Origin of the sequence: Dyella sp. 333MFSha (genome assembly GCF_900102405.1) — a bacterium.
GTDB classification, from domain to species: Bacteria; Pseudomonadota; Gammaproteobacteria; order Xanthomonadales; family Rhodanobacteraceae; genus Luteibacter; species Luteibacter mycovicinus.
Window position 1 is genome coordinate 1,154,144 of record NZ_FNBR01000001.1, and the last position, 461,373, is coordinate 1,615,516.

Below are 461,373 nucleotides of genomic sequence, written 5' to 3' on the forward strand. Positions count from 1 at the left end.
ATTACGGTCATTCATCGTCGTGACCATGAGGACGCCGTAGTCATGTCTCTCGCTGACTACAACTCGATGGCAGACACCATTCACTTGCTTAGTAACAAAGCAAACCGCGATCACCTTGCCAAATCAATCGCCCAGTTCAAGGCGGGCAGGTCGAAAAAACGAGAGCTGATTGAAGAGGATCACCAGGAGACCGCCTGATGGCGCGAAGTGTCAAGTTCACGGATGAAGCCTGGAAGGATTACCAGGACTGGGCTGAAGACAAGAAGACTCTGAAAAAGATTAATTCGCTTATCAAGGATGCGCAGAGAACGCCCAATGAAGGACTGGGTAACCCACATGAGTTGAGCGGCGACCTTGCAGGCTTCTGGTCCAGGTCAATCAACAAGAAGGATCGTCTCGTATACGCCTTCGATGACCTTTGCATCGATGTCGTCAGCTGTAAGTTCCATTACGGCGACCACTGACTCGGCGAATCAGATCGCGTCGTCCACCGGTGGCATCTCCTCGGTTCCCTTGACCGGCAAGGGCACCAGTGCCCACGGCAACATCGCCTGCGTCAGCGGACCGATGCACAGCGCGAACAGCACGGTCCCGATACCGAACAGGCCGACGCCGCCCAGCAGCAGGCCGGCGAACAGTACGGTGACCTCGAGTCCGGTACGGACCAGTCGAAGCGACAGCCCGGTCACACGATGCAGACCTGTCATCAGGCCATCGCGCGGGCCACGCCCCAGCTGGGCGCCGATGTACAACGCGGAACCCAGCCCGCACAGGAAAATTCCGCCGGTCGTGAGGGCGAAGCGCGCCCACCACGCATCGGGCGACCTGAGCAGATCCAGCGCGATGCCCGCCACCGTTCCAATCGTCACCGAATTGGCGAGCGTGCCCAGGCCAGGTATTTCGCGTAGCGGGATCCAGAACAGCAACACGACGAATGACACGCCCACGACGACCCAGCCGAAGCTCACGGGAAGATGCTGGGTAATGCCGATGTGGAGTGCATCCCACGGGGCCTGGCCGAGGTTGCCGCGAATCATCATGGCCGTCGACAGACCGTAGAGCGACAGCCCGACCATCAGCTGCACGAGGCGTCGAACGAGTTTCCCGGCGCGTAGCTGTTCCACGGGGCCTTGCTGGTTGAGCGGGGCGATGGTCTTCATATGTTCATCGTGCCCGTGATTGGCATCGCTGGAAATAGCCGCTTCCGCGCACCGGCGATGCGGCCGTCGCAGACAATGGGTTATGATCGCGACCTTGACGACCGGAGGATCGCGTGTCGCCGTTCAACTTATTCCAAAGGGTTTCGCGGGCACCGACCAACCCCCGCGCGGAGCAGGCGCCACGGGCGTTCGACGTGGCCGAGTTGTACGAGGGACCGGTGCAACTCACGACGGATGCCGCGGAGTCGGCGGTCCGCCTCGATGAAAAGCTGCGTCAGGCATATTTCTGGATCGTCAACAACGCGATCATCAGCCCGCACTACGATATCGAGTACCACGACGGCCCCTCGGCATCGTTTCCGGTGGGCGACACCCGGCGCCCCCTGGTCCTGCCATCGGCTCAGAGCTATTCGAGCTATGTACTGCTGCCGCTGCTGACGTTCGCCACTCGTCGAAAATGCCTCTTCATCGGAGGACCGGGACGCGGAAAGACCGCCAGCGCCATCCTCATGGGCGTTCTGGCGGGGTACCCGGTACGCGAGGTCCGCCGGGCCATGCAGCACGGGCATCCGCAGATGACCATCGCCGACCTGCTGGGCAATCCGCTGCCGGCCGACCTGGTTGCCGCGCAGGACATGGGCGACATCCGCATCGCATGGCGAAAGTGGCTCTCGATGCGGGTGAAGATCATCGATGAGTACAACCGCATTCCCACCCGTACCCAGAGTGCCCTGCTCACGGTCATGGGCGACAACTACGCGGAGGTGCTCAACCACGTCTACGAGTGCCCGGACTCGGCCTGGTACCTCACGGCCAATGACGATCGCGGCGGCGGTACGTATCAGGTCATCGAGGCGTTGCGCGATCGTATCGACGTGGTCGTCCAGGCACTGGCGTTCAATCCGCGCTTTCTCGACGAGATGCTCTTGCGCATCGAGGAGAACATCCACCCCGAGGAAGTGATGCCGCGCGACATCATCTTCACCGAGGCGGAAGCGGACCGCATGGTGGAAGAGATTCGCGGGATCGACGTTCCGCACGACGTGCGTCGGCGCATCGAATTCTTCTGCAGCCAGTTCGAGCTGATGGAAGGCGCGGGCGCGCAGTTCGAGTACCTGACCAAGGACACGGTTCGCCTGGCCGGCATCGACTGGGCCCAGGTGGTGGCCGCGGACAGTGGACGCGACCGGCTGAAGGATCTCGGCTGCCAGACGCTCAACGGCCTGTCCGTGCGGAACCTCATGACGATCCTGGTGTTCGCCAAGGCACTGGCCTATTTCAGGGGGCAGACGGTTGTGGCCCTGGACGACGTGCGACAGGTGCTGCCGTTCGTGCTCAACGACAAATTGCAGCCCGATCCGGATGCGCCATTCTTCGCGCTGCCCGAGAACGCGGCTTACCGGACCGACCGTGTGAGCTGGCTGCGCTGGCTGCTGGACGCCTCCAACGCCGAGTACGATCGCCTCGATCTCGATCGCAACGATCCGGTGGGGGATCTGTCCGCGGAGTTTGCCAGGGGACTCGACGGGCTGAGCGAGCGCGATACGCGCTCACGCATCGTGCGTATCGAACGGCTCGTGGAAGAGCGCGTCAAGGGGCGCAAACTCTACGGCCACCTCTATGACGACTTGTTGAAGCTGAAATACCTGCATCAGCGATACACCAATTACCTGCACTGGCAGCAGGCGCGCTGAGGTGGTCTCGGCTCTTCTGGCCAACGTGCTGGCCGCGCGCCGCCCGTTGCTCAATCAACGGGTCGCCGAGGCCCGGCACCGGACACCGGGGATGGACCTTCCGGCCTTCCGCGCGTTCGTTTCGGACACGCTCGATCCCATGTGCGTCGACCTGGGCAGCGTCGATGAGCAGGCGACGGTAGCGATCATCGAGGCTGCCTTCGGCATCGGCCTGGATCTGGTGGCACAGGGTCTGGCCGGACCCGGCGCGAGGCAGCCGTGGATCGACCGCGCCTGGCGGGACCTCGCCTTGCCGATGCGACACCTGCTGACGACGGCACCGGCGGACACACTCGGTACGGTGAGCAATGCGGTGGTGCGACTCGGCGGCGTGCCGGGTATCGACGTCGGCCGATGGATTTCGGACCTGGCCACGCTCGCGCCGCGCTGCGCGACGCTGGAGGCACTGCGCACGGTCGGTGCCCTTTGCGCCTGGCGAGCCGGCATGTCACACCTGCGGGTTGCGGCGCTGGATCAGGCCGGCCGCATCGAGCCGTCGCTCGCGGCGGCAGCCGTGGGCGCGCCCGATCAGGCCTGGACCGACCTTGAACCGCGTTTGCGCGCCGATCGATGGTGGCACCCGGAACACGGCGTGGCCTCTCAGGGACGAACGGTGGGCGGGTTTACGGGTTTTGGCGGACCGTTCGCCGAGCCGCCGGTCGCACGCGCCACCGCTGACGGCTTCGTCGTGCAAAGTGGTGAGCGCTGGTTTCTCGTGGTATGCGACGCCTTCGGTGCTGTGGTCCTTCCGGCGACCGCGGCGGAATTCACACAGGCGGACGCGAGATCCGTGACAGCGCTTCCGATCACGCCACGCGGGGTCAACGTCACGGGGCGCGACGTAGCGGTGCGGATACCTGGCGACAGCGCCTCGGCGGCGCTGGGCCGGCACAGCGCCGCCTTGTTCTCGCCGTTGACGCATTATCTCCACGTGCTGCCGGTGTCCGCGTGAGCGCACCCTTGCCGGCCGACGATCCGCTGGCCGTCTGGCGAGCGGCGTGGCCCCGGGCGCTGGCTGTCTGGAGTCGCTTCACCCGGCTGCAGGACCCACGTCTCTGTGGCACGCGGGCCGAGGCGTCGAAGGAAGGCCTGCAAGGCAGCTTCGCCATGATCCGGCTGGTCGATCAGCGCGTGGTGATCGATCTGGAAGAAGTCTCCCGGCTGAGCCTTCACGACTACGCTCTCGAAATTCTCGCCCATGAAATTGGGCACCATGTGTTGTCTCCGGCCACGGCGGCCGACCACGCGCGCCTCCTCGCCCGCATCCGGCGCGCACTGCCGACGCTCGAAGCGCAGGCGCCGATGGTGGCCAATCTCTATGCCGACCTGCTCATCAACGACCGCTTGCAGCGGCAGGAAGGGCTGCGCATGGCGGATATCTACCGACGCCTCGCGGCGAGCGACACGGGAGGAGGGCGTTCGTCCGTATGGATGCTGTACATGGGCATCTATGAACAGCTCTGGCAGCTGAGCGCGGGCTCGCTCGGCGGTCCGGTCGACGACGATGCCATGAAAGGCGACGCGTGGCTCGGCGCGCGCGTGGTACGTAACTACGCCGGTGACTGGCTCGACGGGTCCACGCGATTCGCCGCCCTGCTGCTGCCGTACCTCGTCGAATCCACGAGCGATACACGGATCGAAGCACTGATGGACACACGGCATGCCGGCCTCGGCAGCCAGCCGTCCGGCCTGGATCGCCTGGACAGCGACGAACTCGCGCCCGTCATGCATCCGGCACTGGATCCGCGCGTGACGGGAGAGGCGCCTCCGGCACTGGGGCCTCCGCACGAAGGCCAGGCCGCTACGGTGTCGACCGCGGCCGAACATGCCGGTGACGGTGCGCAAGCACGCGAGCCGTTCGAGTATGGTGAGATATTGCGTGCTGCGGGCCTCCAGCTCACCGACCACGACATCGCGGTGCGATATTACCGGGAACGTGCGTTGCCTCACCTGATCCGCTTCCCGGTGCGGCCACAGCCCGAGTCGATGGAGCCGCAGCCCGAGGGTCTCGAGCCCTGGGATCTCGGCGATCCGTTCGACACGATCGACTGGATGCAGACCGTGATGCAATCGCCCCGGGTCATCCCGGGGCTCACCACGGTGCAGCGGACCTACGGACTCGCTCCAGGACGCGAACAAGGCAGTGAGCCTGTCGACCTGGACCTGTACGTCGACAGTTCCGGTTCGATGCCCAATCCTCAGACGCATACCTCATACCTTGCGCTCGCCGGTGCCGTCATCGCGCTATCCGCGCTGCGAGCGGGGTCGCGCGTGCAGGTTACCCTGTGGAGCGGCACGCAACAGGAGATGCATACCGAGGGATTCGTCCGCTCGGAGGACGCGATCCTTCGCGTGCTCACCGGTTTTTTCGGCGGCGCCACCGCCTTTCCGATCCACCGGCTTCGTGGCACCTACGAAACGCGTACCCCACGCGATCGCGCCGTGCACATACTTCATTTGTCCGACGATGGCATCACCACGATGTTCGCCAACGACGAGCGGGGCAACAGCGGTTGGCACATCGCGGCCCACGCGCTCAGCGCGGCCCGCGCCGGCGGAACCATGGCACTGAATCTCTACAGTCCGCTACCCGACCATGTCGCCGACAAGGCCGCCACGGGCTGGACGGCCGACCTGCTGCGGGCGCGATCGGAAGGCTGGAGCATTCATGTGGTACGCGACATGGCGCAGTTGCTGACCTTCGCGCGCGACTTCAGCCAGCGCCACTACGGACGGATGGGCGCATGATGGTGCTCTGGCGGGTGACCACCCTTTGCAACCTTGCCTGCGGCTTCTGCGCCTACGACCGGCGCGTTTCCGTCCCCCGGATCCACGTCGATGCCGCCGAGGTGGAACGCCTGGCTTCGCTTCTTGGCCAGTGGGGGGCGATCAGCGGGGAGGACGTCTTGCTGAGCTGGCTCGGCGGTGAGCCATTGCTCTGGCCGGGTGTCCTGGATCTATCGCGACGCCTGCGCGAAGCACACGGTATTCGTGTGAGCGTCACCACCAACGGTACGACACTGGGGAGCAAGGGCGCTGCGCAGGCGCTGGCGGCGGCATTCGACGAAATCACCGTCAGCGTGGACGCCCTCGAGGGCGATCACGAACGCTTACGTGGATGGCCCGGCGGCTGGCTGAAGCTGGCGGACGGTATTCGCCGCTTGCGGGACGCGAGCGGCTCACCGCGGCTCCGCGCGAACGTCGTGTTGATGCGTGACAACCTGGCTTCGTTTCCGACGCTCTGTGAGCGACTGGCGGACTGGGGTATCGATGAAATCACCTTCAATCAGCTTGGCGGACGCGACCGGCCGGAGTTCTTTCCTCAGCATTCGCTCGGCGTCGACGATGTCACGACCCTGCGGCATCGGCTGCCGGAGCTGGTTCAGCGCATGAGCGAGCGTGGTGTGCGGCTGTGCGCGAGCGACGCCTACCTCGATCGCTTCGCGGCGACGGCGTCGGGGCGCGCGGTGCCGGTGACGGATTGCGAGTCACTTCGCCCCACGTTGTTCATCGACGAGCACGGCCGCATCGCTCCCTGCAGTTTCACGCTCGACACGTACGGTATTCCCACACGCGATGTGCTCACCGTGGACGACGTGAGCCACCTCCGCGCGCGCCTCGCCACGGGACGGCGGGCTCGCGCCGCCGCGGTATGCGCGGATTGCCCGTCCACCCAGGTGTTCGCCAAGTTCGGTACATGAGTATGAGCAACGGTCTCCCCCTCGAATGGCTTCTGCGGCGCCTGATCGACGTGCCCTCTGACTTTCTCGATCCGCCGCGGCGAGGCAGGGAAGGGCGCGTACATGTGGCTGCCGTCGTCAACGACATGCTGACGCGCCACGGTGAGACGACGCCACCCGCCTTGCTTGCGACCCTCTCGGGGGATCTGGTGGGGGTCAGCGCGGCGCAGCTCACGCTTTCCGCGGTACTGGCCTGGCTTCTGGCCGACGAGCGCTGGCTGGCGGCCGGCGCCGTGCCTTCTGCCATGCCGGCCCTGTTTACCGACGCCATTCCCGCGTTGGCGGCCGAGGCGGACGCGGCGCGCTACGTCTTCGAGGCCGACCGTCGCGAAGAGCTTGTGCGCACCGTATTGGCACGGCTGGCGTTGCTGCCCGAGGGCGAGACGGCCCATCAGGCGGCGGACCGGCTCGCCAGCGTCAGTGGCGTCGAACGCCGCCGCCTGCTGGAGGCAAGCCGTGCCGCCGAAGAGCGGGCACGAGCCATTCGCGAGGCACTGGCCGCGAAAGCGGCCGCTGAATCCGCGGACAAGTGGACACGCGAGTGAGTCGTGAGCCCACCGATGCGGACCGGTATCCGACGTTGTCCGACGCGGGGCGCGCCGTGCTGATGCATATGACCGAGCATCCGCATGCACCGGTGTTCCGCAACCGGAGTGGCAATCGCCTGTTGCACGAAGAAGTCGCGGGATTGCGCGACTATGAGCGCAATGAAGGTCAGGCGCCGTTCGCGTGGTCGCCGGGTGTGACGCCACCCTGGCTGGGCGCTTTCGTCGCCCACGTCCACGCCGAGGTACCGTATTACCGCAGCCGGGGCCTGCCGCCTTCGTTCGACCGCATCGCCACCGTGGACCGCGGCGATCTCGCTGCCGACGTCGCCCGTTTCGTGCCCGATTCCGTTTCGCTGGACCGACTCATCAACTTTCGAACGACCGGGACGACGGGACACCCGCTGGTCCTCCCATCGCATCCGGTGGTGGCCGGGCGCTACCTGGCCTATCACAAGCGAGCGCTGCGACGTGCGGGAATCACCCTGCGGCAAGGTCGCGGCGACGTCGGGGTGATGCTGCTCGGCATGCAACGCACGTGCTTCACCTATGTGTCCGTCACGCCGTCGATGGACGAGTCCGGGCTGGCCAAAATCAATCTTCACCCGGATGACTGGCGTGACGCGGGCGATCGTGCGCGGTACATCGACGCCATGCGGCCCGAAATCATCGCCGGCGATCCCATTTCTTTCGCCGAGCTGCTTCGACTGCCTGTGCGGCACCGGCCGACAGCGTTGCTGTCGGTCTCGATGGCCTTGTCTCCGTCGCTGGCTGCCGCACTTCAGGAGCGCTTTGCCTGCCCTGTGCTGGACATCTACTCGATGAACGAGGCCGGGCCGCTCGCGGTCTACGACGAGGCGCTTGGCGGGCATCTTCTTCTGCAGCCCGGGATGTTCGTCGAGGTCGTCGACGCGTCCGGTCGACCTGTGGCGCCCGGTGAGACCGGTGAAATCACGCTTACCGGCGGCTTCAATTTCTGCCTCCCGCTCCTGCGTTACCGCACCGGCGATCACGGCGCACTCGTGGCGAGCGACGAGGGTCCGGTGATCGCCCGGCTGCACGGACGTCAGCCCGTGCGTTACCAGACCGCCAGCGGGTCATGGGTGAACAACATCGACCTGACCCATGCGCTGCTGGCGTATCCGCTGTCGCGTTATACGGTGCATCAGTACGCCGATCGACGCGTTCTGTTGCGACTGGCACCCGGTGACATCGTGCATGCGGATGAAGCTTCCGCGAGCCTCGCCAGCGCATTGCACGGTGTCGAGGTGACGGTCGTCCCGCTCGACGGCGACGACAAAGTGCTGCAATACACCACCGATGTGCCGGAAGGACTGACGCGATGACGTTACTGGAAGGGGCGGCCAACACACTGGCTACCTTGTCGATTCTTCTTGCCGGCAGGAACAGCGTACATACGTGGTGGACCGGCATGGCGGGCTGTTCGTTGTTCGCCGTGTTGTTCTGGCAGACGAGGCTTTACGCCGACGTCCTGCTGCAGGTGTTCTTCGTCGTCGCCAGCATCGTGGGGTGGTGGCACTGGAGCCGGCGGGGTGCCGAGGGTGACGGTAACGTGCACCGGACCGGAGCGATCGCTCTGGCGTGGATGACGATTGCGGCGGCGATCGCTGCGGTGGGTTACGGCACGTTGCTGCATCGGTTCACCGACGCATACGCGCCGTTTGCCGACTCGTTCGTGCTGGCCACGTCGGTGCTCGCCCAGCTGCTGCTCATGCGCCGGCGTATCGAGACGTGGCCGGTCTGGTTGCTGGTGAATACCGTTGCCGTGCCACTTTACGCGTCACGTGGTCTGACCGTCACCGCGGTGTTGTATGCGGCGTACTGGGGCAACGCCCTGATCGCATGGCGACACTGGGTGCGTCTTTCCCGGGCGGAGGCCTCGCTCGCGTGACCCGGTATGCGCGTGGGTTGATCGTCGGCAAGTTCTGTCCGCTGCACCGCGGCCACCAGTATCTGATCGACCGGGCGCGCTCCCTGTGCGACGAACTGGTGATCCTCAGCTATACTAGGCCCGAATTTCCAGGCTGCGAGCCGGACCGACGCGAGCGCTGGCTGGGTGAGCTGTATCCGGATGTCGTGCGCTGCCTGCTGGATGACGTCCGGCTCGCGGAAGCGTGCCGCCTGCGCGGGCTGCCCATGGTCATGCTTCCGGACAACGAAGCGGCCGACGACGTGCAGCGTCGCTTCGTCGCCTGGGTACTGAGGCACCTGATGGACACCGTGGTCGATGCCGTCTTTACCAGCGAAGGATATGGCGAGGGATTCGCGGCGGTGCTTTCGGCGGAGCAGCGCGCGCATGGCGGTCCTGCCGTATCTCATGTCATGGTCGATCCGCAGCGCGTGGCTGTGCCTGTGTCCGGCACGATGATCCGCGATGATGTGCACGGGGCGCGCCACTATCTCGCTCCGGAGGTCTACAGGGACTTCGTGCGTCGTGTTGCGATTATCGGCGGCGAGTCAACCGGCAAATCGACGCTGGCGGCGGAGCTTGCGGCGGCGCTGGGGACCGTTCACGCCGCCGAGTACGGGCGCGAGTTGTGGGAAGCGAAGCAGGGCGCGCTGGTGCACGATGACATGCTGCATATCGCGCGCACCCAGGTGGCCCGTGAAGAATCACTTGCAGCGCAGGCGAACCGCTATCTGATCTGCGATACGACGCCGTTGACGACGGCGCTCTACGAGGAGGTGATGTTCGACACGGTGGCTGACGAACTCGCCGCGTTGTCACGACGCCCGTATCACCACGTTTTCCTGTGCTCGCCGGATGTGCCGTTTGTACAGGACGGGACGCGGCGCGATGAAGCGTTCCGGCAATGGCAGCACAACTGGTACGAGCGCGAGCTAAAGGCTCGCGGTGTGCCGTACCAGCTTCTGGGCGGGTCGTGGGAGGCGCGCCTGTCGATGGCGCGAGCCGTGCTCTAGCGGGTGCTGTCTGCAACCTGGTGTGCTTCGGCACCACCCACACGCATCAGCAAGGCTTCGCACGCGCCATTCATCTGCGTGACCTGCAGCTGCTTGCCCTGTTGCGTGTAACGCCGGCGCAGTGCTTCGATCGCCTCGACGGCCGAGTGATCGTCCAGATGCGCCCCTGAGCAATCCAGTTCAACGTATGCCGGATCGTTCTCCACGTCGAACATGGCCTGCAACCGCGCCGTGGCCGCAAAGTACAACGTGCCATGGAGCCGATAACGACGACCGCCGTTGGGCAGATCCTCGCGGGTCACGCTGAGACGGTCCGCGTGTTTCCAGGCGAAGGCGATCGCGGCGATGACGACGCCGCAGAGTACGGCGGTCGCGAGGTTCGCCAGCACGGTGATCACGCTCACTGCGACGATCGTCAGCGCATCGGGAAGCGGCAGCCGACGGAGCAGGGGCACGCTGCCCCACGCGAAGGTCTTCTGCGCCACCACCAGCATGACACCCAGCAGAGCGGCCAGCGGAATGCGCTCGATCAGCGGCGACAGAAACAGGACGAAGCACATCACCAGCACGCCCGCGGTGATGCCGGACAAGCGGGTGCGCCCGCCTGAGGTCAGGTTGATCATGGTCTGGCCGATCATGGCGCAGCCGCCCATGCCACCGAACAGGCCGGAGACGACGTTTGCGGCGCCGAGCGCGATGCATTCGCGATTGGGCTGGCCTTCGGTCGCCGTGATCTCATCGACCAGATTCAGCGTCAGCAGCGTCTCGAGCAGGCCGACCATGGCCATCACGAGCGCATAGGGAAAGACGATTCTGAGGGTGTCCAGCGTCAGCGGTACCTGCGGCCAGTGAAGGACAGGCAGCCCACCCTTGATGGAGGCGATGTCGCCCACGTCGCGCGTGTGCAGACCGAACACCTGCACGAGCAGGCTGACGATCACGATCGATGCCAGCGCCGAGGGCAGGACCCGCGTGAGCTTCGGCAGGACATAAACGACAAGCATGGCGACCAGCGCCAGTCCCAGCATCAGATAGAGCGCGCTGCCGCTGAGCCAGCCGCCGCCGGGCGCATGCAGGTGCTCCAGCTGCGAGCTGGCGATCACGATGGCCAGTCCGTTAACGAAGCCCAGCATGACCGGATGCGGGATCATGCGTACCAGCTTGCCCAGGCGGAGCAGGCCGAACAGAAGCTGGATCAGACCACCGAGAAGCACCGTGAGCAGGAAGTACTCGCTGCCGTGCTGAACGACGAGGGCGATGATCACGACCGCCATCGAGCCGGCCGCGCCGGAGATCATGCCGGGACGGCCACCGAAGGCCGCCGTCAGCGCCGCGATGATCGCCGCGCCGTACAGACCCATGAGGGGATTGAGGTGCGCCACCAGTGCGAAAGCCATGGCTTCGGGCACGAGCGCGAACGCGGTGGTGAGTCCGGCCAGAACGTTCTGGCGGACGGAAGGCAAAGAGCGGGTCATGCGGTTTTCCTGTGTGGCACACGCCTGAGGCGGCGCGAATCATCCCGGCCATGCCTGCGGCACGGCACATCGCTGAAGCGTGGGCGTCAGGTCAGGGTGGCGTAAGCGACACGAGGGAATACACGGCTGGCGGACTCGAAAAGACGGCTCAACCCGCGACCTTGCCATGTTGCGTCGCGTCAATCAAGGCGCGCTTCCTGCCGATACCGCGTAGTCGTGACCGGTGGCGACTACGAATGGCTGTGCTAGCTTCGTTCGGGCCGCATCAGGCGGCCCCCTCAACTTCGGAGCGTTATCATGGATAAGCGCGACCAGCCGACGCAAAACGTCAATCCCTTCGGTGTCCAGATGGATGCCCCGATGCCTGCCGGCATCACGTCTAAGAAGTGGGCACCGAAGATCGACGATGTCGGCGATATCGGCCGGATCGGCTCCACGCACAGCGGTGGCGACTGGGGCTGAGTGTCCGGGCGTTATTTCGATCCGCCGTATATCACCGAAGCCGTCTCGTCACCGAGGCGGCTTTTTTCGTGAAGGAGCTTGCCAGTGATCAAGGCTGAGATGGCGCTGGCCGACCTGTCGTTCGCCCCTGTCATGCATGAGGCACGCCTTACTCTGGGCTCGAGCTACCTCGTTCCTCATAGCCATCCCATGCTGGAGACACGCCTGGTGCGGATGCCGGGTCGATGGTTTCTGGTTGTCAGAGAGCGCATGGCCATATGCAGCGGCGACTCGGACGCCCGCGCTACCGTCGTCGACGCAAAGGATGACGCGACGTATGACGCCCTGCATCGGGACTGTCTGCTCTGGCCGCTCGACTACGTGCTGATCGAGGCGGCACAGGCGGGACACCGTCTGCGTATTCGTGCGGGCGTGCTCGGCACGGCCCCCGTGTATTGCAGGGTGACCGACGACCGTGTCAGCGTCTCGTGGGACTCGGCGGATTTCGCCCGCGGGCCCGCGGTGATCGATACGGAGGTGGCGGTTCATCAGCTGGTCCTTCGTACGACTTATGCGGCACGGCAGCTGTATACGGGCGTGGTGCTGCTGACCGAGCGCGCGTCGCTGTTTGTCGAGCCGGGCGGCGCGCGGTATCGCTATCCGGAGGCTGTCGAGGATACGGCGCCCGTCGATGACGACGGGGAGGACACGCTGCCGACATTCGCCGCCGCCCTGGAACGAGCCGTCTCGCTGCGTCCCTGGCTCGAAGGGAGCGTGTCCCTCGAGCTCAGTGGCGGAATGGACTCGGCGACGGTCGCGGCAGCACTCGCGAGCCTGCACCGGAACATCGACAGCAAGGGCATCCTGCTCGACGGCGAGGTACGTGCTCCGCAGGTAAGGCGACGCCGGCAGATCGCGGATCGCCTCGGGCTGGCCGATCACACCGTCGACATCAGCGATTATCCGCCCAGTCTCGATCTGGACACACCGCGGGAGACTTACGGCTTCTGCCGTGAGTTCTATCTGGAAGCGTGTTCGGCGCTCTGGTCCTCGGCCCGCGACAAAGGACGCCATACCCTGTTTACCGGTGTCGGCGGCGACGAGCTGTTTCCCGCCTACCTCGACGAGATCTCCGTCGAGGCGGCGAAGGGCCCCCTCTGGGGCCGCGACGCCCGCAGCTATGCGGAAGGACTGCTGACGCCGTGTGCGCAGGCGATCGCACGCAGCCGGCCGCTCTTCGACGCGCCCGCCAGTCCGGTACCCGTGACATCGCTGCTGGCGAATGCTTGCCGCTCTCCGGATCTGTTGAAGCACGGGCAGTGGCCGGTTCATCCGCTGAGCGATCCTCAGCTTGCCTATCTGTGTCACCGGCTGCCACGGAGCAGCCGCGAGGGGAGGGAAGTCATGCGGCGCTACCTCGAGAGCCGGCTGGGGGGCGATGTCTTTCCGAAGGGTTATCTCAAGGAAACCTTCGCCCATGTGTTGCCGGCCCTCGTCGCGCGGCATGCCGACCGCCTTCTTGCGCAGCTGCGGGAGTGCGCACTGGCGGACCTCGGGCTGGTCGACCGGGACGCTGTCGCGCGCCTGGTCCGGCATGTCGCTGCGACACTGTCTCACCCGGCAACGTCCGCGCTCGCCTCGTTCCTCTGGCTGGAACGATGCGCGCGGCAGGCGAGCGCTGCCGGTTTCCATAGCGGGGCGGGTCCAGGAGCCGCTACCTACGGTACATAACGGGCGGACGCGTGGCGCGATCGGATTTGTCAGTGCCCCTTGGCCTGCCTAAGCTCGGTCCATGGCTCTTCCCGACACATTCCCGGTCTCGCCGCGTGCACTTGCGGCCGCTGGCATTTCGCTCGATCGACTATGCGAGCGCGCAGGTGTCGCGCCCACGACGCACTGGGTCACGGCTGACTTCTTCAAACTCTGGGCGGCGGCCGATCGGGACATCGACGATCGCGCCGCCGGGCTGCGCTTCGGCGTCGACGGCGTCACCCGGGGTTACAGCGTGGCCGCCGTCGTGGGGCTTCATGCGCCCGACTTTCGCCGTGCGCTTTCTGCGATCGCGCGGTACAAACGCCTGACGTGCCCCGAACTCGTGGAGATCGACGTGCGGTCCGACGAGGTCGCCGTGTGCTACCGGTGGCTTCAGGCGACGGGCGAGGTGCCGCGGTTGCTGGTCGACATGACCATGGCATCGCTGCGCGAGCTGGCCCGACGCGGAACGGCGGGGCAGGTAGCGCCCATCCGACTCGAGCTGACGCGACGTCCCGCGGACCGCGAGCTCCTCCGCGCGCACTTTGGATGCGACGTCCGCTTCGGTGCGCCGTGCGACGCGATGGTGTTCCGGCGATCCGCGCTGGATGTGCCGCTCACCACAGCCAATGGCGAAGCCTTTTCTCGTCTTGTGGATGGACTCGAAAAGCAGATGGCCCAGAGGGATGACACCCCGGCTCTCGTCGGAGAGCTGCGCATTGCGATCGCTCGCCAGCTCAGTGAGGGCCGTCGCGTAAGCGTCGCCGAGATATCGCGCCGGCTCGGCCTTACCAGCCGTACGCTGCAGCGTCGACTGGCTGAGCAAGCCACCCGTTTCCAGTACGAGCTTTCCGCGGTGAGACGAACGACCGCATCGCGGCTTCTGGCCAACACCGACCTCGATGCGGTGGCGATCTCCATGCTGATCGGCTTCGCCGAACCCAATTCGTTTTCCCGCGCATTTCATGCGTGGGAAAAAACCACGCCCGCCCACTGGCGCGAGCGCTACCTCAAGGATCAATCCATGATCGACGCAGCGGTTTCTTCATGACCGGTAAACGTGTGCTCGTCACCGGTGGATCCGGTTTCATTGCCGGGCACTGCATACTCCAGCTCCTCGCCCAGGGCTACGCCGTGCGAACGACCGTGCGTTCCCTCGCGAAGGAAGCGTCAGCGCGCAAGACTCTCGAAGATGCGGTAATGATCCACGGCGAGCATCTGAGTTTCGCCGCTGCCGACCTGCTCGAAGATACCGGCTGGGCGGACGCCGTCGCCGGGATGGATTTCATCCTGCATGTGGCCTCACCCGTGATGCCGGGACACGTCGACAACGAGAACGACGTGATCGTGCCAGCGCGTGAGGGGACCTTGCGGGTGCTGCGTGCGGCACGCGATGCGGGTATTCGTCGCGTCGTGCTTACGTCGGCTTTTCATGCTGTGAGCTGGGGCCATCCTCATGAGGACCACGTGTTCACCGAAAAAGACTGGACGGTGCCAGACGGACCGGGCGTCGATGCCTACGGAAAGAGCAAAACGCTGGCGGAGCGAGCCGCCTGGGACTTCGTGTCCTCTCACGGCGGTGCGCCGGAGCTGACGACCATGCTGCCGGTCGCCGTCATGGGGCCTGTGATGGGGCGAGAAGTCACCGGTGCCAACCACGTGGTGCAACGACTGCTGACGGGGACGCTGCGGGCCTTCCCGGACCTGTACATTCCGATCGTCGATGTGCGCGACGTGGCGGCGGCGCACATCCTCGCGATGACGCATCCCGACGCCGCAGGCGAGCGCTTTCTGTTGTCGAACGGTCCGGCCATCGCGATGAAGGACATCGGGGCCATCATCAGGGCGGAACTGGGTGAGGCTGCCCGTCGTGTGCCGACTCGTTCCATGCCGAGCGTGGTCGTCCGCATCGTGGCACGCTTCCGGAAGGAGCTGCGCCCCTTCGTGCGCGATCTCGGCTACGCGAAACAGACCAGTAACGAAAAGGCGCGGCGGATGCTTGGATGGAATCCGAAGGCGCCGCGCGTGGCTATCGTGGATGCTGCCAGGAGCATGCTCAGGAGTGGCCTTTTGGGCTAGCCCCGCCGCCGCTCTCGCGAAGCGCAGAACGCGTACGATATCCAGCCCGTCGGTTTATTCTGACCGTGTGCGGCGAGCCGGATAGGCCGGCGATCCTATGCCGCAGCGCACATGGCGCCCCGTCGATTCTTGTTGCAAGATATTGCGCAACAAGGGGGATACATGGAAGCATCGCAAGGGGTGAGCGCCCACGGCAACCTGCCGTCCGGCGTGGGGATGAAGCTGGGCGCCATGGCGCTGGCTGTGGCATTGGCACTGGGGCTTTCAGCGTGCGGCGGCGGTGGGGGCGGCGGCAACGTCCGACCCACACAGCCCACGCAGCCCACGCAGCCCACGCAGCCCGTACAGCCCACGTCGCCGCCCTCGGGCGGAAGCGGCACGACGCCCTCGGGCGAAATCGACGTCGCCGCGAACGACGTCGTCGTGCGAGCTGACAACCTGACCGGGTCGACCGATCTGGTAAAAGGCGGCGCGGGCACGCTCACGCTCACCGGCACCAATAGCTACACCGGGACGACGCTCGTGCAGGCGGGCAGTCTCTATGTCGATGGCGATCAGTCGGCCGCCACGGGGGCCGCGACCGTGGCCAGCGGCGCGACGCTCGGCGGCCAGGGCATCATCGGCGGAAGCGTGACGGTTTCCGACGGCGCGACCCTGGCGCCGGGCAGCAGCGGCGCGATCGGTACGCTCACCGTCAACGGCAACCTCAGTCTGTCGTCGGGTTCCCGGCTGGACTACGGTCTGGGCGATTTTGTCGACGTCAAAGGCAACCTGACGCTGGATGGCACGCTCGGTGGAAGCCCGGCGTCCGGTTCCGCGACGGGGCCCGGCGTCTATCGACTCATGAGTTACGGCGGCAGCCTGGTGAACAACGGGCTGGACGCAGCGGCCGGCTGGCTCGTGCAGACCGGCGTGGCGCACCAGGTGAATCTGGTGAATGCCAAGGGCACGCGTCTCAGCTTCTGGGATGGCGATGCCGGCCCGGCCAGTGACAACGTGGTCAATGGCGGCAACGGCACGTGGCAAAGCGGCAACGCCGCGTCCAGAGCGAACTGGACGGACGCCAACGGCGTGACCAACACCGGGTTCGCCGATGGATCGTTCGCCGTGTTCCAGAGCACACCCGGCACGGTCACTGTCGACGCCAGCCAGGGCGACGTCAGCGTTGCCGGCATGCAGTTCGCGAGCAACGGCTATATCGTGCGGGGTGATGCGATTCATCTGACCGGTAGCGCGACCGATCCAGGGCAGTCGATCATCCGCGTGGGCGACGGCAGCACAGCTGGATCGGGCTATGCGGCAACGATCGACAGCGTTCTGACCGGAGCGTCGGGCCTGGTCAAGACGGATGCGGGCACCCTGGTGCTCAGCGGCAGCAATACCTATACAGGCGGCACGACGATCAGTGGCGGCGTGCTGCAGCTGGGCAACGGTGGCACCACCGGCAGCCTTGCGGGCGACGTGACCGACAACGCCGTGCTCGCCTTCAACCGTAGCGACACCAGCAGCTTCAACGGCATCGTCAGCGGCGCCGGCTCCCTGCGGCAGATCGGCAGCGGTACGCTCGTGCTCACTGGCAACAACACCTATACCGGTGGGACCACGGTCGACAATGGCATCCTGCAGATCGGCAACGGGGGTGCCACCGGCTGGCTGGTCGGTGACATCGTCAACAACAAGTACGTCAGGTTTAACCGAAGCGACGATGTCGTCTTCGGCGGAAACATAAGCGGTACCGGTTCGCTGTTGAAGGATGGTGCCGGCAAGTTGATCGTCACGGGTTCGATCACCGAGGACAGCGCCACCACCTCGACACGCCCGACCGTGATCACCGCCGGCACGCTGCAAATTGGCAACGGCGGAACCATCGGCTCGATCGCCGGTGACATCACGAACAACAGCGCGCTGGTCTTCGACCGCAGCGACACGGTGACCGTTGGCGGCATCGTCAGCGGCACGGGCTCACTGACCCAGGCGGGCACGGGCACCTTGATCCTGGCCAACACCGCCATCTTCAGCGATATCACCATCAGCAGAGGTACCCTGCAGATCGGTAACGGCGGCGGCAATTCATGGCGCACCGGAAGCATCGCGAACAACGGCACCCTGATATTCAACTTCGGTTACCCGAGTGGCGTCGGTGGCGGCACCGATGCGGTGATCAGTGGCAGCGGGAACCTGATCAAGCAGGGATCCGACCTGTTCGTCCTCAGCGGCGACAACACCTACACCGGCGGCACGCTGATCAGCGGCGGTACGCTGCGACTTGGTTCGGGGGGCACCACCGGGTCGGTGACCGGCGCCATCACCAACAATGGCGTCCTGGGGTTCGACCGGTCGGACAATGTGACCTTTGCCAATCAGGTCACGGGTACCGGCGCGCTGCGGAAGGACGGCTTCAACACGCTCACCCTCACCGGCGATGTGGCAAGCACGGGCGGAACGACCGTCGCGCTCGGCACGCTCCAGATCGGCAATGGTGGAACGTCGGGCACGCTGGCGGGCGATGTCTTTGTCAGCGGCACGCTGGCGTTCAACCGCAGTGACGACCAGACCTTCAGCGGGAACATCAGCGGGGATGGCCAGGTAGTGAAGCTCGGCGGTAACACTCTCACGCTCACGCGCGGCAACGCGTCCAGCGGTGGTGGCGGTCCATGGTTCGGCACCGATGTGGTCGATGGCACCCTGAGGATCGCGAGCGGAGCGGCGCTGAAGTACTCGACCACCGTGGGCGGCAACCTCGCCCATGCGGTCCTGCAAGTGGACCACGGCGCGACCATCGCGTACACGACGCTTGCCGACGGGGCCACGTTGGACAACGCCGGCCTCGTGCATACGAACGATGCGTTCACGGCGGTGGGTGGCACCCGTGCCGCCACCGTGCTCAACCACGACGGTGGCGTGATCGAGACGGTACCCCAGGTGGGTTACGTCGGTGGCGCCGTCAATCTCGGCGCGAACAGCACGTTGATCAACGCCTCGGGCGCCATCATTCGCGGAGCCATCGGTGTGGAGTCGTCGGGCGTGGTCACCAACGACGGCGGGACCATCACCGGTATGACCGATGACGGCATCAATGGCCACATGACCGCGGTCACGAATACGAATGGCGGTCAGATCACCTCGGGGAACGACTCGCGGCTGCCCACCGCTCCCATCAGCGCCGGCATATTCTCGTACGGCCACGACGCAACGATCAGCAATCTGAGCGCCAGTTCGATTCTTGGCAAGCGCGTTGGCGTCGCCCTGAACGATGGCGGCACGGTATTCAATGACGGTGGCAGCCTCATCTCGGGCAGTACCGGTGTATCCACCTACAACCAGGACCTGACGATCGCCACCGTCAACAATACGAACGGCGCCCGGATCACCGGTGCGCAGACGGGCATCAGGCTCGAGTTCGGCGGTGTCGTGAACAATGGCGCAGGCTCGACGATCGAGACGACCGCACCGACATCGGGCGATTGTTCGGGGACGCCGGCCTGTGCCATTTACGTGCCGGTCTACGGTGGCGTCGGCAACTACGGTTCCGTAGGCACACTCACCCTGTCCAATGCGGGTTTCATCCTGGGCGACGTGCAGATGGACCCGGCTCGCGTCAACGACATCACGCTGATCGCCGGCGGCTACATTCACGGCGCACTGAAGATCGGCAGCAATACGGCATCCACCCTGACGCTCGATGGCGGCGCCGGCAGCAGCCAGCTGTATTCGACAGCGGTGACAGGCGGCACGACATTTGGCGGAAGCCTGATCAAGAACGGCGCCGGTACCTGGACGCTCGATAACAATCAGTTGCAGGGCGTGACGAACACATCGATCAACGCGGGTTCGCTGCGTGCCTCGCAGGCGATCGCGGGTAACGTGACCGTCAATGCGGGAGGCACGCTCGACGGCGTTCCCGGGGTCAATGGCAACCTCATCAACGCGGGCAGGGTCGCCTTGCATGGCGGCGATACATCGGTCGGCGGCAATTTCGGCCAGGCGTCCGGCGGCAGGCTTGCCGTGAGTCTCGGCAGCAAACTCGCCGTTACCGGTTCGGCCGCGCTCGACGGTACGCTCGAGGTCACCGGTGCCGACAACGGGTATGTCAGCAATACGCACACGGATGTACTTACCGCAACGGGCGGTGTCACCGGGACGTTCGGTGCGCTGGTCAAGGATTCCGGTGTCGTCTTCACCTCCAGCACGATCAACTACGGCCCGAACAGCGTGTGGCTCGACACGACGGGCCTCAACATCACGGCCGCCATGCAGAGCAGGGGAGCGGTGCTGACCCGCGCCTCGCTGGCCAGCGCCCAGCGCGTGCAGAGCGCATTTACGCAGCTGGACACGCGCATCGCCAGTGGGACCGTCTCGGCGGTTCCCTCGAACTTCGTCGAGGCGGCAGGGCAGTTCCAGCAAGCGCCCACGGTGCAGGCGGCACAGTTCTCGCTGGAGAGTCTGTCAGGCGAGCTGCATGCGGCCAGCGCCGCCATGACGTTCGAGGCGATCGATGCGTCGGGCCGTGCCATGTCCGATCACTTCGACGACCTGCTCGACAAGAAGGCAGGTTATGGGATGTGGACGCACAACCTCAGCACCAGCGGCGACATGGGGCGGTCCGGCTTCGACGGCGTCGGGTACCAGTTGAACGGCTGGATGGTCGGTAGCGATCAGCAGATCGGAAGCTCGGGGGTCGCGGGTTTCGCGTTCGGGCAGAGCCAGGCGCGTCAACAGCTCGACCGGAGTTCCGACCGCAATCGCGGCCGGAACACCGAAGGCATGTTTTACGCAGGAACGTTCAACGGCAACTGGTACACGCAGGGGCGTATCGGGTTTGGCCACTTCCAGCAGGACGTGAATCGTCAGCTGCTGCTTGGGACGAGCGCCCAGGGCGTCGGGACACGGTACGGCGGCGATTACAACGTCGCCTACGGCGAAAGCGGTCTGAACCTGGACTGGGCGGGCACGCGGGTCTTGCCGTTCGTCAATGTCGAGTACGCGAACATCCGACGCGACGGGTTCGCGGAGCAGGGTGCCGGTGGATTCGGTCTGCAGGCGAATGCACAGACGGTGGACCGGTGGCAGGCCGGTGTCGGCTTGCGCGCCAGTCGACGCTGGGATTTTGGCGGTGGACGCTCACTGGATTTGCGGATGAGTGCGCAGTTTCAGCGGACCGTGGCGTCGCGTGGCGATGTGTTCGAGGCCAGCTTCGTGGGGCTTCAGCAGTACCAGCCACTGGTGGGGATCGGCCTGTCGCGCTACAGCGGCTTGTTCAATGTCGGCTTGAAGGCGGCGTTGTCGGAGCTTACGTCGCTGGACTTTGGCTATGATTATCAGCGAGGGCAGCGGGATCAGGCGCAGATGGTATCGGCGCGATTGATCAAGGCGTTCTGACCGCCACGCGTTGCGAAGCATACGGACCGGAAGGCGGGATCGTTCCTACAGGCGGCTCTTCACTGAACCCGCCCTTCCGGCTCCGGAACATGGAGCGTGCACAACGCCGCCATCACCAGACTGATCCCGCCGATGCCCAGTGCCCAGATCGGCTGGTTGTGAAAGCACAGCCGCAGCAACATCCCCAGGATGCTTGCCGCCAGCACCTGCGGGATCACGATAAAGAAATTGAAGATGCCCATGTACACGCCCATCTTCGCCGTCGGCAAATGGTCGGACAGCAGCGCATAAGGCAGCGACAGAATCGATGCCCATGCGAAGCCGACACCGACCATGGAAGCGAGCAGCCAGCGGGGATCGCGGATATAGAGGAATGACAGGAGTCCCGCACCGCCAAGGCACAGGTTCACCACGTGACTCATGCGGAGCCCCCACCGGCGCACCATCAGCGGGATGATGACCGCCGCAAGGGCGCCAAAGCCGTTGTAGGCGGCGAACAGAACACCCACCCAGTTCGCGCCTTCGTTGTACGCGGCCGAGCTGGTGTCGCCCGTGCCGTACATCGTCTGCGTCACTCCCGCCGTGGCGTAGATCCACATCGCGAACAGCGCGAACCACGAAAACAACTGCACACCCGCCAGCCGCCGCATGGACTCCGGCATGCCGTAGAGATCGCCGGTGATTTCGCGCAGCATGCCCCGGCTACCCGTCCGCCTGAGCCAGCTGAGCAGAAGTCCGAAGACGATCAGTCCGCCCGCAAGGAGGTAGACCTCCTTCTCCAGCGAGAAGTGCCTGATCGCAACCAGGACAACGCCACCTGACAGCAGCAAGAGCGCACCGGGTCTGCCGGCGCCCGACACGTCGACCGGCGGCCGCTCAGGCACGGCATCGGCGAACGAGCGCAGCTGCGCGGGTGAGTACTCGCGCGTGGTCAGCATCGTCCAGAGCACAGCGCCGAGCAGCACGGCGCCGCCGACGTAAAAGGCGTACTTCACCGTGTCGGGAATGCCTCCCTGCGGCGCCACGTTGGCGACGCCGAAGCGCGCGAGCACCCAGGGCAACAGCGAAGCGACCACCGCCCCCGCACCGATGAAGAAGCTCTGCATGGCGAAGCCCGCGGGACCCTGCCTCGTCGGCAGCTGGTCCCCGACCAGGGCGCGGAACGGCTCCATCGAGACGTTGATCGACGCATCCAGAATCCATAGCAGCCCGGCGGCTATCCACAAGGCCGGGGCGTTAGGCATCCAGAGGAGGCCCAGCGAAGCGAATACCGCGCCCGCCAGGAAGTATGGCCGACGCCGGCCCAGCCGGTTCCAGGTGCGATCAGAGTAGTGACCTACGATGGGTTGGACGATCAGACCCGTCAGCGGCGCGGCGATCCACAGCGCGGGGATGTCGTTGACGTCCGCGCCCAGCGTCTGGAATATCCGGCTGACATTCGCATTCTGCAATGCGAGGCCGAACTGGAGACCGAGGAAGCCGAAGCACATGTTCCAGATCTGCCAGAACGAAAGCGCGGAGCGTTTTGTCATCCGTACGTAGCCGGCACATCCGTCAGGGATATGCTCAGCGCGCACGTAGCGGGTCTGCATGGTCGTTCCGGGTCATGGGTCCCTCTCTCCAGTCACCGTTATGTCATGGACCGGGCCAGGCCGCATGTTGCGGGCGCAGCATCGCCACGGGATGTTGCGCTTGTAAACCGGAGGGATCTGACGGCATAGTCGTTGGACAGTGTGACGACAGCGGAGAATCCATGCGGGTACGCCTCGAAGATGTGGCGCGCAAAGCCGGCGTATCGCCCAAGACGGTGTCGCGTGTGCTCAACGACGAGGCCAATGTCACTGACGCCACGCGTGAGCGCGTGCGTGCGGCCATGGAGGAAATGGATTATCGCCCCCATCCGTCGGCGCGCAGTCTGGCGGGTAACCGCTCGTTCCTGGTCGCGATGCTGTACGACAACAACGACAATCCGGCATCGACGTATCTGGCCGAGATCCAGGACGGCGTGCTCGAGGCCTGCGACGCGCATCGCTACAGCATGATGGTGCGACCGCTGCGCATGCGCGACAGCGACTTCATCCGCCGCCTCGATACACTCATCTCCGACCATCACCCCGATGGCGTGGTGCTGACGCCACCCATTACCGAGTACGCGCCGCTATTGAAACGCCTGCGCGAGGCGGACGTTCCTTTTTCCGCGGTGTCGCCGGTGAAGCGAAGCAAGACCCTCGGCGTGATGATGGACGAGCAGAGCGCCGCGCGTGCGATGGTCGGGCATCTGCTGGAACTCGGGCACACGCGGATCGCCCATGTGATCGGCATCGCGAATCATGGCGCCAGTCGATGGCGCCTGGCAGGCTACCGTGAAGCCATAGCGGCAGCGGGACTACCCGAAGATCCGGCGCTGGTGGTGCAGGGTGCTTTTACCTTCGCCTCGGGCGTGGAGGCGGCGCGCCACCTGTTCTCGCTCGCCGACCGACCGACCGCGGTGTTCGCGGCCAACGACGATATGGCGACCGGTGTGATGTGGGCGGCGGGCGAGTTCGGCCTCAAGGTGCCTGACGACGTCTCGGTCTGCGGCTTCGACGATACGCCTCTGTCGCGTCAGCTGTGGCCGGCCCTTACCACCGTGCTGCAACCGAGCCGCGAGATGGGCAGGATCGCGGCCGAGCAGTTGCTGGCCGAATTGCGAGGCCGTGGTACGGGCAAGCTGGTCCAGATGCCGTTTTCCCTGCAGATCCGAGGCTCGACCGCCCTCGCTCCCTGAGCGGACCCGTGGCGCCCGCCCGCGCCGGGCCCATGCTGCATCGCAAATTGACAGCGCTGTCATTCCTGCCACGATGCGCCTCGGAAGCGTACCGCCGGTGCGCGTGGATGGAGCCTGCTTGTGCCATTGCTGCAGCCGTTGGGTCTGTTATCGCGACGCTTGCCCGTAGCGCTTTCCCTTGCCGGGGCCTTGCTGTCTGCCATTCCCGCCATGGCGGGCGACGCCGCCGCCGTCCATCCCGAACAGTGGCCGAAGGGTGCTTCGCCGCTCGCGCCCGATCCCGCGCTTGAAGCCCGCATCCGTGCGCTGCTGCGGACGATGACGGTGGAAGAAAAGGTCGGCCAGATGATCCAGGCCGACATCAAGTACGTCACGCCGGACGATGTACGCGAGTATCGACTGGGCTCGGTCCTGGCGGGCGGTAATTCCAAGCCACCGGGACAGCCGTTTCCCGTGGCCACGCAGTGGCAGGCGCTGGCCGATGCGTTCTACCGTGCGTCGATGGACACGTCGCGGGGAGGCAAGGCCATCCCGGTGCTGTTCGGCATCGACGCCGTGCACGGGCACAACAATCTCGTCGGCAGCACGCTGTTCCCGCAGAATTCCGGGCTCGGCGCCACCCGCGATCCGCAGCTGATTCACGACATCGGTGAGGTCACGGCGCAGGAGCTGCGTGCCAGCGGCATCGGCTGGACCTTCGCGCCCACACTCACCGTGCCGCAGGATGTGCGCTGGGGGCGCTCGTACGAAGGCTATTCGCAGAACCCCGAGATAGTCGCGGCATACGCCGCGGCGGTCGTTGAAGGGCTGGAAGGCAAGCCAGGTACGCCGTCATTCCTGGATGCCGGGCATGTCATCGCCACCGCCAAGCACTTCCTCGGTGACGGCGGTACGCACGATGGCAGAGATCAGGGCGACGCACGGATCAGCGAGGCGACGCTGCGTGACATCCACGGTGCCGGCTATCCGCCTGCGATCAAGGCGGGCGTTCAGGTGGTAATGGTTTCGTTCTCGAGCTGGAACGGCATCAAGATGGCCGGCAACAAGGCACTGATCACCGGTGTGCTGAAGGAGCGCATGGGCTTCGATGGGATCGTCCTCGGCGACTGGAACGCCCACGGTCAGGTACCCGGCTGCACCAACGAGGATTGCGCCGCCGCGTATAACGCCGGGCTGGATATGCTCGAGGCGCCTGACTCGTGGAAAGGTATCTATAAAAACACGCTGGCTGAGGCCAGGGCGGGCGTGATTCCGATGAGCCGCATCGACGACGCGGTGACTCGCATCCTGCGGGTGAAGATGCGCCTCGGCATGTTCGAGGCTGGGCTGCCGTCCACCAACGCGTTGGCGGCAAAGTCGGCCGAGGTGGTCGGAAGCCCGGCGCACCGCGCCGTGGCACGCCGTGCCGTGCGCGAGTCGCTGGTGTTGCTGAAGAACGATGGCGTGCTGCCCATCGACCCGCGCAAGCGGGTCCTGGTCGCTGGCGAAGGCGCCGACAACATCTCCCGGCAAAACGGTGGCTGGACACTCACCTGGCAGGGAACGGGTCTGACGAATGCCAATTTCCCGGGCGCCACATCCGTGTGGGCCGGCCTTCGCGCGCAGGTGGAAGCGGCCGGCGGCAGCGCCGAACTGTCCGTCGACGGTAACTACACGCAGAAGCCGGACGTCGCCATCGTGGTATTCGGCGAGGATCCTTACGCCGAGTTTCAGGGCGACCTGCCGAACCTCGCGTACCGTCCCGGCAACGATCGCGACCTGGATCTGCTTCGCAAACTGCGCGGACAAGGCGTGCCCGTGGTTGCCGTGTTCCTCACCGGCCGCCCGCTTTGGATGAACCGCGAAATCAATGCCGCCGACGCGTTCGTGGTCGCGTGGCTACCGGGCAGCGAAGGCGAGGGTATCGCCGATGTGCTGCTGCGTACCCGCGAAGGATCTGTCGCCCATGACTTTCACGGCAAGCTTGCCTATGCCTGGCCGCGTAACGCGCTGCAGATTCCCGGCGCGATCGCAAAGGGTGACCGTCCGCAGTTCCCTTACGGCTTCGGGCTGACGTATGCCGCTGGTGGCACGATCGGCAAGCTGCCCGAGAACCCGGGGCTGGTCCTCAGCTCGGCCCAAGCCGGCGTCTACTTCACTCGCGGCAAGCCGGCCCAGGATTTCGTGGTGCGTCTGACCGGCGCGGACGGCGCGACCTCCGATGTCAAAGCCACACCCGCCGCCACGGCGGACGGCAGCCTGCATGTCGCTGCGCTCGACTTCAAGGCACAGGAAGACGCGCGAAGCCTCAGCTGGTCCGGTAAGGATTCAGGTGACGCGAGCGTCGCTTTGGTGGCGCCGATGCCACTCGATGTGGATCGTGAAACCAATGGCGACGTGCTGCTGGTGACGATGCTCAGGATCGATGCCGTCTCAGCGGACGATACGTCGAGCGTCGCCATCGGCTGCGGAACCGGATGCGTCGGCTCGGTGCCCGTCGGGAGTCAGCTGGCCGCGCTGCCCAAGGGGGAATGGCTTCGCGTCGGCATTCCGTTGAAATGCTTCCGCGATGCCGGCGCGAACATGAGCAAGGTGGACCGTCCCTTTGAATGGTCCAGCCACAGCGCGGGGCGGATCGCTATCACCGAGGTGTCGCTGGGCACGGTAGCGGACCGTACGTTGACGTGTCCGGGTCATGGCGCCGCGCCGTGACCCTGCAAGACGTTCTTAAGTGCCTTGTCGGCTTGCTGCCACGCAGCAAGCATTCATTGCGAGAGAGTTCTACTATCTAGCAATGACAGCGCTGTCATCTTAAATGGCGGCGCGCAAGGGGAGTGGGGAAATCGTGTCATGGCCGTCGTCCGAGACGGACCACACAGATCCGAATCATCGAGGGAGAGTCAGATGAACCTGCGTCACAAGTTGATGTATGTCGCCATGTCACTCGCGTTTGCGCCGGGTACGCTGCTAGCGGCGGATCAGGACGCCACGGCACAGAACCCACCGCCCAGAAATCCCGAGGCCGCGGACAAAAAGATCCAGAACCTGGATGCCGTCTCGGTATCCGCAACCAAGCGCGATACGCCGTTGCAGAAAACGCCGGTGGCCGTGACCGCGATCGCCGTTGACACGCTCGATCGCGAGCGGGTCATGACGGTCCAGGACCTGACCAAGCTCGTGCCCGGCCTGCAAGGCACCTCGCAGGGTGACCATGGCGTCGTGACACTCACCTTGCGCGGTATTGGCAACGACAGCGCCAAGACCGAGTATGCCGACCCCGAAGTCGCCACCTTCGTCGACGGCGTATACGCGCCGCGTGCCGAAGCCGCCTCGGGCCTGCTGCTGGATATGGATGGCGTGGAAGTGCTGCGCGGTCCCCAGGGCACCCTTTGGGGTCGCAATTCCACCGCCGGTGCCATCAGCTTCCAGACGGCCAAACCGGAGATCGGTGCGGGCTTCTACGGCAATGCACAGGTGGGCGGGGGCAATTTCCACCAGTTCGGCTCGCGTGCCGCCTTCAATCTGCCGATCAGCGACACCTTCGCGATGCGTGTCGCCGTGGTGCACGAGCAGCACGACGGCTACGTCGATTATCAGAAGCCGTCGGGTCAGCTGCCAAGCGTCGCGGACCAGCAACAGGCGTATCTGGCTTCGTCCGCCTCGGGCGGCACGCTGGCCGGGTTCAAGCCGATCGATCCGGGCCAGTACGTCCAGGGCGGCGACAAGTACAACGCACAGGATCAGTCCGCGGCACGCGTCAGCGCGCTGTGGCAACCCAGCGATACGTTCAAGTGGAACCTGTCGTACGAGTACTTCGTCGACCGCGGTACCCCCAGCATGAGCCTGATGCAGACACCACGTCAGGGTCAGGACTTCTGGTCGGCGCTGATCGATACCGCACCATACCTGCATCGCACGTCCAACACGGTGCGCAGCCGCATGGACTGGAACATCAGCGACGGCATGCAGCTCAGCTACATCGCCGGCTACAACCATTACTCCGGCAAGAGCGACTTCGATCAGGACGTCGGTGTCAGCGTGCCCACCAGCTTCACCACCAACGGCGTCTACCAGGACGACCGCACCAACAGCTCGGGCTACAAGAACTGGAGTCAGGAAATCAACCTGAAGTCCACCGGTCCACAGACCGTGGACTGGATTCTCGGTGCGTACTACGGCTACGAAGACAACGACATCCGCTTCGACATCCCCATCATGAATGGCACGCGCTACGGCACGGTGAGCTGGCAGGGGTCCTTCATCCAGCCGAAGGAAACCGTGGAGTCGTATGCGCTGTTCGGTCAGGCTACCTGGCATCTCAGCGACCACTGGCGCCTCACCGGCGGCGCGCGCTGGTCACATGACGACAAGGAGAACAAGGGCGGCGTCAACTGGGGCTGGGCATACGATCCGACCGTGCCGCAGGTGCCGATCTCGCCGGACGTGTATCCGGATCCGTCGAACGGTTTCAGCGTCTCGCAGCGGAACACGGCCAAGTACAGCAAGGGCAAGCCGACGTGGCTGGTTCGCCTGGATACCGACGTGAGCGAGAACGGCCTGGCTTACGCCAGCGTGTCCACCGGCTATAAATCCGGCGGCACGCAGGACGCGGGCACGCTGTACAAACCCGAGACGCTGACCAACTACGAAGTCGGTGCCAAGTTCGTCTTCCTCGACGGCCACATGACCTGGAATTCGGCGGTCTATTACGAAGACTTCAAGAACTTCCAGCTGTCCGCGCCCATCGTCTATCCGGACGGCAACCACGGCCTGGGCTTCTCCAACGTGGGCGGCAGCACCAAGGTCATCGGCTTCGAGTCGGAGCTGGCGTACCAGCAGAAGGGCGATCGCTTCAATCTGATCTTCTCGTCCATTACCAAGAAAGAGCTCGGCAAGCTGATCTACGCCGGTTCCAACGACTATCAGGGTCTGCCGGCGTGCCCGCCCGAGTCGAACCTCGCGAACTGCGCGGACGTTACCGGTAACGATCTGCCTCACGCGCCGAAGGTGTCGCTCACCGCCATCTACGAGCACGACTTTCAGCTCGGCAATGGCGGGCGCCTCACGCCACGCCTGAGCGCGCAGTACCAGAGCGCACAGTGGTTGAGCTACTTCAACCTGGGCGCGGGCGACAAGCAAAAGGCGTATACGCGCGGCGATGTGTCCCTGCGTTACAGCGAGCCGGGTGACAAATGGTGGGTCAACGCATACGTGCAGAACGTGTCCGATGGGCGTATCAGGACCAGCGCAGGCCGCTTCACCATGGCCGACGGCTCGTTGCAGTACGTGTCGCAGTACCTCGCGCCGCGCACGTACGGCTTGCAGCTTGGCGTCTGGCTCTGACGGGCTGAAAGGCAGGGAGACAGCATGGCGCGTCTGAAGAAGGTGCTGGTCGTTGGAGGTGGCACCGCGGGTTGGCTGACCGCGTGCTACCTGGCCAGGGCGGTCAACGCGGTCGATCCGCGAAGTGTGCAGGTGCACCTCGTGGAATCGCCGGACATCGGCCTGCTCGGGGTAGGGGAGGCCACGTTCCCGTCCATACGCGGAACGCTGGCCGCCATCGGCCTCGACGAGCGACGTTTTCTGGTCGGCGCCACCGCGACGTACAAGCAAGGCATCCACTACCGGCACTGGGTACGGCCGCCGGGTGCGCCGGGTGCGGATCATTTCTTTCATCCGTTCAATGCGCCCAGTCAGCGGCCGGGCGGTCCCGAGTTGTTGCCGTACTGGCTGCTCGGCGCCGCGCCGGCGGGGATGCCGTTCGCCGATGCGGTGTCGATGCAGACCGCGCTGGTCGATCACTCGCGTGCCCCTAAGCGCGTGAAGGATGCGGACTATCAAGGGCCGATGAACCACGCCTTCCACTTCGATGCGGCGTGCTTTGCGCGGGTGCTGGCCGAGCATGGTCAGGAGACGCTTGGTGTGGTTCGGCATACGGCGACGGTGGAGCGTGCGGAGCTCGACGAGCACGGTGCCATCGCGCGCGTGGTGACGAAGGAAGAAGGCGAGCTGACCGCAGACCTGTATGTGGACTGCACCGGGCTGCGTGGGATGCTGATCGGCGGGGCGATGCAGTCGCCGTTCCGTAGTCGGGCGGATGTGTTGTTCGCGGACCGGGCGGTGGCGATGCAGGTGCCTTACGACGCGCCCGATACGCCGATTCCTTCTTACACCATCTCGACCGCCCAGGAAGCGGGGTGGATCTGGGATATCGGGTTACAGAAGCGGCGTGGCGTAGGGTATGTGTATTCCTCGCGGCATACCGATGACGAGCGAGCCGAAGCGGTCTTCCGGAAGTACCTGGGTGAAGCAGGGAAGGGCGGAAGGGCCATGCAGATCAAGTTCGAGACGGGGTATCGGCCTGAGCACTGGCGGAAGAACTGCGTCGCGGTGGGCCTGGCCGGGGGCTTCGTTGAGCCGCTGGAGTCGACCGGCATTGCGCTGATCGAGCTGGCGACGTATTTGCTCACGCATTTGTTGCCCGGCGACACCGACGACATGGAGAGCGCGGCACGGCACTACAACGAGATGATGGTGGCGCGATATGACCGGATCATCGACTTCATCAAGATGCATTACTGCCTGAGCCAGAGGCGCGACTCGGCCTTCTGGCTTGAGAATGCCGACCCTTCGAGCATCCCGCAGACGCTGCGGGAGAAGCTGGAGAAGTGGAAGACGAGGCCGCCGCATCGGCTGGATTTCGTCAGCGACCTGGAGATGTTCATGACCTCCAGCTGGCAGTACATCTTGTACGGGATGGAGTTCAGAACCGATCTGGAGCCGATGCGCAGCGCCTATCCGGATGTGGAGGTGGCGCGGCGGGAATTTGGGATGATTCAGCAGGCGGCGGTGAGGGCGCTGGATGATTTGCCGGATCATCGGGGGCTGGTCGAGCAGCTTTGCGCCGAGCACAGGCCGCGCAGCCCGGCCACACATGCCGGTCACGATGACCGCATCGCGGAGCGTAGCCGGATTTGACGAGGTCAGCGCTAAGTAAAGCGACCGGTCCCATGCCAGCGGCTCGGCGTCAATGCGGCACCAGCAGCCTGAACGCCAGGGCGATCAGGCCCACCGCCAGGACACCCCCCACGTAAAGCGCGACGAACCAGCCCGCACGCCCCAGCCACCCTTGCCTGCGCGCGCGCATCAGTGATACCCGGGGTCATCGTGGCGCACCTTGCCGCGGAAAACCCAGTACGACATGGCCGAGTAGACGATGATGATCGGCACGATGATGGCCGCGCCGACCAGCGTGAACTTCTGGCTCGAGGGGGGCGACGATGCCGCCCAGATGTCCAGCGAAGGCGGGATGATGTTCGGGAAGATGCTGATGATCAGCCCGGTGTAGCCGAGGAAGAGAATCGCCGCCGTGAGCACGAACGGTTGTCGATCACGCTTCCGCCGGATGGCGCGCTGGATGCCGAAGACGCAAGCCAGTACCAGAACCGGAACGGGCAGGAAGAAGAAGAGATCGGGCATCGCGAACCAGCGCCGGGCCACGGCATCCTGCCCGAGGACGGTCCATGCGCTTACCACGGCGATGATCGCGAGCAGGGCCCATACCAGCGGCTTCATCGCGACGTAGATGCGCCGCTGGAGGTCGCCGTCGGTCTTCATGATCAACCAGCCGCATGCGAGAGTCGCGTAAGTGACGAGCAGACCCAGCCCGGCGAGAAGTCCGAACGGTGAGAGCCAGTCGAACGGACCGCCGGCAAACTGTCGGTTCACGACGGGGATGCCCTGGAGCAGCGTCCCGAGCACGAGGCCCTGACAAAAGATCGCCGTGGCCGAGCCGAGCATGAAGGCGAGATCCCAGAGGCGTTGCGAACGTCTCGCTTTGGCGCGGATCTCGAAGGCGACGCCACGAAAAATCAGCCCGCAGACCATGCCGATGATCGGCAGGTAGGTCGCCGGTAGCAGGACGGAATAGGCGACAGGGAAGGCCGCATACAGGCTGGCACCGCCAAGGACCATCCAGGTTTCGTTGCCGTCCCATACCGGGGCGACGGTGTTCAACATCACCTGGCGGTCGTGCTCGCGATCGAAGAAGGGAAACAGCAGCCCGATGCCGAGGTCGAAGCCATCGAGCAGCACGTACAGGAAAACACCGAAGGCGATAATGGCCGCCCAGACCATCGGTAGATCGAAGGACATGGCAACCTCACTCGTCGATAGGGTCGGTCGGTCGCGAAAGTGGCCGGTGGTCGAAACGCGGCTGCCCCTTGCCGGTGTCGGAAGCATCTTCTTCCGCGGCGTCGCGTGGCAGGTCCGGACCATTGCGCATGAGCTTCAGCATGTAATAGATACCCGTGCCGAACACCGCGAAGTACACCAGGACCAGGATCATCAGTGAGGTGCCGACCTGCTGAGCGGAGATCGCCGAAACCGCGTCGCGGGTGCGCAATACGCCGTAGACGACCCAGGGCTGCCGTCCGGATTCGGTTGTGATCCACCCGGCCAGCAAGGCGATCAGCCCGGACGGCGCCATGAGCAGGACGAAGCGCTGAAACGCCCGCTGTTCGTAAAGACGTCCACCGCGGCGTAAAACGAGGCCTGCGAGCGCCATGAGCAGGAGAAGCATCCCCATGCCGACCATCACCCGGAAGGACCAGAACACGATGGTGGAGTTGGGCCGGTCCTCTTTGGGGAAGCTCTTCAGCCCCCGAATCTCACCGTCCCACGAATGAGTCAGGATCACACTGCCCAGGTGCGGGACTTTCACCGCGAAGCGCGTCTCTTCCTTGTCCATGTCGGGCCAGCCGACAAGATTCAACGACGTGCCGCCCGTCTCCGTCTCCCAGAGACCCTCGATCGCGGCGATTTTGGCGGGCTGATACTCGCGCGTGTTGATGCCGTGCGCATCGCCGACGACGATCTGGATGGGAACCACGACCAGCAGGAGCCACAATGCCATGGAGAAGGCCTTGCGGATGGCGGCATCCTTCCGTCCACGAAGCAGGTGCCAGGCCGAGCAGGCGGCGACCAGGGTAGCGGCCACGATTAATGCCGCGAGCGCCATGTGCGTCAGGCGGTAAGGGAACGACGGATTGAAAACGATCTTGAGCCAGTCGACCGGAACGATGCGGCCGTCCTGCCAGGTGTATCCCTGTGGGGTGTGCATCCAGCTGTTGGAGGCGAGGATCCAGAACGTCGATATCAACGTCCCTGTGGCCACCATCAGCGTGGCGAAGAAGTGAGCTCGTGGCCCTACCTTATGCCAGCCGAACAGCATGATCCCCAGGAACCCCGCCTCCAGGAAGAATGCGGTAAGCACCTCGTAAGTCAGCAGGGGACCCGTCACTGAGCCGGCTATGGAGGAGAACCCGGACCAGTTCGTACCGAATTCGTAACTCATCACCACGCCGGAGACGACACCCATCGCAAAGCCGACGGCGAATACTTTCGACCAGAAAAAGAACAGGTCACGGTAGACCGTATTCTTCGTCCTCAACCACAGACCTTCGAGCACCGCCAGGTAGCTGGCGAGGCCGATGCTGATGGCGGGGAAGATGATGTGGAAAGAGACGGTGAAGGCGAATTGCCATCGCGCGAGAAGGAGTGCCTGGTCGGTAGGTATCGACACGCGTCAAGCTCCAGCGAAAGATAGGGTAAGCGTATGCCTGTTTCGCGACGGCGGTATTGGTCAAAATGTCGCTGCGGTCATTAGCTGCCCGGTACTGGCTCACATCGCCAGACCGAGTCTGCGGCTCACGGCGAAGGTGGCGTAGAGCAGTCCCGCGAGCAATATCACGAAGACCCCGACGGCTAACCCCACTTTGCCGGCCACGCGTAGTACCGCACGCCGCTCGATCGGGCGGTCCTTTTTCCCTTGCTCGTAATGCCACTTGATGGCCAGGAACATGCCTGTGCCGAAAACGACGACCTTGAAGATGATAAAGGCGATAGGGACCCAATCCATGCTTTCTTCGTTCCGAGCTGTGACTTGCCACTGTCTGTCATGAGGAAATCGCCCTCAAAACGCCGATGATGCCGTCCTCCAGCGCATGCTACCTACGAACAAGCTCCATACATTCGGGACAAATTGTCTCAGCATGCCTATCATGCGGAATCAAAAGGGGGGTGCCATGAAAACCATGTCCGTTCTTTTCTGCGCCGCGAGCGCCGTGGCGATGGTCGCCGGCGTATCGGCCGAGACACCGGCGGTTCCGACCGCCAAAGCCATCGAGCGGACGCTCGACACCAGCGCAGCCGCCTGGTCGGCGGGCGATCTGAAGACCTTTATGGGGTGCTACGAGCGCTCACCGGGCACCCGCTTCGTCAGCGCGAGTGGCACTGTCGTCGGTTACGACGCGATCGAGGCCATGTACGCATCGACCTATAAGAAGCCTGGCGCCGGTCTGGGCAAGCTGAAGCTGGACGTGATCGACGTCAAGGAACTCGGGTCCCAGTATGCCTTTGCGGTCGTCCGCTACCACCTCAAGCCCGACACGGGCGCCGAGGCGTCAGGGCTCTCGACGCTGCTGATGCACAAGGTGGACGGTCGCTGGCTGATCAACAGCGACCATAGTTCCTGAGCACCCTTCACGCCACCTTACTGCGAGCATGACGGCATTGAGAGCACTGTGGTGCCTCATCATCCGGAGAAATAGTCATGTCAGAAAGTGACAAGAGCAGCAGGTCGCCCACGCCGAAAGAGTTCGATGAATCCGCGGCGGAACGTGTCGAAAAGAAGCCGAAAGAAAAAGAATCTCCTCAGCAAACGCACGACGACGAAACTCACGGCTGAGACGCGGCGGGTCGCGGCCTCTACGAGCCGTTCTTTCGCGGTTACACGCGCAATCGATGGGCGCTGGATCCATCCGGGATGTCGAGAATCCTCCCCGACCGAAGCCAGGGAGTATCCCGATAACAAACGATGCTCAGGCAATGTTGCCTTTAGCGTCCATATACGCCAGTCGTCCCAGCCGCGTTGTGAACGACCACATAGCGTCGGCCGGCGAGGGCGCCACCGAGCGCCGCAGCCATGGCACCCAGGATCAGGGCGACGGCGCTACCCAGAGCGGCTTTGGCTGCGGCCTTCGCGGCGGCATCCGCAGCTTCGCGGGCTTTCGCTTCGGCTTCCGCGGTCGCCTGCGCGATCTTGGCCCTGGTCTGCTGATACTGCGTAACCCACGCGTCGACTCGCTGCTCGGCGTCCTGCTGGCTGGCACCGGTCCGTGCCATGACCACATTCACCAGGGCCTGACGGTCGGCCTGCTGAACCGTGTCGCTTCCCGACGTAATGATGCGCTGCGCTACCGCCTGCACATCTTCCCCCGTGCCATTCTGGCTTGCGTTATTCAGCTGATTGACCGCACCCTCGGTCTGCTGTTTGACAGCGTCCGGCTGCAACGCCGGCTTGCCGGTCTGGGCCATCAGCTCCTGAGCCTGAGCCTTCAGCGAATCCATGGTGATGCCGTTGGCCGCCAGCTGTTTCTTCGCTTCGTCCGCCGCTGGACCCGCCGCTGCCGCGAGGCCGCTTCCCGCTGCCGCCGCGGTCGCACCGACCGCCGTGGCGCCGCCCTTTACGACGGATGCGAACGTCGAGGCCACCAGGTAAGCGCCGATCAGGCTGGCCAGGCCCCAGGTCACCAGCCCGTGCAGCATCGCATCCGTCCGGCCAGGCGCGGCCGCAAGATGCCCTGCCACCCAGCCGCCGGCCATGAGAGCAAGCACGCTGCTGATGCCCCACCATGCTGCCGCCCCAAGGCCATAGGCGGACGCGTCTGGCGAATCGTGATGTACCGGATCGGCAACACTAAGGCCAACGCCAGCACCGATGAGGCTCAGCACGAGCTGGATGACGACAGCGATGATGACGCCGGCGAAGATGGATCCCCAGGAAATGCGCCGGAGCAATGGAGCATAGGCATCGCTGCCTGGTGAGGAGTAACCCGATTCGGAATGAATGGTGTTCATAGAAAAGCCCTGTAGCCGCTGACCGGCAAGAAACGCCCGATGAAACCGGTACGCTCGCGCATACCGATGAAGAAGCGCGGACAGTGTCTGGTGCGACGTGATCGAAGCGTGCGTGGGGCGTGTCGTCAACTATTCCGACTGCTTCGACCTTACCGTTGCCCGGGGGCTCACCGGCTACAGGGATGTGACGTCCGGAGCGGGGGCGTCGTCAGTCCAGCGGACGTACCCAGATATTGCGGAAGCTGATCGGCTGTGAATGGTCGCCATGGGCCTGCAGCTTGATCGCCGCCGTCGTGTACGGCTTGTATTTCGGCTTGCCGATGTAGAAGGTCTCGCCAGTCAGTTCGGTGTGGTTTTGCACCAGCACGCCGTTGTGGAACAGCGTGAGGTAGGCCGGTGACTTCACCGAGCCGTCCGCGGCTAACACCGGCGCGGTCCACACGATGTCGTAGGTCTGCCAGTCGCCAGGATGGCGCGCTGCGTTGACCAACGGGGCCGCCTGCTTGTAGATGCTCGCGGCCTGTCCGTTGACATAGGTCTTGTTTTCGAACGAGTCCATGATCTGGACCTCATAACCCTCGTCGCCGGGGCCGGTGGAGGCAAGGAACACGCCGCTGTTGCCGCGGCCCTGGCCCTCGCCGGTGATGTCCTTGGGAATCTGCCATTCCAGGTGCAGCTGATAGCTGTGGAAGCGCTGCCGGGTCTGGATATTGCCCGTGGTCTTGTCGACGGTGACGATGCCGTCGTGCACCTTCCAGGCCGCCGGAGACTGGTCTTTCGATGCCTCCCAGCCACTCAGGTCGTGGCCGTCGAACAGCACGACCGCATCGGACGGCGGCGCGTTCTCCTTCGCACCTGGAGTCACCACCTTCGGTACCGGCTCCCATCGTTCCGTGGCCTTCGGATCGTCTTGTGCCAGGGCGCAGGACGAGCCCAGGCTCGCGACGGTAAAGAGGGTGAACGTGGCGGCGCCGATGCGCTTCATGGGCATTCCTCGGGAAGATGTCATACGGTGCAGATCCTGTAAGCCTCGGCGAACGAATCGAAGGGATTCGGGCGCGATGGCGAAAATTCGTGAGCGATGAATCCCTGGTAGTTCAGATCGGCGATGGCCCTGGCGACGGCGCGATAGTTGAGCTCCTGCGTGCCGTCGATATCGTGGCGGCCAGGTACACCGCCCGTATGGAAGTGACCGATCCACTGGATGTTGTCGCGGATGGTGCGAATCACGTCACCCTCCATGATCTGCATGTGGTAGATGTCGTAAAGCAGCTTCACGCTGGGCGAACCGAGGCCCTTGGTCACGGCCACGCCGAACGCGGTGCGGTCGCCCTGGTAGCCGTGATGGTCCACCTTGCTGTTCAGCAGCTCGAGGCACAGTGTGATGCCGTTTTCCGCAGCGTACGGCGCGATCTTTCCCAGTCCGGCAATGCAGTTGTCGATGGCCCGCTGGTCGTCGATACCGTCCTTGCGGTTGCCGAACATGGTGATGATGTTGGTGACGCCCGCGCGTTTGGCAAGCGGGATCGTGGTCTCGATCTCCCGGATCAGAACGGCATGGTTCGCCGGATCGTTGAAGCCCATCTCGATGAAGTTATCCCGCCTGGCGGGATAACCCATCGATACGGCCAGGCCGTGATCCGTCACCACCGACCACTCATCCGCGTAGAGCAGATCGACGCCTGCGAAGCCGAGGGCCTTCAGCCGCGTGCACAGCTCGGGAAGCGGAGCCCTGGAGGTCCAGCGGCTCAGCGATTGCCTGAGCCGGCCACGGCCGATAGCCGGGGCTCCCACCCTGGGGCCGCTTGTCGCGGCGGAGGCGAGCAGGGGCGCTGCGCCCGCCATCGCCGCGGCCGTGGCGATACGGCCCAGCGCGTTACGGCGCCCGATATCGGTGGGGTCGTCACGCATGCTCATTCGAGCCCCAGTATCTGGCGATTGAACGTACGCTCGCCACCCGACGAAGCGAAATCGTCGAAGGCGCGTTCGGTGACCTTGATGATGTGGTCGCGGATGAAGGGAGCGCCTTCCTGCGCGCCCTGTTGTGCGTCCTTGATGCAGCATTCCCACTCGAGCACCGCCCAGCCGGGGTAGTCGTATTGCGCAAGCTTGCTGAAGATCGCACCGAAATCGATCTGGCCATCGCCCAGGGAACGGAAACGTCCCGGCCGGTCGATCCAGTTCTGGTAGCCACCGTAAACGCCCGAGCGCCCGTCGGGCCGGAACTCGGCGTCCTTCACGTGGAACGCGCGGATACGCTCGTGGTAGTGGTCGATGAACCGCAGGTAGTCCATCTGCTGCAACACCATGTGGCTTGGGTCGAACAGGATGTTCGCCCGCGGATGGTGGTCCACGGCGTCGAGAAAGCGCTCGAAGGTGGCGCCGTCGTGCAGGTCTTCACCCGGGTGCAGTTCGTAACAGACATCGACGCCCGCCTCGTCGAAGGCATCCAGGATCGGCTTCCAGCGCCGGCCCAGCTCCGCGAAGGCTTCGTCGACGAGCCCGGCAGGGCGCTGGGGCCACGGATAGAACAGCTGCCAGGCCAGGGCACCGGAGAACGTGGCGTGCGCCGTGAGGCCGAGGTTCCTGCTGGCGGTTGCCGCGAGCTTGAGTTGCTGCACGGCCCATGCCTGGCGTTCCTGCGGCTTGCCACGCAGCTCCGCGGGAGCGAAGCCGTCGAACAAGCGATCGTAGGCGGGGTGCGACGCCACCAGCTGCCCTTGCAGATGAGTGGAAAGTTCCGTGACCTGAAGGCCGTGCCCGGCCAGCATCCCGATAATGTCGTCGCAGTAAGCCGTGCTAGCGGCGGCGTGCTCGAGATCGAACAGGCGTCGGTCGTTGGAAGGGATCTGCACGCCGACAAAACCAAGCGACGAGGCCCAGCGCGCGATCTCGGGCAGCGAGTTGAAGGGTGCCTCGTCCGATGCGAACTGGGCGAGGAAGATGCCGGGACCCTTGAGTGTCTTCATATCAGATCTTCAGTGAGGCTTCGACCGCCCAGGCATGTCCGTTGCCGGCCTGCGATAGCGGGATATCGGGCTGCCAGCGGGCGGGTACCGGGTCGTACTGAAGCACTTGCGTGCAACCGGGCTGGGAGAGAAAGAAGCCCAGCATGGTGAGCTTCTTGGTCATGAGCACGAAGTCGCTGGCAGGGGGCAGCTTGCCCCCCTTCGGTGCGGCGAGCGCCTCGGCGTGAAGCTTGTTTACCAGCGCTTTGCGCTGCGCGTCGCTCAGCTGGAGAAAGGGCTTGCCACCGGCCTTGTCGAAGGCGGCCGCGGCGTCGAGGTAGCGCGCTTGGTCATCTTTTGCATAGACCGCCTTGAACAGCTGGTCCATGAATAAAGGGACGCCGGCGTCGACCGCGCCCGGCGTATCGGTGCGCGGGATGATGATGTCCGACACCGCGCCAACGAGGCTGTACTGCGCCGGGTCGAAGAATTCGGGCCTGGCGGCCGGTGCTTGCGACGCGGCGTGCGCGTCGAACACCGCCAGGAGGGACGGTCCCGCGATGGCGCCGATGGCCAGCGCGGACATGCTTTTCAACCATTCGCGACGATTCATGGGCGGTCCTCAGAGATTGCCGCGCTTGAGTTCTTCCACGGCGTGGTTGGCCGCGCGTGCGGTCAGCGCCATGTAAGTGAGGGACGGGTTCTGGCAGCCGGATGAGGTCATGGCCGAGCCATCGGTCACGTAGACGTTCTTGCAGGCGTGCATCTGGTTCCATCCGTTGAGCACCGAGGTCTTCGGATCGCGGCCCATGCGTGCGGTACCCATTTCATGGATGCCGGCGCCGACGTTCGCCTTCATCGTGAAGTGGCTCACGTCGCGGTAACCCGCACCGGTGAGCATCTCCACCGCGTCGTCGATGATCGCCTTGCCCATCGCGATCTCGTTTTCCTGGTGGGCCGCGTCGAAGTTGAGGACCGGCATGCCGTACTTGTCCTTGTGGCTGCGATCCAGCGTCACGAAGTTCTTGTGCGAGGGCAGCATCTCGCCGAAGCCCATCATCGAGACGTACCACGGGCCGGGCTCCTGGGCGGCGCGCTTCAGGTCTTCACCCAGCGCGGCCTGGTCGACGAGGCGGGTCCAGTCCTGGCGGCCCGCGCCTCCCTGGAAGCCGAACCCGCGCAGGTACTTCTGCCGGTCGCTGCCGATGTTGCGATAGCGCGGGATGTAGAAGCCCGTGGGCCGGCGGCCGGCGTAGTAGCGGTCTTCATGACCCTCCACCATGGCGCGCGCACCGGTCCCGAAGAGGTGATCCATGATGTTGTGGCCGAGCTCGCCGCTGTCGTTGCCGAAGCCGTTCGGGAAGCGGGTGGAGGTGGAGTTCATCAGGATGTGTGCGGTGCCGAACGTGGAGGCGCACATGAAGATCACTTTGGCGAAGTATTCGGTCTGGTGCCCGGTGTTGGCATCGAGCACGCGCACGCCGGTGGCCTTGCCCTTGTCGTTGTCGTAGATCAGCTCGTACACGATGGCGTCGGTCACCATCGTCATGTTGCCCGTGCGCTCGGCGGAGGGCAGGGTGGACGAGTTGCTGCTGAAGTAACCGCCGAAGGGACAACCGCGCATGCACATGTTGCGGTACTGGCAGGTGCCACGCTGCGGGCTCTGGTCATGCTTGAGCGGGGCGGACAGGTTCGCGGTACGCCCGATGATCAGCTTGCGCCTGAACTTGCTGTCCAGCTTGGCCTGAAAATCCTTCTCGACGCAGTTGAGGTCCATGGGCGGCAGGTAATTGCCGTCCGGCAACTGCGCCAGATGATCGTTGTTGCCACTGACGCCGATGAAATGCTCGACGTGGTCGTACCACGGGGCGATATCGTCGTATCGGATGGGCCAGTCCACGCCCACGCCTTCCTTGCCGTTGGCCTCGAAGTCCATCGGGCTGAGACGGTAGCTCTGCCGGCCCCACATCAGCGAGCGTCCGCCGACGTGGTAGCCGCGGAACCAGTCGAACGGCTTGGTTTCTTCGTACGGGTTGTCGATGTCGTCGGCAAACCAGTGCTTGGTCGACTGGGTGATGCCGTAAAACGACGGGCGCGTGTGCTTGGGCCAGCGGGCGAGGTCCTCCTGCGTCGGCTCGTCACCGTATGGCAATTCCCACGGCGCCTTCATGGCGGTGGGGTAATCCAGGTGCTTCACCATCGGGCCGCGGTCGAGCACGAGCGTCTTCAGCCCTTTCTCGGTGAGTTCCTTCGCCGCCCAGCCACCGCTGACACCGGTGCCGACAACGATCGCGTCGTATGTGTTCTTTTCCATGCTCAAGCCTTCAGCGCAGCGGATGCAGGTAGTTGAAATCGACGCGTGCGGCGTCAAGCGAACTCATGCGGGTGTACGGGCCTTCCTGCTCGACGAAGCAGTGCTTCAGTCCGTTGGCCTCGGCCGCCGCCATGATCGGTTTGTAATCCAGCGTGCCGCGTCCAAGCTCGGCGCCCGGGTAATCACCCGCATGGCCGGGAAGGAAATCCTTGGCGTGCATCAGCGCGATGCGGCCCGGGTTGGCCTTGAAATACGCGGCCGGGTCCTTGCCACCCGCATGCGCCCAGCCACAGTCCAGCTCGAAGTGCACGAACGTGGGGTCGGTCTCCGCAAGCAGGATGTCGTAAAACGTCTTCCCGTCGCCCACGTCGGTGAACTCGGCGTGGTGGTTGTGGTACGCGTAGCGCAGGCCGGCTTCGTGGGCTTTCTTGCCCAGCGTATTCGCACGTGCGGCGATGCGCCTGGCGTCATCCAGGGTGTAGGTCGGCTCGCCCGGCTTCCCGCTTTCTTTTTGCAGGATCGACGGCAGCGAGCTGCTGACGATGTACTGCGCGCCGAGCGTATGCGCGGCCTTTATGCCCGGCTCGAAGCCGAGGCTGTCGAAGTGCAGGCTCGGACAGCCCAGACCGGCGACCTTCAACTGGTCGCGCAGGGTCTCGGCCGTGCTGGTCACGATGGCTTCGATCTCCGTATACCCGATCGCCTTGAGCGTTCTGAGCGTGCCGGCGGGATCGGCCTGATAGGCGTCGAGCACCATGTACAGCTGGATGCCGAGGCCCTTGCCCGTCGATGCGGCGGCAAGGAGTTTGTCTGGCGCAGCGAGGCCGAGGCCCAGCGCGGTGCCGAACACCGCGGAGCGCGCGAGGAATTGCCTGCGATTCATCATGTGGGACGAGTTCCGGGTGAGTGGGCGCCGACGACGCCACTGGCGATGGCCGCCTTGCGATCCTTGAACAGCAGGACGAACAGGGCGAAGACGGCGGCGGCGAAGGCGCCGGCGATGATCCAGATGCCATGCCAGTCATGGCTGCCATCGGCGCGGGTATAGGTCTGGACCACGATGCCCGAAAGCCACGAGCCCACGAACATGCCCAGGCCGTACGTGAGGAAGGTGATCAGGCCCTGTGTGGCCGCGCGCAACGCTGGCGGTGCCTCGCGGTCGATGTAGATCTGGCCGACGACGAAGAAGAAATCGAAGCAGACGCCGTGCAGGACGATGCCCAACCAGAGCATCCACATCAGCTCGCCGCTGCCGCCGAAGGCGAACATGCCGTAGCGCACCACCCAGGCGAGCATGCCGACGGCGAGCATCCACTTCACCCCGAGGCGGCGGAAGAACCAGGGGATGAGCAGCATGAAGAACAGCTCGGACATCTGCCCGCCGGTCATCTTGCCGGCGGCGTTCACCACGCCGACCTCGTTGAGGAACAGATTGGTGAAGGCGTAATAGAACTGCAGGGGGATACAGATCAGGAACGAGGCGAGGGCGAACACGAACATGGAACGCTCGCGCAGCAGGTGCAGCGATTCCAGCGGCAGGGCATGGCGCAGTTCGAAACGGGTATGGCGAGCCAGCGGCGGTGTCGGCGGGAGGGTGAAGCAGTAACCTGCCATCACCACCGAGAGGCCGGCAGCCAGGAGCAGGGGAGATGCCGTGGCTTCCACGCCCCATGCGCCGACCACCAGGCCGACCACGATCCAGCCGATACTGCCGAACACGCGAATGGCGCCGAATTCCTCCTGCGGACTCGCGATGTGGCGCATGGCCAGCGACGCCGTGAGGGCCAGCGTCGGCATGTAGCACAGGCTGTAGGCAAGCAGCGGCGCGTAGACCATCGCGAACGTCGTCTGCTGCGCGGCAACCACCAACAGGACGGCACCGAGCAGATGCAGCAGTGTCAGCACCCGCCGCGTATCGAACAGGCGATCGGCGAGCAGACCGACGAACAGCGGTGAAATGATCGCGCCGACGGCGGTGGTCCCGGCGACAGCACCGATTTCCGTGCCGGTGAAATGCAACGTCTTGCCGAGCCAGGTGCCGACGGTGACGTACCACGCACCCCAGATTCCGAACTCGAAAAGCATCATCACTCTAAGGCGCCATTTCATCCGCGTTTCCTCGTGGGTCGTGTGGGGGCGAGTGGATCTTCAACGGGCTGCCACGCGCCGCCGGCGGCATGGCTTCTGAGCATGGCGTCCACGACGAGGCTGTTGCGGTAGCCGTCGGCGAACGTCGGCAGCGCAAGGGGTTTCGCCTTGGCCGTGGCGCCGGCGCGGATCCATGCGTAGGCATCCGCGATCACATTGCGGAACGCATCCGCCCAGGCTTCGGGATGGCCCGCCGGCAAGTGGGCGTACGCACGCGCGCCGGGCTCCATCAAGGCGGGATCGCGCGTGAGCACCTGGTTGGCCTTGTCGTGATGACCCAGCCACAGTTCGTTGGGCTGTTCCTGCCGCCACGCCAGCGAGCCTTCGCGCCCGTTCACCTCGAGACGCAGATCGTTCTTGTGACCCGGCAGCACCTGGCCCACGGTGACGCAGCCGCGTGCGCCGTTATCGAAGCGCAGCAGCACACTGGCGAGGTCTTCGCTGGTGATCTTGCGTCGCTTGCCGGAGCGCGTCGCCGACCCGGAAAAGGCTTTTGCCGAAGCATCCGGCGCCTCACGTACCGGCACGACCGTGTGCAGGTCGGCCAGCACGGCGGTGATCCGCGCGCCGGTCACATGTTCGGACAGGTCGCACCAGTGCGACCCGATATCGCCCAGCGCGGAGCTGGCCCCGCCGAGCCTGGGGTCCAGCCGCCAGCTATACGCACGTTCGTCGGTGAGCCAGTCCTGCAGGTAGCACCCATGCACGAAGACAGGCTTGCCGATCGCCTTATCGGCGACCATGGCACGCGCCTGCTGCACGAGGGGATAGCCGCGATAGTTGAAGGTGACGACGTGGGCGAGGTTCGCCTCGCGCGCGGCTTCGTAAAGCTCCCGTGCCTCCTGCATGGTCGCGGCCAGTGGCTTGTCGGAAATGACGTGCTTGCCGGCGCGCAACGCCGCCAGAGAAACCTCGCGGTGCAGATGGTTCGGCGTGGTGTTGTGCACGACCTGAACGGCAGGGTCGGCAAGCAGTTCGCGGTAATCCGCATACGCCTTGCCGGCATTCAACTCACGCGCCCGTTTCGTCGTGGATTCGAGACGGGAGCCGGCAATGCCGACGATGTCGACATCTCCCAGCCGACGCACGGCGTCCAGGTGATGGGCTGCGATGAAGCCTGGGCCGACGAGCCCCATGCCGAGACTCATCGATCGGTCGTCCTGGCGCTTGTCGATAGCGACTGGCTTGCCATGTTTCCCCCGACGGTCTTATGCCGCCGAAATGTATTCGATTACATTCGATGCCACGCGGTGCGAAATAAGTGCGACCTGCATGGATTTCCCATATTCACCGCGTCGGGTGATGGCACCGCGCCCTGAACATGCCAAGATATGTATCAGACGTACGAAGCGACCTGCAACGATTTTATGTAATCCATTACATTGCGGCGCAGCATATTTTCATTGCGGCCAGCGCTTGCTGGCCAGTTCGAAAAGGCTGTGCAAAAGGATGATCAGCGCGTGAGTGCCGACGAAACAAAGCGGAAAGGGAAACGGGCCGCTCCGGACAAGGAGGCGCTCGCCGATGTTGCGCCGCGTCCTGCACGCGTGCGTACGGTGAAGGAGATCGCGGCCATCGCGGAGGTTTCCGTTGCAACTGTCTCTCGAGCGCTGCAGCGTCCCGAGTTGGTCAGCGAAGAGACGAGGCTGCGCATCCACGAGGTGGTCAGGCGGCTCGGCTATACACCGAACGCTCTTGCGCGCAATCTGCGCACGGCCCGGACACGCCTGATCATCGCGTTGCTCCCGGACATCGCCAACCCGTTCTTCTCGGAAGTGATCAGAGGTATCGAGCAGGTGGCGTACGAGAAGGGCTATTCCGTCCTCCTCGGTGAGACGCAGAGCAGCCTGGTGCGGGAACAGACGTATGCCGACATGGTCGCGGCGCGCCAGGCGGACGGCATCATCACCATGTTCCATCGCGTTCCGGCCATTCCGATGGACGGCCGTCTGCCGCTCGTCAACGCTTGCGAGTACGTCAAGGACAGCGCTATTTCCAGCGTCTATGTCGACAACGTCGGCGCGGCCGCCGCGGCCGTCGAGTACCTCGTGACACTGGGCCATCGCGATATCGCGTTCATCGCCGGCCCCGGCTCCAGCCCCATCTGCGTCGACCGCGAAGAGGGCTACCACCTCGCTCTTAAGCGGGCGAAGATCGTTGCGGATCCGGCGCTGACCGCCATCGGTGATTTCTCCATCGAAGCGGGGGAGCGCGCCGTCGAGATGTTCCTGTCGCAGGGTCGGTCCTTCAGCGCCGTGTTCTGCTCGAATGACGAAATGGCCATCGGCGCGATGCGCGCGCTGACCGCCGCAGGCCTGCGCATTCCGGAGGACGTGTCGGTCGTCGGTTTCGACGACATACGTTTCTCCCGCTACACGTCACCCCCGCTGACCACCGTGTCCCAGCCGAAGAACGCGCTGGGCCGCGAAGCCATGACCATGCTCATCGAAATCCTCAACGATCCCCAGGTGCCTCCGCGCAAGCGCGTGCTGTCAGCCGATCTGGTTGTCCGTGGCTCCACGGGTCCTCGTCGGGACCGGTAATCGTTGCACTGCAAGAGGCGATCATTCTCCATGACTGACGAACCAAAGATCGAGAAAGCGCAGCCCACCCGCACCGCCGAGACTAGCGCGGGCCATCCGGACAGCGTCAACAGTTCACGCCGCAGCTTCATCGCCGGCACGGCCATGGCGGCGACCGGGCTGCTGATCCTGCCCCGCCATGTCCTCGGCGGTCCTCGCCATACCGCACCCAGCGACCGGCTGAATATCGCCGGCATCGGCGTCGGTGGGATGGGCGCCGCCAACATGCGCGCCCTGGCCAGCGAGAACATCGTCGCCCTGTGCGACGTCGACTGGGGCTATACGGATACATCCTTCCGCAAGATGTTCGCCGGGGTTGGCGAACTCCAGGCCCGGCTTGCCAGGGCGCCGACCGCTGCCAGGCGCAAGGAACTGGAGGACCGGATCGCGCAGACGAAGCTGCTGTCCGGCAAGTTCGATTCCATCAAGCGCTACACCGATTACCGCAAGATGCTCGAGCAGCAGAAGGATATCGACGCGGTGGTCATCGCCACACCCGATCACCTGCACGCGGTGATCGCCAGCGCGGCCATGAGCCTGGGCAAACACGTCTACGTACAGAAGCCGCTCACCTGGTCCATCTTCGAAGCCCGCGAAATGGCACGCAAAGCACGGGAAAACCCGAAGATCGTCACGCAGATGGGCAACCAGGGCCATTCCACCGACGACACCCGCCTGATCCACGAATACATCGACGCCGGCGCGATCGGCGAGGTGCGCGAGGTGCACGCATGGACGAACCGGCCGCTCGGCTACTGGCCTCAGGGCGTGCCACGTCCGCGCGCCGTACCGAAGCCCGACGACGCAAGCTGGGACATGGATGCGGTGAACAGCCGCCTTGCCAATGCCATGGCCGGCAACTATCCCATGCCGAAAGGTCTGGAGTGGGACCTGTTTCTGGGCCCGGGCCCTGTCATCGAGTACCACCCGCTCTATCACCCATTCAACTGGCGCGGCTGGACGGACTGGGGCGTGGGTGCGATCGGCGACATGGGCGCGCACCTGATCGATTCGCCGTTCTGGTCGCTCGACCTCGGCTTCCCGACCTCGGTGGAAACGGTCTCGACTCCTTTCAACCACGAGTCGTACCCCACCGCGACGATGACGTACTACGACTTCCCGGCTCGCGGCGACAAGCCGCCCGTCCGGCTCACGTGGTACGACGGCGCGCTGCTGCCGCCTGGGCTCGAGGCGCTGGGGGCAGGGCAGATGCACGATGGTGGCGTGCTGTACGTGGGTGACAAGGGCAAGCTGGTGCACGAAACCTATGGCGACAACCCGCGCCTGCTACCGCACTCGCTGCAGGAGTCGGTGGGTACGCCGCCGCGGAAGTTCGCCCGCATCGAAACCTCGCACGAAATGAACTGGGTGGATGCCTGCAAGGGCAAGGGGGAGACGACGTCGCCTTTTGAATACGCCGCGCGGCTGACCGAGGTGATGTTGCTGGGCGTCGTGTCGCTGCGAGCGGGTGGGCGCATCGAATACGATGCGCAGAATATGCGGGTCACCAATATGGCGGAGGCGAATCAGTTCCTGCGGCGGGATTATCGGGCAGGGTGGTCGTTGTAACGGCGTTCGTTCTTCTGATCTGCCGGGCTGGTGATGCCAGAGCCGCAGTCCGGCATCAGTTGTCCCCCTGGGTCTGTGCGCGAGGCAATGTGACCGCACGAACAAAGGCCGCCAGATCGCGATTGAAGCGCTCGGGCTCCTCGAGGAACGGTGCGTGGCCGGATGCGGCGTAGAGCTTGCTCTGAATCCGCGGGTTGATGGCTTTCGCCCTCGCGATGCTCGGCCCCGGCATGACCAGGGCATCGTGTTCGCCATAGATCAGCAGCAGCGGGATCTTTGCCTTGCTCAGTCCTTCGGCCGCATCGACCGTCATCGATGGCACGGCCCGCTGCATCTCCCAGGAAGCGAGCGCCGCATTCGCCAACAGGCGCGAGAACGTGGTCGCGTCAGGTTCGTCATGGAAGCACAGCCTGAGGAAGGCGCGTTCCCCGTCCAGGTGGTTCTTCAGGGCGGTGGAGGTCATGTCGCGATAAACCTCCGGGTGGGCCGTGATCTGGTCGGGCTTCAACTCGATCACGCCGTCGACATAGACCGCGCCGGCGACGTCGCCATCGCCATGGGTCGCCAGATAATTCGAGATGACCGCACCGCCTAACGACCATCCCACGAGCACGGGCTTATGTGCTCCTGTCGTTTCGATGACCGCAGCCAGGTCATCGGCCCAGCGCCGTCCATCGCGGTAGGCGTCGGGATCCGTGGGCTTGCCGGACAGGCCGTGGCCGCGCAGGTCATACGTGATCAGCCGGTAATGGCGCAGGCGAGGATCCTGCAACTGCTTTTCCCAGTTGAGCCGGCTTCCGAGGAGGCCATGGATCAGGATGACCGGAGGACCGGCGGGATCGCCGGTTTCCTGCACGGCGAGGACGACGCCATCGGAGGCGGTGACGGTGTACGCCTTGTTTTCCGCATGCGCCGCCGGCGATCCCGCCAGCATCGCAAAGACGATCAGCATCGCACCGAACGCGCGATAGAACCTCGACAGACACATAAATGATGACTCCTGGGTCGGTTGGACAAGCCCAGTCTGAACCCTCACACTGATGTGACTGTCAAGCGAAAAACGGTGTCGCCTTCCATGTCTAAGCCACCGGCAGAAATGACCATCGGCGCGCTCGCGAAGGAAAGCGGTGCAAGCTTGCGATCAATCCGCCACTACGATGACAACGGGCTGCTGACCTCTGCTCGAGCGCTGAATGGCTACCGGCTGTTTTCCCGGGCTGCCGTGACGCAGGTCCGGCAAATCCAGCGCCTGATCGCCGCGGGATTCAGTCTGGCCGAGATTCGCGGATTTCCCGACTGCATGCGCATGATCGAAGGTGCCGCGGCCTGTTCGGAAACCAGTGACGTGCAACGCCGGCGGCTCGCTTCCGTTGAGCGCCAGATCGCAGAACTGGAGCGGCGACGGGCCGAACTGCGCGGGATGCTGTCCGAAGGTGTCTAGCGCGCCGGAGGCCTCACGAAGATTACCGGTCGACGCGCGTCCAGAGCCGATCGGAATTCTCGTCACGGTCCATGAAGCCGGTGACCTTACCTCCGGCATCACGTTGCAAGACCTTTCGGACGTAGAGGTTGTCCGGCTGGAACAGCACGTCGCGGGCTTCGGCCTCGAGGATCTCGGGTTGCTTGCCGGAGCGTTGCCCTGAGATTTTCAGGCCATGCCGTTCGATCCGATATGTCGCGTCGCCGTTCCCATACGTCCCGACCCATGGATCGATGTCCTGCGGGTTAAGCGCGATTGCCGGAGGATTCCGGCGTATCCGATCGGTATGCACGAGGCGCAGCCGCCATTCTCCGTCGACGCGTTGCCAGGTCTCGGTCATCAACAGATGCGATCCTTCGTCGACTGCTTGCCCGGCCTTTGTGGAACATCGTCGCGATGGAAGACCTGCACCGTATCGCCGATCTGCTGGGCTTCGTAATCCACGATGATCAGCGCCTTGTAGCCATCTTCGGCGAGCTCGCTCAGGAATTCGGCGCGACGCGAGACGTGACCCTCTTCGACGTACATGAAGTCGGACGTCGTCAACCGGCGCCATGTCTCCCGATCGCCCCGGTGGACAGCTTCGAGAAGCAGCTCGTCGTTGTGACGCAGTGTCTTGACAATCTGGGGATCCGGCGGAAGCGACTGGGCGTGAGCGGCGCTGGTGAGCGCGATGCAGAGAGCAAGGGACATCCTGGAGCCACGATTCATCGCTTTCCACACGTGATGTTGGGTCGTGGCGGAAGACTAAGTGCGGCGTGTGCCGGTGACAACGTGGAGTAGGGTCGAGCGTTGCTGACGATGAGCGACTTCGTTTTTGACCGCACTGATGAGGGACACGTCATCCATTGCCTGGCGGCGCTACCTCGCCTGCGTCAACCCCAGATAGCCGTAGACAGCGCGCGCAACGGGCAGACGCAGACACACATGAAGGACGGCCGTGAATTAGGAAAAAAAGCGCACTTTTTCCCCTAACATACGGATTTTGCTAGTAATTAAGGATTCGATCTCTCGCCGATCAGTGTGCGGGCAACACGGCACTCCCCACGCCGCGTTGCTGCCGTCTGGCCCGTTGCCACTTCACGCATCGAGATCGGCGGCAGCCTCGTCCACGGTCCCAGACGCCTGCGGCGTTAGTAACCGCCTGGCGAGATCGTGCGGCGCACTTAAGCGTTAATCACTGGGGCACTCACGGGTGGCCACTTGTCCCTTGCTTGGCTAGGCGGCAAAGGGCTTCGCTTCTCGATTCTTCGCGTAGCAGCATTTAACAGCGCTCGCACGCTTACCGGAAAACGACGGCGGTTTTCGGGAAACGTGGCGTAGTCGAAACACACCTCGAGCAGTCTATTGCAGTGACGTTCGGCGATGACCCGCCAGTGATAGTTGAGCGTCTCATCACCCCACGGATCATCCGGATGGTTCGCGTTATGAAGGATTTTTAACCGCTCGAAGTCCACAGTCCGGGTGCGTGGATCGAGTTCTCGATTTATGAAGCCGCGCAGCGTATCGCCTACGTGCTTGTGCATCGAGGTCGTAACCAAGTGTTCGCCATCGCGCAGCTCCCGATTCGCCGCTTCAACCGCGAGGGGAATATTCTTGTGACCGCCAACGAATAGCTGGTGGTACAACTCGCGCATCGACGACGCCAATGTAGTTGTGCTGACCTTGGCATTGAAACCAATGATCGACGAGAACGGAGCGAATGAGTCGATACTCCACATGTCGAGGCCTGCCAGGCCGAAGCACGACGCACCCACAACCAGCAGGCGGCATTGAGAATCGTGATTCAGGGCGCGCAAGTATGGCGCTATTTCCGACCAGGTGAGTTCTTGCTCAATTCCGCCGCGTTGGGAAAAGCAGATTCCGGCGCGATCGGCGCCGTCTTCGCGGTCTGTGAATCCATGTGCTTCAAAGTGCACGATAGGGATTTCACCGGTCGCTTTGAGGTGCGCATGCGCCTCCGTTAGTGCGGCGATAATATCGTCACGCGTCCAGCAGACACGCAGTTCGACACGTTGCCATTGCTCGATCACCTCAGCGAGTTCGGAGCCGGTGCGACGCTCGCCGTCGTTTAGAGGCAACCACTCGATCACTAAGACGTATGAAGCCGCGACTGGTGAATGTTGATGGCGCGGTGGCTTTGGGCGCTGCGCCTTCGTTCGACTTGCTTTCCCCACGGTTGAATTCCCCATCTTCCGCCAAGAATGCCGGTGTTCGTGTACGTGACCATGACCAGACACGGTCGACGCTGAGCGGATCTCGAGCTCCACTCAGCACTACCGCGTCGGGCTTACCCGTGCTTCGCCTCCATAGTGACGCTCAGCGTCGTCTGCCCGAGCTGGATAGCGAGGAAGCAGCGGATAGGAAGGGTTTTTATGGCCTTCAAAAGGCCTAGCACAGCGATCAACGAGCTCATCGAAGAGGCTCCAAAGGTCAGGCTTTTCTCGTTCCCGCGACGAGAGTTCTGAGTGGCATGCACACTGGAAGGGGAAGACTCTCCCAGCGACACCCTTTAAAACCGCACCCATGGGCAGGTAACGGTTGCTGGCAGGTTCTCGGACTTCGTGGACGGGGACGCCTTTCGGATCCGGGCCTAGCCGTCGCTTCCCGACCACTGAGGGTCAGTGCATCTGACGGGTTCGTTTCCACTTACCGCTGAGGGACAGTTCCGGATTTGCAACGGATCCCCTATTAAGTCCGACGGGCACTCGCGCCTCTTCGGACACCAACGGAACGCACGATATAGATGCATCGCGCCTTCGTCAACACAAGATGTGGGATCTAAGCATTGTTCCACATCGCTCTATCGACATTAGCCCGCATTATTGCGGGATGGGTACGGATGGGGCAACCCCAATGCAATTCAGTCACATGATGGTGTGGTCGAGGCTGCCAGATAATGCAACCCGTAGACTTACTGTCGATACCTCGCTAAAAAACAACGGGCCATCGCGGTTTCTAGCATCGCTATAAATGATAGAGCACTGCCGTGGCTGCAGGCGGGGGCTGCGCCGCGACATTAGCGGGCGCCCTTCAATGATATGCGCATGTCTCATCGGCGTCGTCCCGTCTCATTGATTCAATGGCCAGGTATAAATGATGAAGTATCTACAACTTAAAGCTCGCACCTCGGAATATGTTCGGTTCCACCGCCCCCTGCTATTGGCGGTTGGTGCCTGTACTACTGCAAAGATTATTGCGACGCGTGGTTGGCCTTTTTCATCTATGGAGGCTAGGGCGGAGTGGGGCGTCGCTGTTCTGATTCTCGCGACGTCTGTTGCCTACCTTTGGATTGCTCGATTGATTCCTCAGGCTCTGGTGATTCGTGAACACGAACTCTACGGAAGCGTACTTTTGTACGTCGCTATAGCTTTGCTGGTAATCCTTCAATGCGCGGGCTTCGGCTGGGCCGCGTATGACCTATTTAGTCCCGCCGCTGCAAATGGTGTCAGGGTCACGCGCACTGACGCCATTTACTTCTCTGCCGTGACGTTCACCACGCTCGGTTATGGCGACTTCGTTCCTAATGCGGGGGCCGGGCGCGCGCTCGCGATATTTGAAGCTATGTTGGGCACCGCTCACTCAGTCTTCTTCGTGCTCGTGTTTCTTCGAGGAGGAGCGATTTCTGAGCAAGGTCGGAGACATGGCGAATGAGCCACAGCAGCCAAACCTGCAGTCGGTCGGGTTCCTTGTCGGCTCGCAGCTAACAATTCGGGGGGCTCAAGCGGAAATCAGCGGATTTAGTTCGGTGACCTGGTGTCCAGTCGCATGACGGCGTGGCGCGCTTGCCCGATAATTGGCTTGGGCTCATTGTCGCGACGACGAAGGTGCCAACTTTTGATCGGGTCGCCGAATGAGTGGCAACTATCGGTGCGACCTGCGCGTTTGGTATCGCGATTCGGTGGCGAGGTTGCAACTAAGGATGCCGGAACGACGCAACTGACGATCGAGCGTCAATTGGACTAAGACATGAGGACTTTACGAAAACAATTCGCAAGTTGACATAATATACATTATGCGAATAACCGTAACGGTCCTGCCGTTACGAAAAAAGCCCCTCGTGTTCGCTCGTGGCTCATCTCCTGGGATGAGTTCCGCGAGCTTCGCATGACCTGTTTCCTTAGCCAGAAGCGCTGCGCTGCTTTCCTCGGCGTGCCGATGCGCACCGTCCAGAATTGGGACAACGGTCAGCGGCGTGTGCCTTGGTCGGTCGTTAGACTGCTCCGGCTGCTTCGCCTGGGCGACTTGGGTGCGCTCGAGGACGGCTGGGATGACTTCAAACTCGTTCGCGGCAAGCTCGTCACCCCGGATGGTCGTGTGTTTCAGCAGTCCGACATGCGCCACTGGTGGATAACCGTCGAACATGCCCACCTGTGCCTCAAGCGGTACGAGGACGAGGCGCGGAGTGTGGGGCGTAGACCTGCGCTGACGCTTCAACCCGAAGTCGTGGAAGCCCGTGTGCTTGTCGAAGCCCTGCCCTCGCCGGTCGAAGCCGCTGCTCAGCTGAACCAGCTTTTGGGGCTGTCTTTGCAGACCTCTGGTATTCGTGCCCTTGCCTCACCTGCCGGTGACCTCGCTCGGAAAGATAGACCGTGCAGCGCTGCGTGCCATCGACCTGACTTCAGTCGCGCCGCCTCGTGTCCACGCTCCGGCGACACCACGAGGGACAGCCGTGGCGCAACTTCTAGGCGAGCTCTGCCGGTTGCCCATCGAGATGATTGATGTTTCCAAGAACTTCGCCGAACTCGGTGCGAACTCGGCGTTGCTCAGTCAGTTTGTCGTTCGCCTGAATGCGCTTTCCCCGCCGCGAGCGGCGACCATCACCGATGTTTACCTATATCCAAGCGTTCGTTCGCTGGCGACAGCCCTGGGAAGCACGGGGCCGGCGCCGGAAGACGGGCAGCGAACGATGGAGACGAGTGCGCGCGCCGACGCGCGGCGTGTCGCCTTGTCGCGTCGCGGCGCGGGTGTGCGGTAGTCCTTGGCGGCGTCAGGCCAGGGCCGCCTCGATACACGCCATCACGTCGGCCTGAGACGAATGGATGAAAAAGTGATCGCCATGAAACCATCGCACCTCGCCCACGCGCTGTGATTCGTCGAGCCAGGGCGCGACCCGTGCGTGCGGCGTATACGGGTCACGCGTGCCCGCCAAGACGGTAATGGGCACGTCCAGTGGCGCCGGTGCCTGATAGGCATACGTGCCGCCGATACTGAAATCCGCACGCAGGATGGGAAGAAATAGCTGGAGCAACTCTCGGTTGGCGAGCACGGCTTGGGGCGTGCCGTTGAGTCGATGCAGTTCGTCGACAAGCGCGGCGTCCGAGAGCAGATGCATCGTTCCGGGTGAGCGAAGGCGCGGCGCCTCGCAACCGGACACAAAGAGACGGGCGGGCGCCCTGTCGTACACATGTATTAGCCGGCGCGTCACCTCAAAAGCCAGCAATGCCCCCATGCTGTGACCGAAGACCGCGAATGGCACGTCGTCCTCCTCAGCGATCAGCGGCGCCACCGCATCGACGACGGCATCCAGCGAGCGAAGCGGCGTTTCGCGAATCCGCGCACCGCGGCCGGGCAACTGGATGTCACACACCTCTACCTCCTCCCCGAGCGCAGCCTGCCACGGTGCATAAAAACCCGCTTGACCGCCCGAGTAAGGAAAGCAAAACAGCCTCATACTTGGTGCAATCTGGCGGCGGCGAACAAACCAGGGTGAATCGATTTCCATGTGGTGTCAGCTTCGATCGGCAGGACGATCTGACAAGATAACCGCGTGGTGCCTGCTGACACACGGTGTCCTTGATGCGATGACGAATACGCGCGGAACAGCCGTACGCTGCGTCACCGCGTGGGTGCATGTCAGCGGGCGCTCGACGCCGGACTCAGTGGCCGGATTCACGAGATTGAATGATCGGCGCGGACGTTGATGCCGCCTCGTCCTCTCGTTCGCTCGTCGTCCGAAGGGTGAACCGTGCACGCAGACGTCGATTGAGCGGGTCACCGTAGAACCGTGCTACGGCCCAGGCGAACACGGCAGAGAGGACGAAGAACAACGCAAGCATAGGTAGCTTATTCTCCGGGCTCATTTTCGCCCGCGGCACGAGGTCCCCCATGATGCCCAGCACCACGATGTGGAAGAGGTAGAGCTCGTAGCTGTGCGAGCCGAACCACGCCAGCGGACTACCAGCGCGACGTACCAAGACGCCAGCCGGCAAGCGCGACACCGCTATCAGGAAGATCGCAGCGGCGATGCCCATCAGTGTCGCACCGAACGCTTCGTTGCCAGCGATACCCTGCATATAGACCCAGCACATCGCGACGAAGGCCAGCGTAGCCAGCACACGTCTCAACGGCACTGTCCACGTCACCAGGTTTGCGGCGATAGCCGCCGCGCAACCGTAGACGAGCATGTCCACGCAGGCCAGGTTGCCACACATGAAGAACAACTCGTCGTCGCTATGCAACCACCGGTAAGCAGGGGCCACGACGATGCCGGCGATCGCCAGCAACACGATCTGCCAGCGACGACGCGCGATTACCAGGACCAGTGGATAGAGCAGGTAGAAAACCTCCTCCACTGAAAGCGACCAGTAGATGTTCATCGCATAGTTGAAATAGCCCACCGACTCCATGAGGATGTTGTGCCAGAACGTCAGCACCGATAGGTTGGCGATCACGAAGAAGCCGTTGCCGAAATCCACCTGTTTGTTCGCGTTGGCGAAGTTCGAAAGGCCGACCAGGCCGAGCACGGTGATGATCACCAGGGCCAGCACCACCGAGGGATACAGGCGGAACAGGCGCAACTTGTAGAAGTGCGTGATGTTAACCCCAGTCAGCGAGCCGTAGCGGCGCAGGATGTTCGAGGTGATCAGGAAGCCCGAGATTACGAAGAACACTGAGACGCCATAATTGCCATTGAAGAAGATGGTGCGCAGGGTCGGCACCGAGAGCCATTCTTTCAGTGGACTCGCATGCAGCCGGTACGTCAGCGAATAGTGCAGCAGCATAACCATCACGATGGACAAGCCACGAAGCATGTCGATGTGGAGGTTGCGGCCGCCGTTCCCGGTGCGTGTGGCGGAGGTGATACTTATCATGTTGCATTCCCTGTCATGGATCGTTCGGTGCAAGGCGTTCCAGGCAACTCGTCGGATAGGTGTCGTAGCACGCGGCATCCACGGCGAAGACGGCGTCGGCGGGGAGAGTACCGCAAGCCAGCGCGCGCTCGAAATCGGCCACGGCAGAACCCGTGTCACCGAGCAGGACGTTGATGTCGCCGCGCAGGCAATATGATCGCACGCGTTGCGGTCTCCTACGGCGGTCACTTCACAACGCGGGCAATGCATTTCACCGTAACGCGTGGTCTCACCATCCTGATGCCTGGCTTCACGATCCTGACGCCTGGCTTCATCACCCTGCGGCCGACTTACATCGCGGCCACGACAACCCGGCCGAGGTCGGCGAAAATCGCGCTGCGATCCGCATCCGATAACGTGCTGTCCCGCAGATACGCCGCCACGATCATGTGCCGCCCGCTCGGCGACGTCACGATACCCATGTCGTTCCATGCAGACAGATGCCCGTCGACCGTCGGTCCGGTACATGACTTGCCCGCGATGGAAAAGCCCTTCGGCAGACCCGCGCGGATCCAGCCCGGCCGGATGACCATTCCCCTTCCGAGACCTCCTGCTTCGGCGGCATGCCGGGCAGTTCCTCAATCGGCAGGGTGCGCGCGAAGATCTTCCCGCGGGGCGCGGACCGCAGAAACTCGTCGTCATCACCAACGAATTTTCTGCCTCCGACGGCGATCAGTTTCCTTACTATTTCCGCAAGTACGGTCTGAGCCGTGTGGTGGGCGAGCGAACATGGGGAGGCGTCCGGGGCATCCAGGGAAGGCTTCCACTGGTGGACGGCACAACCGTGACCGTCCCTAAGGACAGCCTGGTTGACGCCAATGCAGGCTTCGTACTGGAAAACCGCGGCGCGTCACCTGATGTCGAGGTACGCGATCGACCGCTCGGAGCCACGAGTGGCGTCGACGAACAACTGAGAGAAGCGGTGAACATGCTTATATCAGCCCGCAGCCCCGAATCGAATGCCAGGTAACAAGGTCAAAGCCCCGACGCGCAAAAAACGCGTAAATTCTTCGACGCCGAAAGATTCGGGAAAAATCCGTACGCATACACTTAGCCACTTCCTGCTGAAGTGCGGATCGATCGTGCCCGTCATCAGTGCGTCTGAAACGACAGAGGAGCACGCCTGGCATCCCCCCGTCACCCAACGGGCTTAGGTTTCCAACCGGAATATATGGACAGTTATCCCAGTCGAATGATCATCGCGATCGATGTATCGCTGATGGCCACCCACCATCCAACCCCCTGCGCGCAAGGCGTGGGCCGGATCCGCCTGGGCTGATCCCGCTCGCTCCCGGCCGCTGTCGGAGCAGAGCGATGTACAACATCAAAAATAGCGTGCCGGCCACCCTGGCCCGGCGCGGATGCCGGTGCGTGCGCGTGCCCGGTCGTGCCATGAACCACCCTGCCCTCATCGCTGCCGCTCTGGCGGCTGCGCTCCTGCTGGCCGGTTGTGACCGGGCCACACCCGATGGCGCGTCCGGCACGGCGCCGGCTTTCAGTGTCCATGGCAACCGCATTGAGGTCGACCCGCGCTCACCGCTGCGGAGCGAGCTTCGCATCGCGCCGGTCGCTGTCGACACTGCGCCCATGCATGTCACCTGGCCCGCGACGGTGGAGATCGACCCTGCCCGCTCGGTGACGGTGCTCGCACCGGGTGCCGGGCGGATCGCCCAGGTCGACGTCGTCCTGGGTGAAAAAGTACGGGAAGGACAGGTCCTGCTGACGATGACCTCCGGCGATGTCGCGCAGGCCCGGTCCGACCAGGCCCGGGCGCGCGACGCCGAAGCGCTTGCGAAGCAGGCGCTGACCCGTGCCCAGCGGGTGACTGAAGCGGGTGGCGCAGCCACGAAGGATCTCGAGGTGGCCAGGAGCGCGTATGCGCAGGCGTCGGCGGAACGTACCCGGGCGGATACTCAGGTGGCGGCGCTTACCGGTACGCCACGCACGGCGTCAAACGCGTCCGTCCTCGACATTCGTGCACCCATGGATGGCGTCGTGACATCGCTCGGTATCGCGGCGGGTTCGCGGATCAACGACACCAGCACCGTGCTGATGGCGGTCACCGACTTAGATCGGATGTGGGTCACCGCCAACGTGCCGGAGGCGGACAGCGCATCGGTGTCCGGCGGGAGTAATGCAACGCTCACTTTCACCGCACTGCCAGGCGTGACCTTGCAGGGCAAGGTCGATGTCATCGATCCGGTGCTCGACAGCACCACGCGACGCATCAAGGTCCACCTCAGGGTGGACAACGCCGCGCACCGCCTGCTGCCGAATATGTTCGGGACCGCTGCGTTCGAGGTTCCGGGCGGCCCTCGCCTCTTCGTACCGCAGACGGCTCTGGTCATGGATAACGACCGGCGCAGTGTGTTCATCGAGCGCGCGCCCTGGCAGTTTGAGCGTCGCGACATCGATACGGGACGCGACGAAGGCGCGACCGTGGAAGTCGTTCACGGCCTGCAAGCCGGCGATCGTGTCGTCGTGCGTGGCGGAGTGCTGCTGCAATGATCGCGCGCCTGATCGCCTTTTGCTTCCACCGCCGTGGCGTGGTATTCGCCGTGATGCTGCTGACCCTGGGCTACGGCTACTACGCCTCGACCCAGCTGGCCATCGAAGCCTACCCCGAGCTGAGCGACGTCACCGCCCAGGTAACTACCCAGGCCCCCGGGCTGGCCGCCGAAGAGGTGGAGCAGCAGATCACGACGCCGATCGAGCGTGCGCTCGCCGGTGTGCCCGGGCTCGCCTCGATGCGGTCGAGCAGTTCATTCGGGCTGTCCCTGATCACGATGACGTTCAGCGAGGGCAGCGAGGATTACTGGGTACGTTCACGCATCCGTGAGCAACTGGAGAACGTGACATTGCCAGCCGGCGTGTCTGCGGGACTGGATGCCGTGACCGGCCCGGCGGGCGAGATCTACCGTTACACGCTCGAATCCCCATCGAAGAACCTGATGCAGCTCTCGGAACTGCAGCGCTGGACCGTCATCCCGGCGCTGCAGAAGGTGCCCGGCGTGGCCGCCGTCAACAACTTCGGCGGCCTCACGAAGGAGTACCAGCTCACGGTCGACCCCGATGCGTTGCAGCGCTACGGCGTGGGCATGAACGATGTCATCGCCGCCATGAGCGCCAACAACGCCAACGCCGGCGGCGGCCGGATCTCGCGTGGCGAGCAGTCGTACGTCGTGCGTGGTATCGGTCTGGTCCGGACCCTGGACGCCATGGGTGCCATCGTTGTCAGTCACAGCAACGGCGTGCCCGTGATGCTGCGCGATCTTGGGCAGCTGTCCTACGGTCACCAGACACGCGAAGGCATCCTGGGCAAGGATGGCAATCCAGATGCGATAGAAGGCATCGTGGACATGCTGTTGCACGAGAACGCCTCGCGCGTGCTCCAGGGCATTCATACGACCGTCGATGAGCTGAACCGGAAGCTCGCGGCGGAGGATGTCCGTATCGTTCCCTATATCGACCGCGACGATCTCGTGCAGGCGACGGTGCACAAGGTCGAGCATACGGTCATCGAGGGTGTGGGCCTCGTCTGTCTCGTGCTGATCCTGTTTCTGGGCAGCCCACGCAGCGCGCTGATCGCCGCCGTCACGATCCCGTTTTCCCTGGTCGTGGTGTTCATCCTGATGCACCTGACCCACACGCCGGCGAATCTGTTTTCCCTGGGTGCCATCGATTTCGGCGTGATCGTCGACGGCGCGATCGTGGTGACCGAAACCATCCTGCGTCGCCGCGAGGCCGATCCGGAGGTGACGCTCACGGCCGAAACCGTGCTGGATGCGACGGGCAAGGTGGCGCGTCCGATCTTCTTTGCCACGCTCATCATCATCACGGCCTATGCGCCGCTGCTGGCGTTCGAGCATGCCGAAGGCAAGCTGTTCGCTCCCATGGCGTACACCGTGGGCTTCGCCCTGCTCGGCGCGCTGGTGACGACGCTGGTGCTCGTCCCCTCGCTTGCCTACATGGCGTTCCGCAAGCCGAGGAAAATCTTCCACAACCGACCGCTGGAACGCCTGCAGGACGCCTATGGACGTGCGCTGAAGCGTCTGATTGGCCGGCCGTCGGTGGCGGTGATCATCGTTGTGGCGGCCCTGGTCTGCGTCGTATCACTGGGCGCCAGCGTCGGCCAGGAGTTTCTGCCTGAGCTGGACGAAGGTGGTCTGTGGGTGCAGGTGCAGCTGCCCTCGGGCCTTTCCCTGGAGAAGGCCAGCAGCATGGCCAGCCAGTATCGCGACGCGGTGCGCGAGTTTCCCGAGGTGTCGTATGTGGTGACCCAGCTGGGTCGCAACGACGACGGTACGGACCCGTGGACACCCTCGCACATCGAGTCCGGTGTGGGCCTCAAACCCTATGACAGCTGGCCGCATGGCGAGACGAAGGCGCAGTTCATCACCAGGCTCAATCGCCGGCTGCAGACCATTCCCGGCATCAGCGTGGGCATCAGCCAGCCCATCATCGATGGCGAGAACGACAAGATAGGCGGTGCGCACAGCCCCCTGGTGCTGCGCATCTACGGCGACGATTTCACGGAGCTTCGCCGCATCGGCGATGCCGTGGTCGGCGTGCTGAAGGGCCTGGACGGAACGGCCGACGCCTCGGTGTTCCAGGAGCCGCCGGTGCCGCAGGTGGCGATCGAGATCGACCGCGAAGCCGCCGCGCGCTATGGCATCAACGTAAGCGACGTCGACGCGCTGATCCAGACGGCCCTGGGCGGCGCCCCCGTGTCTCAGGTGTACGTGGACGACCGGGTTTACAACATGACGGCCAAGGTCTCGCGCGACATCGCCAGCAGCCCGGACAAGCTGGGTGCCCTGACCTTGCGCAGCGCGGAGGGCGCGCAGATTCCCCTGTCCTCGGTCACGCGGATCCGGGAGCAATCCGGTGAGGCGACGGTGGCGCACGAGATGGGCGAGCGGAACCTGATCGTGCGGATCGACAACCGTGGCCGCGCGCTGTCGGATTACCTCGCCGACGCGGATCGCCAGATCGCAGCGAAGGTGACTTTCGACAAGAGCCGGTACCGACTGCAATGGGGTGGCCAGTTCGAAAATCAGCGACGCGCGCAGTCGCGGCTGGCGTTGGCGCTTGTCATGGTGCTCGCCGTGATGACGATCTTCCTCTTTTCCGAATTCGGCAGGCTGCGTCAGGCGGCGCTGGTGCTTGGCGTGGTGCCGCTCGCGGCCGTGGGTGGACTGATCGCCATCACCGTGCGCGGTGAGACACTGAACATCGCGACTGCCGTGGGCTTCATCGCGCTGTTCGGTGTGGCTGTGCAGAACGGCGTGATCATGGTCTCCAACTTCAACCGGGTACGAGAGAAAGGTGCATCCATCGAAGCCGCGGTGCTGGCGGGTGCCACGCAGCGATTCCGCCCGGTGCTGATGACCGCTACCGTAGCCACGGCAGGCATGCTCCCGGCCGCGTTGGCCACGGGAATCGGTACCGATGTTCAGCGCGGCCTGGCCACCGTCGTGGTCGGTGGTCTGGGCATTGCCACGTTGCTGACCCTTTTTGTCCTGCCTTCGCTTTACTGCCTGATCGAAGAGCGCGCGCAGCGCCGCGCCGCCCGGTCGAGGAGCATCGTATGAACCTGTGCAAAGTGCTGTTTGCGTCTCTCCTGATGGGTGGGCTTCTCGTGTCGATGGCCGGCTGTGCGGTCGGCCCCGACTTCGCGAAACCGGACCTGGCGAAGGCCTTTCCGTCGCCCACCGTCCCGGCCACGGTCTCGCCCGATGAGCGGGACCACTGGTGGTCATCGTTCGGCGCGCCAGCGATGGACGAGCGCGTGGCGCGGGCGCTGCGCGACAGCCCCGATATCCAGGCGGCGCAAGAAGCTCTGCTGGCGGCGCAGGAGACGGCGCTCGCGCAGCGGGGCGCATTCTTTCCTGCCGTCACGGCTGGCGTGAATCCCACCCGGCAGAAGACATCGGGCGCGCTGTCCAGCGTGCCCGCCGACGGGAGCTACGTGTACAGCCTGCACACAGCGCAGCTGTCGATCAGCTACTCCCCCGATCTCTTCGGCGCGAACCGGCGCGCCGTCGAATCGTTGGTCGCGCAGGCGGACGAGCAGCGCTACCAGTGGCAGGCGGCACGCCTCACCCTGATCGCCAACCTGTGCGTCGGTCTTATCGAGGAGGCCAGCCTGCAGGCGCAACTGGACGCCATCGATCAGTCGGTCAGGGTCCAGCAACAGTCCCTGGAGATCGCCCGCAAGCGCTATGCCCTGGGTGATGCGGCGCAGAGCGACGTACTGCTCCAGTCGGCGACATTGACCGCCACACAGGCCCAGCGCCCCGCGATCGAGAAACAGTGGCTGAAGCAGCGTGACCGCAACGCGGCACTGGAAGGTCGCCACACGGTCGATGCCGGGGTGCCCTCCCTCGCACTGGGCGATTTCACCTTGCCGACGGATCTGCCCACCAGCGTGCCGTCGGCATGGCTGGAGCAACGACCCGATATCCAGGCAGCCGAGGCGCAATGGCATGCGGCCTCGGCCCAGGTGGGTGTCGCGGTCGCCGCCCGCCTGCCCGCGCTGACCCTTAGCGCCAGCGGTGGCTCGTCCGCGGCGCGGTTCGGCAATCTGTTCGGGCCGGGCACGGCCTTCTGGAATCTGGCCGGCGATCTGGCGGCGCCGATCCTCGACGGTGGCACGCTCCGGCATCAGCAGCGCTCCGCCGAGGCCAACAACCGCCGGGCGGCCGCGTTGTACCGCAGCACGGCCATCAATGCTTTCGCCGACGTCGGTGACGCGCTGCATGCCGTCGAAGCGGACAGGCGCGCCTTCGATCTGGCGCAGGCGGCCAGGGAAACCGCGCTGGCCAGCTACCGCATCGCCCAGACACAGTACGCCGCCGGTGACATGAGCCTCATCGCGCTCCTTACCGCCGAACAGGCCTGGCGCGATGCGGAGCTGTCACTGATCACCGCGCGCGCGGCTCGTCTCGAGGATGCCGTCGCCCTGAAGCAGTCCATCGCCAGCGGCAGCGAAGATCCGGCCCGCACCGCAGGCAAGGAGCAACCACATACCTGAGGCAAACTCGTGCTGACGGTCAGCGACGCGACCGCACTCTGAAGAAGACGTCACTTCCCGCCGTTGATACTCAACGCCACCGCTTCCGCCACGCGGATCCCGTCGACCGCTGCGGAGAGGATGCCGCCCGCGTACCCCGCGCCTTCACCCGCGGGGAACAACCCTTGCGTGTTGAGGCTCTGGTACGTCTCGTTCCGGCGGATACGTACCGGCGATGACGTACGTGTCTCGACGCCGGTCAGCAGCGCGTCGTTCATGCCGAAGCCCTTGATCTTCCGATCGAACGCCGGCAAGGCTTCACGAATGGCCTCGATCGCATACGCGGGAAGCGACGGTGCAAGGTCGGTCAGACGCACCCCCGGCTTGTACGACGGCTGCACGCTGCCAAACTCTTCGGACGCTCTGCCCTTGATGAAGTCGCCCACCAGCTGAGCGGGCGCACTGTAATCGCGACCGCCCAGCTCATACGCGCGCGATTCGAGCGCACGCTGCAGGGCGATGCCGGCCAGCGGGCTACCGCTGTCATCGAACGCGGCGAAGTCTTCCGGGTCGATGCCGACCACGATCGCGGCATTCGCGTTGCGCTCGTTGCGTGAGTACTGGCTCATGCCGTTGGTCACCACGCGCTCCGGCTCGGAGGCCGCGGCGACCACGGTGCCGCCAGGGCACATGCAGAAGCTGTACACCGAGCGGCCGTTCTTGCAGTGATGCACGAGCTTGTAATCGGCGGCACCGAGGAGTGCATGCCCCGCCTGCGGCCCGAACCGGGCCTGATCGATGATCGACTGCGGATGCTCGACGCGAAAGCCGATGGAGAACGGCTTGGCTTCCATGTACACACCGCGATCGTGCAACATGAAGAACGTATCGCGCGCGCTGTGTCCCACGGCCAGCACGACATGATCGCTCAACAGTTGCTCACCGCTGGCCAGCGTGACGCCGCGCAGCTGGCGCGAGCCATCGGCGGCGGTGTCGATGAGCAGATCCTCGACACGCTGGTTGAAGCGGATCTCGCCGCCCAGCGCTTCGATCGTCTCGCGCATCGACTCCACCATCGTCACCAGACGGAAGGTGCCGATGTGAGGCTTGCTGACATACATGATCTCTTCCGGCGCGCCGGCCTTGACGAACTCGGTGAGCACCTTGCGACCGTGGTGCAGCGGATCGGAGATCTGGCTGTACAGCTTGCCGTCGGAGAACGTCCCTGCCCCGCCTTCGCCGAACTGCACATTGGACTCCGGCTCCAGCTTGCGCTTGCGCCAGAGCGCCCACGTGTCGACCGTGCGTTCGCGCACGGCTTTGCCGCGATCGAGAATGATCGGTCGATACCCCATCTGCGCGAGCAGCAGGCCGGCGAACAGGCCGCAGGGCCCAAGACCGATGACAATCGGACGCTGCTTCAGATCGGCCGGTGCCTGGGCGACGAACCGGTAGCTGGTATCCGGCGTCGGCTGCACGTGCTTGTCGTCGGCATGGCGCTCGAGCAGACCCTTTTCGTCCGCCACCTCCACGTCCAGCGTGTAGATCAGCTGGATATGGCCGCGCTTGCGGGCATCGTGACCGCGGCGGAACACGGTGAAACCGAGCACGCCGCCCTTGCCGAGCCCCAGCCTGGCGCGGATGGCCGCCTCGATCGCGCCTTCGGCGTGGTCGAGCGGGAGCTTGATGTCGGTGAGTCGGATCATGGACGGGGCGGTCTGGCGGCGTGACCGGGCATTTTCGCATGTTGGCCAGGGGAATGCTGCGCGCGGCTGTCCCGCTGGTCCGGCCCGAACTACACTGGCCGACGATCCCCGACAACCAGCAGCACAGCGACGTGAACGAGGACGGCGCAAGATGAGAGCAACGAACCGGGACGAACGCCGCGAGCTCGGCCTGTTTCTTTCCGACCGACGCGCGAAGCTGCGGCCCGCCGACTTCGGCCTTGCTGAGGGTCGCAGGCGCACGCCCGGCCTTCGGCGTGAAGAAGTCGCCCAGCTCGCCGGGATCAGCGTCAGCTGGTACACCTGGCTCGAACAAGGACGCGACATCCGCGTATCGGACGATGCGCTGCGCCGCATCGCAGAAGTCTTCGGGCTCAACGACGTCGAAGCCGGGTATCTGTCCGCCTTGAGCTCGCGTGCCGCGCCCGTCGTGAAAAGTGGCGACGACATCAGCCATGGATTGCGGATGCTCGTCGAAGCGATCGACCCCATCCCCGCCTATATCCGCAACCCGCAGTTCGACATCCTCGTCTGGAACGACGCCATCGCGGATCTCTTCGTCGACTATGGCTCGCTCGAATCACACGAGCGCAATACCCTGCGGCTCCTTTTCCTGTATCCGCCGTACCGGACGCTCATCCTCGACTGGGAGCAGATGGCGCGCGGGATGATCTCCGCCTTCCGTGCCGCACGGGCCAGCGCGCAGGACAAAAAGCCCTTCGACCTGATCGTTTCGGAGCTGAGCGATGTCAGCGGCGAGTTCCGGGCGTGGTGGCAGGACACGCACGTGCAGGGCTTCGACGAAGGCATGAAACGGCTGATGCACCCCACCCTGGGCCTGACGAAGCTCACCTATGTGGCACTCACGCCCGAGGGGCGCCCGGATCTTTCGCTCGTCACCTATATTCCCCAGCGCCCTGCCTGTGACTCCCGGTCATAGGATAGGAGGACGCCTTGTTGGCCGATTCCCGATGACCATAATGACTCGGGACCCTTCCTTACGGAGCCTGACATGACCAACGAAGCGAACAACCCCGCCACAATCTACGCCAACGGCGGCGTATCCCGGAACCCCGCCAACGACGAGCTCATCGCGACCTACCCCTACCAGACCTCGGATGAAATCGAGCGGCTGCTCGAGAACAACGCGGCCGCGTTCCGTCTGTGGCGCGCTACGCCGATGACCGAGCGGGTCGCGGCCTATCGGCGATTCTCGACCTTGTTGCGTGACCGCTCGGAAGCCCTGGCTTCGCTCATCACCGCCGAGATGGGCAAGACGATCGGCGAAGCGCGTGCCGAAGTCGCCAAGTGCGCGGTGACGATCGACTGGATCGCCGGGAACGGACCGGCCATTCTCGCCGACGAACCCGTTACCGTGGACGGCGACGACGAGGTCTATGTGTCTTACCTTCCCGTCGGCACCATTCTCGCCGTGATGCCGTGGAATTTTCCGATCTGGCAGGTTCTTCGCGCTTCAGGGCCGGTCATGCTCTCAGGCAACGGCTTCGTTCTCAAGCATGCGCCCAACGTGATGGGTGCCGCTCACGCCTTGCAGGAAATCTACGAGGCGGCCGGCTTTCCCAAGGGGTTGTTCGCAAACCTCAACGCCGATAACGAGACGGTCGCGCACGTCATCGAAGACTCCCGCATCGCCGCTGTCACCTTGACCGGCAGCATGCGCGCAGGAGCGGCTGTCGCGTCGACCGCAGCCAAGGCTTTGAAGAAGAGCCTGCTCGAACTCGGTGGAAGCGACGCGTTCATCGTCCTGGCCGATGCGAACATCGATCGTGCCGTCGAGGCGGCGATCCGCGGTCGCTTCCAGAATGCCGGACAGGTCTGCCTGGCGGCCAAGCGCTTCATCCTCGAGCGTCCCGTCGCGGAGGAGTTCACGCGCAAGTTCGTCGAGGCGGCGAAGGCCCTCAAAGTCGGCGACCCCATGGACACATCGACCCAGATCGGGCCCATGGCGCGAAAGGATCTGCGCGACGAACTGCATGACCAGGTCGAAAGGACGATCGCCGCCGGCGCGACGCTGCTTCTGGGTGGCAAGAAATTGCCGGGAGCCGGAAACTTCTACGAGCCCACCGTACTGAGCGATGTCGCTCCGGGCATGGCCGCATTCGACGAAGAGACCTTCGGTCCGGTCGCCGCGATCACCATCGCGGACGATGTGGAACACGCCATCGAACTGGCGAACACAAGCGATTACGGGCTATGCGGCAACCTGTGGACCGGTGACGTCGCCCGGGCGCAGCGCGTGGCACGTCGGCTCGAGACCGGCGGCGTCTTCATCAACGGCTTCAGTGCATCGGACGCGCGCATCCCCGTCGGTGGCGTCAAGAAAAGCGGCTACGGGCGTGAGCTTTCGCACTTCGGCCTGCGCGAATTCACCAACGCGCAGGCGGTCTGGGCGAAAACGGTTAGCTGAGTACCGGCCTGAGTCCGCTCACCGGGACGGACTACGTCCCGGACAGGCCAAGGAAATGGCGTCCGCGTTCCCATCGACGCACGACGAACCGTTCAAGCAGCAGTACGAGCAGCAGCGTGACCCCAAAGAGCGGCAGAAAGACCGCCAGCAAGACGATCAGCGCCACCAGGACGCCTCCCGCCCGTGTATCCCGACGCGCGGGAGGCGCACCAAGGACCCCCACCGGACGGCGTCGCCACCAGAGCACGACCGAGCTCACCGACATCGTAAGCAAGCCGAGGGCCGTGATCACGCCAAGTATCTGGTTCAGTGGCGCGAACAGCTGACCCTCGTGCATCGCCACGCCGTAGCCAATCAGACGATCGAGGAACGGCCGATCGGCAAAACGCACCTGAGAAACAACGGCGCCGGTCAGCGGATCCAGCCGCGCCTCGATACGTCGAGGGCGGTTCTGCGTATCGCTGCGCGCCGACCAATGCGGGTTCAACGCCGACGGCGGACTGATCAGCACCGGCGCTGGCCACCCGAGTGCGGCGACCTTCGGCGCCAGTACGTTGACCGGGCTATAGGCATCCGGATCGACCATGGCGGTGCTGGATGACGCACCCATGCCTGCCATATGCGCGTGCTCATCCATCACCGGCGTGTTCGCGGCACGATTCGTCTTGCGCTCGGCGGCGCTGCCGATGGTCCAGTCCTGCGTGATCGTGGTCTGTGCGTACAGCTGACGACCTTCCTTGAGCATGCCGCCCCACGACTTTGCCCAGGGCAGCCCCGACAGCAACAAAGTCAGGGCCATGACCGATATCCAGACGCCCGTCACCGCATGGATGTCGCGCCAGAAGATCCGCGAGCCGCTGGCCAGGCGGGGAATCAGCACGCCACGCAAACGGCCTCCACGAGGCCACCACAGGTAAAGCCCGGTGAGCAGCATCACGATGGTCCAGCTTGCCGCCAGCTCGACCAGCATCGAGCCGGGCGTCCCCGCCATCAGCTCGCCGTGGAGATAGAAAACGATCTGCATGAAACGGTCGTTTTCATCGACGACATGCAACACGGTCGCCGTCGAAGGATCGACGAACACCCGAATGACCCGGGGCCCCTTGCCGATCAGCACACGGGTGGCCTGATCGGGTGTGACCGGCAGTTCATAGGCGTTGAGCACCCCACCCGGCACCGCTGCGAGAGCCGCCGCGATCTGGACGAACGGCGCCTGCGGCGCGCCATGTGCCACGTGCGCGTAGTCGCGCTCGAGCCACGGCTGAACCTGCGGCTTGAACAGATAGATCATGCCGGTGGTCGCCAGCCACACGATGAAAGGCAGGCAGAACAGTCCGGCGTAGAAGTGCCATCGCCAGATCATGCGGTAACGCGAACCCATCGATGGTCCTTGGCTGGGAATAAGTCTGGACCCACGTCCAGAGATCGCGATTATCCTACCCTTCGCCTGCTCACGTACGCGGCAACATGCCGCGCACGCCGTGTCCTGGCAACCCGTGCGTCGCCCACGGTGACACCCCGCGATGCCGGGTCGTGCGATTAATTGAACCCGCTGGTATAGTTTATTACCTGCCCCCCGCATCCCTCCCCGCCCCGGAACCTCGAGTGACCACCCTAGCCCTCTGCCGCCAGCGCCCGCTTCCGAACCACGACCGCTCGCCGCAGTACCGCGAGGGGCGTTTCATCAATCCCCGGCCTCGTCCAGCGATGGGATTCTGGGAAGGACTTAAACTTACCTGGCTGTTCGTCCGGGGCAAGCCCGCAGGCACGGTGCCGGACCGCCCGATTCCCGTGCGCCCGGTGACGCGAAGCGAACTCGAGGCCGCGCCCGACCGCAGCCTTTATCGACTGGGTCATTCCACCATGTTGATGAAGCTACGCGGCCAGTTCTGGCTGACCGACCCGGTGTTCTCCGAGCGTGCCTCGCCCGTCAGCTGGGCCGGCCCCGCGCGCTTCCACGCCCCGCCGATCACTATCGACGAGCTGCCGCCCATCGCTGGCGTGATCCTGTCGCACAACCATTACGATCACCTGGACCGCGCGGCCGTGATGCAACTGGCGGCGAAGACAGCCCGCTTCATCGCTCCGCTGGGTGTGGGCGACCAACTGGTGGCCTGGGGCATCGACCCGGCCAAGGTTGAACAACTCGACTGGTGGCAGTCCACCGACGTCCAGGGCCTGCGCCTGACCGCCACGCCAGCCCAGCACTTCTCGGGTCGCGGGCTGCGCGACAGCGACCATACGCTGTGGGCATCGTGGGTCATCCAGGATGACGAGATGCGCGTGTTCTTCAGCGGCGACAGCGGTTACTTCGACGGCTTCAAGGCAATCGGTGACGCGTATGGGCCATTCGACCTCACGCTGATGGAAACCGGTGCGTACGACGAACGCTGGGCGTTCGTCCATATGCAGCCTGAGCAGACCTTACAGGCGCACCTCGATCTGCGCGGCCGATGGTTGCTGCCGATCCACAACGGCACCTTCGATCTCGCACTACATCCGTGGGAAGAACCGTTTGAACGCATCGTCGCGCTGGCCAGCGCTGCGGACGTGCAGATCACCACGCCGATGATGGGCGAGCGCGTGGACATGGAGGCACCAGACGAGATGGTCGCCTGGTGGCGCTGATTCCGGCACGTCCGTCGTCAGGGCATCAGTGCGGCCTGGGCTTGCGCTTGTCCATGTAGTCGCGATACGCCTCGATGCCCGTATCGCGGCGGAGCAGCTTCGAATCCGGATCGACGGTGTAGGAGGCGCCCTCGGGCAGCGTGACGTCACCCCGTCCATCGGTCATCGGCAGGCTCACGATGCGATCGCCGACTCGTACGTCCACCGGCATCGGGAACGGCCCCTTCCCCGGCACCGACCAGGCCAGGTGCAGCTGCTGCCCCTCACGGGTCGCGACGATCTCCGGCAACGCCGCCTGATAGAGATACACGTTGAAGAACCAGTGCAGGTCCTTGCCGGTGACCCTGTCGACGATGTCGATGTATTCCTTCGTCGTACCGTAACGCGGCGCGAAGTTGCCCGGCACCGGATGATCCGTGCCGTACACCAGCTCGCGTGCCGCCCGGTAGAACGCCTCGTCGCCGATCAGGTTGCGCAGGGTGTGCAGCATCAGCGCACCCTTGTTGTAGATGTCCTGGCCCGGACCACCGCGCTCGTCCTCGTACACGTCTTCCTCGCGACGCGGTGTGCCGGACACGATCGGATGGTGGTTGGCGATCCGGCTGCGGATCTGCATCAGGCTCGCGAAATACGACATCTTCCCACCGATGGACTCAGCGTAAGCGGGCTGCATATAGGTCGCGAAGGCCTCATGCAGCCACATGTCGTCCCAGTTGGCATTGGTCATCTGGTTGCCGAACCACTCGTGCGCCAGTTCGTGCTGCAGAAGGTCGTCGTAGCCATAGACGTTTTTCGCGTACTCGTTGCCGTAGGCGTTGACGGTCTGGTGCTCCATGCCTTTGAACGGTGTCTCGGCGACGCCCATCTTCTCCGTGCCGAAAGGATACGGACCGACGGCGCTTTCGAGGAAGTCGAGCATGGCGGGAAACTCGGCGAACAGCTGCTTCGCCTTCTTCTCGTCGTCCACGTACCAGTAGTGCAGCGGAATGACGTTGCCGAAGCGACTTTTATACGACGCGGACAGCTCGCGATACGGTGCGATGTTCAGGGCGACGCCATACGTGCTCACGTCGTGGCTGCGCCAGTGATAGGTACGCATGCCGTTCGCTTCGTCCATACCCATCGCCACGCCGTTGCCGACGGCCACCAGCGGTGCGGGGACGGTGATGTGCTCGTCCACCAGCTTCGGGCGACCCTGCGGATGGTCGATACAAGGCCAGAACAGGTCGCAGCCCTCGCCCTCCACCGCGGTCGCCACCCAGGGCTTGCCGTCCGGCGTGGTCGCCCAGACGAATCCACCGTCCCACGGCGCATGGACGGCCGTATGCGGGCTGCCGTGATAGACGACACGCACGGTGGTTTTTGCGCCCGCCTCGAGCGGACGCGGCAGGTCGATGGAAAGACGGCCGTCCGGATTGCGATACCCGCTTACCGGCAACGCCTTGCCGTCGACCTCGACCGAGTCGATGGGCAGGTTCCGGTCAAGGTCCAGCACGACGCGCTTCAGCGGCGCGGTCACCCCGAAGGTCAGCCGGGCGTCGCCCTCGATCCAGTGCCTGACGGGGTCGACGCGAATGCCCAGATCGGCATGGTCGAACGTCACCGCCAGCTGCTCGGGTGCGCGCGGCGCACCGGAGTTACGGGTGTAGTCGGTCAGCGGCGGCGGCGCCGGAGGAGCCGAAGGGGTGCAGGCTACGGTGCCGAGCGCAAGGCCAAGGCCCAGCAGGAGGGGGTATCGCATACCGGAAAAGACCGTCAGGACAGGCGGAATCGCGCGGCAACGATACCGGCCCGGTCCGTTCCGGTCATGGGTCGTTAGACAGGTAGATTTATTCCGGCGGTTCCCACAGCTCGACCTTGTTGCCCTCCGGATCCATCACCCAGCCGAACTTGCCGTACCCGGAGTCGTCGGCCTTCTCGAGGACCTCGCAGCCCTCATCGCGCAGCACCTGGAGCAAGGCATCCAGGTCGTCCACACGGTAATTGATCATGAAAGGTGCGGCGCCGACGGGGAACTGATCGCCCCCGGCGGCACCTATCGACCAGATCGTGCTACCCGCGGCAGGATCGGTCGCCGCATCGGCCCAGCGGAGTTCCGCGCCGCCCCAGTCCTGCACGTCGATGCCCAGATGCGCCTTGTACCAGGCGCGCAGCGCGACGGGGTCGCGTGCCTGAAAGAAGATTCCGCCAATACCGGTGACTCGCTTCATCCGATCCTCCTCGACACGCGTTGCGGTTAGGTGGCCCTCAGTCAGTCTGAGCCTCAGCGGCGATACCGCGCAACTGCCGCTCGAACTCCTCGGGAGGCTGTCCGCCAGAGATCAGGTAGCGGTCGTTAACGATCACGGCCGGGACGCCGGAGATGCCCCGGCTCTGCCAGAGCGCCTCATCGCGGCGCACCTCTTCCGCGTAACGGTCGGAATCCAGCACGGCCCGGGCGGCGTCGCGATCCAGACCCACCTTCGCGGCGGCGTCGACCAGCGCGTCGTGGTTGCCCGGGTCGGTCTGCTCGGTGAAGTTCACGATGAACAGCTGACGCTTGAGTTCGAGCTGCCTGCCCTGATCCCGAGCCCAGGCGAGGAGCCGGTGCGCATCGAAGGTGTTGTAGATGCGGCTGGCATCCGAGGTGCTCATGGTGAAGCCGAGGTCCGCGGCCCGTGCCGCGATACGGTCGCGGTTGACCCGCGCCTGGTCGGCGGAGATACCGTACTTGCCGACGATGTGCTCCAGCGTGTTCTCGCCGCCGGCGACCATGCCCGGGTTGAGCTCGAAGGGATGGAAGACCAGCGACGGCTCAACCTCGTCCTTCAGACGCTCGAGGGCGATTTCGAGGCCGCCCAGGCCGATGACGCACCAGGGGCAGGCAATGTCGGAGACGAAGTCGATTTTCAGGGGCCTGGGCATGACGCGGTAACCTTCTCGTTTGCGCCGTCGGGGCGCGACCCTCGGGACATGGCTACACCGCCCCTGCACTTCAACCCTTCTACGCTCCGCCCTCACTTTGCTTGCACACATCGAAAATGACCGACGAAACCCAGGATTACGTGGCATGGCTGCTCGACCGTTCCATGCTGATGAAGGCGCGCGAGCGCGCGCGACTTTACGGCGGCCAGTCGCGGCTGTGGGCGTTTCCGTATGCCGAAAGCCGGGGTCGTAGCGCGTCGGAGATGGCGTCCGTCTGGTTCACCGCCTATCCGGCGTCCCTCGTGACGCGCCCCGGTCAGTCCGTACTGGCCGCTCTGGGTCAGCACGACCTGTGGCATGCGCTGTCCGTGCTCGGCGTGCAGGGCATGCACGTCGGCCCCACCAAGGAGGCTGGGGGTCTGCGCGGACGCGAGAAGACGCCGACGATCGATGGTCACTTCGACCGCATCGGTCTGGATACCGACGAAGAATTCGGCACGAGCGCGGAGTTTTCGGACATCTCGCGCATGGCATCGGTATTCAGCGGCATCGTCATCGACGACGTGATCCCATCGCATACCGGCAAGGGTGCCGATTTCCGTCTCGCGGAAATGGCGTATGGCGACTTCCCCGGCCTGTACCACATGGTGGAAATCCGCGAGGACGACTGGAGCCTGCTGCCGGACGTGCTGGAGGGGCGCGACTCCGTGAACCTCGGACCCGTGGTCGTGGATGCCCTGCATGAGAAGGGTTACATCGTCGGGCAGCTGCAGCGGGTCATTTTCCTGGAGCCCGGGGTCAAGGACACCGACTGGAGCGCGACGGCACCGGTGACGGGCGTCGACGGCAAGGTCCGCCGCTGGGTCTACCTGCATTACTTCAAGGAAGGCCAGCCGGCGCTCAACTGGCTCGATCCGTCGTTCGCCGCCCAGCAGCTGGTGATCGGCGATGCCTTGCACAGCCTCGATGTCATGGGCGCACGCGGCCTTCGCCTCGACGCCAACGGCTTTCTCGGCATCGAGCGACGGGCGGGCGGCCCGGCCTGGTCGGAGAGCCACCCGCTGTCGATCACCGGCAACCAGATCATCGCCGGCATGGTGCGCAAGGCGGGCGGCTTCAGCTTCCAGGAGCTCAACCTGACGGTCGACGATATCGCGGCCATGTCGCGTGGCGGCGCGGACCTGTCCTACGACTTCATCACCCGCCCGGCGGTGCAGCACGCACTGGCGACCGGCGACACCGAGTTCCTGCGGCTGATGCTGCGTAGCGTGCACCAGCATGGCATCGATCCCGCCTCGCTGATCCACGCGATGCAGAACCACGACGAGATGACGCTGGAGCTGGTCCATTTCTGGACGACGCACGCGACGACACCCTTCTTCTTCAAGGGCCAGACCATGCCCGGCGCCATGCTTCGCGAGCAGATCCGCGAAATCATGTATGAGCGACTCAGCGGCGAGCACGCGCCTTACAACCTGCGTTTCGTCACCAACGGCATCGCCTGCACCACCGCCAGCCTTGCCGCCGCCGTGCTCGGCCTGCGTGACATGGACGCCCTCACCGAGGACGACATCGAGCGGATCCGCAAGCTGCATCTGCTGCTGGTGATGTTCAACGCGCTGCAGCCCGGGGTCTTCGCCATTTCCGGCTGGGATATCGTCGGCGCCCTCACCCTGCCGCCCGACGAGGTCGCTTCCCTGATGGCCGACGGCGACACGCGCTGGATCAACCGCGGCGCCTACGATCTGATGGATCTGGATCCCGAGGCCACCGCGTCGAGCCAGGGCCTGCCACGTGCGCGCGCGCTTTACGGGAGCCTTCGCGAGCAGCTGGAGCAGCACGATTCGTTCGCCAGCCGCGTGCGGCGCGTCCTCACGGTACGCCAGGCCACCGGCTTGCCCGGGGGTCACCAGCGTCCCATTCCCGACGTGATCGCCCCCGGACTGCTCGTCATGTTGCACGACCTGCCCGCCGGGCGCGGCGTCCAGATCACCGCACTGAACTTCAGTGCCGAGCCGATCGACGAGCAGCTGATTCTCGAGAACGTCTCCGCCGGTCCGGTCGTGGATCTGCTCAACGAGACGCTGGAGGGCGATGTCGGCGAAGACGGTGTCCTGCAGATTCACCTGGATCCGTACGAAGGCCTGTGCATGAAGGTGGTCGGCGTGGCGCCGCATCCGACGTTCTGAAGCGCCACGCCAGCCTGCTCATTTGAGGACACCCGCCTCGATCGGAAACGGCGATAGCTGATGGTTCTCGCGCAGTCCGTCGCGCACATCGATCTCGATGCCGCGGGTGACGGCGCTCATCGGAACATCGTTGACGCCGTTTTCGAACGGGTCCTGCAGATCGTTACCGGACTGCAGAAGGCCGAGGAAGAGCACGCCGGCGACCGTCGAACCCAGCGGGGTCAGCAGGCCCAGCTGTTCGACCAGGCCGAACGGCAGCAAGGCGCAGAACAGATGTGTGAAAGCCACCGGGTAAACCGAGTATTGCTGCGGCAACGGCGTGTTCTTGATTCGCTCCATCCCGCCCTGCGCGTTCGAGATCTCCGCCAGCGTCCGCGCGAAGGCGGCACGGATGATGGAGTCGGGCGACGCATCGCTCAGGAGCGCGCCGGTACGCAACGCGATGGCGTTGGGCGCGTTGGCCACGGACGACAGGTCCGCGATCTCTTCTTCCGACAGCAGACCGTCCAACTCGCTACGATCCTTCTGTCGGCGAAGATGCAGACGGAGGGCGTGGACGAAGGCGATCTGCCGGTAGGAGATTTCGCGGGCCACGCGGGCGTCGTCGAGCAAGGTCCAGGCGTCGCGCACGAGGGTGCGTGAGCAGTTGACCATCGCGCCCCAGAGCGTCCGCGCCTCCCACCAGCGCGCATAGGCGGTGGCGTTGCGAAAACTCAGGTAGATCGCTACGGCGGTGCCGAACAGTGTGAGCGGTAGCGCGGGAAACGTATCCCACGACTCCTGCGTGACGTACCAGGCGGCTGTCACCAGTACGTCCCAGCAGAACAGGATCAGGAGTGGAACGCCGACATACCGCCAAAGGTGACTCACGTGCGCATGGCCGGGAACGAGCATGGTTTTTCTCCTCGATGGTTGGCGTCAGCTGCTGCGCGACGTGTCGGGGGTTTTCGTATACGCGCCAAACCCGTCCGAAGCGGTCGGCAGCGACTTGCTCTGCGTCGCGGGTGTCTGCACAGCGGGTTTCCGCGCGGCATCGTCGGCGCCACGACCCGCGTCACGCGCATGGACGAGGCCCAGCGCGAGCACCAGCGTCAGAATCAGCATGGGGACCGAATCGCGGATGCCGAACCAACGCATGAGAATCGCGGGCGGTGCCGCGAGCACGACCATCGTGCCGAACCATTCAGCCGTCCAGAGGTCCAGCCGGTTCGGCGCATCGGAGGCGACGACGAACGTGGCGCACGCCGCCACCGTGGCGATGAGCGGCAAATGCGGACGAGCGCGGTGGAGCACGTAGGCCGCGGGGTCGATCTGTGAAGGCTGTGTTGGCATGCAAGGCTCGCTTTGCAAGGGGACGTCCCGAACTTGCAAGAGGCACTCGCGCGTTTGCAACCCGTGATTGGCATCGAAGTTCAGGCAGGGACGCGTTCGCTCCCCACGGTTTCACCGGTCAAGGGTGGCCAAAGCGCGTCGTGATGCGGCATCGCACCATCGGGACGGGGCTTGAAGACGGGCCGCTGTAACCCCTCGCGTGGTCGGAATCGATTCAGACACAGGATGGCGGTGGCCGCCTTTGCCGATTGCGAGCGTGAGGTTCTTCTGATCCCCGCCGCGAGGGCAGCGCCAGAGGCCAGCGACACAAACTTGCGAAAAGGAGCCCTCGTTGGCCGTCGCAGACTTGCGTTGAGGAAAATCGTGCAAGACATTGATCCATATCCTTTGACGGAGCGCCCATCCCGACTGCGTTAGCGCTTTCGTTTTTTTATACGCAACTCAGGCTTGCTGAGGGCTTTGCGCTCCGCTAGATTTCGCGGCCAGACCACCGTACAGGGGGCGCCGCATCCGTGGTGCTTGCGGGGGTCTGTCAGGGGCAATGGATTGAAGCTTCGTCACGATGATGATGCGCCGCGGGCATGGCCCCGGCCGGAAGGACGCACCTGGCGACTGGCGTGCGCCGTGAGCGCGGCCGTCGCTGTCGCCCTGCCCCTCCGCGCCGCGCCGGCGACACCGCCCGGCCCGTCTTACGATTGCCTGATCGAACCGGCGCAGACCGTCGAGCTCGGCACGCCGGTCACCGGTATGGTCGAGAAAGTCCTCGTCCAGCGAGGCGATCGGGTGAGGCGCGGTCAGGTGCTGGCCGTTCTCGAATCGCACGCCGAACAGGCGGCTGCGGACCTGGCCCACTACAAATCGCAGTTGACCGGTCCGAGTCAGATGGCCGAGGCGAAGATCGAGTTCGCGGACCGTAAATATGCGCGCCGGCGCGATATGGCCGCCGAGAAACTGATGTCGGCGCAGGACCGCGACGATGCCGAGGCGGAACTGCGCACGGCGAAGGCCGAACTGCAGACGGCGAAGGAAAACCGTGAGGTCTCCCGCCTCGAGTACAACCAGCAGAGCGCACAGCTCGCCCTGCGCACCGTACGCAGCCCGTTCGACGGCGTCGTCGTCGACCAGATGATCTGGCCCGGCGAGACCGTCGAGCCCGGCGCCACGAAGCACGCCATTCTCAAGGTCGCCCGGGTCGACCCGCTGCGGGTCCGCGTGGTGATGCCGATGCGCGCCTTCGGCGAACCGAAGATCGGCGGCACCGTGCGCGTCACGTCCGAAGTGCAGCCGGGCAAACCCTATAACGCGAAGGTCGCCAACATCGATCGCGTCATCGACGCGGCCAGCGGCAGCTTTGTCGTGCTTCTCGATCTATCCAACAGCGCGCTCGACCTTCCGTCGGGCGTGAAGTGCAAGGCCCAGTTCTAAAACCTCTCCCAATCGTGTGCCGTGGCGGGCAGCCAGGGCGCAGCACACCAAGGATGTAAGCATGGAATCGTCGTCGAATCGCTCGTCGGGCAAGGATCTGGGTCAGGAAAGCGCGCCGCCGGAGAACGCGCCAGCCGCGATCCGGTTCGAGGCGCTGGAGCCAAGGGTATTGCTCTCGGGAGATGTGAATCCGGCGGCGATCGCGATCGACGGCAGCCTGACGGCGCCGGGGCAGCAGAACCATTACCAGTTCACCCTCCAGGACGACCGTCGGATCGTCCTGGACAGCCTCACCAACCGCAGCGACATCAGCTGGACGCTGAGCGGGCCGTCGGGAACGGTGGGCACCGCGGCGCTTGGTTATACGGATGCGGGGTACCGCTCTCCCGCGTTCGACCTTGCGGCCGGCACGTACACGCTCAGCATCGACGGCACCGATGACGCGGTGGGCAGCTACGCCCTCCGGATCATCGACGCCCAGGCGGCCGCCGATGTCGCCGTAGGTGCGTCCACCAGCGGATCGCTCACGCGGGGTAACGATTCCGCGGTGTATCGCTTCGATGCGAGTGCCGGTCAGAAATTCAGCTTCGACGGCCAGTTCGCCTCGTCCGACGGCACCTATGCCAACACGACCTGGCGCCTCGTGGACCCGTACGGGCGTGACACCGGCAGCAATGCCTCGGTCAACGGCCACACGGGATTTACGGCGGCGTATGCCGGCCAGTACCTTCTCGTCATCGAGGGCGCCATCGCCAACACCGCGCCCGTGGACTTCTCGTTCCAGCTGAATACGATCGCGGACACCGATCAGGACACCTCGCTGGATAAGGTCGAGACCTTCCTCGCACCCGGTCAGGGCCAGGAATACCGATACCACTTCCACGTCGATCAGGCGCAGTCCGTCCTGTTCACCAGCCTTTCCGGTCCCGACTATCTCTGGTCGCTCACCGGACCCGCCGGCAAGCTCGTCGACAATGACTACGGCAGCAGTGCCGGATCGCGGGATGCTTACTGGCTCGACGCCGGCGATTACACGGTGACCGTGACCTCGGCCTTCAGCGCGCCGGGGACGACGCCAAGCGGATTCGTGCTCCGTGGCACGGCGACCGCAACCTCCGTGGTGACGGGCGCCACGGTAAACGACACGATCGGCGCGGCGGACGGCCGGCGGCTTTACACCGTCGATCTGGTCAAGGGCCAGGCCTACGCACTGAGTGGACTGACCTCGTCGCAGGGTTACGTATCCTGGCGCCTGTTCGATGCCTACGGCCGGGCCGTCAACGCAGGCAATTCGGCGGCGGCGTTCCTGAGGTTCGTCGCCGGCACGACCGGGCGCTACACGCTGGCCCTGGGGACCAGCGAGACCCAGACCGACTTCGGTTTCTCTTTCCAGGCCGTGCCGGATATCGTCACCACCCTCGATCCGGCCTCGTTCGATCTCGCTTCGCGCATCAGCGGCGCCGTGGGCCTGTCCGGTCAGCGCAGCGTTTACCGCTTCCATCTGGATGCCTCGACTTCCCTGGTCTTCGACACGGCACAGGCGACCAGCGGACTCGCGTGGTCTCTGACGGGTGCTTATGGCAGCGGATTCACGCGCCGATACCTGTCCAGCGATCAGGACGACGTAGCGGCCAACGGCCTGCCGCCGGGTGATTACGAGCTCGTGGTCGACGGCGACCCGGGCGTGACGGGTACGTTCGCGTTCGCTATCGGCAAGTCGAGCCCGGATGCGACCGGCGGGACGCCCGTCCAGCCGCCCGCGGACGCGCTGCCTCTGACCCCTTCCAGCGTGGTTTCGGGTGCGCTCGGCACGTGGGATGCCCAGGCGGTCTATCGCTTCCATGTGAGCACCGACGGCGTCTTCGCCTTCGACAGCCAGAGTCCGTACTCGTCTGCCATCTGGTCGCTGAGCGGCCCTGGTGGCGTCGTCTTCGACCAGCGTCAGATCTACAGCGGCGACATCGCGCTGTTCCTCGTCGCGGGTGACTACACGTTGACCGCGCAAGGCGCCTCTTCCGAGTGGAGTTACAACAACGGCAACTACGCGTTCCAGCTGATCGACGCATCGGCGGCCAACAGCATGCCGCTGGGCCAGCCGACGACCGGCACACGCTCGCCAGCCAGCGCCACGCTGGCCTGGCGCGTCGACGCCACGGCAGGGACGCGGCTCAGTATCGCCACCTCTTACACCGGGTCGTATGCGACCTACGTGTTGATCGACCCTTACGGCCGCACGGTCGTTGGCCAGTACGACCCGTTACTGCCGGACTATGTGTACGACGTGGCGATCTCCGGGACCTACACGTTCCTGGCCGTGGGCTCTTACGGCGCGACGGGAACCGGTCGCGATACGGTGACTATCAGCCAGGTCGATGCGCCCAGCGCGCCGCTCGCGCTCAACGACGCCATCGCAGGCTCCCTGGCCGGTCGCGCATCCGCTGCCTCCTATACCTTCACGATGGCCCACGCGGGCTGGGTCACGTTCGACGCGATCGGTGGTACGACGTCGTCCAATGTGCAGTGGAGCATCACGCGCGACGGTTCCGTTCGCGTGGGCTGGTACACGGCGACAAGCGACAGCAGCCCCTTCTGGATGGAAGCGGGCGAATACACGTTCGCCGTGCGGAACACGGTGAATACGCCGGCGAATTACCGGCTCCGCCTTCTCGATGCGTCGGGTGCGCCGGATGTCATGCCTGGCACGGTCGTGACCTCCAACGGCACCGGCGACCAGATTCGCAGCTTCCACCTGCACGGTGAGGCTGGGGAGCAGATCTACTTCCAGGCTCTCAGTGGCGCGAATGCCGCTGGCTGGCGTCTTCTCGGCCCCGACGGCAGGGTCGTTTACGACAGTTACTATTTCTCAGACGCCGCGAGCATCGCGCTGACCGGCACAGGTGACTACCTGCTGCAGATCATCCCGCGATCGAATCTGGCCGGGCAGTCGCTCTCGCTCGACTTCACCATCGGTCAGCGACCGGTCACCGCCAGGCCCGTTGCGCTGAATACGCCGGTAACCGGAAGCATCGCGTCGCCGGGGGAGTCGATCCGCTATGGCTTCACCCTCGATGCGGCGGACATGGTGTACTTCGCCCCGACCGCGTTCGATAACAACACTCTCTGGAGCCTGACCGGTCCTCGCGGCGTCGAGTTCACCTCACGCAACCTCGACCGCACGGGCATGCTCCTGCGCCTTCCGGCGGGCACGTACGTTCTGACGCTGACGCGCAGCGATCTCGCGGTGGGCGGCTTCGGTTTCTCCATGATCGGCCGCGCGGCGCAGGCACCGCTTGCCGCCGGCGCCACGGCCAGCGCGACGCTCACGATGAGCGACCACACGATCTACGGGCTCGATCTGGCCGCGGGCGACTACCTTCCGGTCCTCACCGCCACGGGCGGCGATGCGTACTGGAATCTCTACGACAGTTTCGGCCAGATCGTCGCCTACGGCGCGACGTACTACAACGCCACCGCGACGACGCTGCGAGGGGGACACTACACGCTGGTCGTCTTCCCGTCGGGAGTGCAGGGTCAGGTCGTTACCGTGGCCACCAGCGTGCTTTCCGTCACGCGTGAAGTGCGAACGCTGGTACCCGGCGAAAGCGTGCATGATGTCATCGCCGCGCCTGGACAGTCCTGGAGCTACGACTTCACGCTGGCAAGGCCGGACGTCCTGCTGCTGGACGCGCTCAATGAGCGCGACGATGTCGACTGGACACTCACCGGTCCCGAGGGGCAGCTGACCGGATCCTCCGCGTTCCGCGATGTCACGAACGGCACGGCATTGCCGTATGCCGGAACGTACCGCCTGACGATCACCCCGCGCGGACTCGCCACGGGCGACATCGACTTCCGCGTGCTGTTGCTCGGCAGTGCGACGACGCTCACCGTCGATACCCTCGCGGCCACCTCGCTGCCGTCGACGGGCGCCGTCGTCTACCGTCTGGACGCCGGCGTGCGCGACTACGTCAAGCTCGCCGCGAGCCAGAGCGGCCAGACGTTCGAGGTGTATCTCCTCGACGCCAACGGGCAGAGGCAGGGCGGCTGGACAGCCGGTTACGGTGCGGACGGCACGCTGATCCTTCCGGTCCCCTCGGCAGGTACCTGGTTCATCGAACTCCGCGCGGCCGGTGCTCCTTCCGGCACACCGATCGACACCAGCGTGACGCATCTGCGTGCCTTCGAAGGCGACGCCACCCCCGGTGCCGGCGTCAGTGGCCATGCAAGTGAACCGTCCGTGCCGCAGGTTTGGCGCGTCGCACTGAACTATCCGACGCGCTTGCTCATCGGCGGGGACGCGGGCTCCGCCTTCACCTGGATACTGCGTGGCGCGGACAACAGCGAGGTCGCCCGGGGGACCGGCTCGACCGCCCTGCCCGTTTCCCTGGGCAATGGCACGTACACCCTGGAAATCGGCGGCGACGGCTTCGTCGGCGATTTCCATCTCGGCCTGGTCGACCTGGGCACGCTGGCGGCGCTACCGTTCGATGCGGTAACCCAGGCCAGCGTTGACGCCACGGGCACCGCTGTCTACCGCATCGAGGCCGATGCCGATCTCACCGATCTCGCCCTGACCGTCTCAGGCGAGGTCGCCGTCGATGTCTACGACGGCGCGGGCAAGCGCGTTTACTCGGCCAACGGCCCGGTCACCGGCGCGGCCATCGGCAGGTCGCTGGCGAACGGCGTCGACAGGATCGTGGTCATCCGGGGTGCGGCAGGTGCGTCGTACACGATCGCATCGACCCGCAAGGCGGGGCAGCCCGGGACATCCATCGACAGTGTCACGCTCGGCACCGACTTCAGCGGGACCCTCGCCCATGCGGGCGATAAGGCAAGCGTTCGCCTCGTGGTGGCTTACGACCAGATCTTGCCGCTTGGCGAACTGCTACGCGATACCGGATCGCGCGCCGTGCGCTGGCACATCGCGATCGGCGGCGTGATCCACGACGGCAGCGATCCTGCCACGCTCGGACTGCTGCTCGCCGCGGGCGACTACACCCTCACCGTCGAGGCGCTTGCCGACGATGCGCTGTTCGCCTGGCACAGCGTCGATAGTGCGGGAGCGACTCCGGCGTTCGACGGCGATACCGCCGTCACGATCCCGGCTGGCCGCGATTCGGCGATCTATCGCATCGATGTGCGTTCTCCGCACGCGCTGAGCATCGCGGTCGCCGGCATGCCTGACACGGCATGGAAGCTCTATGGCGCGGACGGTGTCCTTGTGACATCGGGCACCTCGACGACATCGATCGATACCCCGTTGCTGGATGACGGCCGCTACATCCTCGTACTCGCTCAGTCCATCCGCCAGACCGATGCGACCGGCACCCTCAGCATCACGTCGCTGGGGCTCCCCGCCTTGCCTGCGGACGGTAAACTTTCGGGCACGCTGGCGCGTACCGGTGACGGCGTCGCGTACGCCATCAGCGTACCCGCGGGCGGCCTGTTCCAGATCGACAGTCCGGTATCCGCGGACGGGGTCCGCGTGAAGCTCATGCGGCACGGCGTCGATGGAGTCTGGAGCGACATCGGAGCCCTCGCTGGGGAGCCGCGCTATCTGGCGTCGGGCGACTACGTTCTGTTCGTGCAAGCCACGAGCGACGATGCCACGTATGGGCTTCAGAGCCTTTCATCGTGGTCCGCATCCTCCCTTGACGCTGGTCCGGTCGCGACCGCCCTGCCGCAGGCGTCCGGCTCCGCGTTCTGGACCGTCGACCTCGCTCCGGGTCAGTCGCTGGCCGTGACCTTCGCCTCCGCGGGAAGCGACATGACGTGGTCTCTGCGGGGTCCCGACGGGTCGATCGTGGTCGACGCCACCAGGGCAGGCACGTTCAGACTCGGGCCCGTCGCCGAAGGCCGGTACACCCTCGTGGTCCACGGGGGCGGCGACAACGACGACGGTCATTACGATGTTGCCGCGACAAGCTATGTGCCGACGGTGCTGCCGTCAGGCACGGTCACCGGCCAGACGCCTGAGCAGCCGGGCGTCGCGGCGTACTCGCTGGACGTCGCCACCGGCGGCAACTTCCTTATCTGGAACGGTGACGCCGGCACCCAGATCACCGTGCTCGATGCGAACGGTTACGCAGTGCTGCGCGACGGAAGCTCATCCTGGGTGGATAAGGGGCGCTACACCGTGCTCGTCGGCGCAAGCGAACCGGGCACCCCGTTCGCGTTCACCTTGCTTGACCTCGATGCGGCCACACCGGCCGGCGCGACGACCATCGGCGCGACGCTCGTGGATGACGCGTCCGCCGCGGTCTACGCGCTGCCCGCGGATACCGCCGTGACCGCGCTGTCCCTTCAGATCACCGACGGCGACGAGAACGATCTCGCGTGGATGATCGTGCGGAACGGACAGACGATCGATCAGGGTCAGGGCGCGTTTACCGGCTCGCGTCGATTCGCGGGCGGCGGCTATCGGCTCATCGTGGCCCGGAGCCAGGGTGCGTCGGGCAGCATCACGTTCGCTCTCAGCGCGACGCCGGTAGAGGACGTGGTCAAGCCGATCGCGCTGGGTACCGCGGTACCGCTGACGATCGACGACACGAACGATTATCGCCAGGTCTTCGGCTTCGAACTGACGCACGATACGGAGATCGCCATCGTCCTGCCGCTTGGCAGCGACATTTACGCCTTCTACCGCGTCGTCGATGCGCGTGGCCACGCCGTGGTCGACTGGAATTACACGGGCTACCAGGCGAATCCCCTGTCGCTTGCGGCGGGCAGCTACCGCCTCGAGTTCGACCGGCAACGCGGCGACGGCGAACAGCCGCCGTCCTTCGCCGCGCGGTCGGCGGAAGCTTCCGGCGAAGGCGATGCGATCACCACGGTCACGGTGCTCGATCTTGCCAACGCTCCCCGGCTTGCCGACGGAGGTACGGTCGATGTCGAGCTGCACGGCCCCACGGACTCGGCATGGGTCCGCATCGAAGGCCAGCCCGGCGACACGTACACCCTCACGTCGACCGATCAGAACGCGTCGTCGTTGTCGTGGGAGATCCTGGACACCCAGGGCGATACGGTGACTTACGCCAGCGGCGGCCAGTCCGTCACGGTCCTGTTCGATGCCTCGGGCCGGTTCTACATCCGGGTCAACGGATCGTACGGCTCCGGGCGCCTGACGCTGACAGCCGCCCGCACGAATCAGGGGAGTCAGGCGTCCCCCGACGTGGCGATCACCGACGGCGGCAGCCAGACGGTGGCGTTGCAGGCGGGCACCACCCAGACGTTCACGCTACACGTCCAGCAAGCCGACCTGTTCCGTCTGATCACGCAGGACTATCTGTATTCCGTCTCCTGGAGCCTGCTCGACAGTACCGGCAACGCCGTCGCCGGGAGCCGTTCCATGAACTCCACCGAGTGGCCGACGGTCAGACTCGGCGCGGGTGACTATCGCCTCGTCTTCACGAACCAAGGCGACAACGTCAGTTTCGACTTCTCCGTGCTCACGCTTGCTTCGGCGACGCCGATCGATCCGACCGCCACGGCCATGACGGGCACGCTGACCGCGATCCCGGTGAAGGCAGGACAGACGTACTACATCACGCCCGCGGCGCAGGCACGTCTGGTGATCTATGGCAGTGACCTGTCGGTGCTGGCCGACCTGTCCAGCGGGGACGGCAACGGCGGGCTGCTGACTTTCACCGCGACGGCGGATGGCTTCTGGTACGTCGACCTGCTGCAGTCCGGCTATACGGCGGACTATTTCATCAATCGCCCCACGCCAGCGATCGTCGATACGGTCAACGACGGACGCGTCCCGCAGATGGGCGCGGTCGACATCCGCACGGTGCATGTCGACCATGCCGGGCGTTACGCCGTCGGCTTCGCCTTCGGCTACGACAATGTCGTGCTCACGAATCTTGCCACGGGCGAGCGCTTCGAAGTCGACAACAACAGCAGCCAGCGCTACATGGTTCTCGATCTGTCGCCGGGCGACTACAGCTTCTCGATCGCCAGCGCCCAGGGCTCCTACAACTGGGGAACGACCTACCGGTTCGCGTTCTTCGACCTTGCGAAGGCGACGGCCACGGCCGCCACCGGTTCGACCAGCCTCACACTCGCGGGCACCACGCCTGCGTTCCAGCGCATCGATGGCAAGGCGGGTCAGCAGCTGTTGCTGACCAGCAGTATGGATGCCGACTCGGCCATGCCCGCGCAGTGGACGCTGTTTGACGACAATGGCCAGGTGATCAGTTCGGGAGCGACGGGGACTCCCGCGCTCCTGCCGAGCTTCCAGGCGGACGGAATCTACTATCTGGTCTGGACGCAAACCGATCCGGATGCATCGCCGACGGTCGACGTCACGCTAGTGGACGGCGGTTTCGAGGCACTGCCTTCCGCCAGGCCGGGCCAGACGCTGCACATCGCACCCGCCGGTCGCGAGGGCAGCCAGTTTGCGGCCAGCTACAGTATCGACCTCGCTAACCGCACGCCCATCGTTCTTACGACGGGCGGCGCGCCAGACACGATTACCTGGGTCGTGACCGGCATCCATGGCATCGTCGCTTCCGGCAACCTGGGCGACAACTATGACGACATGCAGCTCGCCACACTCGACCCCGGCCGCTACGTTGTCACGTTCTTCGCCGACGGTGCCGCGGCCGCCTTTGACGTGCGCTTGCTGGACACGCAGATGGCGATGCCGATCGCGCTCGATGAACCGGTGCATATCGCCGCCGACGCCTCCCAACCCGCGATGTTCTGGCTGACCGGCAATGGGGCGTTCCGCGCGAATACGGAATCCTTCGGCTTTCGGGACGGAGCTTACGGAACCTGGAAGCTGTATGACGAGAGCGGCCATCTCGTACGGACAGATTCGTTGCAAACGCCTTACCCGACATACATTGGCGGCGGGCGCTACCTGCTCCTGGTCAAAATCCAGCCCTCGGCGGCATTTCCGGACGGCGCACCGGTCACCTTCGCTCTCAAGAGCCCCACGGATTTTTCGTACGGCCAGAATCAATCGTTGCAGGACGGCGCGTCGCTCAGGTTCGACCTCGACACGCCACGCCACGTATTCGTGGACATCACTCAGTTCAATGGTGCCGTTCAGGCCTGGACGCTTTACCGAAATGGCGTTGCCGTCGAGCAGGGACACTTCACAGGCGTCGGTGCCGATGCTGGCCTGTTGCTCTCACTCGACGCCGGCAACTACGAGCTCCGCGTCAACAACGCGTGGCCCAATTATCTCTCGGCACGACTGATCGACCTCGACAACGCCCCTGCCCTGTCCCCGGGCGACGGGATCTCGAGCCAGAACATGGACGGTTACGCGGACGCCTGGCGGCTCGATGCCAGTGAAGGATCGGTCTTCCAGCTCTCCGGCTCGGACTACTACGGCACCTGGTCGCTCTATGACGCGTTCGGCCATCGCGTCGCTACGCTCTCCGCGGGCGACAGCGTTGCCGCCATGCCTCGCACGGGCACTTACCTTCTGGTACGCGACAGCTACGGAAACTCGTCGTACACGCGCTCTTTCGATGTCACCGTGTCCATCGGCGTTCCGGTCGCATCGCCGATCGTCATCGGCACGCCAGCCGCCATCACGCTGCAGGGTACGGGCTACCGGGATTACGTTTTCGACGCGACGGCCGGACAGATGCTATGGCTGGGATCCGCGAACGGCAACTTGCGCGCCAACGTTGAGATCTTTGACGCGCATGGCATCCTCGTCTATGCGCATGCCCTGAACGGTCTGGGCACGCAGGCTATCCATCTCGCCGACGGCGGACGCTACACGATCCGGTTCACCAACGTCGACGGCTATGCGCAGGACACGCGGTTCACTCTGTCCAGCCTCGACGGCGCTTCCAGCATCGTGTCGGGCAACGGTGCCACCGGCATCCTCCATCCCGATGGTCAGGCCCTCGCTTATCGCGTGACGGTCGACCAGAACGGCATGTTCGCGTATGACCCCGGCTCGCACATCTACAACAATGGCGGCGCCACGTGGAAGCTTGTGTCGTACCTGGGCGACGTCGTCGCCAGCGGTTCGGCGGACTACTCGAGCGGCACGCTCCATATCGTGCCGGGCGACTACCTGCTCGTGATCGTATCCAGCAGCTGGTACACGGGTGATATCCCGGTGGGCTTCTCGGTCTCCGTGTCCGAGACGCCGCTGCCCATCGGCAGCATCGCCTCCGGTTCGCTCACGGAGCTCGGCCAGGTCTCTTACGGCCTGACGCTCAGTGAACCCCATCTGCTGACCTTCGATAACCTCGACTCGTCCAGCGGCCTTACCTGGCGCCTGATCGGCGACGACGGCCAGGCGTTGATGAGCTCGTCCGTCGCGGGCTCATACAGTTACTGGTCCTGGACGGTTAATCCGACCGTGATGGTTCCCGCCGGCCACTGGACGCTGGTGATAACGAACGGCAATACGTCAACGGCGGCGTATCGGTTCCACGTGATCGACGATCAAAACGTCAGCGCCACACCGCTGGATACGGCCATCGACGCCACCCCTGCCTTCAATGAAGTGCGCACGTACGGCTTCGATCTGGTCGCGGGTGAGAGCTACTACTTCGACGTGCTGCCGGGCGAATTTGCCACCGACACGTCGGCAACCCCCATCGCCTGGACGATTCTCGACCCGAATGGCCACCCGGTGATGAGCACGCGCTTCCTGGCGTCATGGGAAGGCGTCTACGACACCGATGCACAGGTATACCGCTACCGTCTCACCGGCACCGGCTTCGACCTGCCGAAACTGGCTCTGAGCGGCCGCTACACGCTGAGCGTCGAACGCTTCGACAACGGCACGGCGACATCGCCCGGCGTCGCCTTCCGCATGGTGCACGTGCCCGTAACCGAAACGGTCGTGCTGGACACGCTCGTGACCAACCCCGCACCGGATCTCGCGGTGAACCAGGTCGCCGTCGCTCCGGCCAGCGATATCCATACCGGCCAGACCATCGACCTGAGCTGGACGCTCGAGAATCGCGGTTCGATCGCCACCACGGGTACCTGGAACGACCGCGTCGTGGTGCGCAACGCCGCCACGGGCGCGATCATTCTCGACATCGTGCTGCCGTACGACGCCACGGATCCGTCCAATGCGCCCATCGCCGCGGGCGGTGCCATCGTCCGGCACGCGCTGCTACACCTGCCCGATGGCGTGGACGCCAGCGGCACGCTGTCGATCACGATCATCGCCGATTCGGACAACCTGCTGAAGGAAAGCAATGCCAGCGGGACGGCCGAAAGCAATAACACGGCGCACCTGGACATCGATGTCACACTCGCACCCTACGCGGACCTGACCGTCGCCGGTCTGTCGCTTTCTCCGTCCAGCGGCTTCGTGCCGGGCCAGCAGGTCGCCGTCGACTGGACGTCCGCCAATGCGGGTAACGCGGACATCCTCGCGCCGTTCAGTGAAACACTCGAGGTACGCAACGCCTCGACGGGTCGCATCGTCGCCACCGTGACGCTTCGCGACGTACTGAACGACGGCCCCTTCGCCGCCGGCGCCACCAAGGCGCGCCACGCCACGTTCACCTGGCCGGACGGCGTCGATGCGGCGGGCAACTTCACCATCCGCGTGATCGCGGACAGCGCCAACGACGTCGCCGAGGCCAACGCCGCCGGTACGGGAGAAGCGAATAACGTCGTCGCCGGCAGCGTAGCCGTCGGCCCGGACCTTACCGTCCGCAACCTGCAGATCGTCACGTCCACCGTCCAGGCCGGTGGCCTCGTCACGGTCACCTGGGAAGACTGGAACGACGGCAGCAGCCCCACTAGCGCCGCCTTCAACGACCGCATCACCGTGTCGCGTGCCGACGTTGGGCTGGTGCTCATCGACGCCACGCTCCCCTACGATCCGCTCGCTCTGGTCGACGGTACGGCCAATGGTCCGATCGGTCCGGGCGGCCACAAGCTGCGCAGCTACACCTTCCGGCTCCCCGACGGCGTGCGCGGTGCTGGCAATCTCGCCATCACCGTCACCACCGACCAGAACGCGGCCGGCGTCGGCGTTCTGTACGAGGCGAATCTGACCAACGATGCCGAGTCGAACAACAGCGCGGCGACTACCGTGCGCTCGGCGACCACGTCGTATGCCGACCTCAGGGTCAGCGGGCTCACCGCCCCCACCCAGGCGGCCGGTGGGCAGACCATCAACCTCGGATGGACCGTCACGAACCAGGGCGGCGCCATCACCGGCGGCGCGTGGACCGACGAAATCGTGCTGAGCAAGGACGGCACGTTCGGCAATGCCGACGATATCGTCATCGGCAGCATCCGTCACACCGGTGTGCTCGGCGTGAACCAGAGCTACGCCCAGGCCCTCGCCGTGACCCTGCCGCTGCTGGCGGAAGGTGGCTACTACCTGTTCGTGCGCTCCGACTCGCGCGCGGAAGTGCTCGAGCCAGATACCCGCGCGAACACGATCAGCACGGCGACGCCGCTCAACGTCATCGCGTCGTACACCGACCTCGCGGTGACCCAGGTCACCTCGCCTCCCAGCGCGAACAGCGGCGAGAGCATCAAGGTCACCTGGACCGTGACCAACGCCGGCAACCTGGCCACCGATGTCGCCCTCTGGAACGACCGCGTGGTTCTTTCGCGCGCTGGCCAGGCCGATGTGGTGCTGGCGGGTTCCGTGGTCCACAGCGGCATCCTCGCAGCCGGTGGCAGCTATACCGCCACGGCCACCCTGACGCTGCCGCGGGACCTGGTCGGTGACTACACGATCCAGGTCATCACCAACCTCAACAACGCCGTCACCGAGGGTGGCCGCAGCGCCAACAACACGCTGACGTCGTCCACGCCCTTGCATGTCGTGCTCGCGCCGGTGGCCAACCTTACCGTCACCGAGGTGTCTGGCCCGGCCGCCGTCCGCCCGGGCGACAGCGTCACGGTCGCCTACACCGCGAACAACACGGGCAACGACGCGACGACCACCGCCTGGCGCGACATCGTTTACCTCCGCGACGCCAACGGCAACCTCACGGAAGTGGGCAGCCGGTTCTACACCGACGCGATGGCGGCCGGTGCGCATGCGGCGCGCACCATCACGGTAAGCGTGCCGACGCAGCTGGCCGAGGGCGTTTATACATGGGTTGTCCGTACCGATACGGACAACACCGTCTACGAGCGCGATGGCGAAGGCGACAACACGACCGCCGCCGCGGGCAGCGTCACCGTCGCCCGTCCCGACCTCGCGGTCGTCACTGTCGGCGGCCCGGCGACCGTGCAGTCAGGCACATCCCTGCACGTCATCTGGCATGTCGACAACCACGGTGGCGCCGCCACGGGCGACTGGGTCGACCAGGTCTTCCTGTCGGTGGGTGGCAAGCAGACGAAGCTCGCCGACATCGTGCATACCGGTGGCCTCGCCAGCGGCGCAGGCTATGACGCCTCCGCCGACATCGCCGTGCCGCTGGATGCACGCGGCGAGTACGAGATCATCGTGATCACCGACGCGGGCCGCGTGCTGGACGACCACTCCCGTGCCGACAATACGGCGAGCACCGCCGTCCTCGTTCAGCTGGCGCCCCATGCCGACCTTGTCGTGAGCGCCGTGCAGGCGCCGGCCACGCTGATCGCCGACCCGGCCACCCTCGCGGTGAGCTGGACGGTGACCAACGCGGGTACCGGCGCCGGCGACACCACCGGCTGGATCGACCGCATCATCCTGTCCACCGATGACATCATCGGCAACGGCGACGACCGCGTCGTCGGCGAGGTGCGTCATGATGGATCGCTGGTCGCGGGCCAGAGCTACCGGGGCGACTTCACCACCCTGCTGCCTCCGGGCCTCACCGGGCGGTACAAGCTCTACGTCGTGGCGGATGCTACGAAGCAGGTCTTCCAGGACGGTTCCACCACGAACGACACGCTGGCCGCCGATCACTTCGTCGATGTGATGCCCAGGCCGTATGCCGACCTCGTCGTGCGGAACGTCTCGACCCAGGGCACGGCGATCAGCGGGCAGCCGCTCACCGTGACGTGGGCGGTGGCGAACCAGGGCATCGGTATCACCGATCAGGCCGAGTGGTCGGACAGCGTGTGGCTCAGCAGCAACGCCGACGGCACGGGCAGCCGGATCAACCTCGGCGGTGCCAGCCACATCGGCCAGCTCGAGGTCGGCGACAGCTACGTGCGCAGCATCAACGTGACCGTGCCCAACGGGCTTTCCGGCACGTGGTACGTCAATGTCCGCACGAGCGGACCGTTCGAGTTCATCTACGGCGACAACAACGAGGGTCACAGCGCCGCGGTACCGGTGCAACTCGCGCCGTCGCCCGACCTCTTCGTGCAGGCCGTCAGCATGCCGGCCAGCGCAGTCGAAGGCAGCGTCGTCGACGTCGCCTGGACGGTGATCAACCAGGGCGATGCCCAGGCCGTGGGCACATGGGTCGACACCGTGCTCCTGGTCCCTACCAGCGGCGGCCAGGCCATCACGCTCGGCACGTACACCTATGACCGTCCGCTTGATGCCGGCAAGACCTACACGCGCACCGAGCAGATCCGCCTCCCGTCGAAGCTCGAAGGCCTGTACCGCATCGAGGTCATCACCAACAGCAACCTGGGCAAGGACAGCGCCGCACAGGTTTATGAGTACGGCAGCGCGCGCGACAACAATCTGACCATCGCTTCCACGGCGTCGCAGGTGGTGTTGCAGGCACGTCCGGATCTGCAGGTGGATACGGTCGCGATTCCCGGGACGGTGACCGCCGGTACGAAGGTCGGCATCCAGTACACCATCGTTAACCAGGGACCGTTGCCCGCCAGCGGCCACTGGCGTGACAAGGTCTATCTCTCGCTGGACGGCACGCTCAGCGGTGACGACGTGCTGGTCGGCGTGTTCGACAACGGCAGCGCACTGGCGCCGACCGAGCGCTACACGAATGCGTCGGGTTCCATCGATATCCCGATCACCTATCGTGGCGACGTCTATCTCATCGTGGTCGCCGACGGCGACTTCAACGTCGATGAATACCCCAACGAAGCCAACAACCAGAAGGCGGTGAAGTTCCACGTCGACCCGGTCCCGTTCGCCGATCTGGTCACCAGCAACGTCGTCGCACCCGACCAGGCGGTGCACGGCGCGACCATCCAGGTCGACTACAAGGTGACCAACAGCGGCAGCGCGACCACGCGTGGCGTGGATGCGGCGACCAACAGCTGGACCGACACCGTCTGGCTGGCCAAGGACCCGCGCCGACCGGGCGCCAACCGCGGCGACATTCTTCTCGGCCAGGTCACCCACACCGGCAACCTCGCCGTCGGTGCGGACTACCTCGGCAGCCTGCGCGTCACCATCCCGGACAGCACGCTCAGCGGCCAGTACTACATCACCGTGTGGAGCGACGCGTACGACAGCATCCTCGAGGACACGCTGGCGTCGAACATCAACCTCGATGACCCGACCCAGCTCGATAACAACAACTACAAGGCGCGCGCGATCTCCGTGCTCGGCATCACGCCGCCCGACCTCACGGTCACCCAGGTCACCACACCCGCGAACGTGGATGCGGGCGGCAACCTGAGCTTCAGCTACACGGTGCAGAACACGGGCGACGTCTTCACTGGTGGATGGACCGACTACGTGTACGTAGCCGACAACGCGGACCTGTCCAAGGCCACGAAGATCTGGCAGATCGGCACGTACACGCAGAGCCGCACGCTCAACAACGGAGAGAAGTACACGATCAACCAGACCGTGCAGCTGGCGCCGTCGATCACCGGTCTGTACGTCATCGTCCAGACCGATGCGCTCAATGGCGTACGCGAGACCAATGAGACGAATAACCTCAAGGCCGTCGCCAGCAACGTCGTGGCGCATCCAGCCGACCTGCAGGTGACCTCGGTGGTCATCCCCACGCAGAACTACTCCGGCGAGCCGACGCCGATCACCTGGACGGTGACCAACAAGGGTGAGGCCGTCTGGCCCGGCACCACGGCGTGGGTGGACTCGGTGTACATCAGCACCGATCCCACGTTCATTCCGTCGCGTGCCACCGCGCTGGGGGCATTTACGCACTACAACACGGCGGGACTGGCGGCGGGCGCGAGCTACACCGTCACGGCGAACATCACGCTGCCGGCGGGTACGGACGGGCGTTACTACATCTACGTCATCACCGACACGGGCACGTCCGCCGACCGACTGGCCACGCCGACGCCGGTCAGCAAGGCCCTCGACGAAGTCACCAACGGCGGTACGAACCAGTACGCGCTCGATGTCTATGCGCGCTCGGTATACGAGGGCGCCAACGGCCAGAACAACATCGGCAACGCCGGCATCGACATCACTTACCGTGAAGCCGACCTGCAGATCGACACCATCTCGATCTCGAACCCGACACCGCAATCGGGCGACCTGGTCACCGTGACCTGGACCGTGACCAACCGGGGCGACCGCGACACGCGCGTTTCGTCGTGGTCCGACGGTGTCTACCTCTCCGTCGACGACACGCTGGACGCCAGCGATACGCCGCTGCCCGAAGGCGACCGTTACACCAACCCGGCGCGTGTGGCGGGTATTTCCCTGGTCGACGCCAATGGCCAGCCGCGCTATCTGAAGCCCGGCGAGTCCTACACGGCCAGCGTCACGTTCCACCTGCCGCAGTCCATCAGCGGCAACTTCCACGTCATCGTCAAGGCCGATACGTCGACCACGAAGGACTGGGATTACTCCAGCCCCAGCACCATCCGCGATGGCCTCGACGTCCTCCGTGGCAGCGGCCCGGGCAGCGTTCTCGAGTTCCGGGACGAAGGCAACAACGTCGCCTCGCTCGCCCTGCCGATCACCCTGGCGACGCCGCCCGACCTCACCGTCTCGGTGGTCAGGGCGCCCGAGCACGTGGTGGCGGGACAACCGTTCGTCGTCGATTACACCGTGCTGAATGCCGGTGGCGCCACGCCGAGCGATCAGGGCAACTGGAACGATCTGGTTTATCTGTCGCGCGACCGCTTCCTCGACGTCAGTCAGGATCGCTACCTCGGCTACCTCGGGCACAGCGGCGGTCTCGCCGCCGGTGGCAGCTACGACGGTCGTTTCACGATCACGGCACCGTCCGATCTGGACGGCCCGTGGTACGTCTTCGTCGTCACCGATCCCGCCCGTGCGTTCGGCTCTGGCCCCAGCGGCGCGGTGCTCGAGTTCGGCAAGGACCAGAACAACGCCACCGCCGCGGTCCAGCCGGTCCTCATCGAGATCCCGCCCCCGGCCGACCTCAAGGTCGACAGCGTGACCGTGCCGGCGACGGCTCAGGTCGGCCAACCGGTGACCGTGACGTACACGATCACCAACGACTCCGATAACGCGGCGCACGGCACGTGGACCGACGCGGTCTACCTGTCGATCGACAACACCTGGGGCCTGACCGACATTCTGCTGGGCAAGGTCGTGCACAGCGGCGACCTCGCCGGGCACGCCAGCTACACCGCTACCCTCACCGCGAACCTGCCGCCGCTGAAGGACGGCAGCTGGCGGATCATCGTCCGGCCGGACCTGTACAACGAGGTGTACGAAGGCGCGATCAGCTATGGCGTGAATGGACTGGTGATGGCTCCCGGCGAGGCGAACAACCTCACCGCCTCGGCCGCCACCATTCAGACGGCCGTGCCCTCCCTCCAGGTCGCCAGCCCGAAGGCGATCACGCTCGACGACGGCGTGTCCCAGCTGTTCAAGGTCAGCGTGGCATCGGGGCAGACGCTGCGCGTGCTGCTCGATTCGCTGGCCGCCATGGGCGACAACGAGCTGTACATCCGCTACGGCGATATACCGACGACCTATGCGTACGACGCATCGTACTCCAACGCCTCGGCAGCCGATCAGCAGGCGGTGATCGCCAGCACGCTGGCCGGCGACTATTACATCCTCGTGCGCAGCCGCGGCGGCCACGCCGTGGCGGCCACGCTGCGCGCCGACCTGCTGCCGCTGTCGATCACGGCGGTAACGCCCGACCATGGCGGTGTCAGCGACGACGACCATCGCTGGGTCACGCTGGACATCTACGGCTCCAGCTTCCAAGCCGGCGCCATCGTCAAGCTCACCCGCCCTGGCGTTTACGAAGCCGAGCCGGATCGCTGGCAGGTGCTGGACGCCACGCATATCCGCGCCATCTTCGATACGCGTGCCTTCCCATACGGTCTGTACGACGTCACGGTGATCAACCCTAACGGCCAGAGCGTGACCGAGGCCGATCGCTACCTCGTCGAGCGCGGCATCGAAGACGACGTGACCATCGGCGTCGGTGGCCCGCGCAATCTCGAGCCGGGTGACAGTGCGACCTACACCGTCTCGCTGCAGAGCCTGACCAACGTCGACACGCCGTACGTGCGCTTCGACGTGGGCGCCGTGGAAATGGGCTACAACAAGTACCTGATCGATGGGCTCAACCTGCCCTTCCTGGTGTTTGGTTCCAACGTGGCGGGGTCGCCATACGGCAGCGTCGCCAACTCGGCCGCCAACACACAGGCCTATGGCCAGACACCGTCGTCCTCGTCGCGCACGGATATTCCGTGGGTGTCGCTCGACGGCACGCTGAACACCGCGGGCTACAACCTGGCGCCGGGCTATGCGTTCGATGTGACCGCTGGCGGTTTCGTCGGCATGACTTTCCGCCTGCAGACCTATCCGGGCCTTACCGCGTGGATCAACCGTGACTTCTCCGGCCTGCGCGACGCGCTCTATGCGTTGCATCCGGACTGGAAGGCCGCCGGCCTGCTCGACGAGGGCATCAACGGCCTCGACAAGATCCCGGGCGGCGAAGGACTCGCGGCACGCTTCCGCTCCACGGAGCCGGAAGACATCCTGACCAAGCTCGAGCTGATGTCGGAATCGTTCGAGTTCAACATCGTGGCTTCGGCCACGGCGTTGACCCGTGCCGAGTTCGTCGCCGAACAGACCACCTATGCGCTCAAGCTGCGTACGGCGATCCTCGCCGATGCCAGCGCACCGACGAACCTCGCCGTGCTGGCCGCCGATCCGTCGACATGGGTCAACGGCTGGCTCGCCGCTCTGGAAACCGGCGGCATGCTGCGCCCGGCCGACCAGGCCGCACCGATCACCAACAATCCGCAGGTCGTCAGCCTCAACGCCACGCTAGCGGCCGGCATCCTGCTGTCGAAGGCCGGTGACAGCTATCGCACCCAGGCCGACCTGCTTGGCTTCTTTGCCAAGGTGCAGCAGTGGTATGGCGATACGGCCGCTTACGCCGGCGATCCCAAGGCCACCACGGGCCCGATCGACCACTTCGAGCATCGCGAAGACGACGAAGGCAACGAAGTCGACATCCCGGTGCCATCGCTGGCGAACGCCGCCGACTACGACCTGCATACCGGCCGTACGCTGCAGTTCGAGAACTTCACCGTGTTCGTCGGCGGCCAGTCCGAACTCGAGTACCTGCGCGCACAGGGCTACCTGGACGAGAAGTTCAATCCGCTGCCGGGCAAGCCGCTCAACCTCGCCCAGTACCTCACGCTGATGGCGGCGCGCAGCGGTGCGGACGACAGCGCCATCACCGTGCAGGGGCCGCAAGGTGTCTCCACGGCGGCGGACGGCAGCGCGTACGTGCCTGCGTCCACGGCGCTGCCCTACGCCTTCAACTTCAGCAACACGACGAGTCAGGGCGTCGGCCAGATCCGCATCGTCTCGCAGCTCGATCCGAACCTGGACGCGCGGTCGCTGCGTCTGGGCGATCTCAAACTGGGCGACATCAACATCCATGTGCCGACCGATCGTGCCAACTTCCAGGCCGATTTCGACTTCACGGCGACGAAGGGATATGTGCTGCGCGTGAGCGCGGGCATCGATATCGAATCGCGTATCGCCACCTGGCTGATCCAGGCGATCGATCCGTCCACCGGCGAGGTCATGAAGGACCTCACGCGTGCCCTGCTCGTTCCGACGGCAGGTGCCCTGCTCAACGGCTTCGTCAGCTACACCGTGGCCGCATCGGCCACCGCAGTGACGGGAGCGAAGGTCGGTGCCGCGGCGCGGATCTTCTTCGACGATACGCCGCCGGTCGACAGCGGCACGCTCAACGTCACCCTCGACGCCGGCGTACCGAAAACCACGGTCACCGTCACCAGCCTCGGCGCCAACGGCGCCGGCGCACCGCAGTACAACGTCAAGTGGACGGCACAGGACGATGCCAGTGGCATCCGCTTCGTCACCGTCTATGTCGCCACCGACGGCGGTGACTTCCGCATCTGGCAGCGTCAGGTCGGACCGGATCGCACCGAGGCCGTGTTCACCGGTGAACAGAGCCACACGTACGAGTTCCTCGCCGTGGCGACCGACAACGCCGGCAACCGCGAAGCGGCGAGCGTGACCAACGCCGTGCTGCCGGACGACGGCGGCAGACAGAGCGTGCTGGATGGTCTGGGCGTCACACCCGGACTGGAACAGACACCCAGTACCCCGGCGGCGGCCCCCGATCGCGACTATCCCGAAAACACCCTCTTCCAGCAGGCTTCGCAGCTTCTGCCGGGTGTTGTCGCGACGTCGAACGCGGGTGACTACAGCAACGTGCTCTCGCCGTTTACGGCACGCGGTTTCGCGGACGGCTTCGCCGCCGGTTCCGCGGATATCGGCGCCATGGCGATGGTCGAACTCGCGGACCACAGCGTGTTGTTCAGCGCCGGTGCGCAGCGCAACGAAGTGTTCAAGGTCGGCAAGGACGGCGGTCACTCGGTCACGCCGTTGTTCGTCCTCGACAGCCCGGTCCTCGACATGGCCGTCGATGCGTACGGGCAGCTATGGGTGATGACGGGCAACGAGCTGATCCAGGTCGATGCCGGCAGCGGCGCGATCCTGCGTCGCATGCAGGGCCCGAGTGGCCAGCCGCTGACGCATGCGCTCGCCATTGCATCCAACGGCGACATCTACGTGTCGTCGGGCGGTGGCATCGAGGTGTTCCACCCGAATGAGACGAATGCCGCCGCGGTCTGGCAGCACTTCAGCAATACGCGCGTTGGCGACCTGGCGTTCGGCCCGGACGGCCGTCTGTGGGGTGTGCGCTGGAGCGGTAGCTCCATCACGTCCGCCGATCCGAACGGCAGCACGGAGATCGTCAGCTTCCCGATGAGCGGGAAGACCGTCGGTCGCGCGGAGCTCGAGTACCGTCTCACCGGGGTGGTCAGTTCCATCGCGTTCGGCCAGGCGGGTACGCCGCTGGGAGGGCTGTTGTTCGCGTCCGGTTCGCTGGCGCAGCACATCACCGTTGCAGGTGTGACCGATACCACGCATGGCTCGACCACGTGGATGATCGAGCTGGAGTCGCGCCGGGTGTTGCAGCTTGCCGGCGGCGGTACGCAGGCGGAGGCGATCGTCGCGACGAGCGATGGTCGGATTCTTGTGGCGCAGACCAATCATGTGGATGAGATTGCGCCGGCGCACGCGCCGAAGGTGGTTGCGACGAGCGTGCCGGATGGGGCGTTGGTGCCGTTGCCGCTGGGCGAGATCGCCGTCGTCTTCGATCAGGATATGTTGACAGGATCGCCTTCAGATCCCGCTAGTATCCTGAACACCGACAACTACGTTCTGTTGGACGATACAGACGGAAGCGTCCCATTCACCGTATCGAGCGTTCGATGGGACGCACAAAAGCACACGGCTTACCTGAGCGTCCCCGGTCTCACGAGTGGCGCTTACCGCCTCAGCATCTCGAGCGACGTAAGCAACATAAGCGGTCAGACGATGGGGACCCCGAAGGTCACCAGCTTCACCGCCCTGCTTGACATGTCTGCCCAGGTAAAGCTGACCTTCTCCGGTACACGCTCAGACCACACCACGGGCGCCATCAGCTATGACATCACCGTGACGAACGTCGGCACGGACAAGATGTATGCCCCTCTCACGCTTCTGCTTGATCCCGGTGCTTATTTTTCCGGTTCCTTTGAAGGCTCCGTCGCCGGCCCCAATGGTCTATGGCTGATCGACTTGTCCGCGGTCCTGAGCGGCACCGGATCCGTCCTGACACCGGGCGCAACGACAGGCGTCGTTACGGTGACCGTGATTCCAGCCGGACACCCCATTGGCAACTGGCAGCTTGCCGACCTTGCGCGATTCGATATCGGCCATGGCGTCTATGCTGTGCCGCAGGAGAACATAGCGCCGGAAATCGGGGTTGTCGTCGTTCCGGCGCCGCTCGACCCAGGTAGCGTCGATCCCGATGCCGGCGACGATGTCTCCGTTCCCAGCGACGTGCCCACCGTCGACTACGATACCGACACCTTCGCCGTGCCAGCGACGATCGGTAGCGCCTGGACCACGGAGCTGGATGCGATCGATGTCGATGGAACATCGTTCTACTGGCAATTGGTCACAGCACCGAACGGTCTCACCCTCACGACGTCCGGTGGCGCCACCGTCGACCAAGACGGCTTTTATCATTCACGCGCCACCCTGTCGTGGACACCGGCGGTCTACGCGTCAGCTGACACGGTAGTCGTTGTGAGGGTCCAGGATAGTCGTGGTGGATTCGCGCTACGTACGCTCCATCTGCCGGTAGTCGGGGGCAACACCGCGCCTACCGTGACGCTGCCTGAAAGCGTCGCGGTGAACGAGGGTGAGGTACTTCACGTGCCCATTGCACTGTCGGATGCGGACGGCGACACCCTGACCATCAGCGTCTCGAACCTTCCGCCAGGTGCGAGCTTCGACGCTCGTACCCACACGATCGTCTGGACACCTGGATACGACCAGGCTGGCCGGTATCAGAATGTCCGCGTTACGGTCTCCGATGGCAAGGTGAGTACCGAGACCCTCTTCGACATTCTGGTCAACCAGGCATACGCCATGCCCGTGTTGCCCGCGGTAGCCCAGCAAACGGTACGTGAGGGAGACGCCCTGGGCCTGCAACTGAGCGGGAGCGTTCCGGGAGGGCTGCTGCGTGCCGACGGGACGAAGACCATCCTCAGCTACGACCTGATCTCGCCACCCGCTGGCATGACGATCAACCGGGATACCGGATGGCTGACCTGGAAACCCGGGTTCGATGATCACGGCGACTATGTCGTCACGGTTCGTCTCACCGCCACCTATACAGCCCCGGACGGCACTATCGACACGCGCACGGTCAGCCAAGTTGTAGATCTGACTGTCCTCAATGCGAATGGCGCTCCGGCATTCGACAGCAACCTCGCTTCGCCGTGGAATGTGTTGGAGGGCCAGCAACTTCGCATCAGCGTGTTCGCCTTCGATCCGGATAACCCGAACTTCGCACCCAAGATCCGTCTGGGCTCCGTCACGCAGGACCCGTCAGGTAGTGCAGTATCGGCTTCGGTCACCTATGAGATAGTCGGCTTGCCAGCCGGCGCGACATTCGATCCGGACACGCTCGAAATCGATTGGATTCCTGGATACGCGCAAGCGGGCACTTATCACGTGACCGTCACTGCAACCGACAACGGCGACGGCACGGGGACGGTTGCGCGTAGCGTGGTAGTCATTCCGATCGTCGTGGCGGACACCAACCGGCCACCCGTGATTCAGCCTGTCCAGAACGTCATCCTGGACAAGGGTGCCACGCTGGACATTCCGATTGACGTCCTGGATGTCGATGGTGACGCCGTCGACCTGTTAATCAATGGCCTGCCGACCTTCGCTTCCTTCACGCGTAGCGATACCAGTCATCCCGGCCACATCACTGGCTATATCCATCTTGCTCCGGGCGACAACGACCGGGGTGACTACACGGTCAACATCGTTGCCCACGACAACGGAAATGGAGATCCGGGGCGGATTCTCGCGCAATCCATAAGCTTCGTCGTAACGGTGCGAAGCCTGACCGAGCCGCCGAAGATCAATCTCCCTGCCCAGGTCGTGGCCGTCGCAGGCCAGCTTATCTCGATCCCCATTTCTGTATCCGATCTTGACCAGGACGGCCTGACGATCGAAGCCGCTGGCCTGCCACCCGGAGCAACGTTGACCATGTTGCCGCAGTACGGGCAGGCCATACTCACCTGGACCCCTCGCGATAGCGATATTGGCTCATACGATTTCGCCATCACGGCGACGGATAGTGGCCTCCCTCCCAGGGATGCAGGATACGTTGACCCCGCGACACCCGTCCCTAACGTCGTTACCCGAAATCTTCACCTCGTCGTTCGCGCATCCAATGCCGCGCCTCAGGCTTTGGGGATCTCGGTCAACGGGACCCCTGTCGCGAGCACGGGCGATGAAGCGTCCCCGGTCACCATCGGAACGATGGAGGGCGTACCGACCACGATCGATATTTTCGCCCGCGACGCAGACGACGACGCGATCAACTGGACCGTACAGGGCCTGCCGACCGGCATGCTGTTCAATGTGCAATCCGGAAGGGCGACACTAAGCTGGACACCCGGTTTCTTCGCAGCGCAGAGTGACAATGTCGGCGGTACCCTCCCTGGGACCTACCGCTTCAGCGTAACGGCGTCGGATGGCACGGCCAACTTCGTGCGCCGCTTCGAACTCCACGTCGGAAATGTTGACCAGGCTCCATTGGTCCTGCCGATGCCGCTGCAGCTCGTAAATGAAGGAAGCACACTAACGTTCACGCTGCGCACGGCGGATGCCGATAACGACTCCGTACGCACCTCGCTCGTTTACGACGACCTGCCGGCGGGTGTCCTATATAACGCCGCTACCGGCAATTTCGAGTGGACCCCGGCCTACGGAACCGTCGACAACGCACAGGAATCGAGCAAGGACTTCGCGTTCACCTTCCTTGCGACCGATGGCGTCCTGAGCAGCACCCAGGTTGTCCATGTGAGGGTGTTCGATACCAACCGGCCCCCGACGCTCGCGGTGAGCAATCACGCGATCACGATCGGGCAGTCGATTTCGCTACCGGTGACATTCGGCCTGGGAAATGGTCTTGTCGTCCTCGATCCCGATGGCGCAACCCAGACCGCTGGCCTGACCGTATCGTTCAGCGGACTTCCGGAAGGCGCTACCTACGACGCCGTATCGGCTGCTCTACACTGGACGCCCGGCCCCGCCCAGGTCGGTGATTTCGTCGTGACGGCGCTCGTAAGTGATGGCATAGCGAGCGTTTCACGCACGTTTACGATAAGGGTCGTCGCCGATCCGGCCGCAAATGCTCCTGCCATTCTCATCGACAGCGTGCCTTCCACGCCGACGGTGCCCGGTCAGACCGTGCTCGTCACCGTAAGAACCAGTAGCTTCTCCACGATGAACAATGCCACGGTGCAGGTGCGCGGTGCGGCGCTGGGCAATTCGGACTGGCAGACGGTCTCGCTGGATTCATCAGGCCGCTTCCGCGTTACCTCAGTAGCGCCGGGTTCGTTCGAGGTCCGGGTCCAGGCGACGGATATCGACGGCTTCTCCGCGACGAAGACTGCCACGATTCTCGTACGCGACCCAACGGATACAGCGGCCCCTGTACTTTCCTGGACTGGCCCGCTCACCGGTGCGACAACGACCACTCGTCCCGTCGACATCGCGCTCGCAACGATGCTTACGGCAACCGTCGTCGAGGCCCAGGCGATGGGCTTCCGCCTCCAAATCTCCTCTGCAGGCTCCGGCGCATGGCGCACGCTGGTCAACGTCGGCCTGGACGCCAATGCGGTGAATCAGGACTTCTCCCTGATCCAACTCGATCCGGCGCTTTTCGATAACGGTGTCTATCAGTTGCGCCTGACGGCTTGGGATCTTGCTGGTCGTACCAGCGAAATCAACGCCATGGTCACCGTCAACAGTCCCGTCAAGAACCAGCCGATCGCCGCAAGCGACGGGTCGTTCGATCTCGGCGGTCATTCATTGACGGTGGTGCGAACCTACGACGCGACGAATGGCACCGACTTCGGCAACTGGCGCCTCAACGGAATCGACAGCCACCTTGCGACGGATCAGATCGGCCAGGATGCCACTGGCGCACCTCAAGGCTGGAGCAACGGCGCGCGCGTATGGCTTACGCTCCCATCCGATCTGGGCTCGGCCACATCCGCACCACTTTCGCTGCAATTCACCCTCTCGGTAGCCGGCGATAAACTGCCGGGTGGTCCCGCGGCACCCGTGATCTATCGACCGACGTTCGGCAACGACGCCGGTTGGAAGCTCGAGGCACTGGGCGAAGCGGCACTCATTCGCCAGGGCGGACATCTGTATAGCCAGCTGACCGGGCTGTCTTGGTCTCCCGACGGGTTTATCGCGACAGCCCCCGACGGCACTCGTTATACGCTCGACGCGACGGGCAAGATCACCGGCGTCGCCTTCATGGATGGCACGGAGTGGATGGTGTCCGATGCCGGTGTCGTTCTCGTGGGCGGAACGTTGTCCGACCGCGTGGACTTCCTGCGCGATACGCAAGGGCGCATCGTACAGATCGCCGGAAATCGAGGCGGCACGTCGAAGACGATCGTCTACCGTTACGGCACGACTGGCACGCTCGACGCCGTTCGTGTGCTGGAGGCGGATGGTCCGGGTACATCCTATGGCTACGACGGCAATGGCCCCTGGAGCGACCACATCACGGCGAATCTGGGCACAGCAGCCAATTGGCTGGGAAATCCCAAGGCAAATAGCTGGTCCGGCAACATCGCGCCCGAAGGCTCGGTGGTCGCATTCACCGTTCGCGACAGTGAACTCGCATCGACGGTCAAGATCCCCGGTGTCGGCGGGACGCTTTTGCTTGCCGTCAGTGTCGCCTTCTCGGATGCCTCGTCAACCATCTCCTGGCAGGGCTGCCAGGTGGTCGGCGAGTCGATGGTCGGAGGCATCCATACGTACATTCTCCGCATTGATTCGGCTGGCTTGAAACTCATTCGGCTTACAGGAGCGGGATCAGTCAACCTGCGTGTTGCCGTACTTGGCGATCTGAACGCCGACGGCCGTGTCGACGGCCTCGATAGCCAGGCGTGGGAAGATGCCGCGGTCGCGGCTGACGGCCGCGGCGATCTGAACGGCGACGGCCTGGTGAACTCGGCGGATCGGCAGATCCTGTATGCCAACTACGGATGGCGCGCCAACCTGCCGCCGTCGCAAACCTCCCAGGCGACCACCCTTACACATGCCGACCTGCCGGTGGCCATCCCCCTGGATCAGGTGGCCACCGATTCCGAGGGAGACCGGATATTCTGGCAGATCACGAGTGCCACCCATGGCACGGCAAAACTCTCCGCCGATGGCAGATCGATCGAGTTCGTGCCGGATGCGGGGTACACCGGACCGGCAACGGTCACGGTGGTGGCCGACGATGGTTTCGCTCGCAGTGCACCGATACAGCTTCAGGTAGCTGTCAGCAGCGCGCGTCTCACGGGGATCCATGTCGATTCCGTACCGCACATCACGACGGGTGGCACGAGCACGCTCCATGTGACCGCCGACTTCGAGGACCAGCTTGGCGTCGATATCAGCGATGCTGCGGGTTACCTCACATGGTCGCTCTTCGACCTTCACCCCATGGGTGGCGTCGACGATACGCATGTGATGGTTGGCAGCGACGGCCGGACCATCATTCGAAATGGCGGCGGCCCGGCTGTACTGACCGGATCGAGAACAGCGCCCGACGGTAATGTCGTACGCGTGGTCATCGCCCTGAACGATGCGGCGACCGACGAAGCGGCGGCCGACCTCCTCGTCGTTCCTGATGTCTATCCGAATACCCTTTCGCTCCTGCCGGACGGCACCAGGCAACTGAAGGTCAAGTTGGTCGATCCCAACACAGGAGAAGCCACGGATATCGCTGCGGCACACCCAAGCTCGAGCAGCGGCACACGCTACTTCTCGAGCGACGAATCCGTTGCAACCGTGGATGCTAATGGCATGATCACGGCGCACCGCTCGGGTACGGTGGTGATATCCGTCGTGTACCTCGGCAGTTATCTCGACAACGACGGTTCGATCATCGTGCAACGCGTTGGCCTGGCCAATGTCACGCTACATGTAGAAGCGGCGCAGATCACCGACGATGACGATACAACCAGTGTCCCCCGCCAGATCGTCGTGTCCGCGACCGATGGAGGCATTGTCTCCTCGACCAGTGGGGAAACGGTACTCGTTGGCGCAGGTGCCCTGGTCGCGGACACCGGGGTCTCAATCCGACGCCTGCCTGTCGACGAACTGGCCAATCCGCCGGGGACCGGTGTTCTCGTTCCCGTCGGGCGCTTCACTCTCGATCTTGGCGCGGCCATATCCCAGTATCCGCTCCAGCTGGCCATTCCGGTCCAGGGTGGAATAACGGCATCGCCCGGCGATCAGGTGCTCTTCCTGAGGAAGGGAACCGTCATGGCGGCAGACGGAACGCTCCACGACACCTGGTGGTTGGTAGACAACGGTTTTGTCGGCGCGGACGGGATTGCTCGCACTGCCAGCCCGCCTTATAGCGGTCTGAACAGCTCGGGGGAATACATGGTCGCCCGGGTAGTGCCCGGCACGTTGTCCGGGAACTTCAGCCTGACCCTGAATGCAGGGGATTGGGTCACGTTCTCCGGCATGGGCGTCAGCTTGTCAGGCGGCCTTACGGGTATGGGCATTACATCGGACATCATCGGAATCCTTGCCACGTCCGCCACAGGGCTCAGCGTGGGCGGATACCACTTTGGTGTGCCGAAGTTTGCGGATGTCACGCTGCCCCAGATCGGCCCCAATGACACATATCAGATCAACATATCGACGGCACTCCCCAACTTCTCGCTGCCTTACGCTAGTGCTGTGTACCCGCAGATCGCGGCTGCCTCCGTTGAGGCAGGCACACTGAAGTTCACCGTCAACAACGCATCGCCGGGTGAATTCGCTGGCGAACTCGTCCTTCGCGCCATCTTTGCCGATGGCTCTCATCGCGACGTCAAGACATATCCTGGCGACACTCAAGGTGACATCACCATCGAGCCGCTGCCCGGTGTCGCCGTGGGCAACGTCAGCTGGCAGCTCGTCAGGCGCATCTCGACAAGCCTGGTCGCCGCCTCTGGCGAGCTATCGCGCGGCGATTACATCGAGTTTGCCGGAAGCGTCGTGACCATCTCGCCGAAGTACGATATGGCGGCCGTCCTCACACGTACCGGCGTTCAGTTCGTCCGCCAGGACAAAGTCGAAGGTGAAACGGCGCTCGTGGATCTTTACGGGGCCCCGAATGACTTCGACGGCACTTACCTCACCGGGAACAAGGTGCAGGCGGTTGCATTCTCGGGCGACGTGACGCGCTGCTACGTAGCAGGAAATGGCGTCATTTATGTTATCGATACGATTACGTTCAAGCTGATAAGTACGATCTCGGTACATCCTGGAAGGAATATCGCAAGCATTACCAGCTTCGGCAACATGCTCATCGTTGGCGAAGGACAGAGCTATGGTTCCGGCGCATCGGGTAACGAGCTCTACATCATCAACATCAATCCGACCGACCCTGCGTACAACCTACCCGTTGCACTCCAGGGCACAGGTATCGAAAGCTCCACGTTCGGTGTCACGGGTATAACCATCGGTCCGGACGGCAAGACGATGGTCGTCGGTGTTCCGCACAATCCGAACAGCGTCATGCTGGGCGACACAAGCAAACGCGGCGATGTCCTCATCTTCGATCTTTCGACCCTGGACTTCACAACCGGCACGATCGCGCCCCCAGTCATCGCCTCCCTCCCCGGCGACGGAATCAGCGGCAAGGCACCGCAGATCATTACCGCGACAAAGGATCCCGATCGGTACCTCGTGAGTGACGTTGCAGACTACAACCGCGGCCTGTCGACTCTTGTCATCACGCGAGACACCCATGGCAAAGTCATCTCCGCGACCATGGCCAGCATCGACTTGTCCCAGCCAGCCGATGACATCGTCAGGGATCGCCTCGACATTCAGCGCGTACAGAGTGCCGTCCTGGTAACAATCGACGGGGTCGACTACGCCATCGTCGGGGACGACAACTACAACTTCAACGATCCGTATTGGAAGGCCATGTTCGAGGCGCCGGACTTTGTCTATTCGCCGTTCGGACCGCCAATTCCCGTGGGTGGAAGCGCAAGTGCCAAGAAGGTCGCGGTGGGCGGCAAGCTCGGCATCGTGAAGGACCCGTTCGGCAAGCTCGGTACACCGTCCTATCTCGGCGCGACACTACCCTTGGACGGATACGGTATCGTCAATCTGAGCGTTTCGGAGGATGGAAAGGTCTTGCTTGGCCAGCTTAAGGGCGGCTTCGGCACGATCGACAAGAACACCCAGAACCCCAATCAGAACGTGACGTGGAGCGTTAATGCACTTATCGCCGCGGCGATTGCCATGGCCGATGACCAACGGACGAGCGTGCACCTTGCCCTGCCATCTGACGCCCAGCAGGTGATTCCGCCACCGGGCGGCACCACAGTCGGCGCACCTATTGGCACCGCGTTCGATCCGACGCCGGTCGTTATCGACCCGGCTGCCGGAAACATGGGCGATGTCATCCGGATCGACGTCAAGGAGATGGCTGCCCGCAAGCTGCTTGGGTTGCCGGACATGCCGGGAGTGCTTAGTGATGCGAACAAGGCTCGCGTAGCTGCCGTGATCGGCCAGATGACCGATTTCGTGATATCCGTCGACGACTTCCACACGTTGACAGGCACGCAGTCCGCGTCGACACGCCCGTTCACGCTGGTAACGATGGGCACCGACCATACGGTTGTCACGGAGGGCGCAACTGATTTTGCACAGTCGGGTATCTTCTTCGTCGTTGCGAACCTGACCGCCGCGGACGAAGCCACGCTTCGTAATAACGTGTCCATCGCCGCAAAGATGATGGCTCTAAACATCACCTATCGTCTAAAGGCCAATGTGGAAGGCCTTGAGTTGGGGAACGGCAGTATCAAGGTCAACCTCAGGGCCAATGACATTCCCGCTGTCAACGGGAAGACGCTCGTTGGCGACAGAGACATCAATAACCCAGGATATACCGCGTTCACGCTGAGCGGCGCTGTCACGGTGGGCGGTGAAGTGAAAACGTCCGCACAGGCCCTGGACGTCTGGCGCGTCGAACAGCGGCTTCGGTATCTTGGCTTCGGCGAATCGTCCATTGCAGGAAGCGGTGAAATCTCGGTCGACGGCACGTTGAGTAAGGCTGAAGGAGTGGTCCTGCGTCAGTTCGACGAGATCGTCGATGGCAAGACCGAATGGGACGATGGAACGACTTACACCTATGAGCCGATACCCCACAGCCACAACTTGAAGAAGGTGGCCCACGCAGCTCCGGCATATTCGGTGACATCGAATGAGCTTACGTGGCTGAATGCCTACAACGCACCTCATTGGGTCAAGATTGGTGATGCGCTCGTCTCAGGACGGGGTTCGCTCAGCGATCGCTGGGAGAACGTGGCGGGAAATACGAGCCTGTTCGGCACGAGCTGGGTTTTCGACCTCATGCAACTGGCCCCTACGCAGAACAACAAGCTGCTGTTCGCTGGTACCGGGACCCTGGGTTCCATTCTCAACCTTGGTATCAACACCAAGTACGTGTCCAAGAAGAACCAGGAGCATGTCGATACTCGAGAACTCCTCTTCGGGCTCGATACAAACAACGGTGGAATCACGGACGCACTCAACAAGAAGATCTGGAACTACGCTAACGCAGAGACCTTGGCCGCGCTTCTTAAGAACCCTACGGTGGCACCGAACGCATCGGATCCACTGAAGAATTCTCAGGGCATCAACGATCAGAGCCTGGCGCTTGGGGACTTCCTGGCGATCTTCAACGCGACGCAAAATGACGGGACCTCGGGGCACGGCGGTCTGTCGGACCATGTCGGGATCATCAAGTCATCCACGAACCCCGCAACCCAAGCGTCGATTCTGTCAATTCTCTTCGGCGACGGGACCCAGGCCCATGGCATCATCAACGCCGCAGGGCTGCTCCTGGGGGCAACGGGCGCCAACGGCGGAGCCATCGGCTCAAAGCTGACTGCCGAGACGCTTGCTGTCTACATGAAGACGACTCCGGATGCCGTGCGCGACTGGGTCGGCCCGATCAACGATGCCATGCGCGACTTCGGCATCGATACACCTTCGCGCGTGGCAGCATTTCTCGCGAACGTACAAGTCGAGACGGGAAACCTCACCAAACTCGTCGAAGGAACAGGCTGGCGTGATCCCAACCTCCATACCGTCGGCAACTTCCGCGCGCTGGCGACAAACTCTCCGACGTACCTTCGGTACCTGGGTCTTGGTGGAGAAGCCCAGGCCAACTATGCCTATGCCGGTGCTGACGGCAACGGAGACGAAGCATCGGGTGACGGTTACAAATACCGAGGCCGCGGACTGCTTCAGATCACTCACCGTTGGGGCTACATGCGCGCCCAGGACGGCGGTCGGCGTGGCGGAGATCCCAGCGATACGCACGGCGTGCAGGTTCCCGGGCTGAACGATCTTTACCCCGACGCTCACTACAATTTCGTCGACAACCCCGACACGATCATCAATGACAAAACACTGGCTGCGCGCATCGGCGCATGGTACTGGCGCTACGGCTCTGCACCCGCCTATGGCGACCTTAACGCCGTGGTGGATCGGGCGAACAAAACCGAAGAGGAGAATTTCCGCCGCACTGCCGCAGGAGTCAAGGGTCACGTCGACCAATCCCGAGTAGACACCTGGGCCGCCCTGAAGACCTCGCTCTACGACGGTAACGGTTACGGAAACATGTCCAGCGTCCTTGGGGCTTTGGGGATTACTGCGACGCAGGCCGCCGGCTATAAGTCCATGTTTGGTATCACATTGAACAAACGAGAGGCAGTTTCCATCGGGGGCGCCGGACCGGCCGCAAATCAGCATCAGAACACGTCAACGAATGCCTCCGTCGCTGCGGGCTCCGATAGTACCGATGCGGCTGCTGCTGCCACGTCTGTCACCACGCGGATGCGCGACATGGCAATGCAGGCCACGACCGAGACCGGTATTCAATCCGACTCTGCGACCCACGCTGAAACCGTTCCCGGGGCACGGGCGCTTGCTTCACTCGTGACGACGCTTACGGAGTCCGTTACTTCTCAGCAACAGATAAGCCAGGCCTTTAAGATCAATGAGGGAGATCAGTACCTCCGCTTCACGCTGAGTGGGATCGTCCTGCAGAATCCGGGCGACCTACCCGAGGATGCGTTCGAGGCGGCGCTTCTGAACGCCTCAACCGGTGGATCACTGGCCGGACAGGCCAACCTCTCCCATACCGATGCGTTCCTCAACTTGCAGGGCGATGGATCGACCTATTTAGCCAACGGAGTGACGTCGACTCTCAATCCCGACGGATCACGTACGTACATAGTCGACCTGCGGGGCATACAGGGCGGTACTGAGGCCATATTGACCTTCGATCTGCTTGGCTTCGGCGAAGCGGGTAGTCACGTTACGATCAGGGACGTGACAACCATGGCATCACCGGTGGCCGTCGACGATCTTGTTCAGACCAATCAGGACACCCACGCGATCGCAAACGTCCTCGACAATGACGCAAACACCGCGGGCGCAAAGACGGTCATCGTTTCCGCCCCGACTCACGGTACGCTGACTGCACTACCTGATGGAAGTTTTGAATACACGCCTGATGCGCTCTGGTTTGGCTCCGACAGCTTCAGCTATATCCTGGATAACGGTGCCGCAAAATCGAACACTGCTACTGTCACATTGAATGTTTCCCATGTGAATCATGCGCCGGTCGCAAATGATGCGATCGTCGAGACGCTAGAGGATCACGTTGCGAACGGAAACATACTCGCCTGGGCATCCGACAGTGACGGCGACAATCTTTCCGTCGAACTAGTGAGTGGCCCGATCCACGGGACCCTGACCCTCAACCCCGAGGGCAGCTTCAGCTACCGTCCGGACGACCTGTATCGTGGTGAAGACAGCTTCAGCTATCGCGTCAGCGACGGCTCGTCGACCTCTGCCGTGGGGACGGTTACTATCGTGATGGCTCCGGTGAATCACTTGCCGACTGCGACCGACTTCACTACCACGGTTGCGGAAGATGGCATCATCATCTTCGATGCGCTCAATCACGCGACGGACGTGGACGGCGACGCTCTCGCGGCAGACATCGTCGATGGACCGCAACATGGCACGTTGATCGAGGGCGCGGACGGCAAGTACACCTATCGACCGGATGCGTACTATGCCGGCAACGACAGCTTCACTTTTGCCGTAAGCGATGGCCAGGGCGGTTCGAATATAGCCACCGTGACATTGACGGTCACGCCGGTGAACCACGCCGCCGTAGCCATCAACGATACGGCGGCTACCGATGAGGGTAAGGCCGTCGTAATCGCCGTGCTCGCAAACGACAGCGACATCGACAACACGACGGGAACCAATGCAGGCGCACCGAAGCCAGCCAATGCCGACCTCATCGTTCGCATCGTCGGCCAACCGGCGAACGGTTCGGTGATCGTCAATGACGATGGCACAATCACGTACGTGCCCAAGGCGGGTTACTACGGTACAGACAGCTTCACCTACATTGCCAACGATGGCGTGCTGGACTCCGCCGTGGCTTCGGTGACTGTCACGGTTCGCCAGGTCAACCACCTACCGGTGGCCGTCGACGACAACTACGACGTGGTTCAGGGCAAGACTATTGTCCTTAACCCGCTGATCAACGACAACGACGCGGACGGGGATAGCCTCACAACTGTATTGGTGGCAGGCCCGCAGCACGGCACATTGACCCGTAACGCCGATGGCACGCTGACCTATGTGGCGGACGCTGGCTTCACCGGCATGGACACCCTCACCTACCAGGCCAGCGACGGGAAGTCATTGTCCGACGTAGCGACAGTGCGCCTGACGGTCTCGGCGTCCAACCAGGCCCCGGTGGCGCTGAACGACGCCGTACGTGCCCACAACAACCAGACGGTAACCATCGACGTCCTGGCCAACGATCGCGATGCGGACGGCGATGCCCTAACGGCAGCCATTATCAAAAGTCCGAAGCACGGCACGCTGACGACGAACGCGGACGGCACCTTCAGCTACTGCGCCGACCTGTTCTTCACCGGCACCGACACGTTCACGTACGTCGCCAACGACGGCAAAGTCAACTCGAACACCGCGACGGTCACCATCACGGTGCTAGGCCCCAACCTGCCGCCGCTGGCTTTCGATGACATCGTCGACATCAAGGAGAACAGCTCCGTCCGTATCGACCCGACCGCTAACGACTGGGACATCAACGGCGACGCCCTCAAGGCGTTGCTGGTCTGCGGCCCGAGCCACGGCACGCTGTCGCTCAATACCGACGGAACGTATAACTACACGCCAGACGCCAACTGGTACGGACTGGACGGCTTCACCTATCAGGCCTACGACGGTCAGTTCCGTTCCAATCCGGCCATGGTCTGGATCCGCGTTGCCAAGGTGAATCAGGCACCGGTCGCCACGGCGGACGCCTTTACGGTCCGCGCCGGTCAGGCCACTCGCCTGGATGTGCTCGCCAACGACAAGGATGCCGATGGCGACGACATCACCTCGAAGCTGACCAGCTCGCCCCAGAATGGCAGCATCACCCGCAACCGCGACGGCAGCTTCAGCTACACGGCAAGATCCGGTTTCGTGGGTACGGATAGCTTCACCTACGTCGCTACCGACGGCTCGCTGGATTCGAAGCCCGTCACGGTGATCATCACCGTGCTCGCACCGAACCATGCGCCCGTCGCAAAGGACGACAAGGCATCTACCACTTCAAATACTCCGGTTCGCATCGACGTGCTCGCGAACGACACCGACAGTGACGGCGACCGCCTGGCTGCCCTGCTCGTCTGTGCCCCGAGCCACGGCAAACTGACGATCAACGCGGATGGCAGCTACACGTACACGCCGGACAAGGGCTGGTACGGGACCGACAGCTTCAGCTACCGGGCAACCGATGGCGAAGCCCAGTCCGGCGTAGCCATGGTCAGCATCACGGTGCAGAGGGCGAATCGCGCCCCGACCGCCCAGAACGCATCGTTCCAGGTGCAGAAGGACGGTAGCGTGCGAATCGACTTCGACTGCCTCGTGGATGATCCGGACGGTGACACGCTGACGCTCAGCCTGACCAATCCGTCCAAGGGCACACTGACCCGCAATCGCGATGGCAGCTACACCTATAAGCCGAAGTCGGGCTTTACGGGGACGGACGCCTTCAGCTACTCGGTGAGCGATGGCAAGCTAAGTGCCAGCGCGACGATCACGTTGGTCGTGTCGAAGAACCCACCGTGCGGCAATGCTATGGCGATTCTGTTCGGAGCATCCGCATCGGCAGGAAATGCACACGCGGCCGGCTATATCGTCGTCAATCTCGGCACGTTAAACCCGCCCGTCATTGACTGGTCTCTACCCGCGTCCGCCACGATGAACGACGTAATTCCGCGAAATAGGCTAGGTAGCTTCAACCTTCTCTCTCTGCAGACAGGACTAGGACTCACGATTCCACGCGATTGACGTGGACTGCAGCCCCAATCCATGGGCTTGCGGCTGTTAGGATACCGGCTTGGTCAAGCGCTCGTTTCAGCGCGTGGCCATTCGAACAGAGAGGCGTTTATGAAAAACATGATTCTGCTTAGATCACTCGCACTATCGACATCGGTACTAACGCTCATCACCCTGAGCCCGGTATCCAGGGCGGACGTCGTAACCGAAGGCGCGGCAAACGCTGTTCACGCCATCTGTCCTAACGCTTCAATCAATACGCCGAGCGATGCGGCGGGCGCGCTGATGCCTGGCGGGGCGATGGCTGTCCCGATGGTTGTGGATTGCGATCGCGACCAGACCGTGGAGATCATGGTGGCAGTGAGGACATCGCAGGGTGATTACCGCATCGCGTACAGAACGAAGCGATGGGGTGCCTCAGAGCGGCGCTGGGACCGCGTTTCGATAAGGAACTTCGTTCTCGTCTATTCGAAGGGTTGCGCGGCATCGTGCGAGCTCGTCTGGGAAAGCAACTACAAGTTCAAGCTCATCGAAGGCAAGCTCACTCTCATTGGTGAGGAACGGCGCGACCAGTCACGTGCTGACGACGCAGCCGGAACCGTGTCGGACTATGGAAGTAGCACCAATTACTTGACAGGAAACGAACTTGTCTGGCGGACCCTGCTCAGCAAAAGAGTGGAGAAAGTGACGCACTTCGTCCTGGCCGATCCAGTGACTTTTGAGAACTTCGATAGCGACGAAGTGGATGAGATGCACTTCCACGTCAAAGGCATGAATGGCTTCATTGATGCCAACCTCCAGTACAAAGAGCAGCAATAGTGCTGTTCCTGGGACTTTAGTTGAGGCGCCCCCACATTTGAGTAGCCACTAACTTGAGGCCTTGCTGACAGGAATGTGAAGACAATGCGGGGTGCTCACGCACTGGTGTATCGGGTTACCAGATCGCCCATCCGGAGATGTTCGTCTGGAGGGAGGCTGAACAACGCTCGAAACCGGCTAGTCCCGATAGCGGCTACCGCGTGAGCTGAAAGCAAACAGCACGAATGCGTTCCCGGCGATCAACGTCAGCAATCGATTGGCTCGCCCCCGCTTGAAACGATCGGAGCCAACCCGGATGCCGCTGACTGGATGGGAACCTTAATCTCGCCCTGGTCAACCGAAAACCTCCTTGCTGCTCAGACTGGCCTGGTGGTGCGACGAGACTAAGATCACGGCAGAACACCTGCTTCCACAAACGCGCGTGAACAAAGGCAACACTTGAATGACGACAAAGACGACGGGGTTATCGCTTCGAGGGGCCTCCGCAGCCTGGATAAAAATAGCGGCGGCCCTCCTGACCTTGGCGATGGCTGGGACCGCGATAGGAGCGTCACGTTGGGACGAGGGTGTTTTCTACGGCCCCAGCGGCATCGGTTCCGGAATCGCGAGGAGTGAGGTATTTGTCGCATGCCTGAATCCAACGGGCACCTCCCGGTACGTCGTCGGGCGTGACGACGTTCGTCAGGTGGCATGGGACAAGGACCGATGGCAGGAGCGTAGTGATGTGGGCGTCACCGGAGCCTGGCATATCGAGGCACCCGCCAATGGAGGAGACTCCCGTAGCTGGCGCACGGGAATGACCGGCTCCTCCCGGACATTGCTGCAGATCGACAAGATCGTCTTTCCCGTGGACGTGAAGATCGACTGCTCTAGCTTGCGCACGGCGAACGCGACGGAACTCAAGATCAAGCCAGTCGATGGAACGAAGCCATTGAGAGCACTGGCTGTCGCCGCAGGGACATGGTCGACCTGTGCCGTCCTCGACGATCACAGCGTGCGGTGTTGGGGTTCCCGACTTGGCCCGACAGAGGGGAGGTTGCCCCTATCCGGCGTTGTGGCGATGGCTGGCTCCCACGGTAATGACTGCGTGGTCATGCAAGGTGGCGGCGTCAGTTGCTGGCTCCGCGACGGCATGGGCCTCTCTTCCCCGCAAAATGTGCCGGCACTCGTGCATGTCAAACGCCTTGGCGCCGGCGGCGCACTGTGCGCGATCAAGGAAGACAACAGCCTGCTTTGCGCTGATTCCCGGGGACATATGGGTGCCGTACCGGGATTACCTTCAGCCGTCGACGTAGCAGGCAGCACGGTATTCGGTGACAGGCATTGTGCCGCCGTGGCAAATGGCGACGTCTACTGTTGGGGTGACCTCGCCAGTCACACACCTGTCGGCGATGAAGAAGCGATCGTCAAGAGCGCATCAGCCACGCGACTCCCCTTCGTGCACGATGCCATCAAGGTCGTGGACAACCAGGGCGAGACCTGCGCTTTGCTTAAGAACGGATCGATCACATGCTGGAGCTATGGCCCGGATAGCGATCCCGTCGCCATCGTGCCATCGAAGCCCTCATCGCTAACCGGCTTCCGCGATGTGGCCAGCGGGAGTTCCACCTGCGGATTGATGACAGACGGTAGAGTCGCATGCCAACTGCTGGACCATCCTGTCTTCGTATCCGGAGTAGAGCACGCTGTCGGCATAAGCGTCGGTGCCGAACAGGGTTGCGCACTGTTAGAAGGTGGTGGTGTCCGCTGCTGGGGACGAAACAGCTATGGGACGCTGGGAAGTCTTGCAAATCGAGACGCCCCTACCTATGGAGACGCGCAATTCGTCTCTCATGCACCCATTGGCTTCGTAAACTATCCAGGCGACGGCCGTTTGCTGAGGAAAGCAAGCAAATGAACGGTTCGATGCCAAGGGAGTCCCAGATCCTCAACCGGCATCTATTAGCGCTTCTGGCGCTTCTTGTTCTCGCCTTGCATTCCGCACAGGTAAAGAGCCAGACCTACTTTGGTCACGTCGTCGAAAGCACGTTGTGCAAAGAGAACGAGACCATCATGTTTGCGTGCAACATCAAGAAAAAGAAGGTCGCCGTATGCGCCTCACCTCGAGCCGACAATCCTTTTGGAGTACTTCAATACAGGTTCGGATCGTCAAGCCAGAGCCTTGATCTGGCGTTTCCGTCGAACGACGTCCCGGCACAGGCCATCGCGTCGGGCGGCAGCCGCGGAAATATGGGGCGTGGCTCCATGCAGTTCCTGCGCATGAAGAACGCCGACGTGACATACACCGTCTATCACGATGCGTTTTCGTCGTCATACGGGCGAGAAGACGGTACGGAAGGAGGCGGCATACTTATCGAACGAGCAGGAAAACTTCTCGCGAATAAGCAGTGCGAAGCCGATCAAGTCATCTATTCGGGAATGCTTCAGGACGAACGCTTCTTTGGGCCCGCTATTCCTATCGACAAAACCCCGGTCGCTACCTTCGAATCATTCGGCTACTGACATGACGGATGCCTAAGGCGTTCCCCTGAGACAAGAGAAATATGAAGCCCGGAAGCAGATCACTAGCATTTCGACCATGCCTTCTCATACTCACTGCTCTCCTATGCAGTGCCGTATCGGCTACCGACCGGACGTCAGACGGGAGCGTGCGGTCCGTGCTTGGAGATGCCGCACATGCACACACTTACATTGGGGCACTCGGCAAGCGGTGGCGTATGCCACTGGAAGCAGAGGTCCCCAAGGTCGATCTGTATCTCGGCATGAGCAAAGGCGATCAACCCGAACCACTGCTTTACGCGGTAGCCGCGACCACGTCACAGGGTTGGCCGGCTGAGCGTAGCGATGGTTCCGTACAGGTCGATTCGTGTCGCCCACAATCGTGCGACGAAAAAGGCCTCATCTGGGCGTCAAATGACGGCGTGGTCGTGGGCGCGATGATCCATTTCTTCTACCAGGATCCGAAGGTGCCCGCGCGCCGCTCGCTTCTCATCTGGTCCAGCGACGCCAGTCTGGATACGCTGCCGCATGGCTTCGTCATGGCGCTCACGGAATGGCTTCGCCAGCCAGCATCGACCGCTGGCTTCAGTGCGATCCGCATGGTCGGTCCAGGCGGCAGTTTCCTCGACGTTCCGCCCGAGAGGCTTTTGCCATGAAACGTCCCATCTTCGTCGCCGGTCTTTCCCTCGCGCTCCTGCTTTGCGCCATCCCTTTTCAGGCGGTCGCAGACGAACCGTGTTGCGACAACGCCCACGGCTACCACCACTCTGGCCCCCTTTACCTCGGCGTGCCCGTGGACTTCGATGGAGCCGACAAAAAACCCGGACGTTACGGAGTTCTCGTGCCAATCGACGGCTCCGATGCGTTGTTCGCTGCTTGCGCGAACCACGGTGGTGTATGGGTAGCTGGTGCAACCCGCCCGGTCACTTGCAATGGTGTCACCAAGGGGGACACACTCGCTGTCCTTGGAGTCGATCCGGCAGCTCTCGGTGGCGCGGGTCAGGGCCTTGCGCTCCCGGTCGTCTTCTCGACGACCGCATTCAGACTGCTCAAACCCTCAATAACTAAAGCCGCACCCACGGATGTCGGGTCTCTACGAGCACTCGACCCGGCCCTCGAGACTACGGCTATCGAAACGATCAGCCTGCCAGACGGCCCGCCCTGGTTGTTCGTGGCAGGCACGCGACGCCTCGCCGACGGTAACGGCGAGGAGGACTGCGCGACGACTTCGCGGGCCCTCTTCGTACGAGATCACGGAAAGCTTGAACGCGCTGGCGAGATACCGAACAGCCCGTCCGGCATCGTCATTGCTGACCGTACGTATCTGATCGTCCCTGTCGACTGCGGCAAGCGGGTAGGCATCTGGATGATGGAAAGAAGCGTCGAACAGATCGGCTATTTCGACAATGGATACGAATACGGTGGGAACTGAACACACCACCGGCTTTATTGCCGGCACGCCCGTATGGACCAGGTCTGGCCGGGTTCCCATCGACCAGATCGGCATCGGAGATGTACTTCTCGCGCCTCCCAACGAGGATGGCGCCGACAACGAGTACACCGCTGTCACTCACGTCTCAGCAGTTCCTTGCGATGCGATGGTCGCGCTTATGTACGCTGATCCCGCCACTCCAGGCCGATCCACAACGACGTTCACAACGTCGAACCAGGGCGTCTGGCTTGAGCAGGACGGTTGGCGACCGACTCGAGCGGTTCGTGTCGATGACCGCTTACGGTGCCACGACGGTAAGTTGATATCGGTTCAACTGGTCTCGCCGGTGTTCGCAGTACGACCTGGCGTCGGCTGGTTTCCGGTCGCGCCCAGAATGGACACGATCGGTCATGTCGTCGATTTTTCCGGACCGACATGGCGACTTCTGGAATCGTATGTCAACCAGCCGCTTGATATGCCGGATGATGGGACGCGTCTGTCCGTGAAAGCATTTACGCTTGGAGTCGTGGGTGGTGGTGCTTACTTTATTGGAAGCGCGGGAATTCGCGCGGCCGTGACTCAACGGTGACACGTCTCGAAAATGTCACGGTGGACGCCACCGCTCGAGTCGAGCACGAACATGCGGCCCGAAATGATGTTCACCCCGCCGGGCGCTCGGCGCTATTCAGACCTGACCGTCAGCACGCTTTATACCGACGTCCAGGCGCGCTCAAGACAAATAGTAGAGCCGCGTTGCCAGCGACGAAGAGCCAAGGAAAACCCGACCCATTTGGCAGATGATTAGCCGTCGTCAGCAAAGAGATCGACCAGGGAAGCCCGACGACTATCTCGACCAGCACGGACAATACGCCACTCATCGGGGCGCCCGCACTCTGGTCGAGTCCTCCCAGGGCAACGGCCGCTGCGGCGAGCATCATGTAGCCGACGAACCATCCACGCGATACGACGGGGCCGTTGGCCGATCGGTAGTGTGCCGTGCCGCCGGTCGCAAGAAGGATCGCGATAACGACCAACATGGCCCAAGCCGCTCGTGGCGCACCACTCTCCGTGGTGATCTGACTTGGCGGCGTGGGAGGATGATAGACCGAGAACGCAGGATCACCCTCTCTCAATGTCGCTTCCCAGTCGGTGGCGAGCGTGGGGTCATTCGCCAGCGTCACGTGGCGAGTGGGTGAACCGATGTCAATCTCGGCCTCGGGAACGACGCCATCTGGTGAGTTCAGCAATGCATCGATCCCGGCAAGTTGCCGATCTACGCTGCCGTGCCCGAGCGCAGTGGCACACCAAACGGGAATCGTCATGCCCGCCTTCACCTGTGAGAGATTGCACCTCAGATCCACGTCTCCATGAGCGACTCGCATGCGAATGCGGGCCTCTATTGGACCTTTATTCTGCACCGTCGCCTTCACGAACACTTCCTTTGAAGATCGCCTGGTGAAAATGCCCGGTGCCTCACGGGTAGTACCCGATGGCCGACCGGTTGCATCGTCAACGCCGAATCGAATGGAAAACGTCTTGGTCAGATAGGCCTGTGCCGCGTTGCGGTACGCTGCCTGATCGGCCATGGGTGATTCAATGGCTTCTTTCACCGTCGTAGGCGGTCGCGGTGAGCCATCGATGGCGGTCAGGCTGCGTCGCCAGATCCATGTACGCAATGCAGGCGCATAGGCCTGGCCACTCGCGGCCTCAAGCGCCCAAAGCCTTTCGTAGGCGCCAAGGTCATCGTCTGGAACCTCCCTTTGCAGAACGGAGCAAAGGCCCTCCGGTTCATTCAGGGGATTTGCGGCCTGCACCACGACCGGCAACAAGCACAGCAGCACGAAAACCCAGACGAAACGCGTCACTTCAGCGAGCGCCGGAATCAATCACCACCGACCGCAACCCATCCCGCCTCACCTGCCCCGGCCCGAACTGACTCACCTTCCCATCCAGCAGCACCACCGCATAGTCGGTGTGGCCCATCGACACCCGCGTGCGATGCCGGTCCAGGTAGTTCAGGACTTCGAAATCGCCGATGGTCCGCACCGAATCCGGCCGACCAAGCGTGGCCACCACCTGATCCCGGCTCGCGCCGATATCGATCTGCGTGATTTTGTGACCGGTCGTCTGGCAGCCGGTGACCGCGATCGCCAGGGCGACCGCACAAAGCATCCGTTTCATTGTTTTCCCCTGTTTCCGGTCGGCGCCGTCGGCGGACCGTAGGGCATTGTAGCGTCGTGAAGGCGCACTTGGCACGCCACCTTAGGGGTGCGAAAATGCCGGCCGTACAGGGGGAAATTCACAAAACGTCCGATCCGCGTCCGTCCTTGCCGGACACGCGGCGTCGCGTCGTCAGGCTCAAGACGGGCCGCCTCCCCCTGCGCCTGGCGAAGGGATTTGAGGTGCGGGTTCAACGGTTGTCCAAGCACGGTCTGGTGGCCGCTCCGGTCGGGGCGCGGGTTGGCTTGGCGCGCGGTTGGCTGCGTTACGGCTTACCCATCCTCGGCCTGCTGCTTCTGACAGCTTCCGTTGCCCGTGCCACGACGCCGGCACAGGTGGTGTCGCTGGGTGAACTCTTCGCCCTCGCCCACGACAACGAACCCGGCTATGACGCGGCCCGCGCCAGCCTCGTCGCAGCGCGCGCCAGACAGCGTCAGGCGCTGGGCGCCATGCTGCCGCAGATCTCGATCACGGCCAGTACCAACGGTAACAACCGGCGTTACAACACGATGGACGATCGCACGCCGACGCTGCATGACACGTACCACGCGCACACCGGCCAGCTCAGCCTGAACCAGCCGCTCTGGCGAAAAGCCAACAGCGTCGCGCTGGACCAGGCGAGCCACGCGAGCGATCAGGCCAACTGGCAGATGGCCGACACGGAGCAACAGCTCTACGCCAAGCTGGCTACGAGCTGGTTCGACCTGATGGAAGCGCGCGACGTCGTCGACTTCAGCGACGCGCAGCGCGATGCCCTCAAGGCACAGTGGGATATCGCCCGGCGGGGCGCGGAGCTGGGCGCCAAGTCGATACCCGAAGCCGAGGACGCGCAGGCCAAGTACGAACAGGCCGATGCGGACGCGGTCTCGGCCGTCATGGACCGCGACACCAAGCTCGCCGCCCTCGAACCGTGGATTGGTAGCGCCGAGGGCCTGGAGCAGCCGTGGCTGCGTGAAGACGCGCGGATACCCGATCTGGTCGGCGACAGCATGGACCGCTGGGTTGAACAGATCGACGAACACTGCCCGTCGCTACGTACGGCGGCGGCCGCACTGGCCGCCGCCGAGGCCGAGATTTCGAAACAGCGCGCCGGTCACCAGCCCACGCTCGACATCGTGGCCACTTACGGCAACAACGACCAGAACGTCGGCAACTTTCCCGGGCAGCAGGGCTATCGCATTCGCACGTTCACCTTCGGTCTCCAGCTCAACATCCCGCTGTACGCCGGTGGCGCCCAGAACGCCAAGGTCGCCGAAGCCATCGCACTACGCGACAAGGCACGCGACGATCTGGAATCCGCGCGACGGCAGGCCGTGATGAACGTGAAGACCGCCTACCTTGGCTGGAAGTCCGGCCGTGCGCACGTCACGGCGGCCGATGTCGCGCTGCGCTCGGCAAGAAAGGCCCTGGCGCTGGCGACGCGCGGCAGCGAACACGGTGTGCGAACGGAGGCCGACGTGCTCACGGCCCGCCAGCAGATGGCGGCTGCACGCCGGGACCGCCGTAAAGGCAGCTACCAGCAGCTCGTGTCCTTCATCAAGTTGCGCGCCGCCATGGGCGATCTCACCGGTACGGATGCCGACGAGCTCGATGCGCTGTTTGTCCCGACACGCAACGATCTGGATACCGTCCCCACCGTCGCGTCGGAGGCGCAACCATGAACGCGCTACCCGAACCGCTGAACGATGCCGTGGCCAACGAGCCCGTGCTCCCTGCGTGGGACCGCTTTATCACCGCGCGATCGTCCGACGTCTTCTGCGACGCATGGCTCGCGTTGATCTGCGAGCGATTCGTCAGCCTGCGTCATGCGGCGGTGCTCGTCGAAGCCGCCGACGGCAAGACCTACGTGCCCATCGCAGTCTGGCCGGCCGCCGATGCGGACATGTCGCGCATGAGCGAGGCTGCCGGCAAGGCGCTCGCGGAGCGCCGAGTGGTGGTTGCGCCGGCGACGGAGCCCGTCGGCCACAGTCACGTCGCCATCCCCGTGCAGGCCAACGATCGCGTGGCCGGCACGGTCGTCTTCGAGATGATCAACGATGCCGCCACCCTGCCCGCGCTGTTGCGCGAGGTGCACTGGGGCAGCGCGTGGCTGACCAACCTGCTGGCCCGGCGCGACCAGGACATGGCGACGGAAGCCGGTGAGCGTGCCACGGGCATCGTCCACACGCTGACTGTCGCGTTGCGCCACACGAAGTTTCAGCAGGCGTTGTTTGACCTCACGAACGAATTGCGCCGCCGTTTCGCCGCGACGCGCGTGGCCGTCGGGCTGGTGCGCGATGCGGATGTGCGACTGGTCGCGCTGTCCGAGGCGGCGACGTTCGAGAAGTCGTCGCCGCTGGTTCAGGCGTATCGGGATGCGATGGCGGAGGCGTTTGATCTGGCGCAGATTGTGGAGGCCTCGGGGGATGCGGGGGGATTTCGCGCGCATGGCGCGCTCCTACGACGGACCGGTAGCTTGCACGTGGTGACGTTGCCGGTGGTGCATCAGCAGCGGATCGTGGGGCTTATCGCGCTGGAACGGGAGGCGCCGTTTACCGAGGCCGAGCGGCGCTGGCTCGAGACGTTCGCCGACCTTGTAGCGCCCGTGACCGAGCAGCGCATGCTGGCCGAGCGCGGTTCGGTGGCGCGCATGCGTGACGAGGCAAGGCGCGTATGGGCGGCCATCGCGGGCCCGCGCTTCCTCGTCTGGAAGGCGATCGCGGCGCTGGTCGTATTGCTCGGCCTCATCCTCGCTCTGGTGCCCGTCGATTACCGGATCTCGGCGAAGACAGTGACCGAAGGTGAAGTGCAGCGTGTCGCGGCGGCGCCCTTCGAAGGCTTCCTCGCTGAAGGTCTGGTCCGCGCCGGCGACACCGTCCGCGAGGGCCAGCCCGTTGCGCAACTCGACGATCATGAATTGAGGGTCGAACGCATTCGCTGGGCCAGCGAGCGCGACCAGTACGACAACAAGCTGCGGGAGGCGATGGCCCAGCACGACCTCAGCGCGATCCAGGTTACGGGTGCGCAACTCGCGGAAGCACAGGCACAGCAGGACCTGCTCGACGACAAGATCGCGCGTGCCACGGTACGCGCGCCATATGACGGCGTGGTCGTTTCCGGTGATTTGTCCCAGCAGGCGGGAACGCCAGTCGAGGCCGGCAAGAAGCTGTTCGAGATCGCGCCGCTGCACAGTTACCGGATCATCCTCGAGGTGGACGAGCGCGACATCGGTCCCATTCGCGACGCGCAGCGCGGCGAACTCATGCTCAACGGCATGGCCGGCGGCGCGGTGGCGATTCACGTGGTGAAGGTGATGCCGGTGGCAACCGCTAAGGACGGCAAGAATCTCTATCGCGTCGAAGCCACGCTCGATGCGCCGGACAAGCGCCTGCTGCCCGGTATGGAGGGCGTCGCCAAGGTCGAGGTGGGCAGGCACAAGCTCGGTTGGGTGCTGCTGCACAACGCGGTCGACTGGCTGCGGTTGCAGGCGTGGACCTGGGGTCTCTGACGCATGGCCCGCACCCCGTTCAGTCCCAGCTGGCACAGCGTCGCGGAGCTGAAACCGCGGCTGATGCCGTATGCCGGGGTGCAGCGCATGCTGTTTCGAGGTCGCCCGTGGTACGTCGTGCAGGACCAGACCGGCGGCAAGGTCTACCGGCTCACGGCAACCGCTTATGCGTTTCTCACCGGCATGGACGGTCGCACCACCGTCCAGACGCTGTGGGAGCGCGCCAACGCGTCCGACGTGCGTGATGCGTGCACACAGCCGGAGATCGTTGACCTGCTGACCCAGCTGCACGCCGCGGACCTGTTACAAGCCGATGCCATGCCGGACTCGGCCTCGCTGCTGGAACGCCAGCGGAAGAAACGCAGCGACACGATCCGCCAGTGGCTGCTCAATCCCATGAGCCTGAAGATTCCGCTGGTCAATCCGGACCGGTTCCTCACCCGCTTCGTCCGCTACGTGCGCTGGTGCTTCGGCCCCTGGGGCGCCGCGCTGTGGGCTCTCGTGGTGCTGCCTGCCCTTTTCCTCGCTGGCGAGCACTGGAACGACCTCACCGAGAACCTCTCCGACCGCGTGCTCTCGGGCAGCAATCTGCTGGTTATGGCTGCCGTCTATCCGGTGGTGAAACTTGCTCACGAACTCGGGCACGGATTCGCCACCAAACGCTGGGGTGGCTCGGTACGCGAGCTCGGCCTGATGTTCCTTATCTTTGCGCCGGTGCCGTACGTCGAGGCGTCATCTTCCTCCGCCTTTCCATCGAAGTACCGGCGGGCCATCGTCGCCGCGGCGGGGATGCTGGTCGAGCTGTTTCTCGCCGCGCTCGCCCTGCACGTCTGGCTGGCTGCTGAGCCGGGCATCCTGCGCGGCGTCGCCTTCAACGTGATGGTGATCTGCGGTGTCTCGACCCTGGTGGTCAACGGCAATCCGCTGCTGCGATACGACGGTTACTACATCCTCTCCGACCTGATCGAGATTCCCAACCTTGCCCAGCGCGGGCAGACCTGGTGGACCTACCTGCTCGATCGCCACGCCTTCGGTTCCAGCGACGCCGTGCGTCCGGATGAGACGCCGTCGGAGCAACGCTGGCTCTTTTTCTACACCCCGCTGGCCTGGTGCTATCGCACCTTCGTCACCGTTTCGGTGATCTTTGCGGTCGCCAACAAGTATTTCTTCGTCGGCGTACTCATGGCGCTGTGGAGTGCCTGGGGACTGATCGGCTCACCGCTGCGCAAGGGCTGGAAGCACGTGACGTCAGCCGGCTCGCTGCAGCGCGTGCGCCAGCGCGCGTTGCGCCGGACGATCGGTGCGATCGGCTTCGTTGCGCTGCTTGCGCTCTGCCTGCCGCTGCCTATGTACAGCCGTTCGCTGGGCGTGGTCTGGCTACCCGATCAAGCGATGCTGCATGCCGGCGGCAATGGCTTCTTCGTGCGCTGGCTCGTGGCGCCCGGCAGCACCGTGCATCGCGGCCAGCCCGTTTACACGCTGGAGAACCCGCAGCTCCGCGCCGAGGTGGAGGTCAATCGGGCCAAGCGCGATGAAGCCCAGGCACGCTATGACGCGGAGCATTTCACCGATCCTGCCAAGGCCGCTATCTCGGGCCGCCAGCTGGACGAGGCGAAGGAAACGCTGGCCCGCAGCGAAGCCAAGGTGGCCCGGCTGGTGGGCTTCGCCGGGGACGACGGCACGCTCATCGTAAGCACGGCACAAGACATGCCGGGCCACTACTACAAGCAAGGCGAACTGCTCGGCTACGTCTTGCAGGAGCGTGAGCTGATCGTGCGCACGGTCGTACAGCAGGACGATATCGACCTGGTCCACAGCCGCTTGTCCGGCGTAGGTCTGCGTCTGGCCGGCTCACTGGGCGACGCATGGGCCACGAAGGTGACGCGTGCCTTCCCCGGTGGTGTCGATGAACTCCCCACCGCGGCACTGGGGCTCAACGCGGGCGGCACGGTGGCGACCAATCCGAACGACACCAACGGCGTGAAGACCCTCCAGCGCGTCTTCGTGGTCGATCTGGCCCTGCCCTCGGGTGCCCGGCCGCGCTTTGGCGAGCGCGCCCACGTGCGCTTCGAACACGGCAGCGAACCACTGGCCTGGCAGGGGCTGCGCCGTCTTCGGCAGGTGTTCCTGAGTCATTTCGATGTCTGATGTACGGGCCTTGCTCGCCGGCCGGGACATCGAGCTTGGTGACGGCCCGTATCTCGAACGCGTCGACCCGAAACGCTCCGTCTGGGAAGGTCGTCTGCGAGCGTGGCTCGCCCGTTTGCCTCGCCTGGAAGGACGCGCCGTCCGGCAATTCATCGATGCGACCAATGCACGCGAAGATGCCGCGCGGGCACTCGACGACGATGCGCTGCGACGTCAGTTGGCGGAAGAAGCACAGCGTATGCGCGGCCAGGGGTTTACCGACGAACGACTTGCCGCCGCTTTCGCGCTGATTCGCGAGGCGTCCCGGCGCACCCTCGGCATGCGCCACCACGACGTCCAGCTGATGGCGGGTCGAACGTTGCTGCAGGGGCGTCTGGCGGAGATGTCCACGGGCGAAGGCAAGACACTGGCGGCGACGCTGGCCGCCTGCTCCGCGGCGATCACCGGTGCGGCGACCCATGTGGTCACTGTCAACGACTACCTCGCCGAACGCGACGCGGAGCACAACCGCTCCCTCTTCGACTTCCTCGGCCTGACCGTCGGTGTGGTGCTGCAGGATATGTCGATTCCCGACCGCCGCAGCGCGTATGCCTGCCACATCACCTACGTGTCGAACAAGGAACTCACCTTCGACTACCTCAAGGATGTGATCGCACTCGGTGACATGTCGCGTACACAGCAGCGTCTGCGCGAATTCGCGGGCGGACGTGCCGCCGAACCGCCGATCCTCCGTGGACTGCATATCGCGATCATCGACGAGGCGGACAGCGTGCTGATCGATGAGGCGAGCACGCCGTTGATCATCTCCGAGACACTGCCGGACGATCTCGACCCGACCGTCTACACGCGTGCGATCGAACTCGCCGGCTCGCTCGATGAAGGCATCCACTATCGCCGATCCCAGCATCGCGACATCTGGCTGACCGCGGCCGGGAAGCTGGCAGCGACCCAGCGTGCCGCCGAATGGGACGGGCTCTGGCGCTCACGGATGTGGCGCGAGGAGTTCGTCCAGAAAGCGTTATCCGCCATCCACGGCTTTCAGCGCGACCAGCACTACATCCTCGCGGAAGGCAAGGTTCAGATCGTCGATGAGTCGACGGGCCGCGTCATGCCCGACCGCACCTGGGAGCGCGGCCTGCACCAGATGATCGAGTGCAAGGAAGGCTGCGAGATCACCGGGCAGCGGCGTACGCTGTCGCAGATCACCTACCAGCGATTCTTCGGCCGTTATCTTCTGCTCGGCGGCATGACCGGCACGGCACAAGAGGTCGCCGACGAAGTGAAGAGCAGCTACGACCTGACCGTGACGCGCATTCCCACGCATAAGCCCACACGGCGACGCCGGTTACGCGATACCGTTTGCGCCAACGCCGAGCTCCGCTGGCAAGCCGTCGCGCGCCGCGCCATCGAGATGGCGTCGCAGGGACGCCCGGTACTGGTAGGCACGCGTTCGGTGGAAGCGTCCGAGAAACTCGCAGCGATCTTTGCCGAACACGGTGTAGACCACGCGGTGCTCAATGCGCGGCAGGACAAGGACGAGGCCGAGGCGGTAGGACGCGCTGGCGCCCCCGGTAAAATCACGGTGGCCACCAACATGGCCGGTCGCGGCACCGACATCAAGCTCGACCCCGAGGCGGAAGCGGCCGGCGGATTGCACGTCATCCTGACCGAGTTTCATGAGTCCGCCCGCGTCGATCGTCAGCTGTTCGGGCGTAGCGCACGGCAAGGCAATCCGGGATCCACGGAGGCCGTGGTCAGCGTCGACGATGAACTGTTCGTGCGCTTCGCGCCCGCCGCTGTCCGGCGACTGGTGGCGGCAACCGTACGCCGTGAACGCAGCGGTGGTCGGGCCCTGCGCCGCTACGTCACGTGGTTACAGGATCGGGCCGAAAAACACTACCGTCGGCAACGCATCGACACGCAGCGAAGGGATGCCGAATGGGTGCGCGCGCTGGGCTTTGTCGGTAAGAGCAGGCGATAGCCCCTCATCAGGCGACCGGTCGAGCGCGCACGCTCGCGCGTGGGTTGTTATCAGCCTGGCCTGCGTCATCCGGTCCTTGGTGCGTCGACTGCTTCGTCCCGAGACACCGTAAGCACCGTCTCCCCCGGCTTTACCGTGGCAAAGTCGTACAGGGCCTGCCACGCGCGCCGATCGGCAGCGTGGACGCTTCGATGGCGGTCACCGAGTCAGGGAGCCGGGTGACCTCTGACGGCAGGACACTGGCCTGCCCGGCCGCAGCCCCGTTGCGCCAGAAGTGGATGAGGCCGACGACGCGGTCGCCGATGGCGGGCACCTGCGTCTCGCCCACGTGGATCGTGAGATCGCCGGACCTGGCATCCGCAATCCAGGCCGCTTTCATCGTGGACGGCGTGCTCATAGCTGACTCATCCCGCCGTCGATGATGATCTCTGTGCCGACGATGAAAGCCGACTCCGGCGAGGCCAGGTGAAGCACCGTCGCGGCGACTTCTTCCGGACGGCCAAAGCGGCCGATCGGCACCTGGGCCTGGATGCTGTCCGCGGTGGCCTGCAGCGTCGCCGCATCCATGCCGAGCTTGCCATAGAGCGGCGTCTGTACCGGGCCCGGGCTTACGACGTTCACGCGTACGCCCTGCGGGATCAGCTCGGCGGACAAAGTCCTGGCGAGCGAGATCAGCGCCGCCTTGGTCGCCGCATAGACCGACGAGTTCGGCATGCCGATGTGGGCGTTGATCGAGCCGTTGAGCACGATCGATGCACCGGTATTGAGGTGAGGTGCCAGCGCCTCGATCTGGAAAAAAGCACCCTTGATGTTGGTATTGAAGCTGAGGTCCCAGAACGCTTCATCCACCTCGGCCAGCGAGGCGAAGCGGGCCATACCGGCATTGATGAATACCGCATCCAGCTTGATCCCGAGGTCGGCCACGGTGGTGCCCAGCGCACGGGCATCGGTGATGGAACCGGCGTCGTTGCGGATGACGGTGGCGCGCGGCCCCAGTTCCGCTGCGGCGCGGTCGATACCCGCCTGGTCCCGTCCGGTGACGATGACCCGCGCCCCTTCGGCGATAAAGCCCTGAGCCACCGCGAAGCCGATGCCGGTGGTGCCGCCGGTGACCAGAACGTTCTTGTCTTTGAAACGGTTCATGACATGACTCCCGTGGGGTGGTTGATGGAAGCATGCTGCGCCGTGCCGTGTCTTTTGCCGTACCATCCTTTCGACGCACTCGTTCGAAGGGGTCGAACGTCTCATGCTTTCGGACGATGAAATTGCCCTGCTCGAGGCCATTCGAGAGGCCGGCAGCCTGTCGCGCGCAGCACGCCGGCTGGGCAAGGCGCCTTCGACCATTTCGCACGCTGCGCGGCAGCTGGAAGCACGTTTCGATGCCTTGCTGTTCGACCGGCGTCGTTATCGTCTGCAGCTGACACCCGCCGGCCAGCTGCTCGCTCAGGAATCCGCACGACTGGCCGCGGACGTCGGCCGCCTCACTCAGCGGGTCAAGCAGATCGCCGGCGGCTGGGAGGAACAGCTATGGCTGGTTACGGACGAGATCTTCGAGTTCGAACTGCTGCTGCCATCGATCCGTGCGTTCGACGCACTGGGTTCCGGCGTCACGCTGCGCGTAACCCACGAAGTCCTGGGAGGCACCTGGGAAGCCCTGGCCGACGGTCGCGCCGACCTGATCGTCGGAGCCACCAACGAACCACCGGCCATTCCGGGGCTGCGCTGGTTCGAACTGGGGACCATGGACTGGGTCTTCGCCGTGTCACCGCGCCATCCGCTCGCGAAGGAAACGAGCCCGCTCACGCAGGACGTCCTGGCCCACCATCGGGCGATCGTGGTCGCGGATTCGTCGCGCCGGCAGCGTCGCGGCTACGGCGTCGTCGGCGGCCAGCCCACGCTGGCGGTGCCGAGCATGCGCGCGAAGATGCGCGCCCAGCGCGAAGGCCTGGGCGTGGGCTGGCTGCCGCGCGACCGCATCCTCAGCCTGCTGAAGAGCGGCAGCCTCATCGAGAAGACGGTGGCCAATCCGCGCGAGCCCAACACCCTGTACGTGGCATGGCGAGAGGAACATGAAGGTCGTGCGCTCGCCTGGTGGCTGGACCAGTTTCGCGATCCGCGGCTGGCGAAGCGGCTGGTCCAGGGGGTCGACGCAAGCGCGACACCCTAGACGAGCAGACAGAGACGTCAGATGCGGAACGGTATGGGCTTGCCACCCAGCACGGTGTAGCTGTCGTCGAAGAAGTACCACGCTTCGTAGCTGCCAGGCGGCAGCGCATCGCCCGACGCGTCAGCCAGCATGACCGAGCCGACACCACGCGGCGCATACACCCAGCGCAGCAGGTGTTTTTTCTTGGGCTCCGAACCTGCGGCGAACACACCGATCCAGTTCTTCGGACGGTGGTGCCACGGTGGCACCGCGTATTCGAAGCGACGGCCCGCATAGCCCTCGCCCTGGATCGACACCAGCGCGTGGAACATCCGGTCGTTGCCAATGGCCGGGTCGGTGACCGGAGCCCGGAGCTTCTGCGGTACATAGCCAGCCATGCGTCGCAGGTAACCCGCCTGCCCCGCGACGCGCACGGCGACGTCGTACCAGCCACGGCTCACCTGCCACTCGATCGTCCGCTCGCAACCGGCCTCGACGCGCACCTGCATCGGTCCATTCTCGTAATACGCGTTATCGCCCAGCTGAAACACGCACGCTTTGTCACTGGCCCGGTTGTCGAGACGAATGGAGAGACTGCCCCTCCACTCCTGATGCGACGCACTGACTTCCGCCGCGAGTCCTGCGGACCGCATGGCCCGCTGATCGCCTCGCCACTCGTGCAGAAAGCCGTTGGGGCCATGGATCGCGACGTCATAACGGCCGTCGTCGGCAACGGGCCGTACCGCTGAAAGCGACTTTCCGGTCTCGATCGTAAAGTGTTCGGAGGTCTGCGCCGCGGACATCGGCTGATGAAACGCGATGAGGGCGACGCCGATCGCCCCGGTATTGGCGAAGCGCAGCGCCAGCTGACCTCCGTCGACCCGCATGTCCACCGCAAACGCGTAGTCCGTACGGCAGGCTGCCCGCGTGGCGGGTGCCTGGACCGGGAAGACCTGCGGCGCGGGCACGGCCGCGCTTTCGGTACCGTTACGGAAATGCGTCGCCGTATCGATACGGCGCGGCGGCGACGGCCGGAAGTCGAAAGCTTCCGTGAGATCGCCGCAGACCGCACGTCGCCACGGCGAAATGGCATCGCAACGCACCGCATCCTTTTCGCGACCCTGATTCGACAGACCCTTCGCCGCTGACCACGCTTCGAGCAGGCGGATCACGGAGGTATGGTCGCTCAACTGCGAATGCACCTTGCCGCCGGCGGTCCACGGCGACACGATCACCATCGGCACGCGCGGGCCGAGTCCTACCGGGATCGCATCCATGGTTTCCGCGGCACCCGCGTCCTCCAGGGTCATCTCGCCGTAGGCATCGCTGGTCGCCGGAACCGGTGGCGGCACGTGGTCGAAGTAGCCGTCGTTCTCGTCGTACATCAACAGGAACACCGTCTTGCGGAAGACCTCCGGGTGGTCGTTGACCAGTACGTCCAGCAACCTGGCGGTGAACGACTCGCCGTCGCCCGGCGATGAGCTGGGATGCTCGCAGAACGCGGACGGCGCCACGATCCACGAGACGCGCGGCAGGCCCGCTTTCACCTCACCCGGTGCGGGATCGTCCGGCTCCATGCCGGCGGCGACGTCCTTCGCGAACTGCGCGACCAGCGCGTCGCCGGTCTTGCCACCGGGCTCCGCAAAGACGCGCCCACGGCGATACAAGGTCTGGAACGTCGGATCGTCCGAGGTATCGATCGGCTTGCCGGTGTTATCGACCCGGAAATTCTTGTAGTACTGGAGGTAGTTATCGCCGTAGTTGTCGTACTCCTGGTAGATCTTCCAGGTGATGCCGTTCTCGGTCAGCGTCTCCGGATAGGTCTTCCAGTCCGCGATACCGGCGGCTACCGCCGCGTTCCTCGCCTCAGGCGACTGGCCGAGCATCGCCGGGGTGATGTCCTTGTTGATGTCGCAGGCGATGTCCGCGACGTAACCGCAGCTGCCGTAGTTGTCCGGAAAATTCATCGGCGGCGGCACGGTGCCCGACCACAGGCAGAACCGGTTCGGATCGGTCGCCGCGAAGATCGAGCAATGATAGGCGTCGCATACGGTGAACGCGTTGGCCAGTTGGTAGTAGAACGGCAGGTCGTCGGCGTTGAGAAAGCCCATCGCCTGCCGGCTCTTCAGCGGCACCCACGTGTCCCAGTTGGACCAGGTCTGCTGCGAAGCCTTCCAGCTGTGATCCAGATCGGCCATGTACTGGTACTGCACGTTGCCTGGCGCGTTCAGGCGAAACGGTAGCACGTAATTCGTCGACTGCGCCGCGCGATCGGTGTCGTACCAGCCCTTCGGCTGCGTCCACTCCGCATGGGCCACGTGATCGCTGAACCCGCGGCTTGACGCATCGAGGCCTTCCGGCTGGTACCAGGCGTAGTTGCCACTGGGCAGCGGAACGGGTCGCGGATCGCCGTAGCCGCGCACGCCCGGCAGCATGCCGAAGTAATGGTCGAACGACCGGTTCTCCTGCATGAACACGATGATGTGCTCGATATCCGCCAGACCCGGCGTACCGGTGGGATTGTGCGGTTCGAGCGCCAGCGCTTTCTCGATCAGACCGGGCCAGCTTGAAAGCGCTGCGACGCCCGCGGTGCCCGCACCCATCTTGAGGAATCGGCGTCGCTTGATATCGTCGATAGGGGGCATGCCCTGGCCTCACGTCGTCCGGCCGGTGTTGGCCGGTACCCGATTGTCACTATCCATGTTGCAGTAGCGCGTCAGCCCCGTGTGACCACCCCGGAATGCGACGCGGCGCACAGCCAGGCCCGCTCAACGCGCATGACCCGACCCGTCTTGTATCGCCCCGACCGTTTCTTCAGCGTGCCGCGTCCGTCACACGCCAGACCGAGTCACCGACATCATCGGCGATCAGCAACGCACCGTCCTTGTCCTGCACGACGCCCACAGGCGCGCCATACAGCTGCTTCTCGTCGCTGGAGTAGAAGCCACTCACGACGGTCTCCGGCTTACCTTCCGGTTTGCCATCCCTGAACGCGACGAAGACCACTTCGTATCCGCTCAACGGCGAACGATCCCAGCTGCCGTGCTCGCTGATGAAAGCGCCGTTGTGGTACTTCGCAGGCAAACCGTTGCTCTGCGTCAGAAGCAACCCGAGCGGCGCCACGTGCGAGCCGATGGCGTAGTCCGGCCTGATCGCCCTGGCCACGAGATCGGGCCGTTGCGGTTTGACCCGCGTATCGACGTGCTGGCCGTAATAGCTATAGGGCCAGCCGTAGAAACCGCCTTCCTTCACCGAGGTGAGATAGTCGGGCACGAGGTCGGCGCCGATTTCATCGCGTTCGTTGACGATGGCCCAGAGCGAGTTGCTCACGGGGTCCCACTGCAAACCGGTGGGATTGCGCAGGCCCGCGGCATAGATGCGACTCGCCCCGGTGGCGACATCGACCTCGAGCACATCGGCACGCCGGTATTCGATATCGAGGCCGTTCTCGGTGATGTTGCTGTTGGAGCCGACGCCGACGTAGAGCTTCGTGCCGTCCGGGTTGGCCTGCAGCGCCTTGGTCCAGTGATGGTTGATCGTGTTCGGCAGATCGGTGAAGTTCGTCGCCGGCACGGTGATCCGCGTCTGCCCTTCCTGGTAGGGATAGCTGACGATGCCATCGGTGTTGGCGACGTAAAGCGTGCTGCCGATCAGCTGCACGCCGAAGGGCGAATTCAGCCCTTCGAGAAATACATGCTTCTCCCACGGTCCCGACGCGCTCTTGCGCAACAATGTGATGCGATTGCCGCCCTTCCCGCCTTTGCCCGACTGGTTCTTCACCTTGCTGGCGATCAGCTGCTTGGGTGTGGTCACGGGCTCGCTGCCGGGACCGTTGGACTCCACGACCAGCACATCGCCGTTCGGAAGCGTGTACAGCTGCCGCGGGTGCATGAGGCCGTCGGCGATGCGTTCGATCTTCAGGCCGGCCGCTACCCTCGGCGCCTGCCCCTGCTTCCAGCCCGCCTTGTCCGGTACCTGCATGGGTGGCACGAGAAAGTTTTGTGCCTTGGGCAAGGTCGGGTCGGTGCCCGACTGTTGGGGTGGCTCGAAGGAAGCCTTCTCGCTGCACGCGCCGAGGGCGACGACACAGGCCAGCGCCAGCGCGTTGCGACAGATGTACTTAGTCATGGGCCAGCACTCCCCGGTCGGATGTCCGCACCGCGACCACGATGTGCCCGATAGCGAGCAGCAGAACGGTGACGGCGGAGAGCCATACCCCTTCCGGGATGACCGCATACGCGTCACGGCTGTGAACGAAGGCGTTGAAGATCGCGGCGACGATGGCCACGAGGTTGAGCCAGAAGTCGAGTCGCTCACCGCGCACGGCGGCGTGACGGGAGGTGATCCAGACCTGGGTCAGGTTGACCAGCCGCGGTACGATCGCGAACAGCAGGCCGAATACGATCAGCCAGGCGGCCCCCTTCATCCAGAGGATCACGCCGGTGCGGGCGTAGACGATATCGAAAATCAGTGCCGCCACGAAGCATCCGAACGGTATCGGATTGAGCAGGCCGTAAATGGCATTGGCCACCACGTTGCGACGTGGCAGGACATGAGAATGCATGGTGACGATCTCCCTGGACTGGTGGAGCGGACGAAGCCTCCGTTCCGCATGCTGATCCGGGCGATGTCTAAGCCGCGTCTGCTCCTGGCACCCCCTTCCCCCGAAGACCCGTGGCAGGCGATCATCCGCAAGAAATCACAGGGGAGTTCGGCATGTCGGAGCACGGCCAGTATCAGCAGCTCGAGCGGCTGACCTTTTTTTCGGACGCGGTGTTCGCCATCGCCATCACCTTGCTGATCATCGAGGTGCACGTGCCTCATCCGGAGTCGCGTACGGACCAGGCCTGGCTACAGGCTCTGGTCGACCTGATTCCGCAGCTGGCGGGTTTCTTCCTCAGCTTCATCGTCGTCGGCGCGTTGTGGGCCGCGCATCACCGGGTGTTCGGGCTGTTGCGCCGTTACGATCCCTCGATCGTGTGGCCCAACCTGTTCCTGCTGATGGCGATCGCCTTTACACCGTTTTCAACGGCATTGATGAGCGCCCATCCGGTGGAGCGCGTGCCGGAAATCTTCTACGCCACGAGCCTGCTGATCGCCGGCCTCCTGCAGTACCGGCTGATTCGCAAGGCACTGCGCGCGCCTTATCTGGACCCGTCGGTGGACGCGGAAACCGTGGCCATGCTGCGCCGACGCAGTCTGGCCATGCCGTGCATGGCTGTGCTGGCCGGCGTTCTCGCCTTCTGGTGGCCGGGGCGCAGCAACCTCCCGCTGCTGCTTACGCCTTTGGCGGTGATGTTGTTTGCCCGGATGCGTTCCCGGAGGCCGACGGCGGCGCCTTGACCGGCACGCAAGCGCCGGACGCATCCACGCGGCGCACGACGCAGGCCTCGGGATGCGTGGCGGCGGCCACGTTATAGGCGGCTATCCGGTCTTCCCGCAGCTGGGGCGCGGGCGACGGATCGTTCGATTCCTGAGACATGAGCGTGATCTCCCAATCCGCCGGTACGCCCGGCTGCACTGACGCTGCGCGTAGCCGCGTTACGCCACCGTTACCCTCCCGCATAGATCACCTGCACCCGATGCTCGGCTCCGTCATCCTTCAGGGCCAGGGTTGCGCCACAGGCCACCCCGTCCAGCAAGAGGCTCGCCGGTTCACCCTCGTGTGCACGACGCAGGTCGATGACGTAGGTCGCTCGTCCCTGGCGGTAGCGCACGGTATAGCCCGGCCAGGCCGCCGGAACGCGAGGCACGATCCGCAACCGGCCACCGTCGAGATGGATACCCAGTAACGACTCGACGATCAGGCGGTACATCCAGCCCGCCGACCCGGTGTACCAGCTCCACCCACCCCGTCCCGTGTGCGGCGCAACGGAATAGACGTCCGCCGCGATGACGTACGGTTCGATCTTGTAGCGCCCGATCGCGGCGGCGTCCCCGGTATGACTGGCAGGATGGATCATCCTCGTCAGTTCCCACGCCCGCTCGTGGTTGCCCATGTGCGCGAAGGCCATGGCGGCCCAGACCGCGGCGTGGGTGTACTGGCCGCCGTTTTCCCGCACGCCGGGCACGTAGCCCTTGATGTAACCGGGATCCATGGCCGACGTGTCGAACGGCGGATCGAGCAGGCGGATCATGCCCGGATCGTCGAGCACCAGATACCGGTCCAGCGACGCCATCGCACGTGTTCGCCGGTCGTCGCCGCCCACGTCCGAAAGGACCGACCAGCTCTGTGCGATCGCATCGATCCGGCATTCGTCGTTGCCTGCGGAGCCCAGCGGGGTGCCATCGTCGAACCAGGCGCGCCGGTACCAGTCGCCGTCCCAGGCGCTCGCTTCGAGGGATGCGGCCAGCGTGTCGGCCCCCGCGACGCATTGCCCGGCGAACGAGAGGTCACCGCGCTGACGAGCCACCTGTGCGAACTCGCGCAGCACATGGACGAGGAAGAAGCCAAGCCAGACGCTTTCGCCCCGCCCGGCCTCGCCTACCTTGTTCATACCGTCGTTCCAGTCGCCGCTGCCCATCAGCGGCAGGCCGTGGACGCCACGCGGCGCGGCGTGTTCGAGCGCCCGGACGCAGTGGTCATAGAGCGACGCCCGCTGGCCCGAAGGCCGGGGCTGATCGTAATAGGACTCTTCCCCGGGGCGCAGCGGACGGCCTTCGATGTACTCGACGGACTCGTCGAGTACCCCGGTATCGCCGCTGGCCTGCACGTAGCGGCTGGTGGCCAGGGGGAGCCAGAGGTAATCGTCCGAACATCCCGTACGCACGCCGCGACCGCCGGGCGGATGCCACCAGTGCATCACGTCACCCTCGACGAACTGATGCGCCGCGCACATCAGCAACTGCGCCCGGGCCATGGCCGGCGCCGCGTGCTGCGTCGCCATCGAGTCCTGCAACTGGTCGCGGAAACCGATGGCCCCGCCGGACTGGTAGTAACCGCTGCGGGCCCAGAGGCGACTGGCGATGGTCTGGTAGAGCAGCCAGCCATTGGCGAAGACGTCGATCGACGCATCGGGCGTGGCGACCTGGACCGCACCGAGGGTGTCGCTCCAGTGGCGGCGAACGGCGGCAAGGGCGGCGGTCGCCGAACCGGTCTGCCTGAAGCGCTGGACCAGCGCACGCGCGTCGGGTTCGCTGGCGCCCATGCCGAGCCGGAAGATCACGTCACGGGATTCGCCCGGCGCCAGGACGACGAAACTGCGCAATACGCCGCAGGGGTCCAGTCCCGCTCCGACGCGGTTATGCCAGCCCGGGCGGCGCATGCCCAGCGGCGCGCCCGCGTGGCCATTGCGCCCGAGAAAGGCGGTCCTGTCGCCACCGACGTCGCGGTCGGGGTCTTCGACATCGAAGAAGGCGACGCGTCCCGGAAAGTCGCTGTTGTAGGCATTTCGTGCGAACAGCGCGCCGGTCATCGAATCGATCTCGGTGACCACGTGCATCGCGCTGCTCTCGCGCACGTCGCCCAGCAGCCATTCGACGTAACCTGTGATCGACAGGCGCCGTGACTCGTCACCGTCGTTGGTGAGAGTCAGGACCTGGAATTTCACCGACGCGTCGATGGCGACGAACACCGCCAGGCTTGACGAAACTGTGTCCTCCGCGTGGTCGAACACGGTGTAACCGAAGCCGTGCCGCGTGGTGTATTCACCCGCCCCCCGCATGGGTAGCGGCGTCGGCGACCACGTATGACCGGTGGCCTCATCGCGCAGGTACATCGCCTCGCCGCAGGCGTCTTCGACCGGGTCGTTCTGCCACGGCGTCAGTCGGCAACCGTGCGCGTTCTCTGCCCAGGTATACGCGCTGCCGCTTTCGGAGATCACCGTGCCGAAGTCCGGATTGGCGAGCACATTGCACCAGGGCGCGGGCGTGACCGCACCGGGAGCAAGCGTTATCACGTACTCGGTACCGTCGGTCGAGAAAGCGCCCTTCGGTGCCGAAGGGGCGACCGGCTCGATGACCGGATGACGCGGCCAGCTGGCCGGCTCCGCGGGGACCGGGTGAGCGCCCAGCCGGTGACGCTCCATCTGCTCCTGCAGGGAACCCAGGCTGTCCACCACCACGATGGAGGCGCTGGCTTCCATCACCAGTCGATCCTCGAACGACAAGGGCTGTGCCGCGCGGATGTAGACGCCGCCGGGGCGGTCGAGCAGGTTGGCTTCGGCGCCCGAGGCCAGCAGGCCGGTCAGCGCGTCGTGCAACGTCTGTCGGTATCCCGTGCTGTCCTCGTTCCAGATCACCAGGTCGACCATGAGACCGCGGAGGCGCCAGTAGGCGGCCGCGCGGATCAGATCGCGGGCGATATCCAGACGCGCGATGTCAGCGATGCGCAGCAGGACGATCGGCAGGTCGCCCGACACGGCTTGCCCCCACAGCCCCGACTGGCCGCGCCGGTTTGCCGCGATCAGGCCCGGCTCGGCGCGCAGGGCAAGGTTCGGATAGAGGATCGATGTCGCCATGTGCTCGTACAACTGGGCGTCGGCAAGCGTCGAGTTGGCCTGACGCAGCAACACCTGGCTGCGTGTCCATGCGAGGTCGAAGACGCGGTCGGACAGGTGCCGGTCGCGATACTTCTCGATCAGGCGTACGCAGCCCTCGCGCACATCCGCGACGCCGGTGACGAAGTCGAGCGTCGCCGTCTGGTCGGGATCGAGCGTCACCCGTACCCGGATGGCGACGATCGGATCGAGCACCGCGCCGTGAATTCCCGACAACGTGTCGCAGACAGCGTCCAGCGCGGCCGGTTGAGCCGTGGTCCGGCCTCGCCCGATGAAGCGGGCGCGGTCGGTCTCATACGAGATCGCATCGACATCCGCATCGTGTACCGCGACCAGATGGCACATCCATGGCGGGACTTCATCCGCCGAGCGCGGACGCCGTGTGCAGATGAGTGCCTGCAGGCTGGGCACGATCTCGGTCGTGACGAAGAGTTTGCTGAAGGCCGGATGGGCCGCGTCACCGCGTGGATCGGCCAGCACGACTTCGGCATAGCTGGTCAGTTCGATCGTACGACGCGTGCGGCCGCGATTGGTGACGCGGGTACGCCGCAGTTCCATATCGTCCTCAGGCGAGACGACGATCTCCGTATGGGTCTCGAAGCCACGTTGACGTACGCGGAACTCCGCGCGCGACTCGGCCAGAATGGCCTCGAAGTGGTCGGTCTGTCGTGCGACCGGCTGGTAGGCCGTCGACCACACGTCACCCGAGTCGGGATCGCGCACGTAACAGAACATGCCATGACGGTCGCGGGTGATGTCCTCGCGCCAACGGGTCAGCGCCATGCTGTCGCGTCGACTGTACCCACCACCGGCGCTGCTGACCATGACGTGATAACGGCCATTGGACAGCAGTTGCACCGCCGGCCGCGGACGGTCCGGATCGGTAAACAGGCGCAGCCGGGCTTCCGGTGTCGCGGGTGCGGGCGCGCCCTCGCCCAGCCCGACGGCGTGCAGGTACTCCGATGCCGAGCGCGGCACACGTTCCTGCAACAACAGGCTCGTCGCCATGACCCGCGGATCGGCTTCGAAGCGCTTGCGCATGGGCTGTCCGAGCAGCACATGCCCGATCGACAGCAACGACATGCCCTGATGATGGGCCATGAACTCCCGCACGATCGCCGAGTGCTGTCCCGGCGGCAGGCGCGATGGCGTGTAATCGACGGCTTCGTAGAGGCCGAACCGACCGGCTACGCCATCCGCGGTCAGCCGCTGCAGATTGCCGGTGGCTGCCGCCGGCGCAACCATCAGGGCCAGCACGGACGCATAGGGGGCAACGACGAGGTCGTCACCCAGTCCACGTTTGAGACCCAGACCCGGCACGCCGAAGGCCCGGTACTGGTAGGTGAGCTGCGCGTCGACGGCGTTGTATCCGGATTCGGACACTCCCCACGGAAGGTTGCGCTGCTTGCCGTATTCGATCTGGCGCGCGACCGCGGCACGACAGGTCTGCTCGAGCAGGCTGCCTTCGTAGGTCGGCATGACCAGCATGGGCATCAGGTACTCGAACATCGAGCCCGTCCAGGACAACAGCACCGGCAGACCGCCGGCATTCGTCAGCAGGCGGCCCAGCGAGAACCAGCTCTCCTGCGGTATCTGCTCCTGCGCGATGGCGACGAACGTCGTAAGTCGAGCCTCGGAGGCCAGCAGATCGTAGAACGAGTTGTCCAGCACGCGACGTTCGACATCGAAGCCGATCGACAGCAGGCGGCGGTTGTCGTCATAGAGGAAGGCGTGATCCATGACGGCCAGGTCGCCGGCCAGCGCCGCCGCCGCGGTGAGCGCGTCCAGACGCGTGGCGGCGCGCGCGGCGCGCGCCCGGTCGTTCGCGTCGGCCGCGATCTCCGCCAGCGACGCGATGCGGTCACCGACGATGTCGGTATGCCATGCCTGGGCTTCGTCCAGGAGATCGTCGCACTGCGCGGCGATCCGGGACAGCCAGAAACGCGTCTCTTCCGTGCCCTCGTTCGCATGGCGACCCACGAGCCCGTCCAGCCGCTGTCGCTGCGCGGTGGCGAAGACGAGCACATCGGTCGGCGTCATGGGGGGGCTGCCCATCGCCTGCACGAGCTGACCCGACCAGTCGTCAAGGTCGGCTCGCCACGCGCCGCCGGCCTCTTCCGCGAGGATTCCGACGCTATCGGCCAGGCCGGCGATCGACGCCACCGAAAAAACCGGTGCGTCCGCGATCGCCAGCAGCCCCCGCTGCAACGTAAGCAGATGGCCGGCGAGGTTTCCGCTGTCGACGCTCGACACGTAGAGCGGATGCATCGGCGTACCGTGCTCCGTGTCGTACCAGTTGTAGAAATGGCCGCGATATCGCTCGAGATCGCGCATCGTGCCAAGCGTATGGCCAAGACGTTCGACCAGCGCCCCCGCCCCGAGATAACCGAAATCGTATGCGGACAGGGCGGAAAGCAGCCCCAGGCCCATATTGGTCGGCGACGTGCGCCTCGCGACGCGGGGCGCCGGCATCATCTGCACGTTATCCGGCGGCAGCCAGCGATCGTCGGGCCCCATGTACGTTTCAAAGAAAGCCCAGGTGCGGCGGGCGAGATGACGCAGGAACGTCCGGTCCGCGTCCGTAGGCGCATAGACTTGCGCGCTCTGCGCGCGGCTGACCCACCAGGCGAACGGTGGCGAGGCCAGCCAGAGCAGGAGCAGCGGGAACGCGACGGGCAACGCGGCCGGTCGTACGGCCACGAGCGCCGCCGTCACGCCGAACGCCACGGCCGGACCGGCCCACAGTGCGCGCCACGGAATCGTATGCGTGCCGCGACCCTGTCGCTCCACTTCGCCGGACGATCGCCATTCGAGCAGATGCGTCCGACTCACCAGCACACGCCAGAGCGATCTCGCGATCGCATCCACGCTCAGGCGAGCTTCGTGCGGCAGCCATGCGACGGCCAGGCCGAGGCGTGCCACATGCTGTCCCGCCGCGTCCAGGGCGACGCGGCCGTGCACCGGCCAGGTCACATCGTGTGGCTTACGAATCACGTCCATCAGCACGTGGAGCAGAACCGGTACGAACAGCATCGACAGGACCGCGATAGTCCACGTCGCGACGGGGCCGATCCACAGCCAGCCGCCCACCAGCAAGGCCAGGGCGGCCGGCGACACGAGGCTGCGGCGCAGGTTGTCGAAGATCTTCCAGCGCGACAGGCTGCTCAGATCGTTGCGAACCCATCCATGAACGCTGGGCACCGTCGGCATCAGCCAGGGCAAGAGCTGCCAGTCGCCACGGGTCCAGCGGTGCCTTCGCACGCTGTCATCCGCGTAGCGCCCCGGAATCTCCTCGAAGACGAGGACGTCGCTGAGCAGCCCCGAGCGCGCGAAACAGCCCTCGATCAGATCGTGACTGAGTACGCGTTCGTCCTTGAGGCGCCCGGCCAGTGCACGCTCGAAGGCATCGATGTCGTAGATGCCCTTGCCCGTGAACGAGCCTTCGTGGAAGACGTCCTGGTAGACATCGGACACGGCACGCGTATACGGATCGACACCGGCATCCGCACCGTACAGGCGTGCATAGACCGAGCGCGCCTGCGCCGGCAGTGCGATACCCACGCGCGGCTGCAGAATGCCGTAACCCGACACCACGGTGTTCGACGCGTCGTCGAACACCGGGCGGTTCAGCGGATGATCCATCGCCGCCACCATCAGATGAGCGGCGTCGCGCGGGAGCTGCGTATCGGTGTCCAGCGTGATGACGTAACGGACGGGGGGAAGATCCGCGATTCGTCCGACGATGAGCGCGAAGCGTTCCGCGCCTTCGCCGCGCAACAGCCGGTTCAGTGCGGCGAGCTTGCCGCGTTTGCGGTCGGCGCCCATCCAGCGTCGTTCCGTCGCGCTCCATTCCCGGGGGCGATGAAACAGATAGAAACGGTCCGCTGCCACCGATGGATACCGGGCATTCAGTGCCGACACGCGACGTCCCGCGTACGCGAGGATCGCCTCATCGTCCGGGAGCGCGGGCCGATCGGCATCCAGAAAGTCGGTGAGCAAGGCGAAATGCAGCGCATCGTCGCGATTGGCGAGGAAACGCACCTCGAGTGCATCGACGACCTCGTCGACGTCCTCCACACTGCCGAGCAGGGTCGGCACGGTGACCATGGTTCGCGCTGCCGCGGGCATGCCGGACGCATAGTCCATACGAGGCAGGTAATCGGGCGATGCGATCAGCGACGCGCCGAGGTTCAGAAGGCTCAGGCTGAGCTGGCTTGCAACGAGCAGACACCCTGCGCCGAGCAGCATCCACACCCAGGCTGACGCCGAAACGACCGCCGCCGTCGCCACCAGGCCAACGGTGAGCGCGGCAGTGAGCAGGAGAAACACGGTGAACGACACCGCGAACGGTGCGCGTGTGAAGGCGCGAGCGCACCGTGTTTTCCAGCCCCGGCTTGCGCCGAGCGCACGCTCGAACTCCGTTGCCCCCGCGCCGACCAGATAGAAACCGACGTGCCGCCGGGTCGTATCGTGGGCATCAGCCGCCTGCGCCAGGCATGCGGCGTGCACCGCACGGGCGGTATCCACTTCGCTGCGACGTGTCGAACGCGCCAGGCGCTCCACCGCATGGCGATAGCGATCCCGGCTGGTGAAATCCATCGCGGGATAAACGCCGGAGGGATCGTCGCGAAGCGATGCCTCGACCAGACTCGCGTGTTCGACGAAGTCGCGCCAGTCCACCGTCGCCAGCGAACGGAGGCTGCCGATGCTGTTGCCGACCGACACCTGGTGCATCGCCTGCTGCTGCGATTCGGCCTGCACGAGGTAGTCGATGCTGCGGCCCGATTCCGCGAGCCGCTGCTCGACCCAGCCCAGCGGCATGGCCAGTGCCGGCCCCTGCCCCTGTAACCGGCGCACCAGCTCGGCCACGAACGGTGCACTCATCACCGGGGCGGAGCGCGCCATGTCGGCGACCACCAGCACCACATTCTTTGGATCGTCGGCCGCCATGCGCGTCATGGCATCCGCCCAGCGCGTGGCGCGTCGCCGACGCGAGCGGTCCTGGGTGACGCGGACAGCGATGCGACGCAGATTTTCGATCAGCGCGAGCCGCAGCATGATCGGCACCGCCCAGAGTTCGCCCAGAGTGAGCGGCGCGACGGTCTGGTAGGCATCGAGGAAACGCGCCAGGCCGGCGGCGTCGACGCGTCCATCGCCGTGGGAAATGACTTCCAGTGCGATGTCGTAGACGCGGGGAAGACCATGGGATGCGCCGCCATCGAGCTGGACGAGTTCGCGACTGTATCCTTTGGGAAAATCCTTGTTCGCGCTGCGGATGTGCTCTTCGATCAGGTAGAGGTTGTCCAGCAGCCACTCGCCGGCGGGCGTCGCGCTCTCCCCGCGACGTGCGGCCACCATGAGGCCGCGGCACGCCCCAAGGATCACCCGTTCGTTGTCGGCAAGACGAGGAAGCAGCCATTCGGGTAGCCGGCGCGCAGCCAGACGATGCCTGGCGGCGAGTTGCGCGCCGTAAGCCTCGAGTTGTTCGGCATTGAAGAGTTCGGCTCGTAAGGCCGGCTCGCGTTCCGCGCCCGCGGTTTCCCGGACGCGCTTACGCCGGAAAAGGTCTATAGACCCGCCGTTAACATCGCGACGAAATGCATGAGCTGCTCCCGATGCGGCCGGTGGACCGCCCATAACCGCCGAGTGTGCGCCGCTGACGGGCCGAGCGCCATCACCAGCGCGAAGATCGCCAGGTGTGCGTTGCTGCGGTGCGGAAGCGATCTTGCCGAATACGCGCGTATACACGACACACACATCGGAGTGGTGACCATGCAGTGCAGCAATTAGTGACTGCGGAATGAACCATTCATTAGTGGTGCGTGTAGATAGGCCGACACGAATATAACGAATTACTAACGTATTTGCGTTCTAACGGCCCCATAAGCGATGGTTCCTTGACGCAGGTCGCAAAACTGGCGGTTTTCACTTTGAGGCCTACGCGACCCCGTCTAAGCTGAAAGTCCTTCGGCGCGGATCAGTGGTACGCGATTGGCATCGAAGAAGGCGAAGGACATCGTTCTTTCAACGAATGGCGTCGACATCGGCATCCCCAACGGCCGCCCGTCGACGCCCGCCTGAGGTTTCATCCTACGCATCCAAGGGGGTGTGTCATGCGCCAGCTGTGTGCCGGTGCATGGAGATGTGTGCGTAAAACGCTGGAAATACAGAAATTTGGCTGGCCGTCTGCTTTTCGGCCCATTCATTCTCGCTCCGGTATAAACGCTTAGACGTCCAATTCATCTCCAGGAAACACGCGGCCGCATGACGACGAAGATTGAGCAGGCACATGATGACGACACCATCGATCTCAACGCGTTGTTCGGTACGCTGCTCGATCACAAGTGGCTGATCGTTGCAATCACGGGGGTCTTCTTCGTGATCGGTGTGCTGTATACGCTGCTGGCGACGCCTATCTATCAGGCCACCGCCGTGGTGCAGGTCGAGCAGAAGACGCCGAGCCTTCCGGGGCTGAGCGACCTTTCGCAATCGCTAGGCACGACCGCATCGCAGGCCGTCACCGAGATCGCGCTGATCACCTCGCGCCTGGTCGTCGGACAGACGGTCGACGACATGCGACTGAACGTGCAGGCGTTGCCGCAACGCATGCCGGTGATCGGTGACTACCTCTCCCGTGGGCATAAACCCGGTCAGCTGGGCAAGCCTCGCTTCGGACTCAGCCGCTATGGCTGGGGCGGCGAGGTCGTCGACATCTTCAAGCTCGATCTGCCCGATCCGACCATGGGCGGTAAGTTCGAACTCCGCGCCGAAGACAATCATCAGTTCAGCCTGTACGACGACGATGGCAAGCGTGTGGCGCAGGGCGCCGTCGGTCAGCTGATCAACGGCAAGGGCGTGACGGTGCAGATCCGTCAGCTGGTGGCCAACCCCGGGACGCGCTTCGACGTCGTCGTGCAGCCCGCGCTGACCACGACGACCAAGCTGCAGACCGATGTCGTCGCCCTCGAACAGGGCAACGACTCCGGGATCATCGGACTGACCTATAACAACGCCGATCCGGAGCTGGCGCGGAAGGTGCTGGAGCACGTCACCACCGCGTATGTCCGGCAGAACGTCGAGCGCAACTCCGCCGAAGCCGCCAGCCAGTTGCAGTTCGTCAAGGACCAGCTGCCCAAGGTGCGTCAGGACCTGGACAAGGCACAGGCCGCGATGAACGCCTTCCAGACACAGTCCCACTCCGTCGATCTGAGCATGCAGACCAAGGGCCTGCTCGATCAGATCGTCGGTGTCGAGAACAACATCCAGCAGTTGCACATGCAGGAAGCGGACATCGATCGCCGCTTTACGCATGACCACCCTGCCTACAAGGCGCTGCAGCAGCAGATGGGCCAGCTGCAGGCACAGAAGGACAAGATGCAGAAGGAGGTCGGCGCCCTGCCCGACACCCAGCAGCAACTGCTCAAGCTCAACCGGGACGTCCAGGTCAGCAGCAATACGTACACCAGCCTGCTCAATCAGGCGCAGCAGCTCGACATCGCCCGCGCGGGCACCGTCGGCAACGTGCGTATCGTCGACAAGGCGGCGGTGGATCCCAACGTTCCCGTGCAGCCGCGCAAGGCGCTGATCGTCATCATCGCGACCTTCCTCGGTGCTTTCCTCGCCCTGGCCTTTGTCTTCCTCAAGCAGATCCTCAATCGTGGCATCGAAGACCCTGCGCTGATCGAAGACCTTGGCCTGCCCGTCTATGCGTCGGTGCCGCTCAGCTCCGGCCAGAGCGCGCGTTCCATCCGCACCCGGCACAAGCACGGCGCGCGTGGCCCCCTGCTCGCCATCAGCGACCCGGCCGATCTGGCGATCGAATCCATCCGCAGCCTGCGCACCAGCCTGCACTTCGCCCGGCTGGAAGCGAAGAACAACATTCTGATGATTACCGGCTCCAGCCCGTTCGCCGGTAAAACCTTCGTCTCGGCGAACCTCGCCGCCGTCATTGCCCAGGCGGGGCAGCGCGTGCTGCTGGTCGACGGTGACATGCGCCGCGGCACGTTGCACCAGTTGCTCGGCGTCAAGACGGGACGCGGACTGTCCGATCTGCTGGTCGGCAAGACCGAACTGGCGGAGGTGGTGCAGAAGGGTCCGACGGAGAACGTCGACTTCATCAGCCGCGGCCAGGTGCCGCCGAATCCGTCCGAACTGCTGATGCATCAGCACTTCACCCGCTTCATCGAGGCCGTGGTGCCCGCCTATGACCTCATCATCATCGATACGCCGCCCATCCTGGCGGTGACCGATGCGGCGGTGATTGGCCATCACGTCGGAACCAGCCTGCTCGTGGCGCGTTTCGGTCTCAACAAGCAGCGCGAGCTGGCACTGGCCAAGCAACGCTTCGAACAGAACGGTGTCGAGCTGAAGGGTGCCATCTTCAACGCGGTGGAAAAGCGCACGGCGGGCTACTCCGAATACGCGTACTACAAATACAAGGCCGATCCGGCTTGAACCGCCCCGCTACCACGGGGCCCAGCATGAAAAGAGCACTATGTCGCGCATCCTGATCGTCGGAAATCACACGTGCGGCAACCGGGGCGACGGCGCCATTCTGCGCGGCCTTCTGGAATGTCTGGCGGAGGCGCTGCCGGGGAGCAAGGTCGATGTGACCAGCCGCTTCCCGACCAGCTCCGAATACCTCATCGGGCGTCGGTTGCTGCCCGACACGTTGAACGCCTACTACAACGAAGCCGCGAAGAAGCGCTTCGGTGGCCTGCGGCCGAAGGTACTGCGCCGCCTTGTTCCGCGCATCCTGCACGGGCATCTCATGGGGCGCTGGTGGGCCCGCTGGGTGAAGCTGCCCCAGCGCCATCGCGAGACCATCGAGTGGATGAAAGGGTACGACCTGGTCATTCAGGTCGGCGGTTCGTTCTTCGTGGACCTGTACGGCCCCACGCAGTACGACCAGTCCATCTGCGCCCTGCTGGCGGGCCGTCCGGTCTACATGATCGGCCACAGCGTCGGGCCCTTTCAGCAGCCGTTCTTCCGGCAGATCTCCGAAGACGTCATGACCCGGGTCAACGCAGTCGCCCTGCGTGAGGAAGTCAGCGCGCGTTATATGACCGAGGGGCGCATCCCGCAGGACAAGGTGCGCTGGACGTCGGATACCGCGTGGCTGGTCAATCCGGGGGTCAACGAGCCCGTCAATACCGCGCAGCCGACGGTGGCCGTGACCTTCCGTGAGCTGGCCCCGTTCGACAAGCGTCTGGGCGTGACGCAGGCCGAGTACGAAACGGCGTTCGCCGAGCTGCTGGATGCCGTGATCGAAGCGGGCTACCGCGTCGTCGCCTACTCCACCTGCACGGCCATCGACGGCTACCCCAAGGACGACCGCATGGTCGCTCTCAAGGTGCGCGCGCGCCTGCGCCATCCGGAGTCCTTCCATGTCGAGATGAACGAGCTCAACGACGTCGAGATCGGCCGCCGCCTCGCCACCTGCGTGCTCACCATCGGCACGCGGCTGCACAGCGCGATCATGTCGATGAACTTCGGTACGCCATCCGTGGCGCTCAATTACGAGCACAAGTCCGAAGGCATCATGAAGCGTCTCGGTGTGGACGACCTGGCCATTCCCGTCAAAGCCCTGCTCGACGGCAGCCTGCGCACGAAGGTGCTCGCGTTGCTGCAGGACGAGACCTTGCGGCCACGCGTCGCCACGGCCGTCGCCCGCGAGAAGGCGTTCGCCCGTGAGTCGGTGCTGGCGACGCTGGGGATCGGAGCCTGACCATGCCGATCCTGTTCGTCCTCCCGGAGTTTCCCAAGTATTCGGAAACCTTCGTCATCGACCAGATCGTCGGCCTGCTCGACCGCGGCTTCGACGTGCGCATCCTGGCGATCAGCCGGGGACCGCAGCCCGCACCCGGTGACATCGTCGCCACGCGGGGGTTGATGGAACGGACGACGTTCATCTTCGATCATTCCGCCAGCGCTTCGAAGCACTGGCAGATCCTGCTGCGCCGCCTGCGTCAGGTGCTTCCCGGACTGCCGAGCGCGCGCGTGCGCAAGGCGCTTTCCGTGCGACTCTACGGTCACGCGGCGAAGAGCCTCGTGCTGGCCGGTGCCGTGCGCCGGATCAGGGAGCCGCTGAAGGCAAAGGCGATCATCGCTCACTTCGGTCCCACCGGCGTCCTGGCAGCCAACCTGCGCGCCCTCGGTCTGATCGAGGGTCCGATTCACACGGTGTTTCACGGCTTCGACCTTTCACAGCACAGCGTGCTTGCCCGCCATGCCGACGATTACCGTCGCCTGTTCGTGCAGGGCGAACGCATGATGCCGATCAGCACGCGCTGGAGTCACAAGCTCGAGGCGATGGGCTGCGCGCCGGAAAAGATCCAGGTACACCGGATGGGCGTGGATCTGGACAGCTTCCGTTACGTGTCGCCGGGCGATGTGTCGTCGGCTGGAACCCGCCCACTGCGCGTGGTCACCGTCGCCCGTCTCGTCGAGAAAAAGGGCGTGCTCTACCTGTGCCAGGCCGTGGCCGAGCTGGCCCGTCGCGGCGTACCCGTCGAACTGAACGTGATCGGCGACGGCCCCCTTCAGGCGACCCTGGAGCGCTTCGTCGCCGATGAAGGCATGGGCGTGCACATCCATATCCTGGGTCGGCGCGACAAGAGCTTCGTACAGACCGCCTTGCGCGATGCCGACATCTTCGCCCTGCCCAGTGTTACCGCGACCGATGGCGATCAGGAGGGCATCCCCGTCTCACTGATGGAAGCCATGGCCAGTGGCGTGCCTTGTCTGTCGACCGTGCACAGCGGCATTCCCGAACTGATCGAAGACGGCTATTCCGGGTGGCTGGTTCCCGAGCGCGACGCCGGAGCGCTGGCGGACAAGCTGGCGCGCATTCAGAACGGCGACTACGACCTCCCGGCCATCGCGCGCCACGCACGTGAAACGGTGGAAGCCCGGTTCAACCAGAGCCGTCTGCACGACCAGCTCGCCGCGCAGCTGGCCCTGGAGGACTGACGATGGCCTCCGCCAAACGCGACGCCATCTGGACTGCCGGGTCCACCGTCATCAGCGCCGCCAGCCAGCTATTGCAGATCGCGGTGCTGGCTCATCACGTCGATGCACGCATGCTCGGTGCGCTGGCGATCGTCAACGTGGTCAATGCGATCGCCACGTTGCTGCAGGACATGGGCCTGAGCAGCTACCTCATCCACCGGCAGAACATCAACCGTGAAGAGCGCACGTCGCTCTTCATGATCAGCGTGGGTCTCGGTCTCGTCTCGGCCGCCGTGCTCTTCTTCGTGTCCTACGCCGTGGCGTACTTCTATCAGTCGGAGGTCCTCGGCCAGCTGATGCGTCTGTCGACGATCAACTTCGTGCTGCTGGGGGTGGCCGCGCAGTATCAGGCCAGCCTGATCAAGGCTTTCCAGCTGCCGAGACTGGCCCGCATCGAAGTGATCGGACGCCTCTCGGGTCTGGCCACGCTGCTGGTCATGGTGCTGGTCTTCCATGCGTCCATCGAAGCCGCCGTGTACGCCATGATCGTCAACAGCCTCGTCCGGCTGGGCTGCTTCCTGGCCGTGTCGGAGCCTGACTGGCACCCGGGTCGCGGGTTCGACCGGGGCATCATGCGGGAGGCGTTCCGCTATGGCGCCTTCCAGCTCGGGTCGCAGGTGATCAACCAGCTGCGCAGTCAGGCCGACCAGATCATCCTGGGCAAGTTTCTCGGCCTGGCGTCGCTCGGCGTGTATTCGCTGGCAAAGGAACTGGTCCTGCAGCCGACCAAGCTGATCATGCCGGTAGCGGGGCGTCTGGCGTTGCCGCGACTGGCGACCTTGCAGCACGATCCCGAAGCGCTGCGTCGCATCTACCTCGTCGGCCTGCGCGGTGTGGCGATCTTCAGCGCGGTGGTCTTCATCATGCTTGCCGTGTTCGCGCCACCGGCGGTGTCGATCCTGTACGGCCATCGCTACGACGGCGTGGCCCAGCTCATTCCGCTGATGCTGCTGTTCGGCATGCTGCGCCCGCTGGGCTCCCTGATCGGCGCCCTGAGCCAGAGCCAGGGCCGGTCGGACATCGAGTTCGGCTGGAACCTGAAGATCTGCGGCATCACGCTGGCCGTGAGCCTCGCCGGCGCGGCGTCGAGGTCGCTGGAAATCATGGCCGTGGCGCTGGCCATCAGCCAGATCCTGGCCACCGTGTTTTCTTATTACTTCTTCTCGTCGAAGCTCATCCGGATCACCGCACGCGAGTTCTTCAATGCGTGGACGATCGAGAGCTTCGTTCCCTACGCGTTCCTCATGCTCGCCGTCTTCGTTTACCCGGGCGACGGCTGGATGGCCAGCGCGGTGCGCTTCGCCATCGCCACGCCGCCGCTCGTGTGGGTGATCTGGCGTAGCCGACACACCTTGCTGGACAAACAGATCCAGGCGGTGAGCGCATGAGTACGACGACCGATGCAATGCAGACGAGGAGCGATGACGCCATGGCGCTGGTGAGCGTTTACATTCCTACCCGCAATCGCTCGGCGCTGCTTCGCCGGGCCGTCGACTCGGTGCTGGCCCAGAGCTACCCCGAGATCGAGATTCTGATTTGTGACGAGGCCTCGACCGACGATACGGCCGAGGTCGTCGCCGACTACATTCAGCGCTACCCCGGCAAGTTCACCTATCTTCGCAACGAGACGCCTCAGGGCGCCTGCCGCGCGCGTAACCGGTGCATGGAGCAGGCTTCCGGTACCTATGTCACCGGACTGGACGACGACGACCTGTTTCATCCGCAGCGGATCGAATGCCTGGTCGACCTCTACCGGCGCAACAAGGTGTCGTTCGTCTGCAGCCGGTTCCGCTATTTCCAGAGCGACGCCCAGATCGCCGCGCTGCGCGATCGTCAGTACAGCCAGGCGGAACTGGGGAAGGTCGAGCCGATCACGCTGTCCGCCCTGCTCTACGCCAATCTCGCCGGCAACCAGGTCCTGACGGAGTTGTCGCGCATGCGCGAACTCGGCGGTTTCGACGAAGCGATGCCCTCGTGGCAGGACTACGACATGTGGATCCGCCTGGCCGAGCGTTTCGGTCCCGCGCTGCGCACACGTCAGCTGCTGTCGTTCGTCGACGATGACCGGTCGCGCGCGCGTATCCGCAACTCGACCAAGCGTGCCGAGGGCAGCGAGCGTTTCATCGCCAAGCACACCCGGCTGATGAGCGCCGATCAACGGCGTAACCACCGAAACATCCAGTACGTCATGAACAAGCAGCGACCGCCCCTGGGCGACATCGCCCGGAACATTTCCGTCGGCGGCTACAAGTCGACGCTGAAAGTGTTGCTGCACAAGTTCTTCGGCGTGGCGATCGGCTGACCGGCATGGCATTGGCGATCAACAAGACGCGCGGCGCCGCCATCGTATTGCTGGCGATGCTGTTCGTGCAGATCCCGCTGGGGCACAGCACCACCAGCAAATCGCACGTCAACGTCTACCACCTCCTGTTGCTGCTCATGCCGGTGCTGTACATCCCGGCGGCACGCTACCTCAAGCTCAACCCGGCCACGGCGTTTATCGCCACCATGACGGCGACGGCTATCGCCGCCTCCGCGACCTATGGCGGCGGCGTCCGTTCCACGCTGATCCTGTTCGTGGCGGCGTCGTATTTCCTCGGCGTGGTCTTCGGGCGCAAGCTGCAGGATATCGAGCTGCGTAAGATCTTCATCTGGATGCTGGGCTGCTGCCTGACCTTCGTCATCCTTCGCGATCTGGTCTACGCCGGCAGCCTTGGCGCGGTGTATGCGCGTACCGAGGGCGCGTCGAGCATCCTGTACATGTCGACCGGTGGCCGCAACATCGAAGCGAGCCTGCTCGCCCTGCTTTCGATTCTGTTGCTTGGCACCCGTGTGTATCCGATCGCGGCTGGCATCGCGCTGCTGACCAGCGGCATGATGTTGTCGCGAGCGGGGCTGGTGGGTGCCGCCGTGTCGATCGGCATCGCCTGCTGGCGTGCACGCAAATCCCGCCACTATTACTTCTTCAACTTCTTCGGCATCGCGATGGGCGTGCTGCTCGTCGGCCTGGTGCTGTCGTCGGTGATCGACATCCCCGTGCTGGACCGCTTCAACCTCAACGCCGAGACCCAGCTCGCGCACAAGAACGTCGGCCGCCTGGCGCTGTGGACCACCGCGGGCACCGCCCTGCACCAGAACATTCTCGGTTACGGCGTCGGCAACGGCGTGCCGGTGATGGAGCAGCTGTCCGGGCTCACCTTCGTCGAGAACAACGTTCACAACATCTATCTCCAGTTCCTTCTGGAAGGCGGCGTGCAGTCGTTGCTGCTCTTCCTGCTGATGGCGGCACAGATCCTGTTCACGCGTACGGAGGGCCAGCAGCGCAACATCAAGTTCTTCCTGCTGTGCTACCTGATGCTGGCCTTCATCGAGTTCAGCGGTTACGAGGCCTACTTCTGGTTTTTCGTCGGCATGTTCTACGCCCGCCACGACCTGCGCAAGATTCGCCTGCGTGAGGAAGCGAAGGAGCGGATGAAGATCCGCGCCAACGTACTGAAGCATCGCGACACCCTGCCCGCTCCGGATCCGAACCATGCTTGATGATTTTCGCGCCGACGTACGCCGCCTGAAGTCGCTGCCCGGCTACCGTGGCCTGGTCTGGTGGATGCTCGACCAGTCGTTCTGGGTGATCCTGACCTATCGCCTGATCTCCGGCACCCGGGGCACGGTGTTGCACACGCCGTTCCGCGTCTTCGAGAAGATCGCGGAATTCATGTTCAAGTGCTATGTGCCGACCACCGCGACGATCGGTCCGGGGCTGGTGATCTACCACGCGTTCGGCATCATCATCAACGGCAAGAGCACGATCGGGTCCAACTGCACGATCTACGCGCGCGTGTGCCTTGGCAACCGTTTCCCCGGCGACGGTACGCCCACCATCGGCAACAACGTGACCATCGGCACGGGGGCCTGCATCTTCGGGCCCGTGGTCATCCCCGATAACTACGTGGTGAAGGCCAACGCGGTCATCACCCCATCGTCCTTCACCCCGCCCAACGTTGGAGCACCGTCATGAGCGAGGCCGATGTGCGCCTGTCGATCATCATCATCACCTGGAACGAACTCGGGAACCTGGAGCGCTGCCTCCACTCCCTGATGGACAAGGTGGATTTCAGCCGCGACGAAGTGATCGTCGTGGACAACGGCTCACGCGATCGCAGCGCCGAATTCGTGGCCACGCTGCCCCAGATCCGTTATTTTCCGCTCGACAGCAATTACGGCGTCGGCCCCGCACGTAACCGGGGCCTGTTCCTCGCGCGCGGCAAGTACTGCATGACGCTGGATAACGACACGATCTTCCTGACCAGCGATCCTGGCACCATCGTCGACGAATTCTTCCAGTCGCATCCCGATGCGGGCGTGGTCGGTTTCGAACTGCTGAATGTGGACCGCACCCGGCAGGACTCCACCCGCCGCTTCCCGCGTTTCTATCAGCCCATCGCGGCGCGTATCGCGGCCACCCGTAAGCTCGGCTTCGTGCAGCGCGAACTGGACCGCCACCTCATGGTGGACACCACCTTCGACGACAGCAACGATCCGCTCGAAGTCGACTACGTCCTCGGCGCCAACCAGACGTTCACCAAGAAGGTCGCCGCCTTGCTGATGGGTTATGACGACCGGATCTTCTTCGGTCCGGAAGACGCCGAGTTCTGCGTGCGCACCCGCAAGCTGGGCCTGCGCAACTACTACAGCCGGAAGATCTCCGTCGTGCACGACTACAAGCGTCGAACACGCAAGTTCTCCCGCCTCACCATCAAGCACCTCGCCGGCTTCGCCTACATGCTGAAAAAGCATGGCGGCGTGTACCGCTACTCGCTGAGCGAGCGTCGCTGATACCGGAGACGTCACCATGCACCGTCGCAGTTTTCTTCGTCAGTCCGTATGGGCGGCCGGCGCGATCGCCGTTCTGCCCCTGACCTCGCTTCGCGCCGCTGGCGCGGGCACCGGAAAAACGTACTACGTGGATGGCGGCGGGGGTAACGACGGACACGACGGGAGCAGCGCCACGCAGGCCTGGCGTAGCCTCGACCGACTGAACAAAACCCGCTTCGGGCCGGGCGACCGCATCCTGTTCAGGCGTGGAAGTGACTACCCGGGAGCGTTTCTGCCGAAGGGCTCCGGTAGTGCGAACGCGCCCGTGGTCGTCGATGCCTATGGCGATGGAGCGCTGCCGCATCTGCATGCGGACGGTGGCGCCCCGTCGACCTTGCGCCTCCAGAACGTCGAGTACTGGACAGTGCGCAATCTGGAGATTTCGAACAAGGGACCGCAGATGGCACCGCGGCGCACGGCGGTGCACCTCTATCACGAGGACTTCGGCATCGCCCACGGCATCGTCCTGCAAGGTCTGCACATCCACGATGTGAACGGCACGCCGGTCAAGAAGGACGGCGGTGGCAGCGCGATCCTCGTCCAGGCAAAGACGAAAGACAAGCCCACGCGCTACCAGGACCTGTCCATCACCGACAACACGATCGAGCGCACGGCACGGGACGGCATCCTGTTCCTCGGCGCCGGCAGCCGCAAGGCCGGGCTGGCCACGAGTGTGGTGGTGCGCGGTAACCGCATCAGCGGCGTCCCCGGCGACTGCATTCTGGTGAAAGGCTGCGACGGCGCGCTGGTAGAGCGCAACACGGTGAGTCGGTGTGGCGCCCTTCCCCGTGGTGAAGCGGCCGCGGGCATCTGGCCGTTCGACAGCGACAACACGCTGATCCAGTACAACGAAGTCAGCGACCATAAGGCGTATGCCGACGGCCAGGCGTATGACGCGGACTTCAACTGCCGCGGTACGGTGATCCAGTACAACTACAGCCACGACAATATCGGTGGCATGGCGCTGGTCTGCAACGATGGCCGCAACGCGTCCGACGTCGGCAACACCGGTACGATCGTGCGTTTCAACGTCAGCATCAACGATGCCCTGCGCAAGACCGACAGCGCGTCGCTGAGGATCTCGGGCCCCGTGGCGGGCAGCCAGATCTACAACAACATCATCATCATTCCCGAAAAGCCGATCGCCGGCGCCGAAGTTACCGTCTTCAAGGCGACCAGCTGGAAAGGGGTGCCCGACGACACGGCGATCCACGACAACATCGTGGTGTCGCCGCAAGCCCCGGGCATCGACATGAGCAAAGCCACCCAGACGAAGCTCGGCGACAACGCCGTCTTTGCGGACAGGGATGTCACGGCGTCGGCCAGCCAGCTCCGCACCGCGCGTGCCGACACGGGTATGCTCGCGCGCTTCCGGGAGCACCGGCCCTCGCTCGCTCAGGTCAACGCGCTGGTCAAGGCCTGCTTTGCCAACGGCAAGCCGGTACCCAACGCGCTGGAGCTGATCGGCAAGCTGACCGCCTAGGTTCAGGTCCGCTGTATGGTGGTCCGGTCCGGCGCGGGTGCGCGGCGGGCCGCCAGCCGCTGAATCAGGCGCTTTCCGAGCGCCTGACCCGGCACCTCCACGAGGTGATAGGTGATGGTGGCGAGCACCACCGTCCCCGCCAGAGCGACGACGACCGTGGCGCCGAAATACATGTCCGGACTCAGGTGATCGCCGGCATGCACCCTCGCCAGCAGCTTGCGGGCCACCTGCAGCATGAAGAAATGCACCAGGTAACCGCTGAAGCTGATCTTCCCTATATGCCTCATCGGCACGGTCACCAGCCAGCGATAAGGCTGACGATAGAGGCACAGCGTGATCAGGCCGAAAGCCAGGCCGTACAGAAAGAGGGCCCGCGGATCGTCGGTCAGCTGCGGAACGACCAGCAGGGTCAGGACGCCCAGCGCGAACAGCGCCGCATTCGCACGCCGGTCACCCTCGTGGAAGAAGCGCGTCAGTGCGCCGGTCTGCCCGAACAGGATGAAGTACGCGCAGATGCCGCACAGGAAGATCGGCAGCTGGTTAGGCAGCCAGACAAAGACAAAGCGTTCCCAGAGATCGCCGTCGGCGATCGGCGGATGGGCGACGAGCGCGGGCCAGGTCAGGACATCGATCAACAGGATGACGCAAAGCGCGGCGAAGGCTTTGGGGAAATCGCGAAGCGCAAGGAAGACCAACGGGAAGACGATGTAGAACGACATCTCCACGCCGATCGACCAGCCGCCGGGGACCACATCGTTCGCGCCCAGCAGCCACGCGGGGTTCCATCCGTTAATGAAGCCGAGCGTACCCAGCAGCGTTCCCGGCGGCGGCAGCGCCTGACCTTTCATGACCACCGGTGCCAGACAGTAAACGCCGAACGCGATGTAAAACATCGGTGCGATACGGAAAAAACGGCGGATGTAGAAGTTCAGCCACTCATGCGGCTCGCCGCCACGCTTACCGGCGGACAGGAACAACGTGAGCGCGCTGACCACGAAGAACAGCTGCACTCCACGCGCGCCCTGGGCGGCATAGCGACTCAGCCATCCCGACATGCTCGCCTGGTGCCCCATGGCCTGGTACATCTCGACATTGCGCTGCGCATGGCTCAGCAGCACACCGATAATGGCGACACCACGCAGGGCATCGATGAAATCGAGCTGTACCCTGGGCCGCGCCTGCATCAGCCGAAGCCGGGGTCGAGATGCCAGCGCCACGCGCTGGCGAGGATGTCGTCGAGGCGCGTAATGCGTGGCTCCCACCCTAGCTCGAGCCGCGCCAGTTCACTGGATGCGACCAGGGTCGCCGGATCGCCGGCGCGACGTGGCGCGATCTCGTGCGGCACCGGCTTGCCGGTTACGCGCTCGGCCGCGGCGATGACCTCCCGTACGCTGAAGCCTTCGCCATTGCCCAGGTTGAAGCGGAATGCGCCTTCATGGGTGGCAAGGTAGTCGATGGCGAGCAAGTGAGCCGACGCCAGGTCGTTGACGTGAACGTAGTCACGGACGCAGGTCCCGTCGCGGGTGTCGTAGTCGTCGCCGAACACCTTCAGCGCCGCGCCCTGCCCCAGCACCGCCTTCAGGACGTTGGGAATCAGATGGGTCTCGGGATCGTGCGCCTCGCCGATGGAACCGTCGGGATCCGCACCGGCCGCGTTGAAATAGCGCAACGCGACCGACCTCAGTCCGTACGCGCGGGCCGCATCCTCGAGCACGTGCTCGATCATCAGCTTGCTCTGGCCGTACGGATTGATCGGCGCCGTGGAGTGACCCTCGTCGATGTGCTCCGCGTGGGGATTGCCGAATACCGCCGCCGTCGACGAGAACACCAACCGCTGGACACCCGCCTCGTTCATGGCGGAAAGAAGGACCAGCGTATTGGCCACGTTGTTCCGGTAGTAGGCGTACGGATCGACCACCGACTCGCCCACCAGCGACCGCGCGCAGAAGTGGATCACCGCATCGAAACGATGCGTCGCGAAGACGCGAGCCAGCCGCGCCGCATCGCCGATATCGCCATGGGCGAACGTCACGCCCCTGGGGACCGCCTGACGGTGGCCTGTCGACAGATTGTCGTAGACCACCACCTCATGCTGGTTGGCCAGGAGGTAACGCACCATATGCGAGCCCACATAGCCCGCACCGCCACAGATCAGAAGCTTCAAGCGATATTCCCGGTTTTCGTGGATGGAGTGCTGGCTCAGCGCGACTCTTCGACCGCGGCCGAGGGTGTCGGCAGCGCCGCGTTTCCGGGTGACGGGGAGGCGCTGCCGCCCTCGCTATGCACAAACCCCTTGAAGATCGTGAGGAAGATGATGCGAAGATCGAACGCGACCGACCAGTGGTTGATGTAATAAAGGTCGTGCTCGATGCGCTTGACCAGATCGGTGTCGCCACGCCAGCCGTTGATCTGCGCCCAGCCGGTGATGCCGGCCTTGACCATGTGCTTGTGCATGTAGCCCGCGATCTCGCCCTTGAACTTCTCGACGAACATCGGACGCTCGGGGCGCGGACCCACGATGGACATGTCGCCGCGGAGCACGTTGAGGAACTGCGGGAGCTCGTCCAGGCTGGTGCCGCGAATGAAGCGGCCGAAGCGGGTGACCGTCTTGGCCGACGCATTGCCCCACTGCACGGCCTTGTTCTTCTCCATGTCCACAGGCATCGAGCGGAACTTCAGCATTTCGAACTCTTTGCCGTCCAGGCCAACACGACGCTGGCGATACAGGACGGGACCGGGACTGGACAGCTTGACGCCGATCGCAAGCGCGACCATCAGCGGCGAGATCATCAGCAGAATCGCGCCGGCGATCAGGCGATCCTCGATGTCCTTGAGCAACCAGGCGTTGCCCAACAGCGGGCTCTCACGCAACGTAACGAGCGGCACGCCCGCCACGTCCTCCATGCGATGGTTGATCAGCTGGCGACCCAGCATGTCCGGCACGAACTTCACCGTCATGACGTGCTGGTCCATACGATCAAGCACGTAGCTGATCGCGCGGTTGGCGCTGACCGGCAGCGCGACGAGAACCTGGTCCCACTCGCCCGACGCCAGCACTTTGTCCAGGTCGAGCAACGTACCCGCCAGCGGCACGCCATCTGGCACGCCGTTGTCGTAACTGGTGCGGACATACGCGGTGATCTTCATGCCGAGTGCCGGGCTGGACTCGACCTGATCGATCATGTGCAGTCCGGAATCGGTCGCACCGATCAACAGGCACCGACTGATGCCCACGCCGCGCTCGCGAAGGCGGTGCGTGGCGCGATGGGCGACGACTCGCACCAGCGCCATGAATGACAGGCCCAGGATAAACGTCAGCGACACCCAGCCACGCGAATACAAATCGCTGACTTTGAGCAGATAGCCGAGCGCGATGAGCGCAGCAAAGGCGACAGACCACGATGCTGCGATGCGGCAATATTGCCCGACGGGACGTTCACCGATGGGCTGATCATAAACACGGAATGCGGCCGACGCGCTGAGCGTCGACAACAACAGTATAACGAGCGCCACTGAATAGACGCTGTTCATCGCTACCGTGTCGAATCGGACGTAGTAGGCCAGGAAACCGGCCGATACTGCGCAGATAGGATCGCTCGCACGGAGCTCTAGATCCACTAACGCATTGAATTTGGTCAGTTGCATGACAGGTACCTTCTTCCGACGCGACAATGCCGTGATTAACGGACTGCCCAGGTACGTGCCCCCTGTGGAACCGGGTTGTCCTGTCCGGGGACGCCCAACGGCCCAACACGTTTCAGATGGACTCCGGCATTCCGCCGGAATCCGTCATTCAACACTTCTCAGTGTGAGTCTTTCGACAACTCATGCTGCACCGCCAGAAAATTGGCGGCAATCCAACATATCCTAATTTGCGGCTCGCGTCACAAAAAGAATCGCCCCATTCTGTCGTTCAGCTGATTGCCTTGCACTTAACATCGATATGGCGGTGAATGGATCCCGCGTTTGCGCGAATAAACCGCGTTCATGAATGTCTGCAACGCGTGTACGCATCGATTCACCCACTGGAGATGACGACCATGAGACGTCTGCTTTTTGCTTGCGCGATTCTTGCCGTTGCGGCTCCGATCTGGGCTCAGAGTCAACGTGTCACAACCCAGCCCGGCACGCCTGAGAACCCGCAAAACAACGGCCAACAGCCCCGCGTGGCCAATCCGAACCAGGCACGTCAGGCATCGAAGGGGTCGCTCGCACCGGCCCGTGTCGGACCCGGCACCGCAGCGATGGCGGCTGCTACCGGAGCAACGGCCAACAACACCAGCGGCACCGGAAATGACGGTACGGGTGGCACCGGCGGTACGGGTGGCACGGGTGGAACCGGAGGCACCGGCGGCACGGGAGGCACGCGCTGAGCGGGCATCGACTCAGGTTCTGGACGTCTAAATGTCCATTCACGTTCCCGAGCCATTAATGCTCGATCGGTTTAAGTGGGGCGTTAAGCAATCGCCGCCTGGCGCTCCGACTGAAGGATCCCGTACACGATGAAGTTCCTGCCGATTCTCGGTCTGGCCGGGTGCCTGCTATTGAATGCATGCGTCCTGGCACCCGGCCAGCACATGAAGACCGGTGAGTTGAACGACAAGGAAAGCGCGACCGGAAGCCGCTACCAGCTCGTTCCGATCACGCCCAAGCTGATCGCGATGGATCGCGCCACCGCCACCGGGCGGGGCGTCGACCCCAGTCTCATCTCCTACCAGCCGGATCCCTATCGCATCGGTCCGGGAGATTCGCTGTACATCACGATCTGGGAGCACCCGGAACTCACCTCCCCCGCCGGTTCACAGCAGCAGACCGGTGCCAATGGACGACTCGTGCGGCCCGACGGCACGCTCTTTTATCCCTATGTCGGCTTGATCAACGCCGGTGGCATGACGGTGGAAGAGCTTCGCCAGGCCATCACGGACCGCCTGACGAAGTACATCGAGAAGCCCCAGGTCGACATCAGCATCATCAGCTATGCCAGCCAGCGGGTCACGCTGGGCGGGGCCTTCGTCAGGACCGATCCACAGAACATCACCGTGACGCCGCTCACGCTCGCTCAGGCGGTCGGGACGGCAGGCGTCAATGCCCAGCTGGCCGACCTGTCGGATGTCGTGCTCCGGCGTGATAACCGGGAATACCACATCGATCTGGACGCACTGTCGCGCTCGCGCGACGGCGGCAAGGACATCTATCTGAAAGGCGGTGACAGCGTTTACCTGCCTTACAACGACCGGCACGAGGCATACGTTATCGGTGAAGTGCTAAGGCCGCAGGCGATTTCCTTCAAGACCAGCGATCTCACCCTCACCCAGGCCCTGGGCCGTACGGGCGGTCTCAGCCAGACCAGCGCGAACGGCAAGTCGGTCTATGTCATCCGTGGCGTCGAAGACATGGAGAAGGCGCCGGCAACGATTTTTCAGCTGGACAACACCTCTCCGGCGTCCTTCGCCGTCGCGTCGCAGTTCTCAGTCAAACCGGGCGACGTCATTTTCGTCGGACCCGCTGGAATTACGCGCTGGAACCGCTTCATCAGCCAGCTGCTGCCGCTCTCGGGCCTGATCAGCAATGCCGCCACGACGCAATACAACCTGGATCGCGACAGCCAGCTCTAGCTCTGATCGCGTTCCGCTTCACTTTTACGAGCTAAACAGGCGACATCGATGAAGGTCACTATTTTCGGCACCGGTTACGTGGGACTGGTCACCGGTGCTTGCCTTGCGGAAATGGGCAATCACGTGGTGTGCGTGGATGTCGACGAGGCCAAGGTGGAAGGGCTTCGCAACGGCGTCATTCCGATCTACGAGCCCGGCCTCGAGCCGATCGTCAAGCGTAACTATGCGTCCGGGCAGCTCGATTTCACGACCGATCCGGAACCCGCTATCGCGCACGGCGAGCTGATTTTCATCGCGGTGGGTACGCCACCCGATGAAGATGGCAGCGCCGATATGAAGTACGTCCTGAGCGTTGCCCGCACCATCGGCAAGCATATCGATGGCTACGCGGTGGTCGTGAACAAATCCACCGTACCGGTAGGTACGGCTGACCGCGTGAGGACTACGATCGCCGAAGTCCTCGCAGAGCGCGGTGCGAAGGGCGACTTCGACGTGGTCTCCAACCCGGAGTTCCTGAAGGAAGGCGATGCGGTCGAAGACTGCCTGCGCCCGGACCGCATCGTGGTCGGCTCGTCCAGCGAGCGCGCCGTGGCGCGCCTGCGCAAGCTGTACGCGCCGTTCAACCGCAACCATGACCGCATGGTCGTTATGGATGAGCGCTCCGCGGAGCTGACCAAGTACGCGGCCAACGCGATGCTCGCGACCAAGATCAGCTTCATGAACGAAATCGCGAACATCGCCGAGCGTGTCGGTGCCGACGTCGAACTGGTCCGCCAGGGCATCGGCGCGGATCCGCGTATCGGCTACCACTTCATCTATCCCGGTGCCGGTTATGGCGGCTCCTGCTTCCCCAAGGATGTACAGGCACTGGAGCGGATCGCTCGCGGTCACGGTTACGACGCGCGCCTGCTCAGCATGGTCGAAGCGGTGAATGCCGACCAGAAAACCCGGCTGTTCGCGCAGATCCAGCGTCACTTCGACGGTGACGTCAAAGGCAAGACCGTCGCCTTGTGGGGTCTGGCGTTCAAACCCAATACCGATGACATGCGCGAAGCGCCGAGCCGCCGCCTGATCGAGGCCCTGTGGGAAGCGGGCGCAAAAGTCCGCGCCTTCGACCCTGAGGCCAGGGAGGAAACCACGCGTATCTACGGCGATCGCGGCGACGATCTCGTGCTGTGCGACAGCGCATACAACGCGCTCAATGGGGCCGATGTGCTGGCACTGGTCACCGAGTGGAAAGCCTTCCGTAGTCCGGACTTCGCACGGATCAAGGCGGCACTGAAGACGCCGGCGATCTTCGATGGGCGCAATCTCTACGACCCGGTGACGGTCGAAGAAGCGGGTATCGCTTATTACGGCATCGGCCGCGGGCGTTCGCTGCAACGCTAAAGCGCTGAAGCAGGCTTCAGTGACATAAGAAAGCCGCGCCCTGAAAGGGGCGCGGCTTTTTTTGCAGCTGGAAGACCGGTCAGTCGCCGATCTTGTTGAGGTTCTTGTCGAACAGATCGCTGTCCAGATCGTTGGTCATCGTGTAAAGCGTGTAGCGCTTGTTGAGACGCGCTCCGCCATCGCGCTGCAAGGGCTCCCACAGCAACGTGGCCCGGTTGCGCGACGACCGCGGCAGCAGCATGTCGAACGGAATGGACACATAGATGCCCTTGTCGAAGCTGCCTTCGCCGTAGCCCGCGCTGCCCGACTTGTTGGTGATCGTGGCGTACGCGCCCATGCGTGCCCCATTGGCGAACTGGCGTGACACGTCGACCGTCGTACCCCAGTCGCCGGCAAGGTAACGGCCCACGCTCACGGCGAGCGTCACGTTGTGGAATCCGGTATCGAGGTACCCGGTCGCCTGTCCCGTAATCACGTGGTAGCGGCGGAAGGAGAAATCCTGATCGAAACCGCGTGACTTGACCCAGTTGAGGTCCGCTCCGAAGGCCCAGTGCTGACCGAACGGACGGTACAAGACTTCGCCACCGGCGCCGCCGTACATGCTTTCGAGCATGCCCGCGTATGCCAGGCCGTAAAGGTCCTCGCCCAGCTTGTGCGTGCCCGTGACCTGGAAGTTCGGCATGGTGATATCCGAGCTGGTCAGATACTGCCGGACATTGGTGCGGACCCGTGGCAGATTGCTGGGCGCGTCGTACTTGAACTTGTCGTAGTTGTTGGCGATGTTGACCGCCAGCACCCCGTCCACCCACAGATTGCGCGTGATGTTGAACGTGCCCGACGCGGCGCCGTAGATCTGGTACAGAACGAAAGCGTCGGGACCACCGAGGTTCTGCTGATAGCCGAGCGAGGTGCCGCCGGAGAAGCGCTTGAGCGGCGCCCGGTAGAGCACCTCCTCTTCCTGCGCGGTCACCGGGTCCTGCTCCACGCTGCGACGGAACGTCTGCAGGTCGATCCGGTTGTCCAGCAGCTCGATGAACTTAGGACGATGGACGCTGGTGTCCACCGTGGCCAGGCCATTGCGTTCGGACCTTACTGTCAGCCAGTCGATGCTGCCGTCGACGCGGTTATCGATGATGCGCGTCGCGCGGCCGACGCCCTCGGCGTTATAGAAAAAGCGATCCTGCTGGCCATGAATGACCAGCTCCGAGCCGCGACGACCGATGCTGCTGACGTTGATGCCTGCGTTGTCGTTGAGGGTCCTGGCCACTTCGCGCCAGTCGACCTGATCGGGGGGACGTCGCGAACGAGCCGACGAGTCCGCCGTAAGGTTGCCCCCGCCTTCAGCGCCCGGTGACACGGCTCCCGAGGGTGGCGGCGTCGCTTCCGGAGATGCCGAATCGGCCGTTCCCCTCATCGCCCTGTCACCAGTCGCTTCCGGAGGAGCCGCCACGCGTGTGCTCTCGAACGCCACGGCCTCCGGCTTCGGATCGTTCAGTTTGGGCGGATCGACATGCGTCGCCAGATTGCTGTGCAGGTTGATAGCCGCGGTCGCCACCTTGCCGCGCTCGTAGCCGAGCGTCAGGTCGACATTGCGGTTGACCCGGAATACGGCGCCCAGATTGATCGGCCACCGTTGCGGCTGATTGTTGCTCTGCGGCTGATGTTTGTAGTCGTTGCCATCGAGTTCGGCCTTGAGGATCAGCCAGTCCCACGGCGATCGGTACTCGACGCCTCCGAAAAACCCCGGGCGTCCACGCAGGAACTTGTTGATGCTCAGCGCACCCGTCGCACCGGAACCGCTGCTCGGCCGCGTGCTGAACTTGTCGCTGATGATATTCAGCGGGTTGGCGATATCGCCGCGGTTGCCGATGTAGCCCCAGGCCAGACCCAGGCTGAAATCGAATGGCCCTGCCCGCTTGCTGGTGACGATGTATTCGCTCGAGAACAGGCCGGTACCGCCGATGTCGCGCGCGCCGACCGCCACGGCGGGAAGCCAGCGGCTTTCCTCCCACAGGCGGATCTTGGCGTCGATCGACTTGTCCTTGTACGTCTGGCTACCGCTGAGGTAAGCCGGTCCATACGGCCGGTTACTTACGTTGGTATAGCGGAACGACCCTTCCAGCCAGGGTAGCGGCTGCATGGATACGTTGTAATTCGTATAGGGCGTCGTACGGCTCAGGACGAAGCTGAACTCGCCTTCCTGCGCCATGCGTGCCGTGGGCGACTGCAGAAGGCCCACGCCGCCGAAGTCGCTCTGCGTATAGGTTTCCTGCGCGAGCACGCACGTCGCTCCGCCCGCCCAGAGGGCAAGGCCGGCGCAGCAGCTATGCAGCGCGACCCGCCGCGTGACGCGCCGTCGACGTCGAGGCGCCCGCATTAGCGCGCGCCCTCGTCGTTCAACAACTGCGTGGCGAGAAACGCGGCAATGTCATGGTTGAAGTCATCGTCGGCGGCGCCGGCGATGGCCTTGTTATCGAATGGCACGTAGATCCAGGCCCCCGGCGCCAGTACCCGTGGCGCATCGCGATTCCACAAGGCGATGTTCTGCTGAAATACCGCGCCGTCGGGCTGCACGACGAAAATCATATTGGGATCGGCAGCTTTTGAAACGGGACAATCCTTCAGGTAGTCGCGGGCGTCACGGAAGCCGACCTGGGGCAAGCGGCAGGGTTCATTCACCGCGCCGACCACGCGGATGTCCCGCGGACGCGTTGGGTAGAAAAGGCGATCGCCGTCATGCACCGGCCAGTTGTCGGCCGGCGTGACCTCGAGGCGGAACGGATCCAGAGCGGACAGGGTCCGGCGACCCGTCACCGGCAAACTGGCGAACCAGCGCTGGAAAGCGGCCGCGCCTATCGACAGATCCTCCTGCCCCTTCGCCATGGCCTGACGACGGATGGCACCCAGCTCATACTCCAGACCTGCGCGCAGGCGCAGCTGATCGCGCTGCAGGGCGGGCTGAAGCCACGCGGCGCCGAGCAGATAGGCATCCGGAGACACGCCTGCCGCCAGTGCCGGGGCCGACAGGCGGGCTCCAGCCGGATAGACGTCCGAACCCGGTCGGGCCACGGCGCCGTCGACGGTCACGGTCACACCGGTCTGCGCGAACGACGGCCCGGCCATGGCCACGAGCAGCGAAAACAGTGCGATGCCCCTCACGCGGCGGGCTCGCGATACGGTCGCAGCTGGATCAGCTCCAGCGGGTAATCCGGGGCCACGTACTGGCGGCTCTTCCAGATGAAACCGTCCGCCGGGTCGACCCAGTAACGATTGTCGAAGTGCACACCCTGCGCGGTCAGCGACTCGTCCACACGTCTCAGACGATGCACCTTGCCCAGGATTTCGACATCTTCCAGCCCTTTCGGCTCGAGCTGCGCCCGAAGGATGACGCCATACCGGTAATCCGGCGACCAGTCCATCCGACGGGAATAGCTGACTGGCCCGCTGAGCCGCTGCAGGCCCTGATGAAAGGGGTTTTCGCCCGGGAAGGCCGACGCATCCAGGTTCTGTGGAAGGCCGACGGTACGGGCGATCACGCCGTCTCGCGTGAACACGATATTGTGGTTGCCGCCGTACCAGCCGAGCTCGCCCTGCTCCGTCTTCGCCAGGATCAGAATCGCCTGGCCGGCGGGAGAATTCGCCTGCAACTGAAAATACGGCGAGGCCGCCACCGACTCGGGGGTGGCATCCACTTTGTCTCCCTGAAACGCGAGACGCACACTCTCGACACTGCCAAGCGACACCGTCGAGCAACCGGCGAGCAACGCCAGCACCAGTGCGAACCCACCGGGGAACAGAAAACTTAGCGCGACGCGGGCGCGTTGTGTCTCAGGCCAAGCCAAAATCAGTGATGGGTCCGTTAAGTAAATGTCGAGCCCCGGCGTCATGGCGAACGGGGCGATGCGAGGACAACACTGACAGTGGATCTACCCTACGAACACTACATGACCGATGCGGACTGAAAACTGACTGACGTCACGACGCGCGCCTATAAGTACTTCAACCATCCGCTGACGGCACCATCGATCAGTTTGTATACATGTTCGAAGGCCGGGCGTTGTTGGCGGTAGGGGTCGGGAATGTCGGCTCCCGCGCCCCAGCGATCCAGCAGAAAGACCTTCCCGCTTACCTCAGGCGCCATCCGACCGATTTCCGCGATGTGTCGCTTCTCCATGGCAAGGATCAGATCGGATTGGCGCAGCAGTGCGTTATCGGCCTGACGGGCGCGATGAGCCGCACCATCCACGCCGTGTTCACGCAACAACTCCAGCGAGGTCGCATCCATCGCGTGGCCAACGAGTGCGCCGAGGCCGGCGCTGCTCACCTGGGCGCGATGATCGCCACCGAGGCGATGCCGTAGCAGGTATTCCGCGGTGGGACTGCGGCAGATGTTGCCGACACAGACAATCAGTATCCGTTCGAACATAGGTGCTGCGATACTCCGGGTCGTAGACAGACATAAGCGATGAGCGCAACCGACATGATAGCGACACACGAGTGCATGGCATGACCCTGTGGCAAGCCATCACCAGTTTCGGCGACAGCGCACTACTGCTTCCCCTGATTGCATGGACCGGTATCTGCCTGCTGGTGCCGGCACCCCAGTGGCGGGATGTCCGGCGCTGGGGCTTCGCCGTCGCGATGGCGGGCGGCATCGTCTGCCTCTCCAAGCTGCTGTTCATGGCCTGGGGAATCGGACCGCCCGGACTCAACTACACCGGCTTCAGCGGTCATACGACGCTGGCGATACTGGTATGGCCCTCGCTGGGCGCCCTGCTCGCGCGGGACGGCAACATCCGCATACGACGCGCGGCGATCGCCGCGGGTTGCCTGATCGGGGCAGGCGTGGCCGTCTCCCGACTGGTACTGAAGGTACACAGTCCCTCGGAAGTCTGGCTGGGCGCGCTGCTGGGAACCGCCGTCATGGCCTGGTTCGTACGCGGCGTTGAACCGACCCTCCACGATTCGCGCTCCGACGCACGGCGGCGCATCCTCATCCTCGCGTTGGGCGCGGTGGCCATCTTCGTACTGTGCTATGGCCGCGTGTTTCCCTCTCAACATGTCCTCAAGGACGTCGCGCTCTGGCTCAGCGGCCACAGCGACGTTTTCGTCCGCCGTATTCGCCTGGACTCTCCATGACCGCACCCAGGCCCTTTCAGAACAGCCTCTGGCTGCCCCGGCTGGTGGAGGCGCGAGCCGCCATGATTCAGTCGGCCGGTGACACCGCCCTGGCCGCCGACGAACTGCGGCGGTACCAGAAGTTCGCCAGGCCGGGACAGCCCTCGGCACACATCGTCCAGCTGCGGCAAAGGCAGGCGGCGGCCCGGCAGGCGACGGCGCGAGCGAAGCAGGCCTTCCTGAAGGCCGCGATGGAGTTCACGCGTGAGGCGGAGCTCCTTCCGCCACCGCGCGTCACGCTCGAGGCCTTCGTACTGGACTGGCTGGATGCGCACCCCGACGCCACCCCCACGTCGACGCCATGACGCGTATCGACGGGGAAACGCGCGCCCATGCCCACGTCAACGTTGCGTTGCGCTTCCCACGGCCGCCTGCATCGCACGGTAGTCGCTTGGCGTCATACCGACAGTCGCCTTGAACTGGCGCGCAAACGCGCTCTGATCGACGAAGCCGCAGGCCATGCCGATCGACGCCACGTTATCGTCACCGCCAAGGAGACGCATGGCCGCTTCGATACGCAGCTTGGTCAGCACCTGCTGCGGTGTCAGCTGGAAGACGCGGCGGAAGTGCCGCTCGAGCTGCGCGACCGACAACCCTGCCAGCTCAGCCAGGGTGGGGATGCGCACCCCCTCGCCGTGGTGCTCCTGCATGTACGCAAGAACGCGTCGCAACCGTTCGTAAGTAGGATGCTTGCCGTCCGGCAGACCGAGATCGCGTGAGATGCCGATCACCCCGCGGATGTCGCCACGCGACGACACCAGCGGGCGCTTACAGGTGAGACACCACCCCGGCGCGCGGTTGCTGAAGATGTGCACCTCCAGCTGGTTCTCGATGACTTCGCCCGCCAGCACGCGCCGGTCCTGAGCCGCATACGACCCGCCCATCATCGCCGGAAACAATTCCGTGACTCCCCGGCCGATGATGTCGCCCCGACGCTTCAGCCCCAGACGTCTCACGAGGGTCAGATTGGCATGCGTGTACCGCCCTTCGGTGTCTTTGACGAAGAACACGACGTCGGGCAACGCGTCGAAAAGCGGTTCGAGCTCATCGGCGGAAATCTTCATGGGCCTGGGGCTCCTCCGGGGCGGCAACGGCGACCTGTCACGGCAATGAAAAGATGCCGCAACGCATCATAAAGCCGATAGAACCGGGAATTGCAAGCCTCGCGGCGTTTCCACCCCGTCGCCGGCGGCGGATCGGGCGTTATGCCAAATTCCGCATCCGTCATCGGTAAAGCTTTCTATACGCAGACAGGCCGCCCCGGTGAGCATGGAAGCCATGCATCACATCGAATTCATCGACTCACACACTGGCGGCGAACCTACCCGGGTCGTCCTCTCCGGCTTTCCCGATCTGGGTGACGGCCCACTGGCCGGTCGCCGTCAGCTCATGCGCGAACGGCACGACGCCTGGCGCCAGGCGATCGCGTGCGAGCCGCGCGGCTCGGACACGATGGTCGGCGCGCTGCTGCTGGAACCGACCGACCCGTCGGCATGCGCAGCGGTGATCTTTTTCAACAATGTCGGCTACCTCGGCATGTGCGGCCACGGCACCATCGGCCTCATCCGCACACTGCAGCATCTCGGCCGCATCGCCCCCGGCCGGCATCGTCTCGAGACGCCGGTCGGCGTCGTCGGTATCGAGCTGCTGGACGACGGACGCGTGTCGATCGACAACGTCGAGAGCTACCGGTATCGCCGTAACGTATCGGTGGACGTCGAAGGCCATGGCCCGGTCACGGGCGATGTCGCCTGGGGCGGCAACTGGTTTTTCATCACGAGCCAGTCTCCCCTGCCCCTCACGCTGTCCAACCAGCGGGCGCTGACCGCGTACACGGAAGCGATCCGCGCCGGTCTGGAACGTGACGGCGTCACCGGCGCGAACGACGAAGAAATCGACCATATCGAGCTGAACGGGCCGGACGAGGAGAGCGGCGGCGACGGACGCAACTTCGTCCTCTGCCCCGGCATGGCCTACGACCGTTCGCCCTGCGGCACAGGCACCAGCGCCAAGGTCGCGTGCCTGGCCGCCGATGGCGAGCTCGATCCGGGTCAGGTGTGGCGCCAGGCCGGCATCCTCGGCAGCCTGTTCGAGGCGACTTACAAGCACGGCGAGCGCGGCGTTCTTCCGCGTATCACGGGCAGCGCGCACGTGACCATGCAGGGCACCATCCTGATCGACGAGGCCGACCCGCTGGCCTGGGGCATCGGCGCCGCGTGAGCACGTACGATCTGATCGTCATCGGTGCCGGCATCGTCGGCGCCGCCTGCGCCGAGCAGGCCACCGCCGAAGGCCTCAAGGTCGCGATCGTCGAGCCCGCCACCGTCGGGGGCGGCGCCACCGCAGCCGCCATGGGTCACCTCGTGGCCATGGACGACGATCCGGCGGAATTCGCACTGTCGCGATATTCGCTCGGTCTGTGGGAAGCCTTTGCCGAACTGCCCGCCGCGGAGTTCAGCCGCTGCGGCACATTGTGGGTGGCCAGTAACGACGATGAACTGGCACGCATTCCCGACAAGCTGGCACGCCTGACCGACGCGGGCGTCGTCGCCGAAGCCGTTGACGCCGCCGGTCTGTACGAACTCGAGCCGATGCTCGCCGCCGGCCTGCGCGGCGGGCTGCTGATTTCGCGGGAAGCGGTGGTCTATCCACCGGCCGTCGCGCGGCATCTGGTCGACCTCGCGCTCGAACGTGGAGCCACGCTGCATCGGCAATACGCGTTCCGGCTGCAACCGGGTGGTGTCGTACTGCAGGACGGCGGCAAGCTGCACGGTCCGGTACTTGTCGCCACCGGGTGCGCCTTGCCGAGACTGCTGCCAGGACTGCCGATCCGCGCGCGGAAAGGTCACCTGGTGATTACCGAACGCTACGGGCAGCGAGTCAATCACCAGTTGCTCGAACTCGGCTATGCGGACAGCGCTCACGGTGCCGATGCGGCAAGCGTGGCGTTCAACGTGCAGCCGCGCCCGACCGGGCAGATCCTCATCGGTTCCTCCCGCGAATACGACGCGGCGGATGCGGACGTCTCGATGGATATGGTCCGGATGATGCTGCAGCGAAGCTTCCGGTTCCTTCCATGGTTGCGCGAGCTCGATGCGCTGCGCGTGTGGACGGGCTTCCGTCCCGTCAGTACCGACGGCTTACCGTACCTGGGCCGCGTACCTGGCATGGCCGACACCTGGGTCGCGGCCGGTCATGAGGGGCTGGGCGTCACCACGTCGCTTGGCAGCGCACGCTTGCTCATCGATCAGCTGCTCGGGCGACCGACGGCCATCGACGCCGCGCCTTACGATCCAGCACGGGTGGCCTCATGACGGCGCGGGAAGCACGTCTCATCGTGGACGGCGTCATCAGGCGTGTACCGGCCAGCATCACTGTCGCCGCCGCCCTGCTCAGCCTCGACCTGCCGTTCCGCCGCTCCGTCAGCGGTCAACACCGTGCCGCCGTGTGCGGCATGGGTGTCTGTTTCGAATGCCGCGTGCGTATCGACGGCGTCGCGCAACAGCGCGCCTGCCAGGTCACGGTCCGCGATGGCATGACGGTAGACAGCGAATGAGCGACACCTTCGACATCGCCATCGTCGGTGCGGGTCCCGCGGGTCTAGCCGCGGCGGCCGCCGCAGCCACACACGGGCGGCGCGTCGTGCTGATCGACAGCCAGCCGAAGCCCGGCGGCCAGGTATGGCGTCACGACGTACGACACGGCTATCCCGCCATGGCCGATCGCAGCATCCGTGAGGCCTTGTCATCGCGTGGTGTGACCTGGCTGGCCGAGACGCAGGTCATCGCCACGGAAGCCAGCCATCTTCTGCTGCAGGATCCGCGACGCGGTTACCTGCTGCCGTACCGTTCGCTGATCATCGCGACGGGCGCACGCGAATTACTCATGCCTTTTCCGGGCTGGACGCTGCCGGGTGTGGTCGGGGCGGGTGGTTTGCAGGCCCTGGTCAAGCAAGGCTGGGCCCTGCGTGGACGACGCGTACTGATCGCCGGTAGCGGACCGCTGCTTCTTGCCGCCGCGGCGACGGCACGAAAGCACGGCGCCATCGTCACCGGCATTCATGAGCAGGCGTCGACCGGTGAGCTTCACCGCTTCGCCCGCAGCCTCTGGCGCTGGCCGGCGAAGCTCGCACAGGCCGCCGCCTTGCAGGTGTCGCTTCGCGGTATCGACTACCGCCACGGCAGCGTCGTGACCGAGGCCGTCGGCGAGCACGCCGTGTCGGCCGCACTGATCGAGCGCGCTGGGCATGTGCAACGCGTCGACTGCGACGTACTCGCGGTGGGCTTCGGTCTTGTCCCGGATCTGACGCTCGCCCGCCAGATCGGCTGCGCGACGCGCGCCGACACGCTTCATCCTCAGGTCGATGTCGATACCCATCAGCGCACCAGCCTCGACGATACGTTCGCCGCGGGCGAGAGCTGCGGTATCGGTGGCCGCGACTGCGCGCGTCTCGAAGGCCGGATCGCCGGGCTCGCCGCTGCCGGCGTCGCGATACCCGATGCGCTCCTGCGTCGACGCGATAACGCGCGGGCCTTCGCGACCCTGTTGCGCGAGCATTTCGCGTTGTCACCGCGCGTCCGTGAGCTCGCCCGCGACGACACCCTGATATGTCGCTGTGAAGACGTGTCCTTCGGTGCCGTCCACGCCCATGGCGACCCTCGCAGCACCAAGCTCGCCACGCGCTGCGGCATGGGGGCCTGCCAGGGTCGCGTATGCGGCGCGGCCATGACCGAGCTCGGTCTGGGTGCGCGCACCGATGCGCGCCCGCCCTTTTTCCCTGCCCGCCTGTCCACCCTGGGCGAGCCGGATTTTCCCAGTTCCCTTCCTGCATCGAGAGGCATCCAAGCATGAGCAACGCAACTTTCTGGCACGGCGTCCTTCCCGCCATCACCACGCCATTCAAGGCCGATGGCCAGGTCGACCACGAGTTCCTCGCCAAACATGCGCTGCAGATGATCGACGCCGGCTGCAAGGGCATCGTGCCGCTGGGCTCGCTCGGCGAAGCCGCCACGCTGAGCTACGACGAGAAGACGGCCATCCTGCGGACGCTGGTCAAGGCGCTCGACGGCCGCGCCCCCGTCATCCCGGGTATCGCCTCGCTCTCCACCGACGAAGCCGTACGTCTGGCGCAAGACGCCAGGGCCATCGGTTGTTCGGCCCTCATGGTGTTGCCGCCATACGTCTACTCCACGGACTGGCGGGAGATGAGCGCGCACGTGAAGGCCGTGATCGCCGCGACCGACCTCCCGTGCATGCTGTACAACAACCCGGTGGCGTACAAGACCGACTTCACGCCGGCGCAGATCGCCGAGCTGGCAGGTCAGTTCCCCAACCTGCAGGCCGTCAAGGAATCTTCCGCCGATGTGCGGCGCTTCGCCGCCATCCGTGCGCTCGCCGGCGATCGTCTCGAACTGCTTGTCGGCATGGACGATGCGCTGGTCGAAGGCGTCAGCATGGGTGCGGTCGGCTGGATCGCCGGCCTGGTCAATGCGTATCCGGCCGAATCGGTGAAGCTGTTCGAGCTGGCCCGCGATGGCGGTGCCAAGGCCGCCGAATCCCTGTATGCCTGGTTCCTCCCGCTTCTCCGCCTCGATACCGTGCCGACCTTCGTACAGCTGATCAAGCTGGTGCAGTCGCGCGTCGGCATGGGCAGCGAAACCGTGCGCGCGCCGCGCCTGCCGGTGGCCGGCGCCGAGCGCGACGCGGCGATGAAGGTGATCGACCACGCGATCGCCACCCGGCCGGGAGTCTGATCCATGGCCAAGCAGCCGCAGGTTCTGCTCGGTGGCCAGTGGCGCGCCGCCGACGCGCCCACCGGCTCGTTCCACGCGGAAGATCCCACGCGTGGTGAAGCCATCGGGCCGGCGTTTCCCGTCAGCGGCGCGGACGACGTGGAGGCGGCGCTCGCCGCCGCCACGGCGGTCGCCGGTGAACTGGCCGCCGTGCCGCCCGAGCGCATCGCCGATTTCCTCGAGCGCTACGCGGCGGCGATCGACGCCGATGCCGAAACGCTCGTGTCTCTGGCCGCCGCGGAAACGGCCCTTCCCGCCGAGCCGCGACTGCGCTCGGTCGAACTCCCGCGTGCCAGCGGACAGCTGCGTCAGGCGGCACGCGCGGTGCGTGAACACAGCTGGAGCGATCCGGTCATCGACACGGCCAGTGGTCTGCGAGCGCATCGCGCACCGCTGGGCAAGCCGGTACTGGTGTTCGGACCGAACAATTTTCCGTTCGCCTTCAACGCGATCGCGGGCAGCGACTTCGCCTCGGCCATCGCGGCACGCAATCCCGTGATTGCCAAGGCGCACCCGTCGCACCCGGCGACCTCGCAACGGCTCGCCGAGCTGGCGCACGAGGCGGTCCTGGCCTCGGGCCTGCCGGCCGCATCGGTGCAGATGCTGTATCACTTCGATAACGCGATCGGCGCGGCCCTCGCTTCCGACGCGCGGCTGGGTGCGATCGGTTTCACCGGCAGCCGCGCCGGTGGCCTCGCGCTGAAGTCCGCCGCCGATGGCGCGGGTGTCCCCATCTACGCCGAGATGTCCAGCGTCAACCCGGTGTTCCTGCTGCCGGGTGCGCTTGCGGAGGATGCCGAAGCACTCGCCACGGCCTTCTTCACGTCCTGCACGATGGGCAGCGGCCAGTTCTGCACCAACCCCGGCATCGTCATCGTGCCCACCGGTGAGGATGGCGATGCGTTCGTCGCCAGCGCCACGGCGCAGTTCGCCGCGGCGACGCCCCGCGTCCTGTTTTCGCGCGGTGTGCAGGAGGGCCTGATGCGCGCCGTTGGCGCGTTGAAGAAAGCGGGCGCCACCGTGCTCGCCGGCGGCGCCACCGGCGACGAAGCGGGTTACCGTTTCCAGCCGACCCTGCTCAGCGTCGATGCCGCGGCCTTCGTCGCCGATAAAGGTGCTTTGCAGACGGAGGCTTTCGGTCCGGTCAGTCTGCTCGTACGTGCCGACGGCGATGACGACTTCGCCGCCATCGCGCGAGCCTTCGAGGGCAACCTCACCGGAACGATGTACCGCGCGACGGATGGCAGCGACGATGCGTCGTGGCAATCCATCGCCCGGCATCTGCGCGAGCGCGTCGGTCGCCTCATCGCCAATCGCATGCCGACCGGCGTGGCGGTCAGCCCCGCCATGAATCACGGTGGCCCGTTCCCCTCGACGAGCAACGCCGGCTTCACCGCCGTGGGCATGCCGTCGGCGATTCACCGCTTCACGGCGCTGCACAGCTACGACAACGTGCCCGATGCCCTGCTTCCGCCGGAACTGCGCGACCGCAATCCTGGCGGCGTGCAGCGACGCATCGACGGCCGCTGGACCGATGCGGACGTGGGTAACGCCGCATGAGCACGCAGATCGGACACCTGACCCCGGAGCAGGCCCGCGAGGCCTGCACACCGTGGACGCAACTTGCGCCACGCATCGGCCGGGACGAGTACCTTGCTCGCCTGGAGCGCGCGCAATGCCTGCTCGATGCCGCTGGTGCAGGTGCGCTGCTGGTCACGGCCGGCACGTCGCTGCGTTATTTCACCGGGATCCCCTGGGGGGCCACCGAGCGGCTCGTCGCGATGCTGCTTCCGCGACGGGGCGAGCCGGTATTGATCTGCCCCGCGTTCGAGGAAGGTTCGCTGCGCGCCGAACTGGCCCATCCGATGACGATGGCGTTCTGGGAAGAGCACGAGGACCCCTGCGCGCTGGTCGCCGCTTGCATGGCCTCACGCGGCGCGAGTACGCTGGCCCTGGACCCCGCGGCGCCGTTCAACGTGTTCACGGGGCTCGCGCGCACACTGGGGAACCGCGATATCGTCGATGCGACACCGGTGATCGACGGGTGCCGGGCACGCAAGTCGGCGACGGAACTCGCCCTGATGAAGCAAGCCTGCGCGATGACGCTGAAAGTGCAGGCGCTCGCCGCCGGCATGCTGCACGAGGGCATCGCGGCCGGTGACGTGAAGCGCTTTATCGACGGCGCCCATCGCGCGCTGGGCGCGGACAACGGTTCCACGTTCTGCATCGTGCAGTTCGGTGTGGCCACGTCGTATCCCCATGGCGTGCCGGGCGAGCAGTACCTCGAGAAAGACCAGGTCGTCCTGATCGACACGGGTTGCAGCGTGGCCGGCTACCAGTCGGACATCACACGTACCTACGTCTTCGGCACACCGGACGCCGAGCAGTCGCGCATCTGGAACCTGGAACGCGCGGCACAACAGGCGGCTTTCGACGCAGTGCGCCCCGGCGTGCCTTGTGCGGACATCGACGCCGCCGCGCGACGTGTGATCGAGGCCGGCGGTCTGGGGCCGGACTATCGCCTGCCGGGTCTGCCGCATCGTACGGGCCACGGCTGCGGAATGGCCATCCACGAGGCGCCGTACCTCGTCCGTGGCAACACGGCACCTCTCGCACCGGGGAACTGCTGCAGCGACGAACCCATGATCGTCGTTCCCGGCCGGTTCGGCATCCGCCTCGAGGACCATTTCTGCGTCACCGACGACGGTGGCGCATGGTTCACTGCGCCGTCGCCTTCGATCGAGCAACCGTTTGCCTGATTGTGCACAATGCCGCATCGTCACCGGGCAATGTCTTCTAGCCGCCCGGTGACGCTCGCGCGAGCATCGGGTGATACGTTCCAGAGGGGAATCGCATGACCCGTTTTCCAGCCGTCCGCGGCCTCGTTCTCGCGTGCCTGCTGGCCGCGCCATACGCCTCCGCTCAAGCGGCCGACGCGCCTGCCAGGGCCTTCGACGCGCTCGTCGCCGAGCGCTGGGAATACCAGCTGAAGGAAAGTCCGGAACTCGCCACGACCATCGGCGATTACCGCTATAACGACCGCTGGACCGATTATTCGCTGGCTCACGTCGCTGTCGACGGCAAGGCCACCGCCGATTTCCTGCGCCGGTTCGAAGCCGTGGACGTGTCCCAGCTCGACGAGCAGCGCCGCCTCAGTCAGGCCATGGCCGTGCGCGAGCTGAAAGACCGCCTCGAAGCCATCCGCCTCAAGAATCACGAGATGGTGCTGGATCAGATCGGTGGCGTGCAGCTTCAGCTTCCCGGCTTCGTTCCGACCATCCCGTTCGACAGCACACGCCACTATGAGGACTACCTCGCCCGCCTCAGGGCGATCCCAGGCATCGTCGACCAGCTGATCGCCGCATCGCGAGCAGGCATGGCCGATGGGCTCATGCAGCCGCGTTACCTGCTCGAAAAGGTCGCCGTGCAGGCGCGGCAGATCGCCGATCCGGCGGGCGAAGCCAACGTCTTCGGCCAGCCGGCCGCGCATATCCCGGACAGCGTGCCAGCGAAAGACAAGGCGCGGCTGAAACAGGCGATCCTCGCCACTGTGGACAACGAGGTGCGCCCCGCGTATCGCAGACTGGCGGACTTCGTCGCCAACGACTACGCCCCGCACGGCCGTACGCAGGAAGGGATCTGGTCCCTGCCCGACGGTGACGCAAGGTATCGCTATGCCATCCACACACAGACCACCACCGACCTCGACCCGAAGCGCATCCATCAGATCGGTCTGGATGAGGTAAAGCGGATCGAAGGCGAGATGACCGCCATCGCGAAACAGCTCGGCTACGCCGACCTGCCCGCCTTCCGCGCCGCCGTCGCAAAGGACCCGAAACGCTACGCCACCTCGCGCGAGCAGATTCTCGACGGCTACCGCAAGTACATTGCCGGTATGCAGCCCGGACTGCCGAAACTCTTCGGCCATCTGCCGACCACGGCCCTGTACGTGCAGGCCGTGGAGGCCTACCGCGAGAAAGACGCCGCCGGCGCCGAATACCATCAGGGTACGCCCGACGGCAAGCGTCCCGGCGTGGTCTTCGTCAACACGGGCGACTTCGCCCAGCGCACGCTCTACACCATCGAAGACACCGCGTATCACGAAGGCGTACCGGGCCATCATCTGCAGATCTCGATTGCGCAGAGCCTGCCGCTACCGCCGTTCCGTCAGCAGGCCGGGTACAACGCGTACATCGAAGGATGGGCACTTTATGCGGAGCGCCTCGCCAAAGAGGCCGGCTTCTACAAAGACCCGTACAACGACTACGGGCGTCTGAGCGGCGATCTGCTGCGCGCCGACCGTCTCGTGCTCGACAGCGGCGTGCATGCGCTGCACTGGACGCGCAAGCAGATGATCGACTTCTTCCACGCCCATCCGGCCGAGGACGAGCCGAGCATGCAGGCCGAGACCGACCGTTACATCGCGTGGCCGGGCCAGGCGCTCGGTTACAAGCTCGGCCAGCTCAAGTTCCTGGAGCTTCGTCAGCGGGCCGAGAAGGCCCTCGGCACCGCCTTCGACATCCGCGCCTTCCACGATGAAATGCTCTCGGGCGGCGCCATGCCGCTGGAACTGCTGGATGCGCGCACCGATGCATGGATCGCCGCACAGAAGGCCGCAAAGCCCACCTCGCACTGATCGGAGAGCCTCATGGCCTGTCCATCCGCCCGTCTTGCCTGCCTGCTCGGCATCGTCACTTTCGCCGCCCCTGTGCTCGCCGACGACGCGACTCAACGGTTCCATGAGATAGCCAGCCGCGAGTACGCGTGGCGCCAGGCCCAGTTCGCCGGCGCGGATGACGAAGACGGTCCGGCCAGACCGGCCGACCGCCTTCCCAAAGTCGACGCCGCCACCCAAGCCGCACGCGAGGCCTACTGGACGAAGGTCGTGGAACAGCTCCAGGCGATCGATCCCGCGCAGCTGAAAGGCGAAGACCCGGTCAACTACGCGGTCTTCCGCCAGCAGGTCGACGTCCTGCTGGCCGACCAGCGCTTCAGGACGTGGCAGATGCCGTTCAACGCGGACTCGGCGTTCTGGAGCAACCTCGGCTTCAGCGCGCGCGCCACGTTCACCGACGCGGATGCGTACCGGAACTATCTCGGGCGCCTGCGCGATGTACCGCGGTATTTCGACGAGCAGATCGCGGATATGCGGCTGGGCCTGGCCCGTGGCTTCAGCCAGCCGAAGCTCGTGGTGAGCAGTCAGTACGACGGCATACGCACGGTGGCGGACGAGGAAGGCGAGGCCAATCTCTTTTACACGCCATTCCTGAAAATGCCGGCGACGATTCCCGCCGCCGAGCAGGCACGTCTGCGCGACGAAGCGAAGAAGACGATCGCGGCGCAGGTCCGCCCGGCTTACGCGAAGCTGCTGGCCTTCATGAAGAATGAGTATTACCCGAAGGCGCGCGACGGTCTCGCCGCCGAGGACCTGCCTGACGGCAAGGCGTTTTACCGTTCGCAGATCCTCGAGTACACCACGCTGGACCGAAGTCCCGACGATATCCACGCGCTGGGGCTCAAGGAAATGGCGGACATCCACGGCCAGATGCTTGCGGTGATGAAAGAGGTCGACTTCAAGGGAAGTTTTCCCGACTTCCTGCAATTTCTGCGCACGGACCCGCGCTTTTACGCGAAGACGCCCGACGAACTACTGAAGGATGCCGCGTGGATCGCCAAGGAAGTGGACGCCGTGGTCGGCGATTACATCGGGCTGCTGCCGCGCCGCCGCTTTGCGATCAAACCCGTGCCCGACGATCTCGCACCGATCTACACGGGTGGCCGCGGCGGGCCGGGCATCTATCTGGTCAACACGTATAACCTGCCCGCTCGCCCGCTTTACTCCCTGCCCGCGCTGACCCTGCACGAATCCTCACCGGGGCACGCCTTGCAGATGCCTCTCGCCGCCGAGACCACCGGCCTGCCCGACTACCGCCGTTTCAGCTACATCTCGGCATACGGCGAGGGCTGGGCGCTTTATTGCGAATATCTCGGTCAGGAGATGGGCATCTATCACACGCCGTACGAGCGCTTCGGTTATCTCAGCTATCAGGCGTGGCGCGCCGCCCGTCTGGTCGTCGACACCGGCATCCATCATCTGCACTGGACGCGTGAGCAGGCACGCCAGTACCTGCGCGACAACACCGCGCTGGCGGAGCACGAGATCGACACCGAGGTGGATCGCTACATAGCCTGGCCAGCGCAGGCGCTTTCGTACTACCTCGGCGAGATGGCGATCCGTGACGGACGCGAGCGTGCGACGAAGGCGCTGGGCGAACACTTCGACATCCGCGCGTTCCACGACACGGTGCTGTCCACCGGTTCCGTGCCGCTGCCGGTGCTGAACCAGCGTATCGACGCGTTTATCGCGGGCGGCGGCAAATCACCGTATGCCGAGGGTGCGCACTGACATGAGCGATACACCCCGCGACGCACAAGGCCATTTTCAGAAGCGACTGACACTGGTCGATCTCACCTTCATCGGACTGGGCGCGATCTTCGGCTCGGGCTGGCTCTTCGCGGCGGGGCATGTGGCCGCACTGGCGGGACCCGCCGGTATCCTTTCCTGGCTGATCGGGGGAGCCGCCGTCCTGCTGCTCGGTCTGGTCTACTGCGAACTCGGTGCGGCACTGCCGCGAGCCGGCGGTGCGGTGCGTTACCCGGAGTACTCGCACGGCGCGCTGCTCGGCTCCCTGATGGGTTTCATCACCCTGATCGCGTTTTCCAGCCTGATCGCCATCGAGACCGTCGCATGCCGGCAGTACGCCGCCGCGTGGCTTCCCGCGCTGAACGTGCCCGGCAGCACCCATGCGAGCGTCCTCGGCTGGTTCGTGCAGCTGGCCCTGTTGCTGCTCTTCTTCGCGCTGAACTACTACAGCGTGAAGACCTTCGCAAAAGCCAACAACATCATCAGCGTCTTCAAGTTCGTGGTACCCGTGCTGGTCATCGTGATGCTGCTGACCCACTTTCATCCGGGCAACCTGAGCATTCACGGCCTCATGCCGAACGGGCTGTCCGGTGTCGAAGCCGCCGTGTCGGCGGGCGGCATCATCTTCGCCTACCTCGGCCTGACGCCGATCGTGTCCGTGGCCAGCGAGGTGCGCGAGCCGCAACGGACGATTCCGATCGCGTTGATCCTGTCGGTGCTGCTGTCGACAGTGATCTACGTGCTGCTGCAGCTGGCCTTCCTCGGTGGCATCCCGACCGACCTCCTGTCGGGAGGCTGGAGCGGTATGGACAAGGCGTTCGCCCTTCCCTATCACGACATCGCGCTCGCGCTCGGTTTCGGCTGGCTGGCGACGCTGGTGGTCTGCGACGCGGTGATTTCGCCCAGCGGCACCGGCAACATCTACATGAACGCCACACCGCGCATCGTCTACGGCTGGGCGCGCAGTGGCGGCTTTCTGCCCTCGCTTACGCGGATCGACCTCAAGTCGGGCATTCCGCGTCCTGCGCTATGGCTTACGCTGGCCCTGTCCATCTTCTGGACGTTGCCCTTTCCGTCGTGGGAGGCGCTGATCCAGGTGGTGTCCGCCGCGCTGGTGCTCAGTTATGCCGTGGCCCCCGTCACGGTCGCCGCGCTTCGCCGGAGCGCGCCTGAGCTCGACCGGCCATTTCGTGTCCGCGGTTTCGCGGTGATCGGACCGGTGTCGTTCGCGGTGGCCGGCTTGATCGTCTACTGGTCCGGCTGGGACACGGTGTCGTGGTTGCTCGGACTGCAGGTCGCCGCGTTCGTTGTCTATGTCGTGGTGAAACGCGCCGTGGGCGCGGCGCGTGACGTGCTCGCACAGCAGGTGCGTTCGGCGCTTTGGCTGATCGGGTTCTATCTCGTGATCATGCTGGTGTCGGCGTTCGGGACCTTCGGCGGAAACGGCGTCGTGGCGCATCCGTGGGATTCCGTCACGGTGTTTGTCGCGTCGCTGGGCATTTATTACTGGGGCGCAGCGACAGGGTTACCTGCGTCCGCGCTGGCTTTGGATGATGACGATGATTGATAGCGAACGAGCGGCGATGGGTCGGCGGGAATTCATGCGGACTCTCGCTGCGGCGAGTGCCGCGGTGGGGGTGGGATCGGTTTCGGCGGAAGGGTGGTTGCGGGGCGATCTGGGTTCGCCAGCAGGGCTGGCTCCTACAACAGCGGATACGTCGGCTTCGACGAATCCTCAACCCGCTCATGCAGGAGCCAGCCCTGCTGGCCATGCTCCCCGCGTCCCGCTCGATGAGGTCCCTCGCAAAGGCTTCGCCCACCTGGGCGGTTTCTCGATCGACAATCAGGCCTGGCACGTCGAAGAGGACCTTACCCATCCCGATGGTGCGCTCATAATCACCGACGGCAAACAAGCGGTCGTTCTGCACAAGCGCACCGAGGCCACCTGGGACGAAGCATCGAAGCCCTATCTCGGCCTCGCGCTTGCCGACATCGCGGTCGCCGGCCCGGATCTGCTCGCCGACCGCCTGCTGGCCTCCGGCCAGCCCGACGAAGCAAAAGTACGCCTCGCCGCCCCACCCCCGGCGTCGGTACTGGACCCCGAAAACTACTACGGCCGTCTCCCGTGGACGACCTTCGTCGGCACGCGGCAGTGCCTGGATACGATGCCGGTCTACACCTCCGGCAGCACGCGCGGGTACCACGCCGATCAGGTCTTCGCCGATCTGCATGACCCGAAGAAGGTCGCCCGTCGCCGCGAGGGGCTCCTCGGCGGCTGGCTCCCCGCGGTACACAAGGTCGTACCGCTCGATCAGCATCGCTGGTACGACGTGATCGTCTTCGCCGATGTCGATGCCAGCGATCGTTTCGTCGTACAGACCTGGCACCGTACCGCGCTGGTCGAGCGCGGCGCGATCACGAAAGTCGTCTACGGGCACAGCTACCCGGCTTACCCGCCCCGGCGCGAACCGCCCGGAGCGGAGGCGTTCTACGCTGCCCTGCTGCGCTTTCACGACCGCTGGCATGCCGAGCTGGCCGACGCGTCCCAGGCCGAGATCCCCGCACCGGGCTGGGCCGACATGGCGCGCTTCGCCTTCGCGCGCGAACTGGTGGTGCGACCGGAAGGCACCTACCCCAAATACGGCGCCGTCGATCGCGACTACTACGGCAACGAATACGACGGCTTCCAGGACACCTTCACCAGTTCGCTTTACGCCAATCTCGAATGGGGCCGATTCGCCCAGGCCACCGCGGTGTTCGATGGCTACTTCAGCGACTTCGTCCAGGACGACGGCATGATCAACATGCGCGGCGCCGAGACGGCGCAGTTCGGGCTGACCCTGTCGCTGATCGCACGTTACGTGGCCTACACCGGCGACGTCGCGCTGTGCCGCAAACATCGACACAAGATCGAAGCGACCGCGGCCATCCTCATCGAACTGCATGACGCATCCCTGCAGCTCGCCGCGAGCGCACCCGGCTACGGCCTGATCCATGGATGGAACGAGTCGGACGCCTGCCTGTTCCCCGATCCTTCGCTCTGGTGGAAACCCTACTTAGCCAACAGCGCCCTCGCCGCGCGCGGTCTCGCGGACATCGCGGCCATCTGGCAGCGCATCGCACCCGACGACGCGGCGAACGCGTCGTTGTGGACCCGGCGAGCCGATACGCTTCGCCAACGTGTGACCGAAAGCGTCCGCGTCAGCGTACGCCACGACCTCAAGCCTCCCTACGTCGGGCCGCTGCCGGGCGTCACCCGGACGTTCCGCGAAGCGCTGGCCGAAGAGCACCCCAGCGAACAGCAATGGCCGCATCGCGCTTATGCGGAACTGCTGCAGGCGGATGTCCTGCCCGACGATCTCGCCCATCTCGTGATCGACGCGATGCGAGGCCATGGTGCGACCAGTCTCGGCGTGGTCGCGAACATCGGCCCGGTCGATCCGAAAAGTCGCGACATCCTCGGCTTCATTTCCTATGGCTACGCGCAACAGCTGCTGCGCCTTGGCCGGGTGGACGAATATCTGCTGTTCCTCTACGCGCATCGTTATCACGCGCACACGCCGGGCAGCTGGACCGCCGGTGAGGTCACCGATATCACCGGAGGCATGCCGCTGTTCTGCATACCCGCCCAGATGACGATTCCGTTGCTGCTGCGCTGGGCCTTCGTGTTCGACGACAGCGCGGGCGACGTCCTGTTGCTCGGTCGTGCGCTTCCCTCGGCGTGGCTGGTGGAGGAGAAGCCGCTGTCGATCGCCGATGCGCCGACGCGCTGGGGACGTTGCGGCCTGGCGATCCGGCGAGAAAAGCATGGCCTGACGGCGTCGGTCACGCTCCCCGCCAGCGGCACGCCGCGCGAGATCTGGCTCACGCTGCGCGCACCCGAAGGACGCACCGCCGGCAACGCGCACGTCGACGGCAAAGCGGTGGCGGCCGCCGATCGTCGTGGCGACGAGATTCGCCTGCGAGGGCGTGCCGGGCAGCGTCTCGTGGTCACACTTCAGTTCTCATGACACCGGTGTGCGGGATTCCGCATCGACGCACCGCAAATGACACAAGACGGTCCGTCCATGTGACGGCACGATGAAACAGCGCATCGGGGGGTGCGTTCCATAAGCATCGGGGGTGGCATGCAGGGTTCCGACAAACGCAGGCGGTTTCTGAAGACGGGGGCACTGGCCTTCGCAAGCGCCCTCGCCGTACCCCGCGTGCGCGCCTTCGACACCGCCGACCCGGCCAGCGTCGCCGCCAGCGCGGCACGCGAAAAGCCGGTATGCCGGATGCAACCCTTCGCCCTGAATCAGGTCCGTTTACTCGACAGCGACTTCAGCCGTGCCGCGGCGATCAACCTCGAGTATCTGCATAGTCTGCCGGTCGACCGGCTCGCGCACAGTTTCCGTGTGCAGGCGGGCCAGCCATCCTCGGCCAGACCGTTCGGCGGCTGGGAAAAACCCGACTGCGAACTGCGCGGCCACTTTACCGGTGGCCACTACCTCTCCGCCGCGGCGCTGGCCTGGGCCGCGCAGGGCGACGCCACGATGAAGGCGCGCGGCGACGAACTGGTCGCCATCCTGGCCAGCTGCCAGCGCCCGAACGGGTACCTCAGCGCCTTCCCCGAATCGTTCTTCGATCGCCTCAGCGCCGGCGAAAAGGTATGGGCGCCGTTCTACACCCTCCATAAGATCCAGGCCGGCATGCTCGACATGTACCGGCTGGCCGGCAACAAGCAGGCGCTCGCCGTGGCCACCGGCATCGGCAACTGGACCGTGCGCTGGCTCAACGGTTTTTCCGACGCCGACATGGCGCACATTCTGAAAACCGAATACGGCGGCATGAACGAGTCGATGGTGGATCTCTACGCCATCACCGGAAACAGCCGCTATCTCGATGCCGCGCACCGCTTCGACCAGGCCTCTCTGTTCGAACCGCTCGCCTCGCATCGCGACGAGCTCAAGGGACTGCACAGCAACACGCAGATCCCCAAGATCATCGGAGCGGCGCGTCGTTACGAACTGACCGGTGAACCACGCTACCGTCGTATCGCCGAGTTCTTCTGGGAGACCGTCACGCAGAACCGCACCTACGCGACAGGCGGATCCAGCAACGACGAGTTCTGGAACACCGGTCCGGGTGACCTCAGGGGCCAGCTGGGACTGTATGCCGCCGAGTGCTGTGTCGCGTACAACCTGCTCAAGCTGACGCGCCACGTCTACGCCTGGAACGGCGACCCGCGCGCCTTCGACTACTACGAGCGCAACCTGTACAACGCGCGCCTGGGCACGCAGGACGCGCAGGGCATGAAGCTCTACTACTACTCGCTGCGCCCCGGCGGCGCCAAGTTCTACAACTCCCCCACCGACTCGTTCTGGTGTTGTACGGGAAGCGGTGCCGAGGAGTTCGCGCGCTTCAACGACGCGATCTACTTCCGCGACGACGATGCGCTGCACGTCAACCTGTTCATCGCGTCCGAACTCGAGTGGCCGGAGATGGGTCTCACGCTCCGCCAGGAGACCGATTTTCCGCGAGAAGCCGCCACGCGCCTCCGCTTCACGCTGACGCAGCCCCGCGAGATCGCGCTGAACCTTCGCATCCCTTCGTGGATCGCGCCCGGGGCGCGCGTCGAAGTGAACGGCGAAGCCCTCGACACCTTCGCCTCGCCCGGCAGCTACCTCACCATCAAGCGTACCTGGCAGTCCGGCGATCGTGTGTCGCTGACGCTGCCCATGACCCTGCGCAGTGTGCCGCTGCCGGGTGACGATCATCTGCAGGCCATCACATACGGGCCGATCGTGCTCGCCGCGCGCCTCGGCGCGAAAGGCCTCACGCACGACCAGCAATACGGCCGCTACGACGCGGGCCCCTCACCCGAGCCGAAGCCGCAACCCGCTCCGCAGATCGCGCCGGACGAGGCTGACCCGCTCGCATGGCTTGCCCCCGGGGACAAGCCGCTGACCTACCGCGCCACCACACGCCACGGCGTGGTCGATGTCGCACCGCTCAACACGATCCAGGGTGAACGCTACGCCGTGTACTGGCAGACCGAAGGGTCCGCCACCGACGCTGGCTGAACCGGGGGAACGGCCACACGCCGTTCGACGAGGAAACGCACCGGGCCCGGTGAGACGCGCTAGCGCGCGCAGGGAAACGCTCCACCTGCCCAGCGACCGGTCTGCCGACCGGCCGACGGAGTTTTGCACCCTATCGCCACCGCCAACGAGGGAAGCCATGTATTCACGTCATCGCACCAGGTACGACCGCTCGTGTTGTCCGACCTCCTCCAGGCGCTTCGCCGGCACGACGCTTCATGCCGCGCTTTGTCTCGCCCTGCTGGGAAGCAGCGGCGCCACGTTTGCCCAGGACACCACCGGCGCCACGAGCTCCGACGCCAAAACACTGGATGCCGTGACCGTCACCGGTTCGCGGATCCGCCGCGTCGATACCGAAACCGCCAACCCCGTGGTCACGCTGGACCGTGCGGCGATCGAAGCCACCGGCAAGCCGACCCTCGGCGATCTCGTGCAGGAACTCCCTTCGATCGCCGGCAACGCGACCAACCCGAACACGAACAACGGCGGCGGTACGGGCGCGTCCACCGTTTCGCTACGCGGCCTCGGCGACAAGCGCACGCTGATCCTCGTCAACGGCGTACGTCTCGCTTATAACGACGTCAACGCCATTCCCGCCAGCATGATCGAGCGCGTGGAGGTGCTCAGCGATGGCGCCTCGGCCGTTTACGGCTCGGATGCCATCGGCGGCGTGGTCAACTTCATCCTGCGCGATCATTACGATGGGGTGCAGATCTCCAGCGACTTCGGAACCAGCCGGCAGAGCGACGGCAACCGGCGCAACTTCTCGCTGACCGCCGGCCACACCGGCAGCAACTACAGCATCATCGCCGGCCTCTCCTACAGCGACATCGACGCGGTCTCGGCCGCGGCGCGCGACTATTCGAAGGACGCGCTCTACCTGATCGACGGCGCGTCGGTGAAGCAAGGCTCGTCGGCCACGCCGGGCGGCTCGATCAACTTCAACGACGGCTCCGCCGCTTCCGATGCCCTGGCCGCGTCGTCCGGTTGCTCACGCGTCACCCTCAACCCGGGTGTGACCGGCGCGACCGGCCGGGGCGACTTCCACTGCTATGGCGGTAGCGATTCGTACAACTACCAGCCCTATAACTTGCTACAGACTCCGCAGAAACGCACGAATGCCTTCGTGCTCGGCAAATACCAGATCACGCCCTCGGTGCAGGCATACGTCAACGGCTATTTCAGCAAGACCAGGTCGTCGTCGGTGATCGCGCCGATTCCGATCTTCGCCAACGGGGACAACTTTCTCGTCTCGGCCGACAGCTACTACAACCCGTACGGCGTGAACTTCGGTACCGACCGTACCACCGGCACCTCGTACAACGACCTCAACTCGCGGGCCACGGTCCTCGGCAACCGGAGTTACCAGTACAACACGTACAACCTGCAGCTCAATCCCGGCCTGCGCGGCTCGTTCGGCAACAGCAGCTGGCAGTGGGACGCGGATATCAACTATGGCCGCGTGCGTCAGATCTCGCGCAACAACGGCTTCCTCGATTACGACGCATTCAATCAGGCGGTCGGCCCGTCGTTTCTCGATAGCGACGGCACCGTGCGCTGCGGTACCGCGGGCAATGCCATCGCCGGCTGCACGCCGCTGGACATCTTCAACCTCAATTCGGCGTCCAGCCTCGCCACGCTGCAGTCGATGATCGTCAACCCGACGGTCACCAGCGTGTACACCGTGAAGCAGTTCGAGGCCAACGCGAACGGCGATCTCTTCGACCTGCCCGCCGGTACGGTGAGCCTCGCGACGGGCCTCTCGTACCGCAAGGAGAGCACGTCCACCTCGGCCGACTCCCTCTGGACCGGCGACGAAAACGGGCTTTGCGGCGTCATCGAGTACTGCGCGTCCACGCTGGCAGGCAGTTTCAACGTCAAGGAAGCCTATGCCGAAGCCCTCGTACCTCTGCTTTCGGACCTGCCCGGCATCCGCTCTCTGAATCTGACCGTGGGCTCGCGCTGGTCCGATTACAGCACCGTCGGCAGCAAGACCAACAGCAAGGTCTCGCTCGAATGGCGTCCGGTCGACGACCTGCTGCTGCGCGGCACGGTCTCGCAGGTGTTCCGTGCGCCCAACACCAGTGAACTCTACGCGGGGGTGGCCGGCGACGCGGCAACCGCCAACGACCCCTGCAACGGCTATACCGGCGGCCATGAGGCGGCCTGCGCCAACGTGCCGACCGACGGCTCGTACCGCCAGGCCGATGGCCAGGTTTCAGGCAAGGCGTCGGGCTCGGTGCTCGCCGGCTATCAGCTCAAGCCGGAGACCGGTCGCTCGTACGACGTCGGCTTCGTCTACGATCCGCACTGGCTCGACGGCCTGTCCTTCAGCGTGGACAGCTGGAAGATCAACCTGAAAGACACGATTTCCACGGTGTCCGCGCAGACGGTGATGAACCAGTGCTATTCCAACCCGTCCAGCGCGTTCTGCGCCCTGATCCACCGCAACGGCAACGGTACGATCAATTACATCGCCGAGCCCACCGTCAATCTCGGCAAGCTGTCGGCGGCGGGAACCGATTTCGGCCTGGCCTATCGCTTTCCTGAAACGAGCTTCGGCAAGTTCAACGCGTCGCTCAACGGCACGTACATGAAGCGCTACGACGTCAACCCGGATACGACCGATCCCAGCTCGGTGGTGATCCACAACGCGGGCATGTACACGTACTCGTATGGCAACTTCCCGCGGTGGCGCGGCCTCGGCACCCTCAACTGGTCGATGGGTGACTGGAGCGCGTCATGGCGCATGCGTTACGTCGGCCGCTCGCAGATCGGCAGCGACGATCTGACCCAGGGTCTCTCGGCCGACTCCGATGTCGCGGGCGTCGAGCGTAAGGTGGGCGCGTACGTCTACCACAACATCCAGGTAGGCTATAACGTGCAGCCATGGCATACCCGCTTCGACCTGGGTATCGACAACGTCGCCGACAAACAGCCGCCCCTCTACTATTCCAATAACGTGACCAACGCCAATACCGACGTCGCCACCTACGACCTGCTCGGCCGCTATTACTGGGTCCGCGCGACGGTGTCGTTTTGATCCGCACCGTTCTGGCTGGGTGCTGCCTTGCCGTGGCGAGCGCTTCCGCGCTCGCCACGGATATGCCCAGCGTCGTACACGCGAACGGGCGGCACGCGCTGCAGGTCGACGGCAAGCCGTTTACGGTGCTCGCCGTGCAGCTGCACAACTCCAGTGCGTGGCCGGCGGTGCTGCCCGAGGTCTGGGACGACGTGCTTGCCCTGCATCCCAATACACTTGAGGCGCCGGTGTACTGGGAGCAGTTCGAGCCATCTCCCGGCAAATACGATACGACCAATCTAGATGCGCTTATCGCGGGCGCTCGCTCGCATGGGCTTCGTCTGGTAGTGCTCTGGTTCGGCAGCTGGAAGAACGGGCAGATGCACTATGTGCCGGAATGGATGAAGTCCGACCCGGTGCATTATCCAAGGGCGCTCGACGAACACGGCACGCCGCAGGAAGACATGTCGCCGTACGCGGAATCCAACCTGCATGCTGATGAGACGGCATTCGCCGCACTCATGGATCACCTGCGCAAGGTCGACGGCGACCGGCATACGGTCATCATGGTGCAGGTGGAGAACGAACCGGGAAGCATCGGTGCGATCCGGGACCATTCGCCGGCCGCTGAGCAGGCCTTTGCCGCGCCGGTGCCGGATGCACTGACGCGGGCGCTCCGTCGTCCTCCCGGTGGCAACTGGATGGCAACGTTCGGCGCCGACGCCGACGAGCAGTTCAACGCCTATGGCATCTCGCGCTACATCGATCAGGTCGCCACCGCCGGGAAGGCGCGCTACCCGTTACCGATGTACGTCAACACATGGCTGCGCTACAAAGGCAAACACATGCCCGGCTACGACTACCCCAGCGGCGGCGCCACCTGGAACGTGCTCGACACCTGGAAGGCCAGCGCGCCCCATATCGATTTCATCGGCACCGATCTCTACAGCACCGACTACAACGAGTTTACGAAGGTCGTCGGGCAGTACACGCGGGCGGACAATCCGCCGTGGATATCCGAGACGGGGTTCGAGGCGGGGAATGCGCCTTACCTGTTTCATGTACTTGCGCAGGGCGGCGTGGGTTTTTCAATCTTCGGTATCGATCATCCGGCGGATACGCCTGAGGTCAAGGCGGCTATCGAGGCGCATGCGCGGAACTTCGCGCTGGTTGGGCCGATTCAGGGGCTGGTTGCCGACGCAGCGTTTCGCGGGACACTGAAAGCTGCCGTCGAGCAACGTGGGCAGGCGAAGTCGGACGTTGCGCTGGGCGGTGGCTGGACGGCGCATGTGTCGTATGGGGCACCTTCGTGGGGAGACGCACCGCCGGAATTGCCGGGTAACCCCGCCGCCGATGGGCATGTGCTGTTTATTCCGCTGGGTAAGGACGAGTATTTGCTCGTTGGGTTCCATGCACGAGTGGAGTTCGAGCGGGATCGTTCCGACAAGCGGATGGGTCAGGTGCTGCGGGTTGAGGAAGGCACTTATGAAGGCGGGGCGTGGAAGGCGCGTCGCTGGTGGAACGGCGATGAGACGGACTATGGGATCAATCTGGGCCAGAAGCCGGTTTACCTGAAGGTCCGCCTTGGGGACTACTGAGCCAAGGCGGAAAGTTTGTTTTAGCTCAGGCTCATGACCGGCGCCTTCGATGCCTGCGCTATTTCCTGCTGAGCCTGTTGTTGCTGCTGTTCCTGCTGCTGCACCAGAGCCCTGCCCTGCTCTTCGGCCTGCGGCCACGCCGCACTGCTTCGATCCAACGGCGTCTCCAAAGCCTGCATCGTCTCTACCCACGCCATCTTCCGGTCGAGGCCATGCACGCTTTGCAGGTTGCCTTCCACCGCGAACGCCCGGCTCGCGTCGTCGCTCAGCATAACGTGATCGATCCCGCGCATGCCTTCCGCGGTGGCGGCCACGGTCAGTGAGCCTGCAAAGCGCGAATCGCGAGGGCTGGGCGCAACACCGTGCTCCGCGTTCAGCTTGGCGACGCCATCCATCGCCTGGCGGAACATACCGTTCGCTGGATGAGCGGGCTGGTCGAGCCGGTGTTTATCGCTCAGAAGCCACTGCATCGGAGACTGGTCCTTCGGCATCGGATTCCGCTTCTCCGTGTTCACCGGGCTGTGCGGCACAGGATTCTCGATGCTCTGAATGTCTTCGATATTATGGGTGGGACGAAGTGCGTTTTTTCCCGACACATCAACCGGCGCACGAACCCGAACTTCGGAGCCAGGGCCACCACTTCCGGGTAAAACAATATGCTTCTCGCGGTGGATTCCGGCGTGATTCAAGGCAGCCCAGGTGAAGTCGACGCAGTTGTTTCGGACGTCCTGGTATTGCATGTTGAAACCAAATTTTCCAGCATCATGGCCAAACTCGTTCAAGCGATCGAACTGGTCCTTTGTGATCTCCATGGTCCTTGCATAGACCGGCTTGCTGTAGTTATCGACATCGCTGTCATAACGGCGACCCGGGCCTGAAGCGCTTCCATGCTCGATGGGCGCGAATCCAAAGCTTCTCTTGTTACCCGTTGCGTCCTCGGTACTGAAATACATATGTCCCGGCAACGATGTACCGCCATCTAGCAACAGTGGCGTTCCGGGTGCCGCAACATAAATCGTCACGGCATACTTTCTTTCTGGCATCCATTTCCTCCTACTTTCCTGTGTTGTAGAACTGATCGATTACAAGCTCCGCATGAACGCCTTCGAAGACAGGCAAATCGAAGGCGGTTTCCACTCTCGCCCTGTAGTGCCCGTAGCCTTCCGCGTAAAAGCCTCCGGCAACAACGTATTCCATGCTCCCGTCGTTGCCATCGGGTTGAAGATGAAGCAGGGACTGCACTGGCCGTGACGTCGACGGATGCCATAGCCTCGACTTGCCGTAAGCAGCGTACATGCCGCTCATGTCCAGGACATTCATCGGCGATAAAACATCACCGTCGACCTTCCACACCTGAGCACGTATCGCGGGACTCGCCTTTCTTACAAACTCAATCGTTGCCTGATGCGCGACCGGAAATTCGACCGCCAGCATAAAGCGCCGACTCAGATCCGCCTCTTCCTCACGCAACCAGAAATCGATCGTCGTTGTGTTCCCTGATTTGGCCAAGGAAAAGCCTTGTCTTATGGGTATGCCGCCAGCTACCGGCGCTGCTGAACGATTACCGCAACCAGCACAAAGTGCACCAAGCATCAAAACCACTAACCAGCAGAAAAGGTTCCCAAATAAATGCGTGCGACGGCTAGTTCTAAGTGATGTGTCTGACATCCCTATCTCCTACTTCGCTGTGTTGTACGCCTGGCCAATCACGATTTCTGTAGGTACATTTTTCAACCAATCCAAGTCAAGCACGGTTTTGATTCGTGCCACGTAGTGACCATAACCGTCGGCGCAGAAAGAGCCCAAGACACTCCCCTCACGCACCTCATCGCCAACGAAGGGGTGGAGGTGCAATTCCGATGGAAATGAACCCGATGGCAATCGCGTCTTCGCCACATTCACGCGACAAGCCCCCGTGAGAGGCACCGCGTTGAAGATATCGATAGGCGCATGTTTCTCGCCACTCACCCGCCAGATTTCCGCGTGCACTGTAGGCGTTGTCGTCCCAATGAGACGCGTAACATTCCGCAGTATGTGCGGATGTTCGACAGCAACCATGAAATGTCGTGACAGGTCAGCGTCGCCTTCGCGCAGCCAGAAGTCGACCGTCAATGTGCTTCCGGCTTTGTCGAGGTAGAACGCGCGCCGTACCGGCATATCCCCAGGTGCTGGTGCAGTCGTTTCTTGCCTGCACGCACTGGCGAACAGCAGGAGGCACGCAAGCGGCCACGTAGCGAATTTGTACTCGGACTTCTTCATCCCTTTCCAGTCGCCTCGCGGCGTACGGTGCATTCCCTTTCTCCAAGGGGCTGAAGGATGAAGAAGTCTATGGGAACACGTCAAGCCGCGGACGCTGACACAGCTATTCTCAAAGAACGAAAAAAGGGAATATTGGTCGCGATTCTCAATACACCGCGTAGCTTTTTTACTAGCTTATGCCTGTTGCCTGCGGAATCGCATTCCACGCATCGCAGGCAACCATCGCTCAGAGCGGTGAGAGCGCGGAACGTTGTCACTGAGGTTTTTCTTGCCGACAGCATCCGGCGCGTAGCCGTGTGGCCGGCTGGCAGTGACGGACGTCGCAATCCACTTCTCGATCACACCGCCCGGTGCCCGGTCTCGGGCAGGCCGATGAGAGTCATCGTTTGAGCGATGGTGGCATGTCTGTGGAATTGAGGCATGCCACCACTCGGGGCGGGTGGGATCGCCAGCAGGGCTGGCTCCCACCAGAGCTGTCTAGTGCTCACTCATCAGGGAGACAGAGATGGAAAAGTATGGAACGGTGGGTGAAGGCAGCCTGTGCCTTGATCCGGATGCGAGCGGGCGCACAGTGTGCGGCGCGCGCCCATGTAAAGATGGAATGGGACCGCTTTCAATGCGTTGGGAGAGATGTCGGCCGATGTAACAGCCGCGCCACCAGCGCGATCAAAGCGAAACCACCGCCGAGCAGGCACACGCCGGGCCACCCGGCGCGGCGCCATGCCTCGGCGGACGCGAAGGAACCGATCGCTCCGCCAACGAACATGGTGGTCATGAACAGCGTGTTGAGACGGCTCTTGAACTCGGGGTGCAGACCGTAGATCAGGTGCTGATGCGACACCAGCGCGATCTGCACGCCGAAGTCGAACACGATGACGCCGATGATGAGACCGGCAAGCGTCGGCCAGATCGCGAAGATGCCCCACGCCACGACCGTCGCTGCCGCACCCAGCGAGATGACGATCCACGGACCTTTACGATCCGCGACGCGTCCGGCAAGGGGTGCCATCGCCACACCCACGGCACCGACCACGCCGAACAAGCCGGCGGAGGCGGCGCCAAGATTGAGCGGCGGCTGTTCTAGGCGGAGCGCAAGGACCGTCCAGAACGCCGAGAACGAGGCAAAGATCATGGCCTGCGTGAGTGCGGCACGACGCAGCAGCGGTTCGCCGCGCCACAGACCGACCAGTGAACCGAACAGCTCGGCAAAACCCACACGGCGTGGCGGGCGGTGCTCCGGCAGGCGCAGCGCCATGAGCAGGGCCGCCAGGAGCGCGATGGGCACGGCGATCCAGAACATCACTCGCCAGCCGGCCGCGCTCGACACAAAGCCGGCGATCGTCCGGCTCAACAGGATGCCGGTGAGCAGGCCGCTCATCACTGTGCCCACCGCCGCACCACGTTTCGACGGCTCGGACAGAATGGTCGCGAACGGAACGATCTGCTGCGCCACCGTCGCGGCCGCACCGACGATCACGGAGGCGAAGGCCAGTGTCGCAAGGCCGGGCGCCAGCGCGGCGATCACCAGCGCGATCGCCAGCAGGATGAACTGGAGGACGATCAGGCGGCGGCGCTCGAACGCGTCACCCAACGGGACGAGGAACAACAGCCCCGCCGCGTAGCCCAGCTGCGTCAGCATCGGCACCCAGCGCTCGACGGCCCCGTCGTGGAGGTCGCGGCCCATGATGCCGAGCATCGGCTGGTTGTAGTAGATGTTGGCGACGGCGAGGCCGGCGGCCAGTGCCATGGCATACAGGGTGCTACGCGGCAGGCCGCTGCCCTGTGTGGCGTTACTCATCGTGAAAGCTCCGGGTCGGTGGTGCCGTGTGAATGATCGTGCATTGCACCACACCCGGGCTTGGATGTTTCGTCAGCGCCACGCGGGTATCCGCCGTAGCGACCGTCCTTTCGGATCGAGGGGTCGCCGCGGTGCGTTGACAAAGCGGCCGACCGGCGAGCCGCTGAAACGCACGATTGCACAATCCCTGAACGCGGCAAGGGGTACACCATGGAGAATTCCCACACGGACAGGATCCACTCATGTCGAAGCTCGATGCCGCCTTTATCGAACACCAGAAACAGCGCCTCGAAGACCTGCGCGCCCAGCTGATCGCCACAGGCGATGCGGCGGGGGCCGACGAGTCGGCGCTTCAGACCGCCGCCGGTGGCGAGCCGCAGGACGAAGGCGACGACGGCGATCGCTTCGCCCAGCAGGATGCGGACGAAGCCCTGTTGTCGTATAACGAAAACCGCCTCGGCGACATCAACCGCGCCCTCGAGAAGATCGCCGATGGCACCTATGGCATTTCGGATGGCAATGGTGAGCCCATTCCGCGCGAGCGTCTGGAAGCCGTTCCGGAAACCCGCTACACCGTCGAGGAAATGGCCGAGCGCGAGCGCCTCGCCCAGCGCTGATCGTCTGCGACGATCCTTTTGTGTTGATCAAAAGTCACGCCTCGTCAAAATGGAGGCAATTGCGTTCTAGCCGGGACGTTTCCCGCTTCCGCAAGATGTCACGGGACAATCAAGGAGACACCCCGTGAGCGATTCAACCTCCCTCGGCGCTGGCCACGATGCCAGCCGCCGCAATTTCGTCGTCGGCGCGGGCACCCTCGCCGCGGGTACGCTCGTTGGCGCGAGCGTGCTTGCCTCCGGCGTCAATGCCGCCCCGGCCGCAACAACCCATTCCTCTTCCAAAACCAGCAAGAAGGTAGGCGACATGTCTTTCATCACGACCAAAGACGGCACCGAGATCTATTACAAGGATTGGGGTACCGGTCAGCCGATCGTCTTCCATCACGGTTGGCCGCTGAGCTCGGACGACTGGGATGCCCAGATGATGTTCTTCCTGAACAATGGCTTCCGCGTGATCGCGCATGACCGTCGTGGTCACGGCCGTTCGTCGCAGACCGCGACCGGCAACGACATGGACACGTATGCGGCCGACGTCGCGGAACTCACCGCGCACCTCGACCTGAAGAACGCCGTGCATATCGGTCACTCGACCGGCGGTGGCGAAGTGGCGCGCTACGTCGCCCGTCATGGCAAAGGCCGCGTGGCCAAGGCCGTGCTGGTCAGCGCCGTGCCGCCGATCATGGTCAAGACCGCCGCCAACCCGGGTGGCCTGGATATCTCGGTGTTCGACGGCTTCCGCAAGGCGCTCGCCGACAACCGCGCGCAGTTCTACCGCGAAGTGCCGATCCCGTTCTACGGCTTCAACCGTCCTGGCGTGAAGACCCTCGACGGCGTGGTCGACAACTGGTGGCGCCAGGGCATGATGGGCGGTGCCAAGGCCCACTACGACTGCATCAAGGCCTTCTCGGAAACCGACTTCACCGAAGACCTCAAGGCGATCACGGTGCCGACGCTCGTGCTGCACGGCGACGACGACCAGATCGTTCCTTACCAGGACGCGGGCGTACTCTCCGCCAAGCTGGTGCCGGGCGCGCAGCTGAAGCTGTACAAGGGCTACCCGCACGGCATGCTGACCGTCCACGCGGACGTCCTCAACAAAGACCTGCTGGACTTCATCAAGGCCTGATGTGACGCGAAGGGCCCGACGTGACGCGAAGGGCCCGACGTCACCCGCTTTCTGTAGGAGCGGGCCCTGCCCGCGAAACCCTCGGGGCATAACGCTGGCGCAATGAGGTGCAAAGCCTCATTCGCCACGTTTATCCGTGAGGGTTCGCGAGCGGGCTCGCTCCTACTACAGCTGCTTCGAAACAACGGTACCTAGCTCTTTGAACCACGCGGCGCGTTGCTCATCCGTTGAGGTGGTGTCGCGGAGGAAGGCGCCGACCACGGCACGCTTGCCGTTGGGCGCGGTAATGATCGCCATATCGTTCCACGCGGCGATACGATCGCCATTGCTGGCACCCGTACCCGTCTTGTCCGCGATGCTGAAGCCCGCCGGCAGCCCCGCGCGGATGCGATTCGGAATGACCTGAGCTTGCATCATGTCGAGCAGGCGCTTGGTCGATGCAGCCGAGAGCAACTCGCCAGCCTGCAACTTGCGCAGGAACGTCGCGGCGCCGTCCAGCGTCGTCGTGTTCTCCTGCATCACGATCGCGGCCTCGTAGCCCTTCAGCAGCCGCGCCGATTCTTGCACGGTCGTTTCGTGCAGAGGTGGCTTCGCGCCTTGGGCCAGACCTTCGAACACATGCCCCACCGCGCGCTCATCCATGTCGATGCGCATGCCCTCGACGCCCTTGTCCTTGAGGTATGCCGTGACCACCTGGCCGCCACCGACCAGTTTCAATAGCGCGTCCACGGCCGTGTTGTCGCTCTGCGTAACCGCGGCAGTCATCAGTTCGCTGACGGTGACATCGATCGGGCCCTTCGCGGCGCGGGCGCCAATCGACGGGACGGCGGAACCGGCCGTGACATCGGCCGGTGTGACGTGCACTTTCTGGTCGAGGCGGAGCTTGCCCGTGTCCACCTGATGCAGAACGGCGGCCGACACGGGTGCCTTGAAAGTGCTCATCAGCATATAGGCCCGGTCGTCGTTGACCTTCGCCGCGGCGCTGCCGTCCAGATCGACGACGATGATGCCGAATTTGGCGGGCTTGGCCTGATCGGCGAGCTTTTGCAGGGAGGCCTGGAGGGTCGCGGACTTGTCGGCCGCAGCGGCGGAGCCGGCGGCCAGGGCCAGCGATAACGCGAGGAAGGTGTGCTTCAGCATGGGGAGCGCCTTGGGGGGATGACCGGGGCGCCATGCTGCCGCATGGTTCTGCGTTTTTGGTGGCAAATCGGGGGCCGGCGGGAGCTTTGGCCGGCAGCGGCTGTTGTAGGAGCCAGCCCTGCTGGCGATGGGGGGAGTACGGCGAGCACCCATCGCCAGCAGGGCTGGCTCCTACAACAGCCGCTGCCGGAAACGGGGATCAGCTCTTCTTCAAGCGCTTCTGCTGGAACGGGTAGAACCGCTCCTCGCGCAGCTCGTGCTCGATCTGCTCCAGGCTCTTGCCCATCGTCTCGGGCACGAGGTAGTAGATGAAGACCAGGGCACCGAGCGAGATCACCGCGTAGAGCCAGAACGTATGCGACGCGCCCAGCCAGGTGACCAGCGACAGCGTGCTCAGGGTGACCAGCAGATCGAAGAACCAGTGACTGAAGGCGCCCAGGCTCGCGCCCTTGCCGCGAACGAACAGCGGGTATACCTCGGAGTTGATCAGCCAGATGCAGACGCCGAAGCCACCGCAGTTCAGCATCAGGTAAGCGGCCAGACAGGCGACCACCAGCACCCGGCTCACGTCGGTCTGCGGCCCCTGCCCTTCGAACAGGATGCCCATCACCACGAGCGCCACGATCGAGCCGGGAATCATCCACAGCAGGTAACGACGGCGCCCGATCTTGTCGACCAGGATGCTTCCGATGACCGTCATGACGACCACGAGCAGCGTGCTGCCGCCGGTGCCGAGCACGGCCCATTTGTCCGAGAAGCCGGCCTTGGTGAGGATGGTCGGCGCGTAATAGATCAGCGCGTTGTTGCCGGTGATCTGCGAGAACATGGAGATGCTCGCGCCCACGATGATGGCCGGACGGATCCAGGGCTTGGCGAAATCCTTCCAGCGCCCGGTTTCCTCGTTATTGGAAACGCCCTCGATCTCGACGACTTCCGCTTCGGCCGCGCGACGGTCGCCGCGAACCCGCTCGAGCACGTCGATGGCTTCATTCTTGCGACCCTGCGTCACCAGCCAGCGCGGGCTCTCCGGGAGAATGAACATGCCGCCCAGCAGGATCACCGCCGGAACCACGCCGAGACCGAACATCCAGCGCCAGTGTTCGCCGAGCAGGAATCCGGTGAAGTACGCCACGGTGATGCCAAACACCACCATGAACTGAAACAGCACCACCATCTTGCCCCGGTGCTTCGGCGGCGACACCTCGGCGATGTAGACGGGAATGATCTGCGTGGAGCTGCCGGCCGACAGACCGAGCAGGAAACGCGCCGCGATCAGCATCTCGACGCTGCCCGACATGGCCGAGGCGATCGAGCCGAGCGCGAACAGCACGCCGACGAAGATCACCATGCGTCGGCGACCGAACCGGTCGGACAGCGGGCCGGTACCGAGGCAACCGAACAAGGCACCGAAGATGATCGCGCCGGTGACGAGCTGCTTAGTGGTGTCGTCCAGAGCGAACTCACGACCGAGGCCCAGAAGCGCGACGCCGATCACGCCGGTGTCGTAGCCGAACAAAAGACCGCCGAGCGCGGCGATGACCGCGATACCGACGACCAGGGCGGTGCTGCCGCCCTCGCTGTCGACCTTGGATGGGGTTACCGCATGCATGCGTTTCTCCTGGGAGGATGAAGAAGCCCTCGCCCCCGCGAGTTGTTCTTGAAAGAGATCACGCCGCCACGCTCACGCGCACACGGAAATCCGCCTTCGGTGCCGTCAAAGCGATGCGGCGGGCATTCGGCTCGTCGGTGTGTTCGATCCAGTCGAGCGCGGCCTGGCGGTCGCGGCCGTAGCGCATGTGCCGCGCGAGCAATTGCTCATGGCGCTGTGCGTCGTCGACGTCGACGAACCAGACCTCGTCGAGCAGGCCCTGGACGTCTTGCCACGGACCTTCATCGAGCAGCAGGTAGTTGCCTTCGGTAATGACCAGACGTACATCGGACGGCACGGCGATCTCGCCGGCGATCGGCTCTTCGATTTCACGATGAAACGCCGGTGCGTAGACCGTCTCGCCCGGCACCGGCGAGCTAAGGCGGCGCAGCAAGGCGACATAGCCCGCCGCGTCGAACGTATCGGAGGCGCCCTTACGGGCGGCCCTGCCCAGGCGGGCGAGCTCGGCATTGGCGAGATGGAACCCGTCCATCGGTACGCCGACGGCGATGTCGCCGGCGTATGCGAGCAATTGCGCCACGAGGGTGGATTTACCGGCGCCCGGTAGTCCCGCGATGCCGAGGATGCGGCGTCCGCTGCCTTCCATGAGCGCGTCCAGGCGCTCCCTTGCGGAGGATTCGATCATGCCGATGCCAGACAAAAAGACCGACAAAAGCTAATGATCCGAATGTGTGCATGAGATGAATCGCGTCATATATGGCGATGGACGGGTCCCTGACAGAGACATTCGCCGTCTTCGTTCGCATGACCCAGCAAGGCGTCGAGCAAGTCCCCGGACGGCGTCCACTGTCCGATGGCCGGATGAATCAGCATCGCCTTGCGTGCTTCGAGACGGCGGTCGTTGAGCACCGATGCGATCGCGGCACGTTCGTACGCCTTGACCGAGCGCACCAGACCGTTCACCGCATCCGGCAATGGCGCGATGGGACGGGGCACGATCGCGTCCAGCGAGATATCCGACGCGATCTCCACGATGTCGTTATCGGGCAGATCGGGCAAGGCGCCACGATTGCGCGTGTTGACGACGATACGCGCCGGTTTCGCACCGGTCAGCGCGCTCATCACGTCGATGGCGATGCGGTGGTAACCGGTCGCTACACGGAAGGGGTCGACCTGCAGGCTGACCCCCTGATCGAACGCGGAACCACCCTCGGCTTCGAGCTTCATGTACGAGCCGGAACGCTGGTTGAGGTACGCGGCGTAAATATCCACGGCTGCATCGCCGTCGCCCGCGTCCAGACGCGCCGTGAGCGTCGCCAGCAGATCGTCGTTCAGTCGCTGGATTTCGCCACCGCGACTCCCGCCCTGCCTGCGCTGGTTGTCCAGCGCGCGCTGCCGCTCGTAGTAGAAGAAAAGGTACTCCGTGGGAATGAGCCGCAGCGTGCGGATCATGTCGAAGTCGAACAACGGCGCAAGATAGAGCTGACGTAGCAGGTCATCACTGGCAAGCAGCGTGTCGATGACCTCCTCGCCCCGAACGCGCACGCCGCGTACCCAGCCGAGGTGGTTCAGGCCGACGTAGTCGCACTCGACCTCGTCGGCCGGCTCACCCAGCGCATGCGCGATGTTGTGAAACAGCTCCGTCGGCGTATCGCAGATGCCGACGATGCGGGCCTTGCTATGATCGGTCACGGCCTGCGTGATCAGGCCGGCGGGGTTGGTGAAGTTGACCAGCCACGCCTGCGGGCTCAGCTTTTCGACGAGTTTCGCCTGTTCTATCGCGACAGGAATAGTGCGCAGGGCCATGGCGACGCCGGCGGGGCCCGTCGTCTCCTGCCCGGGATATCCCTGCGCGATGGATGCGCGTTCGTCGGCGGCGCGGCCGGCGATACCGCCGATACGAATGCTGTTGAGCACGAAGTCGGCGCCCTCGATGGTGTCTTCCATCGAGGTGCCACCACGCAGCCGCAGCGCGCCGCCCGAGCGACGGATCACGGCATTGCCCAGGCCGACCATGATCCGCAGCCGCTCGGGATCGGGGTCGTAGAGGACCATTTCGGCCGCGCCGAGCGCCTCGGCGGCTTCGTTGACGCCGAACACGACAAGCGGAGACCGGACACCGCCGCCTCCGATCAATGCGATCTTACGATCCGTACGTTTGCTCACGAAGTGTCCTTAATGGCTGGGGATGGGGAAGCGATTCAAGGGCGCCGGCGGCCGTCGTACACAACGCCCCGCAGATGCAACCGCGCTCGACGCAGCCATCGATGGACTCGCCATCGAGCAGCCCGTCGATGACGCCCGCGTCGAAGGCATCGCCCGCACCGGTGGAGTCGACCGCTTCGATGCGCGGCGCCGGCACCCGGCGCAGGCCGCGTGCATCGGCGATCCACGCACCACGGGCGCCCTGTTTCATGACGGCACGAGCGATACCGGCCGCGGCGGACCAGGCCTCATAGGACGAGGGGGCGTCGTCGCCGCATAACAGCGCGACTTCCTTGTCGTTGGGCAGGAAGAGGTCGACATCGCGGCAACTGAGCCGGTTGACAGGGTCTTGCAGCCACGCCGGGCTGTAGCCGACGTCGAGGGAGGTCGTACACCCCGCCTCACGCAACAGCGGAAGCAGGGTCGAGGCAAGGTCGCGCGGCAGCGGCATGGCGAAATGCACATGACGGGCGGCGGACAGATCCGCCACGATCTCCGACGTCGCCAGCAGTTCCGGGAGCGAGCGGTTGACGCCGGGATAGGTGAAAAACGATCGATCCTCCACCGTCGAGACGCTCACGGTGATGCCGGTACCGTCGCTGCCCAGCCGGATACCGTCCATGCTGACACCGAATTCGCCCAGACGGCCTTCGAACCAGTCGAGATCGGCATCGCCGATCAGTCCGACCAGGCGGACACGGCGTCCGAGCCGCGACAAGGCACAGGCGGTATTGATCGTGCCGCCGCCGAGTTCGCGCACGTAGTTCTCGGCGATCACTTCTTCGCCGGGGCCGGGCCAGGAGGGAAAGCCGCTGAAGACGTGATCGGCGTAGATCTCTCCGACGACGGCGACATCCCATGATTTCAGCGATGGGGAAATGGCCACGTGCGGGACCTCCGTGCTTGCCACAGGAAAAGAAGCGTGCCCGCGAGGACCGCGACCACGGCGGCGACGATGGACGAGGTGCCCGCCGTCGCCACGAGATACAGCCAGCCGATGACGCTGACGACCAGCGGCAGCGGATACAGCGGCATGCGAAACACGTCGGCGTCGGCGCGGCGACGACGCAGGGCCACCACGGCGAAGCACTGCGCGATGTACTGAAACAGGATCTGCGTGACCATCAGCGTCGCGATCAGATGCTCCAGTGACAGGAAGCAGGCCGCGGCGGACGTCGCACCCACGAACAGGAGCGACACCGTGGGAAACCCGCCCCGCGGATGCAGGCGCGCGAAGACGGGAAAGAACTGGCCGTCCGCCGCCGCCGCGTACGGCACGCGTGAGTAGCCCAGCAACACCACCAGCGCCGATCCCCAGCTGGCCAGAAGAATCAGGAGCACGGCCAGCGTGCCGCCCGTGCGACCGTGGATCGCCTGCATGAAGTCGGCGACCACGGCCTTCGAGTGCGCCGCCTGCTCCCAGGGCAGTACGCCGAGAATGCTGAGGTTGAGGCCCAGATACAGCACGGCCACCAGCGGAATGGAAACGAGCACCGCCATCGGAATGGTGCGCCGCGGCCGCTTCACCTCACCGCCCAGCATGCAGACGTTGTTGTAACCGCCGTAGTCGTACACCGCGATCAGGGCGACCGCGCCGAGGCCCAGCCAGAACCCGTGAGATGAGTCGACGTGTGCCTGGAAGAAGTGGCTTGCGATCGTCATGTCGAAGTGCCTGATGCCACTGATCACGATCCATGCGCACGCGATCACGACGATCGCGCTGACCAGCACGGACAGCCGCTGGATCTGACCCACCCGCCGATAGAGCACGGCCGTGTTGAGCAGACACAAGCCGGCGGCGACGAGCGCCCTGCCCGTTTCCCCCAGGGACGGGATGAGGAAGCCCGCGTATTGGGCGAAACCCACCGCCGCCGAACCGATGGAAAGCGGCGCGGTGAGCAGCGTCTGCCAGAGGTAGAGGAAACCGAACAGACGGCCGGCTTTGTCGCGGCCATAGGCCTCGCGCAGGTAATGGTAGGGACCGCCGGATTCGGGAATGGTGGAGCCGAGCTCGGCCCAGACCAGGCCGTCGCAGAGGCACAGCAGTGCGCCGGCGACCCAGCCCAGCAGCACCGAGGGTCCCGCCAGGGCCGAGAGGGCGAGCGGGATGGTCACGAACGGCCCGATGCCGATCATGTTGAGGACGTTGGCGGAAAGCCCGCCCCAGAAGCCGATGGCTCGCGGCGGTATGGCGGATGTTCCTGGCGCTACCGCGTTCGCGGTCGGGGTGGCTGTCGCTCTCATGATTCGCGGCCCGTTTCTGAGTAGCTTCGGCCAGCACCTGACGCCAACAGGGTCGGCTCCCACCGGGCTGCGGGGTCCTGCTCCTGGTAGGAGCCAGCCCTGCTGGCGACCGGTGCCTGCCCCACCCCATGCAAACTATCGGCAGCAGCAATCACCGCCCCCTCCACCCGATGCAGATCCAACACCAGCACCTCGTTCTCCCCCGCCTTCAACCACGGACCCGGACAGAACAACCGAAGCTGCGGCCCGACACTCCAGTACCGCCCCAGCAACCGCCCGTTGACCCACAGATACCCCTTCACCCACCCACTCATGTCGAGATAAACGTCGCCAGGTACATCCACATGAAGCGCCGCCCTGAAGAACACCCCACCTCGCGACGGTGCCGCCTTCAACGGCTTGAGACCGCGAACCCACGCATCGTCCAGCGGCAACGGCCACGCCTCGACCTCATGCAGGGCGACACCATCGAGCGTCACCGGCCCGATGAGCCCTTTGTGGTCACCCAACCGCGGCCCGAAATTGATGTGGCCGAAGGTATCGACAAGGACCTCGACGGTCGCCTCGCCCGAGGCACGCGCAGGCAGCGTCACATCGGGCCGCGAATTGAGCGACGCATGCTCGACCCGTGACACGACAGCCGTTTCACGCCCATCGACATGCACGACGGCATAATCGCGCACGTTCTCCAGCCGCAGAACGCTGCCGGCGGCGATCCGCTTGCGATAAACGACCAGTCCCTGATCCTGGCCGAACAGGATCTCGTTCGGACCGGGCGATGGCAGCCTGACCGGCTCGCCCGGAAGGTTGTCCCAGAGCGACGCGAACGGCACAGGCGTCACCGGTGAAAACGTTGCCGAGGGAGGAGCTTCGGGCATCGCGGGCGGCGTGACTCCCGCGCTCTCCACGATCACCCGGCGCAACGCCGCGTAGTGCGGCGTGGCACGCCCCCGCTCATCGATGGGTGCACCGTAGTCGTAGCTGGTGATGACGGGCTGGAACTGCGAGCCGTCGTCCTCCGCATTGGCTCCCGCGGTCAGACCGAAGTTGGTCCCGCCGTGCACCACATACAGGTTGAAGGAATACCCGGCGCGCATGATCTCCCGAAGCGGCTCGACGAGGTCCCTGGTCGCGAAGGCCGGCTCACCCCAGTGCGTAAGCCAGCCGGGATAACCCTCGCCCAGCCACACGGGCGACTCGCCCGCGAAGCTCCGGCCCTTGAGCATGTCCGCGACGTCCGCACCGTCGAGGCCAAGCGCCATGCCTTTCGGATAGGCCTTACGCCGCTGCAGGTCCTTCCAGCCATCCGACACGGAGAACGGTCCCGCGATGCCGTGCTCCCGCCACAGGTCGCGCAGCGCCTCCAGATAGCCGACATCGTCGGCGAACATCGAATACTCGTTCTCGACCTGCAACATCAGCACGGGACCACCCGCCCCTGCCGTCAGCGGAGCGATACGCGGTGCGAGCGCGGCGATATAGCGACGCACCGCCGCCATGTAACGGGGATCGTCACGCGTGCGCAGGCGGGTATCCGGATCGCGCAGGAGCCATGCCGGCAGACCGCCGTTCGTCCACTCACCGCAGATGTACGGACCCGGGCGCAGATACACCCACATCCCCTCCTCCGCGCACAAGCGGATGAAGGCCACGATGTCGCGATTGTCGCTTTCGAAATCGAACACGCCGGGCTCGCGCTCGTGGTGATTCCACATCACGTAGATCGCCACGGTATTGAGACCCATTGCACGCGCCATACGGATGCGATGGCGCCAGTGCTCACGCGCGATCCGCGCCGGATGCATCTCGCCACTGCGTATCTGGAACGGCTTCCCGTCGAGGAGAAACGTACGCTTGCCGAAGGCGAACGCATGTCCGCGCCCGTCCGGTGCCACCGCCGAAGCGGCGGCACCGGACGGCCCCGCCCACGCGCGACCGGCGAACGCCAGCGGCGTGAGCAAGGACAGAGCGAGGAACCGACGTCGTTGCATGCTCAGAACGAGTACTTCACGGTCAACAGGGTGGTCATGCCCGCATCCACGATATCGGAGTTGGCCAGACTGTTCCTGCCGATGTGCGACCAGTAGGAGTACTGCTTGGTCAGGTTGCTGATCTGCAAATCGAACTGCAGGCCGTTATTCATGAGGTAACCCGCATGCAGGTCGACGCGGCGGATCGGACGGATCCACAGGTCGTCCCACGGATTGCCCTGATTGAGGAAGTCGTAGGTCGACAGGTAGGAGCCCGTGTAGTGGTAGCTGAGGTTCAGCGAAAAACCGGCCTTCTCGTAGAACAGCTCCGCGTTGGCCATGCGCTGGGGAGCCGACTGCAGCCGTTCGTTCTCGAAGCCGTCGCGGCCCAGGTCGACCTTCGAATTCTGCCGCGTGGCGTTGACGCTGAAGCCCAGGCCGTCGAAGGGCTCAGGCAGATTCTGAAACTTCTGCCTGTACGTGGCTTCGAGACCGTAGACATGCCCGTCCCCGCCGTTGGTCGGCGTCTTGGTGAGGACGGTACCCACACCGGACGTGTTCGGATTGGCCTGGCCGCCGCCGCTGTCGTAGATGTAGTTGCGCAGCTTCTTGTAGTAGCTGGCCAGGGACACGTAACCGCCGCTCTGCGTCGTCCACTCGGCGCCCAGATCCACGTTGGTGGCCTTGATCGGGCTCAGGTTCGGGTTGCCGCTGGTGATCGTCGTCACGCCATCGGACACACTGATCTGCGAACCGCCGCCCAGCTGCACGAAGGCCGGTCGCGTGTAGCTCTGCCAGATCGCGCCGCGATACACGATGTTGCCGTCCGGGCGGAAATTGATGAACAGGCTGCCGAGCGGCTCGTTGTAGATGGTCCGGTTATTGGAGAAGTAGCCCGGCGCCTCGTTGCCGTCGGCGTCGGTCGGCGTCGTCCAGAACGTGTTGTGGATGGAGGTGTGCTCGAAGCGCACACCGGGAATGATCTCCCACGGACCGCTCTGGAACGTGGCCATGCCGTACGCGGCACTGACCGCTTCCGTGCCGCGCATGGTGTCGCAGTTGTAGTTGTTGAAGTCCAGCTGGCCGCAGGTATCCAGATCCGACGGCTGGACGTGGGCCGCGATGAGCGCGGCGACCGCGGCACGACTGACTTCCGGCGTCCGCCAGTCGAATTTGCCGGGAAAAATCTGATTGTAATAGCCCTTGAAGATGCCGAGGTCGTCGAGTGTCGTCGTTCCGTCGTTGATGCCGCCGGTCGACCAGTCGCGGTTGGTGAACTCACGCGAGCTGTCGCTGTACTTCACGCCGAACTTGACCGACTGCAGCACGCCGCTGTCGAAGTCATAGCGCAGATCGAGTTTGGCGCCGCCGCGCTTCTGGCCGGAGCGGATGTCGGTGACCTCGCCATAATCGTTGGCGTACATGTTCTGCACGTTGTTGACGGAGTTCTGCAAACCCGGCGCAAGCACGGGGTATGGGAAGCCGTTGCCGCCGTAGCTCAGCAGCGAACTGCGGTTATACGCGAAGTTGTCCTGCGAATACTTGTCCTCGCGCCCGTCGATCTCGACGTGCTCGGGTCGGTCGTTGCGGCCGATGCTCCAGAAGACATTGGGCGAAATCGTCCATCCGCCGGCGGTCTTGTCCGCACCGAACTGGATCGTGGCCAGGTCTGCCCGCTCCGGGTTGGTCTCGAACCAGAAGCGGTTGGCGATGCGTCCGATGTTCGGCGTGTACACGCCTGGCGTGGAGGTCGGTACGTACGTCACGTCCTGCGGCAAAAGCTGGTTATACGTGGTGTTCTGCTCGGTCAGCGCATACGCGTAAGTCATTCGCGCATAGGCTTTGAGCGTCGGGTCCACGTTCCAGTCGAACGAGATATTGCCGCCGTAGCGGCGCTCGAACCCCGACGCGATGCCGACGTTGCTGCCGAGGCTGGTCAGGTTGTGAGCGGGGTCGTACCCGGGCGCGCTGTCGCCTTCCGCGGTCGCGTGAAGAAATGCCCAGGAACCGTCGTTGGACGCACTTTCCGCCGCACCGATCTCGCTGTTGGCGATGTTGCGGTAGTCGTAATAGCCGCTTACGTAAATGCCGAACTGTTTCTCGGCACCGAACTTGCCTTGCAGTTCTGCGGCCAGACCGCTGCCGAGGCCGCTGCCGCCGTAGTCGCGCGCACGGCTTTCCACGCGTCCGCTGGCGGTGACGCTGCCGCTGAAATCCTTTTTGAAGTCGAACGCGCTCGGCGTGCGAAAGTCGATCGTCCCGCCGATCGCGTCGCCGTCCATGTCGGCGGTCGAGGTCTTGTTGAGTACGATAGTCTGCAAGCCCGACGGTGGCAGCAGGCTCAGCTGGACGCTGCGGCTATATGGCATGCCCTGGGCCACGTTGCTGCCGTTCACCAGGTTGACGTTGTACTCGGACGGCAGGCCGCGCACCGAGGTGAACATGCCCTCGCCGCGCGCCGCGCCGTCGATGCCGCCGAAGTAGCCGGAGCCCGTGGTCGTTACGTTGACACCCGACATCAGGCCCAGCGCCTCCGCCACGTTGTGCACGGCGGTGTGCTGCAGGTCGGCCGCCGACAGCACGTCCACCGTGTTGATGGAATCCATGCGCATGTTTGTGGCGTCGTAGCGGTTGGCCACCACGCTGAGCGCCTTCATCTGCACGGCCTTGTCCGGCTTGGCGGCTGGGTCCTTCGTATCCGTAGCCGCCTTGACCGGCGGCGGCGTTGACGACGCTGGCGCAGCGTCCTGCGCAAACGCCACATTGGCCAGTACCGCACACACGGCCACGACCAGACACTTCTTGTTGAAAACCTTTTCGATACCCACGATCCACCCCCACCCCGAAAGTGCTCTGAAAAAGGCTGACCAGCGGGTTCGTCGCGCGGTCCGGACATGGAGGCTCGTGCACGCTCACGTCAGCGGGCATGCGTCGACATCACGACGGACGGGTGAACGTGCCGATCAGTTTGGTCGGACGATCAGAGGGAGATTCGCGGGGGCGAGTAGCCGGCGACACACTTGCCGCGGGAACGCAGGGCGCTGAGTTTGTTTCGCGCAAGGATCGGAAGGCCATCGGCCCTCACATGCACGAACGGACGACCTGCGAAGGCGCAGCTGGCGTTCTGATTGGAATCGGGGCGACGCATCGTAGCGGTCTGTCCGTCATTCATCGCGAGCTGCGTGCCGGCATACCCCAAGGATGCCGGAGGAATACGCGGTATGACGTTCGTTGAACGCACCGCGTGGAGCAACATATAGCGCACTGTAAAAAGGGCGTCAACGGCCAAAAATGCATAGACGTCCGCCTATTGCAACGCACCACGAGACTTTGCGCCCGTATGAACCAGGCCGCAGGATTCTGCTGCGACGCACGATGACACCGACGCAAGGGGCGCGCATTCTCGCGCGGCGGCGTGAACAGGGGTGCGCCGCTCACTCAACGTAATCGCAGGGATCTCGATGAATCGTCGACAGACGCAGGGCCGTGCCGTGCCCGCCACCCCACGCCGGCCATTGGCCGTCGCATGCGCCGCCGCGCTCTCGCTGCTGTGCGGCGGCATCGCCACCGCGCACGAGCAAACGCCCACGGCGCAGGATACGGCGAAGCCTGCCGTGAATCCCGCAACGAAGCCGGCAGCCACGTCAGCTACCGCCGCGCAGGCTCCGCAGAGCGACAAGGACAAACGCGCCGCCAATCCGGATGCCGCAAGCAACCTCGACGCGGTGGTCGTCACGGGTATTCAGGGCAGCATCCAGAGCGCACTCAAGGCCAAGCTCAATTCGGACAACATCATTGAAGCGATCTCCGCCGAGGACATCGGCAAGCTTCCCGACAGCAGCATCGCCGAGAGTCTGGCGCGCCTGTCCGGCCTTGCGACGCAGCGTGTCGATGGGCGCGCGAACCAGATCTCCATTCGCGGCCTGTCGCCCGACTTCGCCGGCACCACGCTGAACGGTCGCGAGCAGGCGACGATCGGCGAAAACCGAGGTGTCGATTTCGACCAGTATCCGTCCGAACTGATCAGCGGCGCCGCCGTCTACAAGACACCGGATGCGAGCCTCATCGGCCAGGGTCTCTCCGGCACCGTCGATCTGCACACGATCAAGCCGCTGGATCTGCCCAAGCGGACGTTCGCCGCCAACGTGCGCGGGGAGACAAATTCCAACGGCAGCCTCAATCACGGCTCCGGCGTGGGCGATGCGGGTCATCGCGTCAGCTTCTCGTATATCGACCAGTACTTCGACCACACGCTGGGACTGGCGGTCGGCTTCGCGCAGCTGGATTCGCCCGTGCAGGAAAAGCAGTATCAGGCGTGGTGGTGGAGTCTCAACAACGGATCGCAGGGCGCGGAGAACAACTGGGGCGCGCCGCGCACGCCCGGCCTGCCGGACAACGTGCTCTCACAGGAAGGCGCGCAGTTGCGTGCGAAGTCCGAGAACCAGCTACGCAACGGCCTGATGACCGTGCTGGAGTGGGCACCGGACGATCACTACCACTCCACGCTCGATCTTTACTACTCGACGTTCAATCAGAAGACGTATCTCAACGGCGCGCAGTGGTCGAGCAGCCCTTACGACAACGTCTCGTATTCGAATGTGGGCGTGGTCCCCGCACTGCCCTATCCGATCGTTACTACCGGTCACATCGACGGCCTCAAGTCGATCCTGCAGAACGACTACACGAAAGAACACGACAAGCTCTTCTCCGCGGGCTGGAACAACCAGTACGACTTCGGCAACGGCTGGGCCCTCACGGCCGATCTGTCTTATTCCAGCGCGAAGAAGGACCTGCACGACGCCTACCTGTTCGCCGGCCTTCCGGATCAGGCGACATCGTCGACCGATTTCGCTACGCCGATCCACGAGCACTTTCCGGATTTTCGTCCCGGGGTGAATTTCGCCGATCCCTCGGCGATGTTCTTCACCGATCCCAACAACTACGGCTATGACGGCCGCGAAGAGTTCGACAAGCAGAAGGACACGATCAAGGCGTTCCGCCTCGAAGTGAGCCATCCCGTGGGCTGGATCTTCAGCGACGTCAACATCGGCGTGAACTACTCCGATCGCAAGAAGACCAAGCAGGCCGACGTGTACTTTGCCTGGCTCAACGGTAACGGATCGACGTCGGCCGATTACCTGCCCGGTTTCGCGGCTCCCATCGATCCGTCCGCGCTCAGCGGCATCACCGATCTGAGCTATGGCGGCTTTCCCGGCGTCGTCAACTACGACGTATTGCAGGCCCTCAACAGCCAGTACTACAAGACCCAGCGCAACGGTCAATCGGACTGGAGTCGCAACTATTCGGTCGAAGAGAAAGTCCCTGTCGCCTACGTCAAGTTCAATATCGACACGCATCTGGGCGACATTCCGCTGCGCGGCAACGTCGGCGTGCAGGGCGTAAAGACCGATCAGTCGTCGGAAGCCCTCCAGACCAACGGCAACACGCTGGTCGGCCGCATCTCCGATGGCGCGAAATACAGCAAGATCCTGCCCAGCCTGAACCTTGCCGCCGAGATCGCCGACAAGCAGTTCCTGCGTTTCGGCCTGGCCAAGACCATGGCGCGCGGACGCATCGACGACGAAAAGGTCGCCACCTCGGCGGGCGTTGCGGAAGTCCTCGACGGTCCGGGCGCGGGTCAGGTGCTCTGGTCCGGCAGCGGCGGCAACCCGAAGCTCAAGCCGTATATCGCCGTGGGTGCGGATCTGTCATGGGAAAAATACTTCGGCACGGCGAGCTACGTCGCCGCCGCGGTGTTCAACAAGAATCTGCTGAATTACATCTACAACCAGACCACGCTGGATTACGACTTCTCGCGTTACGTCAACGACAACCCGACACTCACGCCGACCAGCACCATCGGCTCGTTCACACGCCCGGAAAATGGTACCGGCGGCAAGATGCAGGGCCTGGAACTGTCCGGGTCGCTGGAAGGCGGTCTCGTCACCCCGGCCCTCGACGGCTTCGGCGTGCAGGCCAATTTCTCGCTGACCAACAGCACCCTGCCGGTCAGCGCCGTGTCGAGCATCCCGGGCAGCCCGTCGACCCTGCCCGGTTTGTCCCGCAAAGTCGCCAACCTCGCTCTGTACTACGAGAAGTACGGCTGGTCGGTACGCGTGGCGGAACGTTACCGCTCGTCCTTCACCGGTGAGGCCGTCGCCCTGTTCGACCAGCTGGGATACACCCAGGTGCTGGCGGACAAGCAGACTGACCTGCAGCTCGGCTACGCCTTCGACCATGGCACATGGAACGGGCTGTCGATTCTTCTTCAGGTCAACAACCTGACCGATTCGCCGATGAAGACGCAGCAGATCGCCGCGTTGCCGAACAACGTGAAGGTCGCACGGCCGCTTGAGTTCGATACGTACGGGCGGACGGTTATGTTCGGGCTCAACTACAAGCTCTGATGGGGAGTATCCGGGCGGCGAGGCAGCCATCCGGATCTTGTCGTCAGAAGTGATACCCAAAGCTGAAGCCATACACCCATGGGTCGATATGCGCGGTACCCACCGAGGCGCCGCCGACCTTCACCTTTGAATCGATGTCCATGTAACGGGCGTCGACCGTGAGCGTCCAGCGCGGGTCGAGCGTGATATCCACGCCACCGTGCCAGGCGATGCCCCAGCTGCTGTCGAGGTCGACGTTGGCGCCCTGCAAGGCGCCACGACCCTTCGTGTCGAAGAAGCGCGTGTAGTTCACGCCGACGCCGACGAAGGGCGAGACCGGGCGTCCGGCGAGGAAGTGATAATTCACGCCGACGGTCGGCGGCAGCTGCTTCACGGTGGCGGCGCGCTGCCCGTTGAGGCGGACGCTGTGCTGGAACGGAACGGCTGCGAGCACGTCGACGCTCCATTCGGGCGTGAACAGGTATTCGAGGCTAAGGGTCGGACGCGTGCTGCTGCCGACGCTGGCCTTCATGCCCGCGAGGTGACCATTGTCGGAGCGCGGGTCGACGACATGCGCTCCGACGTGCAGGATCCAGGGATTGTCGACGGACTGGGCGATCGTACCGGTGACGGGAGCCATGCACAGCAGGCCGGCGATGGCGACGTTCTTCAGGTTACGCACGGAAAACTCCTTCATTCTGTCCCGACCGCAACCGGTCGGCAGACAAAGGTTAGGAATTCATTGCCGCGCGTTTCCTGATCGCGGTCAGTTTTTCCTGCGATCGCAACGGCGCCGCGGAAACCATCGCCGACAGCATCGCGCGGTCGAGGATGCGCAGCGTGCGACCACTGGCCTGCAGCATCCCCGTCTCCTCCATGCGCCCCAACGCACGACTCACGGTTTCCACGGCAAGACCAAGGTAATTGGCGATGTCCGCACGTGACATCGACAGCCGGAGCCAATCGCCCTGCCGCGACAACCTGCCCTGCTTTTCGACCAGGCCGTGCACGAACAAGGCGACGCGTTCAACGGCCGACTGCCGCCCCATGGCCACGAGATGATCCTGATCGGCGGCGACCTCGCCGCTGAGTACGCGCAACATGCGCCGGTGCAACGACGGCACTTCGGTCAGAGCCGCTTCCATCCGGGCGAACGGTACCTCGCACAGCGTGCTGCGCTCCAGCGCGATCGCCTCGGTGCGGTACGCCTCGTCGAGCAGCCCGTCCACGCCGAGAATATCGCCCGGCGACCCGAAGCCGATGACCTGATGCATGCCTTCGGCGTCCGCAATGGTGCTGCGCGTCGCGCCCGATCGGAGGACGTAAAGCGAGTGGAACACCTCGCCCTGACGAAACAGCGGCTCGCCCCGGACCAGCGTGCGGCGGTCCCGGGTCATACGGTCGACGCGCGCGAGCGCCTCGCCCTCGATACCGGCGGGCAGGCAGACGTCGTGCAGCCCGCAGGCCACGCAGCCGTGGCGCGTGGCGACGTCGTGCAACTCGGTCATCTCAGTTACCCCGATGCGATAGGTCGAACGGACGGTAACAGGCGCGCGCGCGTGGGGAGGCCGGATGCGCGGTGCCTGCGACGATAGGTCCTCCTACATCCGCAGCGGCACGTCGATACCCAGCAGGTCGAGGCAGCGGGTAAGCACGCGTTCGGTCAGCACGCAGAGGGCCAGCCGCGAAGCGCGCGTGGCCGGATCTGGCTCGGCCCGCACCGGGCACTCGCCATAGAACCGGCTGAAGTGCTGGGCGAGCGTATACGCGTAAGCCGCAAGTACGCCGGGTTGATACAGCCGGGCGGCTTCCGACACCGTGTCACCGAATGACAGGCAATGCAGCGCGAGGTCGCGCTCCACCGGCGCCGACGCCTGCGCGGGCCCCACGACCTCACCGGCGGCCCTGGCGAGCAACGACCGCAGGCGCACGCAGGCGTATTGCAGGTACGGACCCGTGCGCCCCTCGAACGCGACCATGCGCCCGGGGTCGAAGACATACCCCGAGAGACGATCCCCCGACAGATCGGCGAACTTCACGGCGGCGATGCCCACCTGGCGCGTGAGCGTCTCGCGTTGCGCACCGTCCAGGTCCATGCCGTAGCCGGAAGAGGAAAGGCGCTCCGCGGCGCGGGCGACGGCGTCGTCCAGCAGATCGGCCAACCGCGCCACGCCGCCCGAGCGCGTTTTGAAGGGTTTACCGTCAGGCCCGTTCACCGTGCCGAAACCGGCGTGCACCAGTTCGACATCGTGCGCGATGCCCGCCTTGCGTGCCGCGCGGAAGACCTGCTCGAAATGCAGTGCCTGCCGTTGATCGACGACGTATACGACACGCGCCAACCCGGGCACCGACGCACGAGCCTCGAGCGTTGCCAGATCGGTCGTCGCATAAAGGGCGGCGCCGTCGCTCTTTGCCAGCAGCAACGGCGGCACCGGCGAGCTGTCCGTGGGTTCGGCGACTTCAATGACTACGGCGCCCTCACTTGCTGTCGCGACACCGCACGACCGCAGCCGGGCGACCAGCGGCGCGATCGCATCCCGCACGTCGCTCTCGCCATCCAGAGCGTCGAAGCGCACGCCCAGCCGCTCGAAGTCGGCTGCCTGAGAGCTCAGGCTAAGCGCACGCAACGAACGCCATAACGCCGTGAGTCCCGGGTCGCCCGCCTGCAAGGCCGCCGTATCCGCGCGGGCTTCAGCCATCCGGCCAGGGTCCTCCCGGCACGCCGCGGCGGCTTCGGGATAGAGCCGTTCGAGTTCACGGAGCGTGACCGGCGCGGTCGCGGGAAACGGCGCCACCGCCTCGGAATCGAAGAACGCCAGGGTCGGGTCCGTGCGGCGTATCGCCGCGCTCAACATGCCCATCTGCAAGCCCCAGTCACCGAGATGCGCATCCGCATGCGTCGACCAGCCCAGTGCCGCATGAATCCGCCGCAGGCTCTCGCCAAGCACGAGGGAGCGCAAATGCCCGACGTGCAGCGGTTTCGCGACGTTGGGACCACCGAAGTCGAGCACGACGCGTCGCGCACGGCCTTCATCCGGGATACCCAGACGGTCATCCGCGGCCATGGCGTCAAGACCCTGCGCGATGAACGCGGCGGATAGCCGCAGGTTGATGAAACCCGGACCGGCAACGCTAACCTCGGCAAAAGCCGGTTCCTGGCGCAGGTACACGGCGATATCTTCCGCGATGGCGCGCCCCGTCCGGCCGACGAGCGCCGCGGCAGCAAGCGCGCCGTTGCACTGGAAATCGCCGAGGTCCGGGCGTGCGGCGGGCACCGCCCTGGCGAGAGCCACAGGCAGGTCGAGCGACAGGAAGGCAGCGGTAAGCAGGACGTCGATCCGCGACGCCGGGGACAGGCACATGGGTTTCTCCAGGGACGATGAAAGGCGGCGCATGGCGCGCCGTCGGCTCAGCTCAGTGCGAGCTGGGCGATTCGTCGTCGGAGAAGGATGCGCGGGGACATGCGCTTTGTTTACACGACACGGTGGGTCTTCGCAAGCCGCGAACGATACGCTGGGTATGCTCGTTTCAGACTGATACGGAGACTTCGCAATGAACTCAACCAAGCGGCCCGGCGCACATCGCGTCGTGATCGTCGGCGGCGGTGCCGCCGGCATCGAACTGGCCACCCGGCTGGGCAAGAGCCAGGCCTTCGATGTCGCGCTCGTCGACCGCGATTCCAGCCATTTCTGGAAGCCGCGGCTGCACGAGCTTGCCGCCGGCCTGCTGGGCGACGGCGAAGAAGCGGTGCCTTTTCTTGCGCACGCGCAGGCGCACGGTTATCGCTTCGAACCGGGGGCCCTGCTGGGCCTGAACGCCGCGGAAAAAACGATCGACCTCGAGGCGGTGCACCTGCCCAACACGGACGAGCTGATCCTGCCACCGCGGAGCCTGACGTACGACACCCTGGTGCTGGCGTTCGGCAGCCGCGTGAACGACTTCGGCACGCCTGGCGTGCTCGAGAACTGCGACATGCTCGACAGCCCGGCCCAGGCCATCGCGTTACGCCGCAAGATCCTGGCCCTCGCGCTGCGTAGCGCGGGCGACCCGGACAAGCGCATCCGCGTCGGCATCGTCGGCGCGGGCGCCACCGGTGTCGAGCTCGCGGCCGAGCTGCACCACGCCTTCAACGACATGCATCGCTATGGCGGACTGGATTCCGCCGCGAAACTCGACGTCACCCTGATGGATATGGCGCCACGCGTGCTGCCCGCCGTGGATCCGGACACGTCGGCTTCCGCGCAGCAGATCCTGGAGCGCATGAAGGTCAACCTGCGCCTTGGCGTCGGCGTCAACGCCGTCGAGTCGGACGCTTTCCACCTGTCCGATGGCAGCGTCATTCCCTGCGACATCAAGGTCTGGGCCGCGGGCGTCACCGGGCATGACATGGTCAAGGGCCTCGGCCATTTCGAGCTGTCGCGCGACCGGCGCATCGTCGTCGATGAGCACCTCGCGGCGAAGGGCGTCGAGGGTATCTACGCTCTCGGCGACTGCGCGTTCACCGCCACACCCGACGGAGGCAGCGTGCCGCCGACGGCACAGGCCGCGCATCAGCAGGCGACGTATCTGTCGGACGCGCTGATCAAGGTGTCGCGAGGCGAAACGCCCGCAGCGTTCGTCTTCCATTCGAAGGGGACGCTCGTCTCCCTCGGCGTACGCCAGGCGACCGGCGAATTGCCGTCGGGCCGCCATAAGTCGGTGATCCCGATGCGCGGCTGGCTGGCGAAGCTGGTGTACGTGTCACTGCAGCAGAGGCATCGCGCGACGCTGCACGGCTGGCCCCGTGCGACGGCACTGTGGCTGGCGGACTGGCTGCGGAACACGACGCTGCCTCCGGTGAAGTTGCACTGAGGCCAGCGGGCTTCGATGGCGGAGCCGACTTCCACCTGGGCCGGGCGGCCTGGGTGGAAGCCAGTCCTGCTGGCGGTGGCCGGATCCCTCAACTCACCCGAAGCACGTCACTTCACCGCGTGCTCCAGCGCCTCGAAGTCTTCCTGCGACAGCTCGATGCTCGCACCCTTGACGTTCTCCTCGAGGTGGCCCGGATCGCCGGTACCCGGGATCGGCAGCATCACCTTCGAACGCTTCAGCAGCCACGCAATAGCCACCTGACCGTCCGTCGCGCCGAGCTTCTTCGCGATCTTCGACAGCAGCGAGCCCTCTTTCGCCAGCTCACCCGCCGCCAGCGGGTACCACGGAATGAAACCGATGCCGTTTTTCTCGGCGTAGTCGAGCACCGCTTCGCTCTGGCGGTTACCGAGGTTGTAGAGGTTCTGCACCGTCGCGACCTTGAAGAATTTCGAGGCGGCTTCGATTTCCTCGACGTTGACCTCGGACAGGCCGACGTGGCGGATCAGCCCTTCGTTCTGCATGTCCCTGATCACGCCGAACTGCTCATCGCGCGGCACCTTCGCGTCGATGCGATGCAGCTGCCAGAGGTCGATGCGCTCGACGCCGAGACGGCGCAGGCTCATCAGAACGCACTGGCGCAGATATTCCGGACGGCCCAGCGGGGGCCAGACGTTGGGACCGTGACGCGTAAGGCCGCCCTTGGTCGCGATAACGAGGCCTTTGTACGGGTGCAGGACCTCGCGAATCAGATCCTCGCTGACGTAGGGGCCGTAGCTGTCCGCCGTGTCGATGAGGTTGACCCCGAGTTCGGGAAGCTTCGCCAGCGTGGCCCGCGCCTTGGCGGGATCCGCCGGGTCGCCCCAGATGCCCTTGCCGGTGATACGCATGGCGCCGAAACCGAGGCGATTGACCTCGAGATCACCGCCGATGCTGAACGTGCCGCTTGCTGCTGCGTTGGGGGTTGTCATCGTATGACTCCATGAGTGGAACGAGGAAAGTCACAGACACACATTGGTACGCGATGAGACGTTTAAAGGGCGTGGTGGCGGCTCAGTCACCGTCGAGGTGCCGCGCGATGGCTTCCATGAAGGGCTCGGCATCGGCAAGGCCCCCACCCGCCCCCAGCGATTCTTCCAGCCCCTCGGCGATGCCCGCGATCGCCACCATGCCGCAGACCAGCGCGGCCCCTTTCACGCGATGGACGTGATGCAGCGCTCGGGCGAAGTCGCCCCGCTCGAGCGCATCGCAGGTCAGCGCAAGATCGTGCCGGGTCTCGTCACGAAAGGCGGCCTGCATGGCGGGCGTGGGGGAAACCGCCTGCTCCGCCATGGGCGAGACGGGACCGGCCAGCGCCGATTTCAGCGCATCCAGCGAAAGCGGCTTTCCCAGCACGATGTCGATGCCGCTCTCCGCGCAGCGGCGTACATGGTCGCTGCCCTGATTGGCCGAAATGGCGATAAAACGGGTGGGAGTGACGCGAGCCTCGGCCTCTCGCGCGCGTAATTCGGAAGCGATGTCGTAACCCTGCATGTCGGGCAACTCGCAGTCCAGGAGAACGCCCACGAAGCGCCCGGGCACGAAACGGTCGATAGCCGCCTGGCCATGATCCACGGCTTCGGTGGCGTAACCGAGGAACTTGAGCTGGGCAACGATGATCTGCCGGTTGGCCGGGTGATCCTCGACCAGCAGCACGATGCCGCCCGGTTCGCCGCATATCGACGTTTCGGCGGCTGGCGACGGTGGTGACGAGGTCGTGCGGGGCACCAGACTCGTCGGCAAGGTGACGCGGACGGCCGTACCCACGCCCGCTTCGCTGTTGAATTCGAGGGTGCCACCCAGGTTGGTCGCGATATCCCTGCAGATCGCCAGGCCGAGGCCACTGCCGCCAAGACGGACGTCGAGACGCCCACGCACCTGGGCGAACGGCTTGAACAGCTGACGCTGCCGGTTCGCGGGGACACCGATACCCGTGTCGAACACCTCGATCAGCAGGCGACGCACCCCGTCTTCGTTTTCACCGGCACCCTGCCAGAGAGCGATTCCCACGTGGCCGCGCTCGGTGAACTTCACCGCGTTGGCGAACAGGTTTTCCAGAAGCTGCCTGACCCGGACTTCGTCGACCAGCAGCCACGGCAAGGGCCCCATCGGCAGATCCAGACGCACCGCGAGGCTCTTGGCCTCGATCGCCAGCCGCTGTGCCTCGATCGCGTCACGCGCGATCGCCTGCACGTCGCAGGGCACCGGGTCCGGGGTGAAACCCTCAACTTCCGAGCGCGTGTAATCGAGGGCGCTCTTCAGAAGGTTCTGCAGGTTCCGGCTGCTGACCTGTGCGATCGCCATGAGGTCACGCTGGGGCCCATCCTGAGGTTCGCGTGCCATGAGGTCGATCGACGACGTGACCGCGTTCACCGCGTTGCGCACTTCATGACTCATCACCGCGAGCAGCATGGTCTTCTGCTGCTCGCCGCGACGGGACGCCAGCTGCGCACGGCGCATCTGCCAGAGCGCGAAGACCAGCGCGGCTATCAGTGCGACACCCAGACCCAGCTCGCCGCGAAACGCCGAGAGCACCTGCGACACGGTGGGCTGACGCAGATACGCCGTCTCGAGCCACCGCTCGATCACCGCCATGTTGTCCGCCGAGGACAGCCCGCGCATGCTCTGCTCCAGAATGGCGAGCAGCTCGGGCTCGTCGCGCTGGACGGCGACGCGGACCGACACCGCCATCTCCGGCACCGTCCCCGCCACGCGAAGGCTCATGGCGTAATCGCGGCGCACGATCGGGTAATAGGCCACGTCCACACCGATCGCCGCATCGGCCACGCCGCTCTCGACGGCGGCCAGGACCTGATGGATATCGGCCAGGGGAAGCCGGGTGATGGAGGGATGCTCGCGCTCGAGCCACGCCTCGTACTGGCCTCCGCCCTTGAAGGCCACCGTGCGCCCCTGCAGATGCCAGAGGTCCATTTCGGCGGGTCCGACCGTCCGCGTTACGATCAGCGTACGACCGACATAGAAAGGCGACGACAGCAGCGCCGAGCTGCCCAGATCGGCGGTGAGCAGGCGATCGGCGGTGGACGGCAGCACATCGACCCGATGCGCCCTGAATGCGGCGACCGACTCCGCCCAGGAGCGCGTGCGTACCGGCTCGAAGCGCATGCCCGCCTTACGCGCCGCAAGCGCGAGGTACTCCGTCACCAGGGGGTTCGCTTTGCCGGCACCGATCTCGGCGCCCTGCTGAGGATCCAGGGCGATGCGCAGCACGGGGTGCGCTTTCACCCAGCGCGCGCGCGCCTCCTCGTCCGGCACGTCCTGGGCGACCGCCACCGCTGCGACCATGCAGCCAACCAGCATCCATGCGAAACGGCGCATCACGGCGGCTGGTTCGCCAGCGCGCGGATGTGTTCCTTCAGGCTGTGAAACTCACTGTCCGAGCGGACGCCGAGTTTCTGGTACGCCGCCGACTTCTGTGCGCTGATCGTCTTCATGCTACGGCCGAACTTCACCGCGATCTGCGTCACGCCCAGTCCGTCGAGCAGGCAGCGGACCACCTCCCACTCGCGCAGCGACAGCTGCTTCCCCGTCTTGCTGCCCGCGGCGCCCTCGCCCGGTATGCCGACACGCTGCGGCGGCCGGTAGACGCCACCCGTCATCACCACGTCGATCGCGTGGATGATCTCCGAGGGATCCTGGCTTTTCGCCACGAAGCCATCCGCGCCGGCCTGAAGCAGGTTGCGCACGATCAGGCCTTCGTCATGCGCCGAGACGATGAGAATTTTCATGCGCGGGTACGCCTTGCGCAGCAGCCGGATCAGCGCGACACCATCGAGATCGTCGAAAGCCAGCGAATAGTCGAGCAGCACGACGTCCGCAGGCGTCTCGGCCAGCAAGGCACGGAAAGGCCGGCTGCTCGAAAAGCTGCCGAGAATCACGATGGAGGGGGACGTCTCCAGTTGCGCGACCAGCCCTTTGAGGACGAGCGCATGGTCGTCCAGTAAGGCCACGCGCACCGAGCCCAGATAGCTTCGCGCGGACATGAGTGGACCAGATGGGGAGAGGCTTGTAGTCATACGCCCACCGATACGTAGTGGGACCGACGGCAAGATATCGCGGCGACCGAGCCTTGTAAACGCTTGCTTCACACGTCAATCGACGTCGCGCTAGCCCTACGTTCAGGCATGGTGCCATCGGCCATTCGTCCACCCACGTAAGCCATACAGGCAAGGCGAAGGCGCGTTGCTAACCTTATCTGGCCTCGTTCCGCGGGGTTTCCGGGCCATCAGGGGAAAGACGCGTATGGACATCGTTAGCCGCAGACAGGCCGGTAGCGCCGTACACGAGGCGTCGGCCGAAGCTCGCCCCTATTCCGACGCGGAGACCGCGCCACCACGCGCGCTGGCTACCGCCCGCATCGGCGTGGTCGGCCTCGGCTACGTCGGTCTCCCGCTGGCAGTCGAATTCGGCAAGCAATACGCAACCCTCGGTTTCGACATCCATTCCCGCCGCATCGATGAACTGCGCGCCGGTTGCGACGTCACGCTGGAAGTCGACGCGGGCGAACTGGCGGCCTCGAAGCGCCTGCGCTTCTCGGACGCGCTGGATGAACTGGCCGATTGCGACATCTACATCGTGACCGTCCCGACGCCGATCGACGACGCGCGTCGCCCCGACCTCGCACCACTGCGCCGTGCCAGCGAAACATTGGGCAAAGTTCTCAAGCGCGGCGACATCGTTGTCTACGAGTCCACGGTGTATCCCGGCTGCACGGAAGAGATCTGCGTTCCCATTCTCGCCGCCGTGTCGGGCCTCGTCTTCAACAAGGACTTCTTCGTCGGATACAGCCCGGAACGTATCAACCCGGGTGACAAGACACACCGAGTGACCAGTATTCTCAAAGTCACGTCGGGTTCGACGCCGGAAACCGCGGATACCGTCGACGCGCTGTACCGCTCGGTCATCACCGCCGGCACGCACCGCGCGAGTTCGCTCAAGGTCGCCGAAGCCGCCAAGGTCATCGAAAACACCCAGCGCGATCTGAATATCGCCCTGGTCAACGACCTGGCCATCCTGTTCAACAAACTGGGTATCGACACGCTCGAAGTCCTCGAAGCGGCCGGTACCAAGTGGAATTTTCTGCCGTTTCGCCCCGGCCTGGTCGGTGGGCACTGCATCAGCGTCGATCCGTATTACCTGACCCACAAGGCGCAACAGGTAGGCCACCACCCCGATGTGATCCTGGCAGGTCGCCGCACCAACGACGGCATGGGTCCGTATATCGCCAGCGAGCTGGTCCGTCTGATGGTCCGCAAGGGCATCAACCCCGTGCAGGCGCGCGTGCTGATCCTGGGCCTCGCCTTCAAGGAAAACTGCCCCGACCTGCGCAACACACGCGTGGTCGACATCGTAGGCGCACTGGATAGCTACGGCGTGCACGTCGACGTACACGATCCCTGGGTGCGGGCCAGCGAGGCGCGGCACGAATACGGAATCACCCCGGTCGACGTACCTGAGGCGGGCAGCTACGACGCCGTCCTGGTCGCGGTCGGCCACAAGGAATTCATCGCATGGGGCGCGGAAGGCATCCGCGCGTTCGGCAAGCCGGCCTCCGTCGTCTACGACGTCAAGTACGTACTGCCGCGGGACGCGGTGGACGGGCGCCTGTGACCACGAGACGGCATCCATGAGAGTCCTCGTCACCGGCACCGCGGGCTTCATCGGCTCCCACCTCGCCTTACGGCTCCTCGCGCGGGGCGACGAGGTGATCGGGCTGGACAACCTGTCGGACTACTACGACGTGGGGCTGAAGCAGGCACGTCTGCGACGCTTCGCGGACGACCCGGGCTACACCCATATCCACGCCGATCTCGCCGACCGCGACGCGGTGGAAGAAATCTTCGCCACCTACCGCCCGCAACGCGTCGTCAACCTTGCGGCACAGGCAGGCGTACGTTACGCCGCCACCAATCCGCACGTGTACATGTCCAGCAATGTCACCGGCTTTCTGCATGTACTGGAGGGCTGCCGCCATCACGACGTGGAACATCTCGTGTTCGCGTCGACCAGTTCGGTCTATGGCGCCGACACGCGGATGCCGTTTTCCGAGCATCAGCCGACCGAGCACCCGCTGACCCTGTATGCCGCGTCGAAGAAAGCCAATGAGCAGATGGCGCACAGCTACGCGCATCTCTATGGCCTGCCCTGCACGGGCCTGCGCTTTTTCACGGTGTACGGCCCCTGGGGCCGACCCGACATGGCGCTGTTCCTGTTCACCAAGGCCATCCTGGCGGGCGAGCCGATCCGGGTGTTCAATCACGGGCACCACAAGCGCAGCTTCACCTACGTGGACGACATCGTCGAGGGGATCCTGCGCACGCTCGATCAGCTGCCCGGCAGGAACGAACAGTGGTCGGGCGATCGCCCCGACCCGGGCAGCAGCGGCGTCGCGCCCTACCGCATCTACAACATCGGCAACGAGAAGCCGGTGGAGCTGCTGCAGTACATCCACACGTTGGAAGAGTGTCTCGACCGAAAGGCACGCATGGAGATGTTGCCCTTGCAGGCCGGCGACGTACCCGACACCGAAGCCAATGTCTCGGCGCTGGTGCAGGCCACGGGGTACGCGCCGCGGGTGGATGTCCGCTCCGGCGTCAGACATTTCGTCGACTGGTACCGCGCGTATTACCGGGCCTAGCGCGGCTACGAAGACTTTCCAACGCGACGCGACATTCCTGGGAGATGCGCCGTGCTCATCGATTACCTCGACCCGTCGGCACCTGCCGATCTTCAGGCGGACCTGTGCGTCATTGGCGCGGGACCGGCCGGTATCGCCATCGCGCAGTCCTTCATCGGGTCGTCGATCACCGTCTGCCTCGTCGAGGGCGGCGGCCTGATGGGTGAGGATCGCAGCCAGGACCTCTACAACGGCCGCTCGGCCGGCGACATGCCTTTCGATGCCGGCACCTCGCGCATGCGCGTGTTCGGCGGCAGCTGCACCCTGTGGGGTGGCGGCTGCATACCGCTCGGCGACGACGACATGGCCCCGCGCGACTGGGTGCCCGGGAGTGGGTGGCCGCTGCGCTACGCCGAGCTGACACCCTGGTACGAGAAGGCGCGAGCCTTCTGTCACATCGACGCGTCGTACCGTTTCGGCCAGGGATCGTTCGAGGGGCCGGTGGCACGCAAGCCGCTCGACCTCGATCCCGACGTGATGACCAACTACATCTTCGCGCGGAGTCCGATCCTGTTCGGGGAAGCCTACCGCGAGCCGCTCGGCCAGGCGGCCAACATCACCGTTCTGCTGCATGCCAACGTGATGGAGCTGCGTTCCAACGACACGGCGAGCCACGTGACCGAGGCGCGCATCGGCTCGCTCGACGGCCGCCGTGGCCGTATCCGTGCGCGGCGTTACGTCCTTGCCGCTGGCGGCATCGAGAATGCGCGCATCCTGCTGCTGTCGGACAGCGTGGCGACCGGCGGCCTGGGCAACGACCGCGATCTGGTCGGACGGTATTTCATGGATCATCCCAGCGGCACGCTCGGCAGCATCCGCTCCGACACGCCCGACCGGCTCACGCGGCCCTACGAGCGCACCATCGGCAAGGCACGGGCACCGGTGTCTCCCGAGATCGGCTTGTCGATGGCGGCCCAGAAACGTCACGAAACCCTGAACGGCCGCGTGCACCCCTTCGCGGTGGAAGGCGAGGTACCGCGCGGTATTCGCGCCCTGCGCGATCTTCGCGCCGCCTTACGTGGTCCCGTACGCGACGAAGGCTCGCTGCTCCAGGCCCGTCTCAACGCCGCGCTGCAGAACGGGCCCGGTGGCGCGGTCGCCGTCTCACCGCAGAACCTCGCGCTAAGCACGATGCGCCTCGGCCTGCATATCGGCGACATCGTCCGGGCGGTCGCCCAGAAGGCGAACGACCGCCCCACAGTCCACAGCGACCGCGTCGCCCTGGTCGGCTTCTTCGAGCAGGCGCCCAACCGCGACAGCCGGATCACCCTGGATACGAGCCGCGACGCGCTCGGATTGCGACGGGTGAGCGTGGACTGGCGACTCACCGACCTGGACCGACACACGTATCGCACGCTCACCGTGCTGACCGGCGACCGGCTGGCCCATGCCTGCGACGGCCGGTTCGAACCGGCCGCGTGGGCGATCGATCCCGCTCTGCCACCGGATGTACATGGCACGGCGCACCACATGGGTACCACACGCATGGCGAACGATCCGGCTCAGGGTGTCGTCGACCCGAACGGCAAGGTGTTCGGCGTCGGCAATCTCCATGTCGCGGGGAGCTCGGTCTTCCCCACCGGCGGCTGGGCGTTTCCGACCTTCACGCTGATCGCGCTGAGTCTGCGTCTTGCCGGTCAGTTGCGGACCTTGCTGCAAGCCTGCGAAACGGGCGGACTCGGATAGCCGGATGACCGCACTGGCCCACGCGCCCCCAAGGGACACCCTCTCCGGTCGGGTCGTAGCGCGCCTTGCCGACATTGGCTTCGATGCGCCGCGTGCCGACCAGGCCTGTGTCCTCGTGTTCGACGCCCTCGCTCTCCGCGACGAGGTGTGCGATGCCAACGCCCTGCTCGACCGGAGCGAACGGGCGCGGGCACTTCGCTTCCACTACCCCCGCGATCGCGACGTCTACGTTCTTGCGCATGCCGTGTGGCGTATCGTGCTCGGCGAGTGCCTGCGCCTGGCGCCATCGGACGTGCCGCTGGCACGCACCGCCGATGGGCAGCCCCGCCTGCCCGGCACCGCGTTGTCGACCAGCCTCAGCCATAGCGGCGATGTGGTGGCGCTGGCGGTCTCGCCGGCGGCGACGATCGGCGTCGACATCGAGACGTACCCTCCGCGCGTGGATCTGGACACGCTGATGCCGGTGTTCTGTACCCGAGCGGAAATCGCACAGCTGTCGGTTCTCGACGATGTCGCGAGGCGCTGGGCACAGATGGAACTATGGACGCGGAAAGAAGCGCTGCTGAAAGCCTTCGGTGTCGGACTGTTGACCGATCCCGCCACGACACCGGCGCCCGCGACGCATCTTCTGCTCCCGCCCCCGGAGGCGGCGCACTACCCGCCCTGCATCACGCGCAACCTCGAGGGCTGCGATCGCTGGATCGCGGCCCTTGCCGCTCCGCCGGCAATCCGGGACATTCGTCTGCACACGCTGTAACGATGACGTTACACACGGCCATACGGCCTAGCCGCGTCACGACCGGAAGTGCAATCGACACTCCCGGCGCACATGCCTAGCCTTCCGTCATCGGCACGTCGACACGCGGCGTGCAAGGGGAACACGATGATTCGTTTGCTTCGACAGCCGATCGTACGCTGGCTCACCCTGATGGGTGGATGCGAGCTGCTCCTGCTTGCCGCGTCGCTCAACGTCGCCACGTACATCCGCTTCGCACCGTCACCGGACGACCTCGAAGCATCGATGCAGATGCTTACCGCACGCGCGGTGATGTTCGCGCTGGTCATCTTCCTCGGCATGGCGGCACTCGGCGAATACCGGTCCACGTTGCGCATGAGCTGGCGAGGTCAGCTGGCGCGACATGCCATCGCCTTCGCACTGGGCGGCCTGGTGCTTGTGGTCGGTTATTACGTGGTACCGCAGGCGTACGTGGGACGCGGCGTGCTCGGCATGGCGCTGGCGATGGGCTTTATCGCCACGGCCGCGTTTCGTGCGCTTTTCATGCGTCTGGTCGAGCTGGAAGCCCTGAAACGGCGTGTGATCGTGCTGGGCGCCGGACAACGCGCGGCGCAGATCCATAATCGCATGCGCCGCCGCTCGGATCGTCGAGGCTTCTGCCTGCTCGGATATGTGCAAGGGCCCAACGAAAACGTCCTGGTGCCCGCCGAACTGCTGCTCGACACACGTGAGTCACTGGCAGGCTATGCGCGCCGTGTGAAGCTTGACGAAATCGTCGTCGGCGTGGACGACCGGCGTGGCAGCCTGCCCATGGACGACCTGCTGGCCTGCCGCCAGCTCGGCGTGCAGATCACCGATCTCACCACGTTTGTCGAGCGCGAAGCCGGTCGTGTGCAGCTGACCATGCTCGATCCGTCCTGGCTGGTGTTTTCAGGCGGCTTCAACGCGTCGCCTTTCGCGCTCTTCGTGAAACGCGCGTTCGACATCGGTGCATCGCTGACGATCGCCCTGCTCTGCTGGCCGATCATGCTGGCGGTGGTCGCAGCCATCCGCATTGAGTCCGGTCGCGGGCAGCCGATCCTCTATCGCCAGGAGCGGGTCGGCGAGCGCGGTCGTGCTTTCTGGCTGTACAAGTTCCGCAGCATGCGCACCGATGCGGAGATGGACGGCGTGGCACGCTGGGCGAAGAGCAACGACGATCGCGTGACGCGCGTGGGCCGCATCTGCCGCAAGCTTCGTTTCGACGAGCTGCCGCAGCTGTGGAACGTGATCCGTGGCGACATGAGCATCGTGGGCCCGCGACCCGAGCGCCCGCAGTTCGTCTCGGACCTGGAAACCAAGATTCGCTATTACAGCTTGCGGCACAGTATCAAACCGGGCCTGGCGGGCTGGGCGCAGCTCAGCTATCCCTACGGAGCTTCCGAAGAAGATGCTGCCGAGAAGCTGAAATACGACCTGTTCTACGTGAAGAACCACAACCTCTTCCTCGACATGGTGATCCTGATCGAGACGGTGGAGGTGGTGCTGTTCGGCCGTGGTGCGCGTTAGTGACGCGGGCGCGGGCTCTCGCTGTGCAGACCGCGAAGTGGCGAGCTGTACCAGTCACTGACCGCGTGGTTGTCGAAGCGGACCCAGGAGGGTTCGTATTCCCAGCGACCGTCCGCGCGTTGCGTGGGTTCGCCCTCGAGTGCGATGACTTCGTCTTCGCTCATGCCCAGCGACAACGGTCCGCTGACCGCAAAGGCGGAGTTCGCCGCCGGTACGCCGGTCGTTCGAACGGTGGCCGCTTCCGTGTTGTCTTCTGCGTCGGGTTCGCTGGCAGCGGGCATCAGCGACCAGGCGAGCACCGCGACGCCGATCGCGCCGATCGCGAGCCACCACCAGGCGCCCAGCGGTCGCCGTGGCAACGACTCCGTATCGGCGATCACCGTGGTGGCCGGCGTACCGTCCTCGATCGCGGCAGCGGGTTCCGGTGTCGCGACGGCTACGCCTGGCAGCGGTGCGCCCCCCGGCAGACGGCCATGCCGCCGATGGAATTCCATGGCCGCGCCATACTGCCTGGTAAGCCGTTGCAGGCGACGTGCCGCCAGCGCGTCGGCATGCCCGTCGGCACGGCGGTCCGGATGCCACTGTGCGACATGGCGCCGGTAGGCTTGCTTGAACTCGGGCAGCGAGCACCCAGGCTCCAGCCGGAGCCGTGTGTAGAGATCCAGAAAATCGGTTTCGTCCGCCACCGTCGAGCTCCCTTCGCTCCGCAGCCAAGAGCGTGGCGCAGCAACCATGGCGTGACAAGTACAACTTATGGAGAATACGCATGCGCCTGCCCCATCGCGTCGCCTTCCCCGCGACGCTGCTGCTCGTCCTGAGCAGCGGCGCCGTCACCGCCGCCGACATGCCGCCCACGTTAGGCGCGCACGTTTTCCTCGGCCAGGGCGAAGGTCTCGGGGTTACCCCCGCGACCACGGCGCCGGTCGACACGCAGGTCAGTGGAAGCGTGTTCATCGCGTTCAACGCGGGGTATGCCAGCAACGATGCCACGCCGCGCGATACCTACGGAAACCGTTGGAAGCCCCTGGGCCGGGCGCAGACCTACGCGAACTACGGTGACCGGTTCACGGTACAGGGCTATGTCGTCACCGACGGCAAAGGCGGCGCGTCGCATTCGGTATCGATCGACAAACGCGGCGAACCCCGCGGCGAACTCTCCCTGCCCTTCGTCGAAGTACGTCACGGCACACGCGTGGCTGCCGTCGCACGTTCCTACGCCGATGGCGCCTTGCAGGTAGCCAGCGACACCGTAACGGTGAACGGACCCGCCACATTGCTGGCGTTCTGGTGGGGCGACGGTGGCGTCAAGCGCATGACCGTGAGTCCGGGCGACGGCTTCCAGCTGATCGATGCCTTCGTCACGTTGCCCGACGAGAGCGGCGTGCAGGGAGCGGTGGCATGGCGACAGGTGGAGACCGCGGGCACCTACCGTGTGCACTGGACCGTGGCACCGGTTCAGGGCGCGGCGTTGTGGCTGATCGCCATCCAGTGACGGCGTTTTACCGTCCGGATCCGGACAGTGAAAAACGGCAAGTCGGATGCAACCTCGCGACCCCGCTGAAGTGCCCCGGCGCGGTGTCCGCGAAGACGGCAAGACTTGCGCCGAGGTGTCCGGAACCGGACGTTCGCCCCTACAACCAAAGACCTATTTTTATAGCCAGAACAAAGAGATAGCCTGACCCCTCGATACCACTGAACCGCTGCGAGTGACATGTGACATAGGACGTGCACGAAGCACGTCCGCGCAAGCCGGAAGGATGGCGACGATGTGCAGGGATGCGCAGGGCGCGGGGCATCACGAAGAGGCGACGGACGCCGGGTGGCTCGTCAGCGGTTTAGCGGTATCGAACTGGGGAACCGCAATACTTCCACGGCATGTCGTCAACGCGACATGCCGTGGTCTTTTGTGGCCGCGCGTCAGAACGACACGCGGACACCGACGTTGCCGGCCCAGCCGCGCATGCCGTAGCTGCCGACGAAGTGCTGGTAGGTGCCTTCGCCATACAGTTGCACATGTTCACCGAGCTGGCTGACCGCACCCGCGGCAACACGATACGCATTGCCCACACGACCCGAGCCGAAGCGGTCGCCCGTGTTGAATGCTTCGCTGGAGACGTCCACGCCCGGATCGCCATGGCTCGTATGTGTCAGGTCCAGGCTGGCATAGGGCATGAATCGCGGCTGCGCCGTCCGGGTAATACGACCGCCAAGCGTGGCGCTGGTCTGCTTCGCCGTGCCCAGTTGGACCTCAAGTCCATCGGTGTCGCTGAAGTCCCGGAAGTTCAGCTGTTGGTGCTTCAGCTGGAACCGCGGCTCCACCGTCCAGTCGCCACCGATCGCGATCGGCAGACCCGCCTCGATCGACGTGGTCCAGCCGTGCGCGCGGAGATTGCCGACATCGGAGCCGCGCAGATCCGTACCTACATCGCCGCGGTACCGCGTGGCGCCGATGACGCCGTCTACCCAGAAGCCGTTGCCGTGCTGCCAGGTGATCCAGCCGGATACGCCATTGGCATGGTATTTCGCGCTGCTGTTGCCATCGACCGCGTTGGGGGTAACGCGCGTGGTTCCCTTGTCGGCGGCCCAGCCCGCACGCAGCGAACCATTGTCGCCATCCAGCGCGATCAGGCTGCCGCCGAGCTGCAGCGCATTGATCTGCTGATCGAAGTCGTAGCCGTAACGCTGAAACGACAGGTTGGAGCTGTAGCGCAGCTGGCCACCGAGGTAGCGCGCGAATACCTCGCCCCCGACCGGGTTGTCCGATGCGCCCTGGCGAATGTCGCCGAGCCGCTGGTGCAGACCGTCGTTCATCATGTCGCCATAGGTGAGCAGCGCGGCCGGGGCGGAGAGATAGGAAGGCAGCTGCGGAGCCACGGCGAATCGCTCACGCGGGGTTTCGGGGATACCGGGGTCGCCGCCGTCGCCCGGAATACCGGGATTCTCGGGATTGCCCGGGTCGCCGCCATCGCCAGGACCCGGACCACCCGGATCCACGGGTGTACAGCCTCCTTCGCACACCACCTGGTTGGCGAGACGGTAGTCCCAGTTCAAGGGTGCACCACCAAGCTGGTTCTGCGCCGCATCGGCCTGCCCGGGGCCGAACGCGTGCAGGGTGTACTGGAATGCACCGACGGCGACGTAGCCCCCGCGAAGCCTGAACGCATCGGCCCGCGAAGCGCCGCCCACCTGCACCAGTGAAATGCCCTCGTCAGCTTCGATCACCCCGTTGCCGTTGGTGTCGGTAGCGGCGCCGACGCCGCCCGGCGTCACAACGATATCGGTCACGCCCGTCGTGGTCACGTTACCCAGGATCAACAGCCGGTCCGTCTGCTGATGGGACGAAGCGCCGCCCTCATTCAGGAGGACGTTGAGCCCGATGGTGCCGCCGCTCCCCGAGAAGTCGCCGCGCACGGTCGTGCTTCGATAGGCCGCGCCGCTGACCGGCGTAAAGGATGCGCTGCCACCGTTCAGGGCCAGCGAAGCGATCGTCGAATTTCCCGTCGAGGCCCACTCGGTGCCCGATGCCAGCGTCATCGTCGCGTCGCCCGTCACGCTACCGGTAAGCGTCGCCGCATTGGTCAGCGAAACGTCCGCGGAGGCACTCCCCGCCAGCTGGAAGTCACCGGCGATTCGACTATTGTCCAGATGGATGGTCGCGTGCGTCCCGTCGTTCATGCCCAGCGCGACGCCGTTGGCACCTTCGAGCGATGCGCCGTTACGCAGAATGATCGTCGGATCGACTGGCGTGTCATCCTGACTGAACACCTGGATGGCGCTGCCGCCCAGGCCACGTACCGTGGAGCCGTCCACGATGAGCGTGCTGCCGACGGAGGGCGCGTAGACAGCGCGCGTTGTCGTGACATGCAAGCCCTGACCTTGCCCCTGCACCAGACTGCCGTCGGTCAGTGTCAGGCTGCCGTTGTACATCGCGATACCGGCGGAACCGGCACCCTGCCCGATGAACCGGGTGGCCGAAGCGTCAATGACACCGTTACCCGCGATACTGGCGGCGTAGTCGTTTCCGTTGATGACGCTGCGTGCGACGGACACGTGCGCCGCCATGCCCTTGCCTTCGGGCAGGTTGCTTTCCGCCAGCAGGAGGCCTCGCTGGAAGCGACCCGTCGTCCCCGGGGAAATCGTGGAATCGGTGATCGTCAGATTCGATCCATTGTATCCATCCACGCCCACGCCCGACGCGGACGCGATCGTCGAGCGGTCGATAACGAGCGTACTGTATGTCGTATGCACGGCACCGGCGGTCGATCCATTCAACACACGCAACGTACCGAAAGCCCGCACATTGAAGACCTCCGGCGAGGCGTTCTCGTTGTCGAGCACGACGGTCTGACCCGCGCCGACATCGCGCGCGATCGCATAGGAGGACGTCGAAAGTGCCGCGACGATCGCGGCCGAAAGCGTCGCGCGGCGCGCAACTCGGGACAAAGTGCAATGCATGGCGTTTTCCTGCTTCGGAACCAAGACAAGGAATCGACGGCTATAGAGCCAGACGACGGACGCGGCGGACACAGGTCGACGCCACGAGAGAGGGCATTACAGCCACTCGCGGCCGACCTCGCTATTGGGCGTGGTCCTAAAAGTGGATGCGGTGTGGTACGGCCCTCCCAGCCTTTCCGATCTCGTTGCGATGACCGGGCGCGGTTCCGGCGCGTGATCCGGCAAGAGTCGCATCCTTATCGACGCAGGCGTACACGCGATGTGAAACGCACAGGGCTTTGTCACCTGGCTTCGCACATTGCCGATTCCGGACATGCTGCGCCTACAACGTCCGGACTATCGAAGCCGCATGACGCGGCGGAGTACGCTCGATGACGTGCCATCACCGAAATCACAGGAGTGATACGAAATGCAAGGAAAGCCACAAGGGAAAGCCACCCGTCGCGCGCAGCTTGTGACCAGCGCGGCTCCCGCATCGGTCGATCCCCAGGCGGAAGACATCGATCTTCCCACGGAAGTGCCCGATGCGCTGCCCAACCACAAAATTCCTCGCGCCAAGATGCTGGCGCCACTCAAGATCAGCTGCAAATTGTGGCCCGAATCGAAACCGCTGGACCGCTACAGCGTCATGTTTGTCGACGAGGAACTCACCTTTGTGGACCTTCCCTCGGCTCCACCGTACCCAGACCCCATCGAACTCTACGTGTCCAAGGAGTTCATGGATGCTCTCCCCGAGGGGGCCGTCTCGCTGATTCCGCTGCGCATAAAAGTCAATACGGTGCTCGGCATCGACTACCTCTATAAGGGCACCGATGTCATTTTCGATAAGCAGCCACCGGGCGGCGATCTGCCGCCTGCGATCGATTTCGATGAGGACATCGACAATAACGGCCTGACACTCGCCAAGTTGCTCGGTGAGCTCGGTGGTGTGCTCGAAGGTACGATCCCCAGCTACGAATTTCAGGAGGAAGGCGACACCATCAACCTCTTCATGAAGCTTCGTAGTGACGGCATTCAGATTGACGCCGGAACCGTCGTCACCACGAGTAAAAGCAGTGGCACGAAGGTCACCTACGACCGTACGGTACTCGAGAAGGTCGATGGGGCCGGTATTGTCGATTTTTACTATGCCGCGACGGACGACGTCGGCAATCAACACGGGCCGGCTCCCGGAACCCCGGTCAACATGCTGATCAAGGACGCTCCGGAGACTGTTCCGGCACCGCTTGTCCCCCGCTTCGACCCCGAAGACGACAAGCTGATCACCGATCCCGACGCTCGACCCGCCATGGTGATTCAGATTCCCAGGTACACGCCAACGCCTAAGGAAGGCGATTACTTCATCGTCAGTGTCGGCGACCAAAGCGTCGTCACCAGCCCGCTGAAGGCTTCAGACATCGGCAACGATCCGTTACTCGAGCTGGGTTTCCCTTACACGCTGCTGTTTCCGTCCACCGGCGATGGCACCCCGCCCGCACCGATTTTCACCGCCGATGTCCGTTATCAGGTCATGCGAAGCGGTCTGTCGAGTCCGTCCGAGATCAAACCGGTGGACTTCGATCTTTCATTGCCCGGCAATCCCGACCCCAATCCTGACCCGCTGCCGAACCCGGAGCCAGGCCTGCCTGACAATCCCAACGAGAATCTGCAACGGCCTACCCTCAGGGGTGAGAGCGGCGCGGACAACGATCTTCCGGCGGACGATGCCGAGAAGGACGCTACCGGCATCGTGCCCTGGCTCGACCTTTCCGCTACGCCGGTGGCAGCGTTCAAGGAAGGCGATGTCATTCAGCTCTACATCGATGCGAAAGACGGCGGCGCCGTGGGTGCCGCACGCACCGTTACCGGCGACGACGTCACCAAGGCTGCCGATCTCAAGATCACGGTTGAGCGTGCCGACCTCCAGAGCCATTCCGGCGCGCACCAGTTTTATTACGGTGCGACCCGCATCCTCGAGAGCGGCGAGGAAGTCACGGCGTTCTCCCCGTCGCAGGCCATCAACATCAAGACGGCCGGCGAACTGCCCGGAGGAGGCACGCTTTATGCCGCCACCTTCGTGAAGGCCGCGGGCAGGCGGGCGTATGGCATCAACATTGACGACGCCCGAAACGGGACACCCGTGCGCATTCGCCTGGACCAGACCAATGTCGGCGAAGGGGATACCATCGCGTGGGAATTCGTGGGAACGCCGGATGTCGGCACGCCGGGAGCGCCGACAAGCGACAGCGGATCGCACATCATCACAAAGAACGATCTCGTCGAAAGAGACGACAGTTCGCTTCCCAAGCCACCGGCAAAATCGATCACGGAGAAGCGTGCTTTCGTCGACATCATGCTGGCCCCGGGCGTTCTTCTGCCCGTCAATTTCGGTCACGGTTATTTCGACTATACGATCGAAAACCAGGCCGGCGAGGTAGACGCCGTTCAGGACAACGTGCTGATGGACGTACGCACGGGAAACTGATGCGGTACGAGCGACGGTGGATCAAGGAGGTTCCATGCAAACCGAACACGAACACCCGGATTCACCGCGGCTCGACGACGGTGGTGCCGCCACGCACGCGATCCTGCCAGATGCGGCGCCACCTCCCCCGCTCATTCACGAGGTCGACGCCAACGGCGGCCTCGGGTACGACCTGGTGGGCCCTAACGCGGCGGGAAGCATTGGCGTGATCGTCGGCCCGTGGGACGGCTTCGTCGATGGAGACATCGCCCGTATCCGCTGGGGCGGCACGACGGGACCGGTCGTCGGGAGCCGGCTCATCAACGCCGAGGACAACGGCAAGGCCATTCCGGTCACCGTTCGTGCTTCGGCCATCCATGCCATCGGCGCCGGCACCTTCGATGTAGTGCACGAAAATGTGGGCGCATCGGGGACGGTGGTTTACTCACCCTCCCTGTCGGTCGAAGTCAAACTGAGCGTCCCGGGCGGCCTCGACCCCGACCCGAGCACCGAAACCATCAATGAGGGACTCAAGCCGCCGGAAGTCGTCCCCTGGCCGCTGGGGGCGGACCTGAGCAATGTGCGCATCGTCGTGGCCAGGTATCTCAACATCGAAGCAGGCGACAGGATCACGGCTTCGTGGCATGGCTTCCAGCATGAGATCACGCTGTCGTCAGCGGACGTGGCGAAGCCGTCGTTCGAAATAGCGATACCCGAGGACGAGATCAGGCAGATCGGCGCGGGTACGGCGACCGTCACGTACCGCATCCTCGACCGCGTGACCAACAGTTCGAAGTGGGCGCCGCATACGCAGGTGGAGGTGCCCCTGCCCGATCCGGGTGCGCTGCCCGCGCCTCGCGTGAAGGAAGCCGACACCGATCAGACGGTTATCGACCTGGGCACGCTGGGTACCGGTGACGTTACCGTCCAGCCTGTCAACAACGGCGGCCTGAAGGGCGCGAGCATCACGGTGACATGGACGGGCGTGGCCGAAGACGGGACCACGCCGCGCCCGTATTCGCCGCCGCCCCAGTTGCTCACCTACGACTACCAGGTACCTGAATTCATCATCCCGAATGCCGAAGTCGCCGCGCTAGGCGGCACGGCCGGCGGCGGTAGGGCAAGTATCGCGTACAAGCGGACCAATCCTGGCGATACGCCGGTTCAGTCGAAACGCAGGGATCTGCGTGTCATCGGCGCGAGCAGCGAGCTACCCGCTCCTAAGGTGGATGAGGCGATCAACTACACGATCCCCGCCGAACTTGGCGTCGCCCACCTGGTCATCCCGCCGCAGACGAGGGGCAACCAGGTCACCGCCAATATCGCCGCGCCTGTGCCGTTCACAGATTCCAAACCCATGAGCGATCCGTCGAAACCCCCTGACTTCACGCTGACGGGAACGGCGTTCATCGCGCCGAATGCGGGCTCGCCTGCCACGGCGACGTATACGGTAACCGGGCCCAACTACTCCGCGACGTCGCTTCCCTATCAATTCGGCATCCTGCCCCCTGCGGTGCCGAACCTTCCCCTTCCCGGCATCGTCGAAGCGGTCGCCGGCCAGATCGATCCGGCTGTGGCGCCCAACGGAATCACCGCCTCCATTCCGGCGTCCTCCGACATCCGCGCGAGCGACGATGTAATCGTAACCGTGGCGGGTCCAGGTGGGCAGGAGACCACCGCCGCGCAAAGCGGCAACCCGTCAGGCATGAAGATCGACATCGGGCCGGCAGTCGTGGCGAAGAACCTGGCCCATGCGATCACGGTGCAATACAGCGTCACGCCCAAGGCCGGCGGCGCAGCGAAGTCCTCGCCCATCGCAAACTTCAACGTGCTCGACTTCCAGCCGAACGACCCGCGCGTCGGCAAGCCGGTCATCCGGCAAGCGCTCGGTACCAGCGTGATCGATCTGAACCAGTTCGTCGGCGACGCGCTGATCGACGTACCCAAATGGCCATTGATGGCCACCGGGCAGCTGTACTGGCTTACGGCGTCGACGGCAAACGGTTCGCAAGTCATTGCCACGGCCAAACCGGTCACCGGCGGGAGCGCGTTCTCGGAGCCGCTGCCGCGCCTGTGGCTGAACACCCTCTCCGACCAGACAACGCTCGTCCTCACACTGGAAGTCGCCTTCGATGGCGGTGCGCAGGCGACGGCACGAAAATTCACTTCGCTGGCCTATACGGTTCGTGCCACGGTCGCGCCACCGGCCTTCCCGGCGCCGGTCATTCCGCAGGCCATCGCGTCGCGGCTCGACGGCAACAGAACGTCCGCGGACCTGGAGGTCCCGCCCACCGCGCCCTTGCTGAGCGGTGACAGCGTAGCCGCGTCATTCGGTACCCATGCCTTGCCGACAAAGACGGCCTCGCCGACCCTGGATCCGTTTAAGATCACCGCCGCCATGATCGCGGCGGAGCGCGGCAGGACCGTGGTGAGCACGTACACCGTGACGCGCGCCGGCACGACTTTACCTGTCTCCGCGCCGCTCAGCGTGTTCGTCACGGCAGGAGGCGAGCAATGGGATGCGACGTTCGATTTCGACGGCGAGCAAACGCGAAGCGTATCGTCCGAGACGAAAGACAAACTTGAGTTCGACAAAGTGTTCCACGTCATGTTCGACAGGAACCACCATGTCGAGAAAGAGCAGTTCATCGGCGTCAAGCCCTACTCTGGCGCTGGCCTCGACGACTACTACAAGGGCGACATCCTCTGGATCGGACACCCGACAAACAACGAGCTTATCTTAAAAACCGTCCTCTTCAACTTGTTCGAGGAATGGACGGAAGTGCGCTTCGCGGTCAGTTCGATGGACGATCCGGTGTACATCTCGTTCAAGGATGCATCGGGCAGCATCATCGGCGGAAAAAAGACACTCAACGCGGGGAGCGGCAACGGCCAGTACGCCGAAGTGAGAAATGACGTCGTTGCCGGGAAGAAGGTCAAGTGGATAGAAATTGTCTGCAAGGACTCGATCCACGTCGACTTCTTCAAGTTCAAGAGGTGATCGACAAGACCAGGACAACCCGCCCATACGGCGGGTTGTCTTCATTGGCTTATCGGCCAAATGCCTCACCCGGCTAGCACGCTGGTTGTATAGGCCCCGCGCTTTCCAAAGCCTATAAATGATCTCGCGAATGCAGGTGCCTCTGGCCCTGCGGTAGTTCACGGGGGATCGCATGAAGGCCGACAGGATGGCGTGGAGCACGAGGGGAAAAGGGATGCAAGGTGGCGCGCCAGCCGGCAAGGCCGGCCGTACCACTTCGACCCTGGCCGTTCGGCCTATGCCATTGCGCCGGACGTCCACCTGCGCAGGGCATGGTCATGAATGATGCGATTTTCCCCGATAATCCCGATACCACGGTACATGCGCGCTTCGTGCGTATTGCCGCGCTCTATCCGCAGCATCTTGCCGTCGCCTCCGACGAACTGAGCCTGAGTTATGCCGAACTGGACGCGCAAAGCGATCGGGTCGCCGCCGGGCTGAGGTCCGCCGGCGTTGCATCCGGGAGCTATGTCGCGTTACTGATGGAGCGGTCGGCGGAAGCGATCGTTGCGATCCTTGGCGTGTTGAAGGCGGGTGCGGCCTATCTGCCGATCGATGGTTCGTGGCCCGAGGATCGCATTCGCTTCGCGCTGACGGACGCGGACGTCGCCGCCGTGATCGCGGATCGGCCCGGGACGACGGGGCTGGATGAGGTTCCGGTGTTCGGCTTGAGGGATCTTGTGGGTGGCCCGGTTTTCGGTCGCGCGCGGGGCGCGCTCCTACAGGAGAGCTCGCTGGCTTATTGCATGTTTACCTCGGGGTCGACGGGGAAGCCGAAGGGCGTGGAGATCCGGCATGAGTCGATTCTTCGGCTCGTGCTGAAGTCCCATTATCTCGACTTCGACGCCCTGAAAATGCTACATGCGGCGCCGCTGGGTTTCGATGCGTCGACGCTGGAGATCTTCGGGCCGCTGTTGAACGGCGGCACCTGTGTGGTTTATGGAGACCGGGTTCCGACAGGCTGCGGCATCGCGCGCACCGTCGAACGACACGGTGCCGAGGTGGCCTGGCTGACCGCGGCCTTGTTCAACGCGATCGTCGATGACGATGCATCGTATCTTGCCGGGCTGCGCTGCGTCCTTACGGGTGGCGAAGCCTTATCGGTGCCTCATGTACGCAGGGCGCTCGCGGCTCTCCCGGCGACCACGCTGATCAATGGCTACGGCCCGACCGAATGCACCACCTTCGCTACGACCTATCGCATTCCGCGTGACCTTCCGGGGGATGCCGGTGCGATTCCCATCGGGCGCGCGATCGGCGCGACCTCGCTGCATGTGTGGAACGAACAGGGTGAACCGGTGGCCGACGGGGACATCGGTGAGCTGTATATCGGTGGCTCGGGCGTCGCCAGCGGTTACCTCAACCGCCCCGAGCTGACGGCCGAGCGCTTTGTCTCATCGAAGCACGGGACCCTTTATCGCACGGGCGATCTGGTTCGCTTTCTTCCCGATGGGAATCTCGCCTTCATAGGACGGGCCGATGGGCAGGTGAAGATTCGCGGATACCGGATCGAGTGTGGTGAGGTGGAGTTCGCATTGCGTGGGTTGCCTGGGGTGGCTACCGCGGCCGTGGTGGCTCGCGAGGATGAGCCAGGGGATCGGCGGTTGGTGGCTTATTACGTGGTGGGAGGTGACCGCATCTGCGATCACGAGCAGGCTCGCTCCTACCAAAGCCAGGGCACGGGCATCGCCGCACGTGCCCTGCGCGATCAGCTCAGCGTCCTTTTGCCGGCCTACATGATTCCGACGGCATGGGTGCGGATGGATGCGCTGCCGATCAACGGCAATGGCAAGCTGGACCGGCATGCCCTGCCCGCCCCGGATCGTTCGCGTCCTGAACTGGCTGCCACCTTTGTCGCACCGCGTGGCGATGTCGAAAGCGCGCTGTGCGATCTTTTCGCCGCGACGCTCGGCGTGGAGCGCGTGGGCCGCGACGACAATTTCTTCGACCTCGGCGGCAATTCGCTGCTGGCGACGCGCGTCATGACGCGCATTCACAACGCGTTGTCCGCCGTACCAACGCTCGTCGGTTTTTTCGCGGAACCCACGCCCGCCGCGGTCGCCGCGGTGATCGGTGGGCGCGCCTCGCGGCACGCACTGTCGAGCCGGCTCGCCAGCGGTACGTCGACGGCAGGCGAGCCGGTGGCGATTATCGCCATGGCCGGCCGGTTTCCGGGCGCGCCCGATGTGGAGTCGTTCTGGGACAACTTGTGCGAAGGTCGCGAAACGATCCGCTTCTTCGCGCCCGACGAACTCGATGCCGCGATACCTGCCTCGGAGCGCGACGATCCAGGCTACGTCCCGGCGCGCGGCGTCCTCGACGGCGTGGGCGACTTCGACGCCTCGTTCTTCGGCATGTCGCCGCGCGAAGCCGAGCTGACCGACCCGCAGCAGCGCCTCTTCATGGAACTGTGCTGGGAGTGCATGGAGCGCGCCGGCTATGTACCGGATGGGCAAGAGGCACCCGTCGGCATCTTCGGCGGTATGCACAATGCGACGTACTTTCAGAAGCACATCAGCGGCCGCCCCGACCTGATCGAAAAGCTCGGTGCCTTCCAGGTGATGCTGGGCAACGAAAAGGATTACGTCGCCTCGCGTGTCGCGCACAAACTCAATCTCACCGGCCCGGCCATCAGTCTCAACACGGCCTGCTCCACGTCACTGGTAGCGATCGTGCAGGCGTTCGACGCACTGCGCGCCGGTCGCTGCGCTATGGCGCTGGCCGGCGGTTCGTCGATCGCCTGCCCGCCGAACAGCGGCTACCTTGCTCAGGAGGGCTCGATGCTTTCGCCCGACGGCCATACGCGGACGTTCGATGTGAACGCACGGGGCACCGTGTTCAGCGATGGCGCGGCAGTCGTCTTACTAAAGCGGCTGTCGGACGCGGTGCGCGACGGCGACCCCATCTACGCCACCATTCGCGGCGCGGCGGTGAATAACGATGGCGCGGTCAAGGCCAGCTTCACCGCACCCAACGCCGCGGGCCAGGCAGCCGTCATCACGATGGCGCTTAACGACGCCGGCGTGGCCGCGCGTGATATTTCGTACATCGAAGCCCATGGTACGGCCACGCCACTGGGCGATCCCATCGAGATCGAAGGGCTTACCGAGGCCTTCCGGCAGACCACGAACGATACGGGCTTCTGCGCGATCGGGTCGCTGAAGAGCAACGTCGGCCACCTGGTCATGGCCGCCGGGGCGGCCGGCGTCATCAAGACGGCCCTGGCGCTGAGCGAGCGTCGTCTTCCGCCGTCGCTGCATTTCACCGCCCCCAATCCCCGGCTCAATCTCGCGGCATCGCCGTTCGTCGTCAACGATACGCTGCGGCCGTGGCAGAGCGCCGGTCCGCTGCTGGCCGGCGTCAGCTCGTTCGGCGTGGGCGGCACGAATGCCCACGTGATCCTTGGCGAAGCGCCGGCGCGTGCACCGTCGGATGCCGCGACCGGCCCGCAGTTGCTGACCTTGTCCGCGCGCACGCCGGCCGCCCTCGCCGCCGCCGCGGCGCGGCTGGCCGACCACATCGCCATGCATCCGGACAGCAATCTCGCCGACACGGCCTGGACATTGGCCAGCGGCCGCAAATCCTTCGGACAGCGTACGCACGTCGTCGCGGTGTCGCATGGCGAAGCCGAAGCGCAGCTTCGTGACGTGGCAGCTGCCGCGATCTGCCGTACCAGCAGCGATCCGTCGCCCGGCATCGTGTTCCTGTTCCCGGGCCAGGGCTCGCAGTACGCCGGCATGGGTCGCGAACTGCATGCGACGGAGCCGGTGTTTCGTGCGGCACTGGACGAGGTCACCTGCGCCTTGCGCGACGAACTGGGCTTCGATCTGCGGGAGCGGATGTTCGACGACGATGCGGATGCCCTGAAGGCGACGGCACTCACGCAGCCTGCGACGTTTGCGCTTGAATACGCGCTCGCCCGCCTGTGGATGAGCCTGGGCGTCCATCCCGTCGCCATGATCGGGCACAGCGTAGGCGAATTCACCGCGGCCGCACTGGCAGGTGTGATACCGCTGGCCGAGGCCGCGCGCCTCGTCGCGCGTCGCGGGCGGATGATGCAGGCATTACCCGCAGGCAGCATGCTTTCGGTTCGTCTGGGAGCGGCGGAACTGCATGCGCGGCTTCCGGGCACGTTGTCCCTTGCGGCGGAGAATGCGCCTAACGCGAGCGTCGTTTCAGGGCCCTCCGGCGAGATCGAGGCGTTCCGGGCCGGGCTCGACGCGGAAGGGATCGCTTGCCGGCTTCTGCACACCTCGCACGCGTTCCACTCGGGCATGATGGATCCGGTGCTCGATGCGTTTCATGCGGAGGTTGCGGCGGTGCCGCTTTCCTCACCCACCATCGCTATCGTGTCGACACTGACCGGCGTCCCGCTGACCGACGCCGAGGCGACCTCACCCGACTACTGGACGCGTCATCTGCGTGAGAGCGTGCGGTTCTCGCCGGCTCTTCTGCATGCACTGGAAGACACCTCGACGGCCTTTCTCGAAGTCGGTCCCCGGCCGAGCCTCGCGGTGCTGGGTCGCCAACATGCACAGGCACGCGGTCGCACGATCGTTCCGAGTCTGGGGGATGGCCCTTCCGATGAGCGCGCCGCCCTGCTCGGCGCCGCCGGTGCGCTGTGGAGCGCGGGTGTGACGGTCGCCATCGCGGCGCTCGACCACCGCGCGCAACGGCGGCGTGTGCGTTTGCCGACGTATCCGTTCGAGCGGAAGCGGCACTGGGTGGAGGCGCGGGTGGCGGCCTCGGTGACGGCGATCGCAGCGGGGGTGTCGCTTTCGCAAGTTGCCGCCGGCATGGCCGGCATTGCACAGCTATCCGAGGCACTCCCCTCCGCAGGAGCGCGCCCCGCGCGCGACCCGGACACCACCTCGCCCAACGAAGCAGACCATCACGACATCGTCTCGCCCCAGTCCCTGGAGCTCTCCATGCCCAATTCGCCCGTATCCGCCCGTCCCCAGCGCCTTGTCGGTGAGCTGCTCGCCCTGTTCGAGGATGTCTCGGGGGCTGAACTCGAGGGCGTCGATCGCGCGTCGAACTTCGTTGAGCTGGGGCTCGACTCGCTGTCGCTCACCCAGGTGGCGTTGCAGCTGCAGAGGACGTACGCGTTGAAGATCACCTTCCGTGAACTGATGGATGGGTGTTCGTCGTTCGAAAGCCTGGCGGCGCATATCGACCGGTTGTTGCCGGCTGAGGCAATGGCGGAGCCCGATGCAAAGGCTGTTGCAGGAGCCAGCGTGGCCGGCGGTGGGTCTGGCGTCAGTCTGGCCGGCTTTGCCGGGTCGCCAGCGGGGCTGGCTCCTACCGGAGCGGCGGCGCCGAGCACCGCGGGGGCTGGACTGGTACAGGACATCATTACCCAGCAGATGCAGATCATGCGGGAGCAGTTGGCGTTGCTGGCGGGAACCGCAGGCCCTGTGGCAGGGCCTGCCCCGGCTCCTGGCAGAGCGCAAGGACCGACTGAGGCAACCGTGGCGGCCAACGACGGCGAAGAGGCCGCGCTTGCGCATACCACGTACGACGTCAGGAAGGCCTTCGGCGCCATCGCACGGATTCACCACGGTGGGACGGACCTCAGCGCCCGCCAGCGTGCGCGGCTGGATGCCTTCATGCGCCGGTACATCGAGCGCACCAAAGCCTCCAAGGCGTATACGGAAGAACACCGACCACATCTGGCCGATCCGCGGGTGGTCAACGGCTTTCGCCCGCTGTTGAAGGAAATCATCTACCAGATCGTGATCGAGCGCTCCAAAGGCGCCAACGTCTGGGACCTCGATGGCAATCGCTACGTCGACGCGCTGAACGGCTTCGGCATGAATCTGTTCGGCTGGCAGCCGGACTTCGTCCTCGACACCGTGCGCAAGCAACTCGACGAGGGATACGAGATCGGCCCGCAGCATCCGCTGGCCGGCATCGTGGCGAAACAGGTCTGCGACCTCACCGGCTTCGATCGCGCGGCGCTGTGCAACACCGGTTCCGAGGCGGTCATGGGCTGCGTGCGTGTGGCGCGCACGGTGACCGGTCGCGACACCCTGGTCATTTTCACCGGCTCGTACCACGGCATCTTCGACGAGGTGATCGTTCGTGGCACGAAGAAACTGAAGTCCGTACCGGCCGCGCCGGGCATCCTGCGCAATACCTCCGAACATGTGTTGGTCCTCGACTACGGCACACCGGAAGCGCTACGGATCATCCGCGAGCGCGCCCACGAGATCGCCGCGGTACTGGTCGAGCCGGTGCAGAGCCGTCGACCGGACTTCCAGCCCGTGGAGTTCCTGCAGGAGCTGCGCGCGATCACTGAAGAATCGGGTTCACTACTGATCTTCGACGAGGTGGTCACCGGTTTCCGCGCCCATCCACGCGGTGCACAGGCCGTACTCGGCATCGATGCCGACATGGCGTCGTACGGCAAGGTCGTCGGCGGCGGTTTCCCCATCGGCGTCATCGCGGGCAAGCGTCGTTTCATGGATGCGCTCGACGGCGGTCACTGGCAGTTCGGTGATGACTCCACGCCGACCGTCGGCGTCACATATTTCGCCGGCACTTTCGTGCGTCATCCGCTGGCCCTGGCGGCCGCGCACGCCGTGCTCACGCATCTGGCGAAGGAAGGCGGCCAGTTGCAGGCCACCCTCAATGCGAAGGTCACCGCCATGGCGGAGGAGCTCAACGCCTTCTGCGCGAGCGTCGGTGCGCCGGTGCGCGTCGTGCACTTCGCTTCCGTCTGGAAGACCACCTTCGCGGAAGACCATCCGTTGCAGGATCTGCTGTTCGCGATGATGCGCAGCCGTGGCATCCACATCCTCGACAACTTCCCCTGCTTCTTCACGACCGCACACGGCGAGGCCGACTTCGCCGCCATCGCCACCGCGTTCCGCGAATCGATTCTCGAAATGCAGGAAGCCGAATTCCTGCCGCGCCGCCGCGAGACCGCATCCTTCGACGCTGAGCGCCCACCCGTCCCGGGCGCACGTCTGGGCAAGGATCCCGAAGGCCATCCCGCGTGGTTCGTTCCCAACCCGGATGCGCCGGGCAAGTACCTGAGGGTGACCGCATGATATCGAACGAGCTGGCCGCCGCCACAGCGGTCGACTACGATCCGTTCGCCGCCGCGCCGCTGTCGCGCGTGCTGCCGACGACCGAACCCCAACGCGAGGTGTGGCTGGCATCCCGGCTGGAGCCGGAAGCCTCGCTGGCGTACAACGAAGCGGTCTCGCTGACGTTCAAGGGCTTGCTCGACGTAGCGGCCCTCATGTGGGCACTGCAGGCGGTGGTCGACCGTCACGAGGCCCTCAGGGCCACGCTCAGCCGCGACGGCGAAGGGATGCTCGTCGCCGACCACACGACGCTGCCCATCGCGAGTCACGATCTTTCGCCGTTGCCGCCGTTCGAGAGCGACGCACGTTTACAGGCGGCATTCTCGCGCATCGTCACGACACCCTTCGATCTCGAACACGGCCCGCTGGTCCGCGCGGAGATCTTTCGCCTGGCCGCCGACCGTCATCTGCTGACCATCGCCGCGCACCACATCGTGTGCGACGGCTGGTCGTTCGGCGTGATCGTCCGCGATCTCGCCGCGCTTTACGCGCAACGCCTGGGCAAGGGCGCCGGTCCGGCGCCGGTATGCGCGTTCTCGACCTTCGCGCTGAACGAAGCCACGCACGTCGGCAGCGTGGCCGCCCGCGCGGACGAACAGTACTGGCTAGGCCGCTTCGCCGACACGCCGCCCGCACTGGACCTTCCCGTGGACCGGCCCCGTCCCCGTCGTCGTACGTTCACCTCCCGGCGCGAAGACCGTCTGCTGGACACCGCGGATGTCGAGTCCATCAAGCGCCTGGGCGCGACGCACCGGGCCAGCTTCCACGCCACGCTGGTCGCCGCATTCGCTGTGCTGCTCCGCCGCGTCGGGGGCCAGGACGATGTGGTGATCGGCATACCGTCGGCGGGCCAGGCCGGCGAGGGACTGGACACGCTCGTGGGCCACTGCGTCAACGTGCTGCCCCTGCGGGCACGCATCGACGATGGCGCGAGCTTCGCGGACGTTCTCGGGGACGTACGCGGCCACCTGCTCGACGCGTTCGATCATCAGCGCTACACGCTGGGCAGTCTGCTTGCCCGCCTCTCCCTTACACGCGATCCGTCGCGCCTGCCGCTGGTCGCCGTGCTGTTCAATCTGGATGCGCAGCTCGATGAGACGACGGCAGCTTTCCCGGACCTTCGTTTCGACGTGGACGCCATCCCGCGCGAGTTCGAGAACTTCGAACTGTTCGTCAACGCCGTGCAGGTCCAGGGCGGAGTTCGTCTCGAGTGCCAGTACAACGCCGATCTGTTCGACGCCGCCACCGTGCAGGGCTGGCTCGACGCCTATGCCACCTTGCTGCGTCACGCGGCGCGTGCGCCCATGACCGAAGCGGTCGCACTGCCGGTCGTCTCCGACGCCGTCTATCGCGAACTCGCCGGTCTGCAACCGGCACCGACGCCGTTTCCGGAACTGCGCCTCGCGCACGAGTTCTTCGAGCAGCAGTGCGACCGCGCGCCGGAGCGCATCGCCGTACGTCACGCCGACCGTACGCTGACCTATGCGGCGCTGGAGTCACGGTCCAACCGCGTCGCCAACGCACTGCGCGCACGCGACGTCAGCCACGGTGCCCTGGTCGGGCTGTCGCTCGGCCGTGGACTCGACATGCTGGCCTCCGTGCTGGGCGTACTCAAATCCGGCGCGGGCTATGTGCCCCTCGACCCGGCCTTCCCCGCCGAACGCCTGGCCTTCATGGCCGAGGACGCGCGGCTTGCCGCGCTGGTCGTCGATGACGAAACACCCCTGGCGTTCGAGTTCGATGCACGCCGCGTCATCGCACTGAACAGCGACGAGGTGGTCCACGCGTCGTTCGACCGCCCCGCACGCGACCGGCGCGCGGGCACGCCGGATTCCGTGGCCTATGTGATCTTCACCTCCGGATCGACCGGACGGCCGAAGGGTGTACGCGTACCGCACCGCGCGGCTGCGAACTTCCTCACCAGCATGCAGCGTGTGCCGGGCATCGCGCCGGACGACCGTCTGGTCGCCGTGACCACCCTGTCCTTCGATATCGCCTTCATGGAAATGATGTTGCCGCTCACCAGCGGCGCCGAAGTCGTCATCGCCGGTCGCGACGACGTGCGCGATGGCGGACAGCTGCGGCGCCTGATCGAGGACTGCGACGCCACGATGATGCAGGCCACGCCAGCCGGGTGGCGACTGCTGATCGACGCGGGGTGGCACGGTCGTCCCGCTTTCCGTGCCGTTTCCGGCGGCGAACCGCTGCCCGTCGATCTCGCCGAGGCGCTGCTGGACCGCTGTGGCGAGGTCTGGAACGGCTACGGCCCGACCGAGACGACGGTCTACTCCACCTACTGGCGTGTCTCCGATCCGCGCGAGGGAATCTACATCGGCCGCCCCATCGCCAACACCACGGTGCATATCCTCGACGAGCGCGGCCATCATTGCCCGCTCGGCGTACCGGGCGAAATCCACATCGGCGGCGCGGGCGTTACCCTCGGCTATCTCGACCGCCCCGAACTCACCGCCGAGAAATTCATCGCCGATCCCTGGTCGGAGGCGCCCGATTCCCGCATGTACCGCACGGGCGATCGTGGCCGGTGGACCGCGAAAGGCGTCCTGGAACATCTGGGTCGCCTCGACTTTCAGGTGAAGGTGCGCGGGTATCGCATCGAGCCCGGCGAGATCGAAAGCGTGCTTGCCGACGTGCCGGCGGTCGCCCGCGCCGTCGTCATCGCGCGTGAAGACCGTCCCGGCGACGTACGCCTCGTGGCCTACGTGGTGGGCCGCGACGGCATCGCCCCGGAGGAGGAATCGCTACGGTCGTACCTGCGCTCGCGCCTGCCCGACTACATGGTGCCCCAGCACATCCTCGTGCTGGACAGCGTGCCGCTGCTGCCCAACGGCAAGACCGACCGCAAGGCGTTGCCGCCGCCGATCGCGCACTCCGTCGCGACACCGGGTGCGCGCGTCGCGCCGCGCAACGACGACGAGCGACGGGTCGCCCTCGCGATGGAAGCAGTGCTCTGCCTGCCGGACCTCGACGTGCGCGACGACTTCTTCGCCCTCGGAGGGCACTCCCTGCTGGCCGCGCAGCTCACGGCGAAGCTCAACCGCGAGTTCGGCGTGAGCCTGTCGTTCCGGACGCTGTTCGACGCTCCCACGATCGAGCAACTGGCCGCCGCCATCGGATCGCAGGTCGCCAGCGGCTCGGCGCCCGCCGCGGAGCCGATCGGCCACCGCAGCGATCAGCACCACGCGCCGCTGTCGCTGATGCAGCGGCGCCTGTGGGCGCTGGAGCGCATGCATCCCGGTCGGGTCACGTATAACGCGCCATCGGCGCACCGGCTTCGCGGGCGTCTGGACGAACATGCCTTCGACATGGCCTTCCAGGCCCTGATCCAGCGGCAGTCCAGCATGCGGACGGCGTTCCGCGACGTGGGCAACGACATCGTCCAGGTGATCGAGCCGCAACTGACGTACCCGTTGTTCCCGGCGGAGGATCTCAGTCACCTGCCGGACGACGAGCGCGAAGCGACGCTGATGGCGCGTCTGCAGCAGCTGACGGACACGCCGTTCGACCTCCGCCGCGCACCGCTGTTCAGTGCGCGCCTGTTCCGCCTGGGCGATACCGAGCACGCGCTGTTCTTCATGCCGCACCACATCATCTGGGACGGCTGGTCGTTCGACATCCTGTACAACGAATTGTCGGCGCTGTATCGCAGCTTCGTGGCCGGTCTGCCCTCGCCGCTGGTCGCCCTCCCGGTGAGCTACGGCGACTTCGCCGAATGGCACGCGCACTGGCTGGAGTCCGCGGCGTTCCAGGCGCAGCTGGGCTTCTGGCGCGAACGTCTTGCACAGATGGGCGACGTCCGGGCGCTGCCGACCGACCATCCGCGCCGGCCCGGCATGTCCGGACTGGGACGCACCGAGTGGATCCGCGTGTCGCGCGCCGAGACCGACGCCATGCACGACGTGGCACGGCAGGCCGACGCCACCCTCAACATGACGCTGCTCGCGCTGTACTTCGCGATGCTGTCCAGCTCGGCTGGGCAACGGGAACTCGTGGTCGGCACACCGGTCCGTGGCCGTAACCAGACCGAGGTCGAATCGGTCATGGGCTACTTCAACAATCTGCTGCCGCTGCACGTGTCGGTCGATCCCGCGCTGTCGTTCCTCGAGTTCGTACGTCTGGTCAGGCGCAAGGCGATCGAGGCCTTCGGCCATCCGGACGTCCCCCTGGAATACCTGCAGCGTGAGCTGAAAATCGGACAAGGAGCGGGCGCCACGCTGTACCAGGCGCTGTTCTCGTTCCAGGACGCCCGCCAGCGTGCGGTCGACTGGGGCGGTCTGGAGCACGAGCAGATCCTGCTCTTCCAGAGTGGCGCCACGGAAGACCTCGGCCTGTGGTTCCTCGAGAGCCACGCCGGCATGGTCGGCGGCGTGACCTACAACGCCGACCTGCTGCAGGCCGCCACGGCGCGGCTGATGCGCGAGCGTTACCTCGACATGATGCGTACGGTCGCGGCCGATCCCGCCATCGCGGTCGGCGCACTCACGGCTGCGACCCCGGCCGAGCGCGAGCGCATGCGTCACTGGAACGCGACGGATACCGACATCGTCCTGCCTGTCGACCTGTATGGCATGGTCGCGGCGGCGGCTAAGACGAACCCGGACGCCGTAGCGATCGTCCAGCATACGCGCACGCTCCGCTACGACGCGCTTCTGGAGCGTGCTTCACGGATCGCGGCGCTGCTGCACGAGCGGGGTGCGCATGCGGGCGAGGTCGTCGGCCTGTGCGTGAATCCGGGTGCGGACCGCGTGGCGGCCCTGCTCGCTATCGGACTGACCGGTGCGACGGCGCTGCTGCTCGATCGCGCCGACCCGGCGGCCCGCCTGCGCGACATCCTTGCCGACGCACGGGCCACGGTGATGGTGGGCGACGCGGCGCTCGAGGCCATGCTCGACTGGCCGCGCGCCTGTGCCGTGTGGCTCGACCTGCACGAGGGAGAACCGGACGTCGCGACGTGGAACGTTGCGCCGTTTGCCGTACGGCCCTCGCCCGACGATGCGGCGATCGCCTTTTACGCTCCGGATGTCGAGGGCAAGGCACGCGGTGCGGCGTTGTCGCATCGTGCGCTCGCCAACACGCTGCAGGCACTGGCCGGCACGTTGGGCGTGCGTCCCGGCAAGCGCATCGCCGGCGACGCGTCGCCTTCCGATGCGATGTCCGTCGTCGAGCCCCTGCTCGCGCTCGCCCACGGCGCCACCTGGTTCGAGCAGGACGCCCACGATCTCGCTCACGGACGCCTGGATGCCATGGACGTCTTCATCGCCACACCTGAAACCTGGCACGCACTCGTGCGCCAGGGCTGGTCCGGCGATCCGGGCATGCGCGCCGTGGTCGCCGGGGGCCTGCCCACCGCCGAACTGGCCACGCATGTCGCGGGCGCCACCGCCGGCCTGTGGACCCTGTTCGGCGACGCCATGTCCGCGCCCGTCGCGGCATGCGGTCAGGTGGAGCGCGCGGCCGACGCCCTGCACGAAGGCCGGCCGCTTGCCAACAGCGAGGCCTGGATCCTCGACGATAGCGGCGAACCCTGCCCCATCGGCGCGACGGGCCAGGTCGCCGTGGCCGGCCTCGCGCTGGCCATGCCGTTCGGCAACCGTGCGCAGGCCGACCGCCAGCCGACCGACGGCCGGCTGGCAAGGACGGGCTACCGCGGACGCTGGCTGGCCGACGGCCAGTTGCAGGTGCTCGACCGGGAGGACCGTCGCTTTCGCCGCCATGGCCTCGACGTCGAACCGACGGCCATCGAAGCCCTCACGCTCGCCCAGCCGGGCATCGTGCGTGCCATCGCCGTGCCGCGTCGCGACCGCGACGGTCTGATGCGCATCGACGTATACGCACTGGCCGCTCCGGGCTACTCGCCGGACACCGACGACCTGCGTGCCTCGCTCGCGACGTCCCTGCCGGCGTCCTCGATGCCGGCTCACATCACCATGCTGGACGCGCTGCCGCTGTTACCCACCGGCGAGCCGGATATCGCGTCGCTGCCGGTGCCCGACAACGGCGCGCCCGGTGGACGCACGGTGGACAGTGAACCGCATACCGAGAGCGAGCGTCTCCTCGCCAGTGTCTGGCGGGAGCTGCTGGGCGTGGGCCGCGTCCGCACCAGCGACAACTTCTTCGATGTCGGCGGCCACTCCCTGCTAGCGGTCGACATGGCGCAGCGCGTGCAGAAGCTGAGCGGTATCCAGCTCAATCTGCTGGATATCGCCAACGGCACCCTCGGCACGCTTGCCGCCGAACTCGCCATCGCCACGCCCGCACCGGCGATCACGGCAAAGCGCGGCCTTTTCAGTCGCCTGCTCGGACGCAGCACGCCATGACGCATCTCGCCTGGATCGTCTGCTGGACATCGTCCATCCTGCTGGTCCACGTCTTCGTGGGCTATCCGCTGTGGGTCTGGTTGCTCTCGCGCCTGCGTCCGCTCCCGGTGGCGAAACGCGGCATCCTGCCGACCGTGAGCATCGTCGTCGCCGTGCACGACGGTGCCGGGTTTATCCGCGCCAAGCTGGCCAGCCTGCAGCAACTCGACTACCCCGCCGAGCTGATCGACATCGTGATCGCCTGCGACGGTTGCCATGACGCGACCGTCCTGCTCGCGCGGCGTTCGACGGATCCACGGCTGACCGTGCTCGATTTCCCGAACCGTCGCGGCAAGGCCGCCTGCCTCAACGACGCCGTCGGCCTCACGCGAGGCGAGGTGCTGCTGTTCACCGATGTCCGCCAGAAACTCTCACCGGTCGCCCTGAAGGAGCTGGTCGCCAACCTGGCCGACCCGACCGTCGGCGCGGTGGGCGGTGAACTGCACATGGAGAACGTGCGCACCGGCTTCGCCCAGGGTGTGGATTTTTACTGGCGTTACGAGAAAGGCATACGCCATGCGGAGGCCTTGTCCGGCTCGACCATCGGCGTCAGTGGCGCGCTGTACGCCATGCGCCGCCACCTGTTCCGGCCGCTTCCAGCCGGTACCGTGCTCGACGACGTGCTGGTGCCGATGCGGGTCGCCGCGCAGGGCAAACGTGTGGTGTTCGAACCCAGGGCGATGGCCTGGGACCAGCCGTCGCAGGGAGCGGAGGACGAGAAGCGCCGCAAGATCCGTACGCTCGCCGGCAATTTCCAGCTGATCCAGCTGGCGCCGTGGCTGCTGCTGCCCTGGGCCAATCCGCTGTGGTTCCGCTTTGTCAGCCACAAGGTGTTGCGGCTGCTGGCGCCATGGTTGCTCGTTGCGCTCACCTGCAGCACCGGCCTGCTGGTGACACGGCATCCGATGTACGCGGTGGCCTTCGGCGGACTGGTCGTCTGTGCCGCCATGGTCGCGCTCGCGAAGTTCCGTCCCCCCGTGGGACGCTGGTTTCCGCTGCGTATCGCGCTGGCGTTCTTCTATCTCAACCTCTTCGCGGCGCAGGCGCTCGTTGCCTTCGCCCGTAACCGAAGGCTGCACTTATGGTGATCGATATGCCCCTTCGTGGTGCACCCGGTATCCGGGGCAGACTCGGCGAACTCTGCTACTCCAGTGGCCTGCTGCATCCGTTGCAACGCGTACGGGCATGGTGGCAGCGCGACCTGCGCATCCTCGCCTATCACCGGGTGATGCCGCTGCCGGATCCGGATACCTACGAGTTCGACCTCGAACTGATCAGCACGCCGCCCGCGGAGTTCCGCGAGCAGATGATCCGGATCAGGAAATTCTTCCGGCCGATGCGCCTCACCGACATCGTCGCGGCGCTCGACGCCGGCGAGGCCTTACCGCCGGATACGGTGGCGATCACCTTCGACGACGGCTACGACGACAACTACCGTATCGCGGCACCCATCCTCGATGAGGTGGGCGTGCCTGCGACCTTCTTCGTCTCCACCGGACATCTCGATACCGGTCGCCCGTATGGATACGACTGGCTCGTCCACATGATTCTGGTGACCGGCGCGCCACGCCTGCAGTTGCCCGAACTCGGTATCGACATCGTCCTGCCGCCGGATCGCGCCTCGCGTCGACGCATCGCCGGCAACGTGTTGCTGCGCATGAAATGGCTCGATGCCCTGGGTCAGACCGCGATGACCGAACGGCTCGAGCAGGAATGGAACATGCCATCCGCCGACGCGCGACCGCCCGACTGCCGCCCGATGACCTGGGACCAGGCGCGGGAGATGGAGGCCAGCGGCCACGAGTTCGGTTCGCATGGCGTGCATCACCGCATGCTGGCCCGGCTGCCGGAAGATGAAATGGAGCGCGAGATCCGGGCCTCGAAAGCGACGCTCGACCGCGAGCTGCGCCACCCGTCGATCCTGATGTCTTATCCGGTCGGCGGCGATCGTGCTTACAACGAAGCCGTGATCGCAGCCACACGCAATGCGGGGTTCCGGCTCGCGTGCAGCTATGTCTGCGGCACCAACCCGGAGCCCAGCGAGAATCGCTACGCCCTGCACCGTCTGCCGGTGGAGGCGAACATGGGACCGGGCTGGTTCGCGGCGATGCTCGCGCTGCCGCAGCTCATGAGTTATCCCACCGCCGCACACGAAGCCACCGGACCACAGGCGCGACCATGTTCCCTCTGATCCTGGTCTATGTGGTGCTCACCATCATCCGGCCGCAGGATTACGTGCCGGGGCTGGATCTCGTGCCTATCCTGCCCGTGGTACTGATGCTGGCGTTCGGCGCGTGGCTGATCTCGCGCGACAAGACCTTCCAGGCGCCGCAATTCATCATCCTCCCGGCCTTCCTGCTGATCCTGATGGTCTCGGAAGTCGCCAACGGATGGACCGGTGGCGCGGTCGACGAGCTCGCCAGGTTCGGCCCGGCCGTCATCGCGTTCTTCGTCCTCGGTGCCGCATGCAGCACGCAGAAGCGCGTGCGGACGGCGATGACCGTGTTCGTCATCTGCGCGGCGGTGCTCGCGCTGCACGGCATCGAACAGGCGAAGACCGGCATGGGCTGGACCGGCATCCCGATCGGCGAAGGCGGCCGCATCCAGTATGTCGGCATCTTCAACGACCCCAACGATCTGGGCCTGCTCTTCGCCGCCACGCTGCCGATGGCGATGTTTCTGGGCCGCCCGGGTGCGGGCGCGATGCGCCTTGTCTGGCTCGGCGCCGCCGCACTGCTTCTGTACGGGATCTTTCTCACCAACTCGCGCGGTGCGATGCTCGCGGTGCTCGTCGTCGCCGGCTGCTATGTCTGGTACCGGCGTGGCATCGCCTTCGCCGGCGTGCTCGGCGTGATCGGTCTCACCGTCATGAAGCTGCTCTCGTCGCGCATGGACGAGCTGGATGCCGGCGAGGAGTCCGCCGCCGGTCGCGTGGACGCCTGGTACGCGGGACTCGAGATGTTCCGCGACAACCCGATCTTTGGCGTCGGCGCCGGCAACTTCACCGAGTACAACGAGCTCACCGCTCATAACTCGTTCGTGCTGGTCATCGCGGAAACCGGGTTCGTCGGCTTCGTGTTGTGGCTTGCCTTCGTCGGGTATGGCTTCTGGATGATGTTGACCATCGTGCGGCATGTGCGCGTGCCCGGGAAGGACGCGGCCGTCGAAGCCGACTGGGCAACCGAGCGGCAGATGGCGCTGACGCTGTTGCTGTCGCTTTGCGGGCTGTTTGCCTCGGCGTTCTTCCTCAGCCGCAGCTACATGATCGTCATGTACCTCATCGCCGCCATGGTCGCCGGCCACTACGTGGGTGCGCGTCGCCGCTGGCCGGAGCTCCCCTTCTTCCGTCTGTCCGACGGCGGCTGGCGTTGGGTCCCCGCTGCGATGGGCACCATCGCGGGCTTTTTCGTCCTCGTTGCCGTGCTGCTGAGGACCGTATGAGCGCCATCTACGAAAACCTGCTTCGCCGCGTCGTCTGGCCCGCCTACGAAGGCGGCCTTCGGCGGCGGGATACCCCTGGACATGTGCGTGCCTACGAACGTGACCAGTGGCTCACACCGGAGCGGCTCGAGGCGTTGCAGATGGACCGGCTGCGCTCGCTGCTGGACTGGTGCTGGCACGAGGTGCCTTATTACCGCCGCCGCTGGACCGAGATCGGCATGCGGCCGGGCGACATCCGCAGCATGGCCGACTTCGCGATGCTTCCCGTACTGACCAAGGCGGATATCCGCCACCATGCGGACGAACTGAAGGCGAGTTTGCTGAAAGACACCCTCGGCTACAAGGCGACGGGCGGCTCGACCGGCGAACCGCTGCGCTTCGGCTTCACCCGCGAGAGTAACGACCGCCGCGTCGCGGTGATGTGGCGCGGCTACGGCTGGGCCGGATCGCGCATGGGGCGGCGCACGCTGTTCCTCTGGGGCGGAGCGGTGGGCAGCCCCTCGACGGCGCACCGGATCAAAGACCGGATCTACAACGCGGTGTTCGCGCGCAAGCTGCTCGACAGCTTCCACATGAGCGAGACCAACCTCGCCTCCTACGCGGACGCCATCGACGCCTATAAGCCGGAAGTACTCGTCGGCTACGTCGGCCCGCTGGTACGTCTCGCCGAATGGCTGCTTGCGACCGGCCGACAGATCGCGCGGCCCGCCTCGATCATCGGCGCGGCCGAGGCCCTGCATCCGTTTCAGCGCGAGATCATCGAACGCGCGTTCGGCGCACCGGCCTTCAACACCTACGGCTGCCGCGAGTTCATGCTGATCGCCTCCGAGTGCGAGCACCGCGACGGGCTGCATGTGAATGCGGACCACCTCGTGGTGGAGACACTCGTCGATGGCCATCCGGTCACCCACGGCAGCGGCGAAGTAGCCATCACCGACCTGTTCAATCGCGGCATGCCCTTCATTCGCTACGTCAACGGTGACATGGCGACCCACGCCACGCGCCGCTGCCCCTGCGGACGCGGCCTGCCGATGCTCGCGTCGGTCGACGGCCGCAAGCTCGACGCCATTCGCACCCCCGCCGGTCACGTCCTGCCGGGAGAATTCTTTCCGCACATGCTTAAGGACGTGCCGGGGCTGCAGCGCTTTCAGCTGGTACAACGCCGTCTCGACCGGCTCGATCTTTCCATCGTGCGTGGCGATGGCTTCGACGACGCCTCGCTCGCCTATATCCGTCATGAAGTGGGCAAGGTCATCGGCGACAGCGCCGAACTGCACTGCCATTTCGTCGACGACATTCCGCTCACCCGCAGCGGCAAGTTGCGTGTCACCGTCTCGGAGCTTGCCTCGTGAACATCACGCACTTCGTCGAGAACCTCAACCGCGGCGGCCTCGAACGCATGGTCATCGACCTGGTGAAGGCCCAGCATCGTCAGGGTGACAAGGTCCAGGTGGTCTGCCTGTTCGAGCGCGGCTCGCTGGCCGGCGAGCTCGACCGGCTGGGCATTCCGGTACATGCCTGCGGCAAGAAGACGGGACTGGACCTCCGTGCGCTCGCGTGCGCACGGCAGTTCATCGCCGGGCACTACACCGAGGTGCTGCACACGCATAACGCGGTGGCGCACTACCAGGCGGTGCTGGCCAGCGCGGGTATGGGCATCCGCCAGGTGGTGAACACGCGCCATGGCATGGGCGGTGCCAACCGCAAGGGTGGCCGCCGCGAATGGTTGTTTCGCCGCGCCCTGAAGGCGACCGACGCGGTCGTGGCGGTATGCGAAGCCGCCCGTCGCGACGCGGTACGCCGCGGCGTCGCGCCGGCCAGGAAAACCTGCGTAGTGCCGAACGGGATCGTCGTCGAAGGCTTCGACGTGGCGTCCGACGCCATGCACGAACGCCTGACCAACCTTTTGAAGATTCCCGACGCCACCCGGATCATCGGCACCGTGGGACGGCTCAACTGGGCGAAGGATCAGGCCAGCCTGATCCGCGCGTTCCGCCTGGTGCGCCACAAGCGATCCGATACCGCGCTCGTGCTGATCGGCGACGGCGAGCTTCGCGAGACCTTACGCGCCTGCGCGTACGATGAAGGCGTCGCCGGCTGCGTGCATTTTCTCGGCGACCGCGACGACGTACGCGAACTACTGCAGGGCCTGGACCTGTTCGTGCTGCCCTCGATCACGGAGGGCTACTCCATGGCCTTGCTGGAGGCCTGCGCCACCGGCCTGCCCATCGTCGCCACCGACGTCGGCGGCAACGCGGAGATCGTCAGCGACGGGGCGACGGGGAATATCGTGCCCGCCTGCGATCCCCCGGCACTGGCCGAAGCGATGCTCGGTCTGCTCCATGAATCGCAGCGCGCGTCGCGTCTGGGCCGTGCCGCGCGCGACTGGGTCGAGGCGCATGGCTCGCTCGACGCGATGGCGGCGCGCTATGGCCGCCTGTACTTCGGCGACAGGGAGGCCGTGACGTGAAAGTCCTCGTCCTGACCAACCTGTTCCCCACGCCGTGGGATCCGCGGCGCGGCACGTTCAACCGGCAGCAGTTCCAGCGCCTCGGCGAGCGTCACGACGTGGATGTACTCACCGCGGTGGAATTTCGCGAGCGCATGGCGGGGCGCCAGGGCGAAACGCGTGTGTCGGGAATCCGCGAAGACTGGTTCACCTTTTATCACCCGCCGGGCTTCGGCCGCTTCCTCAACGCGTTGTGCTTCTTCGCCTGCGTCATGTGGCAGCGCGGACGCGAGATCCGTAGCGCGCACTACGACGTGCTGCTCGCCAGCTGGGCCTTCCCGGATGCGGTGGCCGGCGCGTGGATCGCGCGGCTGCTCGGTATACCGTACGTGGTCAAGGTGCACGGCAGCGACCTCAACGTGCAGGCGGAGGCACGTCTCCGGCGTCCGCAGATCCGGCAGGCTCTGCGTGGCGCGGCCGGCGTCGTCGCGGTCAGTCGTGCGCTCGCCGCGCGCGCGGTGTCCCTGGGTGCGCACGCCGACACCGTCGAGACGCTGTACAACGGGGTCGACACGCGGGTGTTTCATAGCGGCGATCGCACCGCCGCGCGGCTTCGGCTGGGGCTGCCGCCCGAGGTACCGCTCGTCCTTTATGTCGGCAACCTCAAGGCGACGAAGGGCTGCCACGATCTGATCGACGCCTTTCCGCAGCTGGTCGGGCGTCATCGCGACGCACGTCTGGTCTTCGTCGGCAGCGGTGCGAGCCGCGCTCACCTCGAAGATCGCGCGGCGTCGCTGTGTTGTGCCACCGCCGTGCATTTCGAGGGTGCGGTGGACCACGCAGCCACCGCCGACTGGTTCCGTGCGGCGGATGTCCTCTGCCTGCCCAGTCACAACGAAGGCGTTCCCAACGTGATACTGGAAGCGATGGCCTGCGGCACGCCCATCGTCGCCACCCATGTGGGTGGCATCCCCGAAGTGGTCCCCGAACACGCCGGCATCCTCGTTCCGCCCCATCAGCCGCACGAACTGGGAACCGCACTGATCGAAGCCCTGGAACGCCACTTCGACGCAGCCGCCATCGCCGACCATGCCGCCACGTTCCGCTGGGACGAAAACATCGACCGCCTCGAGCGCATCCTCGCCCACGTCGCCCATGTGGGAGCGCGCCACGCGCGCGGCCCCCACCTCGCGGCACGCGCCCACCCTCGCCATCCGCCGACACCATGATCCGAAAACCCAGAAAACTTGAACTCCTCGGGCTTCTCCCCGAAACCCTGGTGATGACCCGGACGCGCGACGCCTGCCTGCGCTACCTCAGCTTCGACGACGGCCCCGAGCCAGGCCACACGCCGCGCCTGCTCGACACCCTCGCGAGGCACGGCGTCAAAGCCAGCTTCTTCCTTGTCGGCGAGAAGATCGAGCAGTACCCGGAGATCGTGCAGCGGATCGTCGCCGAGGGCCACATGATCGGCAATCACTCGTACAGCCACTGGTCTTTCAGCAACATGACCCTCACGAAACAGCTGGACGAGGTGTATCGCACCGACGCACTGCTGCGGCTGTTCGACGACCGCCCGCATCACCGGATGCGCCCGCCCAGCGGTTACGTGGGCGCGCAGTTGCTGCTGCACTTCGCGCGGCGCAAGCGCAATCTGGTCTACTGGTCCTACGACAGTCTCGACTATCAGGATGCCCCGGTGGAGACGCTGATCGCCCGCCTGCGCAACGACCCGCCCGTGCCCGGCGACATCGTGCTCATGCACGACGACAGCGACAAGGCGACCGAGGCACTCGACGTGATGCTGCCTGAGTGGCTGTCGCAGGGCTTCGGCTTCGCGGCACTGGAAGGGTCGGCGCCATGAAGATCCTGTATCACCACCGCACGCGCGGTCGCCACGTCGAGGGAGTGCATATCCGCGGTATCGTGCAGGCGCTGCGTGAGCTCGGGCACGACGTTTCCGTCATGTCTTTCCCCGGCGCCGATCCCGAGCGGGAGGTCGAGGACGCCTCGCCCGGCAAGCGGGGTCGCATCGCCACGCTGGTGACGCGCTTGCCTGGCGTCGTCTTCGAGATGTTCGAGCTGCTTTACAACGTGGTCACGTGGTTTCGTATGGCACGCGCCTGGCGCAAGGCGCCGCCCGCACTGATCTACGAACGCTACTCCCTGTTCCTGTTCGCCACCATCTGGCTCGCACGTCGGCGCGGCATCCCCCTGGTGCTGGAGATCAACGACTCGGCGCTGGTCGACCGGGTGCGCCCGTTGACGATGAAAGGGCTGGCCCGGCGCATCGAGGGCTGGTGCCTGCGGCGTGCGACGGGTCTGGTCTTCATCTCCACGTACTTTCGTGACGTCGCGCGCGACGCATACGGCGCTATCGCCCCCAGTGTGGTCTCGCCCAATGCGGTCGACCTGCCGCGTTTCGATCCATCGCGCTTCGATGTCGCCGCACTGCGCGCCTCGCGCGGCCTGACCGGCCGGGTGGTGTGCGGCCATATCGGCGCCTTCGCCCACTGGCACGGTGTGGATGGTTTCGTCGAAGCCATCGCCGGGCAGCTGGATGCCGTGCCGGAACTGGCCCTCGTATTCGTCGGCGATGGCAGGACGCTGCCCGCGGTCCGGGCGCTGATCGCGGATCGCGGTCTGGCCGACCGGGTATTGCTGCCGGGTCGGGTGCCGCACGACGAGGTCGCCAGCTGGATCGCCTGTATGGACTATGCCGTGCTGCCGAATTCCAATCACTACGGGTCTCCCATGAAACTGTTCGAGTTCATGGGTATGGGTGTGGCGGTGGTCGCGCCCGACTACGCGCCGGTGGCGGAAGTGATCGACGATGGCCGCACGGGCTGGCTGTTTCCGCACGGTGACGCCGCCGCCTGCGTCGATCGCGTGCTCGCGCTGGCGCGCCATGCCGACGAACGCCAGCGCGTGGGCGACGCCGCCCGCGACTACATCGCCAGCGAGCGGCAGTGGCGCAACAACGCCGCGCAGCTGCTCACCCTCGTCCCGGCCGGAGCCTGAATGTGATCGTCATCGCCCTGCTCGTCCTGCTCCTGCTGGTCGCCGCGGCGGGCACCGTGGCCATCCGCGCACGCAACATGCAGTACTGGCTGTGGGGATACCTGACCCGGCGCAAGCCGCCGAAGGTGGCAGGACCGAAACACGTGCTGTTCTGCTTCGTCGACCATTTCGAGCCGAACTGGGGGCGCGTGGACATGGATACGCAGCGGCGTCGCGTAGACCGCTGGTGCAGCGACTATCGCGCACTGGCGGCGCGCCATCGGGACGCGGACGGCCGCGTGCCACAGCACAGCTTCTTCTATCCGGAAGAGGAATACGTCGAGGAGCACCTGGACAAGCTGCAGTCGCTTTGTGCCGACGGGTACGGTGAGATCGAAATCCATCTGCATCACGACAACGACACGGAAGCCAACTTCGTCGCCACCATCGACCGCTTCAACCGCCTTCTGCACGACAGGCACGATGCCTTGCCGCGCGATCCCGTCACCGGCCAGCTGCGGTTCGCCTTCATCCACGGTAACTGGTGCCTGGACAACTCACGCGCCGACGGCCGCTGGTGCGGCATCGACAACGAGCTGATCCTGTTGCGCGAGCTGGGTTGCTACGCGGACTTCACCCTGCCCTCCGCCCCCAGCGACACGCAGACGCGGATGTCCAATGCGATCTACTACGCCACCGACGACCCGCAGCGCTGCAAATCGCACGACACCGGCGTGCCGATGCGCGTGGGCGGCAAACCGAGTGGCGACCTGCTGATCATCCAGGGGCCGCTGGGCCTCAACTGGAAAGACCGGCGCTTCGGCGTCATCCCGCGTATCGAGAACTCCGATGTGCGCAAAGGCTGCCCACCGACGCCCTCGCGTGTCGATCAATGGGTGGATACGGGCATCCACGTCGAAGGCCGCCCCGAGTGGGTCTTCGTCAAGGTGCACACCCACGGCACCCAGGAACGCGACATGGACACGCTGCTCGGCGCTCCCGCCGATACCATGCACGACCACCTCGAGGCGGTCTACAACGATGGTGTGCACTACGTACTCCACTACGTCACCGCCCGCGAGATGTACAACATCGCCAAAGCCGCCGAAGCCGGCCTCGCCGGCGACCCCGGCCGCTATCGCGACTTCGAGCTGCCGAAGCCGGGCAAGCAGCCGGTCGCCCACGAGACCGCCGCAACCACCATGTAGGAGCGCGCCTGCGCGCGACCCCCAGGCCGGCAACGCCACCGCCCAACAGGCCGCCCCCACGCCTGAAATTGTCTAACAGCCGCGTCGTCCAGTAGCATCGCAGCCCATGCATCTCGCCACGCCCCGCCTGTTCACCCGACTTCGCCGCCATCGCGGCGTGTGGGTGCTCGCGCTGGCCGTGCTGATGTTCAAGCTGACCATGGCGACGTTCTGCCTGCTCGACGGACCGACGTCCGCGTCCGTCGACACGGCGGGTGCCACGACCGCCATCGCCACCAGCGACACCGCACCGGGCGATACCTGCGTTCTGAACGAAGGCGGCGGCTGCCACTGCAGCTGCGCCCATAACGTGGCCGTACCCTCGACGATGCCCGCCCTGCTCGCCGGCGTGCCGCACGTACACCTGACCGCGACGCTCCGTACCGGTGTGACGCCGACCTACGAGCGCTCCCCGCTCCGCCCCCCTATCGCCTGACGAACGCCACCGTGCGATGCCGACCGCCTGAGCGGTCGCGTCGATTCGCGTCCGTTCTTCCGGAGATCCATCCATGTTTTCTCTACGCATCGCGCTTTCCGGCGCCGCGTGCGTGTGCCTGTGCGCCGCGGGCCACGCGAGCGCTCCGCCGCTCGACCGCGCATCGCCCGCCGTGCGTGACCGCATCCACGCGTTGTGGGCCGACAACCCAGCCATCCAGGCGGCGGACGCCCAGCGACGCGCCGCCGAAGCCCGTGTCCGCGCCGCGGCGCAGCCCGTCTACAACCCTACGCTGTCCCTCGAGGGCGAGAACGCCGATGTGGATCGCCGCACGGCATCGGCCAGCCTGTCGCTGGATCTGAGCGACAAGCGACGCGCCCGGGTCGACGAAAGCGAAGCCGCCTTACGCGTCAGCGAGGCCGCCTACGCGCTGCGCCGTCGCGATATCGCCGCCGAATGGCTCAAGGCGTGGGCCTCGGCCGAACTCGCACGGCGGCAGCGCAGCCTTGGCGAGGAACGCGTCGTGGCGATGACACGCTTCGACCATCTCGCCGCGGACCGTCTGCGTGTCGGTGACATCAGCGCACCGGAGCGGGATCTGGCCGCGCAGGCACTGGCCGAGGCGCGCATCGAACAAGCCGCTATCGAGGGGCAACTCGCGGCGGCGCTGGCCTCGGTGACGGCTATCGGCGGCGAACGAGACGACGGGCAGGCCGCCGGATGGCCTGCGCTATCCGAGGCGCTGCCCCCTAGCCCCGATCGCATCGATGCACAGGCCCTCGACGACCGCCTCGAACTGCGGCAGGCCCGTGCCGAGCAGCAACGCCTCGATGCGGCCGTCACCGTGGCCCGCCGCACGCGACTGTCCGATCCCACGATCAGTCTCACGGGCGGGCGGGTCCGCAGCGGTAGCCGCAGCGATCCGGTCATCGGCATCAGCGTCTCGATGCCGCTGCCGGTGCGCAACACCGGCCGCGCCGAGGTGATGGCGGCGCAGGCGGAAGCGGATGCCGCGCTCGCCGATCGACAGGCGACCGCATGGAAAGCGGAAGCGACGCTACGTCAGACCGCCATGACCTATCGCGTATTACGAAGCACCGCGGAAACACTGCGCAAAGCCCGAACGGGAGCCCTGGGCGAGCGCGCCGCGCTACTCGAACGCCTCTGGCAGGCCGGTGAACTCGACACCTCCGACTACCTCGTCCAGCTCAAGCAGAACCTCGATACCGCGCTGTCCACGCTCACGCTGGAAGCGCAGACCTGGCAGGCCTGGTTCGATTACCTCGCCGCCGCCGGCCGTCTTCCCGAGTGGATCGACGGCCCCGCAACGGATGCCACCCCATGAATCGACCCGTTCTGAAGACCGCTTTCGCGCTCGCGATGGCACTGTCCCTCTTACCCGCACGCGCCGAAGAAGCGGCAAACCCGCTGAAACTCGACGCGCGGGCCATCGCCGATGCCGGCATCGTCGTCGACACGCTTCGCTCCCGCCAGCTGACCGACACCCTCACCGCCCCGGGCGAAGTCAGGGTCGACGCCTATTCCACCCTGATCGTCTCGCCACGCGTCGCCGTCCAGGTCGTCGAGCGAAAGGCGAAGCTCGGCGACGTCGTCGCCGCCGGCACCCCGCTGGTCGTGTTGTCGAGCATCGAGGTCGCGGAAACCCAGGGCCGCCTCATCGTCGCCAGCCAGGACTGGGCACGCGTCTCCGCGCTGGGTCCTCAGGCCGTTTCGGGGCGTCGCTACGGCGAAGCGAAGATCGCCCGGGACCAGGCGCGCGCCGCGTTACGCGCCTACGGACTGACCGACGGACAGATCGCTCGTATCGTCGCGCGGGGTTCAGCGGCCGCGGACGGCCAGTTCGAGCTCATCGCACCGAAGGCCGGCCGTATTACGACCGACGACTTCCTCGTGGGCGAGCGCATCGAAGCGGGAAAACCGCTGTTCACGCTGGTCACCGAGGACACCGTCTGGGTCGAAGCGCGTCTCCCGCCCGCTGCCGCGGATGCGATACGGCCCGGCGCGGCCGCAACCATCGTCGCGCACGGAACGGAACGGCCCGGCAGCGTCATCCAGCGCGCGCATCGGACCGACGAGGCCACACGCACCACCAGCGTGCGCCTTCGTGTCGACAACCGGGACGACCTGCTCCACCCGGGGGAACTCGTGGAAACGCGTATCGCCACATCGGCGAACGCCAGCGTTCTCGCCGTGCCCGCGGAAGCCGTGGTGCTGCTGAAAAACGAACCGACGGTGTTCGTGCGCGGCAAGGAGGCCGGAACGTTCGAGCCCATGGCGGTGGACGTCGGCGAAACACGCGAGGGCTGGACCGTCGTGCGCCGTGGCCTGACCGCGGGAGCCGCTTACGTCAGCAAAGGCGCCTTCGCCCTGAAAGCACGCCTCCTGCGCTCGCAGCTGGGAGACGACTGATGCTCGTCCGTCTCGTCGAACTCTCCCTCCGTTACAAACTGCTGGTGATCCTGGGCGTTCTGACGATTGCCGCCCTTGGCGTCGCCTCACTGAAGCGGCTCCCCATCGATGCCTTCCCCGATGTCACGCCGGTGCAGGTCAACGTCTACACCGAGGCCTCCGGACTCGCCGCCGAGGACGTGGAGCGCCTGCTGACCACCCCCGTGGAAGCGGCCCTCGCCGGATTGCCCCGCGTGGAAACCATCCGTTCGGTGAGTCTGTTCGGGCTGTCGTACGTCGCCGTCTACTTCGATGACGACACCGACATCTACTTCGCCCGCCAGCTCGTGAACGAACGGCTGCAACAGGTCGCCGCACGTTTACCCGAGGGCTACGGCAAGCCCGAGATGGGTCCGAATACCTCGGGCCTGGGACAGGTCTTCTGGTACACCGTCGAGACCGACGACGGCAGCGCATCCGACATGGACCTGCGTGCGTTGCAGGACTGGACCGTCCGCCTGGTGCTGCGCACGGCACCCGGTGTCGACGACGTGACATCGTGGGGCGGGCAGGAGCGACAGTTTCAGGTCCGCGTCGATCCGATGCGCCTGGTCGCGCACCGACTCGCACTCAGGGACGTGATGCAGGCCGTCGAATCGAACAATGCACAGGTCGGCGGCAACGCGATCGACATCGGCCGGGAGCAATACCTCGTGCGAGGCGTCGGTTTGCTGCGCAACGCGGAGGACATCGGCTCCATCGTGCTGAAGAGCGACGATGGCACTCCCGTATACATCCGTGACGTGGCGTCCGTCGTGGAGGCAGGCGCGCCCCGGACCGGCGCGGTCACGCGCGATGGCAAGGAGGTCGTCCTGGGCCAGGCACTGGCGCGCACCGACGAAAACGCGAAGAGCGTGGTCGACGCCGTCAAGGCGAAGCTCGATACGGTGCGTCGCGCGCTGCCTCCCGGCACCGTCGTCAAACCGGTCTACGAGCGCACGGACCTCGTGGACGCGGCGGTCGGTACGGCATCGCGCGCCTTGCTGGAAGGCGCCCTGCTGGTCGCCGTCGTGCTGTTTCTCTTCCTGGGCGAGCTGCGAAGCGCCCTGATCGTCGTCGCGACCCTGCCCCTGGCGATGCTGATCGCCTTCATCGGCATGGAACGGTGGGGATTGTCCGCCAACCTCATGTCGCTCGCGGGGCTGGCCATCGGTATCGGCATGATGGTGGACGGCGCGGTGGTCATGGTGGAGAACGCTCACCGCATCATGGGCGAGCGTGCCGCGCAGGGCGACACGGTTGACCGGGGCGCCGCTGTGCTGAAGGCCGCTCGCGAAGTGGCGACACCGGTCGCCTTCGCGATCCTCATCATCATCGTGGTTTTTCTTCCGCTGTTCGGGCTGCAGGGCCTGGAAGGAAAAATGTTTCGTCCGATGGCGTTCAACATCGGCTTCGCCATGGCGGGCTCGCTGGTGCTCGCCCTGACGCTGGTCCCCGTCCTCGCCGCTCTGCTTCTGAAGCCGGGACCGGAGCGGGATACGAGGCTCGTCGGCTGGCTCAAGAGCCGCTACGGGCGTCTGCTGCACTGGTCGCTCGACCACCGGCGCATCGTCCTGGGCGGCGCCGTGGTCGTGCTTCTGGGCACATTCGCCCTTATCCCCTTCCTCGGCAAGGAGTTCATGCCCAACCTGCGCGAGGGCGCCATCATGTGGCGGATCACGTCGATCCCTTCTTCCTCTCTCGAGGAGTCGATCGACCTTTCGCGTCAGGTTGCCGAGCGGATCAAGGCCAACGTACCCGAGGTCGAAACGACGCTGGCCATGATCGGACGCGCCGAGAAAGGCGAAACCGCGGACGTGAACTACATGGAGGTCTACACCCCGCTCAAGCCCGCGTCGGCATGGCGCGACGGCCAGACGCTCGAGTCCATCGAGGCGGCGATGCAGCAGGAGCTGACCGACGCGCTGCCTACCGCGGTCGTCAGCTACACCCAGCCCATCCAGATGCGCATCGAAGAGCTGATTTCCGGCGTCCGCGCCACCCTTGCGCTGAAGATCTACGGTGACGATCTGGCCACACTCGACCGGCTCAGTGCCCGGGCGCGCGACGTACTGGCGACGGTACCGGGCGCAACCGACCTGGCGCTCGAAGCCAACCTCGGCAAACCGCAGCTGCGCATCGAGGTCGACCGCACCGCCCTGGCTCGCTACGGACTCAATGCCGACGATGTACTCACCGTGGTTCGCAACGGTATCGGTGGCGAACCCGTCAGCAGCCTTATCGACGGTGTACGCCGTTTCGACATCGCGGTGCGACTGGACGACGCCAGCAAGGCCTCGCCGGGAACGATCGGGCGCATTCCGCTACGCACGCCGACCGGCGCGCTGGTGCAGTTGTCCCAGGTCGCCCGCGTCACCCAGGCCGAGGGGTATTCGTTCATCCGCCGCGAGGCGCTGCAACGCTTCGCCGTCATCGGACTGGATGTACGCGGCCGGGATATCGACGGGTTCGTGCGTGAGGCGGAGGCACGGCTGGCCTCGGAACTCACCCTGCCGACAGGCTATTACACCGAGTGGGGCGGCGCGTTCGAAAATCAGCAACGGGCCATGAAGCGTCTGGCACTGATCGTGCCGCTGACGATCTTCTGCATCTTCGTGCTGCTCTACACCGCGTTCAGCTCGTTCCGGCATGCGGCGCTGATTCTTGCCAACGTGCCGTTCGCGGTCATCGGCGGCGTCATCGGCTTGTTCATCACCGGGCAGTATCTGTCCGTACCTTCGGCGGTCGGCTTCATCGCGGTGTTCGGCGTGGCCATGCTCAACGGCATCGTGCTGGTCAGCTTTCTGGACCGGCAGCGTGACGCCGGTGGTGACCTTCGCGAAGCCGTGCTTCGAGGGAGCACGTTACGTCTGCGCCCCGTGCTGATGACCGCCACCGTAGCGATCCTGGGGTTGCTTCCGATGTTGCTGTCCAGCGGCGTCGGCGCCGAGACCCAGCGACCTCTGGCTACCGTCGTTGCCGGCGGGCTGATCACCTCGACGCTGCTGACGCTGGTGCTCTTGCCCGTGGTCTACGAGTGGATGGAGGCGAGATCCCGACGCCGGTAAAGAGTCCTTCTCCGGTGGCAGAATTACCCGCTATGGTGGAAGAATTACCGGCTGTGGCGGGAGAATTGCCGGCTCTGGTGGGAGCCAACCCTATTGGCGACTGGGACGCTTGCCGCAAGGTCCCACCGCCGACAAAGTTGGCTCCCACCGATTAGTCATGACGCGCGGCTGATTCACCAGACTCGATGCAAACCAGGCGAGTATCCGGACACATTATTCGCAGCTTGCGACATCAATGTCCGAAGCTCACGTTCACGGACGCAATCGGCAGCGAGACCAACACGGCAGCCGACGCCACACCAAGCGACCCGAACCAGTTAACGAGCGATGCGACGCGACTGTCGACTAAGCTCGGAAAGTAGGATCTGACTGCATTTATCAATGCGAGGCCAAAAATCGGAAGAACATAGAGGACAACGCATGCTTGCCATCCGTACTCGGCCGGCGCGCCCTTCCAGTACGCTGTCGAGGCACCGAACCAGTTAGCGACAACAAAAAGCACGTACACGGCGACAGCCAATAACGCTAGCGCGTGCGTAAACCACAGTGCCGCCGTCCCAATGAATGCCATCGCGCCATCCTGCCTCACGGCTTCACCTCCAGAGTTCCCAGATAGTCGATTGGCGTCTCAACCGGGCCACCGTAACGTATCGGAAAAGCGCCTGGGATGAGTGACCTGGAAGAATAATCTGTCATTTGAACGCTGGATGTGTTTCGAATCATCGGCGCAACGACATCCCCATAAAAAAGAGCTTCCGGAGAAAGCGAATTCACGGTTATGCACCCCACGCTATTCGTTCCCGGATGAAGCCTGAATGCCTGTCGACCCGAGGGCTGGTGAACATCATCCATGAGAAACTCGTCAACAGGATCCAGACGAAACCAGTCATCTCTCCTGTGGGAGAGAATTTGATACTGGCCGACCGGAATCTGTTGCTCGGGACGGCCATCAAACCACCCGGACCGAACAAACGTTCCGCCAGAACTCGCATCTACCGAATACATCCGGCCAGGGTGATCCAGGTCCTCAACCGTCAGCTCATTATCCGAAATCGAATACGTCGCCTTGACCAGCAACCCGTGAGGATCACTACCCGCCAGCGGGCTACCATAGGCGTATGAATAGGTGCTCGCACCTCCCATAACCCCGAGGGGATCGCTTTGGAGATATCTCCCCGTGCTTGCATCGTAGTCGCGCAGGTGATTGTAAGTGACTCCAGTGGATCCGTCGTATCGCTGCCCAGGAAAACGCATATCGAGCGAGAACGAAATCCCATCGCCGTCGGGGTCTTCGTTCGGCGGATCCATGCCAAACGCCTCCCCGGACGCGGGCCAACTCCACACCGTTTTTCGAAGTAGGCGGTCGTAGACAGAGCGAGGCGTACCTGCATGATCAGTCTCGATCGCGTATAGCCTTGTCCCATCCATAATCGTTACTGGATGATCACCCATCCAGATGATCTGACGAAGGGCCCTTCCATCTGGCGCGTAGTCGCCTATCCAGTGACCGTTCTCGTCATAGACCGTGATCGTTTCAGTCGAACCCCGGCGGGTTAAGACGCGCTCACCCCATGAGTTGTAACCGTACGAAGCAACTAGCTTCCCACCAACATACGCGTCTTCGACTTGACCGTCAGCGTTATAAGTGAACCGTGCATCCCCGGCGGTAGAAGTACGACCTGATGCATCATATTCTCTCGCGCTATCCCCAGCACGCACGAGTCGATGGCTGGCGACGGGGTATTCGTACGAAAGGACCCCAGCGGCATCGGTGAATGATGTTCGATTTCCCGTGAGATCGTATGCATACTTCTGGACGGGCCCTGCGATATCACTGGATTCGACCAAGCGTCCGAGACGATCGTATTTCCATTGAACTTCGGCATCACGATCACGCGTCCTCACCAACTGCCCTGCGGCATCATACTCGTAACGTAGATCAAGGCCGCTAGTGCCTATCGATCGGATAGACGTCGTTCTACCATTCAAATCGTACTCGCGAATCACTCTCCTTCCAGGCATAAAACTCCACTCAAGAGGTTTTCCTAGCGCATTCCAACGCACGCCAGTCAATATGGGGAAATCGCCGTACTGAATCATATTCAGCGAAACCTTCACGACGTTGCCGGAAGCATCCCGATCATAGGAGACTGTGGATCCATCGGGATAGGTTATCGCCCTGAGGCGACCGGCCGGCGAATAGGCATACCGTATTGAGAAATCTCGTCCACGAACACTTTAAACCTTTCGCGTAATCTGTCCTGCAGCGTTGTAACAATATGAGGTATGGCCAAGACCATCGGTAGCAGTCGCGAGCCGACCTACCGAATGCCTCTCATCGACACCGCAATAAGCTGGCGGTGAGTGATAGTCGAACGTCTTTGAGACAGAGCCATCCACCGTGATGCCGACTAGCCGCCCTTCGACATCGTACCTATGCAACATGCTGTGCCCATCGGCAGTTCCCTTGCGAAGAAGCGCGCCCGTATTATCGTGAACAAACGTCGATTCGCCAGAATCTTGACTCGATTCACGGAGCAAGTCACCGAGACCGTTCCGTAGGTAGATCGTCTCCAGGCCCTTGGGGTCCGTAAACGACGAAAGCCTATCCAGACCGTCGTATGCGAGGCTTAGTCCAGAAGCACTGTCGGAGGGGTCGGCCACCTGCCTAGAGAGCCTTCCGAGCGCGTCATAAGTTCGTGTTACGACTCTACCTAATGGGTCTCTCCAACTCGCAAGCCTGCCCGCCGCGTCGTAGGTAAACTCGGTTTTTTGCGCCTTCGCATCGACCTTCGTGCGAACGCGCCCGAGTGCATCGAATATCCTCGATCGATCCCCGACGATCTCTGCATTCGCGTCAAAGACTGTCTCTTTCGTCTTAAGTCCGCGCGCATCAAGCTGGTAAACGACGCGGCTACCGTTCGCCAATTCGATACTCGTAAGGCGCCTAGCGTCGTCGTAGACGAGCTTCGTTTTCACGTTGTCAGCGTCAACGATCTCCGCGAGGTTACCTGCTGCGTCGTACGAATAGCCGACGCCTGCCTTGGGATCATTCGAGGAACCGCCTGATTCTCGGGACTTGGAAGTAATCCTACCTAGAATGTCATAGGTGATATCGATACGTACGTCATTTTCGTCCAAGACAGACAGCGCGCGACCAGCGCCATCGTAAGCGAGCACCTGTCGCACATTCCCTAACGGGCTCGTGACCGACTTCATGTCACCCGCACGCCAAGTGCAGTTTTTCGGATCATTCGTGCAGCCAGGCGCGTCGACCTCGAAATATTCGAACCTGTAAGTGTCATCATCCCCTTCACGCGGTCCATCAACGCTAAGTATCGAGCCGTCGCCGCGGTACGCAAAGCGAGTAGTCCTTTCTCCATCCGCCGAAGACGAGTCGTCAGCGCTACCTTTACGATATTCAAGAAGTTGCCCATCGCCGTTGTATCGCATCTCCTCCCACATCCCGGGCGCCTCGATACGAACAGGCAATCGCAAGCCAGGATCCCATGCCGTTCGTATCGTCCGCGCGACCAACGAGCCGAAGCCCTCCACACGGGCAGTCTCTAGGTGCGTCTTCGGATCGTAAGCGTATGTCGTAACCGAACCATCGAGATCCTTGACCGTCGCAGGTGTTCCGTCATCGTTGTAGGTCACTGATAGGGATGCTCGCGTCCTGCCCGCCACAGCTGGCGTCGTCAACTGCGTCAAGCGCGGCTGTCCCGCGACATCCGCGAATAGGTAGGAGGTGGTTCCACCACCGGCTATGGTGCTGGATGATGAACCGGACAGCCCTGCTTCGACCACGGCGAGGCCTGCCCCGCCAGCGTGCGTCGTTCGCGTCGCATGCCCATTGAAATCATATGAAAATGTCGCCCAGCGACGTCCATCGGGCCCGATAACTCCCGTCAGGAACCGATTGGCATACACTACATACGACGGCTCGTCGTACAGATATGTCAGCTTATCCAGATGGGCAAGACCGAACAGCGTGAGCTCCCCAATAATTGGACTGAAACACCCCTTCAGGATGCTGATCGGTTTCGTAGCGCATTGTAATCCAAACCAGATCGTATTCATCGAGACCACTGCCATCATTTGAAGCAGAGTGATTCTCAACGTTGATCGAAGACACCGTGCAGTTTCGGTGATTAGAACCGGACAAATAGCCCTGAGGATGCCGACATCTAAATTCCACGGCTGACGTCGCAGCATCCGCAACTTCCCTATAATGAAAAGCTCCGTCTTCCAGATAAACCCAATAGCCGTCTTTGTAGGCGGCGATATCAGCCGTCGTCGAAGAGGCGGATCTACCGACGCCCGTAAATATCGATGCACTCAACATGGCGCATGCAGCGATGCGACCTGTAAACCGCAATCCTTTGCTTCTCTCCACCACAGAACTCTCCCTCGTGAGGCGGCCTAGAGGTCGCCGCATTAGATGAGGTGCAAGGGTAGGTAGAGCTTTATCCGTAATACATACGAATATTCTGATTTTTGATGAAAATGTATGCGACCGAGAAATCTGCCTCATCGACCGGGGAATTCCACCCACAAGAGCCGCCTCCAGATGCCTGTATGAGACGGCTACCGTTTCTTTGTGATGCGGAATCGCCAACGGGCCGGCCGCCGACCACTGGCACCTATGCCAGCATCGCAAGCCTGCCCAATTCAGCCCTTGCGGCGTGCCCGCAGATCCGAGCGAACGCGATGCAGTCCCCGGTAAATCCATCGCACCGGCGCATACATCCGGAAGCCCGCCGTCGCACGGGTCGCGCGCACGGCGTACAACGAGCCACAAGCCTCCGCGCGCGTCGCCAGCAGTCGCTTGTACTGGTTATCTCCGTAGCCGAAGCTGATCCGCTCGCCGGGGAAACGATCGAGCAGCGCGCGCACTGCCTGAAACACGGCCACCGACCCGATGCCGACCTTCGCCACCTCTTCGTCATAGCCAAGGTCGTCGACGAGGTAGGTCCCACCGAGGCGATAACCGTGGACATAAGCCAGCGGCCTGCCGTCGCGCAGCACGACATGACCGATCAATTGCCTGGCGGCAGCGAGCCTTTCGAACAGCGCGACCCGCTCAGGCGCCTCCCAGTCCATCGGCAGGTCGGCATGGTGCCAGGTCTTCGCGTACACCTCGTTCATCAGGCGACAGTATTCGGGCATGTCTTCGGGCCGGTCGAACGTGCGCAAGGCCGCGTCGCCGCCGAGCTTCCGATAGGCGCGGCCCACACGCTGGGTCAGATCCGTGCGCTTCTTCTTGTCCATCGCCGAGAGCCACGCTTCCGACGAAACCTGCGGATCGATCGACCAGTGCAGCTGATCCAGCAGATGCGCAGCCACCGTACGAAACCCGCCGCGAGTTAGTGAGTCCGCAAACGGATTGGGCAGGTCCGCCTCCTGCACGCGCACCACACGGACGCTGCTGTCCCCCGCCAGCTGGCGTGACACGGCGACGCTGACGACGCCGCGCTCGGCCTCCCCGGCCACGACGCCAGACCCAAGCAATCGCAACGCCGCCCCGCGATAGAGGCGCACACGCCGCCCCGCGAGATCCAGCCGCGCCGTGTGTTCGATCGCAAGCAACGGTGCATAGCCGACCACCCTCCCCCCGGCATCGCGCACCACGATCAGATGCGGCACGGTGCCATCCCGGCGACTCTCGACCTCATACGCGATCCAGTCCGGATGCTGCACGATACCGCTGGCCGCGCCGGGCCCTTCAGCGACGCGGGCCAGTTCATCGCGGTAGCCGCGCAAGGTTTCGAGGGAACGTACGATGCAACAGACGTAGCTCATGGGCTGGCCTTGGACACTGCCGGCGGGATGAATTCGAGGGCACGGATCAACCAGCGACCCGGCCGGCCGAGGCGTCGGCCGATGCCGGCCATCAGCTGCACGTCGTCTCCGGTCCAGTAACGGACCAGCACGCTACCCGGCACGTAAAGCACAACGAACACGGCGCAGCCGCCGAGGAAGCCGACGCGTGACGGTATGGCGGCGGTGGTCGCCCATGCCGCCAGCGTCGCCACGCTGCCCACGGCGAACAGGCGGGCCATGGCCGCCACCGGCAGCGCGCCGCTGGTCGCCTTGCGCAGGTAGTGCACCGCAAGCACCATCTCGACGACACGTGTCCCCGCGTAAGTCACGACTGCGCCGGATAGCCCGAGAACGGGGATCAGCGCCACACCGAGAACCGCGTTGGCGACGAGCGCGACGGTGGCGATGCGTACACGGTCATCCTGTCGGTCCACCACGGTCTGAAAGGCCGCGATACCGTTGCCGATCAACAGCAGCCCACCCAGCACCAGCGTGGCCTCGATCGTGGGAATCGCATCGAGGTAGCGCGTGCCGTACATGAGGCGCACGATCTCGGGCGTCGTGACGAGGCCGAGCCCGGCGATGGCGATGCCCACCGCCCAGTAGAACCGCGTCGCCTCGGCAAGAAAACGCGCCGCGCGCGCACTGCCGCTCTCCCCGTACGACTTGGCCATGTAGGGAAGCAGCGTCGACGTGAGCCCGACCGAGAACAACTGCACCGCGCCGCGCGTCAGCGTGCCCGCAATCGCGAAGTAACCCACCGCGACCGATCCCGAGAACGTGTTGAGCAGAAAGATCTCGATCGTTCCCACACGAAACGAGCCCATCAGCACCAGCACGGCCGTGAGTTTCAGGTGGCGGTTCACCCGCGCATTCAGCGTGGGAGGAATCGGTCCGGAAGCGAAATCCCGGCAATAACGGCGGTAGACCAGCCGGTTGACCAGGTTGAGGATCAGGCACGCCACCGCGAACAGCGCGACAAACGATAGCAGGTCGGCATGCATGAGCATGGCCGCAAGCACGAGCGACATCCCCAGGATGCCGCCGATCACCGTCGCCACCGCTTCGGGCTCGAAGCGTTCCTGTCCTTTGCCGATGGCCACCAGCATCGCGTAGTTGGCCTTGGCGACCACGGCCACGACGACCAGCGCCATGATCGGTAGAAGGGACGCATCCCACTCGGCGGGCCGGAACAACCAGCCGATCACGAGGAATAGACCGATGACGCTCGCCGAACTCCACGTCTGGATGCGTGAAAAGCGCGCCGCGAGACTGGACGCGAGCCCGGGGTCGCCCATGCCATCCGCCTCGGCGATGAACTTGGTCGATGACGTGGTCAGCGCATGGTTGGAGCAGACGATCAGCCAACCACACAGCCACACGGTGAACGCATAGCGGCCGAAGTCGCCCGGACCCAGGGCGCGAGCGATCCACACGCTCATCAGCAGCCCAAGCGCGTACTCGATATACGTGGACACGGTGACGATGCCCACGCTGCGCAGGACATCGAGGCGGCGGGTCATGGCGACGTCCGCGCAAGCGAGTCGGTCAGCCCCGCGCCCGCCGGCTGGCGCATCATCCACTGCGCCACCCCCGCACCGCGGTTGTTCCAGTTGAACCGGCGCAACGTGTCCGAGATGGCGGCGCATGCGGGGGCGTACGATGACGACAAGGCGGCAAACCGCTTCTTCAGCAGCGCAGCCTGCGCCGGATCCGTCTCGAAGTAGTAGGCGGCCGCGACGGGGAGGCCAAGTTCGACGTTGTGCCCGTCGCTGTACCAGCCTTCCGACTCCTGGATCTTCATCAGGGCTGCCGGTGTCGCCTTCGATGACGACCAGTACCAGGCGATCTGCCCGCCCGGCCCCGAGCATTCATTGCGCCAGTCGTGCGGATGCACGAGCAACGCCGGGTCGATCCAGCCGTAACGTTCGAGGTAGCGTCCGAAGGCGGTGATCATCGCGGGGATGCGCGGATCCTGCGTCGCCAGCCATGCATGCCAGAGACCGTCCACGATGTTCTCGCTCATCCAGGGCGAGGCACCGCGTACGTCATCGGCACCGTCGGGATCGTTTTCATGCACGTTCCAGCTGTTGCGCCAGGAGCCGTCGTCGCCGAGCCCGTCGGGGTTATGTCGTTGCTGCTCGTCGAGCCAGCCGACGCGAGCGAGTACGCGATCGCGATAACGTGCATCGCCCGTGAGCTCGTACGCGGCAACGGTCTCGATGAGACCCAGGCCGGCAAGTCGCTCGGTGAAGTAGTCAGTCGGGTGCCGGTATGGACCTGGCGGTCCGTTCCAGCCGCCGCTGTGCCAGAGGTCGGCCATCTTGCCGACTAGGGCGGCGTCGTGCATCGAGTCGTCTCCGCTCAGCGCGACCGCGAGCAGGATGGGTTCGATATAGACGTACTTCACGTCGCACGGTTTGCCGTCGGGCAGCCATCCCCCGGCGCATGACGGGCTGACTGGAACGCCGTCACGCTTGATGCCCGCCATGTACCAGCGATAGCTCGCCTCGGCCGCCTCGAGATAATCGGCGCGGCCGGTGCGCACGTACGCTTTGAACAATGTGGAAGGCCGGTCGAAGAGCCAGGCGGTGCTGTCCTTGACCGGGAGTTCCTTCGCCCAGCGGAACTGCGCATCCACGTAGCGCGCGTAGGCTTCGTCGCGGGCGGCCACCGACTGCGGGCCGGCGATCAGTGAGGCGGTGAGCCATTCGGGCGTGAGCACGGCGATCGCTTTGGGCCTGTCGTCGATCAGGCCTTGCGCGTAGGGCCAGCCGGGAGCGTCCATCGCGCGAGGTGTGCCGAGTTCGAAGCGATAAATCCCGGCGGTGGCGCGGAACTGGACGCGGACGGCGCGGATGCCGCCGGCGCCGGTGTGCCACTGGAGGGTCGGGATGACGGACGCGGGGACTTCGTTGCCTTTGACGTCGACGATGCGAAGAAGCCTGGGGTCGCGGAGGGTGTCGGGTGGGAAAGGGATGCCTACGGTGACCTGGACGGGGGTCGTGTCGGAAGTGCGGCGGGTTACCGTGATTTGCTGGGTACCGGGGCCGGGTTGTTTCGCGACCAGGGTCGCTCCTGCCGGAGCGGGTGACGCGCCGCTGACGGGTGACAGGCCCGCCGCGACGGCGGCAAGCAGAAGGCCGATGACGATGAGCACGTGGCGGGACATCGCTTGAGATGCGCCCGGCGTCGCCCGCCGTGTCTCGCGCACGACCCCGTGCCAGCCGCGCCGACGCTGGAAGGAACGTGCGTTCATGCGACCGACGCGACAGGCGCGTGCAACCCCGCCAGGCGGTACTCCCAGTCCAGGGCGGTACGGACGATGAAGTCGAGATCGTCGTGGCGCGGTCGCCAGCCGAGCACGTCGCGCAGCCGGTCGCTGCACGCGATGAGCTTGCCGATGTCTCCGGGCCGGCGCGGCAGTTCCAGCACGTTGAGCGCATGGCCGCCCGCGCGCGCCACGGCATCGACGACCTCGCGCACGCTGTAGCCGTGCCCGTAGCCGCAGTTCAGGGTGAGTGAATCGCCACCGTCGCGCAGATGATCCAGCGCGCTCAGATGAGCGGCGGCCAGATCGTCGACGTGGATGTAGTCACGCACGCCCGTGCCGTCCGGCGTGTCGTAGTCGGTGCCGTAGATGGACACGCACTGACGCTTGCCCACGGCGTGTTCGCACGCCACTTTGATCAGCAACGTGGCCAGCGGAGTGCTGTGGCCGATGCGTCCGAGCGGGTCGCAACCGGCGACATTGAAGTAGCGCAGGATGACGTGCCGCATCGCTCCCGTTGCGCACCAGTCGCGCAACATCGTTTCGGACATCAGCTTCGATGTGCCGTAAGGATTGGCGGGACACGTCGGCGTCGTTTCATCGGCGACGCCGGCTTCCGTGGCACCGTAGACCGCCGCCGTCGACGAAAAGATGAACTTGTCCACGCCGGCCGCCGCACACGCCGCCAGCAGGTTGCGGGTATTGCAGGTGTTGTTGCCGTAGTACTTCAGCGGATCGCTGACCGACTCCGGCACCACCGTATGTGCCGCGAAGTGCAGGACCGCATCGACGCGATGCGCTTCCAGAACCCGCGAGACGAGGTCGCCGTCGCCCACATCGCCTTCGACCAGGGACGCGCCGCGCACGGCCTCGCGGAATCCCGTGGAGAGGTTGTCGATCACGACGACCCGGTCGCCCCGCGCGACCAGCTGCTGCACCGTGTGGCTGCCGATATAACCGGCACCGCCGGTGACCAGGACCGTATTCATGGAGACCTCCCGGCCGTGGCCGGTGGGAAGTTGCGGGCGAGCCAGCCGCCGATGCCGTCGAGCAGACGGGCGCGGTCGCCGGTGAGGATGTACGTGTGGTCGGTCTCGGCCAGGTACCGCGTGGTGACCGACGGATGGCTCATCACCTTGCCAAAGCACTCGCGGAACTGACGCGCGTGATTGAAATAGTTGCTGATGCCACCCGAGTAGACGAGGTAGAGCTTCATGCCCCGCCCCACCATGCCGGTGAAATCGGCGATCACCTGATCGCGGGGCGCGGGTGCCACCGCGAACACGGGCTCGGGTGCCGCCTTGTCGGTACCCCCGCCACCCGGACGCCCGCGCAGCCAGCGCGCCCAGCGGCCGGGATCCGCCACACGCGGCAGGTAGTGACGAAGCTTGTAGCCGAGCGTGCGATACGCGTATCCGTCGAGGAATACCGCTCCCGAGACACGCGGATCGGTCGATGCCACGACATGTGCGTTCTGCGCGCCCGAACACAGGCCAACCAGCACGAAACGCTCGCAACCCGCCCGGTTTTTCATCAGAACCATCGCGTCGTCGAGATCCGCGCAGACCTGCTGGGTACGGGTCATGCCGCCGCCCGTGGCACCGCTGTCGCCAAGCGTCGACATGTCGAATCGAAGTGTCGGGTAGCCAGCCGCGTTGAGCTGGCGGGTCAGTTCCACGTGCAGCCGGAAGGGACCGATGCGATGCACCAGTCCCGCGTTCAGCACGATGACCCCGGTCTCTCCGCGCGCGCCTTCCGGCACACCCGCGATACCGACCAGGTGCCGTGCACGACCGAATCGATGAGCTTCCTCACGCATCACGCGACCTCCTTCAGGCGACCGGTGACCGCCTGGATGAGCGGCTGCGACAGGATCGCGGTCTCGAGTCGCCGCAAGTCGTTCCATGGGGTGGACTGACCCAGCGACTGCGCATCCAGCACGAGCGTAGGCACGGCCGGCGTGGCGACGCGTAACGCGCCGAGCTGACGCCGCAAGCTGTCGCCGATGTCGAAGCCCAGCCATTGCTCAGCCACATCGGCGTGGCTGCGCGGTCGCGTAAAGCGCTCGCCGTCCTCGCGCAGGGCGGCCTGCATGGCGTCCAGCGCCGCCACGTAATCGCCTCCATCGAGCACGGGATCCCATGCGATGACTTCCGTGAAACCGGCCCGACCCGCCGCGGCCATGGCGATGCTGCCACCCAGCCGTGCACCGAAGGCGACGACGCGATCGATACCGGCGCGTCTGCGCAACTCCGCGGCGGCCGTCACGGTGTCCTCGACGCAGCGCGACCAGTCCACCTCGCCACTGCCGCCAGCGGCGTCGCCGGTACCGTGGTAGTCGAAGCGCAACACGGGGACTCCCTGCATCGCCAGCGCTTGCGCGAGCTGACGATACAGGCGATGGCAGCGGATCAGGTCCTGCCCCAGCGAGGGGCACATCAGCAACGCGCGACGCGCCGTCGGCGTACCCGCGTGATACATGCCGAACAGGCCGTCGTCGGCACCGAAAAAGAACGGCAGGTCGAGGTCGCCATGCATGCTCATCTCCGGTAGACCACGCCGATGAAGAATTCCGCCTCGCGATAGCTCTGGCCCACGGCGTCGCTCGTACGCCGCTCGCGTGCGACGGAGGCGTGCCAGCTCCAGTGCCGATTGATCTGTTTGCCCAGATCCAGGCCCAGCCGGACCGTGTTGTCCTTACGGCTGAGCGTGTCGTAGGTGACGCGGTCATAGGTGGCGAAGCCCGAGAGCGTCAGCGTGGGGTTGAGCCGGTAGCCGATACCCACGCTCAGCCCGCGTCCCGTCTGATCGAAGGTGGGGTCGTCCAGATAACTCAGCTTGTTCAGGGCCGGCGACACCGTCATGGTCAGCCGCTCACCGCGCCAGTTCCAGGTCGCTTCGAGACGGCGCTCCTTGTACACCTCCGAGCCGATCACCGCGCTGCCCACGCCGATGCCCGTGCCGGTCGCCCCCCTTCCCAGTCCGCCCGTGTTGGCGAACGGATCGATCGCTTCGGCGCGGTCGGCGGTCAGGCCCGCACCGTAGGCACCCGGCGTCGTGATCAGATCCTGCGCGGCGTCCGCATATTGATAAGCGCCCGCCACGGTCAGCGCGTTGCGCAGGGTCGGCTGCCAGCCGACCTGCAGGCGTACGACGGGAGCCGACGTGCTGCGTCCCTGGTCGAACGACAGTCGCGTCCCGCCTACCAGCACGTCCGCATCGAAATGCGCCAGCGTGCTCGTGTAACGCACGAAGGCCTCTTTGCGATCGTAGTCGGCCGTGCTCGGCTGATGGGTGAAACCGACCCGCTGAAACTCCACGTTGCCGGAGAGCTGATCGGTCGGGCTCAGATCGCGATAGACACGAAAAGCCGCCATGCCGCGGGACGAATCGAATTCATCCACTTTCGATGCGTAGCTGTTGATATACCGCAATTCGAACTGACCGCGCGCCGCATCGCCGAAGCGCATGCGCAGCGTAGGGCCGAGCACGATCACGTTGGTCTGCTGCTGGTTGTCGGGCGAGTCGGCCGACAGCTGATCCACCGGCTGCACGCCCGCGTAGTCCTCGACCGAAAAATCCAGCCGCTCCGGAGCGATCGTCCAGTTGGCCTGCGCGCCGAGCTGTGTCTGCGTCTGCGAATCGAAGTGGTTTTCGAGATACTTACGGTATTCGAAGGTTCCCGCCACGTTGGCCTGAAACGTCGAACCCAGCTGCGTGAACTGGAATGTCCCTCCAGGCGTTAGCACGTTCTCGCTCAGGGGCCGGTCCGACGACAAGGCGATGTTGTTGCTGTGCTCGATCCCGCCATACAGGGTGTAATCGAAGGTCCCGGCAAGCACCGCCGTCGGTGCGACCGTGAGTCCGATCACGATGGCCTGCGCGAGCCTGGTCGATGCCGGCATGATCCCTCCCCCTGCCCTTCGGTCCACGTCACGGCGACTGATTGAAGACGACGCCCGCCAGCTTGGCCGGATCGAAATTCGCCACCGCCTGATTGATCGCCGCGGGCGTATCGCGTCCGTAGCCCGCGACCACCACCACGAAGTCGGCGAGGTCGGCCAGGATGCGCGCGTCGGGTGAACCCCTGACCGACGGACCGTCCAGGAACAGGTAGCGGTCGCTGTAGCGACAACGCAGCGAGTCCAGCACGGCGCGCATGCGGAACGACGAGAAGTATTCGCCGCTGTTCTCGCGCGACCTGCCGGCGGGAATCAGGCGCATCCGCGGCACGCCGGTCGGATACATGATCGAAGCGATGCCGCGCGACGGATGTTCGAGGAAATCGATAAGACCGCCCGTGCGTGGCTCGATACCGAACGCCTTGTGCTGATTCGGGTAGCGCAGGTTGCAGTCGACCAGCAGGCTCGTCTTCGACTCGTCGAAAGCGAACGCGGTGGCCAGATTGCGCGTCACGAAGCTCGCACCCGACCGCGGGCTCACCGCGACGACCAGGGTGATGAAGTTGTTTTCGCCCGCCATTTCCAGCAACCGCGTGCGGATGCCCCGGAAGGCATCCGACTGCTGTCGGACGGACTCCTCGCGATGGATGAGGCGTTTGCGCTCGCAGTCGATCGGCGCCAGCGCCCCGTCCGCCTCGCGCATGCGCGCTATGGAGTGACCCGGCGTGGCACGCGGGTCGACGTGCGGGTGCTCGGCATGCCCGGGTTCGATCGGTTCGGCGGCCAGTTTGTTCATGAGTCAGCCCTTCATCCTCAACCAGAACAGCAGCAGGTAGACGGCACCGACGCCGGTGACGATGAGCGCCAGCAGCATGTTCTGCAGGTGCTCACGGCGGCGGTCGCGCGGCGTGGGATAGAACGGAATGGTGGCCAGCACGGGAAAGCCCGTGGCCCGCTCGAGCTGGCCGACCGAACGCACGCGGGGATCGAAACGCGCCACCGCGAACAGCAGACCGAACGGAACCGCCAGCGACAAGGCGACACCCGCCAGACCGAAGTGCATGAAACGCAGGCCCGACGGCACCAGTGGCAACACGGCCGGGTCCTGCACCTGAAAGGTCAGTCCGCGCTGCTCGGCGTCGAGATTCATGGAGACGCGCGCGTTCTCGCGCCGCTTGAGCAGATCCTGATAGACGTCGCGATTGACCGTGTAGTCGCGCGTCAGCTCGGCGGTCACGTTTTCCGAGTTGGCGATGCGCTTGCTGCGCTCCAGCTCGGACTGAAGCATCGACTCGCTGGCGCTCACCCGGGCCGAGGCGGCGGCGGCATCGCTGCGGATCGTCGCCAGCTGCACGCGCATCTGCTGGTTGACCGGATTCATGGTGACCATCCGGTCGACCGTGCCGCCACCCACCGCACGGCTTGCATCGGCGCTCTGCATCTGCGTCCGCACATCCTCGATCTGGTGACGCAGGCGGACGACGTCCGGGTAGGAGTCCGTATAGGTGAGCAGGAGCTTGTCGAGCTGCGACTGCATCTCGGCCAGCTGGGCCTGGTAGATGCCACCGACGGTCTGCACGGCGTTGACCTCGGACTCGCCGCTGAGTTGCGCATTCAGCGCCGCGGCCTGGGAATGCTTCTGCATCGCGTCCATGCGGTTGTTCTCGATCTGCGTACGCAGGGCGCTGATGCGGGAATTGGTGTCGATATCGCTACCGGGACGCGCATCGGCATTGGCGTCGCGATACGCCTTCAGCTTGTCCTCGGCGTCGGTGAGCTTGCCGCGATAGGCCTCGACCTGGCTGTTGATGAACTCGTAGGCGTCGCGGCTTTCCCGCTGCTTGGAGAGCAGGCTCTCGCTGATGAACAGCTGGCCGAAGGCACGGGTCACCTCGAAGGCACGCCGCGGGTCGGAGTCGAAATAGCTGATGGTGATCAGATTCTCGCGGTTGTTGACGATCTTCGTGCGTGCCTTGATGCTCTCGATGAGCCTGTCGCGCTCGATGGGGGACGGTGAAGAGGCCAGCCACCCGCCGGTCCGCAACACCTCATCGAGCACGCGGCGACTGAAGATCACGTCGCGTGCCATGCCGGCGCGGTTCTTGTTCGCCGTCGCCGACGCCGCGCCTTCCATCAGCGGCGTGATGATGCTCGCGTCCTGCGCGAGGATGGTCGTGGATGCTTCGTACTTTTTCGGCCATACCGCACCGATACCCAGCGCGGCCAGCGCGATCACCGCGAAGGTGACGCCCATCGCGACGCGCCGTCTGCGCGCCTCGCCGATCAGTGCGGGCAGCATGCCCGCGAAAGGAACGAGTTCCCCGCTCATCGATGTACCCCTTAAAACGCGCGTTGCGGCACGGTGATCACGTCGCCGGGCTGTACCGGGTAGTTGTTGGCCAGATCGCCCTGCTGCAGGATCTTTTCCAGCCGCACGGCGTATGCCTGGGTGGCACCGGCCTCGTTGTGCCGATAGAGCTCGGTGCGATCGGGCGCCGCGAATTCGGTGGTTCCGCCGGCGGCGAGTACCGCATCCAGCACCGTCATGCCCTGCCGGTACGGCATGGAGATCGGGCTGCGCACGGCGCCCGTCACCCTCACACGGGACAGGTACTCATGGCTGCGCAATGCGGTAAGGATCACGGCGACCTGAGGATCGCGGATGTACTGCACCAGCTTCTGCTGAATTTCCGCACCGACCTGATCGGTCGTACGCCCACCGGCGGCGATGTCGCCGACCAGCGGCACGGTGATCTTGCCGTCGGGACGGACCGGCACGCTGACGCTCAGGTCCGGGTTATGCCAGACGGTGATCTGCAACTGGTCGTCCACGCCGATCAGATAGGACGCGACGACCGGGCTGGTCGCGTCCATCTTCGGTGGCGGAAGGTTGCTTCCCCCGGTGGCGCAGGCCGTCAGCCAGAGAGTGGCTGCGACGGCGGCGACGCGATTCCAACGCTTCATACGGACACCTACCCCTGTGACTTCGCTCGGTCCGTATCGTCATTTCAACCGGGGGCCGCGTCCATTCAACAGCCCGCCTATGCCATTCGACCGACGGGTGATCCTCGGCGTTTTACGCCATGATCGCGTCCAACATGGATATCGCCGCACGCCTCCTCCATCCTGCCGTGCAAGCGTTGCTGCTGGCTCTGTGTTCGACGGCGTTCGTGCTGTGTCGGCGTCCGCGTGCGGCGTGCGCACTCGCAGCGATCGCGCTGATATGGATCTGGCTGGCCGCGACGCCGGCGCTGGCGTTGCGTCTGCGCGATGGACTGGTGGCCGGTGCAGCGGAGACGCCGCGGCACGCCGATGCGATCGTCGTGCTTGGCGGCGGCAAGCTTCCGGTCGGGGACTGGTCACACACGACGACCCGGGCAGGCATGGGACTGTCGTTATGGCGAGCCGGATGGGCACCGCTGGTGCTGGTGTCGGGCAGCGATCAGGCGATGGACCTCGCGCAGGGCTTCGGACACTCGGGCATGCCGGATGGCGATCTGCGCATCGAAGCGACCAGCCGGAACACGCACGAGAACGCGCGCAACTCGGCCGCCATCCTCGAGGCGGAAGGCCTGCACCATATACTGCTGGTGACCTCGGCGGTTCACATGCGCCGGGCAGCCGGATGCTTCCGGCGTGAGGGTATCGAGGTGACGCCTGTGGCCGCCGACGACCGTCATGCCATGTTGGCCGCGGCGCCACCATGGATTCCAACGCGCGGCGCGCTCACCCTGACCGCTCGTGCTCTGCACGAGTATGTGGCCTTATGGATCTACGAACGCCGCCAATGGATATAGCCCGTAGCGGTCCGGCGCTCTCAGCGGTCGCCTGTCTCGATCTGCAGTGACGTCTTGCTGTCACGACGAACGAGCCCCGGACCGAACTGGGTGACCTTTCCGTCCTTCAGCACAACGGTGTAGTCCCTATGGGAGAAGGAGAAGCGGCCGGGACGGCGGTCCAGCCAGCTCATCACCTCGTAGCCGATGATCGTGCGATCGGAATCGGCCGGGCCGAGTCGATCCAGCACCTCGTCACGGGGCATTCCCACGTCGAGCCGGGCGACCTTCGACGCCATGCCCGCACAACCGGCGACCCCCAGGGCGAGGACGGCCACGACGATCGCCTGCTTCATCCTCACTCGCATACCTCGCATGGGTCGGCATTCACCGGATGGTAACGCACCGGCGCAAGTCCATGCGACCTCGCCGGATCAACGAACAGTGGTCGCGGGAGCTGGCATCGGGACGGCGGCCTGACCGACCGGCTTGCCGTGCGCATCCAGCGTATGTCCCTGCGCATCGACGCCGTGGGCATTCGCACGCTGAACCCGCTGGGTTACGCCCGTCGCCGCGCCATCCGTGCCTGCCGCGGTGCCGGCAGCACCGGTGGTATTCAGGCCCCGCTCCGTCGCACCCGCCTCCGAACGTGCAGGCACCGCGGCAGCCGCGGGATTCGCCTGGTGCAGCATGCCCGGTGAGCCGACCAGAGGCGCCGATGACGACGCGGGTGCCGTCACCGGTTTGGGAGCGGGCGCGCTGGCCGGATTCCCTGTCTGCGACGAGGGCGGATTCGTCGCCGTCTGTGCCATGGCGGCCGTGGCGGCGAAGACCAGGGATAGCAGGAACATGGGACGCGGACGCATGGCGTTTCCTCGATGCGCCAACAGCGGCGCGTGACAGATCCACGCTAACCCCTCCGGTGTGAAGCCCGCGCGTCCCTGTTAGGCTTCCACGATCCCGCTTCGGAGACCTGGAATGCTGCTTGCCCTTGCCCTCGCCCTGGCCACCGACAACGCCTTCGACACGCGTGTCCATACCGCGAAGATGCTCGAAAACAACGCCGAAGGGAAACTCTGGCAGGGCAGACTGTGGGACAGCATCGGCAATCCCGCGACGGACGCGCTGAAGGGCTGCATCGCCAGCAATATGCCGGCGGCCGACCGCCGTCCCTTCACCCTGGTGGCCCGCGTGGCCGCGGACGGGCGCAGCAGCGATGTCGACGTACGGCCGAAGTCGACGGTGGCGACCTGCTTTGCCGGGCAGTTCGCCACCTGGACCCTGCCAAAACCGCCGAAGACGCCGACCCCCTATCCGCTGGAGATCGACGTCACGATGGACTGAAGCTCAGTTCAGTTCGTCGGGGTCCGGGCCCATGCGCTTGCCCGCATCGAGCGCGGCGATGGACTTCATCTCATCGGCCGACAGTTCGAAGTCGAACACATCGATGTTCGACTTGATGCGATCCGGCGTCGCCGACTTGGGAATCACCATGTGGCCGAGCTGCACGTGCCAGCGCAGCACCACCTGGGCCGGTGACTTGCCATGCGTCTTGCCGATCGAGACGAGGGTCTCGTTCTTCAGCAAGTCGCCGCCCTGACCCAGCGGGCTCCACGCCTCGGTGATGACGTTGTGCTTCGCGTTCGCCGCGACGACATCGCGCTGCGCGAAATCGGGATGCAGTTCGATCTGGTTCACCACCGGCGCCACACCGGTTTCCTTCACGATGCGCTCCAGATGCGCGGGCTGGAAATTGGACACGCCGATCGAGCGGATGCGGCCTTCTTCGCGCAGACGGATGAACGCCTTCCAGGTGTCCACGTAGCGGTCGTGCTTGGGCGTCGGCCAGTGGATCAGATACATGTCGACATAGTCGGTGCCGAGCTTCGCGATGCTCGCATCGAAGGCCTTGAGCGTGGCGTCGAAGCCCTGCTCCGAGTTCCAGAGCTTGGTCGTCAGGAAGATATCGCCGCGGGCGACGCCGGAGCGTTCGATGCCCTGGCGTACGCCGGCTTCGTTCTTGTAGATGGCTGCGGTATCGATCGAGCGATAACCGGCCGCCAGCGCGGCGGATACGGCGTCGGCGGTCTCGCCGTCGGGAATCTGGAAGACACCGAAGCCGAGCTGCGGTGCCTTGTTGCCGTCGTTGAGGTCGAGGACCGGAACGGTAGAGGTCATGCGTCATCTCCTGCGGGGAACCGCCCGATATCATGACGGCGGCCCCGCATTCAACGCGTGACGGGTCAGTCGCCGCGGCTGGCGTAGTGCGTTTCGACGTAGTTGTCGAGGATGGCCACGAACTCGTCGGCGATGTGTTCGCCGCGCAGGGTCATGGCCTTTTCACCGTCGATGAAAACCGGCGCGGACGGAGCTTCGCCGTTACCTGGCAGCGAAATACCGATATTGGCGTGCTTGGATTCGCCGGGACCGTTGACGATGCAACCCATCACGGCGAGGGTGAGGTTTTCGACGCCGTCGTACTTCACGCGCCACACGGGCATCTGCTCGCGCACATGTGCCTGCACGGTCTTCGCCAGTTCCTGGAAAAATTCGCTCGTGGTCCGGCCGCAACCCGGACACGCGGTGACCAGCGGCGTGAACGCGCGCAGGCCCATCGTCTGCAGGAGTTCCTGCGCGACGATGACCTCGGCGGTACGCGACTGGCCCGGTTCGGGCGTCAGCGAGATACGGATGGTGTCGCCGATGCCTTCCTGCAGGAGCACGCCCAGCGCGGCGCTGGACGCGGTGATCCCCTTCGAGCCCATGCCGGCCTCGGTCAGGCCCAGGTGCAGGGCGTAATCGCCGCGGCGGGCGAGATCGCGATAGACGGCGATCAGCTCCTGCACGCCGGAGACCTTGCACGACAGGATGATGCGGTCGCGGGACAGGCCGAGGTCCTCGGCGCGGGCGGCGGAATCCAGCGCGGAGCGGATCAGCGCCTCACGGGCGACATGGCCGGCGTCCCAGGGATCGGCGCGGCCGGCGTTCTCGTCCATCAGCGCCGCGACCATGCTCTGGTCGAGCGAACCCCAGTTGGCGCCGATGCGGACCGGCTTGTCGTAGCGGATCGCCATCTGGATGATCGAAGCGAACTGGGCGTCCTTCTTCTTGCCGAAGCCGACGTTGCCCGGATTGATACGGTACTTGGCCAGGGCCTCGGCGCAGGCCGGCTCGCCTTCGAGCAGCTGGTGACCGTTGTAATGGAAGTCGCCGATCAGCGGGACCGACACGCCCATCATGTCCAGCCGTTCGCGAATCCGCGGCACGGCCGCGGCCGCGGCCGGCGTGTTCACGGTGATCCGGACCATTTCGGAGCCGGCACGGGCCAGTTCCGCGACCTGCCTGGTCGTGGACACGGCATCCTCGGTGTCCGTGTTGGTCATCGACTGGACGACGATGGGCGCGCCGCCGCCGACCCGGATACGGTCGACGGAAACACCGGTGCTGGGACGGCGGGCGCCGGCTTCCGCGGGACGCGGGCGGCTGAGAAGGTCTTCGGTCATAGCGGAACATTTTAGCGCAATGGTGTGACTGGAATCCGACTGGCTGCGGCAATCCGGCGGTGGGCGTCCTGCCCGGTCGGCGATTCGACCCGCCTCACCCCCTGCTCATCCTCCGGCCCGATAAACTCGCCCCCCATGAACGCACGTCACCGCACCCACGGCTTCTCGAGCCGCCTCTTCGCCGAACAGGCCCTCAGCCGCAGCGCCGGCGCCCCCCTCATCGGGGGGAACGCCGTCGAGCTGCTGATCGATGCCCAGGCTCACTTCGACGCCTGGCTCAAGGCCATCGCCAACGCGAAGCGCCATGTCTTCCTCGAGAACTACATCATCCGCGACGACCGGATCGGCCAGGCTTTCCGCGACGCGCTGGTCGAACGCGCGAAGGCCGGCGTCTTCGTCGCGGTGATCGGCGACTGGGGCGGCTGTCTCGGCCAGTCACGCTCGTCGTTCTGGGCGGCCCTGCGTGAAGCCGGCGGACAGGTACGGATCTACAACCCGCCACAGCTGGGCAGCTCGTTCGGCTGGATCAGCCGCGACCATCGCAAGGTTCTGGTGGTCGACGGCGAAGTCGGCTTCCTGTCCGGCGTCTGTCTCAGCGAAAAATGGCTGGGCGACCCCGCCAACGACGTGCCGCCGTGGCGCGACACCGGCGTCGCCCTGCGCGGTCCCGCCGTCGCCGAGATCGAACAGGCCTTCGCGGACAGCTGGCGTGAAGCCGGGGACCCGCTGCCCGACGACCCCCGGCTGTCGCCTGTCGCCGGCGCCACCCACGCCGGCGAGGTGTCCTTGCGCGTCATCGCGACCCAGCCCAGCACCGCCGGCATGTATCGCCTCGATCAGATGGTCGCGGCGATGGCGACGAAGACGCTGTGGCTCACCGACGCCTATTTCGTCGGCGTGGCGCCCTATGTGCAGGCCCTTTCCGCCGCCGCTCGCGACGGTGTCGACGTCAGGCTGCTCGTGCCCGGCACCAGCGACATTCCCATGGTCGCCGGGATGTCGCGGTCGGGCTACCGCCCCCTGCTGAAGGCGGGCATCCGCGTCTTCGAATGGAACGGCACGATGCTGCACGCCAAGACGGCCGTGGCCGATGGCCGCTGGGCACGCGTGGGCTCGTCCAATCTCAACATCGCCAGCTGGCTGAGCAACCGCGAGATCGACGTGGCTATCGAGGACGTCGGCTTCGCGACGCAACTGGAGGCGCAGTACGAGAAGGACCTGGAGAACGCGACCGAGATCCTGCTGCATCCCAGGCGCCGCCGCTCCGGAAACGAGCGCGTCCGCAGCCGTGCCCCGCACCCGCCCAGGCCGCGTCACGGTGGTGGAAGTTCGAGCCGCGCCGCCGCGGGGGCCCTGCGCATCGCCAATACCGTGGGCGCGGCCATCTCGCAGCATCGCGTGCTGGGCGATACCGAAACCGGGCCGTTGCTGGCAGGCTTCATCGCGGCAGCGGTGCTGACCCTCGTCGCCATCCTCTGGCCCGCGGTGATCGCATGGCCGCTGGCTCTGATCGGCGCATGGTTTACCGTCAATCTTTCAGTGAGCTGGTGGACACTGCGCCGCAAGCGCGTGGCGAAGGCCGCCACGGAAGCGCCGCACGAAGATTGACCAGCCATCGTCGACGCTCATGGCAAGGCGATCAGCCGCGCGGCCGGAACTCCAGCGGCTGCGCCGCACTCTTCGGCGCCACAGGCCCACAGCTCCCACACGACCCGCACCCGTCCCCGCAACTTCCGGTCGCCGCGGCAGGTTGCACACGCTTTCCCAGCGACCGGACCATCACCGGCCTGCCGTCGCGATTGAGCCATGCCGACACCCGCGCCAGCACCCGCGTCGACGTCTTCGGCAGCAGCTTCCGGAACGCCACATACGCCGCGACCGCGACAGCCACGCCGATAACGAAGCCCTGAAACAGTTCGAACGTGCTCATGAAAGCGCCCTCGCGATCTGGTAAGTGGCGAGCGAAGCGAGATATGCCAGGCCGAACAGATAGCCCGCGGCCACCGCCACGTTGCGCCAGGAATTGGTTTCGCGGCGGATGACCGCCAGCGTCGACATGCACTGCGGCGCGAACACGTACCACGCGAGCAACGACAACGCCGTGGCCAGCGACCACGAGTGCGCGATCACGGGCCCGAGCTGCGAGGCGACCGCATCGTCGCTTCCCGACATGGCATACACCGTGCCGAGTGCCGCCACCGCCACTTCGCGCGCGGCAAGGCCGGGCACCAGCGCGATGCAGATCTGCCAGTTGAAGCCGATCGGTGCGAACACGTATTCGAGCAGCCTGCCGAGGCGGCCGGCCAGGCTGTAATCGATGGCGGGCCCCGTGGCTCCTTCCGGCGGTCCGGGGAAACTGGAGAGGAACCACAGCAACACGGTGAGCGCGAGGATGATGCCGCCGACGCGCTTGAGGAAGATCAGCGCGCGCTCCCACAGACCCAGGCCGATGTCCCGCACGTTGGGCAGGCGGTAGGACGGCAATTCCATGATCAGCGCGTGCTCGCTGCGATCCTTGCGCAGGCGCTTGATCACGAAGGCGACCAGCAAGGCGCTGAAGATACCCGCGAAGTACAGCGTGAAAAGCACCACGCCCTGCAGGTTGAAGATGCCCCACACCGTCCGGTCGGGGATGAACGCGGCGATCAGCAGCGTATACACCGGGAGGCGGGCCGAGCAGGTCATCAGCGGCGCGACGAGGATCGTGGTCAGGCGATCGCGCGGATCCTGAATACTGCGCGTGGCCATGATGCCGGGAATCGCGCAGGCGAAGCTCGACAGCAGCGGAATGAACGCCCTGCCCGTCAGGCCGACGCGGAACATCATGCGGTCGAGAAGGAAGGCCGCGCGCGGCAGATAACCCGATTCTTCCAGCACGAGGATGAAGAGGAACAGGATCAGGATCTGCGGCAGGAACACCAGCACCGCGCCCAGCCCCGCGAACAGACCGTCGTTGAGCAGGCTGTGCAACGCGCTGTCCTCGGGGAGGAAACCCGTCACCGCCGTGCCCAGCGCGGCGATGCCCGCCTGGATGCCATCCATGACCGGCTGCGCCCAGGAGAACACCGCCTGGAAGATCATGAACATCAGGCCGGCGAGAATCAGCAGACCGAACGCCGGGTGCAGCACCCAGCGGTCGATCGCGTCGTCGACGGCGGCGGTATCTCGCGGCAACGTGACCGTATCGGCGAGAATGGACCGCACTTCGGCATGCAGTTGCTCGATCCCGGCGTTGTCGATGTCGGCCGGCTCGATCGCCGGCACCGAGGTGTCGATGCGCTGGATCAGGGCCTGTGCGCCACCACGCCTGATCGCGACCGTTTCGACCACGGGCACGCCGAGCCGGCGCGATAGCGCGTCCACGTCGATGACCATGCCGCGACGGCGCGCCGCGTCCATCATGTTGAGTGCGAGCACCACGGGGCGACCCAGGCGGCGCACTTCGAGCACGAAACGCAGGTGCAGGCGCAGGTTGGTGGCATCGGCCACGCAGACGATCAGATCCGGCGGCGCTTCACCGGGATAACGGCCATAGCAGACGTCGCGCGTGATCGCCTCGTCGGGGCTGGTCGCATCGAAGCTGTACGTGCCGGGCAAATCGAGGATATGCAGCGTGCGACCGGAAGGTGCGACGAAGCGCCCCTCCTTGCGCTCGACGGTCACACCGGCGTAGTTGGCCACCTTCTGCCGACCGCCGGTGAGCTGGTTGAACAGCGCCGTCTTGCCGCAGTTGGGGTTGCCCACGAGGGCGATGCGCATTGTGGAAGCGCTCATGCGGCACCGTCCACGGCGATCATCACGCGCTCGGCCTCGGTACGGCGCAAGGCGAAACGGGTCGAACCGATCTGGATCAACAGCGGGTCTCCGCCGAGAGGGCCCCGCGCCACGAGGCGCACCGGCTCACCGGACACGAAGCCCAGGTCGCGCAGGCGCTGGGCGATGGGGTCGGCGGGATGGGCATCGGTGACGGACTGGACCACGGCTTTGGCACCTTTCGGCGCGTCGGAGAGGCGCACTGGGATTACTCAAATAAGAACTGTTCGCATTGTATGCCTTTAGCGCGAAGGCTGCACAATGCGCAGGATCGGGAGTCAGGCGTTTATGATCTTGCGCCTCAGTCCCCGGAGAACGCCCATGTCATCTGTCGAACTCACCCGCGAAGGCAGCACCGCCCGGCTCGTCATGAACCGGCCCGAGGTGCATAACGCCTTCGACGACGGTCTGATCGCGGACCTGACCGCCGCGATCGACGAGCTCGACCGCGACGGCAGCGTGCGTGCCGTCGTGCTGACCGGCGCCGGAGCGAGCTTCTCCGCCGGTGCCGACCTCCACTGGATGCGCGGCATGGCGGCCGCCAGCGAGGCGGACAATCTCGCCGACTCGCTGCGGCTGGCGACGCTCATGCGCCGGCTGCAATTTCTTTCGAAGCCGACCATCGCGCGGATCAACGGCGCGGCGTTCGGCGGCGGCGTGGGCCTGATCGCCTGCTGCGACATCGCCGTGGCGGTCGACGGCGCACGCTTCGCGCTGTCCGAGGTGAAGCTCGGCCTCGTCCCCGCGGTGATCTCGCCGTATGTCGTCGCGGCGATCGGCCTGCGCCAGTCGCGTCGTCTGTTCCTGACCGGCGAGATCTTCGACAGCGCCGCCGCGCTGGCGCACGGGCTGGTGCATGAAGTCGTCCCGGGCAACGACCTCGACGGCGCGGTGGACCGGCTTGTCGGCTTGCTGAGCAAGGGTGGCCCCGCCGCGCAGCGTGAGGCGAAAAGCCTCGCCCTGCGCATGGGCGGTCAGTCGCCGGAAGCTATGGAAAAGACCGACGCGGTCAACGCGGCACTCATTGCGAAACTGCGCGTTTCCGCCGAGGGGCAGGACGGACTGTCCGCCTTCCTCGACAAGGCATCTCCGTCTTGGTTGCGCTGATCCGTTACGGCATCGCGACCATCCTGCTGGCCGCCGCCCCCTGCATCGCGGCGGAAAGCCTCACCGAGCGGATCGACGCCCATATCGCCCAGCCACGCTTCGCCGCGGCATCGTGGGGCATCGCGGTGGTCTCGCTGGAGGACGGGCATACCGTATACGCGCACGACGAAGGGCGCCTGCTACTGCCCGCGTCGACGGCCAAGCTCTACACGGCGGCGTTCGCTCTGGATCGCCTTGGCACGGATTACCGCACGCATACCGATGTCCTCGCCGCAGGCTCGATCGCACGCGGGCGCCTGCATGGCTCACTCGTCCTGCGCGGTCGGGGCGACCCGACCCTGTCCGGCGACGAGTGGGCCGAGCGACTGGCGGCCCGGATCGGCGAACGCGGGATCCGCCGCGTGGATGGTGCGGTGATCGGCGACGACACCGCTTTCTCGGGGCCCGCGATCGGATCGGGCTGGGAAGCATCCGACCTTCAGGCGGCGTACGGCGCGGCGGCGGGTGGGCTGGACGTCGACGAAAACACGATGACGGTCGCCCTCTCGCAAAGCGGTGTGGACGTCGCACCCGCCGACGCGGCCGTCACCGTCGCCGCCCAGACACGGGACGGCCTGGAGCTTTACCGGGCGCCGGGCTCGTCGACGGTTCACGTGCTCGGCGGCGTCGCCGAGGGCGGTGCCACGAAGCGCATCCGCCTGTCCCTGCCCGACCCGGCGCTCAGCGCGGCGCGGCGCCTGCAAGCCGCGCTGATCAGGCAAGGCATCCGTGTCGATGGCGAAGCACGAAGCGTCCACTGGCCTGTCGCCGCACCCACGGGCGAAACCATCGCGAGCGTCCCGTCGCCATCCCTGGGGGACATCCTCCGCGCAGGCCTGAAACGTTCGCAGAATCTCTACCTGCAGAGCGTCTTCCTGCTCACCGGGCTGGAAACCGCGGAGGCCTGTAGCGCTCAGACTTCCCCCGCCAACTCGTCCGATGGCCCCGGCTCAGGCAGGAGCCAGCCCTGCTGGCGAAACAACCTTGCCACAGTCCCCAAAGAAGACCTCGCCGCCGAAGCCCTCACCCACTGGCTATCCACCAAAGCCATTGGCCCGTCCTCCACCACGCTCGACGAAGGCACCGGTCTCTCCCGCCACGACCTGACCACCCCCGCTTCCCTGGCGCGACTCCTGACCGTCATGGACAGATCTGCGCAGGCCGCCGCATGGCGCGATCTGCTGCCCGTCGCAGGGGTCGACGGCACGCTCGTCAACCGCATGCGCGGGACGGCGGCTGAAGCCAACGTACAGGCGAAGACCGGGAGCATGAGCTTCGTCAACACGCTGGCCGGCTACGTCACGACCCGAAGCGGAAAGCGGCTGGCCTTCGCCATCATGCTCAACAACTACCGGGCACCGCCGCATAGCGCGGAGACGGTACCTCCGGTCTCGTCCGAGGTCGATGCGGTTGCGGTGATGCTGGCGGAGGCCGAGGGCAATCCGTGACCAGCTTGGGAACCGGCTCGCACCCTTGCACCGTGACCCGGCGGAAGCGAATGCCGTTAGCGATGCCCGTCGGCGGCCGCCTCAGCCCAGCACGTTGGGCAGATCCTTCCCGATCTTCTCCGGTGTGTCCGTCGGCGCGTAGCGCTCGACCACCTGCCCCTCGCGATTCACCAGAAACTTGGTGAAGTTCCACTTGATGCCTTCGGTCCCCAGCAAGCCCTTTTTCTCCGCCTTCAGCCACCGATAGAGCGGATGCGCATGCTCACCGTTGACTTCGACCTTCGCGAACATCGGAAAGCTGACGTCATAGGTCAGCGAGCAGAAGTCGCGGATCTCGGCTTCGTCGCCGGGCTCCTGATGACCGAACTGATCGCACGGAAAACCCAGAACCTCGAAGCCGCGCGCGGCATATTCCTTCTGCAGGGACTCCAGGCCCTTGTACTGCGGCGTGAAGCCGCACTTCGAAGCCACGTTGACGACCAGCAAGGCCTTGCCTTTGAACTCCGCCAGCGACCGCTCGTTGCCGTCGATATCGCGGGCCGAAAAATCATAGATGCTGGTCATGCGGGCTTTCCTTGAAAGGGAATGGACCCGCCAAGTCTACGCCGGCCGCTCCGGCCATGGGCTGGCTTGGGCTACCATGGACGTCTTTCCGGCTGGAGCCTGACGCCCCGTGATCCGTTTTGCCGCCGCTTCCAAGTCCTATCGTGTCGAGGGAGCGCTCGTCCCCGCGCTCGAGCCCGTCGATCTCACCATCGAGCGCGGCGAGGTGTTCGGCATCATCGGTCATTCCGGCGCCGGCAAATCCACCATGCTGCGCCTGATCAACCTGCTCGAACAGCCCACCGCCGGCCAGGTCTTCATCGAGGACCGTGACGTCACGCACGCCGAGGGTGCCGACCTGCGTCGCCTTCGCGCGGGCATCGGCATGATCTTCCAGCACTTCAATCTGCTGTCGTCGCGGACGGTGGCGGACAACGTCGCGTTCCCGCTGCGCCTGCACGGTGGCATGAGCGACGCCGAGATCGCCGCACGCGTCGACGAACTGCTTTCGCTGGTGGGTCTGACCGCACATGCGCGGAAATTCCCCGCGCAGCTTTCCGGTGGCCAGAAGCAGCGCGTCGGCATCGCGCGCGCGCTGGCCAGCAAGCCATCCATCCTGCTTTGCGACGAAGCGACCAGCGCGCTCGACCCGCAGACCACGGCATCCGTGCTGGAACTGCTGGCCGACATCAACCGTCGCCTCAACCTGACCGTCGTACTGATCACACACGAGATGGACGTGATCCGTCGCGTGTGCGACCGCGTCGCGGTGCTCGATGCGGGACGCGTCGTGGAAGTCGGCGATGTCGCCGATGTCTTCCTGCATCCGCAACATCCCACCACACGACGCTTCGTCGCGGAAGCCGACCATCGTGAAGGCCGCAGTCCGGAATTCCCGGGTGTCGACGGGCGCCTGTTCCGCCTTTCGTTCCGTGGCGACGCGACCTACTCGCCCCTGCTCTCTCGCGTGGTGCGCGATACCGGCATCGAATACAACCTGCTCTCCGGTCGCGTAGACCGGATCAAGGACACACCTTACGGCCAGCTCACCCTGGCCATGAACGGCGAACGTCTGGAGGACGCGCTGGCGCAGATCCGCGCCGCGGGCGTCGACATCGAGGAGGTGGCCCGATGAGCCCCATGCAGACCCTGTTTCCCAACATCGACTGGCCGGAAATCGGCCAGGCCTGCGTCGACACCCTGCTGATGCTGGGCGGCTCCCTGCTGTTCACGCTGGTGCTGGGGCTGCCACTGGGTATCTGGCTGTTCCTGAGCGCCCGCGGCCAGCTCCACGCCCGGCCAAAACTGTACTCGGCGCTGTCGCTGGTGGTGAATGTCCTGCGCTCGATCCCCTTCATCATCCTGATGATCCTGCTGATCCCGCTGACTCAGGCGATCACGGGCGTCAGCATCGGCATCCGCGGCGCCATCGTGCCGCTGGTGATCGGCGCCGCACCGTTCTTCGCCCGTCTCGTGGAGACCGCGCTGCGCGAAGTGGAGCGCGGCGTTATCGAAGCCAGCCAGGCCATGGGCGCCACGACGATCCAGATCGTCACGCGCGTACTTCTGCCCGAGGCACGTCCGGGGCTGATCGCCGCGACGACGGTCACCGCCGTGGCCCTGGTCGGCTATACCGCGATGGGCGGTATCGTGGGCGCGGGTGGTCTGGGCGCCCTGGCCTATCAGTACGGCTATAACGGCTACAAACCCGACTACATGCTGGTCACGGTGGCCCTGCTCGTGGTGCTGGTGCAGATTCTGCAGTCGCTGGGCGACCGCCTGGTGCTTCGCTATACCCGTCGCTGAGTCGTTCTTTGCATACGGCGGTATGGACGTCTATGCTGGCGCACCGCACCATCCGCCACGGACGTCCATCATGAAGAAGTACCTGCTGCCCCTTACCGCCGCCCTCGCCGTTTTCGTCGCGGGCTGTTCAGGCAGCGCGGACGGCGGCAAGGCGGATCCTTCGGCGACGCTCACCATCGCGGCCACACCCGTGCCGCATGCGGAGATCCTCAAGGAGATCAAGCCCCTGCTTGCCCGTGAGGGTGTGAACATCGAGATCAAGGTGTTCACCGATTACGTCCAGCCGAACATGCAGGTCGCGCAGAAGCAGATCGACGCCAACTTCTTCCAGACCGAGCCGTATCTCGACGCTTTCAATAAAGAGCGCGGTACCCACCTGGTCAAGGTGGTGGGCGTGCATATCGAGCCTTTCGGCGCGTATTCGAAGAAGTTCACCTCGATCGACCAGCTGCCGGACGGCGCCGATGTCGTCATCCCCAACGATCCCAGCAATAACAGCCGCGCGCTGCTGCTCCTGGCCAGGCATGGCCTGGTCAAGCTGAAGAATCCGGATGACCGCCTCGCCACGCTGAAAGACGTGGTCGAGAACCCGAAGCACCTGAAGTTCCGCGAGCTCGAAGCCGCCATGCTGCCGCGCGTGCTCGACCAGGTCGACCTCGCCCTGATCAACACCAACTACGCGCTGGCCGCCAAGCTCAACCCGGTCAAGGACGCGCTGCTGATCGAGGACAAGAACTCGCCGTACGTGAACTTCCTGGTCAGCCGTGCCGACAACAAGGACGATCCGCGCGTGCAGAAGCTCGCCGCGGCCCTCACCTCGCCCGAGGTGAAGGCCTTCATCGAGAAGAACTACGGCGGCGCCGTGCTGCCGGCGTTCTGAACCGGCATATCGAACACCTTGCGCAGGTAAGCGACGTACTCCAGGTCGTCGCTCATGTTCTTGCCCGGCGAGTCTGAAATCTTCGCCACGGGCTGACCATTGCATCGGGTCATCTTGATGACGATGTTGATCGGCGCCGGCCCCACGTCGTTCGTGAGGTTGGTGCCGACGCCGAACGAGAGCAGACAGCGACCGTCGAAATGACGGTACAGGTCCATCACACGCGGAATGTCCAGGCTGTCGCTGAAGACGAGCGTCTTGGTCCGCGGGTCCACACGGTTCGCCACGTAATGAGCCAGTACGCGGTCGCCCCATACGAAGGGGTCCCCGGAGTCGTGGCGCGCACCGTCGAACAGTTTGCAGAAATACATGTCGAAGTCACGCAGGAACGCCTCCAGTCCGTAGACGTCGGAAAGCGCGATGCCGAGATCGCCACGGTATTCGCGGGCCCACGCCTCCAGCGCGGCGGTCTGCGAGTCGCGCAGACGCGGCCCCAGCGACTGAAACGCCTGCAGGTATTCGTGCGCCATGCTGCCAATGGGTACAAGACCCTGCCGCATCGCCAGCCACACATTGCTCGTACCCGCCAGTTGCGGACCCAGCCCCCTGGCGAGCGTCGCCAGCATCTCCTCATGCCATGCCTGCGAGAACCGACGACGGGTGCCGTAGTCGGCGATGCGTACGCGCTCGAAGCCCGGGGTGTCGCGCAGCAGCGCGATTTTCGCCTCCAGGCGCGCCCTGCCCTCCGTCAGATCGATGTCCGGCTGTGTCGCGCGGTAGTACAGCTCGTTCACGATCGCCAGCAGCGGCACCTCGAACATGATCGTGTGCAGCCACGGGCCCTCGATCACGATATCGATCTCGCCATGGGCCTCCGCCGCGGGCGCGACCGACACATACTTGGCGTTGAGGTGGAAGAGACCGAGGAAGTCGACGAAGTCGCTCTCGATGAAGCGCAGACCACGCAGATAATCCAGTTCCGCGTCGGTGAAGCGCAGCGCGCACAGGCCGTCGAGCTCCTCGCGGATACGACCGATCAGCGGGACCAGATCGACGCCCGGCGTGCGGCAGCGAAAGCGATATTCCACCTGAGCCGCCGGGTACTGATGCAGCACCACCTGCATCATCGTGAACTTGTAGAGGTCGGTGTCCAGCAGCGAGGTGACGATCATGCGCTCGCCCCGGTCAGCCCGATCTGTTTGTCGACCGCGTCCACGAAGGCTTCCGTACCGGGCCACGACGTAATCCGTCCCAGCTTCCGGCCGCGATGGAAGAGGAAGAACGCCGGAATGCCATGCAGCCCGAAACGCGTGGCCATCGTCGGATCGTCATAGACGTTGTCGTGCAGCCAGCGCACCTGCGGCCAGCTGAAGCTTTCGGGCGTAAGCAGCATCTGTCGCTTGGCGATGTCGCAGTTCGGACAATCGCGCCCCCACAGGAACAGGATCGCGATGCGGTTGTCGTCGGTCGCCAGCTCGGCGTCGAGGGCGGTATCGACCACCTTCTGCATCGGGAACTGTTCGAAGAAGCGGGGAACGGTGGTGTCGGCCATGGTGAATCCGTGATCGGGTCGATCCCCCGAGGTGGGGACGATGAGGGGATAATCCGAGGGTACAACCGCCAAGGATTCCCCGTGCGCGCTTTCATCGGTCTTGCCCTGCTCCTCACCGCCTCGCTCACTCAGGCGGCCACGCTGACCCTGGATACGGGCAAGGGGCCTCAGCGGATCACCACGGAGCAGCTTCTGGGCCGGCCCGACGTGCGCGCCATCGACGTGCCTGGCGACGTGTCGTACCACGCGACCATGCATTATCGGGCCATACCGCTGAAGGCCCTGCTGGGCGGGGTGGATCCCGCGGCGCATCTTCAGTTCGTCGCCCTGGACGGCTTCGCGGCCGAGATTCCCGCGGCGCTGGCGCTGCAGGCCCGCGCCGAGGCCTGGCTGGCGATCGAGCCTGCCGACGCGCCCTGGCCGAAGCTGGGCCCCGACAAGCCAGGCGCTGGCCCGTTCTACCTGGTCTGGCTGCATCCGGAGGCGGGCCACGTCGGCTCCGAGCAGTGGCCCTATCAGGTGGCGACGATCCGCGTGCTGGCGGACCCGGCGTCCCGGTTCCCGAAGATGCGCCCGGCGCCCGGCCTTGCCACCAGCGATCCGGTGATGCGAGGGTTCGCGGTGTTCCAGCGCGACTGCATCACCTGCCACACGCTCAATGGCCAGGGCGACGCGAAACTCGGGCCGGATCTGAATGTCCCGCACAGCCCGACCGAATACCTGCGCGACGACCTGTTCCGCGTACTCGTCCGCAACCCGCAGGACCTGCGTCACTGGCCGCAGGCGAAAATGCCGGGGTTCGACCGCGATACGCTCTCCGATGCCGACCTGGACGATCTGGTGGCGTATCTGAAGCATATGGCGGGGAGAAAGGCCGCGCCCTGAACGACGGCGTCACGCCGCCGGCTTACCCTCCACGATCAACTCGCTCGACGCCCGGTGATAAACCTCGAGATCGAGAATCCCGCGCTCCCGGGCCACGAGCACCGGCACCACCATCTGCCCGGTCACGTTGGTCATCGTACGCATCATGTCCAGAATGCGATCGATGGCGACCAGGTAGCCGATACCCTCCAGTGGCAAGCCGGCCGAACTCAGCACCAGCGTCACCATGACCGTCGCCGTACCTGGCACCCCCGCCGTGCCGAATGAGCCCAGCACCGAGGCCAGCAGGATCACCACGTACTGCGCGGGCTGCAGGTCGAGATGGAAATACTGCGCGATGAAGACCGCCGAGATCGCCGGGTAGATCGCTCCGCACCCATCCATCTTGATGCTCGCGCCCAGCGGCACCGCGAATGCAGCGTATTCCTCCTTTACGCCCATGTTGCGCACGACGCTACGCAGCGCGATGGGCATGGCGGCGAAGCTCGACGACGAGGTGAAGGCCACCTGCATCGCCGGGAAGGCGGCACGGAAAAATCTCACCGGATTGAGTCCGTGCGTCAGCAACAGGCCACCGTAGACGAAGACGATCTGCAGCGCGCAGGCGAGATACAGCGCGCCGACGAAGGTCGCCAGGGGCAGCAGCTTCTCGAAGCCGTAACTGCCCACCAACGCGGCGATGAGACCGAAGGTGCCGATCGGCGTCACCTCGAGCACGAAGCGCGTGACCTGGATCATGCCGTCATTCGCTTCGCCCGCCAGTGCACGCAGCCCGGCCGACTTCTCGCCGACCTTCACGAGCGCAAGGCCAAGCAGGCCGGCGAAGAAGATGACCTGCAGAATTTTCCCTTCGCTCAGGGCCCTGAACGGGTTCGCGGGCACGATGTCGAGCAGCACCTTCACCGGCTCGGGCACGTCCTTCGGATGCCAGCCGGTCGGCGTCGTCAGACCTTCGACACCGAGTCCCGGCTGCAGGACATGCGCAACGAGTAATCCAACGAACACCGCCAGACTCGCCGTCGCGGCGAACCACGCGAACGTGCGTCCACCCAGGGCAGCGACATCCTTCACGCCGTGCAGGCTCGACACGCTGTGTAGTACGGCGAAGAACACCAGAGGCACGGCGATCATCTTGATCAGCGTGACATAGAGCGTGCCAAGCGGGCCGAACCATGTCGCGGCGTCGGGCCCGATGGCCCAGCCGGCCAGCGCGCCGAGGACGAAACCCGCCGCTACCCGCTTCCAGAAGCGGACGCGGAACCACGATGTGAACAAGGACATGAGACGTGCCAGGCAAGGGCAATGAATCACGATACAACGCGGAGTAGCCGTCTGGACGGCCAATCCCGAACGCTGTGTTTCCTCTCGCGAACGCTGAGGGGTTGATATACCTCGAAGGAGCATACATGACCGACCAGAACGTGCTTTTCCAGCCCTTTCGTGCTGGCGACATCGAACTCGCCAACCGCATCGTCATGGCGCCGTTGACCCGCGACCGATCGGGTCCGGATCGCGTGCCGCGTGCACTCGCGGTCGAATATTACGCCCAGCGCAGCACCGCCGGGCTCATCGTATCCGAGGCGACGCAGATTTCACCGCAGGGTCAGGGCTATCTCGATACGCCGGGTATCTACAACAGCGCCCAGGTCCGCGGCTGGAAACGCGTTACCGACGCCGTGCACGCCCGCGGAGGGAAAATCGTTCTCCAGCTGTGGCACGTCGGCCGCATTTCACACACCAGCCTTCAACCCGGCGGTAAAGCACCTGTCGCACCGTCAGCGATTCGCGCCGATGGCAAGACCTTCACGGCCCACGGGATGGAACCGGTCTCCGCGCCACGAGCGCTCACGGCCGGTGAGATTCCCCTGATCGTCAATGACTACCGCCGCGCCACCGAACTCGCTCTCGACGCCGGGTTCGACGGCGTCGAAGTGCACGCCGCCAATGGTTACCTGATCGACCAGTTTCTGCGCGACAAGACCAATCGTCGCGACGATGCCTGGGGCGGCAGTATCCCCAACCGGCTACGTTTCCTTCGCGCCGTACTGGACGCCGTCATCGGTGTGGCAGGCAGCGGCCGTACGGGCATCCGCATCTCGCCGACGACGCCGGCGAACGACATCGCCGATTCCGAGCCGACGAAGCTGTTCAATGCGGTGATCGACGACCTGAAAGCACGGAATCTGGCTTACACCCATGTGATCGAAGGCGCCACGGGCGGCCCTCGCGACGTCCTTCCGTTCGACTACGACGCCTTCCGGGTGCGGCACGGCGGGACCTGGATGGTCAACAACGGTTACGACCGTGCCATGGCCGTCGATGCGGTGCGCAGCGGGCACGCCGACCTGGTGGCGTTCGGACGTCCGTTTATCGCCAACCCGGACCTGGTCGACCGGCTGCGTGAAGGGTACCCGCTGGCTAAGCCGAACCCGAAGACGCTCTATGGGGGCGGTGCGGAGGGTTATACGGATTATCCGGCGTTTGCCAGGTAAGTCGCCGCCGGTCCATCGCGAGCAGGGTTGGCTCCGTCGTCGGAAGCGAACCCTGCTGGCGTCAGCGTGCTGACGACTTCAACGTCTCGAGTTCACGCGTCCGGTCAGCCGGCGCCTTCTTCCCAAGCTCCTTCACCCTCGCAAAGAAGACCGGCCACCTTCGCCCGCATCGTTCAAACAGCGCGGCGAACGATGGTTTCCACGTGTCATAAAGCCCAAACGGCAACAGCGCGGCATTATTGAGCGGCCTCGCCATCCATCGGTCATACCGGCGATCGCCACCGGCGACCGTCGCCCGCCACTCGACATAGTCACCACGAAACATCTCGAAAGCTTCCGCCTTGGCGACACGCTTCGTCTCGTCGCTGTCCTGCGTCGCATAGATCGAGCCGAGCCGGTCGCGCAGCGCAAGAACACGGGCCGTAAAAGAGCCGTCGAGCTCGCCATCCTTCTCGCCCGGCGGCGGTAGCCCCCGGGCGGTGCGCCACTCACGCACACCTTCCTCCTCGACGAAGCTCGCATACGATTCGTTGAACGACGAATCGTCTTTCACGTAGAACTGCTGATGAGCCAGCTCATGGAAGATCGTACCCGCGAGGGTATCGTCATCCCAGTAAAGCATGCTGCTGATGATCGGATCGGCGAACCAGCCCAGTGTGGAATACGCGGGGACCTCACCCAGCGCCACGTCGTCCCCCGCCGCCTTCAGCCGGGCCGCCTCCCGGTCCGCGAGGTCCTTGCGGAAGTACCCCCGGTACGCGACGCAGCCTGCAATCGGAAAACAATGCGTGACAGGCGCAACGGACAGTTCCGGTGCGGCGAAGACGTTCCAGGCCACCCACGGACGATCGAGCTGGACGAAATAGGTGTAGCTGCGATTGTCGGGCAAGCCGAGGTTCGCCGAGGCGAACCGCCGGGCCTCGCTGGCGAGTTCCAGGCGGTGGCGTGTTTTCTCCGGTGTTTTGGGATCGCGCAGCACGTTCGCGATCGGCCGTCGCCCGGCGAGCAGCGACGCCTGACCGTGCGCGACATGCGCGTAGTAACCAAGCGAGCGGCAGCCGGTGAGTGTGGTGAGCAGGACAACGACGATGTGGGATAGGCGCATACCCCATTCTGCCGTAAACGATGTAGGAGCGAGCCCCGCTCGCGACCAACGTCGCGGCGAGCCCCCATCGCGAGCAGAGCTCGCTCCTACCCAGGCCGGGCGCGGCCGCGTCAGCGGGGGGCCTTGCCCCCGGTCATGCTCTGCAGCACGCCATCGCGACGAATCAGGCCATGCATCAACGCCGCACCCATGTGCGCAACGAAGGTCAGGAAGAACAACCAGGCCAGATACCGGTGCGACTCGCGCAACCACGCGAACAACGCGGGATCGGTCGGCAGGATCTTCGGCAGATGCACGCCAGCGAACATCGTCACCGGATAGTTACCCGCCGAAAGCATGCCCCAGCCGATCAACGGCATCGCGATCATGAGGGCGTAGAGCAGCACGTGCGAGCCATGTGCGGCCAGCTTCTGCCACAGAGGCAGATCCGCCGGCAGCGGCGGGGCGGGATGCGTCAGGCGGAAGGCAAGCCGGATCAGTGCCAGCACGAAGATCACGATGCCCAGCGGACGGTGGATCGTCAGCAGCCAGTCGTGCTTTTCGGCCACGGTACTGACCATGCCCGCGCCGATGAAAAGCATCGACAGCACCATGATCGACATCAGCCAGTGCAAGGCGCGTGCGAAGGGGTGGAACGTCTGATCGCGGCTCATCACTTGGCCTCCTTGGGACGGGCGGCACCGGGGAGATGGCCCTCTTCGCTGGTTCGACGCAGGTACGAATCGGCGTACGCCGCGGAACGTGCCGCCAGCAGCGGATCGTTCGATGTTTCGATGCCCTTCGGCAGGATCGTGGGATCGTAATTCACGTCGCGGCACGGACCGGTCGCCTGATCCTGCCAGCTGTCGATCACCAGCGTGCCCGCGTCCACCGATTTGCGGTCATCCGGCCAGGCTTTCGCGGCGTCGTCGATGGGATCGCCGTCGCCGGCGAACGTCATGATCAGATGCCAGCGAAGGGGACCTGCCGCAAGCCGCTTCGAAAGATCGGCGGCAAGGTAGTCGGTGTCGCCGGCCGCTGGCGAGCCGTCGCCGGTCTCCGGCGTCTCGGGCACCATCTTCCAGCGCACCGCACGGCGCTCACCCGCAGGGTCGCGCAGGTAGAACGCGTTGATGCTCTGGTAGGTCTCCGTGGCGTAGCTGGCCGGCGGCTTCGCCGTCTTCGCCCAGCCGAGAAAGGCACCCGTCTCCGGATGCGCGCCGAAGAACGCACCGGCCTTCGCCGGATCCGGTTTGCCGGTCTTCGGATCGGGATGGGTGGCGACCTGAAGGTCGTAGAACGCCTGCGGGGTCGACACCGGGAAGACCGGCATCGCGTTCATGCCGGTGCGCCACTGCTCGCCATCGGCCAGATCGAAGCGCAGCGCGAAGCTGCGGATGGGAATCGAGCTGTCCGCCGCATAGGGATTTCCGCCGGGAATGGCCAGCCGGCCGACGACCGGTGTCCTTTCCTTCGCGAAGACGGCCGAACGGGAAAAACTCTGCAGCGCGCCGCTGCCTTCGAAATAGCCGCCGACGCATATGCCCTTGGCATGGTTGCGACGGTATCCGGGGTGCGCGCCGCCATTGGCCTCCAGGGAATCGACGATCTTCTTCGGCGACAGGCGCTCCGGTGCCAGCCAGCCACCGACGTAACCAAAAGCGACGGCGGAGCCGGCGACCGCCAGTCCGATCAGGGCCCAGCGCCAACCGACGTGCGCCGGAGGGCGCCGATTCTCGGTGTCTTGCATGCGTATCTCTCCAATTCCAGGGTGGTCGTGCTCAAGGTGGGACGTACGTCCACGACTTTTATTCCCGGTCAGGGGAATATTTCTTCGAACCGGGCGTCTAACGCCTGACACCCCGCCCGAGGTCCGGCATGTCCGACCCCAAGATCGACGAAGCACTACGCTCGATGCTGCCGCGCCTGCGGCGCTTCGCGCTGTGGCTTGCCCGCGACGAACACGCGGCCGACGATCTGGTCCAGTCCACGATCGAGCGCGCGCTGTCGAAATGGCATGCGCGACGCGACGACGAGAGTCTGCGGGCATGGCTGTTCTCGATCTTGTACCGGCTGTTCCTCGACGGGAAGCGACGGTCCGGCCGTTACGCCCGCCTGCTGAGCATGCTGGGCCGGGAAGAACCGACCTGGCCGTCGGCCGAGCGGGTCGCCGTGGCGCACTCGACCCTGGGCGCGTTCGCCTCGCTGCCGGTCGAGCAACGGAGCCTGCTGATCTGGATCACCGTCGAAGGCATGAGCTACCAGGAGGTAGCCGACATCCTCGAAGTGCCGATCGGCACCGTCATGTCCCGACTGTCCCGGGCCCGCCGCGCGCTGCGCCGGCTGGGCGAGGGCGTCCCCGAAACACCTGCCCTGCGACTGCTGAAATGACCCACACGCCCCCCAGCGAACACGACATCCACGCCTACGTCGACGGTCACCTGGACTCGCCGCACCGTAGCGAGGTGGAACGGTATCTCGCCCGTCATCCCGAGCGCGCTGACGAAGTACAGGGCTGGCGGCAGGACGCCCAGCAGCTGCGGACCCTGCTGGCGGGCGATCTCGCCCCTGCCCCGGCCTTCGATCCCGCCCTGGTCAGAGCGCGCGCCGGGCGCCGTCGCATCGTTCGTCTGGCCATGGCGGCCAGCCTTCTGTTCTGTCTCGCCGTGGGCGGCATGGCCGGCTGGGCCGCGCGCGGCATGGGTCCGGGCGCCATGAAGCCCATGGCCGATGCGATGCAGGCCTATCGCCTGCTGGCGCTGGATCACGGTGTGGGCATGGACATCACGACGGCCAACGAGGGCGACCTGCGCTCCTGGCTGGCCGGCCGCGTCGGCTCCAGCGTCCGCCTGCCCGACCTCGCCGATGCCGGCTTCCGTCCGATCGGCGGCCGCCTGTTCGCGACCGACCAGGGTCCGGCGGCCATGGTCCTCTATGACGACGGCAGCGGCCACACGGTGAGTTTCTACGTCAGGCCCCCGGGGGTCGCCCGGCACCTGTTGCCGCGAGGCACCCGTGAAGACAGCGGCCTGCTGGCCGACTACTGGTCACAAGGCGACCATAACTACGCCGTGGTTGCCATGGCCGATGAAGCCGGCCGAGCCGCCGCTCAGCGCATGACGGCCAGAACGATCTGACGAGCGATCCGGCACCCGCGCCCGGTCGGCGCCAACCCTCCCGGCGATCCGCCCGACAGGACGACGACGGACCTCAGCGCTCCTGCAATTCCCCGTTGTGCAGCTCAAGGGTCCGATCCATCCGCCCCGCCAGCCGCGTGTCATGCGTCACCAGCACGAAGCTGGTCCCGATCTCCCGGTTGAGCTCGAGCATCAACTCGTAGACGTGAGCCGCATTGGCTTCGTCCAGGTTGCCGGTCGGCTCATCGCCCAGCACGCACGCCGGACGCGTCACCAGCGCACGCGCCACCGCGCAGCGCTGACGCTCACCGCCGGACATCTCCGCCGGACGATGCCGCAGCCGCGACGACAGCCCCACGCGCTCGAGCAACGCGGTCGCTTCCTTCTGCGCCTGCGCAATCGACACGCCGCGAATCAGCAGCGGCATGCACACGTTTTCCAGCGCCGTGAACTCCGGCAGCAGATGATGGAACTGGTAGATGAAGCCCAGTGAGCGATTGCGCTCACGACCGCGCTCGGCGTCCGACAGTTCGGACAGCACGCGACCGTTCACCTCGACCTTGCCGGCCGTGAGCGTATCGAGCCCACCGATGATGTGAAGCAGGGTCGACTTGCCCGAGCCCGATGCGCCGACGATGGACATCGTCTCGCCGCGACGCAGGGCGAAATTGACGTTGGACAGGACGCCCGTACGCAGGTCGCCCTCTTCATAGACCTTGGCGACGCCCGTGGCGCGCAGGACGATATCGTCGTTGGGCTTATTCATAACGGAGCGCCTGGGCGGGCTGCGTGCGCGACGCACGCCACGCCGGATAAAGCGTGGCCAGCAGCGAGAAAGCGAAGGTCACCAGCACCACCCAGCCCACGTCGGACCAGAGCAGCTGACTGGGCAGCTCGCTGATGTAGTACACGTCGGGCGAGAGAAAATTCTGCCCCGTGACGTGCTCGATCCACTTCACGATGGCCGGCAGGTTGTACGACAGCAGCGCGCCGAGCGCGACGCCCGCGCCGATGCCGACGATGCCGACCAGCAGGCCCTGCACCATGAACATGCCCATGATGCTGCGCGGCGTCGAGCCGAGCGTGCGCAGGATGGCGATGTCCGCCTGCTTGTCCGTTACCAGCATCATCAGCATGGAAATGAGGTTGATCACCGCGACCAGGATGATCAGCGAGAGGATCACGAACATCACCGTCTTCTCCATGTCGATCGCGCGGAAGAAGTTGGCGTGGGTATCCATCCAGGTTTCGACGCGGTACGTCTGGCCGAGTTTGTTGACCAGGTCCTGCGCCACCGGCCAGGCGGCACGCAGGTCGTCCAGCTTGAGGCGGATACCGGTCGGACCATTGAGGCCGTTGAGACGCTGGGCGTCTTCCATGGAAATCAGGGCGAGGTTGGCATCGTATTCCTGCATGCCCAGCTCGAAGATGCCGCTGACCGTGAAACTGCGCAACTTGGGCACGGCACCCATGGGCGTCGCCGTGAACTGAGGCACCACGACCGTCACCTTGTCGCCCACCTGCACACCGAGCGTCATGGCCAGTTCGCGCCCCAGGGCGATCTTCCAGCTGCGATCGGTCAGGTCGGTCATCTTGCCTTCGACCATATGCGTATCGATGTCGGAGACCTTCGGCTCCAGCGACGGCACGATGCCGCGGATCAGGGCGCCGCTGGGCCGGCGGGCCTGCAGAAACGCCTGGATTTCGACATAGGGCGCGGCGCCCTTCACGTGCTTCGTGGCTTCGGCGGTCTTCACCGCCGTCTGCCAGTTCTGCACCGTGTCGTCGATACCGGACACGGTGATATGCGAAACGGCACCCAGGATGCGGTTACGCAATTCGTTATCGAAGCCGTTCATCACCGACATGACCGTGATGAGCGCGGTCACACTGATGGCGATGCAGACGATCGACACCGTGGAAATGAACGAAATGAACTGGTTGCGACGCTTGGCGCGCGTGTAGCGCAGTCCGATGAAAAGTTCGAGGGGTCTGAACATACCTGTCGATCGCAGCCTTGAATGAGGGGGCCAACGCGAAAGGCAGCCACCGCGCGGCAGAGTGCCCGATGCGGCCCGTCGGGGCAAGCTGGAACAGTAGACCGGGCAGATATCCTTCAGCTTTCGCCGGGATACGCTTACGGGCCCTCACGCCGGTTTCAAACGGCCGCGCAAAAGACGGAGGTGTTCCGTCGACGTGCTGTCTGGCATCAGTAACACATGCCCTGCCCCGCCGCGCCAGCGAAACCGGAGAAACATCGCCAATCCGACCCGGCGGACGTGCAACAGTTCCGCCGGCATGGCGAACCCGCGGCGATCCGTCACGCTCCAGACGCCATCGACCGCCCAATGCAACCGACGTAGCCGCGGGTGCCGATACCGGTGGACCCGACGCATGCCGAATACGCCGATAACCGTCATCGACGACCAGCGGGCGAACAACGGCAGCGAGGTGAATAACGGTGCGAGAGTGGCCAGACCGACCACCAGGACAAGCCATGCGGTCAGCGTGGTCGAGGGCTTTATGTCAAAGCTCATGCCTTGCGCGGATGTCATCGATGATCGCCTGCCAGTCGTCGCGAGGGGCGCGGGCATGGCCCATCACCCAATCCCAGAGATCGGGATCCTGCACGTCCAGAAGCGCATCGAATGCCGTCTTCCCCGCTTCATCGGCGTCAGCGAAACGCACTTCCAGCCACCACCCGAACAGGCGATCGAGTTCGCGGGTACCACGTCGGGTACGCCAGCGGAGGCGTTTGAGGCGGGCGTCTTCCATAGCGGGCAACGGCTTCGTGTAGGAGCGCGCCCCGCGCGCGATGGATCTGGCGATTTCCTCGGGGGATATCGCAAACCCATCGCGCGCGGGGCGCGCTCCTACAGGTGCCTTTTAGGCCGACCGCCTTTGCACGATCAGCTTCTTGATCTCCGCGATCGCCTTGGCCGGGTTGAGACCCTTCGGGCAGGTGCGCGCGCAGTTCATGATCGTGTGGCAACGGTAGAGCTTGAACGGATCTTCGAGGTCGTCGAGACGGTTACCGGTGTCTTCGTCACGGCTGTCGACGATCCAGCGGTAAGCCTGGAGCAGAATGGCGGGACCGAGGTAACGGTCGCCGTTCCACCAGTAGCTCGGGCACGAGGTCGAGCAGCAGGCGCAGAGAATGCACTCGTACAGACCGTCGAGCTTCTTGCGGTCTTCCGGCGACTGCAGGCGCTCCTTGTCGGCCGGCGCCGGGCTCTGCGTACGCATCCACGGCTTGATCGACGCGAACTGGGCGTAGAAGTGCGTGAGATCGGGCACCAGATCCTTCACCACCGGCATGTGCGGCAGCGGATAGATGTTGACCGTACCGCCGCCGCACTCCTCGATGGCGCGCGTACACGCCAGCGTGTTGGTGCCGTCGATATTCATGGCGCACGAACCGCAGATGCCTTCACGGCACGAACGACGCAGCGACAAGGTCGAGTCGATCTCGTTCTTGATCTTGAGCAGGGCGTCGAGAACCATCGGACCGCACGTGTCGAGATCGACCTCGTACGTGTCGGTGCGCGGGTTCTGGCCGTCGTCCGGCGTCCAGCGATAAATCTTGAAGGTACGCGTGTTCTTCGCGCCCTTCGCCGGGAAATGCTTGCCGGCCGTAATCTTGGAATTCTTGGGTAGCGTGAACTCTGCCACGATTGCCTCTCCGGTCCGGTATCAGTAAACGCGCTTTTTCGGCGGCACGACTTCGACGTCGTCCGTCAGGGTGTACATGTGCACCGGACGGAAGTCGAAGCTGGACTTGCCGGCCTCGTCGATCCACACCAGGGTGTGCTTCTGCCAGTCATGGTCGTCACGATCCGGGAAATCCTCGCGGGCATGCGCGCCGCGGCTTTCCGGACGTTGTTCGGCCGAATGCATGGTAGCCACCGCCTGCGCGAGCAGGTTGGAGAGCTCCAGCGTTTCGATCAGGTCGGAGTTCCAGACCAGCGAGCGGTCGCTGACCTTGACCTGCTCGAACGAGGTGAAGACCTCGGAGATTTTGGCCTTGCCTTCCTTCAGCGTCTCGCCCGTGCGGAACACGGCGGCGTCGGACTGCATGGTCTTCTGCATCTCGGCGCGGATCGCGGCGGTCGGCAGCGTGCCGTCCGCGTTACGCAGCGCGTCGAAGCGACCGAGGATCTTGTCCAGCGCGTTGGCCGGGAGATCCTTGTGCGGCGTGCCCGTCTTGATGAGCTCGGCGCAGCGATGCGCCACGGCGCGACCGAACACCACCAGATCGAGCAGCGAGTTGGAACCCAGACGGTTGGCGCCATGCACCGACACACAGGCCGCTTCGCCGATCGCGAACAGACCCGGGACGATCGAATCCGGATCGTCGTCGCGCTTGGTCACGACTTCGCCGTGATAGTTGGTCGGAATGCCGCCCATGTTGTAGTGGACGGTCGGGAGCACCGGAATCGGCTCCTTGGTGACGTCGACGCCGGCGAAAATACGCGCGGACTCGGCGATACCCGGCAGGCGCTCGTTGATGACCTCGGGACCGAGGTGCATCAGGTTGAGATGGATGTGGTCCTTGTTCGGGCCCACGCCGCGGCCTTCGCGGATCTCGATGGTCATGGCGCGGCTGACGACGTCGCGCGAAGCGAGGTCCTTCGCGTTGGGCGCGTAGCGCTCCATGAAGCGCTCACCGTCGGAGTTGGTGAGGTAACCACCTTCGCCGCGGACACCCTCGGTGATCAGGCAGCCGGCACCGTAAATGCCCGTCGGGTGGAACTGCACGAACTCCATATCCTGCAGCGGCAGACCGGCGCGCAGCACCATGCCGCCGCCATCGCCCGTGCAGGTATGCGCGGAGGTGGCGCTGAAGTACGCGCGACCGTAGCCGCCCGTGGCCATGACCACGGCATGGCCACGGAACAGGTGCAGGGTGCCTTCGTTCATGTCGAGGGCAAGTACGCCCACGCACTTGCCATCCTCGAACACCAGGTCGATAGCGAAGTATTCGATGAAGAACGTGGCGTCGTGCGCCAGGGCCTGCTGGTAAAGCGTGTGCAGGATGGCGTGACCGGTACGGTCGGCCGCGGCGCAGGTGCGCTGCGCGGTGCCCTGACCGTAGTGCGTGGTCATGCCGCCGAACGGACGCTGGTAGATCTTGCCTTCCTCGGTACGCGAGAACGGCACGCCATAGTGTTCGAGCTCGATGATGGCCGGGATGGCCTCACGACACATGTACTCGATGGCATCCTGATCGCCGAGCCAGTCGGAGCCCTTGATCGTGTCGTAGAAGTGGAAACGCCAGTCGTCTTCACCCATGTTGCCGAGCGCGGCGGAAATGCCGCCCTGCGCCGCCACGGTGTGCGAACGGGTCGGGAAGACCTTGGTGATGCACGCGGCCTTGAGGCCCTTCTCGGCCAGACCGAAGGTGGCGCGAAGGCCTGCGCCACCGGCGCCGACCACGATCACGTCGTATTTGTGTTGCTGAACCTTATAGGCTTCCATCGATCAGTTTCCGAGCGCGATGCGCAGCACGGCCAGCACGCCCGAGAGCGCGGCGAGTACGGCGATGAACTTGATGGCCACCAGCGACGCGACTTCGAGCCAGCGCGTGTGGACGTAATCTTCAATCACGACCTGCAGGCCGAGGACGGCATGCCTGAACATCGTGACGATGAGAGCGATGAGCAGGACCGCGTTCCAGGGCCTGGCGATAGTGGCGCGGGCCGTGGCGTAGTCGGTGTGGACCAGGCTCAGCACCACGAGGACGAACCAGATCGTCAGGAACACCAGCGCCAGCGCGGTGGTGCGCTGCTGCATCCAGTGTCCGACACCGTCCTTCGCGGAGCCCAGGCCGCGGGCACGGGCGAGCGGGTTACGCAGATCCTTGCTCATGCGTGACCTCCGAGCAGCAGATACGCCCAGACGAGCACGGTCAGCACGATGGCGGCGATGATAGACAGCCAGCTGGAGCGGACGAAGGACGCGATCGCGTAGCCCTTCCCCGTGTCCTGCACCAGGTGACGGATGCCGTTGGCGAGGTGATAGAAGAAGGCCAGGGTCCAGCCGATCATGACCAGCGTGCCGACGAGGCTGCCGGCGCAGGCCGAGAACGTCGAGAAGGCGTCGGGGCCAGCGGCGAGGGCGCACAGCCCCCAGACAATGATCAGGCTACCTACGGCGAGGATGATCCCCGCGGCGCGATGCAGGATGGAGGTAGCCATCTGCACTTGCCATTTGTAGACCTGGAGATGCGGTGAGAGCGGTCGTCCCGTTTGTGCCATGGCGGCTATCCTGGATTGGAATCGCTGATGCCCGACGCACCTACCCTTGCCTTCCTGAACTCAGAAGTCGATACAGCGTCCGTTCTTTTCCCAGTCGCCATAACGCGTGGGGTCCAGCGGCGCCTTATCGACCTTTGGCTCGCCGTTCGTGGGGACGACTGGCGGTACGAGCGGCTTCGCCGGGGCGGAATCGTTCGGGCCTTTGGACTCGGAGGGATTGTCGGACATGGTTATAAAGCCCCAAAAGGGTAATACCTGTGGCAAATCAGCACAACCTTGACGATCGGGCGGAACCTTGGTTTGGCCTTGGGCCGACCGTATATCCTACGCCTCCGCCCCGACTTGCGCCTCCCCATGCCGAGCCGTACCACTCGCACGATCACCCTGACCGGCCCCGACGCGGCCGCATTCGCCAACGCCCAGTTCGGCAGCGCCGTGCTCTCTCTCGGGGTGGGTCGCTGGCAGTGGAGCGGCTGGCTCGACCCCAAGGGGCGGGTTCGTGCCCTGCTCCAGATCGCGCGCCCCGACAACGAGCGATTCGTCGTCGTTCCGCGCGGTGGCGACGCGGAGATGCTGGCGTCCGATCTCAGGCGTTTCGTGTTTCGTTCGAAGGTGAAGATCGCGGTATCCGATGTACTGCATGTATCCGACGGTGACGCGATCGGCGATGGCGACATACGCGAAGAAGATGACGCCTTGTATTTCGGTGAAGGCGATACATCGACACGTATAAATACGATGCAAGGTGGAGACACGTGGTACGCGCGTCACATACGGAAAGGATATGCGTGGCTTCCCGACGAGGCGACCGACGCGCTGCTTCCGCCCGCTTTGTCGATGGAGCGACTGGTTGCCGTCGCATTCGACAAGGGCTGTTTCCCTGGCCAGGAAATCGCTGCGCGACTGCATTTTCTGGGCGGTCACAAAAAGCATCTGCACGTCGTGCGAAGCGATGACACGTTGCGCGAGGGCGAGACGCTACGCGTTAACGGCCGCGATATAGGTATCGTGCTGATGCATGCGGCATCGCAACCTTCATCTATATCGCTTGTCGTACTCGACGACGGCATTGCATCGGCAGAGACTCTTGAAATAGATGACAAGCACCTACACATCTTATCGACATTCGAAGCGTGATCTTTCGCAGGTTCGCAAGAATGTGTCTCACGCAATGTGTGAGTTAAAGCTGAACCGGACAGCTCACGCACTTGCAGAATTCGTGCAGCGCCACTAGGCTCCGCCGATCCAATTTAAGTGGTCGTGGTGTTTCTCCACGGTTACACCCGCGACGATCCGTCGATGATGACGGTTCTGGCGCGACCCGGCGAAAGCCGGAGATTGAAGCAACGCGCAGCCCATGAGTAGCGCGTAGTCAGCCGACGGAGCCGCCGCCTTTGCGAGCCGCTCCCTTTCGGTGCACCCCCATACCGGGCGACTCCGGACAGTCGCCCAGTACAGTCACAGTGTGTGACGCCCGCCTCATCCGTGTTTCTCCAAACACAACATCGGATGTCGTCGGTTGGTCCAGGTAGTAACGGCCTGCCCGCCCGTCTACCGCTCATACGTCCCCCATGGCTCTTTCCGAAAGAAAGCCGCAAGTGACGGAAAAGCTCGTTGGAGGCAGATACACATGAAACTTTCCGCGCTGCTCTGGATGGCGTCCGTCCTCCCGAGCCACCTCGCCGACCAGACGTGCCTGGCGACGACGGTATACCTCGAAGCACGTAGCGAACCCACCATCGGCCAGTACGCTGTGGCGGAAGTCGCCCTTCGACGCCGCGACCGCGGCATGGGCGGCGACAAGGTGTGCGACGTCGTTTCGGCGCCACATCAGTTCGCGATCACCACCACGCCGAAGGATTTCGAGATCACGGATCTCGTCTCCTGGTCCAAGGCATGGAAGGTGGCAGGCGACTCCCTCAATAACTGGAGCCTGCCAAAGAGTGAACGACTCGTTTATGTTCCGCAGGCCGACCACTTCGCCACGGCTGCCGTTTCGCCGAACTGGTCCGCAAGCCGTATCGTTCGCAAGATCGGCGACCACGCGTTCTACGCCGTGAACTGACAACGGCCTCACAACGTGCGGGGAAAAGGAAGGCAGAGCGGGCAGCTTGTGCTTTCCCGGGAAAAGGGGCCCTCGGATGAGGGTCTTTTTTTGCGCCCGATTTTCTCGTCGATCATAAAAAAACCCGCCGAAGCGGGTTTTTTATTTAGCCGTCCATACGTCTAAACGATCAACGCCGATAGACACGATCCCCGCGCACCTCGACGTAATCGCCGCGACGCAGCTGGGGATCTTCCACCTGGGTCACCGTGGCCCGGCGACCGTCGTCCAGACGGATGCTCACGCGGAAGGCGACCTGATCGGCACCATTGCGCTTGCCGACCTGATTACCGACCACGCCGCCGACCACCGCGCCGCCGACGGTGGCGGCCGAACGACCGTCACCCTTGCCGATGGTGTTGCCCAGCAAACCACCGGCGACCGCGCCGATGACGGCACCCAGCGGCGACGAGTCGCGCTGTGTATAGACCTGCTCGACGTCGTCCACGACGCCGCACTGCTCGCACCCACGCGGTGCGCCCTGATATACGACGCGATCCTCGCGATACACACGACGTGGCTGCTCATAGCACGCGGTCAACGACAGCGTGGCGACGGCGGCGGCGACGAGGCCGGACTTGCGGACAATGCTGTACATGGATGAAGCCTCTGGGAACGCGTTGGAGAATCAGCGTGCGTCGGAGACGACCGACACGCCTTCCTGTACCTCGACGCGATCGCCCGGATCGTGATCCATACGCACCGAACGCGTCACGCCGTTGTATTCGTAGCGAACGTCATAGGCGACGATCTTGTCACCCGACGTGCCAGCCACGGTGCTGCACTTGCGCACCGTGCTCGTGGTGGTATTCGTTTCCTGGCGACGCTCCTGGATCTCGTGGCCCGCATAGCCGCCACCCACCGCGCCGGCCACCGTCGCCAGCGTGCGCCCCTTTCCACCGCCGATCTGGTTGCCGAGCAGACCGCCGGCGACCGCGCCGATGGCCGTTCCGGCAATCTGATGCTGGTCCCTGACCGGCACATGGCGCGTCACCACCTCATCGTGGCACTCGCGCTGCGGCGACGAGGCCGCCTCGCGGACCGGATCGACGCTGACCACGCGGCCGTACTTCGGGCCGGCCGGTGCGGGCGCGGGAGCAGAGGCCGCGGCGCCGTCGCCACGGTAGGACACATCGGCATTCGCGTCGCGGTTGCACGCGGACAGGCCGCACACCAGCGCCGCGCCCAACGCGATGTTCAGGACGGAAATCTTCAGACTGCTCATAACCCTACTCTCCTAACGAAGGTCCGCGACCTCGATGGCGCATGAGCCCCATCTCCCGGAAGTCGCCTCGGAGGACATTTGACATTCGTTAAACTGAATGAGGCCTTAGACTGTCGCTACCTTCATTCAGGCATCACGCTTACATGGTCGATCTGGTCGACACCCACGCACATCTGGACGACGCGTCGTTCGACAGCGACCGGCATGAGATGTACGAACGCGCAGCCGCGGCGGGCGTTCGCCGCTGGATCGTGCCGGCGATCGATCGCGGCAACTGGGAAACGATCGAACGACTCGCCGGTGAGAGGGACGGCGTTTTTCCCGCCTACGGACTGCATCCCTTGTTCATCGACCGGCACCGCGACGAGCACCTCGCCGAACTGCCCGACTGGCTCGATGGCCACGGCGCCGTGGCCGTGGGCGAGATCGGGCTGGACTGGTACGTCGAAGGACTGGATCCGGAGCGGCAGCGCGACGTGTTCATCCGCCAGCTGGGCATCGCGAAGGAGCACGGCCTTCCGGTGATCGTGCATGCACGCCGGGCGTTCGAGGAGGTCATCCATACGCTTCGCCGGGTCGGCGGATTGCGTGGCGTGGTGCACAGCTTCTCGGGAAGCGAGGAGCAAGCCCGGCAACTCTTCGACCTTGGCTTCCACATCGGCATCGGCGGCCCGGTCACCTACGACCGGGCTCACCGTATCCAACGCGTCGTCGCGACCATGCCGGCGGAGTGGCTTCTGCTCGAAACAGATGCGCCCGATCAGCCCTGTATGCATCGTCGCGGGCTACGCAACGAGCCGGCGTTCATGACCGATGTCGTGGACACCGTGGCGGTCCTGCGCGGCATCAGCCGCGAGGAGGTCGCGGAGGTCACGACACGCAACGCCGGTCGTCTCTTCTCGCTCGGGCGCGCACGAGTCGACGACGCTCGCTAGCGCGGAACGGACCAGAACTGAAAATCCTTTGGAAGCAGCCCATAGCGACTCACCCGGATGATGAAGGGCGATTCGACGGTGGCCGGCCACACGTGCACCTGAGGCCTTCCCTCGAGCTTCAGCTTTGTCCCGGTCAGCGCGACACCGGCGAGCGAGCCAGGCGCGAACCCGAAAAACGCCGGCGCATTGTATGGGTCGAGAATTTCGAAGACGAGCGATCCGAAATCGTAATATTTCCCGTCCTGATCCTTGAGCTCGAAGATTCCCGCGAGATCGTGCGTCATACCCGCAGCCAGCTTACGCGTGCCATAAAACTCTCCTTCGAGCGTGGTCGGCACGTTCGACGCGACACGGACGAAGAATTCGTGTTCGACCTTGCGATCGATGGGCGCGTTCACCGTGAATGCCCGGACCGTGAAGTTATCACCCGGCAACCCCGATGCGATAAGCGGCACCGGCGGTACCGCCCGACCACCGGAATCGGTGTAGGTGCTGGCGTATTTTGACGGGCGACCGTCGATGAGGAAATGTGGCTGCGCTTCCGCATGAGGGTCGCCGGGCTCGATTTGCCACGCGATGAGTTCTCCGCCTACCAGGCTACCATCGGGGTCGGTGGCGACCACGCCGCGATCAGCAATCCACGCACCGGGATCGACATGGATGGGATCGCGCCCGCCCGGCCTGAGCTTCGATACCCTTGAGGAACCGTCACCGCCGGCAGGGAAGGACGCCGCCGCCGATACGGGCTCCGGGACCCGGTCGCGCCCCCGCCTCGGATTGGCGTTCTCTTCCGGCCCGGAAGGCATAGCGATGGTCCAGCGATCTTGCGGGGCTTTGGCAGTGTCGGTCGTGTTCGATGGCTTGTCCGTCGTCATATGGCTCTCCTTTTCCCATGGCTGCATGGTCCTCATGCACGGTGACTATGCGCTTCGCAGGAGTCGACGAACAGCCGCCCGACGATGATGTCGATTTATTTCGTCATCCGCATTCGGCAGCTGCGCCCGATGTGGCTGATAGGGCGCGCTTAGTCGCCAAGGCGGTCCGGGGCACGAAGGCACTTGTTGCCTGAAGCCACTGCTTGCTAGGCTAATAGTTCACCAGCGAACTATTAGCCAGCGTAATGTCCACCCTGAAACCATGCGTCGATGCCCTCTACGAGGGCGTCGACCGGGTCGCCGAGAACATCGACGGCTTGCCGAAATGCGAGGTGCTGCTCATCCGCCTGCTTTTGCTGACGGGCGAAGCCCTGCAGCGCAACGTGGAGACCAGGCTCAGGCCGTTCGACCTCAACGACAGCGATTTCCGCACGCTGATGATGCTGTATTCATCCCGGAACGGCAGTTCGACGCCCAGCGAGCTCTGCGCGCTGGCCGAGCAGAAGCCGACCAACATGACCCGCATCACCAATCTGCTCGCCAAACGCGGCCTGATCACCCGCTCGCACGCCACGCAGGACCGCCGTCAGGTCGTGCTGACGATCACGACGGAAGGCAGGCAGTTCGTGCGCACGCTGCTCCCGCCGATGTTCCCCGACGTGGTGTCGAAGTTCGCCTGCTTCAGCGCTACGGAACGAAAGACCTTCGAAGGGCTGCTGAAAAAACTGGCCCTGCATCTGGATACCGCGGAAACCCCATGAAATCCTTACCGTTCCGCCCCACGCTGCTGGCGGGCATGCTGGCCGTGTCGCTCGCGGCCTGCCACGTGCCCGCGAAGATCGACCGCCCTGCCCTGCGCGACGACGTGCCGCTGGCCGGCCTCGTGACCGACCAGCGCCCGGGCTGGCCCGCCGCCGAATGGTGGCGTGCGTACGGCGACCCACAGCTCGACGTGCTGATGGACATGGCCCTGCGCGGCGCGCCCGATCTCGCCCAGGCGAAGACACGCGTCGACAGCGCGCAGCAGAACATTCGCGTGGCCGCGGCGCAGGCGGGCCTGCGCGTGGACGGCAGCGCGCAGGTCGCACGCCAGCGCATGAGCGAGCACGGCCTGATTCCGGCGCAGTTCCTCGGATTCACCTGGTACAACCAGGCCGACATCGGCGTGCAGGTCAGCTACGACTTCGACTGGTGGGGCAAGAAGCGCTTTACCCTCGAGTCCGCGATCGACAGCGCGCGGGCGGCGGAAGCGGAGCGCTCGGCGTCGTCCCTCGCGATCCAGGCGGTCGTCGCGGACACCTACTTCGGCTGGCTCGCGGACATGTCGCGCGTGGCCATCGCGGACCGGCTCATCGCCGTCCGCGAACGCGCGCTGCGTATCGCCGACCTTCGTGTGAAACAGGGCGTGGACGTACCCGATACCGTGCAGCAGGCACGTGCCGAGCTGTCCGGTGCCCGCCAGCAGCGTGTGGCGTTGCAGGGATCGGCGGACATCCGCCGTGCCTCGCTGGCCACGCTGGTCGGCGTCTCGCCTGGGCAGCTGCCCGCGCTAACGCCGCGTGCGCTTCCCGCCGTCGCCCCCGGCCTGCCGGCGAACGTCGGCACCGACCTGATGGCACGCCGGCCGGACATCGCGGCCAGCCGCTGGCAGGTCGAAGCCGCGCTACGGCAGACCGACGCCGCACGCGCCCAGTTTTTCCCAGATGTGAGCCTGTCGGGCATGGCGGGCTTGTCCAGCATCGACATGGACAAGCTCTTCTCCGCGAGCAGCCGCGTGTTCTCGCTGACGCCCGCACTGCACCTGCCGATCTTCGAAGGCGGGACGCTCGAGGCGAACCACGGCGTCAGCCAGGCGCAGCTCGGCGCCGCCGTCGCTCAGTACAACGCCACCGTGGCCTCGGCCGCACGCGACGTCGCCACACAGGCGCTCGGTGCACAGCAGATCGCCGCCCGACGCACCGAGCAAGCCGCGCAGATCGATGCCGCCAATACCCTGCTCGCCAGCGCGAAGGCGCGGGCGGCACGCGGCGTGCGTGACGACCGCGAGTCGCTTGCCACCGAAGCCTCGCTGGCGCAGCAGCTGGATATGGACGCCGACCTTCAGGGCCAGGCCTTGTCCACCGATGTCGCCCTGATCAAATCCCTCGGGGGCGGCTATCGCGCCGAACCCGTCGACACCTCTTCCACGCCCAGCACGAACGGAACCCAGAGCCCATGAGCGCCAACCCGACCGATACCCAGCGCGCCCCGGTGGAAAGCGGCAACGCGCCCAGGGACAAGCGCGAGCGAGGCCGTGCGCTGCTGATCGCCCTGATCGTCTTCCTCCTGGCCGCGGCGACGTGGTTCCTGCTGTGGCTGTTCGTGTTCTCGACCCGCGAGACCACCGATGACGCCTATGTGGGCGGTAACCAGGTGGGTATCTCGGCGCAGGTGCCCGGCATCGTCACCGGCGTGTTCGCCGACGACACGCAGCGGGTCAACGCGGGTCAGGTGCTCGTCCGCCTGGACGCTACCGACGCCGATGTGGCCTTGCGCAAAGCCAGCAGCGCCCTGGCGCAGGCGGTTCGTCAGGTCCGCCAGCAGACGCAGTCGGCCGCCAGCGCGGACGCCGCGCTCGGCGCACGCCGCAACGATCTGAAGCGTGCGCAGGACGACCTGAAGCGTCGCCTGCCCCTGCTCGCCGAAAAAGCCGTCGCACCGGAAGAAGTGCAGCACGCCCGCGACGCGGTGGACACCGCGCAGTCCGCACTGGAATCCGCACAGCGTCAGGCCGATGCGTCGCGCGCGCTGATCGACGGCAGCGATGTCGAATCCAATCCGGCGGTCGAACAGGCACGCGCCAACTTCCGTCAGGCCTGGGTCGCGTCGCAACGCAACGCGATCGTCGCGCCCATCGACGGCTACGTCGCGCAGCGCAGCGTCCAGGTGGGCAACAGCGTGCAGCCCGGCCAGCAGCTGATGACGGTGATTCCTCTGCACGACCTGTGGGTCGAGGCGAATTTCAAGGAGAGCCAGCTGCGCCACGTGCGCATCGGCCAGCCGGCGAAGATCGAAGCCGACATCTACGGTGGCGGTGTGGAATACCACGGGCACGTGATCGGTCTCGGCGCCGGTACCGGCAGCGCGTTCTCGCTGCTGCCCGCGCAGAACGCCACCGGCAACTGGATCAAGGTGGTGCAGCGCATCCCGGTTCGCATCGCGCTGGATGCGAAGGACCTCGACAAGCACCCGCTGCGTATCGGCCTGTCCACCGCCGTGACGCTCGATATCTCCAACGACGATGGCGACGTTCTGGCCAGGGCTCCGTCGACGACGCCGGTCGCGCAGACCACCGTTTACGACGAGGTAGCCGCGAAGGCCGATGCCGCCGCTGACGAGATCGTGCGCAAGAACCTCGGAGCCAGTGCGCCTTGAGCGACGCCGTCGCCATTCCGGACGCCGCGCCCGCACCGGCGGGCCCGAAACCCCTGCAGGGCATGCAGCTGGTCCTGTTGACCATCGCCGTCGCGTTCTCCACGTTCATGGAGATTCTCGACATGACGATCGTCAACGTGGCCGTGCCGCATATCGCGGGCAGCCTGGGCGTGAGTTCGAACGAGGGCACGTGGGCGATCAGTTCGTACGCGCTGGCCAGCGCGGTGATGCAGCCGCTGACCGGATGGATCGCCAAGCGCTTCGGCGAAGTGAAGACCTTCTGCTTCTCCGTCGCGCTGTTCGTCGCGTTCTCGATGCTGTGCGGCCTGGCCACCAGCATGCCGATGCTGGTGCTGTTCCGCCTGCTGCAGGGTGCGGGCTCCGGCCCGATGGTGGCATTGTCGCTGTCGCTGCTGCTGGCGAGCTATCCAAAGGACAAACAAGGCATCGCGCTGGCGATGTGGGCGATGACCGTGGTCGTCGCGCCGATCTTCGGCCCGATCCTCGGCGGCTACCTCACGGACAATTTCTCTTGGCCGTGGATTTTCTACATCAACGTACCGGTGGGCGCCGCGGCGGGCGTGATCACCTGGGCGATCCTGCGCACCCGTGAAACGAAGATCGTGCGCGCACCGATCGATTCGGTAGGCCTGTTCCTGCTGGTGCTCGGTGTGGGCTGCCTGCAGTTCATGCTGGACAACGGCAACGACCACGACTGGTTCGCTTCGCCGCTGATCCTGACGCTCGGCCTCATCGCGGTGGTCGCGCTGACGTTCCTGGTCATCTGGGAGCTCACCGCGAAGTATCCGGTGGTGGATCTGTCGCTGTTCACGCGGCGCAATTTCGCCGTGGGCGTCAGCGCGTTGTCGCTGGGCATGCTGGGTTTCTTCGGCATCACCGTGGTGTTCCCGCTGTGGCTGCAGACGACGCTGGGCTATACCGCGACATGGGCCGGCCTGGCGACCGCGCCCGTCGGCATCCTCGCGTTCCTCATGTCGCCCATCATCGGCAAGAACATCCAGCGGCTGGAACTGCGCGCGGTGGTGACCTTCGCCTTCCTCGTGTTCGCGTTCACCGCGTTCTGGTTTTCGACCTTCAATAGCGGCGCGTCGTTCGCCACCTTGGTGCTGCCTCGCTTCGTCATGGGCATCGGCATCGCGTGCTTCTTCATTCCGCTGAACCAGATCTTCCTGTCCGGCCTGCGACCCGATCAGATCGCCGGTGCATCGGGACTGGCCAACTTCTGCCGCACGCTCGCGTCGAGCGTGTCGACCGCGCTCACGGTGACGATCTGGCAGCATCGCGGCGAAGCGCACCACGCGTCGCTGACCGAATACGTCAATCCGGCGTCACCGGCGGCGATGGGCTATGTCGACCGCCTGCAGATGATGAACCTGCACGGGCAGGCACAGCGAACCGTACTGGATCAGGTGGTCAACCGGGAGGCGCTGACCCTGGCCGTCAACGACGTCTTCTGGCTGTGCGGAATCCTTTTCCTGGCACTGATACCGATTCTCTGGCTGGCGAAGCCGCCGTTCGGAAATGCCGGAGGAGCGGCGGCGCACTGACGCCGCACCTCCGAATATTAAATCGGCGTTATTTAAATCGTTCCAATCCCATATGTGAAACCGCAAACGTTTACAAGACGGTGCGACAACTGGTGCGACGCAATACCACGTGGTAGCTTTCGCCGCATGGCACAATCCCTACGCATCATTAAGAAGTATCCGAACCGTCGTCTGTATGACACGGAGATCTCGAGCTACATCACGCTGGAAGAAGTCCGCCAGCTGGTCCTCGACGGGGAAACTTTCGAAGTCCGCGACGCCAAGTCCGGTGACGACCTGACCCGATCCGTCCTGCTGCAGATCATCTCCGAACACGAAGAGCACGGTCAGCCGATGCTCTCCCCGCAGCTGCTGTCGCACATCATCCGGTTCTACGGCGACTCCCTGCAGGGCTTCATGGGCCCGTATCTGGAGCGCAGCCTGCAGGTCTTCCTCGACCAGCAGCAGCAGTTCCGTACCCAGCTCAACAGCCTGATGGGCCAGACCCCGTGGTCCATGCTCAACGAAATGACCGAGCGCAACCTCGACGTCTGGAAGTCGATGCAGCGCGGTTTCCTCGATGCCGCCACGGCCAAGCCGCCCGAGCCCGCCTCGCGCCAGAGCCAGACGTCGCGGCCGGGTAAGAAGGCAAGCTGACGCATCCCGCCGCCGGGGACTTGCTCCCGGCGGCGCTGCGGCGCACGATGCGCTGCCCCGCAATATTGCGCAGCAAAAACAGGCCGCCATGCCCCGTAACGACATCGCCGTGGTCGGCGCCGGACTGGTCGGCGCCATGGTCGCCACCCTGCTGACCCAGCGCGGTTTCCGCGTCTCCGTCTTCGAGAAGCGCTCCGATCCCCGCAAGGCGGGCTTTCAGGGCGGCCGTTCGATCAATCTCGCCCTGGCCGAACGCGGCCTGCATGCGTTGCGCGCCACCGGTCTCGCCGGGCAGGTGCTCGAACAGGCGGTCATGATGCGCGGCCGCATGGTGCACGATCCGGCCGGCCACAGCGGCCTGCAGCGCTATGGGGTGGACGATTCCGAAGTGATCTGGTCGGTGTCGCGAGGTGGCCTGAATAACCTGATGCTCGATGCCGCCGAAGCCGCCGGCGCGACCATCCATTTCGATCAGGGCCTGGCCGGGGCCGATCTGGACGCGGGCAGACTCATGCTGCGCAGCATGGACGGAACCGAGCGCAGCATCGACGCGCCCGTCATCATCGGTGCCGATGGCGCCGGGTCGGCATTGCGCGCCGAGATGCACCGACATTCGCCGCTCGGCGAACGGATCGAGGAGCTGGGTCACGGCTACAAGGAACTCGAGATTCCTCCTGGCAAGGATCCCTCCGCGCCTTTCGCCATCGAACGCAACGCGCTGCATATCTGGCCGCGCGGCCATTACATGTGCATCGCCCTCCCGAACCGCGAGGGCAGCTTCACGGTAACGCTGTTCCTGCCCAACGATGGCGAGCACCCCAGCTTCCGTACGATCGCAGGCGCGGCCGCCGCCGAGGGCTTTTTCCGCACGGAATTTCCCGATGCGCTGGCGCTGATGCCCGAGTTCACGAACGACTGGGCGGCCCATCCGGTCGGCACGCTGGCGACGCTTTACCTGGATCGCTGGCATATCGGTGGCCGTGCCCTGCTGATCGGCGACGCCGCGCACGCGATCGTGCCGTTTCACGGTCAGGGTATGAACTGCGGATTCGAAGACGCGGCCGAGCTGGCGGACCTGTTCGCGGCGAATCCGTCCGATCCGGCGGCCGTGTTCGCCGCCTTCGAAGCGACGCGCAAGCCCAATGCCGACGCGATCGCACGAATGGCCCTGGAGAATTACGTGGAGATGCGCGACAAGGTCGCGGATCCCGTGTTCCTGCGCAAGCGCGAACTGGGTGCGCTGCTGACGGAGCGTTGCCCGACGCACTACCTGCCGCGCTACCGGATGGTGACGTTTACGCATCTGCCTTACCGCTACGCGCTGGAGCGCGGGCAGGCGCAGGACGTGCTGGTGGAGCAGCTCCTGCTGGGGCATGAAAGCGTGGCGTCGGTGGATATCGAGGCGGCTGTGCGGGCACTACAGGCGACCTTGCCTCCGTTGCCGGCCGAGGCGTTCGATCGGGGCTGAGGAAGCCGCGACACAGTCACGCATGGACAAGCTGCCGCATGGCCCGGACAATCGTCGGAATGACCGTCGCCGCCGCCAACGCCGTCCTGCTTGAAGCGCGCTCCCTGTGCTTCCTGCGCCAGGATGAGCCGGTCTTCGGTCCGGTGGATTTCGCACTGCGCGAGGGCGAAATCGCACTGATCGAAGGCGACAACGGCAGTGGTAAAACCACGCTGATGCGGGTGCTTACCGGCATGCTTCGCCCCGGTTCGGGGGAGGTCCTGCTCGACGGCGCCCCGTTTTCGCTCGATACCGTCGCCGGGGCCGTGGTCTTTCTCGGCCACCACCCCGGCCTCAAACTCGACCTCTCGCCTCGCGAGAATCTGCGTGTCGCCGCCGGACTGTACGGCCTGCGCGGCGGCGCCGATATCGATGTGTCCCTCGGCGAGGTAGGCCTCGCCGGATACGAAGATGAGTCCGTGCGTCGCCTCTCCGCCGGCCAGAAGAAGCGTGTGGCGCTCGCCCGCTTGCTGATCCTGCCGGCACGCGTATGGCTGCTCGACGAGCCCTACGCCAATCTCGACCGTGAAGGCATCGCGCTGGTCAATCGCCTGCTGGAGCGCCATGCGGCGCGAGGTGGTGCGGCCCTGGTGACGAGCCACGGGGCGGTCTCTTTCGCGGGCGACTCGCCGCGCCGCATCCGGCTGCACGCATGACGCCAGGAAGCACACCCGCCGCCTGCGCCGCCCTGCTGCGGCGCGACCTGACCCTGGCCTGGCGCCGGCGCGGCGATATCGCCATGCCCGTGCTCTACGCGGTGATCGTCGCGACGCTGTTCCCGTTTGCCCTCGGACCCGAGCCTGCCCTGCTCGCCCGCATCGCCGGTGGCGTCGTGCTGGTCACGGTCGTGCTCGCGATCCTGCTTTCGCTCGACAACCTTTTTCGTGGCGATATCGAAGACGGCTCGATGGAGCTGCTGATGCTCGCGCCGCAGCCGCTGGCCTTGCTGGTGGGCGTCAAGATCCTCGCCCACTGGATCGTCTCGTCGCTACCGCTGATCGTCGTCGCGCCGTTGCTTGCCAGCATGCTGAAGCTGCCCGCACCGGCCATGCCCGTGCTCGTGGCGACCCTTGCGTTGTCCACGCCGTTGCTGTGCCTGCTGGGCGCGATTCTGGTCGCGCTGACGGCCGGGTCGCGACGCTCTGGTATGCTGCTTGCGCTCATGCTTCTGCCGCTTTGCGTGCCGGTCGTCATCTTCGCTGCGGGGGCTGTGTCGGCCGCGCAGGAAGGCCTCCCCTGGGTCGCCCCGGTGGCGTGGCTCGGCGCCGGACTGGTCCTGGCGCTGGTGCTGGCACCTCTGGCGTGTGCCGCGGCGCTGCGCATCGCGATGGACTCATGAAGCGCACAACCGTACGGACCGGAATCCGGACTCACCCCTTCTCGCACCAAACGGCAACGAGGACCGATGGCTAACTGGGTTCCCCTCTGGCTGCACCGCCTCAGCTCACCGCCGGTGTTCTACCGTTTCGCGGGCGCCGTCCGACCGTGGGCGCTGGGCATCGCGCTGCTGCTCGGCGGTGTGGCGCTCTATGGCGGCCTGTTCGTCGCGCCGGCCGATTACCAGCAGGGCGACGCGTACCGGATCATCTTCATCCACGTACCCAGCGCCTGGATGAGCCTTTTCATCTACGGCGTGATGGCCGTCGCCGCGTTCATCGGCCTGGTCTGGCGGATCAAGCTCGCCGAAACCGTGGCGATGGAGTCCGCCCCCGTCGGCGCCGCGTTCACCCTGATCACGCTGGTCACCGGCTCGCTTTGGGGCAAGCCGATGTGGGGCACCTGGTGGACCTGGGACGCGCGCCTCACGTCCGAGCTGGTGCTGCTTTTCATCTACCTTGGCATCGTCGGTCTGTATCACTCCTTCGAGGACCGGCGTCAGGGCGCGCGTGCCGCGTCGTTTCTGGTGCTGGTCGGCGCGGTCAACGTGCCGATCGTGCATTTCTCGGTGAACTGGTGGAACACGCTGCACCAGGGTTCGACGGTGCGTCTGCTCGGGCCCTCGCATATCGATGCCAGCATGCTGTGGCCCCTGCTGACGATGATGGCGGCCACCAAGCTGTATTACGTCGCCAGCCTGTTCGCACGCGTGCGCGCCGACTTCATCGTTGCGGAAAGCGGCAAGGGCTGGGTGCGCGATCTCGCCCTGAACACGCCGGGGAACGACGCCGCATGACCGCCGCCCTCGCCATGGGCCAGTACGGCTTCTACGTCTGGACCTCGCTCGCCGTTTTCTTCCTCGTCCTTCTGATCGACACCCTCGCGCCACTGGCGAGGCGTCGACGCAACCTGCGCGATCTCCGTGCGCGCCTCGCGCGCCAGGAGAACCGCCGCCGTCCCGGAACCGCTCCCCGTAATGAATCCCACCCGTAAGCGTCGCCTCGCCATCGTGATCTCGGTGATCGCCGCCGCCATCGTGGCGGTCGGTCTGACCGTGTTCGCATTGCAGCGAAACATGAATTATCTCTTTACCCCGAGCCAGGTGCAGCAAGGCCAGGCCACGCAGTACGGCAGCTTCCGGCTGGGCGGCATGGTCAAGGCGGGTTCGATCCAGCGCGCGAAGGACAGCCTGAAGGTCAGCTTCATCGTCGTCGACGATCAGGGCGCCATGCCGGTGGAATACACCGGGATCCTGCCGGACCTGTTCCGCGACAACCAGTCGGTCATCGCGACGGGTCGCATGGACGATGCCCGTTTCATCGCCAGCGAAGTGCTCGCCAAGCACGACGAGAACTACATGCCGAAGGAACTCAAGGACGCCATGGCCAAGGCGCATGAGAACCGCAAGATCGACGACAAGGGCATGGGCGATCAGGCCATGACTGACAAGGCCACGGCACCGGGTACGCCGAAATGATTCCGGAGCTTGGCCAGTTCGCGCTCGTCCTCGCGCTGTTGCTGGCGCTGGTCCAGGGCATCCTGCCCATCGTCGGCGCGTGGCGTGGCAACGCCGCGCTGATGGCCGTGGCGCGACCCGCCGCCGCCGGCCAGGCCGTGTTCGTGTTCCTGGCGATGGGCGTGCTGATCCACGCGTTTCTCGTCTACGACTTCTCGGTGGCCTATGTCGCCGACAACTCGAACCTCGCACTGCCCTGGTACTACCGCATCACCGCGGTGTGGGGCGCGCACGAAGGCTCGATGCTGCTGTGGGTCTTCATCCTCAACGTCTGGTCGCTCGCGCTGGCGGTGCTGAGCCGTCACCTGCCGACGCCTTTCGTCTCCCGCGTACTCGGCGTGCTCGGCCTCATCGGCGTCGGCTTCCTGGCCTTCATCCTGTTTACCTCGAATCCGTTTCTGCGCGAGCTGCCGATGCCTTCCGACGGCGGCGACCTCAACCCGGTGCTGCAGGATCCCGGCATGACCTTCCACCCGCCCGTGCTCTACATGGGCTACGTGGGTTTCTCGGTGGCGTTCGCGTTTTCCATCGCGGCGCTGCTGGGTGGCGAGCTCGAGCAGGCCTGGGTGCGCTGGGCTCGCCCATGGACCAACGTCTCGTGGGCTTTCCTCACCATGGGCATCGTCGCCGGCAGCTGGTGGGCATACGCCGAGCTGGGCTGGGGCGGCTGGTGGTTCTGGGACCCGGTCGAGAACGCGTCCTTCATGCCCTGGCTGGTCGGCGTCGCGCTGATCCACGCCCAGGCGGTGACCGAGAAGCGGGGCTCACTCCCCGCATGGACGGTGCTGCTGTCGTTGTTCGCGTTTTCGCTGTCGCTGCTCGGCACCTTCCTCGTGCGCTCGGGTGTGCTGACCTCGGTACATGCGTTCGCTTCGGATCCGCGTCGCGGCCTGTACATCCTCGGCTTCCTGATCGTGGTGATCGGCGGCTCGCTGCTGCTGTATGCGATCCGCGCGCCCAGGGTGGCGACGGGCAAGCCGTTCGCGGCGCTGTCGCGCGAGACCGGCATCATGATCGCCAACCTGCTGTTCACCACGGCGGCGGCCATGGTGCTGCTGGGCACACTGTTCCCGCTGATCGGCGACGCGCTCAATCTCGGCCGCATCTCGGTCGGGCCACCCTACTTCAGTTTTCTGTTCATCGCGCTGATGGCGCCCGCGGTCCTCCTGCTTCCGTTCGGCCCCTACCTGCGCTGGGGCAGCGCCGAGGGCCGTCAGCTGACGACGCTCGCCCTGCGTGCCGGTCTCGCCGCCGTGATCTGCGCCATCGTCGCCGCCTTCGTCGCTCAGGGTCACCTGCGTGCGATCGCCGGCATCGCGGGCGCCGTCTGGGTGGCCGCGGGCACCCTGTCGTACATCCTCAAGCGCTGGCGCGAGATGCCGCGCGGGCGTCGCTATCCGGCCGAGATGGCCGGCATGCTGGTCGCTCACACCGGTGTCGCCATCTTCATCATCGGCGTGATGCTGTCGGAGTCGCTGAGCGTCGAGCGCGACGTACGTATGGCGCCCGGCGACACGCAGGCCATCGGTGGCTATGTGTTCCGCTTCGATGGTGTGCACGAAACCCAGGGACCGAACTGGCGCGCCGATGAAGGCACGGTCACCATCCAGCGCGATGGCACGACGATGGCGACCGTGAAGCCGCAGAAACGCACGTATTCGCGCGGCCAGGTACAGACCGAATCCGCCATCGACGCGGGCTTGTTCCGCGATATCTACGTCGCGCTCGGCGAGCCGATGCAGGCGACGGATGTCGAGGGCGCCTGGGCGTTGCGGCTGTACTACAAGCCGTTCGTCCGCTGGATCTGGCTCGGCGGCCTGTTCATGATGCTTGGCGGATTCCTCGCCGCGGGCGAGCGCCGCTTCCGCTCGAAGAAAGCCGCCGCGACCGCCCCCGTGCCCGCGAAGGAATCGCTCGCATGAGTCGCCTGATGCCCTTGTTCGTGTTCCTCGCGCTGTGCGGCCTGTTCGGCTTCGGCATCTGGTGGAACACGCAGCACGATCAGCACGAGATCGTCTCGCCGCTGATCGACAAACCAGCGCCGGACTTCCTGCTGCCCGAACTGGGTCGGCCCATGAGCATGGTCGGCAAGGCCTCGCTGCTGGGCAAGCCGTATTTCCTCAATGTGTTCGGCAGCTGGTGCATCGAATGCGTGCATGAGCATACGGTGTTGTCGGGCGAGGTGAAGTCGCTGGGCCTGCGCCTGGTTGGCCTGAACTACAAGGACGAACCGTCCGACGCGATGAACTGGCTCCGCGAACACGGCAACCCGTTCGACCTCGTCATCACCGACCGTGACGGGCGCGCAGGTATCGATTTCGGCGTGTATGGCGCGCCGGAAACCTTCCTCATCGATGGCAAGGGTGTGATTCGCTACAAGCATGTCGGGCCGATTACGCCTGAAGTGGTCCACAGGGAATTCCGCCCTGCGCTGGCCGCGCTGGCCAAGGAAGGTGGCGAGTGAGCAGGTACGGTCGCGCGCGGGGCGCGCTCCTACAGCGTGCCGGTAACGGTCAGGGTCCTGCCGCAGAAGGTAGGAGCGCGCCCCGCGCGCGACAGCTCCTCGCGATTGCCTTCATGCTTCTCCTGCCGCTGCTCTCGATCGCCCAGGCCATCCAGCCGCTGCCCTTCCGCGACCACGCCGAAGAACTTCGCTTCCAGCATCTCAGCGCCGAACTGCGCTGCCCGATGTGCCAGAACGAAACCCTGGCGGATTCCAACGCGCCGATCGCCCACGACCTGCGCCGTCAGATTTTCGAAATGATGCAGGCAGGCCGGAGCGACGCCGAGATCAAGGCGTATCTGGTCGACCGCTACTCGGATTTCGTGCTGTACAAGCCACCGGTGGAACCGAAGACCTGGCTGCTCTGGTTCGGTCCGCTGATCGTGCTTGCCCTGGGTGGCCTCGTCGTGGCCATCCAGGTACGCCGCCGTGCGCGCCAGAACCCCGTCGGCAACGTGCCGGCGAACGACACCGAGGACGACTGGTGACCCTTCCGTTCTATCTTGCCGCCGGGGCGATGCTCGCCGTCGCTCTCGCCCTCATCCTCGTGCCGCTCATTCGTCAGGGCCGGGTACACGGGCGCTCGAAGGGCGTGTTCGTGCTCGTCGTCGCAGTGGCCGTGCTGGTGCCTCTGGGCAGCGCCGGCATCTACCTGCTGGTCGGCACGCCGGCCACGCTCGGCGGCGTCGAGCCACCGAAGGAAATGGACGTCGGCCAGGCCATCGCCGCGCTGCAGGCGCGACTGAAAGAGCATCCGGACGATACGCAGGGCTGGCTGCTGCTCGGCCAGACCTACGCCATGCTGAAGCAGCCGGCGGATGCCCGCGAAGCCTACGACGGTGCGCTCAAAGCCGACCCTAAGAACGGCCCGGCAATGGTCGGCTGGGCCGAGGCGGACTCGCTCGTGCGTGGCGATCACCTGATCGTCGGACGCGCGTTCGACCTGCTGCAGGCCGCCGTCGCCGACAATCCGCAGAACCAGAAGGCACTGTGGTTGCTGGGCATCGCGCAATTTCAGCAGGAGCACTTCGCGGATGCGTCGGCCACCTGGAAAAAACTGCAGCCGCTGCTGGATCCGGATTCGAACGTGGCGCATGCGGTGGCACAACAGATCGCCGAAGCCGACAAGCGCGTCGGTGGCAAACCTAAGGAATGACCCATGGGTGACGCCCGTCGCTACCACCAGCTGTCCTCACCGTTCCGCATGAAGAGGGGCGGTGAACTGCATGGCGCGCGCGTCGCCTTCGAGACGTGGGGTACCCTCGATGCGTCGCGCGGCAATGCCGTCCTCATTCTGACGGGCTTGTCGCCCAGTGCGCACGCGGCATCCAACGACGAGGATCCCTCGCCCGGCTGGTGGCAGGACATGATCGGGCCCGGCAAGGCCTTCGATACCGATCGCTGGTTCGTCGTCTGCGTCAACTCGCTGGGCAGCGATAAAGGCTCGACCTGCCCCGCGTCGGTCGATCCCGCCACCGGCGCACCCTACCGCCTGACGTTTCCCGAGCTGTCGCTGGAAGACGTGGCGAATGCGGCGCACGAAGCCATCACCGGCCTCGGTATCTCACAGCTCGCCTGTCTCGTCGGCTGCTCGATGGGCGGCATGAGCGCACTCGCGTACATGCTGCTGCACCCGGCCTCGGTGCGCACGCACATCAGCGTCGACACCGCACCGCAGGCGCAACCGTTCGCCATCGCCATCCGCTCGCTCCAGCGCGAGGCCATCCGCCTCGATCCGCACTGGAAGGGCGGACAATACGAAGGCGACGAATGGCCCGAACACGGCATGAGCATCGCGCGTAAGCTGGGTGTGATTACCTATCGCTCCGCGATGGAGTGGAACGGCCGCTTCGCGCGCATCCGTCTCGACGCGGAGCAGCGTGAAGAAAACGAACCGTTCGGCTTCGAGTTCCAGGTCGAGTCGTATCTCGAAGGTCATGCGCGCAGGTTCAACCGCCAGTTCGACCCGAACAGCTACCTTTACCTCTCGCGCGCCAGCGACTGGTTCGACATCGCCGAGCACGGCGAGGGTGACGTCATGCGCGGGCTTGGGCGAATCAAGGTCGAACGTGCCATGGTGATCGGCGTGAGCACGGACATCCTGTTTCCCCTGGAGCAGCAGGAAACCATCGCCAAAGGGCTGGAAGCCGCGGGCGCGGCGGTCGAGTTCGTCGCGCTGGACTCGCCCCAGGGCCACGATGCCTTCCTCGTCGACATCGCCAACTACAGCAAGGCCATCGGCGGCTTCCTCGGCTCGCTCTGACGCCACGCGCCCACGTCAGCCGGGTGCGGCGGCAGGTCGCTGACGCCCCCGATCCCCCTGCCCTGCTATGATCGGAAGCGACCCGGCGTCCCCACGCCACCATCGCCTCCAGAGGTACCACGCATGATCACGGTCGATTTCCAGGGCAGCCGCAAGCTCATCGATGCGATCGACGCTTCCGTCGCGCAGCCGAGCACACCGGCGATCACCGACAACCTGCGCAACGCGCTGTGCCGGCTGATCCGTTCGCAGGAAGTCATCCTGCCCGCCTGCGTCTTCGAGACCGCCGGCGACCACTACGCCCGCCGCGAGCTCTATCGCAGCGAAGAACACGGTTACAGCGTCGTAGCCATGACCTGGGGTCCCGGTCAGGGCACCCTGATCCACGACCACAGCGGCATGTGGTGCGTCGAAGGCGTATGGAACGGCGCGCTCGAAATCGTCCAGTACGAGCTGCTGGGCCACGAGGCGGAGCGCTACCACTTCCGCCCGGTCGGCTCGATCCAGGCCGGCCCCGGCTCCGCCGGCAGCCTGATCCCGCCGCACGAATACCACACCATCCGCAATCCCAGCGAGGACGCGGTTGCGGTCAGCCTGCACATCTATTCGGGCCGCATGACGCAGTGCGCCGTTTTCAACCCAGAAGGCGACGACTGGTACCAGCGCGCCGAACGCAAACTGGGTCTCGACCAGATCCATTGATTCCCGCATAATCCCGGGCCCGTGCCGAAATGGCGGAACCGGTAGACGCGGCGGACTCAAAATCCGTTTGTAGTGATACAGTGAGGGTTCGAGTCCCTCTTTCGGCACCACGCTTCGCAAAAACCCGCCCTCGTGGCGGGTTTTTTTATGCATGCCCGCGCGCTCGTCTTCACCCATGTGACGGACCTACCTTGCGGAGGAGGCCCATTGTCGAACACGCGCAAGAGCCATCGAAGGATGTCCATCGTGTGGCCGAAATTGTCGTCATGCCGCTGCCAGCCTTCTGCAAACCTGCGACCGGGGTAGCCCTGGGGGACGCGCGCACTGCACGGAGAACGACGCCTGCCCAGCCAGCGGGGGGAGCGTACGTAAGTATTCGCTCACAGGGCCTTAACCGAGGGAAGCTTCAGAATCGCCAACGGGGTATCAACGGGGGGAATGACGTGCACACAGACGAAAGAACGCGACACGAACCGACACTCGATCCGGAAGCGCGTTTCGCGCTCCAGCAACTGTGTTCCACGGCGTTCCTTGCCGTGAGCAGCCTCAATGAAACCGCGTGCGTCCGACTCCTGCGCCGTGGGCTCGCCTCGCAGGACGAATTCGGTTACTGGAGCGCCACGGCACCGGGTAAGCGTATGTTCGACCTGCTGACACGTGACGCTCGCGTCGCCGCGGACGTAGCGCGCCGGGCCTGACGGTGGTGAAAGTCCGGGTACGATCCGGTAAAGTCCCCGCCCATGGCACCTCTCCCTATTCCCGGTGGCCTGCTCGTTGCCATCGAAGGCATCGATGGTGCAGGCAAGACGACACTCGCCCATACGTTGCGCGACACGCTTGCTCCGGCCGGCACCCCCGTGGCCCTGAGCAAGGAGCCGACGACCGGCCAGTGGGGCATGCGGATGCGCGCGTCCGCGTCCACCGGGCGACTGACGGCGGATGAAGAACTTCGCCTCCTGATTCTCGACCGGAAAGAGCACGTGGCCGAACTGATCGGCCCCGCGCTGGCCCGTGGCGAGATCGTCATCCTCGACCGCTATTTCCCGTCCAATGTGGCCTATCAGGGCGCGGCCGGGCTCGACACCGGCGCCTTGCTGGAAGCCAACGCCTTCGCTCCTCGCCCCGACCTGCTGCTGCTGCTGGACCTGGAACCCCGGGTAGGTCTGGAGCGCATCCGTAAGCGCGGCGACAAACCGAATCATTTCGAGACGTCGGACAACCTCGACCGTTGCCGCTCGATCTTCCGCGACCTGGACCTTCCGCATACGGTCGTCATCGACGCGACGCAGGCTCCCGACACCGTGGCGGAACAGGCGTTGAGCCATGTCTACGAGGCGATCGCCGCCAAACGGGAGCAACGGGCCTGACATCGTCGGTTTCATGGATGCCAGCTGAACCGATTTCGTCACTTTTGCTCAAGTAACCGATTTGCCCGCCGATGTGATGGAGATCACATTTTCCGGGCCATCGCATGCTTCGTCACTGGATCGACAGAAACCGCGCGTCGCGGGGTAAGCTCGCCGCGCTGGACAAGGTTCAGGCGATCGTCGAGTTCACCGCCGACGGCCATGTGCGTCACGCCAACACCCTGTTCCTGCAGACGATGGGCTATCGCCTGGACGAGATCCGCGGCGTCCACCACCGGCTGTTCGTCACACCGGCCGATGCCGACAGCCCGGCCTACGAAGCGTTCTGGCGCGGCCTTCGTGAGGGCCATGGCGACACTGGACTGTATCGCCGCCGACGCAAGGACGGAGGCGACGTGTGGCTGCAGTCGTCCTACAACCCCCTGACCGACCGCCACGGGAATGTCATCGGGGTCATCAAATACGCGACCGACGTCACCGCTCAGCGTCTCACCGCCGCGGACATGGACGGGCGTCTCCAGGCGATCGATCGCGCGCAGGCGACGATCGAATTCGATCTGGACGGCACCATCCTCGAGGCCAACGACAACTTCCTTGGCGCCATGGGCTATACGCGTGACGAAGTGATCGGTCGTCATCACCGGATGTTCGTCGATCCGACCGAAGCCTCCTCGCCCGGATATCAGACCTTCTGGGCACGACTGCGCGAAGGCCGTCACGACGCCGCGCTCTATCGTCGGCTCGGTCGCGACGGGCGCGTGGTGTGGATCCAGGCCACCTACAACCCCATCTTCGACTTCAACGGCGTACCGATGAAAATCATCAAGTACGCCACCGACATCACGGCGCAGACGCTCGCCGCGCAGACGCTGCAGCGCGAAGTCGTGTCGCTGTCGGGCGCGGTCGTCGACAACGCGGACAAGGCCGGCAAGGCCGAGGCCCTCGCGGGCGGCGCGCGGCATGCGGCCGAGCGCGGCGGAGCGGTGATGCGCGATGTCGTCCGCACCATGGGCGGCATCCAGGAAGGCACGCGCTCCATCGAAGAAATCCTCGAGCTGATCGACTCGCTGTCGTTCCAGACCAACCTGCTCTCGCTCAATGCGGCCATCGAGGCGGCGCGCGCGGGCGAGAGCGGCAAGGCGTTCGCCGTGGTGGCCGAGGAGGTGCGCCGGCTCGCGGTACGCAGCGCCGAGGCGTCCAAGCAGATTCATCAGCTGATCGGCGACGCCCGCGGCCGCGTGGACGAAGGAGCGAGCCTGGTCGGTACCGCGGGACACACGATGGAAGAAATCCTTGCCGCCATCGGCAACGTCACCCAGGTCACCGGGGCCATCAGTGAAAGCGCCGAGCGCCAGTCCTCCGGAATCCAGCGGGTCAACGCCGCCGTCTCGCAGCTCGAGGCGGTCTACGGAAACCGCTGACGGTCAGCCATTCGCGTTCGACGCGGGGTAGTCGTTAGTCGTCTCGAACTCGGCGTACGGTTCGCTGCTCTCGCGCAGGCCGGACAGCGGCACACGTTCCGCGACCCCCATGAGGCGGGCGCGGAGCATGCTCACTTCGCGGATTTTCTCGGAGGCCGCGTAGGAATACTCGTTGGTCATGTCGAACACGGCGACCACGTCGCCGTCGCCGCTGCGCATGATCCAGGGGCGTCTGGCGGTAATGAGGCCGGCGCGCTGCATCACCTCGTAGACCTCGTGAAGGATCGATACGACCAGGTCGGTGCGGCCCGGAAACGGTCGGTAGCCGACGATGATGGAAGTGGCCAAGTGATGCCTCGCTTGCGAAGGTCGCCTCGGAGCATTGTTTCCTTTACGACGGCCGCGTCAAGCGATCCGCTAAGCGGATCCGGCAGTGTGCATCAGAGCTCGCGCACGATGCGGAAGCCGACGCGCGCGCTGCGCAGATCCGCCGAGGCGCCCTGCCGGTATGCCGAGCGAACCATCTCCGGCGCGCTGCCCCAGGAGCCGCCGCGGATCACCCGGCGTCCGCACCCGGGATTGACCCAGGCATCGGCCGAACGTGGCGCACGGATGTAGTTGTCGTGCCAGCAGTCGCCGACCCACTCGGAAACGTTTCCGCCCATGTCGTACAGGCCGAACGCGTTCGGCGTGAAGCTCATCACCGGCGCCGGCCCCCAGAAGCCATCCTTGTAGCCGTTGAAGGCGTTGCTCCAGCGGCGGCCCGAACCGGAACGATCGTTCCCGCCCGTGAGGTTTTCGACGCGTGACGTCGGCGTGTCGTCGCCCCACCAGTAGCGGGAGGTGCTGCCGGCACGCAGGCTGTATTCGAACTCCGCCTCGCTGGCCAGGCGGTATTTCTTGCCGGTGCGCTGAGACAGCCAGTCCGCGTAGGCCTTCGCATCGTTCCAGGAGACGTTGATCACGGGCAGACGCTCCTGCCCGGGTTTGCCTGCGTAATCGTCCTGCCAGGTGGCCGCATCGTCATCGCGCAGGCCCCCGCTCTGTTCGTCGTATACGCTGCCGCCCTGCAGCGACTGCGACTGCGGCACGTAACCGGTGGCGCGTACGAAGTCGCGGAACTGACCGATGGTGACCGCGCTGCGCGCCATGGCGAAGCCCTTGTCGATCTGCACCTCGTGCACCGGCGCTTCGTTGGCGTCGTGTCCACGCTCGCCATCGGGCGAACCCATGAGGAACTTGCCGGTCGGCACGACTACCATGGCGGGCGCCTGGCCCGTCGAGTCGACGAAGCGGTCGGCGAAGACCTGGCCCGGCTTGTAGCTCGCATAGAGCCGGGCGTTGGTCAGCCGTTCGTTGAAATCATCCAGACCGGCGAGATCGGCACTGATCTGCTGAGCCTTGTCCGCCAGTTGCCGCGCCAGTTCGAGATTGCCCGAGTCCAGCGCGGAACGCGCCTGCGCGAGCATCGCCGTGGCGCTCTGCCGACGCATGCCTTCGATGCGGCCACGGGTGTCCTGCAGGCCTTGCGATTCCGGCTGGATCGCCGCCGCCTCCGCCAGCGCGGTGTCCGCCGCCGCAAAGTCGTTCTGCGCCACCGCGGCCAGCGCCTTGTCCAGCACGGTGCGTTGCACCTGCGTAATGCCCTGTTCCGCCACGGCGTTGTCCGCATCCAGCTGCAGCACTTCGCGGTAGGTGTCGAGGGCGCTGTCGCCGTGCGGGAGGTCGGCCTTGCCCTCCTGCAACTGCGCGGCGGCCTTGCCCAGCAGCGGCCGCACCTTGTCCAGCACGGCGAGTTTCTGTTGCAGCGGGGCGACGTCGGCGGTGCTGTCCGGCAGACCCTTCAGCGCCGTCAATGACTCACGCGCCGCGTCGGCATCGCCCAGTGCGATGTCCTGCTCGATCTCGGCCGCAAGGCGTGCGCGCACCTCGTCCATGCCCGCGAGCGCGCGCTGACTGTCCGCTTTTTCCTTGAGCACGGCGGCGAATAGCGAGGCCGCGCTGTCCTTGCCTCCGACCAGACGATCGGCGGCCAACGCCTTGTCACCCCGGTCGAGCGCGGCGGTGATCTCGGGCGTGTCCGGGCTCTTCTGCGCCGGCAACGGTACCTCGGGCGATTTGTCGCGGCGGCGGGCGGCGATGACCGCCGCGGGCGCCAGCATGATCGGCGGCCCGGCGTCGATCTCGGACACGACGGCCGGCGTCGCGGCCTGCGGACGCTGGTCGAAACCCATCGTCGTCGGCTGGCCGCGCATGGGCGAACGCGGGGTGTTCTGCGTCGGCGAGACGTGAAGAAGCTGCGGAAAGAAGTGATAGAACAAGGCGAAACCGAGCACGGCCACACCCAACGCGCCGCCGATGGCGCGCTGTCGCTGGACGGTTTCGGTGTTGGGCATGGTGGGCGGTTCCGTGCGAGCCTGCTATCGTGCGTTGCAACCATAGGGAATCGCGCTCGACAGGGCAACACGATGCGTCGACGTGACCCCTGACCGAACAAGGACGCATGCATGACAACGAGCGACATCGCTCACACCGCTCCCTGGATCGACAACCGCGAGGTTCTCGACACATGGCTCGCCCCGATCGCCCCCGCCGCCGTCGTCGGACTCGATACCGAGTTCATGCGGCGCAACACGTTCTATCCTCAGCTCGCCCTGCTCCAGCTTGCGCATGAAGGCCGCTACGCGCTCATCGATCCGCTTGCCGTGCCGCTGGAGGACGCACTCGCACCGACGTTCGCCGACCAGCCCGTCGTCACGGTCATGCACAGCGCGGGCGAAGACCTGGAAGCCATGGCGCCGTGCCTGCCCGATGGCCCGCACACCCTGTTCGACACGCAGATCGCCGCCGCTTTCGTCGGTATGGGACTGGGCATCAGCTATCGCGCGCTCGTCGCCGAGCTGGTCGGCGCCGAGCTGGACAAGGGCGAGACACGCAGCGACTGGCTGCAGCGGCCTCTGACCGACTCACAGAAGTTGTACGCCACGCTAGACGTGGTGCACCTGCATCCGGTCCACGCGATCCTCAGCGAACGACTGGCCGCGCGCGGCCGCGACGGATGGCACGCGGAAGACTGCGCACGCATGAAGCGCCGCGCCAGCCAGCGCGAGGGCGATCCGCAGCCCCAGCGGGGGTTCAAGGCGGCCAGCGAGTGGGTGCCGGAGAACCAGGCGCTGCTGCGCCGCGTGCTGCGCTGGCGTGAAGCCGCCGCACGTGCCCTCGACAAGCCCCGCTCCTGGCTGCTCGAAGACAACCATGCACTCGACCTGGTGTCGAAAATCCCCCAGATGCCCGCCGAACTCGACGAGCGTGTCCGTGGGACGCGCGCCCTGCGTTCGGCGCAGCGCCAGGAATTGTTCGACCTGTTGCGTGTTCCGGTCGACGCCACGGAAATCGAGACGACGGTGAGAATTACCGGCCATCCGATGGGCGACGCCAAGCGCGCCATCAACGAGATGCGCAGCGCCATCGATACGCTGGCCACCCAACTCGACCTTCCGCCCGGCCTGCTCTGCGCACGCCGCTCGATGGAAGAGTTCGTGATGAGCGGCGGCCTGTGGCCCGAGGCGCTGGAAGGCTGGCGTCGTGAGGTGCTTTACGACCGGTTGTCGGCGTTGTTGCCCGACCGGACCTGACGCCGTCGCCAAGGACTTGGCGACCCGCTGTTCCCCTGCTAACATTTGTGGCTCGTGTGGGGCCTTAGCTCAGCTGGGAGAGCGCGTCGTTCGCAATGACGAGGTCGGGGGTTCGATCCCCCCAGGCTCCACCAATCCGATACCGACAAAACAGCGCGTGGTGCTTCGGCACCTCGCGCTGTTTTGCTTTACGAGGCCTCGTGGTCCAGCCGGCGTTCGTCGTAGTCCGACTGCGCCTGCGCCATCGCCTGCCCGTGTCGGCCGGCCCAGATACACAGCGCATCGAACGGATCCTTCAGCGTACGCCCCAGCGGGGTGATCGAGTACTCCACCGCGACGGGCGACAGCGGCAGCACGCGCCGCGCGACCAGACCGTTACGCTCCAGCCGTCGCAGCGCCTCGGTCAGAGCCTTATGCGTGATCCCTTCCAGCCGGCGCAGCAGCTGATTGAATCGCACGGGGTTTTCGCAGACCACGCTGAGGATCATCACCGACCACTTGTTGGCGATCTGGTCGAGGATCGGTTTGGTTTCGCGCACGTCGATCAGCGCGACTTCGTCGTCGGGGAGCGGAAGCCTGGGCGGCATGGAGATAACCTCGCGTATACCTACGCACTTCAAAGTGCATAATTGACCGTAGATATACGCCGTATACCATGATGCTTCAAGTCCTTCCGGAGCATCGTCATGTCGCAACTCAGTGGAAAAATCGCCGTCGTTACCGGTGGTGGCAGCGGGATCGGGCTCGCCATCGCCCAGCGCTTCGTCAACGAAGGTGCCTATGTCTTCATCGTCGGCCGCCGCCAGGCGACACTCGATGACGCCATCGCCGGCCTCGGCGCCAACGCCGAAGCCGTGCAGGCCGACGTTACCGACGCCGTCCAGCTGGACCGCGTCTTCGCCGCGGTCGTCGCACGCAAGGGTCGCGTCGACACCCTCGTGGTCAACTCGGGCATCAGCGAATACAGCCTGGTCGACGACATCACCGAAGCGCACTTCGACGGCATCTTCGACCTCAACGTCCGCGCCGCGGCATTCACCGTGCAGAAAGCGGTGCCGCACATGCCCCCGGGCGGCACCATCGTGCTGATCGGCTCCATCGCGGATGCGATCGGCGTGTATGGCTACGGCACCTACGCCGCAAGCAAGGCGGCGCTGCGCTCGTATGCCCGCACCTGGACCGCCGAGCTGGTCAGCCGCGGCATCCGCGTCAACACGCTCAGCCCGGGCCCGGTCGACACCGACATGATGGCTGCCGCTTCCGATGAGGTGCGCGAGACGCTGACCGCCCGCATACCCCTCGGCCGTATGGGCAGACCCGATGAGGTCGCTGCGGCGGCGTTGTTCCTGGCCTCGTCCGAGAGCAGCTTCATCGCGGGCGCGGAACTGTGCATCGACGGCGGCATGACACAGGTCTGACCGGTTTTGCTTTATGGTCATGGGATGACTTCCGACCTCAAAACCACGCCTTCCGTCCTTTTCATCTGCACCGGCAATATCTGCCGGTCGCCCACCGCCCATGCCCTGCTCATGCACAAGGCGGCCGAACTGGGCTGGGACGTCCGCGTCGACAGCGCGGCCGTCAGCGGTGAAGAGATCGGCAATCCACCCGACTCGCGCGCGCTGACCGAGTTGCGTCGACGTGGCGTCGCCATGCCGACACATCGCGCGCGCCGCGTCACCGCCAGGGACTTCGAGGACTACGACCTCGTGCTGGGCATGACCGGGTCACACATCGATGCCCTCCGCCGCGTCGCACCCGACGCGGCGGACAAGGTCGGGCTGCTGATGGACTATGCGGACGGTCCGAAAGGCCTCGACGTGCCCGATCCGTGGTACGGCTCGGCGAAGGATTTCGTGCACGCGTTCGACATGATCGAGCGTGGCGTCGATGGCGTGATTCGTAAGCTCCGAGAGCCCGCCGCACGGTGACCGTTTCGGAACTCGACCATCTCGGACAGCTGCTAGGCGAGCGCCCTGCCCGCCTGCATACGCTCTCCGGTGGCGACATCGCGCGCAGCGTTCGTGTCGAGCGGCAGGATGGCAGCCACGTCATGGCCAAGTTCCGTCGACCGGGACAAGTCGCGCTGACGCTCGAGGCGAGCATGCTCGATGACTTGCGTGCCGCCGGGCTCCCCGTGCCCGAGACGCTGGCGGTCGATGACGATGCACTCGTACTGGCGTGGGTCGACGATGGCGGCCGTGGCTTCGACGACGAGGTGCAGCGCGCCGCCGGTCGCGCTATCGCAACCATGCATGCGCAGCCCGTGGGCGATGAGTTCGGATACAGGCACGACACGGTGGTGGGCAGCATCCCGCAACCGAATACGTTCGATCACGATTGGATCGCGTTCTTTCGCGACCGGCGCCTGCTTTATATGGCGGGACTCGCGGATGAAGCCGGCGAATTGCCTTCGTCGTTTCGTCACCGTATCGACAAGGTGGCCCAGCGTCTTGGCGAGTGGATCGATCCGGCGGTGCAGCCGTCGCTCGTACATGGCGATCTGTGGGGAGGCAATATGCTGGCGACCGCGCATGGCGGCGCCTGCTTTATCGATCCGGCCATCTATCGCGGTGATGGTGAGGTCGACCTTGCGCTGGCGACGCTGTTTGGCAGTGTCGGGCCGGCGTTCTTCAAGGGGTATACCGAGATCAGGCCGCTCGAACGCAGATTCATGACGACGAGGCGGCACCTCTACCAGCTGTATCCGCTGTTGATGCATGTGCGCTTGTTCGGCGGCTCGTACCTCGCCCCGCTCGACAGCACACTCGGAAAACTGGGCGTCTGATACTTCGCCGGGCGGTCAGCGACTCGACGCATCCAGGCGTTCGCGCAAATACGTCACCACCCGCATCGCCCGCATCGACAACGCCCACTCCGCCCGACACACCAGCCAAAGCGTATCGACGACAGGATCCGTGCCCCGCACCACCTGGATAGCCTCCTGCCGCGCAAACGCACGACGCGCATGCTCCGGAATCACCGTGAAGCCAAGTCCGCGCGCTACCGGCTCAAGAATCAGCCCGATCTGATTACTGAACCCTGCGACGGGAACACCCTTAAGACCACCGGCACCGGGAAACTGACGCGCCAGGAGCCGCGTCGCCATCGCCTGACCGTCGGGATGGTCAATAAAGCCGATCTGGACGAGATCCTTCCAACCCTTCACATCGCGGTCGGCAGGAGCGACCAGTTCCAGCGCCTCAGTCGTAAACGGCTCGGCGGCCAGCGATTCGTCATCGGGCCGCAGGCTCATCAGACCGATTTCATAGCGGCTTTCCATCACCGCCGCGCGAACTTCGCTGTCCGGGGCAAAGCGATGGCGAATGACAAGCCCCGGATTCGCCTGCTGCAGATCCAGCAATAGCGGATACAGCGACAAGCCAATGCTTCCAGGCGTAATCAGACTGACCTCGCCCTCCAGCGCGTCGACATCCGACAGGCGCAGCTTCAGCGCCTTGTCGGCGCGGTCCACGTCACGGCAGTAGTCCAGTAGGGCGAGGCCGGCTGGCATCAGTTCGATGCTTCGGGGCCGGCGAATCACCAGGGGCCCCAGCCGGTCCTCGAGCTGACGGATGTGCTGGCTGATGGCGGCCTGAGTGACACCCAGTCGCTCAGCGACACGGGTAAAGTTACCGAGGTCGGCAAGCTGCCGGAAGGTCTCCAGCCATTGCGGTTGAATCATAAGATTCTCTTATCCGTGAGAGATTATTCGCGCGAGCGAACTTATGGTCATTATCGAGCCTCATGCAAAGGGCTGCTAGTCGTCCCCGCCCGCGAAACGTGACCGGCCTGGAATAACGATAGTCCCCGCCTCCGCAAGGCGATCGAGGCCCCCCCTCCACTTGCAAGGTCGCCCCGTACTGCCCACGCACGTCGGCAACCACCGGCGAAGCCGTGCGCATCCAAAACAGTGGCCGGGCCGTACGTCACGTCGACGGTGACGGCCATCACGGCGTCGCTTCCGCTGACGTGTCCTCGAACATCGTGCACCTGAACGCGCGACGCCGAACGACCGGCTGATCCGGTACTTGATGCATCACTTGGCATGCAGCTTGCCTTTACCATTGGCAGGCTGCGCCGGCGCGAACGGGATTCGGTGCCTCAAACGCTCACCGCCACTTGCCGGGAATGGACATTCGCAGGGGCTGATACAGGTCATGTTGGCAGGATGGGAATCAATTCGATGACACCGCCGCGCACCGCGCGCGTGCCCCGGGCACGCTTGTGCCTCGCGCTGGCGCTGGCTCTGCACGGGCCTCTGGCCCTGGCCGCCGCCGCGCCTTCCGAACGCGACGCACTGATGGCGAAGGCACGCGACGAGCGTAGCGCGGGGCACCGCGTCGACGCCCTGGCGCACTGCCAGGAGGTACTGGCCCGCTGGCCGGACGATCGCGAGGCACAGACGCTCAACGTCGCTTTATTGACGGAAATGGGCGCGACGACGCGCGCCAGGGAACTGGCGGCTCGCTTGCAACCGCCCCAGAGCGTGGGCGATCGCGTCCATCTGGACGCCGATCACATCGCCCACGAAATCCGCTGGGCTAACGGCGAGCCCGCCGATCCGCGCGCACCCTATGCCGAGGCCGACCGCGCCGTGGCCGATGCCCGTCGCCTCGCGGACGATCCCCAGCTGGACCAGGGCCTGCGCCAGCGCGCGGAGCTGGATCTGCTGGTGGCGCTGGACCAGGCCGGTCGCGCGGACGAGGTGGTCACGCGTTACGACGCGCTTCGCCAGCGTAACGTCGCCCTGCCCGCTTACGTCGAGCGCGCCGTCGCCGATGCGCTGCTGGTCAGGCGCCGGCCGGCGGAAGCCGCAACCCTTTACGAAGACAGCATTGCCAAGGACCCGGGCCCCTATGGCGCCGCCGATTTCGAACCACGCATCGGCCTGATGTACGCCTACCTGGAATCCGGGCAGACGGACAAGGCCATCCGGACCATCGATGCGCTCGCCGCGAAAGAGCCGACATGGACGCGCGTGCCCGGTATCCGTGCGCCGATCCAGAACCAGCGCAAGGTCGATGCCGATCTCAACGCGGCCACACTCCGCGAATACGTCGACATGCCGGCCGACGCGTACGACCGCCTTCTTCCGATGTCGCGCGAGGCGCCCGCCAACTCGCAGATCCGTCGCGAGCTCGGCATGGTCGAGCTGGCGCGCGGCTGGCCACGCCGCGCGCAGGAAGACTTCAACATCGCCGGCACGCTCGACCGCCGCGATGTCGGCGCCTACATCGGTGAAGCCGACGCCGCGCGCGTGCTCAACGATTATGAAAGCGTGGACGAGGACCTGGGCGTCGCGCAGACCCTGGCCGACCGCAATGGGCGCGTCGCCCGCGCCGTGCAGTCGTGGAACCGCGAGCGCGGCTGGCAGTTCGATCTGAGCACCGAACAGGGCAAGGGCTCCAGCCCCGACTTCGGCGACCGCGACGCCACGACCCAGGCGTCGGCCGCGAGCCCGCTGATCGACGATCACTGGCGTGTGCTGGCACTGGCCCGCTACTCGACCGCCGACCTGCCCGAAGGCGACGTGCGTCGCTCACGCGTCGGCGTGGGCGTGATCGGCTATGCCCGTGGTCTCGAGGCTTATGTGCGCGCCCTTCCCGCCGCCGACCGTTATGTCGGCAAGACCGCCCTCGAGGCCGGCTTCGACTGGTCGATCACCGATCACTGGACCTGGGCGACCGATTACAGCACCGCGGGCGACGACGCGCCGCTGCGTGGACAGTACTACGGCATTTCAGCAAAGACGCTGGATACCGCCGTCACCTGGAGGGCGAGCGAGCTGACCCAGGCGCGCCTGGGTCTGTCGCGCGACAACTTCAGCGACGACAACAAACGCACGTCGTGGACCGCCTCGCTGACCCAGCGACTGCACACCGCTCCCAATCTGGCACTGGACGGCGGCATCGAACTGGGGGGCTCGATGAACACCCTGACCGATCGCCCCTACTTCAACCCGCGCCGCGACAAGAGCTACGCGATCACGGGCCGCCTGCAGAACCTGCTCGGTCAGTTCTACGAGCGCGCGGTCACACAGCGGATCGACGTCGCCGTGGGGCAGTACGCCGAACAGGGCTACGCCACCGACTGGATGGCCACCATCCGCTACGGTCAGACGTTCCAGCCGCGCGCCGGTATCCGGCTGGGCTGGGGAATCGGCTGGCACAACCAACCTTACGATGGTCAACGCGAACACCGCTTCGTCCTCGACCTGACGATGCACTGGGGAGAATGAGAGTCATGCGTCCGCTGTTGTTTCTGCTGATCCTGCTCGGAGCGGCCCTGTCCGCCGCCGCGCAGCCGGTCGCCGCCCCGCACCCCACCCTCATCGTCCTGGCCTACCACGACGTGCGCGACGACGTCGGCCTTCAGGCCGATCACGATCCGGATGCGACCAGCACCGATCACCTCATCGCTCATTTCGACTGGCTGCGCGCCAACGGCTACAACATGGTCAGCCTGTCGCAGGTCGTGGACGCCAGCAACGGCGGCAAGCCCTTGCCGAAGGACGCCGTACTCCTGACCTTCGACGATGGCCTGGAGAGTTTCTACACCCGCGTGTATCCGCTCCTGCGTGCCTATCACTATCCCGCGCTGCAGGCGCTGGTCGGCTCGTGGATGGACATGCCCGACGGCAAGCACATGCCGTACAACGGCGGCGACTGCACGCGTTCGTGCTTCCTCACCTGGGATCAGGTCGCCGAGATGCAGAAGTCGGGCCTCGTCGAGTTCGGCTCGCACACGTGGGAAATGCATCAGGGGCAGAACGGCAACCCGCAGGGTAACCAGATGCCCATGGCTGCCTCGATCGCTTACGACAGCGCCACGAAGCGCTACGAGACCGAGACCGAATACGCCGCGCGCGTCCGCAAGGACCTTTCGCACAGCGCGGATGAAATCGCCGCGCATACCGGCGTGCGCCCGCGCGCGGCGGTGTGGCCTTACGGTGCCTACACCCGCGTGGGTCGCGAAGTCGCCGCCGACCTCGGGATGAGCGTGTCGCTCAGCCTAGGCGACAGCGTCCCCACGCTGATCCCGGGCAAGACGATCCCGCGCCTGCTGGTCAGCGGCAACGTCACCGCCAACCGCCTCGGCTGGCTGATGCGTCATCAGGCCCGTGTCGACGCCACGCGCGCCGTACAGGTCGACCTCGACTACATCTACGACCCCGATCCGGCGCAGCAGGACCGCAACCTGTCGAAGCTGCTCGACCGGATCAAGCGGATGCACCCCAGCCAGGTCTGGTTGCAGGCCTACGCGGACCCGGACGGTGACGGCGTGGCCGATGCCGTCTATTTCCCCAACCGTCACCTGCCGGTGCGGGCGGACCTGTTCTCGCGCGTCTCATGGCAGCTGCGTACCCGCGCCGGCGTGCGTGTCTACGCGTGGATGCCCGTGCTGGCTTTCCGGTTCCCGGACGGCAAGGATCTGCCTTCCCTCGCGGGCGAGCCCAAGCCCGGCGGCGATCATTTCCGCCTCGCGCCGTATGACCCACGCGTACGCAGGATGATCGGCGATGTGTACGAAGACCTCGCGATGCATGCCGACGAGGCGGGCATCCTGTTCTCCGACGACGCGTACATCCGCGATACCGACAACCTCGGCCCGTGGGCGAAGAACACGCCTGCCCAGAACACGCAGGCGCTCATCGATTTCACGAAGGAACTGACCGAGCGCATGCGCCGCTGGCGTCCGCAGGTACTGACAGCGCGCAATCTCTACGCGCGCCCGGTGCTGCAGCCGCAGGCGGAGGCCTGGATGGCGCAGAGCCTGCCCGCATTCGTCGCCGCCTATGACATGACCGCGATCATGGCGATGCCGCAGCTGGATCAGCAGTCCGACCGCCTCGGCTGGTACCGCAAGCTGACCGCACAGGTCGCCGCCGTCCCGGGAGCCATGGAGCGCACGCTGTTCGAATTCGCCACGATGAACTGGCGCACGAAGCAGCCGATCCCCGATCTGGACCTTGCCGCGCGCATGCGCGAGGTCCAGGCGCAGGGCGCGCGTCACATCGGTTATTACCCCGACGACTTCCTGCACAACCATCCCGACCTGGAGACGATCCGTCCGTTCATCTCCGCCTCCGACTATCCTTATCCGGCGCCGGCACGATGAACGGCGGCGTTCTCCATGCCCTGCTCGAATTCGCGTTCTTCTATCCACTGGTGATGTCGCTCATCTGGATGAGCGGCGGCGTCATCTATTTCCTGCGCTGGGAACGCAACGAGCCGATCCGGGTCAGGCCGCCGGACCTGGCCGAATACCCGATGGTCACCCTCATCGTCCCGTGCCACAACGAGGGCGAGCAGGTGCGCGAAACGATCTCGCACCTGGCGTCGCAGCAGTACCCCAACTTCGAGATCATCGCGGTCAACGACGGTTCGACCGACGACACCGGGGCGCAGCTCGACCAGCTGCTGGACCAGTACCCGAAGCTGCGCGTCATCCACATGGCCAGCAACCAGGGCAAGGCGATGGGTCTGCGCGCCGCCGCGCTCGCTTCCAACGCCGACTTCTTCGTCTGCGTGGACGGCGACGCGCTGCTCGACGACTACGCCACGCACTGGCTGGTCTCGCACATGCTGGACAGCCCTCGGGTCGCCGCGGTCACCGGCAATCCGCGCATCCGCAATCGTTCCACGCTGCTGGGCAAACTCCAGGTCGGCGAGTTCTCCTCGATCATCGGACTGATCAAGCGGGCGCAAAGGGTATACGGCCGTATCTTCACGGTGTCCGGCGTGATCGCCGCGTTCCGCAAGAGCGCCCTGCACGACGTCGGATACTGGAATACCGACATGGTGACCGAAGACATCGACATCAGCTGGCGCCTGCAGATGCGCCACTGGGAAATCCGCTACGAACCCAATGCGCTGTGCTGGATTCTCATGCCCGAAACCGTGCGCGGCCTGTGGAAGCAGCGCCTGCGCTGGGCACAGGGCGGCTCCGAAGTCCTGCTTCGTTACACCGGCAAGCTGATGCGCTGGCGGCAACGTCGCATGTGGCCGGTGGCGCTCGAGTATGTGATGAGCCTGGTCTGGTCGTACACCATGGCCGTCATCGTCACGCTGTGGGTGCTCGGCAAGTTCGTCGAGCTGCCCCGCGAGTATTACGTCGACACCCTGCTGCCGCACTGGCACGGCGTCGTGCTCGGCATCATCTGCCTGCTGCAGTTCCTGATCAGTCTGCTGGTCGACCGCCGCTACGAAACCCGCATCGGCCGCAACTATTACTGGATGATCTGGTACCCGCTGGTGTACTGGCTGCTCAACACGGCGACCTCGATCGTCGCGATGCCCAAGGCGCTGATGAAGCCGAAAGGCAAGCGTGCGGTATGGGTCAGCCCGGACCGGGGACTGCGATGAAAGCCGAAGCGATCGTTATCCAGCGACCGGAGCGCCAGTCGCGCGTGCAGAAAGCCGTCTTCGGCACGGTCACCGTCTTCGCCTGGGTGGCCTGGGCGTTTCTGTGGATGCCGCTGATCACCTTAGCCGCCTGGGTCTTCGGGGCCCGCTCCGCGTGGGTGCAGTTCTATGTCCAGAACCGTATCGGCGATGGCGGCGACATCGACGTGATCTTCCTCGTCGCCCTGCTCTGCGCGCTCGTTTTCACGTCGTGGTCGGGCTATAACCACGCGCGCTTCGCCGGCAGGCAGAAACGCCGTGGCAACAAGCCGTTCACCGTGGAAGAAACCGCTCGGGAGATCGGCGCCAGCACCGACGACGCCCTGCGCATTCAGGCCCATCGCCGGGCCGTGGTGAGCGTCTCCGACGAGGGCTACATGACCGTGCAGGACGTGCGCTAGCGGGCCCTCAGGACGAACACGCCAAAGGCGGGATCGGGCGATATCCACTGACGCTCGACGGTCCAACCGCCTGCCTCGGCCAGCCGTGCGAACGACGCCGGTGTGAACTTGTGCGAGTTCTCGGTGTGGATCGACTCGCCCGCGGCGAAGGCGAAGGTCTGCCCCGCCACCTGCACCTGTTGCGCCTCGCGGCTTACCAGATGCATCTCGATCCGCTCCAACGCCACATTCCAGACGGCACGGTGCTCGAACGACAGCGGATCGATATCGCCACCGAGCTCACGATTGATCCGCACCAGAACGTTGCGGTTGAACGCCGCCGTGACGCCTTCGGCATCGTCATAAGCGGCCAGCAGCACATCGGCGTCTTTTACCTGATCGGCGCCGACGATCAGATACGCGTCGGCACCCAGCCGTTCGCGTATGGAACGCAGCAGTGCGATCGCTTCGGTCGGGGTGAAGTTACCGATGGTCGAACCCGGAAAGAACGCCACGAGTGGGCGACCGGCCACGGCCACCGGCACGTCGATTCCCGACGTGAAATCGCCGGCGACCGGATGGACCGCCAGCGCGGGATAGTTCGCTGCGAGGCTCTCCACCGCCGCCTGCAGGGCGTCCGCGCTGATATCCACGGGAACATACGCCGAAACCCACGGCGCGGCATCGAGCAGCACCCGCGTTTTCTCGCTGGCCCCGCTCCCCAGTTCCAGCAGAACCGCGCCTTGCGGAATCGTGCCTGCGAGATCGTCGGCGATGGCGTGCAGCAGCGCGGTCTCGGTGCGCGTCGGGTAATACTCGGGCGTGCGGCAGATCGCCTCGAACAGCACCGACCCCGCACCGTCGTAGAAATACTTCGGCGAGAAGTGCTTGCGCTCCGCCGAAAGCCCCGCGAGCGTATCGCGCAGGAAGGTCAGGCGTTCGCCGTCGGGCGAACCGTGGACATCGCGGGCGAGACGAACGCCGCTGAACATCCAGCGCTGACCGGGCCGGTAAAAGTTGCGGTACGACGGACGCGAATGTCCGTGCGGGGTAACACTCGCACCACCGCGCAAGACCATCTGCCCGACCATGAACTTGCCGTTGTATTCGCCCACGGCATCGTCAGCCGCCCGGAAGCCGGGATACGGAAGATAGGCGCTGGCCGTCCACTGCCAGGCGACGTCGTCGATCTGCTCGAGCCTGCCTTGCGTGCGAACGGCATGTTCCCACTCGGCCTCCGTCGGCAATCGCGCACCCGCCCAGCGCGCGAAGGCGTCCGCTTCGTAGTAACTGACGTGCGTTACGGGTGCGTCGGGATCCACCGGCCGCCAGCCACCCGGCGTCATGTGCGACCACACGTCGCCCTCGCGCCGCCAGTACAACGGTGCCGTCCAGTCGTCTTCCTGCCGCTGCGCCCAGCCATCGGACAACCACAGATCCGGGCGACGGTAGCCACCCAGCGCGATGAAGGCGAGCCACTGGCCATTGGTGACGAGGCGGTCGGAGATCTCGAACGGCTCCAGCCACACGGTATGACGGGGCCCTTCGTTGTCGAAGGCGAAAGGCTCTTCCGCGGCACCGATGCGCACCGGGCCTCCGGTGACCCGATGAAAGCGTCCGCCAGGTCCGGCCGCGGGCGCAGGCCACGCCGGATCGAAAGCCGGTCGCAGCGGCGACTGGGCGAACAGGTGCTGCGCGTCCATCACCAGGAGTTCCTGGTGCTGTTCCTCATGGGCGAAACCGAGCCGGACCAGCGCCTCGACGTCGGCACCCGGGTCGGTGCGCAGGAACGACCGCATATGCATGTCGACGTGGTGCCGGTACGCCAGCACACGCTCGCTCGTCGGCCGCGTCAGCAGGCCGCGCATCGGCCGGGGATGCCGCGGACCGACCGCTTCGTAATAGGAATTGAACAGATAGCCGAAGTCCGCATCGAACACGTCGTAGCCCGGAACGTTGGGACCGAGGACGAAGGTTTCGAAGAACCACGTGGTGTGCGCGAGATGCCACTTGGCCGGGCTGGCGTCCGGCATGGACTGAACCACCATGTCTTCCGGACCGAGCGCGGATACCAGGGACTCCGTGCGAGCGCGCACGCGTTCGTAAGTCGCGCCGAGACTCTCCGCCGGCGTACATCGCGCGCACGCCGGGGTGACGTCTTCGAGAAAAGTTTGCATGGGTCGTCTTCCTTGCGGGCGGTTCAGTCGCGCGTGTGCTCGATGGTGACGCGGTCCGCGTAGAACGCGAGATGGCCGTCGATCGACGCGACCGCGTCATGGGGTTGCTCGTAGGTCCATACGGCATTGACCGCCCGCTCGCTGTCGCCGGGCAGGCTGTAATACGACGCCTCGCCCTTGTATGGGCACCAGGAGTGATGGGCCGTACGGCTCAGGGCCTGCATATCGGCATCCCTGCGTGGCAGATAAAAGACCGGCGCGTAGCTGGCCTCCTGGAGGACCAGCGCGTCGCGGGTGTCGACGATGACGCGGTCGCCGTCGCGGACGACGACGCGACCGCCGGCCGGGGTCACGGTGATGGGATGATCGGGGCCGGGGATCCTGACGGGACGTGAGGACATTTCACTCTCCTTCGCGGCGGAATCGCCGCAGGCCAGTCATCCTGCGACCGGACGGCGACGAATCCAAGGCGACAAACCGGAAAAGGTGAAATTACCCGCAGGCACAGATGACTGGATTGGAGCTTACGACCGCGCGAACCGGTAGTGCGCGACGAGCCATTCCTGTCCGTTCGCGTACCCGAAAAGTTCGGCGCAGGACATCCAGAATATGCGCCAGCGCTGGAACCACAGTCCCGCGGCGTCCCCGTAAGCTTCACGCAGCACCGCCATGACCTCGTCGCGGGCGGCGTCCTGATTGGCCAGCCAGTGATTGGCGGTGCGCTCGTAATGGCTTCCGTCCACGTGCCAGCGATCCTCGATCTTCAGGTCCTGCTGGAACCAGAGCAGGGTGTCGGAAGCCGGCATGAGGCCGCCGGTGAAGAAGTGCCGGCCCATCCAGTCGTCCTCCCCGTCCGTCTCGAAGGGGTACATGAACTGGCGATGGGCGAAGATGTGCACGAAGAGCTTGCCACCGGGCCGGAGCCAGGTGCCGATGCGCGACAGCAGGGTCTCGTAGTTGCGCATGTGTTCGAACATTTCGACCGACACGCAGCGATCGAACTCGCCCGCGGGTAGCTCCAGCGCGTTGACGTCCGCCGTGATCACCCGGACGTTGTCCAGCCCCAGCTCGACGCATCGCTTCTCGATGTGACGGCGCTGCCCCTTCGAATTGGATACGGCGGCGATCCGCGCATTGGGGAACCGGCGCGCCATCCACAGCGTCAGCGAACCCCAGCCACAGCCGAGCTCGAGAATGGTCTGCCCGTCCGCCAGCTCCGCACGTCGGCCGTAGACGTCGAGCATCGCCTCCTCGGCCTGCGCGAGCGTCTCCGCGCCGGTGGGATACAGGCAGCCGGAATACTTCAGGCGCGGCCCCAGGCACAGCTCGAAGAAGCGTGCCGGGAGTTCGTAATGCTGGCCGTTGGCGGCGTCCGTGTGGACCGCAACCGCACTCTGCCTCAGCGCATCGATACGCGACTGATAGCGGGCGGCCACCGTGGTCAGGCCACCCTCGCCTTCCTCCGCCAGGCGTTTCGCGCAGAGTCGCCGGATGCCCGCGCGAATCAGCGCGTCGGGCAGCGTACCGCGCTCGGCGAGCCCGAGCAGTCCGGACGCCGCCTGATCCTCACGGGTGTAACGGGTGGAATCGGCCGTCGTATTCATGTGTCCTCGCTATGCCGTGAGGGAAACCAAGGGAAAAACATCGGGGTGTCGCGCTGGTATCGCCGGTATTCATCGCCACGCGAACGCAGCGCCTGGGTTTCCGTGTACGGCACCCCGCTGACGAAGCGCAGAAACAGGAACATCACCAGCGGACCGCTCCATGCCAGCCAGCCCACCGGCGAGCCCACCGCGAGTGCGACATAGGCGAACCAGTGCAGCCATTCGAAGAAATAGTTCGGGTGGCGTGAGTAACGCCAGAATCCGTCGCGACAGGTTTTGCCGCGGTTCGCCGGCTGCGCACGGAAATGTGCGAGCTGCCGGTCGGCCAGCGACTCACCCACCACGCCGAAGAGCCAGACCGCGATCGCTACGCCGATCCAGCCGACATGGGTCGCCGGGTTGGCCGCCACGGCAACGAACGGCACCGCGAAGAGCGCGACGAGGAAGGCCTGAAACTGAAAAAACGCGAAGAATTTGCCCTGGTGTCCGTGCCAGTGGGCACGAAGCGCACGGTATCGCCCGTCTTCGGCCTCACCACGCACCCGCCGCCAGAGGTGCAGCGCAAGACGCCCGCCCCACAATCCACCCAGGATCGCCAGCACCGCGCGCGTCGCTCCCGCGCCCGATCCTGCCAGCGCCGCCCATACGGCCGCGCCACCCACGCCGATCGACCAGAGAACGTCGACGATGCCGGCATTGTTCTTGCGCCACTGCCAGGCCCAGCCAGCGGCCATCATCCATGCCGCGGCCAGCCATATGGCGAGGAAAGTGTGTGACGTACTCATGACAGGCGCGGCTTTTCGAAAAGAAGGTGCGCCACACCGATCGACCGCTCGATGAACCCGCCTTCGCAGTACGCGAGATAAAACTCCCACATACGGATGAACCGCTGATCGAACCCCTGACCGCGCACTTCGACCAGACGGGCCATGAAGCGCTCGCGCCACGCATGCAAGGTCCGCGCATAGGACTGGCCGAAGTCCTCGAAGCGAACCAGCGCCAGATCGGTCGCCCGGGTCTTGGCCGCCAGCATGCCCTGTACCGACGGAATGAAACTGCCGGGGAAAATGTGGCGTTTGATGAAATCCACCGAGCGAAGCGCCTGTGCGTAGCGATCGTCTTCGATGGTGATCGCCTGGATCAGCGCGCGACCACCGGGCCGCAACACGCTACGGATCTTGGCGAAATAGGTCTCCTGGTATTTTGCGCCGATCGCCTCGATCATCTCGATGGACACGACCTTGTCGTAGGTGCCACGAAGATCCCGGTAGTCCTCCAGCAGCAGCGTCACCCGCTCCTCCAGCCCGGCTTCGGCGACGCGCTGGCTCGCCAGCGCGAACTGCTCACGCGAGATCGTGGTGGTGGTCACGTGGCAACCGAAATAGCGCGCCGCGTGCACCGCGAAGCCGCCCCAGCCCGTACCGATTTCGAGAACGCTGTCGCCGGGCCTGAGGTCGAGCCACTGGCAGATGCGATTGAGTTTGCGTGTGGAGGCGACCTCCAGCGTATCGTCCTCACTCTCCCAGAGCGCCGAGGAATACATCAGGTCCGGCGAGAGGAACAACCGGAAGAAATCGTTGCCGAGATCGTAGTGTGCGGCGATGTTTCGACGGCTGCCCACGCGGGTGTTTTCGCGCAACGCATGCCATGCCTTCATGGCGATACCGCCCACGCGTGCCAGGCCGGTCTCCATGCCGTCGAGGCGGTCGCGATTACGGACCAGCAGCCGGATCAGACCGACCAGGTCGTCGCAGGTCCAGAGACCATCCATGAACGCCTCGCCCGCACCGACGCTGCCGTTGGCGGCCACGGCCCGGTAGAACGCCAGATCGTTCACGTCGATCCTGACATCGGGCGCACCCTCGACGAACTCACCCAGCGTGGTCCCTCCGAGCGCATCGCAGATCGTCAGGCGGCCATGCCGCAGGCCCTCCATGCGTGCCAGCAACATCCGCCGCAGGAAACGGTGGCTACGCGAATCGGGGACGAATTCTTCCGTGCGAGCGATGCGATTCATGGTCTCAGCCCTGTTTCATCGGGTGGTCGTAAACGGGATTGCGCTTCAGCCACAGGCGCATGGCTTCGAAATGGATGGCGCCGATGACCTTCGCGGTCATCAGCGGGTACCGCCAGAGGACACGCGCCAGCGATGCGCCCGTGAGCGGCAGGCGCCGCAGTGCGAGATGCGCGTCGAATTCGCGCTCACCGTCGCGCAGCACGTCCATATGAACGGCCAGCGTGTCGCCAGGTACGGTGAACCGCCACCGGTAGGCGCGCTCCATCGGCATGAAGGGAGACACATGGAAGACCTTGTCGAACCCGGCATCGATCGCGTGCCCCCCGGCGGCATCCGCCGCCAGCACGTAGGTGTGCCGCTCGCGCCAGGGGGTGTTGGTGATCTCCGCCAGCACGCACACGAGTGTCACCCCGTCCGCCGCGTAACAGTAGTAAAAGCTCACCGGATTGAACGCGATACCCGCGTACCGCAGATGGGTCAGCAGACGCACCGGCCCCGCCGGGCGGCGACCCAGTACCTCGGCGGCGCGATCGCGTACGGCATCGGCCAGCGGTGTGGCGGGATCGCCGAAATAGTCTGAACGACGGAACTCCGCGAGGTTGCGCCGACCGTTCGACCACAACCAGCGCCGGGCGAAGACGCGATCGACCTCGTCGAGGTCCAAGTACACCTGCGCCATGCGGTAGGTGAATGCATGGTCGTGAGGCGCGTGGCGATGGTGTGTCACCACGCCTTCGTAGATCGCGCTGGCGAATCGGCCGGTCATGCCATCGCCTCGCGACGTAGCGCCGCCACGCGCTCGAAGTCGTGCGAGAGTTCGACCGCGCTGCGCATGCCGTCCTCGTGAAAGCCCCAGCCCCAGTAAGCGCCGGCAAACCAGGTGCGACGCTGGCCCTGGATCTCGTCCTTGCGGGACTGAGCGGCGACCGAGGCGTGTGTGTAGACCGGATGGTGGTAACTCATGCGCCGCAGGACGCGCGCCGGGTCGATCGCACCGGTCCGGTTGAGCGTGACGACGAACGGATCGGGCGAGTCGATGCCCTGCAGCAGGTTCATGCAATAGCTGACGGTGCACGCGGCACCCGGTTCCGCGGGAACGAAGGCGTTCCAGGCGGCCCACGCCTTGCGCGACCTCGGCAACAGTGAGGCATCCGTGTGCAGCACGGTGTCGTTGGCCTGATACGTCATGGCGCCGAGCACGGATCGTTCGACCGCATCGGCGTCGCCGAGCAGCGCCAGCGCCTGGTCGCTGTGGCAGGCCAGCACGAGTTCGTCGAACGCTTCCGTACCCGCGTGCGTCACGACCTCGACCGCGTCGTCGTGGCGACGAACACCGACCACCGGCGTATTGAGGCGCTCCCGCACGTCCCAGCGCGAACGCAATGCATCGACGTAGGTACGCGACCCACCTTCGACCACGCGCCACTCCGGCCGGTCGGTCAGCCGGAGCATGTGATGATTGGCCATAAACTTGACGAGGTATTTCGCCGGGAAGCCGAGGATCGACGACGACGGCGACGACCACAGCGCGCAGGCCATGGGCACCAGGTGTTCGTCACGGAAGGCTTCGCCATAACCATGCGCGTCGAGGTACGCCCCCAGCGCGGGGCCTTCGCCAGGCACATCGAGCAGGCGCGGCGCCTCGCGATAGAACCGCGCCAGATCCCTGAGCATGCCGAGGAAACGCGGCGACACCAGATTGCGCCGCTGGCAGAACAACGTATCCAGCGTGGTCGCGTTGTATTCGAGGCCGGTGGCATCGTTACGGACCGAGAAGCTCATCGTCGTCGGCCGGGTCGCCACACCGAGTTCGTCGAAGAAAGCCGACAGCAGCGGATAGTGCGCCCGGTTGTGCACGATGAAGCCGGTATCGACCGAGTATTCGCGACCCGCCTGGCTCACCCGGTGCGTATGGGTGTGGCCGCCGGGATAATCGTTGGCCTCGAACAGCGTGACCTCATGACGTCGCGACAGCAGCCAGGCGGAAGCCAGTCCGGCGATACCCGATCCCACAACGGCCACGCGCATGGTCAGCCCCTCGCCTTCGCCGCGACCCACGCGGGAATCGGCTTCAGGTCACGGACCAGGCCCAGCCACGACATGGCGACGAGGCCGTAGTACGTCATGTCGATCTCCCACCAGCGGAAGCCCTGACGAACGGTGCCGGGGAAGAAGTGATGATTGTTGTGCCAGCCCTCGCCAAAGGTGATCAGCGCCAGCCAGAGGTTGTTGCGGCTGTCGTCACGGGTCTCGAAACGCCGATGCCCGTAGCGATGCGCCAGCGAGTTGATCGTGACCGTGGCGTGAAACAGCACGGTGGTGGAGATGAAGAATCCCCAGACCAGCATCTGCCAGCCGTCCGTTCCCAGGCCGGGAGCGACGTAGTGCAGAAGCTTTCCCAGCCCGAACAGGGCGACGGCCAGCAGCACCGGCACGGCCGTGTCGAAACGGTCCAGCCAGCGCAGCTCCGGGTACACGGCGAGGTCGGGCACGCGGTCGATCTGCGTCCGGAAGCCACGCGGCGTCAGGAACCATCCCGCATGACTCCAGAGAAACCCATGGACGCGCGGCGAATGAGGGTCCAGCGGGGTATCGGTATGCTTATGGTGATGGCGGTGGTGCGCCGCCCACCACAGCGGACCGCGCTGCACGCAACTCGCGCCGATCACCGCGAAGACAAACTGCACCGCACGCGACGTACGGAACGTGCGATGCGAGAAGTACCGGTGATAGAACGCGGTAAGCGCGAACATCCGCAGCGCATACAGCGCGACGGCGACACCGATCGCTATGGGCGACACCCCGGTCCAGATCGCGCCAAGGCAGGCGAGATGCATCACCACGAACGGCGATGCGCGCAGCCAGTCGATCCGGTCGGCCCGGACCTCGTCGGACGCATCGGCGACGGACGTATCGAACCAGCGACGCCACGCCGCCTTGCGAGGCGGCAGGGGGACGTTCTGGACGGCATCGATGGACATGGTCGTGGCTGCTCTCGTGGGTTCTCCACTCTATACGGAAGGTGGCGTCAAGCGGATGCACGATCCTGGCCACGATGCCCCGGGCATGCGGTTCATGCTATAGAACGTGATGCAACGCTGACCGGCCCCGTCCGACCAAGGAACCCGACGTATGCCCGCCACCAGCCCCGCCGAGCGCGACGAGCTGAACCGACTTCTGCAACGCACCGCGGCCGGGGACGAACGCGCCTTCGCCGAGCTTTACCGTCGTACGTCGCCGCGCCTGTTCGGCGTGTGCGTGCGCGTGATGAACGATCGCGACGAGGCCGAGGAGGTCCTTCAGGAGGCCTTCGTCACCGTCTGGAAGCGCGCTGGCAGCTTCGATCCGGCATTGGCCAGCGCCGTCACCTGGCTGATGACCGTGGCGCGCAACAAGGCCATCGATCGCCTGCGACAGCGCCCGGACATGCGCCAGCAGCACGACGTCGACTTCGACGCCATGATCGACGACACACCCGGTCCCGCCCACGACGCGGAGAACGATGAGGAGTACCGCCGCCTGCGTGCCTGCCTGTCCGAGCTCGAGCAACAACAGCGTCGCTCGATCCGTGAAGCCTTTTTCGGCGGCGCTACGTATAACGAGCTGGCGGAACGTGCAAAGGTGCCCCTGGGCACCATGAAAAGCTGGATCCGTCGCGGTCTCCTGCAGCTCAGGGCATGCCTCAATCCATGAACAGTACTTTCGAAGCGGACAAGGACAACTTACGGTATGCCGAGTACGTTCTCGGCCTGCTCGATGCGGATGCGCGCGCCGCCGTGGCACGGGAGGTCGAGACCAGCCCCGAGGCCGCCGCCGCGGTGGCGCTGTGGCAGCGGCATCTGACGCCGCTCGCTCTGGAGATCGCCGACGAGGCGCCGCCCCCGCACGTATGGGCCGCGATCCGTCGCCGCCTTCGTTTCGACGCTCCCGCGGTACGGCTGCCGCAGGCCAGCATGTGGGACAACGTCGCGCTGTGGCGCTGGCTGGGTCTGGGCGCCACCGCCGTGGCCGCCTGCCTGCTCGTGCTGACCGTCACCCGGCCGACCACGCCGGTCGCTCCACCGGTGGTGACGGCGCCCAGCGGCCCGACGACGCTCATGGTCTCCACGATCGCGGGCGACAGCGGTGTCGCCGGCTGGACCGCCACGATGGACATCGACCGCTCCGAGCTGCTCGTCGTACCGGCAAGCCCCAGCGTGGTCGCCGCCGATCGCAATACCGAACTCTGGCTCATTCCGGAAGGCGGCAAGCCGATCTCCGTCGGTGTGTTCCCGCCCACCGATCCCAAGCGGTTCCATCTGGACAAGGCTCTCCTCGATCGCCTCGGCCCGACAGCCGCGCTGGCGGTCTCGGTGGAACCGGTCGGTGGTTCGCCTACCGGCCAGCCGACGGGCCCGGTCATCGCCAAGGGAGCGATCCGCGCCGCGTGACGCGCGGGCATGGGCGCGGACCGGCATCTTCACATGCTCTGGCGAACCGGCCGTAACAATGGCGTCATGGCCCTCAACCTATCGCCCTTCCCGCCGATATGACTACTGCGTTGCAGTCGGGGGGAAGGACGCCAATGAAAGCGCTCATCGCCGCGATGCTGATCGTCGCGGCTCACGTAGCCGGTCTCGCGCTTTTCCCCGCGCGCGGGATGGCCGTGTCCTACGTTTTCTTCTTCTCCGTGGCCGCACTGGCCATGGGCAGCGTCGTGCATGCCTGGCATCGTTCGGGGCCGCCACGCGACCGGCGCTGGTGGCTGCTCCTGGCCAGCCTCGCGCTGTGGGTCATCGGCATGTCGCTGTCCGCCCGGCAGAACTACGCACTCGACAACTCGAATCCCGCCCCTGGCGACAGCATGTTCTTCTACATCCTGTACGTCCTGCCGGTACTGGTCGCCGTGTCTTCCGCGCCGGTGGCCGCGCGAAAACACTGGGCCATGGGGATCGACCTGATACTGGCCGCGCTGCTGGGCGTGCTGTTCTACGTACGCACGTTCTCGATCGTTTCGCTCGAAGGGGCCATGGGCCCGCAGCAGGCCGTCGACGTCGCGTACATGCTCGACTTCGAGAACGCGTGCCTGGCCGTCGCGGCTTCATTGCGTTTTCTGGCCACCGACCGTACCGACGACCATGCCTTCTTCCGGTCGGTCATGTTCTTCTTCGTCAGCTACGCGTTCGCCGGCTACTTCTACAACCACTACGTCGCACTCGGCGGACATCCGGATTTCGGTACATCGCCATGGGACGCCTTGCTGGATGTCCCCTTTCTCGCGCTGTTCGTCGCCATCGGCGTGCGGCTTCCGCAGCGCCACTGGCATCCGCCCGTCTATCTCGTCCGCTTCGTGCAGAGCGCCAGCCCGACCTTTCTGGCGATGAGTGTGCTGGGTTTCGGCCTGATGGTCATTCCCGGCTATCCCTCGCTGGGCATCGCCGGCGCGATTGCCGCCGTGATCGGTATCGGTCTGCGCGGCACGCTCGCCCAGGTGGATCTGGTGGAAGAGGAATACCGCCTGTCGCGCAGTCGCGAGGAACTGCAGGGACTGGTCTTCATCGACGCCCTCACCGGACTGGCCAACCGCCGGGCGCTCGACGAGCGCCTCCTGCGCGAATGGCATCGGCCGGGACAGCGCGAGCCCATCGGTCTCCTGATGATCGACGTGGACTACTTCAAGGAATACAACGACCGCTACGGTCATCTCGCCGGCGACGATTGCCTGCGCGCGCTCGCCGAGACACTGACCGCACGTGGCCTGCGCCCCAGCGACTTCATCGCACGCTTCGGCGGTGAGGAGTTCGCCGTGGTCGCTCCGGGAACACGGCTCGAGGAGGCGCTGGCCCTCGCCGATGACCTGCGCGCGCACGTCGAGGCGCAGGCGATCATCCACCCGATGAGCCCGTTCGGCGTGCTGACGATCACGATCGGCGTCGCGGCATCGCAGCCATCGGCCAACAGCGGCCCGCTGGACCTGCTCAACGCCGCCGACCGTGCGCTGTACCGCGCCAAGCATGCCGGTCGCAATCGTGCCGGCGGGCCGGTCGAGTCACGTAACGAAAGCTCGCGAGCCTGATCGCGTCATTGCTTTAACCCCGTTTGCCTTGCTTCCGCGTTTCACCGTCATGTCCCCCACGAGGTCGTGCACGATGAATACGCTACGCATCACTCTGCCCCTGCTGTTGGCCGGCCTGGTCGCCACCGCCGGCAGCGCCGCGTCGTCCGCACAAACGGCGGCGCCACGCTCACGCGCATCCCTGCCGGAGCCAGTCGACACGGGCAATGACTGCTCCACTCAGGCGTTTCCGCCACGCTTCCGACACAGCGTGCCCATGCACGCGACATACGCCGCGGCACCTGTCGCGGTGCCCGCGCCGCCACCGGCACCGCCTGCTCCGCCAGCACCTTTACCGGAGGCCGGGGCGCTGGTATCGGCGGCACCGATCGCCTCGCTGGAGGCCGCCAGGGCTGCGCCCTCGCAAGGTGTGATGGTCGCGGGGACGATCGACCGCGACCATTACGCACACCGCGACGCCAACCCCGTGCATCTCGCCGCCACCGATCCCGTGTCGACCTTCAGCATCGATGTCGATACCGGCTCATACACGAACGTGCGGCACATGCTGAAGGAAGGGCGCCTGCCGCCTGCCGACGCCGTGCGTACCGAGGAATTCATCAACTACTTCGATTACGGCTACACGCCACCCACCACGCGTGCGCGTCCGTTCAGCGTCACCACCGAGTTCGCACCGTCACCCTGGAACGCCGATCGTCAGTTGCTGCTGGTCGGTATTCAGGGCTACGCCGTACCGGCCAGCGAGATTCCGGCCGCCAACCTCGTGTTCCTGGTCGACGTGTCGGGTTCGATGAGCGAGGAAGACAAGCTGCCGCTGTTGAAGGCCTCGCTGAAACAGGTGGTGCCGAAGCTGCGTGCCCAGGACCGCATCTCGCTGGTGACCTACGCAGGCGCGACGTGCGTCGCCTTGCGGTCCACACCGGGCGACCAGCACGCGACCATCAACGCCGCGATCGATGCGCTCGGCGCGGGTGGGTCGACGAACGGTGCCGCGGGTATCGATCTTGCCTACGCGCAGGCGGCGAAGGGTTTCATCAAGGGCGGCGTCAACCGTGTGATCCTCGCCACCGACGGTGATTTCAACGTCGGTACGGTGGGCGTGAAGGAGCTGGAGGATCGTATCGCCGACAAGCGTAAAAGCGGTGTCGCGCTGACGACGCTGGGATTCGGTGAAGGGAACTACAACGACGAAATGGCGGTGGAACTGGCCGATGCCGGCAACGGCAGCCATCACTACATCGACAGCCTCGAGGAGGGACGCCGCGTGCTGGTCGACGAGATGTCGGCGACGCTGCTTACCATCGCGAAGGACGTGAAGATCCAGGTCGAGTTCAACCCCGGTGTCGTCGCCGAGTACCGCCTCATCGGTTACGAGAAGCGTGTGCTGGCTCGCGAGGATTTCAACAACGACGCGGTCGATGCCGGCGAGATCGGTGCCGGTGCGAATGTCACGGCCCTTTACGAGATCACGTTGAAGGGTGCGAAGGGTGCGCGGATGGATCCGCTGCGTTACGGCGACACGCCGACGGCCTCGGCGGGGAACGAACTCGCCTTCCTGCGGATGCGTTACAAGTCGCCCGAAGGCGGTGCGAGTCGGTTGATCGAGCAGCCGCTTTTTCCGACGGTGTCCGCGGCGCCGAGCGAGCGGATTCGGTTCGCCGCCGCGGTGGCCGCGTTTGCCGAGAGCCTGCGCGGCGGGAAGTATGCGGAAGGCTTCGATTATTCGAAGGTGGCGGCGCTGGCGCGTGCGTCGCTGGGCGCGGACAAGGGCGGGTATCGCGCGGAAATGGCGCGGCTTGCCGAACTGGCGGGTGGGATGCAGACGGAGCCGGTGGCAATGCCGTAACCTTCCCGGCCATGGACGCTCCCCTGACCGACGATGGCGGACTGATGCTCGCCTGGACAGGTGGGGACGCGGCCGCGTTCAGGGAGCTGTACAGCCGGCACAAGGGCCCGCTGTACCGCTTCCTGCTGAAGACGGTCAAAGACCGCGCGCTGGCGGACGAGCTTTTTCAGGAAACCTGGAGCCGCGTCATCGTGGCGCGCGACCGCTACCGCCCCGACGCGAAATTCAGCACCTGGCTTTTGCAGATCGCGCACAACCTGGCGATCGACAGTTTCCGCCGCCAGCGACCGCAGGCGGGCGAACGGGAAACCGAGGCGGTGTTCGCCGCGCAGGCCGCGCCCGAACGCGAGCAACCCGAGCATGCCCTGTCCGATTTCGAACTGCGCCGGCGTATGCAGCGCGCGGTCGAAAGCCTGCCCGACGAGCAGCGCACGGCGTTCGTGCTGCGCATGGAGAACGAACTTTCCCTGGAGGAGATCGCCACCATCACCGGTGTGGGACGCGAAACCGCCAAGTCGCGACTTCGCTACGCCATGGCCCGCATCCGCGAACTCGTAGCCGAATGACATGAATCCGAACACGCCTCCACCCAGCGACGACGATCTGCCCGACGAGCAGGAGCTCAGGGCACTCTACGCGCGCCTGCCGAAAGTCGAACCCGACACGTCGCTCGATGCGGCCGTCTTCGCCCAGGCGACGCGTGCGACGCCGGTGCGGCGCCGGCCGCGGTGGCCCGTGGCGTTTGGCTCCGCCGCGGTGCTGTTGCTGGCCGTCGGTGTGGCCTGGCAGGTGCGCGACACGGCGCCCCTGACCGTGCGTCCCGAGGCCGCTCCTGCCGCGCCATCGGCCGCGGCGCAAACGGCCGAAGAAGCGAAGGCTTCCGCCGTCCGGACGGATACGGGCGTCGACGGGACAACCGCCGAAGCGGCCAGGCCGTCGATGAAGGCGAGCACGGTCGCGCCGACGCCTCACCACGCCGTTCGCAGTGCCCGCGTCGCCACCGAGGCGCCTGTCGTATCGTCCGCTCCCGTGGCGACACCGGCACCGGCACCGGCACCGGCACCGGCACTTGCCGAGGCTGACATGGCTCCGGTGCCCGCGCCGCCGCCCGCGCCCCCTGCACCGCCTGCACCGCCCGCGCCGTCGGCTCTCGCGGAACCAGCGCCCGCCAGCGCATCCGGCGACAGCGATAGCCATCGCGGTGCTGTCCCGTCGGAGGGCCTGATCACTCCGGGCCCGAAGACCGATCTCCCGCCCGACGACCGCATCGGCGACATTCGCCGGCTGCTCAACCAGGGACAGCGCGACGAGGCAATCCGCCAGCTGCGCGACTTCCGACGCCGTTATCCTCACTACGACCTGCCCCAAGACCTCCGCGATCTGAATCCTTGAGCACACCGCTGGACACCCTCGCAGCCCCCTGGCGGCACGAAGAGGACATCAGGAAGAGCCGTTTCCTGGCCCAAGCGTCCCCGATCTCCTCGCCCGCGGAAGCCCTCGCGTGGTTCGACGAGGCGGGCGACCCCGCCGCCACGCACAACTGCTGGGCCTACCGCATCGGCGACGCCTACCGCTTCAATGACGATGGCGAGCCCGGTGGCACCGCCGGCCGGCCGATCCTCGCGGCCATCGATGGCCAGGGTTGCGATCGTGTCGCCGTCCTGGTCACCCGTTGGTACGGCGGCATCAAACTGGGTGCGGGTGGCCTCGCCCGCGCGTATGGCGGCAGCGCCGCCGAATGCCTGCGCCTGGCACCCCGCACGCCCATCGTGCTGCGGGGGCAGCTGCTCCTGCACTGCGACTTCTCCGAACTCGCCCTGGTCTCCGCGCGTATCCGCGACATGGACGGCCTGATCGAGAGCGAGCGGTTCGTGGCCGACGGCGCCGATCTGGTGGTGAGCGCGCCACGCGACCGTCTCGACGCGATCGCGTCCCGCATCGTCGACGTATCCCGTGGCAAGATCCAGCCGCGACGCGCCGACGCAGGCGACGAGCGTTGAATACTGCACCGCCAGGCCCCATCCGTTGGCGAATGACTAAAGGAAGCCACCGCGCATGACCGTCGAACGCAGGGAGAAGTCACGCAAAATCGGTGCCTTGCGCAATCTGTGGCCCTTCATCAAGCCGCACAGGGGCCTGGCCATCGGGTGGCTGATCTTCCTCGCCATTTCCTCCGGTGCATCGCTGACCCTTCCCGTGGCCGTGCGGCACATCATCGACCGCGGTTTCCTCGCGGCCAATCTGGCCACCATCAACGGCACCTTCCTGGCGCTTTTCGGCGTGGCCATCGTGCTGGCCATCGCCACGGCCGCGCGTTACTACTGCATCGCCCTGCTGGGCGAACGCTCGCTGGCCGAGCTGCGGACCTCCCTGTACAAGCATGTCATCCAGCTGGATGTGGGCTTCTTCGAAAGCACACGCGTGGGCGAGCTCACATCCCGGCTCGGCACCGACACCGAGGTCGTCCAGACCCTGATCGGCTCGGGCATTTCCGTCGCGCTGCGCAGCGCCGTGATGCTCATCGGTGCCGCGGCGGCAATGGCCTGGACCAGCCCGCGGCTGGCGGGGCTCACCGCGCTGGTGATTCCGGCTGTGATGCTGCCGATCCTGATTTTCGGCCGCCGGGTGCAGAAGCTGTCGCGCACCAGCCAGGACCGCATCGCCGACGCCGCCGCCGTCGCCAACGAGACGCTCAATGCGGCTCAGGCCGTGAAAGCCTATGCGCGGGAACCGACGGAAAGCCGTCGATACGCGCACGCCATCTCGCTCGCACTGGCTACCGCGCGTCGTCGTATCGGCATGCGTTCGCTGCTGACAGCCGCGGTGATCGTATTGATCTTCGGCGCCATCACGCTGGTGCTCTGGGCCGGTGCCCGTGACGTCATCGCGGGCACCCTGGAACCGGGCATCCTCAGCCAGTTCGTCCTCTATGCGATCTTCGCGGCGGGCTCGGTGGCGGGTCTCTCGGAAGTGTGGGGTGACGTGCTGCGCGCCGCTGGCGCCATGGAGCGTATCGGTGAACTGTTCGCCGAGAAAGCGACCATCGCGACGCCGGGCGCTCCGGAATCTTTGCCGCGCCCGGTCAGGGGCGCCCTGCGCTTCGACCGCGTGCAGTTCCGCTACCCGTCACGCCCCGATGTGGCTGCCCTGTCCGACTTCGACCTGGAGATCTCGCCCGGTGAAACGGTCGCGCTCGTCGGCCCTTCGGGAGCGGGCAAAAGCACGGTCTTCAGCCTGCTGCTGCGCTTCCACGACCCGGTCTCCGGCGCGGTTCGCGTCGACGGCGTCGACCTGCGTGCCCTCGCTCTTCCCGAGCTGCGCGGCGCGATTGCGCTGGTGCCGCAGGAAACCGTGATCTTCGGCGGCAGCGCCGCCGACAACATTCGCTTCGGCCGCGAGAACGCGACGGACGACGAAGTACGTGAAGCCGCACGTCTCGCGGAAGCCGACGGCTTCATCAGCGCCTTGCCGGAAGGCTATGAAGCGGCGCTGGGCGAGCGTGGCGTCCGCCTGTCGGGCGGGCAGAAACAGCGTATCGCCATCGCGCGCGCGATCCTGCGCGATGCGCCGCTGCTGCTGCTCGACGAGGCGACCTCCGCGCTCGATGCGCAATCGGAGGCGGCGATCCAGCACGCCCTGGAGCGACTGGAGAAGGGCCGGACCACCCTGGTAATCGCGCATCGGCTGGCGACCGTGCAGCGTGCGGACCGCATCGTGGTCATGGATGGTGGGCGGATCGTGGCGCAGGGAACGCATGAGTCGCTGCTGCGTGAGGGCGGGCTTTACGCCGAGCTGGCCAGGCTGCAGTTCGTGGCCTGAGGTCATCAGCTCAGATTGGAGCTCTTGCCGTCATCCGCACACCGCGTTGACGCCGGTCTGCCTAACGTCGCCTCATGGATAGCGACCTTCTGCTACCCCGACCTGAAGGCCTTTACTGCCCGGCGGGGGACTTCTACATCGATCCGATGCAACCGGTACCGCGGGCCGTGGTGACGCACGCCCATGGCGATCATGCGAGATCGGGCAGCGGTCTCTATCATGTCGCCCGGGCCGGCGGCGGCCTCATGCGCGAGCGTCTGGGCGCCGCATCGGACATCCGCGAGTTCGCCTATGGCGAGCGATTCACACTGGGTGAAACCGTGCTGTCGCTGCATCCCTCCGGGCACGTGCTTGGCGCCGCGCAAATTCGCATCGAAGGCCGCGGCCTCGTCGCGGTGGTTTCAGGCGATTACAAGCGAGATCCGGACCCGACCTGCGCGCCCTTCGAGCCCGTGCCGTGCGACATCTTCGTCACCGAATCCACGTTCGGTCTGCCGATCTATCGCTGGCCACCCATGTCGGGCGTCGTCGAGGAGATCCTTGCATGGCTCGACGAATGCGCCGCGCGCGGCGTACCTGCCGTGCTGTTCTCTTACGCGTTGGGAAAAGCTCAGCGCATCCTTGCCGAACTGGCCACGCGCACCGACCGTACCGTGCATCTGCACGGCGCCATGGTCCGCCTCGTCGAGGCGTACCGCGAAGCCGGTGTCCACATGCTGCCCACGGTGCCGGTAAGCGATTCGGCAAAGGGGCGCGACTTCGCGGGCGAACTCGTGATGGCGCCCCCGTCGGCCGCCGGCTCGCCATGGATGAAGCGGTTTTCCAAGGCGTCCACCGGCTTCGCGTCGGGCTGGATGCAGGTACGTGGCGCGCGGCGCCGACGCGGATACGACCGCGGCTTCATCGTCTCCGACCATGCCGACTGGTCGGGCCTGATCCGCAGTGTCGACGACTGCGGCGCGAAGCGCATCTACGTCACCCACGGCGACGGGGAAGCACTGATCCGCCATCTCCGCGAAACGGGTCACGATGCGCGACCGCTGCGGTCACTGGGTGGCGCCATGCCGGACGAACGCAGCAGCGAGGAAGGCGACTGATGCGCCGCTTCGCCCAGCTTTTCGAAGCGCTGGACCGCACCGCGTCGACGTCGGCGAAGCGCGACGCGATGGCGGCGTACTTCGCGGTGGCGCCCGCTGAAGATGCGGCGTGGGCCGTCTATGTCCTCGGCGGCGGCAAGCTCAGACGCACCGCCAGCTCGACCGAGCTGCGCACCGCGCTCGCCGAGGAAACGGGCTACGCCGACTGGCTCATCGACGATAGTTACCAGCACGTCGGCGACCTCGCCGAAACGATCGCGCTGATGTTGCCGGCGATCGACGACGACGGCGAAGACACGCCATTGCACGTATGGATGGAAGCGCGTCTTCCCTCCATCGGCAAACTCGAACCGGGCGAGCGAATCGCCCTGCTCCGCGAATGGTGGCGATCCACGCCGAGGGAACAGATCTTCCTCGTCAACAAGCTCCTGACGGGCTCGCTTCGCGTCGGCGTGTCGCAGCGGCTCGTAGTACAGGCTCTGGCACAGTGGTCCAACCTTGCCACCGATCTCATCGCCCACCGCCTGAGCGGCACCTGGAAGCCGGGGGCGGAGGCCTTTCGCGCACTGGCCGGTCCGGAACGCGATGACGAACATGCGGGCGAACGTCCGTACCCGTTTTTCCTTGCCTCACCGCTGGAACAGGGTGTGGAGAACCTCGGCGACATCCACCAGTGGCTGGCGGAATGGAAATGGGACGGCATCCGCGCTCAGCTGATGCGTCGTGCCGATGGCGCACTTATCTGGTCCCGTGGCGAAGAACGCATGGATGGCCGCTTCCCGGAACTCGAACAGGCCGCCGCCGACTTGCCTGACGGCTGCGTGATCGACGGCGAAATCCTGGCGTGGCTACCGGACGAGGCGCATCCCCTGCTCTTCGCCGCCTTGCAGAAGCGCATCGGCAAACTGAAGCCCGGCCCGAAGCTGCTGGCCGATACACCCGTGCGCCTGATGGCGTACGACCTGCTCGAACTCGGTGGGAAGGATCTGCGCGAACACCCGCTGGCCGAGCGCCGTGCACTTCTCACGAGCCTCCTGGAGGGACGGGGTCCGACGCTGACCGTGTCGCCCGCGGTGTCCGCGCCGGACTGGGCATCGCTGGCCGAGGTGCGCGCGGAGTCACGCGAACGCCGCACCGAAGGCCTCATGCTGAAACGCACCGACTCTCCTTACCGCGTCGGACGCAAGCGCGGCGACTGGTGGAAGTGGAAGGTGGACCCGTACACCGTCGATGCCGTCCTGCTGTACGCGCAGCCGGGCCACGGTCGGCGCTCGGGCCTGTTCACCGATTACACGTTCGGCGTCTGGGACGGAGAGACGCTGGTACCTGTGGCCAAGGCCTATTCCGGCCTCGACGACAGCGAAATCGGCAAGCTGGACCGCTGGATACGCGCTCACACCATCGACCGCTTCGGCCCCGTGCGTTCGGTCGAGCCCACCCACGTCTTCGAACTCGCTTTCGAGGCGATCCAGGCCTCCGGCCGCCACAAAGCCGGCGTCGCGGTGCGTTTCCCGCGCATCCTCCGCTGGCGCACCGACCTCGCGATACGCGATGCCGACAAACTCGACGACCTCCGCCGCCTGGCGTCGGGCTGAGGCTCGCCTCGTCGCCTGGTTCGCCGCGCAGGAGCGGCGACCGGCCCCGTTCCAGCGCGCCGCGTGGCGCGCCTGGGCGGAGGGCCGCAGTGGGCTCGTGCATGCACCCACCGGCACCGGCAAGACGCTGGCCGCGGCGGGTGGCCCTCTGATCGACGGCTTGCTCCGGCCACGAACCGGTCTGCAGTTGCTGTGGATCACGCCACTGCGATCGCTGGCCACCGACACCACCCAGCACCTCACGGCGGCCGTCGAGGCGATGGAGTTGCCCTGGCGCGTACTTCGCCGCACCGGCGACAGTGGCAGCGCCGAGCGCGCCCGTCTGCGGCGTGGCGCCTGCGAGTTGCTGGTGACGACACCCGAGAGCCTGGCACTGTTACTGAGCTATCCCGACGCGCGCGAACGCTTCGCCACGCTGCGCGGCATCGTCGTCGACGAATGGCATGAGTTGCTCGGCAACAAACGCGGCACCCTGCTCCAGCTCGGCCTGACCCGCCTGCGCCACTGGCTTCCCGATCTGCGCACCTGGGGCCTCTCGGCCACGCTCGGCAATCTCGATGAAGCCCTGGGCGCGCTGGTCGGCAACGGCGAGGGCAACGGCGTCATGATCGGTGGCGGTGGCCGGAAGAAGACGTCGATCGAGACCGCGCTGCCCGAAGGCGGCGAACGGTTTCCCTGGGCAGGCCATCTCGGTTTGTCGCAGCTTCCGCGTGTACTCAAGGCGGTGCTCGACGCGCGCACGAGCCTCGTTTTCGCCAATACCCGCTCTCAGGCCGAGCTCTGGCACGAGGCGCTCGCCTCCGTCTGGCCGGAAGCCCCCGAGACGCTGGCCCTGCATCACGGCTCGATCGATCCGAAGCTGCGTCTGGCCACCGAAGAGAAACTGCGCATCGGCGCGCTGCGCTGTGTCGTCGCCACCTCGAGCCTCGACCTCGGCGTGGATTTCTCCAGCGTGGAGCGCGTCATCCAGATCGGCAGCCCGAAGAGCGTCGCGCGGTTGTTGCAACGTGCCGGTCGCAGCGGCCACCGTCCCGGCGTGCCGTCGAAGATCCTCTGCGTCCCCACCCATCTGCTTGAACTGGCTGAAATCGCCGCGGCACGACGCGCGCTCGACGAGGGCCACCTCGAACCGCGTCATCCGATGCGCGGCTGCCTCGACGTGCTCGCGCAGCATCTGCTGACGATGGCACTCGGTGGCGGATTCACGGCGGACGACGCGTATGCGGAAATCACCTCATCGCTGGCGTATGCCTCCCTGCCACGCGAACGCTTCGACGCCGTGCTCGCTTACCTGCGCACCGGCGGCTCGGCACTCGCAAGCTATCCCGAGTACCAGAAGCTCGCGACAACCGACGGTCGCTTTCACGTGGAGAGCGGCCGCATCGCACGCATGCACCGCCTGTCGATCGGCACGATCACCTCCGACGGCAGCCTCGCCGTGCGCTACATGAAAGGCGCGCGGCTTGGCACGGTGGAGGAAAGTTTTCTGTCGCGACTGCGTCCCGGCGACCGCTTCCTGTTTGCCGGACGCCACCTCGAGCTGGTTCGCGTCCGCGACATGACGGCCTACGTACGTGCCGCACCGAACCGTCGCGGCGGCGTTCCCCGCTGGATGGGTGGACGGCTGCCGCTATCGGGCGAGCTTTCGGACGAACTGCGACGCACCCTGGCGGGGCAAGGCCGGGAAGCCGAAATGCGCGCGCTGATTCCCCTGCTCTCCATCCAGCGCCAGCATTCGAGCGTGCCCGACCTCCATGAGACGCTCTGCGAAAGTACGCGTACGCGCGAAGGCGACTATCTGTTCGTGTATCCGTTCGCAGGGCGCCTCGCGCATGAAGGCCTCGCGGCGGTGATCGCACTCAGGCTCGCGCGTATTCAGCCCGGCGATTATGGCTATGCCGTCAATGACTACGGGCTCACGATCACCGCCGCGCGCATGCCCGCCATCGATGCGGAAACAATGCGCATGCTGCTGCATCCTGCGGGACTTCGCGACGACATTCGATCGAGCGTCAATCTTTCCGAGCTGGCGAAACGACAGTTCCGCGAGATCGCACGTGTGGCGGGCCTGGTGTTCAACGGTTATCCGGCGCACAACAAGACGATGCGTCAGCTACAGGCTTCCAGTGGACTGCTTTACGACGTGCTCCGTCGCCACGATCCGGAGCACCCGCTGCTCTGGCAGGCGGAACGCGAGGTGCTGGACCAGCAGCTCGACTACACGCGTCTGCGCCACTGCCTCGTCCGCGTCGCGCGGTCACGCCTGCTGTGGAACGAACCGAAGCGGCTCACGCCGCTGGCCTTCCCGCTGTGGGTCGAGCGGCTTCGTGGAGGCATCGCGGCGGACGACTGGAAAAGCCGGGTCGAACGTATGCTGGCGACGCTCGAAGCGGGAGCCGACCGATGACGACGCACGAGATCGAGGTTGCCGGTGAACGCCTCACCCTGCACAGCGAACGCGCCATCTACTGGCACGCGCAACGCATGCTGCTCGTGTCGGACGTGCATTTCGGTAAGGGCGCCGTGTTCCGTCGCGCCGGCATCGCCGTACCCAGCGGCGACACGGACGACGATCTGGCACGACTCGACGCCCTGATCGCCGCGTTCGCTCCCGCGACCATCGTGGTGCTCGGCGATCTGGTGCATGGCGCGGCCACGGAGCGCAGTGTCTGGGTGGAGCGTGTGCGTCAGTGGCGACAGGCGCATGCGGATATCGCCATCATTCTGGTCGCCGGCAATCACGACCGTCACTTCGACGTGCGCCTGCTCGGTATCGACGTACGACCCGACCGGCTCCTGGTACCACCGTTCGTGCTCGCGCATCATCCGGAGCCACACGGCGATGGCTATACGTTATCGGGACACGTGCACCCGGGCGTCGTCGTCCGCGACGGCTGGCGTAAACACCGCTTGCCCGCCTTCGTCTTCGATCGCGAGGTGGCCATGCTGCCCGCCTTCGGTACGTTGACCGGCCTGCACGAAACGCCGGCAAAACCCGGTCGGCGCATCGTCGCTGTGACCCCTGCCGGATTGTTACCTGTCATGGTTTAGATGGCATACTCCGCCGACATCCCGACACGGAGTGATACGCATGAAGCGTTTTATCGTTGGTGTGACGTCCCTTGCCATCACGGGACTGGCGTTGGCCGCTGGCCCGGGCGCGGTACGCAAACAGGTCGAGGCCAGCATGCTGCTCACCGGCACGATCGTCGTCGCGCCCGATGGAAGCGTGAAATCTTACGAGCTGGATAAGGCGGAAAAAATTCCCGCCAATATCACCGCCCTCGTGAGCAACGCGACGCAGCAATGGCACTTCGATCCGGTCATGCGTGACGGTCAGGCGGTCACGGCGAAAGCCCGCATGTCGCTGCGCGTCGTCGCAAAACATGAAACGCCCGATAGCAGCGATTACACGGCGCGCATCTCGGGCGCCACCTTCGGTGACTACGACGCCGCGTCGACGGACCAGATCACCTATCTCGAACGCAATCCGCCCGCCTATCCCCAGGTCGCAGCGCGCGGTCACGTGGGAGGAACGGTCTACGTCCTGCTGCGCATCGGGCGCGACGGCAAGGTGGTCGATGCCGAGGCGGAACAGGTCAACCTCAATATCGTTTCCAGCGACGCTGACATGAAGGCCTGGCGGAAAGTGCTGGCGAGCCCCTCCGTGACCGCCGCCAGGCACTGGACGTTCCACATTCCGACCACCGGGCTGCATGCCAACGATCCCTATTACGTAACGCGCGTGCCCATCGTGTACCGGACCGAACGGACGAGCCCCGACGCCGAATACGCCACGTGGCAGGCCTATGTACCGGGCCCGAAAGACCGCGTGTCGTGGGCCGATGACGATCGCGCGGCCGGTGGCGGCACCGACGCCCTGCCCGACGGTCAGATCCAGCTCGTCGGTACGGGTCTGAAGCTGACGACGCCCGTGTCGAAGGGCTAGCGCGCGAGCTGGGTCGACGCTTCTCCCGCCATCACGCCAGCGCGGCGACGATCGCGCGCACGGTCTCGACGTCCGTGCGCGTTTCACCCGCGCCCATGCCGAGTGCATCGACTGGCAGCTGCATGCCCGACGGAAGCCGCCGCTTGGCTGAGGCGTGAAACTCCCGCGCACGCGTGGTCGCGCGCAGTGCCGCCGCGTTACCTGGCTCGACACCGGCGCCGGGCATGACGACGATACGCCCGCCTGCCTGGGCGACGAGCCTCGCCAGCGATGCCGCTCCGGCCACGGCACTCGGCATACCTCCCGAGGTCAGCACCCGCTCGAAGCCAAGGTCGATCAGGACTTCCAGGGCCGCGCTGCGGTCGGGCACCAGATCGAACGCACGATGGAAGGTCACACCCATCGTTCCCGCGGCGCGGATGAACATCCCACACGCCTCGGTGTCGATCTCGCCGTCGGCGGTCAGCGCGCCGACGACGACGCCCTCGCAACCCAGATCGCGGCAGTGCTCGATGTCGTCGAGCATCGCTTCGATCTCGACGTTCTCATAAAGAAAGTCGCCCCCGCGAGGACGAATGAGGACATACAGCGGAATCGTCAGGCCTTCGCGAGCGAGGGTGATCGTCCCGTGCGAGGGGGTGACTCCACCCTCGTCGAGGCTGGCGCACAGTTCGACACGACCCGCCCCGCCTTCCTGCGCGGCGAACGCCGAGGCCACGGAGTTGGCCGCGACTTCCAGCAAGGCCATGATCAGTAGGTGCTCTTGCCGGGAATCAGCGCATCCTGCTTTGTCGCATCGCACACGGCGTACGAAAAACCTTTCTGGATCGACCACGCACCGACATTGCCCTTCTTGTCCAGGGCAAGAAAGCCGACCTGGAGATCTTTCGCTTCCGGCTTGCGCCTGAGGATACGTTCGACCGCCTCGCGGCAGGCATCTTCCGGCGAACGTCCCTGCCGCATCAGCTCGACGACGAGGAAGCTGCCGACATTGCGAATCACTTCCTCACCGACGCCGGTCGATGTGGCACCGCCGACCTCGTTGTCGACATAGAGTCCCGCGCCGATGATCGGGCTGTCGCCGACACGACCGTGGAGTTTCCAGGCCATGCCGCTCGTGGTGCACGCACCGGACAGGTTGCCCTTCGCGTCGATGGCGAGCATGCCGATCGTGTCGTGGTTGGTCGCGTCGCCCGGCGTGCCCCCCGGACCGGCGTTGTAGCTCCTGACTTCGCTGTTGGCGACCGGCTTGTATTTCGCGGATTTGAGCCACTCGTGCCAGGCCTTGTCCGATTCCGGGGTCAGCAGCTCCTCGCGCGGAAAACCCTGCTCGAGGGCGAACTGCAACGCGCCGTCGCCGACCAGCAACACGTGGGGCGTCCGCTCCATGACCCGTCGCGCGACCGATATCGGGTGCGCAATGTGCTCGATGGCCGCGACCGCGCCACAGTTACCCTTCTCGTCCATGATGCTGGCATCGAGCGTGACCTTACCATCGCGATCCGGGTAACCGGCACGACCGACGCTGTGGTTGCGCATATCGGCTTCGGGCACGCGTGCCCCCGCCTCCACCGCATCCAGCGCCCGGCCACCACCGGCCAGCACCTTCCACGCCGCCTGATTGGCAGCCACGCCGAAGTCCCAGGTGGAACACACGCGAGGCAGTACGCCACCGCCCGTCACCGATGGCGCTTTGGCGTCCGCCGCCAACCCCCTGGCGGTCAACGCCACACCGGAGGCGACCGTCGCCCCCTGGAGAAATCGCCTGCGATCCATGAATTCCCTCAGTCTTCAGCCGCGCGTTTTTCGCGCCTCGTCCGATGTTCGCATGGGGCGACGCCATCCTGCCAGCCAGCCGGTTGCGGCCGCGGGCCACAGAGACTGTCGTGGTATTCCGCCGTGGCCAACCGCCGCCAGGCGGCGTGCCGCGACAGGGTCGCGCCGAGCACACTCATCGCCGCCAGCATGACAAGGACGAAGACGAGTATCGAACCGCGGCAGGCACTCATCGCTTTGCCACCACGCGAGAGAAGCGCGTGCCATCGGCGAACCGGATCGATACCTCGAGCAGCCGCGCCGCGTTCCCATGCCACTGCAGGAAGCGAACGCGTCGCACCCGACCGCTCTCATCGGGTACGTCCGCGAGCACATCGAGACCGACGATCTCATCGACCAACGCATCGCAGGCTTCGACACACCGTCGCAGGCCTTTGCCGACGAGCCAGTCGGCCGCATCGGTGTGCACGACGTAGGAACGGTAAGGTCTGCCCGCCGGAATGAGGGGGCAATCGCGCGCATCGGTACAGACGCCCCAGGCCTTCGATTCGGCAAGGTCGTCCGTGAGGACGGCCAATGCCTGGCGAGCCGCATCGCTCCGCTCCATCGAGCGAAGATGCCGACGCGACGCCAGACCGGCCGATCCGAGTGAGACCGCCACCACACCCGCGACGATACCGGCGACCGCCAGAGAGCAGAGAAGCTCCACGAGACTGGAACCACGATGCTTCATGGCTTGAACGACATCGCGACGAGAGGGCGGCCGTCCCATGAGATGCGCACGACGCACACCGATCGATCCATGCAATGCAGCATGTGCCGCGCAGGCGGACCCAGTTGCTCGTGCAACGTCCGGTCGAATCGGTCCAGATCGTCCATGGCAAGTTCCGCCGGCGCACAGCCGTTCCCGCAGCCAGGCGAGCGACGAGCCGTTACGCCGTGGTAATGACCTGACGCCACTCCGGCGGGGTTCGCATGCATGCGCTCGCGCAAGTCGGCAATCGCCGACACCGCCGCCATGAGTCGTGATGCCTTCGCGTCAGCTTCGATGGAGGTGCTGAACCACGTGCCTGTCGCCGCGCTGCCGATGGCGAACACGGCCAACGCAACGAGCGATTCGATGAGCGATGCACCACGGCAGGAATCTTTCATGCCGATAGATTGCGACCACTATCGCCGCGTCGATGCGCGCTTCCACAATCCGCGGGAGTCAGTCGTCTCCCATGCGTCGCACGCGATGTGCCCGCGTCGTCGTGCATGCGCGATGCCTTCGCGCGGAAGGTACACGCCGTTTCGGCTTTGGGGAGCGGCTCTTCGGCTCCGTAAAGCCCACCGACCCATCGAAAAAAACCCCGCGCCAGGGCGCGGGGTTTTCAAGACACCAGACCGTGACAATCAAGCCGCGATTTCGACGCCCGAAGCCTGCGCGCCCTTCGGGCCCGTGGTGACTTCGAATTTCACGCGCTGGCCTTCCTGCAGGCTGCGAAAGCCCTTGGAGTTGATAGCGGAGAAGTGGACGAATACGTCCTCCCCACCGTCCTCGGGCGCGATGAAACCGAAACCCTTGGCGTCGTTAAACCACTTGACGGTACCGAAACGCATTGCGGAGACCTCATACATGGAATTGGAAGCGCCCGGATATGGCGAGGCGTTCCCCATGGATCCCCTGATGCCTGCCCCCGCGGCGGTGGCAAGTATCATCAAGTTTCGGCGCAAAGCGCAACTGGGATTTTTTCGGGGTCAGGCCCCCGACAGCAACCGGCCGAGGATCGGCGCCACATTGGCCGTGGCCGCCGCGAGGTGGGCGAAGATCTCCTCGATGCTGATTTCCGCCTCATCACCGGCCCCGGCCGCGAAGTTGGCCACCAGCGCCAGACAGGCGAATTCGAGATCGAGCTCGCGTGCCAGGGCCGCCTCAGGCATACCCGTCATGCCTACCAGATCGCAGCCGTCACGCTTCATACGGGCGATTTCGGCACGCGTTTCCAGACGCGGCCCCTGGGTCACCCCGTGGCAGCCACCGTCGATGATCGCCAGGCCCTCGGCACGCGCCGCCGACAGGATCGCCTGGCGCAGGCTCTCCGTGTAAGGCGCGCTGAAGTCGATATGGCGGACTTCGGCTCCGTCCACATCATTGAAACTGGTGTACCGACCGTGCGTGTAGTCGATGATCTGATCGGGCACGACCAGCGCACGCGGGCCCATGTCGTCGCGGATGCCGCCGACCGCATTCACCGCGACCACCCGGCGAGCGCCCAGCGCATGCAGTGCCCAGAGATTGGCGCGGTAATTCACCCGATGCGGCGGCACCGTGTGGCTTTCGCCATGCCGTGCGAGGAAGGCCAGACGCTTCCCGCGGAAATCGCCGGTGACGACATCGCCGGAGGCGGGCCCGAAGGGCGTCTCCACGCTGTGACGCTGCGTGTTCTCGAGGCCTTCGAACTGGTACAGGCCGCTGCCGCCGATGACGGCGAGATCGATGGTCATCGGGTCAGTCCTTCAACGCGTGGATGGCCGGCAGGTTGCGGGCCTGCTCGTGATAATCCATGCCGTAACCAAAGACGTAACGGTCCGGCAGGTCGACGCCGTTGAAGTCGGCTTCGATCCCGTGCGCGCGACGGTCGTGCTGTTTGGTGCAGAGCACGGCGAGCAGGACCTTCTTCGCGCCCATCGCGAGGCAGGCGTCGCGGACCGCCTTGAGGGTATGGCCTTCGTCGAGGATATCGTCGACGAGGACCACCGTGCGGTCACGCAGCGGGACTTCCGGACGGCGCAGCCAGTGCAGATCGCTGCCGCTGGTCTCGCCGCGATAGCGGGTGGCATGCACGTAGTCGAATTCGAGGTCGGTGCGGATCGCCAGGGCGAGCTGGCCGGCGAACACCAGCGCGCCGTGCATGACGGTGAGGAAGACCGGCACTTCACCGTCGAGAGCGGTATCGATCTCGCGGCCCAGGCGGGCGATTTCAGTGTCGAGCTGTTCGCGGGTGAACAGGATATCGGAGTGCGCGAGCGCGTACTCGAGCGAAGCTTGGGCGGTCATGGTGGAATCAGGGCTCCAGGGCGGTCACGCGCGCGATGAATCGTTCGCGCTGGGGATTGTCGACGAGGCCTTCCCAGGTCGAGCCGATCGCGCCGCGCAGCGGGGCGATACGCTCGACCGGCGACGGACGGCGGCCCTTGACCGCCGCGATCGCCTCGGGAACGACGTCGGGAAAACAGGCGAGCACGAGATCGCAGCCCGCATCGAGGTTGGCGCTGACGCGTGCGGCGACACCGCCGACGCTGCCGGCCGCGGCCATGCTGATGTCGTCGCCGATCACGCAACCGCGGAAGCCGAGCTCGCCGCGCAGGATCTCGTCGATCCACACATGCGAGTAGCCGGCCGGCTGGTCGTCCACGGCCGTATATACGACATGCGCGGCCATGACGGCCTCGGCACGTGCCTCGATGCCCGCGACGAAGGGCAGCAGGTCGGTGCTGAGGATCTCGTGCTTGCTGCGCGGATCGATCGCGGACGACAGGTGCGTGTCTTCCGCGACCGAGCCATGTCCGGGGAAATGCTTGAGTACGGCGGCCATGCCACCAAGATGCATGCCACGCACGTAGGCCTGGACAAGATCGGCCGCAACGACGGGGTCGGCATGCAGCGCGCGATTGCCGATAGCCGCGCTGCCACGATCGAGATCGGCAACCGGTGCGAAGCTGAAATCCACGCCGATGGCGCGCATTTCGCTGGCCATGATCCAGGCGTGTTCTTCCGCACGATCGATCGCCGCACCCGGATCGGTGTCGTACAACCGGCCGATGGCAGCCAGCGGCGGCAGACGTGTGAAGCCCTCACGGAACCGCTGAACGCGGCCGCCCTCCTGATCCACGCAGACCAGGACGTCCTCACCCGCCACATCACGAATGCTCTCGATGAGCGCGCTGACCTGCTCCCGCGATACGAAGTTGCGTGAGAAGAGAATGACCCCGGACACGCCGGGCGCCGTGAGCAAGGCATGCTCGTGCGCCTCGAGCTGCGTGCCGGCCAGGCCGACGATCAACATGCTGCGTCCTCCTTCCCTTCCCGTTCCGCGGCCGACCACGCCTTGAAAGGATGGTCGATCAGGTTGACGTTGTAATAGCGGACCGCGTGGCTGACTTCGGCACCCAGCCAGTCGGGTGTCGGGTAAGCGGCGTCCGCCGATGGCAGTTCCACCTCGGCGACGATCAGCCCGGCGTTATCGCCCAGGAATTCGTCGATCTCGAAGTGTGCGCCGTCGAGCATGACATGGTGACGAATCTTTTCCACCCGCCCGTCGGCAAGGTCGTCCAGCATCTGGCGGGCATCGGCGAGGGGCACGGCGTACTCGTATTCCTGACGCTCGATGCCTAGCGTGGCCGACTTGATGTTGAGCCACGCCTGCTCGCCGGAGACCCGAAGCCGGACCGACGATTTCGCCTGGCCCGAGGCCACGGCGGCACCGCTGACCAGATACCCCTGCGCCATGCGCTCGCTGCGCTCGACCAGCGGGCGCCAGCCGTCGCCGGCGAGGAGGAATTTGCGTTCGATCTCGATACCCATGGGTCTCCGGTACTCAGCGGCGCTCGAACAGCGCGATGGATTCGACGTGCGCCGTGTGCGGGAACATGTCCATCACGCCCGCCGACACGAGGCGGAAGCCCTTGCCGACGAGAATGCCCGCGTCACGCGCCAGCGAGGCCGGGTGACACGACACGTAGACCACGCGGTCGGTGCCCTTGCGTGGGAGGTACTCGAGCACCTTGTCCGCGCCGGCACGCGGCGGATCCAGCAATAGCTTGTCCCAGCGCTGGGTGGCCCACGGCTCGTTGCGCTGATCATCGAACAGATTGCCGACACGGAACGATGCGTTGGAAAGGCCGTTGCGCGCGGCGTTGGCCGCGGCGCGCTCGACCAGCCCATGCTCCCCTTCCACGCCGACCACCTCGCCCGCATGGCGCGCGATGGGCAAGGTGAAGTTGCCGAGGCCGCAGAACAGGTCCAGCACACGGTCCGTGGGTCTGAGGTCCAGCAGCTCCAGCGAGCGCGCGAGCATGCGCTGGTTCATCCCCGCGTTGACCTGGACGAAATCCAGCGGCTGGAACTCCAGCTCGACGTCGTCGGCCGGCACCGCGAACGCGAGCCGCGGCGACTCCGGCCAGATCGGATGGACGCTGCTGTGATTGCCGGGCTGAAGATAAATCGCGAAGCCATGCGCCTTGCCGAAGGCGATGAGCGCATCGCGGTCCGCGTCGCTCAACGCCGCCATGTGCCGGAACACCAGAGCGATCATGTCGTCGCCCGCGGCGAACTCGATCTGCGGGATGTCCCGCGCCGCGGCCAGACCGCCGACCAGCTCGGCGAGCAACCCGACCTTCGGCCCCAGGGCAGGATGAAGCACCTCGCAGTGCTCGATCTCAGCGACGAAGCGCGGATTGGCCTCATCGCGGAAGCCGACCAGCACGCGCTCCTTCTTGGCCACGTAACGCACCGAGAACCGCCCCTTGCGGCGGTAGCCCCATGGCTGGTCCGTCAACGGGGGCAGCCACGACCCGGGCGTGACCTTGCCGATACGTTCGAAGTTGTCGGCCAGCACCTGCTGCTTCGCGGCGATCTGCGCGGCGGAATCCATATGCTGCAATGAGCAGCCGCTGCACTGACTGAAGTGCCGGCACTTCGGCTCGACGCGATCGGGCGAGGCATCGAGCACGCTGACGATTTCGGCGTCGTCGTAATGACGATGACGCTTGTAGTACTTGAGCAGCACCCGCTCGCCCGGCAGCGCGCCGGAGACAAAGGTGGCCTTGCCGTCGATGCGGGCGACGCCCCGGCCGTCGTGGCCGAGGCCGGTGATGGTGGCTTCGAATTCGGTCATGCGCTCAAAACGTAAAGCCCGGACGACGACGGTCCGGGCTGGCTGGGAGGAAGCCCGCGCCTGCGCGGCGGGCGGCCCTGGCGGAAGCCTACTTGCGCTTCCAGGCGCCGGAGGCGTCCCGATAATACCAGCCCGGCGGCGCGCGCTGGACCCAGCCATCGGCGAACGCCTTGCGGATCTGCGGCTCCCACTCCGGATGACCGTTGGCGCGGGCCACCGCGGCATACAGCGCATCGCGGTCGTTGTTCTCCTGCCCGACGATGCCATTGGCCTGTGAACGCTGATCCAGCGGCAACGCACCGGCGTCGCGCACGGCGACCAGGCCGTCGGCGGTGAAGCCGACCGCGCCGCTGTCGAACAGGCCCTTGAGCTGCCCGCTGAAACGACTGGTCATGCGTTGACGGATGGCATCGGTCTCCGGTGTGCGCACCTGGATATCCGGCGATTCCGCCGCCTGCGCCGCCGGGATGACCAGATCGAGCAGCGACGCGGACGGCTGCTTACCGGGCGCCGGCTTCGGCTTGTCCGATTCGCCGGACGGCTTGGCGACGCCGCTGTCATCGAGGACCGTGCCGATGAACTGATCGGCCGCCTTCTGGGCGGCGGCCTCGGGGAAGTAGACATTGATGGTGACGCAGCCGACGAGGGCCACGGCGGCCGCCAGCATCACGACGATCAAGGGCTTGCGCATCGTTCCTTTCCTCCGTTTCCTAATGAATGGTCGGGCCGTCGCCCTGCGTGGCTGCTTCGAGACGGCGGACCAGCGTCGGCCAGTCGACCTCGCGCTGATGCCCGACGACCGTCAGCCGCGGCAATCCGCTGCCTTCGACAATAGTGTAGCCATCCTTCGCCGCGCCCAGCCCGCCCATGGAGCAGAGGTCGCCCTTAAGCGTGCAGGACAGGCCGATCCGTTTGTAGCCGAAGGTCTTGAAGATCTTCAGCACCGTGCCCTGAAGGCCGCCGGCGATGCCGCCCCCACCGACCGAGGTGAGGTTGTTCACCGCTTTCTGGCTGATCCGGCCACCGCTGTCCGCCAGCAGATGAGCCTTGAACGCCGCAGGCTTCCAGCCGACCAGACGCAGGTCGTCGATCCCGCCGTCGAGGCGGCCGGTGATGCTGCCGAAGTCAAAAACGGAGGTCATCAGCGCGAGATCGAGCTTACGCAGCGAAATGTTGCCCGTGAGTATCGGCGCCGCGCTGAAGGGCTGTGCGAGGCTCATCCCGGTGATGTCGACGAACCCATCGAACACGTTGAGCGAGAGACCGCCGGCCAGTTCGACACGATCGTCGACGTAACGCAGCGAGGGCACCGCGCCGCCTACCGTACCTCTGAACTCGGGCCAGCCGAGCGCCCGACAGAACGCCGCCATGTCGACCTGAGTCAGTGCAAGCGAGGTCTGCAGCCGGTCGCCACGCGTCGCGGCCGGCTTCCAGGCGAGGCTCTGCACGCGCAACTGACCATCGAGTACCGGAATGGCGAACGGCTTCTGCAAGGCCAGCGTGCCGCCCGTACTGCGCAGGCTGGCGTCCGCGGCACCGTTGGGGATGCGCTGCACCTGAAGCGCCCGCCAGCCGAGTTTCGTCGCGGGACGATCGTCCGTCACGTTCCAGTCGATCGCTCCGTGCAGGCCCTGCACGCCGAATTGGCCATCGCCGCGGGCAAGGTCGAGTCCCACCGTCTGCACGGCGAACGACTCGAGGCCCTTCGGTCCGAAGGCGAGATGGCCGGACGCGTCGCCGTCCGCGTCGAGCGACTCCACGCCCATGCTGCGCAGCAGGCCCTTTCCGTAACGCGTGTAGGCAGCTGGAAAACGAGCGTTGAAGCGATCCAGCCGGAGTACGGAAAGATCGCCGGTAGCGGCGAAGTCCACCTCGCCCTCCAGCTGCAACGCGTCCGGATCGGTCAGCCGCAGCTTCCGCACGGCGAGCGCGCCCTTCTGTGACCGCGCTGAAAGCGACAGTTGCACGGCGTGCCCCGGGAGGTCCGCGTACAACGGTCCCAGCAGCAGAGCGCCGCCGCGCAACGCCGCATCGAGGTCGATCACGGTAGCGTCCGCCTGATTGTCGACGCCGAGGCGGCCGCTGCCGGACAGCTTTTCTCCCGCCAGCTTGCCTCCCGGGCTGTCGAAGCCGACGCCGTCGAGGGCGAACTGCCCCCCCGCCTGCAATCCGCCGTCGAGCACATCGAGCGCAAGATCCGCATTGACGCGGCCGGTGGTCGTACGTCCCGACCACACGGTCGAGAGAAGCCCCTGGAGCCAGCCGGCCGGCAGATTCTTGAGCGTTATCTGAGCATGGCTTGTCTGGTCCATCGGCAACGCGACCTGGGCCAGCGAGCTGTCCTGGCGGATCGATACCTCGAGCGTGTTCGCCGATTCATCGGCGACCATGTGCACGGTCGCCCGCGTCCATGCGCCTCCCGGCGCGCCACGCAGGCGAAGGTCACCGTCGAAGTTCCATCGACCCAGTTCGTCGCGGTCGAGCCTGCCGGCAAGGTCCAGGCCGATCTTGCGCCAGCCCATGGCGGCGATGTCCGCCTTCTGGGCCGTCAGCGCGAGTGTCACGCCCGTGCCCCCGGAGACCGGCGCAATGTCGGCTTCCACGCCCGTCATGCTCAGGCCGGGCACCACAACGCTGTCGGCGCCCACGGAAAGGCCCGCCCGCGCGCCGTCGGCCCAGGTCAGCGCGATCCAGGCGGCGAGAAAAAGGGCGAACGTGCGGGTTGATACCGGAAGCATGCTCCGCCATTCTGCCAAATCAAGATGAACAACACGGAACGTTGCATGGTCGAGTACGGCACGCCCCCTTCTTTTGCTTCCCCCGGACGCGCGATTCTCGTCGCAGACGACGACGCGCCGACCCGGCAGTTCCTGGATCTGGCGCTCCGTTCGCTGGGCTATCAGCCGATGCTGGCCGAGGATGGAGCGCGCGCGGTTTCACTGGGTCGGACGCAGTCGTTCGCGGCCATGCTGCTGGATTGCCGAATGCCCGGGGGCGGCGCTCTGACCGTGCTTGCCGCGCTCCGTGGCGATGCATCGGCCCTGTCGCGCGGCGCCGTGGCGCTGGCGACCAGCGCGGAGGTGCCTGCGGACCTTCGCGACCGCCTGCTCGGCGCAGGCTTTGCCGGCGTCATCGAAAAGCCCTGCCAGATCACCTCGCTCAGGCATGCGCTCGCCGCGACCCTCGGCATCGACGAAGACCTGGGCGTACTCGACGACGAGCTAGGCCACGCGGCGAGCGGCGACGCGAGAACGCTTCTGGCGTTACGTCAGCTGCTGCGCGAGGAACTGACCGAACTCGATGCGGCCCTGGACGCACTTGCCGACCGCCCCACCGAGTTGATCGAGCGCATGCACCGGCTGCGCTCCGCGTGTGGCTTTTGCGGAACGGCCCGACTCGGCGCTCAGGCCAAGGCGTTGCAAAATCATCTGCTGGAGACGCGGGCCGTTGTGCCGGCGGCGATCGACCGCTTCCGCATCGAACTCAGAAAGGCCCTCGCCGCCCTTCCGCCGCGCCCCGCTTAGCGCAGCACGCGCCACGCTTTCAGCTCTCCCCCGCCGAGGTGAAACGAGATGATCTGACGCATCATCCGGCGCAGCGAAGCGAGACCGGCCGTATCCGGAGCCCGATCGGCGGCGAGCGCGAGCAGATCGGCACCACGGATGCCACGGGCGTCGCCCGCGCGTCCGGGCAGGACGCCCGATTCGGGGTCGTAGAAATAGGTCAGCAGGGGATCGAGCGGTTCCCCGTCGATCGCGTCGATGTCGAGCGGTAACGCATAGCCCAGCGCCTCAAGCATGTCGCGCTCGAACCGGCGCAGAGTCCACGCCAGCGGCTCGCCCACCGCCATGCGGCGCAAGGTGCGTTCGTAGTGATCGAAGAGGTCGGGATTGGGATCCTGGCGGCCCGTGAGGCGGACCACGAGCTCATTGAGATAAAGGCCGGCCATGCCGGCGTCGCCGGTCAGGCGCTGCGCCACGCCCGAGGGCTCGGCGGTACGCAACGTCGCGAGTTCGCCCTTCATGATCAGGTCGAACGCGAGACGCTGGAAGGGCTCGAGCTGGGCCCGCTGGAGGCGCGCCCGCTCGTTACGCACGCCGCGCGCCACCACGCCGATACGGCCGTGGTCGCGGGTCAGGCACTCGACCAGAAGTGAGGTCTCCCGGTACGGCCGGGCGTGCAGAACGAACGTGGGTTGCTGCTCGACACGCATGGCGCGGGAGACCCGTCGGGTTTATTCGTAGCCGAAACGCTTGAGCAGGTTTTCGTCGTCCGCCCAGCCCTCGCGCACCTTGACCCACAGCTTGAGGAACACCTTACGCTCGAACAGGTGTTCCATGCCCTTACGCGCGGACGTGCCGATGGCCTTGAGCTGAGCGCCACCGTCACCGATGACAATGGCTTTCTGGCCGTCACGCTCGACCCAGATCACCGCATGGACCTCGGCGATCCCGTCGGGGCGGTCTTCGAAACGCTCGATCTCGACCGTGGTGGCGTACGGAAGCTCCTGGTCGAGACGCAGCATCAGCTGCTCACGGATCATCTCGGACGCCAGGAAGCGCTCACTGCGATCGGTGATCTCGTCTTCGCCGTACACCGCGGGCTGCTCGGGCAGACGCTTGAGGATGCCCTTCTCGAGGCCGTCCAGCCCCTTGGACTTCAGCGCGCTGACGTAATAGACGTCGTCGAACGGATGCTTCGCCATCAGATCGGCCACGAACGGCAGCATCGCCGTCTTGTCCTTCTGCAGGTCGACCTTGTTAATCGCCAGCAGCTTCGGCATGTCCTGCTGGGCAAGCGCGTCGTACATGGCGGCGTCTTCATCCGTCCAGCGACCGGCCTCGATCACCTGCACCGCGAGGTCCACTTCGGTGATCGCAGCGCGGGCGGCGCGGTTGATGCTGCGGTTCATCGCACGCTTGGCGCCACGATGGAGACCCGGCGTGTCGACGTAGAGAATCTGTCCCTCGGGCTTGGTCGAGATGCCGAGGATGCGGTGGCGGGTCGTCTGCGGACGATGGCTGACGATGCTCAGACGAACGCCGATGAGGGCGTTGAGGAGCGTGGACTTGCCGACGTTGGGTCGGCCCGACAGGGCCACATAGCCACAGCGGAAGTCGTCGTCGACGAGGGTGTCGTTCTCGGGGGTGTCGTTGTCGTTCATGTCTTTTTTTCCAGCAATCGGCGCAGCACCGCTTCCGCGGCATCCTGTTCGGCGGCCCGCCGGCTGCCACCGCGTCCCTCCACGCGGATCGGTTCCGGTTCGTCGATACAGCAGCTGACGTCGAAGATCTTGGCGTGGTCTTCGCCGGAGCTGTCGGTAAGTTCGTAAGTGGGCAGCGGCAAACCCCTGCCCTGCAGCCACTCCTGCAGGCGCGTTTTCGCGTCCTTGCTGGAGCGCTTGAGTTCTGCCACGCGGGGCGTGAAAAGCCTGCGCACGACCTGGCGGCAGGCATCGAAGCCGTCATCCATGTAGACAGCGGCGATCAGTGCCTCGAACGCGTCGGCAAGGATGGAGTCGCGGCGGAAACCGCCACTCTTGAGCTCGCCCGGGCCGAGCTTGAGCACGTCGCCCAGTTCGAGTTCACGGGCGATGACGGCCAGGGCCTCGCCGTTCACGAGCTGGGCGCGCAGACGCGACAACTCGCCCTCGCTGGCTTTCGGATGAACCTCGAAAAGCAGTTCCGCCACGATCGCGCCCAGCAGGGCGTCACCGAGGAACTCCATCCGCTCGTTGTTCGGCTTCCCGACGCTTCGGTGAGTGAGCGCCAGGGTGGCCAGGGTCGGGTTACGGAAGGAATGCGGAAACTGCACGAAGCCTCATTATTGCCCAACGGCACTCTTCAGCGGGACCGAATGGTCGAAATGCAACAGGAACGAGATGTTGTAAAGGAAAGGAATTTCCTTGTCGTAGTTCACGTTGAGCACGGCGCCGTTGTTGGCCCGGGTCACGGTCACGTCCTGCGGCTTGATCGTCGAATCGTCGACGTACTGGAAGCTCATCTTGAAAGCGAGCTGACGACGCGCCTGACCGACGTCCTCGTTACCGCCCTCGGTCGACATCTGGTTCATGGCCTTCACCACGCCCATGTACTCGATGTACGACGGAACGAGCTTCATCGCCATGAAGGCGAAAAACCCCAGCACCAGCAGAACGATGACGAAGCCGATAAGGGTAATACCCGACTGCCTGGATTTCATGCGTTGTTGTCCCCCCGTGAATACGCGCAGATTACCTTGTCCGCGGCCGTCCGCAACGCCCTCCCGCGTGACGGACGCCACTAATCCGGTCAATGGATGACCTTGCCCATCTTCGAGAAATCGAGGATGCCGTTGTCAAGACCGCGCCACGCCAGCCAGACGAAGAAGGCCTTGCCGACCAGGTTCTGCTCCGGCATGCAGCCCCACCAGCGGCTGTCGGTGCTGTTCATGCGGTTGTCGCCCATGACGATGTAGCAACCCTTGGGTACTTCGGACGGCACCTTGTCGTTCGGGATGTCCATCGGCATGTTGTAAGCCGGGGTCAGCGCGATCGTGTGGTTGATGCTGCCCAGATGCTCGGTATACAACTTCGAGCCGAAGGTCATCAGGAGGCGGTCTTCCCGACGGGTCATGCTGCCCTTGAACGGACCGATTTCATCGGCACCGATGCGCTCGCCGTTGATGTAGAGCTCGCTGCCGCGGGTTTCGATACGGTCGCCAGGCAAGCCGATGACGCGCTTGATCCAGTTTTCGCCGGGGACCGGCTCGTGAGGATTGGCGCAGGTCACGTCGCCGCTGCGAATCGTATGGCCGCTTTCGTCCGTGCAGACGTAGCCCGGGAACCGGAACACCACGACATCGCCGCGGCGCGGTTCGCCGTTTTCGAGCAGCTTGTTGTTGAAGGCCGGCATGCGCAGGCCGTACGCGAATTTATTGACCAGGATGAAATCGCCGACGTCCAGCGTCGGCATCATCGAACCCGAGGGAATGCGGAAGGGCTCGGCGACGAACGAGCGCAGCAGCAGCACGACGAGAATGACCGGAAACAGCGAGCGCGCCCAGTCGACCGGCCACGGCTCGGGCTGCTCAGTACCCGACGCTTCGGTGCGGGCACGGCGCGACTTGGCCAGAAACAGCCAGTCGATCAGCCAGATGACGCCGAAAAGCACCGTGAGGCCGAGAAGAATCGCGGAAAAATCGAATGACGCCATGCCAACTCCGTAAGTCGTGTCGAGGGGCCCTGACGGCCCGTTCCGGCGCATCCGGCGCCGGCCTTCCATAAGTTCGAGGGGTTACCGTGCGGCGAGCTTACTTGTTGTCCTGCCTGAGCACGGCAAGGAAGGCTTCCTGGGGGATCTCCACGCTGCCGACCTGTTTCATGCGCTTCTTGCCTTCCTTCTGTTTTTCCAGAAGCTTCTTCTTACGCGAGACGTCGCCGCCGTAACACTTGGCGAGAACGTTCTTGCGCAGTGCCTTCACCGTGGAGCGGGCAATGACCGCCGCGCCGATGGCCGCCTGGATGGCCACGTCGAACTGCTGGCGGGGAATGAGATCCTTCATCCGCTCGACAAGTTCCCGCCCGCGGCGGTCCGCGTGAGAACGATGAACGATCAGGCTGAGCGCGTCGACGCGATCGCCGTTGATGAGCACATCCACGCGAACGAACGGACCCGGATCGAAGCGCTCTAGGTGGTAGTCCATGGACGCGTAGCCGCGGGATACGGACTTCAGGCGATCGAAGAAGTCGAGCACGACCTCGGCCAGCGGCAACTCGTAGGTCACCTGTACCTGCGTGGCCAGATACTGAATCGTGCGCTGTACGCCGCGCTTTTCCTCGCAAAGCTTGATCACGTTGCCGACGTAGTCACCCGGGGTGAGGATGTTGGCGACGATGATCGGCTCACGGATCTCGACGATCTGCTGCGGCGGGGGCAGCTTCGCCGGGTTGTCCATGGCCAGCACGGTACCGTCGGTCTTGGCGACCTCGTAGACCACGGTGGGCGCGGTGGTGATCAGGTTGAGGTCGTACTCGCGCTCGAGGCGCTCCTGCACGATCTCCATGTGGAGCATGCCGAGGAAGCCGCAGCGGAAGCCGAAGCCCATGGCCTCGGAGCTTTCCGGCTCGAAGAACATGGCGGCATCGTTGAGGCGCAGCTTGTCGAGGGCCTCGCGCAGCGCCGGGTAGTCGTCGGCGGACACCGGGAACAGGCCGGCGAACACGCGCGGCTGCATGGTCTGAAAACCCGGCAGCGGTGCTTCGGCAGGCTTGCCGGCGAGGGTGAGCGTGTCGCCGACCGGCGCGCCATGCACGTCCTTGATGGACGCATTGATCCAGCCGACTTCGCCGGCGGAAAGCTTTTCGAGCTTCTTGCGCTTCGGCGTGAACACGCCGACGTCGTCGACCAGGTGCGTGCGCCCCGTGGACATGACCAGGATCTTGTCACCCGGCTTGATCTCGCCCTGCATGACGCGGACCAGCGAGACCACGCCCAGATAGTTGTCGAACCAGGAATCGATGATCAGCGCCTGGAGCTTGTCCGTATCGCCCGGCTTGGGCGCCGGAATGCGATGGATGATCGCCTCGAGCACTTCGATGACGTTCTGGCCGGTCTTGGCGCTGACGGCGATCGCATCGCTGGCATCGATACCGATGACGGCCTCGATTTCGGCCTTGGCCTTCTCCGGGTCCGCCGTCGGCAGGTCGATCTTGTTGAGCACGGGAATGACTTCCAGGCCCTGCTCGATGGCCGTGTAGCAGTTGGCGACCGACTGCGCCTCGACGCCCTGGGCGGCATCCACCACCAGCAGCGCCCCTTCGCATGCCGACAACGAACGGCTGACTTCGTAGGAGAAGTCCACGTGGCCCGGGGTATCGATGAAATTCAGCTGGTAGGTCTTGCCGTCCCGCGCCTTGTACGGCAGCGAAACGGACTGGGCCTTGATCGTGATGCCGCGCTCGCGCTCGATCGGGTTGTTGTCGAGGACCTGCGCTTCCATTTCGCGCTCGGACAAGCCGCCGCACAGCTGGATGATGCGGTCGGCCAGCGTCGACTTGCCGTGGTCGATGTGGGCAATGATGGAGAAGTTGCGGATGAGTTCCATGGAGCGCCGTGGTCACGTTCACCATCGCTCGCGGCGCGAACGACGTGCAGCGACCCTGGGGGCCACTGCGAATCCGGCATTATCGCATGGAAGGCCACCCGCCGCCGACCGGCGAGTGGCCCACCGCCGCATCAGCGGTCGCTGGGGACGGTAACGCCGACAAACCGGGTGGCATCGTCGCGGCGGACGAGCAACATGGCGGTGTCACCGGGCTTGATGTCCTTGCTCGCGTCACGGAAGGCCGCCGAGGAGCCCACCCGCTTCTGGTTGACCATCAGGACCACGTCGCCCGTCTGCAGGCCGGCGCCCACGGCGGCCCGGCCGGTCACCTTACTGACCACGACACCCTCGCCGGGCTTGAGCCCGAGCTCGGAGCGCGTGGACGCATCGATGTCCTGAACGGACAGACCCAGAGCCACCGAGCTGCCCGACCCACCGCCGGCGGCCGCGCCGGCGTCGGCCAGCGCGTTCTTGTCCCGGGGCAATTCACCGACCTTGACGTCGAGTGTCTGCTTCTTGTGGTCACGGAGGATCTCGACCTTCGCCGTCGACCCCGGACGCGTGATGCCGACCAGCGGCGGGAGGTCGGGCGACTGGGTGATCGGCGTCCCGTTGAACGACAGGATGACGTCGCCCTGCCGGATGCCGGCCTTGTCGGCACCGCTCCCCGGCGTGACCTGGGCGACCAGCGCGCCGTTGGCATCCGGAAGGTCGAGGTTCTTCACGAACTGGTCGACCGGCTGCACGGTCACACCCAGCATGCCGCGCGATACGTAGCCCTTTTCCTTGATCTGCTGGACGACGTTCATCGCGACATCGATGGGAATCGAGAACGACAGGCCCTGATAGCCACCCGAGGTGGAGTAGATCTGCGAATTCACGCCGATCACCTGGCCCTGGAGGTTGAACAGCGGGCCGCCGGAATTGCCCCGGTTGATCGGCACGTCCGTCTGGATGAAGGACGTATAGGGCTGGTCACCGCTGCCGAGGTTGCGCCCGACCGCGCTGATGATGCCGTGGGTGACCGTCGCGTCGAGCCCGAAGGGCGAGCCGATGGCTAGCGCCCACTGGCCGCGCTTGACGCTGCGCGAGTCGCCGATGGATACCGTCGGCAGCGAGCTGCCGTCGATCTTGAGCAGCGCGATGTCGTACTGAGGGTCCTTGCCGACCACCCTGGCCGTAAACGTGCGTCGGTCCTGCAGCCGGATCTTGACCTCGTCGGCCTCGTCGACCACGTGGTCGTTGGTCAGTACATAACCATCGGCGGAAATGATGAATCCCGAGCCCAGCGACGTCTGGTCGCGCGGCGGGGCCGGCATGCCCGGCATACCCGGCATACCGAAGAAGCGCCGGAGAAGCTCCTGCTGGTCGTCCTGCGCGCCGCCGTCCGGCGCCGCTCTGCCCTTCTTGTTCCCGCTGGTCTTCGCTTCGACGTGGACGACCGCCGGCGCGTTCTTTTCCACGATGCCCGTGAAGTCCGGCAGCGCCTGCGCCTGTGCGCCCGCACTCGCGACAATCAGTGCGCCAGTCATCAGGGCGCGCACATGCCAGAAAGCCATCAAAATTCTCCTTTTTTTAGCTACGGCTGCCCGTGCGGTATTCGCCGCACGGGGTTGGAATGATGGGGATGGGGATAGGGCGCTGGGGAGCCTGTCGCCAACAGGGTTGGCTTCCACCGGGGCTGAACACCGGCAGCGGCTCCACCAGGGCCGGGCCTAGCGAGCCTGCGGGACGGCTACCGGCTGCACGTAGCGGCTACCGTCGGGACGGGTCAGCAACATGTAACCGTTGCCGTCCGGGCTTTCGGCAGCCCGGGCACGATGGATCTGATAGGGCATCGAACGGGGGAGGTACGTGGCGCCACCCTCGCTGGACCCGTCGAAGGCGGCCTTCTGCGTGAACTGCGAGGCGTTGCTGCCGGTCAGCCACTGAGGCGCTACGGGGGCCGTCGCCGCCGACACGTCCGCCACTTCGTTGCCTTCCACGGCCGGGGCGTGCTGCGCGACATCCGTCGCGGCCGAGTGCCGGCCGGCGGGCTGCGACAACATCAGCGCGGCGACGGCCACGCTCGCGGCAATCGCGCCACCAGCGGACCAGTGAAGCCAGCGGCGGCGCGGCGCGGCCGCCACGACCACCGACTCCGCGTCGATAGCCGCCATGACCCGGCTGGCGAAGTCGGGCGACACCGAAGGCCGGTCCTCACCGCGAAGACCGTCACGTCCCGCGTGATAACGCGACCAGACGTCCGCCAGGCCGGCATCGGCCTCGATGCGGCGCAACAGGAAGCGGATTTCCTCCCGTGACAGCTCTCCGTCCATACCGGCGGAAAGAATTTCCCGATTGGCTTCACTCATGGGCTGTGATCCTCGCGGTCGGACAACAACGGCCGCAGTTTTTCGTCGATGGCTTCGCGAGCCCTGAAAATACGCGAACGGACAGTCCCGATGGGACAGTCCATGGCGGCGGCAATTTCCTCATAGCTCTTGCCGTCGACCTCGCGCAGGGTGATCGCGACCCGAAGTTCTTCAGGCAAGGCTTGGACAGTAGAAAATACCGTTTGTTCCACCTGCTCACGCATGAGTTCGCGCTCGGGGGTGGCGCTTTCGTGCATGCGCGTGGCGCCCGGCACGTATACGGCATCCTCGATGTCGATGTCGCCCGTGGGCGGGCGGCGTCCCATGGCTACCAGGTGATTTTTCGCCGTATTCACGGCGATCTTGTACAGCCACGTATAAAACGCGCTTTCGCCACGAAAGGAGGCCAGGGCGCGCCACGCACGCACGAAAGCTTCCTGGGCGATGTCCTCGCACTCGGTCCGGTCATGCACGTAGCGCGAGATCAGCGCAATCACCTTGTGCTGGTATTTTCGGACAAGCAGGTCGAAGGCGCGGCGGTCTCCTTGCTGCACACGTTCAACAAGTACTTGATCCAGTTCGTTTTCGCCCATCCGGGCCGTCTCCTTAACTCTTTCGGGGCCGTCGCGGGCGCAGCTGAGACAAGCTCAGGGAGGGCAAGTTCATTCGCCCTTCCCCTCCCGTCGCATCCGGAAAATATGCGGACCGCTGGCTGAACCACAAGTTTGGTCCTCGCCTTCTGCTTCGGTCAGGCGGGAACCGGGGCCCTCGCGTCATGGATGATGCGCTCCCGCTCGCCCAGCAGCTTTTCGAAGCTGATCACCGGCAGCGGGCGGCAGAACAGATAGCCCTGCAATTCATCGCAGCCGTTGGCGCGCAGGAATTGCAGATGCTGTTCGATCTCGACGCCCTCGGCCACGACACCCCGCTTCAGGCGATGTGCCATGTCGATCGTGGCGCGCACGATGGCCTCGTCGTCGGGATCGACACCGATGTTGCGCACGAAGCTCTGGTCGATCTTGATCCGGTCCGCCGGCAGGCGCCGCAAATAATCGAGCGAGGCGGCGCCGGTACCGAAATCGTCGATGGCGATATGGCAGCCCATGGCATGCAGGGCGTCGAGGGTCTCGACCAGGTGCGGCACCGTCTTCACGCTGATGCTCTCGGTCACCTCGAGCTCCAGCAGGTGTGCGGGGAAGCCCGTATCGCGGAGGGCCGTGGCCACCACCTCGGCAAGGTTCGGCTGCATCAGCTGCACCGCGGACAGATTCACACCCAGACGCAGCTTGAGGCCGAACCGGTCCTCCCACGTCTTGGCCTGAGCGCACGCCGTTCGCAGGACCCATTCGCCGATCGGCACGATGAGGCCACTGGCCTCCGCCAGGGGAATGAAGAACGCCGGACTGATCATGCCCAGCTCGGGATGCTCCCAGCGGACGAGAGCCTCCATGCCGACGATGTCTTCGCTCGCCGCGGCCACCTGGGGCTGATAGAACACGCGAAGCTCGTTGTTACGGACGGCATGCCGAAGCCGCGATTTGAGCTCGGCGTTCTGCTGTTGCGAAGCATCCACGCTCGCCGCGTAAATCTGATAGTTGTTGCGGCCGAGGCTTTTCGCGCCGTACATGGCTTCATCGGCGTGACGCAGCAGCAACTCGCCTTCGGCGGCATCGTCGGGGAAAAACGAGATGCCGACCGACACGGTGACCTGCAGCTCCGAGCCGTCGTCCAGGGCAAGCGGCATCTCCATCGTCTGCACGACCTTCTCCGCGATGCGGAGCACGTCGTCGCGCTTGATGATGTGGCGCAGGATCATGGTGAACTCGTCGCCTGCGTACCGGGCCACGGTGTCGGACGCGCGGACGCTGGCACGCAGGCGGCGCGCGACGGCATTGAGCACCTGGTCGCCGACGGCATGACCGAGCGACTCGTTGATGCTTTTGAACCGGTCGAGATCGACGAGCAGCGTCGCGAACAGTTCACCCGTACGTTCCGCCTCACGGATGGTGGTCTCGAGGCGATCGTTGAACAGCAGACGGTTGGGCAATCCGGTCAGGGTGTCGATCAGGCCACGCACCCGGCCCTGCTCCCGCGCCCGGCGCAATTCCAGCGCCGACGCGAAACGCGCCGTGGCGGCGCGCAGCGCCTGAGCCAGTACACGGCCGTCACCGCCACTGCGACGACGCCCGGCAAGCATGGCACCCAGCACACTGCGCCGTTCATCCAGAAGGGGCAGCAGCGCGAACGCGGTGAGGCCGAGCGCCTCGATGAGCGGGTCGCTCATCGCGGCCCCTTCGCCCTCGACCAGACGCGAGAGCGACTCGCCGCCCAGACATACCCGCAACAGCGGCAGATCGCCGGCCTCCGGCCAGGTCGCGGGCGAGGGACCGTTCCAGATCCGGGCGAGAATCTCAGGGCCGGCGTCGCTTTCGGGCAAGGCCGACCAGATCGCCACGACGTCCAGTTCGAGCGCGTCGGCCAGCATTGCAGCTGCTTCATTCATGCCTTCGTCGTCACTGGGACAACCTTCGAGCACGGCGAGCAGCGACAGTGCCCGCGCCGCCATATCGGTGGCGCGCAGGTCCCGGAAGCCCACGGCGATGCGGTGTTCGCCATGATCCTTGCGGTGACGCACGTCGATCTCGCCGGTGATCTCGACACCGTCGCGGCGGCGCAACGTACATGCGATGGCGTCGCCGTCCGGAAGCGGCCATGTGGCGTCATGGGCGAGGTCGAAAAGCTCCGCGAGGGTCCGCCCCTGCACCGGTCCGTCGCCCGCGCAGAGACGCTCCATGGCTTCTCCGGTCTCGACGATGCAGCCGTCCGGCGTGGAAGCGATCACCCACGCGGCACCCGCATCGAAGGCAAAGCGGTAGTCGCGGATGGGCGTGGCCGGCACGGCCGACGCCGTCGTTCCCTGGGTCGCCTGACGCACTCGCTGGGCCAGTTCGGTGGGAATAGCGCCTTCGCGTAGCCAGTCGACACCCCCCTCGGGTGCGACGCCCGGCATATCGTCGACGACGTATACCGCAGGCAGTGAAGCGTATGCCGGGGATGCGCGCAGGATGCGAAGGCCCTGGGCGATATCGGCACTGTCATTTTCCCCGACCACGATCACGTGCAACGGCGGCGCGTCGGCCATCAGGGTTTCGAGCTGGGCGGCATCGCGCGCACTGAGCAGCACGAAATCGCCGTCGAGGTCGAGGGCATCGAAGATGGCGCGCCGCACATCGCGACGCGGCGTAAAGATGAGAACGCCAAGCGGCTCGGACATGGTGGCCACGACGTCAGACGATCCAGCGGCCGTCGCGCAGGCGCGGCGCCGCCGTGCGGGAGCGCCAGTCGGCGTCGACCTGGACCACGTCGTCTTCGAAAGTCGCCAGCAGGCTCGCGCTGGCCCCGATCAGGACCACGCGCCGCACATGGCCGGTGCTGGTCCGCGCCAGCTGCCGCAGCAACGCACCGTCCGTCGCACTGGGCACGCCCGGCGGCATGTCCAGCAGGTACACCCCGAAGTGCAGGCTCTGCAGGATGTAGCGAAGCGCGTCGCCCAGTCGGAGGCAACCGGGAACGCGCATCTGCGCGTCGCGAAGGCTGACCAGACCCTCGGCATTCCGCCACAGATAAACCGCCTGCCCCGACCGGCGTGCGACCAGCCGGAACTGGTCGACCAGCGCGGCCAGATCGGGCGCTTGCAAGGCGACCAACGGGCCCGGTGCCGCGAGGATCCGGTCGAAGACGTCCGTGGCTGCTAGGGCATCGGGTGGCATGAGGCATCGCTGGATGAAGAGACGTTCAGTATCGATCCAATACAGGGGAGTCCGCCAGTCACCGGCGTGAATTCGCCCACCATACGGGCGGGTATCTCGCATTCGGCCCGGCGGGAAGGTATGGTGATGCGCTCATTCGCCACCGCACGACGCCGCCATGTTCGAAGGACTCCGATTCAAGCACTGGAAGACCAGCGTGGGCGACGACGGCATCGTCGTCCTGACGTTCGACCGCGAGGGTTCCAGCGCCAACGCGCTGTCCCGCGAGGTCCTGGATGAACTGGACAAGCTCGTCGAGCGCCTCACGATCGAGGGCCCTCGCGGCGTGGTGATTCATTCCGCCAAGCCTTCCGGGTTCGCGGTGGGCGCCGATATCCGCGAATTCGTCGAGTACGCGCACACCGGCACGGTCCTCGAGAACATCGAGAACGGCCAGCGTGTCTTCGACAACCTCGCCCGCCTGCCGTGTCCGACGGTGGCCGCCATCCACGGCGCCTGCATGGGCGGCGGTACCGAACTGGCCCTCGCCTGCCGCCTGCGCATCGCCGCCGACGACGAGGCGACGAAGATCGGCCTGCCGGAAGTGATGCTCGGCATCCATCCGGGCTGGGGCGGATCGGCGCGTCTGCCACGTCTGATCGGTGCGCCCGATGCGCTGCCGGCCATGCTTACGGGCAAGCCGTTCAACGCCCGTCGCGCCAAAGCGGTCGGGCTGGTAGACCGCGTCGCGCGCCCGGACGAACTGCTCGCGGAAGCCAGACAGCTCGCACGCCGCCCCACACGGCGCCCGCTCGCGCAGCGCGCGAAAGCCTGGGCGACCAACACCCTGCCCGCACGCGCGATCCTGGCGCCGATGGTGCGCAAGCAGACGGCGGCCAAGGTACGTAAAGAACATTACCCGGCGCCGTTCGCGCTCATCGACGTCTGGGCACGCGGCGGGTCGAGCATCCAGCAACGACTCAGACTCGAAGCGAAGTCGGTGGCGAAGCTAGCCACCACGCCCACCGCGCGCAACCTCATCCGTATCTTCTTCCTGCAGGAACGCCTCAAGGGCCTCGGCGGCGGCACCGAGCATGGCATCAAGCACGTGCATGTCGTCGGCGCCGGCACCATGGGTGGCGACATCGCCGCCTGGTCCGCACTGAAAGGGTTCGACGTGACGCTGCAGGACCGCGAGCTGCGCTTCGTCGAGCCGGCGATCGCGCGGGCCCGCACGCTGTTCGAGAAGAAGCTGAAAGCACCGGCCAAATTCGAAGCCGCCGTCGCGCGCCTGCGTGCCGACGTCGAGGGCAAGGGCGTCGCCGATGCCGACCTCGCGATCGAGGCGATCTTCGAGAACCCGGAAGCGAAGCACGCCCTGTACGCGACCATCGAGCCACAGTTCCAGTCGGACGAGATCCTCGCGAGCAATACGTCGTCGATCCCGCTCGATGAACTGCGCCAGGGCCTGAAGGCACCGCAGCGCTTCCTCGGGCTGCACTTCTTCAATCCCGTGGCGCAGATGCCGCTGATCGAAGTCGTGCGCCACGACGCGCTCGATCCGGCGATCGAGAAGCGCGCGCTGGCCTTCTGCAAGGCCATCGGCAAGCTGCCGGTGCCGGTCAAGGGCACGCCCGGCTTTCTGGTCAACCGCATCCTCATGCCTTATCTGATGGAAGCGATGCGCCTCTACAACGAAGGCGTGCCCGGCCCGGTGCTCGACCGCGAGGCGAAGAAGTTCGGCATGCCGATGGGGCCGATCGAGCTGGCCGATACGGTCGGCCTCGACGTATGCGCCTCGGTGGGCAAGGAACTGGCACCCTTCCTCGGTCTGGAAATCCCGGCAGGCCTCGAAGAAAAGCTCGCCGCCAACAAGCGCGGCAAGAAAGACGGCGAAGGTCTTTACGTCTGGAAGGAAGGCAAGCCGGACAAACCGGATGTCGACCCCGACTATGTGGCGCCGGCCGATATCCAGGACCGCATGATCCTGCCCATGGTCAACGAGGCCATCGCCTGCCTGGCCGAAGGCGTGGTGGACGATGCCGACCTCCTGGATGCCGGCGTGATCTTCGGCACCGGCTTTGCGCCGTTCCGGGGTGGCCCGATTCAGTACGTGCGCACCGAAGGCGTGGCGGCGATCCGCGAGCGCCTGGCGAAGCTCGAACAGAAGCACGGTGCGCGCTTCGCGAAGAAGGAAGGCTGGGATAACCCGGAGCTGTCGAGCCCGCCCGCATAACGGCGCGAGACCATCCTGGTGGCAAGGGCCGCGCGAGCGGCCCGACGCTCACCCCGATTTACCACATCAGATCGTCTGGCACGCCGTCATCCGCCTCGCTCACCGCGTTCGGATCCACCATCAACGCGATGAACTCCGGGGCGAGCTCGCGTAGCGCGTCAACGACGGATTTGTCGACCACCAGGTAACGACCGCCCTGCTGGACGACACCCAGTTCGCCCGCGTTGATCGCGGTGAGCTGCGCGTCATCGACGTGTACGCGACGAATCTTCTCACCGTACGGGAAGTGACGCACCTGATCGGCGTCAGCCAGGTTGAGCGCTTTACCCTTGAGCAACTCTTCCACCTTGCGTTTCTTTTCCTTACGCAGGCGCGCCACTTCAGCGGCTTCAGCCTCCGCCTTGCGACGCTCGGCCGATTCCGTCTGCGCGCGAATGGCATAGGCCCTGGCCAGATCCATCTCGCCATCGGTGCGTGCCGGCTTCGCGTTCTGCGGCCGGCCAGCAGCCTGTCCGCGTCGTCCATCCTGCGGACGGTTGTTTCCCGCGCCCTTACCGCCGCCGGCGCGGTCACCCTGAGGTCGGCCACCCTGCCCCTGCTTCGGCTTGCCACCATGACGCGGATTGTTGCCCGCGTAAGGCTGACCGCTCGCGCCACCCTGCTTCGGTGGCGGCGTGGACGCACGCTTTTCTTCGCGGACTTCCTTTACGAGGCCGCTCTTCAACAACTGGTCGCGCAGGGACTCTGCCATTCGGTAAGACTCGTTCCGTGTTTCAGTAATGCGGGGGCGGCGGTTCGTTCGCCGCGTCGCTGCCAACGCCGGTGCGCATGTTGACCAGATCCGAGCGAAGGTCGCGCACCGCGCGCTCCAGCCGGTCCAGTCGCCGGGCGATTTCCGTGTCGGCGGAAGAAAGTCCGTTCACCGTGTCGTCGATGAAGGAGAGGCGCACCTCGAGCTCGGTCAGGCGATCGTCGTCGTGGTCAGCCACGGCGGCGTTCCGCGAGTCGGAATCTGGACATCGAGGCGTTCATGCGGCTCCAGGAAGCTCAGGCGAGCATGTGGTAACAGTCGATTGTAATCCGCCGGTGCCGCGGATCAAAGAAACCGGGCCAAAGAAAAAGGGCGCGGATTGCTCCGCGCCCTCGGGTGTCGCTTGTACGGCTGGGGCTTACTTGCCGCCCGCGCCCGGAGCCGGACCGGCGCCCGGACCCTGACCAGCAGGCGTCGGACCCGTCTTCAGCAGTTCGACGTCGAAGATGATCGTCGCGTTCGGCGGGAAGCCGTTTTCCGGCTTGGCGCCGTAAGCGATGTTCGACGGGATGAACAGCTTGTACTTGCCGCCGGTCTGCATCAGCTGCAGGCCTTCGCGGAAGCCCGGGATCACCGCGGCGAGCGGGATCTGGGCCGCACCCGGCGGCTGGTGGTCGGCCGAGGAGTCGAACTTCTCGCCGTTCACGAACGTACCGGTGTAGTTGATGCTGACCGTGTCGTTCGGGCCCGGACGCTGACCGGTACCGGCCTGGACGACCTGGTACTGCAGGCCGGAGGCCGTGACCTTCACGCCCGGAGCCGACTTGTTCTTCGCCAGGAAGGCGTCGCCTTCGGTCTTGTTCTGGGTCGCGACCTTGTTGTACTCAGCCTCGGCCTTGACCTTCAGCTGGGCCACGAAGGCCTCACGGACGGACTTGGCTTCCGCCTCCGACATGGTCGGCTTCTGGCCCGACAGGGCGGCCTGCAGAGCCTTGGCTACCGTGGCGGCATCCACTTCCTTCGCGACGAGCGGCGGAAGCGAGCTGGCAAGGTCCCAACCCACGACGTAGCTGGCCTTCTGCTTATCGACCGGTGCCGCGGAGGCAGCCGGCTTGGCGGCCTGGGCGGATGCGCCCGCAGCCGTACCCAGCGCAACCGCCAGGGCGACGGCCGTCATCGTGGGACGCAAAAAGTGCTTCATTGAATACTCCCTCTCTTGGAAAGATTCGGCGACGCCGCCGGTTTACACCTCCTTGTGGAGGCAGAATCGCCATTGTGCGGTGGTTCGCGTCCTGCTTGCAATGACGGGTCGAAAGACAAGGTTTCACATGGAAAGTTCAGAAACCTTTCAAAAAACGGGACACGGGTCACTCATGGTGGTCCTGGCCGGGCTTGTCCAGGGTGTCGCGAAGGGCCGCCTGAAGCCGGGCGTGCACCTGCACCAGCACCCGCCAGAGCAGCCAGGCCAGGCCGATGCCGACCAGTATCAGCACCCCCGCGACCTCGCGCGGCGGCAGGATCGTCGAGGCCAGCGCCGCCACCAGCAAACCCATGATCAGCATGGACATGAGAGGCACGATGCGGGCCAGGATCGCCCGGATCCGGTAGGTCCGGCTGCCGAAGCGGTCGGGCACCGACAGTTCGGCCAGGAGCATGCCCAGCGCCTCGGCCTTGCGGTAGGTCGCCACGATCATCGGCAGCGAGACCAGCGCCGCCAGCGACCAGGCGAGAGTGCGCTGAACGGTCGCATCGGCGCTGACGATGTCCAGATGGAGGAAGCCCCGGCGATAGGCGAAGGCCGCGGCGATGAACACCGCGACCACCAGCGCCGTGTTGATGATCACGTGCCAGACCAGCCGGCGGATCATTTTCATCACGATGGCGCCCTGCCCCTGCAGGCCCAGGCTGCCCATCCACTCCGTATAGGCGCCGAACACGCCGGTCACCCGTGACGGCAGCTTGCGCGCGAGGAAACTCGCCAGCGGATCGGACGCGCGCATCAGATAGGGCGTAAGGAACGTCGTGATGGCGGAGACCGCCACCGCGACGGGATAGAGGAAATTGCTCGTGACCTTGAGCGTGAGACCCAGCGACGCGATGACGAAGGAGAATTCACCGATCTGCGCCAGCCCCATGCCGACCCGCAGCGAGGTGCGGCCATCGTTGCCGGCCACGAAGCTGCCGAAACTGCACGTAATGACCTTACCCACGACGACCGCGATGGTGACGATGGTGATCGGCCACGCGTACTGCGCCAGCAGCGCCGGATCGATCAGCATGCCGATAGCGACGAAGAAGATCGCGCTGAACATGTCGCGCACCGGCATGATGATCCGCTCGACGCGCGCCACGCTGTCCGACTCGGCGACGATCGCGCCGATCATGAAAGCCCCCAGCGCCACGCTGTAGCCCATTTCGGTGACCAGCAGGCAGAAACCGAAGCAGATACCCAGCACGGCGACCAGCAGCACGTCGTTGCGGCTGACCCGTGCGATGTAGTCGACGACGCGCGGCACCAGCAGCAGTCCGACCACCAGCGAGACAGCCATGAACAGACCGAGGCGACCGATCGCGGCGAAGGCCTGCCCGGCCTCGACGCCGCCGGTGCTGGCGATACCGGTGAGCAAGGCCATCAACACGATGGCGAGCAGATCCTCGACGATGAGGATCCCGAACATGAGTTGTGCGAAGCGCTCGCGCTTGAGACCCAGGTCCTCGAGCGCCTTCATGATGATCGTCGTCGACGAGATCGAAAGCATCGCGCCCAGGAAGATCGAATCCATCGCCGACCAGCCGAAGAACCGGCCGATCTCGTAACCGATCCAGACCATCAGCACGATTTCGGAGAACGCGGCCACCAGTGCCGCGCCGCCGACCGCGCGCAGCTTTTTAAGGCTGAACTCGAGACCGAGCGCGAACAGCAGCAGGATCATGCCCAGTTCGGACAGCGTTCGAATCGTCTGTTCGTCGTGGATGAAGATCACCGGCAGCGTGTGCGGCCCGATCAACAAACCCGCGATGATGTAGCCAAGCACGACCGGCTGCCGGAGACGCTGGAAAATAACCGTCGTCAGTCCGGCGACGAGCATCACCGTGGCGAGATCCTGGATGAAAACGATGCCGTGCATGCTTGTCCCTGTGTGTGCGAACAGACAGGTTAACCCGTGTTTCGTGATCGAGGGACGCGGCAGCCAAAACGGCGATCGATGCATGACACACGCAAGTGATTGCTGCACCTCGTCATTCTGATTTCGTCGAAAATAAATTCAAAAAAAGTGTAACGAATGCTTGACGAAGCGACGGGTCGGACGTAATCTTTGCGGCTTCCAGCAGGGGGCCATAGCTCAGCTGGGAGAGCGCCTGCATGGCATGCAGGAGGTCGCCGGTTCGATCCCGGCTGGCTCCACCAACTTCTAAGACGTCCCCATCGTCTAGAGGCCTAGGACATCACCCTTTCACGGTGGCGACCGGGGTTCGAATCCCCGTGGGGACGCCACTTTCTGGTCCGCCAGGAAGTGAATGGACGGAGAAGTTGGTAGTTGTTGGAAGAGTTGGAACGTAGTGTGGAGCGGTAGTTCAGTCGGTTAGAATGCTGGCCTGTCACGCCGGAGGTCGCGGGTTCGAGTCCCGTCCGCTCCGCCATTACTTCTAAAAGGAATCCGCCATCTGGCGGATTTTTTTTGCCTGCAATTTCTCCGGAACTGTAGGAGCGCGCCTGCGCGCGACCGGTTTCTCCCCTCGATACATACACAACCTGATCTCGTCGCGAAAAGCTTTCGCGCGCGAGGCGCGCTCCTACGGAAGCGGGTCGTCGACACGCGCCAGCGTCCCGATCGAATGGCCCTGCTCGGCCAGGTATTCCAGCCAGCGGCTGAGAAACCCGTTCATCCTCAGACGATGCTGAAACACCGTATGTGCCGCCGGAAACGGCCCCAGTACCTGCGACAGCTTACGACCGGGATGGCAATGCATGGCTTCGGCCACGTGGGCATCCGTGTACATGCGCAGCTGCGCGGACGGCGACGGCTGCCCGGTGACCTCGTCGACGAAGTCATAGGTCAGCTCGAGCTCCAGCGTATACGGATGCTTTTCCTGCACGTCCAGCCGCACCTTCAGCCCATCGTCGACATCGGAAATGTAACGGCCGGGCGTCAGCCGCTGTGGCGCGAACAGACGCGCCAGACGGTGGTAGTTCTCCGCATACAGACCCATCAGGAACTCGAAGCGTCCCGGGATCAGCGGCGTTGGGCGGTCGATGACGGCGGTCATAACGTGGGCGGGTCTCCGTAAACCGTGGCTCGGTCAATACATGTGTCGCTCGATCCCCAGGTATTCGAAGATCTTGCTCGAGATTTCCTCGATCGAGGTGTGCGTCGTGTTGAGGACCGGGATGTTCTCCCGCCGCATCACCTTATCGGCCTGCTCCAGTTCCCAGCGGCATTGTTTCAACGTGGCGTAGCGGCTGCCGGGGCGGCGTTGCTCGCGGATCTGCGCCAGGCGGACCGGGTCGATGGTGAGCCCGAACAGCCGGCTGCGATAGGGGCGGAGGCGCGTCGGCAGTTCCAGCTTGTCGAGATCGTCGTCCGTGAGCGGATAATTGGCGGCACAGACGCCGTAATGCAAGGCCATGTAGAGGCAGGTCGGCGTCTTGCCGGACCGCGACACGCCCACCAGCACGACATCGGACTGGTTGTAGTCCACGTCCAGACCATCGTCGTGAGCCAGGGCGTAGTTGGTCGCCTCGATGCGAGCCTCGTAACGCTCGAAATCGACCAGACCATGGGAGCGATTCACCGCACCCGACTGCTTGGCCCCCAGTTCCGCCTCGAGCGGCTCGATGAAAGGCGCGAACACGTCAAGCATCAGCGCGCCGCTACCCGCCACGATGTCGCACAGTGCCCTCGAGGTCATCGTATTGACGACGATGGGACGGTGTCCGTCCTGGGCGTACTTGGTCTTGATCCGCAGCGAAGCGGCCTCGGCTTTCTGCGCGTTGTCGATGAACGGCAGCCGGTGGGTATCGAACTGCACCCCGTCGAACTGGGCGAGCATGCTGTTGCCGATGGTCTCGGCCGTAATGCCGGTGGAGTCGGAAATGAAGAAGACGGTACGCCGCATCGAACGGTTTCCTTGGGTTGGTTCCGTGGCCGCCACCTTAAGACCAATACGTCTTCATAACCATCCACCCCGCATTATCACGGGCGATTTGTGCATCGCCGCTTGTCAGCCAGACCATACCACCGCGACAATGCGCCGATTTTTCCAGCGCGGCCCGCCGCCCAACCGATGTGAGGAACTTCCTTTGAGCGACCTGGTACTTTGGCTCGACGCGCTACGCATGACCGACCTCGGCAAGGTGGGTGGCAAGAACGCCTCCCTCGGCGAGATGATCGGCAACCTGGCGAAACTGGGTGTCTCCGTGCCGGGTGGCTTCGCCACCACGGCCGACGCCTTCCAGACCTACCTCGAAAAGAGCGGCGTCGCGAAGCGGATCCAGGAGCGCCTGGCCACGCTCGACGTGGACGATGTGGATGAACTGACCCGCGGCGGCAAGGAAATCCGTGGCTGGATCGTCGACACCGCCCTGCCCGCCGACCTCGAGCAGGCCATCCGCGACGCTTACATCAAGCTCTGCAAGGATGCGGGTGCCGACGACATCGCCGTGGCCGTGCGTTCCTCCGCCACGGCCGAGGATCTCCCCGACGCCTCGTTCGCCGGCCAGCAGGAAACCTTCCTCAACGTGGTCGGCATCGACGACGTACTGCATAAGGTCAAGGAAGTCTTCGCCTCCCTGTACAACGACCGGGCCATCGCCTATCGCGTGCATCAGGGCTTCAAGCACGAGGACGTCTTCCTGTCCGCCGGCGTGCAGCTGATGATCCGCTCGGACGTCGGTGCGTCAGGCGTACTGTTCACGCTCGACACCGAATCCGGCTTCCGTGACGTCGTCTTCGTCACCGGCTCGTACGGTCTGGGCGAGATGGTGGTCCAGGGTGCGGTGAACCCGGATGAGTTCTACGTTTTCAAGCCCACGCTCAAGGAAGGCAAGCCTGCCGTCCTGCGCCGCAGCCTGGGCGCCAAGCAGCAGCGCATGGTTTATTCCGATAAGCCCGGCGAGCGCGTGCGCATCGAAGAAACCCCGGCCGAGCTGCGTCATCGGTTCTGCCTTGACGATGCCGACGTCGAGGAGCTCTCGCGCCAGGCCCTCGTCATCGAAAAGCACTACGGCCGCCCGATGGACATCGAGTGGGCGAAGGACGGCAACACCGGCAAGCTTTACGTCGTGCAGGCCCGCCCCGAGACCGTGAAGTCGCGCTCGCACGCGACCACGCTCGAGCGTTTCCAGCTCAACGAGAAGAGCAAGGTCCTGACCGAAGGCCGCGCCATCGGTCAGAAGATCGGTTCGGGCAAGGCTCGCGTCATCCGGTCGCTGGCCGACATGAACAAGGTGCAGCCCGGTGACGTGCTGGTGGCCGACATGACCGACCCCGACTGGGAGCCGGTGATGAAGCGTGCCGCCGCCATCGTCACCAACCGCGGCGGTCGTACCTGCCATGCGGCGATCATCGCCCGCGAGCTGGGCGTGCCCGCGGTGGTCGGTTGCGGCAATGCGCTGGAGTCGATCCCGGACGGTGCCGAAGTCACCGTCTCCTGCGCCGAAGGCGATACCGGCACGATCTACGAAGGCCTGCTGAAGTTCGACCGCATCACCGCCGACCTCGGTGCGATGCCGGAAGCACCGCTCAAGATCATGATGAACGTGGCCAACCCCGAGCGCGCCTTCGACTTCGGCATGCTGCCGAACGCGGGTATCGGTCTGGCCCGCCTCGAAATGATCATCGCCAGCCACATCGGCGTGCATCCCAGGGCGCTGCTGGAGTACGGGAAGCAGGATGCCGAGACCAGAGCCCGGATCGACGCGCGCATCGCCGGCTACAAGGATCCGGTCTCCTTCTATGTCGACCGCCTCGCCGAAGGTATCTCGACCATCGCCGCCTCGGTCTACCCGAAGCCGGTGATCGTGCGCCTGTCCGACTTCAAGTCGAACGAGTACGCGGGTCTGCTCGGCGGTACGCGCTACGAGCCGCACGAAGAAAACCCGATGATCGGCTATCGCGGCGCCAGCCGCTATGTTTCGCCGGACTTCGCCGAATCGTTCGCGCTGGAGTGCAAGGCCGCCAAGTACGTGCGCGAGGTCATGGGCCTGACCAACGTCTGGGTCATGATTCCGTTCGTCCGCACGCTGGACGAAGGCCGCAAGGTCATCGAGGTACTGCGCAAGAACGGCCTGGTCCAGGGCGAGCACGACCTGAAGGTCATCATGATGTGCGAGGTCCCTTCCAACGCCCTGCTGGCGGACGAGTTCCTCGACATCTTCGACGGCTTCTCGATCGGCTCGAACGACCTCACCCAGCTGACCCTCGGCCTCGACCGCGACTCAAGCATTGTCGCCAACCTGTTCGACGAGCGCGACCCGGCGGTGAAGAAGCTGCTGGCCATGGCGATCAAGACCGCGAAGGCCAAGGGCAAGTACATCGGCATCTGCGGCCAGGGCCCGTCGGATCATCCGGACCTTGCCGAGTGGCTGATGGAACAGGGCATCGAGTCGGTGTCGCTGAATCCGGATACCGTGGTCGATACGTGGCTACGTCTGGCCAGGAAGAAGGCCGGCTGATGGATCGGCTCTTTCCTTAGTCCGGAAAGAGCATCGCCAGCAGGCTTGGCTCCCACCGGGCGATCACACCCCGGTGGGAGCCGTACCTGTTGACGATTACAGGTGCACCGTCACGCCCGCCACCCGATACCGCTCCACCACTGCCGGATCCGTATCCGCCGCCACCACCAGATGCGAGACGCCGCTGATCGGCGCCGTGTGATGTGTCGCCGAGGCCACCAGCTTGTCCGGGGTGGCGATCGCCACCGTCTCACCACTCGCCTCGATGATCGCCTGCTTGAAGACGGTTTCTTCCTCGTCGTACGTCCATAAGCCGCGTTGCGGATCGATGGCGCAGACGCCCGGGAAACACAGATCGGCGCGAATGTCCTGCGCCTGTCGCACCGTACGTGAGCCGATCGCGCCACCGATGGCCGGATCGAGTTTGCCGCCGAGCAGGATCACGTCGAAACCGGGTCGTCCCAGCACCGCGAGGGCGACGTCGGGGGCGTTGGTCACCACGGTCAGGTCATGGTGCTCCGGCAACATCCTCGCCAGAACCGTGTTGGTCGAGCCGGCGTCGATGAAAAGAATCTGGCCGCTACCGACCAGACCGATCGCGGTACGTGCAAGCGCCCGCTTCAGTTCCGTACGCTCCGCATGGCGCTCGCCCAGCGGCGGAATGCTCACCGCCAGTAACGCGCCACCGTAAACGCGCCGACACAGACCCTGCCCCGCCAGATCGCGCAGATCACGCCGGATGGAGTCTTCCGACACCCGGAATTCCTGCGCGAGTTCCGCCGCCACGACTTTCCCGTCGCGTCGCAGACGCTCGAGGATCAGCTGCTGACGCTCGCGAGGCAGCGTAATGTCGACCGACGCATTCATGCCGACAGGAAACCCAGGGCAATCAGTTCGTCGCGCAACTGACGCGGCGTGTGGAAATGGATGCCATGGATGCCCAGGGCGTCGGCGGCGTCGACATTGGCCTTGTTGTCATCGATGAAGACGGCCGTCGCCGGATCGATGTCATATCGCTCGAGCAGTGTCTGGTAAAGCCTGGGGTCGGGCTTGATCATGCCCTCTTCGCCCGACACGACGATGCCGTCGAACAGGGCCAGGAAATCGAAGCGTTCCCGCGCGAACGGAAAGGTCTCGTGCGACCAGTTGGTCAGGCCATACAGCGGATGACCCGCCTCTTTCAGCTCGCGGAGGATGTGCAGACTGTCGTCGATGGCACCGCCCAGGGTTTCTTCCCAGCGGTGCTGATAGGCGGCGATCAGTTCGGCCTTGGTGGGATGCTCATCGGTAAGAAGGCGAACCGCCTCATCCCATGAACGACCCGCGTCCTGTCGCAGGTTCCATTCCGGCGTGGTGACTTCGGCAAGGAAGGTTTCCATCGCCTGTTCATCGTCACCGAACAGCTTGCGATAGAGGTAACGCGGGTTCCAGTCGATCAGGACACCGCCGAAATCGAAGATCACGACATCGCGTTTCTTATGCATGGAAAACTCCGTTCAACGGCGCACGATGGAGGCGCAAAGGGAAACCACGACGAGCAGACTGGCGACCCCCGCCAGGGCGATCGAAAGGCTGCTGGCGTGGGCGACGAAACCGATGACCGCGGGCCCGGCCAGCATCCCCGCATACCCCAGCGAGGTGACCGTGGCGATGGCGATACCCGGCGAGGTGTTCTTCTGCCGCCCCGCCGCGCTGAACAGGACGGGCACGATGTTCGACGCGCCGATACCGACCAGGACGAAACCCAGCAAGGCGACGGGGCCCCAGGGCAACAGCGTGGCAAGGAAGAAGCCGGCCGCGGCGATCAGGCTGCCCATCCGCACGATGGTGGTCGCTCCCAGCGAGGCCGTGATGCGATCGCCCAGCAGGCGCCCGATCGCCATGGCGACGGAGAACGCCGCGTAACCCAGGCCAGCCACGGAAGGATCGAAACCACGCGAGAAGCGCAGGAATACCGCACTCCAGTCGAGCATCGCGCCTTCCGCAAGGAAGACGACCATGCACAGGAAGCCAAGCAGGAAGACGGCGCCACTCGGCATACGGAAGCCCGCATGCACGTCGCCCGAGCCATCGTCGTGCCGGACAAGGAAGTGTCGCCACTGGGTACCCACGATGAGCAGCATCAGCACGGAGACCGCGATGGCACTGCCGGTCAATGGCGCACCGAACCGAAGCAAGGCCGCCATACCGGCGGAGCCGGCCAGACCTCCGACGCTGAAAAGCCCGTGGAAGCCCGACATCATCGGCCTGCCCTGCTGCTTCTCGACGTCGACCGCATGCGCATTCATGGCGACGTCGACCACACCGAGGGATGCACCGAAAAACAGGAGCGCCGCGCCAAGCCACCAGACATTCGGCGCGAGGGTCAGCAAGGGCAAGGCGAGGCAGACGAGAAGTCCGCTCACGCCGATCACATCGCGGTGGCCGAAGCGATGGCTGAAGAAACCGGCCAGTGGCATCGCCGCTGTCGCTCCGCACCCCATGCACAAGAGAACGAGGCCCAGCGTGGCATCGTCCAGACCCAGACGAGCCTTGGCGTAGGGCACCATCGGTGCCCAGCTGGCCATGCCGATGCCGGATAACAGGAAGATCAATCGGGTAGCGCGTACAGGCTTCATGCAAATTCCGGGGACGAGGAATGCGCATCAATGTATTCAATCATGCATAAACGTGCAATAGAGCGCACCCCTCTTGCACCGGTTGCCTGACCTATGTACAAATGTACACATGTCGACACCTACCCTCACAGAGCGTCAGCAAAAGACCCTCGCATTTCTGCAGGAATACCTGCAGACGCAAGGCCTGCCGCCCACGCTGCGCGAAATCGCCGATGCCCTGGGCTTCCCCAGCCACAGCTCCGCACAGGCCTGCGTCGAGTCGCTGGTCCGCAAGGGCGTGCTGGAACGTTCCCCGCAGCATCGTGGCCTGCGCCTTTCGGCCGGCAACGCCGCCATCATGCGTACCGCCGCCGGTAACGACCTCCCGCTGATCGGTCGCGTGGCCGCCGGCTCGCCCATCCTGGCCGAGGAAAACATCGAATCGCAGCTCGAGGTCGATCCTTCCCTGTTTCGTCCGCGCGCCGATTACCTGCTGCGCGTGGTGGGTCTGAGCATGCGCGACGCCGGCATCCTCGACGGCGACCTGCTCGCCGTCCACAAGACCGCCACCGCCACCGATGGCCAGATCGTGGTCGCCCGGCTGGACGACGAAGTCACCGTCAAACGCCTCAGGCACGAGCGCGGCCGTCTTCTGCTGCTGCCCGAAAACCCCGACTTCAGCCCGATCGAAGTCGACCCCCGTCGCCATGCGTTCGCCATCGAAGGGCGTTACGTCGGCATCATCCGCAGGACCTGACCATGAACGCCATTGCCACTCCGACCCTCGCCCAGGTGCTCGACCATCCCGGTATCTGGCGCCGTTCCGCTGACCGTCAGCCGCGCGTACGTGCGCTGTCCACCGGCTGGACCTCCCTGGACCAGAAACTGCCCGGCGGGGGCTGGCCGCAAGGCGCGCTGAGCGAAATCCTGTTCGAACACGATGGGCTGGGCGAGCTCGATCTGGTGATGCCCGCGCTTGCCGCACTCACCCAGGAACACCGTCGCGTGATCTTCGTCGCACCGCCCTACCTGCCTTATGCGCCCGCGCTGGCGGCGGCCGGTGTCGACCTGCGCTTCCTGCACGAAATCCATGCGGGCAGCACCGAGGCCGCATGGAGCATGGAGCAGTGCCTGCGTTCCGGTTGCTGCGGCGCCGTGGTCGGCTGGTTGCCCGACATCGATTACCGCAGTCTGCGTCGCCTGCAGCTGGCCGCCGAAAGCGGCGACGCCTGCGCCATGATCTTCCGTCCGGCCGGGCACGCCGAGCAGAACAGCCCGGCGGCACTACGCCTCAAGGTCAGCAACAGCGACGAGGCCACTTATGTGGATGTCCTCAAGTCGCGAGGGCTGCTGACCACCACCGCTCCGCTGCTGCGCATGCGAGCCTGATGGAAACCGTCATGACGCCGCGTCCCGCTCGCCGTCATGACGGACGCTCCGTCGTCGCTTCTTATACGCAGCCATGCTTTGGGCCTGTCTCCGTTTTCCCGGTCTGGCGTTCTCCGCCGCCTTTGCCGCGACACCGGAGGCAGGCCCCTCCGCCTTGCTCGATACCCGTGCGCGCCAGCGCCTGATCGCCGCCGCCAATCCGGAGGCCAGCACATTCGGTGTGCGCCGTGGGCAGAGCCTCGCCGCCGCACGCGCGCTTTGCCCCGCCCTGGAAGTGCGCCCTCGCGACCGTGAGGCCGAGGCGCGCCTGCTCGCCGAACTCGCCGCGTGGTGCTACCAGTTCAGTGGTCATGTCAGCCTGGTCCCGCCAGGCGCCATCCTCATGGAACTGGGTGCCAGTCTGCGTCTGTTCGACGGCTGGCCCGTGCTGGCGGAACGACTGTGCCATGGCCTTAGCGAGCAAGGTCATGCACACACCATGGCCGCCACTCCCTTCCCGGCCGCCTCATGGGTGTTCGCCGCTCATGCGGACGGCATGGTGCTGCCCGAGCGCGAAGGCGTCATACGCATGTTGGGCGCCTTGTCGCTCGATCGGGCGGGCTTGCCGGCAACCACGGTGAAATCGCTGCACGCGATGGGCTTTCGTCGTCTCGACGAGGTCTTTCGCCTCCCTCGCCCGGAACTCACCCGGCGCATCGGCCGCGATGGCGTGAACTGGCTCGATCGCATCCGCGGGCAAGCCACCCACCCCCTGGCCGCCTGGCAGCCACCCGCCAACTTCCAGCAGAGGATCGAGTTCGACAGCGAACTGGATGGCAGTCAGCCCCTGCTCTTTCCATTGCAGCGCCTCACCCGTGCGCTGGCCAATCTGCTCGCGGCACGGGATGGCGGCGTACAGCGTTTCACCCTGACGCTCGAGCATGCACGCGGTGCCACGACACGCGTCGTCGTCGCCATGGCCGCGCCGCAACGCGACGCGGAGCGCCTGTTCGAACTGGCCCGCACGCGTCTCGAGCGCACCGTGTTACCCGCACCGGCTCGCGCCATCGAACTGGATGCCGAAGAACTGCCGGTATTCCGTCCACCGGTACGCGACCTGTTCGAACCGGTCCGCGGCGATGGTCTCGACTGGCCCACCCTCGACGAACGTTTGCGGGCGCGACTGGGCGACGCCGCGCTTCGGCAGATCGCGCTCGTGGCCGACCATCGGCCCGAACGCGCCATGCGTTACGGCACACCGGACAGCACGGTTCCACTGCCACGCCGACGTCGTCCCTTATGGCTCCTGCCGCGACCCCTGCCGATGCGTCCCGAGCCCACCGCCGTACTGGCCGGCCCCGAACGGATCGAAAGCGGCTGGTGGGACGGCGAAGACACGCGACGCGATTACTACATCGTGCGCACCGCAAACGGACAGCAAGCCTGGGCTTACCTGCCGCCCGGCACACTCGACGGCTGGATGCTGCACGGCTGGTTCGCGTAGGTCCCGACGTGCTGCCTCTCGTACTTCCACTGCCCGCCAATGATGGGGATGTCGACGTCCCGGCGTATGCGGAGCTGCATGCGCTGAGCGATTTCAGTTTCCAGCGCGGCGCATCGAGCGCACGCGAGCTGTTCGAGCGGGCCAGGGAGATCGGCTACACCGCACTGGCGATCACCGACGAATGCTCGCTCTCAGGCATCGTTCGAGGTCTCGAGGCCTCACTCGAAGTCGATTTGCCGATGATCGTCGGCAGCGAATTTCGACTCGCCGACGGCACCGTCATCGTTCTTCTCGTCGAAAACCAGAACGGCTACACCGAGCTGTGCCGGCTGATCACACTGGGACGGCGACGTGCAACCAAGGGCCATTACGAACTGCATCGTGCCGATCTGGAGAATCTCGCCGACGGACTGTGCCTGCTCTGGGCGCCCGGCCCGCTGGCGGCGACCGGCATGGCGACACACGAGAGCCGGGCGGCATGGGTGGCAACGCACTTCAAAAGCCGCGCGTGGCTGGCGGTCGAACTGCACCGGTCCCAGCACGACGAGGCCGAACTGGCCGCGTTGCGCGACCTTGCCGCGCGCCACGCCCTGCGCTGCGTCGCGGCGGGCGATGTACACATGCACCTGCGTCGCCGGCGCGCCCTGCAGGACGTCATGACAGCGATCCGTCTCAACCGCACGGTGGCCGAGGCGGGCCACGATCTGTTTCCCAACGGAGAACGCCATCTGCGCCGGCGCGAGACGCTCGACCGCATCTACCCGCGCGACATGCTGGACGAGACCGCCGTCGTCGCCGCACGCTGCATCGGTTTCGACATTCGCAAGATCAACTATGTCTACCCCCGGGAACTGGTTCCCGAAGGCAAGGACCCCGCCGCCTGGCTGCGCCAGCTCACCTATGAAGGCGCGGCGTTGCGCTGGCCCGATGGCGTCGCATCCGTGCTGGTCGAGCGCATCGAGAAGGAACTGGACCTCATCGCCCGACAGCGCTACGAGGCCTTCTTCCTGACCGTGCAGGACATCGTGCGCTTTGCGCGTTCACGCGGGATCCTCTGTCAGGGGCGCGGTTCGGCGGCGAACTCGGTGGTCTGTTTCTGCCTGCACATCACCGAAGTGAATCCCGACCAGATCACCACCCTGTTCGAACGATTCATCTCCCTGGAACGCGACGAGCCGCCGGACATCGACGTCGATTTCGAACACGATCGTCGCGAAGAAGTCCTGCAGTACGTGTTCGACAAGTACAGCCGGGAGCGCGCCGCCCTCGCCGCCACGGTGATCAGCTACCGGCCCAAGAGCGCCGCACGCGATGTGGGTCGTGCGCTCGGTCTTTCGGAAGACCAGCTCGACCAGCTCAGTCATGCGTATTCCCATGCGCATGGCGAGGTCTCCATCATCCAGCGCCTGCAGGAGCGCGGCTTCGACATCGCCAGTCGTACCATCCGTCAGCTGGTGGTACTGGTGCAGGAACTCAGCGGCATGCCACGTCACCTGTCGCAGCACGTCGGCGGTTTCGTTATCTCCGATACGCCGTTGCATTACCTCGTGCCTGTCGAGAACGCGGCGATGGATAACCGCACCATCATCCAGTGGGACAAGGACGACCTGGAGACGATGAAACTGCTCAAGGTGGATTGTCTGGCACTGGGCATGCTCACCTGCATGCGCAAGGCGATCGACATGCTGCGTACGCATCGCGGTATCGACTACCGGCGCCTGGCCGACATCCCCATGGACGACGGTCCGACCTACGCGATGATTCAGCGGGCCGATACCGTCGGCGTGTTCCAGATCGAATCGCGCGCACAGATGTCGATGCTGCCGCGTCTGAAGCCGGCCTGCTATTACGATCTGGTGATCCAGGTGGCGATCGTTCGCCCGGGTCCGATCCAGGGTGGCATGGTGCATCCGTACCTGCAGCGGCGACAGCTGCCGCCCGGGGAGATCCACTACGAACACGGCGTACGGCCGGTGCTGGAGCGTACGCTGGGCGTACCGATTTTTCAGGAACAGGTGATGGCGATCCTGCAGGTGGTGGCGGATTTCTCGCCCGGCGAATCCGACGACCTGCGCCGTTCGATGGCCGCCTGGAAACGACGCGGGGGGCTGCAGAAATTCGAGCCGAAGATCCGCCGCAACATGGCGAAGAACAACTACACCCCGGAGTTCACCCAGCAGATCATCGACCAGATCCAGGGCTTCGGCAGCTATGGCTTTCCCGAATCGCACGCGGCCGGCTTCGCTCTGATCGCTTACGCCTCGTCCTACCTGAAATGTCACCATCCGGAGATCTTCTGCTGCGCCCTGCTCAACAGCCAGCCGATGGGGTTCTACGCGCCAGCGCAACTCGTCGCGGACCTGCGCCGCCACGGGTTTGAAGTAAGGCCGCCCGATGTGACCACCAGCCACTGGGACTGCACGCTCGAACCATGGAAGGACGATCGCTTCGCCCTGCGCCTGGGCCTGCGCCAGATCGCCGGCCTGTCGGCCGATCTGGGCGCGCGCATCGTCAGTGCACGGGAAGCCTCGCCACTGCGCGATCTCGCCGATCTGGCCCGCCGCGCGGGTCTCAACCGTTTCGAACGCGAACGCCTCGCCGATGCCGGCGCACTCCGTGTGCTCAGTGGTCACAGACACCGCGCCCGCTGGGAAAGCTCAGGCATCGAACGGACATTGCCCTTGCTGGATACGGTTGCCGAGGAACACGCCACGCTGCGCCCTCCGACGACTGCCGAAAATGTTTTCGCCGATTACGCCACGGTCGGCCTTTCACTCACCGCTCATCCGCTGGGGCTGATTCGCAAGAACTTGCAGGCGCGTCGGGTCCGGCGGGCGCGCGACCTCGAAGGCGAACGCAACGGCATCTGGCTGCGACACGCCGGTCTCGTCACCGTGCGTCAGCGCCCCCAGACGGCCAGTGGCATCACCTTCGTCACGCTCGAGGACGAGACCGGACAGGTGAATGTGATCGTGCGGCCCAGGGTGGCGGAAGCCTGCCGTCAGGCTTTGCTGGACGCGGTATTGCTGGCGGTCGACGGCCAGTGGCAGTCGATCGGGGGCGTGCGCCATCTCGTTGCCAGCCGCCTGCATGACTTCAGCGACCTGCTTCCGCAACTGGGATCCGTCTCCCGCGATTTTCACTGACACCCCCCTCACGCCCCACGACCCTTGCCGTCACTTAATAGACGCTAATTTTCGGCTGAACGGTTCCCCGAGAAATTGCTGCTTTGCAGGAGCAACGTTCAGTGAAAACGCGATAGCGTTTGCTAAACCCGTCAGGTCCGGTCTACCGGTGAGCGATGCGCATGCGCCGCGCTTCGCAATGTTTCCCCAAGGCGCCATAAGTTCCAGGAGATTTCGTCATGCGCAACACGAAACTGATCGTCGCGATGCTGGCTGGCTGTATGGCTTTCGGCGGTACCGCCATGGCTCAGGACGCTGCTTCGAAGCCCGCGCCCACGCCGGCCTCCACCGCCGGGTCGCAGACGCATACCAGCAACGATTCCATGAAAATGGACAGCAACAGCTCGATGAGCGGCGACTCCAAGGCTGCCGATTCCAGTGGTGCGATGAAGTCGACCCACAAGAAGCACAAGAAGGCCGCCACCACGACCGGCACCGAGCCGGCCAAGTCGTCCAGCTCGGGCATGTAATTCCCTTTCCGGAACGCAAAAAACCGGGGCCTCACGGCCCCGGTTTTTTTTATGCATGCGACAAAAACGTCAGTCGATTTCGGGCAGGACGCTGATCTCGTCGCTGCCGATCGTCACGACCTGCCCGGCACGCACCTTGTAGGTCTTGCGCATCTCCGTCACCCCGTCCACGGCAACCAGACCGTCGGCGACCCGATGCTTGCCCTCGCCACCGCTGGCGACGATGCCGGTGAGCTTGAGTAGCAGGTTGAGTTCGACATAGTCGCCTTCGAGGCGGAATTCATGGAACGGCATGACGGTGGCTTCGCTTCAGTATCGGTGCGCCATTAGAACACTCCCGGCCACCCGGGAACGAAATCGCCGATCTCCCGGGTCAATCGCGCGGCACGACCCGGTCGAGGAAACGGCGGATCTCCGCCCCGATCTCCGCGCCATGCGTCTCCAGCGCGAAGTGGCCCGTGTCGTAGAACCTGACCTCGGCCCGGGGCAGATCGCGCTTGAACGCCTCCGCCCCCGGCCGCAGGAAGAAGGGGTCGTTCTTTCCCCACACAGCGAGCAGCGGCGGCTGGTATTTCCGGAAATAGGCCTGAAACGACGGATACTTCGCGACGTTGTTCCTGTAGTCCAGGAACAGGTCGAGCTGGATATCCGCATTGCCCTTGCGGGACACCTGCGAGAAATCCAGCGCATAGGTTTCCGGCGCGATCAGCGTCGGATCGGCGACGCCATGGGTGTACTGCCACTTGATGGCATCCAGCGTCAGGAACTCGCGCAAGGCCTGTCGGTGAGCGTCCGTCGGCTCCTTCCAATAGGTCTGGATCGGATTCCAGCCGGTGCTCAGGCCCTCTTCGTAGGCATTGCCGTTCTGCGTAACGATCGCCGTGATTCGCTCGGGATGAGCGGCCGCGAGGCGCCAGCCCACCGGTGCGCCGTAGTCGAAGACCTCGATGGCATAGCGCTTCAGGCCCAGCGTCTGGGTGAAAGCATCCACGGTGGTGGCGAGACGATCGAACGTATACGTGTACCGCGCACCGTCAGGCACCTCGGTCAGCCCGAAGCCCGGCAGATCGGGCGCGACCACATGGTACCGATCGGCGAGGAGCGGGATCAGATTCCGGTACATGAATGACGAGGTGGGAAAGCCGTGCAGCAGCAGGACCGTGGGAGCCCTCGGGTCGCCGGCTTCGCGGTAGAACACCCTGACGCCGTCCGCCTCGGCGAAACGGTAGTGAACGGTGGTGTCGACCGTCGACGGAGACGGCGCCGCGGTCGCCCCGCCGACGGCGGCGACGGCGGCGACGGACAGGATGCTGCTGGCTAGCAGGGTTCTGAAATGCATGAGAATTCTCCGGGCAGGCGGTCGTGAGGCGAGGATGTAACTTGTTAGTTGATTTTTTGAAGGTTACTCAGATATGAGTAACTGGTCAATAGCTACTTTGCAAGTTACAATGCACACCACGCCACGCGGACTCATTCATGAAGACCCCGACCGACCACAACTCGCCCGCGCCTCACTTTGTCGGCGACGACCTGGCACTGGATTTCATCAACAGCAGCTATGGCGTCGGAGAAGCGCGGCACGACCATTTTCAAACCGTGCAGGGTTTGTACGACTGGCTCTCCGCCGCCGGATTGCCGCCAGCACCCCTTACAGGGGAAGAGGCGGATACGCTGCTGGCGTCCGCCCGCGTCCTTCGTGACAACGCCCGCGATCTGGTCGCTCTGCGCAAACGCGGAGAGCATGGCAATGCCGAGCCGCTGAACGCGGTTCTCGCGCAGAGCAGTGCCTATCGTCAGCTCGACTGGTCGACCGGCGAAGCGCCCGCGCTTATCGATCGCCAGCGCGCGGACGGCCCCGTGGCCGCCCTGTTGCCCGTTGCCGAGGCGATCGCGTCCCTCCTGGTGAAGGCCGATTTCAACCTGGTCCGCCAGTGCGAGAGCGACGATTGCACGCTGTGGTTTCACGACCGCACGAAGTCACACCACCGCCGCTGGTGCAGTCAGGCAATGTGCGGCAATCGGATGAAAGTCGCCGCTTTCCGCGCCCGCAAACGCGGCTGAGCCCCGTCTCGCGACGGGGCTCAGAGCGAAAACTCAGAGCGACGTGCGTCCGCCGATCGGCAGCAGCATGAAGTCGTCCGCGGACAGGCCCGACTGCGTCAGCGCCTCGCCGAGCAATCGCGGCGGCTCGTCCAGCGGATCGTCCGCCAGTTCGAAAACGCCCCAGTGAATGGCGATGGAGCGCCGCACCCCGATCTCCCGATGCAACTGCACGGCCTGGGCCGGATCCACGTGCTGGCCATGCATGAACCAGCGCGGTGCGTAGGCTCCGATGGGAATGGCCGCCAGATCGATCGGCCCGGCGCGACGGCCGATCTCGGCCAGCTTGTCCGAGTAGCCCGTGTCGCCGGCGAACCAGAAACGAAAGCCCTCATGAGCCATCACCCAGCCACCCCAAAGTGAGCGGTTGCGATCCCACAAGGTTCTTGCGCTCCAGTGCCGCGCGGGGACGAAGGTAAACGTTGCGCCACGCACGTCGGTGGTCGCCCACCAGTCCAGTTCCCGTACGTTGCCGATACGCTGACGATCGAACCAGCGCTTGAGGCCGAGCGGCACCAGGAAGACGGCATCGGGAAAGCGCCGCGAGAGCGCGTGCACGGTCGCCTTGTCGAGATGGTCGTAGTGATTGTGAGAGATCACCACCACATCGATCGCCGGCAGCGATGCGACATCCACCGGTGCCACGGTGCGGCGCGCTGGCCCGAGAAACGACAGCGGCGAAGCGCGGCGGCTGAGCACCGGATCGGTCAGGACCGTAAGCCCCGCCTTGCGCACGAGGACCGTGGCATGCCCCAGCCACCAGGCCGCATCGGCGTCACCTGACACATCCGCACCCTGCCACCAGCGGCGTGAGAACGACTCGTAACCGCCCTCGGGCGGCTTGGGCAGGCCTTGCTCCTTGCGTTCCCTTCGCCAGCGCCTGAGGCCATCCGGTGGACGCGTTTCCGGTTCGAGGTTACGGAATCCCTCCGCGGTGTGATGAGGCTTCGAGGGATCGTGAAACGGATTGGTCCATGCCATGCGTGGCGTGCTCGGAAACGGGTCGCAGAAAGACCTGCGGCCCGTTTCGCCTCGTTCAAGGCCTAGTCCACCTCGACGCGCCGGACCTGGGCGAGCCAGTCCTCGAGGTTGTAGTAGTTGCTCACGCGGGTGATCCGGCCGTTCGCGACATCGAAGAAGGCACCACCCGGCAGAACGTAAGACTGGCCCTGAGCAAAGGGCAACCCTTCGTCGGTCGCCTTGTACTCACCGTGGACGATGTACTCGGCGGCCGCACGCGTACCCTCCGCGTTCGCCATCACGACGATGTTCTTCAGCTGCTCGCTGTAGCTCACGTTCATGCGCTCCAGGAAAGCCGCGAAGCGGGCGCGGCCGGATTCCCGGCCGCCCTGATTGATATCGTGTGCCACATGCTCGTCGAGCAGATCGAGCATCGCGGTCCAGTCGGCACGATTGAAGGCGTCGTAATAGCGGCGGATCAGGTCGAGAGTTTCGTTCATCGGCTTTTTTCAGAAAAGAATGACGGAGCGGATGGCCTTGCCCTCATGCATGAGGTCGAAGGCACGGTTGATGTCTTCCAGCCCCATCGTATACGTGATCATCGGATCGATCTTGATCTCGCCACCCATGTAACGGTCCACATAGCCGGGCAACTGACTCCGCCCCTTCACGCCGCCGAACGCGGAACCACGCCACACACGGCCCGTCACCAGCTGGAAAGGCCGGGTTCGGATCTCCTGACCGGCACCGGCGACGCCGATGATGATCGACTCGCCCCAGCCCTTATGGCAGCACTCGAGCGCGGCGCGCATGACATCGACGCTGCCGATGCATTCGAACGAATAGTCCACGCCACCGTCGGTCAGGTCCACGATCACCTGCTGGATCGGCGTATCCGGGTAGTCGCGCGGATTGATGCAGTCGGTCGCGCCCAGCATCTTCGCCATCTCGAACTTGGAGGGGTTCGTATCGACCACGACGATCCGGCTGGCCTTCGCCATGACCGCGCCTTGCACCACCGAGAGACCGATGCCGCCCATGCCGAAGACCGCGACGGTCGAACCCGGCTCCACCCTGGCGGTGTTCAGCACCGCGCCGATGCCGGTGGTGATGCCGCAGCCGAGCAGGCAGACCTTGTCCAGCGGCGCGTCCTTGTTGATCTTCGCCAGCGAGATTTCTGGCAGGACCGTGTATTCGCTGAAGGTACTGGTGCCCATGTAGTGCAGCAGCTGCTTACCACCCAGCGAGAAACGTGAGGTGCCGTCCGGCATCAGCCCTTTGCCCTGCGTCACGCGAATCTTTTGGCAGAGGTTGGTCTTGCCCGACAGACAGAACTTGCACTCGCCACATTCCGGCGTGTACAGCGGGATCACGTGATCGCCGGGCTTCAGCGAGGTAACGCCCTCGCCGACCTCTTCCACGATGCCGCCACCTTCGTGCCCGAGAATCACCGGGAAGGCGCCTTCCGGGTCGTCGCCTGACAACGTGTAGGCATCCGTATGGCACACGCCCGTAGCGACGATGCGGACCAGTACCTCGCCCGCCTTCGGGCCCTGGACGTCGATTTCTTCGATGGACAGCGGCTTTCCTGCTTCCCAGGCAACGGCGGCACGAGACTTCATGGTCGGATCTTCCTCTTACAATGACGATGGACCCGGCGCCAGCGCCGGTGAATCGGGGATTTTAGTCATGCCGCGCCCGATCGATTAGCCATCCGGCACGTGAAGCATTTTTACCTGAGAGCAAAGATCGATGCGCGCATGGGATGGGATGGACGCCTTTGTCGAGGTCGTGCGGCTGGGCAGCTTCTCGGCTGCCGCCCGCAGCCTCGACCTCTCGACGGCTTTCATCAGCCGGGCGGTCAGCGCGCTGGAGCAGCGGCTGGGCACCCAGTTGCTGCACCGGACCACCCGCAAACTCCGCCTCACCGACGCCGGCCGTATTTACTACGAGCACGCCCGACACCTCCTCGAAGGCTTCGATGCCGCCGATCAGGCGATTGTCGACTTTCAGGACGGGTTGCGCGGCAACCTCCGGATCAGCCTGGCGACCACCTACGGCGAACGCTACGTTGCCCCGCTGGTCAATGAATTCCTTGCCGCACACCCGCAGCTGGGCGTGGACATGGATTTCTCGAACCGGACGGTCGACCTGATCGAGGAGGGCTACGACCTGACGGTACGCACCGGGTTGCTGCCTGACTCGAACCTGGTGGCGCGCCGTCTCGGTGAGCGTCGGCTCTTCGTGGTCGCCTCGCCCGCGTATCTCGCCAGCCATCCCGCACCGGCAACCCCTGATGATCTGACGAGTCATAACCTGCTGCTTGGGTCGGCGAGCCACTGGATCTTCGCCGAGCACGGACAGCCCCGACAGCGACCTGTGCGTGGCCGATATCGCGCCAGTTCCGGGCAGGCCCTGCTCGACGCTGTCCGTCGCGGACTTGGGATCGCGCAGCTGCCCGACTTCTACGTCGAGCAAGCCCTGACGGACGGCTCACTGGTGTCCGTGCTCGACAGTTGGCGCTATGACCATGGCTCCGTCTGGCTGGTTTATCCCCAGAGCCGCCACCTGTCGCCCAAGGTGCGCCAGCTCGCCGACTTCCTTGTTGAACGGCTGGCAACACCCCCGTGGCGTCAAACACCCGTTTGAGTTAAACTAGGGTTAACGGATACGGCTGAAACGGCGAACGAAAGCCGCAGGTAAGGGTTCGAAAGAGGTACTCGGTCGGCTCGACCGGAAAATCGTTTGAACCTTTTCCTTACAAGCGCTGTCCAACGATTCGATGCCTGAGACCCCTTGTAATGTCCCAGGGCGCCCATAGAAAGGGCGTGTACTAAACTCGTTAGTTCAGAAATTAAGCCGATATGGCGATGACGAAAGACTAACGAACCGATTGTTCACCAAACGAAACGGACCAGCGATATCAGCGGGTCCACACCGCGCCAAAGACCGGCGGCGCAGGTGCCCACGCTTTCGATATCCGGTCACTGACGACTGGGAGAAACGACTATGAACGAACTTCGCAACGATTACGGCATCACCACTTTCGAATACTCGACGGGCTTCCAGGCCGGCGACAGCAGCACCGGTCTCGACCTCTTCGGCGGTGAGATGGACGGCTACGACTGGCTCGGCGAAGTCGCCAGCCGTCTGAGCGGCGACTCGGTCTAAGGCGCCTGCGCCACCTGGCCGGTCGAGCATAAGCAGAAGGCCTGCCACGCGGCGGGCCTTCTTGCGTCAGGGCGTCTTACGCGCCCGTGTCCCCGCTGGTTTCTTCGGGCAGTCGCTTCAGGGAATTCGGATCGCCAACGCTTCTGGCGCCTCAGGCGGCGGGGCATCGCCCTCGGGGTCATCTGGATGGGCCGGCATTTCCTGCGGTCGATCCGCGCCGGGGTTGCCGCCGGGCATTTCCGGTCGAGGAGTCACCGGAGCCTCTTCAGGTATCACCGGCGAGCGACTAGGGGTTTCGGGAATGTAAGGGCTTTGCATCATGGCGTGTCCATCGGCGGCGTCGTCCAGCGAGACTGCCCCGCCCCGCGTGATCCGATCGTCATTCCCACGTCATGCACGTGGGAACGACGCTCGTTACACGGACGCCTGCCCAACGTTCCTGGACCTGTCCACGGAGCACGCGCATGACACTGAAAGCCCTCGGCCTGAACTGCACGCTCAGTGCCTCGCCCAAGCCATCATCAAGTCAGAAGCTGCTGGATCAGTTGCTCGACGGCCTGAAAAAGTACGACGTTGAGACCGAAAGCGTACGGGTCGTCGATCTGAACATCAAACCCGGTGTCAGTCACGATGAGGGCGAGGGTGATGAGTGGCCGGCGCTGCGCCAGCGCATCATGGCGGCGGATATTCTTGTCATCGCCACACCGATCTGGATGGGTCAGCCTTCGAGCGTCAGCAAACGCGTGCTCGAACGCATGGATGCAATCCTCGGCGATATCGGTGATGACGGACGGTATCCCACGTTCGGGAAGGTCGGTCTGGTCGGTGTCGTCGGTAACGAGGACGGCGCGCACCACGTGACCGCGGAGATCTACCAGGCGCTCGCCGATGTCGGCTTCACGATTCCCGCAGGCAGCTCGGCCTACTGGGTGGGCGAAGCGATGTCCGACACCAATTACATCGATCTGAAGAAGACCCCGGAAAAGGTGGCCAAAACGATCGCAACGCTGACGACCAACGCCGCGCATCTCGCCACGCTTCTCCAGGCGTCGAACTATCCTGCACCCTGAACACGGTGAATTCGACGAAACGCACGCTTCACAGGTCACTCATGGGGAGAGGGCGTAAACAGGTCACGCTGCGAATGACGCAGAGCCTGAAGAGGAACGCACCATGGATAAGAATCGCACCGAAGGCATGAAGCACGAGATCAAGGGCGCCGTGAAGGAAGGCGTCGGCAAGGTCACGGGCAATCACGCGAAAGAAGCCGCGGGCAACATCGAAAAGAATGCCGGCAAGGTCCAGAAAGAAGTAGGCAAGGCTGCGGACCAGGTACGCGACGAAAGCCGCAAGCACTGAGTGCTTTGCGTCGGGGGATCCGCTCAGGATCCCCCGCGCCTTTCAGCCGGCGTCAGCGCCGGTACTACCTGGCCGCACCACGCAGTCTCGTAGCCATCGGTTCAGATCTCGTAACTCGCCCGCCCGGTAGCCGACCCCTTCCGGACCGTGCACGGCCCGATTCCGGCGAGGCAAGCATGAGGGCGGTCGCCGCGCCTATCGTTATCCGCATGTGGCCTTAGCGCAGCGCATGCCCCCCCCCCAGCCAGAAAATCATCACGTCCAGCGGCATCAAACCGATGACCGTGAGAGACGGACGAACTCGCGCGCGGCGCGGCAAGAGCAAACCTCCGCGGGACGCGATGATGGGAGACCACTAGCAGGATGCTGTTGCCGCGCAGCATGTCAATGCCGGGGCTACGTGGGAGGATCGAGCGGAACATGCCGGCTTCCAAGGCGAAGCCGAGAGCATGCGGTCCTGCGGAAACGTCGAAAGTTCGGACAGGGTCAGGTCGGACAGCGGTAGCGCGCCGTTTGGGGCGCGCTACCGCATGGCGTCGATCAGGTGCAGCCGCGTACCAGAAAGATCAACAGCAGCACGGGGATCGGCACGCCCAGCAACCAAAGCAGAATGTAGCCGATGCCACCCTTCTGCTTCTCCGGAACCACACTCTTTTCCTCATCCATCGAACGTCCCTCCGCATTGTGTCAGGGCGCAAGCGTCTATCGGGGCGCGTGCAACGGGTGTGATTTCGTCGCCACCGCCGTTTTCGCAACGACACCGTCTTCGCACGTCGTGCATTATTCGTGACGGGTACCCGCCTCAAGGATTTACGATGAATCTGTTCCGTCCCACCCTGCTCGCTCTTGCTCTGGTCGCCGCGTGCCCTGCCGCCGGTGCGGCCACGGTGATCCGGGGCGCGCGCCTTCTCGACGGCACCGGCGGCCCCGCGCGGGAGGATGTCACGATGGTCATCGACGGCGACCGGATCACGATGCTGGGCGCCGGTCTCCGGGTGAAGATGCCGAAGGACACCACGGTCGTCGACTACACCGGCAAGACGATCATTCCGGGACTGATTTCCGACCACGGTCACATCGGCTCGGTCGACGGGACCCGCAGTGGTACGCCGGATCTGTACACGCGCGACAACGCCTTGCGCCAGCTGAGGCAATGGCGTGCCTACGGCGTCACCACGGTCACCTCGCTCGGGGTCAACAACCCCGACGTGTTCTACCCGCTGCGTGCCGACCTGCATGCGGGTAAGGCGGACGGCGCCGATCTCTTCGGCGCGGATCGCGGGATCGGCGTGCCCAACGGTGCGCCGCCGGCAAAGATGATGCAGGTCGGCCCGAATCAGCTCGACCGCCCCTCCACCCCCGACGAGGCACGCGCCGCCGTCGACGCCGCAGCGGAACGCGGCACCGACATCGTCAAGATCTGGGTGGACGATTTCAACGGCAGCCTGCCCGTCAAGATGAAACCGGAGATCTGGCACGCGGTCATCGATGAGGCGCACGCCAAACATCTGCGCGTCGCGGCGCACGTCTATTACCTCGACGATGCACGCCAGCTGGTGGATGCGGGCGTCGACATACTCGCTCACGGTGTACGCGACCGACCGGTGGACAGCGCCTTCGTCCAGGCGATGAAGCAGCACGGGACCTGGTATATCGCCACGCTCGATCTCAACGAGGCCGCTTATATCTATGCCCGTCATCCGGCGTGGATGGACCAGCCCTTCTTCACCCACGCGGTGCAGCCCGCCCTGGCCAGGCAGTTTGCCGATACCGCATGGCGCGATCGCGTGCAGAACGACGGCTCCACCAGGACCAACGAAGAAGCGCTGCAAACCAATCTGAAGAACCTGAAGACGCTTTACGACGCAGGTGTGAGGATCGGCTTCGGCACCGATGCCGGTGCGATGCCGCTGCGCATTCCCGGTTTTGCCGAGCACCGTGAGCTCGCCCTCATGGTCGATGCGGGCCTCACGCCGATGCAGGCGATTCAGATCGCAACCCAGCGTGCCGCCGAACTGCTGGGTCTTGACGACCGCGGCGTCCTGGCCAGGGGCAAGCGGGCCGACTTCATCGTTCTCGACGCCGATCCGTCGGGCGATATCGAAGCGACCACGAAAATATCGGCGGTATGGCAGCGCGGCCGTCAGGTCGGCGGTAAGGTCGACGCGTTTACGCCGTGATGCCCATCCCACCCGACGACGACCCGTTCGGCTTCCTCCCCGCCGATTCCGTTACGGCGGAAGAGATCCGTGCGTTCGACTGGGCGGCGACACCGCTGGGGCCTGTGGAAAGCTGGCCGGCCGCCTTGCGGGCGATGCTCGCGACGATGTTCGACATGCCGCAGCCGATGTTCATCTCGGCCGAGCCGGGCCAGCTCTTCTTTTTCAACGATCCGTATCGGCCCATGCTCGGTCGCCGCCTGACCGGCGCGATCGGGCGGCGCTTCGACGAACTCTGGTCCGATGTGTGGGATGACGTGCGGGTACACGTCGAACGCGCGCTGGAGGGCCACGGGTCGATGCATCGGGACATGCCGCTGAGAATGACCCGGCACGGCTTCGAGGAAGAAACGTGGTGGACCTTCTCGTACGCTCCGCTGCGCGATGAGCAGGGCACCGTGCGGGGTATGTATGCCGTCACCAACGAAACCAGCAGAGCCGTGCGCTCCGGACAGGCACTGCGCGAACTGAATGCGTCGCTGGAAGTGGAAGTCGATCAGCGCACGCGCGAGCGCGATCAGATCTGGGCGATCTCGCGCGACCTCTACCTCGTCATGGCCCGTGACGGCCTCTATCGCAACGTGAACCCGGCGTGGCAACACGAACTCGGCTACGAAGTCAGCGAACTGGTCGGGCTCGGTTTCGATGAGCTGGTTCACCCGGATGATCTGGACCGGGCGCGTGACGGGCTGACCCAGCTCTTCGACGGCGACATCGTGGAAGACCTCGAGCTGCGCATGCGCTCGCGCGACGGCGAGTACCGCTGGTTCGCCTGGACCTGCGTGCCGGACGGTGAACTGGCCTACGCCATGGGTCGCGATACGCAACGACGTCGCGACACCGACGACCAGCTACGCCATGCGCAGAAACTCGAGGCCATCGGTCGACTCACCGGCGGTATCGCGCATGATTTCAACAATATCCTAGGCGGCATCGGCGGCGCGATCGAGGTCCTTACCGATCGCCTCGAGAGCGGAAGAATGGACGGCGCGCGTCGCCTGCTCGACGCCGCGGGTGGTGCGGTCCAGCGAGCGGCCGGGCTGACGCACCGGCTGCTGGCGTATTCGCGGCAGCAGGCGCTCTCCTTGTCCGACGTCGACGCGAATGCCATCGTCGGCGAACTCGACGTGCTCCTGCGCCCGCTGCTGGGCGGAAGGGTGACGCTGGAACTCCGCCTGCAGGCGGACCTCTGGCGAACCTTGTCCGACGCCAGTCAGCTGGAAAGCGCCGTCCTCGATCTGGCGATCAACGCGCGCGACGCCATGCCCGACGGAGGCGTCCTGTCGATCGAGACGCGCAACGTGGCCGCACGCGACGCCGGTGGCAAAGTGGTCGAGCACGTGGTCGTCGCGGTGAGCGACACCGGCACAGGCATGTCGCGCAGCATCGCGGAGAAAGCTTTCGATCCCTTCTTTACGACCAAGGCCATCGGCCAGGGCACCGGTCTCGGCCTGTCCATGGTCCATGGCTTCGCACGACAGACCGGCGGCCGCGCGGTCATCGACTCGACCCCGGGCAAAGGCACGACGGTCACCCTATGGCTGCCACGGCATGCGGGCGCGCCGTCAGGGACGCACGCGCCTGTGGCGCCCCTCGAGCGTCAAGGTGCGGGCCAGCGCGTGCTGCTCGTCGAAGACGAAGCCATGCTCCGCTCTCTGGCGACCGAGGTGCTGGAAGAAGCGGGCTACATCGTCACCGGCTGTGGCGACGGACCGGAAGCACTGCGCCAGCTCCAGAGCCACGCGCTCCCGGATATTCTGGTCACCGATATCGGCCTGCCGGGCATGGATGGCCGTCAGCTCGCGCTGGCTGCGCGGGAAATCGCTCCGGCATTACCGCTGCTTTTCATGACAGGCTTCGCATGGGACGCGTTCGCGGACACGCCGGTCCTGCCTGACCATGCGGCGATTCTCACCAAACCGTTCTCGGTGCATGCGCTGGTGGCCGCCGTGTCCGAACTGCTGGAGCCGACGGCGCGTTAGCGTCAGGCCGTTTCGGGTTCTTCAGGGCGCTCGGCATCGTGCGCCTGCGCCGCGCGCTGCATGGCCACCAGAAAATCGGTGCCGTAGCGCATCACGAAAGGTGCCACCGTTCCCGGGACGAACCCGTCGGGCAAAGAAGCGATGTCGGTATCGATGTCGGGCAAAAGCGTGGATCGACGTGCCATGGCCTTGAAGGCCCCCTTTACTGGTATTCCCCCGTCGCTCTTACTAAGGCAAAAACCGGGCCACGTCAATCGTCGAACCGAAAAAATCTGCGACAAAAAGGCGCACGCGACTGATTTTACCGGAGGACATCCCGGCATAGGCCTAAAATCCACTCACGCGCCGCTTCCGGCGCGCGGGAGGTCCCACCGTGTACCAGGCCCAGGCCGTCGCCAGTCAGTCCGTCGTCCGCCGTCCGTCGGTGTACTGCAATGCGTCGTGCCGTTACGCGGCCGTCTGCGAAGCAACCCGCGGTGGCGATCCCGATCTGGTCGACATGCGTGACGTCGTCGAGCGCGTCGGTCCGTTTTCCGAAGGCGACCGGCTGGTGCAGCCCGATGCCCCGCATCGCGCCGCCTTCGCCGTCGTCAGTGGCATGGCCAAAACGGTCGGCGATGGCCGGGTGGTCGCGTTTCATCTGCCGGGTGAACTCTTCGCGCTGGACGTCGCCAGGACCGGCACACATAACGCATCCGTCGTGGCCGTCGGCAAGACGTGGTTCTGCCGTTTTCCGCGCGCCGCGACCGACGAACTCTGCGAGCACAACGACGCGCTGACCCGACACCTGCGCTCGCTGCGTCGGCGTGAACGCGTCAGCGCCGCCCACGCGGCGGACGGCCTGGCTGCGTCGCGCGTTCGCTCTTTCCTGGTCGACCTGCTCGACCGGCGGCGTCGTTTCGAAGGGGCCAGCCCTTTCGTTCCCCTGCCCATGTCCCGCGACGACATCGGCTCCTACCTCCGGATGAGCTCGGCCACCGTTACGCGCATGCTGGCGAAGCTCCGCACCGAAGGTGCCATCGCCATCCTTCCGAATGGCATCGACGTCACCGATGAGGCCGCTCTGCGCGGCTAGCGATCGATCCTCCCGCGTCATGCACGGGGCGGGTTGGACCTCAGAGGATCGAGCAGGCGGCGCAGACCGTTATGGTCGAGCTCGAGCATGATCGCCAGCAGGCGCCCAAGTTCACCGGGAGGAAAGCCCTCCCGCGCAAACCATGCGAGATAGTTGCCTGGCAGATCGGCGATCGCCCTCCCCTTGAACTTACCGAAGGGCATGATCGCGGTGGCTAGCTTGGCGAGGTCCTGACGAAAGGCGTCGTTCGGATCGGTCATGCCGAAATTCTAGCGCTACTCGTCGCCGGGATCGAAGCCTTCGCGTTCCTTCATCAACGTGCGCGCCGCGGCGACACCAAGGGTCATACCCTCCGCGCACGCGTCTTCTTCATTCTCATGGAGGGTAACGCAGAGCTTCTCGGCGATCTCGTCGCCGTCCTCGCTGATGACGTATTTACCGCGCCAGCGGCCGGGTTTGGCAACGTAGCACGTGCCTTCCACGTCGAAGTAACCAATCTTTCGATGCGTCATGGGTGGGATGTTCCTCCTTCTTCCCCCCATCGTATGCATCGCGGATCAACGTGACGTGCAGCCGCGCTATTGCAAACCGGCGACGGGCCGCTTTGCGTTGGATTCGAATTCCCGCCAGATACCGTCCGCGCCTTCCACGGAGACGAGCACCTGCAGGCCGCTTTGCACGCCGAGCAGCTTGGACTGCTGCACGGCGTACGCTATCGCGGCGACGCGAGTTTCGAAGTTTTCCATCGGCACGCCATTCATCTGGACGTGCCACAAGCCCGCGAGGTCGGGGCTGAACGGGATGTCGTAGATCACCAGGGCCATGAAGAAATGCGTAACCTCGTGCATTCCGCAGGCGCCTTCGCGTATCGCGAAAAAGGTCGGCTGCGGAGATGGATGCGCAAGGTTATCCGTTCGCACGTGTCCCCACAATGGAAGAAATGCCCGAAAATCCTTCACATAGCGGTCACGACGCAACTCACTTCGGCGCGTCGTAGGTGCCCGGGCTCTCCGACGTCGCCCGCCATTCGGGACGCCGCTCGCGCGTCGCATCGAGCAGAGCCTGCCGCACCCCTTCGAGGTCGAGGTCGGTGCCATAAACCGGACTGGCCGGCTGCTGCCGCCAGGACTCCGCGAGCGTGCCCGCATCCACGCCATCGAAACCGAGCTCGTCGACGAGCTTCAGGATCGTGGCCTTGGCGTTGGAATCGTCCCCAGCCACCGGAAGGGCGATGCGCTTATCCGCCGTGGAGGGCTTGCCGTGAGTGCGCAGATGTTCGGCGTAAATATTGTTGAACGCCTTGATCACGGGCCTGCCGAGCTGATCGGCGACCCACTGGCTTTCCGGCACACCCTCCTCGATGGGTGCGATACGACCGTCCCGCTCGCGGGGGTAGTAGTTGCCGGTGTCGACGACCACGGTCTCCGGCGAGACGCCGGCAAAGAGGTCCGAGGGGAGGCCGGGAATGCGCGATTCCGGGATCGTGACGATAACGACCTCGCCACCGCGCGCCGCCTCGTGGGCCGTGACGGCTACCGCACCCGTCTCTTTCGCCAGGCCGGAAAGCGTTTCCGGGCCGCGCGAATTTGCGATCAGCACCTCGTGACCGATTTCGCGAAACCGCCGGGTCAGAGCCTGCCCGATATTGCCAGCGCCGATAATGCCGATTTTCATAGCGAAGGAACTCCAGTCCGGGGAAGACGTCCATGTTCGTGATCCGCCGTGAATGTCGGGCGAGCGGCCGGTGATTGCCAGGATGTGCCGACCGACACTCGTCCGTTCATCGTCTTCCCTTTAGCCTTCTCCCCCATGACCCCGACCCGCACCCTCGCCCTGCTCGGCTTCCTTCTCCTGGCGGTGGCGCCCGCCTTCGCTCAGACGACCCTGCCGGCACCTGCCTCGTCCGTACCCACCCTGGAGGCGGTAACCGTCAGCGGCGTGCAGCCGGGTCCAGGCCTGTGGAAGGTGAAGCGAGGCGAACACACGTTGCTGATTCTCGGCACGCTCACACCGTTGCCAAAGAACATGAGCTGGCAGACCGCCGAGATCGACGACGCGCTGAGCCATACCGACGCCCTCATTCTTCCGCCCAAGGTGGAGATCAAGCCGAACACCGGGTTCTTCGGCCGACTGGCCCTGCTGCCGTCCCTGATCGGCGTACGCAATTCGCCCGATGGCAAGACGTTGCAGGAATCCGTTCCCCCGGACGTCTACGCGCGGTGGCTGACGGTCAAGGAGAAGTACATCGGCGACGACCGCAAGGTCGAGCGTTACCGGCCGATTTTTGCCGTGCTGGAGCTTTACAAGTCAGCTGTGCGCAAGAGCGGACTGGCGCGGTCCGGTGGCGTCACTCGCACGGTCATGGACCTGGCGAGCAAACATGGTGTGAAACAGGTACCGGTCGAATACACCTTGCTGGTCGACGACCCTCGTGCGGCGGTGAAGTCGTTCAAGAAGTCGACGCTGGACGATGTCTCCTGCTTCGCCCAGAGCATCGACAACATCGACGCCCAGCTGGCCGACATGACCGCACGCGCCAACGCCTGGGCCACGGGCGACATCGCCGCGCTGCAGGACGACCGCACGGCGAAGCAGCGGATCACCTGCATGAACGCGGCCACCGACAGCGGCGTCGCGCAGCAGATCGGCCTGACCGACGTGCCCAGGGCCGTGCGCGAACATTGGCTCGCCGCCGTGGATGCCGCGATGGCGAGCAATACGCAGACCATCGCCATCGTGCCGCTCGACGACCTGCTCGGCGGCAATGGCTACCTCAGCGCACTGAAGGCGAAGGGTTACAGCGTGCTCGCACCCGATGAGGGCGACTGAGCGGGTGGTACGCCAACCCGGATCGCGGCGGAGAAATCATCCCCCTGCTCCGTCGCTCGCGCACGGTCGGTGATGCGCCCGAGCCGACGCCACTCTTCCACGCTCAGACGCCGGTCGAGCGTACCGTTGTCCATCAGATATTCCGGCAGATAGCCGGTAAGCAACAGTCGGGGATCGAGCGGCAGACCACGGTCGATGCGCCGCGCCATCCGGTACACGATGGTCGTGCAGTTGGACGTCACGGTGTTGTAGAACCGGGGCTGCCTGACCAGCTGATTCGCTGCCTCCACGTAGGAAACGAATAACGAACGCATCGCCTCGCGCGGCATGCGCAGCGGGAAGATGTAATCGTCCTCGCCACGCACATTGGTGCGGACGCGCACGATGTCCCGCTCGTCGGCCGCCAGCAGGATCAGTTCGAACTGCTTGAAGAAGCCGCCGATTTCGGAAAAGGCCTCTCCGCGCTCACGCCGGATCTCGACCGAGAACACCACGTGGCGGCCATCGTCGAATCCGAACGACAGCATGGCGTGCGCGATGGCTTCGCTGGACCAGTAAGACAGGATCGCGTCGGCATCGGTCAGGTGGTCGAGGTCGTACTCGCGGGTTTCCCAGTGCTGGTCGTAGTCGGTCTCGGTACGCCAGCTGAAATCACGCACGTTGTGTAACGTGACCCGTGACCCGCTCAACTCACCTGACAGCAACCGGTTCACATCGTCGGCCCAGACACGGTCATGAGTGGGCCGGACCGTCGTCCACCATCCCAGCAGAGCGATCAAGGCGACCAGCATGGCCAGCGGCGCCCACCACATACGCCAGCCGAACAGCGCGGCGGCCAGCCCCAGCCACAGGACACTCCACACGCAGGCGCCCGCGATCCTTGCGGCCTGCGGCCCCGGCAACTGGTAAACCAGGGCGATGGCACCCCAGGCACCGGAAAGAAACAGCAGCAGCCCCGCGAACGCGCCGGCCAGGCCACGGGCAAACATCCGGCGTTTTCTCATGGAGGCTCATGGACTCGAAGGACAGATCGCATAAGCGTCGCCCGCCACGACCGCGAACGCAAACACCACGACATCGTTTGCCCGTTCGGTCTATGGCATCGCATCGAAAACCGCGTTATTTTCGTGACGTTACCGGGCGTCGCGCCCGGTCCGGCCGATTTCGGGGGTGGCATGGTCCGTTTTCCGGCGATACCGCAGGCGATCGTCTTCGATCTGGACGGCGTCCTCTTCGATACCGAGGCGCTCTACCGCGATGCCCTTCTCGCAGCGGCCGAGGAGGCAGGCATCCATCTGCCCCTGTCACTTTGCCAGCGCATGGTCGGACTGCACGGACACGCGGCGCGCATGCTGTTGCGCGAGCACGTCGGCGACGAACTCGACCTCGATACCGTCTGGCACAGTGCCTCGCGGCGCTACCACGCCATGATGGACACCGACCTGCGTCTGAAACCCGGTGTCACCGCGCTGCTCGATACACTCGATGAGCTCAGCCTGCCCCGCGCCATCGCTACATCGTCCCCGCACCGGACCGCGATTCATCACCTCGAAGCGTTCGGCCTGCGTGACCGCTTCGACGCGCTCGTCGCGGCCGGCGACTGCGAGCGGTGCAAACCCTTCCCCGATCCCTACCTCCGTGCGGCCCGCATCCTCAACAAGGCCGCCGGCGTCTGCCTCGCGCTGGAGGACTCCCAGGCCGGCGTACGTTCCGCGGTCGCCGCGGGCATGCCAACCATCATGGTGCCCGACCTGCAGCAGCCCTCGGCGGAGCTGCGGCGGCTGTGCGCGACCGTGGTCACCGGTCTCGACGACGTCAACCTCTGGCTGCGCGAGGTCTGTGGCGCGAGTCCCAGCGAGGCACCGGCCCACTGATCGTCCTCGCACGCCGCGATCACGCCCCCATACGGTGGCGGCCCGTGCAGGCTTCATGCACCGCGTCCTCCAGTTCCCTGAGGCTATAGGGTTTGGATACCAGCGGTGCGCGGTATCTCCCGGGGATATCCACCGGCAGGGTACCGGTGGCGAGCACGTAGGGAATACCGCGGCGCTTCAGCTCGTCCAGCGCGGGATACGCCATCACGCCTTGCAGGTCGAGGTCGACCACCGCCACATCGCAGTGTTCGACGTGGGCGAGACGGATGGCCTCTTCGATGCACGATGCCGACGCGGCGACCGCGTAGCCCAGCCGCTCCTCGAGCAGGTCGGCGAGGGCAGCCGCCAGACCGGGGTGATCTTCGAAGACAAGCGCCCGCCCTGTGACGTGAGTACGACTCATGGTCCCCTCGAGCTCAAGCGAAAAAACTCGCGGTCCGACGCTACTCCGCTTTGACTCAGCCGGCCATACATCGTTCGACCGGCTGTGTGCCGCGCGCCGCTACGGGGACGCCGTCGCGTCGGACGATTCGACGATAAACGGTGGCGCGCCGCCGTCGCCCTTGCCCTGGGAGCCGAGGTCATCGCCCACCCTGGCCAGCCGCTGCGCGATGTGGCCGCTATCGCGGCGCAACGGGTCACCCGGCCTTCCCGCCTGCGCGCTGGCGATCATCGCGGCCTGCGCCTGCTTCAGCCGGACGACGCCCATGTTGTACAGCGCACGCGCGTGATCCGGCTTGATCTGGATCGCCCTCCCGTAAGCGGCGACGGCGTCATCGGGCCGTTGCAGCCGAAAACGCGCATTTCCCAGTCGGAACCATGCATCGGCATCATCAGGCAGCACCTGCACGATCGCCTCGTACAGATCGGCCGCATGCTGGATGTCGCCCTGCGCATACGCCCGGTCGGCCTCGAGCTCTCGCTGCTGCACATCCGGCATGCGGGGCGGTTCGGGGAGGGTTCCGTGCGCGGCGCAACCCGCCAGCGCGAGCAGGCCCGCCATGAGGGGAACCCGCATCGTCGAAATCACCATCGCCTGCTCCTGTCACATCACCGTGCCGGACAGCTTGTCGCCTATGACGCGACCGCGTCAAATCAACGGGCGAGCCACTGTGCCGCCAGGGCGAGCGCGGCGGGCAAGGCCTGCACGTAGAGAATGCGGCGGCTGGCGGTAAAGCCGCCCCAGAGGCCCGCGACCACGACGCAGCCCAGACCGTAAAACACGAACGCCGATGCGAACGGTTCGGGCAGGAGCACGCCAAGCAGCAGCGCGGCCACCAGGAACCCGTTATAAAGCCCCTGATTGGACGCCAGGGTCGCGCTCTGGTCGGCAAACTGCGGGGTGATCCCGAAAACGCGCGGACCGCGCGATCGCCACAGCACCATCTCCAGGATGACGATGTAGATATGTATCAGGATCACCAGGACGGTGAGTACGATGGCGACGAGGTGCATGGACGATCCTTCCCGATGCGGAGGGCGGCAAGGATAGCCGCAAAGACCTCCATTCCGCACCGGATGGTGTCGCTGCCCCGCAAGGATCGTCGCCGCACCGGACGGCGTCTACCGAAAAACTACTGCAAGGCGAAAACCCTCTTGAATCGTGCGAAATCTCGTCACTCCGATAGGCCGTAAGGCAGATTGCATGACGGCCGACGTGACGGTTTCATTGGCATCATGTGGAACGTCATGGCAGCGCAGGAGATCTCCATCGAAGCCCTTGGGCTGCTCCAGGCACTGCTGCATCATGATTACGACGAGGCTCAGTTCAGAGCCAACCATGTAGCCCGGCATGCCCTTCGCCATGAACATCTTCCCGTGGCCGACGCCGCGGAACGGATCGAAGCGCTTCTGCAACACGGCTGCCCCGACAGCGTCGCTCTGCGTCGCGCCCTGCGCTTGCTGACCGCCTCGGTCGATGACATGCAGGTCGTCGCGCTCAACCGGGCCGGCCGCATCCTCTGAGTCCGGCCCGGCGGCCAGCGACAAATGACGGCATGCGCGTCCTCCGCGGTGCCCTTCCACCTGGGTTAGGATCGGGCGGACCTGCACGGAGTATCCATCCATGAGCCCCACCGACGGCATCGATCCCACCGCAAAACCCAGCGGCGCCGGCTGCGCCGAATGCATCGCCAACGACACCTGGTGGTTCCACCTTCGTCGCTGCGCGCAATGCGGCCACATCGGCTGCTGCGACGATTCACTGCACAAGCACGCCTCGAAACACGCACACGCCACCGGACATCCGATCATCCAGAGCTTCGAGCCCGGCGAAGACTGGTTCTACGACTACCGCACGGACTCGGAAGTCGACGGGCCGTCGCTCGCGCCGCCTCATAGCCATCCGTCGGACCAGCCGACGCCGGGGCCGGCGGGCAAGGTGCCGCGCAACTGGCAGCGTGTTTTGAGCGAGGGCTGATCCGATCCATGAAACACGTGCTTTTCGACATGGACGGCGTGCTCGTCGATTACGAACCCGGCATCCGCGTCGCCCACCTGGCGGCGGCGCTCGACCGCTCACCTGACTCCGTACACGCGGCCATTTACGATTCGGGCATCGAGGACGACTCGGATGCCGGGCGCATCGATGCCGATGAATACCTTCGTCGCCTCGGTGCGGCGCTCGACACCTCGGTCTCCTGCGCTCAGTGGACAGCAGCGCGCAGGGAAGCGACCCGGGTACGTCCCTGGGCCATCGCGCTGGCTTCTTCACTCCCGCCTCGCGCCGACGCAGCGATTCTGACGAACAACGGTGAGATACTCGCCGGGCAACTGCCCACCATCGCTCCGGCACTGGCCGCATTGTTCGGCGCTCGCGCGCTTGTGGCCGGCCAGTTCGGCGCGGCCAAGCCGGACCCCGCCGTTTTCGAGTCGGCCGCGCGGCATCTCGGCTGGCGACCGGCCGATACGTTATTCATCGACGACACCGCCGGTCACGTCGAAGGCGCGAAGCGGGTCGGCATGCACGGGCACCACTTCCGGTCGGAAGCCCTGCTCCGCGATGAGATCCAGCGATTCCTAACCAGGTAACCTTCATGAAAGCCATCACCTTCGATCAGTTCGGCGACGCGGACGTCCTGCACCTCACCGACGTCGATCAGCCCGTGGCTCGCGACGACGACCTGCTGGTGCGTGTACACGCCGCAGGCGTCAATCGTGCGGACATCATCCAGCGCAATGGCGGCTACAAGGGCGAAAGCTACGGCGACTCCGAGATCATGGGCCTGGAGATCGCCGGCGAGATCATCGCGATCGGCCGCAACGTGCACGGCCATGCGGTCGGCGACCGCGTCATGGGAATCGTCGGCGGCGGGGCTTACGCGGAGGTCGCGCGCATCGACCATCGCATGGCGATGACCATTCCCGACCGCCTCGGCTACGTGGAAGCCGCCGCCATCCCCGAAGCCTTCGTCACCGCGCACGAGGCGGCCTTCCATCTCGGCCGCGTCGAATCGATGGACAGCATCCTCATCCATGCCGGTGCCAGCGGCGTCGGCTCGGCCGCCATCCAGCTCGCCCGTGCGGCGGGTGCCAGGGTGTTCGCCACCGCGAGCGGCGGCAAGCTCGACCGCGTACGTGGTTTTGGCGCCGGGATCGCCATCGACTACCGCAGCGACGATTTCGCCGAGGTGGTCGCACGGGAAACGGACAAGCGAGGTGTCGATGTCATCGTCGACTTCATCGGCGCGCCGTATTTCGAGCGCAACCTTGCCTCACTCAGTCATGGCGGCCGGCTCGTGCAGGTTGGCCTGCTCGGTGGCAGCAATGGAGCGACGCTGCCCCTCGACCAGCTGTTGTACCGGCACCTGCAGATCATCGGCACCGTCATGAAATCGCGCCCCGCCGCCGTGAAGCAGGCCATGACACGACGCTTCCGCGAGCGCTGGCTGCACCGCTTCGCCGACGGCACGCTCAGCCCCGTGGTCGACAGCGAATACCCGCTCAGCCAGGCCGCCGAGGCGCACCGGCACATGGAATCGGGCCAGAGCACGGGCAAAATCATTCTGACGATGTGACCCGGGTCAACCCCATCCGGTGACTGTCGGCGACTACGTAGACAGACCCACAGGATCGGGACCATGTACGCCATCGCTCCGGAACATCACCTCAACGCGCTTGTGCTCGCGCTGACCACCGGCTTCAAGGATCCGACGCCCTCGGTGGCGGATGACGACGCTACGCTCATGCACCGCTACCGGCATGGCGATGTCGATGCGTTCCGCGAACTGTACGGGCGCTATCACAAGCGACTTCATCGTTATTTGTTACGACTCGCCAACCGCGCCGCGGATGCCGAAGAAGTATTCCAGGACGTCTGGGCCGCGGTCATTCGCGGCCGCAGCGACTTTCGCGCCCAGACATCATTTGCCAGCTGGCTCTTCGCGATCGCCCATCGACGCGCGGCAGACCGGTTTCGCCTGCTGGACCGCCATGCGCCCGAATGGCGTAGCGATAGCGAAGATGAGGCTGGCATCGACGACCTGGTGGCCACCGATGCCATCGCTCCGGAGCGCGTCGCTCACAGCGAAGCGCTAGGAGTTGCTTTGCTCGAGGCGATCGCGGCGCTGCCGCCGCTTCAACGCGAGGCCTTCTTGTTGAAAGCGGAAGGCGAACTAACGCTCGACCAGATTGCCTCTATCACCGGGACATCGCGCGAGACGGTCAAAAGCCGACTTCGTTATGCCCAGGTCCGACTTCGTAAAGCGCTCGAGGCCTGGCAGTGAACGACCTCGACCGGCTCGCGTATCTCTATCGACGGCACGCGCACGAAGCGCCGGCAAAGCGGACGAATGACGCCATGCTGGCACTCGCCGCTCGTTCGGCCGCGAGGCAGCGTTCGCGGCAAGCGGGGGGCTGGCTTGCGCTCGCATTGGCCGCTTCGGCAGCCCTCTGGCTCGGCATGCATGGCACCTCCCCGCCGCCTCAGGATGTACCCACCGGCATGGCATCCGCCCTGCCTGCAGGTTACGAGGAAGGACGCACCAACGCGTTCCTGCGCAGCATGGATATCGATCCGCCGCCATCCGCTGCCACTCGCACCCTGCGCGACCCGACGCGTACCCCGTAGAACCCGTCTTATCTCTTCGAAGGACATCTCCCGTGAAAATGCGCCTGCTCGCTTCCCTCGCCGCACTGGCCCTTACGTCCATCGCGAACGCGGCGACACTTCCTAACGGCTGGCACGTGGCGGGCTCCTCGCCCAGGGACTACGACATGGGCACAGCGCAGGCACCCAACGTCCGCGACGGCTGGCAGGCGTTCATACACGCCAGGCCCGGTGCGAATGGTTTCGGTACCCTCATGCAGACGATCGACGCCACCGCCTACCGCGGCAAGCGGGTACGCCTGACCGGCGCGCTACGCACTCAAAACGCCGACAAGGCGCAGATGTGGATGCGCATCGATGGCACATCGAGCAAGCTGCTGGGCTTCGACAACATGGACCGCCACCCCTTGCGGGGTACCTCGGACTGGACGCCGTGCAGCATCGTGCTCGACGTGCCGGATGCGGCGACGGCAATCGCGTTCGGATTTCTGCTCGACGGCAAGGGCGGCGTAGATGCCCGTCCGTTCAAGCTGGACGTCGTCGGCAACGACGTGCCCACGACAGGCATGGACCACCCCAACCTTCCGCCAGCACCGGTCAATCTGGGTTTTGAGCCTTGAAGAACTGCGGCTGCACCTCGACGGCGAGCAGTTCGTGCAGATGCACGGCCGTCTCGCTCGCGGAGCGAATCTCGTAAGGGATGTAGATGAAGCGGGCGAAACCGTCGCCCTCGATATGCACGCGGATGCCCTTCTCCACCTGAGCGCCAAGGTCGTCAGGAATGTCGACCTGGGCAACCAGAGCGACACCTTCGACGCCGCCCGCGGCCCCGATACGCACCAGCTGCGCCGAAATCGATTCATAAACATCGCGCGGTTGCGGATTTTCTTCGCCACCGACATCGCCACTCACCGCGGCGATCTTTCCATCCGCCGATATCGTGGCACCGAACGGATAGAAATCACCACTTTCGGACAGCATCTCCTGCGCGAACCGGGCGGTGAACCTGAAGAGGTTTTCAATCTGGTCGTCGGTCTGGGCCATCGGTCGTTCCCCGCATGTCGTGAAACGGCATCCTAATGCACAGCGGGCGGCGTGGCGACTTTACGCCACCGCCCGGTTAGCCCGCGACAACTGATCGGCCGCGACGGGCACACCCAGCAGGTAGCCCTGTAGCGCGTTGCAACCCAGTCGCGTCAGCAGTTCCTGTTGCTCGACCGTCTCCACGCCCTCGGCCACGATTTTCAGACCCAGCGTCTTGCCCAGCGCGATGATCGCCGAAACGATCGCCTCGTCGTCATTGCCCTGGGTCAGTTCGGTAATGAAGCCACGGTCGATCTTCAGCTCATCGGCCGGCAGCTGCTTGAGGTAAAGCAGGCTCGAATAGCCGGTGCCGAAGTCGTCGATGGATATGCCTACGCCCAGCGCGGCCAGCTGATTGAGAATCGCGAGGCTAGCCTCCGCATCGCGCATCGCGGTCGACTCGGTGACCTCGAGCACGAGATGGCGCGGCTCGATACCGTGACGTTCGAGGGCCTCCCTGAGCACGTCGACCAGACCGACATGGGTCAGCTGCACGGTCGACAGATTGACCGCGACCGTCCAGTCGTCGTGCCCCTCATCCTGCCAGGCGCGCATCTGCCGGCAAGCCTCGTCGATCACCCAGTTGCCGATCGGCACGATCAGCCCCGTGCGCTCGGCGACCGAGAGGAACTCATCGGGTGGCACGAGCCCCACATCCGGCTTCTGCCAGCGCAGCAATGCTTCGACGCCGACCATCGGGCCATTCGGCGAGACGAGCTTGGGCTGGTAGTGCAGCAGGAACTCACCCCGATCCACCGCCCGGCGCAGATCCTGCTGGAGCTGCAGTTGCTGGTGAACGTTGGCGTTCATCGCGCTTTCGAAGAAGCAGTAACCGTTGCGGCCCTGTTCTTTCGCGTGGTACATCGCCGCATCGGCGTTGACCATGAGCTCGTGCGTGGTCCGGCCATTCTCGGGATAGATCGCGATACCGATGCTCGCCGCGACGTGCACGGTGTTGTCGTCGATGCTGTACACCGCACCCAGCTGGTCGACCACCGTTTGCGCGAGCACGGCGGCATCTTCGGGCGTCCCGATGTCCAGCACCACGACGAATTCGTCGCCACCCAGGCGTGCCACCGTGTCCTGCTCGCGCTTGATCGCCAGGATCCGGCGCGACACCGCCTTGAGCAGAAGATCACCGACGTGATGTCCAAACACGTCATTGACCGCTTTGAAACCATCGAGATCGATGAACAACACCGCCAGTTGCCGCTTCTCGCGCGCTGCCGTGTGAATCGCCTGCTCCATGCGATCGCCGAGCAGGACGCGATTGGGCAGCCTGGTCAGGTTGTCATGGAGCGCCAGCTGCACGAGCTCGCTGTTCGCCCGGTCGAGCGAGGAGGCCAACGCATCGGCACGCACGTCGAGCATCGCGATGATCAGAGCGATGGCGAAGACCATCAGGCTGACCACGATCACGACGACCGCGAGCCATTTCGCATCCAGACCGGAGTTGGCCGCACCACACCAGCTGCCCAGCGGGAACTGAGAGGCGGCCATGCCGGTGTAGTGCATCCCGACGATCGCGCAACCCATCACCAGCGATGCACCTACGCGCGGGAGCACGACACGCTCGGCGTCGCGACGAAGTCGGAAAGCGATCCAGAGCGCCGCACCCGAAGCGAGCACCGCGATGGCGATAGACGCGGCGAACAGCCAGGGCTCATAGATCACCCCCGGCTCCATCTTCATGGCGGCCATGCCGGTGTAATGCATCGCGGCGATGCCCGCACCGAGGAGCAGCGCACCACCACACAGGCGGCGCCCCGGTAGTTCTTCGAGACAGACCAGCCATAGCGCGAACGCCGACGAGCCCACCGCGATCGCCAGCGACAGCGTCGTCAGACCCAGGTCGTAACCGACGGCGATCGGCAGACGGAATGCCAGCATGCCTATGAAATGCATGGACCAGATGCCGAAACCCATGGCCACGGAGCCGCCGACCAGCCATAACCTGGACGCGAGCCCACGCGTGCTTGCGACGCGGCCAGCCATGTTGAGCGCCGTGTAAGACGCCAGGACCGCGACAATCAGCGAGAAGAAAACGAGGATGCCGCTGTAACTGCTTGCGAGCATGAGGGAATCTGCCAGGCCTGCTATGGCCATCGAATACGGCCGTCGAGGATGTGTCGGCAAATTTACCGAATTCTTGAGCGGGGGATGATGCGGAAACTCTGCACGTGTTCAGGCTGGGGGCCAGAACCGGCTGGAAGTTCCAAACCCGGCAGCGCTACTTGCTGACGGTCTTGTGCTTATTCAACGCCCTTGCCACGTTTTCCGGAGAAACGTCCGAAAGACTGGTCCACCCGAAATCTCTGGGATAGAGCGCTTCTTCCGACGTGATCCCCTCTGCACCCATGAATGTCGCCGTTGCTCGTTCGAGGTACCACTGAGCCCTGGTTACCGAATATCTGAAGTAGAACCCGTCGGTACCCCGCTCCTTCTGATTGATGAAACTGAAAGAGCCCGACCCGATAGACACCAGGTCGTTGAGAGCCATTGAGCCAAGTCTCTTGTTCAAATCGTTGTAGACGCAGTCCACGACCGTCGTTCCTGTAGCGAACTTTGAGAGGGTCCTCCCCTCGCCTTTCAGGACGATAAGCTCACAGGGGTTCTTATCGAAGTCGTACGCTTCATCGGGAACCGGATGGCGAACAATGATCACCGCGCCAGAAAGGCCCGCTCCAAAGAGCTCACCCGCCCGGTAGGCAAGCAAGGTATCGTCCGGACCGAGAAAGTGAATCACTTCGGCGGGCGGCGGTGCGGTGTCAGCAGCCAGAACGGATGCAGAGACCATCGAGGCAAAAAACGTACAGATCGCCATCGTCGACATGAACTGAGTGCGCATCGATCCTCCTTGTATCTGCACGGGCCAGGCTGGCAAAGATTGTAGGGCTTGAATCGCAGACACAAAAAAACCCGCTTCCGCGGGTTTGATTGCGATCCGGTTGAGGTACTCCGGATCTTGCGTTGGTGCCCAAGGGGGGACTCGAACCCCCACAGCCTAAGCCGCTACCACCTCAAGGTAGTGCGTCTACCAATTCCGCCACCTGGGCATAACTTTTACAGCGTGTTGCGTGTGTCGCTGATTACTTCTTGGCCGGTTCGGCGGGAGCCTGGGTGGCTTCCTGCTTCGCAGCCGGAACATCGTTGGTCGCTGCCGGCGCCGTGGCAGCCGGGGTGTTACCGTTGGCGGCGGGTGCCTGCGGCACATCCGACGCGACCGGCTTCACCGGAGCGTTGTTGGCGGGAGCGGCCGGCGTGGTAACGCCAGACATCACACCAAGATCCGCGGCCGGCTGGGGAGCACCCGTGCGACCGAGGTAGATACCCATACCCAGGCTGAGCACGAAGAACAGTGCCGCCAGGATCGCGGTAGCTCGCGTCATGAAGCTCGACGAACCACGCGCACCGAACACGGTTGCGGACGCGCCGCCACCGAAACCCGAACCTGCATCCGCACCGGCGCCGCGCTGCATGAGGATCAGCACGATCATCGCCGCGGCGATCAGGATATAGAAAACGCTGAAGAGGATGAACATATCTTCTTGTTTGCCGTGTCGCGATTATCGCGCCGCGGCGCATATATCCAGGAAATCGGACGCCACGAGAGCCGCACCGCCGATGAGTCCCCCGTCTACATCAGGCTGAGCGAAAAGTTCGGCCGCATTGGCCGGCTTGACGCTTCCACCGTAAAGCACCCGGGTCAGGAGCGAGATATTAACATCCTTTTTTGCCAGTTGGCTACGGATGAACGCATGAATTTTTTGCACCTTGTCCGGAGTAGCCGTCAGACCCGTCCCGATAGCCCACACAGGCTCATAAGCAACGACTGAATGACGGAACGGTTCAATGCCCACGTGCGCCACCACGGCCTCGAGCTGGCGACCGATCACGGCCTCGGCCTGCCCGGCCTCGTGCTCCTCACGGGTCTCACCTACACAAAGGATGGGAGTCAGGGCCGCCTCGAGGGCTGCCTTCACCTTCCCGGCCACGACCGCGTCGGACTCGTGCTGATACTGACGACGTTCCGAATGGCCGACCAACACCCACGTCGCGCCCACGTCCCGTAGCATGCTGCCCGACACCTCACCGGTGAAAGCACCCGACGCCGAGTGCTCACTCAGGTCCTGGGCACCAAAGCGCAGCCCCCGGTCGCGGTACTTGTGCGTCAGCTCCTGCAGGAACACATCGGGCGGGAAGACCACGAGGTCGGGACCGTCCGGCCGGTTCTCCACCAACTCGCGAACGAGGTCGTCCGCCATCTTGCGGGAGCCATGCATCTTCCAGTTGCCGGCGACGAGCTTCGTGCGCATGGTCAGGATTCCGTGCGGGGTAAGGGGGCGGCAGGATAGCGGCGGGCCGCCCGGCGGCAAAGCTGCATTGCCGCACGGAGGGCGCGCACGCGCCATTCACCGAGGGTAATGCATGAATCGGGCATTTGCCTTGATCCGGCCTGTCTTATGATCCCCGTATGCGCACCCTGAGAATTCTCTTTATCGCCCTGCTCGTCTTCACGAGCGGCCTGGCCTTTGCCCAGACCGACGACGCCACGACTACACCGGCGCAGCAGATCGACGATCTGCGCGGCCAGCTTGACCAGGTCGAGAAGTCCATGAAGGACGAGCAGATCACCGACGGCAAGATCGACGACCTGCGCGGCAAGGCGACGGACATCGTCTCCAACGCACAGAAGGTGTCGAGCGCCCTGCAGTCCAGCCGGGACGCGGCCAAGGCCCGCCTCGACCAGATGGGCCCCGCGCCCGCCAGCGGGACGAAAGAAGCACCGGAGCTCGCCGCGTCCCGCAAGGACGCCACCAAGGCGTTCAACGCGGTCGATGCTCAGATCAAGCAGGCGGACGGCATCGCGCTCGAGGCGCAGCAGACCTCCGGACAGCTGGCGGATCTGCGGCGCATCCGCTTCCAGCAGACCATCTCCCAGCGGACCAACTCCCCCGTGTCCCGCGCGTTCTGGTCGGATCCGGCGGACGCCTTTCCCCGTGACCTGGCCAATCTTCGCGATTTCGGAAACCAGGCCAGAACCGACCTTGCCGCCAGCTGGACCCAGGGCAACCGGGTCGCGCTGATCGTCTGCGTGTTCTTCGGCCTGCTTCTGATGACGGGCGTTCGCTTCTATATCGAACATCGCGTGCGCCACCTCACGGCCAACCGCATGCCGCCAGGCCGCCTGCGCCGCTCGGCACTGATCCTGGGCATCGCGCTGACCTCGACACTCACCACCGGGCTGGGCACCCAGCTCCTTTATCTCGGCATCAACTGGAACGACACACTCAGCCACGACACCGACGAGATCGCGAAGCACATCGTCGGACTGGTGTTCTTCGGTGCGTTCGTCGCCGGACTGGGCCGCGCACTGATCTCCGCCAAGAAGCCCTCGTGGCGACTGCCCGCACTCTCGGACGAGACCGCCCTGCAGCTGCGGCGTTTTCCGATGCTGTTCTCGCTGGCAATCGTGCTGTTCCGCTTTCTCGACCTGCTGAACCGGACGATCGGCACGAGCCTCGCGGCAACGGTCATGACCAGCAGCGTGCAAGCGGTGGCACTGACCATCCTCGCCGCGCTCGCACTGATCCGCCTCAGCCGCACACACAAGACGGAGGCCGACGCCGAAAGCGACGATGCCGGGCAAGCCACGGCCGCCCGTCCGATCTGGGCCAGCCTGCTGATCGCGGCGGCGTGGATCGCCATCATCGCTTCCTGGGTCGGTCTGCTTCTGGGCTATGTATCGTTCGCCGCCTTCATGGCCGGACGCGTGGTCTGGATCACCATCGTGATCGCCGCGACATATCTTGCGATGCGTCTGGTCGACGACCTCTTCGAGACGCTGCTGTCGGAAAAGGGGCCGATGAGCGCCCGGGCGCAGGCGGTCTTCGGCACGCATCCCAAGATGCTGGACCAGGCGGGCGTATTGCTTTCCGGCGTCGTGCGACTGGGCCTGTTCCTGCTCGGTCTCTCCGCCGCGGCGGCCGGTGCCGGCGGCAGCGTGCCGGACCTGCTGGAACTCGGCGGCAAACTGCAGTCGCTGAAAATCTACAACGTCGAGCTGAAACCCGACCAGATCCTCACGGCGATCGGCCTGTTCTTCGTCGGCCTGATGGCGGTGCGCGTGGCGAAGAACTGGCTGTCCGACCAGTACCTGCCGCGAACCAGCCTCGACCCGGGCATGCGCAGTTCGCTGACCACCCTGCTCGGCTATGTCGGCGTCGTCATCGTCGTCGCCATCGCGCTGCTGGCGATGGGTCTTTCGGTACAGAACGTGGCGTGGGTCGCCTCGGCGCTGTCGGTGGGTATCGGTTTCGGCCTGCAGGCGATCGTGCAGAACTTCATTTCAGGCCTCATCCTGCTGGCCGAGCGACCGGTCAAGGTCGGCGACTGGGTCGTGCTGGACGATGCCGAGGGCGACATCCGCCGGATCAATGTCCGCGCCACCGAAATCCAGGTAGGCGACCGCTCGACCATCATCGTGCCGAACTCGTCGTTCATCACCAAACCGGTGCGGAACATGACGATGGCCAATCCGCAGGGGCGCGTGCAGATCAAGCTGCCGATGCCGCTGGACAGCGACCCCGTGCACGTGCGCGATCACATGCTGGAAGCGATGACCGCGCATAGCGCCGTGCAGGATACGCCCGCGCCGTCGGTGACGCTGGACAGCATCGACCGCACCGCGATGATGTTCGTGGCGACGTGCTATGTGGGTAGCCCGCGCGACGTCGGCGGGGTCAAGAGCGATCTGTTGTTCGACATCATCGCCCGCTTGCGCGGGGCGGATATTCCGCTGCTCCGACCGCAGGATCTGGTGTTGCGTTCGGGTGGGAATACCCCGGAGATGCCAGGGCCAACGGGTGCGGCTGCGCCGAAGGCGTCCACGGACGATCCTTCATCGTAGGAGCGCGCCCTGCGCGCGATGCTCTTAACATCGCGCGCAAGGCGCTCCTGCGAGTCTTACTTCTCGACCGGCACCAAACGCAGATCCTGGAAGTCGAAGCTGAAATCGGTCAACGGTGAGACGGGCTCCATCCGCACTTCGCGGACCTTGCCATCCGGATCCAGCGAGAAGTTGACGAACGCATCGCCGTTGAGCGACCGATCCGTCCAGTGAGCGATGAACGTATCGTGCTGCCACGGCTCCAGCGTGCCGCTGAGCTGTGCGGTCTTGCTGAAGGTCATGGACAGCTTGCCGCCCTGCTTCGACACCTTGACGTCGCCGTACCACGGATCGCGATACGTACCGACATAACCATCGAGCGGCAGCGAGGGCTTCGCACCCTTCATGCGCGCCGCCTCATGCTTCTTCATGCTGTCGTCGGCGTTACCTTCCGCCTTTTTGACGCCGGCGGCGTATGCGGCGATCCAGTCGGTCTTCGGCGCATCGGTGAAGGCGTCCAGCGCACGCATGGTCACCGCCTGGAACGCGGCACCGCTCTCCTGATTAGTCAGCACCACGATACCCAGCTTGAGATCGGGAACCATCGTGACGCGCGAGACCATGCCGGGCCAGCCACCGGTGTGCCAGACCAGCTTGTGACCGCGATAGTCGGAAACGAACCAGCCTTCGCCGTAGCCGGAGAAGTTCGGTCTGGCCGATTTGAGTTCGGGCACGGCGGGCTCAGGGATACGGATCGGCGTGATCAACGACCACATTTCGGCCTGACGCTTTTCGCTGAAGAGACGTTGCTCCTTGCCGCTGCCGTCCTTGTATGTGCCGCCGTCGAGCTGCATGGTCAGCCACTTCGAGAGATCGTGCACGCTCGAGTAGATGCCGCCCGCCGAAGGATTGTTGTTCCACGACATCGGCGCGACCGGCTTCAGGTCCTTGAAGTCGAATTTGGCGTGACCGGTAGCGATGTCGTCGTTCGGGCCGATGCTTTCCGGCGCATGCGTCTGCGACTCGGTCATGCCCAGCGGAACGAAGATGCGATCGTGCACGAAGTCGGCCCAGGGCTTGCCCGAGACCTGCTCGATCACCAGGCCCGCCACCGCGAAGAGAATGTTGTCGTACGCATACTCCGCACGGAAGCTGTTGGTCAGAGGCACGTAACGAAGACGCTGCACCACTTCCTTCGTGGTGTACGTCGTCGCGGGCCAGTACAACAGGTCCCCCGCACCCAGGCTCAGGCCGCTGCGATGCGCAAGCAGATCGCGCACGCGCATCTCGCGGGTCACGTAGGGATCCGACATCTGGAACCAGGGCAGCCGGTCGACCACCCGGTCGTTCATGTCCAGCTTGTTCTCGTCGGAGAGGATGGCCAGCGACGCCGCGGTAAACGCCTTGGTATTCGACGCGATCGCGAACTGCGTATGCGCGTCGACCTTCGCCGACTCGCCCAGCTTGCGCACGCCCGAGCCCATCTCGAGGACGATCTTGCCGTCCTTGACGATCGCCACGGCGATACCCGGCACGTCGAACTGCTTGCGCGTCGCATCGACATAGGCGTCGAAGTCGGCCAGCGCGGCCGGACGGGATGCCGTGGCGGCGGACGCGGGCGACGGCCTCACGTCCTGCCCCTGCGCGGCGAGTGCGAACGCGAAGCTGGTGACGCCGAAGGCGAGAAGATAACGAAGACGCGACATGGAAAGCCCCTGCAGGCAAAAACGGTGTGGGGACTATTCCACGCATCGCCGTACGGCGAAAGACTTCTCTCAGGCCTTGCTTTTCTGGCTGAAAAGCACGCTGCCGAGAATGATCGCGCCGGCGAGCGCCATGGTCGGGGTGAGCGCCTCACCGAGGAACATCCAGGCCCAGGCCACACCAAACAGGGGAACCAGATAGGTCGCGGTGGCGGCGCGCGGCGCACCGATACGCTGGATGAGGCGGAAGTAGAACGCGTAGGCCAGACCGGTGGAAAGCACACCCAGCGCCGTGACGGCGACCCACGACTTCACGGGAATGGGCGCGTCGGGCCATGTCAGCACGGCCAGCGGCGCGGTCAGAAGGGTCGCACCGAGCAGGCACCCGGCCGCCACCGCCGTGGGCGCGATATCGGAGAGGTAGCGCTTGATCAGGTTACCGGCAAGACCGTAGCAGAACGATGCCGCGGCGCCCGCCAGAGCGGCCGGTGCCACGTTGTCACCGGCGGTGCGGCCGCTGGCGAGAATCACGACGCCGATAAAGCCGGCGACCAGTGCGATGGCCTTGCGCGTGCCGATCTTCTCACCGAAGCCGACGAAGGCGACGAGGGCCGCGAAGAGGACGGTCATGCTGTTGGCGATGGCGCCAATGCCCGCCGGCGCGCGCTCCGCACCCCAGGCAAACAGGGTGAACGGGACGGCCGCGCTCAATGCGCCAAGCACCAGCATCTTCCACAGATGCGATAAGCGCAGGGTGTTGCGGGCGCGCCACAACAGCGGCAGCAGGATCACCGAACCGAACAGCAGGCGCGTCGCCACCATCGGGAACGGACCGAAGTCCCTGGCGGCCACGCGCATGAAGAGAAACGAACCGCCCCAGATGGCGCCCAGGGCCACCAGCTCGACCGGTGTACGCCAGTCCCGCGTGGCGGTCGGCGTGATCGAATCGACGGGGGCATCGGTGGCAGCGGACATACGAACCTCACTTGTGTCTGGCCCTCATTGTCGCCGGAACCACGGGGCCGACAAGCGCGTTCTTTGCAACGCTGCCTATCGCCCGATTCATGCCTGCCATGCGCCCCTCCCCTTCCCTTGCGTTCACTGAGCGGGCGGAGCGGGAAACCCTGGAGCCTGGGAGGCCGCCCTACTCCACCCCGACGAAGCCACCGGTCTGATGCGCCCACAAGCGCGCATAAAGGCCGCCACGCGCAATCAGCTCCGAATGCGTGCCGGTTTCCACGATCGCGCCATGCTCCATCACGACGAGACGATCCATCTTCGCGATGGTCGACAGGCGGTGGGCGATGGCGATAACGGTCTTGCCGCGCATCAGCGTCTCGAGGCTTTCCTGGATCGCCGCCTCCGCTTCGGAATCCAGCGCCGAGGTGGCTTCGTCCAGAACCAGAATGGGCGCGTCTTTCAGCAGCACGCGCGCGATGGCGATACGCTGCCGCTGGCCACCCGATAGCTTCACGCCACGCTCGCCGGCGTGAGCGTCGTAACCCGTGCGACCTTCGCCATCCGACAGCAGCGGGATGAACTCATCCGCACGAGCCTGCCGGACGGCCTCGGCCATCTCCGCGTCGGTCGCATCCGGACGCCCGTAAAGAAGGTTGTCCCGGATCGACCGATGCAGCAGCGAAGTGTCCTGCGTCACCACGCCGATCTTCGAGCGCAGCGATTCCTGGGTGACCTTCGCGACATCCTGCCCATCGATGTAAATGTGCCCGTCCTCGAGGTCGTAGAGACGCAGCAGCACGTTCACCATCGTGGACTTGCCGGCACCCGACGGCCCGACCAGTCCGATCTTCTCACCCGCACGCACGACCAGATCGAGGCCGCCGATGATGCCGCCGGCCTTGCCGTAATGGAAATGAATATCGTCGAAGCGGACCTCGCCCTTCGACACCACCAGCGGCACGGCGTCGGCCCGATCGACCACCGTACGTTCCTGCGAGAGCGTGGTGATGCCATCCTGGACGGTACCGACATCCTCGAAGATGCCGTTGACCACCCACATGATCCAGCCGGACATGTTGTTGATACGGATGACCAGGCCCACGGCGAGCGCCACCTGACCCGTCGTCACCGTGCCACGCGACCAAAGCCACAACGCCAGTGCGCTGGTGAAGCCGATCAGCAGGCCGTTGAGCGTCGTGATGGAGACATCCATCGTCGTGACCATGCGGCTCGACGACCGCACCTTCTCGGTCTGCTCGACGATGGCTTCACGCGCATAGGCTTCCTCGCGATTCGTATGGGCGAAGAGTTTCAGCGTCATCACGTTGCTGTAGCCGTCGACGATGCGCCCCATCAGCTTCGAGCGGGCCTCCGACGCCTTCCACGAACGCTCCTTCACCCGCGGCACGAAGAACACGAGCATGCCGATGTAGCCGGCGATCCAGCAGATCAGCGGAACGGCCAGCCAGATGTCCGCTTTGGCGAACAGGTAGATCGAGGTACCGGCATAGACGGTGACGTACCAGAGGGCGTCGACCACCTGCACGGCCGACTGCCGCAGCGAGGGCGCCGTCTGCATGATGCGGTTGGCGATGCGCCCGGCGAAGTCGTTCTGGAAAAAGGACAGGCTCTGTTTGAGCACATAGCGATGATGCTGCCAGCGCATCATGCTGGTCATGCCAGGGTTGAGTGTCTGATTGACCAGAAGATCGTGAATCCCGATCGAGAGGGGACGCAGGACGACCACGACGAACGCCATCCACGCGAGCGTGCCGGCGTGCGTCTGGAAGAAAGTCGCCGCCGGCGTCTTCTGCGCCATGTCGACCAGGCGCCCCAGAAAGTCGAACATGGCGACTTCGATCAGGGCGACGGCCAGCCCCACCACGAGGGCTGCGACGAAGATCTTCCATACCTGACGCAGGTAATGGGCATAGAAGCGGACGACACTTTTCGGCGGGGTCCGGTCAGGGACCTCGCGGAAAATGTCGATCAGGGATTCGAACCATCGGAATATCATGCCGGCATTGTAGACCGGTATGGAGTCAGGTCGATGTCGTAAGGCACCGGGGGATAGGTGGTCCACGTATCCCCCGGCCAGGGCCCTGGTCAGGAGAGCGTTTCACGCTCCCAGTGCCGTCCCGCGGCCAGCGCCTGCACGAAGCCCTTCGCGAACCCATCGCTGGCCTTTCCGCCCGTGACGACCACGCCGTGCTCGCTGCGGACGTCCTTTTTTTCGCCGACGGCGACACCGCCGGGCAGACCGACGAGAAGCTCGGCGCCTTCACCGCTGGCAGCGATGGCCTTGCAATGGCGCCAGCTGTCCTTGATGAAGTCCGCGACATCCGGCACGCGCTTCAGCAGATCGACGCTACCCCGGCCGCCCGGCACGTAGATCGCATCGAACAGCACCGAATTGCTCGTGAGGAAGCTGAAGTCGGCCTCGACGGCATCGCCGTTCGAGCGAATCGAACCAAGCTGAGGTGCGACGAACTTGACCTGCACCCCATTCTTCTCGAGGGCCTTGCGTACCGCGGCGACATCGTCAGCGGCGAAACCATCCGCCAGCAGCACCGCCACCTTGCGCGTTGCGAGCGTGTCGCCCGGCCGGTGACGCATGCTCAGCGCCGGAGAAACCGGAACGTCGCGTGCGGGCGTCGGTTGATACTTCTTCGGATCCGCGTCGGCTGGCACGCTGCGGTTGAGCGGGCCGTCGCTCTTCTTTGGGACGGGAATGCCGAGCGCCTGCGCCACGCTCGCCGCGAGGTCAGTGTCGACCTGAGCCAGCATGAACAGCATGCGCTGCCGCACCGTCGGCTCCTGTACCTTGCCCAGTTCAAAGCGCAGCGCGCTGACGATATGGTTGTACTCGGCCTCGGACTGGCTATGCAGGAACATGCGCGCCTGCGTGAAGTGATCGAGGAACGTCTCACTGCGTGCACGTACCTTACGCGCGTCTATGCGCTCGTTTACCGACGTGAATCCGCCATCTTTCCAGGAGGCCTGGAACGGGCACCCGCCGCCGAGCGAGTTGGGCTCATACGCGACGCGCCCCTTGTCGATCGTGTGGCGCATGTGGGCATCGCGCTGGTGATTGCGCACGGGAACGACGGCACGATTGATCGGCAGCTCGTGGAAGTTGGGGCTGCCCAGGCGCGAAAGCTGCGTGTCCGTATACGAGAACAGGCGTCCCTGCAGCAGCGGATCGTTGCTGAAATCGATACCCGGCACGACATGACCGGGATGGAACGCCACCTGCTCGGTCTCGGCGAAATAATTATCCGGGTTGCGGTCAAGCACCATGCGACCGATGAGGCGCACGGGTACCACCTCTTCCGGAATCAGCTTGGTCGGATCGAGCAGGTCGAAATCGAACTTGTGCTCGTCTTTCTCGTCGACCAGCTGCACACCGAGCTCCCATTCCGGGAAATCGCCAGCCGTGATGGCATCGGCCAGGTCGCGCCGATGAAAGTCGGGGTCGTTGCCCGAGATTTTCAGCGCTTCGTCCCAGGCCACGCTGTGCAGACCGAGCTTCGGCTTCCAATGGAATTTGACGAAGGTCGACTTACCTGCCGCATTGACGAAACGGAATGTATGGACACCGAACCCTTCCATCATCCGGTAGCTGCGTGGAATCGCACGATCAGACATCGCCCACATGATCATGTGCATCGACTCGGGCATCAGGGAGATGAAATCCCAGAAGGTGTCGTGTGCGCTGGCGGCCTGCGGAATCTCGTTATGCGGCTCGGGTTTCACCGCATGGATCAGATCGGGAAACTTGATCGCGTCCTGAATGAAGAACACCGGGATGTTGTTGCCAACGAGATCGTAATTGCCTTCTTCGGTGTAGAACTTCACCGAGAACCCACGCACGTCGCGGGCGAGATCCGTAGAGCCACGCGATCCCGCTACGGTGGAGAAGCGGACGAAAACGGGCGTACGCTTTCCTTTCTGTGAAAGAAAAGACGCGCGCGTGACCGGGGCCAGCGAGTCGTAGGCTTCGAAATAGCCATGCGCCGCGGCACCGCGCGCGTGGACGATCCGTTCCGGAATACGCTCGTGATCGAAATGGGTGATCTTTTCGCGGAGGATGAAATCCTCCAGTAGCGTCGCGCCGCGCTCGCCGGCCTTCAGCGAGTTCTGGTCGTCGGCGATGCGCGTTCCCTGATCCGTCGTCATCGTCGCGCCGGTGGCATCGACGGTGTCCCGCGCCAGATCGGCGCGTTTGGGATTATCGTCGACGGCGGACGGGTTCTTGCGTGCAGCGTTGGCTGGGGCTTTGGGCGCCTTGCTCATGATGTACCTCGCGTGTTCTCAACACGAGGTGTATGGCAGCGGCACCGTGAATCGTGGGTCAAGTCAGCGCAAAGATGATGCTTCTACGTAGGTATCACGTGTGGCGTGACAGCGCCTTATCCAGGGCGACGAGCGCGAGACCGAGACCGAGGAAGAGCGCCCCTACGAGCAGGCTGTTGAGCAGCACCGCGACGTAACCCAGGTGATCCACATCCATGAACGGATAGGGGTACTCATGCACCAGGGCGCCCCGGCCCAGCGTCCAGATCAGGAACGCCAGCGGAAACGCCAGCCAGCGCAGCGCGTCACGCCAGACCAGTGCGCCATGCGGGAGCAACGCAAGCCACCACACGACGAACAGGAACGGCACGACGTAATGCAGCGAGCGATCGGCCACCAACTGCGGCCCCATCGGATGCCATAGCGACTGCAGGAGTACCGCGTAGATCAGGCAGGTCACCGAAATGGACAACGCCGCGAGCCCGCGTACGCGCGGCCCACGCCATATCCGTAGCGCGGCCCAGCCACCACCCGTCGCGGACGAGGTGGCGACGAGCGCCACCAGAAGGTTCGACAGGATGGTGAAGAAGCTGAAGAAACGCAGTGTCACCTCCAGCGCCGGCCCCGACCAGAGCATCAGCCAGTACTGGAGCATCAGCGTCGGCCAGGCCACCGCCGCGACGACGATCGCGAAAAGGTTCGAAACGGCGGCGACCCGGGGCGACATCGTCAATGCGGCCAGACGTTGTTCGAGCGGTCGCGATCGGGAAGCGCGTGATCCGGATCGATCACGGCGCCCACGATCCTCTTCTGGCCCGGCACGGTCACGTCGAAGGCCGTGTGCTGCTGCCAGGTTTCCACCGGGATGCGGATATCGCGCGTGGTCTTGTCTTCGAAGGTCACCCGCAGGGTCGACGGCATCACCAGCCCGTCCAGATTGGCGATGGTCACCTTCGCACCATCCACCTTCGTCACCGCAAGGTCCAGCTGCCAGTTGTTGGCATACCAGCCGCGCCAGAACCAGCCGAGGTCTTCGCCGGTTTCGCTTTCCATCAGACGGAAGAAGTCCGACGGTGTCGGATGCTTATAGGCCCAGGTGGCGATGTATTTGCGGAACGCCGGATCGAATCGCTCGGGACCGACGATCTGCTCGCGCAGCAACACCAGGCCAAGCGCGGCCTTGAAGTACGTCGCCGGGTGCCGGTATTTCTCTTTGACCATGTCGGCGCCAATCAGCAGATTCGGCGCTTCCTGGTCAGCCAGCAGCGGCAGGATTTCGTCGACCGGATTGCCACCTTTGGGCGAGTATTCACTGTCGCGCTTCGGCGCGAATTCGCCCCGGTTGAACGCATCCGCCTCGTAAACGTCGATGAAGGTGTTGAAGCCCTCGTCCATCCAGGCGTTACGACGCTCGTCGGAGCCGACGATCATCGGAAACCAGGTGTGACCGATCTCGTGCGCGGTCACCATGTGGAGATCCTTCGGGGACGCCTTCATCGGGTCAAAGACAATGCCCGGGTATTCCATACCACTGGCCGCATCGCCGGCTTCATTGATCGCGACGGGGTACGGGTACGGGTACCACTTTGTCGAGAAGTGCTCGACAGAAGCCTTCAGGTACTCGGTCGAACGACCCCACTGCGCGTCACCGACGCTCTCCACCGGGTACACCGACATGGCCAGGGCTTTCTTGCCTTCGGGCAGATTGATCCGCGCCGCGTCCCACACGTAGCTGGTCGACGCGCCGAACGCGACGTCACGCGTGTTCTTCATCTGGAATTTCCAGGTGAGCGTGCCGCCCTTCTTCGGCCGGCTGGCCGGATCGGTCACTTCCGCGGGCGTGCGGATCATCACCGTCTTGTCGCTCTCGCGTGCTTTGGCCAGCCTGTCGCGCTGCGCGGCCGTGAGCACGTCGTCCGGGTTGACCAGTTCACCGGAGCCGGCGACGATCATGTCCGAGGGTACGGTGATCGCGTAGTTGAAATCGCCGTACTCGAGGTAGAACTCGCTGTTGAGATAGGGCGCGGTGTCCCAGCCCCGTTGATCGTCGTACACGCACATGCGCGGGTACCACTGCGCCATCTCGTAAATGTTCCCGTTCTTCGACGGTGCGAAGCCCGTCCGACCACCGAAATCGCCAGGCAGATCGTAAGAATATTCGATCGTCACCGAGACTTTGCCGCCTTTCGCGGAAACCGCCTCGGGCAGGCGGATCTGCATCCGTGTGTCGCTGACCACGTACGTCGCCCGCGCCGTCCTGCCACCCTGCTCGACGCTGACACTCGCGATACGGTAACCATCGGTGTGCTGCTTGTCCGCAGGCTGCCTCCCGCCGGTGAAATTGCCGCGGGCCTCGCGGGTGAAACGGTTCTCGTCCATTTGCAGCCAGAGCACGTCGAGCGCGTCGGGACTGTTATTGGTGTAGTGAATCGTGGCCTTGCCGACCAGCGTATTCCTCACCGGGTCGAGCGTGGCGGACAGGTCGTAGTCCGCCCGGTTCTGCCAGAACAACGGGCCGGGCATACCGCTGCCGGAGCGATAAGCCGTTGCCGGCTGGGGATAATCGAACGGAGCGAACGCTTCGCGCGGATCGAAGGTCGCGGCCGCGGCGCCGAGCGAACCCGCAAGGGCGACACTGGCGAGCGACAGACGGGCAACGTTTTTCATCGGGGACACCCTGGGAACGACCCCTGAGCGTAACCGGCAAACGAAGCCCGCCTCTACCGTGCCAGAAGTCAGGTCAACGGACGTCGATCTTGCGATTCTCGCCAAGGTCGGGCGTCTTTCCCGAGAGGCGCGCCTTCAGATAGTCGAACGCGACGACCATCTTCGACGAGGGCGCATCCCAGTATTCGGCGGTATCGACGTCGACACGGATCAGCGCAATGTCCGGGTCGTCCTTGCCATTCGGGAACCAGGTTTTGATCCACTCGTTCCAGTGGGCATCGATGGATGCGCGGTCGTCGACCACGGCAGCGGCGCCCGACAGCGAAACATAGCTGTTGTCGGAGGAACTGGCATAGGCGACGTTGACCTGGCGATGCGCCTCCACCTCCGCCACCTTCGGCGAACTCTTGCGGGTGAAAAACCAGAGGCTGCCATCGAAGGCCTTCTGCGAGGCGACCATGGGGCGGCTGTAGAGCCGGCCGTCGCGCTCGCTGGTCAGCATGGCGACGCGGGCGTCCTTGATCAGCGACCAGATCTTCTCGTTGTCCTGCTGGCGTGCGTCGGTCATGAGAGGCTCCTTTGAAGGTAATGGAAAGCCGCACCCTCCCACTGAGCCACTGAAGAACCCGTCAAGCATCTCCCCCGAGGGACAGACATCGCCCTCACATGACGGAATTTTCTCTCCCCCTGCGCTATCAAGACGGTTTCCCACCGAGGATGACGCCCATGGGGCTGCTCGTCGAAGGCACCTGGACCACCGCGGGGTACGACACCGGCAAGAGTGGGGGCCGCTTCGAGCGCGAGCCGACGCGTTTCCGGAACTGGATTACCCCGGATGGCTCGGCGGGTCCGACCGGCGAAGGCGGCTTTGCCGCCGAAGCCGGGCGCTACCACCTGTACATCGCACGGGCGTGCCCATGGGCACACCGCACGGCGATTTTCCGGGCCATCAAAGGCCTCGACGAGATGATCGGCCTCTCCGTGACACATTGGCTCATGGGCGACGAGGGGTGGACCTTCGAGCCCGCCGAGGGCGTCGTGCCCGATGACGTCAACGGAGTGCGCCGGATCTACGAGCTTTACAAACGAGCCGATCCGGCGGTCTCGGGCCGTGCCTCCGTCCCCGTTCTGTGGGACAAACAGAGGCGCACCATCGTCAGCAACGAGTCGGCCGACATCATCCGCATGTTCAACGATGCCTTCGATGGCGTCGGCGCCCGGCGCGGCGACTATTATCCGCAAGACCTGCGCGCGGAGATCGACGGGTACAATGCGCGGATCTACGACACGTTGAATAATGGTGTGTACAAGGCCGGCTTTGCCGGCAGCCAGGACGCTTACGAGGAAGCCATCGTCCCGCTGTTCGACACACTGGACTGGCTGGAGATGCACCTGTCGGACCGTCGCTACCTGTGTGGCGACCGCCTGACCGAAGCCGACTGGCGACTGTTCACCACCCTGCTCCGCTTCGACCCGGTGTACCACGGACATTTCAAATGCAACCTGCGCCGCCTGATCGACTATCCCGTGCTTTGGGCGTATACGCGCGCGCTGTATCAGGAGCCGGGCATTCGCGAAACGGTCGACTTCGGGCACATCAAAAAGCACTATTACCTGAGCCACCCCTGGCTGGACCCGACCGGGATCGTTCCCGCCGGACCGGATATCGACTTCGAGGCACCGCTTTGAGTGCCTGACACGTTGATATGCCTTGCATCCTGACCGGGTAGCCACATATTCCCCCGATAAACACACGAGGACCCCACGCATGAAAATCGGTTTGATCGGTCTGGGCAAGATGGGCGGCAACATCGCCCGTCGCCTGATGAGGGACGGTCACCAGACCGTTGTCTATGACAACAACGCCGACGCGCGTGCCACGCTGGCGAAGGACGGCGGCGAAGCCGTCGAGTCGCTTGAGGCCCTGGTCCAGGCCCTGCCCTCGCCCAAGGTCGTCTGGGTCATGCTGCCGGCAGGCGAGATCACCGAGACCACGATCGCCAAGATCAGTGGCCTGCTGGGCAAGGACGACATCATCATCGACGGTGGCAACACCTTCTACAAGGACGATGCCCGCCGTGCCGAAGAGCTCGCCGCCAAGGGTCAGCACTACGTCGACGTCGGTACGTCCGGCGGTGTGTGGGGCCTCGATCGCGGTTACTGCATGATGATCGGCGGCGACAAGCCCACCGTCGACTTCCTCGACCCGATCTTCAAGACCCTCGCGCCGGGCGCCGGCGACATCCCGCGCACCGAGAGCCGTGAAGGCCGTGACCCCCGTGTCGAGAACGGCTACATGCATGCCGGTCCCGCCGGTGCCGGTCACTTCGTCAAAATGATCCACAACGGCATCGAGTACGGCATGATGCAGGCCTTCGCGGAAGGCTTCGACATCCTGAAGAACCGTAACGGCACGCAGCTGCCCGAGCGCGAGCGCTACAACCTCGACATGGCCGACATCGCCGAAGTCTGGCGCCGCGGCAGCGTCGTTTCCTCGTGGCTGCTCGATCTCACGGCCAGCGCGCTCGCCAAGGGTCCGGAGCTGGACAACTACTCCGGCTACGTCGACGACTCCGGCGAAGGCCGCTGGACGGTGAACGCCGCGATCGAAGAAGCCGTCCCGGCCGAGGTGCTCACCTCCGCTCTGTTCGCCCGTTTCCGCTCGCGTCAGGACCACACCTATGCGGAGCGCCTGCTGTCGGCGATGCGCATGGGCTTCGGTGGTCACATCGAAGGTCGCGGGAAGCCGCCGAAAGAAGGCGATCATTCCTGAAAGGCATGAAAAATCCCGCTTCGGCGGGATTTTTTTTGGTCGCGCGATCTGTGTCGGGTCGTGCGATTTTCTGTAGGAGCCCGCCCTGCGGGCGATGGGCGCCAGCAGCACCCTCCCATTCGCGCGCAAGGCGCGCTCCTACCTGCCGTCCAGCTCGTTCAGGCGTTCCCGCCACCGTTCGGGCGTCTGCGGCTTGATGAACAACGCCACGATCGGCAGCTTCGCCTCTTTCGTCCGCCGCTCGATCTCGAGCACGCATTCCTCGATCTGCACCGTCGTCAACGCATCGTCGAACGCCGCGGATAGCGCCACCAGCACGTGGTCGGGGCCGACCTGCACCGTCAGCACGCCATTGACCGCCTCGATGCCGGGTACCTCGCCCGCGATATTGCACACCTGCGCCAGAAGCTTCGGCTGCGCGGGCTCACCGATCAACAGCTCCTTGCTCTCGCGAGCCAGCGCGATCGCCGCCAGCGCCAGCACGACCGAAATACCCACCGAGGCCCAGCCATCGATGCGCGGATCGTTGAACGCGTGCGACAGATAGATACCGATGGCCGCGATGCCCAGACCTAGCAACGCCGCGGTGTCTTCAAACAGCACCGAGTAAGTGGTCGGGTCCTTGCTCCGACGAAACGCCTCGAAGTAACCGAGCCGGCCCTTCTTCCGCTGCACACTCTTGAGCGACAGCCACCACGATGAGCCTTCGAACAGCACGCTCACGGCCAGGACGATGTAAGCGGTCTTCGGATCCTCGAGCGGCTCGGGCGTCAGGATGTGGTTGACGCCCTCGTACAAGGAGAAGCCGGCACCGAGCGACAGCACCAGCAGCGCGACGATGAAACTCCAGAAGTAGAGTTCACGACCGAAACCCAGCGGGTGCTGGCGGTCCGGACGTCGCTGGGAGCGTTTGAGCCCATAGAGCAGCAGGATCTCGTTGATGCTGTCGACGAGGGAGTGCACGCCCTCGGACAGCATCGCGGAGCTGCCGGTGATCGCCGCGGCGACGAACTTGGCGACAGCGATCGCGACATTGGACGCGAGCGCGACGTATACGACGAGTTTTGAACCTTCGGCCATGGGGTCATCGTCGCGGACAGGGTGTGTTCCGCAAGTAAAGCATGAGCAAGCCTCGCCCGCAGGGCAGCTCACCCGTAGGAGCCCGCCCTGCGGGCGAAAAGCCAACGATGCGCGGACGCGGAAACTCCACCCATGCGACGAGGTAAAACATAAAAAAAGCCGCCCCAACCGGAGCGGCTCTTTCCCAAACGCGGAACCCGTCGCGAATTACTTCGCG

General features: G+C 64.9%; 364 protein-coding genes, 6 tRNA genes and 1 riboswitch (2 of these 371 only partly in view). Of the genes, 191 read left to right on the forward strand and 179 right to left on the reverse strand.

Annotation, left to right across the window (positions count from 1 at the left end):
• Both BLT40_RS05225 and BLT40_RS05230 read left to right on the forward strand, forming a co-directional pair.
• Nucleotides 1-198: the 3' portion of a type II toxin-antitoxin system Phd/YefM family antitoxin gene (locus tag BLT40_RS05225; RefSeq protein WP_036113164.1), read on the forward strand. The gene continues 75 nt to the left of window position 1, outside the view; 198 of the gene's 273 nt are visible here — the last part of the coding sequence; its start codon lies off the left edge, out of view; its stop codon occupies nucleotides 196-198.
• The gene (locus tag BLT40_RS05230; protein WP_036113167.1) at nucleotides 198-464 is read left to right on the forward strand and encodes a Txe/YoeB family addiction module toxin; all 267 of its coding nucleotides are present in this window, start codon (nucleotides 198-200) and stop codon (nucleotides 462-464) included. Before BLT40_RS05225 ends, BLT40_RS05230 begins: the two co-directional genes overlap by 1 nt.
• A gap of 9 nt (nucleotides 465-473) precedes the next feature.
• Here BLT40_RS05230 and BLT40_RS05235 read toward each other — a convergent pair whose 3' ends face one another.
• On the reverse strand, nucleotides 474-1,160 hold the full coding sequence (locus BLT40_RS05235) for a membrane protein YczE (RefSeq protein ID WP_090351955.1): 687 nt from the start codon (nucleotides 1,158-1,160) through the stop codon (nucleotides 474-476).
• Nucleotides 1,161-1,273: 113 nt separating this feature from the next.
• Here BLT40_RS05235 and BLT40_RS05240 point away from each other — a divergent pair, with 113 nt between their 5' ends.
• From BLT40_RS05240 to BLT40_RS05275, 8 genes are read left to right on the forward strand one after another with little or no spacing between them, the layout of a single operon-like run.
• Complete coding sequence (locus BLT40_RS05240; protein ID WP_090351957.1) at nucleotides 1,274-2,854, forward strand: MoxR family ATPase; 1,581 nt, start codon at nucleotides 1,274-1,276, stop codon at nucleotides 2,852-2,854.
• A 1-nt stretch (nucleotide 2,855) separates the two neighbouring features.
• Nucleotides 2,856-3,845, forward strand: coding sequence for a hypothetical protein (locus BLT40_RS05245; RefSeq protein ID WP_143025838.1), 990 nt, complete (start codon nucleotides 2,856-2,858; stop codon nucleotides 3,843-3,845).
• Nucleotides 3,842-5,641, forward strand: coding sequence for a hypothetical protein (locus BLT40_RS05250; RefSeq protein ID WP_218124520.1), 1,800 nt, complete (start codon nucleotides 3,842-3,844; stop codon nucleotides 5,639-5,641). The genes BLT40_RS05245 and BLT40_RS05250 overlap by 4 nt, the downstream gene beginning before the upstream one ends.
• Nucleotides 5,638-6,594 (forward strand): radical SAM protein, encoded by a 957-nt coding sequence (locus tag BLT40_RS05255; RefSeq protein ID WP_090351963.1) that lies wholly within the window; start codon nucleotides 5,638-5,640, stop codon nucleotides 6,592-6,594. The genes BLT40_RS05250 and BLT40_RS05255 overlap by 4 nt, the downstream gene beginning before the upstream one ends.
• A gap of 2 nt (nucleotides 6,595-6,596) precedes the next feature.
• Nucleotides 6,597-7,178, forward strand: coding sequence for a hypothetical protein (locus tag BLT40_RS05260; RefSeq protein ID WP_197056454.1), 582 nt, complete (start codon nucleotides 6,597-6,599; stop codon nucleotides 7,176-7,178).
• Nucleotides 7,175-8,524, forward strand: a complete 1,350-nt coding sequence (locus tag BLT40_RS05265; RefSeq protein WP_090351966.1) for an AMP-binding protein — start codon at nucleotides 7,175-7,177, stop codon at nucleotides 8,522-8,524. The genes BLT40_RS05260 and BLT40_RS05265 overlap by 4 nt, the downstream gene beginning before the upstream one ends.
• Nucleotides 8,521-9,090 (forward strand): nicotinamide riboside transporter PnuC, encoded by a 570-nt coding sequence (gene pnuC / locus BLT40_RS05270; RefSeq protein WP_090351968.1) that lies wholly within the window; start codon nucleotides 8,521-8,523, stop codon nucleotides 9,088-9,090. Before BLT40_RS05265 ends, pnuC begins: the two co-directional genes overlap by 4 nt.
• The gene (locus BLT40_RS05275) at nucleotides 9,087-10,121 is read left to right on the forward strand and encodes an AAA family ATPase (RefSeq protein WP_218124521.1); all 1,035 of its coding nucleotides are present in this window, start codon (nucleotides 9,087-9,089) and stop codon (nucleotides 10,119-10,121) included. Before pnuC ends, BLT40_RS05275 begins: the two co-directional genes overlap by 4 nt.
• Here the strand turns inward: BLT40_RS05275 and BLT40_RS05280 are convergent.
• On the reverse strand, nucleotides 10,118-11,596 hold the full coding sequence (locus BLT40_RS05280) for a SulP family inorganic anion transporter (protein ID WP_090351973.1): 1,479 nt from the start codon (nucleotides 11,594-11,596) through the stop codon (nucleotides 10,118-10,120). The genes BLT40_RS05275 and BLT40_RS05280 overlap by 4 nt on opposite strands.
• A gap of 297 nt (nucleotides 11,597-11,893) precedes the next feature.
• Between BLT40_RS05280 and BLT40_RS20210 the strand changes: the two genes are divergently transcribed.
• The 5 genes from BLT40_RS20210 to BLT40_RS05300 all read left to right on the forward strand — a co-directional run bounded on the left by BLT40_RS20210 (nucleotide 11,894) and on the right by BLT40_RS05300 (nucleotide 21,247).
• Nucleotides 11,894-12,058, forward strand: a complete 165-nt coding sequence (locus BLT40_RS20210) for a hypothetical protein (RefSeq protein ID WP_156108729.1) — start codon at nucleotides 11,894-11,896, stop codon at nucleotides 12,056-12,058.
• Nucleotides 12,059-12,142: 84 nt separating this feature from the next.
• A complete protein-coding gene (locus tag BLT40_RS05285; protein ID WP_090351976.1) occupies nucleotides 12,143-13,768 on the forward strand; it encodes an asparagine synthase-related protein in 1,626 nt (541 codons plus the stop codon).
• A gap of 61 nt (nucleotides 13,769-13,829) precedes the next feature.
• Nucleotides 13,830-14,840 (forward strand): AraC family transcriptional regulator, encoded by a 1,011-nt coding sequence (locus BLT40_RS05290; RefSeq protein ID WP_090351978.1) that lies wholly within the window; start codon nucleotides 13,830-13,832, stop codon nucleotides 14,838-14,840.
• Nucleotides 14,837-15,868 (forward strand): SDR family oxidoreductase, encoded by a 1,032-nt coding sequence (locus BLT40_RS05295; RefSeq protein WP_090351980.1) that lies wholly within the window; start codon nucleotides 14,837-14,839, stop codon nucleotides 15,866-15,868. Before BLT40_RS05290 ends, BLT40_RS05295 begins: the two co-directional genes overlap by 4 nt.
• A 162-nt stretch (nucleotides 15,869-16,030) precedes the next feature.
• Nucleotides 16,031-21,247: an autotransporter-associated beta strand repeat-containing protein gene (locus tag BLT40_RS05300; protein ID WP_143025839.1), complete on the forward strand. Its 5,217-nt coding sequence runs from the start codon at nucleotides 16,031-16,033 to the stop codon at nucleotides 21,245-21,247.
• A gap of 59 nt (nucleotides 21,248-21,306) precedes the next feature.
• Here the strand turns inward: BLT40_RS05300 and BLT40_RS05305 are convergent, their stop codons facing one another.
• Nucleotides 21,307-22,779, reverse strand: coding sequence for an MFS transporter (locus tag BLT40_RS05305; protein ID WP_090352532.1), 1,473 nt, complete (start codon nucleotides 22,777-22,779; stop codon nucleotides 21,307-21,309).
• A gap of 221 nt (nucleotides 22,780-23,000) precedes the next feature.
• Here BLT40_RS05305 and BLT40_RS05310 point away from each other — a divergent pair, with 221 nt between their 5' ends.
• The 4 genes from BLT40_RS05310 (at nucleotide 23,001) to BLT40_RS05325 (ending at nucleotide 30,971) form a co-directional block, all read left to right on the forward strand.
• Complete coding sequence (locus BLT40_RS05310; protein ID WP_090351984.1) at nucleotides 23,001-24,014, forward strand: LacI family DNA-binding transcriptional regulator; 1,014 nt, start codon at nucleotides 23,001-23,003, stop codon at nucleotides 24,012-24,014.
• Nucleotides 24,015-24,224: 210 nt separating this feature from the next.
• On the forward strand, nucleotides 24,225-26,705 hold the full coding sequence (locus BLT40_RS05315) for a glycoside hydrolase family 3 protein (RefSeq protein ID WP_090351986.1): 2,481 nt from the start codon (nucleotides 24,225-24,227) through the stop codon (nucleotides 26,703-26,705).
• 192 nt (nucleotides 26,706-26,897) lie between these two features.
• A complete protein-coding gene (locus BLT40_RS05320) occupies nucleotides 26,898-29,336 on the forward strand; it encodes a TonB-dependent receptor (protein ID WP_079519788.1) in 2,439 nt (812 codons plus the stop codon).
• Nucleotides 29,337-29,360: 24 nt separating this feature from the next.
• Nucleotides 29,361-30,971, forward strand: coding sequence for a tryptophan halogenase family protein (locus tag BLT40_RS05325; RefSeq protein WP_090351988.1), 1,611 nt, complete (start codon nucleotides 29,361-29,363; stop codon nucleotides 30,969-30,971).
• 168 nt (nucleotides 30,972-31,139) lie between these two features.
• Here the strand turns inward: BLT40_RS05325 and cydB are convergent, their stop codons facing one another.
• The 3 genes from cydB to BLT40_RS05340 all read right to left on the reverse strand — a co-directional run bounded on the left by cydB (nucleotide 31,140) and on the right by BLT40_RS05340 (nucleotide 33,912).
• Nucleotides 31,140-32,147, reverse strand: a complete 1,008-nt coding sequence (gene cydB, locus BLT40_RS05330) for a cytochrome d ubiquinol oxidase subunit II (RefSeq protein WP_090351990.1) — start codon at nucleotides 32,145-32,147, stop codon at nucleotides 31,140-31,142.
• A 7-nt stretch (nucleotides 32,148-32,154) separates the two neighbouring features.
• Nucleotides 32,155-33,576, reverse strand: coding sequence for a cytochrome ubiquinol oxidase subunit I (locus BLT40_RS05335; RefSeq protein ID WP_090351992.1), 1,422 nt, complete (start codon nucleotides 33,574-33,576; stop codon nucleotides 32,155-32,157).
• Between the two features lie 99 nt (nucleotides 33,577-33,675).
• Nucleotides 33,676-33,912 carry a hypothetical protein gene (locus tag BLT40_RS05340; protein ID WP_090351994.1) on the reverse strand — a complete coding sequence of 79 codons (237 nt, stop codon included), beginning with the start codon at nucleotides 33,910-33,912 and terminating at the stop codon, nucleotides 33,676-33,678.
• A gap of 166 nt (nucleotides 33,913-34,078) precedes the next feature.
• On the opposite strand from BLT40_RS05340, the gene BLT40_RS05345 reads away from it, so the two are divergent.
• Entirely contained in the window at nucleotides 34,079-34,528 is a 450-nt protein-coding gene (locus BLT40_RS05345) for a YybH family protein (protein ID WP_176809103.1), read from the forward strand.
• A gap of 77 nt (nucleotides 34,529-34,605) precedes the next feature.
• On the forward strand, nucleotides 34,606-34,740 hold the full coding sequence (locus tag BLT40_RS20550) for a hypothetical protein (protein ID WP_255363945.1): 135 nt from the start codon (nucleotides 34,606-34,608) through the stop codon (nucleotides 34,738-34,740).
• A gap of 149 nt (nucleotides 34,741-34,889) precedes the next feature.
• On the opposite strand, the gene BLT40_RS05350 is transcribed toward BLT40_RS20550, so the two are convergent.
• From BLT40_RS05350 to BLT40_RS05390, 9 genes are all read right to left on the reverse strand, one after another.
• On the reverse strand, nucleotides 34,890-35,912 hold the full coding sequence (locus BLT40_RS05350) for a hypothetical protein (protein WP_090351998.1): 1,023 nt from the start codon (nucleotides 35,910-35,912) through the stop codon (nucleotides 34,890-34,892).
• A 208-nt stretch (nucleotides 35,913-36,120) separates the two neighbouring features.
• The gene (locus tag BLT40_RS05355) at nucleotides 36,121-36,897 is read right to left on the reverse strand and encodes a 3-keto-disaccharide hydrolase (protein ID WP_255363946.1); all 777 of its coding nucleotides are present in this window, start codon (nucleotides 36,895-36,897) and stop codon (nucleotides 36,121-36,123) included.
• A 20-nt stretch (nucleotides 36,898-36,917) separates the two neighbouring features.
• A complete protein-coding gene (locus tag BLT40_RS05360; protein ID WP_090352002.1) occupies nucleotides 36,918-37,823 on the reverse strand; it encodes a hydroxypyruvate isomerase family protein in 906 nt (301 codons plus the stop codon).
• Between the two features lie 2 nt (nucleotides 37,824-37,825).
• Nucleotides 37,826-38,881: a sugar phosphate isomerase/epimerase family protein gene (locus BLT40_RS05365; protein WP_090352004.1), complete on the reverse strand. Its 1,056-nt coding sequence runs from the start codon at nucleotides 38,879-38,881 to the stop codon at nucleotides 37,826-37,828.
• Nucleotide 38,882: 1 nt separating this feature from the next.
• Nucleotides 38,883-39,473 (reverse strand): gluconate 2-dehydrogenase subunit 3 family protein, encoded by a 591-nt coding sequence (locus BLT40_RS05370; protein ID WP_079519768.1) that lies wholly within the window; start codon nucleotides 39,471-39,473, stop codon nucleotides 38,883-38,885.
• Between the two features lie 9 nt (nucleotides 39,474-39,482).
• Nucleotides 39,483-41,174: a GMC oxidoreductase gene (locus tag BLT40_RS05375; protein ID WP_036113240.1), complete on the reverse strand. Its 1,692-nt coding sequence runs from the start codon at nucleotides 41,172-41,174 to the stop codon at nucleotides 39,483-39,485.
• A gap of 10 nt (nucleotides 41,175-41,184) precedes the next feature.
• Nucleotides 41,185-42,057: a sugar phosphate isomerase/epimerase family protein gene (locus BLT40_RS05380; RefSeq protein WP_255363947.1), complete on the reverse strand. Its 873-nt coding sequence runs from the start codon at nucleotides 42,055-42,057 to the stop codon at nucleotides 41,185-41,187.
• The gene (locus BLT40_RS05385) at nucleotides 42,057-43,283 is read right to left on the reverse strand and encodes a nucleoside permease (protein ID WP_090352008.1); all 1,227 of its coding nucleotides are present in this window, start codon (nucleotides 43,281-43,283) and stop codon (nucleotides 42,057-42,059) included. The genes BLT40_RS05380 and BLT40_RS05385 overlap by 1 nt, the downstream gene beginning before the upstream one ends.
• Nucleotides 43,280-44,470: a Gfo/Idh/MocA family protein gene (locus BLT40_RS05390; RefSeq protein ID WP_255363948.1), complete on the reverse strand. Its 1,191-nt coding sequence runs from the start codon at nucleotides 44,468-44,470 to the stop codon at nucleotides 43,280-43,282. The genes BLT40_RS05385 and BLT40_RS05390 overlap by 4 nt, the downstream gene beginning before the upstream one ends.
• A 312-nt stretch (nucleotides 44,471-44,782) precedes the next feature.
• Here BLT40_RS05390 and BLT40_RS05395 point away from each other — a divergent pair, with 312 nt between their 5' ends.
• A complete protein-coding gene (locus BLT40_RS05395; protein WP_254857180.1) occupies nucleotides 44,783-45,865 on the forward strand; it encodes a LacI family DNA-binding transcriptional regulator in 1,083 nt (360 codons plus the stop codon).
• Nucleotides 45,866-45,895: 30 nt separating this feature from the next.
• Nucleotides 45,896-47,473 (forward strand): Gfo/Idh/MocA family protein, encoded by a 1,578-nt coding sequence (locus BLT40_RS05400; protein WP_090352010.1) that lies wholly within the window; start codon nucleotides 45,896-45,898, stop codon nucleotides 47,471-47,473.
• A gap of 55 nt (nucleotides 47,474-47,528) precedes the next feature.
• Here the strand turns inward: BLT40_RS05400 and BLT40_RS05405 are convergent, their stop codons facing one another.
• Nucleotides 47,529-48,461 (reverse strand): alpha/beta fold hydrolase, encoded by a 933-nt coding sequence (locus BLT40_RS05405; RefSeq protein WP_090352012.1) that lies wholly within the window; start codon nucleotides 48,459-48,461, stop codon nucleotides 47,529-47,531.
• 108 nt (nucleotides 48,462-48,569) lie between these two features.
• On the opposite strand from BLT40_RS05405, the gene BLT40_RS05410 reads away from it, so the two are divergent.
• The gene (locus BLT40_RS05410) at nucleotides 48,570-48,914 is read left to right on the forward strand and encodes a MerR family transcriptional regulator (protein WP_218124533.1); all 345 of its coding nucleotides are present in this window, start codon (nucleotides 48,570-48,572) and stop codon (nucleotides 48,912-48,914) included.
• A 22-nt stretch (nucleotides 48,915-48,936) separates the two neighbouring features.
• Here the strand turns inward: BLT40_RS05410 and BLT40_RS05415 are convergent, their stop codons facing one another.
• The 3 genes from BLT40_RS05415 to BLT40_RS05425 all read right to left on the reverse strand — a co-directional run bounded on the left by BLT40_RS05415 (nucleotide 48,937) and on the right by BLT40_RS05425 (nucleotide 51,046).
• Nucleotides 48,937-49,293, reverse strand: a complete 357-nt coding sequence (locus tag BLT40_RS05415) for a hypothetical protein (protein ID WP_090352016.1) — start codon at nucleotides 49,291-49,293, stop codon at nucleotides 48,937-48,939.
• Nucleotides 49,293-49,646, reverse strand: coding sequence for a DUF4440 domain-containing protein (locus BLT40_RS05420; RefSeq protein ID WP_090352018.1), 354 nt, complete (start codon nucleotides 49,644-49,646; stop codon nucleotides 49,293-49,295). Before BLT40_RS05420 ends, BLT40_RS05415 begins: the two co-directional genes overlap by 1 nt.
• 473 nt (nucleotides 49,647-50,119) lie before the next feature.
• Entirely contained in the window at nucleotides 50,120-51,046 is a 927-nt protein-coding gene (locus tag BLT40_RS05425; protein WP_090352020.1) for a hypothetical protein, read from the reverse strand.
• A gap of 435 nt (nucleotides 51,047-51,481) precedes the next feature.
• Nucleotides 51,482-51,698, reverse strand: a riboswitch (cobalamin riboswitch).
• A 354-nt stretch (nucleotides 51,699-52,052) separates the two neighbouring features.
• Between BLT40_RS05425 and BLT40_RS05430 the strand changes: the two genes are divergently transcribed.
• A complete protein-coding gene (locus BLT40_RS05430) occupies nucleotides 52,053-52,607 on the forward strand; it encodes a potassium channel family protein (RefSeq protein WP_176809104.1) in 555 nt (184 codons plus the stop codon).
• A gap of 324 nt (nucleotides 52,608-52,931) precedes the next feature.
• Here BLT40_RS05430 and BLT40_RS20555 read toward each other — a convergent pair whose 3' ends face one another.
• Nucleotides 52,932-53,318 carry a hypothetical protein gene (locus BLT40_RS20555; protein ID WP_255363949.1) on the reverse strand — a complete coding sequence of 129 codons (387 nt, stop codon included), beginning with the start codon at nucleotides 53,316-53,318 and terminating at the stop codon, nucleotides 52,932-52,934.
• Between the two features lie 307 nt (nucleotides 53,319-53,625).
• Between BLT40_RS20555 and BLT40_RS05440 the strand changes: the two genes are divergently transcribed.
• On the forward strand, nucleotides 53,626-53,931 hold the full coding sequence (locus BLT40_RS05440) for an acyl carrier protein (RefSeq protein ID WP_176809105.1): 306 nt from the start codon (nucleotides 53,626-53,628) through the stop codon (nucleotides 53,929-53,931).
• A 12-nt stretch (nucleotides 53,932-53,943) separates the two neighbouring features.
• Here BLT40_RS05440 and BLT40_RS05445 read toward each other — a convergent pair whose 3' ends face one another.
• The 4 genes from BLT40_RS05445 to BLT40_RS20225 all read right to left on the reverse strand — a co-directional run bounded on the left by BLT40_RS05445 (nucleotide 53,944) and on the right by BLT40_RS20225 (nucleotide 56,619).
• Nucleotides 53,944-54,678, reverse strand: coding sequence for a thioesterase II family protein (locus BLT40_RS05445; RefSeq protein ID WP_090352028.1), 735 nt, complete (start codon nucleotides 54,676-54,678; stop codon nucleotides 53,944-53,946).
• Between the two features lie 154 nt (nucleotides 54,679-54,832).
• Nucleotides 54,833-56,047 (reverse strand): acyltransferase family protein, encoded by a 1,215-nt coding sequence (locus BLT40_RS20215; RefSeq protein ID WP_176809106.1) that lies wholly within the window; start codon nucleotides 56,045-56,047, stop codon nucleotides 54,833-54,835.
• A gap of 13 nt (nucleotides 56,048-56,060) precedes the next feature.
• Nucleotides 56,061-56,249, reverse strand: coding sequence for a tetratricopeptide repeat protein (locus BLT40_RS20220; RefSeq protein ID WP_176809107.1), 189 nt, complete (start codon nucleotides 56,247-56,249; stop codon nucleotides 56,061-56,063).
• Nucleotides 56,250-56,376: 127 nt separating this feature from the next.
• On the reverse strand, nucleotides 56,377-56,619 hold the full coding sequence (locus BLT40_RS20225; protein WP_176809108.1) for a serine hydrolase: 243 nt from the start codon (nucleotides 56,617-56,619) through the stop codon (nucleotides 56,377-56,379).
• A gap of 859 nt (nucleotides 56,620-57,478) precedes the next feature.
• Here BLT40_RS20225 and BLT40_RS05460 point away from each other — a divergent pair.
• From BLT40_RS05460 to BLT40_RS05470, 3 genes are read left to right on the forward strand one after another with little or no spacing between them, the layout of a single operon-like run.
• Nucleotides 57,479-58,594 carry an efflux RND transporter periplasmic adaptor subunit gene (locus BLT40_RS05460; protein WP_176809109.1) on the forward strand — a complete coding sequence of 372 codons (1,116 nt, stop codon included), beginning with the start codon at nucleotides 57,479-57,481 and terminating at the stop codon, nucleotides 58,592-58,594.
• Nucleotides 58,591-61,680 (forward strand): efflux RND transporter permease subunit, encoded by a 3,090-nt coding sequence (locus tag BLT40_RS05465; protein ID WP_090352037.1) that lies wholly within the window; start codon nucleotides 58,591-58,593, stop codon nucleotides 61,678-61,680. The genes BLT40_RS05460 and BLT40_RS05465 overlap by 4 nt, the downstream gene beginning before the upstream one ends.
• Entirely contained in the window at nucleotides 61,677-63,122 is a 1,446-nt protein-coding gene (locus BLT40_RS05470) for an efflux transporter outer membrane subunit (RefSeq protein WP_090352039.1), read from the forward strand. Before BLT40_RS05465 ends, BLT40_RS05470 begins: the two co-directional genes overlap by 4 nt.
• Nucleotides 63,123-63,172: 50 nt before the next feature.
• Here BLT40_RS05470 and BLT40_RS05475 read toward each other — a convergent pair whose 3' ends face one another.
• A complete protein-coding gene (locus BLT40_RS05475; RefSeq protein ID WP_090352042.1) occupies nucleotides 63,173-64,807 on the reverse strand; it encodes an NAD(P)/FAD-dependent oxidoreductase in 1,635 nt (544 codons plus the stop codon).
• Between BLT40_RS05475 and BLT40_RS05480 the strand changes: the two genes are divergently transcribed.
• Nucleotides 64,794-65,765, forward strand: a complete 972-nt coding sequence (locus tag BLT40_RS05480; RefSeq protein ID WP_255363950.1) for a helix-turn-helix transcriptional regulator — start codon at nucleotides 64,794-64,796, stop codon at nucleotides 65,763-65,765. The two genes, BLT40_RS05475 and BLT40_RS05480, sit on opposite strands and share 14 nt — an antisense overlap.
• A gap of 72 nt (nucleotides 65,766-65,837) precedes the next feature.
• Nucleotides 65,838-67,253 carry an NAD-dependent succinate-semialdehyde dehydrogenase gene (locus tag BLT40_RS05485; protein WP_090352047.1) on the forward strand — a complete coding sequence of 472 codons (1,416 nt, stop codon included), beginning with the start codon at nucleotides 65,838-65,840 and terminating at the stop codon, nucleotides 67,251-67,253.
• A 31-nt stretch (nucleotides 67,254-67,284) separates the two neighbouring features.
• On the opposite strand, the gene BLT40_RS05490 is transcribed toward BLT40_RS05485, so the two are convergent.
• Complete coding sequence (locus BLT40_RS05490; protein WP_090352050.1) at nucleotides 67,285-68,634, reverse strand: PepSY-associated TM helix domain-containing protein; 1,350 nt, start codon at nucleotides 68,632-68,634, stop codon at nucleotides 67,285-67,287.
• Between the two features lie 224 nt (nucleotides 68,635-68,858).
• Here BLT40_RS05490 and BLT40_RS05495 point away from each other — a divergent pair, with 224 nt between their 5' ends.
• On the forward strand, nucleotides 68,859-69,881 hold the full coding sequence (locus BLT40_RS05495; protein ID WP_255363951.1) for an MBL fold metallo-hydrolase: 1,023 nt from the start codon (nucleotides 68,859-68,861) through the stop codon (nucleotides 69,879-69,881).
• Nucleotides 69,882-69,906: 25 nt separating this feature from the next.
• Here the strand turns inward: BLT40_RS05495 and BLT40_RS05500 are convergent, their stop codons facing one another.
• The 3 genes from BLT40_RS05500 to BLT40_RS05510 form a co-directional block, all read right to left on the reverse strand.
• The gene (locus BLT40_RS05500) at nucleotides 69,907-71,622 is read right to left on the reverse strand and encodes a M1 family metallopeptidase (RefSeq protein ID WP_090352055.1); all 1,716 of its coding nucleotides are present in this window, start codon (nucleotides 71,620-71,622) and stop codon (nucleotides 69,907-69,909) included.
• Between the two features lie 88 nt (nucleotides 71,623-71,710).
• Nucleotides 71,711-72,091 carry a VOC family protein gene (locus BLT40_RS05505; RefSeq protein WP_090352057.1) on the reverse strand — a complete coding sequence of 127 codons (381 nt, stop codon included), beginning with the start codon at nucleotides 72,089-72,091 and terminating at the stop codon, nucleotides 71,711-71,713.
• 37 nt (nucleotides 72,092-72,128) lie between these two features.
• Nucleotides 72,129-72,785 (reverse strand): DsbA family oxidoreductase, encoded by a 657-nt coding sequence (locus tag BLT40_RS05510; protein WP_090352058.1) that lies wholly within the window; start codon nucleotides 72,783-72,785, stop codon nucleotides 72,129-72,131.
• 116 nt (nucleotides 72,786-72,901) lie between these two features.
• Here BLT40_RS05510 and treS point away from each other — a divergent pair, with 116 nt between their 5' ends.
• Nucleotides 72,902-74,974 carry a maltose alpha-D-glucosyltransferase gene (gene treS, locus BLT40_RS05515; protein ID WP_090352060.1) on the forward strand — a complete coding sequence of 691 codons (2,073 nt, stop codon included), beginning with the start codon at nucleotides 72,902-72,904 and terminating at the stop codon, nucleotides 74,972-74,974.
• 18 nt (nucleotides 74,975-74,992) lie between these two features.
• On the opposite strand, the gene BLT40_RS05520 is transcribed toward treS, so the two are convergent.
• A complete protein-coding gene (locus tag BLT40_RS05520) occupies nucleotides 74,993-75,868 on the reverse strand; it encodes a bestrophin family protein (protein ID WP_036113334.1) in 876 nt (291 codons plus the stop codon).
• Between the two features lie 24 nt (nucleotides 75,869-75,892).
• Nucleotides 75,893-76,306, reverse strand: a complete 414-nt coding sequence (locus tag BLT40_RS05525; protein WP_090352062.1) for a hypothetical protein — start codon at nucleotides 76,304-76,306, stop codon at nucleotides 75,893-75,895.
• Nucleotides 76,307-76,930: 624 nt separating this feature from the next.
• On the opposite strand from BLT40_RS05525, the gene BLT40_RS05530 reads away from it, so the two are divergent.
• The 8 genes from BLT40_RS05530 (at nucleotide 76,931) to BLT40_RS19920 (ending at nucleotide 119,392) form a co-directional block, all read left to right on the forward strand.
• A complete protein-coding gene (locus tag BLT40_RS05530; RefSeq protein ID WP_143025842.1) occupies nucleotides 76,931-77,731 on the forward strand; it encodes an efflux RND transporter periplasmic adaptor subunit in 801 nt (266 codons plus the stop codon).
• Between the two features lie 61 nt (nucleotides 77,732-77,792).
• The gene (locus BLT40_RS05535) at nucleotides 77,793-114,065 is read left to right on the forward strand and encodes an Ig-like domain-containing protein (protein ID WP_090352066.1); all 36,273 of its coding nucleotides are present in this window, start codon (nucleotides 77,793-77,795) and stop codon (nucleotides 114,063-114,065) included.
• A gap of 99 nt (nucleotides 114,066-114,164) precedes the next feature.
• On the forward strand, nucleotides 114,165-114,872 hold the full coding sequence (locus BLT40_RS05540) for a hypothetical protein (RefSeq protein ID WP_090352068.1): 708 nt from the start codon (nucleotides 114,165-114,167) through the stop codon (nucleotides 114,870-114,872).
• A 442-nt stretch (nucleotides 114,873-115,314) separates the two neighbouring features.
• Nucleotides 115,315-116,769, forward strand: coding sequence for an RCC1 domain-containing protein (locus BLT40_RS19915; RefSeq protein WP_143025843.1), 1,455 nt, complete (start codon nucleotides 115,315-115,317; stop codon nucleotides 116,767-116,769).
• Entirely contained in the window at nucleotides 116,766-117,374 is a 609-nt protein-coding gene (locus BLT40_RS05550; protein WP_090352072.1) for a hypothetical protein, read from the forward strand. The genes BLT40_RS19915 and BLT40_RS05550 overlap by 4 nt, the downstream gene beginning before the upstream one ends.
• 215 nt (nucleotides 117,375-117,589) lie before the next feature.
• A complete protein-coding gene (locus tag BLT40_RS05555) occupies nucleotides 117,590-118,027 on the forward strand; it encodes a hypothetical protein (protein ID WP_090352074.1) in 438 nt (145 codons plus the stop codon).
• Complete coding sequence (locus BLT40_RS05560; RefSeq protein ID WP_090352075.1) at nucleotides 118,024-118,803, forward strand: hypothetical protein; 780 nt, start codon at nucleotides 118,024-118,026, stop codon at nucleotides 118,801-118,803. Before BLT40_RS05555 ends, BLT40_RS05560 begins: the two co-directional genes overlap by 4 nt.
• Nucleotides 118,778-119,392, forward strand: coding sequence for a hypothetical protein (locus BLT40_RS19920; protein ID WP_143025844.1), 615 nt, complete (start codon nucleotides 118,778-118,780; stop codon nucleotides 119,390-119,392). The genes BLT40_RS05560 and BLT40_RS19920 overlap by 26 nt, the downstream gene beginning before the upstream one ends.
• A 109-nt stretch (nucleotides 119,393-119,501) precedes the next feature.
• Here the strand turns inward: BLT40_RS19920 and BLT40_RS05565 are convergent, their stop codons facing one another.
• On the reverse strand, nucleotides 119,502-120,668 hold the full coding sequence (locus tag BLT40_RS05565) for a hypothetical protein (protein WP_090352077.1): 1,167 nt from the start codon (nucleotides 120,666-120,668) through the stop codon (nucleotides 119,502-119,504).
• Nucleotide 120,669: 1 nt separating this feature from the next.
• The gene (bamE, locus tag BLT40_RS05570; protein ID WP_143025845.1) at nucleotides 120,670-120,984 is read right to left on the reverse strand and encodes an outer membrane protein assembly factor BamE domain-containing protein; all 315 of its coding nucleotides are present in this window, start codon (nucleotides 120,982-120,984) and stop codon (nucleotides 120,670-120,672) included.
• A gap of 236 nt (nucleotides 120,985-121,220) precedes the next feature.
• Here bamE and BLT40_RS05575 point away from each other — a divergent pair, with 236 nt between their 5' ends.
• From BLT40_RS05575 to BLT40_RS05590, 4 genes are read left to right on the forward strand one after another with little or no spacing between them, the layout of a single operon-like run.
• Nucleotides 121,221-122,684, forward strand: coding sequence for a TolC family outer membrane protein (locus tag BLT40_RS05575; RefSeq protein ID WP_176809110.1), 1,464 nt, complete (start codon nucleotides 121,221-121,223; stop codon nucleotides 122,682-122,684).
• Nucleotides 122,681-124,510, forward strand: coding sequence for a GAF domain-containing protein (locus tag BLT40_RS05580; protein WP_090352083.1), 1,830 nt, complete (start codon nucleotides 122,681-122,683; stop codon nucleotides 124,508-124,510). Before BLT40_RS05575 ends, BLT40_RS05580 begins: the two co-directional genes overlap by 4 nt.
• A gap of 3 nt (nucleotides 124,511-124,513) precedes the next feature.
• Complete coding sequence (locus BLT40_RS05585; protein ID WP_090352085.1) at nucleotides 124,514-126,658, forward strand: PqqD family peptide modification chaperone; 2,145 nt, start codon at nucleotides 124,514-124,516, stop codon at nucleotides 126,656-126,658.
• A complete protein-coding gene (locus BLT40_RS05590; RefSeq protein WP_090352087.1) occupies nucleotides 126,651-128,639 on the forward strand; it encodes a preprotein translocase subunit SecA in 1,989 nt (662 codons plus the stop codon). Before BLT40_RS05585 ends, BLT40_RS05590 begins: the two co-directional genes overlap by 8 nt.
• A gap of 130 nt (nucleotides 128,640-128,769) precedes the next feature.
• Here BLT40_RS05590 and BLT40_RS05595 read toward each other — a convergent pair whose 3' ends face one another.
• Nucleotides 128,770-129,036 carry a hypothetical protein gene (locus BLT40_RS05595; protein WP_090352089.1) on the reverse strand — a complete coding sequence of 89 codons (267 nt, stop codon included), beginning with the start codon at nucleotides 129,034-129,036 and terminating at the stop codon, nucleotides 128,770-128,772.
• On the reverse strand, nucleotides 129,033-129,782 hold the full coding sequence (locus BLT40_RS05600; RefSeq protein WP_090352091.1) for an SDR family oxidoreductase: 750 nt from the start codon (nucleotides 129,780-129,782) through the stop codon (nucleotides 129,033-129,035). Before BLT40_RS05600 ends, BLT40_RS05595 begins: the two co-directional genes overlap by 4 nt.
• 103 nt (nucleotides 129,783-129,885) lie before the next feature.
• Here BLT40_RS05600 and BLT40_RS05605 point away from each other — a divergent pair, with 103 nt between their 5' ends.
• Entirely contained in the window at nucleotides 129,886-130,806 is a 921-nt protein-coding gene (locus BLT40_RS05605; RefSeq protein WP_090352093.1) for a LysR family transcriptional regulator, read from the forward strand.
• Between the two features lie 17 nt (nucleotides 130,807-130,823).
• Here BLT40_RS05605 and BLT40_RS05610 read toward each other — a convergent pair whose 3' ends face one another.
• The 3 genes from BLT40_RS05610 to BLT40_RS05620 form a co-directional block, all read right to left on the reverse strand.
• The gene (locus BLT40_RS05610; protein WP_090352096.1) at nucleotides 130,824-133,430 is read right to left on the reverse strand and encodes a phosphocholine-specific phospholipase C; all 2,607 of its coding nucleotides are present in this window, start codon (nucleotides 133,428-133,430) and stop codon (nucleotides 130,824-130,826) included.
• Nucleotides 133,431-133,599: 169 nt separating this feature from the next.
• Nucleotides 133,600-134,913 (reverse strand): PQQ-dependent sugar dehydrogenase, encoded by a 1,314-nt coding sequence (locus BLT40_RS05615; protein ID WP_090352098.1) that lies wholly within the window; start codon nucleotides 134,911-134,913, stop codon nucleotides 133,600-133,602.
• Nucleotides 134,906-135,349, reverse strand: a complete 444-nt coding sequence (locus BLT40_RS05620; protein ID WP_090352100.1) for a DUF2231 domain-containing protein — start codon at nucleotides 135,347-135,349, stop codon at nucleotides 134,906-134,908. Before BLT40_RS05620 ends, BLT40_RS05615 begins: the two co-directional genes overlap by 8 nt.
• Nucleotides 135,350-135,501: 152 nt before the next feature.
• On the opposite strand from BLT40_RS05620, the gene BLT40_RS05625 reads away from it, so the two are divergent.
• Nucleotides 135,502-136,128, forward strand: a complete 627-nt coding sequence (locus BLT40_RS05625; protein ID WP_090352102.1) for a TMEM175 family protein — start codon at nucleotides 135,502-135,504, stop codon at nucleotides 136,126-136,128.
• 209 nt (nucleotides 136,129-136,337) lie between these two features.
• On the opposite strand, the gene BLT40_RS05630 is transcribed toward BLT40_RS05625, so the two are convergent.
• On the reverse strand, nucleotides 136,338-144,920 hold the full coding sequence (locus BLT40_RS05630) for a GH36-type glycosyl hydrolase domain-containing protein (protein ID WP_090352103.1): 8,583 nt from the start codon (nucleotides 144,918-144,920) through the stop codon (nucleotides 136,338-136,340).
• Between the two features lie 627 nt (nucleotides 144,921-145,547).
• Between BLT40_RS05630 and BLT40_RS05635 the strand changes: the two genes are divergently transcribed.
• From BLT40_RS05635 to BLT40_RS05675, 9 genes are read left to right on the forward strand one after another with little or no spacing between them, the layout of a single operon-like run.
• Nucleotides 145,548-147,737: a polysaccharide biosynthesis tyrosine autokinase gene (locus BLT40_RS05635; RefSeq protein WP_090352105.1), complete on the forward strand. Its 2,190-nt coding sequence runs from the start codon at nucleotides 145,548-145,550 to the stop codon at nucleotides 147,735-147,737.
• Between the two features lie 40 nt (nucleotides 147,738-147,777).
• Nucleotides 147,778-149,010 carry a colanic acid biosynthesis pyruvyl transferase WcaK gene (wcaK, locus tag BLT40_RS05640; protein WP_043693909.1) on the forward strand — a complete coding sequence of 411 codons (1,233 nt, stop codon included), beginning with the start codon at nucleotides 147,778-147,780 and terminating at the stop codon, nucleotides 149,008-149,010.
• Between the two features lie 2 nt (nucleotides 149,011-149,012).
• Entirely contained in the window at nucleotides 149,013-150,254 is a 1,242-nt protein-coding gene (locus tag BLT40_RS05645) for a glycosyltransferase (RefSeq protein ID WP_090352107.1), read from the forward strand.
• Nucleotides 150,255-150,256: 2 nt separating this feature from the next.
• Complete coding sequence (locus BLT40_RS05650) at nucleotides 150,257-151,681, forward strand: lipopolysaccharide biosynthesis protein (RefSeq protein WP_090352109.1); 1,425 nt, start codon at nucleotides 150,257-150,259, stop codon at nucleotides 151,679-151,681.
• Complete coding sequence (locus BLT40_RS05655; protein ID WP_051943676.1) at nucleotides 151,678-152,595, forward strand: glycosyltransferase family 2 protein; 918 nt, start codon at nucleotides 151,678-151,680, stop codon at nucleotides 152,593-152,595. Before BLT40_RS05650 ends, BLT40_RS05655 begins: the two co-directional genes overlap by 4 nt.
• A 5-nt stretch (nucleotides 152,596-152,600) precedes the next feature.
• Nucleotides 152,601-153,833 (forward strand): O-antigen ligase family protein, encoded by a 1,233-nt coding sequence (locus tag BLT40_RS05660; RefSeq protein WP_090352111.1) that lies wholly within the window; start codon nucleotides 152,601-152,603, stop codon nucleotides 153,831-153,833.
• Nucleotides 153,826-154,308: a serine O-acetyltransferase gene (locus tag BLT40_RS05665; protein ID WP_052191233.1), complete on the forward strand. Its 483-nt coding sequence runs from the start codon at nucleotides 153,826-153,828 to the stop codon at nucleotides 154,306-154,308. Before BLT40_RS05660 ends, BLT40_RS05665 begins: the two co-directional genes overlap by 8 nt.
• A complete protein-coding gene (locus BLT40_RS05670) occupies nucleotides 154,305-155,126 on the forward strand; it encodes a glycosyltransferase (protein ID WP_090352113.1) in 822 nt (273 codons plus the stop codon). The genes BLT40_RS05665 and BLT40_RS05670 overlap by 4 nt, the downstream gene beginning before the upstream one ends.
• A gap of 16 nt (nucleotides 155,127-155,142) precedes the next feature.
• Nucleotides 155,143-156,648: a right-handed parallel beta-helix repeat-containing protein gene (locus BLT40_RS05675; RefSeq protein WP_090352115.1), complete on the forward strand. Its 1,506-nt coding sequence runs from the start codon at nucleotides 155,143-155,145 to the stop codon at nucleotides 156,646-156,648.
• A 2-nt stretch (nucleotides 156,649-156,650) separates the two neighbouring features.
• Here the strand turns inward: BLT40_RS05675 and BLT40_RS05680 are convergent, their stop codons facing one another.
• Genes BLT40_RS05680 through BLT40_RS05690 form a run of 3 tightly spaced genes read right to left on the reverse strand, consistent with a single transcriptional unit; the run spans nucleotide 156,651 to nucleotide 160,293 of the window.
• Nucleotides 156,651-157,832 carry an acyltransferase family protein gene (locus tag BLT40_RS05680; protein WP_090352117.1) on the reverse strand — a complete coding sequence of 394 codons (1,182 nt, stop codon included), beginning with the start codon at nucleotides 157,830-157,832 and terminating at the stop codon, nucleotides 156,651-156,653.
• Entirely contained in the window at nucleotides 157,832-158,812 is a 981-nt protein-coding gene (gene galE / locus BLT40_RS05685; RefSeq protein WP_079521898.1) for a UDP-glucose 4-epimerase GalE, read from the reverse strand. Before galE (BLT40_RS05685) ends, BLT40_RS05680 begins: the two co-directional genes overlap by 1 nt.
• A 35-nt stretch (nucleotides 158,813-158,847) precedes the next feature.
• On the reverse strand, nucleotides 158,848-160,293 hold the full coding sequence (locus BLT40_RS05690; protein WP_090352119.1) for an undecaprenyl-phosphate glucose phosphotransferase: 1,446 nt from the start codon (nucleotides 160,291-160,293) through the stop codon (nucleotides 158,848-158,850).
• Between the two features lie 395 nt (nucleotides 160,294-160,688).
• Here BLT40_RS05690 and BLT40_RS20230 point away from each other — a divergent pair, with 395 nt between their 5' ends.
• The 3 genes from BLT40_RS20230 (at nucleotide 160,689) to BLT40_RS05705 (ending at nucleotide 163,652) form a co-directional block, all read left to right on the forward strand.
• On the forward strand, nucleotides 160,689-161,021 hold the full coding sequence (locus tag BLT40_RS20230; RefSeq protein ID WP_176809111.1) for a hypothetical protein: 333 nt from the start codon (nucleotides 160,689-160,691) through the stop codon (nucleotides 161,019-161,021).
• Between the two features lie 129 nt (nucleotides 161,022-161,150).
• Nucleotides 161,151-162,263, forward strand: coding sequence for a polysaccharide biosynthesis/export family protein (locus BLT40_RS05700; RefSeq protein ID WP_036113405.1), 1,113 nt, complete (start codon nucleotides 161,151-161,153; stop codon nucleotides 162,261-162,263).
• Nucleotides 162,264-162,311: 48 nt separating this feature from the next.
• Nucleotides 162,312-163,652 carry a UDP-glucose dehydrogenase family protein gene (locus BLT40_RS05705; RefSeq protein ID WP_090352121.1) on the forward strand — a complete coding sequence of 447 codons (1,341 nt, stop codon included), beginning with the start codon at nucleotides 162,312-162,314 and terminating at the stop codon, nucleotides 163,650-163,652.
• Between the two features lie 79 nt (nucleotides 163,653-163,731).
• On the opposite strand, the gene BLT40_RS05710 is transcribed toward BLT40_RS05705, so the two are convergent.
• From BLT40_RS05710 to BLT40_RS05725, 4 genes are all read right to left on the reverse strand, one after another.
• A complete protein-coding gene (locus BLT40_RS05710) occupies nucleotides 163,732-165,933 on the reverse strand; it encodes a YjbH domain-containing protein (protein WP_343123891.1) in 2,202 nt (733 codons plus the stop codon).
• Between the two features lie 95 nt (nucleotides 165,934-166,028).
• Nucleotides 166,029-166,811: a capsule biosynthesis GfcC family protein gene (locus BLT40_RS05715; protein ID WP_090352124.1), complete on the reverse strand. Its 783-nt coding sequence runs from the start codon at nucleotides 166,809-166,811 to the stop codon at nucleotides 166,029-166,031.
• Nucleotides 166,808-167,494, reverse strand: a complete 687-nt coding sequence (locus tag BLT40_RS05720; RefSeq protein ID WP_176809112.1) for a YjbF family lipoprotein — start codon at nucleotides 167,492-167,494, stop codon at nucleotides 166,808-166,810. The genes BLT40_RS05715 and BLT40_RS05720 overlap by 4 nt, the downstream gene beginning before the upstream one ends.
• 146 nt (nucleotides 167,495-167,640) lie before the next feature.
• The gene (locus BLT40_RS05725) at nucleotides 167,641-168,078 is read right to left on the reverse strand and encodes a low molecular weight protein-tyrosine-phosphatase (RefSeq protein WP_036113418.1); all 438 of its coding nucleotides are present in this window, start codon (nucleotides 168,076-168,078) and stop codon (nucleotides 167,641-167,643) included.
• Between the two features lie 80 nt (nucleotides 168,079-168,158).
• Here BLT40_RS05725 and BLT40_RS05730 point away from each other — a divergent pair, with 80 nt between their 5' ends.
• Nucleotides 168,159-168,791 carry a phosphatase PAP2 family protein gene (locus BLT40_RS05730; RefSeq protein ID WP_090352128.1) on the forward strand — a complete coding sequence of 211 codons (633 nt, stop codon included), beginning with the start codon at nucleotides 168,159-168,161 and terminating at the stop codon, nucleotides 168,789-168,791.
• Nucleotides 168,788-169,135, forward strand: coding sequence for a hypothetical protein (locus BLT40_RS05735; protein WP_090352130.1), 348 nt, complete (start codon nucleotides 168,788-168,790; stop codon nucleotides 169,133-169,135). Before BLT40_RS05730 ends, BLT40_RS05735 begins: the two co-directional genes overlap by 4 nt.
• Nucleotides 169,136-169,171: 36 nt before the next feature.
• On the opposite strand, the gene BLT40_RS05740 is transcribed toward BLT40_RS05735, so the two are convergent.
• Nucleotides 169,172-169,894 (reverse strand): AraC family transcriptional regulator, encoded by a 723-nt coding sequence (locus BLT40_RS05740; RefSeq protein ID WP_036113425.1) that lies wholly within the window; start codon nucleotides 169,892-169,894, stop codon nucleotides 169,172-169,174.
• Nucleotides 169,895-170,108: 214 nt separating this feature from the next.
• Here BLT40_RS05740 and BLT40_RS05745 point away from each other — a divergent pair, with 214 nt between their 5' ends.
• The 14 genes from BLT40_RS05745 (at nucleotide 170,109) to BLT40_RS05810 (ending at nucleotide 191,749) form a co-directional block, all read left to right on the forward strand.
• Nucleotides 170,109-171,050: a 4-hydroxyproline epimerase gene (locus BLT40_RS05745; RefSeq protein WP_090352132.1), complete on the forward strand. Its 942-nt coding sequence runs from the start codon at nucleotides 170,109-170,111 to the stop codon at nucleotides 171,048-171,050.
• Nucleotides 171,047-172,144 (forward strand): NAD(P)/FAD-dependent oxidoreductase, encoded by a 1,098-nt coding sequence (locus BLT40_RS05750; RefSeq protein WP_090352134.1) that lies wholly within the window; start codon nucleotides 171,047-171,049, stop codon nucleotides 172,142-172,144. Before BLT40_RS05745 ends, BLT40_RS05750 begins: the two co-directional genes overlap by 4 nt.
• A complete protein-coding gene (locus tag BLT40_RS05755; RefSeq protein WP_090352136.1) occupies nucleotides 172,141-172,386 on the forward strand; it encodes a (2Fe-2S)-binding protein in 246 nt (81 codons plus the stop codon). Before BLT40_RS05750 ends, BLT40_RS05755 begins: the two co-directional genes overlap by 4 nt.
• Nucleotides 172,383-173,681, forward strand: coding sequence for an NAD(P)/FAD-dependent oxidoreductase (locus BLT40_RS05760; RefSeq protein WP_090352138.1), 1,299 nt, complete (start codon nucleotides 172,383-172,385; stop codon nucleotides 173,679-173,681). The genes BLT40_RS05755 and BLT40_RS05760 overlap by 4 nt, the downstream gene beginning before the upstream one ends.
• The gene (locus BLT40_RS05765) at nucleotides 173,678-174,583 is read left to right on the forward strand and encodes a dihydrodipicolinate synthase family protein (RefSeq protein WP_036113440.1); all 906 of its coding nucleotides are present in this window, start codon (nucleotides 173,678-173,680) and stop codon (nucleotides 174,581-174,583) included. The genes BLT40_RS05760 and BLT40_RS05765 overlap by 4 nt, the downstream gene beginning before the upstream one ends.
• 3 nt (nucleotides 174,584-174,586) lie before the next feature.
• Nucleotides 174,587-176,182, forward strand: coding sequence for an aldehyde dehydrogenase family protein (locus tag BLT40_RS05770; RefSeq protein WP_090352140.1), 1,596 nt, complete (start codon nucleotides 174,587-174,589; stop codon nucleotides 176,180-176,182).
• Nucleotides 176,179-177,381 (forward strand): M24 family metallopeptidase, encoded by a 1,203-nt coding sequence (locus BLT40_RS05775; RefSeq protein ID WP_090352143.1) that lies wholly within the window; start codon nucleotides 176,179-176,181, stop codon nucleotides 177,379-177,381. The genes BLT40_RS05770 and BLT40_RS05775 overlap by 4 nt, the downstream gene beginning before the upstream one ends.
• A gap of 95 nt (nucleotides 177,382-177,476) precedes the next feature.
• Complete coding sequence (locus tag BLT40_RS05780; RefSeq protein ID WP_090352154.1) at nucleotides 177,477-179,258, forward strand: DUF885 domain-containing protein; 1,782 nt, start codon at nucleotides 177,477-177,479, stop codon at nucleotides 179,256-179,258.
• Between the two features lie 12 nt (nucleotides 179,259-179,270).
• Nucleotides 179,271-181,028: a DUF885 domain-containing protein gene (locus tag BLT40_RS05785; protein ID WP_090352156.1), complete on the forward strand. Its 1,758-nt coding sequence runs from the start codon at nucleotides 179,271-179,273 to the stop codon at nucleotides 181,026-181,028.
• 1 nt (nucleotide 181,029) lies between these two features.
• Entirely contained in the window at nucleotides 181,030-182,613 is a 1,584-nt protein-coding gene (locus tag BLT40_RS05790; RefSeq protein ID WP_090352161.1) for an APC family permease, read from the forward strand.
• Between the two features lie 16 nt (nucleotides 182,614-182,629).
• Nucleotides 182,630-185,056, forward strand: a complete 2,427-nt coding sequence (locus tag BLT40_RS05795; protein ID WP_090352164.1) for a Tat pathway signal protein — start codon at nucleotides 182,630-182,632, stop codon at nucleotides 185,054-185,056.
• 117 nt (nucleotides 185,057-185,173) lie between these two features.
• A complete protein-coding gene (locus BLT40_RS05800) occupies nucleotides 185,174-187,111 on the forward strand; it encodes a glycoside hydrolase family 127 protein (RefSeq protein ID WP_090352167.1) in 1,938 nt (645 codons plus the stop codon).
• A 259-nt stretch (nucleotides 187,112-187,370) separates the two neighbouring features.
• Nucleotides 187,371-190,172 carry a TonB-dependent receptor domain-containing protein gene (locus BLT40_RS05805; RefSeq protein ID WP_343123893.1) on the forward strand — a complete coding sequence of 934 codons (2,802 nt, stop codon included), beginning with the start codon at nucleotides 187,371-187,373 and terminating at the stop codon, nucleotides 190,170-190,172.
• Between the two features lie 62 nt (nucleotides 190,173-190,234).
• Nucleotides 190,235-191,749 carry a DUF5597 domain-containing protein gene (locus tag BLT40_RS05810; protein WP_090352172.1) on the forward strand — a complete coding sequence of 505 codons (1,515 nt, stop codon included), beginning with the start codon at nucleotides 190,235-190,237 and terminating at the stop codon, nucleotides 191,747-191,749.
• 20 nt (nucleotides 191,750-191,769) lie between these two features.
• Here the strand turns inward: BLT40_RS05810 and BLT40_RS05815 are convergent, their stop codons facing one another.
• The 4 genes from BLT40_RS05815 to BLT40_RS05830 form a co-directional block, all read right to left on the reverse strand.
• On the reverse strand, nucleotides 191,770-192,792 hold the full coding sequence (locus tag BLT40_RS05815; RefSeq protein ID WP_143025846.1) for an XVIPCD domain-containing protein: 1,023 nt from the start codon (nucleotides 192,790-192,792) through the stop codon (nucleotides 191,770-191,772).
• A gap of 10 nt (nucleotides 192,793-192,802) precedes the next feature.
• On the reverse strand, nucleotides 192,803-193,417 hold the full coding sequence (locus BLT40_RS19925) for a hypothetical protein (protein WP_139382771.1): 615 nt from the start codon (nucleotides 193,415-193,417) through the stop codon (nucleotides 192,803-192,805).
• Nucleotides 193,418-193,426: 9 nt separating this feature from the next.
• The gene (locus BLT40_RS05825) at nucleotides 193,427-194,008 is read right to left on the reverse strand and encodes a hypothetical protein (RefSeq protein ID WP_079521918.1); all 582 of its coding nucleotides are present in this window, start codon (nucleotides 194,006-194,008) and stop codon (nucleotides 193,427-193,429) included.
• 613 nt (nucleotides 194,009-194,621) lie between these two features.
• A complete protein-coding gene (locus BLT40_RS05830; RefSeq protein WP_090352177.1) occupies nucleotides 194,622-195,806 on the reverse strand; it encodes an MFS transporter in 1,185 nt (394 codons plus the stop codon).
• Between the two features lie 242 nt (nucleotides 195,807-196,048).
• Here BLT40_RS05830 and BLT40_RS05835 point away from each other — a divergent pair, with 242 nt between their 5' ends.
• Both BLT40_RS05835 and BLT40_RS05840 read left to right on the forward strand, forming a co-directional pair.
• The gene (locus BLT40_RS05835) at nucleotides 196,049-196,423 is read left to right on the forward strand and encodes a TraR/DksA family transcriptional regulator (protein WP_090352179.1); all 375 of its coding nucleotides are present in this window, start codon (nucleotides 196,049-196,051) and stop codon (nucleotides 196,421-196,423) included.
• A gap of 304 nt (nucleotides 196,424-196,727) precedes the next feature.
• The gene (locus BLT40_RS05840; protein ID WP_043697697.1) at nucleotides 196,728-197,549 is read left to right on the forward strand and encodes an alpha/beta fold hydrolase; all 822 of its coding nucleotides are present in this window, start codon (nucleotides 196,728-196,730) and stop codon (nucleotides 197,547-197,549) included.
• A gap of 165 nt (nucleotides 197,550-197,714) precedes the next feature.
• Here BLT40_RS05840 and bla read toward each other — a convergent pair whose 3' ends face one another.
• The 8 genes from bla to BLT40_RS05880 all read right to left on the reverse strand — a co-directional run bounded on the left by bla (nucleotide 197,715) and on the right by BLT40_RS05880 (nucleotide 209,545).
• Complete coding sequence (bla, locus tag BLT40_RS05845) at nucleotides 197,715-198,689, reverse strand: class A beta-lactamase (RefSeq protein WP_176809113.1); 975 nt, start codon at nucleotides 198,687-198,689, stop codon at nucleotides 197,715-197,717.
• Nucleotides 198,690-198,888: 199 nt separating this feature from the next.
• Nucleotides 198,889-200,298, reverse strand: a complete 1,410-nt coding sequence (locus tag BLT40_RS05850) for a sugar porter family MFS transporter (protein ID WP_090352184.1) — start codon at nucleotides 200,296-200,298, stop codon at nucleotides 198,889-198,891.
• A 58-nt stretch (nucleotides 200,299-200,356) separates the two neighbouring features.
• Nucleotides 200,357-200,983: a nucleoside/nucleotide kinase family protein gene (locus tag BLT40_RS05855; protein WP_052191224.1), complete on the reverse strand. Its 627-nt coding sequence runs from the start codon at nucleotides 200,981-200,983 to the stop codon at nucleotides 200,357-200,359.
• 65 nt (nucleotides 200,984-201,048) lie between these two features.
• Nucleotides 201,049-202,464 carry a family 4 glycosyl hydrolase gene (locus BLT40_RS05860; protein WP_036113462.1) on the reverse strand — a complete coding sequence of 472 codons (1,416 nt, stop codon included), beginning with the start codon at nucleotides 202,462-202,464 and terminating at the stop codon, nucleotides 201,049-201,051.
• The gene (locus tag BLT40_RS05865; RefSeq protein WP_239709019.1) at nucleotides 202,442-203,389 is read right to left on the reverse strand and encodes a carbohydrate kinase family protein; all 948 of its coding nucleotides are present in this window, start codon (nucleotides 203,387-203,389) and stop codon (nucleotides 202,442-202,444) included. Before BLT40_RS05865 ends, BLT40_RS05860 begins: the two co-directional genes overlap by 23 nt.
• The gene (locus BLT40_RS05870; RefSeq protein WP_036113464.1) at nucleotides 203,368-204,747 is read right to left on the reverse strand and encodes an APC family permease; all 1,380 of its coding nucleotides are present in this window, start codon (nucleotides 204,745-204,747) and stop codon (nucleotides 203,368-203,370) included. Before BLT40_RS05870 ends, BLT40_RS05865 begins: the two co-directional genes overlap by 22 nt.
• On the reverse strand, nucleotides 204,744-206,738 hold the full coding sequence (locus tag BLT40_RS05875) for a beta-galactosidase (protein ID WP_090352186.1): 1,995 nt from the start codon (nucleotides 206,736-206,738) through the stop codon (nucleotides 204,744-204,746). Before BLT40_RS05875 ends, BLT40_RS05870 begins: the two co-directional genes overlap by 4 nt.
• 2 nt (nucleotides 206,739-206,740) lie before the next feature.
• Nucleotides 206,741-209,545: a TonB-dependent receptor gene (locus tag BLT40_RS05880; RefSeq protein WP_255363952.1), complete on the reverse strand. Its 2,805-nt coding sequence runs from the start codon at nucleotides 209,543-209,545 to the stop codon at nucleotides 206,741-206,743.
• Nucleotides 209,546-210,178: 633 nt separating this feature from the next.
• Between BLT40_RS05880 and BLT40_RS05890 the strand changes: the two genes are divergently transcribed.
• Nucleotides 210,179-213,124, forward strand: coding sequence for a TonB-dependent receptor (locus tag BLT40_RS05890; RefSeq protein ID WP_090352189.1), 2,946 nt, complete (start codon nucleotides 210,179-210,181; stop codon nucleotides 213,122-213,124).
• A 43-nt stretch (nucleotides 213,125-213,167) separates the two neighbouring features.
• Here the strand turns inward: BLT40_RS05890 and BLT40_RS05895 are convergent, their stop codons facing one another.
• The 3 genes from BLT40_RS05895 to argS all read right to left on the reverse strand — a co-directional run bounded on the left by BLT40_RS05895 (nucleotide 213,168) and on the right by argS (nucleotide 216,465).
• A complete protein-coding gene (locus BLT40_RS05895) occupies nucleotides 213,168-213,785 on the reverse strand; it encodes an OmpW/AlkL family protein (RefSeq protein ID WP_255363953.1) in 618 nt (205 codons plus the stop codon).
• Nucleotides 213,786-213,834: 49 nt separating this feature from the next.
• Nucleotides 213,835-214,611: a cyclic nucleotide-binding domain-containing protein gene (locus BLT40_RS05900; RefSeq protein ID WP_255363954.1), complete on the reverse strand. Its 777-nt coding sequence runs from the start codon at nucleotides 214,609-214,611 to the stop codon at nucleotides 213,835-213,837.
• A gap of 93 nt (nucleotides 214,612-214,704) precedes the next feature.
• The gene (argS, locus tag BLT40_RS05905) at nucleotides 214,705-216,465 is read right to left on the reverse strand and encodes an arginine--tRNA ligase (RefSeq protein ID WP_176809114.1); all 1,761 of its coding nucleotides are present in this window, start codon (nucleotides 216,463-216,465) and stop codon (nucleotides 214,705-214,707) included.
• Nucleotides 216,466-216,655: 190 nt separating this feature from the next.
• On the opposite strand from argS, the gene BLT40_RS05910 reads away from it, so the two are divergent.
• The gene (locus BLT40_RS05910; protein ID WP_079521927.1) at nucleotides 216,656-217,954 is read left to right on the forward strand and encodes an NAD(P)/FAD-dependent oxidoreductase; all 1,299 of its coding nucleotides are present in this window, start codon (nucleotides 216,656-216,658) and stop codon (nucleotides 217,952-217,954) included.
• 107 nt (nucleotides 217,955-218,061) lie between these two features.
• On the opposite strand, the gene BLT40_RS05915 is transcribed toward BLT40_RS05910, so the two are convergent.
• From BLT40_RS05915 to BLT40_RS05925, 3 genes are all read right to left on the reverse strand, one after another.
• Complete coding sequence (locus BLT40_RS05915; RefSeq protein WP_043693829.1) at nucleotides 218,062-218,922, reverse strand: aldo/keto reductase; 861 nt, start codon at nucleotides 218,920-218,922, stop codon at nucleotides 218,062-218,064.
• An 82-nt stretch (nucleotides 218,923-219,004) separates the two neighbouring features.
• Complete coding sequence (locus BLT40_RS05920) at nucleotides 219,005-221,326, reverse strand: ATP-binding protein (protein WP_090352194.1); 2,322 nt, start codon at nucleotides 221,324-221,326, stop codon at nucleotides 219,005-219,007.
• A complete protein-coding gene (locus BLT40_RS05925) occupies nucleotides 221,326-221,991 on the reverse strand; it encodes a response regulator transcription factor (protein WP_036113486.1) in 666 nt (221 codons plus the stop codon). The genes BLT40_RS05920 and BLT40_RS05925 overlap by 1 nt, the downstream gene beginning before the upstream one ends.
• Nucleotides 221,992-222,349: 358 nt before the next feature.
• Between BLT40_RS05925 and tviB the strand changes: the two genes are divergently transcribed.
• The 5 genes from tviB (at nucleotide 222,350) to BLT40_RS05950 (ending at nucleotide 228,654) form a co-directional block, all read left to right on the forward strand.
• Nucleotides 222,350-223,618 (forward strand): Vi polysaccharide biosynthesis UDP-N-acetylglucosamine C-6 dehydrogenase TviB, encoded by a 1,269-nt coding sequence (tviB, locus tag BLT40_RS05930; protein WP_254857292.1) that lies wholly within the window; start codon nucleotides 222,350-222,352, stop codon nucleotides 223,616-223,618.
• A gap of 16 nt (nucleotides 223,619-223,634) precedes the next feature.
• Nucleotides 223,635-224,645, forward strand: coding sequence for an NAD-dependent epimerase (locus BLT40_RS05935; RefSeq protein WP_090352199.1), 1,011 nt, complete (start codon nucleotides 223,635-223,637; stop codon nucleotides 224,643-224,645).
• Between the two features lie 51 nt (nucleotides 224,646-224,696).
• Nucleotides 224,697-226,370, forward strand: coding sequence for a GMC oxidoreductase (locus BLT40_RS05940; protein ID WP_090352202.1), 1,674 nt, complete (start codon nucleotides 224,697-224,699; stop codon nucleotides 226,368-226,370).
• Between the two features lie 4 nt (nucleotides 226,371-226,374).
• On the forward strand, nucleotides 226,375-227,127 hold the full coding sequence (locus tag BLT40_RS05945; RefSeq protein ID WP_090352203.1) for a 4'-phosphopantetheinyl transferase family protein: 753 nt from the start codon (nucleotides 226,375-226,377) through the stop codon (nucleotides 227,125-227,127).
• 126 nt (nucleotides 227,128-227,253) lie between these two features.
• Nucleotides 227,254-228,654 (forward strand): TIGR03013 family XrtA/PEP-CTERM system glycosyltransferase, encoded by a 1,401-nt coding sequence (locus BLT40_RS05950; RefSeq protein ID WP_079521934.1) that lies wholly within the window; start codon nucleotides 227,254-227,256, stop codon nucleotides 228,652-228,654.
• Here BLT40_RS05950 and BLT40_RS05955 read toward each other — a convergent pair.
• Nucleotides 228,651-229,340: a J domain-containing protein gene (locus tag BLT40_RS05955; protein ID WP_090352206.1), complete on the reverse strand. Its 690-nt coding sequence runs from the start codon at nucleotides 229,338-229,340 to the stop codon at nucleotides 228,651-228,653. The genes BLT40_RS05950 and BLT40_RS05955 overlap by 4 nt on opposite strands.
• An 80-nt stretch (nucleotides 229,341-229,420) precedes the next feature.
• Between BLT40_RS05955 and BLT40_RS05960 the strand changes: the two genes are divergently transcribed.
• On the forward strand, nucleotides 229,421-230,146 hold the full coding sequence (locus BLT40_RS05960) for a hypothetical protein (RefSeq protein ID WP_090352209.1): 726 nt from the start codon (nucleotides 229,421-229,423) through the stop codon (nucleotides 230,144-230,146).
• Nucleotides 230,147-230,571: 425 nt separating this feature from the next.
• Here BLT40_RS05960 and BLT40_RS05965 read toward each other — a convergent pair whose 3' ends face one another.
• Nucleotides 230,572-233,109 carry an autotransporter family protein gene (locus BLT40_RS05965; RefSeq protein WP_090352211.1) on the reverse strand — a complete coding sequence of 846 codons (2,538 nt, stop codon included), beginning with the start codon at nucleotides 233,107-233,109 and terminating at the stop codon, nucleotides 230,572-230,574.
• 517 nt (nucleotides 233,110-233,626) lie between these two features.
• On the opposite strand from BLT40_RS05965, the gene BLT40_RS05970 reads away from it, so the two are divergent.
• From BLT40_RS05970 to BLT40_RS06050, 17 genes are all read left to right on the forward strand, one after another.
• On the forward strand, nucleotides 233,627-235,573 hold the full coding sequence (locus BLT40_RS05970; RefSeq protein WP_176809115.1) for a hypothetical protein: 1,947 nt from the start codon (nucleotides 233,627-233,629) through the stop codon (nucleotides 235,571-235,573).
• 34 nt (nucleotides 235,574-235,607) lie between these two features.
• Nucleotides 235,608-238,553: a hypothetical protein gene (locus BLT40_RS05975; protein ID WP_090352216.1), complete on the forward strand. Its 2,946-nt coding sequence runs from the start codon at nucleotides 235,608-235,610 to the stop codon at nucleotides 238,551-238,553.
• A gap of 317 nt (nucleotides 238,554-238,870) precedes the next feature.
• Nucleotides 238,871-245,647, forward strand: coding sequence for a polyketide synthase (locus BLT40_RS05980; RefSeq protein ID WP_255363955.1), 6,777 nt, complete (start codon nucleotides 238,871-238,873; stop codon nucleotides 245,645-245,647).
• Nucleotides 245,644-252,021 (forward strand): non-ribosomal peptide synthetase, encoded by a 6,378-nt coding sequence (locus BLT40_RS05985; protein ID WP_090352221.1) that lies wholly within the window; start codon nucleotides 245,644-245,646, stop codon nucleotides 252,019-252,021. The genes BLT40_RS05980 and BLT40_RS05985 overlap by 4 nt, the downstream gene beginning before the upstream one ends.
• The gene (locus BLT40_RS05990) at nucleotides 252,018-253,148 is read left to right on the forward strand and encodes a glycosyltransferase family 2 protein (RefSeq protein ID WP_090352223.1); all 1,131 of its coding nucleotides are present in this window, start codon (nucleotides 252,018-252,020) and stop codon (nucleotides 253,146-253,148) included. The genes BLT40_RS05985 and BLT40_RS05990 overlap by 4 nt, the downstream gene beginning before the upstream one ends.
• A gap of 5 nt (nucleotides 253,149-253,153) precedes the next feature.
• The gene (locus BLT40_RS05995) at nucleotides 253,154-254,251 is read left to right on the forward strand and encodes a polysaccharide deacetylase family protein (protein ID WP_255363956.1); all 1,098 of its coding nucleotides are present in this window, start codon (nucleotides 253,154-253,156) and stop codon (nucleotides 254,249-254,251) included.
• Nucleotides 254,239-255,501: an O-antigen ligase family protein gene (locus tag BLT40_RS06000; protein ID WP_090352229.1), complete on the forward strand. Its 1,263-nt coding sequence runs from the start codon at nucleotides 254,239-254,241 to the stop codon at nucleotides 255,499-255,501. The genes BLT40_RS05995 and BLT40_RS06000 overlap by 13 nt, the downstream gene beginning before the upstream one ends.
• Nucleotides 255,498-256,853, forward strand: a complete 1,356-nt coding sequence (locus BLT40_RS06005; protein WP_090352232.1) for a phenylacetate--CoA ligase family protein — start codon at nucleotides 255,498-255,500, stop codon at nucleotides 256,851-256,853. Before BLT40_RS06000 ends, BLT40_RS06005 begins: the two co-directional genes overlap by 4 nt.
• Entirely contained in the window at nucleotides 256,850-257,971 is a 1,122-nt protein-coding gene (locus tag BLT40_RS06010) for a glycosyltransferase (RefSeq protein ID WP_079521946.1), read from the forward strand. The genes BLT40_RS06005 and BLT40_RS06010 overlap by 4 nt, the downstream gene beginning before the upstream one ends.
• Nucleotides 257,968-259,179 carry a glycosyltransferase family 4 protein gene (locus BLT40_RS06015; RefSeq protein WP_090352235.1) on the forward strand — a complete coding sequence of 404 codons (1,212 nt, stop codon included), beginning with the start codon at nucleotides 257,968-257,970 and terminating at the stop codon, nucleotides 259,177-259,179. The genes BLT40_RS06010 and BLT40_RS06015 overlap by 4 nt, the downstream gene beginning before the upstream one ends.
• A gap of 53 nt (nucleotides 259,180-259,232) precedes the next feature.
• Nucleotides 259,233-259,814, forward strand: coding sequence for a polysaccharide deacetylase family protein (locus BLT40_RS06020; protein ID WP_255363957.1), 582 nt, complete (start codon nucleotides 259,233-259,235; stop codon nucleotides 259,812-259,814).
• On the forward strand, nucleotides 259,811-260,971 hold the full coding sequence (locus BLT40_RS06025; protein ID WP_090352240.1) for a glycosyltransferase family 4 protein: 1,161 nt from the start codon (nucleotides 259,811-259,813) through the stop codon (nucleotides 260,969-260,971). The genes BLT40_RS06020 and BLT40_RS06025 overlap by 4 nt, the downstream gene beginning before the upstream one ends.
• 2 nt (nucleotides 260,972-260,973) lie before the next feature.
• On the forward strand, nucleotides 260,974-262,158 hold the full coding sequence (locus BLT40_RS06030) for a hypothetical protein (RefSeq protein ID WP_255363958.1): 1,185 nt from the start codon (nucleotides 260,974-260,976) through the stop codon (nucleotides 262,156-262,158).
• A 106-nt stretch (nucleotides 262,159-262,264) separates the two neighbouring features.
• Nucleotides 262,265-262,633: a hypothetical protein gene (locus tag BLT40_RS06035; protein ID WP_090352242.1), complete on the forward strand. Its 369-nt coding sequence runs from the start codon at nucleotides 262,265-262,267 to the stop codon at nucleotides 262,631-262,633.
• Nucleotides 262,634-262,706: 73 nt separating this feature from the next.
• Nucleotides 262,707-263,978 (forward strand): TolC family protein, encoded by a 1,272-nt coding sequence (locus tag BLT40_RS06040; RefSeq protein WP_090352244.1) that lies wholly within the window; start codon nucleotides 262,707-262,709, stop codon nucleotides 263,976-263,978.
• Nucleotides 263,975-265,063 (forward strand): efflux RND transporter periplasmic adaptor subunit, encoded by a 1,089-nt coding sequence (locus BLT40_RS06045; RefSeq protein ID WP_090352247.1) that lies wholly within the window; start codon nucleotides 263,975-263,977, stop codon nucleotides 265,061-265,063. The genes BLT40_RS06040 and BLT40_RS06045 overlap by 4 nt, the downstream gene beginning before the upstream one ends.
• Nucleotides 265,063-268,149, forward strand: coding sequence for an efflux RND transporter permease subunit (locus BLT40_RS06050; protein WP_090352250.1), 3,087 nt, complete (start codon nucleotides 265,063-265,065; stop codon nucleotides 268,147-268,149). The genes BLT40_RS06045 and BLT40_RS06050 overlap by 1 nt, the downstream gene beginning before the upstream one ends.
• A 585-nt stretch (nucleotides 268,150-268,734) precedes the next feature.
• On the opposite strand, the gene BLT40_RS06060 is transcribed toward BLT40_RS06050, so the two are convergent.
• From BLT40_RS06060 to BLT40_RS06110, 12 genes are all read right to left on the reverse strand, one after another.
• On the reverse strand, nucleotides 268,735-270,267 hold the full coding sequence (locus tag BLT40_RS06060) for an RHS repeat domain-containing protein (protein ID WP_090352252.1): 1,533 nt from the start codon (nucleotides 270,265-270,267) through the stop codon (nucleotides 268,735-268,737).
• 120 nt (nucleotides 270,268-270,387) lie between these two features.
• Nucleotides 270,388-272,229 (reverse strand): RHS repeat protein, encoded by a 1,842-nt coding sequence (locus BLT40_RS06065; RefSeq protein WP_176809116.1) that lies wholly within the window; start codon nucleotides 272,227-272,229, stop codon nucleotides 270,388-270,390.
• Between the two features lie 591 nt (nucleotides 272,230-272,820).
• Complete coding sequence (locus BLT40_RS06070) at nucleotides 272,821-273,951, reverse strand: GNAT family N-acetyltransferase (RefSeq protein ID WP_090352256.1); 1,131 nt, start codon at nucleotides 273,949-273,951, stop codon at nucleotides 272,821-272,823.
• Entirely contained in the window at nucleotides 273,948-275,495 is a 1,548-nt protein-coding gene (locus BLT40_RS06075; RefSeq protein ID WP_176809117.1) for an oligosaccharide flippase family protein, read from the reverse strand. Before BLT40_RS06075 ends, BLT40_RS06070 begins: the two co-directional genes overlap by 4 nt.
• Nucleotides 275,492-277,231 (reverse strand): hypothetical protein, encoded by a 1,740-nt coding sequence (locus tag BLT40_RS20240; RefSeq protein WP_176809118.1) that lies wholly within the window; start codon nucleotides 277,229-277,231, stop codon nucleotides 275,492-275,494. Before BLT40_RS20240 ends, BLT40_RS06075 begins: the two co-directional genes overlap by 4 nt.
• Nucleotides 277,228-278,232, reverse strand: coding sequence for a UDP-glucose 4-epimerase GalE (galE, locus tag BLT40_RS06080; RefSeq protein WP_079521334.1), 1,005 nt, complete (start codon nucleotides 278,230-278,232; stop codon nucleotides 277,228-277,230). Before galE (BLT40_RS06080) ends, BLT40_RS20240 begins: the two co-directional genes overlap by 4 nt.
• On the reverse strand, nucleotides 278,229-279,062 hold the full coding sequence (locus tag BLT40_RS06085; protein ID WP_090352261.1) for an alpha/beta hydrolase family protein: 834 nt from the start codon (nucleotides 279,060-279,062) through the stop codon (nucleotides 278,229-278,231). The genes galE (BLT40_RS06080) and BLT40_RS06085 overlap by 4 nt, the downstream gene beginning before the upstream one ends.
• The gene (locus BLT40_RS06090; protein WP_176809119.1) at nucleotides 279,062-279,781 is read right to left on the reverse strand and encodes an alpha/beta hydrolase family protein; all 720 of its coding nucleotides are present in this window, start codon (nucleotides 279,779-279,781) and stop codon (nucleotides 279,062-279,064) included. Before BLT40_RS06090 ends, BLT40_RS06085 begins: the two co-directional genes overlap by 1 nt.
• 2 nt (nucleotides 279,782-279,783) lie before the next feature.
• Nucleotides 279,784-281,148, reverse strand: coding sequence for an outer membrane beta-barrel protein (locus tag BLT40_RS06095; protein WP_090352266.1), 1,365 nt, complete (start codon nucleotides 281,146-281,148; stop codon nucleotides 279,784-279,786).
• A gap of 28 nt (nucleotides 281,149-281,176) precedes the next feature.
• Nucleotides 281,177-281,941: a P-loop NTPase family protein gene (locus BLT40_RS06100; protein ID WP_254857260.1), complete on the reverse strand. Its 765-nt coding sequence runs from the start codon at nucleotides 281,939-281,941 to the stop codon at nucleotides 281,177-281,179.
• A gap of 3 nt (nucleotides 281,942-281,944) precedes the next feature.
• Nucleotides 281,945-283,474 carry an XrtA system polysaccharide chain length determinant gene (locus BLT40_RS06105; protein ID WP_090352269.1) on the reverse strand — a complete coding sequence of 510 codons (1,530 nt, stop codon included), beginning with the start codon at nucleotides 283,472-283,474 and terminating at the stop codon, nucleotides 281,945-281,947.
• Between the two features lie 11 nt (nucleotides 283,475-283,485).
• Nucleotides 283,486-284,109: an XrtA/PEP-CTERM system exopolysaccharide export protein gene (locus BLT40_RS06110; protein WP_079521339.1), complete on the reverse strand. Its 624-nt coding sequence runs from the start codon at nucleotides 284,107-284,109 to the stop codon at nucleotides 283,486-283,488.
• Nucleotides 284,110-284,228: 119 nt separating this feature from the next.
• On the opposite strand from BLT40_RS06110, the gene BLT40_RS06115 reads away from it, so the two are divergent.
• Nucleotides 284,229-284,942, forward strand: a complete 714-nt coding sequence (locus tag BLT40_RS06115; RefSeq protein WP_090352271.1) for a YdcF family protein — start codon at nucleotides 284,229-284,231, stop codon at nucleotides 284,940-284,942.
• A 20-nt stretch (nucleotides 284,943-284,962) separates the two neighbouring features.
• Here the strand turns inward: BLT40_RS06115 and BLT40_RS06120 are convergent, their stop codons facing one another.
• Both BLT40_RS06120 and BLT40_RS06125 read right to left on the reverse strand, forming a co-directional pair.
• Nucleotides 284,963-285,277 carry a hypothetical protein gene (locus BLT40_RS06120; protein ID WP_090352273.1) on the reverse strand — a complete coding sequence of 105 codons (315 nt, stop codon included), beginning with the start codon at nucleotides 285,275-285,277 and terminating at the stop codon, nucleotides 284,963-284,965.
• Nucleotides 285,278-285,355: 78 nt separating this feature from the next.
• Nucleotides 285,356-285,787 carry a hypothetical protein gene (locus BLT40_RS06125; protein WP_090352277.1) on the reverse strand — a complete coding sequence of 144 codons (432 nt, stop codon included), beginning with the start codon at nucleotides 285,785-285,787 and terminating at the stop codon, nucleotides 285,356-285,358.
• A gap of 112 nt (nucleotides 285,788-285,899) precedes the next feature.
• Here BLT40_RS06125 and BLT40_RS06130 point away from each other — a divergent pair, with 112 nt between their 5' ends.
• Complete coding sequence (locus BLT40_RS06130) at nucleotides 285,900-286,265, forward strand: hypothetical protein (RefSeq protein ID WP_090352279.1); 366 nt, start codon at nucleotides 285,900-285,902, stop codon at nucleotides 286,263-286,265.
• 3 nt (nucleotides 286,266-286,268) lie between these two features.
• Here BLT40_RS06130 and BLT40_RS06135 read toward each other — a convergent pair whose 3' ends face one another.
• Together BLT40_RS06135 and ispG are read right to left on the reverse strand one after the other, a co-directional pair.
• Complete coding sequence (locus BLT40_RS06135; protein WP_090352282.1) at nucleotides 286,269-287,099, reverse strand: aldo/keto reductase; 831 nt, start codon at nucleotides 287,097-287,099, stop codon at nucleotides 286,269-286,271.
• A gap of 65 nt (nucleotides 287,100-287,164) precedes the next feature.
• Entirely contained in the window at nucleotides 287,165-288,424 is a 1,260-nt protein-coding gene (gene ispG, locus BLT40_RS06140; protein ID WP_036113567.1) for a flavodoxin-dependent (E)-4-hydroxy-3-methylbut-2-enyl-diphosphate synthase, read from the reverse strand.
• 135 nt (nucleotides 288,425-288,559) lie between these two features.
• Here ispG and BLT40_RS06145 point away from each other — a divergent pair, with 135 nt between their 5' ends.
• Nucleotides 288,560-290,032 carry a phospholipase D-like domain-containing protein gene (locus tag BLT40_RS06145; RefSeq protein ID WP_090352285.1) on the forward strand — a complete coding sequence of 491 codons (1,473 nt, stop codon included), beginning with the start codon at nucleotides 288,560-288,562 and terminating at the stop codon, nucleotides 290,030-290,032.
• A 31-nt stretch (nucleotides 290,033-290,063) separates the two neighbouring features.
• Here the strand turns inward: BLT40_RS06145 and BLT40_RS06150 are convergent, their stop codons facing one another.
• From BLT40_RS06150 to BLT40_RS06160, 3 genes are read right to left on the reverse strand one after another with little or no spacing between them, the layout of a single operon-like run.
• Nucleotides 290,064-290,354 (reverse strand): DUF6587 family protein, encoded by a 291-nt coding sequence (locus BLT40_RS06150; protein WP_043693748.1) that lies wholly within the window; start codon nucleotides 290,352-290,354, stop codon nucleotides 290,064-290,066.
• Complete coding sequence (gene feoB, locus BLT40_RS06155; protein ID WP_079521348.1) at nucleotides 290,351-292,198, reverse strand: ferrous iron transport protein B; 1,848 nt, start codon at nucleotides 292,196-292,198, stop codon at nucleotides 290,351-290,353. Before feoB ends, BLT40_RS06150 begins: the two co-directional genes overlap by 4 nt.
• Nucleotides 292,195-292,440 (reverse strand): FeoA family protein, encoded by a 246-nt coding sequence (locus BLT40_RS06160; protein ID WP_036113574.1) that lies wholly within the window; start codon nucleotides 292,438-292,440, stop codon nucleotides 292,195-292,197. Before BLT40_RS06160 ends, feoB begins: the two co-directional genes overlap by 4 nt.
• A gap of 118 nt (nucleotides 292,441-292,558) precedes the next feature.
• On the opposite strand from BLT40_RS06160, the gene BLT40_RS06165 reads away from it, so the two are divergent.
• Together BLT40_RS06165 and dacB are read left to right on the forward strand one after the other, a co-directional pair.
• Entirely contained in the window at nucleotides 292,559-293,344 is a 786-nt protein-coding gene (locus tag BLT40_RS06165) for an enoyl-CoA hydratase/isomerase family protein (RefSeq protein ID WP_079521349.1), read from the forward strand.
• The gene (gene dacB, locus BLT40_RS06170) at nucleotides 293,332-294,831 is read left to right on the forward strand and encodes a D-alanyl-D-alanine carboxypeptidase/D-alanyl-D-alanine endopeptidase (RefSeq protein WP_090352287.1); all 1,500 of its coding nucleotides are present in this window, start codon (nucleotides 293,332-293,334) and stop codon (nucleotides 294,829-294,831) included. The genes BLT40_RS06165 and dacB overlap by 13 nt, the downstream gene beginning before the upstream one ends.
• Before the next feature lie 81 nt (nucleotides 294,832-294,912).
• Here dacB and BLT40_RS06175 read toward each other — a convergent pair whose 3' ends face one another.
• Nucleotides 294,913-295,395, reverse strand: coding sequence for a glutathione peroxidase (locus tag BLT40_RS06175; RefSeq protein WP_090352290.1), 483 nt, complete (start codon nucleotides 295,393-295,395; stop codon nucleotides 294,913-294,915).
• 109 nt (nucleotides 295,396-295,504) lie between these two features.
• On the opposite strand from BLT40_RS06175, the gene BLT40_RS06180 reads away from it, so the two are divergent.
• From BLT40_RS06180 to BLT40_RS06190, 3 genes are all read left to right on the forward strand, one after another.
• Complete coding sequence (locus BLT40_RS06180) at nucleotides 295,505-296,509, forward strand: methionine ABC transporter ATP-binding protein (protein ID WP_090352292.1); 1,005 nt, start codon at nucleotides 295,505-295,507, stop codon at nucleotides 296,507-296,509.
• Nucleotides 296,506-297,180, forward strand: coding sequence for a methionine ABC transporter permease (locus tag BLT40_RS06185; protein WP_036113583.1), 675 nt, complete (start codon nucleotides 296,506-296,508; stop codon nucleotides 297,178-297,180). Before BLT40_RS06180 ends, BLT40_RS06185 begins: the two co-directional genes overlap by 4 nt.
• 70 nt (nucleotides 297,181-297,250) lie before the next feature.
• A complete protein-coding gene (locus BLT40_RS06190; RefSeq protein WP_079521351.1) occupies nucleotides 297,251-298,060 on the forward strand; it encodes a MetQ/NlpA family ABC transporter substrate-binding protein in 810 nt (269 codons plus the stop codon).
• Here BLT40_RS06190 and pncB read toward each other — a convergent pair.
• Entirely contained in the window at nucleotides 298,030-299,232 is a 1,203-nt protein-coding gene (pncB, locus tag BLT40_RS06195) for a nicotinate phosphoribosyltransferase (protein WP_079521352.1), read from the reverse strand. The two genes, BLT40_RS06190 and pncB, sit on opposite strands and share 31 nt — an antisense overlap.
• Nucleotides 299,229-299,612, reverse strand: coding sequence for a YbbN family protein (locus BLT40_RS20560; RefSeq protein WP_036113597.1), 384 nt, complete (start codon nucleotides 299,610-299,612; stop codon nucleotides 299,229-299,231). The genes pncB and BLT40_RS20560 overlap by 4 nt, the downstream gene beginning before the upstream one ends.
• A gap of 81 nt (nucleotides 299,613-299,693) precedes the next feature.
• Here BLT40_RS20560 and BLT40_RS06205 point away from each other — a divergent pair, with 81 nt between their 5' ends.
• Entirely contained in the window at nucleotides 299,694-300,497 is an 804-nt protein-coding gene (locus tag BLT40_RS06205; RefSeq protein WP_079521353.1) for a cytochrome c, read from the forward strand.
• A 9-nt stretch (nucleotides 300,498-300,506) separates the two neighbouring features.
• Here BLT40_RS06205 and BLT40_RS06210 read toward each other — a convergent pair whose 3' ends face one another.
• Entirely contained in the window at nucleotides 300,507-301,778 is a 1,272-nt protein-coding gene (locus BLT40_RS06210) for a dicarboxylate/amino acid:cation symporter (RefSeq protein WP_079521362.1), read from the reverse strand.
• 125 nt (nucleotides 301,779-301,903) lie between these two features.
• On the opposite strand from BLT40_RS06210, the gene BLT40_RS06215 reads away from it, so the two are divergent.
• Entirely contained in the window at nucleotides 301,904-302,989 is a 1,086-nt protein-coding gene (locus BLT40_RS06215) for an alkene reductase (protein ID WP_079521363.1), read from the forward strand.
• 61 nt (nucleotides 302,990-303,050) lie between these two features.
• Here BLT40_RS06215 and BLT40_RS06220 read toward each other — a convergent pair whose 3' ends face one another.
• From BLT40_RS06220 to BLT40_RS06230, 3 genes are all read right to left on the reverse strand, one after another.
• Nucleotides 303,051-304,094 (reverse strand): aminopeptidase, encoded by a 1,044-nt coding sequence (locus tag BLT40_RS06220; protein ID WP_079521364.1) that lies wholly within the window; start codon nucleotides 304,092-304,094, stop codon nucleotides 303,051-303,053.
• A gap of 110 nt (nucleotides 304,095-304,204) precedes the next feature.
• Complete coding sequence (locus tag BLT40_RS06225) at nucleotides 304,205-304,747, reverse strand: cytochrome b (RefSeq protein ID WP_079521365.1); 543 nt, start codon at nucleotides 304,745-304,747, stop codon at nucleotides 304,205-304,207.
• On the reverse strand, nucleotides 304,747-305,823 hold the full coding sequence (locus BLT40_RS06230; protein ID WP_079521366.1) for a catalase family peroxidase: 1,077 nt from the start codon (nucleotides 305,821-305,823) through the stop codon (nucleotides 304,747-304,749). Before BLT40_RS06230 ends, BLT40_RS06225 begins: the two co-directional genes overlap by 1 nt.
• A 128-nt stretch (nucleotides 305,824-305,951) precedes the next feature.
• Here BLT40_RS06230 and BLT40_RS06235 point away from each other — a divergent pair, with 128 nt between their 5' ends.
• Nucleotides 305,952-306,464, forward strand: coding sequence for a sigma-70 family RNA polymerase sigma factor (locus BLT40_RS06235; protein WP_079521367.1), 513 nt, complete (start codon nucleotides 305,952-305,954; stop codon nucleotides 306,462-306,464).
• Nucleotides 306,461-307,210 (forward strand): anti-sigma factor family protein, encoded by a 750-nt coding sequence (locus tag BLT40_RS06240; protein WP_079521368.1) that lies wholly within the window; start codon nucleotides 306,461-306,463, stop codon nucleotides 307,208-307,210. Before BLT40_RS06235 ends, BLT40_RS06240 begins: the two co-directional genes overlap by 4 nt.
• A 73-nt stretch (nucleotides 307,211-307,283) precedes the next feature.
• Here the strand turns inward: BLT40_RS06240 and lolD are convergent, their stop codons facing one another.
• The 9 genes from lolD to BLT40_RS19930 all read right to left on the reverse strand — a co-directional run bounded on the left by lolD (nucleotide 307,284) and on the right by BLT40_RS19930 (nucleotide 313,695).
• Nucleotides 307,284-307,976 carry a lipoprotein-releasing ABC transporter ATP-binding protein LolD gene (gene lolD / locus BLT40_RS06245; RefSeq protein WP_036113617.1) on the reverse strand — a complete coding sequence of 231 codons (693 nt, stop codon included), beginning with the start codon at nucleotides 307,974-307,976 and terminating at the stop codon, nucleotides 307,284-307,286.
• Nucleotides 307,969-309,210 carry a lipoprotein-releasing ABC transporter permease subunit gene (locus BLT40_RS06250; protein WP_043693705.1) on the reverse strand — a complete coding sequence of 414 codons (1,242 nt, stop codon included), beginning with the start codon at nucleotides 309,208-309,210 and terminating at the stop codon, nucleotides 307,969-307,971. Before BLT40_RS06250 ends, lolD begins: the two co-directional genes overlap by 8 nt.
• 147 nt (nucleotides 309,211-309,357) lie before the next feature.
• A complete protein-coding gene (locus BLT40_RS06255) occupies nucleotides 309,358-309,747 on the reverse strand; it encodes a hypothetical protein (protein ID WP_079521369.1) in 390 nt (129 codons plus the stop codon).
• The gene (locus tag BLT40_RS06260) at nucleotides 309,737-309,985 is read right to left on the reverse strand and encodes an FAD assembly factor SdhE (protein ID WP_079521370.1); all 249 of its coding nucleotides are present in this window, start codon (nucleotides 309,983-309,985) and stop codon (nucleotides 309,737-309,739) included. Before BLT40_RS06260 ends, BLT40_RS06255 begins: the two co-directional genes overlap by 11 nt.
• Before the next feature lie 111 nt (nucleotides 309,986-310,096).
• On the reverse strand, nucleotides 310,097-310,882 hold the full coding sequence (locus tag BLT40_RS06265; protein WP_036113620.1) for a succinate dehydrogenase iron-sulfur subunit: 786 nt from the start codon (nucleotides 310,880-310,882) through the stop codon (nucleotides 310,097-310,099).
• A gap of 21 nt (nucleotides 310,883-310,903) precedes the next feature.
• Nucleotides 310,904-312,688, reverse strand: a complete 1,785-nt coding sequence (gene sdhA, locus BLT40_RS06270; RefSeq protein WP_090352295.1) for a succinate dehydrogenase flavoprotein subunit — start codon at nucleotides 312,686-312,688, stop codon at nucleotides 310,904-310,906.
• A 3-nt stretch (nucleotides 312,689-312,691) separates the two neighbouring features.
• Entirely contained in the window at nucleotides 312,692-313,078 is a 387-nt protein-coding gene (gene sdhD, locus BLT40_RS06275) for a succinate dehydrogenase, hydrophobic membrane anchor protein (protein WP_079521373.1), read from the reverse strand.
• Entirely contained in the window at nucleotides 313,075-313,467 is a 393-nt protein-coding gene (gene sdhC, locus BLT40_RS06280) for a succinate dehydrogenase, cytochrome b556 subunit (RefSeq protein WP_079521374.1), read from the reverse strand. The genes sdhD and sdhC overlap by 4 nt, the downstream gene beginning before the upstream one ends.
• Nucleotides 313,468-313,527: 60 nt before the next feature.
• Nucleotides 313,528-313,695 carry a DUF1674 domain-containing protein gene (locus tag BLT40_RS19930; RefSeq protein ID WP_079521375.1) on the reverse strand — a complete coding sequence of 56 codons (168 nt, stop codon included), beginning with the start codon at nucleotides 313,693-313,695 and terminating at the stop codon, nucleotides 313,528-313,530.
• A 126-nt stretch (nucleotides 313,696-313,821) separates the two neighbouring features.
• Between BLT40_RS19930 and BLT40_RS06290 the strand changes: the two genes are divergently transcribed.
• Nucleotides 313,822-314,604, forward strand: coding sequence for a CAF17-like 4Fe-4S cluster assembly/insertion protein YgfZ (locus tag BLT40_RS06290; RefSeq protein ID WP_090352297.1), 783 nt, complete (start codon nucleotides 313,822-313,824; stop codon nucleotides 314,602-314,604).
• Between the two features lie 493 nt (nucleotides 314,605-315,097).
• Nucleotides 315,098-315,532 carry a cell wall hydrolase gene (locus BLT40_RS06295; protein ID WP_036113631.1) on the forward strand — a complete coding sequence of 145 codons (435 nt, stop codon included), beginning with the start codon at nucleotides 315,098-315,100 and terminating at the stop codon, nucleotides 315,530-315,532.
• Between the two features lie 169 nt (nucleotides 315,533-315,701).
• Here the strand turns inward: BLT40_RS06295 and BLT40_RS20725 are convergent, their stop codons facing one another.
• Nucleotides 315,702-316,169, reverse strand: coding sequence for an outer membrane lipoprotein (locus BLT40_RS20725; RefSeq protein WP_043693693.1), 468 nt, complete (start codon nucleotides 316,167-316,169; stop codon nucleotides 315,702-315,704).
• A gap of 30 nt (nucleotides 316,170-316,199) precedes the next feature.
• A complete protein-coding gene (locus BLT40_RS06305; RefSeq protein WP_036113634.1) occupies nucleotides 316,200-316,796 on the reverse strand; it encodes a glycine zipper 2TM domain-containing protein in 597 nt (198 codons plus the stop codon).
• Nucleotides 316,797-316,939: 143 nt separating this feature from the next.
• On the opposite strand from BLT40_RS06305, the gene BLT40_RS06310 reads away from it, so the two are divergent.
• Complete coding sequence (locus BLT40_RS06310; RefSeq protein WP_090352300.1) at nucleotides 316,940-317,731, forward strand: TatD family hydrolase; 792 nt, start codon at nucleotides 316,940-316,942, stop codon at nucleotides 317,729-317,731.
• On the opposite strand, the gene BLT40_RS06315 is transcribed toward BLT40_RS06310, so the two are convergent.
• Nucleotides 317,728-318,606 carry a hypothetical protein gene (locus BLT40_RS06315; RefSeq protein ID WP_090352302.1) on the reverse strand — a complete coding sequence of 293 codons (879 nt, stop codon included), beginning with the start codon at nucleotides 318,604-318,606 and terminating at the stop codon, nucleotides 317,728-317,730. The two genes, BLT40_RS06310 and BLT40_RS06315, sit on opposite strands and share 4 nt — an antisense overlap.
• Nucleotides 318,607-318,851: 245 nt before the next feature.
• On the opposite strand from BLT40_RS06315, the gene BLT40_RS06320 reads away from it, so the two are divergent.
• The 21 genes from BLT40_RS06320 (at nucleotide 318,852) to BLT40_RS06420 (ending at nucleotide 336,880) form a co-directional block, all read left to right on the forward strand.
• Nucleotides 318,852-319,367, forward strand: coding sequence for a MarR family winged helix-turn-helix transcriptional regulator (locus BLT40_RS06320; protein WP_090352304.1), 516 nt, complete (start codon nucleotides 318,852-318,854; stop codon nucleotides 319,365-319,367).
• Nucleotides 319,364-320,824 (forward strand): efflux transporter outer membrane subunit, encoded by a 1,461-nt coding sequence (locus BLT40_RS06325; protein WP_090352307.1) that lies wholly within the window; start codon nucleotides 319,364-319,366, stop codon nucleotides 320,822-320,824. The genes BLT40_RS06320 and BLT40_RS06325 overlap by 4 nt, the downstream gene beginning before the upstream one ends.
• Nucleotides 320,821-322,020 carry an HlyD/EmrA/EmrK family protein gene (locus BLT40_RS06330; RefSeq protein WP_090352309.1) on the forward strand — a complete coding sequence of 400 codons (1,200 nt, stop codon included), beginning with the start codon at nucleotides 320,821-320,823 and terminating at the stop codon, nucleotides 322,018-322,020. The genes BLT40_RS06325 and BLT40_RS06330 overlap by 4 nt, the downstream gene beginning before the upstream one ends.
• Before the next feature lie 62 nt (nucleotides 322,021-322,082).
• A complete protein-coding gene (locus tag BLT40_RS06335) occupies nucleotides 322,083-323,588 on the forward strand; it encodes a DHA2 family efflux MFS transporter permease subunit (RefSeq protein ID WP_090352539.1) in 1,506 nt (501 codons plus the stop codon).
• Nucleotides 323,589-323,714: 126 nt separating this feature from the next.
• Nucleotides 323,715-324,224, forward strand: coding sequence for a polyhydroxyalkanoate synthesis repressor PhaR (gene phaR / locus BLT40_RS06340; RefSeq protein WP_036113645.1), 510 nt, complete (start codon nucleotides 323,715-323,717; stop codon nucleotides 324,222-324,224).
• An 88-nt stretch (nucleotides 324,225-324,312) separates the two neighbouring features.
• Entirely contained in the window at nucleotides 324,313-325,692 is a 1,380-nt protein-coding gene (locus tag BLT40_RS06345; protein WP_090352314.1) for an FAD-dependent oxidoreductase, read from the forward strand.
• A 59-nt stretch (nucleotides 325,693-325,751) separates the two neighbouring features.
• Nucleotides 325,752-326,387, forward strand: coding sequence for a heme ABC exporter ATP-binding protein CcmA (gene ccmA, locus BLT40_RS06350; protein ID WP_090352316.1), 636 nt, complete (start codon nucleotides 325,752-325,754; stop codon nucleotides 326,385-326,387).
• Complete coding sequence (ccmB, locus tag BLT40_RS06355; protein ID WP_090352318.1) at nucleotides 326,384-327,070, forward strand: heme exporter protein CcmB; 687 nt, start codon at nucleotides 326,384-326,386, stop codon at nucleotides 327,068-327,070. Before ccmA ends, ccmB begins: the two co-directional genes overlap by 4 nt.
• Nucleotides 327,071-327,136: 66 nt before the next feature.
• Nucleotides 327,137-327,904 carry a heme ABC transporter permease gene (locus tag BLT40_RS06360; protein WP_079521385.1) on the forward strand — a complete coding sequence of 256 codons (768 nt, stop codon included), beginning with the start codon at nucleotides 327,137-327,139 and terminating at the stop codon, nucleotides 327,902-327,904.
• On the forward strand, nucleotides 327,901-328,101 hold the full coding sequence (gene ccmD, locus BLT40_RS06365) for a heme exporter protein CcmD (RefSeq protein WP_036113652.1): 201 nt from the start codon (nucleotides 327,901-327,903) through the stop codon (nucleotides 328,099-328,101). The genes BLT40_RS06360 and ccmD overlap by 4 nt, the downstream gene beginning before the upstream one ends.
• Nucleotides 328,085-328,585 (forward strand): cytochrome c maturation protein CcmE, encoded by a 501-nt coding sequence (ccmE, locus tag BLT40_RS06370; protein ID WP_051943718.1) that lies wholly within the window; start codon nucleotides 328,085-328,087, stop codon nucleotides 328,583-328,585. The genes ccmD and ccmE overlap by 17 nt, the downstream gene beginning before the upstream one ends.
• Complete coding sequence (locus BLT40_RS06375) at nucleotides 328,582-330,546, forward strand: heme lyase CcmF/NrfE family subunit (RefSeq protein ID WP_090352321.1); 1,965 nt, start codon at nucleotides 328,582-328,584, stop codon at nucleotides 330,544-330,546. The genes ccmE and BLT40_RS06375 overlap by 4 nt, the downstream gene beginning before the upstream one ends.
• A complete protein-coding gene (locus BLT40_RS06380; protein ID WP_079521388.1) occupies nucleotides 330,543-331,088 on the forward strand; it encodes a DsbE family thiol:disulfide interchange protein in 546 nt (181 codons plus the stop codon). Before BLT40_RS06375 ends, BLT40_RS06380 begins: the two co-directional genes overlap by 4 nt.
• Before the next feature lie 113 nt (nucleotides 331,089-331,201).
• Nucleotides 331,202-331,615, forward strand: a complete 414-nt coding sequence (locus tag BLT40_RS06385) for a cytochrome c-type biogenesis protein (protein ID WP_176167791.1) — start codon at nucleotides 331,202-331,204, stop codon at nucleotides 331,613-331,615.
• Nucleotides 331,612-332,283 carry a tetratricopeptide repeat protein gene (locus BLT40_RS06390; RefSeq protein ID WP_079521389.1) on the forward strand — a complete coding sequence of 224 codons (672 nt, stop codon included), beginning with the start codon at nucleotides 331,612-331,614 and terminating at the stop codon, nucleotides 332,281-332,283. The genes BLT40_RS06385 and BLT40_RS06390 overlap by 4 nt, the downstream gene beginning before the upstream one ends.
• Nucleotides 332,284-332,286: 3 nt before the next feature.
• Entirely contained in the window at nucleotides 332,287-333,390 is a 1,104-nt protein-coding gene (locus BLT40_RS06395; protein ID WP_079521390.1) for a homoserine O-acetyltransferase MetX, read from the forward strand.
• A 123-nt stretch (nucleotides 333,391-333,513) separates the two neighbouring features.
• Nucleotides 333,514-334,092, forward strand: coding sequence for a cysteine dioxygenase family protein (locus tag BLT40_RS06400; protein ID WP_079521391.1), 579 nt, complete (start codon nucleotides 333,514-333,516; stop codon nucleotides 334,090-334,092).
• Between the two features lie 23 nt (nucleotides 334,093-334,115).
• Nucleotides 334,116-334,202, forward strand: a tRNA-Leu gene (locus tag BLT40_RS06405).
• A 333-nt stretch (nucleotides 334,203-334,535) separates the two neighbouring features.
• Nucleotides 334,536-334,790: a hypothetical protein gene (locus tag BLT40_RS06410; RefSeq protein ID WP_079521392.1), complete on the forward strand. Its 255-nt coding sequence runs from the start codon at nucleotides 334,536-334,538 to the stop codon at nucleotides 334,788-334,790.
• 42 nt (nucleotides 334,791-334,832) lie between these two features.
• On the forward strand, nucleotides 334,833-335,459 hold the full coding sequence (gene tmk / locus BLT40_RS06415) for a dTMP kinase (protein WP_090352323.1): 627 nt from the start codon (nucleotides 334,833-334,835) through the stop codon (nucleotides 335,457-335,459).
• Nucleotides 335,460-335,563: 104 nt separating this feature from the next.
• On the forward strand, nucleotides 335,564-336,880 hold the full coding sequence (locus BLT40_RS06420) for a methyl-accepting chemotaxis protein (protein ID WP_090352325.1): 1,317 nt from the start codon (nucleotides 335,564-335,566) through the stop codon (nucleotides 336,878-336,880).
• A 3-nt stretch (nucleotides 336,881-336,883) separates the two neighbouring features.
• Here the strand turns inward: BLT40_RS06420 and BLT40_RS06425 are convergent, their stop codons facing one another.
• Both BLT40_RS06425 and BLT40_RS06430 read right to left on the reverse strand, forming a co-directional pair.
• A complete protein-coding gene (locus BLT40_RS06425; protein WP_079521395.1) occupies nucleotides 336,884-337,228 on the reverse strand; it encodes a hypothetical protein in 345 nt (114 codons plus the stop codon).
• 92 nt (nucleotides 337,229-337,320) lie between these two features.
• A complete protein-coding gene (locus BLT40_RS06430; protein ID WP_079521396.1) occupies nucleotides 337,321-339,276 on the reverse strand; it encodes a formylglycine-generating enzyme family protein in 1,956 nt (651 codons plus the stop codon).
• Between the two features lie 111 nt (nucleotides 339,277-339,387).
• Between BLT40_RS06430 and BLT40_RS06435 the strand changes: the two genes are divergently transcribed.
• Nucleotides 339,388-340,515 (forward strand): ribonuclease D, encoded by a 1,128-nt coding sequence (locus BLT40_RS06435; protein WP_090352328.1) that lies wholly within the window; start codon nucleotides 339,388-339,390, stop codon nucleotides 340,513-340,515.
• 58 nt (nucleotides 340,516-340,573) lie between these two features.
• Nucleotides 340,574-340,649 (forward strand) — tRNA-Ala (locus tag BLT40_RS06440).
• A gap of 54 nt (nucleotides 340,650-340,703) precedes the next feature.
• On the opposite strand, the gene BLT40_RS06445 is transcribed toward BLT40_RS06440, so the two are convergent.
• Entirely contained in the window at nucleotides 340,704-341,102 is a 399-nt protein-coding gene (locus BLT40_RS06445; protein ID WP_090352330.1) for a winged helix-turn-helix transcriptional regulator, read from the reverse strand.
• 99 nt (nucleotides 341,103-341,201) lie between these two features.
• On the opposite strand from BLT40_RS06445, the gene BLT40_RS06450 reads away from it, so the two are divergent.
• The 3 genes from BLT40_RS06450 to BLT40_RS06460 are packed head-to-tail and all read left to right on the forward strand — an operon-like array spanning nucleotide 341,202 to nucleotide 343,303.
• Complete coding sequence (locus BLT40_RS06450) at nucleotides 341,202-341,933, forward strand: SDR family NAD(P)-dependent oxidoreductase (RefSeq protein ID WP_090352333.1); 732 nt, start codon at nucleotides 341,202-341,204, stop codon at nucleotides 341,931-341,933.
• Nucleotides 341,934-341,957: 24 nt separating this feature from the next.
• Entirely contained in the window at nucleotides 341,958-342,446 is a 489-nt protein-coding gene (locus BLT40_RS06455) for a low molecular weight protein-tyrosine-phosphatase (RefSeq protein ID WP_036113687.1), read from the forward strand.
• On the forward strand, nucleotides 342,443-343,303 hold the full coding sequence (locus tag BLT40_RS06460; RefSeq protein ID WP_090352336.1) for a fructosamine kinase family protein: 861 nt from the start codon (nucleotides 342,443-342,445) through the stop codon (nucleotides 343,301-343,303). Before BLT40_RS06455 ends, BLT40_RS06460 begins: the two co-directional genes overlap by 4 nt.
• A gap of 15 nt (nucleotides 343,304-343,318) precedes the next feature.
• Here the strand turns inward: BLT40_RS06460 and BLT40_RS06465 are convergent, their stop codons facing one another.
• The gene (locus BLT40_RS06465; RefSeq protein ID WP_090352338.1) at nucleotides 343,319-344,200 is read right to left on the reverse strand and encodes a LysR family transcriptional regulator; all 882 of its coding nucleotides are present in this window, start codon (nucleotides 344,198-344,200) and stop codon (nucleotides 343,319-343,321) included.
• Nucleotides 344,201-344,701: 501 nt separating this feature from the next.
• Between BLT40_RS06465 and pgaA the strand changes: the two genes are divergently transcribed.
• From pgaA to pgaD, 4 genes are read left to right on the forward strand one after another with little or no spacing between them, the layout of a single operon-like run.
• Nucleotides 344,702-346,756, forward strand: coding sequence for a poly-beta-1,6 N-acetyl-D-glucosamine export porin PgaA (gene pgaA / locus BLT40_RS06470; protein WP_176809120.1), 2,055 nt, complete (start codon nucleotides 344,702-344,704; stop codon nucleotides 346,754-346,756).
• Nucleotides 346,757-346,761: 5 nt separating this feature from the next.
• Nucleotides 346,762-348,636: a poly-beta-1,6-N-acetyl-D-glucosamine N-deacetylase PgaB gene (pgaB, locus tag BLT40_RS06475; RefSeq protein ID WP_255363959.1), complete on the forward strand. Its 1,875-nt coding sequence runs from the start codon at nucleotides 346,762-346,764 to the stop codon at nucleotides 348,634-348,636.
• On the forward strand, nucleotides 348,633-349,883 hold the full coding sequence (gene pgaC / locus BLT40_RS06480) for a poly-beta-1,6-N-acetyl-D-glucosamine synthase (protein WP_090352343.1): 1,251 nt from the start codon (nucleotides 348,633-348,635) through the stop codon (nucleotides 349,881-349,883). The genes pgaB and pgaC overlap by 4 nt, the downstream gene beginning before the upstream one ends.
• Nucleotides 349,880-350,323, forward strand: a complete 444-nt coding sequence (gene pgaD, locus BLT40_RS06485) for a poly-beta-1,6-N-acetyl-D-glucosamine biosynthesis protein PgaD (RefSeq protein ID WP_176167793.1) — start codon at nucleotides 349,880-349,882, stop codon at nucleotides 350,321-350,323. The genes pgaC and pgaD overlap by 4 nt, the downstream gene beginning before the upstream one ends.
• Here pgaD and egtB read toward each other — a convergent pair.
• The 8 genes from egtB to BLT40_RS06525 form a co-directional block, all read right to left on the reverse strand.
• Entirely contained in the window at nucleotides 350,320-352,479 is a 2,160-nt protein-coding gene (egtB, locus tag BLT40_RS20740; RefSeq protein ID WP_090352348.1) for an ergothioneine biosynthesis protein EgtB, read from the reverse strand. The genes pgaD and egtB overlap by 4 nt on opposite strands.
• Nucleotides 352,480-352,502: 23 nt before the next feature.
• Nucleotides 352,503-352,880: a DUF427 domain-containing protein gene (locus tag BLT40_RS06495; protein ID WP_090352351.1), complete on the reverse strand. Its 378-nt coding sequence runs from the start codon at nucleotides 352,878-352,880 to the stop codon at nucleotides 352,503-352,505.
• Between the two features lie 123 nt (nucleotides 352,881-353,003).
• Nucleotides 353,004-354,083, reverse strand: coding sequence for an SAM-dependent methyltransferase (locus tag BLT40_RS06500; RefSeq protein ID WP_090352353.1), 1,080 nt, complete (start codon nucleotides 354,081-354,083; stop codon nucleotides 353,004-353,006).
• Nucleotides 354,080-354,868 carry a DUF1295 domain-containing protein gene (locus BLT40_RS06505; RefSeq protein WP_090352356.1) on the reverse strand — a complete coding sequence of 263 codons (789 nt, stop codon included), beginning with the start codon at nucleotides 354,866-354,868 and terminating at the stop codon, nucleotides 354,080-354,082. The genes BLT40_RS06500 and BLT40_RS06505 overlap by 4 nt, the downstream gene beginning before the upstream one ends.
• Entirely contained in the window at nucleotides 354,865-356,100 is a 1,236-nt protein-coding gene (locus tag BLT40_RS06510) for an SAM-dependent methyltransferase (RefSeq protein ID WP_079521409.1), read from the reverse strand. Before BLT40_RS06510 ends, BLT40_RS06505 begins: the two co-directional genes overlap by 4 nt.
• Before the next feature lie 4 nt (nucleotides 356,101-356,104).
• Nucleotides 356,105-356,866, reverse strand: coding sequence for a DUF1365 domain-containing protein (locus BLT40_RS06515; protein ID WP_079521410.1), 762 nt, complete (start codon nucleotides 356,864-356,866; stop codon nucleotides 356,105-356,107).
• Nucleotides 356,863-358,128: an NAD(P)/FAD-dependent oxidoreductase gene (locus tag BLT40_RS06520; protein ID WP_090352541.1), complete on the reverse strand. Its 1,266-nt coding sequence runs from the start codon at nucleotides 358,126-358,128 to the stop codon at nucleotides 356,863-356,865. Before BLT40_RS06520 ends, BLT40_RS06515 begins: the two co-directional genes overlap by 4 nt.
• A gap of 2 nt (nucleotides 358,129-358,130) precedes the next feature.
• Complete coding sequence (locus BLT40_RS06525; RefSeq protein WP_090352358.1) at nucleotides 358,131-359,081, reverse strand: acyl-CoA desaturase; 951 nt, start codon at nucleotides 359,079-359,081, stop codon at nucleotides 358,131-358,133.
• Between the two features lie 151 nt (nucleotides 359,082-359,232).
• Here BLT40_RS06525 and BLT40_RS06530 point away from each other — a divergent pair, with 151 nt between their 5' ends.
• From BLT40_RS06530 to BLT40_RS06590, 13 genes are all read left to right on the forward strand, one after another.
• Nucleotides 359,233-359,793, forward strand: a complete 561-nt coding sequence (locus tag BLT40_RS06530; RefSeq protein ID WP_079521412.1) for a sigma-70 family RNA polymerase sigma factor — start codon at nucleotides 359,233-359,235, stop codon at nucleotides 359,791-359,793.
• Entirely contained in the window at nucleotides 359,790-360,530 is a 741-nt protein-coding gene (locus BLT40_RS06535; protein WP_090352361.1) for an anti-sigma factor, read from the forward strand. The genes BLT40_RS06530 and BLT40_RS06535 overlap by 4 nt, the downstream gene beginning before the upstream one ends.
• A gap of 134 nt (nucleotides 360,531-360,664) precedes the next feature.
• Nucleotides 360,665-362,155 carry a GGDEF domain-containing protein gene (locus BLT40_RS06540; RefSeq protein ID WP_176167794.1) on the forward strand — a complete coding sequence of 497 codons (1,491 nt, stop codon included), beginning with the start codon at nucleotides 360,665-360,667 and terminating at the stop codon, nucleotides 362,153-362,155.
• A 73-nt stretch (nucleotides 362,156-362,228) separates the two neighbouring features.
• Nucleotides 362,229-364,001 (forward strand): vWA domain-containing protein, encoded by a 1,773-nt coding sequence (locus tag BLT40_RS06545; RefSeq protein WP_090352366.1) that lies wholly within the window; start codon nucleotides 362,229-362,231, stop codon nucleotides 363,999-364,001.
• Nucleotides 364,002-364,012: 11 nt separating this feature from the next.
• On the forward strand, nucleotides 364,013-364,567 hold the full coding sequence (locus BLT40_RS06550) for an RNA polymerase sigma factor (RefSeq protein ID WP_043693596.1): 555 nt from the start codon (nucleotides 364,013-364,015) through the stop codon (nucleotides 364,565-364,567).
• A gap of 1 nt (nucleotide 364,568) precedes the next feature.
• On the forward strand, nucleotides 364,569-365,393 hold the full coding sequence (locus BLT40_RS06555; RefSeq protein ID WP_090352370.1) for a hypothetical protein: 825 nt from the start codon (nucleotides 364,569-364,571) through the stop codon (nucleotides 365,391-365,393).
• Nucleotides 365,390-366,001, forward strand: a complete 612-nt coding sequence (locus tag BLT40_RS06560) for an IMPACT family protein (RefSeq protein WP_079521419.1) — start codon at nucleotides 365,390-365,392, stop codon at nucleotides 365,999-366,001. Before BLT40_RS06555 ends, BLT40_RS06560 begins: the two co-directional genes overlap by 4 nt.
• A 55-nt stretch (nucleotides 366,002-366,056) precedes the next feature.
• Nucleotides 366,057-367,820, forward strand: a complete 1,764-nt coding sequence (locus BLT40_RS06565; protein WP_079521420.1) for an ABC transporter transmembrane domain-containing protein — start codon at nucleotides 366,057-366,059, stop codon at nucleotides 367,818-367,820.
• Between the two features lie 74 nt (nucleotides 367,821-367,894).
• Nucleotides 367,895-368,917, forward strand: a complete 1,023-nt coding sequence (locus BLT40_RS06570) for a ligase-associated DNA damage response exonuclease (RefSeq protein WP_079521421.1) — start codon at nucleotides 367,895-367,897, stop codon at nucleotides 368,915-368,917.
• Nucleotides 368,917-370,512, forward strand: coding sequence for an ATP-dependent DNA ligase (locus tag BLT40_RS06575; RefSeq protein WP_079521422.1), 1,596 nt, complete (start codon nucleotides 368,917-368,919; stop codon nucleotides 370,510-370,512). The genes BLT40_RS06570 and BLT40_RS06575 overlap by 1 nt, the downstream gene beginning before the upstream one ends.
• Nucleotides 370,469-372,919, forward strand: coding sequence for a ligase-associated DNA damage response DEXH box helicase (locus tag BLT40_RS06580; protein WP_090352372.1), 2,451 nt, complete (start codon nucleotides 370,469-370,471; stop codon nucleotides 372,917-372,919). Before BLT40_RS06575 ends, BLT40_RS06580 begins: the two co-directional genes overlap by 44 nt.
• Complete coding sequence (gene pdeM / locus BLT40_RS06585) at nucleotides 372,916-373,563, forward strand: ligase-associated DNA damage response endonuclease PdeM (RefSeq protein WP_079521424.1); 648 nt, start codon at nucleotides 372,916-372,918, stop codon at nucleotides 373,561-373,563. The genes BLT40_RS06580 and pdeM overlap by 4 nt, the downstream gene beginning before the upstream one ends.
• Nucleotides 373,564-373,603: 40 nt before the next feature.
• Nucleotides 373,604-374,461, forward strand: a complete 858-nt coding sequence (locus BLT40_RS06590; protein WP_079521425.1) for an energy transducer TonB — start codon at nucleotides 373,604-373,606, stop codon at nucleotides 374,459-374,461.
• Nucleotides 374,462-374,492: 31 nt separating this feature from the next.
• On the opposite strand, the gene BLT40_RS06595 is transcribed toward BLT40_RS06590, so the two are convergent.
• The 12 genes from BLT40_RS06595 to BLT40_RS06650 form a co-directional block, all read right to left on the reverse strand.
• Nucleotides 374,493-375,209, reverse strand: coding sequence for a copper homeostasis protein CutC (locus BLT40_RS06595; RefSeq protein ID WP_079521426.1), 717 nt, complete (start codon nucleotides 375,207-375,209; stop codon nucleotides 374,493-374,495).
• A gap of 2 nt (nucleotides 375,210-375,211) precedes the next feature.
• Nucleotides 375,212-376,237 (reverse strand): N(4)-(beta-N-acetylglucosaminyl)-L-asparaginase, encoded by a 1,026-nt coding sequence (locus tag BLT40_RS06600; RefSeq protein WP_079521427.1) that lies wholly within the window; start codon nucleotides 376,235-376,237, stop codon nucleotides 375,212-375,214.
• Between the two features lie 229 nt (nucleotides 376,238-376,466).
• A complete protein-coding gene (locus BLT40_RS06605) occupies nucleotides 376,467-376,970 on the reverse strand; it encodes a type II secretion system protein (RefSeq protein ID WP_079521428.1) in 504 nt (167 codons plus the stop codon).
• Nucleotides 376,967-377,389: a type IV pilus modification PilV family protein gene (locus tag BLT40_RS06610; RefSeq protein WP_079521429.1), complete on the reverse strand. Its 423-nt coding sequence runs from the start codon at nucleotides 377,387-377,389 to the stop codon at nucleotides 376,967-376,969. Before BLT40_RS06610 ends, BLT40_RS06605 begins: the two co-directional genes overlap by 4 nt.
• A gap of 243 nt (nucleotides 377,390-377,632) precedes the next feature.
• On the reverse strand, nucleotides 377,633-377,839 hold the full coding sequence (locus BLT40_RS06615; protein ID WP_036117760.1) for a cold-shock protein: 207 nt from the start codon (nucleotides 377,837-377,839) through the stop codon (nucleotides 377,633-377,635).
• Between the two features lie 138 nt (nucleotides 377,840-377,977).
• Nucleotides 377,978-378,724: an S-methyl-5'-thioinosine phosphorylase gene (locus BLT40_RS06620; protein ID WP_043693563.1), complete on the reverse strand. Its 747-nt coding sequence runs from the start codon at nucleotides 378,722-378,724 to the stop codon at nucleotides 377,978-377,980.
• Between the two features lie 4 nt (nucleotides 378,725-378,728).
• On the reverse strand, nucleotides 378,729-379,277 hold the full coding sequence (locus BLT40_RS06625) for a hypoxanthine-guanine phosphoribosyltransferase (protein WP_036113767.1): 549 nt from the start codon (nucleotides 379,275-379,277) through the stop codon (nucleotides 378,729-378,731).
• Nucleotides 379,278-379,284: 7 nt separating this feature from the next.
• Nucleotides 379,285-380,286: a beta-N-acetylhexosaminidase gene (gene nagZ / locus BLT40_RS06630; RefSeq protein WP_043693561.1), complete on the reverse strand. Its 1,002-nt coding sequence runs from the start codon at nucleotides 380,284-380,286 to the stop codon at nucleotides 379,285-379,287.
• On the reverse strand, nucleotides 380,280-380,804 hold the full coding sequence (locus BLT40_RS06635; RefSeq protein WP_043693558.1) for a CYTH domain-containing protein: 525 nt from the start codon (nucleotides 380,802-380,804) through the stop codon (nucleotides 380,280-380,282). The genes nagZ and BLT40_RS06635 overlap by 7 nt, the downstream gene beginning before the upstream one ends.
• Before the next feature lie 13 nt (nucleotides 380,805-380,817).
• On the reverse strand, nucleotides 380,818-382,116 hold the full coding sequence (gene rlmD, locus BLT40_RS06640; protein WP_079521430.1) for a 23S rRNA (uracil(1939)-C(5))-methyltransferase RlmD: 1,299 nt from the start codon (nucleotides 382,114-382,116) through the stop codon (nucleotides 380,818-380,820).
• An 88-nt stretch (nucleotides 382,117-382,204) separates the two neighbouring features.
• Entirely contained in the window at nucleotides 382,205-382,807 is a 603-nt protein-coding gene (locus BLT40_RS06645) for a YdbL family probable chaperone protein (protein WP_090352375.1), read from the reverse strand.
• A 19-nt stretch (nucleotides 382,808-382,826) separates the two neighbouring features.
• Nucleotides 382,827-384,854, reverse strand: a complete 2,028-nt coding sequence (locus BLT40_RS06650) for a translocation/assembly module TamB domain-containing protein (protein ID WP_090352377.1) — start codon at nucleotides 384,852-384,854, stop codon at nucleotides 382,827-382,829.
• A 45-nt stretch (nucleotides 384,855-384,899) separates the two neighbouring features.
• Here BLT40_RS06650 and BLT40_RS06655 point away from each other — a divergent pair, with 45 nt between their 5' ends.
• Entirely contained in the window at nucleotides 384,900-385,640 is a 741-nt protein-coding gene (locus BLT40_RS06655) for a response regulator (protein WP_176809121.1), read from the forward strand.
• Here BLT40_RS06655 and recO read toward each other — a convergent pair.
• The 11 genes from recO to BLT40_RS06710 all read right to left on the reverse strand — a co-directional run bounded on the left by recO (nucleotide 385,637) and on the right by BLT40_RS06710 (nucleotide 397,324).
• Nucleotides 385,637-386,329 carry a DNA repair protein RecO gene (recO, locus tag BLT40_RS06660; protein ID WP_090352381.1) on the reverse strand — a complete coding sequence of 231 codons (693 nt, stop codon included), beginning with the start codon at nucleotides 386,327-386,329 and terminating at the stop codon, nucleotides 385,637-385,639. The two genes, BLT40_RS06655 and recO, sit on opposite strands and share 4 nt — an antisense overlap.
• A 21-nt stretch (nucleotides 386,330-386,350) precedes the next feature.
• Nucleotides 386,351-387,280 carry a GTPase Era gene (gene era, locus BLT40_RS06665; RefSeq protein ID WP_036113787.1) on the reverse strand — a complete coding sequence of 310 codons (930 nt, stop codon included), beginning with the start codon at nucleotides 387,278-387,280 and terminating at the stop codon, nucleotides 386,351-386,353.
• Nucleotides 387,277-387,930, reverse strand: a complete 654-nt coding sequence (gene rnc / locus BLT40_RS06670; RefSeq protein WP_036113792.1) for a ribonuclease III — start codon at nucleotides 387,928-387,930, stop codon at nucleotides 387,277-387,279. The genes era and rnc overlap by 4 nt, the downstream gene beginning before the upstream one ends.
• 9 nt (nucleotides 387,931-387,939) lie before the next feature.
• Nucleotides 387,940-388,317: a DUF4845 domain-containing protein gene (locus BLT40_RS06675; protein WP_036113794.1), complete on the reverse strand. Its 378-nt coding sequence runs from the start codon at nucleotides 388,315-388,317 to the stop codon at nucleotides 387,940-387,942.
• Nucleotides 388,318-388,406: 89 nt separating this feature from the next.
• Nucleotides 388,407-389,309: a signal peptidase I gene (gene lepB / locus BLT40_RS06680; RefSeq protein WP_090352383.1), complete on the reverse strand. Its 903-nt coding sequence runs from the start codon at nucleotides 389,307-389,309 to the stop codon at nucleotides 388,407-388,409.
• 97 nt (nucleotides 389,310-389,406) lie between these two features.
• Nucleotides 389,407-391,200 (reverse strand): translation elongation factor 4, encoded by a 1,794-nt coding sequence (gene lepA / locus BLT40_RS06685; protein WP_079521435.1) that lies wholly within the window; start codon nucleotides 391,198-391,200, stop codon nucleotides 389,407-389,409.
• A 131-nt stretch (nucleotides 391,201-391,331) separates the two neighbouring features.
• Nucleotides 391,332-392,759 carry a Do family serine endopeptidase gene (locus tag BLT40_RS06690; RefSeq protein WP_090352386.1) on the reverse strand — a complete coding sequence of 476 codons (1,428 nt, stop codon included), beginning with the start codon at nucleotides 392,757-392,759 and terminating at the stop codon, nucleotides 391,332-391,334.
• Nucleotides 392,760-392,915: 156 nt separating this feature from the next.
• Nucleotides 392,916-393,554: a sigma-E factor negative regulatory protein gene (locus BLT40_RS06695; RefSeq protein WP_090352388.1), complete on the reverse strand. Its 639-nt coding sequence runs from the start codon at nucleotides 393,552-393,554 to the stop codon at nucleotides 392,916-392,918.
• Nucleotides 393,551-394,147, reverse strand: coding sequence for an RNA polymerase sigma factor RpoE (gene rpoE / locus BLT40_RS06700; protein WP_090352391.1), 597 nt, complete (start codon nucleotides 394,145-394,147; stop codon nucleotides 393,551-393,553). The genes BLT40_RS06695 and rpoE overlap by 4 nt, the downstream gene beginning before the upstream one ends.
• A 155-nt stretch (nucleotides 394,148-394,302) precedes the next feature.
• Nucleotides 394,303-396,828 carry a putative bifunctional diguanylate cyclase/phosphodiesterase gene (locus BLT40_RS06705; protein WP_090352542.1) on the reverse strand — a complete coding sequence of 842 codons (2,526 nt, stop codon included), beginning with the start codon at nucleotides 396,826-396,828 and terminating at the stop codon, nucleotides 394,303-394,305.
• Nucleotides 396,829-396,841: 13 nt separating this feature from the next.
• On the reverse strand, nucleotides 396,842-397,324 hold the full coding sequence (locus BLT40_RS06710) for a hypothetical protein (protein WP_090352393.1): 483 nt from the start codon (nucleotides 397,322-397,324) through the stop codon (nucleotides 396,842-396,844).
• Between the two features lie 157 nt (nucleotides 397,325-397,481).
• Between BLT40_RS06710 and BLT40_RS06715 the strand changes: the two genes are divergently transcribed.
• A complete protein-coding gene (locus BLT40_RS06715; RefSeq protein WP_079521439.1) occupies nucleotides 397,482-399,539 on the forward strand; it encodes a 3-hydroxyacyl-CoA dehydrogenase NAD-binding domain-containing protein in 2,058 nt (685 codons plus the stop codon).
• A 58-nt stretch (nucleotides 399,540-399,597) separates the two neighbouring features.
• On the opposite strand, the gene BLT40_RS06720 is transcribed toward BLT40_RS06715, so the two are convergent.
• The 4 genes from BLT40_RS06720 to BLT40_RS06735 all read right to left on the reverse strand — a co-directional run bounded on the left by BLT40_RS06720 (nucleotide 399,598) and on the right by BLT40_RS06735 (nucleotide 403,418).
• Nucleotides 399,598-400,290 (reverse strand): DUF2058 family protein, encoded by a 693-nt coding sequence (locus BLT40_RS06720; RefSeq protein ID WP_090352396.1) that lies wholly within the window; start codon nucleotides 400,288-400,290, stop codon nucleotides 399,598-399,600.
• A gap of 22 nt (nucleotides 400,291-400,312) precedes the next feature.
• Nucleotides 400,313-400,528, reverse strand: a complete 216-nt coding sequence (locus BLT40_RS06725) for a SlyX family protein (RefSeq protein WP_036113814.1) — start codon at nucleotides 400,526-400,528, stop codon at nucleotides 400,313-400,315.
• Nucleotides 400,529-400,708: 180 nt separating this feature from the next.
• Nucleotides 400,709-401,491: an FKBP-type peptidyl-prolyl cis-trans isomerase gene (locus BLT40_RS06730; protein ID WP_079521441.1), complete on the reverse strand. Its 783-nt coding sequence runs from the start codon at nucleotides 401,489-401,491 to the stop codon at nucleotides 400,709-400,711.
• Between the two features lie 166 nt (nucleotides 401,492-401,657).
• Nucleotides 401,658-403,418, reverse strand: a complete 1,761-nt coding sequence (locus BLT40_RS06735; RefSeq protein ID WP_079521442.1) for a cation:proton antiporter — start codon at nucleotides 403,416-403,418, stop codon at nucleotides 401,658-401,660.
• A 205-nt stretch (nucleotides 403,419-403,623) separates the two neighbouring features.
• Between BLT40_RS06735 and BLT40_RS06740 the strand changes: the two genes are divergently transcribed.
• From BLT40_RS06740 to BLT40_RS06750, 3 genes are all read left to right on the forward strand, one after another.
• Nucleotides 403,624-403,699, forward strand: a tRNA-Ala gene (locus BLT40_RS06740).
• An 11-nt stretch (nucleotides 403,700-403,710) separates the two neighbouring features.
• Nucleotides 403,711-403,786 (forward strand) — tRNA-Glu (locus tag BLT40_RS06745).
• Between the two features lie 69 nt (nucleotides 403,787-403,855).
• Nucleotides 403,856-403,932 (forward strand) — tRNA-Asp (locus tag BLT40_RS06750).
• 153 nt (nucleotides 403,933-404,085) lie between these two features.
• Here the strand turns inward: BLT40_RS06750 and BLT40_RS06755 are convergent.
• Nucleotides 404,086-404,559 (reverse strand): DUF1249 domain-containing protein, encoded by a 474-nt coding sequence (locus tag BLT40_RS06755; RefSeq protein WP_043693527.1) that lies wholly within the window; start codon nucleotides 404,557-404,559, stop codon nucleotides 404,086-404,088.
• A 33-nt stretch (nucleotides 404,560-404,592) separates the two neighbouring features.
• A complete protein-coding gene (locus BLT40_RS06760) occupies nucleotides 404,593-405,408 on the reverse strand; it encodes a posphoenolpyruvate synthetase regulatory kinase/phosphorylase PpsR (protein WP_036113827.1) in 816 nt (271 codons plus the stop codon).
• A gap of 184 nt (nucleotides 405,409-405,592) precedes the next feature.
• On the opposite strand from BLT40_RS06760, the gene ppsA reads away from it, so the two are divergent.
• A complete protein-coding gene (ppsA, locus tag BLT40_RS06765) occupies nucleotides 405,593-407,965 on the forward strand; it encodes a phosphoenolpyruvate synthase (RefSeq protein WP_090352398.1) in 2,373 nt (790 codons plus the stop codon).
• Between the two features lie 96 nt (nucleotides 407,966-408,061).
• Here the strand turns inward: ppsA and BLT40_RS06770 are convergent, their stop codons facing one another.
• The 3 genes from BLT40_RS06770 to BLT40_RS06780 are packed head-to-tail and all read right to left on the reverse strand — an operon-like array spanning nucleotide 408,062 to nucleotide 410,583.
• A complete protein-coding gene (locus BLT40_RS06770; RefSeq protein WP_036113833.1) occupies nucleotides 408,062-408,832 on the reverse strand; it encodes a DeoR/GlpR family DNA-binding transcription regulator in 771 nt (256 codons plus the stop codon).
• The gene (locus tag BLT40_RS06775) at nucleotides 408,829-409,449 is read right to left on the reverse strand and encodes an HAD family hydrolase (protein ID WP_079521444.1); all 621 of its coding nucleotides are present in this window, start codon (nucleotides 409,447-409,449) and stop codon (nucleotides 408,829-408,831) included. The genes BLT40_RS06770 and BLT40_RS06775 overlap by 4 nt, the downstream gene beginning before the upstream one ends.
• Nucleotides 409,450-409,461: 12 nt before the next feature.
• Nucleotides 409,462-410,583, reverse strand: coding sequence for an MFS transporter (locus BLT40_RS06780; protein ID WP_036113839.1), 1,122 nt, complete (start codon nucleotides 410,581-410,583; stop codon nucleotides 409,462-409,464).
• 109 nt (nucleotides 410,584-410,692) lie between these two features.
• Here BLT40_RS06780 and lexA point away from each other — a divergent pair, with 109 nt between their 5' ends.
• From lexA to BLT40_RS06805, 5 genes are all read left to right on the forward strand, one after another.
• Nucleotides 410,693-411,319 carry a transcriptional repressor LexA gene (gene lexA / locus BLT40_RS06785; protein ID WP_079521445.1) on the forward strand — a complete coding sequence of 209 codons (627 nt, stop codon included), beginning with the start codon at nucleotides 410,693-410,695 and terminating at the stop codon, nucleotides 411,317-411,319.
• Between the two features lie 2 nt (nucleotides 411,320-411,321).
• Nucleotides 411,322-411,951, forward strand: coding sequence for a translesion DNA synthesis-associated protein ImuA (imuA, locus tag BLT40_RS06790; protein WP_036113845.1), 630 nt, complete (start codon nucleotides 411,322-411,324; stop codon nucleotides 411,949-411,951).
• 73 nt (nucleotides 411,952-412,024) lie between these two features.
• On the forward strand, nucleotides 412,025-413,434 hold the full coding sequence (locus tag BLT40_RS20580; protein WP_090352400.1) for a Y-family DNA polymerase: 1,410 nt from the start codon (nucleotides 412,025-412,027) through the stop codon (nucleotides 413,432-413,434).
• An 8-nt stretch (nucleotides 413,435-413,442) separates the two neighbouring features.
• Complete coding sequence (locus BLT40_RS06800) at nucleotides 413,443-416,580, forward strand: error-prone DNA polymerase (RefSeq protein ID WP_255363961.1); 3,138 nt, start codon at nucleotides 413,443-413,445, stop codon at nucleotides 416,578-416,580.
• A gap of 218 nt (nucleotides 416,581-416,798) precedes the next feature.
• A complete protein-coding gene (locus BLT40_RS06805) occupies nucleotides 416,799-417,089 on the forward strand; it encodes a hypothetical protein (RefSeq protein WP_079521448.1) in 291 nt (96 codons plus the stop codon).
• A 69-nt stretch (nucleotides 417,090-417,158) separates the two neighbouring features.
• On the opposite strand, the gene BLT40_RS06810 is transcribed toward BLT40_RS06805, so the two are convergent.
• Nucleotides 417,159-417,383, reverse strand: a complete 225-nt coding sequence (locus BLT40_RS06810) for an RNA-binding S4 domain-containing protein (RefSeq protein WP_036113850.1) — start codon at nucleotides 417,381-417,383, stop codon at nucleotides 417,159-417,161.
• A 79-nt stretch (nucleotides 417,384-417,462) separates the two neighbouring features.
• Complete coding sequence (locus BLT40_RS06815; protein ID WP_079521449.1) at nucleotides 417,463-418,428, reverse strand: alpha/beta fold hydrolase; 966 nt, start codon at nucleotides 418,426-418,428, stop codon at nucleotides 417,463-417,465.
• A gap of 137 nt (nucleotides 418,429-418,565) precedes the next feature.
• Between BLT40_RS06815 and BLT40_RS06820 the strand changes: the two genes are divergently transcribed.
• Nucleotides 418,566-419,150, forward strand: a complete 585-nt coding sequence (locus BLT40_RS06820) for a CGNR zinc finger domain-containing protein (protein WP_079521450.1) — start codon at nucleotides 418,566-418,568, stop codon at nucleotides 419,148-419,150.
• A 33-nt stretch (nucleotides 419,151-419,183) separates the two neighbouring features.
• Here BLT40_RS06820 and BLT40_RS06825 read toward each other — a convergent pair whose 3' ends face one another.
• The 3 genes from BLT40_RS06825 to BLT40_RS06835 form a co-directional block, all read right to left on the reverse strand.
• On the reverse strand, nucleotides 419,184-420,170 hold the full coding sequence (locus BLT40_RS06825) for an MBL fold metallo-hydrolase (protein ID WP_079521451.1): 987 nt from the start codon (nucleotides 420,168-420,170) through the stop codon (nucleotides 419,184-419,186).
• Between the two features lie 62 nt (nucleotides 420,171-420,232).
• Nucleotides 420,233-420,649 (reverse strand): ketosteroid isomerase-related protein, encoded by a 417-nt coding sequence (locus BLT40_RS06830; RefSeq protein WP_036113861.1) that lies wholly within the window; start codon nucleotides 420,647-420,649, stop codon nucleotides 420,233-420,235.
• A gap of 9 nt (nucleotides 420,650-420,658) precedes the next feature.
• Nucleotides 420,659-421,771, reverse strand: a complete 1,113-nt coding sequence (locus BLT40_RS06835; RefSeq protein WP_036113864.1) for an S-(hydroxymethyl)glutathione dehydrogenase/class III alcohol dehydrogenase — start codon at nucleotides 421,769-421,771, stop codon at nucleotides 420,659-420,661.
• Nucleotides 421,772-421,919: 148 nt separating this feature from the next.
• On the opposite strand from BLT40_RS06835, the gene BLT40_RS06840 reads away from it, so the two are divergent.
• The 4 genes from BLT40_RS06840 (at nucleotide 421,920) to BLT40_RS06850 (ending at nucleotide 424,679) form a co-directional block, all read left to right on the forward strand.
• Nucleotides 421,920-422,798 carry a LysR family transcriptional regulator gene (locus BLT40_RS06840; RefSeq protein ID WP_217699757.1) on the forward strand — a complete coding sequence of 293 codons (879 nt, stop codon included), beginning with the start codon at nucleotides 421,920-421,922 and terminating at the stop codon, nucleotides 422,796-422,798.
• Nucleotides 422,799-423,158: 360 nt separating this feature from the next.
• Entirely contained in the window at nucleotides 423,159-423,320 is a 162-nt protein-coding gene (locus tag BLT40_RS20245) for a hypothetical protein (RefSeq protein WP_156108748.1), read from the forward strand.
• 464 nt (nucleotides 423,321-423,784) lie between these two features.
• Nucleotides 423,785-424,390 carry a flavodoxin family protein gene (locus tag BLT40_RS06845; RefSeq protein WP_079521453.1) on the forward strand — a complete coding sequence of 202 codons (606 nt, stop codon included), beginning with the start codon at nucleotides 423,785-423,787 and terminating at the stop codon, nucleotides 424,388-424,390.
• Nucleotides 424,391-424,493: 103 nt separating this feature from the next.
• Entirely contained in the window at nucleotides 424,494-424,679 is a 186-nt protein-coding gene (locus BLT40_RS06850) for a CsbD family protein (protein WP_036113872.1), read from the forward strand.
• 540 nt (nucleotides 424,680-425,219) lie between these two features.
• Here the strand turns inward: BLT40_RS06850 and BLT40_RS20585 are convergent.
• Complete coding sequence (locus BLT40_RS20585) at nucleotides 425,220-425,345, reverse strand: hypothetical protein (RefSeq protein WP_255349736.1); 126 nt, start codon at nucleotides 425,343-425,345, stop codon at nucleotides 425,220-425,222.
• A 149-nt stretch (nucleotides 425,346-425,494) separates the two neighbouring features.
• Between BLT40_RS20585 and BLT40_RS06855 the strand changes: the two genes are divergently transcribed.
• Both BLT40_RS06855 and BLT40_RS06860 read left to right on the forward strand, forming a co-directional pair.
• Nucleotides 425,495-426,859, forward strand: a complete 1,365-nt coding sequence (locus BLT40_RS06855) for an amidohydrolase family protein (RefSeq protein ID WP_090352405.1) — start codon at nucleotides 425,495-425,497, stop codon at nucleotides 426,857-426,859.
• Nucleotides 426,859-428,880: a hybrid sensor histidine kinase/response regulator gene (locus tag BLT40_RS06860; protein ID WP_090352408.1), complete on the forward strand. Its 2,022-nt coding sequence runs from the start codon at nucleotides 426,859-426,861 to the stop codon at nucleotides 428,878-428,880. The genes BLT40_RS06855 and BLT40_RS06860 overlap by 1 nt, the downstream gene beginning before the upstream one ends.
• A gap of 2 nt (nucleotides 428,881-428,882) precedes the next feature.
• On the opposite strand, the gene BLT40_RS06865 is transcribed toward BLT40_RS06860, so the two are convergent.
• On the reverse strand, nucleotides 428,883-429,065 hold the full coding sequence (locus BLT40_RS06865) for a hypothetical protein (RefSeq protein WP_079521456.1): 183 nt from the start codon (nucleotides 429,063-429,065) through the stop codon (nucleotides 428,883-428,885).
• A 188-nt stretch (nucleotides 429,066-429,253) separates the two neighbouring features.
• Between BLT40_RS06865 and BLT40_RS06870 the strand changes: the two genes are divergently transcribed.
• On the forward strand, nucleotides 429,254-429,955 hold the full coding sequence (locus BLT40_RS06870) for a Crp/Fnr family transcriptional regulator (protein ID WP_090352411.1): 702 nt from the start codon (nucleotides 429,254-429,256) through the stop codon (nucleotides 429,953-429,955).
• 17 nt (nucleotides 429,956-429,972) lie between these two features.
• Here BLT40_RS06870 and BLT40_RS06875 read toward each other — a convergent pair whose 3' ends face one another.
• From BLT40_RS06875 to BLT40_RS06890, 4 genes are all read right to left on the reverse strand, one after another.
• Entirely contained in the window at nucleotides 429,973-430,215 is a 243-nt protein-coding gene (locus BLT40_RS06875; protein WP_090352414.1) for a DUF3820 family protein, read from the reverse strand.
• 15 nt (nucleotides 430,216-430,230) lie between these two features.
• The gene (locus BLT40_RS06880; protein ID WP_036113884.1) at nucleotides 430,231-430,467 is read right to left on the reverse strand and encodes a hypothetical protein; all 237 of its coding nucleotides are present in this window, start codon (nucleotides 430,465-430,467) and stop codon (nucleotides 430,231-430,233) included.
• Between the two features lie 66 nt (nucleotides 430,468-430,533).
• Nucleotides 430,534-430,779 (reverse strand): hypothetical protein, encoded by a 246-nt coding sequence (locus tag BLT40_RS06885; protein WP_139382714.1) that lies wholly within the window; start codon nucleotides 430,777-430,779, stop codon nucleotides 430,534-430,536.
• Between the two features lie 154 nt (nucleotides 430,780-430,933).
• Entirely contained in the window at nucleotides 430,934-431,713 is a 780-nt protein-coding gene (locus BLT40_RS06890; RefSeq protein ID WP_343123894.1) for an NADPH-dependent F420 reductase, read from the reverse strand.
• 51 nt (nucleotides 431,714-431,764) lie between these two features.
• Here BLT40_RS06890 and BLT40_RS06895 point away from each other — a divergent pair, with 51 nt between their 5' ends.
• Nucleotides 431,765-432,784, forward strand: a complete 1,020-nt coding sequence (locus BLT40_RS06895; RefSeq protein WP_143025847.1) for a TraB/GumN family protein — start codon at nucleotides 431,765-431,767, stop codon at nucleotides 432,782-432,784.
• On the opposite strand, the gene BLT40_RS06900 is transcribed toward BLT40_RS06895, so the two are convergent.
• Nucleotides 432,751-433,788 carry an Lnb N-terminal periplasmic domain-containing protein gene (locus BLT40_RS06900; RefSeq protein ID WP_079521461.1) on the reverse strand — a complete coding sequence of 346 codons (1,038 nt, stop codon included), beginning with the start codon at nucleotides 433,786-433,788 and terminating at the stop codon, nucleotides 432,751-432,753. The two genes, BLT40_RS06895 and BLT40_RS06900, sit on opposite strands and share 34 nt — an antisense overlap.
• Before the next feature lie 171 nt (nucleotides 433,789-433,959).
• Between BLT40_RS06900 and BLT40_RS06905 the strand changes: the two genes are divergently transcribed.
• Nucleotides 433,960-434,658 (forward strand): HAD family hydrolase, encoded by a 699-nt coding sequence (locus BLT40_RS06905; protein WP_051944255.1) that lies wholly within the window; start codon nucleotides 433,960-433,962, stop codon nucleotides 434,656-434,658.
• A 19-nt stretch (nucleotides 434,659-434,677) separates the two neighbouring features.
• Here the strand turns inward: BLT40_RS06905 and BLT40_RS06910 are convergent, their stop codons facing one another.
• The 3 genes from BLT40_RS06910 to BLT40_RS06920 form a co-directional block, all read right to left on the reverse strand.
• Entirely contained in the window at nucleotides 434,678-435,061 is a 384-nt protein-coding gene (locus BLT40_RS06910; protein WP_051943727.1) for a response regulator, read from the reverse strand.
• 99 nt (nucleotides 435,062-435,160) lie between these two features.
• Nucleotides 435,161-435,676, reverse strand: a complete 516-nt coding sequence (locus BLT40_RS06915) for a tetratricopeptide repeat protein (RefSeq protein WP_176167796.1) — start codon at nucleotides 435,674-435,676, stop codon at nucleotides 435,161-435,163.
• Between the two features lie 77 nt (nucleotides 435,677-435,753).
• Complete coding sequence (locus BLT40_RS06920; RefSeq protein ID WP_079521462.1) at nucleotides 435,754-436,113, reverse strand: DUF1304 domain-containing protein; 360 nt, start codon at nucleotides 436,111-436,113, stop codon at nucleotides 435,754-435,756.
• A gap of 234 nt (nucleotides 436,114-436,347) precedes the next feature.
• Here BLT40_RS06920 and BLT40_RS06925 point away from each other — a divergent pair, with 234 nt between their 5' ends.
• From BLT40_RS06925 to BLT40_RS06955, 7 genes are all read left to right on the forward strand, one after another.
• On the forward strand, nucleotides 436,348-436,623 hold the full coding sequence (locus BLT40_RS06925; protein WP_143025848.1) for a hypothetical protein: 276 nt from the start codon (nucleotides 436,348-436,350) through the stop codon (nucleotides 436,621-436,623).
• A gap of 100 nt (nucleotides 436,624-436,723) precedes the next feature.
• Entirely contained in the window at nucleotides 436,724-437,077 is a 354-nt protein-coding gene (locus BLT40_RS06930) for a UBP-type zinc finger domain-containing protein (protein WP_036113901.1), read from the forward strand.
• Between the two features lie 8 nt (nucleotides 437,078-437,085).
• A complete protein-coding gene (locus BLT40_RS06935; RefSeq protein WP_090352423.1) occupies nucleotides 437,086-437,688 on the forward strand; it encodes an HAD family hydrolase in 603 nt (200 codons plus the stop codon).
• A 5-nt stretch (nucleotides 437,689-437,693) separates the two neighbouring features.
• Entirely contained in the window at nucleotides 437,694-438,674 is a 981-nt protein-coding gene (locus tag BLT40_RS06940; protein WP_079521465.1) for an NAD(P)H-quinone oxidoreductase, read from the forward strand.
• A gap of 63 nt (nucleotides 438,675-438,737) precedes the next feature.
• Entirely contained in the window at nucleotides 438,738-439,382 is a 645-nt protein-coding gene (locus tag BLT40_RS06945; RefSeq protein ID WP_090352426.1) for a sigma-70 family RNA polymerase sigma factor, read from the forward strand.
• Nucleotides 439,379-439,726 carry a hypothetical protein gene (locus BLT40_RS06950; protein WP_090352430.1) on the forward strand — a complete coding sequence of 116 codons (348 nt, stop codon included), beginning with the start codon at nucleotides 439,379-439,381 and terminating at the stop codon, nucleotides 439,724-439,726. Before BLT40_RS06945 ends, BLT40_RS06950 begins: the two co-directional genes overlap by 4 nt.
• 32 nt (nucleotides 439,727-439,758) lie before the next feature.
• Entirely contained in the window at nucleotides 439,759-440,325 is a 567-nt protein-coding gene (locus tag BLT40_RS06955) for a hypothetical protein (RefSeq protein ID WP_143025849.1), read from the forward strand.
• Here the strand turns inward: BLT40_RS06955 and BLT40_RS06960 are convergent.
• The 6 genes from BLT40_RS06960 to tpiA form a co-directional block, all read right to left on the reverse strand.
• Nucleotides 440,303-440,749 carry a hypothetical protein gene (locus tag BLT40_RS06960; protein ID WP_090352435.1) on the reverse strand — a complete coding sequence of 149 codons (447 nt, stop codon included), beginning with the start codon at nucleotides 440,747-440,749 and terminating at the stop codon, nucleotides 440,303-440,305. The two genes, BLT40_RS06955 and BLT40_RS06960, sit on opposite strands and share 23 nt — an antisense overlap.
• Before the next feature lie 60 nt (nucleotides 440,750-440,809).
• Nucleotides 440,810-442,864: a putative bifunctional diguanylate cyclase/phosphodiesterase gene (locus BLT40_RS06965; RefSeq protein ID WP_090352437.1), complete on the reverse strand. Its 2,055-nt coding sequence runs from the start codon at nucleotides 442,862-442,864 to the stop codon at nucleotides 440,810-440,812.
• Nucleotides 442,865-443,018: 154 nt separating this feature from the next.
• A complete protein-coding gene (locus BLT40_RS06970) occupies nucleotides 443,019-443,636 on the reverse strand; it encodes a hypothetical protein (RefSeq protein ID WP_090352439.1) in 618 nt (205 codons plus the stop codon).
• 123 nt (nucleotides 443,637-443,759) lie between these two features.
• Nucleotides 443,760-443,844, reverse strand: a tRNA-Leu gene (locus BLT40_RS06975).
• A 33-nt stretch (nucleotides 443,845-443,877) separates the two neighbouring features.
• The gene (gene secG, locus BLT40_RS06980; RefSeq protein WP_090352441.1) at nucleotides 443,878-444,330 is read right to left on the reverse strand and encodes a preprotein translocase subunit SecG; all 453 of its coding nucleotides are present in this window, start codon (nucleotides 444,328-444,330) and stop codon (nucleotides 443,878-443,880) included.
• 24 nt (nucleotides 444,331-444,354) lie between these two features.
• Nucleotides 444,355-445,104, reverse strand: a complete 750-nt coding sequence (tpiA, locus tag BLT40_RS06985; protein ID WP_090352444.1) for a triose-phosphate isomerase — start codon at nucleotides 445,102-445,104, stop codon at nucleotides 444,355-444,357.
• Nucleotides 445,105-445,262: 158 nt separating this feature from the next.
• Here tpiA and BLT40_RS06990 point away from each other — a divergent pair, with 158 nt between their 5' ends.
• On the forward strand, nucleotides 445,263-447,698 hold the full coding sequence (locus BLT40_RS06990) for a DUF3772 domain-containing protein (RefSeq protein ID WP_079521471.1): 2,436 nt from the start codon (nucleotides 445,263-445,265) through the stop codon (nucleotides 447,696-447,698).
• Between the two features lie 56 nt (nucleotides 447,699-447,754).
• On the opposite strand, the gene BLT40_RS06995 is transcribed toward BLT40_RS06990, so the two are convergent.
• From BLT40_RS06995 to BLT40_RS07025, 7 genes are all read right to left on the reverse strand, one after another.
• Nucleotides 447,755-449,383, reverse strand: coding sequence for a serine hydrolase (locus tag BLT40_RS06995; protein ID WP_090352446.1), 1,629 nt, complete (start codon nucleotides 449,381-449,383; stop codon nucleotides 447,755-447,757).
• 69 nt (nucleotides 449,384-449,452) lie between these two features.
• The gene (locus BLT40_RS07000; protein WP_090352448.1) at nucleotides 449,453-450,355 is read right to left on the reverse strand and encodes a DMT family transporter; all 903 of its coding nucleotides are present in this window, start codon (nucleotides 450,353-450,355) and stop codon (nucleotides 449,453-449,455) included.
• A gap of 169 nt (nucleotides 450,356-450,524) precedes the next feature.
• A complete protein-coding gene (locus BLT40_RS07005; protein WP_036113918.1) occupies nucleotides 450,525-452,357 on the reverse strand; it encodes an ABC transporter ATP-binding protein in 1,833 nt (610 codons plus the stop codon).
• 89 nt (nucleotides 452,358-452,446) lie between these two features.
• Nucleotides 452,447-454,636: a catalase gene (locus BLT40_RS07010; protein ID WP_090352450.1), complete on the reverse strand. Its 2,190-nt coding sequence runs from the start codon at nucleotides 454,634-454,636 to the stop codon at nucleotides 452,447-452,449.
• Between the two features lie 94 nt (nucleotides 454,637-454,730).
• Nucleotides 454,731-455,363: a Pr6Pr family membrane protein gene (locus BLT40_RS07015; RefSeq protein ID WP_090352452.1), complete on the reverse strand. Its 633-nt coding sequence runs from the start codon at nucleotides 455,361-455,363 to the stop codon at nucleotides 454,731-454,733.
• Nucleotides 455,364-455,365: 2 nt separating this feature from the next.
• On the reverse strand, nucleotides 455,366-457,303 hold the full coding sequence (locus BLT40_RS07020) for a M1 family metallopeptidase (RefSeq protein ID WP_090352455.1): 1,938 nt from the start codon (nucleotides 457,301-457,303) through the stop codon (nucleotides 455,366-455,368).
• A gap of 73 nt (nucleotides 457,304-457,376) precedes the next feature.
• On the reverse strand, nucleotides 457,377-457,871 hold the full coding sequence (locus tag BLT40_RS07025; RefSeq protein WP_090352456.1) for a pyridoxamine 5'-phosphate oxidase family protein: 495 nt from the start codon (nucleotides 457,869-457,871) through the stop codon (nucleotides 457,377-457,379).
• Nucleotides 457,872-458,029: 158 nt separating this feature from the next.
• Here BLT40_RS07025 and BLT40_RS07030 point away from each other — a divergent pair, with 158 nt between their 5' ends.
• Both BLT40_RS07030 and gnd read left to right on the forward strand, forming a co-directional pair.
• Nucleotides 458,030-458,992, forward strand: a complete 963-nt coding sequence (locus BLT40_RS07030) for a glutathione S-transferase family protein (protein WP_090352457.1) — start codon at nucleotides 458,030-458,032, stop codon at nucleotides 458,990-458,992.
• 79 nt (nucleotides 458,993-459,071) lie between these two features.
• A complete protein-coding gene (gene gnd / locus BLT40_RS07035) occupies nucleotides 459,072-460,076 on the forward strand; it encodes a phosphogluconate dehydrogenase (NAD(+)-dependent, decarboxylating) (protein WP_036113931.1) in 1,005 nt (334 codons plus the stop codon).
• Nucleotides 460,077-460,214: 138 nt separating this feature from the next.
• Here gnd and BLT40_RS07040 read toward each other — a convergent pair whose 3' ends face one another.
• The gene (locus BLT40_RS07040) at nucleotides 460,215-461,156 is read right to left on the reverse strand and encodes a cation diffusion facilitator family transporter (protein ID WP_090352458.1); all 942 of its coding nucleotides are present in this window, start codon (nucleotides 461,154-461,156) and stop codon (nucleotides 460,215-460,217) included.
• Nucleotides 461,157-461,363: 207 nt separating this feature from the next.
• Nucleotides 461,364-461,373 carry the final stretch of a malate dehydrogenase gene (locus BLT40_RS07045; RefSeq protein ID WP_036113936.1) on the reverse strand. The gene runs 974 nt beyond the window's last position, so only the last 10 of its 984 coding nucleotides appear in the window; the start codon falls outside the window, past its right edge; its stop codon occupies nucleotides 461,364-461,366.

Coding starts and splice junctions, on each gene's coding strand:
- BLT40_RS06135 (WP_090352282.1), bottom strand. CDS start 287,099: ATGACCTCTACCGTTCCGGTCCTCGACCTCAACGACGGCAACAAGGCA.
- BLT40_RS05945 (WP_090352203.1), top strand. CDS start 226,375: ATGACCGCACTGGCCCACGCGCCCCCAAGGGACACCCTCTCCGGTCGG.
- BLT40_RS06500 (WP_090352353.1), bottom strand. CDS start 354,083: ATGAATACGACGGCCGATTCCACCCGTTACACCCGTGAGGATCAGGCG.
- BLT40_RS06960 (WP_090352435.1), bottom strand. CDS start 440,749: ATGGCCCAGACCGACGACCAGATTGAAAACCTCTTCAGGTTCACCGCC.
- BLT40_RS06600 (WP_079521427.1), bottom strand. CDS start 376,237: ATGGATCGCAGGCGATTTCTCCAGGGGGCGACGGTCGCCTCCGGTGTG.
- BLT40_RS05925 (WP_036113486.1), bottom strand. CDS start 221,991: ATGTCCGCGCGAAGCTATCTGGGCTCGGTGCGCGTGGCCTTACTGGAC.
- BLT40_RS06675 (WP_036113794.1), bottom strand. CDS start 388,317: ATGAAATCCAGGCAGTCGGGTATTACCCTTATCGGCTTCGTCATCGTT.
- BLT40_RS06250 (WP_043693705.1), bottom strand. CDS start 309,210: ATGTTCAGACCCCTCGAACTTTTCATCGGACTGCGCTACACGCGCGCC.
- BLT40_RS06705 (WP_090352542.1), bottom strand. CDS start 396,828: ATGTCCGAGCCGCTTGGCGTTCTCATCTTTACGCCGCGTCGCGATGTG.
- BLT40_RS20245 (WP_156108748.1), top strand. CDS start 423,159: ATGAACGAACTTCGCAACGATTACGGCATCACCACTTTCGAATACTCG.
- BLT40_RS05350 (WP_090351998.1), bottom strand. CDS start 35,912: ATGAACACCATTCATTCCGAATCGGGTTACTCCTCACCAGGCAGCGAT.
- BLT40_RS05600 (WP_090352091.1), bottom strand. CDS start 129,782: ATGAACCGTTTCAAAGACAAGAACGTTCTGGTCACCGGCGGCACCACC.
- BLT40_RS06840 (WP_217699757.1), top strand. CDS start 421,920: ATGGACGCCTTTGTCGAGGTCGTGCGGCTGGGCAGCTTCTCGGCTGCC.
- BLT40_RS05390 (WP_255363948.1), bottom strand. CDS start 44,470: ATGAGTCTCGGCATGGGGCTCGTCGGCCCAGGCTTCATCGCAGCCCAT.
- BLT40_RS05850 (WP_090352184.1), bottom strand. CDS start 200,298: ATGCATGCGGTAACCCCATCCAAGGTCGACAGCGAGGGCGGCAGCACC.
- BLT40_RS05385 (WP_090352008.1), bottom strand. CDS start 43,283: ATGAAATGGCGCCTTAGAGTGATGATGCTTTTCGAGTTCGGAATCTGG.
- pdeM (WP_079521424.1), top strand. CDS start 372,916: ATGACGACGCACGAGATCGAGGTTGCCGGTGAACGCCTCACCCTGCAC.
- cydB (WP_090351990.1), bottom strand. CDS start 32,147: ATGTCCTTCGATCTACCGATGGTCTGGGCGGCCATTATCGCCTTCGGT.
- BLT40_RS06715 (WP_079521439.1), top strand. CDS start 397,482: ATGTTCGAAGGACTCCGATTCAAGCACTGGAAGACCAGCGTGGGCGAC.
- BLT40_RS05830 (WP_090352177.1), bottom strand. CDS start 195,806: ATGAGTAACGCCACACAGGGCAGCGGCCTGCCGCGTAGCACCCTGTAT.
- BLT40_RS06875 (WP_090352414.1), bottom strand. CDS start 430,215: ATGACCGATCCGAACGACGCCTTTCGTCAGGACCTCGCCAAGCTAGCC.
- BLT40_RS06020 (WP_255363957.1), top strand. CDS start 259,233: ATGACCCGGACGCGCGACGCCTGCCTGCGCTACCTCAGCTTCGACGAC.
- BLT40_RS05465 (WP_090352037.1), top strand. CDS start 58,591: ATGATCGCGCGCCTGATCGCCTTTTGCTTCCACCGCCGTGGCGTGGTA.
- BLT40_RS06925 (WP_143025848.1), top strand. CDS start 436,348: ATGGCAGCGCAGGAGATCTCCATCGAAGCCCTTGGGCTGCTCCAGGCA.
- BLT40_RS05345 (WP_176809103.1), top strand. CDS start 34,079: ATGAAAACCATGTCCGTTCTTTTCTGCGCCGCGAGCGCCGTGGCGATG.
- BLT40_RS06400 (WP_079521391.1), top strand. CDS start 333,514: ATGATCACGGTCGATTTCCAGGGCAGCCGCAAGCTCATCGATGCGATC.
- BLT40_RS06645 (WP_090352375.1), bottom strand. CDS start 382,807: ATGCGCAAGCCCTTGATCGTCGTGATGCTGGCGGCCGCCGTGGCCCTC.
- rlmD (WP_079521430.1), bottom strand. CDS start 382,116: ATGACCGAATTCGAAGCCACCATCACCGGCCTCGGCCACGACGGCCGG.
- BLT40_RS06090 (WP_176809119.1), bottom strand. CDS start 279,781: ATGCATGGCGACCTCGACCTGCCGTTCTTTTTCGGTGCCGACGACGGC.
- BLT40_RS05670 (WP_090352113.1), top strand. CDS start 154,305: ATGAGCGAGGCCGATGTGCGCCTGTCGATCATCATCATCACCTGGAAC.
- BLT40_RS20215 (WP_176809106.1), bottom strand. CDS start 56,047: ATGATAAGTATCACCTCCGCCACACGCACCGGGAACGGCGGCCGCAAC.
- tmk (WP_090352323.1), top strand. CDS start 334,833: ATGGCACCTCTCCCTATTCCCGGTGGCCTGCTCGTTGCCATCGAAGGC.
- BLT40_RS05460 (WP_176809109.1), top strand. CDS start 57,479: ATGAACCACCCTGCCCTCATCGCTGCCGCTCTGGCGGCTGCGCTCCTG.
- BLT40_RS05290 (WP_090351978.1), top strand. CDS start 13,830: ATGGCTCTTCCCGACACATTCCCGGTCTCGCCGCGTGCACTTGCGGCC.
- BLT40_RS20555 (WP_255363949.1), bottom strand. CDS start 53,318: ATGTTCGACGGTTATCCACCAGTGGCGCATGTCGGACTGCTGAAACAC.
- BLT40_RS05360 (WP_090352002.1), bottom strand. CDS start 37,823: ATGCGTGACGACCCCACCGATATCGGGCGCCGTAACGCGCTGGGCCGT.
- BLT40_RS06970 (WP_090352439.1), bottom strand. CDS start 443,636: ATGCGCACTCAGTTCATGTCGACGATGGCGATCTGTACGTTTTTTGCC.
- argS (WP_176809114.1), bottom strand. CDS start 216,465: ATGTGCCTGTCCCCGGCGTCGCGGATCGACGTCCTGCTTACCGCTGCC.
- BLT40_RS06910 (WP_051943727.1), bottom strand. CDS start 435,061: ATGAGTCGTACTCACGTCACAGGGCGGGCGCTTGTCTTCGAAGATCAC.
- BLT40_RS06380 (WP_079521388.1), top strand. CDS start 330,543: ATGAGTCGCCTGATGCCCTTGTTCGTGTTCCTCGCGCTGTGCGGCCTG.
- BLT40_RS20240 (WP_176809118.1), bottom strand. CDS start 277,231: ATGAACGCACGTTCCTTCCAGCGTCGGCGCGGCTGGCACGGGGTCGTG.
- BLT40_RS05870 (WP_036113464.1), bottom strand. CDS start 204,747: ATGAGAGCGACAGCCACCCCGACCGCGAACGCGGTAGCGCCAGGAACA.
- BLT40_RS05840 (WP_043697697.1), top strand. CDS start 196,728: ATGTCTTTCATCACGACCAAAGACGGCACCGAGATCTATTACAAGGAT.
- BLT40_RS05985 (WP_090352221.1), top strand. CDS start 245,644: ATGATATCGAACGAGCTGGCCGCCGCCACAGCGGTCGACTACGATCCG.
- BLT40_RS05415 (WP_090352016.1), bottom strand. CDS start 49,293: ATGACCGAGACCTGGCAACGCGTCGACGGAGAATGGCGGCTGCGCCTC.
- BLT40_RS05370 (WP_079519768.1), bottom strand. CDS start 39,473: ATGAATCGTCGCGAATGGTTGAAAAGCATGTCCGCGCTGGCCATCGGC.
- BLT40_RS05590 (WP_090352087.1), top strand. CDS start 126,651: ATGTCTGATGTACGGGCCTTGCTCGCCGGCCGGGACATCGAGCTTGGT.
- egtB (WP_090352348.1), bottom strand. CDS start 352,479: ATGCAAACTTTTCTCGAAGACGTCACCCCGGCGTGCGCGCGATGTACG.
- BLT40_RS05680 (WP_090352117.1), bottom strand. CDS start 157,832: ATGCAGGCGCGGCCCAGGGTACAGCTCGATTTCATCGATGCCCTGCGT.
- BLT40_RS06900 (WP_079521461.1), bottom strand. CDS start 433,788: ATGAGAAAACGCCGGATGTTTGCCCGTGGCCTGGCCGGCGCGTTCGCG.
- BLT40_RS06550 (WP_043693596.1), top strand. CDS start 364,013: ATGGACGCTCCCCTGACCGACGATGGCGGACTGATGCTCGCCTGGACA.
- BLT40_RS05310 (WP_090351984.1), top strand. CDS start 23,001: ATGCGGGTACGCCTCGAAGATGTGGCGCGCAAAGCCGGCGTATCGCCC.
- BLT40_RS06260 (WP_079521370.1), bottom strand. CDS start 309,985: ATGGAAGACGCCCGCCTCAAACGCCTCCGCTGGCGTACCCGACGTGGT.
- BLT40_RS05355 (WP_255363946.1), bottom strand. CDS start 36,897: ATGAAGCGCATCGGCGCCGCCACGTTCACCCTCTTTACCGTCGCGAGC.
- wcaK (WP_043693909.1), top strand. CDS start 147,778: ATGTCGCGCATCCTGATCGTCGGAAATCACACGTGCGGCAACCGGGGC.
- BLT40_RS05690 (WP_090352119.1), bottom strand. CDS start 160,293: ATGCAACTGACCAAATTCAATGCGTTAGTGGATCTAGAGCTCCGTGCG.
- BLT40_RS06450 (WP_090352333.1), top strand. CDS start 341,202: ATGTCGCAACTCAGTGGAAAAATCGCCGTCGTTACCGGTGGTGGCAGC.
- BLT40_RS05260 (WP_197056454.1), top strand. CDS start 6,597: ATGAGCAACGGTCTCCCCCTCGAATGGCTTCTGCGGCGCCTGATCGAC.
- BLT40_RS05975 (WP_090352216.1), top strand. CDS start 235,608: ATGCAAACCGAACACGAACACCCGGATTCACCGCGGCTCGACGACGGT.
- BLT40_RS05230 (WP_036113167.1), top strand. CDS start 198: ATGGCGCGAAGTGTCAAGTTCACGGATGAAGCCTGGAAGGATTACCAG.
- BLT40_RS06735 (WP_079521442.1), bottom strand. CDS start 403,418: ATGCACGGCATCGTTTTCATCCAGGATCTCGCCACGGTGATGCTCGTC.
- BLT40_RS20560 (WP_036113597.1), bottom strand. CDS start 299,612: ATGGCCGACACCACCGTTCCCCGCTTCTTCGAACAGTTCCCGATGCAG.
- BLT40_RS05920 (WP_090352194.1), bottom strand. CDS start 221,326: ATGCGCCGTTTCGCATGGATGCTGGTTGGCTGCATGGTCGCAGCGGTG.
- BLT40_RS06965 (WP_090352437.1), bottom strand. CDS start 442,864: ATGCTCGCAAGCAGTTACAGCGGCATCCTCGTTTTCTTCTCGCTGATT.
- BLT40_RS06210 (WP_079521362.1), bottom strand. CDS start 301,778: ATGTCCTTGTTCACATCGTGGTTCCGCGTCCGCTTCTGGAAGCGGGTA.
- BLT40_RS06065 (WP_176809116.1), bottom strand. CDS start 272,229: ATGAATACGATCTGGTTTGGATTACAATGCGCTACGAAACCGATCAGC.
- BLT40_RS05950 (WP_079521934.1), top strand. CDS start 227,254: ATGATTCGTTTGCTTCGACAGCCGATCGTACGCTGGCTCACCCTGATG.
- BLT40_RS06040 (WP_090352244.1), top strand. CDS start 262,707: ATGTTTTCTCTACGCATCGCGCTTTCCGGCGCCGCGTGCGTGTGCCTG.
- BLT40_RS19920 (WP_143025844.1), top strand. CDS start 118,778: ATGGATACGAATACGGTGGGAACTGAACACACCACCGGCTTTATTGCC.
- BLT40_RS06760 (WP_036113827.1), bottom strand. CDS start 405,408: ATGCGGCGTACCGTCTTCTTCATTTCCGACTCCACCGGCATTACGGCC.
- BLT40_RS06295 (WP_036113631.1), top strand. CDS start 315,098: ATGAAACTTTCCGCGCTGCTCTGGATGGCGTCCGTCCTCCCGAGCCAC.
- BLT40_RS05760 (WP_090352138.1), top strand. CDS start 172,383: ATGAGCGACACCTTCGACATCGCCATCGTCGGTGCGGGTCCCGCGGGT.
- BLT40_RS06455 (WP_036113687.1), top strand. CDS start 341,958: ATGACTTCCGACCTCAAAACCACGCCTTCCGTCCTTTTCATCTGCACC.
- BLT40_RS06865 (WP_079521456.1), bottom strand. CDS start 429,065: ATGGCACGTCGATCCACGCTTTTGCCCGACATCGATACCGACATCGCT.
- BLT40_RS20230 (WP_176809111.1), top strand. CDS start 160,689: ATGAGACGTCTGCTTTTTGCTTGCGCGATTCTTGCCGTTGCGGCTCCG.
- BLT40_RS06690 (WP_090352386.1), bottom strand. CDS start 392,759: ATGGCTTTCTGGCATGTGCGCGCCCTGATGACTGGCGCACTGATTGTC.
- ccmE (WP_051943718.1), top strand. CDS start 328,085: ATGAATCCCACCCGTAAGCGTCGCCTCGCCATCGTGATCTCGGTGATC.
- BLT40_RS05730 (WP_090352128.1), top strand. CDS start 168,159: ATGACCCTGTGGCAAGCCATCACCAGTTTCGGCGACAGCGCACTACTG.
- BLT40_RS06175 (WP_090352290.1), bottom strand. CDS start 295,395: ATGACCAGCATCTATGATTTTTCGGCCCGCGATATCGACGGCAACGAG.
- BLT40_RS06730 (WP_079521441.1), bottom strand. CDS start 401,491: ATGAAGCACTTTTTGCGTCCCACGATGACGGCCGTCGCCCTGGCGGTT.
- BLT40_RS06825 (WP_079521451.1), bottom strand. CDS start 420,170: ATGGCATGGACCAATCCGTTTCACGATCCCTCGAAGCCTCATCACACC.
- BLT40_RS07040 (WP_090352458.1), bottom strand. CDS start 461,156: ATGGCCGAAGGTTCAAAACTCGTCGTATACGTCGCGCTCGCGTCCAAT.
- BLT40_RS06850 (WP_036113872.1), top strand. CDS start 424,494: ATGGATAAGAATCGCACCGAAGGCATGAAGCACGAGATCAAGGGCGCC.
- BLT40_RS06395 (WP_079521390.1), top strand. CDS start 332,287: ATGGGTGACGCCCGTCGCTACCACCAGCTGTCCTCACCGTTCCGCATG.
- BLT40_RS05420 (WP_090352018.1), bottom strand. CDS start 49,646: ATGTCCCTTGCTCTCTGCATCGCGCTCACCAGCGCCGCTCACGCCCAG.
- BLT40_RS06615 (WP_036117760.1), bottom strand. CDS start 377,839: ATGCGTTTCGGTACCGTCAAGTGGTTTAACGACGCCAAGGGTTTCGGT.
- BLT40_RS05800 (WP_090352167.1), top strand. CDS start 185,174: ATGCAGGGTTCCGACAAACGCAGGCGGTTTCTGAAGACGGGGGCACTG.
- BLT40_RS06085 (WP_090352261.1), bottom strand. CDS start 279,062: ATGCGTGAGGAAGCTCATCGATTCGGTCGTGCACGGCACCTGGTCGGT.
- BLT40_RS06375 (WP_090352321.1), top strand. CDS start 328,582: ATGATTCCGGAGCTTGGCCAGTTCGCGCTCGTCCTCGCGCTGTTGCTG.
- BLT40_RS06720 (WP_090352396.1), bottom strand. CDS start 400,290: ATGGCAGAGTCCCTGCGCGACCAGTTGTTGAAGAGCGGCCTCGTAAAG.
- BLT40_RS06710 (WP_090352393.1), bottom strand. CDS start 397,324: ATGCCACCCGATGCCCTAGCAGCCACGGACGTCTTCGACCGGATCCTC.
- BLT40_RS05610 (WP_090352096.1), bottom strand. CDS start 133,430: ATGCCCCCTATCGACGATATCAAGCGACGCCGATTCCTCAAGATGGGT.
- BLT40_RS06860 (WP_090352408.1), top strand. CDS start 426,859: ATGCCCATCCCACCCGACGACGACCCGTTCGGCTTCCTCCCCGCCGAT.
- BLT40_RS06845 (WP_079521453.1), top strand. CDS start 423,785: ATGACACTGAAAGCCCTCGGCCTGAACTGCACGCTCAGTGCCTCGCCC.
- BLT40_RS05485 (WP_090352047.1), top strand. CDS start 65,838: ATGACCAACGAAGCGAACAACCCCGCCACAATCTACGCCAACGGCGGC.
- BLT40_RS06120 (WP_090352273.1), bottom strand. CDS start 285,277: ATGAAGCAGGCGATCGTCGTGGCCGTCCTCGCCCTGGGGGTCGCCGGT.
- BLT40_RS19930 (WP_079521375.1), bottom strand. CDS start 313,695: ATGTCCGACAATCCCTCCGAGTCCAAAGGCCCGAACGATTCCGCCCCG.
- BLT40_RS19925 (WP_139382771.1), bottom strand. CDS start 193,417: ATGTCAGACACATCACTTAGAACTAGCCGTCGCACGCATTTATTTGGG.
- BLT40_RS06830 (WP_036113861.1), bottom strand. CDS start 420,649: ATGAACGAAACTCTCGACCTGATCCGCCGCTATTACGACGCCTTCAAT.
- BLT40_RS06145 (WP_090352285.1), top strand. CDS start 288,560: ATGAACGCACGTCACCGCACCCACGGCTTCTCGAGCCGCCTCTTCGCC.
- BLT40_RS05305 (WP_090352532.1), bottom strand. CDS start 22,779: ATGACAAAACGCTCCGCGCTTTCGTTCTGGCAGATCTGGAACATGTGC.
- BLT40_RS05990 (WP_090352223.1), top strand. CDS start 252,018: ATGACGCATCTCGCCTGGATCGTCTGCTGGACATCGTCCATCCTGCTG.
- BLT40_RS06235 (WP_079521367.1), top strand. CDS start 305,952: ATGTCCGACCCCAAGATCGACGAAGCACTACGCTCGATGCTGCCGCGC.
- BLT40_RS20580 (WP_090352400.1), top strand. CDS start 412,025: ATGCTTTGGGCCTGTCTCCGTTTTCCCGGTCTGGCGTTCTCCGCCGCC.
- BLT40_RS05875 (WP_090352186.1), bottom strand. CDS start 206,738: ATGCAACGACGTCGGTTCCTCGCTCTGTCCTTGCTCACGCCGCTGGCG.
- nagZ (WP_043693561.1), bottom strand. CDS start 380,286: ATGTTGATCGTCGGCCTGGCCGGCACGCAGCTCGAGGCGCACGAGCAT.
- BLT40_RS05725 (WP_036113418.1), bottom strand. CDS start 168,078: ATGTTCGAACGGATACTGATTGTCTGTGTCGGCAACATCTGCCGCAGT.
- secG (WP_090352441.1), bottom strand. CDS start 444,330: ATGTTCATCCTCTTCAGCGTTTTCTATATCCTGATCGCCGCGGCGATG.
- feoB (WP_079521348.1), bottom strand. CDS start 292,198: ATGAGCGCTTCCACAATGCGCATCGCCCTCGTGGGCAACCCCAACTGC.
- BLT40_RS06435 (WP_090352328.1), top strand. CDS start 339,388: ATGACAACGAGCGACATCGCTCACACCGCTCCCTGGATCGACAACCGC.
- BLT40_RS05650 (WP_090352109.1), top strand. CDS start 150,257: ATGGCCTCCGCCAAACGCGACGCCATCTGGACTGCCGGGTCCACCGTC.
- BLT40_RS05855 (WP_052191224.1), bottom strand. CDS start 200,983: ATGATCGAATCCTCCGCAAGGGAGCGCCTGGACGCGCTCATGGAAGGC.
- BLT40_RS06130 (WP_090352279.1), top strand. CDS start 285,900: ATGCTGCTTGCCCTTGCCCTCGCCCTGGCCACCGACAACGCCTTCGAC.
- BLT40_RS05745 (WP_090352132.1), top strand. CDS start 170,109: ATGCATCACATCGAATTCATCGACTCACACACTGGCGGCGAACCTACC.
- BLT40_RS06855 (WP_090352405.1), top strand. CDS start 425,495: ATGAATCTGTTCCGTCCCACCCTGCTCGCTCTTGCTCTGGTCGCCGCG.
- BLT40_RS05735 (WP_090352130.1), top strand. CDS start 168,788: ATGACCGCACCCAGGCCCTTTCAGAACAGCCTCTGGCTGCCCCGGCTG.
- BLT40_RS06330 (WP_090352309.1), top strand. CDS start 320,821: ATGAGCGCCAACCCGACCGATACCCAGCGCGCCCCGGTGGAAAGCGGC.
- BLT40_RS05770 (WP_090352140.1), top strand. CDS start 174,587: ATGGCCAAGCAGCCGCAGGTTCTGCTCGGTGGCCAGTGGCGCGCCGCC.
- BLT40_RS06650 (WP_090352377.1), bottom strand. CDS start 384,854: ATGCTTCCGGTATCAACCCGCACGTTCGCCCTTTTTCTCGCCGCCTGG.
- BLT40_RS05320 (WP_079519788.1), top strand. CDS start 26,898: ATGAACCTGCGTCACAAGTTGATGTATGTCGCCATGTCACTCGCGTTT.
- BLT40_RS05755 (WP_090352136.1), top strand. CDS start 172,141: ATGACGGCGCGGGAAGCACGTCTCATCGTGGACGGCGTCATCAGGCGT.
- BLT40_RS06005 (WP_090352232.1), top strand. CDS start 255,498: ATGAGCGCCATCTACGAAAACCTGCTTCGCCGCGTCGTCTGGCCCGCC.
- BLT40_RS06820 (WP_079521450.1), top strand. CDS start 418,566: ATGAAGACCCCGACCGACCACAACTCGCCCGCGCCTCACTTTGTCGGC.
- BLT40_RS06995 (WP_090352446.1), bottom strand. CDS start 449,383: ATGTCGCGTCTTCGTTATCTTCTCGCCTTCGGCGTCACCAGCTTCGCG.
- BLT40_RS05375 (WP_036113240.1), bottom strand. CDS start 41,174: ATGGAAAAGAACACATACGACGCGATCGTTGTCGGCACCGGTGTCAGC.
- BLT40_RS07030 (WP_090352457.1), top strand. CDS start 458,030: ATGGGGCTGCTCGTCGAAGGCACCTGGACCACCGCGGGGTACGACACC.
- BLT40_RS06505 (WP_090352356.1), bottom strand. CDS start 354,868: ATGAGTACGTCACACACTTTCCTCGCCATATGGCTGGCCGCGGCATGG.
- BLT40_RS05380 (WP_255363947.1), bottom strand. CDS start 42,057: ATGAATCGCAGGCAATTCCTCGCGCGCTCCGCGGTGTTCGGCACCGCG.
- BLT40_RS05965 (WP_090352211.1), bottom strand. CDS start 233,109: ATGCATTGCACTTTGTCCCGAGTTGCGCGCCGCGCGACGCTTTCGGCC.
- lexA (WP_079521445.1), top strand. CDS start 410,693: ATGTCGACACCTACCCTCACAGAGCGTCAGCAAAAGACCCTCGCATTT.
- BLT40_RS06835 (WP_036113864.1), bottom strand. CDS start 421,771: ATGAAGTCTCGTGCCGCCGTTGCCTGGGAAGCAGGAAAGCCGCTGTCC.
- BLT40_RS06185 (WP_036113583.1), top strand. CDS start 296,506: ATGAGCCCCATGCAGACCCTGTTTCCCAACATCGACTGGCCGGAAATC.
- BLT40_RS06465 (WP_090352338.1), bottom strand. CDS start 344,200: ATGATTCAACCGCAATGGCTGGAGACCTTCCGGCAGCTTGCCGACCTC.
- BLT40_RS05235 (WP_090351955.1), bottom strand. CDS start 1,160: ATGAAGACCATCGCCCCGCTCAACCAGCAAGGCCCCGTGGAACAGCTA.
- BLT40_RS06255 (WP_079521369.1), bottom strand. CDS start 309,747: ATGAGCTTTGACATAAAGCCCTCGACCACGCTGACCGCATGGCTTGTC.
- BLT40_RS05410 (WP_218124533.1), top strand. CDS start 48,570: ATGACCATCGGCGCGCTCGCGAAGGAAAGCGGTGCAAGCTTGCGATCA.
- BLT40_RS06595 (WP_079521426.1), bottom strand. CDS start 375,209: ATGGCCTTGCTGGAAGTCGCGGCCAACTCCGTGGCCTCGGCGTTCGCC.
- BLT40_RS05910 (WP_079521927.1), top strand. CDS start 216,656: ATGAACTCAACCAAGCGGCCCGGCGCACATCGCGTCGTGATCGTCGGC.
- BLT40_RS05705 (WP_090352121.1), top strand. CDS start 162,312: ATGAAGGTCACTATTTTCGGCACCGGTTACGTGGGACTGGTCACCGGT.
- BLT40_RS05980 (WP_255363955.1), top strand. CDS start 238,871: ATGAATGATGCGATTTTCCCCGATAATCCCGATACCACGGTACATGCG.
- BLT40_RS05700 (WP_036113405.1), top strand. CDS start 161,151: ATGAAGTTCCTGCCGATTCTCGGTCTGGCCGGGTGCCTGCTATTGAAT.
- BLT40_RS19915 (WP_143025843.1), top strand. CDS start 115,315: ATGACGACAAAGACGACGGGGTTATCGCTTCGAGGGGCCTCCGCAGCC.
- BLT40_RS05655 (WP_051943676.1), top strand. CDS start 151,678: ATGAGTACGACGACCGATGCAATGCAGACGAGGAGCGATGACGCCATG.
- ccmB (WP_090352318.1), top strand. CDS start 326,384: ATGACGCCAGGAAGCACACCCGCCGCCTGCGCCGCCCTGCTGCGGCGC.
- BLT40_RS05835 (WP_090352179.1), top strand. CDS start 196,049: ATGTCGAAGCTCGATGCCGCCTTTATCGAACACCAGAAACAGCGCCTC.
- BLT40_RS06530 (WP_079521412.1), top strand. CDS start 359,233: ATGCCCGCCACCAGCCCCGCCGAGCGCGACGAGCTGAACCGACTTCTG.
- pgaC (WP_090352343.1), top strand. CDS start 348,633: ATGAACGGCGGCGTTCTCCATGCCCTGCTCGAATTCGCGTTCTTCTAT.
- BLT40_RS05815 (WP_143025846.1), bottom strand. CDS start 192,792: ATGCCAGAAAGAAAGTATGCCGTGACGATTTATGTTGCGGCACCCGGA.
- BLT40_RS06535 (WP_090352361.1), top strand. CDS start 359,790: ATGAACAGTACTTTCGAAGCGGACAAGGACAACTTACGGTATGCCGAG.
- BLT40_RS05795 (WP_090352164.1), top strand. CDS start 182,630: ATGGGTCGGCGGGAATTCATGCGGACTCTCGCTGCGGCGAGTGCCGCG.
- BLT40_RS06940 (WP_079521465.1), top strand. CDS start 437,694: ATGAAAGCCATCACCTTCGATCAGTTCGGCGACGCGGACGTCCTGCAC.
- BLT40_RS05295 (WP_090351980.1), top strand. CDS start 14,837: ATGACCGGTAAACGTGTGCTCGTCACCGGTGGATCCGGTTTCATTGCC.
- BLT40_RS06515 (WP_079521410.1), bottom strand. CDS start 356,866: ATGACCGGCCGATTCGCCAGCGCGATCTACGAAGGCGTGGTGACACAC.
- BLT40_RS05580 (WP_090352083.1), top strand. CDS start 122,681: ATGAACGCGCTACCCGAACCGCTGAACGATGCCGTGGCCAACGAGCCC.
- pgaA (WP_176809120.1), top strand. CDS start 344,702: ATGACACCGCCGCGCACCGCGCGCGTGCCCCGGGCACGCTTGTGCCTC.
- pgaD (WP_176167793.1), top strand. CDS start 349,880: ATGAAAGCCGAAGCGATCGTTATCCAGCGACCGGAGCGCCAGTCGCGC.
- BLT40_RS05790 (WP_090352161.1), top strand. CDS start 181,030: ATGAGCGATACACCCCGCGACGCACAAGGCCATTTTCAGAAGCGACTG.
- BLT40_RS05825 (WP_079521918.1), bottom strand. CDS start 194,008: ATGAAGAAGTCCGAGTACAAATTCGCTACGTGGCCGCTTGCGTGCCTC.
- BLT40_RS06445 (WP_090352330.1), bottom strand. CDS start 341,102: ATGCCGCCCAGGCTTCCGCTCCCCGACGACGAAGTCGCGCTGATCGAC.
- BLT40_RS05490 (WP_090352050.1), bottom strand. CDS start 68,634: ATGGGTTCGCGTTACCGCATGATCTGGCGATGGCACTTCTACGCCGGA.
- BLT40_RS05500 (WP_090352055.1), bottom strand. CDS start 71,622: ATGCGATACCCCCTCCTGCTGGGCCTTGGCCTTGCGCTCGGCACCGTA.
- BLT40_RS05595 (WP_090352089.1), bottom strand. CDS start 129,036: ATGAGCACGCCGTCCACGATGAAAGCGGCCTGGATTGCGGATGCCAGG.
- BLT40_RS05430 (WP_176809104.1), top strand. CDS start 52,053: ATGAAGTATCTACAACTTAAAGCTCGCACCTCGGAATATGTTCGGTTC.
- sdhA (WP_090352295.1), bottom strand. CDS start 312,688: ATGGAAGCCTATAAGGTTCAGCAACACAAATACGACGTGATCGTGGTC.
- era (WP_036113787.1), bottom strand. CDS start 387,280: ATGAACGACAACGACACCCCCGAGAACGACACCCTCGTCGACGACGAC.
- galE (WP_079521334.1), bottom strand. CDS start 278,232: ATGAATACGGTCCTGGTCACCGGCGGTGCCGGTTATATCGGCAGCCAC.
- sdhC (WP_079521374.1), bottom strand. CDS start 313,467: ATGGCACAAACGGGACGACCGCTCTCACCGCATCTCCAGGTCTACAAA.
- BLT40_RS07005 (WP_036113918.1), bottom strand. CDS start 452,357: ATGATATTCCGATGGTTCGAATCCCTGATCGACATTTTCCGCGAGGTC.
- BLT40_RS06420 (WP_090352325.1), top strand. CDS start 335,564: ATGCTTCGTCACTGGATCGACAGAAACCGCGCGTCGCGGGGTAAGCTC.
- BLT40_RS05555 (WP_090352074.1), top strand. CDS start 117,590: ATGCCACTGGAAGCAGAGGTCCCCAAGGTCGATCTGTATCTCGGCATG.
- BLT40_RS06610 (WP_079521429.1), bottom strand. CDS start 377,389: ATGAAAGATTCCTGCCGTGGTGCATCGCTCATCGAATCGCTCGTTGCG.
- BLT40_RS06540 (WP_176167794.1), top strand. CDS start 360,665: ATGAAAGCGCTCATCGCCGCGATGCTGATCGTCGCGGCTCACGTAGCC.
- BLT40_RS06215 (WP_079521363.1), top strand. CDS start 301,904: ATGACCGACCAGAACGTGCTTTTCCAGCCCTTTCGTGCTGGCGACATC.
- BLT40_RS06905 (WP_051944255.1), top strand. CDS start 433,960: ATGGTCCGTTTTCCGGCGATACCGCAGGCGATCGTCTTCGATCTGGAC.
- BLT40_RS06570 (WP_079521421.1), top strand. CDS start 367,895: ATGGATAGCGACCTTCTGCTACCCCGACCTGAAGGCCTTTACTGCCCG.
- BLT40_RS05630 (WP_090352103.1), bottom strand. CDS start 144,920: ATGGGCGGTCCACCGGCCGCATCGGGAGCAGCTCATGCATTTCGTCGC.
- BLT40_RS05780 (WP_090352154.1), top strand. CDS start 177,477: ATGACCCGTTTTCCAGCCGTCCGCGGCCTCGTTCTCGCGTGCCTGCTG.
- BLT40_RS06590 (WP_079521425.1), top strand. CDS start 373,604: ATGAAGCGTTTTATCGTTGGTGTGACGTCCCTTGCCATCACGGGACTG.
- BLT40_RS05775 (WP_090352143.1), top strand. CDS start 176,179: ATGAGCACGCAGATCGGACACCTGACCCCGGAGCAGGCCCGCGAGGCC.
- BLT40_RS05365 (WP_090352004.1), bottom strand. CDS start 38,881: ATGAAGACACTCAAGGGTCCCGGCATCTTCCTCGCCCAGTTCGCATCG.
- BLT40_RS05620 (WP_090352100.1), bottom strand. CDS start 135,349: ATGCATTCTCATGTCCTGCCACGTCGCAACGTGGTGGCCAATGCCATT.
- BLT40_RS06605 (WP_079521428.1), bottom strand. CDS start 376,970: ATGAAGCATCGTGGTTCCAGTCTCGTGGAGCTTCTCTGCTCTCTGGCG.
- BLT40_RS06775 (WP_079521444.1), bottom strand. CDS start 409,449: ATGCATAAGAAACGCGATGTCGTGATCTTCGATTTCGGCGGTGTCCTG.
- BLT40_RS20725 (WP_043693693.1), bottom strand. CDS start 316,169: ATGTACAGCATTGTCCGCAAGTCCGGCCTCGTCGCCGCCGCCGTCGCC.
- BLT40_RS06310 (WP_090352300.1), top strand. CDS start 316,940: ATGGTCGATCTGGTCGACACCCACGCACATCTGGACGACGCGTCGTTC.
- pncB (WP_079521352.1), bottom strand. CDS start 299,232: ATGATCGTCACCTCGCTGCTGGACACCGACCTCTACAAGTTCACGATG.
- recO (WP_090352381.1), bottom strand. CDS start 386,329: ATGCGTGTCGAGCAGCAACCCACGTTCGTTCTGCACGCCCGGCCGTAC.
- BLT40_RS05280 (WP_090351973.1), bottom strand. CDS start 11,596: ATGACCCGCTCTTTGCCTTCCGTCCGCCAGAACGTTCTGGCCGGACTC.
- BLT40_RS06190 (WP_079521351.1), top strand. CDS start 297,251: ATGAAGAAGTACCTGCTGCCCCTTACCGCCGCCCTCGCCGTTTTCGTC.
- BLT40_RS05625 (WP_090352102.1), top strand. CDS start 135,502: ATGTCGGAGCACGGCCAGTATCAGCAGCTCGAGCGGCTGACCTTTTTT.
- BLT40_RS20585 (WP_255349736.1), bottom strand. CDS start 425,345: ATGGATGAGGAAAAGAGTGTGGTTCCGGAGAAGCAGAAGGGTGGCATC.
- BLT40_RS05660 (WP_090352111.1), top strand. CDS start 152,601: ATGGCATTGGCGATCAACAAGACGCGCGGCGCCGCCATCGTATTGCTG.
- BLT40_RS06655 (WP_176809121.1), top strand. CDS start 384,900: ATGGTCGAGTACGGCACGCCCCCTTCTTTTGCTTCCCCCGGACGCGCG.
- BLT40_RS20225 (WP_176809108.1), bottom strand. CDS start 56,619: ATGGTCATCCGGCCGGGCTGGATCCGCGCGGGTCTGCCGAAGGGCTTT.
- BLT40_RS05400 (WP_090352010.1), top strand. CDS start 45,896: ATGACTGACGAACCAAAGATCGAGAAAGCGCAGCCCACCCGCACCGCC.
- BLT40_RS06045 (WP_090352247.1), top strand. CDS start 263,975: ATGAATCGACCCGTTCTGAAGACCGCTTTCGCGCTCGCGATGGCACTG.
- BLT40_RS06755 (WP_043693527.1), bottom strand. CDS start 404,559: ATGACCGCCGTCATCGACCGCCCAACGCCGCTGATCCCGGGACGCTTC.
- BLT40_RS06000 (WP_090352229.1), top strand. CDS start 254,239: ATGTTCCCTCTGATCCTGGTCTATGTGGTGCTCACCATCATCCGGCCG.
- BLT40_RS06360 (WP_079521385.1), top strand. CDS start 327,137: ATGGCTAACTGGGTTCCCCTCTGGCTGCACCGCCTCAGCTCACCGCCG.
- BLT40_RS06810 (WP_036113850.1), bottom strand. CDS start 417,383: ATGCCGTTCCATGAATTCCGCCTCGAAGGCGACTATGTCGAACTCAAC.
- BLT40_RS06150 (WP_043693748.1), bottom strand. CDS start 290,354: ATGAGCACGTTCGAACTGTTTCAGGGCTTCGTTATCGGCGTGGCTGTC.
- BLT40_RS05505 (WP_090352057.1), bottom strand. CDS start 72,091: ATGAAGCGAGTCACCGGTATTGGCGGAATCTTCTTTCAGGCACGCGAC.
- BLT40_RS06920 (WP_079521462.1), bottom strand. CDS start 436,113: ATGCACCTCGTCGCCATCGTACTCACCGTCCTGGTGATCCTGATACAT.
- BLT40_RS05935 (WP_090352199.1), top strand. CDS start 223,635: ATGAGAGTCCTCGTCACCGGCACCGCGGGCTTCATCGGCTCCCACCTC.
- BLT40_RS05995 (WP_255363956.1), top strand. CDS start 253,154: ATGCCCCTTCGTGGTGCACCCGGTATCCGGGGCAGACTCGGCGAACTC.
- BLT40_RS06915 (WP_176167796.1), bottom strand. CDS start 435,676: ATGCGGGTTCCCCTCATGGCGGGCCTGCTCGCGCTGGCGGGTTGCGCC.
- BLT40_RS06290 (WP_090352297.1), top strand. CDS start 313,822: ATGCCGAGCCGTACCACTCGCACGATCACCCTGACCGGCCCCGACGCG.
- BLT40_RS05915 (WP_043693829.1), bottom strand. CDS start 218,922: ATGACAACCCCCAACGCAGCAGCAAGCGGCACGTTCAGCATCGGCGGT.
- BLT40_RS05810 (WP_090352172.1), top strand. CDS start 190,235: ATGCCCAGCGTCGTACACGCGAACGGGCGGCACGCGCTGCAGGTCGAC.
- BLT40_RS05535 (WP_090352066.1), top strand. CDS start 77,793: ATGGAATCGTCGTCGAATCGCTCGTCGGGCAAGGATCTGGGTCAGGAA.
- BLT40_RS06945 (WP_090352426.1), top strand. CDS start 438,738: ATGTACGCCATCGCTCCGGAACATCACCTCAACGCGCTTGTGCTCGCG.
- BLT40_RS05615 (WP_090352098.1), bottom strand. CDS start 134,913: ATGACTAAGTACATCTGTCGCAACGCGCTGGCGCTGGCCTGTGTCGTC.
- BLT40_RS05255 (WP_090351963.1), top strand. CDS start 5,638: ATGATGGTGCTCTGGCGGGTGACCACCCTTTGCAACCTTGCCTGCGGC.
- BLT40_RS05550 (WP_090352072.1), top strand. CDS start 116,766: ATGAACGGTTCGATGCCAAGGGAGTCCCAGATCCTCAACCGGCATCTA.
- BLT40_RS06220 (WP_079521364.1), bottom strand. CDS start 304,094: ATGCGCCTATCCCACATCGTCGTTGTCCTGCTCACCACACTCACCGGC.
- BLT40_RS05300 (WP_143025839.1), top strand. CDS start 16,031: ATGGAAGCATCGCAAGGGGTGAGCGCCCACGGCAACCTGCCGTCCGGC.
- ispG (WP_036113567.1), bottom strand. CDS start 288,424: ATGACCGAAGACCTTCTCAGCCGCCCGCGTCCCGCGGAAGCCGGCGCC.
- bamE (WP_143025845.1), bottom strand. CDS start 120,984: ATGAAACGGATGCTTTGTGCGGTCGCCCTGGCGATCGCGGTCACCGGC.
- BLT40_RS05605 (WP_090352093.1), top strand. CDS start 129,886: ATGCTTTCGGACGATGAAATTGCCCTGCTCGAGGCCATTCGAGAGGCC.
- BLT40_RS06345 (WP_090352314.1), top strand. CDS start 324,313: ATGCCCCGTAACGACATCGCCGTGGTCGGCGCCGGACTGGTCGGCGCC.
- BLT40_RS06575 (WP_079521422.1), top strand. CDS start 368,917: ATGCGCCGCTTCGCCCAGCTTTTCGAAGCGCTGGACCGCACCGCGTCG.
- pgaB (WP_255363959.1), top strand. CDS start 346,762: ATGCGTCCGCTGTTGTTTCTGCTGATCCTGCTCGGAGCGGCCCTGTCC.
- lepA (WP_079521435.1), bottom strand. CDS start 391,200: ATGGAACTCATCCGCAACTTCTCCATCATTGCCCACATCGACCACGGC.
- BLT40_RS05520 (WP_036113334.1), bottom strand. CDS start 75,868: ATGCTCGTTCCCGGCCATGCGCACGTGAGTCACCTTTGGCGGTATGTC.
- BLT40_RS06815 (WP_079521449.1), bottom strand. CDS start 418,428: ATGCATTTCAGAACCCTGCTAGCCAGCAGCATCCTGTCCGTCGCCGCC.
- BLT40_RS07010 (WP_090352450.1), bottom strand. CDS start 454,636: ATGAGCAAGGCGCCCAAAGCCCCAGCCAACGCTGCACGCAAGAACCCG.
- BLT40_RS06780 (WP_036113839.1), bottom strand. CDS start 410,583: ATGAAGCCTGTACGCGCTACCCGATTGATCTTCCTGTTATCCGGCATC.
- BLT40_RS05445 (WP_090352028.1), bottom strand. CDS start 54,678: ATGGAAATCGATTCACCCTGGTTTGTTCGCCGCCGCCAGATTGCACCA.
- BLT40_RS06070 (WP_090352256.1), bottom strand. CDS start 273,951: ATGAGCTACGTCTGTTGCATCGTACGTTCCCTCGAAACCTTGCGCGGC.
- BLT40_RS06385 (WP_176167791.1), top strand. CDS start 331,202: ATGCTTCTCCTGCCGCTGCTCTCGATCGCCCAGGCCATCCAGCCGCTG.
- BLT40_RS05315 (WP_090351986.1), top strand. CDS start 24,225: ATGGCGGGCGACGCCGCCGCCGTCCATCCCGAACAGTGGCCGAAGGGT.
- imuA (WP_036113845.1), top strand. CDS start 411,322: ATGAACGCCATTGCCACTCCGACCCTCGCCCAGGTGCTCGACCATCCC.
- BLT40_RS06695 (WP_090352388.1), bottom strand. CDS start 393,554: ATGAGTGAAGCCAATCGGGAAATTCTTTCCGCCGGTATGGACGGAGAG.
- BLT40_RS07020 (WP_090352455.1), bottom strand. CDS start 457,303: ATGAAAAACGTTGCCCGTCTGTCGCTCGCCAGTGTCGCCCTTGCGGGT.
- BLT40_RS07025 (WP_090352456.1), bottom strand. CDS start 457,871: ATGACCGACGCACGCCAGCAGGACAACGAGAAGATCTGGTCGCTGATC.
- BLT40_RS06770 (WP_036113833.1), bottom strand. CDS start 408,832: ATGAATGCGTCGGTCGACATTACGCTGCCTCGCGAGCGTCAGCAGCTG.
- BLT40_RS06805 (WP_079521448.1), top strand. CDS start 416,799: ATGCGCAACACGAAACTGATCGTCGCGATGCTGGCTGGCTGTATGGCT.
- BLT40_RS06225 (WP_079521365.1), bottom strand. CDS start 304,747: ATGAGCCGCGATCAGACGTTCCACCCCTTCGCACGCGCCTTGCACTGG.
- BLT40_RS06625 (WP_036113767.1), bottom strand. CDS start 379,277: ATGACCGCCCAAGCTTCGCTCGAGTACGCGCTCGCGCACTCCGATATC.
- BLT40_RS05560 (WP_090352075.1), top strand. CDS start 118,024: ATGAAACGTCCCATCTTCGTCGCCGGTCTTTCCCTCGCGCTCCTGCTT.
- BLT40_RS20550 (WP_255363945.1), top strand. CDS start 34,606: ATGTCAGAAAGTGACAAGAGCAGCAGGTCGCCCACGCCGAAAGAGTTC.
- BLT40_RS06105 (WP_090352269.1), bottom strand. CDS start 283,474: ATGAGCGGGGAACTCGTTCCTTTCGCGGGCATGCTGCCCGCACTGATC.
- BLT40_RS06075 (WP_176809117.1), bottom strand. CDS start 275,495: ATGACCCGCCGCCTCGATGTCCTGCGCAGCGTGGGCATCGTCACCGTG.
- BLT40_RS06635 (WP_043693558.1), bottom strand. CDS start 380,804: ATGGGTATCGAGATCGAACGCAAATTCCTCCTCGCCGGCGACGGCTGG.
- BLT40_RS05405 (WP_090352012.1), bottom strand. CDS start 48,461: ATGTGTCTGTCGAGGTTCTATCGCGCGTTCGGTGCGATGCTGATCGTC.
- BLT40_RS06305 (WP_036113634.1), bottom strand. CDS start 316,796: ATGAGCAGTCTGAAGATTTCCGTCCTGAACATCGCGTTGGGCGCGGCG.
- BLT40_RS06510 (WP_079521409.1), bottom strand. CDS start 356,100: ATGAATCGCATCGCTCGCACGGAAGAATTCGTCCCCGATTCGCGTAGC.
- BLT40_RS06895 (WP_143025847.1), top strand. CDS start 431,765: ATGACCCCGACCCGCACCCTCGCCCTGCTCGGCTTCCTTCTCCTGGCG.
- BLT40_RS06525 (WP_090352358.1), bottom strand. CDS start 359,081: ATGTCCATCGATGCCGTCCAGAACGTCCCCCTGCCGCCTCGCAAGGCG.
- BLT40_RS05900 (WP_255363954.1), bottom strand. CDS start 214,611: ATGACCGAGTTGCACGACGTCGCCACGCGCCACGGCTGCGTGGCCTGC.
- BLT40_RS06320 (WP_090352304.1), top strand. CDS start 318,852: ATGTCCACCCTGAAACCATGCGTCGATGCCCTCTACGAGGGCGTCGAC.
- BLT40_RS06325 (WP_090352307.1), top strand. CDS start 319,364: ATGAAATCCTTACCGTTCCGCCCCACGCTGCTGGCGGGCATGCTGGCC.
- BLT40_RS06095 (WP_090352266.1), bottom strand. CDS start 281,148: ATGCCGGCATCGACCAGGCTCGCGCAGGCCATCGTGATCGGACTCACG.
- BLT40_RS06125 (WP_090352277.1), bottom strand. CDS start 285,787: ATGCGTCCGCGTCCCATGTTCCTGCTATCCCTGGTCTTCGCCGCCACG.
- BLT40_RS06930 (WP_036113901.1), top strand. CDS start 436,724: ATGAGCCCCACCGACGGCATCGATCCCACCGCAAAACCCAGCGGCGCC.
- BLT40_RS05765 (WP_036113440.1), top strand. CDS start 173,678: ATGAGCAACGCAACTTTCTGGCACGGCGTCCTTCCCGCCATCACCACG.
- BLT40_RS05325 (WP_090351988.1), top strand. CDS start 29,361: ATGGCGCGTCTGAAGAAGGTGCTGGTCGTTGGAGGTGGCACCGCGGGT.
- BLT40_RS05470 (WP_090352039.1), top strand. CDS start 61,677: ATGAACCTGTGCAAAGTGCTGTTTGCGTCTCTCCTGATGGGTGGGCTT.
- BLT40_RS06580 (WP_090352372.1), top strand. CDS start 370,469: ATGCCGACAAACTCGACGACCTCCGCCGCCTGGCGTCGGGCTGAGGCT.
- gnd (WP_036113931.1), top strand. CDS start 459,072: ATGAAAATCGGTTTGATCGGTCTGGGCAAGATGGGCGGCAACATCGCC.
- BLT40_RS05960 (WP_090352209.1), top strand. CDS start 229,421: ATGCGCCTGCCCCATCGCGTCGCCTTCCCCGCGACGCTGCTGCTCGTC.
- BLT40_RS06315 (WP_090352302.1), bottom strand. CDS start 318,606: ATGACGACGGACAAGCCATCGAACACGACCGACACTGCCAAAGCCCCG.
- BLT40_RS06565 (WP_079521420.1), top strand. CDS start 366,057: ATGACCGTCGAACGCAGGGAGAAGTCACGCAAAATCGGTGCCTTGCGC.
- BLT40_RS05340 (WP_090351994.1), bottom strand. CDS start 33,912: ATGGATTGGGTCCCTATCGCCTTTATCATCTTCAAGGTCGTCGTTTTC.
- ccmD (WP_036113652.1), top strand. CDS start 327,901: ATGACCGCCGCCCTCGCCATGGGCCAGTACGGCTTCTACGTCTGGACC.
- BLT40_RS06110 (WP_079521339.1), bottom strand. CDS start 284,109: ATGAAGCGTTGGAATCGCGTCGCCGCCGTCGCAGCCACTCTCTGGCTG.
- BLT40_RS05475 (WP_090352042.1), bottom strand. CDS start 64,807: ATGATCCGACTCACCGACATCAAGCTCCCGCTCGACCACGCCGAAGGC.
- BLT40_RS07000 (WP_090352448.1), bottom strand. CDS start 450,355: ATGTCCGCTGCCACCGATGCCCCCGTCGATTCGATCACGCCGACCGCC.
- lolD (WP_036113617.1), bottom strand. CDS start 307,976: ATGAATAAGCCCAACGACGATATCGTCCTGCGCGCCACGGGCGTCGCC.
- BLT40_RS20210 (WP_156108729.1), top strand. CDS start 11,894: ATGGATAAGCGCGACCAGCCGACGCAAAACGTCAATCCCTTCGGTGTC.
- BLT40_RS05645 (WP_090352107.1), top strand. CDS start 149,013: ATGCCGATCCTGTTCGTCCTCCCGGAGTTTCCCAAGTATTCGGAAACC.
- pnuC (WP_090351968.1), top strand. CDS start 8,521: ATGACGTTACTGGAAGGGGCGGCCAACACACTGGCTACCTTGTCGATT.
- BLT40_RS06035 (WP_090352242.1), top strand. CDS start 262,265: ATGCATCTCGCCACGCCCCGCCTGTTCACCCGACTTCGCCGCCATCGC.
- BLT40_RS05675 (WP_090352115.1), top strand. CDS start 155,143: ATGCACCGTCGCAGTTTTCTTCGTCAGTCCGTATGGGCGGCCGGCGCG.
- BLT40_RS06115 (WP_090352271.1), top strand. CDS start 284,229: ATGATCGCGTCCAACATGGATATCGCCGCACGCCTCCTCCATCCTGCC.
- BLT40_RS06880 (WP_036113884.1), bottom strand. CDS start 430,467: ATGACGCATCGAAAGATTGGTTACTTCGACGTGGAAGGCACGTGCTAC.
- BLT40_RS05585 (WP_090352085.1), top strand. CDS start 124,514: ATGGCCCGCACCCCGTTCAGTCCCAGCTGGCACAGCGTCGCGGAGCTG.
- rpoE (WP_090352391.1), bottom strand. CDS start 394,147: ATGGGCGAAAACGAACTGGATCAAGTACTTGTTGAACGTGTGCAGCAA.
- BLT40_RS07015 (WP_090352452.1), bottom strand. CDS start 455,363: ATGTCGCCCCGGGTCGCCGCCGTTTCGAACCTTTTCGCGATCGTCGTC.
- BLT40_RS05785 (WP_090352156.1), top strand. CDS start 179,271: ATGGCCTGTCCATCCGCCCGTCTTGCCTGCCTGCTCGGCATCGTCACT.
- ccmA (WP_090352316.1), top strand. CDS start 325,752: ATGACCGTCGCCGCCGCCAACGCCGTCCTGCTTGAAGCGCGCTCCCTG.
- BLT40_RS06620 (WP_043693563.1), bottom strand. CDS start 378,724: ATGACCATCGATCTCGCCGTCATCGGCGGCAGCGGCCTGTACCAGTTC.
- phaR (WP_036113645.1), top strand. CDS start 323,715: ATGGCACAATCCCTACGCATCATTAAGAAGTATCCGAACCGTCGTCTG.
- BLT40_RS06935 (WP_090352423.1), top strand. CDS start 437,086: ATGAAACACGTGCTTTTCGACATGGACGGCGTGCTCGTCGATTACGAA.
- BLT40_RS06230 (WP_079521366.1), bottom strand. CDS start 305,823: ATGCAAGACACCGAGAATCGGCGCCCTCCGGCGCACGTCGGTTGGCGC.
- BLT40_RS06990 (WP_079521471.1), top strand. CDS start 445,263: ATGCGCACCCTGAGAATTCTCTTTATCGCCCTGCTCGTCTTCACGAGC.
- BLT40_RS06240 (WP_079521368.1), top strand. CDS start 306,461: ATGACCCACACGCCCCCCAGCGAACACGACATCCACGCCTACGTCGAC.
- BLT40_RS06100 (WP_254857260.1), bottom strand. CDS start 281,941: ATGAACAAACTGGCCGCCGAACCGATCGAACCCGGGCATGCCGAGCAC.
- BLT40_RS05525 (WP_090352062.1), bottom strand. CDS start 76,306: ATGCCAACACAGCCTTCACAGATCGACCCCGCGGCCTACGTGCTCCAC.
- BLT40_RS06165 (WP_079521349.1), top strand. CDS start 292,559: ATGTCATCTGTCGAACTCACCCGCGAAGGCAGCACCGCCCGGCTCGTC.
- BLT40_RS05540 (WP_090352068.1), top strand. CDS start 114,165: ATGAAAAACATGATTCTGCTTAGATCACTCGCACTATCGACATCGGTA.
- BLT40_RS05740 (WP_036113425.1), bottom strand. CDS start 169,894: ATGAAGATTTCCGCCGATGAGCTCGAACCGCTTTTCGACGCGTTGCCC.
- BLT40_RS06545 (WP_090352366.1), top strand. CDS start 362,229: ATGAATACGCTACGCATCACTCTGCCCCTGCTGTTGGCCGGCCTGGTC.
- BLT40_RS06025 (WP_090352240.1), top strand. CDS start 259,811: ATGAAGATCCTGTATCACCACCGCACGCGCGGTCGCCACGTCGAGGGA.
- BLT40_RS06885 (WP_139382714.1), bottom strand. CDS start 430,779: ATGGCCCTGGTGATCTACGACATCCCGTTCAGCCCCGACCTCGCGGGC.
- BLT40_RS05510 (WP_090352058.1), bottom strand. CDS start 72,785: ATGCCCAGGCCCCTGAAAATCGACTTCGTCTCCGACATTGCCTGCCCC.
- tpiA (WP_090352444.1), bottom strand. CDS start 445,104: ATGCGCACGAAGCTCGTCGCCGGCAACTGGAAGATGCATGGCTCCCGC.
- lepB (WP_090352383.1), bottom strand. CDS start 389,309: ATGGCGTCATTCGATTTTTCCGCGATTCTTCTCGGCCTCACGGTGCTT.
- treS (WP_090352060.1), top strand. CDS start 72,902: ATGACCGACGAAACCCAGGATTACGTGGCATGGCTGCTCGACCGTTCC.
- BLT40_RS06555 (WP_090352370.1), top strand. CDS start 364,569: ATGAATCCGAACACGCCTCCACCCAGCGACGACGATCTGCCCGACGAG.
- BLT40_RS05665 (WP_052191233.1), top strand. CDS start 153,826: ATGCTTGATGATTTTCGCGCCGACGTACGCCGCCTGAAGTCGCTGCCC.
- bla (WP_176809113.1), bottom strand. CDS start 198,689: ATGCTGAAGCACACCTTCCTCGCGTTATCGCTGGCCCTGGCCGCCGGC.
- BLT40_RS06495 (WP_090352351.1), bottom strand. CDS start 352,880: ATGTCCTCACGTCCCGTCAGGATCCCCGGCCCCGATCATCCCATCACC.
- BLT40_RS06430 (WP_079521396.1), bottom strand. CDS start 339,276: ATGCCCAACACCGAAACCGTCCAGCGACAGCGCGCCATCGGCGGCGCG.
- BLT40_RS05890 (WP_090352189.1), top strand. CDS start 210,179: ATGAATCGTCGACAGACGCAGGGCCGTGCCGTGCCCGCCACCCCACGC.
- BLT40_RS06335 (WP_090352539.1), top strand. CDS start 322,083: ATGCAGCTGGTCCTGTTGACCATCGCCGTCGCGTTCTCCACGTTCATG.
- BLT40_RS05635 (WP_090352105.1), top strand. CDS start 145,548: ATGACGACGAAGATTGAGCAGGCACATGATGACGACACCATCGATCTC.
- BLT40_RS06050 (WP_090352250.1), top strand. CDS start 265,063: ATGCTCGTCCGTCTCGTCGAACTCTCCCTCCGTTACAAACTGCTGGTG.
- sdhD (WP_079521373.1), bottom strand. CDS start 313,078: ATGAGCAAGGATCTGCGTAACCCGCTCGCCCGTGCCCGCGGCCTGGGC.
- BLT40_RS06520 (WP_090352541.1), bottom strand. CDS start 358,128: ATGCGCGTGGCCGTTGTGGGATCGGGTATCGCCGGACTGGCTTCCGCC.